At 56.1% G+C, this 461373-nt stretch carries 354 protein-coding genes, 7 tRNA genes and 13 pseudogenes (1 of these 374 cut by a window edge); 199 read left to right on the top strand and 175 right to left on the bottom strand.

The genetic code is table 11. The annotated features are described in order from the left end of the window. Positions 1-853 precede the first annotated feature (853 nt). From RBB81_RS22000 to RBB81_RS21990, 3 genes are all read left to right on the top strand, one after another. On the top strand, positions 854-4135 hold the full coding sequence (locus RBB81_RS22000) for a TonB-dependent receptor (protein ID WP_353072166.1): 3282 nt from the start codon (positions 854-856) through the stop codon (positions 4133-4135). A 149-nt stretch (positions 4136-4284) separates the two neighbouring features. Next, on the top strand, positions 4285-5496 hold the full coding sequence (locus tag RBB81_RS21995; RefSeq protein ID WP_353072165.1) for an alkaline phosphatase family protein: 1212 nt from the start codon (positions 4285-4287) through the stop codon (positions 5494-5496). Positions 5497-5565: 69 nt separating this feature from the next. Further along, positions 5566-6474, top strand: coding sequence for a LysR family transcriptional regulator (locus tag RBB81_RS21990; RefSeq protein WP_353072164.1), 909 nt, complete (start codon positions 5566-5568; stop codon positions 6472-6474). Positions 6475-7029: 555 nt separating this feature from the next. Here the strand turns inward: RBB81_RS21990 and RBB81_RS21985 are convergent. Continuing rightward, the gene (locus tag RBB81_RS21985; RefSeq protein ID WP_353071730.1) at positions 7030-7428 is read right to left on the bottom strand and encodes a DUF1330 domain-containing protein; all 399 of its coding nucleotides are present in this window, start codon (positions 7426-7428) and stop codon (positions 7030-7032) included. A gap of 387 nt (positions 7429-7815) precedes the next feature. Here RBB81_RS21985 and RBB81_RS21980 point away from each other — a divergent pair, with 387 nt between their 5' ends. The 5 genes and pseudogenes from RBB81_RS21980 to RBB81_RS21960 all read left to right on the top strand — a co-directional run bounded on the left by RBB81_RS21980 (position 7816) and on the right by RBB81_RS21960 (position 16336). Beyond that, positions 7816-8079 (top strand): hypothetical protein, encoded by a 264-nt coding sequence (locus RBB81_RS21980; RefSeq protein ID WP_353072163.1) that lies wholly within the window; start codon positions 7816-7818, stop codon positions 8077-8079. 544 nt (positions 8080-8623) lie between these two features. Continuing rightward, a pseudogene (locus RBB81_RS21975) lies at positions 8624-8911 on the top strand (hypothetical protein); the annotation flags it as partial. Positions 8912-8938: 27 nt separating this feature from the next. Next, positions 8939-11731, top strand: a complete 2793-nt coding sequence (locus RBB81_RS21970) for a sensor histidine kinase (protein WP_353073963.1) — start codon at positions 8939-8941, stop codon at positions 11729-11731. A 29-nt stretch (positions 11732-11760) separates the two neighbouring features. Next, the gene (locus RBB81_RS21965; protein WP_353072162.1) at positions 11761-12435 is read left to right on the top strand and encodes a response regulator transcription factor; all 675 of its coding nucleotides are present in this window, start codon (positions 11761-11763) and stop codon (positions 12433-12435) included. 190 nt (positions 12436-12625) lie between these two features. Beyond that, a complete protein-coding gene (locus RBB81_RS21960) occupies positions 12626-16336 on the top strand; it encodes an Ig-like domain repeat protein (RefSeq protein ID WP_353072161.1) in 3711 nt (1236 codons plus the stop codon). A gap of 1239 nt (positions 16337-17575) precedes the next feature. On the opposite strand, the gene RBB81_RS21955 is transcribed toward RBB81_RS21960, so the two are convergent. Together RBB81_RS21955 and RBB81_RS21950 are read right to left on the bottom strand one after the other, a co-directional pair. Beyond that, positions 17576-17740, bottom strand: a complete 165-nt coding sequence (locus RBB81_RS21955) for a hypothetical protein (RefSeq protein ID WP_353072160.1) — start codon at positions 17738-17740, stop codon at positions 17576-17578. A 215-nt stretch (positions 17741-17955) separates the two neighbouring features. Further along, on the bottom strand, positions 17956-18180 hold the full coding sequence (locus tag RBB81_RS21950; protein ID WP_353072159.1) for a hypothetical protein: 225 nt from the start codon (positions 18178-18180) through the stop codon (positions 17956-17958). Positions 18181-18335: 155 nt separating this feature from the next. Here RBB81_RS21950 and RBB81_RS21945 point away from each other — a divergent pair, with 155 nt between their 5' ends. Then, complete coding sequence (locus tag RBB81_RS21945) at positions 18336-18719, top strand: MHYT domain-containing protein (RefSeq protein ID WP_353072158.1); 384 nt, start codon at positions 18336-18338, stop codon at positions 18717-18719. A gap of 1371 nt (positions 18720-20090) precedes the next feature. Beyond that, entirely contained in the window at positions 20091-20621 is a 531-nt protein-coding gene (locus RBB81_RS21940) for a hypothetical protein (protein WP_353072157.1), read from the top strand. Positions 20622-22707: 2086 nt separating this feature from the next. On the opposite strand, the gene RBB81_RS21935 is transcribed toward RBB81_RS21940, so the two are convergent. From RBB81_RS21935 to RBB81_RS21900, 8 genes and pseudogenes are all read right to left on the bottom strand, one after another. Next, entirely contained in the window at positions 22708-23136 is a 429-nt protein-coding gene (locus RBB81_RS21935) for a HipA family kinase (protein ID WP_353072156.1), read from the bottom strand. A 1380-nt stretch (positions 23137-24516) separates the two neighbouring features. After that, positions 24517-24729 (bottom strand): hypothetical protein, encoded by a 213-nt coding sequence (locus RBB81_RS21930; RefSeq protein ID WP_353072155.1) that lies wholly within the window; start codon positions 24727-24729, stop codon positions 24517-24519. Between the two features lie 88 nt (positions 24730-24817). Then, positions 24818-25123, bottom strand: coding sequence for a hypothetical protein (locus RBB81_RS21925; RefSeq protein ID WP_353072154.1), 306 nt, complete (start codon positions 25121-25123; stop codon positions 24818-24820). Between the two features lie 262 nt (positions 25124-25385). After that, positions 25386-29060: an Ig-like domain repeat protein gene (locus RBB81_RS21920; protein ID WP_353072153.1), complete on the bottom strand. Its 3675-nt coding sequence runs from the start codon at positions 29058-29060 to the stop codon at positions 25386-25388. Positions 29061-31056: 1996 nt separating this feature from the next. Next, positions 31057-31431 (bottom strand): annotated as a pseudogene (locus RBB81_RS21915) (transposase). A gap of 183 nt (positions 31432-31614) precedes the next feature. Beyond that, the gene (locus RBB81_RS21910; protein WP_353072152.1) at positions 31615-31917 is read right to left on the bottom strand and encodes a hypothetical protein; all 303 of its coding nucleotides are present in this window, start codon (positions 31915-31917) and stop codon (positions 31615-31617) included. 11 nt (positions 31918-31928) lie between these two features. Then, complete coding sequence (locus tag RBB81_RS21905) at positions 31929-32879, bottom strand: Fic family protein (RefSeq protein ID WP_423248037.1); 951 nt, start codon at positions 32877-32879, stop codon at positions 31929-31931. 1294 nt (positions 32880-34173) lie between these two features. After that, positions 34174-34329, bottom strand: coding sequence for a hypothetical protein (locus RBB81_RS21900; RefSeq protein ID WP_353072151.1), 156 nt, complete (start codon positions 34327-34329; stop codon positions 34174-34176). A 226-nt stretch (positions 34330-34555) separates the two neighbouring features. Between RBB81_RS21900 and RBB81_RS21895 the strand changes: the two genes are divergently transcribed. After that, entirely contained in the window at positions 34556-35254 is a 699-nt protein-coding gene (locus RBB81_RS21895) for an IS6 family transposase (protein ID WP_353072150.1), read from the top strand. A 30-nt stretch (positions 35255-35284) separates the two neighbouring features. Here RBB81_RS21895 and RBB81_RS21890 read toward each other — a convergent pair whose 3' ends face one another. The 12 genes from RBB81_RS21890 to RBB81_RS21835 all read right to left on the bottom strand — a co-directional run bounded on the left by RBB81_RS21890 (position 35285) and on the right by RBB81_RS21835 (position 43011). Beyond that, positions 35285-35569: a transposase gene (locus RBB81_RS21890; protein ID WP_353072149.1), complete on the bottom strand. Its 285-nt coding sequence runs from the start codon at positions 35567-35569 to the stop codon at positions 35285-35287. After that, the gene (locus RBB81_RS21885; protein ID WP_353072148.1) at positions 35514-35999 is read right to left on the bottom strand and encodes a transposase; all 486 of its coding nucleotides are present in this window, start codon (positions 35997-35999) and stop codon (positions 35514-35516) included. Before RBB81_RS21885 ends, RBB81_RS21890 begins: the two co-directional genes overlap by 56 nt. 35 nt (positions 36000-36034) lie before the next feature. Further along, positions 36035-36349 carry a hypothetical protein gene (locus RBB81_RS21880; protein ID WP_423248036.1) on the bottom strand — a complete coding sequence of 105 codons (315 nt, stop codon included), beginning with the start codon at positions 36347-36349 and terminating at the stop codon, positions 36035-36037. 33 nt (positions 36350-36382) lie between these two features. Then, the gene (locus tag RBB81_RS21875; RefSeq protein ID WP_353072147.1) at positions 36383-36592 is read right to left on the bottom strand and encodes a hypothetical protein; all 210 of its coding nucleotides are present in this window, start codon (positions 36590-36592) and stop codon (positions 36383-36385) included. Between the two features lie 305 nt (positions 36593-36897). Beyond that, the gene (locus RBB81_RS21870; RefSeq protein WP_353072146.1) at positions 36898-38127 is read right to left on the bottom strand and encodes an ABC transporter permease; all 1230 of its coding nucleotides are present in this window, start codon (positions 38125-38127) and stop codon (positions 36898-36900) included. Positions 38128-38131: 4 nt separating this feature from the next. Further along, positions 38132-39355, bottom strand: a complete 1224-nt coding sequence (locus tag RBB81_RS21865) for an ABC transporter permease (RefSeq protein WP_353072145.1) — start codon at positions 39353-39355, stop codon at positions 38132-38134. Continuing rightward, positions 39352-40023 carry an ABC transporter ATP-binding protein gene (locus RBB81_RS21860; RefSeq protein WP_353072144.1) on the bottom strand — a complete coding sequence of 224 codons (672 nt, stop codon included), beginning with the start codon at positions 40021-40023 and terminating at the stop codon, positions 39352-39354. Before RBB81_RS21860 ends, RBB81_RS21865 begins: the two co-directional genes overlap by 4 nt. Further along, entirely contained in the window at positions 40020-41141 is a 1122-nt protein-coding gene (locus tag RBB81_RS21855) for an efflux RND transporter periplasmic adaptor subunit (RefSeq protein ID WP_353072143.1), read from the bottom strand. Before RBB81_RS21855 ends, RBB81_RS21860 begins: the two co-directional genes overlap by 4 nt. A 3-nt stretch (positions 41142-41144) precedes the next feature. Continuing rightward, positions 41145-41615 carry a hypothetical protein gene (locus RBB81_RS21850; protein WP_353072142.1) on the bottom strand — a complete coding sequence of 157 codons (471 nt, stop codon included), beginning with the start codon at positions 41613-41615 and terminating at the stop codon, positions 41145-41147. Positions 41616-41632: 17 nt separating this feature from the next. Next, positions 41633-41881: a DUF4405 domain-containing protein gene (locus RBB81_RS21845; RefSeq protein WP_353072141.1), complete on the bottom strand. Its 249-nt coding sequence runs from the start codon at positions 41879-41881 to the stop codon at positions 41633-41635. A 291-nt stretch (positions 41882-42172) separates the two neighbouring features. Next, positions 42173-42493 carry a hypothetical protein gene (locus tag RBB81_RS21840; RefSeq protein ID WP_353072140.1) on the bottom strand — a complete coding sequence of 107 codons (321 nt, stop codon included), beginning with the start codon at positions 42491-42493 and terminating at the stop codon, positions 42173-42175. Positions 42494-42606: 113 nt separating this feature from the next. Then, positions 42607-43011 carry a MerR family transcriptional regulator gene (locus tag RBB81_RS21835; RefSeq protein ID WP_353072139.1) on the bottom strand — a complete coding sequence of 135 codons (405 nt, stop codon included), beginning with the start codon at positions 43009-43011 and terminating at the stop codon, positions 42607-42609. Positions 43012-44201: 1190 nt separating this feature from the next. Between RBB81_RS21835 and RBB81_RS21830 the strand changes: the two genes are divergently transcribed. The 5 genes from RBB81_RS21830 (at position 44202) to RBB81_RS21810 (ending at position 54547) form a co-directional block, all read left to right on the top strand. After that, positions 44202-44468, top strand: a complete 267-nt coding sequence (locus tag RBB81_RS21830) for a hypothetical protein (RefSeq protein WP_353072138.1) — start codon at positions 44202-44204, stop codon at positions 44466-44468. Between the two features lie 978 nt (positions 44469-45446). After that, positions 45447-46424 carry an Ig-like domain-containing protein gene (locus tag RBB81_RS21825; protein WP_353072137.1) on the top strand — a complete coding sequence of 326 codons (978 nt, stop codon included), beginning with the start codon at positions 45447-45449 and terminating at the stop codon, positions 46422-46424. 1156 nt (positions 46425-47580) lie between these two features. After that, positions 47581-49776: an FG-GAP-like repeat-containing protein gene (locus RBB81_RS21820; RefSeq protein WP_353072136.1), complete on the top strand. Its 2196-nt coding sequence runs from the start codon at positions 47581-47583 to the stop codon at positions 49774-49776. A 2555-nt stretch (positions 49777-52331) separates the two neighbouring features. Continuing rightward, positions 52332-53579 (top strand): site-specific integrase, encoded by a 1248-nt coding sequence (locus tag RBB81_RS21815; protein WP_353072135.1) that lies wholly within the window; start codon positions 52332-52334, stop codon positions 53577-53579. Continuing rightward, on the top strand, positions 53576-54547 hold the full coding sequence (locus RBB81_RS21810; RefSeq protein ID WP_353072134.1) for a tyrosine-type recombinase/integrase: 972 nt from the start codon (positions 53576-53578) through the stop codon (positions 54545-54547). The genes RBB81_RS21815 and RBB81_RS21810 overlap by 4 nt, the downstream gene beginning before the upstream one ends. Before the next feature lie 631 nt (positions 54548-55178). Here the strand turns inward: RBB81_RS21810 and RBB81_RS21805 are convergent. Both RBB81_RS21805 and RBB81_RS21800 read right to left on the bottom strand, forming a co-directional pair. Further along, positions 55179-57653: a glycosyl hydrolase family 28-related protein gene (locus RBB81_RS21805; protein ID WP_353072133.1), complete on the bottom strand. Its 2475-nt coding sequence runs from the start codon at positions 57651-57653 to the stop codon at positions 55179-55181. An 853-nt stretch (positions 57654-58506) separates the two neighbouring features. After that, complete coding sequence (locus RBB81_RS21800; RefSeq protein WP_353072132.1) at positions 58507-58755, bottom strand: hypothetical protein; 249 nt, start codon at positions 58753-58755, stop codon at positions 58507-58509. A 301-nt stretch (positions 58756-59056) separates the two neighbouring features. On the opposite strand from RBB81_RS21800, the pseudogene tnpC reads away from it, so the two are divergent. Next, positions 59057-59801: pseudogene (gene tnpC, locus RBB81_RS21795) on the top strand (IS66 family transposase); the annotation flags it as partial. Positions 59802-60321: 520 nt separating this feature from the next. Beyond that, on the top strand, positions 60322-61365 hold the full coding sequence (locus RBB81_RS21790; RefSeq protein ID WP_353072131.1) for an acyltransferase family protein: 1044 nt from the start codon (positions 60322-60324) through the stop codon (positions 61363-61365). A gap of 648 nt (positions 61366-62013) precedes the next feature. Here the strand turns inward: RBB81_RS21790 and RBB81_RS21785 are convergent. Together RBB81_RS21785 and RBB81_RS21780 are read right to left on the bottom strand one after the other, a co-directional pair. Next, a pseudogene (locus RBB81_RS21785) lies at positions 62014-63200 on the bottom strand (IS3 family transposase). A gap of 565 nt (positions 63201-63765) precedes the next feature. Next, positions 63766-64734 carry a HipA family kinase gene (locus RBB81_RS21780; protein WP_353072130.1) on the bottom strand — a complete coding sequence of 323 codons (969 nt, stop codon included), beginning with the start codon at positions 64732-64734 and terminating at the stop codon, positions 63766-63768. 3332 nt (positions 64735-68066) lie between these two features. Here RBB81_RS21780 and RBB81_RS21775 point away from each other — a divergent pair. Beyond that, on the top strand, positions 68067-69593 hold the full coding sequence (locus RBB81_RS21775) for a hypothetical protein (protein ID WP_353072129.1): 1527 nt from the start codon (positions 68067-68069) through the stop codon (positions 69591-69593). Between the two features lie 541 nt (positions 69594-70134). Here the strand turns inward: RBB81_RS21775 and RBB81_RS21770 are convergent. The 8 genes from RBB81_RS21770 to rfbH all read right to left on the bottom strand — a co-directional run bounded on the left by RBB81_RS21770 (position 70135) and on the right by rfbH (position 88328). After that, entirely contained in the window at positions 70135-71853 is a 1719-nt protein-coding gene (locus tag RBB81_RS21770) for an ArnT family glycosyltransferase (protein WP_353072128.1), read from the bottom strand. A gap of 3311 nt (positions 71854-75164) precedes the next feature. Next, entirely contained in the window at positions 75165-76565 is a 1401-nt protein-coding gene (locus RBB81_RS21765; RefSeq protein WP_353072127.1) for a lipopolysaccharide biosynthesis protein, read from the bottom strand. A gap of 621 nt (positions 76566-77186) precedes the next feature. Next, entirely contained in the window at positions 77187-78275 is a 1089-nt protein-coding gene (locus RBB81_RS21760; protein WP_353072126.1) for a class I SAM-dependent methyltransferase, read from the bottom strand. Between the two features lie 438 nt (positions 78276-78713). After that, positions 78714-80618: a hypothetical protein gene (locus RBB81_RS21755; protein ID WP_353072125.1), complete on the bottom strand. Its 1905-nt coding sequence runs from the start codon at positions 80616-80618 to the stop codon at positions 78714-78716. Between the two features lie 732 nt (positions 80619-81350). Continuing rightward, the gene (locus RBB81_RS21750) at positions 81351-82112 is read right to left on the bottom strand and encodes a class I SAM-dependent methyltransferase (protein WP_353072124.1); all 762 of its coding nucleotides are present in this window, start codon (positions 82110-82112) and stop codon (positions 81351-81353) included. A gap of 2847 nt (positions 82113-84959) precedes the next feature. After that, the gene (locus tag RBB81_RS21745) at positions 84960-85937 is read right to left on the bottom strand and encodes a glycosyltransferase family 2 protein (RefSeq protein WP_353072123.1); all 978 of its coding nucleotides are present in this window, start codon (positions 85935-85937) and stop codon (positions 84960-84962) included. Continuing rightward, entirely contained in the window at positions 85916-86899 is a 984-nt protein-coding gene (locus tag RBB81_RS21740; RefSeq protein ID WP_353072122.1) for an NAD-dependent epimerase/dehydratase family protein, read from the bottom strand. Before RBB81_RS21740 ends, RBB81_RS21745 begins: the two co-directional genes overlap by 22 nt. A 91-nt stretch (positions 86900-86990) precedes the next feature. Next, positions 86991-88328, bottom strand: a complete 1338-nt coding sequence (gene rfbH / locus RBB81_RS21735; protein ID WP_353072121.1) for a lipopolysaccharide biosynthesis protein RfbH — start codon at positions 88326-88328, stop codon at positions 86991-86993. Positions 88329-88527: 199 nt separating this feature from the next. On the opposite strand from rfbH, the gene rfbF reads away from it, so the two are divergent. The 3 genes from rfbF to RBB81_RS21720 are packed head-to-tail and all read left to right on the top strand — an operon-like array spanning position 88528 to position 92155. Continuing rightward, positions 88528-89301, top strand: a complete 774-nt coding sequence (gene rfbF / locus RBB81_RS21730) for a glucose-1-phosphate cytidylyltransferase (RefSeq protein ID WP_353072120.1) — start codon at positions 88528-88530, stop codon at positions 89299-89301. After that, positions 89286-90428, top strand: coding sequence for a CDP-glucose 4,6-dehydratase (rfbG, locus tag RBB81_RS21725; protein ID WP_353072119.1), 1143 nt, complete (start codon positions 89286-89288; stop codon positions 90426-90428). Before rfbF ends, rfbG begins: the two co-directional genes overlap by 16 nt. Continuing rightward, a complete protein-coding gene (locus RBB81_RS21720) occupies positions 90425-92155 on the top strand; it encodes a thiamine pyrophosphate-binding protein (RefSeq protein WP_353072118.1) in 1731 nt (576 codons plus the stop codon). The genes rfbG and RBB81_RS21720 overlap by 4 nt, the downstream gene beginning before the upstream one ends. A 45-nt stretch (positions 92156-92200) precedes the next feature. Here RBB81_RS21720 and RBB81_RS21715 read toward each other — a convergent pair whose 3' ends face one another. Beyond that, positions 92201-93625: an ArnT family glycosyltransferase gene (locus RBB81_RS21715; protein ID WP_353072117.1), complete on the bottom strand. Its 1425-nt coding sequence runs from the start codon at positions 93623-93625 to the stop codon at positions 92201-92203. Between the two features lie 616 nt (positions 93626-94241). Here RBB81_RS21715 and RBB81_RS21710 point away from each other — a divergent pair. The 6 genes and pseudogenes from RBB81_RS21710 (at position 94242) to RBB81_RS21685 (ending at position 100508) form a co-directional block, all read left to right on the top strand. Further along, a pseudogene (locus RBB81_RS21710) lies at positions 94242-95079 on the top strand (leucine zipper domain-containing protein). A 643-nt stretch (positions 95080-95722) separates the two neighbouring features. Further along, on the top strand, positions 95723-96874 hold the full coding sequence (locus tag RBB81_RS21705; protein ID WP_353072116.1) for an acyltransferase family protein: 1152 nt from the start codon (positions 95723-95725) through the stop codon (positions 96872-96874). A 351-nt stretch (positions 96875-97225) separates the two neighbouring features. Further along, positions 97226-97570 carry a DUF1905 domain-containing protein gene (locus RBB81_RS21700; RefSeq protein WP_353072115.1) on the top strand — a complete coding sequence of 115 codons (345 nt, stop codon included), beginning with the start codon at positions 97226-97228 and terminating at the stop codon, positions 97568-97570. A gap of 4 nt (positions 97571-97574) precedes the next feature. After that, positions 97575-97790, top strand: a complete 216-nt coding sequence (locus RBB81_RS21695) for a hypothetical protein (RefSeq protein WP_353072114.1) — start codon at positions 97575-97577, stop codon at positions 97788-97790. A gap of 586 nt (positions 97791-98376) precedes the next feature. Next, positions 98377-99345 (top strand): HipA family kinase, encoded by a 969-nt coding sequence (locus RBB81_RS21690; RefSeq protein ID WP_353072113.1) that lies wholly within the window; start codon positions 98377-98379, stop codon positions 99343-99345. Positions 99346-100295: 950 nt separating this feature from the next. After that, positions 100296-100508: a hypothetical protein gene (locus tag RBB81_RS21685; protein WP_353072112.1), complete on the top strand. Its 213-nt coding sequence runs from the start codon at positions 100296-100298 to the stop codon at positions 100506-100508. 314 nt (positions 100509-100822) lie between these two features. Here the strand turns inward: RBB81_RS21685 and RBB81_RS21680 are convergent, their stop codons facing one another. Next, a complete protein-coding gene (locus tag RBB81_RS21680; protein WP_353072111.1) occupies positions 100823-101824 on the bottom strand; it encodes an ABC transporter substrate-binding protein in 1002 nt (333 codons plus the stop codon). Between the two features lie 134 nt (positions 101825-101958). Here RBB81_RS21680 and RBB81_RS21675 point away from each other — a divergent pair, with 134 nt between their 5' ends. From RBB81_RS21675 to ggt, 5 genes are all read left to right on the top strand, one after another. Then, a complete protein-coding gene (locus RBB81_RS21675) occupies positions 101959-102633 on the top strand; it encodes a response regulator transcription factor (protein WP_353072110.1) in 675 nt (224 codons plus the stop codon). Beyond that, on the top strand, positions 102611-104092 hold the full coding sequence (locus tag RBB81_RS21670; protein WP_353072109.1) for an ATP-binding protein: 1482 nt from the start codon (positions 102611-102613) through the stop codon (positions 104090-104092). Before RBB81_RS21675 ends, RBB81_RS21670 begins: the two co-directional genes overlap by 23 nt. A 173-nt stretch (positions 104093-104265) precedes the next feature. Further along, positions 104266-107550: a TonB-dependent receptor gene (locus tag RBB81_RS21665; RefSeq protein WP_353072108.1), complete on the top strand. Its 3285-nt coding sequence runs from the start codon at positions 104266-104268 to the stop codon at positions 107548-107550. 73 nt (positions 107551-107623) lie between these two features. Beyond that, positions 107624-109258, top strand: a complete 1635-nt coding sequence (locus tag RBB81_RS21660) for a tannase/feruloyl esterase family alpha/beta hydrolase (protein ID WP_353072107.1) — start codon at positions 107624-107626, stop codon at positions 109256-109258. 200 nt (positions 109259-109458) lie between these two features. Continuing rightward, a complete protein-coding gene (ggt, locus tag RBB81_RS21655; RefSeq protein ID WP_353072106.1) occupies positions 109459-111018 on the top strand; it encodes a gamma-glutamyltransferase in 1560 nt (519 codons plus the stop codon). Between the two features lie 269 nt (positions 111019-111287). Here ggt and RBB81_RS21650 read toward each other — a convergent pair whose 3' ends face one another. Continuing rightward, entirely contained in the window at positions 111288-112115 is an 828-nt protein-coding gene (locus tag RBB81_RS21650; RefSeq protein ID WP_353072105.1) for a hypothetical protein, read from the bottom strand. A 615-nt stretch (positions 112116-112730) separates the two neighbouring features. After that, a pseudogene (locus tag RBB81_RS21645) lies at positions 112731-113072 on the bottom strand (DUF1003 domain-containing protein). Between the two features lie 313 nt (positions 113073-113385). Here RBB81_RS21645 and RBB81_RS21640 point away from each other — a divergent pair. From RBB81_RS21640 to RBB81_RS21625, 4 genes are all read left to right on the top strand, one after another. Further along, positions 113386-114114: a hypothetical protein gene (locus tag RBB81_RS21640; RefSeq protein WP_353072104.1), complete on the top strand. Its 729-nt coding sequence runs from the start codon at positions 113386-113388 to the stop codon at positions 114112-114114. 419 nt (positions 114115-114533) lie between these two features. Continuing rightward, positions 114534-115874, top strand: a complete 1341-nt coding sequence (locus RBB81_RS21635; RefSeq protein ID WP_353072103.1) for an MFS transporter — start codon at positions 114534-114536, stop codon at positions 115872-115874. A 27-nt stretch (positions 115875-115901) separates the two neighbouring features. Continuing rightward, positions 115902-118214, top strand: a complete 2313-nt coding sequence (locus tag RBB81_RS21630) for an SRPBCC family protein (RefSeq protein ID WP_353072102.1) — start codon at positions 115902-115904, stop codon at positions 118212-118214. A 40-nt stretch (positions 118215-118254) separates the two neighbouring features. Then, positions 118255-119772, top strand: a complete 1518-nt coding sequence (locus tag RBB81_RS21625) for an aldehyde dehydrogenase family protein (protein ID WP_353072101.1) — start codon at positions 118255-118257, stop codon at positions 119770-119772. Here the strand turns inward: RBB81_RS21625 and RBB81_RS21620 are convergent, their stop codons facing one another. The 5 genes from RBB81_RS21620 to RBB81_RS21600 all read right to left on the bottom strand — a co-directional run bounded on the left by RBB81_RS21620 (position 119773) and on the right by RBB81_RS21600 (position 128116). Next, positions 119773-120516, bottom strand: coding sequence for a hypothetical protein (locus tag RBB81_RS21620; RefSeq protein ID WP_353072100.1), 744 nt, complete (start codon positions 120514-120516; stop codon positions 119773-119775). A 33-nt stretch (positions 120517-120549) separates the two neighbouring features. Continuing rightward, positions 120550-122010, bottom strand: coding sequence for a hypothetical protein (locus RBB81_RS21615; RefSeq protein WP_353072099.1), 1461 nt, complete (start codon positions 122008-122010; stop codon positions 120550-120552). A gap of 183 nt (positions 122011-122193) precedes the next feature. Next, complete coding sequence (locus RBB81_RS21610) at positions 122194-124728, bottom strand: hypothetical protein (RefSeq protein ID WP_353072098.1); 2535 nt, start codon at positions 124726-124728, stop codon at positions 122194-122196. 628 nt (positions 124729-125356) lie between these two features. Next, positions 125357-125674 (bottom strand): IS110 family transposase, encoded by a 318-nt coding sequence (locus RBB81_RS21605; RefSeq protein ID WP_353073960.1) that lies wholly within the window; start codon positions 125672-125674, stop codon positions 125357-125359. 453 nt (positions 125675-126127) lie between these two features. Further along, on the bottom strand, positions 126128-128116 hold the full coding sequence (locus tag RBB81_RS21600) for a tetratricopeptide repeat protein (RefSeq protein WP_353072097.1): 1989 nt from the start codon (positions 128114-128116) through the stop codon (positions 126128-126130). A 218-nt stretch (positions 128117-128334) separates the two neighbouring features. Here RBB81_RS21600 and RBB81_RS21595 point away from each other — a divergent pair, with 218 nt between their 5' ends. The 3 genes from RBB81_RS21595 (at position 128335) to RBB81_RS21585 (ending at position 131249) form a co-directional block, all read left to right on the top strand. Next, positions 128335-129387, top strand: a complete 1053-nt coding sequence (locus RBB81_RS21595; RefSeq protein ID WP_353072096.1) for a sigma 54-interacting transcriptional regulator — start codon at positions 128335-128337, stop codon at positions 129385-129387. Between the two features lie 130 nt (positions 129388-129517). Next, positions 129518-130252, top strand: coding sequence for an EAL and HDOD domain-containing protein (locus tag RBB81_RS21590; RefSeq protein WP_353072095.1), 735 nt, complete (start codon positions 129518-129520; stop codon positions 130250-130252). Positions 130253-130703: 451 nt separating this feature from the next. Beyond that, positions 130704-131249 carry a hypothetical protein gene (locus RBB81_RS21585; RefSeq protein WP_353072094.1) on the top strand — a complete coding sequence of 182 codons (546 nt, stop codon included), beginning with the start codon at positions 130704-130706 and terminating at the stop codon, positions 131247-131249. A gap of 1260 nt (positions 131250-132509) precedes the next feature. Here the strand turns inward: RBB81_RS21585 and RBB81_RS21580 are convergent. Beyond that, positions 132510-134450 (bottom strand): TPR end-of-group domain-containing protein, encoded by a 1941-nt coding sequence (locus RBB81_RS21580; protein WP_353072093.1) that lies wholly within the window; start codon positions 134448-134450, stop codon positions 132510-132512. Between the two features lie 1165 nt (positions 134451-135615). On the opposite strand from RBB81_RS21580, the gene RBB81_RS21575 reads away from it, so the two are divergent. Beyond that, positions 135616-136140 carry a class I SAM-dependent methyltransferase gene (locus RBB81_RS21575; protein ID WP_353072092.1) on the top strand — a complete coding sequence of 175 codons (525 nt, stop codon included), beginning with the start codon at positions 135616-135618 and terminating at the stop codon, positions 136138-136140. Positions 136141-136939: 799 nt separating this feature from the next. On the opposite strand, the gene RBB81_RS21570 is transcribed toward RBB81_RS21575, so the two are convergent. The 4 genes from RBB81_RS21570 to RBB81_RS21555 form a co-directional block, all read right to left on the bottom strand. Further along, positions 136940-137206, bottom strand: a complete 267-nt coding sequence (locus RBB81_RS21570) for a hypothetical protein (protein WP_353072091.1) — start codon at positions 137204-137206, stop codon at positions 136940-136942. Further along, positions 137170-137739, bottom strand: coding sequence for a hypothetical protein (locus RBB81_RS21565; RefSeq protein WP_353072090.1), 570 nt, complete (start codon positions 137737-137739; stop codon positions 137170-137172). Before RBB81_RS21565 ends, RBB81_RS21570 begins: the two co-directional genes overlap by 37 nt. 130 nt (positions 137740-137869) lie before the next feature. Beyond that, positions 137870-138232: a nitronate monooxygenase gene (locus RBB81_RS21560; protein ID WP_423248035.1), complete on the bottom strand. Its 363-nt coding sequence runs from the start codon at positions 138230-138232 to the stop codon at positions 137870-137872. A 321-nt stretch (positions 138233-138553) separates the two neighbouring features. Next, positions 138554-140650, bottom strand: coding sequence for a winged helix-turn-helix domain-containing protein (locus tag RBB81_RS21555; RefSeq protein WP_353072088.1), 2097 nt, complete (start codon positions 140648-140650; stop codon positions 138554-138556). 318 nt (positions 140651-140968) lie between these two features. On the opposite strand from RBB81_RS21555, the gene RBB81_RS21550 reads away from it, so the two are divergent. From RBB81_RS21550 to RBB81_RS21540, 3 genes are all read left to right on the top strand, one after another. After that, positions 140969-142915 (top strand): alpha-amylase family glycosyl hydrolase, encoded by a 1947-nt coding sequence (locus RBB81_RS21550; RefSeq protein ID WP_353072087.1) that lies wholly within the window; start codon positions 140969-140971, stop codon positions 142913-142915. Positions 142916-142937: 22 nt separating this feature from the next. Continuing rightward, on the top strand, positions 142938-143141 hold the full coding sequence (locus RBB81_RS21545; protein WP_353072086.1) for a hypothetical protein: 204 nt from the start codon (positions 142938-142940) through the stop codon (positions 143139-143141). 379 nt (positions 143142-143520) lie between these two features. Continuing rightward, complete coding sequence (locus tag RBB81_RS21540; RefSeq protein ID WP_353072085.1) at positions 143521-144180, top strand: nucleoside triphosphate pyrophosphohydrolase family protein; 660 nt, start codon at positions 143521-143523, stop codon at positions 144178-144180. A gap of 182 nt (positions 144181-144362) precedes the next feature. On the opposite strand, the gene RBB81_RS21535 is transcribed toward RBB81_RS21540, so the two are convergent. Continuing rightward, complete coding sequence (locus RBB81_RS21535) at positions 144363-145325, bottom strand: amidohydrolase family protein (RefSeq protein WP_353072084.1); 963 nt, start codon at positions 145323-145325, stop codon at positions 144363-144365. Between the two features lie 238 nt (positions 145326-145563). On the opposite strand from RBB81_RS21535, the gene RBB81_RS21530 reads away from it, so the two are divergent. From RBB81_RS21530 to RBB81_RS21510, 6 genes and pseudogenes are all read left to right on the top strand, one after another. Further along, positions 145564-146301 carry a class II aldolase/adducin family protein gene (locus tag RBB81_RS21530; protein WP_353072083.1) on the top strand — a complete coding sequence of 246 codons (738 nt, stop codon included), beginning with the start codon at positions 145564-145566 and terminating at the stop codon, positions 146299-146301. Between the two features lie 70 nt (positions 146302-146371). Continuing rightward, positions 146372-147211 carry a VOC family protein gene (locus tag RBB81_RS21525; protein ID WP_353072082.1) on the top strand — a complete coding sequence of 280 codons (840 nt, stop codon included), beginning with the start codon at positions 146372-146374 and terminating at the stop codon, positions 147209-147211. Between the two features lie 14 nt (positions 147212-147225). Further along, a complete protein-coding gene (locus tag RBB81_RS21520) occupies positions 147226-148104 on the top strand; it encodes a fumarylacetoacetate hydrolase family protein (RefSeq protein ID WP_353072081.1) in 879 nt (292 codons plus the stop codon). Further along, a complete protein-coding gene (locus RBB81_RS21515; protein WP_353072080.1) occupies positions 148091-148876 on the top strand; it encodes an IclR family transcriptional regulator in 786 nt (261 codons plus the stop codon). The genes RBB81_RS21520 and RBB81_RS21515 overlap by 14 nt, the downstream gene beginning before the upstream one ends. A 4-nt stretch (positions 148877-148880) precedes the next feature. After that, a pseudogene (locus RBB81_RS23530) lies at positions 148881-148940 on the top strand (hypothetical protein); the annotation flags it as partial. Then, on the top strand, positions 148914-150494 hold the full coding sequence (locus RBB81_RS21510; protein WP_423248095.1) for a bifunctional 3-(3-hydroxy-phenyl)propionate/3-hydroxycinnamic acid hydroxylase: 1581 nt from the start codon (positions 148914-148916) through the stop codon (positions 150492-150494). The pseudogene RBB81_RS23530 and the gene RBB81_RS21510, both read left to right, overlap by 27 nt. 78 nt (positions 150495-150572) lie before the next feature. On the opposite strand, the gene RBB81_RS21505 is transcribed toward RBB81_RS21510, so the two are convergent. The 4 genes from RBB81_RS21505 to RBB81_RS21490 form a co-directional block, all read right to left on the bottom strand. After that, entirely contained in the window at positions 150573-151673 is a 1101-nt protein-coding gene (locus RBB81_RS21505; protein ID WP_353072078.1) for a YncE family protein, read from the bottom strand. 20 nt (positions 151674-151693) lie between these two features. After that, on the bottom strand, positions 151694-153976 hold the full coding sequence (locus RBB81_RS21500; protein ID WP_353072077.1) for a xanthine dehydrogenase family protein molybdopterin-binding subunit: 2283 nt from the start codon (positions 153974-153976) through the stop codon (positions 151694-151696). 27 nt (positions 153977-154003) lie between these two features. Beyond that, entirely contained in the window at positions 154004-155344 is a 1341-nt protein-coding gene (locus tag RBB81_RS21495; protein WP_353072076.1) for an MFS transporter, read from the bottom strand. Between the two features lie 80 nt (positions 155345-155424). Continuing rightward, positions 155425-156162, bottom strand: coding sequence for a FadR/GntR family transcriptional regulator (locus RBB81_RS21490; RefSeq protein WP_353072075.1), 738 nt, complete (start codon positions 156160-156162; stop codon positions 155425-155427). A 386-nt stretch (positions 156163-156548) separates the two neighbouring features. On the opposite strand from RBB81_RS21490, the gene RBB81_RS21485 reads away from it, so the two are divergent. Together RBB81_RS21485 and RBB81_RS21480 are read left to right on the top strand one after the other, a co-directional pair. After that, entirely contained in the window at positions 156549-159770 is a 3222-nt protein-coding gene (locus RBB81_RS21485; protein ID WP_353072074.1) for a TonB-dependent receptor, read from the top strand. Positions 159771-159957: 187 nt separating this feature from the next. After that, entirely contained in the window at positions 159958-161289 is a 1332-nt protein-coding gene (locus tag RBB81_RS21480; RefSeq protein ID WP_353072073.1) for a cupin domain-containing protein, read from the top strand. A 136-nt stretch (positions 161290-161425) separates the two neighbouring features. Here the strand turns inward: RBB81_RS21480 and RBB81_RS21475 are convergent, their stop codons facing one another. Both RBB81_RS21475 and RBB81_RS21470 read right to left on the bottom strand, forming a co-directional pair. Further along, a complete protein-coding gene (locus RBB81_RS21475; protein WP_353072072.1) occupies positions 161426-162016 on the bottom strand; it encodes a UbiX family flavin prenyltransferase in 591 nt (196 codons plus the stop codon). 147 nt (positions 162017-162163) lie between these two features. Beyond that, positions 162164-163528, bottom strand: coding sequence for an NAD-dependent succinate-semialdehyde dehydrogenase (locus tag RBB81_RS21470; RefSeq protein ID WP_353072071.1), 1365 nt, complete (start codon positions 163526-163528; stop codon positions 162164-162166). Positions 163529-164078: 550 nt separating this feature from the next. On the opposite strand from RBB81_RS21470, the gene RBB81_RS21465 reads away from it, so the two are divergent. From RBB81_RS21465 to RBB81_RS21425, 9 genes are all read left to right on the top strand, one after another. Next, positions 164079-164633 (top strand): hypothetical protein, encoded by a 555-nt coding sequence (locus RBB81_RS21465; RefSeq protein ID WP_353072070.1) that lies wholly within the window; start codon positions 164079-164081, stop codon positions 164631-164633. Further along, positions 164630-165652 carry an ornithine cyclodeaminase family protein gene (locus RBB81_RS21460; RefSeq protein WP_353072069.1) on the top strand — a complete coding sequence of 341 codons (1023 nt, stop codon included), beginning with the start codon at positions 164630-164632 and terminating at the stop codon, positions 165650-165652. Before RBB81_RS21465 ends, RBB81_RS21460 begins: the two co-directional genes overlap by 4 nt. Before the next feature lie 19 nt (positions 165653-165671). Next, entirely contained in the window at positions 165672-166769 is a 1098-nt protein-coding gene (locus RBB81_RS21455) for a cupin domain-containing protein (protein ID WP_353072068.1), read from the top strand. Between the two features lie 65 nt (positions 166770-166834). Continuing rightward, complete coding sequence (gene dapA / locus RBB81_RS21450; RefSeq protein WP_353072067.1) at positions 166835-167758, top strand: 4-hydroxy-tetrahydrodipicolinate synthase; 924 nt, start codon at positions 166835-166837, stop codon at positions 167756-167758. A gap of 130 nt (positions 167759-167888) precedes the next feature. Continuing rightward, entirely contained in the window at positions 167889-169490 is a 1602-nt protein-coding gene (locus RBB81_RS21445) for an L-lactate permease (RefSeq protein WP_353072066.1), read from the top strand. A gap of 4 nt (positions 169491-169494) precedes the next feature. Beyond that, on the top strand, positions 169495-170997 hold the full coding sequence (locus RBB81_RS21440) for a UbiD family decarboxylase (protein WP_353072065.1): 1503 nt from the start codon (positions 169495-169497) through the stop codon (positions 170995-170997). A gap of 108 nt (positions 170998-171105) precedes the next feature. Beyond that, positions 171106-172095 (top strand): hypothetical protein, encoded by a 990-nt coding sequence (locus tag RBB81_RS21435; protein WP_353072064.1) that lies wholly within the window; start codon positions 171106-171108, stop codon positions 172093-172095. Positions 172096-172243: 148 nt separating this feature from the next. Next, positions 172244-173692, top strand: a complete 1449-nt coding sequence (locus tag RBB81_RS21430; RefSeq protein ID WP_353072063.1) for a UbiD family decarboxylase — start codon at positions 172244-172246, stop codon at positions 173690-173692. 75 nt (positions 173693-173767) lie between these two features. Beyond that, a complete protein-coding gene (locus RBB81_RS21425; RefSeq protein ID WP_353072062.1) occupies positions 173768-175210 on the top strand; it encodes an SLC13 family permease in 1443 nt (480 codons plus the stop codon). Positions 175211-175314: 104 nt separating this feature from the next. On the opposite strand, the gene RBB81_RS21420 is transcribed toward RBB81_RS21425, so the two are convergent. Then, positions 175315-175973, bottom strand: a protein-coding gene (locus tag RBB81_RS21420; protein ID WP_423248034.1) for an IS6 family transposase whose coding sequence is annotated in 2 segments (ribosomal slippage) — positions 175315-175574 and positions 175574-175973 — 660 coding nt in all. Because the reading frame shifts where the segments join, the coding sequence is not laid out codon by codon here. A gap of 245 nt (positions 175974-176218) precedes the next feature. On the opposite strand from RBB81_RS21420, the gene RBB81_RS21415 reads away from it, so the two are divergent. Further along, on the top strand, positions 176219-177253 hold the full coding sequence (locus tag RBB81_RS21415; RefSeq protein ID WP_353072061.1) for an aldolase: 1035 nt from the start codon (positions 176219-176221) through the stop codon (positions 177251-177253). Positions 177254-177592: 339 nt separating this feature from the next. Beyond that, positions 177593-178855, top strand: coding sequence for a nucleotidyltransferase family protein (locus RBB81_RS21410; protein ID WP_353072060.1), 1263 nt, complete (start codon positions 177593-177595; stop codon positions 178853-178855). A 278-nt stretch (positions 178856-179133) separates the two neighbouring features. Here RBB81_RS21410 and RBB81_RS21405 read toward each other — a convergent pair. From RBB81_RS21405 to RBB81_RS21390, 4 genes and pseudogenes are all read right to left on the bottom strand, one after another. Then, positions 179134-179452 (bottom strand): annotated as a pseudogene (locus RBB81_RS21405) (transposase); the annotation flags it as partial. A 339-nt stretch (positions 179453-179791) separates the two neighbouring features. After that, entirely contained in the window at positions 179792-180964 is a 1173-nt protein-coding gene (locus tag RBB81_RS21400; protein WP_353072059.1) for an acyltransferase family protein, read from the bottom strand. Then, the gene (locus tag RBB81_RS21395; protein ID WP_353072058.1) at positions 180957-181433 is read right to left on the bottom strand and encodes a metallophosphoesterase family protein; all 477 of its coding nucleotides are present in this window, start codon (positions 181431-181433) and stop codon (positions 180957-180959) included. Before RBB81_RS21395 ends, RBB81_RS21400 begins: the two co-directional genes overlap by 8 nt. 206 nt (positions 181434-181639) lie before the next feature. Beyond that, entirely contained in the window at positions 181640-181954 is a 315-nt protein-coding gene (locus RBB81_RS21390) for a hypothetical protein (protein ID WP_353072057.1), read from the bottom strand. 376 nt (positions 181955-182330) lie between these two features. Here RBB81_RS21390 and RBB81_RS21385 point away from each other — a divergent pair, with 376 nt between their 5' ends. Next, positions 182331-183461 carry an acyltransferase family protein gene (locus RBB81_RS21385; RefSeq protein ID WP_353072056.1) on the top strand — a complete coding sequence of 377 codons (1131 nt, stop codon included), beginning with the start codon at positions 182331-182333 and terminating at the stop codon, positions 183459-183461. Positions 183462-183652: 191 nt separating this feature from the next. Here RBB81_RS21385 and RBB81_RS21380 read toward each other — a convergent pair whose 3' ends face one another. After that, positions 183653-183976, bottom strand: coding sequence for a hypothetical protein (locus tag RBB81_RS21380; protein WP_353072055.1), 324 nt, complete (start codon positions 183974-183976; stop codon positions 183653-183655). A 171-nt stretch (positions 183977-184147) separates the two neighbouring features. Continuing rightward, positions 184148-185098: a phytanoyl-CoA dioxygenase family protein gene (locus RBB81_RS21375; RefSeq protein WP_353072054.1), complete on the bottom strand. Its 951-nt coding sequence runs from the start codon at positions 185096-185098 to the stop codon at positions 184148-184150. Positions 185099-186143: 1045 nt separating this feature from the next. Between RBB81_RS21375 and RBB81_RS21370 the strand changes: the two genes are divergently transcribed. From RBB81_RS21370 to RBB81_RS21360, 3 genes are all read left to right on the top strand, one after another. Then, complete coding sequence (locus RBB81_RS21370) at positions 186144-186431, top strand: SOS response-associated peptidase family protein (RefSeq protein WP_423248033.1); 288 nt, start codon at positions 186144-186146, stop codon at positions 186429-186431. A gap of 107 nt (positions 186432-186538) precedes the next feature. Then, complete coding sequence (locus tag RBB81_RS21365; RefSeq protein WP_353072053.1) at positions 186539-186808, top strand: hypothetical protein; 270 nt, start codon at positions 186539-186541, stop codon at positions 186806-186808. A 685-nt stretch (positions 186809-187493) separates the two neighbouring features. After that, positions 187494-188705, top strand: coding sequence for a putative sugar O-methyltransferase (locus RBB81_RS21360; RefSeq protein WP_353072052.1), 1212 nt, complete (start codon positions 187494-187496; stop codon positions 188703-188705). A gap of 557 nt (positions 188706-189262) precedes the next feature. On the opposite strand, the gene RBB81_RS21355 is transcribed toward RBB81_RS21360, so the two are convergent. Beyond that, entirely contained in the window at positions 189263-191992 is a 2730-nt protein-coding gene (locus RBB81_RS21355; RefSeq protein ID WP_353072051.1) for an FG-GAP-like repeat-containing protein, read from the bottom strand. Positions 191993-192369: 377 nt separating this feature from the next. Between RBB81_RS21355 and RBB81_RS21350 the strand changes: the two genes are divergently transcribed. Together RBB81_RS21350 and RBB81_RS21345 are read left to right on the top strand one after the other, a co-directional pair. After that, positions 192370-192549 carry a hypothetical protein gene (locus tag RBB81_RS21350; RefSeq protein WP_353072050.1) on the top strand — a complete coding sequence of 60 codons (180 nt, stop codon included), beginning with the start codon at positions 192370-192372 and terminating at the stop codon, positions 192547-192549. Positions 192550-192972: 423 nt separating this feature from the next. After that, positions 192973-194175 (top strand): hypothetical protein, encoded by a 1203-nt coding sequence (locus tag RBB81_RS21345; RefSeq protein WP_353072049.1) that lies wholly within the window; start codon positions 192973-192975, stop codon positions 194173-194175. A gap of 63 nt (positions 194176-194238) precedes the next feature. Here RBB81_RS21345 and RBB81_RS21340 read toward each other — a convergent pair whose 3' ends face one another. After that, positions 194239-194469, bottom strand: coding sequence for a hypothetical protein (locus RBB81_RS21340; RefSeq protein WP_353072048.1), 231 nt, complete (start codon positions 194467-194469; stop codon positions 194239-194241). 377 nt (positions 194470-194846) lie between these two features. Between RBB81_RS21340 and RBB81_RS21335 the strand changes: the two genes are divergently transcribed. The 4 genes from RBB81_RS21335 (at position 194847) to RBB81_RS21320 (ending at position 199198) form a co-directional block, all read left to right on the top strand. Beyond that, complete coding sequence (locus RBB81_RS21335) at positions 194847-195326, top strand: hypothetical protein (protein ID WP_353072047.1); 480 nt, start codon at positions 194847-194849, stop codon at positions 195324-195326. A 38-nt stretch (positions 195327-195364) separates the two neighbouring features. Continuing rightward, positions 195365-197098, top strand: coding sequence for a capsule assembly Wzi family protein (locus RBB81_RS21330; RefSeq protein ID WP_353072046.1), 1734 nt, complete (start codon positions 195365-195367; stop codon positions 197096-197098). Between the two features lie 83 nt (positions 197099-197181). Beyond that, positions 197182-198672, top strand: coding sequence for a B12-binding domain-containing radical SAM protein (locus RBB81_RS21325; RefSeq protein ID WP_353072045.1), 1491 nt, complete (start codon positions 197182-197184; stop codon positions 198670-198672). A gap of 403 nt (positions 198673-199075) precedes the next feature. Continuing rightward, the gene (locus tag RBB81_RS21320) at positions 199076-199198 is read left to right on the top strand and encodes a hypothetical protein (RefSeq protein WP_353072044.1); all 123 of its coding nucleotides are present in this window, start codon (positions 199076-199078) and stop codon (positions 199196-199198) included. Positions 199199-200021: 823 nt separating this feature from the next. Here RBB81_RS21320 and RBB81_RS21315 read toward each other — a convergent pair. From RBB81_RS21315 to RBB81_RS21300, 4 genes are read right to left on the bottom strand one after another with little or no spacing between them, the layout of a single operon-like run. Beyond that, positions 200022-200453 (bottom strand): hypothetical protein, encoded by a 432-nt coding sequence (locus RBB81_RS21315; RefSeq protein WP_353072043.1) that lies wholly within the window; start codon positions 200451-200453, stop codon positions 200022-200024. A gap of 33 nt (positions 200454-200486) precedes the next feature. Continuing rightward, positions 200487-201248, bottom strand: coding sequence for a heme-binding domain-containing protein (locus tag RBB81_RS21310; protein ID WP_353072042.1), 762 nt, complete (start codon positions 201246-201248; stop codon positions 200487-200489). Next, complete coding sequence (locus RBB81_RS21305; protein ID WP_353072041.1) at positions 201248-201508, bottom strand: hypothetical protein; 261 nt, start codon at positions 201506-201508, stop codon at positions 201248-201250. The genes RBB81_RS21310 and RBB81_RS21305 overlap by 1 nt, the downstream gene beginning before the upstream one ends. Beyond that, a complete protein-coding gene (locus RBB81_RS21300; protein ID WP_353072040.1) occupies positions 201502-202248 on the bottom strand; it encodes a metallophosphoesterase family protein in 747 nt (248 codons plus the stop codon). Before RBB81_RS21300 ends, RBB81_RS21305 begins: the two co-directional genes overlap by 7 nt. Positions 202249-203112: 864 nt before the next feature. Between RBB81_RS21300 and RBB81_RS21295 the strand changes: the two genes are divergently transcribed. Further along, entirely contained in the window at positions 203113-203709 is a 597-nt protein-coding gene (locus RBB81_RS21295) for an RNA polymerase sigma factor (RefSeq protein ID WP_353072039.1), read from the top strand. Further along, positions 203706-204533, top strand: a complete 828-nt coding sequence (locus RBB81_RS21290) for an anti-sigma factor family protein (RefSeq protein WP_353072038.1) — start codon at positions 203706-203708, stop codon at positions 204531-204533. Before RBB81_RS21295 ends, RBB81_RS21290 begins: the two co-directional genes overlap by 4 nt. Positions 204534-205171: 638 nt before the next feature. On the opposite strand, the gene RBB81_RS21285 is transcribed toward RBB81_RS21290, so the two are convergent. Next, positions 205172-206722 (bottom strand): TIGR03118 family protein, encoded by a 1551-nt coding sequence (locus RBB81_RS21285; protein WP_353072037.1) that lies wholly within the window; start codon positions 206720-206722, stop codon positions 205172-205174. Positions 206723-207474: 752 nt separating this feature from the next. Here RBB81_RS21285 and RBB81_RS21280 point away from each other — a divergent pair. After that, on the top strand, positions 207475-208764 hold the full coding sequence (locus RBB81_RS21280; protein WP_353072036.1) for a di-heme oxidoredictase family protein: 1290 nt from the start codon (positions 207475-207477) through the stop codon (positions 208762-208764). A 476-nt stretch (positions 208765-209240) separates the two neighbouring features. Further along, entirely contained in the window at positions 209241-209519 is a 279-nt protein-coding gene (locus RBB81_RS21275; protein WP_353072035.1) for a hypothetical protein, read from the top strand. A gap of 598 nt (positions 209520-210117) precedes the next feature. Here RBB81_RS21275 and RBB81_RS21270 read toward each other — a convergent pair. Then, positions 210118-210600: a hypothetical protein gene (locus RBB81_RS21270; protein WP_353072034.1), complete on the bottom strand. Its 483-nt coding sequence runs from the start codon at positions 210598-210600 to the stop codon at positions 210118-210120. 521 nt (positions 210601-211121) lie between these two features. Then, the gene (locus tag RBB81_RS21265) at positions 211122-213050 is read right to left on the bottom strand and encodes a winged helix-turn-helix domain-containing tetratricopeptide repeat protein (RefSeq protein WP_353073959.1); all 1929 of its coding nucleotides are present in this window, start codon (positions 213048-213050) and stop codon (positions 211122-211124) included. A gap of 732 nt (positions 213051-213782) precedes the next feature. Here RBB81_RS21265 and RBB81_RS21260 point away from each other — a divergent pair. Next, the gene (locus tag RBB81_RS21260; RefSeq protein WP_353072033.1) at positions 213783-214451 is read left to right on the top strand and encodes a sigma-70 family RNA polymerase sigma factor; all 669 of its coding nucleotides are present in this window, start codon (positions 213783-213785) and stop codon (positions 214449-214451) included. A gap of 103 nt (positions 214452-214554) precedes the next feature. On the opposite strand, the gene RBB81_RS21255 is transcribed toward RBB81_RS21260, so the two are convergent. Continuing rightward, complete coding sequence (locus tag RBB81_RS21255) at positions 214555-215442, bottom strand: HAMP domain-containing sensor histidine kinase (protein WP_353072032.1); 888 nt, start codon at positions 215440-215442, stop codon at positions 214555-214557. 484 nt (positions 215443-215926) lie between these two features. On the opposite strand from RBB81_RS21255, the pseudogene RBB81_RS21250 reads away from it, so the two are divergent. Then, positions 215927-215989 (top strand): annotated as a pseudogene (locus RBB81_RS21250) (phosphinothricin acetyltransferase); the annotation flags it as partial. Positions 215990-215997: 8 nt separating this feature from the next. Here RBB81_RS21250 and RBB81_RS21245 read toward each other — a convergent pair. Further along, on the bottom strand, positions 215998-216645 hold the full coding sequence (locus RBB81_RS21245) for an IS110 family transposase (RefSeq protein ID WP_353072031.1): 648 nt from the start codon (positions 216643-216645) through the stop codon (positions 215998-216000). A 334-nt stretch (positions 216646-216979) separates the two neighbouring features. After that, a complete protein-coding gene (locus tag RBB81_RS21240; RefSeq protein WP_353072030.1) occupies positions 216980-218263 on the bottom strand; it encodes a hypothetical protein in 1284 nt (427 codons plus the stop codon). A 580-nt stretch (positions 218264-218843) separates the two neighbouring features. Here RBB81_RS21240 and RBB81_RS21235 point away from each other — a divergent pair. Further along, positions 218844-221228, top strand: a complete 2385-nt coding sequence (locus tag RBB81_RS21235; RefSeq protein ID WP_353072029.1) for a winged helix-turn-helix domain-containing protein — start codon at positions 218844-218846, stop codon at positions 221226-221228. Between the two features lie 147 nt (positions 221229-221375). After that, a pseudogene (locus RBB81_RS21230) lies at positions 221376-221630 on the top strand (IS6 family transposase); the annotation flags it as partial. A gap of 75 nt (positions 221631-221705) precedes the next feature. On the opposite strand, the gene RBB81_RS21225 reads toward RBB81_RS21230, so the two are convergent. Continuing rightward, positions 221706-222575 carry an alpha/beta fold hydrolase gene (locus RBB81_RS21225; protein ID WP_353072028.1) on the bottom strand — a complete coding sequence of 290 codons (870 nt, stop codon included), beginning with the start codon at positions 222573-222575 and terminating at the stop codon, positions 221706-221708. Positions 222576-222768: 193 nt separating this feature from the next. Here RBB81_RS21225 and RBB81_RS21220 point away from each other — a divergent pair, with 193 nt between their 5' ends. Next, a complete protein-coding gene (locus tag RBB81_RS21220; RefSeq protein WP_353072027.1) occupies positions 222769-223329 on the top strand; it encodes a TetR/AcrR family transcriptional regulator in 561 nt (186 codons plus the stop codon). A 208-nt stretch (positions 223330-223537) separates the two neighbouring features. Here the strand turns inward: RBB81_RS21220 and RBB81_RS21215 are convergent, their stop codons facing one another. Further along, a complete protein-coding gene (locus RBB81_RS21215; RefSeq protein ID WP_353072026.1) occupies positions 223538-224971 on the bottom strand; it encodes a PLP-dependent aminotransferase family protein in 1434 nt (477 codons plus the stop codon). 98 nt (positions 224972-225069) lie between these two features. Between RBB81_RS21215 and RBB81_RS21210 the strand changes: the two genes are divergently transcribed. Together RBB81_RS21210 and RBB81_RS21205 are read left to right on the top strand one after the other, a co-directional pair. Continuing rightward, a complete protein-coding gene (locus RBB81_RS21210) occupies positions 225070-226191 on the top strand; it encodes a hypothetical protein (protein WP_353072025.1) in 1122 nt (373 codons plus the stop codon). A 497-nt stretch (positions 226192-226688) separates the two neighbouring features. Then, positions 226689-227426: a helix-turn-helix domain-containing protein gene (locus RBB81_RS21205; RefSeq protein WP_353072024.1), complete on the top strand. Its 738-nt coding sequence runs from the start codon at positions 226689-226691 to the stop codon at positions 227424-227426. 91 nt (positions 227427-227517) lie between these two features. Here the strand turns inward: RBB81_RS21205 and RBB81_RS21200 are convergent, their stop codons facing one another. Next, a complete protein-coding gene (locus RBB81_RS21200; protein WP_353072023.1) occupies positions 227518-228081 on the bottom strand; it encodes a hypothetical protein in 564 nt (187 codons plus the stop codon). Between the two features lie 2 nt (positions 228082-228083). Then, a complete protein-coding gene (locus RBB81_RS21195) occupies positions 228084-228860 on the bottom strand; it encodes a hypothetical protein (RefSeq protein ID WP_353072022.1) in 777 nt (258 codons plus the stop codon). 646 nt (positions 228861-229506) lie between these two features. On the opposite strand from RBB81_RS21195, the gene RBB81_RS21190 reads away from it, so the two are divergent. The 7 genes from RBB81_RS21190 to RBB81_RS21160 all read left to right on the top strand — a co-directional run bounded on the left by RBB81_RS21190 (position 229507) and on the right by RBB81_RS21160 (position 237503). Then, positions 229507-230526 carry a sigma-54 interaction domain-containing protein gene (locus RBB81_RS21190; RefSeq protein ID WP_353072021.1) on the top strand — a complete coding sequence of 340 codons (1020 nt, stop codon included), beginning with the start codon at positions 229507-229509 and terminating at the stop codon, positions 230524-230526. 429 nt (positions 230527-230955) lie between these two features. After that, a complete protein-coding gene (locus RBB81_RS21185; RefSeq protein WP_353072020.1) occupies positions 230956-231369 on the top strand; it encodes a helix-turn-helix domain-containing protein in 414 nt (137 codons plus the stop codon). A gap of 186 nt (positions 231370-231555) precedes the next feature. After that, complete coding sequence (locus tag RBB81_RS21180; protein ID WP_353072019.1) at positions 231556-231810, top strand: PqqD family protein; 255 nt, start codon at positions 231556-231558, stop codon at positions 231808-231810. Positions 231811-231843: 33 nt separating this feature from the next. Beyond that, entirely contained in the window at positions 231844-233220 is a 1377-nt protein-coding gene (locus RBB81_RS21175; RefSeq protein WP_353072018.1) for a phosphotransferase, read from the top strand. Next, positions 233211-235244, top strand: a complete 2034-nt coding sequence (locus RBB81_RS21170) for a prolyl oligopeptidase family serine peptidase (RefSeq protein ID WP_353072017.1) — start codon at positions 233211-233213, stop codon at positions 235242-235244. Before RBB81_RS21175 ends, RBB81_RS21170 begins: the two co-directional genes overlap by 10 nt. Beyond that, entirely contained in the window at positions 235241-235618 is a 378-nt protein-coding gene (locus RBB81_RS21165) for a lasso peptide biosynthesis B2 protein (protein ID WP_353072016.1), read from the top strand. The genes RBB81_RS21170 and RBB81_RS21165 overlap by 4 nt, the downstream gene beginning before the upstream one ends. Positions 235619-235631: 13 nt before the next feature. Then, complete coding sequence (locus RBB81_RS21160) at positions 235632-237503, top strand: asparagine synthase-related protein (protein WP_353072015.1); 1872 nt, start codon at positions 235632-235634, stop codon at positions 237501-237503. A 412-nt stretch (positions 237504-237915) separates the two neighbouring features. Here RBB81_RS21160 and RBB81_RS21155 read toward each other — a convergent pair whose 3' ends face one another. The 4 genes from RBB81_RS21155 to RBB81_RS21140 form a co-directional block, all read right to left on the bottom strand. Then, positions 237916-240261, bottom strand: a complete 2346-nt coding sequence (locus RBB81_RS21155) for a S9 family peptidase (RefSeq protein ID WP_353072014.1) — start codon at positions 240259-240261, stop codon at positions 237916-237918. An 88-nt stretch (positions 240262-240349) separates the two neighbouring features. Beyond that, positions 240350-243481 carry a TonB-dependent receptor gene (locus RBB81_RS21150; RefSeq protein ID WP_353072013.1) on the bottom strand — a complete coding sequence of 1044 codons (3132 nt, stop codon included), beginning with the start codon at positions 243479-243481 and terminating at the stop codon, positions 240350-240352. 122 nt (positions 243482-243603) lie between these two features. Beyond that, positions 243604-244902: a hypothetical protein gene (locus RBB81_RS21145; protein ID WP_353072012.1), complete on the bottom strand. Its 1299-nt coding sequence runs from the start codon at positions 244900-244902 to the stop codon at positions 243604-243606. A gap of 8 nt (positions 244903-244910) precedes the next feature. Next, entirely contained in the window at positions 244911-245651 is a 741-nt protein-coding gene (locus RBB81_RS21140; RefSeq protein WP_353072011.1) for an RNA polymerase sigma factor, read from the bottom strand. A 215-nt stretch (positions 245652-245866) separates the two neighbouring features. On the opposite strand from RBB81_RS21140, the gene RBB81_RS23525 reads away from it, so the two are divergent. From RBB81_RS23525 to RBB81_RS21105, 7 genes are all read left to right on the top strand, one after another. After that, positions 245867-246034 carry a helix-turn-helix domain-containing protein gene (locus RBB81_RS23525; RefSeq protein ID WP_423248094.1) on the top strand — a complete coding sequence of 56 codons (168 nt, stop codon included), beginning with the start codon at positions 245867-245869 and terminating at the stop codon, positions 246032-246034. 85 nt (positions 246035-246119) lie between these two features. After that, positions 246120-246485 carry a helix-turn-helix domain-containing protein gene (locus tag RBB81_RS21130; protein WP_353072009.1) on the top strand — a complete coding sequence of 122 codons (366 nt, stop codon included), beginning with the start codon at positions 246120-246122 and terminating at the stop codon, positions 246483-246485. A gap of 10 nt (positions 246486-246495) precedes the next feature. Next, positions 246496-246762, top strand: coding sequence for a hypothetical protein (locus RBB81_RS21125; protein WP_353072008.1), 267 nt, complete (start codon positions 246496-246498; stop codon positions 246760-246762). A 2-nt stretch (positions 246763-246764) separates the two neighbouring features. After that, positions 246765-246956, top strand: coding sequence for a type II toxin-antitoxin system RelE/ParE family toxin (locus tag RBB81_RS21120; protein WP_353072007.1), 192 nt, complete (start codon positions 246765-246767; stop codon positions 246954-246956). Between the two features lie 498 nt (positions 246957-247454). Then, positions 247455-248255 carry a helix-turn-helix domain-containing protein gene (locus tag RBB81_RS21115; protein ID WP_353072006.1) on the top strand — a complete coding sequence of 267 codons (801 nt, stop codon included), beginning with the start codon at positions 247455-247457 and terminating at the stop codon, positions 248253-248255. A gap of 79 nt (positions 248256-248334) precedes the next feature. Further along, entirely contained in the window at positions 248335-249258 is a 924-nt protein-coding gene (locus tag RBB81_RS21110) for a LysR family transcriptional regulator (RefSeq protein ID WP_353072005.1), read from the top strand. A 34-nt stretch (positions 249259-249292) separates the two neighbouring features. Further along, positions 249293-249913 carry a hypothetical protein gene (locus RBB81_RS21105; protein WP_353072004.1) on the top strand — a complete coding sequence of 207 codons (621 nt, stop codon included), beginning with the start codon at positions 249293-249295 and terminating at the stop codon, positions 249911-249913. A 70-nt stretch (positions 249914-249983) separates the two neighbouring features. Here RBB81_RS21105 and RBB81_RS21100 read toward each other — a convergent pair whose 3' ends face one another. The 3 genes from RBB81_RS21100 to RBB81_RS21090 form a co-directional block, all read right to left on the bottom strand. Beyond that, on the bottom strand, positions 249984-250349 hold the full coding sequence (locus RBB81_RS21100; RefSeq protein ID WP_353072003.1) for a hypothetical protein: 366 nt from the start codon (positions 250347-250349) through the stop codon (positions 249984-249986). Positions 250350-250651: 302 nt separating this feature from the next. Further along, positions 250652-251101: an NUDIX domain-containing protein gene (locus tag RBB81_RS21095; protein WP_353072002.1), complete on the bottom strand. Its 450-nt coding sequence runs from the start codon at positions 251099-251101 to the stop codon at positions 250652-250654. A 6-nt stretch (positions 251102-251107) separates the two neighbouring features. Next, on the bottom strand, positions 251108-251773 hold the full coding sequence (locus tag RBB81_RS21090) for an SOS response-associated peptidase (RefSeq protein WP_353072001.1): 666 nt from the start codon (positions 251771-251773) through the stop codon (positions 251108-251110). Between the two features lie 274 nt (positions 251774-252047). On the opposite strand from RBB81_RS21090, the gene RBB81_RS21085 reads away from it, so the two are divergent. From RBB81_RS21085 to RBB81_RS21010, 16 genes and pseudogenes are all read left to right on the top strand, one after another. After that, the gene (locus tag RBB81_RS21085; RefSeq protein ID WP_353072000.1) at positions 252048-253082 is read left to right on the top strand and encodes a recombinase RecA; all 1035 of its coding nucleotides are present in this window, start codon (positions 252048-252050) and stop codon (positions 253080-253082) included. Next, a pseudogene (locus tag RBB81_RS21080) lies at positions 253064-253489 on the top strand (DNA polymerase Y family protein); the annotation flags it as partial. The gene RBB81_RS21085 and the pseudogene RBB81_RS21080, both read left to right, overlap by 19 nt. 72 nt (positions 253490-253561) lie before the next feature. Continuing rightward, positions 253562-254593: a hypothetical protein gene (locus RBB81_RS21075; RefSeq protein ID WP_353073976.1), complete on the top strand. Its 1032-nt coding sequence runs from the start codon at positions 253562-253564 to the stop codon at positions 254591-254593. Continuing rightward, positions 254586-257804 (top strand): DNA polymerase III subunit alpha, encoded by a 3219-nt coding sequence (locus RBB81_RS21070; RefSeq protein ID WP_353071999.1) that lies wholly within the window; start codon positions 254586-254588, stop codon positions 257802-257804. Before RBB81_RS21075 ends, RBB81_RS21070 begins: the two co-directional genes overlap by 8 nt. After that, the gene (locus tag RBB81_RS21065) at positions 257791-258084 is read left to right on the top strand and encodes a hypothetical protein (protein WP_353071998.1); all 294 of its coding nucleotides are present in this window, start codon (positions 257791-257793) and stop codon (positions 258082-258084) included. Before RBB81_RS21070 ends, RBB81_RS21065 begins: the two co-directional genes overlap by 14 nt. Before the next feature lie 481 nt (positions 258085-258565). Beyond that, positions 258566-259501, top strand: coding sequence for a tyrosine-type recombinase/integrase (locus RBB81_RS21060; protein ID WP_353071997.1), 936 nt, complete (start codon positions 258566-258568; stop codon positions 259499-259501). Between the two features lie 76 nt (positions 259502-259577). Continuing rightward, positions 259578-260636 carry a PDDEXK nuclease domain-containing protein gene (locus tag RBB81_RS21055; RefSeq protein ID WP_353071996.1) on the top strand — a complete coding sequence of 353 codons (1059 nt, stop codon included), beginning with the start codon at positions 259578-259580 and terminating at the stop codon, positions 260634-260636. Positions 260637-260767: 131 nt separating this feature from the next. Beyond that, positions 260768-261265 carry a hypothetical protein gene (locus RBB81_RS21050; protein ID WP_353071995.1) on the top strand — a complete coding sequence of 166 codons (498 nt, stop codon included), beginning with the start codon at positions 260768-260770 and terminating at the stop codon, positions 261263-261265. 153 nt (positions 261266-261418) lie between these two features. Further along, positions 261419-261655, top strand: a complete 237-nt coding sequence (locus tag RBB81_RS21045; RefSeq protein WP_353071994.1) for a hypothetical protein — start codon at positions 261419-261421, stop codon at positions 261653-261655. A gap of 185 nt (positions 261656-261840) precedes the next feature. Then, positions 261841-262632 carry an ISL3 family transposase gene (locus RBB81_RS21040; RefSeq protein WP_353071993.1) on the top strand — a complete coding sequence of 264 codons (792 nt, stop codon included), beginning with the start codon at positions 261841-261843 and terminating at the stop codon, positions 262630-262632. Continuing rightward, positions 262563-262733 (top strand): annotated as a pseudogene (locus tag RBB81_RS21035) (hypothetical protein); the annotation flags it as partial. The gene RBB81_RS21040 and the pseudogene RBB81_RS21035, both read left to right, overlap by 70 nt. Positions 262734-262877: 144 nt before the next feature. Then, positions 262878-263183, top strand: coding sequence for a hypothetical protein (locus RBB81_RS21030; protein ID WP_353073975.1), 306 nt, complete (start codon positions 262878-262880; stop codon positions 263181-263183). A 33-nt stretch (positions 263184-263216) separates the two neighbouring features. Continuing rightward, positions 263217-263381 (top strand): annotated as a pseudogene (locus RBB81_RS21025) (transposase); the annotation flags it as partial. Between the two features lie 652 nt (positions 263382-264033). Further along, positions 264034-269073 (top strand): RHS repeat-associated core domain-containing protein, encoded by a 5040-nt coding sequence (locus tag RBB81_RS21020; protein ID WP_353071992.1) that lies wholly within the window; start codon positions 264034-264036, stop codon positions 269071-269073. A gap of 11 nt (positions 269074-269084) precedes the next feature. Continuing rightward, positions 269085-269675, top strand: a complete 591-nt coding sequence (locus RBB81_RS21015) for a carboxypeptidase regulatory-like domain-containing protein (protein WP_353071991.1) — start codon at positions 269085-269087, stop codon at positions 269673-269675. Further along, positions 269672-270016, top strand: a complete 345-nt coding sequence (locus tag RBB81_RS21010; RefSeq protein WP_353071990.1) for an RHS repeat-associated core domain-containing protein — start codon at positions 269672-269674, stop codon at positions 270014-270016. Before RBB81_RS21015 ends, RBB81_RS21010 begins: the two co-directional genes overlap by 4 nt. 197 nt (positions 270017-270213) lie before the next feature. On the opposite strand, the gene RBB81_RS21005 is transcribed toward RBB81_RS21010, so the two are convergent. The 22 genes from RBB81_RS21005 to RBB81_RS20900 all read right to left on the bottom strand — a co-directional run bounded on the left by RBB81_RS21005 (position 270214) and on the right by RBB81_RS20900 (position 289830). Beyond that, a complete protein-coding gene (locus tag RBB81_RS21005) occupies positions 270214-271230 on the bottom strand; it encodes a CpaF family protein (RefSeq protein WP_353071989.1) in 1017 nt (338 codons plus the stop codon). Beyond that, positions 271227-273263 carry a type IV secretory system conjugative DNA transfer family protein gene (locus tag RBB81_RS21000; RefSeq protein ID WP_353071988.1) on the bottom strand — a complete coding sequence of 679 codons (2037 nt, stop codon included), beginning with the start codon at positions 273261-273263 and terminating at the stop codon, positions 271227-271229. Before RBB81_RS21000 ends, RBB81_RS21005 begins: the two co-directional genes overlap by 4 nt. Before the next feature lie 14 nt (positions 273264-273277). After that, positions 273278-273580, bottom strand: coding sequence for a hypothetical protein (locus RBB81_RS20995; RefSeq protein ID WP_353071987.1), 303 nt, complete (start codon positions 273578-273580; stop codon positions 273278-273280). A 270-nt stretch (positions 273581-273850) separates the two neighbouring features. Then, positions 273851-274897, bottom strand: a complete 1047-nt coding sequence (locus RBB81_RS20990; protein WP_353071986.1) for a hypothetical protein — start codon at positions 274895-274897, stop codon at positions 273851-273853. A 2-nt stretch (positions 274898-274899) separates the two neighbouring features. Then, the gene (locus RBB81_RS20985; protein ID WP_353071985.1) at positions 274900-275940 is read right to left on the bottom strand and encodes a hypothetical protein; all 1041 of its coding nucleotides are present in this window, start codon (positions 275938-275940) and stop codon (positions 274900-274902) included. Then, positions 275937-276230: a hypothetical protein gene (locus RBB81_RS20980; RefSeq protein WP_353071984.1), complete on the bottom strand. Its 294-nt coding sequence runs from the start codon at positions 276228-276230 to the stop codon at positions 275937-275939. Before RBB81_RS20980 ends, RBB81_RS20985 begins: the two co-directional genes overlap by 4 nt. 2 nt (positions 276231-276232) lie before the next feature. Beyond that, the gene (locus RBB81_RS20975; RefSeq protein ID WP_353071983.1) at positions 276233-276541 is read right to left on the bottom strand and encodes a hypothetical protein; all 309 of its coding nucleotides are present in this window, start codon (positions 276539-276541) and stop codon (positions 276233-276235) included. An 87-nt stretch (positions 276542-276628) separates the two neighbouring features. After that, positions 276629-277024 carry a hypothetical protein gene (locus RBB81_RS20970; RefSeq protein WP_353071982.1) on the bottom strand — a complete coding sequence of 132 codons (396 nt, stop codon included), beginning with the start codon at positions 277022-277024 and terminating at the stop codon, positions 276629-276631. A 31-nt stretch (positions 277025-277055) separates the two neighbouring features. Then, positions 277056-277463: a single-stranded DNA-binding protein gene (locus RBB81_RS20965; RefSeq protein ID WP_353071981.1), complete on the bottom strand. Its 408-nt coding sequence runs from the start codon at positions 277461-277463 to the stop codon at positions 277056-277058. Positions 277464-278034: 571 nt separating this feature from the next. Continuing rightward, complete coding sequence (dcm, locus tag RBB81_RS20960; RefSeq protein ID WP_353071980.1) at positions 278035-279840, bottom strand: DNA cytosine methyltransferase; 1806 nt, start codon at positions 279838-279840, stop codon at positions 278035-278037. Then, positions 279837-280118 carry a hypothetical protein gene (locus tag RBB81_RS20955; RefSeq protein ID WP_353071979.1) on the bottom strand — a complete coding sequence of 94 codons (282 nt, stop codon included), beginning with the start codon at positions 280116-280118 and terminating at the stop codon, positions 279837-279839. The genes dcm and RBB81_RS20955 overlap by 4 nt, the downstream gene beginning before the upstream one ends. Positions 280119-280232: 114 nt before the next feature. Continuing rightward, positions 280233-280916 carry a VirB8/TrbF family protein gene (locus RBB81_RS20950; RefSeq protein ID WP_353071978.1) on the bottom strand — a complete coding sequence of 228 codons (684 nt, stop codon included), beginning with the start codon at positions 280914-280916 and terminating at the stop codon, positions 280233-280235. A gap of 2 nt (positions 280917-280918) precedes the next feature. After that, entirely contained in the window at positions 280919-281740 is an 822-nt protein-coding gene (locus RBB81_RS20945; RefSeq protein ID WP_353071977.1) for a type IV secretion system protein, read from the bottom strand. 4 nt (positions 281741-281744) lie between these two features. After that, a complete protein-coding gene (locus RBB81_RS20940; protein ID WP_353071976.1) occupies positions 281745-282650 on the bottom strand; it encodes a hypothetical protein in 906 nt (301 codons plus the stop codon). Positions 282651-282800: 150 nt separating this feature from the next. Further along, entirely contained in the window at positions 282801-284054 is a 1254-nt protein-coding gene (locus tag RBB81_RS20935; protein WP_353071975.1) for a TrbI/VirB10 family protein, read from the bottom strand. A gap of 8 nt (positions 284055-284062) precedes the next feature. Next, positions 284063-284815: a TrbG/VirB9 family P-type conjugative transfer protein gene (locus tag RBB81_RS20930; protein WP_353071974.1), complete on the bottom strand. Its 753-nt coding sequence runs from the start codon at positions 284813-284815 to the stop codon at positions 284063-284065. After that, positions 284812-287295 (bottom strand): VirB4 family type IV secretion system protein, encoded by a 2484-nt coding sequence (locus RBB81_RS20925; RefSeq protein ID WP_353071973.1) that lies wholly within the window; start codon positions 287293-287295, stop codon positions 284812-284814. The genes RBB81_RS20930 and RBB81_RS20925 overlap by 4 nt, the downstream gene beginning before the upstream one ends. Continuing rightward, positions 287282-287605, bottom strand: coding sequence for a VirB3 family type IV secretion system protein (locus RBB81_RS20920; protein ID WP_353071972.1), 324 nt, complete (start codon positions 287603-287605; stop codon positions 287282-287284). Before RBB81_RS20920 ends, RBB81_RS20925 begins: the two co-directional genes overlap by 14 nt. Positions 287606-287666: 61 nt before the next feature. Next, positions 287667-287993, bottom strand: coding sequence for a TrbC/VirB2 family protein (locus RBB81_RS20915; RefSeq protein ID WP_353071971.1), 327 nt, complete (start codon positions 287991-287993; stop codon positions 287667-287669). A 326-nt stretch (positions 287994-288319) separates the two neighbouring features. Further along, positions 288320-289042, bottom strand: coding sequence for a DNA methyltransferase (locus RBB81_RS20910; protein ID WP_353071970.1), 723 nt, complete (start codon positions 289040-289042; stop codon positions 288320-288322). A 345-nt stretch (positions 289043-289387) separates the two neighbouring features. Beyond that, positions 289388-289567 carry a hypothetical protein gene (locus tag RBB81_RS20905; RefSeq protein WP_353071969.1) on the bottom strand — a complete coding sequence of 60 codons (180 nt, stop codon included), beginning with the start codon at positions 289565-289567 and terminating at the stop codon, positions 289388-289390. A 95-nt stretch (positions 289568-289662) separates the two neighbouring features. Further along, a complete protein-coding gene (locus RBB81_RS20900) occupies positions 289663-289830 on the bottom strand; it encodes a hypothetical protein (RefSeq protein WP_353071968.1) in 168 nt (55 codons plus the stop codon). A gap of 207 nt (positions 289831-290037) precedes the next feature. Here RBB81_RS20900 and RBB81_RS20895 point away from each other — a divergent pair, with 207 nt between their 5' ends. Together RBB81_RS20895 and RBB81_RS20890 are read left to right on the top strand one after the other, a co-directional pair. Further along, complete coding sequence (locus RBB81_RS20895; RefSeq protein ID WP_353071967.1) at positions 290038-290340, top strand: helix-turn-helix domain-containing protein; 303 nt, start codon at positions 290038-290040, stop codon at positions 290338-290340. 79 nt (positions 290341-290419) lie between these two features. Further along, positions 290420-291598 carry a tyrosine-type recombinase/integrase gene (locus RBB81_RS20890; RefSeq protein WP_353071966.1) on the top strand — a complete coding sequence of 393 codons (1179 nt, stop codon included), beginning with the start codon at positions 290420-290422 and terminating at the stop codon, positions 291596-291598. Positions 291599-291614: 16 nt separating this feature from the next. Here RBB81_RS20890 and RBB81_RS20885 read toward each other — a convergent pair. The 3 genes from RBB81_RS20885 to RBB81_RS20875 form a co-directional block, all read right to left on the bottom strand. Continuing rightward, positions 291615-291691 (bottom strand) — tRNA-Pro (locus RBB81_RS20885). A 390-nt stretch (positions 291692-292081) separates the two neighbouring features. Next, entirely contained in the window at positions 292082-293722 is a 1641-nt protein-coding gene (locus tag RBB81_RS20880; protein ID WP_353071965.1) for a hypothetical protein, read from the bottom strand. Between the two features lie 91 nt (positions 293723-293813). Further along, positions 293814-299048, bottom strand: coding sequence for an MBG domain-containing protein (locus RBB81_RS20875; RefSeq protein WP_353071964.1), 5235 nt, complete (start codon positions 299046-299048; stop codon positions 293814-293816). A 437-nt stretch (positions 299049-299485) separates the two neighbouring features. Here RBB81_RS20875 and RBB81_RS20870 point away from each other — a divergent pair, with 437 nt between their 5' ends. Beyond that, a complete protein-coding gene (locus tag RBB81_RS20870; protein ID WP_353071963.1) occupies positions 299486-300610 on the top strand; it encodes an XdhC family protein in 1125 nt (374 codons plus the stop codon). Beyond that, positions 300607-301164 (top strand): nucleotidyltransferase family protein, encoded by a 558-nt coding sequence (locus tag RBB81_RS20865; protein WP_353071962.1) that lies wholly within the window; start codon positions 300607-300609, stop codon positions 301162-301164. The genes RBB81_RS20870 and RBB81_RS20865 overlap by 4 nt, the downstream gene beginning before the upstream one ends. A 19-nt stretch (positions 301165-301183) precedes the next feature. On the opposite strand, the gene RBB81_RS20860 is transcribed toward RBB81_RS20865, so the two are convergent. Genes RBB81_RS20860 through RBB81_RS20850 form a run of 3 tightly spaced genes read right to left on the bottom strand, consistent with a single transcriptional unit; the run spans position 301184 to position 304820 of the window. Then, positions 301184-302041, bottom strand: coding sequence for an FAD binding domain-containing protein (locus tag RBB81_RS20860; RefSeq protein WP_353071961.1), 858 nt, complete (start codon positions 302039-302041; stop codon positions 301184-301186). Then, a complete protein-coding gene (locus RBB81_RS20855; protein WP_353071960.1) occupies positions 302041-302511 on the bottom strand; it encodes a (2Fe-2S)-binding protein in 471 nt (156 codons plus the stop codon). The genes RBB81_RS20860 and RBB81_RS20855 overlap by 1 nt, the downstream gene beginning before the upstream one ends. After that, complete coding sequence (locus RBB81_RS20850; RefSeq protein ID WP_353071959.1) at positions 302508-304820, bottom strand: xanthine dehydrogenase family protein molybdopterin-binding subunit; 2313 nt, start codon at positions 304818-304820, stop codon at positions 302508-302510. The genes RBB81_RS20855 and RBB81_RS20850 overlap by 4 nt, the downstream gene beginning before the upstream one ends. Before the next feature lie 499 nt (positions 304821-305319). Between RBB81_RS20850 and RBB81_RS20845 the strand changes: the two genes are divergently transcribed. Beyond that, the gene (locus RBB81_RS20845) at positions 305320-305634 is read left to right on the top strand and encodes a carboxymuconolactone decarboxylase family protein (RefSeq protein ID WP_353071958.1); all 315 of its coding nucleotides are present in this window, start codon (positions 305320-305322) and stop codon (positions 305632-305634) included. A 340-nt stretch (positions 305635-305974) separates the two neighbouring features. On the opposite strand, the gene RBB81_RS20840 is transcribed toward RBB81_RS20845, so the two are convergent. Then, entirely contained in the window at positions 305975-306859 is an 885-nt protein-coding gene (locus RBB81_RS20840; protein ID WP_353071957.1) for a hypothetical protein, read from the bottom strand. Between the two features lie 185 nt (positions 306860-307044). On the opposite strand from RBB81_RS20840, the gene RBB81_RS20835 reads away from it, so the two are divergent. The 3 genes from RBB81_RS20835 to RBB81_RS20825 all read left to right on the top strand — a co-directional run bounded on the left by RBB81_RS20835 (position 307045) and on the right by RBB81_RS20825 (position 309181). Continuing rightward, positions 307045-307335: a hypothetical protein gene (locus RBB81_RS20835; protein ID WP_353071956.1), complete on the top strand. Its 291-nt coding sequence runs from the start codon at positions 307045-307047 to the stop codon at positions 307333-307335. 199 nt (positions 307336-307534) lie between these two features. Next, entirely contained in the window at positions 307535-308641 is a 1107-nt protein-coding gene (locus tag RBB81_RS20830) for a hypothetical protein (RefSeq protein WP_353071955.1), read from the top strand. A gap of 168 nt (positions 308642-308809) precedes the next feature. Continuing rightward, positions 308810-309181: a SnoaL-like domain-containing protein gene (locus RBB81_RS20825; protein ID WP_179585177.1), complete on the top strand. Its 372-nt coding sequence runs from the start codon at positions 308810-308812 to the stop codon at positions 309179-309181. Between the two features lie 45 nt (positions 309182-309226). Here RBB81_RS20825 and RBB81_RS20820 read toward each other — a convergent pair whose 3' ends face one another. The 3 genes from RBB81_RS20820 to RBB81_RS20810 form a co-directional block, all read right to left on the bottom strand. Continuing rightward, positions 309227-310996: a S53 family peptidase gene (locus RBB81_RS20820; RefSeq protein ID WP_353071954.1), complete on the bottom strand. Its 1770-nt coding sequence runs from the start codon at positions 310994-310996 to the stop codon at positions 309227-309229. 345 nt (positions 310997-311341) lie between these two features. Further along, positions 311342-312088 carry a hypothetical protein gene (locus RBB81_RS20815; protein ID WP_179585173.1) on the bottom strand — a complete coding sequence of 249 codons (747 nt, stop codon included), beginning with the start codon at positions 312086-312088 and terminating at the stop codon, positions 311342-311344. A 75-nt stretch (positions 312089-312163) separates the two neighbouring features. After that, complete coding sequence (locus RBB81_RS20810) at positions 312164-313375, bottom strand: hypothetical protein (protein WP_183792605.1); 1212 nt, start codon at positions 313373-313375, stop codon at positions 312164-312166. Between the two features lie 297 nt (positions 313376-313672). Here RBB81_RS20810 and RBB81_RS20805 point away from each other — a divergent pair, with 297 nt between their 5' ends. The 5 genes from RBB81_RS20805 to RBB81_RS20785 all read left to right on the top strand — a co-directional run bounded on the left by RBB81_RS20805 (position 313673) and on the right by RBB81_RS20785 (position 324698). Then, positions 313673-315598 carry a glycoside hydrolase family 15 protein gene (locus tag RBB81_RS20805; protein ID WP_353071953.1) on the top strand — a complete coding sequence of 642 codons (1926 nt, stop codon included), beginning with the start codon at positions 313673-313675 and terminating at the stop codon, positions 315596-315598. A 156-nt stretch (positions 315599-315754) separates the two neighbouring features. Continuing rightward, entirely contained in the window at positions 315755-318448 is a 2694-nt protein-coding gene (treY, locus tag RBB81_RS20800; RefSeq protein WP_353071952.1) for a malto-oligosyltrehalose synthase, read from the top strand. Then, positions 318448-320199 (top strand): malto-oligosyltrehalose trehalohydrolase, encoded by a 1752-nt coding sequence (treZ, locus tag RBB81_RS20795; RefSeq protein ID WP_353071951.1) that lies wholly within the window; start codon positions 318448-318450, stop codon positions 320197-320199. The genes treY and treZ overlap by 1 nt, the downstream gene beginning before the upstream one ends. Before the next feature lie 324 nt (positions 320200-320523). Then, entirely contained in the window at positions 320524-321708 is a 1185-nt protein-coding gene (locus RBB81_RS20790; RefSeq protein WP_353071950.1) for a DUF5666 domain-containing protein, read from the top strand. Positions 321709-321752: 44 nt separating this feature from the next. Next, positions 321753-324698 (top strand): TonB-dependent receptor, encoded by a 2946-nt coding sequence (locus tag RBB81_RS20785; protein ID WP_353071949.1) that lies wholly within the window; start codon positions 321753-321755, stop codon positions 324696-324698. Between the two features lie 146 nt (positions 324699-324844). On the opposite strand, the gene hmgA is transcribed toward RBB81_RS20785, so the two are convergent. The 9 genes from hmgA to allB form a co-directional block, all read right to left on the bottom strand. Beyond that, positions 324845-326137 carry a homogentisate 1,2-dioxygenase gene (gene hmgA / locus RBB81_RS20780; protein ID WP_353071948.1) on the bottom strand — a complete coding sequence of 431 codons (1293 nt, stop codon included), beginning with the start codon at positions 326135-326137 and terminating at the stop codon, positions 324845-324847. Between the two features lie 463 nt (positions 326138-326600). Beyond that, complete coding sequence (locus RBB81_RS20775; RefSeq protein ID WP_353071947.1) at positions 326601-328037, bottom strand: NAD-dependent succinate-semialdehyde dehydrogenase; 1437 nt, start codon at positions 328035-328037, stop codon at positions 326601-326603. 13 nt (positions 328038-328050) lie between these two features. Then, positions 328051-329325 (bottom strand): M20 family metallo-hydrolase, encoded by a 1275-nt coding sequence (locus RBB81_RS20770; RefSeq protein WP_353071946.1) that lies wholly within the window; start codon positions 329323-329325, stop codon positions 328051-328053. A 37-nt stretch (positions 329326-329362) separates the two neighbouring features. After that, positions 329363-330097, bottom strand: a complete 735-nt coding sequence (gene allE, locus RBB81_RS20765; RefSeq protein ID WP_353071945.1) for a (S)-ureidoglycine aminohydrolase — start codon at positions 330095-330097, stop codon at positions 329363-329365. Further along, the gene (locus RBB81_RS20760; protein WP_353071944.1) at positions 330090-331340 is read right to left on the bottom strand and encodes an allantoate amidohydrolase; all 1251 of its coding nucleotides are present in this window, start codon (positions 331338-331340) and stop codon (positions 330090-330092) included. Before RBB81_RS20760 ends, allE begins: the two co-directional genes overlap by 8 nt. A 19-nt stretch (positions 331341-331359) precedes the next feature. Continuing rightward, positions 331360-332208 (bottom strand): factor-independent urate hydroxylase, encoded by an 849-nt coding sequence (gene pucL, locus RBB81_RS20755; RefSeq protein WP_353071943.1) that lies wholly within the window; start codon positions 332206-332208, stop codon positions 331360-331362. Positions 332209-332212: 4 nt separating this feature from the next. Next, the gene (gene uraH, locus RBB81_RS20750) at positions 332213-332551 is read right to left on the bottom strand and encodes a hydroxyisourate hydrolase (protein ID WP_179585158.1); all 339 of its coding nucleotides are present in this window, start codon (positions 332549-332551) and stop codon (positions 332213-332215) included. 2 nt (positions 332552-332553) lie between these two features. Continuing rightward, entirely contained in the window at positions 332554-333069 is a 516-nt protein-coding gene (gene uraD / locus RBB81_RS20745; protein ID WP_353071942.1) for a 2-oxo-4-hydroxy-4-carboxy-5-ureidoimidazoline decarboxylase, read from the bottom strand. A gap of 13 nt (positions 333070-333082) precedes the next feature. Beyond that, on the bottom strand, positions 333083-334429 hold the full coding sequence (allB, locus tag RBB81_RS20740) for an allantoinase AllB (protein WP_353071941.1): 1347 nt from the start codon (positions 334427-334429) through the stop codon (positions 333083-333085). 58 nt (positions 334430-334487) lie between these two features. Here allB and RBB81_RS20735 point away from each other — a divergent pair, with 58 nt between their 5' ends. Both RBB81_RS20735 and RBB81_RS20730 read left to right on the top strand, forming a co-directional pair. Then, complete coding sequence (locus tag RBB81_RS20735; RefSeq protein WP_353071940.1) at positions 334488-334961, top strand: nucleoside deaminase; 474 nt, start codon at positions 334488-334490, stop codon at positions 334959-334961. Between the two features lie 3 nt (positions 334962-334964). Then, the gene (locus RBB81_RS20730; protein WP_353071939.1) at positions 334965-336278 is read left to right on the top strand and encodes a homoserine dehydrogenase; all 1314 of its coding nucleotides are present in this window, start codon (positions 334965-334967) and stop codon (positions 336276-336278) included. A 49-nt stretch (positions 336279-336327) separates the two neighbouring features. Here RBB81_RS20730 and moeB read toward each other — a convergent pair whose 3' ends face one another. From moeB to RBB81_RS20710, 4 genes are all read right to left on the bottom strand, one after another. Further along, positions 336328-337551 (bottom strand): molybdopterin-synthase adenylyltransferase MoeB, encoded by a 1224-nt coding sequence (moeB, locus tag RBB81_RS20725; protein WP_353071938.1) that lies wholly within the window; start codon positions 337549-337551, stop codon positions 336328-336330. A 96-nt stretch (positions 337552-337647) separates the two neighbouring features. Beyond that, the gene (locus tag RBB81_RS20720) at positions 337648-337935 is read right to left on the bottom strand and encodes a MoaD/ThiS family protein (RefSeq protein ID WP_179585152.1); all 288 of its coding nucleotides are present in this window, start codon (positions 337933-337935) and stop codon (positions 337648-337650) included. Beyond that, positions 337932-338435 (bottom strand): M67 family metallopeptidase, encoded by a 504-nt coding sequence (locus RBB81_RS20715; RefSeq protein WP_353071937.1) that lies wholly within the window; start codon positions 338433-338435, stop codon positions 337932-337934. Before RBB81_RS20715 ends, RBB81_RS20720 begins: the two co-directional genes overlap by 4 nt. 4 nt (positions 338436-338439) lie before the next feature. Beyond that, positions 338440-339375, bottom strand: coding sequence for a PLP-dependent cysteine synthase family protein (locus RBB81_RS20710; protein ID WP_353071936.1), 936 nt, complete (start codon positions 339373-339375; stop codon positions 338440-338442). A 104-nt stretch (positions 339376-339479) separates the two neighbouring features. Between RBB81_RS20710 and RBB81_RS20705 the strand changes: the two genes are divergently transcribed. Continuing rightward, positions 339480-339893: a hypothetical protein gene (locus RBB81_RS20705; protein WP_179585147.1), complete on the top strand. Its 414-nt coding sequence runs from the start codon at positions 339480-339482 to the stop codon at positions 339891-339893. A gap of 32 nt (positions 339894-339925) precedes the next feature. Here RBB81_RS20705 and rsmI read toward each other — a convergent pair whose 3' ends face one another. After that, entirely contained in the window at positions 339926-340810 is an 885-nt protein-coding gene (gene rsmI / locus RBB81_RS20700; protein ID WP_353071935.1) for a 16S rRNA (cytidine(1402)-2'-O)-methyltransferase, read from the bottom strand. Then, entirely contained in the window at positions 340810-341916 is a 1107-nt protein-coding gene (locus RBB81_RS20695; protein ID WP_353071934.1) for a CBS domain-containing protein, read from the bottom strand. The genes rsmI and RBB81_RS20695 overlap by 1 nt, the downstream gene beginning before the upstream one ends. Positions 341917-341988: 72 nt before the next feature. On the opposite strand from RBB81_RS20695, the gene rsmD reads away from it, so the two are divergent. Continuing rightward, positions 341989-342588: a 16S rRNA (guanine(966)-N(2))-methyltransferase RsmD gene (rsmD, locus tag RBB81_RS20690; protein WP_353071933.1), complete on the top strand. Its 600-nt coding sequence runs from the start codon at positions 341989-341991 to the stop codon at positions 342586-342588. Here the strand turns inward: rsmD and RBB81_RS20685 are convergent. The 3 genes from RBB81_RS20685 to thiL are packed head-to-tail and all read right to left on the bottom strand — an operon-like array spanning position 342530 to position 345385. Beyond that, a complete protein-coding gene (locus tag RBB81_RS20685; RefSeq protein WP_183792563.1) occupies positions 342530-343144 on the bottom strand; it encodes a hypothetical protein in 615 nt (204 codons plus the stop codon). The genes rsmD and RBB81_RS20685 overlap by 59 nt on opposite strands. Further along, positions 343144-344280, bottom strand: coding sequence for a cystathionine gamma-lyase (locus RBB81_RS20680; protein WP_179585137.1), 1137 nt, complete (start codon positions 344278-344280; stop codon positions 343144-343146). The genes RBB81_RS20685 and RBB81_RS20680 overlap by 1 nt, the downstream gene beginning before the upstream one ends. 46 nt (positions 344281-344326) lie before the next feature. Beyond that, positions 344327-345385 carry a thiamine-phosphate kinase gene (gene thiL, locus RBB81_RS20675; protein ID WP_353071932.1) on the bottom strand — a complete coding sequence of 353 codons (1059 nt, stop codon included), beginning with the start codon at positions 345383-345385 and terminating at the stop codon, positions 344327-344329. Positions 345386-345636: 251 nt separating this feature from the next. Between thiL and RBB81_RS20670 the strand changes: the two genes are divergently transcribed. Further along, the gene (locus RBB81_RS20670) at positions 345637-346665 is read left to right on the top strand and encodes a M23 family metallopeptidase (RefSeq protein WP_423248093.1); all 1029 of its coding nucleotides are present in this window, start codon (positions 345637-345639) and stop codon (positions 346663-346665) included. A gap of 276 nt (positions 346666-346941) precedes the next feature. Further along, positions 346942-348441, top strand: coding sequence for an HD-GYP domain-containing protein (locus RBB81_RS20665; RefSeq protein ID WP_353071930.1), 1500 nt, complete (start codon positions 346942-346944; stop codon positions 348439-348441). An 86-nt stretch (positions 348442-348527) separates the two neighbouring features. Here RBB81_RS20665 and RBB81_RS20660 read toward each other — a convergent pair whose 3' ends face one another. From RBB81_RS20660 to RBB81_RS20645, 4 genes are all read right to left on the bottom strand, one after another. Beyond that, on the bottom strand, positions 348528-349847 hold the full coding sequence (locus RBB81_RS20660) for a PQQ-dependent sugar dehydrogenase (protein WP_353071929.1): 1320 nt from the start codon (positions 349845-349847) through the stop codon (positions 348528-348530). After that, positions 349840-350535, bottom strand: coding sequence for a histidine phosphatase family protein (locus RBB81_RS20655; RefSeq protein WP_353071928.1), 696 nt, complete (start codon positions 350533-350535; stop codon positions 349840-349842). Before RBB81_RS20655 ends, RBB81_RS20660 begins: the two co-directional genes overlap by 8 nt. After that, positions 350532-351533 carry a hypothetical protein gene (locus RBB81_RS20650; RefSeq protein ID WP_353071927.1) on the bottom strand — a complete coding sequence of 334 codons (1002 nt, stop codon included), beginning with the start codon at positions 351531-351533 and terminating at the stop codon, positions 350532-350534. The genes RBB81_RS20655 and RBB81_RS20650 overlap by 4 nt, the downstream gene beginning before the upstream one ends. 157 nt (positions 351534-351690) lie before the next feature. After that, positions 351691-352512: a hypothetical protein gene (locus RBB81_RS20645; protein ID WP_183792553.1), complete on the bottom strand. Its 822-nt coding sequence runs from the start codon at positions 352510-352512 to the stop codon at positions 351691-351693. Between the two features lie 231 nt (positions 352513-352743). Here RBB81_RS20645 and RBB81_RS20640 point away from each other — a divergent pair. From RBB81_RS20640 to rplK, 12 genes are all read left to right on the top strand, one after another. Next, a tRNA-Thr gene (locus RBB81_RS20640) sits at positions 352744-352819 on the top strand. Between the two features lie 176 nt (positions 352820-352995). Further along, positions 352996-353082 (top strand) — tRNA-Tyr (locus RBB81_RS20635). Between the two features lie 33 nt (positions 353083-353115). Continuing rightward, the gene (locus tag RBB81_RS20630) at positions 353116-353298 is read left to right on the top strand and encodes a hypothetical protein (RefSeq protein WP_183792551.1); all 183 of its coding nucleotides are present in this window, start codon (positions 353116-353118) and stop codon (positions 353296-353298) included. A gap of 23 nt (positions 353299-353321) precedes the next feature. After that, positions 353322-353396 (top strand) — tRNA-Thr (locus tag RBB81_RS20625). Between the two features lie 71 nt (positions 353397-353467). Then, a tRNA-Gly gene (locus RBB81_RS20620) sits at positions 353468-353542 on the top strand. Positions 353543-353589: 47 nt separating this feature from the next. Then, a complete protein-coding gene (locus RBB81_RS20615; protein WP_406707454.1) occupies positions 353590-353907 on the top strand; it encodes a hypothetical protein in 318 nt (105 codons plus the stop codon). Between the two features lie 106 nt (positions 353908-354013). Beyond that, the gene (tuf, locus tag RBB81_RS20610; protein WP_179636944.1) at positions 354014-355201 is read left to right on the top strand and encodes an elongation factor Tu; all 1188 of its coding nucleotides are present in this window, start codon (positions 354014-354016) and stop codon (positions 355199-355201) included. Between the two features lie 285 nt (positions 355202-355486). Continuing rightward, positions 355487-355636, top strand: coding sequence for a 50S ribosomal protein L33 (gene rpmG, locus RBB81_RS20605; RefSeq protein WP_158943905.1), 150 nt, complete (start codon positions 355487-355489; stop codon positions 355634-355636). A 49-nt stretch (positions 355637-355685) separates the two neighbouring features. After that, positions 355686-355761: transfer RNA gene (locus RBB81_RS20600), tRNA-Trp, on the top strand. Between the two features lie 65 nt (positions 355762-355826). Next, positions 355827-356087, top strand: a complete 261-nt coding sequence (secE, locus tag RBB81_RS20595; protein WP_183787580.1) for a preprotein translocase subunit SecE — start codon at positions 355827-355829, stop codon at positions 356085-356087. Positions 356088-356151: 64 nt separating this feature from the next. Beyond that, a complete protein-coding gene (gene nusG, locus RBB81_RS20590) occupies positions 356152-356769 on the top strand; it encodes a transcription termination/antitermination protein NusG (RefSeq protein WP_246373843.1) in 618 nt (205 codons plus the stop codon). 85 nt (positions 356770-356854) lie between these two features. Further along, positions 356855-357289, top strand: coding sequence for a 50S ribosomal protein L11 (gene rplK / locus RBB81_RS20585; RefSeq protein WP_179585113.1), 435 nt, complete (start codon positions 356855-356857; stop codon positions 357287-357289). A 152-nt stretch (positions 357290-357441) separates the two neighbouring features. Here rplK and RBB81_RS20580 read toward each other — a convergent pair whose 3' ends face one another. Next, positions 357442-358539, bottom strand: a complete 1098-nt coding sequence (locus tag RBB81_RS20580; RefSeq protein WP_353071926.1) for an SPL family radical SAM protein — start codon at positions 358537-358539, stop codon at positions 357442-357444. A gap of 177 nt (positions 358540-358716) precedes the next feature. On the opposite strand from RBB81_RS20580, the gene RBB81_RS20575 reads away from it, so the two are divergent. The 7 genes from RBB81_RS20575 to RBB81_RS20545 all read left to right on the top strand — a co-directional run bounded on the left by RBB81_RS20575 (position 358717) and on the right by RBB81_RS20545 (position 373182). Next, complete coding sequence (locus RBB81_RS20575) at positions 358717-360051, top strand: hypothetical protein (protein WP_353071925.1); 1335 nt, start codon at positions 358717-358719, stop codon at positions 360049-360051. A gap of 111 nt (positions 360052-360162) precedes the next feature. Further along, complete coding sequence (rplA, locus tag RBB81_RS20570; protein ID WP_179585107.1) at positions 360163-360873, top strand: 50S ribosomal protein L1; 711 nt, start codon at positions 360163-360165, stop codon at positions 360871-360873. A 77-nt stretch (positions 360874-360950) separates the two neighbouring features. Beyond that, positions 360951-361718, top strand: a complete 768-nt coding sequence (rplJ, locus tag RBB81_RS20565; RefSeq protein WP_353071924.1) for a 50S ribosomal protein L10 — start codon at positions 360951-360953, stop codon at positions 361716-361718. Positions 361719-361855: 137 nt separating this feature from the next. Next, on the top strand, positions 361856-362230 hold the full coding sequence (rplL, locus tag RBB81_RS20560; protein WP_179585103.1) for a 50S ribosomal protein L7/L12: 375 nt from the start codon (positions 361856-361858) through the stop codon (positions 362228-362230). A gap of 635 nt (positions 362231-362865) precedes the next feature. Beyond that, on the top strand, positions 362866-367353 hold the full coding sequence (gene rpoB / locus RBB81_RS20555; RefSeq protein ID WP_353071923.1) for a DNA-directed RNA polymerase subunit beta: 4488 nt from the start codon (positions 362866-362868) through the stop codon (positions 367351-367353). A 199-nt stretch (positions 367354-367552) separates the two neighbouring features. Beyond that, positions 367553-371743, top strand: a complete 4191-nt coding sequence (gene rpoC, locus RBB81_RS20550) for a DNA-directed RNA polymerase subunit beta' (RefSeq protein WP_353071922.1) — start codon at positions 367553-367555, stop codon at positions 371741-371743. A 125-nt stretch (positions 371744-371868) separates the two neighbouring features. Further along, positions 371869-373182, top strand: a complete 1314-nt coding sequence (locus RBB81_RS20545; RefSeq protein WP_353071921.1) for a hypothetical protein — start codon at positions 371869-371871, stop codon at positions 373180-373182. Between the two features lie 175 nt (positions 373183-373357). On the opposite strand, the gene RBB81_RS20540 is transcribed toward RBB81_RS20545, so the two are convergent. From RBB81_RS20540 to RBB81_RS20530, 3 genes are all read right to left on the bottom strand, one after another. Next, positions 373358-373894, bottom strand: coding sequence for a DUF417 family protein (locus RBB81_RS20540; protein WP_353071920.1), 537 nt, complete (start codon positions 373892-373894; stop codon positions 373358-373360). A 219-nt stretch (positions 373895-374113) separates the two neighbouring features. Further along, complete coding sequence (locus RBB81_RS20535) at positions 374114-374692, bottom strand: PEP-CTERM sorting domain-containing protein (protein ID WP_179585093.1); 579 nt, start codon at positions 374690-374692, stop codon at positions 374114-374116. Between the two features lie 90 nt (positions 374693-374782). Continuing rightward, positions 374783-375814: an alcohol dehydrogenase gene (locus RBB81_RS20530; protein ID WP_353071919.1), complete on the bottom strand. Its 1032-nt coding sequence runs from the start codon at positions 375812-375814 to the stop codon at positions 374783-374785. A gap of 296 nt (positions 375815-376110) precedes the next feature. Here RBB81_RS20530 and RBB81_RS20525 point away from each other — a divergent pair, with 296 nt between their 5' ends. From RBB81_RS20525 to RBB81_RS20500, 6 genes are all read left to right on the top strand, one after another. Further along, positions 376111-376449 (top strand): ArsR/SmtB family transcription factor, encoded by a 339-nt coding sequence (locus tag RBB81_RS20525; protein WP_179585092.1) that lies wholly within the window; start codon positions 376111-376113, stop codon positions 376447-376449. Next, the gene (locus RBB81_RS20520) at positions 376446-376910 is read left to right on the top strand and encodes an SRPBCC domain-containing protein (RefSeq protein WP_353071918.1); all 465 of its coding nucleotides are present in this window, start codon (positions 376446-376448) and stop codon (positions 376908-376910) included. Before RBB81_RS20525 ends, RBB81_RS20520 begins: the two co-directional genes overlap by 4 nt. A gap of 44 nt (positions 376911-376954) precedes the next feature. After that, positions 376955-377122 carry a hypothetical protein gene (locus tag RBB81_RS20515; RefSeq protein WP_353071917.1) on the top strand — a complete coding sequence of 56 codons (168 nt, stop codon included), beginning with the start codon at positions 376955-376957 and terminating at the stop codon, positions 377120-377122. A 449-nt stretch (positions 377123-377571) separates the two neighbouring features. Continuing rightward, positions 377572-378975 carry a vanadium-dependent haloperoxidase gene (locus RBB81_RS20510; RefSeq protein WP_353071916.1) on the top strand — a complete coding sequence of 468 codons (1404 nt, stop codon included), beginning with the start codon at positions 377572-377574 and terminating at the stop codon, positions 378973-378975. Positions 378976-378990: 15 nt separating this feature from the next. After that, positions 378991-379641: a pentapeptide repeat-containing protein gene (locus RBB81_RS20505; RefSeq protein WP_353071915.1), complete on the top strand. Its 651-nt coding sequence runs from the start codon at positions 378991-378993 to the stop codon at positions 379639-379641. 362 nt (positions 379642-380003) lie between these two features. After that, positions 380004-380459 carry a hypothetical protein gene (locus tag RBB81_RS20500; protein ID WP_353071914.1) on the top strand — a complete coding sequence of 152 codons (456 nt, stop codon included), beginning with the start codon at positions 380004-380006 and terminating at the stop codon, positions 380457-380459. A 1-nt stretch (position 380460) separates the two neighbouring features. On the opposite strand, the gene RBB81_RS20495 is transcribed toward RBB81_RS20500, so the two are convergent. Together RBB81_RS20495 and RBB81_RS20490 are read right to left on the bottom strand one after the other, a co-directional pair. Continuing rightward, positions 380461-381027: a DinB family protein gene (locus RBB81_RS20495; protein ID WP_179585084.1), complete on the bottom strand. Its 567-nt coding sequence runs from the start codon at positions 381025-381027 to the stop codon at positions 380461-380463. 2 nt (positions 381028-381029) lie between these two features. After that, positions 381030-382472 carry a DUF418 domain-containing protein gene (locus RBB81_RS20490; RefSeq protein ID WP_353071913.1) on the bottom strand — a complete coding sequence of 481 codons (1443 nt, stop codon included), beginning with the start codon at positions 382470-382472 and terminating at the stop codon, positions 381030-381032. A 419-nt stretch (positions 382473-382891) separates the two neighbouring features. On the opposite strand from RBB81_RS20490, the gene RBB81_RS20485 reads away from it, so the two are divergent. After that, positions 382892-383068, top strand: a complete 177-nt coding sequence (locus RBB81_RS20485; protein ID WP_179585082.1) for a hypothetical protein — start codon at positions 382892-382894, stop codon at positions 383066-383068. Between the two features lie 113 nt (positions 383069-383181). Here RBB81_RS20485 and RBB81_RS20480 read toward each other — a convergent pair whose 3' ends face one another. Continuing rightward, positions 383182-383643 (bottom strand): TonB family protein, encoded by a 462-nt coding sequence (locus RBB81_RS20480; RefSeq protein WP_179585081.1) that lies wholly within the window; start codon positions 383641-383643, stop codon positions 383182-383184. 629 nt (positions 383644-384272) lie between these two features. On the opposite strand from RBB81_RS20480, the gene RBB81_RS20475 reads away from it, so the two are divergent. From RBB81_RS20475 to RBB81_RS20465, 3 genes are all read left to right on the top strand, one after another. Next, on the top strand, positions 384273-384989 hold the full coding sequence (locus tag RBB81_RS20475; RefSeq protein ID WP_179585080.1) for an ROK family protein: 717 nt from the start codon (positions 384273-384275) through the stop codon (positions 384987-384989). A 136-nt stretch (positions 384990-385125) separates the two neighbouring features. Beyond that, positions 385126-385515 (top strand): DUF6979 family protein, encoded by a 390-nt coding sequence (locus RBB81_RS20470; RefSeq protein WP_179585079.1) that lies wholly within the window; start codon positions 385126-385128, stop codon positions 385513-385515. A 190-nt stretch (positions 385516-385705) separates the two neighbouring features. Further along, positions 385706-385966 (top strand): GlsB/YeaQ/YmgE family stress response membrane protein, encoded by a 261-nt coding sequence (locus tag RBB81_RS20465; protein WP_353071912.1) that lies wholly within the window; start codon positions 385706-385708, stop codon positions 385964-385966. An 85-nt stretch (positions 385967-386051) separates the two neighbouring features. Here the strand turns inward: RBB81_RS20465 and RBB81_RS20460 are convergent, their stop codons facing one another. The 3 genes from RBB81_RS20460 to RBB81_RS20450 form a co-directional block, all read right to left on the bottom strand. Next, entirely contained in the window at positions 386052-388418 is a 2367-nt protein-coding gene (locus tag RBB81_RS20460) for a sensor domain-containing protein (RefSeq protein WP_353071911.1), read from the bottom strand. 250 nt (positions 388419-388668) lie between these two features. Next, entirely contained in the window at positions 388669-389499 is an 831-nt protein-coding gene (locus RBB81_RS20455; RefSeq protein ID WP_257025707.1) for an alpha/beta hydrolase, read from the bottom strand. A 197-nt stretch (positions 389500-389696) separates the two neighbouring features. Further along, positions 389697-391247, bottom strand: a complete 1551-nt coding sequence (locus tag RBB81_RS20450; protein WP_353071910.1) for a sensor domain-containing diguanylate cyclase — start codon at positions 391245-391247, stop codon at positions 389697-389699. A 361-nt stretch (positions 391248-391608) separates the two neighbouring features. On the opposite strand from RBB81_RS20450, the gene RBB81_RS20445 reads away from it, so the two are divergent. The 4 genes from RBB81_RS20445 (at position 391609) to pyk (ending at position 395922) form a co-directional block, all read left to right on the top strand. Then, positions 391609-392760, top strand: coding sequence for a VWA domain-containing protein (locus RBB81_RS20445; RefSeq protein WP_353071909.1), 1152 nt, complete (start codon positions 391609-391611; stop codon positions 392758-392760). Positions 392761-392896: 136 nt separating this feature from the next. Further along, complete coding sequence (locus RBB81_RS20440; protein WP_179585072.1) at positions 392897-393385, top strand: thioredoxin family protein; 489 nt, start codon at positions 392897-392899, stop codon at positions 393383-393385. An 84-nt stretch (positions 393386-393469) separates the two neighbouring features. Further along, the gene (locus RBB81_RS20435) at positions 393470-394315 is read left to right on the top strand and encodes a YihY/virulence factor BrkB family protein (protein WP_246373353.1); all 846 of its coding nucleotides are present in this window, start codon (positions 393470-393472) and stop codon (positions 394313-394315) included. Between the two features lie 98 nt (positions 394316-394413). After that, entirely contained in the window at positions 394414-395922 is a 1509-nt protein-coding gene (gene pyk / locus RBB81_RS20430; RefSeq protein WP_353071908.1) for a pyruvate kinase, read from the top strand. A 102-nt stretch (positions 395923-396024) separates the two neighbouring features. On the opposite strand, the gene RBB81_RS20425 is transcribed toward pyk, so the two are convergent. Beyond that, complete coding sequence (locus RBB81_RS20425; protein ID WP_183787597.1) at positions 396025-396552, bottom strand: PEP-CTERM sorting domain-containing protein; 528 nt, start codon at positions 396550-396552, stop codon at positions 396025-396027. Between the two features lie 288 nt (positions 396553-396840). On the opposite strand from RBB81_RS20425, the gene mutL reads away from it, so the two are divergent. The 6 genes from mutL (at position 396841) to RBB81_RS20395 (ending at position 404781) form a co-directional block, all read left to right on the top strand. Continuing rightward, positions 396841-398898: a DNA mismatch repair endonuclease MutL gene (mutL, locus tag RBB81_RS20420; RefSeq protein WP_353071907.1), complete on the top strand. Its 2058-nt coding sequence runs from the start codon at positions 396841-396843 to the stop codon at positions 398896-398898. Positions 398899-398997: 99 nt separating this feature from the next. Next, positions 398998-400098, top strand: a complete 1101-nt coding sequence (gene pstS / locus RBB81_RS20415; protein ID WP_353071906.1) for a phosphate ABC transporter substrate-binding protein PstS — start codon at positions 398998-399000, stop codon at positions 400096-400098. 522 nt (positions 400099-400620) lie between these two features. Next, positions 400621-400992 (top strand): PEP-CTERM sorting domain-containing protein, encoded by a 372-nt coding sequence (locus RBB81_RS20410; RefSeq protein ID WP_353071905.1) that lies wholly within the window; start codon positions 400621-400623, stop codon positions 400990-400992. 269 nt (positions 400993-401261) lie between these two features. Then, on the top strand, positions 401262-403514 hold the full coding sequence (locus tag RBB81_RS20405; RefSeq protein WP_353071904.1) for a hypothetical protein: 2253 nt from the start codon (positions 401262-401264) through the stop codon (positions 403512-403514). Positions 403515-403519: 5 nt separating this feature from the next. Then, the gene (gene cmk, locus RBB81_RS20400; RefSeq protein WP_179585060.1) at positions 403520-404317 is read left to right on the top strand and encodes a (d)CMP kinase; all 798 of its coding nucleotides are present in this window, start codon (positions 403520-403522) and stop codon (positions 404315-404317) included. A gap of 263 nt (positions 404318-404580) precedes the next feature. Continuing rightward, a complete protein-coding gene (locus RBB81_RS20395) occupies positions 404581-404781 on the top strand; it encodes a cold-shock protein (RefSeq protein ID WP_013581125.1) in 201 nt (66 codons plus the stop codon). 148 nt (positions 404782-404929) lie between these two features. On the opposite strand, the gene RBB81_RS20390 is transcribed toward RBB81_RS20395, so the two are convergent. Beyond that, positions 404930-405946, bottom strand: coding sequence for a hypothetical protein (locus RBB81_RS20390; RefSeq protein ID WP_353071903.1), 1017 nt, complete (start codon positions 405944-405946; stop codon positions 404930-404932). Between the two features lie 314 nt (positions 405947-406260). On the opposite strand from RBB81_RS20390, the gene RBB81_RS20385 reads away from it, so the two are divergent. Then, the gene (locus tag RBB81_RS20385) at positions 406261-408747 is read left to right on the top strand and encodes a 2-oxoglutarate dehydrogenase E1 component (protein ID WP_353071902.1); all 2487 of its coding nucleotides are present in this window, start codon (positions 406261-406263) and stop codon (positions 408745-408747) included. 70 nt (positions 408748-408817) lie between these two features. On the opposite strand, the gene RBB81_RS20380 is transcribed toward RBB81_RS20385, so the two are convergent. The 4 genes from RBB81_RS20380 to RBB81_RS20365 all read right to left on the bottom strand — a co-directional run bounded on the left by RBB81_RS20380 (position 408818) and on the right by RBB81_RS20365 (position 414294). After that, positions 408818-409438: a hypothetical protein gene (locus RBB81_RS20380; RefSeq protein WP_353071901.1), complete on the bottom strand. Its 621-nt coding sequence runs from the start codon at positions 409436-409438 to the stop codon at positions 408818-408820. Continuing rightward, entirely contained in the window at positions 409422-411116 is a 1695-nt protein-coding gene (locus tag RBB81_RS20375; protein ID WP_353071900.1) for an MFS transporter, read from the bottom strand. The genes RBB81_RS20380 and RBB81_RS20375 overlap by 17 nt, the downstream gene beginning before the upstream one ends. 229 nt (positions 411117-411345) lie before the next feature. Beyond that, positions 411346-412152, bottom strand: coding sequence for a HugZ family protein (locus RBB81_RS20370; protein WP_353071899.1), 807 nt, complete (start codon positions 412150-412152; stop codon positions 411346-411348). A gap of 294 nt (positions 412153-412446) precedes the next feature. Continuing rightward, on the bottom strand, positions 412447-414294 hold the full coding sequence (locus RBB81_RS20365) for a phosphoenolpyruvate carboxykinase (GTP) (protein ID WP_353071898.1): 1848 nt from the start codon (positions 414292-414294) through the stop codon (positions 412447-412449). Positions 414295-414563: 269 nt separating this feature from the next. Between RBB81_RS20365 and RBB81_RS20360 the strand changes: the two genes are divergently transcribed. Then, entirely contained in the window at positions 414564-415295 is a 732-nt protein-coding gene (locus RBB81_RS20360) for a tetratricopeptide repeat protein (RefSeq protein ID WP_353071897.1), read from the top strand. Between the two features lie 81 nt (positions 415296-415376). Here RBB81_RS20360 and RBB81_RS20355 read toward each other — a convergent pair whose 3' ends face one another. Further along, entirely contained in the window at positions 415377-416567 is a 1191-nt protein-coding gene (locus tag RBB81_RS20355; RefSeq protein WP_353071896.1) for a potassium channel family protein, read from the bottom strand. Between the two features lie 273 nt (positions 416568-416840). Here RBB81_RS20355 and RBB81_RS20350 point away from each other — a divergent pair, with 273 nt between their 5' ends. The 7 genes from RBB81_RS20350 to zwf all read left to right on the top strand — a co-directional run bounded on the left by RBB81_RS20350 (position 416841) and on the right by zwf (position 424988). Continuing rightward, the gene (locus RBB81_RS20350) at positions 416841-417212 is read left to right on the top strand and encodes a response regulator (RefSeq protein ID WP_179585042.1); all 372 of its coding nucleotides are present in this window, start codon (positions 416841-416843) and stop codon (positions 417210-417212) included. 13 nt (positions 417213-417225) lie between these two features. Next, a complete protein-coding gene (locus RBB81_RS20345; RefSeq protein ID WP_353071895.1) occupies positions 417226-417450 on the top strand; it encodes a DUF2905 domain-containing protein in 225 nt (74 codons plus the stop codon). Positions 417451-417754: 304 nt separating this feature from the next. Then, positions 417755-419137, top strand: coding sequence for an exodeoxyribonuclease VII large subunit (xseA, locus tag RBB81_RS20340; protein ID WP_353071894.1), 1383 nt, complete (start codon positions 417755-417757; stop codon positions 419135-419137). Then, positions 419134-420480, top strand: coding sequence for a phosphoglucosamine mutase (gene glmM, locus RBB81_RS20335; RefSeq protein WP_353071893.1), 1347 nt, complete (start codon positions 419134-419136; stop codon positions 420478-420480). The genes xseA and glmM overlap by 4 nt, the downstream gene beginning before the upstream one ends. A gap of 337 nt (positions 420481-420817) precedes the next feature. Beyond that, positions 420818-422452, top strand: coding sequence for a glucose-6-phosphate isomerase (pgi, locus tag RBB81_RS20330; RefSeq protein ID WP_353071892.1), 1635 nt, complete (start codon positions 420818-420820; stop codon positions 422450-422452). Positions 422453-422533: 81 nt separating this feature from the next. Beyond that, positions 422534-423556: a phosphogluconate dehydrogenase (NAD(+)-dependent, decarboxylating) gene (gene gnd, locus RBB81_RS20325; protein ID WP_353071891.1), complete on the top strand. Its 1023-nt coding sequence runs from the start codon at positions 422534-422536 to the stop codon at positions 423554-423556. Between the two features lie 25 nt (positions 423557-423581). Further along, positions 423582-424988 (top strand): glucose-6-phosphate dehydrogenase, encoded by a 1407-nt coding sequence (gene zwf / locus RBB81_RS20320; RefSeq protein ID WP_179585032.1) that lies wholly within the window; start codon positions 423582-423584, stop codon positions 424986-424988. 30 nt (positions 424989-425018) lie between these two features. On the opposite strand, the gene RBB81_RS20315 is transcribed toward zwf, so the two are convergent. After that, positions 425019-425774, bottom strand: a complete 756-nt coding sequence (locus RBB81_RS20315; RefSeq protein ID WP_353071890.1) for a DeoR/GlpR family DNA-binding transcription regulator — start codon at positions 425772-425774, stop codon at positions 425019-425021. An 84-nt stretch (positions 425775-425858) separates the two neighbouring features. On the opposite strand from RBB81_RS20315, the gene RBB81_RS20310 reads away from it, so the two are divergent. The 4 genes from RBB81_RS20310 (at position 425859) to RBB81_RS20295 (ending at position 429018) form a co-directional block, all read left to right on the top strand. Beyond that, positions 425859-426464, top strand: coding sequence for an NUDIX domain-containing protein (locus RBB81_RS20310; RefSeq protein ID WP_353071889.1), 606 nt, complete (start codon positions 425859-425861; stop codon positions 426462-426464). 77 nt (positions 426465-426541) lie between these two features. After that, positions 426542-428071 carry an aldehyde dehydrogenase gene (adh, locus tag RBB81_RS20305; protein ID WP_353071888.1) on the top strand — a complete coding sequence of 510 codons (1530 nt, stop codon included), beginning with the start codon at positions 426542-426544 and terminating at the stop codon, positions 428069-428071. A gap of 8 nt (positions 428072-428079) precedes the next feature. Beyond that, positions 428080-428457 carry a DUF779 domain-containing protein gene (locus tag RBB81_RS20300; RefSeq protein ID WP_179585028.1) on the top strand — a complete coding sequence of 126 codons (378 nt, stop codon included), beginning with the start codon at positions 428080-428082 and terminating at the stop codon, positions 428455-428457. Positions 428458-428526: 69 nt separating this feature from the next. After that, on the top strand, positions 428527-429018 hold the full coding sequence (locus RBB81_RS20295; RefSeq protein WP_353071887.1) for a hypothetical protein: 492 nt from the start codon (positions 428527-428529) through the stop codon (positions 429016-429018). 325 nt (positions 429019-429343) lie between these two features. On the opposite strand, the gene RBB81_RS20290 is transcribed toward RBB81_RS20295, so the two are convergent. From RBB81_RS20290 to RBB81_RS20280, 3 genes are all read right to left on the bottom strand, one after another. Continuing rightward, complete coding sequence (locus tag RBB81_RS20290; protein WP_183787611.1) at positions 429344-429583, bottom strand: anti-sigma factor family protein; 240 nt, start codon at positions 429581-429583, stop codon at positions 429344-429346. Then, positions 429580-430206, bottom strand: a complete 627-nt coding sequence (locus tag RBB81_RS20285) for an RNA polymerase sigma factor (protein WP_353073957.1) — start codon at positions 430204-430206, stop codon at positions 429580-429582. The genes RBB81_RS20290 and RBB81_RS20285 overlap by 4 nt, the downstream gene beginning before the upstream one ends. A 219-nt stretch (positions 430207-430425) precedes the next feature. Beyond that, positions 430426-431064, bottom strand: a complete 639-nt coding sequence (locus RBB81_RS20280; protein ID WP_353071886.1) for a PEP-CTERM sorting domain-containing protein — start codon at positions 431062-431064, stop codon at positions 430426-430428. A 362-nt stretch (positions 431065-431426) separates the two neighbouring features. Between RBB81_RS20280 and RBB81_RS20275 the strand changes: the two genes are divergently transcribed. Together RBB81_RS20275 and RBB81_RS20270 are read left to right on the top strand one after the other, a co-directional pair. Beyond that, positions 431427-433835, top strand: coding sequence for a transglycosylase SLT domain-containing protein (locus RBB81_RS20275; protein ID WP_353071885.1), 2409 nt, complete (start codon positions 431427-431429; stop codon positions 433833-433835). Between the two features lie 214 nt (positions 433836-434049). Next, positions 434050-434313 (top strand): hypothetical protein, encoded by a 264-nt coding sequence (locus RBB81_RS20270; RefSeq protein WP_183787614.1) that lies wholly within the window; start codon positions 434050-434052, stop codon positions 434311-434313. 115 nt (positions 434314-434428) lie between these two features. On the opposite strand, the gene RBB81_RS20265 is transcribed toward RBB81_RS20270, so the two are convergent. Together RBB81_RS20265 and RBB81_RS20260 are read right to left on the bottom strand one after the other, a co-directional pair. Further along, complete coding sequence (locus tag RBB81_RS20265) at positions 434429-435685, bottom strand: ABC transporter permease (RefSeq protein ID WP_353071884.1); 1257 nt, start codon at positions 435683-435685, stop codon at positions 434429-434431. Between the two features lie 2 nt (positions 435686-435687). Further along, positions 435688-436923, bottom strand: coding sequence for an ABC transporter permease (locus RBB81_RS20260; protein WP_353071883.1), 1236 nt, complete (start codon positions 436921-436923; stop codon positions 435688-435690). A 151-nt stretch (positions 436924-437074) separates the two neighbouring features. On the opposite strand from RBB81_RS20260, the gene RBB81_RS20255 reads away from it, so the two are divergent. The 6 genes from RBB81_RS20255 to RBB81_RS20225 all read left to right on the top strand — a co-directional run bounded on the left by RBB81_RS20255 (position 437075) and on the right by RBB81_RS20225 (position 443329). Further along, positions 437075-437164 (top strand) — tRNA-Leu (locus RBB81_RS20255). A gap of 196 nt (positions 437165-437360) precedes the next feature. Further along, positions 437361-437522 (top strand): alpha-galactosidase, encoded by a 162-nt coding sequence (locus RBB81_RS20250; RefSeq protein ID WP_348641504.1) that lies wholly within the window; start codon positions 437361-437363, stop codon positions 437520-437522. 301 nt (positions 437523-437823) lie between these two features. Further along, entirely contained in the window at positions 437824-438060 is a 237-nt protein-coding gene (locus tag RBB81_RS20240; protein WP_353071882.1) for a GH36 C-terminal domain-containing protein, read from the top strand. A gap of 204 nt (positions 438061-438264) precedes the next feature. After that, a complete protein-coding gene (locus RBB81_RS20235; protein WP_353073956.1) occupies positions 438265-438597 on the top strand; it encodes a carboxypeptidase-like regulatory domain-containing protein in 333 nt (110 codons plus the stop codon). A 295-nt stretch (positions 438598-438892) separates the two neighbouring features. Beyond that, complete coding sequence (locus tag RBB81_RS20230; protein ID WP_353071881.1) at positions 438893-439066, top strand: SDR family oxidoreductase; 174 nt, start codon at positions 438893-438895, stop codon at positions 439064-439066. A 672-nt stretch (positions 439067-439738) separates the two neighbouring features. Continuing rightward, a complete protein-coding gene (locus RBB81_RS20225) occupies positions 439739-443329 on the top strand; it encodes a TonB-dependent receptor (protein WP_353071880.1) in 3591 nt (1196 codons plus the stop codon). Between the two features lie 31 nt (positions 443330-443360). Here the strand turns inward: RBB81_RS20225 and RBB81_RS20220 are convergent, their stop codons facing one another. From RBB81_RS20220 to RBB81_RS20210, 3 genes are all read right to left on the bottom strand, one after another. Next, positions 443361-444857, bottom strand: coding sequence for a hypothetical protein (locus tag RBB81_RS20220; protein ID WP_353071879.1), 1497 nt, complete (start codon positions 444855-444857; stop codon positions 443361-443363). After that, positions 444854-446062 carry a hypothetical protein gene (locus RBB81_RS20215; protein ID WP_353071878.1) on the bottom strand — a complete coding sequence of 403 codons (1209 nt, stop codon included), beginning with the start codon at positions 446060-446062 and terminating at the stop codon, positions 444854-444856. Before RBB81_RS20215 ends, RBB81_RS20220 begins: the two co-directional genes overlap by 4 nt. Before the next feature lie 366 nt (positions 446063-446428). Continuing rightward, a complete protein-coding gene (locus RBB81_RS20210) occupies positions 446429-447067 on the bottom strand; it encodes a TetR/AcrR family transcriptional regulator (RefSeq protein ID WP_353071877.1) in 639 nt (212 codons plus the stop codon). A gap of 299 nt (positions 447068-447366) precedes the next feature. Between RBB81_RS20210 and RBB81_RS20205 the strand changes: the two genes are divergently transcribed. Together RBB81_RS20205 and RBB81_RS20200 are read left to right on the top strand one after the other, a co-directional pair. Beyond that, positions 447367-448950 (top strand): flavin monoamine oxidase family protein, encoded by a 1584-nt coding sequence (locus tag RBB81_RS20205; protein ID WP_353071876.1) that lies wholly within the window; start codon positions 447367-447369, stop codon positions 448948-448950. A gap of 29 nt (positions 448951-448979) precedes the next feature. Further along, positions 448980-449471 (top strand): RidA family protein, encoded by a 492-nt coding sequence (locus RBB81_RS20200; RefSeq protein ID WP_183787618.1) that lies wholly within the window; start codon positions 448980-448982, stop codon positions 449469-449471. Positions 449472-449626: 155 nt separating this feature from the next. On the opposite strand, the gene RBB81_RS20195 is transcribed toward RBB81_RS20200, so the two are convergent. Continuing rightward, a complete protein-coding gene (locus RBB81_RS20195; RefSeq protein ID WP_179585018.1) occupies positions 449627-449899 on the bottom strand; it encodes a hypothetical protein in 273 nt (90 codons plus the stop codon). Between the two features lie 173 nt (positions 449900-450072). Continuing rightward, complete coding sequence (locus tag RBB81_RS20190; RefSeq protein WP_353071875.1) at positions 450073-450246, bottom strand: hypothetical protein; 174 nt, start codon at positions 450244-450246, stop codon at positions 450073-450075. Between the two features lie 158 nt (positions 450247-450404). Between RBB81_RS20190 and RBB81_RS20185 the strand changes: the two genes are divergently transcribed. Beyond that, positions 450405-450785 (top strand): HesB/IscA family protein, encoded by a 381-nt coding sequence (locus RBB81_RS20185; RefSeq protein WP_179585014.1) that lies wholly within the window; start codon positions 450405-450407, stop codon positions 450783-450785. A 206-nt stretch (positions 450786-450991) separates the two neighbouring features. Here the strand turns inward: RBB81_RS20185 and RBB81_RS20180 are convergent, their stop codons facing one another. Next, positions 450992-451933: a LysR family transcriptional regulator gene (locus RBB81_RS20180; RefSeq protein WP_353071874.1), complete on the bottom strand. Its 942-nt coding sequence runs from the start codon at positions 451931-451933 to the stop codon at positions 450992-450994. Between the two features lie 101 nt (positions 451934-452034). On the opposite strand from RBB81_RS20180, the gene RBB81_RS20175 reads away from it, so the two are divergent. Beyond that, the gene (locus RBB81_RS20175) at positions 452035-452901 is read left to right on the top strand and encodes an NmrA family NAD(P)-binding protein (protein ID WP_353071873.1); all 867 of its coding nucleotides are present in this window, start codon (positions 452035-452037) and stop codon (positions 452899-452901) included. Positions 452902-452934: 33 nt separating this feature from the next. Here RBB81_RS20175 and RBB81_RS20170 read toward each other — a convergent pair whose 3' ends face one another. From RBB81_RS20170 to RBB81_RS20150, 5 genes are all read right to left on the bottom strand, one after another. After that, on the bottom strand, positions 452935-455601 hold the full coding sequence (locus RBB81_RS20170; protein ID WP_353071872.1) for an ABC transporter permease: 2667 nt from the start codon (positions 455599-455601) through the stop codon (positions 452935-452937). Positions 455602-455615: 14 nt separating this feature from the next. Continuing rightward, positions 455616-455945 (bottom strand): PadR family transcriptional regulator, encoded by a 330-nt coding sequence (locus RBB81_RS20165; RefSeq protein WP_353071871.1) that lies wholly within the window; start codon positions 455943-455945, stop codon positions 455616-455618. 123 nt (positions 455946-456068) lie between these two features. After that, a complete protein-coding gene (locus RBB81_RS20160) occupies positions 456069-456785 on the bottom strand; it encodes a hypothetical protein (protein WP_353071870.1) in 717 nt (238 codons plus the stop codon). A 164-nt stretch (positions 456786-456949) separates the two neighbouring features. Further along, positions 456950-457579, bottom strand: a complete 630-nt coding sequence (locus tag RBB81_RS20155) for a PP2C family protein-serine/threonine phosphatase (protein ID WP_353071869.1) — start codon at positions 457577-457579, stop codon at positions 456950-456952. Between the two features lie 59 nt (positions 457580-457638). Next, on the bottom strand, positions 457639-458199 hold the full coding sequence (locus tag RBB81_RS20150) for a TetR/AcrR family transcriptional regulator (RefSeq protein ID WP_353071868.1): 561 nt from the start codon (positions 458197-458199) through the stop codon (positions 457639-457641). 192 nt (positions 458200-458391) lie between these two features. On the opposite strand from RBB81_RS20150, the gene RBB81_RS20145 reads away from it, so the two are divergent. Next, complete coding sequence (locus RBB81_RS20145) at positions 458392-458937, top strand: carboxymuconolactone decarboxylase family protein (RefSeq protein ID WP_353071867.1); 546 nt, start codon at positions 458392-458394, stop codon at positions 458935-458937. Positions 458938-459024: 87 nt separating this feature from the next. On the opposite strand, the gene RBB81_RS20140 is transcribed toward RBB81_RS20145, so the two are convergent. Continuing rightward, positions 459025-460674 (bottom strand): DHA2 family efflux MFS transporter permease subunit, encoded by a 1650-nt coding sequence (locus tag RBB81_RS20140; RefSeq protein WP_353071866.1) that lies wholly within the window; start codon positions 460672-460674, stop codon positions 459025-459027. Positions 460675-460826: 152 nt separating this feature from the next. Between RBB81_RS20140 and RBB81_RS20135 the strand changes: the two genes are divergently transcribed. Further along, positions 460827-461373 carry the 5' portion of a TetR/AcrR family transcriptional regulator gene (locus RBB81_RS20135; RefSeq protein ID WP_353071865.1) on the top strand. It continues 44 nt past the right edge of the window, so 547 of the gene's 591 nt are visible here — the first part of the coding sequence; the start codon lies at positions 460827-460829; its stop codon lies beyond the right edge, outside the window.

Raw genomic sequence — 461373 nt, 5'->3', positions numbered from 1 at the left:
AGCATGGGAGAATTATCGAAACAACGTGCCTAAGCCACCCAATATCCATGAACCTGCCAAACACGATCCTCCAAACCTCATGGGAGGATCAAGCGGCGGACCATCTCATTAACGGAGTTTGCGGCAATTACAGATGTGAATTTGCCGAGAAGCCGACTTTGCGGGCACTGGGGGATTACTTCCGGTTTGCCCGTAATTCGGGAGTAGCAAATCGTTCGCCGCAAGCCAGTATCCCACTCGCATACCCTCGTCGCTAAACTAAGCCAAAGACATTGAAGCTCGTTCTGGGATTCAGGAAGCTAGGCACAATCGTGACAAACATTCACGGATCAACCTAGCTAGGAGTTGCTGGCGCGCCTGGGCTCACTTCGCGCCGCTCCGGTGGACGGCCCAAAGAGCGGGCCTTTTCCGTCCGGTTGGACGAGCGCTGGCTGCGCGTCAAACGATGGTGCATGTTTGGCACTTGCCACGCCCACCGCTCCGGCCTGCAACCATCGCTGCACTCGTTCTCTCCCGTCCGCCGTCCGACCGTTTGTTGTCTCGCTTCGGTGTGAGAAACAAACAATACCCACCGGGCAGAAGGGAGCAAAACAATGGGATATCAAAGCAACCTCAACCCACAACAGCAACGACGCAGCGTTCAACATCAGCAATGGCGCACCCAGCGGCATCGCCAGCATTACGACTCCCGACAGTGCTAACCGGAAGCCAAAGACCGCACATCAGCTGGTCCGCGAGAACGTGCGGCTTATGGTTATTCTCTGTCGCATTCGGTTATGTGCACATAACAGTACCAAGGCGAGAGTTCCACTTCGTAACACTCTCGCAACAATGCGCTGTCAGCTTCAAAGTAATGACAAGCACATTTCGAAGGATTACAACTGCAACACTCCATGCCGCATCCGGAAAGCAAGCGAAGAGGTCGCAGAGAACAGTTGTCATCATGTGGCTCGGGGCGATTCTTTCGCTGACAACACTTGCTTACGCGCAGTCCCCCAACGCATCCGTGACCGGTCAAGTCATCGACTCCAGCAAGGCAATCATTACCGGCGCGCACGTTCTCGCCGTGAACGTGAACACCAATATTCGCTATGACGCCGCCACCAATGCCGCCGGCGAATACTACTTTCCGAATCTGTTGCCCGGAACATATCGCCTGGAGGCCGATAGGACCGGCTTCAAAGCGGCCATAAAACCGAACGTTGTCCTGCACGTTCAGGACGCCGTCGAAATCAACTTCGTGCTGGCTGTCGGGTCTGCGTCGCAAAGCATAACCGTCGAAGGCGGCGAACCCCTGGTGCAGCTCGCCACCTCCGACCTCGGGACCGTGGTCGACTCCAGAACTACTCGAGAACTACCGCTGAACGGCCGCTCCTGGACCGACCTGGCGACGCTCCAGCCGGGCGTTGCGGCGGTCGAGACGCAGGCGTCCTACTCCGCGGCTGCCGATCGCGGCAATCGCGGCTTCGGTTCTCAGCTGAGTATCTCCGGCGGGCGTGTTCGGCAGAATAGCTACCGCATAGACGGAGTGAGTGTGAACGACTACAGCAACGGAGGGCCGGGAAGCGTCCTCGGCGGTACTCTGGGTGTTGATGCCATCGAAGAGTTCTCGGTGCTGACCGCGAACACTCCGGCCGAATACGGACGGACGTCAGCCGGCGTGATCAGCGCCATCACCCGCTCGGGTACGAACAAGTTTCATGGATCTGCGTATGAGTTCCTGCGCAACAGCGCGCTCGACGCCCCAAACTACTTCGACTCCGGGAGAACGCCGCCCTTCAAGCGCAATCAATTCGGCGGCGCGCTCGGGGGTCCACTCTGGAAAGATCACACGTTCTTCTTCATCGACTACGAAGGGAACCGGCAGTCCACCGGGCTAACGAACACCGTAACCGTCCCTTCTGCCCAGGCGCGCGCAGGCCATCTATCGACTGGCGATATCACCGTGGATCCCTCGGCGCAGAAGTATCTGACATTCTGGGGCCTGCCCAACGGACCTCTTCTTGGTGCAGGAGATACCGGAATCTACAAGTTTACCGGCCAGCAGGTGGTCAATGAGAACTTCGTAACCGGCCGTCTCGACCATACGCTTTCGAGCCGGGATAGTCTGTTTGGCGTCTTCACTTTCGATGACACGCCATACCGCTCACCCGACAACCTCAACGACGTCCTCCTCGGCTCTCGCACCACGAGGCGCACGGTCGCGGCCCAGGAGACCCATGTGTTCAGCGCCTCGTTGCTGAATAGTCTCCGCTTTGGACTCAACCGGGAAGGCGTGCAGGATAATCTGACCGCGAGCGCCATCAATCCGGCGGCGGCTGACCTGTCCCTTGGTGCGATTGCCGGACAGCCGGCCTCCCATGTCAGCATCGGCGGCATCACCGATTTCATGGGCGGTGCCGAAGACGCGACCCGCTTCCTGTGGGCTTCCTATCAGGTCTACGATGATGTCTCCTTTACGAAGGGCCGGCATTCGCTGAAGGTAGGCGCGAACTTCGAGGACATGCAGTCCGGCATCGAGTACTACTCCTATGTGACGGGACAGTACTCGTTCGGCTCCCTCAATAAGTTCCTTACGAATCAGCCGTCGCGTTTTCGGGCTGCGCTACCAGGTCTGACGACTCCACGTAATCTGCGCGATAAGCTGTTTGGCGCTTATGTTCAGGATGACTGGCGCATACGTCCCAATCTCACCCTGAATCTGGGTATGCGCTACGAGATGAGCAGCGTACTGAGCGAAACAGACGGGAAGCTCTCAACGTTGTTGAGTCTGACCAGTCCGGTGAATCATCTGGGCAGCCCTCTCTTCAATAATCCAACGCTAAAGAACTTCGAGCCGCGAGTCGGGCTTATCTGGAGTCCAGATGACGGCAAGACTGCCTTCCACGCGGGTTTTGGATTCTACGACGTGCTGCCGCTGCCCTACGAGTTCCAGAATATGGAGACCCGGGCCGCTCCCTTCTACCTGCTGGCCAGCAACTCCAAGATTCCGACCGGATCTTTCTATCAGGGAGGACTCGCGCAGCTCACCCCGAAGACGCTGTCCGTGTCCTATATCGACCAACATCCAAAACGGAACTACGTCATGCAGTGGAATCTCAACATCCAGCGTGAACTTACGAAAGACCTTACGGCGACGCTCGGGTATGTCGGTTCGCATGGCGTCCACCAGCCGATGCGAATTGACGATTCCAATATCGTCCAGCCCTCGCTCACGTCAGCCGGCTACCTCTGGCCCTCGCCGGTGGGCAGCGGAACCCTGCTGAACCCCAACTTCGGCGAGATTCGATCCATGCAATGGATCGGCACCTCCGTCTACCACGCCTTGCAGTTCAACGTGACGCAGAGAATGGCTCACGGCTTCCAGCTTCGCGGTTCGTATACGTGGGGCAAGAGCTTCGATACCGGTTCCTCGACGATCGTCGGCGACGAATTCCTCACCAGCATGTCGAGCCTCTCTGACTTCGATCTTCGTCTGAACCGCGGGGTGTCCGACTTCAATATCGCCCAAACTTTGGTGGTCGCCGGAACGTGGCAGGTTCCGGCTCTCAACGCGTTGCACGGGCGGCTGGCCTGGACCGGGAAGGGATGGGAGATGAGTGGAGTTCTAAAGGCCAACTCGGGCGTTCCCTTTACGGCCACGTTCGGTACCGACGGCGACCCGCTTGGCCTCAACAGCAGTGATCCCTGGGACTATCCCAACCGCCTCGGTGGCCCCGGCTGCAGCTCGCTGGTGAACCCGGGAAACCCCAACCACTATATAAAGACAGAATGCTTCTCAGTGCCCACGGCGCCATCGCAGGCGTTCTATCAGCAGTACTGCGATCCGAGCTTCGGCTATCCAACCTGCATGAACCTGCGCGGCAATGCCGGCCGTAATATCCTGACGGGTCCCGGCCTCGCCAATCTCGATTACTCTCTGGTCAAGAACAACCGCCTTACCGAGTCACTCAATCTGCAGATCCGGGCCGAGTTCTTCAATCTGCTCAATCGTGCGAACTTCCAGGTGCCGCCGCTGGTGGCCGGTACCGATATCTTCGATTCGACCGGTGCGCCCAATCTCAACGCGGGCTTGCTCACTTCGACGACGACGAGTTCGCGACAGATTCAACTGGGAGCCAAGCTGATCTGGTAGACGCGACCAATGAGGCATGCAACGACGAATCGTATTCCTTCGGCCCTCTTACCGCTTCCGTGAATCGCAATCGAACTATGTGAGGGCCGAAATACATTGAAGGCAGAAATGATTCTGAGATCAGAGAAAGACTGAGAGGATACGAAGAAATGCAATCCAGAAGAGACTTTTTGACATCGGCCGCAGCAGCGCTTGCCTATAGCAGTGCGGTCGAGCCCCTGCATGCTCTTCAGGGTGTCAGCCAGGGCACATCACAAAGAACAGTGGTCGTTATGTTCGACGGATTTGGCTTGGACTATCTGGCACAGAGCGATATGCCGACCCTGCGTAGATGGCAGCGTGATGGGTTATATAAGCAGGTGAAGGGGATGGTGCCGACAGTTACGAATGCAAACAACGCATCCATTTGCTGCGGAGCCTTTCCCAAAGAGCACGGAATTACCGGCAACTCCTACTTCGACCCGCGCACTGGTCATGAAGAGTACATGGAAACGGCCGACCTGCTCATGGCGCCGACGCTCTTCGAACATGCGGCCAAGCAGGGCGTGTCGTCCGCTCTGGTCTCCAGCAAGAAGAAGACTATTTCGCTCTTGAGCAAGGGTACGACCATCGCGCTCACTCCAGAGCAAGCACCTGCGGACTGGGTAGATCGGCTGGGACCGGCGCCGGAGATATATAGTCGCGAGATCAACTACTGGACCGTTCGAGCGGCCATCGACATTCTGAAACATCGACCAGAGATCCAGTGTCTCTATGTGCATACAACAGACTATCCGATGCACACCTGGGCTCCGGAGACCCCGGAGTCGAAGGAGCATCTGAAGACGGTTGATACTCTGCTGGGAGAGGCACAGGAGGCAGCCCCGGACGCCGCATTCCTACTGACAGCGGATCATGGGATGAACCACAAGACGTTCGCCTACGATCTCGACAAGACGCTGGCAGCAGCGGGAGCTCCGATTCGCATATCCATCTCCGCGGAGCGGGATCGGTATGTGAAACATCACCGTGGTCTCGGCGGAGTTTCATGGGTCTACCTGAATCATCCCGAGGACAAGCAGAAGGTCATGAATGTTCTCACGAAGCTTCCCGGGGTCGAATTGATCGTGACCCGGGAGGAGGCGGTATCCAAGTACGATCTGTACGGTGCTCGCATCGGCGACCTATGTGTGTTCGGTGATAAGAACACGGTGTTTGGCGAGTTGGATCAGCCAAGCGAGCAATTGCCGAGCACCTATCGCAGCCACGGGTCCATGCATGAACTGGATATCCCCCTGTTTGTCTACAACGCGAAAGGAGCGCCACCCAGCTCCTACTTCACGCATAATCGCGATCTTGCACGTTGGCTCTATCGAGGATGACGGGCATATTAACCGTTCTGTAATGATTTGTTGGGCTTCATAGGTGCCTGATAGAGATATCTGGCACCTATGAAGACTGGGCTCAATGCTACGAATGTTCGCGTGTTTGAAGCGGTGGCGCGTCTCCAGAGCGTCACCTTGGCGGCGGAGGAGTTGGAGACGAGCCAGCCGTACGTCTCGAAGCAGATTGCCGTGATGGAGGAGCAGCTCGCTGTACAGTTGTTTGCCCGAGTAGGTCGACGTCTCTATCTCACCCAAGCAGGTGAACTGCTGCACCAGCACACAAAGGTGGTGGTGGAGTCTCTGAAAGAGGCCGAGGAGATGCTGTCGCGAGCTGCTTCCGCTTCACAGAAGAGGCTTCGGATCGCGACCAGTACGACAGGGATGTACATGCTTCCAGAATGGCTCGCGGGCTTCGAGAAGAAAGTCGCGGATTTGGAGACGACGGTTCTGGTTACGAGTGGTGACGAAGTGGAGCGGCAAGTCATTTCTGGTGAGGCAGACCTGGGTTTTATCGCGAGCCGGCCACGGTTTCGCAGCTTCCTCGTGAGTGTTGTGGCCGAGGATAGCCTTGCCTTGGCGGTTCAGAAGGATCATCCTCTCGCGACCCATTCTTCCGTAAGCCTCGATGAGCTAAGCAAGGAGAGGTTCATTGTTCGCGAGCCCGAATCGGCCTCGCGAGCACTCACCGAGAGGAGGATTTTTCAGAAGCGGCCTGACTGGAGATTTCGATTGCAGATCAATCATATCGATGCAATCAAGTCTTCTCTGGAAGAGGGCCTCGGGATCTCCTTCATCTCTAGGCGAGCGATCGATCGAGAGCTGCAGTCCGGAACGCTTGCCACGATTCCTGTCGACGGTGTTGATCTTCGCAGGCCAATCTGCATGCTGACCGATGCTCATAAGTTTGGATCAAAAATAGCAGTTCGCCTGGCGAAGCACATTGCGAGTCACGCATCGCAAAATTTCCGGTGTTAAGCGCCGTCACCACAAGAGAGAACCATCCGCAGGGTCGTCAAATCCGGACTAACCCCTGAGGCGCCTTTCTCTAGCCAGTTCGTCCCTGACCCCATCCTTCCATGACCGACAATGCTAACCGCACTAACGGGCTCTAGGCTTGGTAACGCAGCCGTGCCGCGACTTGGGAGCAGCGCACCTTGCGCCCCTTCGGGATGTGTGTCTTCCGTTACTGCAATGAAGGGAGAGAACTCACGTCATCATCATCAGGTAACCCGAACAGACCGAGGCGCTCATCCAGACGAGCTGGAGGTCAAATCGCGGGTTCCGGTCGGATGGTCGGCAACCCTTACCTTGGGATTAATTCCGGGTTGCCCGTGACTCGGGAAGAACTCGTCGACTGACTGGAGGCTGACTTCCCAGACGCCGATTTCTGGGTGTCAGCGAGATTTCGCTTGATTGCATAAACAGAGTCGGCTTCTTCCTGCCGAGCCGTGGTAGTCGATAAGCCACAATCTGCCCTGGCCGGGGGAGCCAGCATTCTGATGCAGTCATCTGAAAACTTGACTTGTCCCGTCACTTGGGGGCGAGGCCTTCGACGATAAACATGCGGCCCTTTGACGAGCTTAGCCGGATCGGCTTGATCGCCTCATAGGCTGGCGAACCATACCAGCCACGCGCTTTCTCCACGCTGTCGAAAGCGATCACTACGATGCCCTTTGGCGGTTCGCCATCGAGGGCCTGTGTCTTGGCACCTCCACTAACGAGAAAGTGATAGTGGCCATTGAAAGGCGCCAGCGTCGCCGGGACCTTCTCCCCATATTTCTGTAAGTCAGTGAGGTCCATTGCATCGACTTCCGAGATGACGTAGACAGGCGGCGGCATAACTTGCCGCGCATGCATCGCCTTGGCGCCAGCAACGCCGATCGAGACGCCGGCCGACACTGCGAGCGCCAGTTTGTGGTTCGTCTTCATGGGTCCACTCTCCTCGGTGTGCTTTTGCGAACAAGCACTAACCAGTACAACCTGAATGAGGTTCCACATACTAAGTCTGCGTTAAGATATTGCAGACTCGTCTGTACCTGTTGCCGGTAGTATGGTCAAGACTGCTAATCCCAAGGCTGTCCCGAATGCCAGCTTGGTTTTCATATTAGATCCGACGACAAGTTGGAATCTCGGATTGGATGCCGCTTGCTCTCCTAGGCCGGCTTCTGGGAACTTGCTAAGGCTTATCACGCGGGGGGCAGAGAAGTCGAACGATTCCGGTCGAGTTGTCGGCAATCCGGAAGTCGTCCTGCAGCTAATCGCTTGCGGTCTGCCTGGAACCGGGGAGGCATAAGATTGGAGGCAGAGGTATTTCGAATGCTATACAAGAAAATCAGTGTGGAAGTGATCGTCGTTGCCGATGAGGCCGAGGCCGTTGTCGCGGAGTTGAACGCCGCACTCGATGGGCTGGAAGCGAGCCACACACTCTTCGGTGGTGGGATAGAGACCGTCGCTTTCGAGCATCCGGGAAAACGAAGGAGATCGGCACTCGCACACACGATCGCCGCCGGTGAGACGGTCGCTGCTGCTCTCAAGACCGCACGTGACGGCATGACGGTTGCCCTCCGCGCAGTCATCTAATGTAGACCGTCCCGCGAGCGAAGGCCCATAGAACACGTTGAGAAGCTCGGGAGCAGACGGCCCTGCCTGGAAGATAGCTCGAGCGGTTGGGTTTTCGGAAACTGTGAAGAGTTGTGACGCGTAACTCTGCCCCGTCGCTTGTCAGTTGGTGCAAATCGCCATTGCGCTCATTGGCTCTTGAGAGCATTCCATTTGTCTGTATCGTCGCCCTTTCGGACAAATGGCTCCTCGCTCCTAACCGGTGAACACAGAGTAGGTCATACACCAGCTCATTATTCTGTTATTGGACCTTTTTGGTCCTTCGCACAACCCTGGCGAACTGCGCCTAAGTAGAACGGGCCGAGTCGACAGAGGGAAGGTACTCATGCTTCGCCCAATATCCCTCTGTCGCACTTGGCCACACTGGCAACAATGAAGGAGGTTGAAATCGCTCTGTGCATCGCAGCATGGGAGATTGGCGACCCATCGACCGAACGTTTGAGTGCAAAATCGTGTAGGTGTTGAAAAAGTCACCCCGAATTCGTCGATTGGGTAGAACTCCGCGATGGAATGCGACGTCTTCAACAGCAGAGCTTCAAGATGCTGCTGTGGATCGCCATTGTTGCTCTATTCTCAAGTTATGAGCCACGTCTGGCAATCGGACAGAGACTTCACATCTTTAGGTTTCTGTCGTAGAAGTGGGACTCTCTGTCTCATCTTCTGTCTATCGAGTTACTTCTTCACCTTGCTGGCCGAGGACCTCCCCGTGAAGCCGTTGAGGTACTATGCACTGAGTTCATGGAAGACAGATCAAGGTCTGCCACAAAACTTCATTACCGCTATCACTCAAACTTCGGATGGTTTTCTCTGGGTCGGCACTATGAGTGGTCTAGTCCGATTCGATGGTGTGCGGTTCGTTTCCTTCGCCGCAGGAGCAGGCGAAAACAACTTGCAGGAGCGAGTGACAGGGTTGGTACCGGGCGAAGACGGAAGCCTCTGGATTGGCACATCGGCAGGCCTGACTCATTACGAACATGGCAGGTTTGTTGCAATCGCCAACCAGGCTGGTTCAAAGAGATTTGTAGTTGATGATCTTGTTCCAGATCATGAAGGCGGCATATGGGTGGCCACTCGTAGCCGATTGTTCAAAGCAAACAACCACGCATTTACTTCGTGCCTGCTACCCGTGGATGGCCGTGCCGGCGGATTGAAAGCTATTGCTGAGGCTAACGATCGGACTCTTTGGGTGGCGGGGAATGAAGGAGTGTTTGCGGTTCGCGGAGGGAAGGTCGCTCGTCATTATGGAGATGCTGAAGGGCTTCCTGCGGCCAACATCTCGTTCGTCGATGCCGACGCTCGTGGGAATGTGTATGCCGGAGATGGGCATCGTCTCTTCCAGCTAGAAGGTGAGCGATTCAGGATCGTTCAGGCCCCTGGACGTGGCAACTTCGTCTCTCTATTAACGGATCACACTGGTGCCCTGTGGATGGCAAGCGGTGGCCTTCATGGGATCAGTCGCAATGTGGCGGGAAAGATCGATTCCTTCACGACGGAGCAAGGTCTCGTGAGCAATGATGCGCGCATCCTCTTCGAAGATCGTTCGGGCGATATCTGGATAGGTACGATTGCCGGTTTGCAGCGCCTGCACAATGGAAGGTTTACAACCTACACCGCCGCGGATGGATTGCCTCAGGGCCAGAACCAATACGATGCTGTCTTTGAAGATAAGACGCACTCTATCTGGGTCGGATCCCTCGAAGATGGAGTCGGTCGAGTTCACGAAGGCAGGTTTGAGCGGCTCAGCGTTGGCGAGGGGCTCAAACGCGGTCAGGTGAGAGGCTTTGCGGATTCCGATAAAGGGATCGTCGTTGCCATATCCGACTACGGTCTATTCCGACTGAGCGGCAAACGCTTTGTGCCCACCGCCGGCATCCCGCATGGATACATTACCTCACCGATAAGCGATACAGCTGGCGCTCTTTGGTTCGGAGTGAATGGCAATGGAGTCTTTCGGTTGGATCACGGTTCGCTTCGTCACTTCTCGACAGCGGATGGAGTCCCCGGAACGCGTGTATCGTCCTTGCTGCTCGATGAACAGGGCGCAGTGCTCGTGGCTACCAATGAAGGTGTTGCGGAGTTCCGCGGCGATCGATTTGTAGCCATCGCAGATGTTCCGACGATTTCCATCGGAAGGGACGATCAGCGTGGCGGTCTCTGGCTCGGAACGGATGATGGGCTGGTGTTCTGGAAATCCGGCCACGTGAGGCGAATCACGCAGGCGCAGGGGCTTCCTGGTAACCTCGTCCTCGCAGCGGCAACCGATGATGCCGACAATCTGTGGATTACTACTGCGAATGCGATCGCACAGATAGACCGCAAGCAAGTGGACGCAGTGCTGATGGGAGCAGAAAACACATTGTGGCCGAAACGATATACGCAGGCCGATGGCCTCAGAAGCCGAGATGTCTTGCCGATCGGCCAGGTAGACATGGCGCGCGCGCACGACGGGCGCATCTGGCTGGCGACGGCGAATGGTCTCTCTGTCGCTGACACGAAAGCCTCTCCCGCTCCCCTTGCACAGGTGTTTGTCGAATCGATTGCAATCGACGAAGTACTCCAGCAGACCGCGGATCGGATCGTCGTGCCGCCGGGTCGCCATCGACTTACTGTCACCTTCACCTCGCCCGATCTGCACTCGCCGGAACAACTGCGCTTTCGCTACCGGCTCAATGGCTGGGATAAGGAGTGGCTGGATGTAGCCTCCGCACGTGAAATCTCCTACACTGGACTGCCTCCGGGCGACTATCAGCTGCGAGTCGTCGCTGCTAACGAAGACGGAGTCTGGAGTAACGCCGAGGCATGGGTGGGTGTGCACGTCCGTCCCTTCTTCTACCAGACCAAGCTCTTCATCACCCTTGCGTGTCTAACCTTGCTCGCCATCGTCATCGAGATCACACGGCGCCGGACGAAGCATGTCGCGGAGCAACAGCGATTGAGGTTCCAGGAACGCGCCGCAGAACGTGAGCGCATCGGATACCAGATTCACGACACCATCATTCAGGATCTCGTCGGCACCGCGCTTCAACTCGAACTTATCGGCATGCAGATACCAGAGCACTCAGAAAAGACAGCGTATCTCGTGGCGGACTTGACCACGCGTATGAGGGAGATGGTGGGTAAGAGCCGCAACATGGTGTCGAGCCTGCATTCCATGGCCACTCCTCAGTACCACCTTCTCGAAGTGCTGAGGGAAGCTGCTGCGGAGTTTCGTCTCGGTGAACTGCCCATGTTGAAGCTTGAAACAAAGGGCAAACAGCCTGTCATTGAGCCTCTTATCCGGGACGAGGTCTATCGCATCTGTCGCGAAGCACTAGCGAATGCCTTTCGCCATTCCAGTGCCACCCGGATCGATGTCTGTGCTGCGTTTACGGACGAGGGGATAGAGGTTTCGATCAACGACGATGGGATTGGAATGGATGAAGAGACCCTCAGGATAGGCAGGTCGGGACACTTCGGCTTGAGCGGCATGCAGGCGCACGCTCAGCGTATTGGGGCAACTGTGCTGATCGAGAGCGAGCCGAATCTGGGAACCCGTGTGCGGCTGAAGGTGCCGACGCCCTCGCGCCGCTGGTGGCATCTAGTTAGAAATATCGTGGCGCCCAGTGTGCGTTGAACCGATGCGAGTTAGGATAAGTGAACACGGTGAGCATTCGACATAATACTTCGGAAGACAACATACTCGTCCAAGACCGCGTGAAGAGCGTCTCGCTCCGCATCATGATCGTCGATGACCACCCCATGGTGCGAGAAGGACTTGCCGGCATTCTCGAGCGGCAGGAGATGGTGATCGTTGGAGTGGCGGCAACCGGACGTCAGGCCATCGAGATGTTCGCTCAATATCTGCCTGACATCTTGTTACTTGATCTAAGACTTCCCGATCAGAGCGGTATTAAGGTGATGCGCAAAATCCTGGCCGACCGCCCAGATGCGAAGATCATCTTTCTGAGCTCCTCGCAGGGTGACGCGAGCATCTTCGATGCAATCTCCAACGGCGCCTCCGGATATCTGGTAAAGGGAATCGACGGCGCCACGCTTGGCGAAAGCATCCGCCGAGTATGGGCTGGCGGACGCTGTTTGTCGCCGGAGGCGGCTGAGAAGCTCTCGCAGCATGTCGCCTCGAAGAAGCTGAGCGAGCGGGAGATTGAAGTGCTGCAACTTATCTCCAAAGGCAACAGCAACAAGGAGATCGCCCGGCTGCTCTTTGTAACAGAAGACACGATCAAGATGCATGTAAAGAAGATCCTGGGGAAGCTTCCTGCGAATGACCGGACCCAGGCGGTCGTGATCGCCATTCAGCGCGGTCTGCTGGACGTTTGAGACCGGTACCCGAAAGGGTAGGTTCAAAACTACTCTAGGCAGACGGTTGCATTCCGATGAATTTCGTCTATGCTTTGCGCAAAGCCGTACTTGATTCCCCTCACTTTGTAAATAACAACTTCGCTCGCCGGCAGTTTATTGCAGCGGACGCAGCCGAACTCTGTCTGTCCAACGGAATTGGAGATATCGCATGTGTAAGGGCATTTCACTCGCTGCAGTTCGTGGCATCCTCGCCGTAATCGTGTCGTTTTTCTTACCGGCTCTTGCCATCGGGCAAGTGACCCCGCAGATCACGCAGCCGGTTGATGCCAGCGTCCGAACACGGATCTCCGGCACGGTACACCCATTGGCTAATACGCAGAATGACCGTGGGCGGGCGGATGCATCTTTGGCCATGAAGGATATGGTTCTAACTCTGCACGCCAGCGCAACACAAAAAGCTCAGCTCAAACAGTTGGCGGATGATCTCCACAACGCCAACTCAGCAAGTTATCACCACTGGCTGACACCCGCACAGTTTGGCGCGCAATATGGTCCCGCCGATAATGACGTAAAGGTTGCGAGCAACTGGCTCACTGCCAATGGTTTTAAAATCGAGGAGATCTCTGCGGCGAAGACCTGGATCCGTTTCTCCGGCGTGGCGCAGCAGGTGGAGCAGGCCTTCGGAACAGAGATTCACAAGTACTCCGTCAAGGGCGTTACGCACTACGCAAACGCCACCGCGCTTTCTCTGCCTGCCGCACTGGCGCCGGCGGTCTCTGGTGTAGTCAGTATCAACAACTTTTTGAAGCGGCCGCAGCATATTACCCCAAGCACCGTTGCCCGCAACGAAGACGGCAAGCTGGTACGGGTGAAAGACAGTACGACAGTTCCATCTACCACTGGCGTCGACACAACGCTCGCGGCTGGCCCAGCCTTCACGTCGACTGGTTCGCAGGAAGAGAACTACCTTGCACCAGGTGATTTTGCGAAGCTCTACAACACAACGTCACTGATCAACGCGGGAGTAAATGGCGAAGGTGTCGCGATCGCTATCGTCGGGCGCTCCGATATCAGCCTGTCGGACATTGAGGCTTTTCGCAAGCTCTTCAAACTTCCATTCAATGACCCGAAGATCATCTACGCGACAACCGATCCCGGCGTAATCTCTGGTGACGACGAAGAGGCGATTCTCGACGTGGAGTGGTCCGGAGCCGTCGCTCCGAAGGCGAATATCAATTTCGTAATCGGTGCCAGCACACTTACAACCGACGGCGTCGATATCTCCGCCGCATATATCGTTGACCACGCCCTCGCGCCCATCATGTCGATCAGCTTCGGCGAATGTGAGTCTGAGATAGGTGCAACGGAGATGGCCTTCTATCACGACCTCTGGCAGCAGGCGTCGGTTGAAGGAATTACGGTTCTAGTCTCATCGGGTGACGGTGGATCGAGCGGTTGTGTCATCCCGAGCGAATACCGTGCCAGTCCTTTTGGCCTGGGCGTAAACGGTCTCGCATCCACGCCGTACAACGTGGCGGTGGGAGGAACGGAGCTCAACGACGTTGACACGAATACTTATTGGAATATCGCAAACGGTTCAAACCTGTCTTCGATCAAGGGCTATGTGCCTGAAGCTGTCTGGAACGAGAGCTGCAACGTCTTTCTTCCAGTCTCTGCGACTAATTGCTATTACAACCCAACCTATGAGAGTACCTATGCCGGTGGCGGCGGAGCTAGCTCCTGCGCTACAACGACCACGGACCAATATGGTAATACCACCTGCGCTGCCGGTTATCCAAAGCCCTCATGGCAGACAGGAATCGGCGTTCCGAAGGACGCTGTTCGCGATCTACCGGATGTGGCGCTTGCGGCAGCAGCCGGGCATGACGGGTTTCTGCTCTGCTATAACGGCTCGTGTCAGTGGACTACAAACTCGGATGGAAGTTTGACTCTGACGCAGGCTTCTGTGATCGGCGGAACCTCAGCGGCTTCGCCTTCATTCGCCGGCCTGATGGCGTTAGTGGAACAGAAGAATGGCGCCTACCAGGGCCAGGCAAACTATCAGCTTTACAAGATCGCCGCCCAGCAGACTCCCTCCGCCTGCAATTCAAGCGCGGAGACAAATCCCACCCAGCCGACGTCCTGCGTCTTTCACGACGTGACCGCCGGTTCGAATGCGATCAGCTGCCCTCTTCGTGATCCCAATTGCACTATTTCGATTGCAGGCAGTACAGTGTTTGGCGATCTGAGCGGATATTCGGCGACAAAAGGCTACGACCAGGCCAGCGGTCTTGGTTCCGTTGACGCTGCGTACCTAGTTGGCGCGTGGGAGAAGGTCAAGCTCCTAGGTTCCGCGACGAACCTCGCGCTTTCGAAGACTACCTTTCCCCACGGAACGCCAGTCACAGTTACGGCAGATGTGGAAGCTCTAGTCGGCAATGGAACACCGAGTGGTTCGATCGTGCTACGGAGCAACGAACAGCCCCTTCTCAATCCGGAGGTCTTGACCGGTGGCACCTACTCGGGTGCGATCAATAACCTTCCCGGTGGCACCTATCGGATTAGCGCAGAGTACGGTGGTGACGCCACCTTCACAGGCAGTACCTCCAGCCCCATCACAATAACGGTCTCGCCTGAAAGCAGCGCCGCGACCGGAACGACGTATACCGCCTCCCGCTTTTATATTCTGGGGAGGCGGCCGATCGTCGAGGCGTCCTCGGCACAGCTTGCAAACAGCTTCTACGTCCAGTTCCAGATCTCTGGGCAATCGGGCGGCGGCGTACCGACGGGAACGATCGCGCTGAGTATGGGCTCGCAATCAATCGGCAAGTTTCCGCTCGATGCTACTGGGAAAATCTACGTTCAGTGCGGCCCCTACACAAACTGTGATTACGGGCTCGGCACCTATACCTTCGTCGCCTCCTACTCCGGAGACAGCAGTTTTAGTCCGAGCACGTCCAGCGCACCTTTCACCATCACAAAGGGATCGCTGGACTATGCCGTAGCACTAAACAACCAGACGCCGCCTCCGGGTAGTGAAGTTGTGGCCACGGTCTTCTTCAATAACGATCCGGCTGTGTTGCCGACAGGGGCGGTGACGCTTACACGTGACGATACCGGCGCAACTCTTGCCACAGGCACCATCAATAAGAGCGGTACGGCGGTCATTCCATTCCTCGCTCCGGCGGGCATGTACAGCGTCCTCGCAAGCTGGAAGGGCGATGCAAACTATCTCCCAGGGTATCTCTCATCCTATGAGCAGATCATCACTACGTCATCCGGCACAGCCGCATCCATTACGACCCTATCAGCGAGTGCCAGCACAGCGGCGATAGGCCAGGAGACCCAATTCACAGTGCATGTTGCAGCGACTGGAAAGACCACCAAGCTTCTAACGGGAACGGTCACTCTTTACTCAGCGGAAGGTCAGCTGGCTGGCTCCATGAATCTCGTGGGCGGTCAGGCCACAGGGTTCGTTCAGTGGGGTCATGTTGCGGTAGAGAAGGTCTACGCTGTCTACTCTGGAGATGTGAACTTCTCCGCCAGCAGCAGCTCCTCGTTCCCCGTCATCGTCACACGAGCGACTGCGACTCTTGCGCTCAAGGCAAACGCCAGCAAGGTGGTTTCCGGAACAGAGACCAGTCTCACTGCTGTCCTCAGCAGCGCCCTTTCTTCTACCAACGTATTGGCTCCAACCGGAACCATCCAGTTCTATGATGCCGTCAACGGAGCAGCAGAGAAGGCAATTGGCCACCCACAGGCACTGAACACTGGCAACGGCGGAACCATCCTAGCAACGCTTGCTCCAGTGCTTCCAGAAGGACGGAATGTGATTACGGCTAAATACAGTGGCGATACAAATTGGAACGCCGCATTCTCAATACCTTCAGCCGTAATAGATGTGGCCGGAGGGAAGTAGGCTTCAAATAAAGGAATGATATCGTCTTGTGAAGCGATACGCGTGCAGAGCGCCATCTCCAATCAGCAATCAACAGATGGGCTCTGCACGTGGGTTCGCATTCAGTCGGTCCATGGTGGCCGCTAGTGCCGGTGCCAACCTGGATAGTAGAGTCTCGATCAGTTTTGTGAGAAACCGCTGTTCGCCCACCAAAATTGAATCGACGCTCCCTTTCTGAGTCCATCCGAGAACCAAACGGGTATGGATATTCCACTTTCTGCGACCAACTACCTGAGCGTCACGCAACTCATTGAAACCAGATGGTACAGACCACACTCTACGCCACCGATTACACGGGAAAACGCCCTTATCATCAGAGACTGGATAACGAACTCCTCAAGCGCAGCCATACCACCATTGCTAATCATGTTCGCGCCGGCTAGATTGGCGGGACCGCCTAAGGCATTGCACGGCGATGACTGGCCAATCACCCCTCCCCCGGCCCCCCGCTGCCGTCAGCGTACGTAGAGTAGCTGCACCCCAAATCTCCGGCGCTGTTTATTGTAAGAGACTTTGGATCAACAGTCCCGCGCTTTCGAGGAAACCGCTATCCTGGAGCGATAATAAGAAAGTGACCGTTATCGGAGTAGTCCATTCAATTGAAGCCATAGAATTGTCTGGATCCCCACCAGTTTAATAGCACGTTGCAACCTTGAGTCGTTCCACGCGGGCACCGGATTCGAGTAGCTGTTTTCGATGTTGACGCCAAAGAAATGCTGTGCGATCGCATGGGGCGGGGACGTCCTCTTCGGCACCGCGGAACTTTGCGCGATGGATGGCATCCAAGCACAGCAGAGTGCATATCCCACCACCATGGCGCGCAGAATTGGGAAGTCGCGATGTTGGTGATTTGATCGAAATATTGAGTCTCGCCTTCGGAATGTGGGTCTGTTCGTCTTACCGCCGGATGTTAAGCGACTATGCCAGATAAAGCCGAGAATAGGAGTGTCGTGACTCATTTCGCACGTGCCCAACTTAGACCCTGATGTCTTGACAGAGTTTCCTTGGATGAATCGCCTTCGTAATTCATCGACTTAGTTGGTCAGGCTGAAATTCTGTTTCGCGGATGCAGCATCACACCGGTTCTGGCGCATAGTGCCGCCTGCTCCGGGGTCTCCCAAGCAGAGTCCGCTGCTTCTGGCGCGAATTCGGCACATGCCCTGCCCCGCCGATGTTATTTCGAAGAGCTCGTTAAACTCATCAGCCGCCTTCGATCATTGGCACACCCTGGTCGTCGAGGACCAGGTCGCAGACACTCCCGTTGCGCCAGTTGCCACCGCAATATCTACTAACACCACGCCAATCCAACTCAGCCCGCCCCTGCACCTCAATATCGAACGTCTCCGCTTCAGCCGCGACGGCCAATACATCCTCGCCCAGGACGAAAGCTCGATCTTTGTCCTCTCTCGCGACCCCTTCCGCGAACTCTTTCGTTCGATGCCGAGCGCGCCCTGCCCGCGGACTTTACACCTGACTCCAAACAGATCGCCTTCTACACCCCTAACCTCCAGGTTGAGCTCTGGAACATCGCCCAACAAAAAGGCGTCTCCGCCCGCGAGGTCGTCACTCAGGAAAACTGCCTACAGACCCTTCTGTCTCCCGATGCCCGGACCCTTATCTGCATCGCCTATCCCCCAGCCGAGGTCGACCTTAGGATTCTCCTCATCGACGTCGAAACCGGGCAAGTTGTCTTCGAGAAGAAGAACTGGTTTCATCCCAACTTCAACTTCGAGAGGTCGGTCCTCATCCGCCAGTTCGAGAGACACGTCCGGCGTTCTGCCCTCCGCATTTTCGGCCGATGGCAACACCCTCCTCCTCGGCCCCGGTGCGTACCGCCTAGCCTTCGATCTCCGCACTCGAACTCCCATCCAAATATTGGGGGTCCTGACCAGTTACGAGTTCCCCGTTATGCAACTTCCGAGCTACTACAGATGCTCACTTCACCGCCGATAACAGGCATATGCATATACAAGGTTCTCCTCTGATTGGTTTCGATTTTCGATTGGTTGCATTGTCGGGTCTCGCCCTGATCGTCTCAACCTATGTGACCCTCGCGTTGGCGGAGCGAATCAATGCTTCGCAAGGTAGGGCTTGGTTTGCATGGCTCAGTGGGGGTGCGTCCGCAATGGGAATAGGAATTTGGTCGATCCATTACCTCGGACTGAAAGCCCTCGACTTGTCCGTACCGATGTTGAACAACCCGGCTGTGCCTCTTTCAATACTGGCGACAATTTTCGCTTCGTGCATCACTTTGCTTGTGGTGAGCGGGAAAACTGATTCCGGGCGACATGGAAAAGCAAAGCGCCAGCGCGGTTCCTTGGATCTGGTTTTACGCCGAACATAATCTCACTCGCAAATGGATATTGCCGCTTTGAGGAGCGCTGAGTCGGATGTATTGCTGGCATAGGCTGTGAACTTAGATTGGAGCGTGGGCGGCCCAGATGGACGATTGGGAAGGCTCGAAGAGGGCCAAAAACCCTCCTATCGACGGAAAGCTAGGCATCTGCTCAATGCCTGAACGTCTTGACAAATCGGGCGAGTGAGCTGAAAACAGGCCACCATTCTAGAGTTGAAGTACCGCTGTCGTCCGCGTCGCTGGTGTGGATACCATCACGACCACGACAGCAAGGTCGCCCCTTCGGCACGAACCATAGGGTTACCATCGTCAGCGTTAGATTTAGCAATAGGACAGACCCCAAGAAACTCGAGGGACCTCGAACTCTCAGGGACGAAAATGAGGAAAGATATCGCTAATGCAGGGGGGGAAGATGCCGATGAAAGACAGTGAGAACGGAGACTACGATGCACATCGCGATCATCGGGGCGTTTGTCATAATTCTGTTGGCACGACCGTTTGGGAAATGGCGGGCGAAAGTTTGGCTCAAAGAGTTAATATCTACGAGGGAAGAAGAAGCTCTTGGCGAGAGAGTGTCAGTACATGATCGGATCTCGACATTCTGACTTACGCTGCTAGCACATAAACGAAACACGGACTACTGTTGGGTATGAGTTTTCGCACATAGACTTGCTCACAGATATATGAAGTTACGCTAAGGGAAGTGCAGCCGCTCTGACATACCTAGTCGGAGCGTCATTGAAATCCCTAAGAAGATCGGACGGTCGAAGATTCGCGGTCCGGCACATGCCTCGAAATCGATGAGGCGAGTCATCTATAGGCCAGTAGGCGCCTGCTTCGAAGCCTACGCGATGTGCGCTTTACCATTTGATCTATGCAAACAGCGATTATCGATGGTGGAGCCGACCATTCCTCGCATTCAGAAACCGAATTTACGCGGGCTTGGCCGCAATCAGACTGCTTTGAAGCTTTCGTGGGACTACGAAATGTCTGTCTAATCTCCGTTTTCTTTTGGATGTTCTTGCGAAGGTCATCCATACATTGCATTTCATGTTGCACACTCCACGGTGATGATTACTCTCTGAATGAATTGGAAGTTTGAGGCAACTCCCGCGTCAGTATTGGCGCACTTGGCCGCCGACAGCCCTGCTAAGGTCCAGTTATGGTAGGGTTTGACAAGAGGTGCCCAATTAGGCATCTCCCGCAAGTTGCCGCCTCTCGATCGCCTTATCACTGCCGATCAATATAACTCTCACTTTTAAGAATATGCTGCTCTCGTGGATAGACAATAGAACTCTCTTCGCCTGCCAAACTCTCTTGACGGTGGTGTACGCCATCGTGTTTTTTAGTATGAGGCGGATGCATCGTCATCTACCTGGCACTGGTTCGTTCGCTCTCGGCTTTTTTTCCGGCTTTCTTGGATGCGTCCTGTTAGTTATACGAGGTAGCCTCCCCAACGTCGTCGCTGTCGTCGTTGTGAACTTCTTGCTCTTCTCTGCATTTGTGTTGTTCTATCGTGGGATTCTCCTCTTCTGTCGCAGTCCGCGGACGACTCGCACGCTCTGGACTTCAGTTGGTGTCGCTCTTCTTTTGTTGATGTACTTCAGCACAGCGAACGACCAGAGTGCTCCTCGAATCGCCATCGTTTCCGTGGTGCTCTTTCTTTCCCGCGGCTTCATCGCTGTCGAACTTTTCAGACAGGTTGGTCAACGGGTCATCCTGACCGTCTTCGCAGTCCTGATGACCACCTACGCCCTGTTTGGGGTGGGTTGCTCGGTCGTTACCTTCCTCCACGGTGCTCCCTATGACCTCATGCAGACGAGCAGCTTCCAGCCCAGCACCGAACTGAGACGAAATAGCCTCAGTCCTGTGAAGTTGGCTCGTCAGTAACTTCCGAATGGCCCGTGATTCGCCCGCAATCCGCGCTGGAGTGCTTTGTGGAGTTCTCACAAAGTGCATCGGCGATTTGGCAACTATCGGGGATAGTGGGATTCGCTGAGCCATGAAACACATTTTGACGCGATAGAAGTGGCAGTTTTCACTTCGCAATCGAAGCGGTTGGGAATAGGTGAAATCCGGATTTGGAAGTGTTTTCTTGCGGCCGATGCGCTATATCCCGTCCCGAACGACTCGTCCCGAGGAGTGCAACCCTCCGGGGATGAGCGCGAGGTGGTTCCATTTTGGGTCGGCGTGTGGATTTAATGCGACCCAGATCTGGTTCGAGTATGACTTTGGAGCTAGAATGGTCTCGTATCTGATGGCACTCGTTGAGTTAGCCTGCATCGGAGAAAAATGAAGCTGTTTGATGTATGTACGTTTTTCCTTGTATCGATCGTCTGTGCGAGACGATACCCGTTCCCCTGGAAACATCTGGCCGCGGCTCTAATAGCGAGAGATCGTTTCCACCAGATATCGGCAGTCTGCGATCTCTTAGGTTTGCTCACAGCCTGTAATTACGTGATGTCCCGCATCTCTAGATCAAGTCACCACCCCGCTTGGATTAGCTTTCTGTGCGCGGGCTACGTCGCCGTAGGATTACTCGTTACTCCCACCGCCCGATCTCTTATTCGAAGCGTCTTTCTCAGAAAATCTAAATTGGAACGACCTGCCAAGCAAGTGTTGTCATCGCAGTAGAGTCATGTACCCGTTTCAAGGAAACATCATGTGTCTCTTATCGAAATTGCTGGAAAATACGCCGCCCTGTTAGGGCGGACCCATCCGTTCAGAATCATTCGAACCTTGGATCTGATTTCAATTAAGCAAACCTATGCCCGCTCTCTATGCCGAGCTTTTCACGAGACTTTCAATGCATCCCATTGTGTGGATGGTGCTTGCACTTTTTTCTTCGACGGCCGCTTTTAAGGCGTTCTGCGGAATAACCGCCTCTGTTCAGTTGTTGCGGATTGCATTTTTACTGGAGATTTTCTCTGTCGACGGATTGACTCTCCATCTGCACGTCATTGCACGGAACATCTTACTCTTGTGGTCAACCGTAGTCTTCTTCATCTTTGCCGCCTGCGCCATTGCCTGGGTCAGGGATCGGCAGGAATGGGGCCGATCTATGTACCTTAGGGCCCAATCACGTGACGTCGATTCTAACCGTCTGAGGGCAAAGAGCTAGTAGTAAATGCCGGGACCAGCTTTCCTGCCAGATCAAAACAATCCTCACCGACTATATCGAAGGAACTTCGCCAAGCAGACATTCCGACGTGTCCATCGAAGAACATTGGTAGTACCGTATCCAACTCTGGTAGGAGGCAAGAGCCAGATACAAACGCGCGGAGCGGTCCAACGCTAAGACCATTCAAACGATCAAAGAAACGCGTATCGGATGACGGCGAGGTACGGCTGTGATGCCGAAGATCTTCGAGAAAAACTTCGACATCACTGAGCTCGCCCTCCGAAGTAACTTCGATCTTAGCTTCCCAATTTTGCAAAACATACCCGGTCAGAGCGTATGAATTTTGCATATGAAACCGCAAGATCACGATAAAAGGCACTCCGTCTATCCGGAGTTCTGAGTTTGTGTATTCCAGAATCTGATAATCGCAGGGCGTCATTTTCACTGTTCTGGTAAGCGAACTGTCGGGATGTCGTTGCATCCTTTTGGACAAGTTCGGTCAGGTTGGATAGTCGATGGATCAATCCCTCCATCAGGCTTCTCAAGTCACTGTTATACCATCGCGGTGGAAGAATTGAGGTGACCCAAGAGAGAACCTCAGGAAGGACGGTTCTAAAGTGGGAAATCCAGGAAGAAACGACCTCGTCATGCCAGAGTTCGGAGTAAACGGACGTTTCGAGATGGAAAGCCGCTCCTGGAAGCTCGCGAAAGTTCCAATCTGGAGCTCCAAACATATGGCCGTGGTCGATGAAGAGAGCCTCTTGAGCATCATCGTCCGATCGTCTGAGGAGGACAGCCTGTCGGTTGTCTTGGTGATTGGCCCAAACGTCTAAGGTGTACATCCCCAAAAATGCATCATGATTTGTAATGGAGTTGATTCTCGAGGGACTGATGTGCTCTGATGGCCGTTGTGGACCAGGGTTGGCCCACCGGCAGGCTTCCAAAATGCAAGCCGGCGTCGGGGCGCTTTCTTTCCGAGGGGAGTTCAAACCAGATGTCTGGGTCACTATCGATGAAGTGATCGGACAGGTGAATCAACATACTTTCAGCTACAGGAAGTCCAACTGCGCCTGCGATGACGCTACCCAGAAACTCATTGGCCACGACATTAGGCCCCTGCGGGTTGCCAGCCATTTTTACGACGTAGAAACGATTGTCGTCGCACTGAACCAGGATTGATTGAGAACCACCTTTCATCTTCCGAATGTATTTGTTAGCAGAGAGAAAAACAGTAGAACAAGGGTGCTCTTCTTTATAGAGGGAATAAAACTCGATGAAACTCAACGCATTCCTCCAGGTTAATGACTAGGAGGCTACATGGTAGGGCCATGATTTCGCCAGAGGATATTCAGAATAGTTCGCAGTTCGATAACACTTTGGTGTGAACCGCTAGAACGGCCTCCTTCTCTTGCGACGCCCCCGCCGCTCCACACCGGATCTCCAGTTACCTACGCCGACAGGGCGGTCTTGTTCGCCGTTCAGAGAGAACAGCGAAGATCAGCAGCACTCGGAGAGCAACCTGAGTGGGAGCGGACACGTCGCATTAGCGGCTCAGGTTAAGCCGGAACTAGATGGAAGCTGGATGTGCTTAGAAGCGTCCACACTTCAGCGAGGGGGCAACAGAGAAGAAGCCGTCAAGGATGGAGCCTGGCGGATCGCATTACACGGCTTCACTCGTGCGCCTATACCTTACGGGGCTTCAATGATGGAGGGTTTTGTAACTTCAGCGAGTTCCGTTAGCGTTGCATGCCCTCATTGATGATAGTGGAGCAGCTGCCAATGGAATGAATCCGAACGACTTGTTCCTGATGGAACTTGCGCCATACAGGGCTTTTCTGGCGGCAAAAAGGGGTCAGTCTTGGGATATGTGTGGCACCTGTCCTGGCCATCAGTGCTTCTGCGGCTTCCATGCAATGTCAGCCCCAGCAGGTAGGGTCCAGAGTCGTCGGAGTGGCAACACATTTTTCGAGATCACACGGAAGTTGCAGTTTTACTTGCGTACACCGATGGTAATCTTCCCAGATGTCCTCCCTTGATAAGCTCGCTGTGCGATTTACTGCCATTGTCTTAGCTATCGTTCTCATCGGTTTCGCTGCTCGCCTCGCTGTAGGCGTTATTTACGCGACGGACCATAACACACTAGATTCACGTAAGGCTGATGATAAAACCATACGCGGAAAGTGAAATGCGTTAGCGTAGCCAGCCCAGGAAGCTTCCCACTGCAACCCCTGACCTCTCCGGTACCGCATAATCGCCAGCATTGAAATCTTTCAGCAGATCGCCGTCCTTCGCTTACCCGCGCCTTCGCCATATGTGAACGAAAACGAAGGGCGTTATATTGCTTCCGCGTCAGTGGCACCGTCACCAGATGCACGACGGCGTGTCCCGCGTAAATCTTTTCGATTTGTTCCTGGATTGCGGTTCGTCAGAACGATGTCGATTCGAGCTCAGGAGAGTAGGTGCGGTTAGCCGAAAGGTATCGTTTCAACAACGATCGGCCGTGTTCTTGGAGGAGAGGTTTCTAGCCGGGAAACGCAGTGTTGATGACCATATTTCCTTCTCTGAAATCTCCCACCAAAGTCGGGCCCCTACGGAAGAGACGAAACCATCGCTTAACATGACGGCGCCTTTGCGGACGACCGGTGAGTTCCAGTGTATGGTAGGTCACTCGGAGACGGAGTCGATAGAACGTAAAGTCATCATCGCAACGATCATTTGTTCGAGATCCTTCCACTCGTTCCAGAGATCGATTTGCTCGCAGCCTAGTTGGAAGCTTTTAAAAGCAAGCTTTGAAAAAACTTTAGACTTTGGATGGCGGTAAAGCCGGCAGTTTGGCAGGCTGGCCGTAACCTCGCTGCAAAGAAACAACTCATCCATTGCCCAGATTGTCGCAGGAGGATTTGTCGAAGGTAGTTGCTCAGGTCGAACAACCCGCCCTTCTTCGATACCTAGGTTTCGCGAACTTCTATCGGCTGCCGTTGAAAACGCGATAACTGAAGCCGAAGCTAACTCCGTATGGGCTAATCGTGCCGAAGGTGAACTGTGGCCATTCCTGATACTCAATATCGATCAGGCGGATTTTGAGGTTCTGGCCGAGCATAAGATCTACGCCCGCGCCAGGTGCGATCACGAAGTATCTGCCCTGCGCTGACTCGTAGGGATAATTGAAATAGCCCAGACCAACTAAGGTCTTGACGTATGGCGTGTATGGGCCTCGGCGAAACTGAACGCGCGGACCAATGAGGTAGGTTGATTCAGCGAGCTTTGACATCTTGCTCTGCCCCATCCACCGACTCTCAGCTTCGATTCCGGCTGCCCGAATAGGATTGATATCGAAATAGAGACTTGCCCCATTCACCCCCTGGCCTCCGTAGCCGGATCGAAAAAAAGAACCGGTTCCTCCAACTGAGATGTAGGCACCGGGAGCAGTGGCGGTAGGCAGCGCCTGTGCGGAGCCACTCCGTCGACAAGAAAGACAGGTCAATAGGACAAGAGTTATGGAAAGAGTTTTATTCATTGAGCCCACCTCTTCGCTATTGGGTGATCGTCATTGTCATGTTGACGAAATGGGAGACGCCCGTCTGACTGGTGGCATTGATCATGAAGTTGTAGGTTCCAGGAGTAGTCCCGTTATTCTCGATGCTTCCACATCCGGAGAGAGCAGAGGTAAGACCTAAGACTCCCATCAGCAGAAGAACAAGCCCGATGGATCGGAAACGACGAACGCGAGAACCTAGGAGCCCGAAGAGAACGCAACCTGGAAGGAAGCAGGCAAAGATTCCCCGCGAAACGGAGCGGCTTTCAGCTCGGGCCTCCGTTCCACCAAGCAATGGGGTGCCGGTATCGACGGTCACATCGACTGATTGGACGCTACCGGCTTCCAGGTTTGGCTTATCTTGAGAGAAGGTGCAGGTGGCATTCTTTGGCAGGCCAAGGCATCCAAGAGAAAACGAATCGGCAAAGCTCTTGACAGATGTCAACATCAGTTTCACAGTAAGACTTTGTTTGCTTTGCATTTGCCATGACGTTGGAGTCGCCTGAATAATGAAATCGGGTGGTGGCCCGATGGTGACCGGCGTCGGCGTAGCAGAGGATGCGGCATAGTTGGCGTCGCCGTTGTACGTCGAGGAAATCGTGGCGCTCGTTCCTGGGAGGAGCACCGTCACAGTCGCGACGCCAGTAGCATCGATCGGCGCGGAAGCAAGCGTAATGTTCCCTGACAAAAAGGAGACGTTCCCCGTTAGCCCGGTAGAGGGAGCTGAACCTGTCGAGCGGATCACTGAGATCAGCGTGAGCTGTTGGCCGCCGGTCAACGAGGTTGCCGATGTGCTTAGCGTATCCGTGGTTGGACGTAGCTGTACGTCTTGAGTGAAGGGAACCGAGTTGCTCGGAATGTCCAGCGAATCCCCGGCGTAGCTCGCGACAAAAGTATGAGAGCCAGCGGCCAGGGATGGAATTGAGATCGTGGCGATTCCGGCGCCGTCGAGCTTGCCAACCCCGATCAAGACCGAGTCTTCCGAAAATGTGATGAGCCCCGTAGGATTATTTGCGCCACCGTTGGAGACAGTTGCGGTGATGACGAGAGCAGTTAGGGTCGGCACTGGACTCTGGCTGGAAATGAGAGTTGTGGTCGTGGGAGCCTGCAGGATCGTTATTGCGAGCAAGCCGGACCTACTGGTCGTATCGTTCGAATCACCGCTATAGATAGCGGTGATGTTATCGGTCCCCACTTCCAGGCTCGAGGTAGTGAGGGAGACCATTCCGTTATTGAGCGGGCTTGTCCCGAGAACGATATTCCCATCCATGAAATTGATCATGCCCGTGGGTTTATGGCTTCCAGTACTTGCCGTTACTGTTGCCGTGAGGGTTACAGGTCGGCCAGAGATGGAACTGGTCGCGCTCGCTGAGAGCATGGTGGAGGTGGCCGTCTGTGCGATTGTCTCCGTAATGATCTGCGTCGAGGTGCTCGTGGCATAATCCGCGTCACCCAGATACACGGCGGTAATCGTATGTGTGCCGGCCACAAGGGTCGAATTGACGTACGCTGCTACTCCAAGTCCACTAAGGGAAACGGTAGCAAGGGTGATCGTGCCATCTTTGAAGGCCACGCTGCCGGTGGGCGTCGAGGAGCTGACTCCGGTAACAGTTGCGGTAAACGTGATGGGGGTGGCAAACTGAGCGACCGCATTGCTCGTGCTCAAAGTTGTTGAACTTGGAGCCAAACTGATGGTCTGGACAAACGAATAGTGGCTGGTGAAGTCATTCGCGTCGCCCGGAAAGACTGCGGTAATGTTGTGCTGACCAACTGCGAGCGAGGGAACTTGGAATGAGGCCACCCCATTGCCGTTCAGTGTGGCAGACCCGATAGAAGTGATGCCATCGGTGAAAGTGATGTTACCGCTCGGCGCAGTCGTCCAACCGGAAACGGTCGCATTGAAGGTCAACTGGGAAAATTCGACCTCTGGATTTGCCGTGGGGATTACGTTGAGATAAGTAGCCTGCTCGATGATCTGAATAAGCGGATGATTGGGGTTGCTGGCGGCATTGAGGTTGTCACCGCTGTAGACTGCAGTGATGCTGTGTGATTGAAGGACGGCAAACGACGTCGTGATGGTTGCTGTGTCCGAGGCGGGGTTTACGGCTTGAGGAATGCCAATGGGAGTTGCCCCGTCGAAGAATTGAACCGTTCCAGTGACTTGATTCGGACTAGCAATGTGCGCGGTGAATGTGACGGCGAGCCCTACCGCAGCCGCATTGAGACTGGAGGTAACCGTCGTAGAACTCGGGTCTACGGAGAGAACTATGCCGCTAAGATCAACTGCAACAGGGCTGTTACCCGAGTTGGAAGTTACAGACAGGACACCTGTCCCTGGAGCGCCAACACTAACCGGAGTGAACTCGATAGCAAGAATGCAGCTGCTGTCGACCGGGAGAGCAAGAGAGATGGAACAACTTGTCGTGATCGGATCCGTTGAAGTGAAGTCGAGGGCAGCATTCGTGGTAGCCGGCAGTGCAGCAAGGTCCGTCAAATCGAGCGGCGCGTTTCCATCGTTTTCAATCTTCTGAGCGATCGGGGCGGAGGTCTTGCCTTCCTTCATCGTTGGATATTGGAGTGCGGCGACGGTCGCACTTACCTCACGAATGCGGAGGTCAAGCCGATCGGCGAGAAATAGATTTCCGGCGCCATCAAGATAAACCGAATACGGTTTGTAGAGTCCGGCTAGGGGCGCGTTAAGACCGTCGCCGCCAAAGAGAGCCGTTCCATTGCCGGCGAGAGTCGCGATCAGCCCTGTGCTATGGTTCACTTTTCGAATCGCATTATTCTCCGAGTCGGCTATATAAAGATTGCCCGCGGCGTCGGTGACCACGCTAGCCGGACCATTGAGGGTCGCATTGACAGCCAAGCCTCCGTCACCCGTATAGCTTCCCGTGCCATCCCCAGCGGCGGTTGAGAGAATGCCTGTAACCGCATCGACTCTGCGGATTCGGTTGTTGCTGAAGTCGGCGATATAAAGATTGCCATCGGTCGCGACGTCAACTCCCCAGGGCGAATCAAACTGGCCAGACAGAGCAGCGCCCCCGTCTCCGGAGTATCCCGCGATCCCGTTCCCGGCAACGGTTGAGATGTCACCAGATGTATCCACTTTGCGAATGCGGTGATTACCCGTGTCGGCGATATAAAGATCTCCGGAGGCGTCAAAGGCGAATCCCTGTGGTGCTGAGAGCAGGGCAACGTTTGCGGCATGCCCGTCTCCGCCGAATCCAGCGCTGCCGAGAGTTCCTGCGACTGTCAAGATCTTGCCGGCACTGATCTCCCGGATTGCATTATTGCCAGTGTCGGCAAAAAAGATGTTTCCTGCGCCGTCGATTGCGATCGTAGATGGAGCACTGAGCTGAGCCGTCGTCGCGGAACCGCCGTCGCCGCTGAAACCGGCGATCTCACTGCTGCCCGCAATCGTAGTGACATTGCCAAAAGGATCGACCTTGCGAATGCGATTATTCCCCGTATCAGAGATGTAGAGATTCCCCGCAGCATCAGTCGCTTCGCCAAGAGGCAGCTTAAGCGCCGAGGAGGTGGCGGGGGTGCTGCCGCTAGTAGGACAGGATCCATCACTCAAACAACCATCTCCGGAAAGAGTGTTGATCTCGCCTGGCGTCATGACGGTCAGGGAACCAATCCCGATGCCGGAGAGGTTTTGGTCAGCCATAATGTGCCCATCATCAGCAATGAGCAAAACGGCACCGACGCGGAGTCCAGGATAGGTTGGCGCAAAGCCAATGGATACGGTGCAGACTTGTCCCTGAACATAGGAGACCGCTGCACAGGTGCTGACTCCCGAGGGCCTGAAGTCCAGATTCTCAGATCCTTGGGTCAGGGCCTGAATATTGGCGAGAGTGCCCGAACGCTGGATTGTTACGGCCACCGTTTCTGTCAGGGCAGTGCCGCCGACCATAACTGAAGACGGAAAGACATATGCTGCCTGTGCAAGGGCTCGGCTGTTTGAAGCGAAGAGGCTGTATCCGACGATTAGCAGGAAGCACACCAACTTTGCACGGCGCTCCGCAGATGTCCCGTCAAAGAGATTTGGCTTGCCCGACTCTCTTCGAACACACTGAGCCAGCCGGTTAACGGTCTGCTGTTTTTCGCTAGTTCTTGGATAAACACTCAAGTGGCACAAATTGTGTTTCATAAAGTTCGCTCCCGATCGCCGAAACCAGGGCTTCGACGAATCGCCTTGTCGCCAAATTTGCGTGATCGCGTGGCGCTGCCGCTTGGAATTGTCCCTGCCATCACAACCACGACGACAAGGTCAACCCTTCGGCACAAACCATACGGTTACTATCGTCAGAGTTAGATTTTGCAATAGGACATCCCCAAGAAAATCGAGGGTCCTCGAACTTTTAGGCACGAAAATAAGCAAAGATATCGCTAATGCAAGGGGAGAATATGTCGATGAAAGACAGTGATAACTGAGATTACGATGCACATCGCGATCATCGGGGCGTTGGTCATGATTCTGCAGGCGCGACCGTTGGGAAATGGCGAGCGAAAGATCGGAACTTATCCGAGTGATCGCAAAGGTCGACTTGTGCGGCAATCCAGCGTCAAACACCCGCCTGCGCCACTCGAAAATTTCAGGCCTGGATAGTCTCCCTGTACCGTTGCGAAATCGGAATGACAAACGCCACACGTCTTGACGCGTAAACGCTCCTGATTAACTGCCGGCTTAGACATCACCTGTTCGACAACACGGAGTACACCCGGTGCGGAGACTTCCACTGCTCTGTAGGGTGCTTGCCATCTTCACCCCCCAAAGGAGCCAGTCACGTCTTACGTTTATTGATCGAAGCTCCCCGCTCAACCAAATTCGCGTTTCATGCATGTCGGAAAGTCGTTCGATCTTAAGCGTCATGGATTTTTGATTTCCTGAAGCACGCTCTTTGAGTGCAGGCGAAAGACCAATCTCAACTCATTGAGGAGATGGGGCCTAGGATTGCCTTTCGATCCTATTTTTTGGGGAATTGCTGAATGGTGGAGAAATCATAAGGGCAGGGTTCAAACGACCGAATCACCGAATCAGCTGATCGTTAAGCTATGAACCGAAATTTGTTTCTTCCCAAGCGCTTGATCGCCATTGCAAAGGTGCGTGGCATTCGAATGATCAGCCTCGTGCGGCGGCCCGAACTGATCGACGAACTCAGGGCTGCGAGAGCAGATGCGGTGCTCATTGACGAACCGGCAGCATCAGTTTGTGCTCTTCGGTTGCTCCAGTCTCGGTATCGAGCATGGCGATTTGTTGAAAGCTAGGGTGAAAATCACAACCTATTATGATCATCCCGACTCCTTCCTCACGCTGGCCCTGGTCTCTAGACTAGACATAGTCTACGGGCTTCACTTGAGCCTTCGCCCTTATCTAATCAGCCTCTGATGGAGAACAAGCTCCCGGCCTTGATGGAATGCGCTGCTCCCTCGTCCTATTTAGTTAGGCAGTCTTGACAGACTTTTCCTGTTTACAGGTTCCGAGAGCGCCGGGTTCGACCGTTGTGCCATCTCATGATTCGCCAGCAGACCTGGCAGGAAAATTTAGAACTCCTAGCCTCATCTACGGGCCAGTCAAGCTGCAGCAGTAGCGGCCAGCACCGGTGGCCGGTAGACTTCATTTCTGGCGAGCACAGCCAAGGCGAAGCGTGCCAGCTTATTGGCTAAGGCCACAGGGCCACGTTACGGTGGGTGCGGGATCTGAGTTGGGCCAGCCACGTACTCAGACCGGAAGATTGCTTTGCGCTCTGTCGCAGGACGGCACGAGCCCCATGCACGAAAAGTCTTCGCAAATAGGAGTTCCCGCGTTTGCTGATCCCGAGCAGTTTTTGCTTACCCCCGGTGGTATGTTATCCCGTGACCACCCCGAGCCAGGCTGCGAACTCTCTCCCCTTGCGAAAGTCCGCTCCGTTGCCGATCGCCGCGATGACTGCGGTTGCCGTCACCGGTCCGATGCAAGGAATTGCAACCAGCCGTTGGCAGGCTTCGTTCTCGCCCGCCGTCGTCTTGATCACCGCATCGGCTTGGTCGATGCGCATTTCCAGATGATCCAGCTCCAGCTTCAGTTGAGCCAGCAGCACGCGCAAGGCATGATCGCTTGGCGTCGGCGTCTTCCAGTATCCCCGGCAACGCCGCATCGACATGGCGCCGTCCCTTGCGCAGTGTGATCCCACGTTCAAGAAGCAAGCCACGAATCTGGTTGATGGCCGCGGTGCGGCGCATCACCTAACGCTCCCGTACCCGATCCAGAGACTGTAGATCCAGTTGATCGGTCTTGATCGGCACGAAGCGCATCCTCGGCCGCCCACTGCCTCAGCGATCGCCTCGGCGTCAATGTAGTCGCTCTTGTTGGTCTTCACGTACGGCTTCACATACTGCGCCGGGATCAGCCGTACCTCATGACCCTGTTCTCGCAACGCCCATCCTAGAAAATGTGACCCTCCACACGCTTCCATGCCAATCAGTTCTACCTTCAGGTTCGCCGTGAAGTGCAGCAGTTGATTGCGCGAACACCTCTTGCGCATTACAACCTGCGCTACGCAGGTTGAGCCCAACCAGATGAAACACTGTCGTGCCAAGGCGCGGGCGTTCTCAGCCGGTTGTAGCGGTGGTGGTGGTCATGATAGCAACGACAGTGACGCCGGTGCCGCCTGTACAGATGGTCATGATGATGGTGGTGATTGCGGCTTGTACTTCCGAACGGTGCGGCGCCGGTGACGGCTACGCGATCCAAATGTAATTGCTTATCGCTCGTGTAATAGTCTTTGTCCGTCTTCTGGCTATGGTTTCGGACTAGATCATAGCTCGTACTCCGTCCGCCTTCCGCGTTGCGGGCGAGAATGCCATTTTCTACGAGAAACAGAATGTCCCTAAGCGCCGTATCGTTAGAAGACTTGGCCAGCTTGGCGTATTTCGATGTTGTGAGGTTGCCTTCAAAACCGTCAAGCAAACGGTTCAGGATCATGCGCTGGCGTTCGTTGATTGCTGTGCCGGCGATCCTTTCCCAGAAATGCGCCTTCGCGAGTACAGCCGCAAGTGTTGTGTGCGCCCCTTCGATGGCGCTGCCCAGACAATCGAGAAACCATGCCAACCAGCGTGTGATGTCCAGTGTGCCTTTCTGCGTCGCTTCAAGGATTTCGTAATACTCCTCGCGCTCCTGGCGGATTTGCGCGGACATGCTGTAGAAGCGCTGCGAGCTATCTTCGGATCGTGCCAGCGACATGTCTGTAATGGCGCGCGCGATGCGGCCATTCCCATCGTCGAAAGGGTGGATGGTGACGAACCAAAGATGGGCTATGCCTGCCTTGAGAACAGGATCGTTGCTGGCATCCGTGTTGAACCAGTCGAGAAATGCGTTCATCTCACCGTCGAGCTTCGCTGCGGCAGGGGCCTGAAAATGGACGCGCTCCCGGCCCACGGGGCCGGGGACGACCTGCATGGGGCCGTTCCCGTCGTCACGCCATGCCCCTGTGTTGATTTTGATCATGCCGCTGCGTCCGGTGGGAAAAAGAGCCGCCTGCCATCCAAAGAGTCTGTCGGCCGTTAGCAGCTGGTCGTATCGCGCCCCTCGTCGGCCATATCACAGAGGTTGCAGTAGCAGAGTCTGATTCCTTGCAAATCCTTAGCTATACTCAATGTGCACTTTTAAGAAAGAAGGCACCGTTTGAGCACGCCTGTGATTGTACGTTCTCGTCCCAAATTGGGACTTCTGCAAAGGTTAGATAATTGGTTAGCGAGGAAACTCGACACAACGGAAGAGATAACAGCACGATGCAGGGTTTGTAAAAGACTGGGTTTGCGTTCCAGGATGCGCACAGAAAGCCACCAGTGGTACTGCAATAGAGAAGGGGCATATGAAGACCGCCTCTATAAGAGAGCCTCCGATTAAGAAGGCTCCTTTGCGATGACTGCATCAGCTGTGGTCCTGAGATGTGCCAGCCATGAAACGACGACCCTCCTACATCTCTCTCATTGTTTGGCTAAACACAAAAAAGGTCACGTCATCCTGCCCAAGGTATTTTTATGCAATGCATTACATCCTTCACCCTCAGACAAACGTGCTCCGAGCGAGACCGTCATGCGGCGGTATATGGACCTTCCAAAATGCCTGAAATTGTTGGAACAGAACGCCTTGTATTTTCCTGTTGTTTCTGAGTTCGAAGACAAATGGGAAGCTATGATCAGCCGAGATCTATTGCACGGCATTGTCGCCACGCTTTTCTCCCCCTGTTAGCGGTGACATTTTGAGCCTATTCCAGGCTTTCAACAAGACCGTGGCAGTCAACTGCTGGTATCAGGATCGTGGAGAGTCGGTAGCGATTTGGAAGCTCTACACCGATACCATTTACGGGGTTGCCATAAAAACAACTGTGGGCAGACTCATCAAGTCTCTTGAGGCAACCGAGCTAGAGGTCTTGTCTAGGGAACACTTGATTCCGGTGAAAGCCATCCTGCAAAAGAGAGTCTGCTATAGGCATGAATGTGAACTCCGGGCATTTATCACAATCCAGCCTGTAGTGCCCCACGCTACGTTGGATTCATCCTTTTCAGCTGAAGGCCCAGAACATGGACTATTGGTTAAAGTTCATCTGAAAGATTTGATTGAGTCTATAACAATCGGTCCAACGTTTCCTGATTGGGCTGGCACTCTTTTGGCGTCGGCATTGTTGAGCGCAGGTATTAATCCTCCGGTCATTCCGTCTAGTGCTTTCAGAGCACCCACATCGACAGTCATCACCTGAGCCCTTGCGTAACCGTGTAGGACAACTGTGAACCAGCAATCATCGTCTCTTTGCTTTGGCTAGCGTCGCTGAAAGCTGTTCAAGCAGCTTCGGCTCATGTTTGGCGAACTGAAGATACAGGCCGAATCCAAATAGGCCGACAATCACCACCCCATAGGCGACTGTTATCACAACATCCTCACGTTTAGCATCCATGAACTTCAAGGTTCAGTCCTCACAACTCAGTTGAACGTCACCATACATCAGAGCAAAGAAAACGGCCATCCCCGGTTACAGCATAGTCGCCGGTGCACAGACTTCCACAGAAAAAGCGTTAGACACAACTTATCCAACTCATAGAATAGATATAGCAGCAGAGTTTCCCCATCTTCATCTTCAGCGGGGGCATTGTCAACTTATGGATGTGTGAGAAGCTGACGTGGTGAGTACGCGTGAGAGCAGATACCGTCGGCACCGTTTCCCGATCGAAGTGGTGGAGCAATGCGTATGGCTGTACTTTTGCTTTGCCATAAACTATCGGAACATCGAGGAGATGATGGCGAAGCGAGGTGTCCCGGTGACGTATGAAACAGTCCGGGAATGGTACCACAAGTTCGGCTCCGCCTACGCTGCCCGGCTGAAAAAGAAGCGAGCTCGGTTCGGTGCGAGGTGGCACCTGGACGAAGTCTTCATCAAGATGAATGGGATCCAGCATTACTTGTGGCGGGCCGTGGACCAGAACGGAGCGGTCATCGATATCCTGGTGCAGCCGCGCCGGGACCGTTGGGCAGCTTTGCGTTTCTTTCGCAAGTTACTCCATACGGCAGCGAGAGCACCGCGCGTCATCATCACGGACAAGCTACGGAGCTATGCTGCAGCGAAGAAGCTGATTTTGCCGGACGTGGAACACCGGCAGAGCCGTTATCTGAACAATCGAGCCGAGAACTCGCATCAGCCAACCCGCATGCGAGAAAGGCAGATGAAGCGCTTTCAATTTCCAGAGCACGCTCAACGTTTTCTCTGTGTGTTCGAGTCGATCAACGCTCCCTTTCGCTTGCGCCGACATCTCGAGGCTGTTACGAAACTGAGATTTTTGTTTGTCCGTCAAGGGGGAGCAGTTCTGGTTTCGAGCGATTCCTAGAATCTGTATGGGCTGCGAACGCGTCCAAGCTCAGGCACGATGGAGGGCATCCGTGAGTTTGGCCGCACCGAACACGTTCGTCATACGCTTGATGTTGTAGGCCATGGAGGCGATCCCGATCTCAACACGGGCACCTGAAAGCCCTCGCATCAGCATTCGTGGGTGTCCGAAGATGCGGTACTTTATGGTCGCGAAGGGGTGCTCTACAGTGGACCGACGGAGTTCATCGCAGCTGCGCTGACGCGCTCCTGCATGCGGTTTAACGCATCTTCGTAAAGGTGTCTGGCCAATCCGAGCCTCGGAGCCTCTGTGCACTGTGATTCAGGGAGCATGCACCGCAGTCGCGTGCCGCAGCTTTGTAAAGGATGTAACGGTCTTTGCGATTGGTGCTCTGACGCAGCCTTTTATTTCCGGGACAGACATAGGTGTCGGTATCGGGTTCGTAGCGAAAGTCTTCGCGTCCGAACAAGGTGCCATCTCCCTGGTTGTTCACGGTGCGCATCACGGGCACATAAGGCAAAATCCCTGCCGCCTCGCAGCCTGCGGCCTGTTCTCCATTCGAGTATCCGGCGTCCGCTACGACGCTGAAGCCATCGACACCAAGGATCATCTTTGCGGCTTCGGCCATCGGTTGCAGGCAACGATTGTCGCTGGCATCTAGAACCACGGTCTGGGCCACGATCAATGAATGCTCTGCATCGACTGCGGTCTGCACGTTGTACGCCGGTAGCGAGTGGCGGCCCATTAGCAAGAATCCGACCTCCGATTCAGGGTGCTGCTTCAGCTTTTCAAGCGCAGCTTGCAAGGCTGGCTTGCTGCTCTTCGTCGGCCTTCTCCATGCTGTCTAGATATCGTTTCAGGTCCAACCTCGCGTGCACAGTGGATGCTGGCCACAGCGCGGAACTTCGAGCCGTCGATGGCGATCCACTCACCACGAATGAGGCCACAGCTCTTCGCGAAACGCACCAGCTCGACTCCCGCCGCTGTTACCGCCTCGCGATGCATCCTCCTAAACTCGGCGATCGACTTATGGTCCGGGTTGAGTCTGCCCAGCAACCACATTAGTTCTACATTTCGGAGGCACTCCGCCTCCAAGCGCCGCGAAGAACGAAATTGGTTCAGATAGCCCTAAAGACATAACTTCAGAAGGTCGCGCGGATCATAGCCAGGTCGGCCGGTCTCCGCGGCTTCCGCGCGTTCGAAGCCGAGATCGGCCATTCTTAGCCCGTCCACAAACGCGTCGATCACACGACACACATGCTCAGTCGGAACAAGATCATCGAGCAGCACTGGAAACAGTGTTCCTTGATGCCGTCCTTCACCTTCTATATAGCCCATAGGAGAATGCCTCCGCTTCGACAATGGCATCATCTCATTTGTGCCTGTTCAAGAGAGCAGTGAGTGGCCCAAGAAACTCATATGTAAACGTTGCGGCTTGCCCGTGACCCACCAGCATCGGGGCTGCAAAACTTTGCCCAATCTGCTCGTTAAGCGCATTGGCAATTTGGCATCAACTGAAATGGCGGTCACGAAGCGAGCTCTCGAATACCAAAAGAATTGGAGGTGGCAACAAGCATGCCCACGCTTGGAGTGGCCAGGCGCCACTGATAGCAGAGTTCATTACGAACGCAATTCGCGTCGAGTCACTCCGCATGCAATGCGACCAAGAGCTCGATACGAACGGCTCTAAGGCTGGAGATAAGGGTGAATGTCGAATAGACAGCTACCGACACAAACACTTCAAGCCCCGCTGCCAAAGTTGAAAACATGAGCGGCTGGATGAGACGCGCGTCGACAGAGCGAAGAACGAGGTAGCCGGTTCCCATACCTGTGCCGCAGCCAATCAATGCCCCCAGCGTTCCCTCGGAGAAGAACTGAAGGAGAATATCTCCGCGCGTCGCTCCGAGCGCGCGTCGCGTTCCGACCTCGCGAGTGCGGTTTCGTATGCCAATCCACGTCACGGCGAAAACTCCAAGAGACGAGACCACAAGCCCGCTCCCCGCGATCCACCGGATGAGGAATGTCAGGCGGCTAAATGCGGAGAGCTGAGTGTCGAGCAAGCTTTTACGGTTTTGTACGACAAAATCGTCTCCCGCTGGCGCAATATGCCGATGGCGTTCTCCAAGCAACTGACGGATTTGCTCGGTCGCATCATCCATCTGCGAACGGGAGTCCATCTGCAAGAGAATGGAGTTGAAGTAGTTGACATTCAAGAGGCGGTGCATCGCCGTATCCAGAGGGACATAAACCTGATCGTCTTCGTTGGAGGCGTCGAGGCCTTGCCCTCGTTCGGACATAACGCCCGCGATTGTGAATGGAATGCGGTTAATTTCGATCCGGCTCCCGGTCGGATCGCCTTCTCCGAACAGGTCCTGCGCCGCGGTTGTGCCCAGCAATGCGACGCGCGCTTGTTGACGATTGGCTCTTTCCTCGAACACCTCGCCACGAACCGGAAGCCAATGCTTGATCACGAAGTACTCCGGTGTGCACCCGACGACGGTCGTGTTCTTCGTGAGGTCGCCGGCGCGAATCCGAAGCACGGCGGCCATCGTCGGCGAAGCTGATGAAATGTCGTCCACGGATTGTTTGATCGCTCTGTAATCCGCAGGGTTCAATGTCGTCACCAGAGAGCCGGTGCGGGCACGTCCTCCGACAGCCCGGCTCTGTTGCGGTGTGACAATGATGACGTTTGTGCCCAAGCTGGCGAACTGGTCAAGGATCTTCTGCCGTCCTCCAGCCGCATACCCAGCTGAGACGAGGACGCCGGCGGTTCCAGTCATCGTGGCGACTACGATGAGCACAGCCTGCAAGCGGAAGCGCCGGAAATTACGCACGGCTATCTGGAGTATCTGTTGGACGCGTAGAATCGGCATCGCGCTAATCGCGGAGTGCGTCGATTGGGTTCGTCGTCGCCGCTCTCCAGGCTGGGTAGACTCCAAAGAGCAAGCCAAGCCCGATCGAGAGCAGGGTTGCCTTGAGCACCGCTTCCGGTTGCAGCAAGAATGGGAGACGTTGAAGCCGCGACACGAATTGGGTTCCTCCGATGCCGATAACGATGCCGACTATGCCGCCTGCGAAGGACAAAAGAACCGCTTCGAGCAGGAATTGCACCAGGATGGCGTTTCTGCTGGCTCCGACTGCGCGGCGCACCCCAATCTCTTTCCGTCGCTCCGAGACGCCAATCAGGGTGACACTCATGATCACAATTCCGCCAATCCCGGTGGCCAGGACAGCGACGATCAGCAAGAGCTTCCGAATAGTCGACCCCATTGTCGTGACTTCAGCCATCACCGCCCGCGGATTGGTCACATTGAAATCATCCAGCGTGCCGGGCGCCAGATGGTGCCTCGCGCGAAGCAGCGCCTGAATATGCTCAATCGCTAGCTGTCCTTGATCCGGGTCCTTCAATTGCACAATCAGCATCGTGAAGAAGTCACGATTAAATAGCCTTTTCGACGCGGTTGTCACCGGGATGAAGATCAGGTTGTCGAGGCTTCCGCCCGCCGGCCCGGCTCCACGCGCGACCATCACCCCGCGCACAATAAATGGCACGTCCCCAATTCGAATGGTCTTCCCAATCGAATCTTCGTCGGGAAACAGCTGCTTCTGCGTATCCGCGCCCAGAATGGCGACCCGTGCCAACGACCGCACATCGTCTTCTGAGAAGAACTTGCCTTCTGTAACCTCGTCGCCGCGAAGCTCCAGCCAGTTGGATGAAACCCCGAAGATCGCGGGTGTTCCGCTGCGGTCCCTATACTTCACGTCAATATCGAGCGCATTCTGGACCTGCGCCAACTGACGGATCTCGGGGATCTGCGTCGCAATCGCAGTCGCATCATCGAACTTGAGACTCGGCTCAACGTTGGTCAAAGAAACCATGCCGCGATTCTTGCTCGACCCTGGCCGGATAATCACCGTATCAAAAGTGCCGAGCATGTTCTTGAATAGCTTCATAGTTTCACGACGCGTGCTCTCGCCGATCGAAGTGAGGATGGTCAGCGAAGCGATTCCGATGGTCACCCCTGCCATCATCAGCAAGGCGCGAACCTTATTGCGGACGAGCGTCCGCACGATCGAGCGGGAGAAATGAAGTACATTCATGTCTTCGCCTCCGACTCGCGCAGCACGCCATCTCTAATCATCAATACTCTTCGGGCGTGGGACGCTACCGCTTCGTCGTGGGTTACCAGCACAATCGTTCGGCCTTCGTCATTCAAATCATGTAGGATGCCCATCACATCAGCGCCCGCGCTTTCGTCGAGATTGCCCGTGGGCTCGTCGGCGAGGATGAGTGCGGGATCATTGATGAGTGCTCGTGCGATCGCGACGCGCTGTTGTTCGCCTCCTGAGAGTTCTGTGGCAAAATGGCGCTCGCGATGGGCCAGCCCAACTCGGGCGAGCGTCGCCGCGGCACACGAGCGGCTGATCTCCCGATCGGCGTAAATCATCGGGAGTTCGACATTCTCAATGGCAGTGGTGTGCGGCAGCAGATTGAAAGACTGAAAGATGAATCCGATTTTCCGGGACCGGATGCGCGAGAGTTCAGCGTCGCTCTTATGCGAGACATCGGCGCCATCAAGAAGATAAGTACCGGTGCTGGGCGAATCCAGGCAGCCGAGGATGTTCAACAGGGTCGACTTGCCTGAACCCGAGACCCCTCGAATCACGACGAGGTCTCCGGCGTCGATGTTGAAAGTTGCCTCGCGGAGAGCAGTGATGGGGATCCCATCTCGGGAATAAGTCCTGGAAATATTCTCGATTTTGATCATGGTGCGGCGACTCCGGTCTCAAACTGAACTCGATCATTGGGTCCGAGGCCGCGAACGATCTCGGTCTCATTTGCCATGCGCGTACCTACTGAAACAACACGCTTCAGCGGGACGGCCCCAGTACGCTGCATATAAACGAAAGACAGCGGCCCATCCCTGTGAATGCACTTGGTTGGAATCAGCACTGCCTGAAGCTGCGATGTGTGAATATTTACATTCGCCGTCATGTCCGGTTTCAACAACGCAAGGTCTCGCTCGATAGAAATTGCCACCTCGTAGTTAACGACCCCCGAAATGATGGTGGCCACCGGAGCGATTCGGGTCACAATCCCTTCGAATTCGTGGTCCGGAAAGGTCTCGGTGGTGAAAGTGACCTTCTCTCCCCGGCGAACGTTTCCAATGTCCGCTTCGTCGACCATTGCGATGACTTCCAGGGCCGCCTCCTGAATAATGGTCACGAAAGTCGGGGTCGCGAAGGAGGCGGCAACGGTTTCTCCCTGCTGCGTTGAGATGGATGCGACCGTTCCGGCGATAGGCGCACGGATGTCCACATAAGCCAAGTCAACCTGCGCCGCGGCCAGTCCGCTTTGCGCAGCTGCGACCGACGCCTTCGACGCATCTAGCGAGGCTTTCGCGTCATCGAACTGTTGCACCGGCACAAGCCCGGCTTCTATCAGCTTTTGTGTTCGCGAAAAGTCCGTCTGCGCCTTCGCCTGAGCTACTTCCGCCTGTGCGAGTTGCGCGCGGGCCTGATCGATCCTGGCCGTCACCGGCCGCGAATCGATCTCAGCGATCACATCTCCCTGTTTTACGTGTGACCCTACTGTTACATTCAGGCGTCGCACGATGCCGGACAACTGTGCTCCCACCCGCACTACCGCTCCGGTCTTGAGCTTGACTGTGCCGGTGGCATTGACGTCCGTGGTGGTGCTGCGAATCTCCGGGAGGATCCATTTGTACTGATTTGAATTAGCCTCAGCTGCTGCCTTACGGTGCAAGGCCCACCAGGCGAGAGCCGCGAGGACGCCTACAAGGAGAATCAGTAGAATCCACCAACCGCGCAACTTTCCAGGCTTGCTTTCCTGCTTCGAAGGGGCCGTCATGGTCATCGTAGCCATCGTCTACTTGTCCTTCGTGAAGGCCATGATCATCGGATCTTTGCGTGGCCGCGCGGACTCCACATACATCGTCTTGCCATCCGCTGAGAGGTATCGCGTCTCAATGCGCGTTATCGTAGTTCCGGCGATGGCGCCCGCGCTTTCCCACTCTGTGATCAGCCGAGGTCCGTCCCAGTGGCTACGAGTGGTGGCCTCTCCTGTCATCATCGAGGTGTTCGTGACGGGTTTTCCGTTAAGGTCGTAGACCGTGTGCTGCGTGTCGGCCTGCCCGCTAAAGACCGAATTGTCGTCGACCGCCAGCCTGGTTTTCGACTGAGTCACAGTCGTCTGAATTTTTGCTTGACCCATCATCCCGATGTTCTTGCTCTGCACCGAATCAAACGTCCAGTTGCCAGCGAAATTCGCCGGTGCGGAAGCTGCCAGAACGACAAGAGCGCTAAGAAACAGAAGCATTGTCACTATGGTCTTCTTCATTGAAACGTCTCCTTTGGCTACGGCCTGTTGAGCGCGATATGCACCACGATGAGGCCGGCCACGAGCGTCATCGTCCAGAAATGCATGCGGCGCAATGTCCGGCGATTGGATTGAGTTGGGTTGCGAAGCATTAGGCCCACGGCGATCTGCCACAGCATGATCAGGAGAGCGGCGGTTGCAATCCATATGCCGGCAGTGTTGATGCCGCGCGTGTTGCCGCTGCGCATCGTGAACCATGCGTGTACAAACGAGACAAGGAATGCCATATATCCAAGCCAAAAATGAGGCCACATTCGGCGCAGATATGGAGTCTTGGTACCGCGCGTGCTGCGGAGCATGTAGGGCATCGCGAGCCCGGACCCGAAAAGCGTAACCGCCCCCCATCCACTTAATGCCGTCTGCAAATAACTGATCATGGCCAGGTCACCGGGCGCTTTCTAATAGGCGAACGGAGCCGGTAAGGATCACGACCTGCTTCGCACGGAGGACACGGTCTTCGTCCAGCGTGCCCGCGAGTTGAACAATCGCGCCTGCCGCCATGTCTTGCGGCCTGCCCATCACGACGGTTGTCTCAGGGGTGAGGATGGCAACAACCGGGAGCCGCTTCCGATTGGGAGGCGGTAAGCGGTATCGCTCTCCCGTTCCAGCAGGGTGCCCTTCAAGTAAACACCAACGACCTGATCGAGGCGGATTACCGCGTTCGCGGGGCTGCCCGGCGCCGTTCTGGCAAATACAGAGGCCGACGTGTTCGCCGTTTGCATCCTTCCGGCGCGCTCTAGAACCCCTCTCACCGCCCACACAGTAACGAAGGCCAGAACAAGCAGAAAGATGGTCCACTTCGAAACTGACGAATCAGAGGGAGCTTTTCGATCCTGCATACTTGGCTCTCCTGGCAGTCGTCAACGCATGCCAACCGCCTTTAAGAGCAAGTCTGGAGCCTGTACCTCGGTATAAGGTCAAGCACTAATTCAGAGTTTCATTTTTTGCTGGACTAGCGGGAGACGGGGCACGACACGGGAGGCTCCTCGCCGAGGGCTGTGACCAGCGAGGTTAACTCAGCTCGCATTAGACTCAAGGCTCTGACTTTCTGGTCGATCAACTCTAGGCGCTCGTTGGCCATTATCACGATCTCTTGTAGCGCCGCGGGTTTCTTCTTTGGCGTCCCCTTATATTCAGTGACGCTCTTGTGCAGAACCAGCAGTTTGTCGATCTCCCGCAACGTAAAGCCAAGCCCTTGACAGAGGCGAATGAAGCGGACCCGCTCAAGATCGCGTTCCGCATAGCTTCGGTATCCGGAGGCAGTCCGCACGGGCTGGAGGAGTAATCCCTCACGCTCATAGAAGCGCAGAGTTTGAATGTTAACTTCCGCCCTGGCCGCAAGCTCACCGATTCTCATACAAACATTCTTAACCCTATATCACAGTAAATGGTATAGGGGAAATCGATCCGCAATCAGCCCTGGTCGGCGGTAAAAGGCCGAGGCGCTAATTGATCCCTGAGTCACTCGAAAAGTCGGAAGCAGTGCCAGCTAGTAATCTGTGGTCCGTCCCGGAGAGTTTCGTAACAGTCTCTTTCCCTCTCCGCAGCCCGCCATCGGCGGCTGCTCAAGCAAGCGTTTCACCTTTGGAACAAGACCGCCATCGCGGCTCTCCTTCCGTAGCTCGCCATGTATGCCGCTCTCTGCTTTCCTGCACTGATGCTGCAACCCATCGCCGTTAAGTTGACGATGCCTGTCGGGGAACTCGGAGGCACCGTTGCAGCCTAAACCTGCCGCAGTCACAAAACATCAGGATTACTCGTGCGCAGGCTGCCAGGCCTCGCTGGTGACGGGCTGAGCGATGGAGGCAACTCCGAGGCTCCCATCGTTTGTTTCGGGGCTGACAGAGAACCCAAACTCGATCTTCTGTGCGGACTCGTCGGGGTCTTAGACAGCAAATAGATGTCTGGTTCTGCGGAGAGCAGGAACCATAAGCCGAGAGGCAATGCTGTGCGACGACGGATACTGATCAGATGAATTGCACGCTCTCCCGAGCGCGCCCAGAAATCCCGTGCGTTCCCGTTGACACTGACTTACATAGATGCTCGTCATCCGGCCGCAACCCGGGAATGTGGAGTCCTTCGCGACGCTCAATTGGCGCCTATTCAATTGCCAGGCCAATCGTCCTGAATCAGACTAACGATGTGGAGCCGCTCCTGTATAACGCACGCATGTACGATCGCGGCGAACTTCCCATAACGCACTTGAAATCGGCGCTGAACGTGCTCTCGGATTCATTGCCCAGAGCGGGTGCGATCTCCCCAACACCTTTCCATGTATTTCGTCTGGCGGGACACATAATTCTTTCCAAACTTCATCATTGGGCCACGGCTGCAACTGTGGTTCTTACGCATATGAGCGTTTTCTAATCACGTCACTAAAAGAGTTGGCCCTGCAAGTGCTAACAACCCGTGTGACAGATACGTAGAAGCCGAGACCAAGGAGTACAAAGCAACTACCACGCCAAAGAGCAACTATTTCGGCTCGTGAAGTTTTAACGGGCTTCCGAAAATATCGCACAGCTACACCGTTTCTAGACGGAGAAGACGATGGGAGATTTTTCGATCGCGTTGCCAGGATTGGAAGCCAACTCAGCGGCGTTGAATGGGCGACAAGATAATCTGGCAGATATTAAGACGGCGGCCTACAAGGACAGGATGACTTCGTTCGAAAATCTGGCTCATCGACGGTGTGGGGATCCCGGACCTGGCGACCCGATTCAGATCGAAAAATCAACAAGAGGTTTGATCAACAATAGTTGGCGTTTTGTATCTTGTATTCAACGAGATCTTAGAAGTAAATCTATGTGGCAATGAGATGAACCAATGAGCGACACACGATCCATACTTAAAAGAGCTACGATCACGGCTATCTCCCTTTTACCACTCAGCTCGTTGGCGCAAAGCTTACCGACTGCTACCCAAAAGCTTCAGCTCTCTGCTTTTCTGGCAGCTACGCGAACATCCACTGACTTTCAGAGCGGAAAGAACTTGGACGTCACTTCAGGCACCGATCTCACTCTGCTCACTCTTCGTCAACTAGATGCGTCGGTTGAGCTTCGCGGAAGCTATCCGGTCCAACGTGGATCTGTCAGTAGTCAGAAGAGCTTTCTTTTGGGTCCCAAACTTCAGTATCCAATGGGAAATTTTCGCCCCTACATCGATTTCCTCGTTGGGAGAGGGCGAATTTCATATCTCAATGGCGGTTACATTTTTGGGAATGTAAGATATATTCGCTCTGATTCCTTGGTTATTTCACCCGGGATAGGGTTAGATCTTTACCTTACTCATCGAACAGCTCTCAAAGTCGATTTTCAATATCAATCGTGGGACATGCCAGCCGTCGCCACCGGTCGAATCACACCTGGATCCGCGACAGTTGGAGCAACCTATAATTTCGACTTCAACTCTCGGCACCTAGAATGAGAGTCAAAGGATTAGTTAATCTTAAATTCAAGCGACCTTTATGCCTTATCGGACCTCTAGCCTAGTGAAGCAGCTGTAATCTCCAAAGAGAGCCTAGACAACCCAATAGCATGTTTAAAGTAAGGTACTGCCGGATCAATGTCGATACTATTCATAGAGGATGCCATGAAATCACTTATCTTCCACTCGCCTGTAATGTTCTTTATCAGCGCAGCGGTGTCTCTTGTGAATTATATGTTGTTAATCTGGTTGATGGGTGGCTTCCTATCTTTCGCAAAACAAACACCCAACGCGAGGTTGGATGCCCCTACATTGCCAAATAAAGACGGCACCAAGTAACCTGTCGCGGCTTTTGGAGAGATTTCTAAGATGAGCGGTCCATCCTGTTCTCTACAAAACTGGGCCATCCGAATCGGTAATTCGCTCGAGATCGAAAATCCACTTGTGTTGCCAATGGGAATTGAAATGCGCGAGTATAAAAATGTCGTCGTAATCAACAGATGCTGGCTGGCCCCGCTGTTCCTACTTCTAACCTTATCAGTGGGTGCTTCAACTCAAGCGACTCTGACGCAACTCGTCCGTCCAGTGCCCACTGCGACAGTGTTGGAGCAGCCGTCAGGAGCACTCTTCGCCTCAACCGCAGTTCCACTTACGATTGAGGTAACATCCAGTAACGGGTTGATCGTTCCGAATGGAAGTGTGACACTGACCGACAACTCCATTGTGGTTGGCTATGTGACTGTCGCTAACGGGATAGCAACTTTCACTCAAAAAGCCCTTTTCACAGGCGATCACCAACTAGTCGCTTGCTACACAGGAGTAGCCAATTTTTCGGCCAGCTGTAGTGCTCCTCTCAATATTTCCGCTCTACTTCCGTATCTATTGGAACAGACTAATCCTTCCGGCTCCGTTGCTGCACCCAAAGTGTTTGTTGACAACCTAAAAGTGATCCCTACGAAGGGATTTTCGGGTGTAGTACGGCTCAATTGCCAGGTGTCCTCCTACAGTTGCAGTTTATCCCCTTCCTCCGTCTCGTTTTCTGGAGACGGAAGTGCGCAGATCGTCAAAGCTTCCTTTAGCCCAGCAGCTACGCCAACCTCGGCAGGATTACTTGGACTCCCGATTGTTGGCATGCTTGGAGTTTTGATCAGGAGAAGACCAAGGAGGTCCGGTAACATACGATTCCTCTTATGCAGTGCCGCGCTTCTGTGTGTTGTGGGGTGTGGCCCCGTGATCTCGGTCCCAGTTAGCAGTGCGACTCAAACGATGTTAGTGAATTCTACGTCCGGATCCTATAGTCAGGCTGTGACTTATCAGATACAGGTCGAGACCGATATAGTGGAGTGAGAAGCTTCTCTCGTCGGTTGCCTACCGGCACCGGAATCATCTTTTGGCCGTTTATATGCTCTTTATCGTTATGCTTCATTTTGGCGTAAATCCCACGTCAATTCAGATTTGAGTTGTCGGAGCTTAGTTGGGAGTTCTGTGGCCCCTCACTCGTCTGCGGTCCGAGGTTCGTGACGAAACAAGAATGCATAACAGTACTAATAGCTGTAAATCACTTGCGACCGCTTTGTTCGCATGCTGCGTAGAAAAATTGACGCCCTTCGAGGGCGTGTCTTTGGCCGAGTGTTCACGAACATGAGTTGAAGATTGGAATAGTTTCAACATTCACCAAATGCGTTCTGTGTTGTTGTAATTACCAGTGGTCCAAGACGCCTCGTCCGGATACCCAACATGGTGGATGCCAAGTGTGTGCAGTGGTCCGTCACCTTCTCAAGGTGCTCAGAAAAGGGCTTCATAGCAGAGCGGACTAGTGGAAGTCGATAGAAAACATAGAATTAGACATGGACAGCAACGATTTTTGTGAATTTATGCCGCGTTTAACAATCCACCATCCGCCGTTTAATGCTTCGCTTTGGAGACAGACTCCTTCCGTCGTTAATATAACGTTGAATGGTCTGCAGTATTTAGTGATGTCTGCAGAGTGGTCGACGTAGTGGGAACGTCAGGCCGAGATAGCGCCCTCATCTCGTAGCTTTAGTATCTGACGAGAGATATCTGAGATAGTGGCCTGCCATAAAACAAATCTTCATTCGCAGATGAATTCAAGTCAAACGGGCGCTGATCAATGAATATCCAAGTCATGTGGTTCGTCTAAGTTTCCCGGAGACTGGATATGTCTGAACCGAGTCGCTTAGACCTTGACTTTGATCAGCTCAGGAGTTGTTTAATCCTTCGCGTACGATCCCATAGACAAAAGAGTCAACTAGCCGGCACAAGTCAGCGTTCTAAAGCAATTCCGTTGATCAGCCGAAGAATAAGAAGAGTGATCTGCTATCGAGAAGCCATGACCACCGGTTATTGGAGCACACCATTTAAGAACCAGTACACGATGCCGGGACTTTATGAGAGCGGTCTGGGCAAACATTATAAGAGGCGGGGCCCTCAGAGGACGAATATTATGCGTCAATCTTCAGTGCGATACTTTGGAGTGCTTTTGGTGGTGCTCGCAGTCTCCACGCAACTTCACGCCGCTCCGGCAGTGACCACGACTGGTCTGACCGTTTCGCCTGGTGGGCCAATTTCAGAAGGGACCTTCGTTAGTCTTGTCGCTACCGTAAGAACCAACGCGCCCGTGACTCAAGGTCGTGTCTATTTTTGTGAGATGATTACTACATGCCTTGTGGGTGAGGGCTCTTATGGCGTGGCACAGTTAACGAGCAGTGGAACCGCAACTTTGCGAACCAGACTTAATGTCGGTGATAATAACGTTCTTGCCGTTTTTATGGCGACAAAGAAAAATTTGGGAAGCAAATCAACAGCGAGCATTGTGACCGTTACGAGTCGTGTTGTGTATTCGAGCACAGCATCGCTAAGTTCGAGCGGAGTTCCTGGAAACTACACGCTGACTGGCAGCGTAAGTTCATTTGGCAGGGAGCAATTGACTGGTGCTGTAAGTTTAATTGATAGTACCGCCAATAACTTTGAAATTGGATCCGGAGCTTTGTCTAACCCTTCGATTGGCCTATCAAATGCGATACCATACAGTGTAGGACGCCAACCAGGGGCTGTTGCGACAGGTGATTTTAATGGCGATGGCACACCCGACCTTGTTGTTGCCGATGAAAATGACAATGATATTTCGGTTCTACTTGGAAATGGCGATGGAACATTTCGGCAGCAGATCACGTGGCCGACGGGCCATACGCCGGAATCGATAGCGGTAGGAGATTTCAACGGGGATGGTATCTCAGACTTAGCTGTTGCGGACACGAACGGAAACTGCATTTCCGTATTTCTTGGTAACGGCGATGGCAGTTTTCAAAGCCAACTGATATATGGAGTCGGTCGCGGTCCAGTGTCCATTGCGACAGGCGATTTCAATAGTGACGGCAACGCAGATCTTGTGGTCGCTAATGTAACTGACTCTGACGTCTCCATACTTCTTGGAAACGGCGATGGGACGTTTCAGGCAGCCTCTGTTTTCACTACTGGCCGTAGCCCTCAATCTGTTGCAGTGGGTGATTTCAACTCTGACGGAGTTATTGACCTAGCCGTCGCGGATACATCCGACGATACGGTTTCGATACTTATCGGCAACGACGACGGGACCTTCCAGGCACGGACGACCTGGGCAACGGGTGTTGGGCCATATTCTCTGGCGACGGCTGATCTTAACAATGATGGCATTCTCGACTTAGCTATCGCGAACAGAAACAGCAATACAGTCTCCATAATGATCGGAAATGGAAACGGTACTTTTCAGAATCAAGTTCCCGTCGCAGTAGGAACTGCACCTGATGCAATTGCAGTCGGGGATTTCAACGGGGACGGCATTCCTGATCTCGCGGTCTGCAATCAATTCGATTCTACCGTTTCAATACTTCTGGGGGATGGGGCTGCAAGCTTTTTACCTCGCCTGAACTATAAGATGGGATACTCTAATGGACTGTCTTTAGTCGTAGGTGATTTTAATGGCGATGGAATAACTGACCTTGCGAATACTGATCTCCAAGAATTGAACGTGCAACTTGGCCAACAGATTGCCAGCTTTTCGGTGAGCGGGATTTCAAACCTCGGGTCTGGTACTAATTGGGTGTATGCGGGTTATCCGGGAGACAATATCCGCTTTCCGAGCCAGTCTCTGACTGTTCCCTTGATCGGAATACAGGGTACGGCCGTTGTATCGCTGTTCTCCGCTCCAAATCCAGCCTCATTCGGAACTGTAATCACACTCAGCGCCACTGTCTCAGGTGGGGGTGGAGTTTCTCCCACAGGTGAGGTTATCTTCAAAGACGGCGCAACAGTCCTCGGGACCTCCAGAATCTCGGGCGCCACTGCGACCATCACCGCGGGAGGGCTCGCAGTGGGCAGCCACTCCATTACTGCGTTCTATGTTGGAGATTTCAGTTATGGTCCTACGACCTCTATGCCTTTTGTGCAGACTATCGTTAAAGCGGCGGCGGCCATGAGCCTTATGTCATCGATAAACCCCTCGGTCTACGGAAATATGCTCACCATAACAGCAACGTTAGCTAAGAGTGCAACAGGAGTCGTGGTATTTATGGATGGAGAGAACACCATTGGTTCTGGTGTCGTGAATGGAGATGGTGCCGCCACGATTTCAACTTCATCCTTAGCCGCGGGACTTCACACGATTACGGCAGTTTATTCCGGAGATGGAAACTTTCAGTAGGCCAAGGATGAGCTGCCAGCTCTCCCGACTTCAAGCAATCATGACGATGGCAAAGCCTGGCCGAGGACGAGCGAAACGGTTGAATGACTTGACCGAAAAAAAGAGAACAACTGTGCGATTAGAGGATATTTGTCAGATCAGGATCTCACCACGTGATGTTTGTCTCCGGCGGGGCAAATGCAGACGACTCCACAAATTAAGTGAGGTTTCCGATTCGACGTGTTGTTGCAGTTGTGGGCATCAGGGCGAGGAGCACCTAGAGGCACGGTACAACTCAGTCACGTGGCGAAACCGAAGCCACGATAGGCCAAACATCGGGCGCAGACCGGCCAATCGAATACATAAGCCCTTCGAAAGTCAGCATGATCACGAACCGTGAAGCGTTTTTGGGGATATACCTCCTGGACGTCTGGGCAAATCACCAAAGACACCCGTCAGGCTATCTTTCGAAGAAGTTCCAGCATGACACAAGAAGTTCGCTTCATTGATCACGGTCATATGTTCGGCGGTCCTGAATGGGACCTTCAGAGCAATCTTGGTTCTCCTCTCCATTTGGAGCTGGCAGTATACAAATCTTTGGCAAGATGAACAGATTGCCCTGTAGATCTTAAAATTTCAATCTGTGATTCCAGAAGTTCTCCAATCGGCTAACGACTCCATGCAGCCGCAACGGCACAGCGGCGATTTAGGTAAACTCTCTGAGAGCTAACGGATAGACTCGCCCATTTACCCCAGCAGATACACAAAGGTGCTTCAAATGATGGGTGAGCGTTTCAATAGAAAAGTATAGATGAAACTCTGCGATTATCAGATTTTGGAATACACGACCTAGGAACTCCAGACGCACGGAGTGCCTTTTATCGTCGCCGTGCGACTGCATGAGCTAACTTCGTATACTTTAAACATCTTCATCTTGCGTCAATGGAAGCGAAAATCAGGACTGCGGCAAAAGACGAGATTGATGAAGTTTGGATCTTCGTACAAGACCTTCAGCTACAAAACATAGCACAGTCCCAACGCACATCTTTGTTCGAACGTTTGGCTTGTTTGAATGTCGGACCAATACGCGCCTTCGTTTCAGGTCTCTGGCAAAAGCAATTTATCCAGCTTATTTAGCTTCGAAATGACGCTTACCCTCACCATTTGTTAAAGGGAGCGGCGAAGACCTGTTAAAGGCCTCGGCCGGACCCACCCGAACGGCATCTGAGAATCATTGGAGAAATGGAAAGCTCCGAATGTATGACGGGGGAGTTGCATGATGGACAAAAACAAGAGCGAAGGCTAGGAGACGGAGAAGGTCTAGCTCGGGGCGATAAAGTCTTTTCTGGGGTTCAATCACTTCTGAAGAAAGTCGGCTTATCTCAATCTCCTGCATCTCAGCGCTATCGCTCCCTTACCGCATCGTGATACTTCAATATTCGTGCGCTTCCCTTGTCGCAGAACCAGTCAAAGGATGACCACTTCATCCGGGTCCAGCCACTTTCTCCATCTCAGCCGCTCGTCTAACGCAGTGCGCTGATCCAGTATTCATAGGCCTCTCTCTCATTGCAGAACCATTGGAACCCCGATTGCACCATCCGTGTCTTGCTGACTACGGCGCCACAGGAGACGCACTTAGCAGTTTCGCTATATCGATCTGGGAATAACCACTTTGAGAGTCTAATCATATGCTTGTCTGAGCTTTTATGTTTGTGGAGGATCCGCATGTCTAATTCATGCCGGTCCGAAAATTACTGACTTGATATGGTTTTACAAAGTGTTCAGAGGTCAGTCGACTATCGGCGAAGAGGCCTTTGGATTCGTACAACCCCTTCAGGACTTGTTCCGCGATCGATTTGTATTGGGGACTCAATGCCTTACGTCGATTCACGCGCGCTGATTACGCATGAAGTATACCGGAACTAAGGATCGGTAACCAACTGAACGAAAGCGTGCAAAGGAGCTTGAAGAAGGGTCCGGAAACGCCGCTGTCGTGATAGTTCAAAAGCAGGGTCCGACAAATCTATATGCTATAAGAGGACTCTGAAGTAGGCGAGGATACTAGAGTTGAGCTCGACGAGACAACCGCAGATGGCTTAGAAGATCAAGACCCGGCGTCTCCGTCGAAGAGGCCGGCCCAGCGGCAGGAGAGATGTCGATTCAGGGCGTCAATTGTGCGTCTTATAAGGAAGACGAGAAGAGAGAGTGCGCATGTCCGACCAGACTGGGAATGCATTGAGATCGCGGGCACAAGGGACGGTTTCTGCAGACATCAGGGGGTTTTATCCTTCGGCGGATGATAAGTCTGAGTTTGACAGTCTCAACTTTGGCCTAGCTGGCGCAATTTATAAACGCCTACGAGCTAGTGTTACGAAAAATAGCATGTGTTCTATCGGGGTTCACAGGGCCCAAGACGATGCGTAGACAGGATCTGTGGTTCTCTGCGCAGTTTATTTGTCGAGTTGTCATCGAGTTCTGGCCGTCAGAAGCAAAAAGCCCCCTTTTGTCGAGAGCTACCATAGCGAATGGTTATCTTACAATAACTGGATTTAGCGCAGTTTCTTGGGGGGCATGAGGTGAAAGCAACTGTCCGGGAAAAGGAATTTGTACGATTGCGTCAATGTGAAGCCCCTTTGCGCACAGAACGGGAACATTACTTGTCACACCTACTCGACCAGGGCACAAGCAAAGCGTACGTTCGCGTTGTTGCGAGCCGTCTGTTACATATCAATCGTTTGCTAGGCATGACCACCTTGCGCGACGTGCACCCGGCCGAACTTGAACTCGCGACTTTGGACTGGATCTCATATATTCGATCCCATCAAACCAGAGTAGTGGGAGCTTCGACTGCTTACACATTTAGGAATACAGCCGAAAAATGGCTCCGGTTTCACAGCCGGTTAGTCCTGCCGGCTATTGCGACTCACCCTTTTGATACAGTTTTTGCGGATTTTGTGCACTTCATTAAGGTCACGCAACAGATGTCGCTGGATTCGATTCGTAATCATCAAAGTAAAGTCTCGCAGTTTCTTGTTTGGGCGAGAGAACGCCACCACCAGGTCTCGGAGATTTCCCTTAGCACCGTCGACGAGTATCTGGAAGGTAAGCGCAGTATGGGTCTGCAGCCACGATCAATGGCGGCGCACTGCCAATCTCTGCGTACTTTCTTTCAATACACAGGCACCAAGGGCCTGAGCGACGCAAAGATAGCGCGGAGTATCAAGAGTCCTCGGATCCCGCGTAGCGACGATCTGCCGAAGGGGCCCAGTTGGAGGGATGTCAGACGGCTGCTTAGATCCGCAGCGGACGAAAAATCAAATGATTTGCGAACTACCGCGATATTATTTCTCTGTTCGATATACGGGTTAAGAGGCATTGAAATTAGGGGCCTCACGGTCGACAACTTCGACTGGATCAACGAAACTTTTTCTGTCCAGAGGGGTAAGGGCGGAAAGATTCAAGAATTTCCGATTCAATTTGAGGTTGGTGAAGCGCTGTTGAGATACCTGCGGAACAGCCGTCCATTGTGTTCGAGTCGCCATCTTTTTGTGACTCTCAAGCCACCGTATCGAGCCATGAACCAAACGGTCTTGTCCAAAATTGTACGCGTCCGAATGAAGAGCCTGGGGATCACGTTGAAACATTACGGTACTCACTCACTTCGGCACGCGTGCGCCACCCAACTCTTGCGCCAGGGGTCATCCTTGATCGAGATCGCAGATTTCTTGGGTCATGGCGATATCAAATCGGTAAGTATCTACGCCAAACTTGATATGTATTCCCTTTGGCAGGTGGCTGCATTTAGCTTGGCGGGGTTGAAGTGAAGCTGTCCGAAGGAATTGGACACTATGTCCTTTTCAAGCGCGCGGCCGGTCTCAAATATCAAACCGAGGAGTCAACTCTTCTAGGATTTCTAGTCCTTCTTGGCGATGTACAACTCAGCGAAGTGATGACTCAAGATGTGCTGACGTTCCTAAACAGCCAGCCATCCGTGACGTTCAGCTGGCGCAGAAAATATCGCTTGCTAATGTATTTCTTTGAATATTGGGCTGTCCGTGAAGCTATGCCGACATTGCTCATGCCAAATCCGAGGCCGAAGGTTCGTCAGACATTTGTTCCTCACATTTACAGTCGGGAGCACATCCACTCTCTCTTGAAGGCAACATTCAAAAGTCAAAAGCGTTATAGCTGCTTGATTTCTCCGCAAACATTCCGAACATTAATATTGCTTCTCTACGGAACAGGCGCTACCGTCGGAGAGGCGCTTGGCCTCGGATTGACCGACATGGATCTGAAAACGGGCATGCTCACTATACATAACAATCGATCGGATCGATCACGCCGAATTCCGATCTGCAGTGATCTGCAAAATGCTATACGAGGGTACGTGGCCTGGAGGTCTTCACTTCAGATTCACTGCGACCGGCTGTTTGTCAAGAATGATGGCTATGCTCTTATTACTACTTCTCTCATTATCAATTTTCGCAAACTTCGGAAGATTGCCTGCATTACTCGCCATGACGGATCCAAGAGCCAACCCACTATGCAAGACCTCAGGCCAACGTTTGCCGTTCATCGGATCACGTCGTGGATTCGGAACGGCGCGGACCTAAACCGAATGCTGCCGGCCCTGGCAGTTTATATGGGACATGCTGGACTCGCTTCCACTCAGAAATACCTGCTCATGACGCCAGAGCGGTTTCGTCGAGAATTGAATAAGCTCAGCCCAATGCCCGGGAAGGAGCGATGGCGAGAGGATAAGGTGCTAATGACATTTCTCGCAAGCCTTTGAACCCACCGACGAAAAAATTCAGAAGAACGACGCGAAAAACTAGATTCAGGCTGATCCGAGCAATGGAGCAAGCGTCGATGAACGAAGAAGAAGACTGTCGACCACATGAGTAAGACATTGCGTGCAATGGCGTTCTGATGAGTTGTCATCCGCAGAGAGGCAAAAGTTTCAGAAGGAGATCAGGTGGCCGGAGATTTCGGGTCAGCCTGTGTCTCGAAATCGAATAGGGTCACACTTAAAAGAAGCAGTAGACTCCACCAAGAAACCCCTGCGGTCTTCAATTCTCAATGGAAGTGAATGTGAATCGATACCAGATAGTTCTGCCAATCTCGGATTTTTCGCTCGCGATGATCTCACGGAGAGCGCTGATACAATGCGGTAAAGATCAGATCCTCATCTTTCTAGACCTGAGACTTTCATATTCCCGAACCGCGTCCCTTTGGGCGGCACTCCGAGACGCCTGACCTGAGAAAAGCGACATCTCGCTCGACAATCGTGGATCGTCCCGTGGGAAGGGCTGGGTTACCGGACAGGCCCTAAATAATCACTAGTATAAAACTGTCACCGCCAACTTGGCCCAATGTGGCTGAACTCACAGACGGCCGCTCTTCGCATGTCAAAAGTTCTGCGCTCATTTGGGCTCTATGAGATCAACGGACCATTCTTGGCTGCTTGCCTCACTCTCAACAGATAACGAAATGCAGCCCTTAGAATCACTTGTCAGTGCCATACCGTTCGCTCTGTTGATGACATGGAAAGAGCCGCCTCCAACTGGTCTTATGTTCCACCTTTGCCCGGCATCAGACATCGTCGCCGAAACGCCCGTACTCGTAGAATCTGTCGAATCGCTGGTTCGATTCGACAGGAAGGTACTCCCGTTGCTCAAACCATAGAAGCCGTCCACGTTTTGCTGCAGTGTCCAAGCCCCATTCATTGTCAATGAACCATTGCTGCAACTGGAGGGTGAGCCCGTAGATTGTCCGTTTGACGCGAGCGAAGTAATTGAATACGAGTTCGATCCGCTAAATGAAGATTTTGGTTGAATTTTTATACCAATACCATCGGTCGAGACAACGATCCGGTGCAAATCTATCTCAGTGACATCTGGCGAGGGTGTCAGTCGTGGGACGACATATTCCGTGCGTGCCTGAGCGAACATTTTCTCCACGACCGTGGATGATGAAGGTACATCGAGGACTGGCGTCGGAGTGAGATTATTGACGGATTGAAAATTAGAAAGTTGCGTCGTATGCGTTACGCTGCCATCCGTGGCAAGCATTGGAAGCCCTGAAATCTGGACCGTGCCGGCAATCATCGCCGAGGCTTTTTGAGACTGGTCCATCGACAAGATTGAGTTGCTTGACACACCAAGTAGACTTACTGAGCCAGAGAACTGGCTTGCTTTCATACTTGGTGCAGAGCTTGGTGTATATACGGTACCCCCTTCGTGAGTCACGACCCCAGGGCCGGATAACGTGAATTGCTGTGAACCCTGACCGACATCATGCCAGGAATCTTCGACTAAAAAATGCCCTCCATCCGACACTTCATAAGAATCGAGCGACATCATGAACCCATCTAGACGGCCTAACGTCTGACCTCCGCCCTGCCTGACGGCGCCTCCCGTGATAACTGCGGCTCTTTGACCGGCGGCGGCGTTCAACTCGCCAATTCGTACATCAACTAAAGCATTATCAACTCCACCTACTTGGAGACCAACGCTGGCGTAGTTGGTCTTACATTGATCACAATGAACGCTGGTCGACGGACGATCCTCGATGTCGATTTCCAAGGCAGTGTCCGTCGCCGATCCTTCTTCTGCGTTGAGTGCCATGTTTTCGAGTCTGGCGTGAGTTCCAGAAATTTGAATAACAGGACCAGAAAGGGAGCCTACGCCAGAAATGCTCGTAAGCGGACCGTCTCCGGTCAGTGTGAGGTTTGTTGAGTCTCGAACATTGATAGTGTGATCTATCCAAAACGTGCCTTCTGGAAAATGGACCACTCCACCTTGCGATTCCAGAGCTGCGCTATCTACGAGTTTCTGAATCGCACTAGCGGACGAACCTACCGGAACTTCAAAAATAGGACGGCCGCTTAGGGGTGGAATGTAGACATCTGTCGGAATATTTACTTCAGGAACAATGTCCGATGAGCTTTGCGCTTCGTCAACGCTATTGAACAGACCAATATTACTTCCAAACGGGCTCGCGACCGCAAACACGTTTCCGATTGAAAATACGCCTAGCGGATTGGCGCCCGTCACCGAAAGGATATTAAGCGAAGGGTCCAAACCGGCGAAATAATTGTCGATTAGCATAATTGGACCTGGATTTCCTATTTGTATCGGAGTTGTAGCAGGACTAATAACTGTATTGCCTTGAAGAACAATGGTTGCCCCAGCTCCGATCTGTCCTCCGATGAAAAATGCTGTCGAATCAAAAGATATATTTTGCCTTTCTGAAAAAGGCCCGGTGTTCCACATCATCATATCGGTGGTCTGTGACCGAACAAAGACGCTATTTGAAACATTGAAAGCCCCGGATCCTCCAGGCCCGGAATTGGTCACGCCAACGTTGCAGTCCGTAAAGAGAGAGTCGACCACGTTGAAATTCAATGCGTTCCAGGATGCTAAGAGGACGCCAGCTATCGTGTTGTGATCAAAGTGCACACGTTGAACGCTCGTTTCCCCTGCAAATCCTACCTGGATCCCAATTCCTGTGTGACTGATTTGCTGGTCTTCGATATCGTCGTAGGTCGGATAATTCTCTCCATTCTCAAGGGTTGAGTCGATACGCATCACAACGCTCGCTCTATCTTCGCCGTTCCAGCCAAGGCGCGCGAGTCTGAACCAAGCACAACCCTCAAGGTCCAGCATGGTTCCACCAGCTGGACCATTCCACTGAATAACCGATTGCTTTGGATCTTCGCCTATAATTGAGACGCCCCCGCAGGCCGTCATCTGCAGCGTGGCGCTGATGATGTATGTTCCTTTCGGCACCCAAAGAATAGCGGGATTCGAGACCAGTTGGTTCAACGCGTTCTGGAATGCTTCCGTATCGTCCGTAACGCCATCTCCCTTTGCTCCAAACGCGGTCTTGACATTCAACCAAGACGGGAATGGCCCATCGAACTGCTGAGCATGCTCTGCAAAACCGGGAGGAGGAACTACTTGTTTCAGAATACAGTTGAAAGACGACGATGCCGAAAACGAAGCGATTTGAACCGAGACCGCAGAAGTCCCAGGGCCGTTGCAGAACGCTGTGCCTCCGGATGAGATATATGCTATCGGTGAGGTTCCGGACCAAGAGGCTGTGGAACTCACATCTGCGGAGGAACCGTCCGAATAGTCTGCAGTAGCCATGAAGGCATAGGGGTTCTCAGACCGAACTGTCTTCGTCGAATTAGCGATTCGAAGCCCGACTAAGCTTGGCTGTTGCGGAATCACCTTAATGGGCGGAGGGGTGGCAACCGGCGGCTGGGGTGTGGACGAAGACGGCGGACTCCCTGACGGTGGTTGAGGGCTCCCAGCCAGAGCTTGAATGTTGTTGCCGCAACCTAGAAATGGCGTGAAAAGAACCAAGACTATGATCGTCGCTGAACGTAAAATAATAGCATTGTGTGTAGGCATCACCGCTGTTATCGGCCCACACCTATAAAGACTTACTTCGGAAGCCAGCATGCTGCCTGCCCTGTTTAGACCAAAGTAACGTCACGCGGAAGCCAATCAGAGTCGAGCGATTTGGAGTAGAGAGTCATATGGTTCAAAAAAGCAGAATGGGGAGCAAGTGACCTATGAACCATGGCGAAGGAATTCAGCAGAGAGGGAGTTCTAATCGCTGACGCAGGAAGCTCGCACTGGATAAAGCTGTTTGTGTCTTTGGGCCTAAGAGCAGCGGAGATAAAGGCAGATTCTGGCAAGCTGAACCATCCATGATCCTGAATGGGTCATGACGGTGATGTCATTGGACTGCGGGGCTCTCAGACCGAAATTGTGCCGCCTCATCGATGGCGTAGGTGGACCGGATGCCGATGTTCTGGGTGCGGTCGAAGCCGAATCGCTCACGTGCGTCGGGTGCGCTGGCCTCGATGACGCCGTCGTTGAGCGGGGTGAGGGAGCTGCCAGGGGCGAGCGCAAGGCTGGAGTCGGAGTAGACCGGCGTCGGGGTCGTATGTGCGAAAGCTCCGAACGGCGGCCTTCGTAGCTCCATGGACGAAGATTCCGGGATAGGCCGAGCGATGCTGAGAGGCAGACCGGTCTCGAGGCGAGTTCTTCGCCGCTGGCGCGCCAGTACCGATCTGGCACACGGACTCTTATCATCAGTCAAAAAAAGTTTTCCTACCACTGAACCGCCGTCATCCTCCGCCGATAGAGAGGCCAGCCCCACTCTACGAACGGAAGATGCCAATGAAGTCATCCGCTTTTGCACTCAACGCTGTCGCTATCGCACTCGCGTTTTCACACTGCCTTGCGCAAACCACCGCTCTCGGGAACATCGCGTTTGTAGGTTGACACATGTTAGCGACGATCGGCCATCCGGCGATACAACCGCGCCCGCCGTATGGTTCGCCTACTCACCAGACCGCAAGGGACAGAACCCACGCCAGCACCTAAAGCTCTACAAGGGTGCGCTTCAGGCCGATGCCTACGCAGGCTTCCAGCATCTCTACGAACGATCATCGAAGTAGCGTGCTGGGCCCATACGCGGCGCAAGTTCCATGAGATCCACATCGCGCACCCCTCGCCCATCACAACCGAAGCGATCGAACGCATCGCCGCACTCTACGCCATCGAAGCCGAGATCAGAGGCAGAACGCCGGAGATCAGGAAGACGCTTCGGCAAGCTAGGGCAAGACCTCTGCTCGACAGAATGAACACCTGGCTCGAAGACACACTCGCGAAGCTGTCACGCAAGTCCGACACAGCTGCGGCGATCCGCTACGCCCTCTCGCGATGGACCGCGCTCACGCGATACGTCGACGACGGACACCTTGAGATCGACAACAACGCCGCCGAACGCGCGTTGCGCGTCGTCGCGCTCGGACGTAAAAACTTCCTCTTCGCCGGATCGAACGCAGGCGGAGAGCGGGCCGCAGCGATCTACTCCCTGCTCGGATCTGCCAAGCTCAACGGACTCGACCCGGAGCTCTATCTCCACCACGTCCTTGCTCAGATCGCAGACCACCCCATCACAAGATCCACCAACTGCTGCCATGGAAAGTCTCGCTCCACTCTTCCTGTTATGTATCCACATAACGCTATGTGATACATAACTCTGACACCCCCTCATAAGGACGGACGCTTACGTTTCAAGTATCGGATCGCGAATCGAACCTGGAGCGCGTCGACGCGTATGGACTTAACTCTGGCCGCTTCACGGCGTATATAGAGGTATGGAACTCATCCAACGAGCACTCCACCTTCCGCCCATCGGCACACACTGGGAGTTCACTGAAACGGAGAAGATTATTGGGTTGATGGAAGCAGCCAATCGCCGTTTTTGAACATCCAGTTGGTGAGGCAGACTCTAAAGGAGCGCAGACCGGGTTCTATTGATGTTGAATTTAAGTCAGGAGCAGTTCGATAGGCTTAGGAGTCAGAAGCAGCTAGTTTAGCGCAAAAGTGAACCACTTTTTGTAATCTGTTGAAAAATCATTGCCTTATGTCGGGGTTATCAACAGACGAAAACGAAGAAATCCTTTAATCTCGCAAGTTGGAGGCTTGCATGGCTGAACTTTCTCTTCCTATTTTGAGCACAAGGTATGCTTGATAGGGAATGGAAGCTACAGGGAGACAAGGCGAAGCATGTCAGCCGGGACGCATTCTGCAACTGGATGGACTACGTGCGGCGGCGATACTCGCGGTATTTTTTCACCATGCTTTCACGATCAAGCTGCTCTGGATGGGAGTTGATCTGTTCTTTGTTCTGTCCGGGTTCCTGATTACAGGGATTTTGATCGCTCACAAGAAGGACAGCCTGGGCAGGTACCTTGGCGGTTTTTATAAACGCCGTGCCAGAAGAATCTATCCACCTTATGTGCTGTTGTTGGCCGTGACGACGCTGCTGTTTGGAACCTCATGGATGCGCCATGCGTACATGTACGTCTTTCTGATGAACTTCCTTCATCCACTGAGAATTCTTGAGCCTTATACGCTGGTCATTTTGTGGTCGCTGGCGGTGGAGGAGCAGTTTTATCTGGTGTGGCCGTTCGTGGTGTATTTCGTACGCGAAGTTCAGTTGTGGTGGATCGCGAGCGTCCTGATGGTGGTGGCTCCGTTGTTGCGATGGTTATGCACCCCTTTGTTTGCGCGGGAGTGGGCGATTCATTTTCTTACACCGTTTAGGATGGACTGTGTGGCGGCCGGAGCGCTGCTGGCCCTGTTATGGCGTTCGCATCGTGCATTGGTGCAACAGTTCGGGGCCTACGGCCTTGGACTGGCAGCCGCAGCCGTCATCGCGTTGGGACTTCTGTCGCGTATCCGCGGATACAGCACGGCCGCGAACACGCGAGCAGGCAACACGGTGATCTACGAGCTGACGATGCTGATCTCGGTAGGGTTGATCCTGTGGGCTTTGAGCGGGCGGTGGGTCGGCATCCTGAAGTTGGCACGGCTTCGGTATATTGGGCGAATCAGCTACTCGATGTACCTGATCTCTACCACAGCACTAGTCGTAGCGAGTTGGATGGTCCATTCCATCGTTGCGACTGCCGCGATAGCAGCGGCGATCACGGTAGTGTACGCGTCAGTCTCGTGGTACGTGATGGAGAAACCGCTTCTGAGCCGCGAGCCGGACGAGGCCTCGGTGCTGCGGGCCTGAGGCACTGCGCGTATTCGAAGTCGTTAGAGAGTTTTCCGGGACTCCATCTTCGAGCGTACCTTGCACGGGTCGATCCATGCCATCTCAAAGGCAACGCCATCGATCTGCTGGAGGATATCAATACGGTACGGTTCGACGCCGATTCGAAAAGCGGATTTACCTCGTTAAAGACTTCTGGGGTACATCGGCAAGGGGCGCTCCATATATGGCGGGCCTGATAGACCGCCTCGCTATTCTTCTTGCTTGACCGAATGAAAACGTCGAGGTCTTTCGTCGCGCGGGGTTCGGAGCGGAGGCCGAAGCATGGCCTTCTACAACGAGCTATTCAACGCTGTTAGCGTTGAATAGCCGCCTTCAAATCTCGCAACGATAATAATCTCAGCTACGTCAGCTTTTTCCCCATCTTCTCGGTAGGCTTTGCTTACCGCCTTTTTTAGCCGAAACCCTTACGACACTCTGCAACCTTCTTTAGATCCCGAATCGGAATGCGCTCATCCGTCATTGTTTTTTGTCAGCGTTGGTACGCGATGTGCGCTTTACCATTTGATCTATGCGATTATCGATGGCGGGCCCGACAATTCCTCGATTCAGAAACCGAATTGACGCCGGCGTGGTCGTGGGTTGCCCGATCTTTGTGCCAATGAGGAGTTAGTGTAGCGCGTTTATCTCTGAGTTCAGATAGTCGCCGTCGGGGGCATGGAGCTGTGGGAAGCGCGAAGCGGTTTCCACAGCTCCATGCCCCTTGTTGGTTGTGGTCATCAAGGTCTCTGGCGCTGGTGGTTTATATCCCAGCGAGGAGTGTGTGTGGTCTGACGGTGTTGTAGTGGACGCGCCAGCGTTCGGCCAGTACGCGAAGCTCTTTGATGGAGTAAAAGATCTCTCCGTTGAGGTTGAAGCTCTCACAGTAGCCGTTCTCCCAGGGAGAGCCGGGTTCGATATACAGTGTCTTTGCACCTGTGTCCGCCAGCCATTTGCGCAGGTCCTTCGCGACGAACTCAGGACCGTTGTCGGAACGTATGTGCTCCGGCACCCCTTTCCACACCATCACGTCGGCCAGTGCTCCGATGACCTTGGCCGAACTCCAACGCCGCTCGGCACGGATCATCAGGCACTCCCGCGTGGATTCATCGATCAAGTTCAGGATGCGCACACTGCGGCCATCGTGAGTTCGCGCACTCACGAAGTCGTAACTCCGCACATGGTTGGAGTGTGTCGGACTGAGCCGCACACACGAGCCATCGTTGAGCCATAACCGGCCTCTCGCTTTCTGCTTCTTTGGTACCTTCAGCCCTTCGCCATGCCAGATACGTTCGACTCGGTCCTTGCCTACCTGCCAGCCGGCTCGCTTGAGCAGCGCCCTGATCCCGCGATACCCATAGCGGCCATACTGGCTGGCAAGCACTACGATGGCCTGAGTCAGAGCATCTTCGTCTTCACGCTGCGTCGGTCGGTAGCGTTGCGTGCCTCTGGGCTGCCCAACAACAGGCACGCATGCCGCTCACTCACTCCATGCTCACAAGCATGGCTGACCGCACAACGCCGTCGCTCAGGGCTTAGAAGTTTCCCGCCGCGATGTCCTTCAACACCAGTTTGTCCAGGCTTAGTTCAGCGACCAAACGCTTCAGCTTCGCAATCTCCCGCTCAAGCTCCCTCAGCCGTCGCGCCTGATCCACCTGCAGACCGCCATACTCCTTGCGCCAACGGAAATACGTCTGCTCCACGATCTCCGCTTCTTTGCAGGCTTGTGCCGTCGTCTTCCCGTTCGCCACCGCCACTTCAATCTGTCGCACCAGGTTCACCACCTGCTCCGGTTGATACCTCTTCCCTCGTCCCATACAAAGCTCCTCTCATGCCAGTTTCTTATGTTTCTCACTGGCACAAAATTTGCCGGGCACTCCAATGAGCAGATGGGAAAGGATCGGTCTCTCAATTTTTTAGGAAGCTCAACCCCGATAAAGGTTTAAAATTGAACTGCCTAGACCCGACGCATGACTTCAATCTCATCCTTGAGCGTGATCTGCACGTGCAAAATACAGACTGCACGTGCTCTGTCGCCGCACGATCATTCGTTATCGCGAGACTCCATTGGTTCTATCTAAATCGTTAAACTCGTCGAAATGCTCTTGCCAAGACGAAGATCCGCGAACAGCATCAAAGAACTCTCGGATCACTTCATTTAGATCTTGCTCAGAGCAAGAGCCCGACACGGAGGTACGGATAGGACCAACATTCAGATTGGCTAAACGTTCAAACAAAGAGGGAACCGAACTCTGTTCGCTACTTTCAAGCCGAAGATCTTCTAGAAAGGTTTCGATTTCATCAACCTCCCATTGGGAGGCAACTCCAATCTTCGTTTTCCAATCTCGCAGGATAAGAATCTGCAAGGCATATGAATTAAGCTCATGCAGTCGCACGAGTACGATGAAAGGCACTCCGTGTCTCTGGAGTTCTGAGCTCGCGTATTCCAAGATCTGATAATCGCGGAGATTCATCTATGCTTTTCTGTTGACTTAGGTGCCAAGTCCGTTCTGCATCTGCGTTGACGAGTTTCTGCAAACGAAGTAACCGATCTATTAGCGTTCTTTGCAGTTCATTCAAATCTCCTGTATACCACTCGTTTGCCATAGAGGGGATAATCGAAGCGAGCACTCCCGGAATAATGGTTTGAAATCGTGAGATCCATGAGGTCACTTGTTCGTCTTGCCAAAGATCGTTGTAGACCGCCCTCTCCAAATGAAGAGCTGAAGCCGGATTCTCTTTGAAATTCCATTCCGGGCCTCCGAACATATGTCCGTGATCAATGAAACAAACTTCCTGAGCGTTTGTGGAGCTTCGTCTGAAGATAGCCTGACGGTTGTCTTGATGATTGGCCCAAACGTCGAGGAGGTACATCCCCAAGAACACCTCCCGATTTGTGATCATGCTGACTCTTGAAGGGCTTATGTATTCTGTTGGCCGGTCTGGGCCAGAGGTCTGGCCTACAAACAGACTACCAAAATGCATACCCTTATCGGGGCGGCGTACTCCAGATGGAAGTTCGAACCAGAGGTCCGGATGACTGTCGATGAAGCTGTCAGAGAGGCATATCCCCCTGGCTTCCGCTACGGGGAGTCCGACCGCTTTTGCAACGAGGCTCCCCATGTGTTCATTGGCGAGGAGGTTGGGGCCTATGGGATTGTCCGTCATCTTTACAACATAGTGCCGGCCATCATTGGCTCGAACTAAAATCGACTGCGAACCACCTTTCATCTTCCTGATGTATTTGTTGGCAGAGAGAATGGCATTAGAACAAGGATGAAGGCTATCTTCAAAGGAACAAAACTCAACGAGACCCACTTTTCCCTCCAGACGGATCTCTGAAGCGTACATGGTCGGTCCAGTTTTCCACTCTACAACTTTAGTCTAGCCCCTTAAGAGTTACCGTTAGCCAGTTAAAGTAACGATCGAGTCAGGAGCGTGCCAAGTACGTCTCCTACCTGCTTCCATTCGCCCTCTGATCTTCTCAGTGTCGTCTGGGAATTCCAGTGCGCACAAATGAGCGTGCTCTCTTGAAGGAAGCACATTTCGTATCACCATCAATTCCTGAAAGAACTTCTCCAAGATTGGCATAGAAGAATAATAAGCGAAGATGCAGTAGATTTCGGCAACAAATGTTGCGCAATATACTTCAAGGTGACACATCATTTTTGGATATCGGCAGAGCTGCCAAATTTATCGGATCGCAAGGAGCGCCCATCGTCTGGTCCCTGGGAGTTTTCGCCGTAACGTGGATCGGCATCGGAAACCGCACTCTCGAGGTGAGCGTGCGGTGTGCCATCGAAGCCACGTGGGGAGACATCCTGGTCAGTTCCTGGCGGAGGGAACCCTCGGGCCTTGATTGGCTGCGGCCTTGGTATAACTATCGATTGCCTTACTCTGCGCCTGATCGACCCACGCCTTTACCGACCACAAAAATTCTCGATGTCTAAGGGGATAGGCCAGCTCTTCGCTCCGTTGCTGTCTATTCGACATTCACCCTCATCTCTAGCCTTCGAGCAGCCCGGATCGAGCCCTTAGTCACTCGCGATGAACCCTGTAACCACTGGCTTATGTCGGTGACTGTTTGGCGTAACGAATCGGTAGGAGTGAAGAGACCTCCGATGCTCGTCCAACTGCCTAGTGGCGCCTATTGGGCGAACTGGGGAACGGTTGCTGGGAAAGCTGTGTTTTCCCAGCAACCGTTGATCATTTTGCTGTTTTGCCTTTAAATTCGACAGACGCGTCAGAAATCTCCTTAACACTCCCATGACAAATCCTCCGCTTTTACCTCGAAGCACATCCAGAGTCTTGAGGACCACGAGGTCCAGCGTGCCCTATTGGACATCCGTTTATTGCCTCATCGTGTTGCGCTTTTGATTTTCCCACAGGTACAACGCCACGGCCGAGTACCCCTGAACCTGTGCAACAAAATTCCAGTGCTCGGAGAGCGGAGAAGGTTCTGCGTTAATAGTCGGCGGTCAGGACACTAGAACCTGCCCCCAATCTCGCCGAGTGACAAATCATCACCATATGACTGTTTGCGCGCGATGGCCGTCGCGTTGCGGATAGGACTTACGTCACAAGTTCGTTCGCAGCGTCCACCGCCGATTACTGCCGTCAAGCTGAGAATAAGCTGGCCGGCCTGCTCCATCGCATCTGGATTTACGCGAGAGCGGTGTGTCGCTTCTAGCCCCTACGCGACGCGGAACGTATCGTGAATCGCGCAAGGCCGACGAGTCGCAAAACGAAAGGCTTCAAACCCGAGAGACGCTCTCTGGTCTGATCAAGCGGAAGGAGTTCCGGCGACGCTTCCAGGAACTGACCAGTCCCGAGTTTGAACTGAGTGGAGATGTCTTTGAGGAGGTTAGCGACGGTTAGAATGGGATCGGATTATCTGTTGACAAAAGCGTAAAATCGGGTGTGACATTCGTTGCAACGATACGGTAAACAGCCAAACAGGCTGGACAAATAATCAAAGAAATACCGCCGATGGGCTCGACCGCATTGGGTTGAGTGACAAGACGGACACCTGGGGGAACTCTTTGACATCGTGGGGAACTCGGTCAAATTGGGCATCTCGCACCGAAATTTCTCTGCTCTCGATTATATGTCCGAGTGGTCACACAAAGAGCCAATGACCGAAGAATCCTCGGAAGGGGCACCTAATGTTTTGGAACGACGGATCACAGACCCCAACCTCGCAGTCAGATCCCGATGGGTTGCCCGCTGCATGGCGGTTGTGGCACAACGCAGCCTGCCCGGTGGCTTTACGTCAGGGCAGGGAACCGAGGAAACCAGGATGGAATTATTCGATTCCGTGGGTCTATCTCCTCATGGGAAATCACCGATCCAGTCATATTCGATAACCCTGCCAGCCTGGCAGAGTCCACAACCATTGGTGGGCAGCTAGTGTGTGCGGCAAACGGGACCAACTGCCATTCGAACACAACTGGAAATACAACCACCGCCGTAGGGACTGACGTCACCTCTGTGACCTGTGCCACCGCGACCTGCACCAACGTTCGAGGGACTTATAGGCGGAACAGCGACGATAGGGATGATCGCCACTCTAACCTGGCCGACGGCGACGACAGCTTATGTCTGCCAAGCGTACCAGAATGGCGGCGCTTCCAATTACCTTATCGGTAACTCTCTGTAGCCACTCCGACAGGTTTCAATATCACGGTAAGCGCCTCCATAGCCGGCGCAAGGTTCGCAGTCAATTACAGCTGCATTCCGTAACGGACCAGGAGATCAAACTGTATACCAAGAGCACATCATAGGGGCGGCCGGCGTTGTGTTCGCCGCTCTCGTCTTAGCTGGGGTGTTCGGTCCGACAAAAGCCTCAACCCCGACGGTTTGTACCTCTACTGTGGATGGAAATCACGGGGAACTGCAAACCACGGGTAGTCCCTCGCCCCACGGGAAGGGAAAATAGCTTAGTCTCCGTGGTCAACCACTAATCAGCCGAAATCTCTCCTCTACTCCTGAGCCTCAGCTTAACCCCTTCGCCATACCTCGCTCTTGCCGGCGTCGTTCTGGGCACCGCTCTGACCACATTCGCACTCCGCCTGGTACTCACATGACAAAGCCCTCAGACGAGGCAGAATCGCAGCGTTCCTAGACCAATCCGGGGTCAACCATGTAGCCGCTTGCGCTTGGTGCGCTGGCTCCTACCATTTTAGTACTCGGTGACCACACGACTGCGAACATACCAGTGCCTGGGCGATCCCCGCTCCGAAGGCCACGAATTGGCATCCGAAGATATCGGATTGCGGTTTCAGTTTACCAGTTAAATCTGACGCTCACTCATATACTCGTGAAACTCTTCTTCATCACAGAACCATCCGTACAGATAGACATGGAGCATTTGATTCTTCAAGAGGCGTTCTCCACAATACTTGCATTCCGCGGTTGGACGAGTCTTTGAAAACCCCAGCCATCTTAAGAAAGATTTACCCATGCAGATATGCGATTGTACAGCGGATTTCTCGATCGGGCAGAAGCAGAGTACCTTGCTCGTATTTGTCGCTGCATCCCCGTGAGGGCTTTTCCTTTGACGATCCGGCCTAACTATCGCTATCATCACTGAGAGCGCCGATAGAGTGGATGCATGGACTTTGACCGTCTAATTTAGGGCTCCCCCTGCGAGCCCAGCCTTTCGGAAGCTTTATCAGTCCTGATTGAGAAAGACACGAGTGCGCCTGCCGTTTCCCGAAAGCATTCCGATCGTTCCGGTCTTCTTTATTGCGGCGATCCTTTGTGCCATCCAGCTGGCGCAGGGGACCAGCTCAGTGTTCTCTCTCGGCTGTTTCTTCTACATTCTTGTTGCCACACATGCTTTTAACATCGCGGGTGGATTCTCCCGCACCTCTGGAGCTTTCATCTTTTTCAACGCCGTTCTGGGCGTCGTTGTTGGGCTTTGTATGAAAGTTTATCTCGGCGAGGCCGCAGACTCAAATCTCCTTACCCCGAACCTCACCATCGCTGTCCTGCTCGCCGGCATGTGCATGATGCTAACCACGGTCTATCTCGTTAGAAGGGTCGCACCCAAGCGCGCCCTCCTGGGAAGGATGGTCAGCGATACCAAAATGCAGACAGCCACGGTCGGCTGTCTCATTGCGGGAGTTCTCCTCAACATAGCCTTCATTCTCATACCCTCTGGCAGCGGGTCTGTTCTCAGTGCTCTCAATCAGCTTAATCGCTTTTTTCCCATGGCAATTGTCATCGGAGTGATGAACACAATCCGCCGCACCGGCGGCAAACGCAGTGTGAACCTGCCGGTCCTCCTTGCTGGGGCCCTAATGTTCGTCGTTGGGCTGGTTGGATTCTCGAAAGAAGGCATGTTCGCCCCATTCGCCTGCTGGATTCTCGCCGTAGCCTCTCAGCGCTTTAAACTTAGTCGAGCGCAGCTCATCGGAGCAATCCTGACCACCATCTTCATCTTTCGATATCTCGTACCTTATGCTCAGTACGGAAGAACTTTCCGCGAAGAAAGCGGCGGAGCGAACGTCTCCACCGTCATCTCTCTCCTTTCCGATCTTAGTTATGTTCGCGAGCAATATATCCAGACCTCTGCCGACCAGTATGAAGATCGCGTGCTCGGCTACTACAATAATCCACAGGGGTTTTTCGATCGGCTTCAGATGATCTCTATCGATGACGCTCTCATCAATCACACCGCCCAGTTCGGAACCTATGGTTTATACCCCATCGCCGTAGCATTCCAAAACCTGGTTCCCCACTTCATCTGGCCTGATAAACCAACCCTTCTCAGCGGAAACATTTACGCCCATGAAGTCGGCATTCTCGGTGCAGAAGATGAAACCACCGGAGTTTCGTTCTCCTCCACCTCAACTGCCTATCATCTTGCCGGATGGCCGGGGGTATTTCTGCTCGCTCCCGCGGTCTGGTTTTTGCTTTTCTTTGTCTTTGAATCCCTCTGCGGCGACACCAGACAGACTCCGTGGGGCCTCCTCGTCCTTGTTCTCTACACCCACGCCGCCCCGGAAGGAGACGTAGGCGCTTTAATATATGAAGCAACCTATGCCGCATTCGGCATCATCTTTGCAGCCGTCGTTGGATCTTACGTTGCTCCTGTCCTCGGCACACTGGTCATGGGCCCGGAAGGAATCGCTCTTCGCCGAGGAGCACTTATCCGCAGTGTTTCAGCCCGGCCACTTTCCGCTCCGGAAGAACGGTTGCTCTAGCAAGTTGATTGTCAGAGTTCATATCTGAGGTTGAAGCGTCGAACGGGATGGCTTTCGAGAGCAGTCGCCCCGACAATGTTTGGCGGCACGCTTGTGCTTGGTAGTCTCAATCATTTTCCTTATTGTGTTGACAACTTCTAGAACGAAGTTTCCTTATTGTGCTCCGATCCTGCCAATGATGGCGATCCTCGGGAGCTTGAGACTGGACCGTCTTCAAGATAAGATCTCAGAACAAAAGAAACTGCCGAACTGCCAAATCCCTCCAGGCCTTAGCGCCTGCTTAGCAGTCTGTGCCTGTCTAGCGATGTATAGAGATGAAGGTCCAGCACGCTTGCAACGTGTAATTCCTCAGGCTCACTATGGTGAGACCTTAGCTTTACTAAAGCGACGCGAAGTGAATGATCCGATTACTCGAAGTTGATTACGATCCGCAATCAGGCCCTTTGGACTAAACACCCTTCAAGTTCGATGCCGCGACGCCGTGGTTTGGTCGTCTCCCAAACGATCTGAACTCAAAGCGACTCACCACAACCGTTGCTTTTTAGGGTATTTTCTGGACGTAGAGAGTTCGATTGTGCGGAGGCAACCATGCATTATAAGAAACAGCCCTGAAAGACGAAGAGGTGTAGCAGGTGGTTTGATCGAACGCCAGCGCAAATCGAATATTTAGAGATGGCATGAGATCTGAAAACCAGGATTGACAGGCAGTTGAAAGACCCGGTTGCATTGGGAAGACTCTATAGGCGCCCGTGGGAACAATCAAGCGAGGATCGTTAACGTAGCCAGAATTTTGCAGTTGTGTCCATGCGTCATATTCAAAACCACCACGAATCTCGCTTCTAGTCACGCCTGTGGATAGTATTTCATTTGTGATATCTAGCACCGCGCGATTTCTTGCATATAAGTCGTGTAGCTCGCAGACACCAAAAGCACCGAACATCAGTATTAAACCCACAGTCAACGAGGGCAGCCGCCCACCAATTTTCTGCTCATACAACCTTAGAAGACCGGCCACAGCTACCAAAATCAAAGGAATTAGGTATCGATCAAAGATGTTTGTCCTCGTCACCAACAAAAATATGTAGGCCACTGTATAGGGGACAAACAGCGCGCCAGTACTACTCCATGTAAATCTATTTTTTCCCTCCCAATCTGGACCTTTGATTTTGGAAGCATTGAGGCAAAATAGTATGAAGCCCAAGAGGCTAGCAATGAGTAGGAGGGTCAAGAGCATACGGAATTCGTAAGGAAGCATGTCCGGTTGTCTCCCAAGAATTCCAGACCCGCTTGTAAGTCCCCTGTTCATGACCGTGCCGTTGGTAATCTCAAGCTCAAGATTAATTTGCTTTCTGAAAAGAAGACCGCAAAATCCAACCACGATGGATAAGATAAACAGGAAAATAGCTTGAAAGCGAGTCCACCTATCATGAAGAGGCAGCTTGAGTATGAAGCCAGCAATAACTGGGAGGACGAACAAAGAGACAGCAAGAGTGTTACGCAAGGCTATGTTCCTCAGTACCCCCTTTAGTTGGCCGTGTGGCGGGTGAACTAGAGCATCGGTTAGGGAGTAGGGTTGCTGGTTGAACCAATGCATAGCCCAACTGATGGCGCCGACGCTAAGCATCCACAAGGCCAATGCGACTATTGCGACGCCAGATCTCCTTCGAAGGTGCCACGCTGTGGAAGGCACGACCAAGAGCGCGCCCAACCAAGCAATCTGCCGCACAGTGCCGCCCGCGATATTTGATATGGTTGCGAACACAAGCCAGCCAATCGTTTTTCGCGTCGAGCTTGTCTGAATCGCACGGGTGCAACTATAGAAGCAAAGCACAATACAGAAAAATCCCGGGACGTCCGACATGAAACTAAAGGCAACAGACAGTAGAACGGGAGAGAGCGCAATCGTGAGGGTTCCAATCGTAGCATTCCAGTCGCTCATTCCTAAGCGACGGAGTAATCGCTGGATCAGCACGACGGTCGAGATGGCGATGATCAGGACAGAGACCCGGGCAATAAAAAAAGAAAACCCAAACAGCCTCATGAAGAGTGCGCCCATGTACAGTTGCCAACCGAGAATCGCAGTCGCCCAACCGTTGTAGATGATGTGCCCGGTAGTCGCAAGAGCGTTTGCACTCCAGATGTAAGACCAGTCATCGTCTAGTCCCATTTCGGCTACTGGATGTGAAACAAGAATCGCAAGAGCAAGAGATATACCGCACAAAATTGGACCGAAAAGGATGTGACGAATCCTTACAAACACAGTGTTTCTCCGCTCATCCATAGGATTTACAACCTAGCGATCGATAGAAATGACTATTGATTTCATTGTAATCTTTTTAGTCTCGGGTCATATTAATCAAATTCCAATAGAAGGCGGCGGTAAAAGCTACAAAGAGAACTATCCCTCCCGTGATTAGGAAGCGGTAATCGTGCGGGCTAGGGAAAAGTCCGAGTACGAGGACAATCACTATGCAGATAGCCACCGCTATGGCGGCATTGCATAGGCTGTAGAATAGTTTCATAGATTCACCATTTTTCTCTCTATGTAGTGATCCTAGGAGGTCCAGCGACAAAAGGATGTGCAACTACCAGCTTGCTGCGTGGGTTGTGGTACGAACTCTGTTCGACCAAAGCATAGAACATGTCCATATCGATATGAACGATCTTGCGAATGAACATCTCGCAACCAGTCTATTTCTGAAATGGTCCAAGGTCTAGAAGACTTCGCCTAAATGGTGAAGGAGATAACCGTTTTCCCGCATCCGGTCACAAGTCTATCGATGCGGTGAAGGCGCCTCGCGATCGGATGCGAGAGATGTTGCCAAAGGTGCGGACGAGACCACATCACAGGTTAGCCGTTTTGCAATCGCTCCTGCTATCGCGTCGGAACGCCGTTGCGGATTTAAGCCGAAAGATTCTCGCCGAAACCAGGATCGAGAACCGTGCTCCCGCGGATACTAAGAATTTGCCAAAACATTGCGGCAACGCAGAACAGTATCTCAGCGAAGCTCGTGTTTTGCTCTCAAGGGCCGACAGAGCGTTTCGCTTCGAATCGGCGGGTAAGGACGAATGAGGTTACGGCCTTTGGGCTTCGGTGGATGGAGCAGATCTCGCATTTTGAACGGATCGGTTGAAGCCATCATCATCGTTCGAGGCCGGCAAGTCTCCGGTTATCTGAGCAGTTTGACGTAGCGAGTGGAGCGCTCGCATCTTAGGCTACCCCCGGCTAGCAGGAAGAAGGATTAAAAGGATCGGAATTTGAGAGCTATCGAAGGAGTTCGAATCGCAAGAAGCGATCCCAGATTTGACTCGAAAATTCAATGTCCAATTAGTGTGTGCGCTTCGCAAAACGATCGAGGGCAGCATTTCTTTTAGATTCGTTTCTTGCCGGAAGGGTCGGTTGATAAGCCGTCACCGCACGGTGTTAATCCAATATTCGTACGCTTCTTCCTCATTTTAGAACCATTGGGAGGGTGATTTTACCATCCGGGTTTTGCTAACAGCTGCACCGCATGCGGCGCAGTTGGCGCTTTCGCAGTCTGGATCGGAAAGAGCCATTTTCAGAAAAGTTGTCATGAGAAATCCGCAGTTGACGAATCAAAAGTTACACCATTCTGCAATTCCCTCAATTCCCATTCAGAGACTCTTGCGAAGGCTTTTTAGCTGTTTGCTTCGGGATCAGAGATCCGAGGGTTCAGCCCCTCCGGCACGACCATTTCTGAACCATTTACGTGATTGGATTAGGCAGACTCGGAAACAGTCTGCGTTCAAGCGGTACAACCTTTGAGGTTCCGCATGGAAGTCGGCCTCCACTTTCGCTCAAAAGGGGCAACGGCCTGGATAAGGTTTAGATTGATGGACAAGATGGCATCGGCCGTCCGGTTTGGGGCATCGCAATTCAGCATTCCTGTAGATTGACTCGCCAGCTACAAACTCGGCGATCAACATCCGTGGCACACAGAGGCCAACGGTCCCGCGTGCGAGTGCTTCTGTGGTGGGCCGATCAATGTAAGTCTCGTCCTACAGGTTAGGTGTGAGTTCTCCACCAGGGCTTACTAGCCTCTTTGTCGTATCAGAACCAATTATGAGTGTCGAAGTGAATCACACGACTCTTGCTAACGATCGTGCCGCAGTGGCCACACTTAGCGGTTCCGCCCGGCTAGACCCAGCGACGCAATTTAGATAATAGGCGGCAACGTTTGCTACCATACACCCGATTTTAGGTTGGGGCAGGGAGTGAGGGGCTGCAACCTGCGGTATGATGATGGTGCTGGTAATGACTCGCAAATGGTGGTAGTAATCAATCGTCGAGGCTTTCTTAATCTTGGTGTCAAACGAAATGCTACCCAAAGCATGCATGGATTCAGACCAACCTTCGAGCGAGGGTTGGTCTGAATCGTCGCCGTCTCGATGTTGTGTTGGCGATGCTCTTCGGCTTCCTTCGCCATGGGATGTATGGAGAAGATCTAACGATGACCACCCTTTACTTCATTCTAAGGATACCTGACGATCTGTCAAACAAGCCAGATTCGAGGTTCTTGGACCAGATACCCGATAACTGGATAGTTCCCATCGTCAGTATTGCTGTGCTGTTAGCTGTACCCGTATTTCGAATACTAGCTATGCTAATCAATGAATTCAGGTTCTGGATCAGAGACAGATTCTAGTCTTGGACTAAATCCTCAGCGGCCACATAGATTGCTTTCCTTGATGATCTCCGAGTCTTCTTCGGCGGGGCGATGACGGCCGTAGCTTGGCTAAGTGCGGCATGGGTGGGTATACGGGGCGCCTCTTCGCGCTCAGTGTTCTTGCAATGGTAGAGCTGAGCACGTCCTACAGGTGATCTTGATTTCGGTCATCGCTTCCTTCGGTTATCCATTTCTCGATGCCTCCCGTGGTCAATCAGGAAGCCCATCTTTACCACAAGACCGAGAGGTAATACCATAGCGGCAAGCGAAGGACATTTATCCCGTACACCCACGGTTTTACTGGCTTGACGAAGCCCTGGGTTGCGGCAACCAGGGCCTCGGAAGCATCAGAAGATGCAATCTCCGACATGTCCTCAATTTGTTGCGGCACGTACACGTTCTCTCATTACGTATCCTTAGGCAAGTCCATTGGGTGATGCAGCCTGTGGACTTATGTCTAGCCGGGGCAATCGCGATAGTGGGGTGGGGAGAGGCACCAAATCTTGTTCCCGTTCATGACGGAGTGTTGTCTCTCTACTCAACCCAGCAATAAATAGGTTGATGCGAGGACTGTTCCCCGATGGGATAGGCCCACTTTGGTAATGGATCTGGTACTTTTTCCCTTGTACTTCAACTCTCATGTTTCCGACTTATATTGCCAAGCTTGCGGGCTCCACAGCTGTCAGATTTTCGAGGTCGAAACTACCTCGAATGATCTGATCAAATAAATTCAAAATATGGGCTTTGTGTTGAATCTGTTGGGTCCAACGGATCTGATGAGGCGAAACTATTGGCTGCATGCCACAGAGATAGAATGTAAGCCAATGCGATCAGCGTACTTCGAACTTTAACCGTAGAGAGTTTCACAGTTTTCCGGGTGATTTCAGCTTTCGAAGCCGGGTTTTGAGCGGCGGATCCTGGCTAACAGGGATGCAGGGCGGAGGGAGGATGGGTAGTGGAGCATGCTGGTCAGGAAGGCGGGCAGGGTATCGTGGGCGATGCGCAGGCAGGCAGGGACGACGTAAAGATTCATGACGATCTCTGAGATCAGGAGTGAGGCCGCCGCTCCATAGAGCCCGTAGGCTCGCGCCAGGACGTAGCAGAGAACGCAGGCGACGCTGGTGCCAAGGATATAGTAGGTGGCCAGGCGCTGGTGCTGGTTGGTGGAGGTCATCAGCGTGCCGCTGGTGGACCACAACGCGTAGAGGACGACAACGGCGAGAAGGATGCTGAGGAGGGGTCGGCTGGGTGGGACGTGGCCACCGGTCCAATGAACCAGAAACCATGGGCCGAAGCTGAGCATGACGATAACCAGGATCAGGGCTACGAGCAGGGCCAGCTGGCAGGCGCGGCGGAGCAGAGTTCGAGTGAGTTCGTAGTTTCCGGCTCCGAAGGCGATCGACATCTCCGGTTCGAAGGTGTTGTTGACCATTTGGACCATCTGCAGGGCTACCCGCGAGACAGTGCGGGCAGTGCTGAAGATAACGACGTCGGTGGGCCCGAGAGCGTATCCGACGGCGAGCAGGCTGCCTTGCAGGCTGAGGGCGTTACCGAGGGGGAATCCCATGTAGGCGAAGGCCGGTCGGGCGAGCTTGCGAATCTCGGCGAAGCTCGCGTGTTGCCACCCATATTCGATCCAGGGGATGTCGCGCCGGACGAGAATGCAGAAGAAGATGGTGATGGCCACGTTAACCGAGGCAAAGACCAACGCTGTCGTGCGTGCGCCTGCGCCCAGTGTGACTGCGGCGATCATGCAGCCAAAGGCGAAGAGGGAGAACATGTTTTTGAGGAAGGTGCCGTAGGGATAGCGGCCGATGGCTCGGTAGGCAGACTGAAGGAGCTGCTCTAATTGCCCGAGCAGGACGGAGACGCCGAGATAAAAGATGATCCACTTGGTGTCGGCCTCGCCCAGCGTGGTGAGCTTGAGAAGGCGGGAGGCGGGAAGATAGTAGAGGGTTCCGGAGAGCAGGACGATCGTTGCTGTGCAGATGATGGCGATGAGCCACCAACAGCTCTGGAAGACCCGGAGAGCGGCAGCACGGTCCTCGCGGGCTACCAGCATCGTCATCTCGTTGCCCGCGACAGAGCCGAAGCCCACATTGCTGAAGCTGAGATAGGCGGGGATGGAGTTGACGATCATCCATTCGCCGTAGAGGGGCACGCTCCAGAAGTGGAGGAAGACCGGGATCTGGACGAACTGAATCACGGTAGAGGAGAGTTTCCCTACCCAGTTGGTCAAGAAGCCAAGCATCAGCCTTCGCTTTATGGAGACGTCCATGCTCATGAGTGAGATTGGTTTCCTGGATCTCGGCGATTAATCTTGAGATTAGGCTAGTCAAACGACCTTTACAAAGTATTTTCGAAACCAGGCACCCAACACCTTTCCAACGCCGGCGGATAGCATTACACGAACATGGCGAGGTTTCGCAATTTAGTTCCGGCCTCTCGAAGTGTCAACGATATCAATCGCTGTCCTTCACCCTTCTTTAGATTTGACTGCCAACTGACACTGCAAGCTATCGAAAAGGGCGACATATCCGAAGGAAGTGAAAAGGGAAAATGAACAACAAAACTCAGGACCGTTATCGAGAGGGTGGCGTCCTAACCGTCTAACAAGCGCGTTACACATCCATTCAAGAGATTAGTGTCCGTCGCCGCGGCCAAAAGACAAGACATCTGTGGTGCTTCCTTGATGCCCGAGCTATGAGACGCCCGTGGTCCCATAACGAGCACCAAAGGCATCTCAGAAGGTAAGACGAGCCCGGCGAATAGCAAACTCCGCATTCAACGGGATTTTTTGTCGTGCGGACCATAAAATCTTTTTGCTTATGTCGTTCGAAGTGGACGCATTTTCAACCTTCCGATTGCTTGAGAACAGAAAATATTAGGCTTTGAGACAGGTGGATCAATCGCCACTAGCGTACGGGCTAGAGGAGCTTTTGCGTGCAAGAACGAGCACCTCTTGTGTGAAGTTATTCTTTAGCTTGTTCGGGCCAAACCATAGACGACGTTCTGCTCCCATTAAGAGTGAGCTTAGAAGTTTCGGCGGACTATTTGGAAATAAAACTCTGATCACAGAACGCGGCGAAGCGAAAAGAATCGCGTGCATCGCTTTTGCAAATGCGAGAGCAACTTTGAATCTTCTCTCGCCGAACGGCAGGGTGCGGGAAAGATGGTCACGTCTCTGAAAGAGCAGAGGCCTTTCAAAGCCGGTCTCCTGCATTGTCGCTACCAGATCTGCGGGATTTGTCTTCCACGGATGACCAGCATCGAGATAGACCACATCCAATGGATAGACCGCCTTTCCTGAGGCCGCTGCCTTTACCTTGTCCAAGAATGGGGTATTCTCGTGTCCATCCATCGGCAGTGTTGATATCAGGGCGCCATCGCTGATCAACAGCTCTGAAAGTGTTTTCAATGTTTCATTGGGCGTGTATAGATGTTCCAACGTATGATTTGATGAAATGAGATCAAACTCCTGGCCAAAACTCGTCAGAATCGTATTCATATCACCGTGAAAAAACCGGACATTTATAGCGCGTTTTCGCGGATCTGGGATCGAGTCCTCATAATCCAATGCGGTGATCTTCGCGTCCGGCAGGACAGCCCGCAAAAACATTAGTTCGGTACCATCCGCACATCCAATCACCAGCACGGACTTGGAATCGCTAGGAACAAGTTTTGCTTCCCATGCGTAGTCGTCGATAAGAGCTCGCCTAGCCGCTTTGGGCACCTCGGACTCGTCCATAATCCGATTCAAACGATCCATCTGTTCCGATGTCAGTCGTGTTTCTGCCCGTGTCAAGCGGCGCAATTGAGTACTTATCTTGTCCCGGTTTCGTAATACAAGTCCATCCCGGACAGCTTGACGTCCTTTCTCGTTCATTTCTCGGTCTGGCCCCACCAAAAATGGATGACGCTGCAGGTACGCACGCATCGCGGGGTCTCTCACACGGAGTTCAAAAGCAGAACTACTTTGATCAAATGTCTGCATACCTGGTCCCCTATGACATAGCTGAGAAGCTTGTCGGGTCGATCAAGCCAATTTGAGCTGTATTCTAAATTCCAAATCCAAGCTTCTTTCTATAACATTTCGTTTAAATTAGATAGTTGACTTCCCAAACGCGAGATCGCCCTTCTCCTAGAGTTGTGCGCTGACGAGAGTCGATTGAAGCCATGCTCGCCCCCAGACCGACCCTTATGGTTGCAATAAGTTACATCAAATTGACCTCAACCTTCTTACCGCCCCACCACTATGCATGAACACCGCGCCTCTTGGCCTAAAGACTAGCGACGCCTGGCCACCACGACAGGAGATCGTCTAGCTTACCTTAGCCGCGTCAGGAAGTCGTCGGAGACATCGCCAAACGGTGAGCCTGACAGTAACGAAATGACGCTAGAGCAGGGCGGGACGTCCGTTATAGATGAAGGACTATTTGGGGGTGATGGAGTCGGCTAGGTCCAGGACGTAAATCTGGCCATCGTCATAGAGGTGGCGGCGAGTGTGGGCCAGTTCGGCGTATTGCTGGTGAGAACGGAGAATGATGGCTTGCTCGCTTTTGATCCACTGGGTTCGGCTTGAGTCGTGAAGGACTTTGTTGGCTTCGCGGTCCAGAGGGACGAAGTCGGCGTAGGAGCAGACGAGGTAGCGAAGGTTGTGCGCTATGAGGTACTTTGCGAGAGTGTTGCCGTCCCCTCGGGAGGGCCAGCCGGGGGGGAGGCTAGCGGCTCCGGGATAGTCGGCGATGCTGATGGCGTTAGCTCGGTAATCCAGGAGGAAGCTGTTGGTGACAGTGGCTAGGGCGCCAGCGTCGGTAGGGAGGCTTCGCTGTACGGCGGCGTACTGGGCTGCGACTCTGAGTGGGACTATAGGGGTGTCGCGCAGGCCAGCTTTTAGGCCGAGTGGGATTTGGTCGTACTCGTTGGTGAACTTGTTTCGCCAGGTGGTCACGGCGGTATAGGCGATGAAGAGGATGGTCACGGTTTGCAGGATCGGCCAGCGCCGGGAGCCGGGAAAGATATTTCGGCGACGACTGAAGACGACGTAGAGCAGGAGCATTGCGGGGAGAATGCAGGGGTAGTTGTAGCGGCGCACGGAGTCTCCGCCTGTGCCTATGCCTACGAGCAGGGTGGCCCATAGGGCGGCGGCAGAGAGAGCAAAGATGGCTTCGCCCTGTTCGTCCTGATCGCCGAGTAGCCACTCAAGGGACAGAAGGAAGAAAAGCGGTAGGCAGAAGGGGATGACTTTGTGGACGACTATGGAGAGGCCGGCTCCTGAGGGCGCAGGATAGAGGCCGTAGGCGCTGTACTGATAACCCTTACCGAGCAACGGATAGAACCAGGTGCCGGAGGTAGCATGGCTGGCGATCATCCAAGGAGCCATGACTATCAGGCAGGCGAGAGCTGCGTGTAGGAGTATTTTTATTGCGGCGGAGAGACCGCGGCGGCGTAGTTGGAAGAATGCGAAGCAACCTACGAAGATTACTCCGTGGGGTAGATAAGTGGATTTGGTGGAGGCGAGGACGCCAGTGGTTGCGCCGATTAGAATAGCTTGAAGGGTGGGGTGTGAAGCCAGGAGTCTGCGGTTTGCTGCTAGATATACGAGAGCGAAGAAAAGGGCGCTGGGCAGGAGGACGAACGTGAGGTTGAAGGTGAGTTGCGGAGTGGTGAAGACGAGAAGCGTAAAAACGGCTTGCTGCGCCGGGGTGAGGCGGAACTCGTCGGCCAGGGAGAAGCAGAGGGAGACCAGTAGGAGAAGGCCGAGAGCGCGGTCGGCCATCTGGACGTCAGCCAATGGGAGGATGACGAGGACGAGATCCTGTAGGAAGTAGTTGCCGCCGATGCTAGACATAATGCGACGTTCGCTGAAAGGGTCGGCGGCGTAGTGGTGAAGCTGAAGCATTTTGGTGGGGGCGGCGAGATAGAAGTTGTAGTCATCCCCAGCCTGGTAAGAGGTCGAGTGCACGGTGGCGGTAAAACGTACGGCGAAGACTATGGCTCCCGCGATCAGTATAAGGACAACAATCGGTGACCAGGCCTGATAGTTCGATGGGAATGGGTCTTCATTGTCAACAAGCCTGACACGGAAGATGGTCACCCCGAGCAGACCGAGAAAGACTAATGCCAAGAGAATGGGAGCCTCAATGGCATTGAGCAGGTTCAAGCAGCCGCCTAGAAAGATGATGACGCCGAAGCCGCAGGTCGATGCGAGCGAGACAGGAAGACGACCAACGCATAGGAAACGGGAGATGACAACCCCATATCCGGTGATTGCGAAGAAAAGGAGAATACACCACAAAATAGCCGCAATAAAATCAAGGAGCGAAACTAATGTCATTCAAATGTCCTTTGTGCGTGGCGTAGATTTGATGAGTTGAATGGGCGGGCTGGACCTGAACCGAGTCACTTATGCCCATCTTTGCCAAATCTTAGCATTAGGATGCGCCGGTGACTTGATAGCGTCATGAGCATTTGTGCGAATCTCTCAGAACGCTCAGAAAGATTCGCCGTATCTGAGTTAACCTTCGAAATCCCGTATTTTCCACCGACTGGCCACCTTTCGGTGATGGCCCGATCAGGCGATAAATGATCGGTGTCGTACAGCGACTACCATGTCTGATGGTACGGGAGAGGAAGGACAATTTCAGGAATCATCAACTTGATCGCCGCTAAATTTAACATCGCATCGTCGGGTCGCTTTCTGCAAATAGCAGTTGGACTAGTCACCTGAAACCCGCATAAGTCTACGCCGATCCTTTCCGTGACTAGTGAATAACGCCTCTACCTAGACATTGGTCCTAAGGCTTCATTGACACGCGTCCCAAGCACTTAGAATAAGGTTCATGTGGTCTCTCAGCTTAATCCCTGGCAGGATGTGTTCCGGGTTATTGACCGCACATACTGCAACTCCTCTGAGATGTACCGGGAAGGCAAGCGCCTTCTCGCTTGTCCCGTCTAAGACGGTCACGCAATAGAATGACTCCTTAGAGAGATGAAACTTGCCTCCCACTGCGGCAGACCGCACAACCGCAGGAATGTAAAATAAGCGTTGGGTGGAAAGAATACACAACTACCAACCAGACAGTCTATATGCTCTGGTTTCATCTTTCGGGTCTGATGCTAATTCCGCATTCGTGTCCTCTTCAGACATGGGGATTGCTTCGCACCAAACCAACTCAAATCCTTGGTCAAATGAATGCGCCTGTTCTGGCTTTTGATAAACCACCTCAAGATCTCCCGGGTTGCTGCTAAATTTCGTCTTCATTTTCTCGACCAAGCGACGCATGACTTGCTTGCCGAAAGGATTGTAGAGATAAACCAATACCGGTCCGTCAGGCCACTCCAATTCCAGAGCGTCGCCGCAGACGATGCGAATCGCACATCGCGTGTTCCCGGCCGCCGTCCAGATTGCTGCATTCGACGTCGCTAAGTTAGCCAATTTAGGGTTCAGTTCAATTCCAACTACATTACGAAAACCAAGCTGGGAGGCGAGAAGAGTTGCCCGGCCCTTTCCACACCCAAAGTCTATGAACGTATACCTCTCGATCGCATGCTTTGGCCGGCTAGCCTTCCATTTCTCCATCGCTCCAAGAAAGCGCGATGGCGGTATCGCGGCATATCCGGCAATGAATTTGTCATTTTCATGTCCAACTGCGAGATCGTGTCCGGGAATTAAGCCATCCGTCACCACCCCATTCTGTGTATCAAAGTGGTGAGTTGCGCGCACACCCAGCCGCCTAAACTTGCGACCAATACTCTTGGTCGCCGAGGTCAAAGTTCCAATGATTCCGCGATGTTCTATAGACCATCGAATCTTGCGAATTACTTTCAAGACCGCACTCTTTTTCGACGTCGTCTTACTGTTGGACTACATTGTCGATCTCCGTTGAGCTGAGTTTATGAGAGGTTACCATCATTAACACAACGTTCGGGTGAGATTGCGAGATCGATAAGGATACCGATTTTGCGAACCAGGGAACTTCCTAGATTCCTTATAGAACGCACACTATGATGATGAATGATATTGACCGCTTTTGTTGGACTTGCTGCGAAGTGTACCTTAAATGGAAGTAGCAACTCAACTCGTCACAGAATCGACGAACGGTAGAGAGCAATCGGTGAAATTCAGACGGGAGGGGAGCAAAGGGTCGAAGAAGGATGAAACTTAACTGTTAGATTTTCAAGAAGGGGTGATCCCTCAAGCCTCCTTCCGATTAGCAAATCGTTTCTTCAACTTAATCACTGCCTTTCGTACAATTCATAACTCCAACGTCTACGCGTGTAAGAATAGGTCCAAATGATAACGCACAAGGCCTGCATGATCCAGCGTTAGGTCCTGTAGTTAAATCGACTGCCAGGTCTGTGTCAGGTTTTTTAAGCCGTTAATAGGAATATCGACTGCCTGTACTAGAGAATGGGAATACGCGATAGCTACTGTCTTACCCGGGCATAAGGTTTTTGCACTCGAGACAATCGCATCTGAGGCAGGGGAAAGAGCGGGAGAGTACTGAGCACGGTCCCGTCAAAATCGAAGGTCGTTATGTCGGAATCGCGTACCTCGATAAACGTGGTAGCGTCAGCCACGACGCGACCTCCGCGCAAATCCACTAAGCGCATATCTCATTCTTCTGAAATTGTTTGAGGCGCTTGCCGTTCTCATCTAGCCATGTAATAGCATCTTAACCCGATAGGTGCCGTTAGCTACGGCATCTTGCTGGTGTAAAGAACCAAGGAACATCGACCTGCCACTTGCGAGCGCTGCAAACGATTGCACGTGAAAATGCGCTGGTAGTTGCAAGGTAGATCTGTTGGTCTCTGCGCCTTGAGAAGCATAGTGAATCAGCAGATGTTTGTCGGCTTGCGAAAAAGTGACGTGGACATCACCAGCTGCGGCTTCTGATGAATGCCACTCCCCGTTATCGCCGATGTCGCGAGGCAGGGGTATCGGCGCCACGATCTGCGGTCTCGAGATACGCGAAGAAGCACCCGCTCGGTGTATGTGCGACCGATAAGATCAAATAAAAACGTCGCCGCCGCAGTCGCCCCTGCGAAACGAAAAGCAGGCACGGCGATGGGAACAGTGCTCCGGATACTTACGTGGTGCCATCGTGCTGTGCTGACGAGAAAGAAACGAGGCATCCGAAACAGAAAGCTGACAGTAACGCCGATATTTCACTGTAGCCTACCTCTAGCTAATGTACGTTGCAAGCTCAACTGTTGCTAGGGTTGACGTGTGCGCTTAGCCATCGCTCGAAGTTGTGCGGATTAGCACATGTTGGTCTCATTCGTGGTAGCTCGATGTGGAATTTAGAATCTGCCAAAGTTGTCGAAGAGTTTGGACCGCGCACAGCGTTATACCCAATGGGCGCGGCCGTGCCAACCGTAGCAGTCAAAATTACTACCCGTGCCGCACTTGGTCAAAACCGCATTATCCTGACAAACATCATTATAGTTTCTGTTGTTCGCGCACTGGCGCGTCGCAACCGTAGCACAAGTGCAGGTGAAGGTGGTGCTCTGCTGCGTGTGATTTCTTAGGCGGTCTGCACAAAGATCCGAAACTCTCTCAGCGCGTGGTGTTGATCCAGTATTCATATGCTTCGTCCTCGTTACAAAACCATTTATTGCCAGATCGGACCATCCGGATCTTGCTAACGGTTGCGCCACAGGCGGTGCATTTGGCTGTATCAGTATATCGATTGGGGAATATCCACCGGAGCAGTACCGGCATCAGGCCTCTCATGAACTGACTCCTCGTGGATAATATGAATGATTATCGATCATTTCCAAATTGCAATTCAAGAGCTTCGGTGTAGCGGGCGGTATTGAGATTCGGAAACATCTGGCTCTCGGTGCTTAAACGTTTAGCGCGAGATATTGTTTCTTGATCAGTTCAAAAAGTCCTATGTGCCCGTTGACTGAATAGATTGAAATCTCGCATCAAGTTTCTTAAGAGGATTATCAGCTGCCTGCTCTGACGCCAATGGCTCAATTATTTGACTTTTATCGAAGCGCTCATGGTTACGCTTTCTGTTGCGACTTGCATCGTTATGAATCCAATAGGCTGTTCGAGGCGCCAGAAAATGGATAGATTGGGTCATGCATACGAGGTAGGAAAGTGCTCGACTTTATGTTTGGAAATAAAATGACTGTAAAGACTTTTCTTCTATCTTTGCTCGAATCGGAGGAGAGTTCTTGCTCAGATTAGGTAAGAGCTTTGAATGAAATGTGGTTTATGACCAAACAAGCTGCTGATAACTGTGATCGCTGCCACGATCGCAGCAGCGATGTAAGGAGCCTGGGTCTGGTAGTGGCTGGCATGACGGATGACGCCGACCTGTGGAGGTAATGCGAGGGCAGAGAAAACAATAGTTCCACTGTAGACAACCAGGCTGCGTAGCCATTCACGTACGTAGTGACCCTTCGTCCTAAAAACAAACCACTTGTATCCCAGAAACGCTACCAGTGATACTGATTAGGTTTGAACTGAGACTTGCAGCCATGTAGGAGTAGGAAGGCATTGCTCGATTCAGCCAACGATTGATCAGGAAAAAGCAGGTATAGCCAAAGAGTGTGTTCCACCCACCAACTAATAAGTAGCGGAGCCACTGGCCTTGCGGAATATGTTGGGTGATACCCTTCCTTGATTTCATTACCTGATTTGACCCGGACGTGAGGCCAGTCATACTTGAGGCTCGTCCGTAAAGTTAATCCGCTCTCTTTCAATCACTAGAGGACGATTTTGCACCATGCTGTGAATTGAGCCAATGTACTCACCGATTACTCCGAGAGCGACCAGTTGAACAGAACCGAAGAAGAAAAGGCCTACGACGACCGGAGCAACACCAATGTCAAACCGGTTCCAGAATAGAATCTTCGCGAACAAGTATCCGGTTCCAATGAGAGCGCTCAAGACAGCAAGCATAAAGCCTGTAAAAGTAACAAGGCGAAGCGGAACTTTGGACAAGTTTGTAATGCCAAGCATAGCGAGATCGTATAGAGTGTAGAAGTTGTTTTTAGTAATGCCACGCTCGCGTCGCTTTTGGTTGTAGTAGATGGCTTTATAAGGTAGACCGATCTCGGCGATCATTCCCCGGAAATAGGGATACGGGTCTCGAAATCTCGATCGAATGATATCGATTACTGTTCGATCATACAAACCAAAGCCAGTGAAGTGCTCAAAAACGCGAACGTTCGTTAAAGCGGCCACTGCGCGGTAGTACAGTGTGCGGATCCCATACATCAACCCGCTCTCGTCGCTAGTGTTTTTAATGGCTACAACAACCAATGTTCCTCGCTCCCATTCGCGTATCATATCGCCGATCAGCTCTGGAGGATCTTGGAGGTCAGAGAGCAGCATCGCAACAGCATCACCGTGCGCTTCAAGGATCGCATGCTGCGGAGAGCGAAGGTGGCCGAAGTTCCGTGCGTTCACAATGACTTTTACATTTTGGTCCTGCGCAGCAAGTCTGCGCAGAATCGGCACCGTGTTGTCTGTGGAGGCGTTGTCGATGAAAATGTGTTCGTAGCGAAGCAGCGGGAACTCAGCAAGCGTGTCGCGAGTTCGCAAATAAAGTTGCTCCACGTTGTCCTGTTCGTTATAGCAGGGGCTGACAATGCTTATCAGCTTCAAGAGTTTCACTCCTTCACGTTTGTCCATCCGTACCATTCCGCCGTCCGACGGATCGCTTCGTGCAATTCTACAGTTTGCTTCAGTTTGAGCTGATCGTATGCCCTTTGAACCGAGGGAACATAGTGCTTTATCGGAACACCTGCCGAGGCGCGGCGTGATATGAGAATGTCGAGGTTACAGTCGAGGGTGGCTCGCACCTCCTCTGCGAGCTGACCTATACTGATTGCCTTGTCGGACCCAATGTTGATCGGAAAGAGCGAAGGCGCGTTAAACAATACGGTCCATAGCCAGACAGTAAGGTCGGCTGCATACAGATACGAACGAACTGGAGTTCCATCCCCGTGTATGTGGATTGGTTGCGAAGTGAGTGCACTTTGAATGAAATTACCGATCGCGTATCGCCCATCGAGAGGAAGATGAGGTCCTACAAAAGCGAAGCATCGGGCAATCTTGCAGGCAAATCCGTGGGATGAGGTATAGGCTGAGCAGAGCGCTTCTGCTGCACGCTTTGCCTCTCCATAGGCGTTCTCCGGCAAACACGGGTCGAGTGATCCATAGAAGTCTTCGGTAGTGAAAGAAGGCTGATCGCCGTAGACGGCGCCCGAGCTTATCATCATAAATTTGCGCGTCCCGTGCGAAGCTGCAAAGTCCAGAGTGTTTCGGGTCCCGTCGAGGATGGTGCGAAGAGTTGTGATCGCTGTGTCTTTTGCTTTTCCGGTTCTGCTGCCGCCAGTGTCGGCTGCCGCATGAACGACGAAGGGGAAGCTGCCTTCCGGAAACCGGAACGAACTTACATCTCCTTTGAGCAAAGAGACTGCAGGGTTGACGGCTAGGTGGGGGGAGCGTTCTCGAAATATGTCCGGGTTACGGGTGAGGACCGTAATCTTTGAGTTCAACGAAAAACTCTGATTGGCGGCGATAAAGCTTTCGATCAGCCAGCAGCCAAAAAATCCCGTTCCTCCGGTCAGAAAGATCTGTTGATCTCGCACCTCCTCCCAAAGAATCCTCGTTTGCTCACAGATCTGATCAAGATCATTGGAACAAATGGGCCGTGTCATGAGCAAATCAATGTAGTGCTGGTCACGAAAGCACCGGCAGTGTCCTAGCCTGAGCCGCAAACTGAACGATTGTTTGGACAATGTGATCAAGCATCACATTAGTGAGTCCCGGGAACACCCCGATCCAAAAGACGTTCCTCATCACGAAGTCTGTGTTAGGCAAATCACCGATCTGCCGCAACTCTATTCCTTGATAGGCGGGTTGACGAAGGAGATTTCCTGCAAACATCAGTCGTGTTCCAATCTTCTGAGTTTCTAGCGCCTTCACTAACTGATCTCGCGTAAAGGGCGCTTCTTCGCGAACTCCCAACGGGAATCCGAACCAACTCGGGTTTGAGCCCTCGGTGGCGATCGGAAGCATGAAAACTTCCTCTAGGGGTGCCAAGGCCTCTCTCAAGTATGCAAAATTGTCGCGACGACGCTGAACAAAGTGCTCGATCTTATCGAGCTGCGACAACCCAAGAGCAGCCTGCATATCTGTTGCCTTGAGGTTATATCCGATATGAGAATAGGTGTATTTGTGATCGTACCCGCAAGGTAGGGCGCCCAACTGCCAATCGAAGCGTTTGCCGCAGGTATTGTCGACGCCAGGCTCACACCAACAATCACGGCCCCAATCGCGGAACGATTCGACCAGTGTTTGAAGCAGGGGAGCATTAGTGAGTACTGCCCCGCCTTCCCCCATGGTAATGTGATGAGCTGGGTAAAAGCTAAGCGTCGCTAAATCGCCGAAGGTACCAACCTTCTGTCCCCGATAAGTTGCTCCAAGCGCATCGCAACAGTCTTCGATGACCCATAAGTTGTACTTGCGCGCAAATGTCATGACCGCGCCAAGATCGAATGGATTTCCTAAAGTGTGAGCGATCATTATGGCGCGGGTTTTTGGGCTCAAGGCGCTCTCGAGCTGTGCCACATCCACCTCAAGCGTTGGAAGCGTGACGTCGATGAACACGGGAACCAGGCGATTTTGAATGATTGGATTGACCGTGGTCGGAAAGCCAGCTGCCACCGTAATTACCTCGTCGCCAGGCTTCAATTGCCGGTCTCCGAGTTTCGGTGAAGTCAGAGCAGTCAGAGCGATAAGATTTGCCGAAGAGCCAGAGTTGACTAGGGAGCATCCCCGTACACCCACGAAGCGAGCAAGTTTTTTTTCGAACTCATTGGCAAATCGTCCAGTCGTGAACCAGCAGTCGAGGGCTGAGTCTACCAGTGTTTTGAGATCCTGCCCATCAATAACTTTCCCAGAAACAGGTACCGATGATGTCCCGGGATCGAAAGACCTTTCCGGGAAAACTTCTGCGTGATAGGCGACGACGAGTTCGAGGATGTCTTCGCGAAGTTCTTCGGAGCGTTGGCTCATCGGGTTTAGAGAACTCCTTGGTGTTTCAGCGATATAGGCCGAAGTCGGCGTTTGAGCGAGGCAGCGATATACTACGATGGGTGCAAGCGACAACATTGAGCAGTTTCGTTGTGGTCCCGAGACGAATTATATCGTGATGCCTCGGCTAGGCGCTTTGCTGAACCGGTAGGCAACTAGAAATAGATAGGGTGTGAGAAGGATGAAGGCTGTAATACTCGCAGGTGGTCTCGGAACACGCATTAGCGAAGAGACCTCGGTTCGCCCGAAGCCGATGGTTGAAATTGGCGGGCGTCCCATTCTCTGGCACATTCTGAAGATGTACTCTCATCACGGAATCTTCGACTTCGTTATCTGCCTGGGCTATAAAGGTTACTTGATCAAGGAATATTTCGCAAACTATTTCTTGCATACTGCTGATGTCACCTTTCATATGGAAAATAATCGAATGGAGGTGCATGGAAAAACAACCGAGCCGTGGAATGTGACTCTTGTAGAGACAGGCGAAGAGACTGGGACCGGGGGCAGATTGCTGCGAATTTTTCCTCACGTAGCGCAAGAGGATGCATTTTGCATGACATATGGAGACGGAGTGTCAGATGTGGACATCACAGAAGCCATCAAATTCCATCGTTCTCACGGTAAACTCGCCACATTAACCGCTGTTCAACCTTTGGCGCGATTCGGCTTGCTGGGTATTGAAGGAACTGAAGTACATACCTTCCAAGAGAAGCCAACGGCAGGTCAAGGTTGGCTAAATGGCGGGTTCTTCGTTCTCTCGCCGAAGGCTCTCGAATCGATTCCCCCGGACTCTTCCACTATGTGGGAACGTGAACCGCTAGAACGGCTAGCACGTGAGAGGAATCTTCATGCCTATCAGCACTCGGGCTTCTGGCAGCCGATGGACACTTTACGAGACAGGCAGCAGCTTGAACATCTCTGGAGTTCCGGAAAGGCGCCATGGAAGACCTGGTAAAGAACGCGTGGCACGGACGTAAGGTTTTTGTCACCGGCCATACTGGCTTCAAGGGCGGCTGGCTAGCTCTATGGCTAGCTAGAATGGGGGCACGCGTCCGGGGGTATTCCCTCGACCCGCCAACGAGGCCTTGTTTTTTTGAGGCCGCTCGCATTGGCAGCGACGTCGAGGATCTTCGCGGCGACTTGCGTGACGCCACATCGCTTGATCGTGCAATGCGAGAGTTTGGACCAGAAGCTGTTTTTCACCTTGGTGCACAGCCTCTGGTTCGGCATTCCTACGCCGATCCTGTAGGAACATACGCAACGAATGTTATTGGAACTGCCAACGTTCTCGAGTCTATTCGCACGCTCCGGTCCGTGCGTGCTGCTGTGATCGTCACGACGGACAAGTGCTATCTCAATCGTGAATGGCATTGGAGTTATCGAGAGACAGATCCGTTGGGCGGACACGACCCATATAGCAGCAGCAAAGCGTGTGTCGAAATTTTGACTGCCTCGTATCGAAACTCTTTTTTCCGTCCAGAGATGTTAGCGACTCACGGGGTCGGACTAGCTACGGCCCGTGCTGGAAATGTCATCGGCGGAGGAGACTGGTCCGAAGATAGGCTCGTACCTGATCTCGTGAGAGGCTTTATGGCCAAGGAGTCAGTCTTGATCCGATACCCACAGGCCATCCGACCATGGCAGCATGTGCTCGAACCGATAGCTGGCTATCTTGCTTTAGGTGAGCGTCTTTTTGCAGGCGAAGCGAGATTCGCCGATAGCTGGAATTTCGGCCCTTGGGACCGGGACACATGGTCTGTCGGTCGTGTGGCCACCGAGATGGTTCGGCACTGGGGGGACGGTGCCCACTGGCATTCCGACGACTCCCGATCGTCTCATGAGGCGCAATTTCTAAAGCTCGACTCCAGTAAGGCGCGTGCTGAGCTTCATTGGTTGCCGCGACTAGACTTAACGACGACTCTCGAGTGGCTTGTGGATTGGTATCAAAGCTGGCGTAACGGCTTGGATATGCGCACATTCAGTCACAATCAGGTTAGCTCCTACGAGGCGCTCCTTCAAAGTTCTGAGACACAGAGCGATTGTATTAAGAAAAGCACTTCTCCTTTGGAGACGAGGATGTGATCAAAGCCACCGACTACATTGCACGATACATGTACCTCCGAGGCGTTAGAACTGTCTTTGAGCTCCCTGGCGGGATGATCACCCACCTTTTGAACTCGCTCTATGAGTTCAAAAAAATTCGTGTCCTAAGCATGCATCACGAGCAGGCAGCCGCCTTTGCGGCTGACGCCGCTGGACGGTTAACAGGAGTTCCGGGTGTCGCAATGGCTACCAGTGGACCGGGTGCGATTAATCTGCTTACAGGGATTGGCAGCTGTCACTTCGATTCCTCTCCAGCAGTTTTCATCACTGGCCAAGTGAACCGTCATGAACTTCGTGGAGATCGCGCGATTCGCCAACTTGGCTTTCAAGAGAGCGATATTGTCGCAATGTCCAAGCCAATAACGAAGGCTTCTTGGCAGGTAAATACACCGGACGAACTGCCTAAGTTGTTGGAACGCGCCTTTGATCTCGCGGTAACAGGTAGACCTGGACCTGTCCTGCTTGATATCCCCATGGATATTCAGAATTCTATGCTAAACGTTGCGGAGCCAGATGCAATCGCACATGCCGCGACTTCCACTCCTATGGCGTCCCGTTGCGTCTGGCGACAGCTCCGAGAGGAATTGGTGAGATCAAAGCGTCCATTGATTTTAGTGGGCGCCGGCGTCCGGGCTGGAAACGCTTTGGAACAATTACACACCTTCGTTAGAAGGCTGGGTATTCCGGTCGTTAATAGTCTTCTTGCTGTTGACGTCATGCCATACAATGACCCGTTGCGTGTTGGCATGATTGGGAGCTACGCCAATCGCTGGGCGAACCACGCTCTTGCAAATAGTGATCTTCTACTGGTTCTTGGTAGCCGGCTCGATATACGCCAAACTGGCAACGACACGAAGTTTTTCAAAGGAGATCGTGTAATTGTGCATGTTGACTGCGAACCCGGCGAGATAAACAACCGGATACCAGACTGTATCGCTGTCAACAGCGATCTCAGGCCCTTTTTGGAAGCAGCATTGGAAGAGCTAGGAAATCTAGCGGGACCAAACTGGTCAACATGGCGAGAGGAGATCGAAGGCCTTCACAGGAAATATGACGACCGCTTGGAACTTGCTGAACTCCCAGGCATCAATCCAAATGTCTTTATGCATCAGCTTTCTTCCGTTTCAGCTTCTGCCGGCGCATATCTAGTTGACGTGGGACAACATCAGATGTGGGCCGCACAGTCGATTGAAGTGAGAGGAGACCAGCGGTGGATTACATCCGGCGGGATGGGTTCGATGGGTTTTGCTTTGCCAGCTGCCATCGGCGCAGCCGCTTCGCTGGCGCCTCGTCCGGTCGTCGTAATTGCCGGGGATGGAGGATTTCAGTGCAATCTGCAGGAACTGCAAACCATAATTCGTAATCGACTCCCGGTTAAGATCGTGGTGATCAACAACCATTGCCACGGAATGGTGCGGCAGTTTCAGCAAAGCTACTTTAAGGAGCAATATCAATCCACGCTGTGGGGCTATAGCGCCCCTGATTTTCCCCGGGTTGCCGAAGCGTTCGGAATTAGAGGCCTAAGCATTTCGAATCAAGACCAAGTAGATGGTGGACTGCGTTCGCTGTGGGAAGACCCCGCGGAACCAGCTCTCATCGATGTCTCTATCGATACATTTACCAACGTCTATCCAAAGATTGCTTTTGGTCGGCCAATGAACGAGATGGAGCCAGAAGCAAAACCAATTGCGATGGAGAGTACCTAGGATCACACTCATCAAAAGTCTCAGGTCGATGAAGCTAACTTCCATCTATTGAGTTGTGGCCGTAAGCTGGCTACCAGCCTGCAAATATATGCGGTAGCCGAGCGGGTCAGCCCCCTGGGTTCGCAAGTCGCCGGGACCCTCACCGACAAGCGCATAATTAGTCCGCAAGAACTCCGCGAATGCGGGCCACGCATCTATTTTATCGAAAGTTTGAGGATCCCCGAATCTATAACTAGTTTCAACAAAAATTAGAGGAGGATCGGATTTAATTTCATTCATAAATTCATCGCGGTATGTGTCGACCGCAGGGTTTGGATGGGACGAAAAAAGCAGTTGATCGCCCATCAGACCGGTACTCTGCTTCAAACGAAGCCGGTAGAGCGCGCTATAACATCCGGCGACGCCGTCGAGGCACTGAACCCTTCCATTTAATTTATCTGACGGATATCGCTCTAGGTCGTTGACGAGTCCCATTGAAATTAGATCGGTTTGAACAAAATTAAAAGTTCTGTAGAGGTAAAACGGTGCGATTAAAACTGCACCGATCAGAAGGCCTGCGCCCCCAATCGCGCCTATAAGTCTTCCTCTCCGAAGCGCTGCCGTAAACTCCATACCGCACCACAGGAGTGCAAAAGCGACGAAGGGATAGCGATGGTATGCAAAACCTTTCGTTTGGGCGAAGTACGACGCCAGACCCAATATCGCACCACCGACAATCACTCGAAAACGCCAATCGCGCCAAGATCTATTGAGGAAAAAAAGTAAACCTGCTAGTGGAAGAAGTGGGATTAGTCCGCGCGGTGTACTGTAATGCAACAAATAGGGGAACGATGGTCGGATGCTGGCCGAGTAAAAAGCACCTAGAGGTAGAGCCCGCATAAGAAACGCATTGAAAGAAGAGCGCCATAAAAGAAACATCAGCGTCGCTGCTAGGATTATCAGGGTAGCTACGACAATTGCACGCAAAAACGGAAAGGTACGAACACCCTCTTTGCGGAGTTGGAAAAGAGCAGTAACTGTTAGAAGGACTTCGAATGCGGCGGCCGTCGGTTTGATGGTGGCAGCTAGAGCTAGACAAATTCCGGACGTAAAAAAATGAACAGGACGCCGATAACGAACACCAAGAAAAACGAGAGCGTAACCTACAACCACTAGAACGGTCATCACTTCATCTCTTTCAGCCGTTGCCAGAGGTCCTTCCGAAGCGTGAATGAGTGCGAAGAGCACAGCAGCGTATAGTCCGGCGAACCAATCGCAGGTGGAAGTGATCGATATTGTCGCAAACGCGAGTAGACTCAGTAACGTATAGTCGTAAAGCCTCCATCCTAGATCGGACGAGCCAAAAAGCGTCGTTCCGAGAAAATCAAACCAGTAGGAACCGGGCATGTTGAAGTCGATAATCTGACGATAGGGAGACATCCCCGCCTTCATTAAGAAGACGCCGTAGTGAAAAACTTGCGTGTCGCCCATCCATCTCCAATGCAAGGACAGAAGAGCGAAGCATACGCAACACGCGATCAGCAAAGCAGTCAATAACTTTTGCCAAGTGATCAGGTATTTCGGTAAAGTTTGGATTTGAAGCTCCTTATAAACGAGTTTGAAAAATTATATCCGCTGAACGCTATTCATGATTCGGCTTCGCGACCAGAGAGATAGAAATTGGAACGGGGCAACCTGTTTGATCCAACAACCCTCGGCATCGGTCGGGTCTCACTTTATAATGTTTGGAAAGTGAATCTATGAAACTTAGCAATTTAGAACTGGTATCTATGGTCTTGTTCACTGTTGCCGGTTTGGTCTGCACTTCTAAGGACTGGTATACCTTGGTTCTTCGTTTTCGTGACCGGATTCTTCGTTGGGGTCGGGTGGTTGAAACTGGCTCGACGACCCATTGATTAACCTATCGTTCTGGGAGCGGAATCGTGGGATGGGAATAATCCATGACCTTTGAGAGCAAAATAGCAGCGCCACCACAACTACGGCCAAAACAACTAGTCGCTAGGTGTGAAATTTCAATAGGTTGTTGTCCATTCGATCGAGAACTGGGAAGCTGAAGTTGCGAAGCCACAGCGACCGAGGAGACCGAATGGACTATCACCATCATGCTCGACTGACGATTGTTCGTCGAGAGGAGCTTGCGAAGAGAGTTTTGGAGGGCCGGTTGAGCTTGAAGGAGGCCGAGGCCGAGTTCAAGCTCAGCCGGCGGCCAAATGGGTCCGGCGGTACCGGGAGCAGGGCGTGGCGGGGCTGAGGGATCGCACGTCGCGTCCGCACCGCTCGCCACGCAGGATTGAAGAGGAGCGGGTCGTAGAGATCGAACGGTTGCGGCGAGAACGTTGGACCGGGGTGCGGATCGCGCGGCAGCTCGATATGAGCCGGGCCACGGTCAGCCGGGTGCTGCGCCGGCTGAAGCTGAACCGCATCCGCGATCTGGAGCAACGGATACCGCCAAACCGCTACGAACACGCCGCTCCGGGCGATCTTGTGCATCTGGACATCAAGCGTCTGGTGCGTATCCAGCGGCCCTCGCACCGCGTCACAGGCGACCGCCGCGATGGCGTCAAGGGCATCGGCGCGGAGTTCCTGCACATCGCTATCGACAACCACTCGCGGCTCGCCTTCACGGCCATGTACCCGGACCAGACCGATCGCAGCTCGACTCACTTCCTGGCTGCGGCCACGGCTTGGCACCGCCGGACCCGGCCTTACACTACGCGCACCAATGGCAAGGCGGACCGCTTCATCCAGACTGCCATCCGCGAATGGGCCTATGCCCGCACCTACCAAAACTCCGAAGAACGAACCGCCTCGCTTCCCGCATGACCCATCAGTACAACTGGCACCGGCCTCACGCCAGTCTCAACCAACTACCACCCATCAGCCGAGTTCTCAAGGACAACAATCGGTTGACACACCACATCTAGATCTTGTCCATGGGGTATTTTACTTCCTTTCTATTTTGGTATCCACAAGCCTTCTCAAGGCGAAAGAGCCCTTCGTCAGCCGGCCAAATCGTTCCTTTGCGGTCGCTTCGAATGCAGATTGAGTGCTGGATCTTGGGAAGGCTTTAATCGATCCGTCAGATGCAATATGAGTCAGTGTCGAGCTCGAACTACCAAGTCACACCGATTCCTTCTTCTCAGAAGCGCTAGCAAATTAATCATCCTCTGCAGGAGGAAGACTCATCCTCTTCAATCTGTTTCGACGGAGCTGGTCAAGACCCGCGTTGTTCGCGATCCAGGCATTGCCCTTGTGACCGATCAGAATTCTGCACACAGCATCGGATCTCCATCCATCGCTTCGCTTTAGGGTCTCTCTGGGGATAGAGCTAATGACGTCCATTGCCTGCCATTGCTCTTGGGCAAAACGCGATACACCGGTTGGAGTTACGGCCCAAAGCGAGGCGTCAAGTCCGAAGGTAAAATCGCTGGGACGCGAAACACTGCGAAATTTGGGGATAACAGCGGCGAGACGGCACTCGCTTCCTGTTCGATTCGGCGAACTCCGTTGTCATCTGAAATCCAGACTTCATGTCCAATGCTACTTTAGACCTATGATGGAAAACTCTTGACGAACATAGTTATCAATCCAGGCACGACCGGCGAGCACCACCGCTTCCACTTTCTTGACGCACTTCGCGGCTTGGCGGCCGTCCTCGTCATCATGAGGCATGCTCCACGCTCCTTCGCGCAGCCTTTTGCCACCGAGAATAGTTTTCTCGCCGTTGACTTCTTCTTCTGCCTCAGCGGGTTTGTCATAGCCTTCTCCTATGAAAAACGCCTTTGCAGCTTTCTGACATTCAAGAGCTTCTTGGTTGCGCGCCTTATCCGTCTCTATCCTATTGCAACCCTCGGCACCTTCGTCGGAGCAATCGAACTGGTCATCAAAATGCAGCTGCGGGGCATCCTTAGCAAATTCATTCTTCCCATCACCATCGAAACCGTTCTTGGGTTGCTCGTCCTTCCCTCGCTTTCACTCAATCTTTTTCCGCTAGACGGCGTGATGTGGACCCTCTTCTGCGAACTCGTTGCCAATCTCTTCTATGCCGCTCTGCTGCGCTTACGACTGGCCAGCACCGGCATTATCGTCGGCTTAGCGACTCTTGCTGCTGTCTCCCTCTTCGCAGAGCGCCTTCAACTGGGTACGCTCGACCTCGGTTCCACCGCCGACAGAGCCTACGTCGGTTTTAGCCGTGTTTCGATGTCTTTTCTCTTAGGTGTACTCACCTTTCGAATCTATCGCCACCGCGCACCCGCTCGATCTCCGGTCTGGCGGGCCTCTCTTCTGGCAGGTATCACCCTTACTTTCATCTTCGTGCTTTCTCTCTGTGGTCCACCTGTCCTCACACGTAATCCTGCGTCGGAATTCGCCATGCTCATCCTGCTCTTTCCACTGATTATCTATCTTGGCGCCCACGTCTCACTCTCCTCACGCTGGACCGCCCTGTGCGCTTTTCTCGGCACCATATCGTACCCTCTTTATGTCCTGCACCCGCCCATGCTCCTGCCCCTCGGGCTCCCGCCCGCCATTCGATTCGCCCATGAACATCAGGCGTTTGCCGCGTTTATCATGCTCGGGTACACCGCTTTGCTTGTCATGCTCTGTTGGGCTGCTGCACAATTTTATGACACCCCCGCTCGCAAAATCCTGACCCGCCTTTTTCAAGGGGTAAAAACGCCTCAAAAGCGCAAAGAGTTGACCGACTCCACCGCGCGTTAGGCACTTGAGTGGCGGGACCGCAAGCGCTCAGCCGGACGGATTCACGATTGCGGCCGAAATACTTCGCGACCTGCTGCTTGCGAGTGTGATCAGTTGGCTCGTCGGCCTCCAAGGGGTGAACAAACTCAGATCGGCACTTGGCCTCGTCGTCATTCTCTGGCTGGGCTTTCCCTTTACACTGCTTCGGGTTCAATGCTGTGGCCGAATGTCCCGCTAGAGTTGAGGCTCATTCATTCCGGAGACTGGCTGATTAAGATTTTGGTCATGACATTGGCTATATGGTTCACGAGCAAGAATGCGGAAATGCGGGTAAATCTGACAGCGGTCCGCACAGTCCAACAAAACTAATCTATGGATTACACAACGCAAATTTCGATGGCACAGTGGGCAAAGATGCTGACCCAATCTTTCATGGCACCCCTCATTAGAAGCCCAAAGTCTGGTGGCTGGACTTACGTCATCTGGCCCGAATCTGTCACGTTATTGGGGACGCGTGGATTGGCGAAAGTCAAAGGCACCATTGACGGATACCCATTCCAAAGCTCGTTTATGGCACTGGGAGATGGCAATCACAAGCTTCCCGTGAAAGCTGAGATCCTACATGCGATCGGAAAGGCGCCGGGCGACACTGTTAGCGTCACACTGCTCGAAAGAATCGATCCGGTCCGCAAGGAGCGAGGGAAGTTCAGCCGGTAGGAAGATGGGTCATGGTAAATTCTGCGAACGACGGGTGGAGCGTATCCCCTTCCGCATCCCGGAACACGATGAACTGCCAGACCGATTGGAGTCGGTAGTGGATTCGATCTACGCAGGCTTTGCCGAAGGATGGGTGGATGCCACCGGAGCTGATCCGGCGCGCCGGGAACTGGCCGGGAGGCGATCTTTCTCAGCAGAAGCCGCTGCACTCTTCACGTAAGCAGCCCTGGCAACGCAGGTGGGCGAGAAATCCACCGGATACTGGGGACAAGCGCTCAAGCGACGTAGTCAAAGACACCGGTACGCCTGGGTCCGTTGTCTCAAGCTGGCCGCACAATGGCTTCCTCCACCTCGTGTGCGCCATCCCTGGCCCCTTGACCGCTTCGCCGCCAGTCATCCGAGATAAGAGCCGCATGCGCTAATGAGCGCTCTTGCGGATCTGTGCGGGGACGATCAGAAATGATCGTCCCTACCGCGACCTCATTGAGCTTCGCACATCCTAAACAGTTCCGTGTTGCTCTCGATTCACGGGCCGTCCGGAAGTAATCACGTAGTGCCTGCAAAGTCAGCTTTGCGGCAAGTTGTAAGAACCTGCCTACCCCACGATCTAAGAATCGGAAGAAAATGTCGGCGGAGCTGATTGTCTGGACATTGAATACCGAAAATCAGACCCGACGCCAATACCTGCAGTCAGGGGAGGAGCGGATGTCTTGGCACTCCTCTAACCCAACCGTTACTCTTACAGTGGCTAACAGTTACTCCTAAGGGGCTAAACAAAAGTTGTAGAGTGGAAAAGTGGACAGACCATGTACGCTTCAGAGGTTCCGTTTGGAGGAAAAGTGGGTCTCGTTGAGTTTTGTTCCTTTGAAGATAGCCTTCATCCTTGTTCTAATGCCATTCTCTCTGCCAACAAATACATCAGGAAGATGAAAGGTGGTTCGCAGTCGATTTTAGTTCGAGCCAATGATGGCCGGCACTATGTTGTAAAGATGACGGACAATCCCATAGGCCCCAACCTCCTCGCCAATGAACACATGGGGAGCCTCGTTGCAAAAGCGGTCGGACTCCCCGTAGCGGAAGCCAGGGGGATATGCCTCTCTGACAGCTTCATCGACAGTCATCCGGACCTCTGGTTCGAACTTCCATCTGGAGTACGCCGCCCCGATAAGGGTATGCATTTTGGTAGTCTGTTTGTAGGCCAGACCTCTGGCCCAGACCGGCCAACAGAATACATAAGCCCTTCAAGAGTCAGCATGATCACAAATCGGGAGGTGTTCTTGGGGATGTACCTCCTCGACGTTTGGGCCAATCATCAAGACAACCGTCAGGCTATCTTCAGACGAAGCTCCACAAACGCTCAGGAAGTTTGTTTCATTGATCACGGCCACATGTTCGGAGGTCCGGAATGGAACTTTGAAGGCAATCTTGGTTCTGCTCTTCATTTGGAGATGGCAGTCTATACAGATCTTTGGCATGATAAACAAGTAGCCTCATGGATCTCACGATTTCAAACCATCATTCCTGAAGTGCTCACGTCAATAGTCCCCCCGATGGCATCAGAATGGTATAAGGGGGATTTGAGTGAACTGCATAGCAGTCTAACGGATCGATTACTTCGTTTGCCGGAACTCGTCCAAGCAGATGCAGAAAAGACTTGGCACCCAAGTCAACAGAAAATTATAGATGAATCTCTGCGATTATCAGATCTTGGAATACACGACCTCAGAACTCCAGACACACGGAGTGCCTTTCGTCGTGGTCGTGCGACTGCATGAGCTGGGTTCATACACCTTACAGACTTTTGTCCTGCGACAGTGGGAAGCGAAGATTGGAGTTGCCTCCCAATGGGAGGTTGGTGAAATCGAAACCTTCTTAGAAGATCTTCGGCTTAAAAGTAGCGAACAGAGTTCGACTGCCTCTTTGTTTGGGCGTTTAGCCAATCTGAATGTTGGCCCCATTCGCGCCTTCGTGTCGGGATCTTGCTCAGAGCAAGACTTAAATGAAGTGATCCGAGAGTTCTTTGAGACTGTTCGCGGATCTTCGTCTTGGCAAGAGCATTTCGACAACCTTCATTAGATCCAGAATGGGAATGCGCTCATCGGACATTGCGTTTTGTCAACGCTGGCACGTGAGTGCGCTTTACCATTTGATCTATGCAAACAGCGATTATCGATGGTGGGGTCAACCATTCCGCGCATTCAGAAACCGAAATTACACCGGTCCGGACGCAATCAGATTGCTTTGAAGCTTTCATCGGACTGCGTAATGTCTGTTTAGTCTCCGTTCTTTTTTGGATCGTTCTTGCGGAACTCGCCCATAGAGTGCACTTCATGTTTCACAATCCACAATGGTGATTACTTTTTGAGTGGATTGTCTGAGTGCAACGATTCCAGACATCTGGCGCAAGTTCCTCAGCTAGGTTCCAGGCATTTTCAACGAGCACAGCATCAAGATAGCCGCAGCGGCGGGTGGAATGCGGTGGTGCTAACCTGAGTGAAGCCCCTTCCATAAGACACCTCCGCTCGGTCGTCTTCACCCCGCCGATCAATACGAGCGGCAAATTAATTTCCTATCTGAGAGTTTCGACAGCGCGGCAAGGCATTCCAACGGTATCCGTGAAATACGAACGGTCACAATAAAGTTTGAGCGCGTTTCTCCATACGCAACTGATCTGTGACTTTCGAGGGATTGGCCGTGCCGCGGGCCTGATTGCAAAGTGTAGGGCATGACTACCAGAGAAACACTCGTCAAAGAATTGGAACAACTCAACACGGCGATCGACTTCAACTCGAAACAAGGGCTGAAGCTGCTTAGCGAATACGCAGGCGTGGGAACGGTCGTCGCGAATAAAGAAATGATCTTCTTTGAAGACGACCATGCCAGGCTCCTACGCCGTCGCGACGCTGTCCTCAGATCCTTAGAAGCGATCCCAGACTAGCCGATCTTCTCCTTTGCAGACGATTGAACCGGACCAATATCTCCCACACGGAGCCTAGCGGTACGCCTTTGCCTTCGTCTAGGTACCTCTTTAGCCTGCTCCGAGCATCGTTGCGATCTTGGAAAAGGCTTCCTCTCCTGTGAAATTGTCAGAACTATTCGTGGTTCAGAGTTATGAAATGCTGCGCAGGCGGTGAAAGTTCTTTTTCAGCATCGATAGGTCCTCGGAAGTCGGCTTATCGCTTGCACCGATCCAAGTTGTCATCAGACAAAGGTGTGCGTGCCGCAGCGTGCGTCCCAGATCACGAACCTAATCTATCGATGATTGGTATGCATAGCGAACCGCATATCAAAGAACTCGGAAGGGTCCAATGTTTGATCAGACGCGACCAATCCCAGAGCCTTTTGCGATTTGATGTTGTTCGCTACTCCTTCCGCCGTGACGATTCCATCTTTGGAAAAGGAAGGGCGTGTGTGTTCGATGCTTTTAACAAAGACATACCGGTCATGTTTGGCAGACATGGGCAATGCATCTGCAATATCTGCTGCACTGTGCGTTGCAATGAATTGATTGGCCCTTATGACCGCGTTGACCATCCCCTGGACTACGGCCTGCCGGTGCGCGATGACGTCCGATCGTGTCATGAGGCCCGTAAACGCATAGGATCCGGTAAAAACACGCTGTGTCTCCTCGTAAGTCACAAGGTCAAGCAGCAATGACGCATTACCGCTGATCAGGAGCCGCATCGCTGCTGGATCAGTACTAACAGCAGCATCGATGTCGCCACGCTTCATAGCGGCGATCATCTGATCGGTATGACCTACAGGAATGATCGAAACTGCGTCCAAGGGAACACCAGCGGATTTCAAGACTGAAGCTAGAATCACATGCGTCCCTGAATTGAGGGCAGCAATGCCGATGCGTCTTCCTCGAAGGTCTTTGATTGAACGAATCTGGGCACGAAGGCTCCGACGCACGGTAAGTGTAACTGCGGGTAAGTCGGTAAAGGCCGCTAGCATCTTTAAAGGTCTTGGAGCGTTGCGCGTATATACCGCGTGATCGATGGAGTTGCCAGAGAACTCTACTTGACCGTCCTCAAGCGCCTTCGCAGTATTAGGACCGCCCTCATAGAATTTGAATTGGACGTCCAGACCCTCATCTTTAAAATAATGCAGAGCCTTGGCCAGATCGAGCTGAAGATAGACGATATTCCCCGGCCGCGAACTCACCGCTAACCGAACGCTTATCCGGGGGGCATGCCTAACCGCAGCAATGGCCGGAGCGAGCGAACTCAAGGATGTTAAAAATAGTGCCATGAGTGCAACGGCTTGTCTGCAGGCAGCTATCTTGGGATTATGTAGGAGCACTGTGGGAGCCTGATAGTATGATGGAACGCCAATGGTAGCACAGCCTAATCCTCTCCCGGCTCGCACCTGGCTCGGAGGTCTGCATGCGTATTCTGCTAGTGGAAGACGAGCCGAAAGCCGCGCAGATGCTCGCGAAAGGACTCCGCAATCAAGGTTATTCCGTTGATATTGCGAGTAAATCGGAAGAGGCTCTTTACAAGGTGGCAGTCAATACCTACGACTTGATCATTCTTGACCTGGTGCTGCCTGGGCAAGATGGATTCAGTATCTGCAAGACGGTGCGGGCTACAGGCCATAGTCTTCCTATCCTTATTCTCACGGCACGCGATTCGGTCCAGGACCGGGTAAAAGGTCTCGATACCGGCGCAGATGACTATCTGACGAAACCGTATGAGTATTCCGAACTTCTCGCCCGGATTCGGGCACTCCTGCGTCGCGGCACCACAACTTATACGGAATGCATTCAGGTCGGGGATCTGCGCATTGATACAGGAGCACGGTCGGTCACGCGCTGCGAACAGAAAATCAACCTGACAGCAAAAGAATATGCGATTCTTGAGTATCTTGGGCGGAAAAGCGGAAAGCTTGTATCTCGCGAAGAGCTCTCGGAACACGCGTGGGATGAAAATTTCGATGCCTTCTCCAATGTAATCGATGTCTATATCCTTCGACTCAGGCGAAAGATCGATTCGGGATATGACAATAAGCTATTGCGTACCCGTCGCGGGGAAGGCTATGCGCTTATTTCAGAGAACTAAAGAGCAGAAGACATCCTCCACCCTGCTACGCCTCACACTTTGGCACGTAGCTGTTCTCGCATTGTTCATGGCTGTGTTGAGCTATGTAATTTACGCGCTACTCAGCAGAAATTTCTACGGTAAATCAGACGCCGTACTCACCTCGATAGAAGATGCGACAGTGGCGATCCTCCAACATGGGCTCAGCGAAAGTGGGCTGGATGAACTGGCAGCTCGAGATGCCGTAAGAATACTGAGTTTTTCGGGGTACACGCTCTCTATCTATGACTCCTATGGCAATCTGCTCGCAGAAAAGCCGATTGGCATAAGTGAAGAGTTTGTAGTCCCGGGTGTCGCATCGCTAGCAGATGGTGAAGTTCATCTCTACACAGTGAAGGCGAATGACAAAACCGGACTCCGTCGTGTAGCCGTGGTTCACATCACTCTTCAGCCTGTGGGCCGGACGTATATCGTTGTCGCAAGCCGGTCCCTTGACTCGCTTCTAGTCCAATTGAAAACCGGGCGCAGAATACTTTTGGTGGGAGTGCCAATCGGCTTACTGCTCGCTGGGTTAGCTGGCTGGTTTCTTGTCAGAAAAAGTTTTGCGCCTGTATTGGCGATGTCGGAACACGCTTTGCGCATTAGTGCCGAAAATATTGATCAGCGATTCCCAGTCTCCGACTCGCCGGATGAGCTAGGCCGTCTAGCCAACACCTTTAATGACCTGCTCTCCCGGCTAAGTACCTCATTTCACCTTCAGAAACATTTCATGGCAGACGCCTCCCATGAACTGAGAACACCGCTATCGATAATCTGCAGTACGGCTGCGATTACATTGCAACTGGACAAACCGAAAGAGGATGAGGATTATCGCCATTCCCTCGGGGTGATTCAGGAAGAAGGACGCCGATTAAGCAGGGTTGTAGAGGATATGTTTTGTTTGGCAAGGGCAGACTCGGGCGGCCTTGTTCTGCAACGTACGGCATTTCATTTGGATGAGCTTTTGCTGGATACCATTCGAAGTGTTGGGTGGCTCGCGACCGCAAAGGGGATACGTATTCACATTGAATCGCTTGAGGAAGCGCCAGCTCAAGGAGACGAGGACCTGTTGCGGCGCATTTTCATCAATCTGCTGACGAATGCGGTAAAACATACCCGTGCCGAGGGTGAAGTATTCGTGAGTCTCGAAAAGTACGAAGGTGAGTACCGGGTGTCAATCAGAGATACCGGTAAGGGGATCGAAGCGGAACACCACGGCCTGATATTTCAGAGGTTTTATCGGGTGAATCCGGGCCATTCGCAAGAGGAGAACAGATCGGATACGACGAGTGGTGCCGGCTTAGGCCTGCCGATCGCCCGCACTATCGCCGAAGCTCATGGAGGCTCTCTCTGGCTTGAGCAATCAAATCGAGAGGGAAGTACATTCGTCTGCGTGTTGCCGATTGTTTTGCAGGTTGAACAGCAGCTTGAGATGTCTTGACGCCAATCCAAAATGAACGCTGAATGAATTTGCCGAGTTAGCTTAGTAATCGCCTGTTCATGCAGGAACCGTTACGGTTGGCTCACTTCCTTCAGATAGTAGGCCCATGCTGCAAAATATCGCATTTAAGGCTACTTGGATGGGAAGGGCAGAACGGCACCTCAGGAGGCGACATGAAAGTGACCATCACGAAGACAAGACGCGGGCGTACGTGCAGCCTCTACCTGGTGGTAGTTCTTGTGTCACTGTTGGCCGCAGCAGGAGCACCGCGAACGCTACACGCACAGGTAGAGGGAGGAACAATTGCCGGCACGATCACCGATTCCACAGGGGCGGTCGTGCCTGGTGCCCTGATCACCGTCCGGAGCACGGAGACAAATTCGAGTCGCCAGCTGACGACAAATAAAGATGGCTTTTACCAAGCCCCTGACCTGCCGGCAGGAAAGTACGAAGTAACCGCGAAGGGACAGGGCTTCAATACCGAAGTTGCTTCAAACATCACGTTGACCGTTGGCGCAAGACAGTCTGTCAACCTCACTTTGAAAATAGGACAATCTGCGGAGGTTGTTGACGTAGCTGCAAGCGCTCCAACCGTTGACGCGACAACTTCAAGCGTAAGCGAAGTTGTCGATTCAAAGAAGATCGTCGAGCTTCCTTTGAACGGACGTGACTGGACTTCTCTGGCGGTCTTGCAGCCCGGTGTCGCGACGGTGCGGACCCAGGCGACAGTCGGTATTAACAACACTCGTGACAACCGCGGCTTAGGAAACCAGTTATCGATTGCTGGGAACCGCCCGGAACAGAATAACTATCGTCTCGATGGAATCAGCATCAACGACTATGCCAACGGAGCGCCAGGGAGCATTCTCGGTGTCGACCTGGGAGTCGATTCAATCCAGGAATTCTCGGTAGTGACCGGCAATGCGGACGCGTCGTACGGTAAGACAGCAGGAGGTGTCCTGAATGCAATCACCCGGTCTGGCAGCAATAGCTTTCATGGCAGCGCATTCGAATTCATCCGCAATAGCGCTCTAGACGCACGCAATTACTTCGATGGGGCAAAGATTCCCGCCTTCAAGCGGAACCAGTTTGGCGGATCCGCAGGTGGCCCGATATGGAGAGACCACACCTTCATCTTCGGCAACTACGAGGGGGTGCGACAAAATCTCGGTGTAACATTTGGTCCCAGCAACGTCCCTTCGCCAGCCGCGCGTCAGGGCATCCTTTGTTCTAAGTGCTCCACGGGGCCAGTGACGGTGGCCGTCGCCCCAAGTGTAACGAAGTTCCTTGCCCTTTATCCTCTTCCCACTGGCCCCCTCGATTCCACGGGAAATACCGGTACATACTCATTCGTCGGCGCGCAGGTAACGAGCGAGGACTTTTTTACCACCCGCACTGACCATAAGCTCAGCAACGCAAACACTTTGTATGGGACCTATCTCTTTGACAATGGGAAAACTACCGGACCCGACACTCTAGGCAGCAAGCTGATTGGCACACTTTCAAAACGTCAACTTGCCACGATTGAAGACACTCATGTGTTTAGTTCAGTCCTTCTCAATTCGGCGCGATTCGGCTTCAGTCGCGTCGTCTCGAAAGCACCCTTGACCCTAAGTGCTCTGAATCCATTGGCAGCAGACACCTCCCTTGGGGCTGTGCCGGGTCGCGCTGCTCCGGTCGTGAACGTAACCTCGCTGGTGCAATATCCCGGCGGTCTGGGTTCTGTGGGAGAGTTCGATTACCACTACAACTCCTACCAGGCGTACGACGATGCATTCTGGACGCGCGGAACCCATGCGCTCAAATTTGGATTCGCCTTTGAGCGTATGCAAAACAATGGCCTCGGAGCGTTGAATCCGAACGGCAATTTTACCTTTCCAGATCTCCAATCGTTCCTTACGAACAAGCCGTCCGCCTTCAGCTCCCCGCTTGGCAACGGCATCTCTCCCCGCGACCTTCGTCAGTCTGTCGTCGGAGCGTATATTCAGGACGATTGGCGTTTTCGCCCGAACCTGACTCTGAACATGGGTCTGCGCTATGAAATTTCCACTGTGCCCACGGAGAGCAAGGGAAAGATAGCTACGTTGGTGAATGTGACGGACGCGCAACCGAGACTCGGCAATCCCTATTTCAATAACCCCACACTCAAGAATGTCGCGCCACGTGTCGGCTTTGGATGGTCTCCCTTCCAGAACGGCAAGACGGCCGTACGCGGTGGATTTGGCGTTTACGATTCACTGCCCCTGCTCTATCTCTTCCAGGTCCAGTCAGAGACGGACGCGCCGTTCTACCAGACCGGTAGCTCGAACAACTCTGCAGCGTTAGCTGGGGCGTTCACGAATGGCGCCTATCCTCTCATTGCCGCATCAGGCGCGCTGAACTACCTGCACATGGAGCAGAATCCCAAGCGCAATTACATCATGGAATGGAACCTGAGCGTCCAGCAAGAGTTTCCTGGCAGTATCACCTTGACCACGGGATATGTCGGTTCCCATGGCCTTCACCAGCCCGGACAATGGGACCAGAATCTAGTCCTTCCGATTCGCACACCTCAAGGCTACATGGGAGCTCCCGCAGGTACGCCTCCGGTAAATACCCACTCGAATGTTGCCGGGGTGAGCGGCTATTTGTGGAATGGGATGTCGAGTTATGACGGATTGAATGTAGGCGTCAAAAAACTGCTCTCCCACGGTCTGCAGCTTCAAGGCTCGTACACCTGGGGGAAGGCAATCGATGAAGGTTCCGCCACGATCAGCGGCGATACCTTCCTCAACACTCTCCTGCAATTGCCATTCTACTTTGATCCACACCAGAGAAGAGGTCTCGCAGACTTCAACATTGCTCAGAATCTCGTCATCAACTATCTCTGGCAGATCCCTGGCACGAAGACAACCATCGGACCCGTTCGTGTCCTCAGCAATGGATGGCAACTTGGAGGCATCTTCCAGGCCAGCACGGGAACACCGTTTACCGCGATGGTGAGTGGCGATCCAATGGGCATCAAGAACCATGGGGGAGATATCTACGGTATCGCGAACCGTGTGGCGGCTCCCGGTTGTGATTCCGCCGTTGGTCTTGTAAGACGCACCGGAGGTCATCCGCCGACCTACATCAAGACGCAATGCTTCGCCTATCCGGGCAAGTACCTCGGGAATGCAGGGCGTAATACCCTGATTGGCCCAGGCTTGAAAAACTTCGACATGTCGTTATTCAAAAACACCAGAATCCCCGCCTTGTCGGAGAGCTTCAACGCGCAGTTCAGAGTAGAGGCCTTCAACATCTTCAATCGCGCTAACTTCGCGATACCGACGGGTTCAAACGGTGGAGATCGTGTGCTGTTCGCCCAGACGGGTTCGCCTGATGCTCTGACGTATTCGACCAATGCGACGGCAGGGCAGATTAGTTCGACAACCACGACAGCCAGACAGTTGCAGTTCGGACTGAAGTTGATCTGGTGAACGGGAATCTTTCCAAATCGGTTCAAATTTGCCGCACTCAACTCTTGCAAGACCGATAAAGGAACAGATTTCTATGAAGCACGCTCGATTCATCTATAGAAGCTTTGTCGTACTATTCCTCCTCGGAGTATCAAATCCGGCCCACGCGTTCGCCACGAACTGTGAGGCCCTCTCATCAATGACGATCTCTCATATAGAGATCACCTCAGCTACCGAAGTCGCGGCAGGCAAGTTCACGCCACTCACAAAATCTGAGCCCAGTGAACCTGGCACACTTTCAGAATCCGTTCCCGCATTTTGCAGGGTAGTCGGCGTAGCGCGTCCTACCGATGATTCCGTGATCAACTTCGAAGTCTGGTTGCCGACACCTTCCGCTTGGAACAAAAAATTTGAAGGCGTCGGAAATGGCGGCTACATTGGGAGCATTAGCTATGGCGCGATGGAGAACGCGATAAACCGAGGGTATGCGACTGCCAGCACGGACACTGGACACATCGGAAGCGACCTTAGATTCGCCGCGGGCCATCCTGAAAAGATAGTGGATTGGGGATATCGGGCAATTCATGTGACCGCTGAGACCGCCAAGCTTATTCTCCGCGCGTACTATGGACATCCTCCGCAACATTCGTACTTCAATGGATGCTCCACTGGTGGAGGACAGGCGCTATCCGAAGTTCAACGCTTTCCCGACGACTATGACGGCATCATCGCCGGAGATGCTGGAAATGATCGGGTTCATCTCAATGCAGCGTTTATCTGGGCATTTGCTGCGACACATAAAGACGGTCAACTTCTACTTCCCGAGAGCAAGTTGCCGTTAATAAACAAGGCCGCGATCGCCGCCTGCGATAGGAACGATGGACTGGAAGATGGGATCATCGCGGATCCACTTCAGTGCCACTTCGATCCCGGTGTCCTCTTGTGCCATGGAGGGCAGAGCGAGAGTTGCCTCACTCCAACAGAGATTGAAGCGGCTAGGAAGCTCTATGCGGGACCCAAAAATCCTCGCACTGGCAAGCGGATTATTGCTGGGTGGGCGCCAGGCAGCGAAAGCCTGACGAGCGGTGACTACGCTGGCTGGAAGAACTATGTATTGAGCGGGGCAGAACCGGCGCGAACCGACTTCTGGAAGTACTTCGTCTTTGACGATCCCGACTGGGATTGGCGCACCTTCGATTATGACCGCGACCTCGCATACGCAGATACCAAGATGGCTGCCGTCAATGCAAGCAACGCCGACCTTCGAGAATACAAAGCGCATGGTGGAAAGATTTTGATGTATCACGGTTGGGTGGACCCCGTGGGTCCGCCACAGGACGCCATCGACTACTACGAGAACGTAGAACAAACGATGGGCGGTTCCGCGATGACTCATGACTTCTTCAGACTCTTCTTAGTGCCCGGGATGTCCCACTGCAACGGCGGCCCAGGGTATATGTTGGCTGGAGGAGCACGCGCCGGCAACGATCCTGACAACGTACCAAAGGCGCCTACTCCAGACCCCGACCATGACGTGTTAAGTGCTCTCGATCAGTGGGTTGAGCGAGGAACTCCTCCATCTCGGATCATCGCCGTTCGTCATATGCATGGTTCTGATGACCGCAGCATACCTGTCTGCGCTTATCCGTTTACGGCTCAAATGATCAAAGGTGGCAATGCTAAAGATGTCTCCGGCTTCCGTTGTATCGATCAGAGAGGAAAGCAATGACAGAGTCTCGTTAGGCTTCGATTTCCCTAATGACACACGTTCAAGTACCTCAACATGAGTTTTACTAACGAAGGAAAGTATCAATGTATTTCAATCGTCGCCGCCTCTCCTTAGTGCCAATGTTCACGCTTCTTTCCCTTACCTGCACTCTATGTAGAGCGCAGCTTGCACCCAGACCGTTGGTAACGGCAAGGGAAGCAATGGTCACCTCGCTTGACCCGCTTGCATCGGAGGCGGGCATGCGCATCTTGCAGCAGGGCGGCAACGCCTTTGATGCTGCAGTCGCAACTGCAGCCGCAGTTGCTGTGGTTGATCCACGAATGTCTTCGGCTGGAGGCAATGGATTCGCAACGATTTACATTGCAAAGACACGCGAGGTCCGTGCTCTCAACTTTTATGGAACTGCACCAAAAGGAGCCACAGCCTCCTTCTATACGGGAAAAGATTACTCACGTGGAGTACTCTCGGCACCCGTCCCCTCCGGTCTGAAGGGGTGGGAGACGCTTCATGCTGCCTACGGAAAACTGCCCTGGGCGGTCGTACTGCAGCCTGCTATTGATCTCGCACAGAATGGGTTTGTCGTGAGGAAACCCTTTAGCGACAGTATTAGCGAAAAGCGCGAGTTGCTCTCAATGTTTCCGACTTCTGCCAAAGTGTTTTTGCCGAACGGTCACGTCCCCCAGCCAGGCGAAATCTTCAGACAACCTGATCTTGCACGAACACTCAAAGAGATTGCCGCCAAGGGCGCCGCGGTCTTCTATCAGGGATCGATCGCAACTCAAATAGCTGACTTTTACCTAAAGGAAGGCGGCATCATTACACGAGAGGACCTGCGCGCATACCAGGCATCCTGGGTTACGCCGATCTCGACCACTTATCACGGATACACGTTCTATACCCAGCCGCCAAGTAGTAGCGGAATCGCAGTTCTGGAACAGTTGAATTTTCTAGAAAACTTCCCTCTGAAATCGCTTGGCCAAAATTCACCTGAATATCTGCACGTTGTTGGTGAAGCGATGCGACTGGCGATCGCCGATCGCAACCGTTATGTTGGCGACCCCAACTTCGTGAAGATACCGGTGAATCGTCTTCTGTCAAAGGAATACGCCAAACGGCGCAGTGATCTTATTCATCTCGACTCAACCATGTCGGTAACTACCGCTGGCGATGTCGATCAACCTGTCGAATCTCACACAACCCATATGAATACTGTGGATGCGGATGGAAACATGGTTGCCTTGACCCAGACCTTAGGTGCAGAGTTTGGCTCCGGCGTTGTCGTCGGCAACACGGGAGTTTTGTTCAGTAACGAGATGAGGCATCTGCATCTTGACGCGAACGACCCCTCGCGGTTGGAACCAGGTAAAAGGTCCCGCTCTAACGAAAGTCCAATTATTGTATTGAAAGGCGGTAAGCCGTTTATGGCGCTTGGCACCCCAGGTAACGATGGAATCTGGCAACGGCTTGTTCAAGTGATTTTGAACGTGGTTGATTTTAATCAGGACATCCAAACAGCAATTACTGAGCCGCGCATGGTCTATGGGGGCCAACAAGAGACTGGGACAGAGATAAAGCCGGTATTCAATGTCGAGGATAGGATTCCCGAGAACACGATCGATTCCTTGCGCGCAAAGGGTTATGTAATTAAGTCCGTGGGTGATGACATAGGAAGGGTCAATGGAATTGTCATCGATCTCAATTCAGGATTTCGGTCCGGAGGCGCTGACCCACGAGAAGACGGATACGTCATCGGATGGTGATAAGGTTTAAGACCGTTGGTAGATCTGGATTTCCAATCTAGGTGTGAGATGCCTCGCAACGCAATGGTTGCTCGACTTTACCCTTCATGGTGGAACAAAACGGGCATATCGGGGCTCATGATGGTTGGGTCCTGGATTATTTCCAGAAGTAGACGAGGAGCATGAAGGTGGCGCCAAACAACGTGCATGCAATCACAAACAGCCTAAATCTCGGTATAGGTGCCAACTGGCCCTCCGCCTTCTTCGTAATTCAAGTCCAGGCGTCTAACCTAGGGCTTCGGTCCCGGCAGAGGGTTCATTGGCATCTCACTCGGTATGCTCCCCAGCAGAATCGCTAGGTCTCGCTTCATATGCGTCAGCCGTGCGCGAAAGTCATACAACATCGCCTGCCGGTCATCCAGATCACCTATGGTCTGTTTGATCTTCTCTCCTGGCATGCTCGTAATTTGGACAATCTTCTCGTGTCCCTTCGCCGACTCCGGTTCTGGAATCCGCCCCACCTGCACCCAACCGCGGATCAGCCGTTGTTGCCGTGTCAGGCCATCCGGGTCGCCGGGCACGGGTGAGTTCATGAAAGTAGCCACGACCTTTGAATAGACATTTCTGTCATTGGCAGGACGGTCGAAGAGCTCGCTCAACATATTGCTCTTCACCTCCAGCTCCCGCTTCGGCCCCTCGCTGATCCGCAGGCCAATCAGCGACAGCACCGCCGTCGCCGACCCCGCAACGATACCAGTCACACTCGCGGCACGGGCATGGGTCGTCAGCCCAAGCGCTGAGCTCGCCGTGCCCGCGGTTCCACCAATTGCAATGCTCACCAGGTTCAACCGGCCAACCTGGCTGTCCCGATGCGTCGTCAGGTAATTCTGCAGCTCTCGCGTCTCCGCAATCTCCACATCCATCTGCCCAGTCGCCGCATCTACTTCCAGCGATGCCGAGGTCACCTCCATCAGCGCCTGCTGCCGCTGGAAGAACAGTTCCCAGCGATTCTCAGAAGACGATTCCGACGATAGCTCCCGTATGCGATCGAAGAGCGGCAACATTCCGGTAGCCCGCGCCGTCTGCTCCGCTGAGAGCGGCAGATCGGTATCGGGCACAACCTTCGGCGCACTTTGTGCTGATACGGCAAGATTCAGACAAAGGCTAGCAACCAGAAGTATGGAACATCTGGGCAGGTTTTGATGCATTGTGTGAAACATGGCGCAAGTCTATGCTCAGCCGCCCCCATACGAAAGCTGTTTTACCTCTAAACATTGGCACTGACCTGCTTCAAGCGCCTGCGAAGTCTCGCTTCCGGTGACGTCGCCGTGTCGCTCCAGCCTGAGAGTTTAAGTTGCTCAAAATCCCGTTAATGAGAAGTTCAGCAAAGCGCTTCTTGTCCAAAAGGCCATAATTGCCCGAGGAGCCATCCCTCGACTCGACCTTCAGGTTGTTCGAAGGGGCGGGTCAACGGGGATGTTTCCGAATTGTGTCGATGCGGCAGACCGATCAACGCTCTGATCAACGCATCTGAATGATGCGCCGATCACCGGGCAGGTCAATTATGCGCGTTTGTCCTGCGTGGCTCAACGACGATCGCAGGCAGGGCAGGACTATACAATTTGGTTCAAACGATCGCGGTCCAAATGAACTTCATGAAAGCTCGCTTGAACATTTTCATCGGGTCCACCAAAATCCCGGGCGCGATATCGAAGCGCAAGTAACTGACCGCATCATTTGGCTGCCTCTCGGACACGTTTGTGCTGTGAGATCAAGTCCGAAATGTCCACCCCTTGCTTACTGGCTATTCGATCCAGGGCTGTCATGATGAGCTCGATTTCCTGCTCAGCCTTAACATTGGTTTCATAGTCCAGTTCTGATCGAACCTCCGCGGATTTGGCTTGCCGGTTTTGCGAGATCATGACAAACGTTGAAAGGAAATATGGCTTCGAGTGAAACGATTAGAGTCAAAAGACCGAAGGATACTTGTCAAAAACCAGCGCGAGGCCCAGCGCACCCAAGTTTACGACAATCCATAAGCCAAACCACAAGGTGTGGACATAGACAAACGTCATGGACCCGGCAAACCGGGTCAGCTCGTCGGCAATCTTGTCCCCCAGATTTTTTAGCTTCTTGAGTTCTTCGTTGGCATTCTTAGCCACAATCGCCTCCTTTATTCCCAAGTCTTAGGTGCGAAGGGTTTGCGAGCTCTTGAGCAAAGGTATACAACCGGTTGGCGTAGTCGTAAGCGTATCGATACTAAACGAATGCCCTGGGGTGCTTATAGTGCTGCTATCGAGTGCGATCCTCGCAGCGGTCCTTATTCATCGTGGAGTGTTATCCATCTCACCGGAGGGCCGCCCGCCTGTTCATCCTCTGTGGAGCCGCATGTTCTTGCCCGATCAATCCACTCTGCTCGTTCCAGGCGATAGCGGGTTGGTTCTCTTTGGCAATTTCGCGAAACAACACGTCAACCTCGATAACTACATCAAAGGGGAGTACCGAACCCTTCCGGCGGCAGCTTCCACCGCCCAGCAGGCTATGCAAAATGACTTGGCGAATCGAAGATATACCTCCATCGTTGACCTTCAGATCGCGCAGTCTCTCAATCGGTTGGCCCTGGCGGATCGCTCGAAATTGCAGGTCCGCTATGCTCGCGATCTCCGGCCAAACGACCTCAAGTCTGGAAACGCCATCCTCGTCGGAGCGGCCGAAGCAAACCCCTGGGTTGAACTCTACGAACGCAATATGAACTTCGTATTTTCGGATAACTATGAGATTCGCGTCTTTTCGGTGTTCAACCGGTCGCCCCGCAAGGGTGAGCCGCTGCGATGGGAGTCTTCGCTCGCCGATCCGCAGCATCACGTGTACGGAGTTGTCGCGTTTCTGCCCAACCTTGGCGACAATGGTAACACCCTTATCCTCGAAGGCACGTCGATGGCGGGTACCGAGAGCTCCTGGGACTTCGTATCCGACGACTCGCAGCTTCTTCCATTTCTTGATCGCATACGTCGCCCCGATGGAAGCTTGCCCCACTTCGAACTCATCCTCGAAACAATCAACATGGGCTCTAGCGCAGTTAGAAGCACAGTTCTCGCCTGGCGGATAATTGGCTGAAATGCCGCTATATCGCCTTAAGGTTAGCGTTGAGTTCACGAGGTCTATTTTGTCGGACGATGCATCATCGAATTGATCGTGGACCAACTTAGAGTCTTAGAGTCGTTGAGTCGACCTGTTCAGTCGCCACACCCATGTGTCCCCGCGCAGAGAGAGGTTCACGGCCGGAATGGTTTGGAGTGAACTCTGAAGTTACTGACGCTTTGGATCAAGAGCTTGGCGGTTGATGGTGGAAAGGATTAGACTGTTCTCCCCCGGGATCGGCATTTCTCGCACCGTACATCACAGAGCGTTTAGAAGCAATAGATTGCGTTGCTGGCGATGCCAACGAAAGAGACCAGACAGTCGCCCCGACTGTTCGGAAGTTGTTCCCTGGCTGAATCTGGTATAGGGCCCTCAGATTTCTGACGTACAGATCCGTGGCTAGTCGTGTTTTGCCTGCGCGATCTCAAACAGGTCGGGCTAACGCAAAAGCTTCTGAGCGTAATTCTCTTCTAGTGATGGACGTCGTGACTCAAATAATTCAAGACCGTGCAAGTGACGCACTGGGCAGTCATTCCCGAGCTATGGTCGCCGTCATCGCATTTGCTCTGTTTCTCGACTATTTCCTTTACGGCCTCCTTTTCCCTTTGGTAGCTCATTCTCCCGCCGGGTTGAAAGGTGAAGGACATCTTGCGTTGCTCTACGGCGTATATGCAATCAGTGTCCTGCTGGTGACTCCAGTCTTCGGGTACTTGGGTGATCGCATCGGCGGCCGATCAACCATGTTGTGTGGTACGGCGTTGGCGGTCTGTGCAGTATCGCTGTTGGGCGCGGCGCCGAGCCTCTCGCTGCTGCTACTCGGGAAGTTCTGCCAAGGCGCCGCCTCGGCCGCGCTCTGGACCTCGGGTCTTGCACTCATCGCGACAAACTATGTCGAAAAGCGTGTGGTGATGCTGGGTTATGCATTTACTGGCGGCACATTCGGTTCAGTGATCGGGCCGATTGCCGGCGGACTCCTCCATCGCGCAGGCGGCTATAGGTTGCCCTTTCTCATCACCGGCGTCGCGTTTGTAATCGCGGCAGCCCTGATCGCTCTTCTTGTTCCAGCAGGTGGGAAACAACGGAACGAGCCGGTCGACCTTCGTGCTTTGATGCTCAACAAATCGCTGAAGGTCCCTGCTGTGGCTATCGCTCTAGCCGCGTTTTCTGTGGGAATCATCGAACCGCTCTTGCCTGTACGGTTGGCGCGTTACGGCGCAACATCGATGGCAATCGGCATCATCTTTACGGTCTCGACCTCTGTGTACGGCTTGAGCGCCCCCCTTGTAGGCCGCGTGTCAGAGCGGATTCCTATCCAAAGAGTGATCGTTCTGGGGACGATCGCAATGGCGGCCACGCTTCCTTTCCTGGCGCTCTTCAAGGGTGTCATCCTGGTCGGCGTCACGTTATCTTTGATCAATATCGCGTTTGCCTTCATGCTCAACCCGGCGTCGGCGGAACTCGGCAACGTTGTCGATCGATCTGGAATGTCTTGTTATTCGGCAGTGTACGCGGTGTACAACGTCTTTTATTCCATAGGAATGTTGGCCACCGCAACGCTCGCTTCTGCCGCGGCCCGATTGCTTAACTTCTGGGGTGTTTTACTCTGCGTCAGCGCAATCTTGCTGCTGTCTGTTCCCTTTCTCATCAAGACGGGTCCGCAACGAACGATGATTGCCGCGGCGTCTGACGGAATAGCCGCAAAGGGAGCCGGCGCGCACGGTGAAGTCCATTCTTGAAAAGAGTAAGTCAAGGAGGTAAATCCTATGATCCAGATCATTCCAAGCCAAGTCACCGAGACCCCCGCTAGTTTGCTCGCAGCGCTTGATCGCGGCGAATCGCTTCCCGCCCACTGGTACACGGACCCCGCTATCACGACGCGTGAAATCGAAAAGATTTTTCGGAAGACCTGGAATTACATAGGCCCGGCAAAGGAGCTGGCGAATCCGGGCGACTACATTACCGGCTATGCGGGCGAAGTACCCGTTGTCGTGATCCGCAACGAAGTAGAGTTGGCGGGCTTCGTCAATGTATGCCGCCATCGCAGGCATGAAGTGATGAAGGGCCGCGGAAACGCGAAGATGATGCAATGCGGATATCACGCCTGGACCTACGATCTTACCGGTTGCCTAAAGGGCGCGCCGCGCTCGGCTGCTGAACGCAACTTCCGGCTGGAAGACTATCCACTTCTGCCGCTTCGAGCGGAGACGCTGGGCCCATTCGTCTTTGTCAATCTTGACTCCCAGGCAAAGTCTCTTGCCTCGTACTACGGCGATCTGCTCAACATCCTCGCTGGAAGCGGCATCCACCTGGAAAGTCTCGAGCTATACAGCCGCGACTCCTGGACCGCCGAAGCGAACTGGAAGACGATGCTTGAGAACTATCTCGAGTGTTACCACTGCGCCGTGGCACATCCCGGCTTTAGCGCAGCAATTGATGTAAAGCAGGAAAACTACAACCTCACCACGCATGGCTGGTTCGCGAGTCAGCTGGGGCAGGTGCGTCAGTCGGCGCTCGAAGGCAAGACCGCTGTCGAAATCTATGACGCGCGCGGCGAGATAACGCAGGCTCAATATCACCTGTTGTGGCCTAATGTCACGGTCAACATCAATCCGGGGTTTCCTAACCTCTCCATTGATGTTTGGGTCCCTGACGGACCGAACAAGGCCAAGGGATTCTCGGAACAATATTTTGGGCCCGGTGTGTCGGAGCAGTTCGCTCATGATCTGATCGCCTTCAACAAGAAGGTGGGTTACGAAGACGACGTTCTCACCAATTCCGTGCAGCACGGGCTCTTGGGTGGCATGCCTGATCGGGGCCGGTTCCTGATCAACAGCGAGCACCTCTGCATCCATTTCCAAAAGCTCGTTGTCCAGGCGTTGTCTGAGAACTCAGGGAGGCTCGAAGAATTGCCTGCAGCCAGCTCGCACCCGGTCTCGACAACAATCAGCGCAGCTCCAACCGCTTCCGCCGCCGCGGAAAGCGAGCGCAACTCCTATGTGGAACTAGAGGTTGCCAAAGTTGAAAGAGAGAGCGAAATCATCAGCTCCTTTTATCTCCGCCGCGTAGACGGTGACCCATTATATCGCTGGGAACCAGGTCAGTTCCTGCCTATCCGTGTGACGATCCCCGGCCGCACAGAGCCCGCTTTGCGGACCTATTCAATCTCAACCTGTTACAACCCCAATTTCTACCGGCTGTCGATCAGGCGCGGTGAGGGAGCTGCGCTGGTCTCTCAGTTCATGTACGCCAATGCGAAGACCGGCTTTCGTCTCCACGCCTTGATGCCGCGCGGCAAGTTCGTTCTCGACCAGAGCAGCAATCGAGCTGTTGTGCTTGTCTCAGGCGGGGTTGGCATCACGCCAATGATGGCCATCGCCGAGCACATCGTTGAGGAGGGCCGCCGCACCGGCACCTATCGGCCGATCCACTTTATTCACGGCGCGCAAAATGGCCGAGTCCGCGCATTTGGCAAGCGTATTCAGGAACTCGCAGTCGAGCACCGTACGCTAAGCGTGCACGTCTGCTTAAGTGGTCCCTCACCCGAGGACGAGATCGGCGTTACCTATCACAGCAAGGGCCGCGTCGATATCACCCTTGTGACTGCGCTTGTGCCTCCGGGCGACTACGACTTCTACCTGTGCGGCCCATCTGAGTTTATGAATTCGCTCTACGCAGGACTAGTTGGGACTGGCGTTCGACCTGAGCGAATTCACTACGAGTCCTTCGGTCCAGGAACGGTACTTAAACCGGAGTTGCCGAGAAAGCCTTCGGAAGAGCACAACGGGAGTGCGGTCCACGTGAAATTTGCCCGGTCTGGGACCGAGACGGCATGGTCCCGGGAAGATGGCACTCTGCTCGAGCTTGCGGAAGAGGCTGGGCTTGCTCCCGCTTTCGGCTGCCGTTCGGGAATCTGCGGAACGTGCAAGACAAAGATTGTTCATGGCGCCGTAGAGTATCTCGACGAACCGCTGGCTGACCGGGGCGAAGGGGAGATTCTGCCCTGCTGCTCCGTGCCGCGAAAGGCTCAGGGCGAAAACCAAAATGGCGGACGTCCGGACGTCGTTCTCGACCTATAGCGGCAGTGCATTGCCACAGCCTTGATCAAAGGAGACGAGTATGACTACGGTGCAAATGCAGGTCCCCACGCAAGACTTCCACCAACAAGCTTCGGCGCTCAGGCCCGAGACGCGGATGGTTATCGATGGCAAACTGGTCGATGCCATCTCCGGCCAACGATTTGAAACGGTCAACCCGGCGAACGATGAAACGTTAGCATCGGTACCGATGGGGGGCGTCGAGGATGTAGATCTCGCGGTGACCTCGGCGCGTGCGGCATTCAGGGCGGGAGTTTGGTCTCGACTGGAGCCGCGCGCCCGCATGCAGGTGATGTACCGAATGGCCGATCTAATCACGGAAAATGCACTTCGTTTGGGACTCATGGATTCAGTCAATGTCGGCAAGCCTATCGCCGACATGCTCAATGCAAATGGCGACGTCGCTGCCGCAGCCTTGACCTTCCGGTTCTTCGGCGAAGCCATCGACAAGGTCGAAGGAGTAGTAACGACAACGGCCCCGAATGCGTTCCACTATATTGTGCGCCAGCCAATCGGCGTGGTTGCCTGTATTGCACCCTGGAACTATCCGCTGCTGATTGCGGCGTGGAAGGTGGCGCCGGCTCTCGCGATCGGCAACTCCGTCATTCTCAAACCGGCACAGATCTCACCCTTTTCAGCAACCTTACTGGGACAGCTCTTTCTGGAAGCCGGCGGGCCGCCGGGCGTCCTCAACATAGTCCATGGAACAGGCGGTACGGTGGGCAAAGCTCTTGCGCTTCACCCAGACGTCAACAAGATCAGTTTCACGGGTTCGACCGATGTCGGAAAGATGATGATGGTGTATTCGGGTCAATCGAATCTGAAGCGGGTCACCGTGGAGACAGGTGGCAAGTCGCCGCAGATCATCACTGCCAATGTGCCCGATCTCGACGTTGCGGTCGAATATGCGGTCAACGGCATTTACGGCAATAAGGGAGAGATGTGCAGCGCCGGTTCGCGCCTCCTGGTGGATGCCAGTATTCATGATGATTTTGTAGAGAGGTTCAAAGCCAGAACACGCCAGACCGTCCTGATCGGAGATCCACTGGACACCGCGACTACGATGGGGCCGTTGGCTAGCCGAAATCAGCAAACGAGCGTTCTTTCAGAAATAAATCTCGCAACGCAGGAAGGCGCCAAGCTGGTGTTGGGCGGCCAAACGCCGGAGGGATTCGACCACGGAGCCTATGTTGAACCTACTTTGTTCACTGGGGTGAACAACGGGATGCGAATCGCGCGTGAGGAAGTCTTTGGACCGGTGGCCACCGTGCTGCCGTTTGAGACAATCGATGAAGCTGTCGCCATCGCCAATGACAGCATTTATGGATTGTCGGCCAGTGTGTGGACATCGGACGTTACCACCGCGCACAAAGTAGCTCGCGACCTGGAGGCCGGCGTTGTGTGGGTGAACTGTTACGACCTGGGAGATATGACGCAACCTTGGGGCGGCTTCAAGCAGTCAGGCATCGGCCGCGATAAGTGTTTGGATACGCTGAACGCAGTCAGTGAGTCAAAGTCAGTCTGGATCAACCTGGACTAGTTATGGCGTTGGAACGCCCAGGCTGACCCCGTCATAGTTTTTCGGCGTTGGCCATGGTCCCTCCTGCTCAATATCCACCAAGCTTGTGGGAAGCAGCGGCGTGCGCTGGTTGAGCTTTGAATGATCGCGCACCTGTTTCAGCGCAGTTAGCTCTTTTAGGTATTGCAGATAGCCCTTGGCAACCTGCTGTCCTTCAGGATCGTGATACAGATCGTTCAGGCCGAGGACTCTGCCTTCGCCGAGCAAACGAAAGTCCGGGTTATTTCCCGCCATGTTGATCTCATTCTCCAATTCCAGCCCGGCCAGAACGATTCCATTGGCGTCCAGCTTATCCATCACCTGCTGAAAATATTGCCGGGAAAGATCAGGATCGAGGTAGGACATCGGCGGACCTTCCCACATCCCCGGAAACTCCTTGGGACGATAGGGCCGCACGGGAGCGTTAGGAGCATATTTGCCATGGAGGATCAGAACAGTCGCAATGTTCTGGGCATAGGCCCGCTTCATAAAATCTATGTTCTTATCCAGATCCTCTTCGATCCCAAACCTGATGACGCGGATTCCGGCTGATTTGATGTGAGCAAGGTTGGCATCCTGGTCTGCTGCGTTGAATTGCAAGGGATGAACGAAGTTGACTCCTCGGACGACGTCCTGAGCGGAAGCCGCGCCGAATTCGAAAAGCAACGAAAGAAATGTCATGGCGTAGAGAACTACTGAAAAACCAGATCGCTCAGTTGCTGGCACGAATATCTCCTTCACCTTGACGGTCAACTTTATTTATTGTTCCAGGGTATACCCGAGTAATTTCTCTGAGTCTCCCAGCTTCTCGCAGTCCGGCTCATTGGACGCGAAGTGAGACTGATCCTTGGAGTTGTAGCAACGGTAAAGTGGGATCGTTCCTAGTTGCGCTTTCGCATACACCCAACCCGCTGTGCGCAGGCGTCGATAGTTGTTAGTCTCGCAAAATCCTTTCTCTGCGAGCATATGGTCAGGATGTCCGGGCCGCTGAGTAACGCAGTCTTCCAGTTCGACGGAGGGTTTGGCTTCATCGGCAACCGTCATCAGATAACCGGACTCTTTCTCAAGTTTGTAAGAACTGTAATTGCCGGGAACAGGAGCCGTAGTAGACCAGCGATCATGCAGCGCTGCGTCATACCAACGTGCCAGCAGAATACCGATTTGCGATGAGACGGGTTTGCTTGATAGCGACACGGTTACATCGCGGAAGACGAGGTACTCCATCTCGCGGCCTTCATGGGGTGGCCAATAAGCATAGACCAGCAGCCACGAATTCGAGAGCTGATTGGCTCCTGTTTTTGCATCGAGCAAGACTGGATACAGAATGCGTTCGTAGGGAGGGGGAAGCGCGGATGTTGCAGGATCGAGCCCCAAGAGCGGCTCTGGCAGACTGGCAAGCGTCGTATGGTCGTTACTTAGGAAGAGCCCCAGTCCGCCATGCACCCAGCCTGTGAACACCAGTTCGCCAGTTGTTGCCCAGCGGGCTACGCTGACGCCTGAACCATTCATGAGACGCGTCGCATCGCCTCCCAGTCCCGGTTGGTCCCACCGGCCTTGAAAGAACTTCGCCCACTTGCCAGGTAGCGGATCGGAGACAGGTCCGCGCGCCACGATGAGCGCTCCATCCCTATTCCGGAAGCAGTAGGCGTAGTAGTAGCCGTCCTGCCCATTAACCGTGCTGCAGGAGCCTTCCCCCGTTTGTTTATTGGCAGTGGGCATATCCGTGCCAGTGAGAATTTGTCCGTAGCTCTTCCAGGTCAATCCATAGTCGGTAGAGACAGCAAGGGACGTCGACATATGGGTTTGAAAATTGGCTTGGTAGTGGCACGCGGTTTCGGCATGGATAAAACCGACGGTCGTATTGCCAACAGGCTCGGTATGGTTCAGCCATTGCCCGCAGGAGTCATATGTTTCGGGCCTACCGGGACTGAGAACGGTGCGCTCCGGGCCACCCATATCCCACGGAGAATGCCCATCGATCGCGTACGTCTCGCTGTGCGCGTCAAAGCCGCGGAAGCCTCCATTGGGAAGGGGGATCTCAGTGAAGTGATTGTCTATGACAGCCACGACGGGGCCGCGCACGATACGGGGAAGACCAACACGGACCTGAATGCACTGAAGGCAGGCAGTAGAGTCCGGCTGCACATTCGCTGTGCTCTGTGCCCAGACCGTACCGGACAGCAACGAAAGAACTGTCACAGTGCAGAAAACTGCGGGCATGTTTATTCGCTTCATTTTGAGCATGCGTTTGTTTAGACCCAATTGAGTTGTCAGAGTTTTGGTCGCAGTGCAACAAGCCAAAACAAAGATCAAGACAGCCATTAGGGGGGCTGAAAGATCACTCTGCTTGTAGATCTCAACGACCCAATGCATGAATGATCGCCGAGTGGTTTGCCGTTCGGGTCATTGCTTCAGATCGTAGCCGAGCAGGGCCTCCCGCTTTCCCATACCGTTACAGTCCTCGCTGTTGGAGGCAAAATGGGAGTGCTCGGTATCTGAGTAGCAGCGATACACGGGTTGTGTGCTGGGCTGTGCGGTCGCATAGACGAATCCCGCACTGCGCAAGCGTTGATAATCCTGCGTCTCGCAGACACCTTTCTGATTAAGGATGCGGTCGGGATGACCGGGCCATTTGCTGATGCATTCTTCGAGCTCAACCGTAGGCCGGGATGGATCGGGAATGGTCATCATGTACCCGAGCTGAGCGACAAGCCGGTAAGCAGAATAGTTGCCGGGGACAGGCGCGATGGTCGTCCAGTGATCATGCGAGATCGCGTCGTACCAGTGTGTGAGCATCTCTCCCACCAATGGCTCGCCTGGTGCCCGAGTCCATGAGATGTCGACCGGCCGAAAGACCAGGTAGCGCTTGCCAAAGCTCTCGCCGGGATTGAGATACATATACGTCAGCAACCAGTGGTCGCCCAGTTGGTTGAGGCCAGTCGTGGCATCGATGAGATCGGGATAGGAGATGAGTTCGAGACCGTTTTTACGCGACCAGTCACCGGGCTCAGCCAACACCAGAGGCTGCGGGAGCACAGAAACAAAATGCAAGTGATCGCTCGAGGCGATCAGGCCAAGCCCCCCTTTGACCCAGTTGACACCAAGGGTCTCGCCAGCTGTATTCCACCAAGCAGAGCCACTTCCGTCGATTTTGCTGGACTGGCCGCCAACGCCAGACTGAGACCAGGTGCCATTGAAATATTTCTTCCACTGGCCGGGACCAAGATTGGAAGATGGAGCGCGAGCAGCAAATGCATAACCACCGTCCCATGAGTGCCCCCCATTGTGAAGGCAATAGGCATAGTCGTAATCGTCCTGCCCGCGCACAACATTGGTGCAACTGTCGCCGGTCTCCTTGCCATCCGCGGGCGGATCGGTGCCGGTAATGATCGGCCCTGCAGTCTTCCAGGTCAGGCCATAGTCGGTAGAGGTCGCGAGAGCCATGCTGGCGTGGGTCTGTCCGCCGCGAGCATAGTTGCAGGCTGTTTCGTTGTGGTTCCAGCCATAGAGCGTCCGGCCTTCGAGCTCGACATGCACGATCCACTGGCCGCAGGAATCCGGGGTGTTGGGTGGTCCGGGCTTAACCACGGCCACGCCTGCTCCACCCATGTCGTAGGGGTGACTGCCGTCGATGGCCCATGTCGTTCCGCCAGCTGTGAAGCCGCGAAATTTTCCGTCAGGAAGCTGAATAGCGGTGAACGCGGCGTCGGCGATGTTGGGTGCCGGTCCTCGGGCGACGAGCGGGACCCCAACGCGAATGCGAAGCGTAGCGGTGGGATCGGGCATATTGACTTGCCCCGGCGGAGCAATGGCTTGCCGACCGCTTTCTGTGAGAGCGCCGCAGCGATAGACACTGTCGACGTCAACTGTCTTTGACCATGGATCGGAATTCCAGGCAAAGTAGTCGATGCCGATGAGGCGATGCTCGGTAGCGAACGCGTCGAAGTCATGGCGGAGTTCTTCGATGAGAAGCGTGCGGTTGGCTTCATTTGGCGGGCAGGAAATGTCGCTGTTGGGAAAGCCCCATTCAGTGATCCAGCAGGGCTTTCCTTCCGATGAGCCTTCGGGACGGCATAGCGCCAAGTCCACGTCGGTTAGCCGGTCGAGCCTCCCTGCCGCTGCAGCAGGATTGCCGGGCTGCGAACTGGAAGGGTAGGTGTGAATACCGTAAGCATCGACCAGGAAATCTAATCCGTGCGCGCGGAGAAACGCTATCGTTGCGGCGAGACTGACCATGTCCTCTTTTTTGTTGTTGTAGAGCTTATCTCCATCTCTAGCATTGACCAGGCCTGCGGAGATGATAGACGCCATTCGATTCAGACGGGAATGGTCGCGGACCTCTTTGAGCGCAGCCAGTATTTTGATGTACTGAAGAAACCCTTGCGCAATTTGCTTTCCCTCGGGATCGTTGTTGAGATCCTCGATGTTCAGGATTTTCCCCTCGCCCGGCAGAGGAAACTCCGGGTTAAAAGCGGCCCAGTTAATCTCGTTGCCGAGTTCCACGCCCGCCAGGCGAACGTTGTTCGCATCGAGGCTGTCGAAGAGTTTCTGGAAGATGGCCTTAGAAGCTGCGGGATCGGCCCATGAGAGTGGATGTCCGCCCCACATTTGCGGAAACTGATCAGGTTGGTAAGGCCGGGATGGCGCGTTGGGCAGATATTCGGCACTAACGATCAGCTGGAGACTGATACCGTGCGCAGCGGCTCGCTTTGCAAAATCGATACCTTTGTCGTCATTCGAGATGCCGCAGCGAATGACCTGTACGGAAGCCGCCTTGAGCTGATCGAGCAGCGCATTCTGATTAGCGACACTCGCGCGCATTGGATTGACAACATTGGCTCCTACAACCAGATTCTGTCCTCTAACCAGCGCCGGCCCGACGAGCAAGAAGGTGATAAACCAGGCTGCCAATAGTCCTGTACGGTTGACTCCATCCATGCGAACCCTCTCCCTATACTCAATTTGGAGAAACCTGGAGCTGCACTGTGCCCCGGACATCCATAGAGACACGACGGTATGATCCATGTTGCGACTGGATTACACAGACCATCGCCGCACACCCCACAACTCTGCATTGAGGATAGGGTTGTAGCCGGAAGTAGTAATGCCGCTTCCGCCCCCGAAAAGAGGATAGCCGATGAGAAAATTCCTTTTCACAGTTGCGACGGCTTGCTCTCTTGTTGCAATCAAAACATACCGACGGATGCCCAAGTGAGTCCAAAGAGCCAAAGGAAATGCAAACCTGCTCTGAACGTTCTTTTCCTCGTCACCCTTGGATTATGCCGCATGACGGATGCACAGCAGGCGGAACCCGTTCCGCCAAAACCTGATCTTTATTCTCTGAACACGGCGATCTCCAAGGGCGTTGTGAGTACACGGATGAGCCTATTCAGCGCGACCGACCAGAAACACGTCCTCGACACGATCCAGGGTCTCGATCCAGGCATGATCTACGCCACCTACGTGGGGGTATGGGGCACGATCCGGCAACAGGACTTGAATTCAGCGGAACAGCTTGCCGGTAAATTGCGGCAACTCCTGCCACATACGATTCTGGGCGGTGGCGTCAACGAATCCGTGTCGCTTTCCATTCCGCCACAGACCTTAACCTGCGGTGGACAACTGGGAATAAGAACATTTGCTCCCGCAGCGATGATCGATTCCAAGCAAAAAACGCCTTTGCGTGCGGATCGCAACGTGATGCGACCAGGGCCGACATGTAAAGCGCTTTCCTCAGGTGACGATTTCCCGCGCGGCTGATGCGGGACGCCCTCCTCACTGAGCTTCCTGATATTTCATGCGCAGGATCAAGGCCGCCATGTGCAACCCATTCTCGCACCGTAAGGTCTGACGGCAGCGTAGATAGTTCCGCGAGCAATTGCATCGCGCTTACCTGTGCGATGCCCGGAATGCTTACCAACAACTCAAATCGCTTGCGGAGCAGATGGTCCTGTCGGACGAGTGTCATTGCTTCGCGCCGAAGTTGGTGGATACGTAGCTCCAGCGATGCCACGGAGCGTTTCAAATCTTGAACAGTGCCCCCGCAGCTCGGTCAAGAGAACCGAGCAGCATGGAATAGCCGAAGCAGGTTCCGTTGTTACCTCCGCTCTGTGCTGAATGAGCGCATTGCCCCCCTCCTGAGAAGGTTGGCCTGCGACGCAAGAAGAAAGTGAGCACCAGAAGCTACTGATGACTCACCAGTCGCCGGCCATTTACAACGCCGTCATTCAGTATCAACTCGCCGATTGCTGCTAGGTCGCGTGTGGTGATCGTGATCCGACCCGAATCGGTTCCGGTGATCCCACCAACGACGCGGCCTCTCGCAGTCAGATTGTATTTATAACGGAAGGCCGACGCGCTGTACCAGGCCATCAAAGCGTACATCGGAGCGCAGCGGGTCCACGCAAGGATCTATTTTGAGATACGTAAGCCCTTTATCATGCGCCGCAAGAGATTTTTCGAGCCATGCGAACGCCTCATCCTTTTCACCTAGCCCGGCATAGACCAGCGCGACTTCGTATCCCCCGATACCACTTTTTTGTACGTGCTCTTCCAACTTCGAAATCGTCCTGTGCGCTTCGGCTACTCGCCCCATTCGAGCGTAAACATTACCGAGGTGGCCTAAAGCGTGGGGGGTATCGCCTAGCTTCTGGAATTCTCCAACGGCGTCTCCATACATGCCTTTCGCCCCGTAAATGACACCCAATTCAAAGGGAAAGAGAAATTCAGGAGGATTGGGCTCCAGCGCAGATGCCCTTTGAAACTGTGCCAGTGCCTGATCATATTGGTGAGCAAAGTAGTAGACGATTCCGGCGGTGATAAATGAGCGGCTGGAAACAGGATCGAGCTGAAGAGTTCGCTTCGCCTCTGCCATCGCCTCGGGCAGGCGGCCTACGCGCTCAAGATAAAGGGCGTAGGCGGTATGGACGGATACCGAGTTAGGATTGAGCTCAAGCGCTCGCCTGAGCTCCTTTTCCGAAGTGCTCCAGTCCCAGCTGAGACTCATCACGGCGCTCGCAAGCTCGGCATGGCCTTCGGGCAGAGCATCATCCAACTCGATCGACTTGGCCGCCTCGCTCTTCTGTCTGGTAAACGCCTCGGTATATGCGAGCCAGCCAGCTTCCCCCATCCAGCCATAGCCATCGGCTAACGCAGCATGCGCCGGCGCGTAGTTGGGATCTGTATCAATTGCCTTCTGCAAATAACCGATGGCCTTTCGGGGGTCTCCCACATTCGCATTCAGCAGGTGAATGCCCAACAGATAAAGATCTTGGGCTTCCGTGTTGACGGGGCGCGAACGCGCCAGACGCGCTTGCTCCTGTGGCGTCACGTTAATACTGACCTCGTCGGCAATTGCTTGCGCCACCTCGCCCTGCAACATCAGAACGCTGGTCAGGTCGCGCACGTAGCTCCGGGCCCAGATGTGCTGATCGTTCCTGGCATCGATCAACTGAGCGGTGATTCGCACCTGTTTACCCTCGCGCGCCATGGACCCTTCCACGATCGCATCCACTCCCAGTTCCCGGGCGATTTCGGGCAGCGTCTTCTTCGTCCCCTTATAAGTCATCGCCGAGGTCCGTGAGATAACGCGTAGCGCAGAAACCTGGCCGAGGTCGGCAATCAATTCTTCCGTCATGCCGTCAGCGAAGTAGTCTTGCCTCGGATCGCCTGAGAGGTTTTGCAGGGGCAAGATTGCGACGGAGCGAATCTCTGGCCGTGCATTTGACTCCCTAAACCACCTTTTGAAGCCCACGTAGCCGATCATCGCAATCAGGCCTGATCCGAGCAAGACGCCGACCAGCACGTGCGGCGCGCGGCGCAAATGCTTCCCGGGAAGACGGGGTGGCTCGTCGATTTTCGCCTCTGGTTTCTCCCCGGACTTTTCTTGGGCGGTGGTTTGTTCCGCGAAAGCCGGGAGATCAGTTTCGGCGAGTGGCGAAGCCGATGCTTCCAAAGATTCCCACTGGAACTTCGGCACATAGGACCCGGTCGGAAGTTCGATACGGACTGCCGGGGGTTTTTCTGATTCCTGATAGTGCTGCGCCAGCTTCTTTCGGACCTCTGTGGCTTTGACACGGACCACCGCGTCATTTGCGGTGTCGTAGTCGATCGGACGCCCAAACATCTCGGCTCCAATCATCCGCTCGCGCAGGCAATCGAGTCGCCCTGCCAGCGCATGCTCAACGATCAGTTGGAGAAAGTCCTGAGCACGCTTGCTCCCCGCAAACGCGCGACTCGCGACCACCTCTTTGAGATGATCGCGCACCAAACCGGCCCGTTCCGGACTGAGTTCGTCCGGCTTCGAAACTGGATCGGTTGTGGACATATGCCCCTTTGCTTCTGTTTGAGTGACTTTATCACAGCGAACGTACCTTTGAGTGCACAACAAACGCTCCCCCACTGCGCGCTTAACTCTTTGAAAAAACAGGCACTCATCGGCTGGTCACCCAACAAACTGTTCCGAACATTCCACCTGCGCGGAACGGGTGTTTTCATGGCTGGCAGACCACCATTCAGTCGGGACAACAGTAGGAGATGAAGTCCATGCAGACAAATGAGCGATTCGCCTGCCGCCAAGGCGCAGGGCTCTGTATGAACGATTTTCGGGATAAACAAGGACCCTTCGCTCAGCGGTGTGGTAGAGCGACGAGCGAACAGAAGCGGAAATCAAACAGCGTTCGGGAAGAGCCCCTGTCTTTTCAGCACGACATCGCCAGCTCGCGCCTGGACGAAGACTTTTTTGGCTCTTCGGAGGCGCTCCTGCCCGCCCTTGTGTATGTGCCACGTGTTGCGGCGAAAGATTGTACCGTTCTGATCACCGGCGAGATCGGGACGGGAACGGAGTTGGTCGCGAGGGCCATTCATAGATTGTCATATCGTTCCCCCCAGGCGTTCGTCCGCGCAAATTGCGCGGCGATTCCGCCTGAGCGAATAGCATCCGAGCTACTCGGTCGCCAGAAAGGTAGCCGGTCTCAGGCGACGGAACCACGTCCCGGCCGCTTCCAATTGGCCGAGGGGGGGACGATCTTTTTGGAAGGCATCGGAAAGCTGTCGGCGGAGTCACAGCTCGCTCTGCTGCGGGTTCTGCAAGAGATAGAATCAGAGCTCGCAGGCGAAGGCGACTCGATCCGATCGGGCGTGCGGCTGATCGCTGCCACCCATCGCGACTTGGGAGCTGCCACAGCGAACGGGACCTTTCGCAGCGACCTATTTGATCGGCTTAACGGAATCCCAATCATGGTTCCTCCCCTGCGTGAGCGGAAAGAATACATCCCCATGCTGGCCTGGTATTTTCTCACTCACTACGCTGGAACAGCAGGGAAGAAATTACCGAGCCTGACTAGATCGGTCATGGATCTGCTTCAGTCCTATCCCTGGCCAGGCAACATGCGAGAGCTGCAGAGGGTGATGGAACGATTCGTGAATCACTGTGAAGCGAAAAGCTTTACGGTCGACGCGAAGTGCGTTCCCTGGGAGTCCATTTCGGCCCGCACCTCCGTCCGGGCGGAATCCGGAGAGCTACTACCCAGTGAGAAGGAGCTTCTTGAGCATGCATTGATGGAAATGCTAGCGGAACTCCCCGGCTGGGAAGCTTGAGTCTCCCGGGATCAGGGAATCATGGGGAATATATGAATGGAGAAGTTTACAGAAGAAGTTGAGCAGGAAAGCCTTACTTGGAGTTCTCGCACTGCGACTTGGTTAATCAAAAAACTACAAGGAGACTCTTTTGAATATCTTCGGCTCAGTGCGGCGCCGTCGTAAGACTCTAAGGCTGGGTGATAGTTTTCGGAACTGGATGAAGGCTCAATGGACTAGTTCTGATTCCCGTAATCATCGCTTTCTTGCGCTCCAACCGATCTTCAATCGCCAGAGAGAGATTTTCGGCTACGAAGTGTTGTCCCGTTCGGGATGGGATAACCGGTTCACTGGAGACTCCGATGCGGCAACGCAGATGATGGTTGACGACTGGATGTTTCATGGGATCCACGAACACACAGGAGGATATCGCATCTTCCTGAATTGCACGCGTGAAGCATTAGTAGGAGGGTTGTTGACGCTGCTTCCGCCTGCGACCGTGCTTGAGCTGCTCGAAACGGTTGAGCCAGACGAAGAGGTCCTGGCTGCCTGCCGCAGAATGAAAGCATTGGGTTACCATATTGCGCTCGATGACTTTCAGGATTCCGAAAAAATGGAACGTCTGATTGCGCTGGCAGACTATGTCAAGGTCGATTTTCGGCTCTCCGGTAAGGAAGAGCGTAGGGAGATCATCCGTCGCCTCAAGAGGAGTGCCGCGACGCTCGTTGCGGAAAAAATCGAAACCAACGAAGAATTTGAAGTGGCTCTTGCAGAAGGATTCCAGCTATTTCAGGGATATTATTTAGGGCGTCCTAAGGTCTTTTCGAAACGAAAAGTTTCGACTAACGATGTAAACCATTTCCGTCGAATGACAGCACTCAGCTAGTTCACTCACATTCAATGTGAGAAAGCGACGAAGCCGGTGAGGTTAAAAGCCTTCATCTGCTACCGGCTGTTGCGGCAGGTGCACTCAGCAGCTATTGAAGAACAAAATCAGTTCAAGGAGGATAAGAATGCGTTCAGATCTGGTATTCGATGCAATGGCGTGCGTTTCAGGCCGTTTTCTACTTACCAAGCTCGTCTCGAAGACAACCCGCAGACTCCATAAACCCAATACTCGCATACAGGAAACGACGAATGCTGTACTCGTACGCTTCAGTCGTGCCAACCCAATAGCAACCGTGCGGCGTATCCCGCAAATGACAACCGTTTCGTTGCGCCGCGCAAGCTGAGATGCAGACCTTGCCCGCGTCCAAAGCGCTCTCTACCGAGAGGAATGATGTCAGCCTCTGAACGCGGTTGGATCAAATGCAATCGACCTACTGGACAGACCAGAAATGAAAGAGGTGAATATGCTGGAGCCGATGGACATCTTTGACGAAAGAGCCACAATCAAACTCTTGACTGAAGAGATGCACAGTCTGTACCTGTTCTCGTTCCTACTAACCGCTGACAATGATATCGCTGAGCAGTGTTATGTCTGCGGGCTGGGAGAATGCGTGGAGGGAATCAGCGTTTTCATGGATTGGGCACGTTCATGGGCGCGCCGCACGATTCTCAAGCATGCAATACGGATAATCATGCCTGCGCCAGAGCACACTGATAACTTGTCGTCGATCAGTCTCAAAGGGGTGGCAGCATTAGGAAAGAACAACCTCTTTGCCGCCATTGTCGCACTCAGTGCCTTCGAGCGTTTTGTCTTCGTCATGTCAGTTCTCGAAAAACAGTCCGACGCAGATTGCTCGATGCTTCTAAGATGCTCGCGACGGGATGTTATGATTGCCCGCGAGTTGGCACTCAAGCGTCTTACAAACACAGATGATGGCTATGATCAATCCGCGTGGGCTGCCCGATTTTTTGAACCAGATGGACTATTAGCGTAGTGCGCAATTCCCTAAGCATGGTTGCGAAATCAGTGTAAATTAAAGTGCCCGGCCCGAAAGATGGGTCTCGTTGAAGGATTCTATGAAGGCAGTGTCGGTCGACTAGAGAAATCGATCTTCACTCCGTTTCGGTATGCCCACAGGCCCATTACTTGATTGCGGAACTCGGCAGCGTTTGGCATAAATCACGAGGACCGCTCGATATAGGGTGCGTTGGTGAAAGTCGGGGGAGATCGATTCCATAAGCTGACAATGCTTGCCATCACGACGCCAAACGAAGTTGTCTTGTCACGCGCCGATATGGATAGATCTACCAAATAAACACGACAAGTCGGTTTGCATCTCAATGACAGTTTCTCAACACCACTTCGAGAAAATCGTTCCCCCGCAGGGTAGGCTGCCTGAACATTGCATACGTCCTGGTGGCCTACTTCTCTTTACCGAATAGCTCAGCTGACGTTCGGGAAGGCGTATTCGCCTATTTGAAATAGACGAAACGCGCGAGGGAAACGATGCTGCAACCTATGGATGGCGCACTCGACTAACTCCTCTCCTATCTCGCTTTCGCGTGTGAGAAGGAAGGTACGGTTCACGAGGCCAGATGGCAGATGCGCCAAAGGCTCCAGAACGCTCTTGAAGAGCTACCGAGTTTCGTACATCCATAGATTGTCAACTTCGATTTGGAGGTCTAAGGAGCGAATGCCTGATCCCTTCAGCTTCCTTCTTTTTCGTGGGCCATGTTCCCAGGCACTCCCATTGCAAACTCTCTTTGTCCAACCTGCGCACGATAAATACGGATGAATGCCTGCGGCCGATCTCCGTAGCGGTACTCGTTTGACTGCAAGAACCCAAATGGTGCCCCTTTCGAAAAGACTTGGTTTCATAACAACAGCAGATCCCATTGCGCGGAATGTTCGAAACAGTTTGTTGAGCGCACTGCAGAGGGCTCTGTTTGTTTTCAAAGAATTACCTATCACACAGCTGGCCGTTTGGTGTCTCCTGAAAGGCACGTTTTCTGTTGGAGAAAGTCTCACAAACGAAAACGCCGGGAGGTGTCAGCTACAACTGTTTCGGTGGGTGGACGCGGCGGAAGCCACGGAACGTTTGTGTGTATTTGCTATCTAGTGCGACCCTCTATATTAGAAATACCGACTCAGCGGCGTTCAGCTGCTACGAGCGGCCCCCTCAATAGACAGTTTGCGGATTCATTCTCAGTTGGACAACCACCATCCAAACGGCTAACTCCCCATTCGTGAGCTCTTATGATGGCAGGCCGACGCGCCGCACCAAATCCTGGAAGCGCGAGTCCGAGCGTAGCGGATCCAGGCAGGGGTCTATTTTTAGATAAGTAAGCCCTTTATCACGCACCACGAACGATTTTTCCAGCCAAGAGAACGCCTCGTTCTTTTCGCCCAGTCCGGCGTAGACTAGCGCGATTTCATACCTGCCGATACCGGTCTTTTGTAGGTGATCCTGCAATTTCGAAATCATCTCGCGCGCCTCAATGACCTTTCCCATTCTGGCGTAAGCGTTGCCCATGTGGCCTAAAGCATGAGGAGCCCCTCCCAGCTCTTGAAATTTTTGAATAGCCTCTTCGTACATGCCCTTTTCCACATAAATGACACCGAGAGGAAAGGCTATTTCAGAAGGACTGTTTTGCAATTCAGATACTCGTTGCATCTGCGCCAGTGATTTGTCATATTGGCGGGCAAAGTAGTAGTTCCAAGCAGAATTGATAGACGTGCGACTGGAAACGGGATCGAGTTGCAACGCCACTTTTGACTCTGAGATCGCTTCGGCAATGTGGCCCATCCGTTCCAGGTAGCTGGAGTATGCCCAGCGGACCTGGGCTGAGCTTGGATTGAGCTCAAGCGCCCGTTTAAACTCATTTCCCTGAGTACTCCAATCCCAATCAAGATTCATTGCGGCATTAGCCAGTTCGACGTGGCCTTCGGGAAGAGCGTCATCGAGTTGGATCGCTTTGATTGCTTCCGTCTTCTGCCAGGGAAACGCCTCCGAGTAAGGCATCCAGCCAGCTTCCCCCATCCATCCGTAGCTTCTGGCCAATGCGGCATGCGCCTGGGCGTAGTTGGGATCTTTGTCTATCGCCTTCTGAAGATAGCCGATTGCGTCTCTCGGGTCTCCCGCATTTAAGCGTTGCGCGCCCTGTAGATACAGCTCCTGCGCTTCTGGGTCGACCGTACGGACGCGGGCGAGGCGTGCCAGTTCCTGCGGTGTCATGTGAATGCTGATTTCATCAGCAATTGTTTGCGCGACTTCACCTTGCAACGCGAGCACGCTCGTCAGGTCGCGTACATAGTTGCGCGACCAGATGTGTTGATCGTTTCTGGCATCGATCAACTGTGCAGTGATTCGCACCTGGCGACCCTCTCGCAGTACTGAACCTTCCACCACCGCGTCCACGGACAATTCGCGAGCGATCTCGGGCAGAGTTTTCTTCGTACCCTTGTAACTCATCGCCGAGGTCCGGGATATAACACGCAGAGCTGAGACTTGACCCAGATCGGAAATCAGCTCTTCCGTCATGCCATCTGCGAAATAGTCTTGTTGCGAATCGCCCGAGAGATTCTGAAGGGGCAGGATCGCGATGGAGTGAACCTCGGGTCTTGTACTGGGCCGCTTGGGCCAGACTGTGAAGCCGATGTAGCCAGCTGCGGCAAGGAAAGCCAGTCCAGCCAGAGCTCCGACCAACACACGCGGGGTGCGGCTTGCAGTCTCACCCGTGGCATGGGACGCGTCCTGAGTTGTGGCCGATTCCGCAAAAGCTACGGGAGCAGTTTCCGTGGGCGGCTCGGACAGCCTCTCCAAGAATTCCCATTGGAACCTCGGCACATACGATCCGACTGGAAGCTCGATCCGGACTGCAGGTTGTTTTTCTGCTTCCTGATAGTACTGGGCCAGCTTCCTCCGAACTTCCGTGGCTTTGACGCGGACTACTGCATCGTTCGCAGTGTCGTAGTCCACAGGGCGCCCGAACATCTCGGCCCCGATCATGCGCTCTCGCAGGTTATCAAGCCGGCCTGCCACCGCGTGTTCGACGATAAGTTGAAGAAAGTCCTGAGCGCGCTTGCTCCCCGCAAACGCCGGGCTCACGATTATCTCCATAAGGTGATCGCGCACCAAACAGACCTGTTCCCGACTGAGTTCCGCCGACGTCGAAACTGGATCTGTTGTCGACATACCACTCTTGATCCTGCCTGACAGACTTTATCACAGCAGCGAACATGCCCTACAGCGGATAACAAACGGTCAGCGAGTGCGCGCGTAACTCTATGAAAAAACTACTACTCATCCGCAGGAGACCGAACAAACTGTTTCGAACATTCCGCCCGGCATGAAATTGGTGTTGTCTTAGGGAGAAGACGGTTCGTACGGGTAACGGAGCTGTTGAATGTCTCGCAATCGGGCTGCAACTAGTCAAGCATTGGCTGAACCCTGATCAGAACCTGCGAGTACCAGCCTGCTAGCTTTTGGCATCTATTAGGAGATCATGATCGATATTGCGAGCTGGAACGTAGATTCAATTCGAGCTCGACTTGAACACGTCACAGCGTGGCTGAAGGCAAGGCAACCCGATGTGCTCTTGCTAAAGGAATTAAACGGAACAGGTTTTCCAGCCGGACGTGTTCCAGAAGCTTGGGTACGAGGGCGTAGCCGTGACCCAGAACGCTTATAACGGCGTCGCGATCTTGTCTCGTTACAGACGGCTCGCGGCGGAATCCACGGGAATCATCGGTAGAATCGGGAGTCGTCCTCCTCGAAGCGGCGAAAGGGAACTGCGATGAACGTGACGCACTTTACGAATACCTAGCTGCGGATGAGGAAGCTACTCGATTCAATCCGATTCACAAGCTCGGAGAGTCCCCCTTTCTCCAGAACTCCATTGGGTTCTGGCAGAAGGTGGAGGGGATCTCTTCGATTGGATAAGGGCCGCGCCGATCTCTCAGGTGAGGATTGCACTCAAGTTCGGCGTTGAAACGGAAGTATCCAGCTCCTGGTCTGGGGACGTGAGAGTCGTCCCTCACAAGGGCAGAACAAAGGTTGTTCCGTATTACCGGCTAAGCACTCTGGAAGACGCGCTAAGCTGGATGGTCTGGTTCGATGAGTGGAATGCGTCGACCCCAAAGGCCTGCCCGGCGTGCCACAAGGTCTTTCGCCCTCCAAGTCAGCACAAGATGAAGTATTGCTCGACCAAGTGGGCTCACAGGTTCGCGATGCAGATGTACAGGGAGGGCAAGAAAGCCTTAAGGGATCCAGCTTAAGGCTCAACTGCCGGTCTACTCACTGAACAGGATGACCAGCCCGGTAAAGGCCGAGCTTCAAATGTCTGAAGTACAGTGAAGAGGTGAAGATCGCTGAAGCTACCGCACTCATTCGTACCCCGCTCATCGAATGGACGCGCCCGCAATCCTGGTGTGATCTTGGCTGCGGGAGCGGCACTTTTACAGCGGTGCTGGCGAAGTTGCTGGCTCCCGGCAGCAAGATTTACGCCGTTGATTTAGATACCAGGGCTCTGGAACATGTCCCGGACCATTACGACGGAGTCGAAATTCGTAAAACGCTGGGAGATATCGGAAGCCCCAGCCTCCGTCTTCCGACTGTCGATGGAATTCTCATGGCAAACACGCTGCACTTCATTGAGGAGCAGCAGGCATTTCTAAGGAGGCTTCTATCGGTGGCAGATCGATTCTTGATCGTCGAATATGAGCGTTCGAAGCCGAATAGATGGGGGCCATATCCGGTCGGCTTCGAAAGACTCCGCCAGCTCTTCGGCGAGGAAGGTGCGGAGCGCGTGGCGAGAATTGCCACGCGGCCCTCGCTCTTTGGTGGCACGATGTACTCTGCTTTCGCCGAGCGGACCACAAGATAATTCGGAGAACTCCTTGCTGTCGGCTACCAAAGAACAATCGACTGCATTTCCACACTTCTGCCGTTATTTGCACAAAAAGATTGGTGTCATCCCAACCCGGATTGCGAGTATCTTACGAATCAACGGAAGAGAGATCTTCCAGCAGGAGAGAGTAGACAGAGGCCATAATGAGAACCGGCAACGGGACTCGCAGAGCAGGCAGGAAACTGGATGCTTCTGGATGGAACCGGGAAAGCTCTCACAGCCAATGCGATGTCAGAAAAGTATGAGTAGCGCGGGTTTTTCCCGCATTCACACAACAGTTCTGAAGTTGCAATGAGTTGTGATTCGGCGCCGAGCCGGATCTTCGGAAATCGGAGAGCATGGGGCGGGATCTCGAAAGAGAGATCGCCCCCTTCGCTTTTCACCTTCCGCACCACAATTGGCCGGCTGTGGTGCGGAGGCAACAAATGAGCATGACCGTCGATAGCAGGACGAGAGTTCCTCGCCTTGCCTGCAAGACGAACGGCCGCCGTTAGGTTAGTCGATCGGGAAGGAGAATATCCATCACGGAGCGTGACACGGTCACCGGCCTGCGCCGGAGCGAGTTGATCGGACTCAAGTGGCTGGATGTGAACTTCGAGGAACTGGAGTTGTCTGTCATGCGCTCGGTCTACCGGCAGAGGGTAGGACGATGCAAGAAAGTCGCTTTGCCATCTCGCCTCTTCATTGGCGTCGAACTGATCGCATATCGATGGAAGGGGAAGTATTTGAGTTTGGTAGCCGCTAATGGCGCAGCCTGGACAGACAGGAGGGGCGTCTAGTTCATCTTCATCCCTGGCATAGCGGAGTGATCCATATTGTCATGTCCATTGTCGTCATCATCTATAGACCAGACTTTCTTCAGGTCCGTCTCGTATGGGTAGACAGGATGATCCGGATGCGCTATGAAGCCCGGCTCGAGTACGGCGAGAGCCTTGCGCGCATCCGCAACTGGATCCTCCTGTCCGATGCTGGCCGCGAGAGCCAGACCGTAGAAGGCTTGGACTTCTATGTCATCCGGGTAAGCAGTGTGCAGAGCTCCCATGGCGGTGGCATATGCGTGGGCCGTCTTTCATTCTGCGATGGTTCGCCGTGCAGATAACTGCTCAGGGCAGCGATATAGCGTTTTTCGCGATCGGTCCTGGGATGAAGAGCCATGGCCTTGTCGATTTCCGCGACACCAACTTTACGGCGTTCATCGGGCAAGCCATCCCAGAATGGACGCCACTCGGTCATAGCGATGGCCCATTGCGCCATGGCACATTGTGGATCGGCAGCGGCGACGGATTGAAATTGCTTGAGAGCCTCCTCATACCAGAAGGAATGCAGCAGTGCGATACCACGTTCAAAGAGAGTTTGTACTGAAGCAGCGCAGGTGATCGGCATATGAACGGCACCTAGTTTTTCCAGGGCAGCATTCCCAGGGCCGCCCTCGGTCCGGTGGTGATGATGTTGTTGTGCGGTAAGAACCGTGGATGAAGCAAGAAGAGCCAGAACGAAAAACACGCAGAAGAGCTTCTTCATCTTATCTAGACTGATGGCGGACGAAATGGATATGGGCAGAGCAAGCATGCTCAAGTGAACCTCTATAGATTTTCCTTCGAGCATATGATCCGACAATGTCCCTTCAAGCTTCCTCGTCCTTCAATGCCACGCGACAAATGGGCGTGCGTTAAAAATTGATCCTCTGCGGCGCGGAACTCTCTGCTCACTTCCTTTTGTAAATCTCGTGGGCATTGCTTTCGGTTGTCGCAAGTAGCCGAGTTCCGAGGACCGCTGCGTCTGCGCCCAGCGCCAGTGCCGCTGCCAAGCCCCGTCCGTCCGCAATTCCGCCTGCAGCCACTACGGGAGTTGGAGCCACGGTGTCTACGACGCGGGGTACAAGAACCATCGTGCTGACCGTTCCCGCCATGTGCCCTCCCGCCTCAACGCCCTGCGCGATTATGAAATCCGCTCCGGATTGTTGTGCTCGTTTCGCTGCGCTAACCGAACCTACTTGATCACAAACTTTGATACCGGCCTTATGAGCCTTTTCGACATACGGTGTGGGATCGCCCCAGAAAAAAGACAAAACCGGGATCCGCTCCTCGATGCAAACATCCACGAATGCCGCTTCGGGAAGCGGGAGATGCGGGCCTTGTAAGGGGCATTGACGCCGAAAGGGCGAGAGGTCAGGCCGCGAAGCCTTTTGATCCGTTCCTTCAGCACCTACACTTCCAGAGTCTGCAAAGTCTTTACCGTGACATTGGCCCAGTTCACAAGAGATCGGCTCAACGCCTGCCTATACGCAAGAGTCGCTTGCAAATTAATCCTCTGCTTTTGCCTAGATGTTCCTTCCGAAATTCGCTTCTGGATGGGTTCGAGCCCCATGAATACGCTGACCTGCCTTCGCTTAGTGCATGCTCGCAGTGTCCCGGCTGTAGATGTTGGCGGTGGCGAGCCGCGCGGCTATGACTGGCCGATCACCACTGAGACCCACCAGCCGAAACTCAACGAAATTTTCCGAGTTAAGCCTTGTCGTAGCTTCGATCATTCGAGCTTGTCCGCCAGGAACAGAAATTTCGTAGAGCGGCTCTCCTTCTTCTTTCGTTGCCTGGGTGAACAGCTTCTCTCCAGAATTGGACCAGAACGTATTCTCGGCTGATAGATCGCTCAGGCGGCTCCATCGTCCGCTTTTCAGGTCCAACAGCATGATGGCACGATCGGAGATGGCCGAGAGGTATCGACCGTTCGGCGAATATCGAGCAGCGGTCATCGACTGAGAATTCGGGATCTCCGTCACCTTCGAGTGAAGAAGGTCGAAACGCGATAGGCTTTCGACACTCGGTATGCCCGGACCGCGAACAAGAGTGCGTGCGAATAGGATCGAGTTGCCATCGGGAGTCCATTCGGGATTGGTCTGAGCGGCGTCTCCTGGAAGGATCGGGCGTGGAGTACCGCCGGTCGCTGGCATGATATAGATTCGCCATGCTTTCCCCGGTTCACGAGCCATAAGAACAATTTGAGAATCGTCCGGTGACCAGCGAGCAAGCCGAACCTGGAGTGGGGACGGACTGATCTCGACGCGTTCCTCGCCATCACAGCGCGACCTCCAAAGCGTCGAATCGCCGGACCGAACCCACGTCATCCACTTGCCATCGCTTGAGAAGTTCAAGGAGCTTGCCTGCTGATCGTCAACCTGAAACGGAACGAATTCGTTACGAGCAGGATCAAAGACACGGTATTGCACGAGGGATCCAGCGCCGGTAAAGAATAGTTTGCTTCCGGACAGATTGCTCACTGGAAACTGGTAGTCGACGGGACCATTAGTAAGATTCCTTGGGGAAAGACCTCTCTTACCAATTCCAGCATCCGTGGTGCCAAGCCAGAGATCATTGCTGAAACCGAAACCACCGCTGGTCGACTGAAAAAGATATCCTGAACCATCGGGCATCCAGGAGCCGCAACAGTCAAGGGATGTTGTCGAGCGGTTTGGAAAGAATCTCCTCAGAGAGCTGCCGTCGGCGGTTACGCTCCAGAGCGAAAGGGTTTTAGTCGTGGGGTCGAGCAGCGTAAAAGCAAGCCGGTGTTCGTCCGGCGACCAGCGCAACCAGTAAGCTCTTCCGGGAAGAACTGCTAACCTGCGAGCATTCGTGCCGTTCTCATCTGCAATCTCGAGTTCTTCATCACGTGCGTACACGATGTGCAACCCATCTCGAGTCCAGGTTCCCGCATGTGCCGATACAGCCGCAAACCTGCGGGCTGGTCCTCCTGTAGACGGTACAATCCAGAGCGGGTGCTCTGATCCGGCGGAATGCACGTCGAGCAGGAGTAGCTTCGTGCCGTCGCGAGAGATGTCGCTGATTTCCGGCTCCGCCAATCCTGGTGGTAATTGAATGGAGGTCTCTGTGCCTCCATTCACCGATGTTGCCTTCAGTGAGGCCCACCCATTGCTCTCGGTGGTGTAGTAGATGCGAGTCCCGTCCGTCACGATCGCAGGGAAGCTCGGCACGTCCGCACTTCCGACTGAGAGCCGCCCGGAATGTGTAATTTGCGTGATTTTCGGAACTGGTACCCACCCGTTGGATCTCGGAAGCTTGATGATGAACGCGATGAATGCTGCGATCGCTGCTAAGGCGAGGACGTACGGCCATTTGGCTACGTTAGCTTTTTGCACCGCCGTTTGGTGGTCTGGCAAGACGGGTGTCGTAAGCTCCGGCTCGCTTTCGCTGACCACGCTCACAGCGGCGGGCGGCTCCGCACCATGTACCTCAGCGACAAAGCGGTAACCTTTTCGCGAGACCGTCTGTATATAGATGGGGGCATCGGACGGGTCTTCCAGAGCTTCTCGCAGCTTTTTTACTGCGGCATTCAGGCCGTGATCGAAATCTACATTGACTTGGTCGCCCCACAGCCTATGCTGGATTTCTTCTCTGGAGACGGTCCTGCCGGGATGTTCTAGAAGGCTGGCGAGCACCTGAAAGGGTTGCCGCTGAATACGGACTCGCACTCCATCTTTCCAAAGTTCTTCCGCCTGGAGGTCTGCCGAGAACGCGCCGAATGCCAGGCGCCGGTGTGAACCTTTCGGGCGAACGTCTTGTAAGGATGTGGCTATCTGATCCAGGATGAACAAACCTCGTTTGAAGATGATAAAGGTTTCCCCACAAGGTGCTCAATACAGGTTGCTTACCGAAAGATCACAACTGTTCAGAGATTGATTACCTCGGAATCATTGCGTTCCGAGCAGAAAGCTTTCAGTGTTGGGATTGCTCTTCACCTTCTTTTCCGGGCCTGCACCCTAATGTGTCCCGGCCCGCTGGAGACCCTGATGCTTTCGATTCCATTCCTCAAGCGCGGATCACGCCGAGCGAAGATTGCAGCCGTCGGACCGCTGCGCCTCTCCTTGACAGGAGACTTCGCCTCCGTCCTCCTGCTGTTCACTGTCACCTCGCCAGTCCAGTGCCAGAAACCGATCATGTCAAAGATCGACCCTCCGAACTGGTGGACGGGATTGCCGGATCCGATGCTCCTCGTCTATGGCGAGCACCTCGACGGAGCAAGATTTTCACTCGGCGATTCCAAAGCAACGATCAGCAAAATGCAGGTCTCGGCAAATGGCCACTGGGCGTTTCTCCGGCTCGAGGAACACGCGGCGGGACCAGGATCTTTGCTTCTGACCGTGACGAACGATAAAGGTTCGGCCTCTGTACCCTATGAATTGGCCAACCGGACGACCGGAAGACAGGGGCCGAAAGGCTTCTCCGCAAACGACTCTTTTTACCTGATCATGACGGATCGCTTCGCAGACGGCGATGCAAAGAACAATGTGCAGCCCGGTATGCCGTACGACCGAATGGACCCGCATGCATGGCATGGTGGAGACATCAAGGGAGTTCTCGACCACCTCGGATACCTTCGAGACCTGGGAACAAGCACCGTTTGGCTGACTCCGGTACAGCAAAACCACGAGCGCGAAAGCTATCACGGATACGGTGCAACAGATTTGTATTCCGTCGACGAGCACTTCGGGAGTCTCGACAATCTGAAGACGCTGGCTAACTCTTTGCATCAGCAAGGCATGAAACTTGTGCTTGATACGGTTCCCAACCATGTCGGGCCAAATCACCCGTGGGTCAACGACTCGCCGACGCCCGACTGGTTTCACGGGACGAAGATCGCCCATCGGCCGGCTTCTGGAGTCTTCCCCGCGCTGATGGACCCACATGCGAGTCAGGACGAGGTTCGCAACGTCCAAGACGGCTGGTTCGTCGATCTGCTCCCAGACATGAACCAGGAGAACCCCTTAGTCAGCGCTTACCTGATCCAGAATGCCATGTGGTGGATTGAGCAAACGTCCGCTGACGGGCTTCGCCTGGACACCTTCCCTTACGTCGGCCGCCAGTTCTGGCATGACTTCCACAAAGAACTGTTCGATCAATATCCCAGGCTGACGACCGTGGGGGAAGTCTTCAACGAGACATACGTTCTCCCTCCTGCGGTCAACGCCTTCTTTGCAGGTGGAAGCCAGATAGGAAAGACCACACCGATAGACACCCGCCTCTACACCCCGTTCGATTATCCCCTTTATGGAGTCCTCCGCAATGTAATCTTGCGCGATGCTCCGATGACGGATCTCGACCTGCTTTTCCGTCAGGATACACTCTATCCGCATCCAGAGCGCCTTGTTACGCTCCTGGGTAGTCACGATACAGACCGTTTCATGAATGATCCGGCCGCAACGCCGGAGAAGCTTCAACTGGCCTTCGGAATCATCCTGACCATGCGTGGAACACCAGTGATCTATTCCGGTGACGAGATTGGAATGACTGGGGGCCATGATCCCGATAACCGGCGAGACTTCCTTGGCGGCTTTCCTTCCTCACCAGCATCGACGGGTGCTTTCGATTCTCACACCCGAACGCCCGAGCAATCCCTCATTCATGATTGGGTCAAAAACCTACTGAGCATCCGCAAGTCTTCCCCAGAATTAAGCGGAGGCGAGCAGCAAATCATCGAGTCGGACCTGAAGACAATTGCTTTCGTCAGGGGCTCCGGTCTTAGCTCAGGGTGTGACACCCAGCACGGGAGAATGCTCGTCTTGCTGAACAAAAGTGCAAAGCCTGCAGAACTCTCACTGGCGACAAACGGAACGTCTTTAGCCAATTGCAAATCGTCCTCGGTGCTTCTTGGGGAGCAGGAATCGATTAAGCTCCAGGACCAACGGGTCAAGGCTGAACTTCCGCCTTTCAGCACCACGATCCTACGAGTCAACTAGAACAACTTTAGGAGACGGAGCAATGCGTTCCTACTTCCACCCAGAACTGGATGTACTTCGCTTCGTCGCCTTCTTGATGGTGTTTTTATACCACTCTGCGGATTACACTGGGATCATCGCCCACGCGAAGCCGTGCGCCAGCCACAAAAAGAAGCTGGCGAAGAGGCACACCAAAACAAGGCCAGCGACTGATTGGCTACCCTCAACCCTCGGAGTCTGCGTTTAATCAGCTCGAGTTTGTAATTTCAGCTTACCGCGGCGGTATTCGCCGGCGATCAGCTCTCCACTGCGGCATTCTGGCGCCGGATGTCGACCTCAACGCTACCCCCTTTCAGGGCTTTCCATGCATGCAGCAGTTGGCATTTATACCGGAGGGCAGGAACGGACTTCGCATTTCCGGCTCTATCCGATGCATTATCTCTGGGCCCGCGCATATGGAAATTATCTTGGTCTAATCCATCTAGGTCGCTTTGTGGCTTTCGAAATGGGACTAGAGCTAACGGCGTTGAGTTGCGTTGCGCTTGTAGCCAAAGTAGAAGAACCCGAACTGATCGCTCCATTTCAGGAGGCCACTGAGGCGATTTGACGATTATCAAAAGCGAGCTATGGATACAAACCGCCTCGGTACGCAAAATCCTGTGACCGTCGCACTCTACGGCCTTGCGGGAGAAACCGGCTCGATCCACACGCTGTATAAGAAGAGACTGCGAGACGGCGATCAGTTCACCGGATTTCGAGAGAAAGTCAAAGAAGAGCTGGGCGATATTCTTTGGTATCTCACAGCAATTGCAAAGTTGGAAGACCTATCGCTTGAAGACATCGCTGTTCACAATCTTGAGAAGACGACTTCGAGATGGTTGCCGACAGGTGAAGACGACTGGGTGGATTTCGATGAACACTTCCCCCCTGGGGAGCAATTACCGCGCCTCTTCACAGCGCAGTTTGTTGCTTCCGTAGAGGACGGAGTATCGAAGGTGGAAGTCTTCATCGATGGAGAGCGGCTGGGAGCGAAGCTAAACGACAATTCCTACGAGGCTGACGGCTACCGTTTCCATGACATCCTTCACATGACCTGCGCCGCACTGTTGGGCTGGTCTCCGGTGATTAGGGCTTTGATGAAGCGCAAGAGAAAGAGCGACAAACAAACAGACAAAGTCGAAGATGGCGGTCGGGCGATTGTGACGGATGAGGCATTGGCAGCGCTCGTGTTTAACTATGCATTTCGTCACACCTACTTAGAGGAAATCAAGGTCCTCGGTTGGTAGCTCCTTGATCTTTGCCACGATTTCGCAGAGCCATTCGAGGTAGGCAAGCGCTCGCGCTACGACGCGAGGGATTATATCGTCCGCATGTGGGAGATCACCGCCGAACTGCTGCTTGAAAAACGAGAGACTGCGATGCAGCCAGCCTGCGACGGATGACGTCGCGCGAATCCGATCATTCCCCACTACAGTTTGAGGAGCGAGCTGGCATTGCCGCTCAGGATCTTCGCTTTGTCCGTTGCCGGGAGCGGGACGCCTTTCATCCAGTCGACGGCGGGCTTGCTGTCTGAGATGAATGGCCAATCGACGCTGAACAGGATTCGTTCGGCCCCGATCTCCTGCACACAACAGAGCAGCGCGGGCGTCGAGAAGAAACCGCTGGTGGTGATCCAGAAGTTGTTGGTGAATACCTCGCGGAAGTGGACCGATTTTTGTCCGGAGCGGGACAGGGCCTGGTCGATGCGCCAGAGCTGAAACGGCAAGGTCTCGCCCAGATGCCCGAGAATGATCTTGAGCTTCGGGTAGCGCTCGAAGACGCCGGATAGGACCATCCGCAGCCCCTGGGTTCCCGCCTCTACACCGTATCCCCAGGCAGGCCGGGCCAGCATCGGGAAGTCGGCGAGGTAATCCTTGTAGTAAGCCTCGATGACCGCCGGGTGCGGCAGCGATGGATGCATGTAGATGGCCACATTCAGCTTTTCGGCGCGGGCATAGATGGGGTGGAATTTTTTGAGGTCGAGAAACTCGCCGCCGGTCATGCCGTGGACCATCGCGCCCTTGAAGCCCATGGCAACACAGCGCTCGAGCTCGTCGGCTGCTGCTTCGGGCAGGATGGTCGGCAGCGCCGCGAACGCCGCGAAGCGGGGGTTGGCTGCGAGCGCCGCGGCAAGCCGGTCGTTCACTCGTTCGACGAGCGGAACCGCGATCTCCGCGGACAACTTCTGTGCGGAGGGTGAGCCGTGCGACAACACGCACAGGTCGATGCCGGCCGAGTCCATGTCGGCGATGCGGTCGCCGCCGAAATCGCGGAGCCTCTCTTCGATCCGGCCGGATCGAGATCCTTCCGAGCCGGAGAAGTGAGATGCGAGTTCCGCGTCCCAATAGTGCTCTTCGATCGCGATCACTGGGCAGTCGAGTTTTTGCGTCATTCGGCACCTTGATTTGAAGAAGATTTTGAAAGCATGATAGGCGGAGCGGAGGTTCGGATTCTCGTCGGAAGACACTCGCTCTAATGAGCCATTTTTCTTGAGTCCATTCTTCCGAACAGCTCAGAAATTTCTGAGTGCAATCTGCCTACTTCGACGTCTATATTAGCAAATTTCGTATATGTAGATAAAAATGATATGAATGATTATCAAAAAATGAGATCTGTGCGAACATGGATCCATGGACAATTCAGACGAAAGGATCGCAGGACAGGTCAAAGAGCTGGTTGCGGCCAACCACGTTCTCTTCGCGCGCGGGGTTGTGGACGGCTTTGGGCACGTGAGTGTTCGTCACGCCATTGACCCAGCCAGGTTTCTGTTGTCCCGGAGTATGGCGCCCGCGCTCGTGGCTTCGGGAGACATCCTGACCTATGACCTGGAGGGCAGGGAAGTCCGGGATGACACGCGGCCCAGCTATATTGAACGATTCATCCATAGTGAGGTCTACCGTGCCCGGCCGGATGTAATGGCGGTGGTTCATAGCCACTCGCCCGCCGTGATCCCGTTTTCTGTCGTAAAGAGCGCGACGATTCGCCCGGTGTACCATCTTGCCGGATTTTTGGGGGAGAGCACGCCCGTTTACGAGATTCGTGAGGACGCAGGGGATTCGACCGACCTGCTCATTCGAGATTCCCGGCTTGGCGCTGCGCTTTCGCGATGCCTCAAACAGCACGTGGCTGTGCTGCTGCGCGGTCACGGCTCGACCGTAGTTGGAGAGAACCTAAGACAAGCGGTGTTTCGAGCCGTGTACCTGGAGATGAATGCGCGCATTCAAGCAGACGCGCTTCAGCTTGGCGAGGTCACTTACCTTACCGCAGAAGAGGCCGCTGCGGCAGCAATAACGAACGAGCGGCAGATGGATCGTGCGTGGGACCTGTGGCTGTGGGAGGCGGAGCGGCACCGCTCCATCTACACGTAGCTCATCGCTGTGAGTCGCAGGTTCAATCAAGATTTTGGTCATTGAAGAACAGTCATTCTGGAAACCCATCATGTCCCTTACGGCGCTTCAAGCCTCCGCGTACCTGCACCACCTGCACTTCACAACACCGCAGCCGGAGCGCCTTGCAGCGTTTTATGCAGACGTGATGGATATGAACGTCGAGCTTCTCGCTGAGGATCTCCGGTTGGCGGCAGGGCCCGGGCGGCGAGTTCTCCTCTCTACCGGCGAGGCGAAGAGGCTTGCCTGTGCAGGCTTCGCCGTCCGCGATGCGGAAGCGCTCACCGGCCTCCGCGAACTCGCCGAGCGGATGGAGTTGCAACCGCGTACGGTGGGCAGCCGGTTGTTCGAGACGGATGCTTTCGCGGTAATCGATCCGGATGGGAACATTCTCCACTTTGGACTTGCACGTACTTCTGCAGCGATACCGAAGGGAATTCGCGGACCGTTGCAACATCTCACGCTGGCTTCGCGAAACATCGAGGCGATCGAGGAGTTTTACTCGGGCAAGTTGGGCTTTGGGGTTTCGGACCGGGTTATCCGCGACGATGGGAAGCTGATGACATCCTTCATGCGAGGCAATCATGAACATCACAACCTGGCCTGCTTCTTTCAGGATCGCCAGGGGGTCGACCACCACTCGTATGAGGCTGGCGAGTGGGATACGATCCGCGACTGGGCGGATCATCTGGCCAGCAAGGGCATCTCGCTGATGTGGGGTCCTGGCAGACATGGGCCGGGCAATAATCTGTTTATTTTTATCGTCGATCCGGACGGCAACTGGATCGAAATCTCGGCGGAATTGGAGGTCGTGCACGATCGTCCGGTCAAGACATGGCCTCATGCGGAGCGCACAGTCAATCTTTGGGGACGCGGCATTCTGAGAGCGTAGAAAAGGGGATCAACGTGGCATTTATTACATTTGAAGCATCGAGTCGGGCCAGCTACGGGATTCTGCGACAGGACGGCGTATTCGATCTCGGAGTTCGCATCGGCGCTGTTCTGCCGGACTTGAAGTCGTTGGTGGCGGCCGAAGGGCTTGGTCTTCTTCCATCGATTCCAAAGGCAAACACAACCGATTACGCCTTCGGCCAGTTCACCTATCTGCCGGTGATTCCGAACCCCGGCAAGATACTGTGTGTGGGGCTGAACTACGAAGAGCATCGGGTGGAGACCGGAAGAGCCGCCACTGAGAATCCGGCGATCTTCACACGCTTCGCCGACACACTGACCGGACACGATACGCCGATCGTCTTGCCGCCGAACTCGGCCGCATTGGACTATGAAGGGGAGCTGGCGGTGGTAATCGGCAGGTCCGGCTTTCGGGTGAAAGAGGGAGACGCGATGGAGTTGGTGGGTGGATTTGCGATCTTCAACGATGCGACGCTTCGGGACTGGCAGCGGCATACAACGCAGTTCACGCCGGGGAAGAACTTTCCTCGCACCGGCGCCTTCGGTCCTTCGCTTCTGACGCTGGAAGAGGCCGGACCGCTCGAAAACAAGCGCATCGAGACGCTGCTGAACGAAACGGTCATGCAGGAGGCAGAGCTCGGAGACATGATCTTTTCGATTCCGCGCATCATTGCCTATCTGACTGCCTTCACGAGGCTTTCGCCGGGGGATGTCATCGCGACCGGCACTCCCGGCGGTGTGGGGTTCAAGCGAGAGCCGCAGATCTTCATGAAAGCTGGCGATCGAGTCGAAGTAACGATCGAAGGGCTTGGGACACTCCGTAACACGATTGAACGAGAGCCGGAAACAGGCTCCAGTCATGTCTGGAATTGATCGATACTTCAGCGTTCTCACGCTCTTTTCCGAAGAGAAGAGCGTCTGGACCGTGCAGGCGATAGCGCTCGCGGTCGGTGTGCCCGCGAGCACGGTGTACCGGACGGTGCGGGAACTGACGCGCGTGAATATGCTTGAGCTTGCCTACGAAGGGCACTACCGGCTGGGTGCCGCGTTTGTGGAGTTCGACCGCCGTGCGCGGTTGACGGACCCGATGGTGCAGCTGATCGGACCGATGCTCTCCGAGCTTGTGCAGCAGGTTGGCGTTCCGTGTGTCAGCGTGCTGGCGCGTCTCTACGGCGATACGGTAATGTGCGTCGCCGACGCGCGCAACTCCGGCAGCTCCGTGCACACAAGCTACGAGCGCGGACGCCCGCGGCCGTTGACCCGGGGCGCAACGTCGAAAGTTATCCTCGCGCAACTGACCGCACGGCGACTGACGAAGCTGCTGGCCGCCAAGCCTTCCGATCAGATCGCGGCGGCGAATGAAGCTAACTTCCGCAGCGAACTGGCGGCGATTCGGAGGAACGGCTACTGCGTCTCGCATGGAGAGGTCGACCGCGGGATTGTGGGCGTGGCCGTGCCGGTGTTTCTTGCGGAACAGGCGCTCGTCGCGAGTCTCAGCATCATGATTGAAGAAGTCTCGTTCGATGAGTCTCTCGAACGCCGCCTCGTTCTTCTGCTGGTCTCGTCGGTGGCGCTGGCGAAAGAACAATTGGGACGGCGTGTTCCTGCCGTTTCGCCGGGTGAGCCCGCAGACAATCTTGGATAAAGGGATGGATCGTGAACTTGAGTGCGATGTAGCGATCATCGGCGCGGGTCCCACCGGGCTCACGCTGGCGAATATCCTAGGTCGTGCCGGATTGCGCGTGGTTGTGCTGGAGCGCAACGAAAGCACCGTCCGCAGCCCCCGCGCGGTTTCGATCGACGACGAGTCGCTGCGCACCATGCAGGCGATTGGTTTGGTGGAAGAGGTAATGCGTGATGTGGCGGCCGACTATGGGTCGCACTATTTCACCGCTGGCGGCCGCTGCTTTCTCCGGGTTGAGCCGACCACGCGCGAATATGGATTTCCTCGGCGCAACGCGTTCACGCAGCCGCGGCTCGAAGCGACTCTCCTGATGGGTGCGAAACGATTCACGAACGTCACTCTGCTCTTCTCGCACACGGTGGAGGAGATCGACGAGAGCGCCGATGCGGTCGCGGTTCGGGCGCGCTCGGAAAACGGCGAAGATGTCTGGGTTCGGGCGGCTTACGTCGTCGGCTGCGACGGGGCAAAGAGCTTCTGTCGCAAACGCATCGGCGCGGAGCTGATCGGCTCCACCTATCGGCAACGTTGGCTGATCGTGGACCTGGAGAGCACCAAAGAGCGCCTGCGGCAGACGCGGGTCGTTTGCGATCCTGAGCGTCCGCTGATTACACTGCCCGGGCCTCGCGGCATTCGCCGATACGAGTTCATGCTGCGAGACGGCGAAGATGATGCAGAGGCGACCCAGCCTGAGTTCGTACACAGACTGCTGACCGCTCATGGCCCGGACAAGGATTCGCCCGTCGTGCGTGCGCAGGTGTACGTCTTCCATGCGCGGAGCGCCGATACGTGGAACACCGATCGCATCTTTCTAGCCGGCGATGCGGCACATCTCTCTCCGCCATTCGCGGGGCAGGGCCTGAACAGTGGGCTGCGAGACGCATACAACCTGGGCTGGAAGTTGGCAGCGGTCGTCCGGGGCGATCTTGGCCCAAGGCTATTGCTTACTTACTCTGAAGAGCGCAAGCCGCATGCGCTCGCGCTGATCCAGCTCGCCGTCAACATGGGCCGCATCTTCGCGCCCAGGTCGCGTTTGCAAGCCTTCCTCATTCAGAATGGGTTCCTTATGACGCGGTTTGCACCGCGGGTGCACGCCTACTTCGCACAGATGAAGTACAAGCCAAAGCCCTTTTACGAAAGCGGATTTTTCGACCTGTCCGGACAAGGGAGGCTCGTCGGCCGCATGCTGCCCCAGCCTCTGGTGGAGACTGGCGACGGACGGAAGATTCTCCTCGACGAACGATTGGGCGATAGCTGCCGTCTGATCGCGTATGGGCCGGATGCGCAGAAGCGATTGCAGGAGGCTTGCCAGCTCGACTTCGGCCTCGAAGATCCTCGGCCGCTCGCCATTTTGCCAAGCATCTACAATCCCGACCCCGGCGCTTCCCCTGAGATCGAAGTGGCGCGGGACGTGAACGGAACGATGTCATCTTTTGTAGAAGGCGAGGACACGGTCGTGATGATGCTTCGACCGGATCGATATGTTGCTGCTGCGACGTGCGGATCGCTGGTCGAGATGGCCGATCGAACGCGACGGATGTTCCGCTCTATGGTGCGGAATGCAGGATTGGATCCGCTTTAGATCAGACGGTTGCCAAGGCGGATCAGAGCGGATTCCTCGTGGGTGTAACGTTTGTGGGCTCGGACTAAAACCCATGTCTCAGAATCGAGAGATGGGACACCCGCATCTCTGCCATTGTTCCGGCCTCTGCACCATCAGGAGCTTTCTCTGGTCGCTCTCCTGTGCCTGATAAATCCAGAGTTCCGCGTCCCGGCCGGAGCGCGCGGGGACATCCAGGAAGAATCGGTGGGCCCCTTTCTTGCCGATCTTGGCCGCATAGCAGGCCGTGCGGGCGCCTAGGGAGGGTGGAACTTTCTCGAGCAGCTTGTATCGGTCGGGGCCTATCTGATCGAAGACACTGATGTAGCCCTGGCCTCCGGGCATATAGATACGGCGGTACTCTGCGTCGTACCACAGGTCGTCACTATCGGCGACACTGGGCAATGCGGCCACCACCTGGCCCGTATTTGTGTCCAACACGACAAGGCGCGCTGGCGTCTTGGCCCCGACAAACAAGCGGTGGTCTCGCTCGTCCAGCGCCATCGCGAAGTTGTCCTGGTATTTTGTCATCGGCCATTTCGAAATGGAGCCGGCCTTGCGATCGATGACATCGATTCGCTTGAGGTCCGGCAGGTTGACAAAGATGCGTTGGCCTGACGCCTCCAACTGAAAGGATTCTGGATGCGCGCCAAGCTTGTACTCTTCCTCCAACCGCTGGTTCGTGCGCGGGTCGACCGCTGCGATGCCGGCATCAGGACCATCGCCATGGCCGACATAAACTCGCTTTGCTGCCTGGTCGTAGCGAACGTTGTCCGTATCGCCAAAGAAGTTGATGGATCCAGTGAGTTTGTAGCTGGTTCCGTCGAAGATAAAGAGCTTGCCATCGCGGCTTCCCACGAACAGCTTGCCGAATTCGGGCACATACACCGCACCCTGCGGACGAGGCACAGAGATGGAGTAGATCTCCTTGCCGGAAAAGGTCTCAACGACTGCCACCTTGTCGTTTCCGACGATGCACACAAACACGCGGCCGGCAGGATCCAGTGCGAAGTGGTCGATGCGGCCCGGCTCGTTTGGAAGGGGAATCGCGTTGGTCAGGATCAGGGACGAACTCTCCGGGACCGGCGGCGACTGCTGGGCTAAGGCTTGCATCGCAAACGCGATGAGCAATGCCATAGGGATGGTCCGTTTTGCTTTCACAAGACTCCTCCGCCTTCTGCTCAAGCAGTCGTTCCCGCAGTGGCCATTATCTTGTCGGCCGTGATGGGAAAGTTTCGCACGCGTTTCCCGGTCGCGTTGTAGACTGCATTGGCAATGGCTGCGGCGACTCCCGTTGTTGCGACCTCGCCGATGCCGCGCGCGCCCAGGGGGCTGAACCGTGTGTCGGGAATGTTCAGCACCGTCAGGTCGATCTCGCCTATATCCGCGTTGACCGGGACGTGATACTCAGCGTAATTGGCGTTCACAGTGCGGCCCGAGAACGGGTCGATGTGCGCCTCCTCCTGCAAGGCGAACGAGATTCCCCAGACAACGCCTCCGATCAATTGGCTGAGCCCTGTCATCTGGTTCATCAGCGTGCCGATATCGTAGGTGCCCACGACGCGCCGGACCTTGACCATGCCGGTACTGCGATCCACGGCAACTTCGACGAAGACTGCGCCGAAGGAGTAGGCGCTGTACCTAGCCGCGCCTGCTTCCGGTTCGGCGCTCGAGATCGCCTCTACCGGGTCGCCTCCGTTGCGTCCGATCCTCTCTGCGAAGCTCTCGCCGATAGAAGGGTCGGACGTCACGAAGATACGTCCCTCGCCAACGTTGATCTCCTCGGCATTCCTGCCATGAAGCGGAGAGGCGGGATCGCCCAAAGCCATGCCAATCAATCGAGAACGAGCCTTGATCGCGGCCAGGCGTACAGCGGGGCAGACGCTCGCAGCAGTCTGCGATCCGACGGAACCTGGGGCGCCGGGAAGCGCCGAGTCGCCCAGCCTGACCTCCACTAGTGAAGGATCGAGGCCGAGTTCATTGCCGGCTGTATCCGCCATGATCGTATAGGTGCCGGTGCCAAGGTCTTGCGTGCCGGCACCCACGAAGACGCGTCCGTTCGGAAGGATCCGCACGACCGCCTCCGCTTCGGAACGTCCAGCGCGTCGCGTCGACGTAGCCATTCCATAGCCGATCAGTGCATTGCCTTCGAGCCTCTGACCCGGGGTTGAGTTCCTGCTCGACCAACCGAATCGGGTCCCCGCCTGCTCGTAGCACGCCCGCAGGTGCTTCGAGGTAAACGGCAGATTCCTGCCCTCGTCCGTCTCGGCATAGTTGATCAGACGCAGCTCGACCGGGTCCATCTTCAGCTTAATGGCGAGTTCGTCCAGTGCAGATTCAACGGCCGCGCTGCCCGAAGCCTCTCCCGGTGCACGCATATAAGTGCCCACCCCGAGGTTCATATCGACCAACCGGTGGGTCGTCGCATTGGACTCGCTGGAGTAGAGCATCCGGGTCTGCGCCGCGCATGGCTCGAGGAAGTCTTCCATCACCGAGGCAGTCAGAATGACGTTGTGCTCGACGCCCAGCAGCCTGCCGTCCGCCGACGCACCGAGCCTGATCTTCTGCACTGTCGCGGGACGCGAGCCGACAGGCCCGAACATCTGGTTGCGATCGAGCGCCAGCTTCACCGGCCTGCCCACCGTCTTCGCAGCCATCGCGGCTAGAAAGACGTGCGACCAGGGGGATCCCTTGCTCCCGAACCCGCCGCCGGTATAGGGACACTGCACGCGGACATTGCTAAGAGGTATGCCGAAGGTCGACGCCAGCGCCTGCTGGTCGACTTCGATCGACTGGGTGGAGTTGTAGACGTTCAGCTTCTCGCCTTCCCACCAGGCCAGCGTCGAGTGTGTCTCCATGCTGTTGTGGTTCTGGATGGGCGTGGTGTAGGTCTCCTCCAGCGTGACCGTCGCCCTGGCCATCGACGCTGCGAGATTGCCGCGCCTGGAGTCGGCGGGTTCGCGCGTAGGTTGCTTCAGCGGACGGCCCTGGTCAAGCCGGCCCATGAAATCGAGTTGCGGAGGCTCCGAAATGTACTCGATCTTGAGCAGCGTTGCGGCATGCCGCGCCTGGTCCAGACTCGCGGCGACGACAACAGCGATGGGCTGCCCGTTGTAGTGCACGGCTCGATCCTGTAGAAGGCTGACAGCACGGCGCGCATGCGACTGTGAAGGAGGCATAGGAAGCCGTGCAGCGTTGAAGGGAGTCAGCACGGCGAGAACGCCGTAAGCACGTTCGGCAGCGGCACGATCGATCGAGGCGATCGTACCCTTCGGGATCGTACTCTGGACCAGGAAGGCGTAGACCGCGCCGGGCATCTGGAACTCGGTCGCATATCTGGCGCTTCCGGTCACCTTCGCGTAACCGTCATAGCGCTGCTTCAACTCGCGTCGCGGTGTTGCGGCTTCCTGCTTCCCCGTCGTGGAACCGGTCTGCTTGTCTTGCGGCGTGTCGGTGGAGTTCATGCTTGTTCTCTCGGCGCGGATCGTCACTTACGAAGGAATCGGGGAGGCGGCGGGTTTTACTGCGGCGGAAATTTTCCAAAGCAGCGCGATGGAGGCCGCGCATACGACCGGTACCAACGCCGTATACAGAAACAGCGTCTGGGTGGGGACGCGCATCGAAAGGAACACGCCGCCCAGAACTGGCCCCACGATCGATCCGATACGTCCGATACCGAGAGCCCACCCGGCTCCGGTGGCGCGGATATCGGTTGGGTACATCGTTCCTGCGATCGAATTCAATCCAATCTGACCGCCGACCAGAAAGAAGCCTGTAAGAAAACAAAGGACCATGAGCGAAGAACCGCCCGCGTGCGGGATGAACAGAATGAAAGGCGAAGCGAGGCAGAAGGCGAGCGCGATAAACAGAACGCTTTTCGTGTCGCTCAGCCAGCATAGGAGCAGGCCGCCGATACCTCCTCCCCCTTGCAGCAGCGCGCCCGAGATGATGGCGTAGGACAGAGGCACCGCGGCTCCGGCCAGGATCGTCGGCAACCAGCTCGTCAGAAAGTAGTGGGCCAAAAGACTTGAGGCGAAGCCGGTCCACAGGAGCATGGTCATGACGGCGCGGCCGTTCGCGAAGAGTTGCTTGACCGGCAGGCCACGATGCTTCTGCTCCGCAACGAAAAATCTGGTGTCATCGCTGAAGCGCAAACCGCGTTGGAATCTGGTGAGAATCGCCTGAACACGCTGAGGGCGATCCTGCAGAAGAGCGAGAAACTGGACCGATTCCGGCAGGGTGAACAACCCTATGGCAGCAAGAACCAGGGGCGCGATGCCGCCCACGACGAACACGGCAGGCCATCCAAACGCAGGAATAAGCTTCACCGCAATAAAACCGCCGAGGGTCGCGCCCAGGGTGTAACCGAGAAACAAAAAGCTGATGATGCGCGCCTTCAAATGAGCGGGAGCGTATTCCACCGTCAGTGCAATGGCTGCTGGAATGGAAGCGCCTATGCCGATGCCTGCCAGGAACCTGAGGATCAAGAGTTGCGTCAGGGAGGTGGCAAAGGCTGCGCCGAATGTGAATGCGCCGAAGAACAGGGAGCCACCGAGGATGACCTTTTTGCGCCCGAAGCGATCCCCCAGGTGGCCAAGGATGGTGGCGCCTAGGAAATAGCCGAGCAAGCCGAATCCGAAGACGGGGCCGAAGTGCGCGCTCGTAAGATGCCAGGCTTTGATGATGGCAGGCGCCGCATACGAGGTCACCTGCATGTCGTAGCCTTCCAAGAACATGACCATGCACGTGTTCATCAGGACGATCGCATGAAACCAGTCCAACGGGGTGTTGTCGATCAGTCCTGCAACATCGACCGTCGCTCGTCTGTCCATCGGTCTCTTTCCTTTGGGAGCAGCGAGATCTTCACGCAGATAGAGATCACCGGCTGAGTCCGACTTCGCCACTGGCGAAGCTAGGCTCCGTCCGAGGCTTCCAGGTGGCACTGCACATCGACGACGTGCTCCGACATAATCTTTCTGGCGAGGTCGGAGTCTCCCGCCCGAATCGCCTCGAAGATGCTCCGGTGGTAGCTCACAACACGTCTTCGCATCTCTTCGCTTCGCTTGGATCGCAGGATGGAGTCCTTGATGGATTCGTTAACGGCGTTGACCACGATATTGAGCACGGGATTGTGAGCGGCTTCCGCCACGAAGCGGTGGAAGTCCATATCCAGCTTCCGGCTGAGCTCTCCCGCCTTGAGTTCCTGTTCCTGGGCATCGACTACGGCCTCAATGACGGCAACATCTTCCTTTGTGGCCCGGAGCGTAGCCAGCCTTGTGATCTCAGGCTCGAGGATGGAGCGCATCTCGGTGAGGTGGGCGCTTTTGGCGGACCCGAGCTTTACGACAGTGTTCAAGGACTCGGTGAGGGCCCGGAGCGCCTGGTCGAAATCGGCAACGAAAGCTCCGCCGCCGGCGCCGCGCTTGACGGTGATCAGACCTTCTTTCTCGAGGGCGCGAAGGGCCTCGCGCAGCGTAACGCGGCTGGTCTGAAAGTGCTCCGCCATCTCCCGTTCCGGCGGCAACTTGTGGCCGGTGGCGATTAAGCCATTGAAAATGGCCTGCCGAATCTGCTCCGCGACGGGTTCGTGAACGCGTCCCCGGTTGAGCCCTACAATTTTGAAAGGTTCCACTGGTCCGCGAACCGCCATGGATTCTCCGCTCGAGTTGCATAAAGGTCAGTGCAGCCACCTTACAAACATCAGTCTAGCACCGCTTAGTAATGGTACAACCAAATCTTTTCGTTCTGGACCAAAACACCGCAGCCGGGTGGGACTCGAAGCGGCGCGGCATTGTGCCCGGGCCTGCAGCTTGCGGTGGCTCCGTTGAATATAACAGCGGTTTGCGGGATTTATAACGTCCAAATTGCGTTACAGCCTCGAAACTCAAGAGTTCGCAGAGAAGCCGAAACGCGGCTGCACATTTCCTCCTTGACAGCGTTCCATTTCGAAAGGTATAAGCTCAGCCCATGATTGAAGGTGGACGACACGATGCTGAGAATCAATCGCGGCATCCAGTCACACTCTCCAGGGGCGCAATGAACTCTATAAAAATAACGTCAGTTCTACAGACAATCGCACTCTGCATTCTCCTGCTGGCCGGCAGTGTATCTGCACTTGGCCAGGGAGCAAACGGCTCGGTTCTCGGGGTAGTGACCGATTCCAGCGGTGCGACCATCGCGGGCGCTGCGGTTAAGATCACGAACAATGGAACCGGAGCGCAACAGAGTCTGACGACCGGCAGTGCGGGGCAATACCAGTTTCCCGGGCTGCCCTCGGGAAGCTACAAGATTGAAACCACCGCAAAGGGTTTCAAGGCGGAGGTTAGACCAAGCATCGATCTGACCGTCGGAGCTTCGCTCACGGTGAACTTGTCTCTCCAGCTTGGCAATGTTTCGGAGACCGTCGTGGTCACCGATCAGGCGCAGCAGGTGGAGACGACATCCCCGACGGTGAGCGGACTTGTTGGCGAGCACGCGATTCGCGAACTTCCTCTGAATGGGCGCGACTGGTTGCAGCTTGCGACCTTGCAGGCAGGAGTCACTGGCGGCCTCGGACAGCAGGCGACGCAGGGATCGCCGACCAACTCGCGCGCAGCCAGAGGCAACGGCGAGAACCTTTACATCAACGGAAACCGGCCAACGGAGAACCTGTATCTTGCCGATGGACTGATCGTCAACGACTATTCGAACGGTAGTCCGGGAAGCGCGCTGAACATCAACCTCGGCGTGGATGCCGTACGTGAGTTTGCGGTCCTCACCAGCGGCTTCTCCGCGCAGTATGGTCTGACCTCAGGCGGCGTCATCAACGCGGCGTTCAAATCGGGGACCAACGATTTCCACGGGACCGGCTTCGGATTCTTCCGGAACAGCGCTCTCGATGCGCGCAATTACTTCGACGGCCCGACGATCCCCGATTTTCACCGTTATCAGTATGGGGTTGCGGTTGGCGGACCCATCAAGAAGGATAAGATCTTCTTCTTCGGTAACTTCGAAGGCCTGAACCAGCTCCTCGGCTTGTCTGAGAGGTCGCTCACGATATCGAATTCGGCCAGGACTGGAGTGGTTCCGAATCCCAACGGGCCGGGAACGATTACAGTCGCGATCGCTCCTGCCATTCAGCCGTTCCTGCCGCTCTTCCCGGTCGCAAACGGAACCGACAATGGTGACGGCACGGCGTTTTACAACTTCTCCGGCGCCCAGACAGGCAAGGAGTACTACGCGGTCGGAAAAGTCGACTTCCACCTCTCTCCCAAGACCATCCTTTCGACCAGCTATCAGTGGGATACCTCATCGCTTGTGGCTCCGGACGTCTTCAACATCAAGCTGGTCGGATCGCGGGCCAGTCATGACAACGCCATCGTCACGCTGCAGAACTTCCTCACCCCTAACCTTTTGAACACGGCGCACCTAGGAGTCAGTTACACATTCGCGTCCGATTCCGAGGATATATCCGCGGTTTCGCCGCTGGCGACTGATACCACGCTTGGGTTTGTGCCGGGCAAGCCGGTGGGCGTGATCACGGCAGGCAACGTCGCTACCGCCGGGGGGCTCGGGGCCTCGGGCGCGGACCTGTTTCATTACATCGCGTATCAGGGTTCCGACGATCTAAACTGGATCAAGGGCAAAAATTCGCTGCAGTTCGGGTTTCTCTTCAATCGGATCGCGGACGACTTTACCTCGGTCCAAAACCCGTTGGGAGAGTGGGACTACGGCTCGGTGCAGGACCTACTGCAGAATGTACCGCTGCAATTCTCCTCCGACCTTCCGACGACCAACGGCGCCCGCAGCTTGAAGACCGACTACTACGGGGCCTATGGCCAGGATGTGCTGCGCTTGAGTGAGCGCCTCACGATCACCGCCGGGCTGCGGTACGAGTACAACACGCCGGTGGTCGAGGCCAACGGCAAGGTGGCGACGTTGGTAAACCTCACCGATGCGACGGAACGGCTTGGGGGCTCTTTTGTCGGCAACGCCAATAAGTTGAACTTCGCGCCGCGCGTGGGCCTGGCCTACGATGTCTTCGGAACCGGCAAGACTTCGCTCCGCGCCTCCTACGGCATTTATGACATCCTGTCGCTGCCTTATTTCTTCCTAAATCGGACCCACGCAATTCCTTTCTTCAACTCGGGTGTGGTGAACGCTCCTCCTGCGAGCGCTTTCCCATCGAACGGTCTTGACCTGCTGACTGCAAGTGCAAGTGAAGGCACCTACGTACAGCAGAATCCACCGCGGGCCTACAACCAGGCGTGGAACCTGACGGTCGAGCAGCAACTGCCATCGGACTTCGCTTTGATGATCGGCTATGTGGGATCCCATTCAGTTCATGTCCCGCAGAACATTGACGACATGGATCAGGTGCCGCTGTCTCTCGTCACCTTCGATGCGAATGGGCAACTCCACTTCCCCATCCCTGCCGGTAACAGCTCGAAGAATATTCAGCGGATCAACCCCAACTACTCGCGTATCGAAGGGTTGGTCTATACCGACTTTTCGATTTACCACGGCCTGCTGGTGAACCTGAGCCGGCGCCTGTCGCACGGGCTCGCACTTCAGGCCAGCTACACCTGGTCGAAGAGCATGGATGAGGGTTCCGATACCTTCAGCGACAATGAATACAACAACACCGTCGGACCGTCGTATGCCTTCGATCTGGCGCTCAACAAGGGTGTTTCCGACTTCAACATCACGAACAACTTCGTAGTCAACGGCCAGTGGAATATTCCTATCGGCGAACTGAGCGGCGTCTCCAAGGCAGTACTGGGAGGATGGCAGCTAGGCGGCATCTTCCAGATCCACTCCGGCGAGCCCTTCTCGGTGCGACTGAGTTCGGACCGGGCGTTTACGGGCAACAGCAGAGCCCACAGCAGCGCCGGCGGACAGAGACCGAATTACAATCCTGGACCGGGTTGTTCGATCAACCCCATCAATACCGGCCAGCCTCTGAACTACATCAACCTGAGCTGCTTCTCCTTCCCGGCACCGGGCGAGCTTGGAAATCTGGGACGCAATACACTGCGCGCACCCGAATATATCGATGTCGACAGCTCCTTGTTCAAGAACATCCCGCTGGTTCACGACAGATACGGCCTGCAACTCCGGGGCGAAGTATTCAACGTCTTTAATCACACCAACTTCCAAAGTGACTCGCCGCAAATCTTTAGCAGTTCGGGAGGTGTTCTGGGTTCCGCAGGACAATTGCCCGCGCCAACCCTGACGACCTCGCGGCAGATTCAGTTTGGAGCGAAGTTCGTCTTTTAGGAGATTTACAGAGACAAATGTTTTCCGGCACCTTGGGATCGAACGCTTACGTTTCCATTTACGTAGTAATCGTGCCAAGGGGCTCGTATCAACCGAAGAGCCGGCAGTGTCCTGGATCAAGCTGCCATGCGTCTAGCGAGAAACAGCGGCAGGCCAGCGGGACTGTTTTAGCCGCCATGGAGGATGAGTGAAGAGTCCAAAAGACATAGCAATCGATTTCAAGGCCGGGCGAATCTCCCGGCGAGACTTTGTCAAACGTGCGGCGGACGGCGCCTTCACTCTTGCCGCCACCTGCTCGATTCTGAAAGGTGTTGCGGACGGGCAATCCCCATCCCCCGCAGACGCCTATCCCACGCAGAAACATGCCGACGCGCACGACTCGGGCTATAACGTGAACCAGACGAACTTTGACCCGTTCGCCGCGTGGCTCGATCAGGAAGGCATCCCGGTCTACAGGGACTTCGCCATCAAAGATCTCAGAGCTCTCGAACTGCAGCCGTGGAAGAGAGTGGGGGGACTCGGGGCTCACATCAATCTGGTTGGGGGAGAGGGAGTCAACTGCGCCTACGTCTGCGAGCTTCCTGCGGGCGCTTCTACCAACCCTCAGCGTTACCTCTTCGAGGAGACCATCTACTTTCTCGAGGGCGAGGGCGAGACTCAGCTATGGGCGCCTACCGGCGAAAAGTTCAGCGTCAAGTGGAAGGCGGGCAGTGTGCTCGGGCCGCCGCTCAATCTGTGGCGTAAGCACACCAATCTCGGAAGCAAACCGGCTCGCTTCTTGTCCGTGAACAATGCTCCGGTGGCGATCGATCTGTTCCATAACACCGATTTCGTCTTCAATAACGACTTCGTCTTCCGCGATCGCTTCGACACGGAAGGAAACTTTTTGAAGAGCGGCGATGACAAAATGCTGACGAAGATTGTGAAGGGTCACAAGCATGAAAGGAGCATTCACACCTGGCACGGCAGCTTTGTTCCAGATGCTCGTACCATCGGCCTGGAGCGGGCAGCGGATCGCGGTAAGGGAAACTCGAGAATCGAGCTGGAGCTTGCGAACAACACCATGCAGACGCACATCTCGGAGTTTTCCACGGGAACCTACAAGATGGCGCACCGGCACGGGCCAGGGTCGCACGTTGTCACTCTGAACGGAACGGGCTACACCCTCTTCTGGAAGGGGTCGACGCGCTACTCGGAGGCGAAGGAGAAGACACGCGTGGACTGGACCGATGGAAGTCTGTTTGTTCCGCCGGACGGCTGGTTCCACCAGCACTTCAATACCGGCCGCGACGCTGCCCGGTATATCGCTCCCAACTGGGGAGGCCAGGGCAGATGGTTCATGGAGGGGCTAGGTGGCGGCGGCTACACGCATCTGCTGGATTCTGTGGACGTCAAGACGGGCGGCAACATGATCGAGTATGAAGACGAAGATCCTCAGGTTCGCGAGATGTATGTCGCTGAACTCGCCAAGTCCGGGATCAAATTCAACATGGACACGAACGATAGGGTTTCGGAGTAGAACCTCGGTTAGTCTGATGAAAGCCGCTCGGCTAAGGGCACGGCTTCGACCGTGCCCTTAGCCTTTGCAATGAGTGCAGCTTAGAAACTGAGGGTCGCTTCTTCTTCCCGCTGGAAGCATGGACGCAACGGACGTACTACTCCGGGCCCAAAGCGGGTAGAGGCGCAGTCCCCGTCCACCGCGACACGATGTCGGCGGCGAGATCGAAGAGGTCCAGCATGCGTCCTACGCTCTGGTTGACCATATCGTCGATGCTATTCGGGCGATTATAGAACGATGGAATGGGCGGCATGATGATCGCGCCCATTCTGGTGGCCTGGTCCATCAGCGCGATGTGACCTGCATGGAACGGAGTCTCCCGCAGCATCAGTATCAAGCGGCGTCGTTCCTTGAGGCAGACGTCGGCCGCGCGCACGATGAGGTCTTCGTCGTAGCAGTTCGCGATCCCGCTCAGGCTCTTCACTGAGCAGGGAACTACCACCATGCCTTCGGTGCGAAAGGAGCCGCTTGCAATGGAAGCGCCGATATCTTTGTGGTTGTGCACCACGTCGCCGAGCTTTCGCAGGTCTTCGATGGTGTAGTCGGTTTCAGCCAGCAGCGTGCGAGCGGCAGAGGGAGAGATCACCAGGTGTACCTCGACGCCGCCGGCTGCCCGCAACAACTGGAGCGTTCGGACCCCATAGATGGCGCCGGATGCGCCTGTAATTGCAACAATAAGTCGCTTCAAGTGCACTTCTCCTTACATCCTGACAAACATGGCGCGACGAATCGGACTTGTTCGATCGGCTAGGAACACTCACCGGAGGGTATCAGTTCCGCGTGCGTTCGTGGCGAAAGGGCCCTGAGGCGTTTGAAATCGATGCGCAGTTTCCGGTCACTGGATAAAGACGGTCTTCGCGTTGACGAACTCACGGATGCCCAGGGCTGCAAGCTCGCGTCCATAGCCCGACATCTTGACGCCGCCGAACGGAAGCCGCGGATCGGAGGCGACCATGCTGTTGATGAAGACCATACCGGCATCAAGCTCGTTGGTGAAGCGTTCGCGTTCGTCCGCGTCTTCGGTCCAGGCGCTTGCTCCGAGGCCAAAGCGGGTGTCGTTTGCGATATGGATTGCTTCGTCGATATCCGCCACGCGGAACAACGAAGCGACGGGGCCGAAGAACTCTTCGCGATACCCGGGAGAATCGAGTGGGATGTCGGTCAGGACGGTGGGCGCATAGAAGAATCCAGGTCGATTGAGAACGTTTCCGCCGGTGAGCAGACGGCCCCCTGCATCGACGGTCTTACGGACATCGTCATGCAAAGATTTGACACTGCTCGCCGTAGCTAGCGGGCCGACGTCGGTGGCGGCATCGAAAGGATCGCCGATGGTGAGGGCCTCCATGGCTGCTACGAACTTGCGCTCGAACTCGTCGGCGATCTCCGCCGCGACGATAAAGCGCTTGGCGGCGATGCAGGACTGGCCGTTGTTGAGCACGCGAGCGCGTACACCGGTGGTCACCGCCTTGTCGATATCCGCACTGGGCATCACGATGAATGGGTCGCTGCCTCCCAGTTCCAGTACGACCTTCTTGACCCGCTTGGCCGCGCCGATTGCCACCTTGATCCCCGCGTCTTCACTGCCGGTGATGGTCGCGGCGACGATGCGCGGATCACCAAGTATCGCATCGACCTCTCCCGTGCCGATCAGCAGAGTCTGGAAGACGCCTTCGGCGAAGCCGGCTTCAAGAAAGATTCTCTCGATGGCCAAAGCGCACTGGGGGACGTTCGACGCATGCTTCAGAAGACCGACGTTGCCGGCCATCAGAGCCGGCGCGAGAAAGCGGATCACCTGCCAGAATGGATAGTTCCAGGGCATGATGGCGAGCACCGGGCCTAGGGGAAGATACCGGACGAAGCTCTTCATGGCACCGGTGGGAATAACTTCATCGGCTAGATACTTCTGGGCGTGTTCGGCGTAATAGTGGCAGACGAGGGCGCACTTCTCAATCTCGTGGACGGCGGAGGTCAGCGGCTTTCCCATCTCGACGGTGATCAGCCTGGAGACCTGCTCCTTATCGCGTTCGAGAATCTCGGCAGCGCGAATCATGTAGGCCGCACGCTCCGGGAAGGAGGTGCTACGGTAGCGGGAGAACGCCGCCGCGGCGGTGGACAGCTTTCCGTCAAGTTGCTCCGCTGAGAGCGGCTGAAAGACCTGGACGGTCTCTCCGTTGAAGGGGTTGATGGTGGCAATCGGCATGGCAGCTCCTTGTTAAGGCACAAAAGGTTATCCGTGAGGGAACGGGGCGCGGTCTGAGATCTGCGAGCGCGAATGACAGCTCCGGCCTAATCTCGTCTGCCTCACGGTTTTCTTTATGGAATGAGTTTATACCTTTAAGGTCGCTAACCTGTCAAAAGAAGCGGGAGCCAAGCGGCAACCGGCTCCTTAGCATTTTGGGAGCGTCCTCGCCGCCGTCTGGAAGTCGGAGTCGTCGAACGACACGGAAGGACATTCCTTCGCTAATTCTTACTAGGGATGGCTTAGAATGCCATTCCTGGAAACAATTATTTCCCAGTTCGAAGCGACGACCTGCGCATCAGAGACGGGTTCTGAGCCTAGTGGAAAAATGACTAATATTTGATTGGTATAATGTACTACCTCATGCTACACTCAGCTCCGTAGTTGGTTCTGAGGCTTAAGGAGTTCACACTTCCGGATTGGCTGTGGAAGCTTTGAACGGAAATCCAGCGCGCCAGTTTAACCGGCTGCGTTATATGCATTGTTTCGAGATGTCGAAAGGTGTCCGGTCATGAGTAGCTCGATTCCCCGAATCTCACGCGAAGAGCTTCCGGATGAACTCGCATCTTTCCTGAAACCCAGGGTGGAGCGGCTGGGCTACCTGGGCGAGTTCTTTCAATGTACGGCACATCAGCCCGAGGCGCTGCTTTCGTTTCTGGAACTCACCGAGTATCTGAAGCATGCTTTGCCTGGAAATCTCACCGAGGTCATATCGCTCACAATTGCCAGGCTGATGGACAACGATTACGAACGCGTTCAGCACGAGCGGCTGTCGTTGAAACTGGGACTCTCGGCGGAGTGGATCCTTGGCATTCTCCGGGTTACGCCGGATGCTGCCCTGGAGCTGTCGCAGGAAGAGCGCGAGGTTCAGCGGCTTGCCATCGCCGTGGTCGAACGAAACGGCCACAACACGAACGCTGAGCTTGAGACGGTGATTCGCTTGATTGGAGTTCCACGGACGATCGCCGTGCTGATGCTGGTCGGCCGCTATATGTCGCACGCTCTGATTGTGAATGCCCTGAATCTGGCGCCGCCGGTCGCGTCGCCTTTCGCGGAGGCGCTATGACCTCCGAGACCCCCCAGATCGAGAAGCCCGTTTGGATCTCCGAAGCCGAAGTCGTCTCCATGATGGATATTGCCGGTGCGATCGACGCGCTCCAGCAAGGTCTACTAGCCGAGGCGCGGAACGAAGCGCAGAACATGATCAAGACGCACGTGGAGTGGGACGGCGGGTCGACACTGCACGCGATCGGGGCTGTTTTTCCGGTGGCCGGGTTCAGCGGCGCCAAGGTGTGGTCGCACACGAAGAATGGCGCTACGCCAATGCTCCTTCTCTTCGATAGCAACGATGGCAGCCTGAAGGCGATCATTGAGGCCTTCGCACTGGGCCAGATGCGCACTGCCGCGGCCTGCGGGGTTGCGACGCGGTGGCTGGCGGACCCAATCGCGGAAGAGTTTGCGATCATCGGCACAGGCAAGCAGGCGATCTCTCAGGTCGCGGCGGTCCTTGCCGTCCGGCCGATTCGGCGCATCCGTGTCTTCAGCCCAGACGAAGGCCGGCGCACTCGATTTGTGGAACGTCTCAGGAGCGAGTTCGAGATTGAGTCGGTCGCGGCCTCAAGCGTCCGCGAGGCTGTTGAGGGCGCCTCAATCATCACTCTCGCCACCCGAGCCAAAGACCCGATTCTGAGCGCGAACATGGTGCAGTATGGCGCGCACATCAACTCCGTCGGCGCCATCGTGCCAAGTCGCGCTGAGGTAGCCCGGGATATACTCGCGCGCACTACTACAGTCGTGACCGACAGTATTCCGCAGGCGCGAAAACTGTCGCGCGAGTTGATCGACTTCTTCGGCTCGGAAGCTGCGGGATGGGAGGCGGTTCAGCCTCTCGCCTCGATTGTGTCCAAGCGCTTCCATCGGGGCGAGGCGGAGGACCTTACGCTGTTCAAGTCTCTGGGGGTGGGGATCTCCGATCTCTCCCTCGGCATACAACTCTATCGCGACGCCGTAAGCAATCAACGGGGTTACAAGTTTTCACCTCCGCAACGAGTGCAGCCGCGCTTGCGGACAAGCCAGGCAATCTAATGTTCCATAGGAGATAACCATGCAGGACACGATGCAGGAAACAGCACAGGACACCAGCTACTACTTCGCGGATCACACCGGTGCGGCAGAGAAGAAAGTGGATCTCATTCCAGCGGTGACGATTCCCAAGGAGGCCATCGACGCCGAGATCGAGCGGCTCGCAAACCTTCCTGCACCGGCAAACGGAAGACGCGAATCGATGATCGCGAACCCGCTCACCGGTGTGGGGGAAGGCCTCGCGCCCGGTATTGGCGTTTCGATCTGCGTCCTCAAGCCAGGCGAGAGAACCAAGCCCATCCGGCACAACGCCGCACTCGTGAACTTCTGCATCCGCGGCGGAGGGCAGGCGAACATCGACGGCAAGGTCATCAAGTACGGTCAGTACGATGCATTCAACACGCCCTCATGGGTAATTTATGAGCACGTCAACGACACCGACGAGCTGCAGGTGCGGCTGACCTACAGCAACTCGCCGTTGCTGAAGAAGATGAATGTGTACATTGTCGAGGAAGACCCGCAGCCGGAGAAGTTCAAGAAGAAGTCCACCGATGAGCACGCGACGGCGCAGAGCCCGTATGGCACCTTCCAGATCTCCGATGATGGAGCACAGCTGATGCCGTACGAGAAGCTGATCAACCCCGATGTCATGAAGTCGGAGCCGCTCTACTTTCCGTGGAAAAGAGTGAAGGCCGAGCTGGCCAAGCTCGCGTCGCTCGGACAGTCCTATCGTGGGCGCCGTCTCTACCTGCTGTACAACGCGGCGACCGGGCGCACAAACGGCACCACAAGCAACTTCTTCGCGACGTTCACGATCAGGCCGAAGAACATCGTCGATCGCCCTCACCGCCACACGGGCGCGGCGGTCAACTACTACTTCGCCGGCTCCGGTTACAGCGTCGTCGAAGGGAAGAAGTATCCCTGGAAAGCTGGCGACCTGATGCTTTCCGCTCCGGGCTGGGCGGTTCACAACCATGCCTCGCTCGACGAAGATGTCTACGAACTCACCGTGCAGGACAGTCCGCTGAATGTGTGGATGGGTTCTCTGCTCTGGCAGGAGAGCTTGGACCAGCCGATCGAACTCCTGGGCGCGTCCACCGGCTTCTACACCAACCGCTAGTCCTGAGCTTCGCGAGCGATGAAGCATCATTCCCGTGCGATAAATGAAAGCGAGATGGTCTGTCTATGATGCAGCTTGATAAGACGTTTCTATGCGGCTCCTACCCTCCCCTGGTTACCCCCTTCCGGGGAGGGAAGGTAGACTTCGACCGCTTTGCCGACCTGGCGGAGCGCCAGGCGAAGGAGGGCTCCCACGGCCTGGTGGTGGCCGGAACGACGGGAGAGCCCAGCAGCCTGACCGTGGCTGAGCGGACTGAGCTTGTTAAAGTCGCCGTGGCTGCCGTGCGGGGCAGGATTCCCGTGGTCGCCGCAACCGGTTCGCAGTCGTTTGCCGAAACCGTCGAGCTTACCCAGCTGGGGGAGAAGGCCGGAGCCAGTGCTGTGCTCGTGGTCACCCCGTACTACATCAAGCCGTCGCAGCGAGGATTGATTGAGTACTTCGCCGCAGTGGGCAAGCGCACCGCACTTCCTCTGATGATCTACCACATTCCAGGCCGAGCCGCGGTCTCCATCCATGCGAAGACGGTCATGCGGATCGGAGAGCGGATCGACAATCTGGTCGGGCTGAAGCATGCCGATAAGGGACTGGAGTTGCTGACAGAGCTGCAGATCGGCATGGGTCCGGAATTCCGCATGTTCTGCGGGCTCGAGGCGCTCAGTCTTCCGATGCTTGTTCTCGGGGCGAGCGGATTGATGAACGCGGTAGGCAACGTCGCCCCCGCAAAGGTCGCATCGCTCTACACCGCCGTGAAGCAGGGAGACCTGCAGATGGCGCAACGACTGCACCTCGAACTGTTCGAGTTGAATCGGGCTATCTTCTTCGATACCAATCCCGTCCCGCTGAAGTACATGATGTCGCGACTGGGGATGCTGGATTCACCGGAGTTGCGGCTTCCGCTGATCGATCTGGATGCCGAGTTGCAGAAGGCGATCGATCCCGTGCTCCTGCGTGCGGGACTTCTTCAGCCATCAGAAATGGCGACGGAATAGCGAGCATCACAAACGTCTCTGGATTTCCGGTTCTGCGCCTGCGAAGCCGGTCGACATAATAGCGGATCGATTCGGCGAATGGGCGCTCAGGCCGGATGACACGCGGCTTGCAAGCGGCAAAGGATGGGAAATGGGCGGATCGGGCAATTTGGCGGGGAATTCTGCGACCCTGACGGTGATCGAGGTCTTGGTCGCCTTGCTCCCCTTCGCGACTCTGGTTGCGGGCTTTCTCTTGTTCCGGCTCAATGCGCTGATGACTTCCATACTGACCTTTGCGGTCCAGTTTGTGGTTGTTGTCACCTACTACCACCTGCCGGTGATCAAGAGTGTCGAGGCCGGACTCTGGGGCAATCTGACCATGTGGAGTGTCTTCATCCTGCTATGGTCGGGGCAGATCTTCGGACAAACGTTTCGAGCGACCGGACTGACTCCCGCGCTTCTCGACTCCTTCAGCGCTGTCGTTCCGACAAAGGACCGGCAGGTGCGCGCGCTGACGATGATCACGCTGCTCAGCGCCTTCGTGGGCACGTTTAATCTGTACGCCGTTTATCCGGTGGCCATTCCCGCTCTCGCCGACCTTGGTTTCGGTGGCGTCGCGTCGGCGGCCGGCTACCTAATCTATGCGTCCTGGTGCCTTCCCTTCGCCGCTCTGTTCATCGGGGCAGTCATTGCGAGCGCGGCGACAGGCCTCCCTGTCGATCGGATCGCTGGCGCCTCCGGGCTGCTTGCGATTCCTCTTGTCTTCGTCTCAATGATCGGGACATACAGAATCCTGGGCTTTCGCTTCAGGACGCGTCAGAGCCAGACGCTCTTCTGGATGCTGTGTCTCAGCGATGTTGCAGGCCTAATTCTCTTTACCCAGGTCTGGCCTCACTATCACGAACTCACGCTCGTGTCAGGCGGTGTGATCGCACTGCTCTTCCTCTTCCTCTATGGGCGGATGAACCGAACAGACAGCCCTGCAACAGAGACAGTGGAATGGACCCCGGCGGTTGTTGCGGCTCCACTATCCCAGCCAGTGCATTACACGCTCGGCATGAGGATGAAGGCGTATTTTCCTTTGCTGATCGCAATCGCTTACACGATGCTGACGCGAATTCCCGCTGTATCGCATGTGTTCTCGAGATTCGATTTCAATGTGTCGGCGTGGGGGTTCACCCCGGTAAAAATCAATCTGCTGACCACGCCCGCCGTTCCTCTGATCGTTGCCATCCTGAGTTGTTACGCGGTTCGCCTGAAGAAGGCCAGCCTCGTCCAGGATGTCACGCGAGGCACCGCGCACGGAGCTTCCAGCCTCAGCACCCTCTTGTTTGGCAGCGCCACCGTCTATCTCATGGTGGCCACCGGACAGATCGCCTTTCTTGGCCAGGTGCTTGCGCAGGGAGGAAAGACGGTCTATCAGGTGCTCGACTCGGTGCTGATCTTCCTGGGCGGTATGACCTTCGGCCAGGGCGCGCCTGCCATCTTCCTTTTCTCGCGCCTCCAGATGTCCTCCGCGGCAAAGCTGGGCCTGCCTCTGGTCCTGCTGGTGGGCCTGGTGAATCTCGTCGCGATGGGACCTACCAACGCCGTCAAACCCGCGCTCATTCGCTTTGCCGCCTCCCTGGTGAACATCAAGGGAGAGGATCGAACCATCTTCCGCATCGGGCTCTACTGGGGGATCGTGCAGATTGTCGTCACGACGATCGCTCTTCTCGGCTTGATCGGCTTCACCCAAGTTTTCAGGAGATAAATTCATGAACATAGCTGAGCTTGCGCAACCCGCAGAGCAAAAGGCCTTCGGCAACTTCCCTCAACCTCATGCAGATCTGCGCGATTGGCTGGAGCGGGTCGAAGGGATCGGTGAGTTGCTGAGAGTGTCCGGGGTCAACTGGAAGCTCGAAATGGGCGCTGTCGCCGAGATGGTGTACCACGCGCGTCCGGAGAATCCACCCGCCATCCTGTTCGAAAACATTCCGGACTACTCACCCGAGTTCAGGGTTCTGTCCGGCATGACGAACTCGCCGCAACGTCTGGCGCTTACGCTTGGTCTTCCTCTCTCCAAGCGGCCGCTCGATGTGGTTCGCGCGTATCGCGATCGCATGAAGAACTTCGCTCTGATTCCGAATGAATTTGTGGAGTCGGGTCCGCTGCTCGAGAACGTTGATCGCGACGAAGCCGTCGATCTTTTCAAATTTCCCGTTCCATTCCTGCATGAGCTCGACGGCGGACGCTACATCGGCACCGCCGATCTGATCATCATGAAGGATCCGGACACTGGTTGGGTGAACGTCGGAACCTACCGGGCTCAGGTGCACGATAAGAACACGATCGGTATCTGGATGTCGCCGGGCAAGCACGGCAGGTTGATCCGTGAGAAATACTTCAAGATGGGCAAGCCCTGTCCGGTGGTGATCAGCTGCGGTCACGACCCGCTCCTCTTCCTCTCCTCGGGCAATGAGGTCAACTATCAGGTCGCCGAGTTTGCTCATGCCGGCGGACACCGCGGCATTCCCTTCGAGACGCTCAAGAGCGAGCTTCATGGCCTGCCGATGCCGGCGCGCGCTGAGATCGTGCTCGAGGGAGAGATCCTGCTGGACGACCTTCGCCTGGAAGGTCCGTTCGGCGAATGGACCGGCTACTATGCGAGTTCCACCCGGCCTGACAATGTGGTGCGGGTGAAGCGGGTCTATCATCGCAACTCGCCCATCATCACCATGGCTTGCCCCATGCGGCCGCCCTCCGACTACACTCTCAGCAAGTCCGTCATCAAATCCGCGATGATCTGGGATCAGGTGGAAAGGGCAGGCCTCTCCGGCGTCGAGGGGGTGTGGTGTCACGAATCCGGCGGAGGCAGGCTCTTCAACGTCATCTCGATCAAGCAGGCCTATGCCGGTCATGCACGGCAGGCGGCCATGCTGGCAGCGAACGTACACGCGGGAAATTACCTCGGGCGCTTCGTCGTGGTGGTCGATCACGATATCGATCCCAGCAATCCCTTTGACGTCATGTGGGCGATGTCCACCCGTTGCGATCCCAGCGAAGACATCGAGTTCATCCGTCAGGCGTGGAGCGGTCCTCTCGATCCGCGGAAGAGGAAGGGCATCTCTCACAACTCCAGGGCTGTTGTCATCGCGACTCGCCCGTTCGAGTGGATGTCGGAGTTCCCGCCGGTCGCCGAGTCGAGCCCTGAACTCCGGGCTCAGACGTTGGAAAGATGGGGTCACATTCTGGAGCAGCCAGCAACCGTTCGCAGCTAGGGTCTTGCGGGCGCGGCATTCCGCAAACCGCGCCGCTCTTCGCTTCGGGCCAAACGGCGGAGAGCGGTCGTCGTTTCATGTTTCAATCAGTCCTTTCAGGAGCCTCCGATGTCCAAGCTTCCCCTCTCCATCGCAATGAGCAACTACGAGCACGTCTCGGATGTAATGAATGGAAGAATTCATCCCGAGGGGATCGACCTCAGGGCCATGGAGCTGCCCGTCGAAGAGATCTTCTTCCGCATGCTCAACTTCCTCGAGTGGGACGTCTCGGAGTTTTCCATGGCGAAGTATGTCTCGCTCACGGCCTCGAACAAGGCTCCCTTCTGGGCGATTCCCGTCTTCCCGTCGCGCGTTTTCCGGCAGTCGGCGTTTTACATCGCTACCAAGTCAGGCATTAAAGAACCCGCGGATCTGGCAGGACGGAGGATCGGCATTCCAGAGTGGGCGCAGACAGCTGGCGTTTATGCGCGCTCGTATCTCCAGCATCAGTGCGGGATGCAGTTGAAGGATATCCATTGGGTCCAGGCAGGAGTTAACGATGCCGGACGCACCGAGAAGGTCACACTGTTCCTGCCCAGCGGCGTCTCAATTGAAACCGTCCCCGACCGCTCTCTCAACGATCTGCTGCTGGCTGGTGAGATCGACGGGATGATCTCCGCCCGCGAACCGGCAAGCATGATCAAGCGCGATCCGCGAATCGCACGTCTTTGGCCTGACTATCGCACGATCGAGGAGAGTTACTACAAAGACACAGGAATCTTCCCGATCATGCACGCCGTCGTTATCAAGAAGGAGACGCTCGAGCAGCATCCCTGGATCGCGATGAATCTCCTCAAGGCCTTCGAAGAGGCGAAGAACAGAAGCCTGCAGCGTCTCTCCAGCCTGGTGAACTCGCGGGTCGCAATCCCCTGGTCGCACATCGCTCTGGAGCGGACAAGAACGCTGTTCGGGGAGGATGTCTGGCCCTACGGCATCGAGGCGAACCGGCGCACGTTGGAGGCCTTTACACAGTTCTGCTTCGAACAGGGAGTAACGGACCGGCAGATTCCGCTCTCGGACCTGTTCCCGCCCCAGTTGACTAAGACCTATAAAGCCTAGTCATACCACTGCCGAAAGGCACTCACTTGACATATTTTGTGTAATGGTATGAGATTGGTCCAATCATTTTTCGTTGCTTTTCGGTGATTTCAATCGAAGGGGTCGACGCAAAGGATCACACTTAGAAATCGGATGCAAGGGGTGAAAGATGCAAAGTAGAGACTTGCGCGACTGGATTCGCGCAGCCGAGGTGCTGGGCGAGTTGAAGCATATCGACGGTGCCGACTGGGATGTTGAGATCGGAGCAATTACGGAACTTGGCCATCATCGTGGCGAGCAGAGCCACGCGCTTCTCTTCGATCGGATCAAGGGTTATCCCGAGGGATATCGTGTCCTATCGAACACCCTGAACACCACCAAGCGCCTGGCCATGACCCTTCACATGGACACAAACTACACACGGCTGCAGTTTGTGAAGGACATCAAGAAGCACATCACCGAGCTTACCTACATCAAACCCGAGGTAGTCACCGATGGTCCGATCATGGAAAACGTCTTTGAAGGCGAAGACATCGACATGTTCAAGTTCCCCACGCCCAAGTGGCACGAGCTCGACGGCGGTCGCTATCTTGGCACCGGCTCGGTGGACATCACACGCGATCCCGACGAAGGCTGGGTGAACCTCGGGACGTATCGGGTGATGATCCACGATCGCAATACCCTCGGGTTCTTTATCTCGCCGGGCAAACAAGGTCGCATCATGCGTGAGAAGTACTTCGCCAAGGGGCAGTCCTGCAAACTCGCCGTCTCCTTTGGCCATGATCCTCTACTCTACCTGGCCGGTGGAATGGAAATACCGTACGGCGTCTCCGAGTACGAGTGGGTGGGTGGCCTTCAAGGCGCGCCCGTGCCGGTCATCCACGGCGCATACACAAGCCTGCCCTTCCCGGCCTCCTCCGAGATCGTCGTCGAGTGCGAAGCCATTCCCGGCGAAAACATGAACGAAGGTCCCTTCGGCGAATGGACCGGATACTACGCCAGCAACATGCGCCCCGAGCCGACAATGAAGGTGAAGCGGCTCTACCATCGCAACAATCCGATCATTCTTGGAGCACCGCCCACCCGCCCGCCCTGCGAGTTCAATTACATGCGCTGCTTCATGAGGTCCGCGCTGATCTGGCAGGAGCTCGAGAAGGCCGGCGTCCCGGACGTGACCGGCGTCTGGTGTCACGAGTCGGGCGGAAGCCGTCTGCTGACCTTCGTCTCCATCAAACAGCGGTACCCCGGCCACGCCCGCCAGGCGGGAATGATCGCCGCCTACTGCCACGCCGGCGCCTATCTTGGTCGCTACACCGTCGTCGTGGACGATGACATCGATGTCACCAATACCGACGACGTTCTCTGGGCCATCGCCACCCGGTCTAACCCCGAAGCGGATATCGAGATCATCCGTCGCAGTTGGAGCGGCTCGCTCGATCCGATCATCCCCATTGCAGACCGCGGACACAGTTCGCGTGCGGTCATCGACGCCTGCAGGCCGTACGAGTGGCTGAAGGACTTTCCTCCGGTCGCCGAATCGAGTCCGGAGGTCCGGCGCGCTGCACAGGAAAAGTGGGGCAAGATCCTCGCCGAACCTGGCTCCAGCAAACGGACCTAGATTCGAGCGGAGGCTGACGGCATAGCGGCCACGACCAACGCGCGGCGTCACAAATGAGCAGCTAAGGCAAGCCTGATGGTACAAGCGATGCAAGCCGCCGCCGAAGTTGGCGGAGCGGAGAAGACCGAAACCTCCACGCGAAAGATCGTCGGCTTCATCACAGCCGTCGCTGCGCCGGTTTTGATCTGGTTCGCTCCGCTCCACTTCGCCGCCAACTCCAAACACGCCCTCGCCGTAGCGGCTTTCATGATCGTCGCCTGGATCGCCGAGCCGATCCCTCATGCGCTCACCGGCCTGATCGGGTGCTATCTCTTCTGGGTGCTCAAGGTCGTCAAGTTCGACGTAGCGTTCAGCGGATTTGCGGATCAAACTCCCTGGTTTCTCTTTGGCGCCGGGCTTTTCGGCATGATGGCGACCAAGACCGGCCTGGGCCGCCGCCTTGCCTACCTCATCATCCGGCGAGTCGGAACCAGTTATTCGCGTCTCCTTCTTGGCATCATCCTTACGTCGTTTCTGCTTACCTTCCTGGTCCCTTCGGGAATCGCCTGCGTCGTCATCATGGCCTCGGTCGCTCTGGGCCTGATGCAGGTCTTCGGACTTGGCCCCGGCAGCAACGTCGGCAAGGGAATCTTCATCACTCTCACGTATACCGCCGGCTGTTTTGACAAGATGGTCATCGCCGGTCCCTCTACTATTCTGGGGCGCGGCCTGATCGAAAAGGGAGCCAACGTCCATATCTACTACGGCCTGTGGCTCCTGGCTTTCTTTCCCTGCGCGGTGGTGACGATCTTCGGCATCTGGCGGCTCGTCCTGTGGCTCTACCCTCCGGAGGATGCGGCGTTGACGCGCGGAGCTGCATTTCTTCGCGAGGAAGTCGACAGGATGGGACCCTGGACGCGGATGGAAAAGAGAGCCCTGTTCCTGATGCTGCTCGCCATCGCACTCTGGATGACGGACCTGCTTCACCACATCTCACCGGCCGTTATCGGTCTAGGCGTTGGCCTCTTTGCCTGCCTGCCTCGCGTCGGTGTGCTCGACGAGAAGGACATGAAGAAGGTCAACTATCTGCTTGTCTTCTTTGTGGCTGCAGCCGTTAGCATGGGGACGGTGCTCGTCCAGACAGGAGCCCTGCGCACCATGACGGCCATCATGTTCGACTGGATGAGGCCGCTGATCGTCTCTAGCAGTTTCGCCCTGGCTCTGGTGCCATACTGGACGGCCTTCGTCTACCACATCTTTCTTGGCAATGAGATTGGCATGCTCGCCACCTCCATGCCGGGCCTGATGAGCTTCGCACAAGCCAGCGGCATTCACCCGCTTCCTCTGGGGTTAATCTGGGCTTTCGCCGCCGGCGGCAAGATCTTCGTGTACCAGTCCGGTGTCCTGGTCGTCGGCTATTCCTATGGCTACTTCACCGCGAAAGATGTCTTTCGCGTTGGCCTGTGCGTAACTGTGATCGAGTCGCTTGTGCTCCTCCTGCTTGTCCCTTTTTATTGGCCGCTGATAGGAATCAGCTGACCCTAGAGGCACGGTTCTGGTGCAAACTTTTCCAGAGCAGGCGATTGGAAAGAATTCTTGATGAGTTTAGGCAGCGAGAATAGCTACCCAAACGTCAGGAGCAGTTACAGTTCTGCCCGGCAAGCTTCCAGTCTTGAACTGCGTTTCCGAATCTTTTCTGTAAGCTCGATGCCGCTTATCGTTATTGCCGCCGTTTCAAATCGCTTGAACCCGAGCATCGGCCGAATCCGCTTGATGCGGCGATGATCCTGCTCCACAATATTGTTCAAATACTTGCTGGACCTTATCCCTACACGGCGCGCTATCGTTCCCATTGATTTCAACTCTGTGACGGCTCGATGCGAAGCCGCGTAAGCATCGAGTGAATGACCCGCGGTGTCCCATGCTTCTCTATCGCTTTACTGAAGAAGCGTTTCGCTGCCGTAACATCGCGCGGTTCACTCAACAGAAAGTCTTCCGTTCGACCCAGCTTATCCACTGCTCGATACAAGTAGGTCCAACGCCCCTTCACCTTTATATAGGTCTCATCACAACGCCATGATCCACCTACTGGCCGAGAGTACTTGTTCCAGCGCTTCTCGAACTCCGGTACATAGCGCTGCACCCAGCGCAGAATTGTCATGTGCGTCAACGCAATTCCACGCTCCACCATCCTTTGGACTAAGTCCCGCGAACTCAGTTTGAATCTGAGATACCATCGCACACAAGGCACGATGATTTCCTGATCGAAATGCCGTCCCTTAAACAGATCCAGTGCTCTCATCCTGTTCCATTATCGCCTCGACTCCAACCGCTTTCAGAATTTGCACCAGAGCCTACTGCCGGCTGCGCAAGCCGGTTCGTGAGCTAACGCTCATTTGGGACAATGAAGTGACAAATCGGTGACAACCCACAACAAGACTCCGTCCATAATGACTCTTTAGTGCAGCACGAGCATATGACAAAGCAACCTCATAGATCCGACATAAGCATCTCGTGTGCGCAACCCGTAGAAGAGTTAGATACTTCTTGGTCTCTAAAAGACAAGGTACTCAAATAGTGACAATCCAGGAGATCGAACGCGCGTGTGATAACTCACAACCACTGGACTATTCCAGGCCCGAGCTGCCGAAATCCGAGCTCTCGCTGGCCAGGACTTTCTATCCATATGGATTTCCAGTCGAAGTCAAGACAAACTCAGTCGATGTACTTAACGTGCTCGAGGGCATCTGGGGAGAATTCGAGCAACGATACAACACGGTTCCCATCAATTCAGAAGTGCATGCGGTGATGAGTGACTCTCTCGACTGTCCGCCCTTGCCCGTGTACCGCCTTATGTCATCGTCGTTTATAACTATCGCGGACAAAAACAACTACGGCATCGTTGATATGGAGCGGAATATTGCGCAGATATGCTTATCGGATGCAGCTCTTCGTCACAAGCTATACGCGGGATATTACTTCCTCGGAACCCCGATCGCCTGCATCGCTTCCTCTCACACAACGCCGCTTCATGCAGGATGCGTGGCTCTGGACGGGCGTGGTGTGCTGCTCTGCGGAGACTCAGGTGCGGGAAAGTCTACATTATCTTACGCATGTGCACGAAAGGGGTGGACGTACATCTCCGACGATAAAAGTTATCTCTTGAGCTGCGGCGAAGATCGGGTGGTCGCAGGCAACTGCCATCGGGTACGGTTTCGGCCCACTGCGGCTGAACTGTTCCCGGAGATCGGTGAGCTAAAGATGATGCCACCAGCGGCTGGTAAACCATCCGTTGAAATGCAGACATCAATGATCCCTGGCTTGACCTGCTCCCAGGCAACGAAGGTGGATTTCATCGTGTTCTTGAATCGGCTTTCGGAAGGCGGGCAGGGCGTTACACCTTATCGCAAGGACGTAACGCGCCACTTTGTCCGCCAAATGCTCTTTGGACCACCAAATACACTTGATCGTCAGTATGAGGCTATTGAACGATTGTTGACTGCCGACGTCTTCGAGTTGCGTTACAAAGATCTAAACTGGGCAGTTCATCGGCTGGAGAAGCTGGTGCACGACGGGCAATAGTGACTTGCGAAAATACCCTGACATACTCCGAGGTTCAAGATCGATCCAAGCGCCATTGAAGCTGTCAGCTTATTAGGGATTCAGAAAACGTGGTAGCTCTTGTTCGTCATGCTGACTGAGCGATGTTCGTACACGCATGTGATGCACCACGGTAGCTTGTCATGCAATATCTCGCGCGAAAATTTGACTCCGCTACCTCTCAGGTTCGTAGAAATGACAATCCGCTTACAGCTCTGTGAAAAAGTTTTCAAAAGCTTTACTATGCTTCGAATCACCAATGCTAGTGGGTAGCTCAGAGCATCGCAGAACAGTTTGATGTTACCTTGGTTCCGAGTCCGCATGAAATTCGAGACGATGCAAAAGCCACTGAGCACCGAGCAACAGATGCGGCACGCTGTGCTGCTGACCTTCTGCGACCCGCTTCCGGATCAATGTTCGCTACTGCAACATATCTCCCATGAGGATTGGAAGAAGCTATTACATTGGCTGGACACCAGCGGTCTTGCGTTGTACTTTTTGGATCGGATGCTGGAAGTACAACGATCCGACCTCCTACCGCCAGTAGTACTAGCGCGTCTGCAGCAGAATTACAACGACAACATCGCCCGCACTCAGCGCTTGATGACCGAATCGAATGCGATTCACCGTGAGTTTCAAAACTCACAGCTCTCTTATGCAACCCTGAAAGGGTTCTCGCTCTGGCCCCTCTCAGTGTCCAAGCCGTGGCTGCGATCGCAATTAGACTTGGATTTCTTGATAGAAGAGGATCATTTAGTCGAAGCGCGTCAGATTTTGGAACAGCGAGGTTATTACCTCCATGCGGTGAGCGGCAAGAGCTGGGAATTCAAGAGAGTCCATACTCCAGGCAGATCTGTGAAAGATTTATACAAACCTCTTCCCTTGCGTTGCGTAGAGCTCCACGCTGAAAGCAACGATCAAAGCCTTCCTTCAGTGCTCGCACGAAAAGATGTACTCGACTTCAATGGTGTCTCCATCCCAGTTCTTTCTCGAAGTGATCTATTCCTTGCGCAGGGGTTGCACCTGTTCAAACATTTACTCAGCGAGTTCTCAAGGACTGCACACTTCATCGAATTCTACCGGCATGTGCTCGCTCGCCATCAAGATGATCTCTTTTGGAAAGAAGTCCGAGCAGCGGCTGAGGAGAGTCCAGGGGCAGCTTTGGCACTTGGAGTCATTATTATCTTGACTACTCAGGTTATGGATGATTTCGCTCCTGAAGCCCTTGCAAACTGGACGGTTCATCTCGTCCGCCCCCGCGTGCGTTTCTGGTTGAGTCTGTACGGAAGCAAGTCTGTCCTTACCAGCTTTCCCGGCTGCAAGCTTTACCTACTGCTCCAGAGAGAGCTCGAACGAGAAGGCATATCCTCGAAGCGGCCGCTCCGGCGGTCACTGATGCCGCTAAGCTTGCCGCCGGCAATTGCCCATGCGCCTCCGCACGAGACAGTCCCTGATCAAGTCCGACGACACTTCACGCAGATTAGCTTTATATGGTTCCGTCTCAGGTTTCACCTGTTCGAAGGTGTCCGCTACTTCTGCGAGTCGATCAAGTGGCGTCAGCGGATACGTAAGCTTGCGCTTTGAACGGTGGTCCAGCCCACTTCCGATTAGTAGCTGCTTCATTTGCATCAGTACTGGTACGAGAATCGGGGCTTGAGCCCGCCTCTCTCGCAGGCAAGAGATTGACATTTGCCTTACGAACGCATGACGTCGCAGCGGTTCGAGTTCTTTACGTTGAAAAACGAAAAGAAAACTTGTGCTGAGAGCTGATTCGAATCGTACCCCAGCTTGAGACTGTCTTGGATTGCCCGATCTTTTGTACCGGTTGGATTGTTGGTTTAGCGCATTGATTTTTGTAAGTATCTGATCGCCCGTTCCTTGCCAACATGCCAGCCTGCCCGTTGGAGTAGCGCCGTAATCCGGCGATAGCCATAGCGGCCATACTGACTGGCCAGCGTTACGATGGCCAGGGTGAGCGTCGCTCAGGGCTTAGAAGTTTCTCGAGCCGATTTTCCTTCAACACTAGCTTCTCCAGGCTCAACTCCGAAACCAGACGCTTCAGCTTCGCGTTCTCCTGCTCCAGTTCCTTTAGCCGTCGAGCCTGGCCTCCAACCCGCCAAACTCCTTGCGCCAACGGTAGTACGTCTGCTCCACGATCTCGGCTCCCTTGAGCGCGCGAGCTGTTCGAAACTGGTTGATCCTTCAATTTGAACCGGAAAGCCGCGTCGGCGCGATCAAGTTGAACGGCCTGAGGTTCGAAGTTCTGTACATATTTAGAAATTTAGTTGCGCGACGATTATTCTCAGCAACCCAATTTTTTTCGAGGCAGGCAAATGAAGCATCCGCTCGCTGGACTGCCAGAGGTAGTGTCCACCTAAGAACGGAAATATGAGGAAGGCCGAATTAGAGTCGGTCACTCCTCCAATCATTACAGCAGCACCTTGCATTAAGACTTTGTGAATTCCCGTCAGACGGTGCAGTAAAGCCCTTCCCTCTCAGTTCCTCCTCGCTGCTATCCAGCTAAAAGTCCTTCGAAGAACAAATGCTGGATGAGACTCCAGTTGCCTTCTTGAGATCGCTGCGGCCGGATCGCGATTTGTCGGCGAACCTTTCCAGTAACCAGAGCCTTACAGGCGTCTCAAAGTAGCGGTAACTCAACAAACTTATTGCCAAACAGAGTCCCAGGTACACCAGATAGCACACAGGAGTTACCCATCGAAAGTGCATAAACAAGTTGAGAATAGGGAAGTGGATGAGGTATAGCGCGTAGCTAGCATTTCCGAGGGCCACCATCCATTTCCTACACAACCATCGCGACCATAGTGTTGGCATCACCGACAACGCCCAAATAAAGGCCGCATAGATGGGCGCCAGGAGCCCGTTGAAATAAGGATTCGGCATCTGCCAGAAGGGAACCAGCCAGACACTTAGTAGAATTCCGCCGACAGCCAGCCACAACACCGTGTTCACATGCCATGCTTGGACCTGCGGTCTGCCCGTTTGCATCCGTCGCAGCGTCTGCCACCGCGCCAGAAGAATCCCGAGTGCAAAAGTTGATAGGTGTGTCGGTGGCAAGGTCACCGTCATGCCAATGCCCAAACGCACTCTCATCCACCAAACCAGTGCTTGCCCTCCGACGTACAAGAGCAATGCGGTCATCCAAAGCTGCACCCCACGCAATTTCCAAAGTAAAACGCCTAGAACGGGAAAGCACAAGCAGAAGAAGGCCTCGACACAAAGAGACCAACTGGGAGGGTTAATCTTACCTAATTCAATCGGGTACCAGACCTGCAGCAACACCATGCTTGCTGCGAATATCTCCCCTGTCATAGCTAGCCCAAGCTTCACGCCGTGCCGCTCTACTTCTCCCGCTAGAAGTTTCGGCGTATCGAGTATTAGCATAACGAAGTACAGAGGATAAAGGCGCGCTAAGCGCGCTGCGAAGAACTTACTCTTATCGACCGTTTGTCCGTCATGCAAGTACACATAGCTCAATACATAGCCTGAAAGAAGAAAGAAGAAACTCACCGAAACCGGGAATGCAAGCGAAAGTATACCGGCGATATCGCCCCGAGCCAGATGGGCCTCCTTAGCAGAGAAGGCAGGCAAAAAGACTCGGACTGAATGATGAATCAGAACTAGAGAGGCCGCAAAGAATCGGACCGAGGTTAGAGGGTAAATCGTTTTATTCATTGCGATCTCCCGGCTGCCCGTTGCGATATTTTCGTGAGCGTGAGGGATATACCAGCCATTGGCTTGGGTACCTTGCCGAAACGCTGCTTGTACTGTTCGCCATCGTTGATGAAGTCATGCTCGCCGGGACATAAAAGACCTCGTCCGCCTGCGCGCTCTTAATCACCTGGGCCGCAGTATCAAACTCGGCTGCCTTCGAGTTCTGGGTAATATCGCCGGTATGGATCATGAAGTCCGGCGCTTTCATCCAGGCCGGAACCACGTTAACCCTGTCGATCGCTTTGGTGAGCGTCCCCGTGACATTCGGGTTTGCTCCCTTGTTGAAGCCGATGTGACTGTCGCTAATCTGGACGAAGGGAAATCTTCCGACTTGGGGGCTTTTGGGGCGCCGCCCTTCATCGCCTGCGCCAATAACTTCGAGGTGGGCACACCACCAGCCATCGTCCAGAGTAGGTCGGTGCCTGCCCACGCCATGCAACCAAGGAAGTTGCGTCTGTCGATGCCATCGCCGGGTTGTGCGGCGGCCTCATTTTCGTTCATTGCCTTATCTTCAAAGCGATTCATATCAAGCTCCAGCTGGTTTTAATTGCCTACACTGCCCAAAACTGGAGTTCCCGGCTTTTATTCCGAGCGCCTGGAATAATTTCACTGCGATTCGGTCTACGGTAGTGATGCTCAACAGCAACACATACCGGTCTTCTTTTCCGTGCCGCTCAAGCTGGGTATATCCTGATGGACCGAGGCCCTAAGCATCATGCCGTTTCCCGTCAGGTCACGCCGCGACGGATAAATCTCCTTAAGGACTCGCGGCAGCTCGTCGTTCAAGAACCCTTCCGCCCTCGCTCCCTTGAAAAACCGCAAGGCCTTGCCTTCCAACACGAGGTGGGCGAGTCCGTGCATCGCTGCCAGGCCTCTAAAGATCTCCGCCGCATCTTCGAACCGATTCATATCGAGCTGAGACTGTCCGTGATACGCGGCGAATTCGGTCACTTGCTGCAGAATCCATCCAAAACGGTTCTTCTTAAGGTCCGTGGCGAGTCTATGCAGGACGCCGGCCTGCTACCGAACGATTGCGTTGTGGTTTTATCGCCAAGGCGTCCATTCACGACATGCGCAATCTCTCCGAATCGCCGACCCGGGTACACTTCTTCCCGCTCGTGTCAAGGAAGCTTCCGACATGCGCGTACATGTGATTGTCATTCAAACAAAGGAATAAATCCGGCTCGGTCTAGTTCTCCTTGCTAGAAGTTTGCGTTGGGTTGCCAGAAGCGTGGCGACAAACGGACAGCAGCTTGGAAAGTGTCTGACATGACGAAGTAATGAACTCGTGCGTCGCACGTTTTTCAGGGCTCACCAAAAGGGGAAGATGACATACGCGCACAGCACACGCTTCACCAATCATGATTCATCTGGAAAGCGCATCCACCAGTTGGATGGACTCAGAGCCATCGCCGTCCTGATGGTTTTTACGAGTCACGCATTTCGCTCGGAGTTACTTTGGAGCGGTGTGGACCTTTTTTTCATGCTTTCCGGCTTCCTCATCACCGGAGTTCTACTGGAGCTCCGGCGACAGACCACTTGCGGCAGATACATTGCCACCTTCTATGCTCGAAGATGCCAAAGGATTCTTCCGCCGTACATCCTGGCGTTGGCGGTTACCTCCGTATTGTTCGGCGCAGCTTGGATCCATCACTGGTATCTCTATCTTTTCCTGATGAACACGGCTGCCTTTCGCGCTTACGCCCCATCTTTCCATGGGATTCTTTGGTCGCTCGCGGTGGAGGAGCAGTTCTACATAATCTGGCCGATTTTGGTCTACGGACTGAGTGAGAGGGCGCTTGCATGGCTGTCTGCGGCTATGATCGTCGCTGCCCCTGTGTTTCGTTGCATAGCCACAGTCTGCTTCCCACACCGATGGTCTATTCACACCGGCTTACCATTTCGAATCGATCTCTTGGCGGCCGGCGCATTGATCCAGTTGGTCTGGCGCCACCGCCGGTGGCTGATACATCGCTTCGGCTCTAACGGACAGTGGGTCTGCGCGATCACAGCAACTGCTCTGTGTGTTCTCTCGTCCCATCCATGGTTTCAGCCTGGCGCTGATACTGTTTTGGCGAACGTCTGGTTGTACGAGTTTATTCTCTTGACCTACGCGGGAGCACTCGTATGGACACTAAGCGGTCACCGCGTCGGGCTCCTGCAGGCCAGGCCAATGGTGTTTCTCGGACGTATAAGCTATTCGGTTTATCTCATCCATGTCGCCGCACTCGGATTCACGCGAAGATTCACGACTCACTATGTGGTTTCGGCCATCGTGGCCTTCGGAATAACGGTCTGCTATGCCGCCGCGTCCTGGAAGTGGCTGGAACAGCCGGCACTGAGATGGAATTTCGTCCAACGAAACACCGCTGGTCATCATTTCGGTTCGGCAGTGGGCAAAGAGAAGCCCGTGAATGACCAAGAGAAGGGCGGTGCCCGAAGGAGTGCCTCGCTATGAGCGATGATAAGCTTGGTCCCTCGAATCGCCACCGGCGCAGTTCCGATTTGCGTTTCAAGAAAGCTCACATCGACGGGCCTTCGCTCGCGCCGCATCACGACTATTGTGATGCGTTCAATCTTGAATGAGCCAAAGCAGACGTTTGCGTTATGGGACGCCACAACCGAGAATATCTGCGATCTCCCCTGTACTTAAAGACAGAGAGACTTGGCAAGAACCAACGCTATCGAAAAGGGAACCCGGAACTCCTCAACACTTCGTCGCAGAATCCGCTTCTTGAGGTCTCCTACGGCCATGCCGAAGCTATTGGCGAGTCCGGTGATGATCCGTGAGGCGGGGGCGAAGGATCCATCTCCATCGCCGAGGAAGACGTCGACGATGTAGTTGTCACCGTTGGTCAGGGCGCTGAGAAGGGTCCCAACCGTCCCCGATTGAATCGTAGCCACAACGCTCGGGAGCAGCGTCGCAGCGAGAACTGCCCCAAGATTAGTCCCTAACTCGAGATGCCGAAGCATATCTCTGAGTTATGGAAACGCTTGATCTGAACTTCTGCCCGCAGCTCCACTCAAAACATCAAGATATTTGCACCAGAGTCCCATATCCACCTCTCATCGCGTTCTCGCCAGAGCGGTTGCACTAGCTTCCAGAGGAATTTCTCGGCCTTCTTCCCACTTGTCTAGGTCCGCTCAGTGCACCAGCATGGGAATCTCTCGCTCAATCAGTTCCACGGTAGTCTTGTAGCGAAGTCGCTTTTCGGGACTGTCAGCTTTCTCGGCCTGCGCGGTTAGCTCGGCCACCGAGGGCTTTAGACGCAAAGGCAAATCGCGCCAATAGTACTTCAAATCGTCATGCTTCCAGTCCGCATAGGTGGCTTCCCAGGTTCGTCCGCCTTTAGCCTGATTGGGAAACACGATCTCGAGCGGTGAGACGGCTTCGTCATAGCTTTGAAACCGGCAATCCACCGAAAAACGGAGCTGGCTGGAAGTACTGAGTGTCGACCTATGCACCGTCAGGCTGTGAAAGAAGACAGCATCTCCCGCATTGATCCCCCCGCCTATCCAATCGCCTCCCGGAGCTGTTTCCGGCTTGATATATCCCTCCGTGGTTAGAAGCCCCGAAAGATGCGATGCTTCCTTGATCTCGAGCGTCCCCTGTCCGTGGAGACAATCATGGAGCGGCATCCATACTGTGTAGCTGTCAGAGCTTCCCGCAATCCCCGAGTTGTCCTGATGCGCACCCAAAAGGGCGCCCTCGCAGTTGGGGAAGATCATCCGTGCAATGGGCTTGGGATGAACCAAAAGACGCGGCCCCGCAAGTCGCTTCATCACATCGGTCAATATTGGATGATGCGTCAACGCGTGGAGCTGCTCCAAGCGGAACGCGCGATTTGCGGCCTGCTTATATTTCGGGTCAGGATCGAAGCACGCCATGGCGGGATTCGCGATGCGGTCCGATGGTGCGGACCCCTCGATCGTCCAGCCCTCGTCCGATGCAATGCCGATCATATCGCTGAGGAGCTGCTCCAGGTCTCCTTTCGGCATCAGGTCTCGGATGAAGACGTATCCGTAAGTCTCCATCTCACTCTTGAGAGATACGGAATCCAGATCTCTAGCAAAGATCGTGCGAAATGATTTCATCTTACCTCCAGGGAACAACACATCAGGCGCGTTGCCAATCAAAACTGATGACCAAGCCCTTTATTCCATTTTTTTGAAGAAAGTCTTAAATTAGTCACTGAGAGCAAAAACCTTCGTGCAATTGGTATGCCCGGCGAAATTTGTACCAGTTGCAGCATAGGAACTGGTACAAAAGGAGCATGGTATGGTGCAGGGGAAGAAGCACAGCGGAATAGATCTGCTCAGAACACGCAGGGCTCACCATAACCGATTTGTCCGATGAGCAGAGGTGGCTTGCAGGGTCAGTTACTCGGCCAGGGACCGGTTGAACTCAAGGCGACTTGGTGAGACGCTCACCACTTAGGGGATCGGCGAACGACCTACCCTGTGATCACCAGTGAACAGCGGGTAGCCATTTGTCCGCCAAAATAAGATACGGACGAGTGGAATGCTCTCGCGTCTCAATGAGTGACTCGCCGATTTAGCCTTGTTGACCATCAATATCGCGTCATTCTAGAGAAATTCCGAGTACCTTCCCGCCTACCCCAGCGGGCCGCGGCCTCGCCATCCTCGAGAACCTGTTCGCCGCGACGGTCTTCGCACTTTTCTTGCTCGGATACGTCGCCAGTTCCGCCGCTGAGCGACGAGGCAACCGGACAAAGCGTCGCAGACGAAGCGGCCCCAGGCGTGCTCAGTGCGAGGACTATTTCCGGCAGATCCTAAAGACGCAACGGGTCGCTGAGGAATGATTGGCTATTCAGCGCGCTAAATTAACCGGATTCCAATTATGGTTTTTTCGATAAGGTAAGCGCCGATCGCTGCGAGCAAAATGCAGCCAATAACCAACAATACGCGCTGCACCAAAGTGACACGAACTTCGGTTTTGTATTGCTTTTCTTATAACACCATCGAGATTACCGAAATCTGATTGATGGAACTTTTGAGCGAGCAGAATTTTAACAGCTCCGATAACTCCACCAACAAAAAAGGAACCATCCTGCCGTTACATCATTCCCCGCTTCTATCTGCGACAGCCTGGATCGCCTAGAATCGGAAGCTATTCGGCATGACAGGACTGTGGAAGAGCTGGAACGACCCCGCTACCCGACAGCCGCTTGAGACGTTCACGATCATCACGACAGACCCTAACGAAGTCATGGAACCCTTGCTAGGCCACCCGCAGATCTTCTCAGGCCATCCTTGGTGCCTTTGGATGCCACCCCAGACGACAGCGTTACGGTGCATATGCAATATTTGCGGCGCTCGTGAGTCCATGCAGTTCGCGCTGCAGGATTTCGGCCCTGCCAATCCATTGAAGATCCGCAGGATGAACCTGGCTAACGTTCCCCCTTAGTCCTCCCCTTGGACTTGTTCTCCTTCTCCTCGTTCTGCAGAAACGGTGCGGCTCGTCCGGCTGCTGTGCCAAACCCACCACATCCATCCTGAAACACGAGGTTATCCATGCATCTCTTTAGAATTTCCGCTTCTGTACTCGGTAGGCTCCTCCTCATCCTATGCGCCGTCCTCTGCGGCTTCTCGGTTCCAGCCTTCGCACAATACAACTCCACCATCTTTGGACCAAACGTTTACGTCTTCGACCCAACAGTATCCGGCTCTGTCATCAATTCAGACATCGTCTCGATCTCCAACTCCAGCGTAAGCAGCGGGCAGTTCAGCGGCAGCCGCGCCGCAGTTCTTTTCAAACCGGGCGCCTACTCCGGGGTACCCTAGGAGGGTAGGCTTCTACACCTCTATCGCCGGCCTGGGACTAACTCCTGACTCGACGGTTTTGAACGGCGGCGGTCTCTATCTCGACAGATTGGATGTCCGAATAAGCAATCATGGTCGCATTTGTGACCGAATTGATGGTTGATGGAGAACCCTCCACCCAAAATGATTCGACAGAGGGATCCGCTCGGACTCTGGTCTCTAAGCTCTTACTCCGAGCGTCGCACGAGGCAACGGGGAAGAAATATCTTTGTCCTTGACAACATCTTCGCCCTTATTGACGAATACATTTGCGCAGATCTGTCGATCCACTCTTCGCTTTTCCCTTGCAGTCAGACGGCGGACCATACGTTCTCGGGAACTCCAATCCTTGAGGTACTTAGCCGCGTTGCGAAAATCCGCAATTCGAGGGCGAAGCAGCTTCGCGGGACTTGGGACCTGCGGCGCAGGCGTGGGTGCGACCTATCGACGACTCTGAACTTGTCTTTTGTTTGTCACACACTTGTCAAATCACGACAAAATCCTCTTTGCGTTGCTGACAAGCGATGAGCGCAAAGTAGATCATTAAATCTCAAGCATGACGTTCTGCCGCTGCCGTTCACGGTTATGTTGCCCATTACCTAGAACAGCTTTACATCTTGTGGGTTCATAGATCGGTAGCTCGGACCCTTGTAGAAAGGGGTGAAGAGTGAAACCCAAATACCTGCTTCATCCAATTCAAGCAGCGAAGAAGGCCAAGGCTCTCTTTACGATATGGCTCGGCATGTGGAAGTTTGCGAACCACGGCGACCTTCGTTTCAAAGGGGACCATCGCTACGATCTACAGAACGTGACCGATGGATTTGCCTCTCGCATCGATACGACAGACGATGACACGGAACTGCTTGAGCGAATTTGCGCCGCCTACCGTAAGGCGAACGAACGCCAGCAGTCTGCACCGGTGGCCTACCGGCCGACCCACCGATGGGAGCAGATACGGCAGCAGCGCCTTGGCCCGGTCGTACAGGCACTGCTCACTCGAGACATTCCGGCATTACGAGCGATGTATCGAAATTTCTTTCGGGACGCTTGCTCCTCCGGTCTATTGGGCGCGCCGTTCGGGCTGGCCAAGGCGTACTTTGGTGGCAACATCAAAGATCTCCACCGCCGCTTCTACCTAAGCCACGCCTTATATCGCTACGATTACTGGAAGGAGCAGACAGACGGCCGCTTCCCCCTTCGCGATCTCTACGGCCCTGGTGTCGGAAATCCCTTCGGTGTCCAGATTGATGGCACACACATTCACGTGGGCGCGGAGTACGCTCACTATTGCGCTCATAGAATCGATAGCATGCTCTCAGCGGGCCCAGCCACGGTCGTCGAATTCGGCGGCGGGTACGGCAGCATGGCGTATTACCTGCTTCGCGACAGACCTGAACTTACCTATATCGACTTCGATGTGCCGGAGAGCATCGCACTGAGTTCGTACTACCTACTCAAAGCTTTCCCAAGCCTCGAGTTCTTGCTTTACGGCGAAGAAGAACTGACCGGCCAAGCCATCGCACGTGCTGATGTCGTCCTTATGCCTGCGTTTGAGATTGCCGCGATGCCAGCTGCCAGTATCGACGTGAGCTTCAGCTCTAATGGCATCTCCGCTCTCTCGGTAGAAGCCCTGAAGGCGTACCTCAAGGACATTGATCGGATGACCTGCGACAGCTTCTTCTCCATCGGCAAAAAACCAACCAGCGAATCCATCTCGGAACTCATCGCCAGAGAGCACACATCCTTCCAGCTTGCGGAGACTCGCTCCTCCGGCTGGCACAGCCACAAGATATCTGGTGCAGGCGTGGGAGGCGCAGCCGGCCTTGCTGCTTCGACAATATTTGAGCAACGCTACCGGCGACTAGACGACTGCAGCTGAGCCAGGCTATTCGTCGTCAGGTTGCCGTTGTTGTCGGTGCTTTATTGGGTGCGAGGGTGCCTACTCAGCCTGTTCGGTCCGGCTTGCGCTGACCAGAATACATTTCAGGCGACCCTCGATGAAAGAACCTGTGGATACGGTGTCGTCCCTACGCGAAGATCTGAGAAAGTGGAACGACCATGGCAGTGCGCCCACGAGGGGCCGTTGGGGATGCGAGGCAGTACGGCAAATACCAATTGTGATCGGTACGAATGACCGTGACTTCGTTCCTTCGAATTCATCGACCGCTCCCATCAGCGGCTGTGCTCCGCAAATGATCGCCACGGAAAGCAGGCGGATCTTTTGGTGAATCGCGTCACTATTCGCAGTGAACCGGTATACAATTTCCAAACGATTCAACCTCATCGGCTGCTTAGAGACACACAACAGGCACCCACCCAAAACAAGCGGACACTGATGACACACCCTAACTCACCCCCAAAAAGGCCTCAAAATACCGCTTACTAAAATCATACTCGGCGTTGGCGGAGTTTCTCACTTGGAGACTCTGCGACCGTTCAGTTCACAGTGACAGCAACGGTCGTGGACGCGGTCAGGGCGCGGCTGGAACCAGTCACCGTGACCATGTAGCTCCCAACAGTCGTGCCGGGATTGGCTGGCGTCGGGACCGGATTGGTTGGCGTCGGGACCGGATTGGCTGCCTTCTGTGCTCCGCCGCATCCCATGACTATTGCAGCGAACGCACCGAGCAGCAACAGACTAAGCAGAGTCTTTGTTCGGCGACGTAACGGCAATCCGAAGAACAGGAACGCCGCAAGCGCGTTGCCTCCACCAAGCGCCAACAACCGGTTGCGCTGATTGCGGAAAGCCGTCGCTGCCTGGCCAGTCGTGTTGGACGAACTACTCGCTGCCGTGGTGTTGACAGTGAGCGTCGCCGTTACAGCTGTTATTGAGGTGATGGCCGGTGGCGCAGCGACGGAGCAGGTGGGCAGATAGACCGCAGTTGCCGGACCGGTTACGGTACAGGAGAGCGCCACCGGGGCCGAAAAACCACCGCTGGGCGTGATCGTGATCGTCGAAGTCCCGCTGGCGCCGGGCGTGGCGATGCTGACGGGTGTATTGGTTAGCGTGAAGCTTTGAGCGGGAGCGATCACCGTTATTGCGACTGCGGTGTTGGCCATGGCTACTCCGCTCGAAGCGACTGCATTCACTCCCTCCAGGTATTGCGCAGGGGTTGTTCCTGGTTGTGTCTGGATACTGAGCGTCGTAGTCGCCGGCGCATTCCCCGAGATAGTCACCGGCGGGATGGATAAGCAGGTGGGCAAGTCGCTTGCGTTGCCCGGATAGCTGCCGCCGTCGCAATCCAGGGTCACCGTTCCGGAGAAGCCGTTCGTGGGGGTAATCGTGAGAGTCGAAGTCCCGGTGGCGCCAGCCACGACGGAAACTGAAGTACCACTCAGCGTGAAGCCCGGCGACACCACAGTTAGGGACACATCGGCGGAGGTACTGCCACCATAGTTGACATCGCCGGAATAGATCGCTTTGACGAGATGTGTGCCTACGCCTACGGGGGAAATATTGTTCACCGTTGCAATTGTCAGCGCTGTCTCTGCCAAAAGCGCAGTTGCTGAGTTATCTGGGGAATTGGCCACTACAAGATCTTCCTTGCCGTCTCCATTGAAGTCTGCTGAGACGACTGACGTTGAGCCGGTGTCCGCCGCTGGGCTGGTGGCAGCCGTAAACGTTCCATCGCCGTTGCCCAGCAAAATCGTCACGTTGCTACTGCCGGCATTGGCCACCGCGAGATCAGGAACGCCGTCTCCATTGAAATCCGCAACCGCGATGGAATTGGGAGCCGTACCCGTCGCCGGGCTCGCTGCAGCTGTAAAGGTTCCATCACCGTTGCCCAGCAAAATCGTCACATTGTTGCTGCCGGAGTTGGCCACGGCTAAATCCAGCTTGCCATCTCCGTTGAAGTCTGCTGCGGCAATCGATGTGGGGCTGCCGCCCGTTGCCGGGATTGCTGGCATCGCAGAAAGACCCCCATCACGATTCAGAAAGACGTTCACGCCATTCGCGCCGGAGTTTGTCACCGCCAAGTCCGGTTGGCCATCTCCATTGAAGTCGCCCACGGCCATCGATTGGGAACCGAAGAACGCCAAGGGGGCGAAGGAGGACGTAAAGGTTCCGTCTCCGTTGCCGAACAGAATCAGGAGTAGGTTGCATGGCTGCTCATTGACGCTGGTGCAAGCCTCGACTAGATCCAGCTTGCCGTCTCCGTTGAAGTCCCCTACAGCGATGGAATCGGACGTAGTCGTACCGTTGCCGTTCCCAAGGCTCCCACTCCCGTTGGTGAAGGTTCCATCCCCGTTACCCAAAAGCACTTCACTATTGCCCTCATCAAAGGCAGGCGCCACGGCCAGATCGGGAATACCATCCCCGTTGAAATCTCCCACCGCGATAGCGCCCGGCAAGTCGGACGAAGGATTGAGCGCTGCTGTGAATGTGCCGTCCCCGTTGCCCAAGAGCACGGAGATACCGCTTCCGAGTATGACCAGGTCCGGGATTCCGTCGCCATTGAAGTCAGCGGTCAAAACAGTGTTACCGGTGTTCTGTGAGGCGACAGGCAAAAGTGAGGAACCCCCGAATCCGGCGCCCGTTTCACTCGTCAACGCCGCCGTCCCCAGCACTGCGTTTCCGTTGCTTGCATCCACAAACGAGACCATGCCCGTCGGCAAAGTATTTCCGTTGCCCGGCACCGTCGCCGTCAATGAGAAGATGTTTGGGACCCCTCCGGCTTCGAGATACGTCGTTGTGGCCAGTTGCCCCGTGCCCTGCGACGCCGTCACTGTGAGCGACGATGCGGCCGAAGCACTGAGCCCAAGGCCGGCCGGCTCGGCAAGAACCGCCTTGTAGCTGTGACTCCCAACCCCAGGGCGGAATTTCAGCGTAGCCGTACCGTTGGCGGTCAACTGCGCCGTGCCCAACAGATGGATGTCGGTGCAGAACTTGGCCGTCGCATCGCAGAAGTTGACCTGGCCCGGTGTGACCGGAGTGCTGCCGGCCACAACGGTTGCCGTCAGAGTGACCACACTACCAGATGCAACTGTCGCCACTGCGTTTCCACCGGAGGTGACGGACAGCGTTGTTATCGTGGAGCTGGGCGCTGCCCACGCAGGCAGCAGTCCAACACCCTGGCCGAAAGAGACTACCGCAATGAAACACCACAAAGGGCGCAAGAGGGCTAGCAGCTCCCCGCCTCCAATCAACGTTCGCTGAAAACGCATGAATGATCTCTCCTTGAGGAACCAGACAGATGTCGATGCACTCGTTAACTAGGTTTGCGTAGATTTATTCTAGGCATTCCTGCTGATTTTTCAGGAGTGTGCGCAAGAATCGTGGAAAGCACGGTTGATTGTGATCGACGGCGACAAGATCATCGACCAACTCCCACCGAGGAGCTTGGAGGCACGGCGGCAGCGTAAACCTGCCTGCAAGCGAGAAAACATCAGGATTACTGCCGAGAGCTTCGAGTTGGGTGGCTAGATCGGAGGCCTGAGGCGACTCCGGCGATCAGGCGTTCTGTCTCTAAGCGCTGCGACCATTTGAACGACTAAAGAGACACCTTCTGGTGCCGATTAGCGCCTGTAGAGGTGTTTTCACTATGAGTATTGCTGCTATCAGTTCCTCCGTCCCCGTGCTGCCTCAAGCAGAAGTGCAGAAGGCTTCCACTCCTGTGCCGTCCCAATCAACCCCTGCGCCGGCCGACACTGTTTCGATCAGCGCTGCCGGTCACCAATCCGTAAGCGCTGGCGATGCCGACCACGACGGAGACAGTCACTAAATACAAGGCTGAATTGCCAACTAAGACCTGCACCGCCCACCTCGAAACGGCTGGGGGTGCAGGGTTGTCTTTTTTGCACGCTGCCACCGCCTCAGGCGAAATCGTACGCATACAAGCGACTTCGCCAGTGCCATCTTGCCCGAACGAGGTAGTTCACAGTTGATCGTTGCAGCGAGTTATACGTGTTCGAACCTACTTGCAAGTCTTTGCTAGTTGGGATTCGCCTATAGGCCGAGGTTCCAAATCACTGCGGTCTTGTATATCGGCGGGACATTACGCTGTTCCCAACAAACTTGAGGCAATGATGGAATAAACGCGCTTCAGTTCGGTTTCATAGTCAGACGGAAGCCGTCCGATAGCGTCAAGTTTCGAAAGCTGTCTGAGGGTGTGGACTCAATAATGTTCGACAAAAGGAGAAGCGAAATGGCACAATCCGAAACTCTGATCAAGAAATCCGCGAATCGGCGCGCTTTCTTGAAAACCGGAATCACGGCGGCAGGCGCAGCGACTATGGGTGCAGGCTTGTTGGGCGGTGGATTATCCGCCTTTGGCCAGGAGCGGGACGGAGATGGCGATCTCACACAAGGCGACATCGCGATTCTCAGGTTCTTGAATGCTCTCGAGCAGATCGAAGCCGATCTGTGGATTCAATACGCCGAACTTGGAGGAACCCAGGATAAGGAGGTTTCCGGAGTCAACGGGGGAAACCCACTCTACACGGGCGCCCTTTCCATTCTCGATGGGGACATGGCCCAGTACATTCACGACAATACCGACGATGAGATCAGCCACGCCGCCTTCCTAAAAGCCTATCTGGAATCGAAGGGTGCCGAGGCAGTCGACCTCAGCCGCTTTGCCACCATCCCAGGCAGCACCGCGACGGGTTCCACCGGGAAGACACGGCTCACCAACCTGATGCAGCTTACCGTGGACACCAGTTTCTGGTCCCAGTACCGCAGCATCACCAACATCGATTTCGACCCCAGCGCGCCATTCGTCCAAGCAGTCCCCAGTCTGAACATAGGGAAACATACCGCGATTCCAAGAACCGACGCCGACACCGCCGGCAGTTCCCTCAGCGGCGACAACACCACGAGCATCACGCCCCATCTCCAGGCAATCGCCTTTACGGCAGGATTCCACTTTGCGTTTATTGAGGCAGGCGGCAGCAGCCTCTATCCAACATTGGCTCAAAAGGTAACCAATCTGGAAGTCCTACGAGTCTTGCTTAGCATCGGCCCCAGCGAGACCATGCACTTTCAAACCTGGCAGGATAAAGCAGGCAATGCGCTCCCGTTGACAGACGTTGACAATGGACCAGGTGGAACCGGCGCGACGGTTACGTTTACAACCCTCGCTAACGCCCAAGGAGAGACCAATCCCGAGTCCCTCAAGGGCGACACCTTGCAGGCCAACCTCATCATGCCCGAGCCTACCCACTTCCTCAACAAGAAGTTTCCACCCGTTGCGATCATTCGTCCAACCTCTACAAAAAATGGTGGAGCAGTGGCCTCTCTCCAGAGCTTTGTGAATGACGGGCTGTTCATCGGCCAGAAGAATCCAGAGTTCCTGCGAGTGATGTTCAGTCTGGCAGAGGAGGCAGATGAGGCTCAGCGCCGATTCTAAGCGGACTACCTTCCCTCCCCCCCGGATAAGCTGTGCGGGGGGTGAGAGAAGGGGCTCAAAACGTCATCCCGAGAATCCGAACTCGTTGCCTGTATCAAGGAGAAAACGTCCTGAAGCTTTGCCAATCGAGGCCTCGACAAGGAGACGGTTGCCCTGGATCTGGAGCGGTACTGCCGCACCTGAGCCCAAGTAGTGGAACCTTGCGCCGAGCGAGTCGAGGCTCGTCGCCCTGCTCTCCTCGAACAGTCCAAAGATCAAGCACCGCTCAACGCCGTACGGAATTGTCTTCTGCAACTCACGCCTCTCCATTAGGCAAAAGAGTCGATCATAGTGGACGGCTTGTTGAGATCGACAGAGGCGCTGCGTGTTCGAAAACGGGCGATATTCGTGGAGATGGAACATCCGTATTCGATGCTCTTTGTGAATTATGGCCGCAGGCGAAGCGTAGGGGCGGCGCATCGGATGGTGGCGATGGTATCCATCGGTGCGATGCGTGTCCATAGCAGCCTGGAGGCATGCTGCCAGAAGGCACGCACCTGACTGGCTCAATACTCTAGGCAAAACCTGTACGCTGGCTTGCCCAAAATGGCAAATTACGTTTCACCGTTCGCGGCATTGAGTTGCCAGCAGGGTCAGTGCAACAGGCAATGGAGCATACCGTGCACAGTCTAATGACCGCCGCCGAGGCCGCTCCGGGACAGGGCGTTTCCTTTGCTCGTCAAACAGAAGCCCTGCGAAAGTCTGGAGAATTTCCAAATATAGCAATCGATGGTGTGGGATTCATGATCAGCTTCAAGGCTGCTGTGATCGAGGGAATGGAGGTCGTGTTTATCGTGATTGCGGTCGGCGCCACAGGACACATGCTACTGTCAGCCAGCCTTGGCGCACTCACAGCTGGCCTATTAGTGATCCTTCTTGGACTCGTCCTCCATAAGCCGTTGGCCAGAATACCTGAGAACACCTTGAAGTTCTCCGTTGGCGTCCTCCTGTCTGCTTTCGGCGTGTTTTGGATCGGAGAAGGCTTGCACCTTCCTCGGTTCGGAGAGGACCGGGTTATGGTCGGCCCAATTTTTTGTTTTGGCTGTACAGCCCTCGGTGCCGTCCGCATTATCAGGCACCGAGCAGCAGTTCAGCGGGGCTTATCAAGATGACGGTACCGAATCGATTGAGAAGGAATCATGAGGTTTGTATGAAATGTTTAAATGCCGCTTCTGTTCTGGCCTCAGGCCTCTTACTGGGCATCTATTGCGCAGGAGCATTGGGTCAAACGGGTTCTGTCAGTGGCCAGAGCGCCAATTCAGTGACGGTCGACGACGGCGATGAGTCCGCGACAGGATCAACTTATGTTCCCATCGACAGCTGGATATATCCTGCGCTCGACCGCCTGCAGGCGCTTGGTTATATCAACTACAGCTATCGCGGACTTCGTCCCTGGACACGATCGAGTATTACGCACATGCTGGATCAAACGGCGGAAATCCAGGATTTCACTTCTAAGGACGACGAAGCCCAAGATATTTATCTTGCGGTGCGGAAGGAACTCGATACCGGCACACATAGCTTCGCCGATCTTCTACATCCGCGTAACAGCTTTGAGAGTGCCTATACCCGTCTCGGCGGCATCACAGGGATCCCATTAAGAGATAGCTTCCATCTTGGGCTGACAATCGTCAACGATTATGGGCGTCCTTATCAAGAGGGTTTCAATCCCATAACCGGCTTCAGTACGCGAAGCGAAGCTGGTCGATTCGCCCTTTATTTCAGAGGGGAATATCAGCATGCCCCGGGCGCTCCCGGATATTCGCAGTCTTTGACTAATCTCCTTTCGACCATCGATGGCGTTCCAATCCCGACCTATCCAAATCAATCGACTATTCCTTATGGACCGATCGCGCCGGTGAATGACTTCAGCATCGTCGAAGCAAATCTCTCCTATCTCCTCCTAAATCACGAACTCTCCTTCGGCAAAAGTGACCATTGGTTGGGGCCCGCGAAAGGAGGCAGCTTTGCCTGGAGCAACAATGCGGAAAATATCTACGCTTTTCAGATAGACCGCGTCGAGCCGTTATACGTTCCACTGCTCTCACGCCTCACCGGGCCATTTCGATATCAGTTCTTCGTAGGGAGTCTGAAGGGACATGTCGACCCCAGCGATCCTTGGATACATGTCGAGAAAATAAGTTTCAAGCCGACAGTCAATGTAGAGATGGGCTTTGAACGTGCCACGATTTGGGGTGGCGAAGGCCATGCCCCAATCACCATCCATAGCTTTCTTCATAGCTTTTTCAGCTTCCAGAATACTTCTGCGGCCGAGAAGCTGTCGCGAAACGATCCCGGAGCACGTTTCGGCACCTTTGATTTTTCCTATCGTCTGCCCTTTGTGCGTAAGTGGTTGACCTTATACTCGGACTCGCTCGCCCACGACGATGTAAGCCCCATCAGTGCGCCGCGACGCGCCGGCATTCGCCCAGGCATTTATCTGTCCCATTTCCCGGGTCTTGCACATCTTGATTTTCGCGTGGAAGCAGTCAGCACCGATCCGCCGACCAGTCGCAGTAATGGCGGACAATTTCTCTACGCCGAGCAGATACAAAAACAGGGTTACACCAATAAGGGCTTCATTCTCGGTGATCCTGTTGGGCGTGAGTCCAAGGGCGGTCAAGCTTGGGTCACCTATCATCTCTCTCCCAGGGAAGATGTGCAGCTTTCTTATCGCAACGCGAAAGCAGCGAAAGACTTTATCCCCGGCGGCACAACACAGAATGCGATCCAAGTGTCCGTTGTAAAGCGTTTTCGCGAGGACATTGAATTTCGCGGCTGGCTACAGTACGAGGAGTGGAAAGCTCCGATCTACAAGATTGGGAGTAACTCCAATGTCAGCGTGACTGGCCAGCTTACCTGGTATCCGCACGAACAGAAATGATTGTGGCTATCACCTAGGTTGCAGGCTGCAACAGAAGCTCCGTCCCGAACCACTGTACTAGCACGAAGAAAGGTAATGATTCAATGAGCGTTCATCTCGTAAATCCCAGTGACAACTCTTTTGGCACAGCCGTCATTACGCCCAGATGGCTGTTTGTCCTGGCAGCAGCTACACCTGAAGCAGCGGGGGACCCCATTCTCGTCGATGAGTCGCTGGAGCAGTTAGACCCCTCAACCATCCAAGCGGGGGATGTCGTTGGAATCAGTGTCCACACTGGCAACGCGCTGCGCGGCTATGAGGTTGGCAGAATCTGTAAGCAGCCCGGAGCAACCGTAGTTTATGGAGGCATTCACGCCACGTTGTTCCCGGAAGAGCCGTTTGAGCGCGGCCACGCGGATGCAGTGGTGAAAGGCGATGGCGGTGTGGTATGGGGTCAAGTTCTGCGCGATCTTGAGTTAGGACGGGCAAAGCGGATCTATGAGGGCGGGAAAATCGAGGGCGAGGAGTTCCTCGCTGCCCGTTGGGATCTGATGCAAACAGACAAGTACATGTGGGCGTCCGTGCAGACGATACGCGGATGCCCTAAGCACTGCTCGTTCTGCTCGGTGTGGCGCACCGATGGGCAGAAGCCAAGACAAAGAACATTTGAAAGTGTGATTGATGAGATTATCGATCTGCGTCGAAGAGGTTTCAGGTTCATCGCACTCGCGGACGATAACTTCTACCCCGTCACCCTCACTGACCTACGGCTCGCCAGGGAGCACAACAATCATGGGCGGGTGGAGTCCCTGATACAGACGCGGGCCGAGCGATTTTCGCTGGTGGCGGAGATGGCAAAGCTGCCGAAGGATATGGTGTTCTTCACGCAGATTACGATGGAATCGGCGGAAGATGCTGAGTACTTGGAGCCGATGCGCCGGGCAAACATCAAGGGTGCGTTGGTGGGAGTGGAGGCAGTGACGCCCGAGGGACTGAAGGCAGTCTATAAGGACTTCAACTATTCGGGTGACCGGCTAGTTGAGCAGTTGCAGACGTTCCGGAAACACGGATTGCACGTATTGGGATCTTTCATCTTCGGCCTTCCTACCGATAAGCCCAGTACATTTGACGCGACGGTCGAGCTAGCCCTAAAGGCGGATGTAACCTTTGCGCAATTCGTAATGATGACACCATTTCCGGGAACCGTCGACTTCGGACGATGGGAGAAGGAACAGGCCAAAGACCCCGTGACGGTAGAAGGAACGCCGGTTACACGGTATTGGCTGATTCCAACCGCGGTCCGGCCGAAAATGTTCACACCGCGTCCTTTGATGAGCTCAGATGAGATAAGAGACCGGACGCAGAAGGTTTGGGACCGGTTCTACGACTTGGGTTCGGTTTGGAAGAGGTCCTCGTGCGTACCGAATCTGAGGGCTAGGGTGGCTTTGTGTTGCTGTCGAAGTTGTATCGGCAGATGTATGCGGGGACCGGGATCTCGACAGATAGCGCACGGCGGAAAAAGGCGAAGACCTCGGCTCGCTGGATCGCACGGCAGGTGCGCAAGTTCTTCCAGGCCAAGCCGATGCCGGAGCTAACGTTTCCGGCTTGGGAGCCGCGACCGGAGCGGGTGCCTAACTTGACTTCTATTTTGGTACAGAATCCGGAAGTGCCGATAGTTTGATGCCGACGCAAATTTCAATTGAAACAAGTCAGCTTCCAAAGCAGGCAAACTCAAACGCTAGAAGGACATAAATACAGTGCATATTCAGAGCAACTTTTGCAGGTTGCGTTCTTAAGGGACTGGAAGCACACCAATCCTCTTCGACTTTCAATGCTTTGTATGGTGGAGGGCGTATCGCAGTCCACTGAGCTTAAACCTTCATCTTGTTTTGTCCCTGGTTCATTGAGGCCGATACCGGGCCGTTTGCTCAATGGCGCTATCAACTAACTGTTCACCAACTTGCAACGGTGCTCGTAGAAATTCGTGGAGTGTATGAGATGACGAAGTTCACTGTATTTACGGCTCTTCAAAAAATGGAGATCCAAACTATGTCATCGCCGTATGCAATCATGCGCCTGCCTATTAGTCGCGTCGCATTGATGCTGCTGACGGCAGGCTGAATTGGTTCCGATGCCACGGTGCCAGCAATTGCGCAGGGTGTTGCCACATATCTTGTTGCAGCGACGCCACATCAGCCAGATTCGGAGAAATGGTACTCGGCGTCCATTTACAGGATCGGCGCTGATCAGCACCTTGTTCAGGTCAATCACTTGTTCAGTCCCGCTGAGCACTTTGACGGATGTTGTGGACGATTTGCACGGCCATCTGTTCCTCGCTGGCGACCATGGGATTTACGTAGTGCACGAGGACGATCCACGACGACTCGACTTTGTCGCGCTCGAGACCTTCGACACCTTCCCATGCTTTGGAGGCTTCGATGAGCCTTCTGGGAAAACAGGAATCGATTACTGTGTCGGCGGCAATATCTATCGAGTCATGGCACGGAGCCACTTCACCGCCAACTCAGTGAGCAACCGAATCACTACCCAGCCAACATCCCACTGCGCCCATCTAGAGTGCTGCATAACCAATGATGTCAAGGGCACTTGAGCAAGAGAGAGTTTGCACGGCTGCAGTTTACTTGTGGGATTCCCGATGGGTGTACAGGGTTTTTCCACTTTGCTCCCTACCCAGATTTTAGGGTGATTGTTCCGTGTTCTTTTGCGATTGATTGCTTTACTCATGCGCAGGAATAGAACGTGACGCGAACGTCCACAGTTCGGGAAATAGTCTTGCGCTCAAAGGTTCAGTTGATCAACGAATTTCAAACTCGATTCGAGGCTTATTGTATGGATGCGCATCGAATTGTCTAAGCTTCGGGAACAGGTTGCGACTAATAGAACAACGGGCTAAGAGCGTTATTTCGCTCTCAAAGAATCTGAATTAAAAGATCAGAGAGAGAAGAGGTGTTTGCCTGCTGCAATTTCTGAAGACCAACGCCCGAACTCTACTGTCGAGATCGTCGGCCAGTCTTATCAGTAGGGTCGCTGACGTGTTACGGTTTTGAGCAACTCCTCTGCGGACAAAGACAACAGTATCTTCGGCTAGCCTCCAGAGTACCGTTTGAGGTGTCATCGGATTGCACGCTACCCACATGCGGACATCGGCATCAGAATCCTGTGACAGCTTTTCAAGTAAATCTCGGTTATTGGTATTTGCAGCCATCCACCGAAGCCAGTCGATTTCCTCGGACCGCAACTCGCCGATTGTCCGAGGCTTTTGCCGCAGCCAAATGACAGCGTCCTCCGTGCAATATTGACCTTCGTATACGGCAATCAAATCCTCGCCAATTACTTCGTTCAACCAATCCGACATACGCTCTCCTTGCGCTCTTCAGTCAACCTCTCGCTACTGCTTCAGGTAAGCGATCAAGTTCCTCCGCTCTTCTGCCTTGGGAACGCTGAAGCTCATATTGTTGTCGGGAACCATCAAATCTGGATCGCTCAACCACTTCTCCAGGGTCGCATCGTTCCAAATCACGCCAGAATTCTTCAAGCCCGCCGAATAAGTAAATCCCGCAATGCTCCCGGCTCTTCTGCCATAGACTCCTGCCAACCTCGGTCCCTCACGATCAACAGCCATCGCATGACAGCCTGTGCAACGCTTCTCGAACACAGCCTTGCCTTGCACAGCATCGCCATCCCCAGCCAGAGCCACCTCGCTCCCGCTCGCACTCTTGCCCAGCATCGAGAGTGCCCGCACATCGGTCTTGGAAAGCTGCGCAGTCCAGTGCAGCAACCGATACTGCAGCGGCGGCATGTCGTCGTTCTTTGCCTCTTCGACGATCTTCGCAGTCAAAACCTGCTGCTGATCCGCCGGCATCTGCTCCCAGTGTGAGAGGTCCATCTTCTTGCGCGCCTCAACGATGTCGCGCTCAATCAGCCACGATCCTGGAGCGATCCGCGCATACACTGGCCAGCGAGTCTCGCTCGAATGGCAGTCCGCACACTTGTTCGCTAGTACCGCCTTCGCGTCTGCGGGCATAGTCGCACCTTCCAGCAGCGTGCCGAGTCCTTTCGCCGGCTCGGCACGCGGATTCCCAAACGGATGAACATACCCCAAGGCCACTATTGCGGCTACGGTCAGTGCCGCAGCAGTCCACGGGCGCATTAGACCGTCTCCGCCAGTGTCGTGTCGACAATTGCCAGATGATTATGTCCTCTAACGACCTTGACCTTGGTCACTCCAAGCACGCTCTCCAGCTTGCCCGCTGGAACCACCATCGGCCCTGGATTCGGCGCCGCTCCCGGTGCAGGCTGCGGAAACGCCGTCGCCATCGCCGTGTGGAAGGCCACATTGCCTTCGACCTTCTGCACCACCTGGTGGATGTGACCGTTCAGAACCGTCACCGAACCGAAGGGCTTCAGCATGGCGAGTGCCTGCTCTCCGTCCTTCGTGCCCCATCCCCACTTCTCATAGACCATCCACAAGGGATATGGGCGAAGACCACGATCGGGGTCGAGTGGCTCAACCCGGCCAGGTCAGACTTCAGCCACTTTAATTGATCCTCGCCCATATTCCCCATCGCATCTACTTGCACGCAGTTGTTCAAGCCTACAAAGTGAACCCCTTTGTGGTTGTAGCTGTACCAGCCATTGCCCACCGTGCCCTTGCCGAAACGCTGCTTGTACTGCACACCATCGTCGATATAGTCGTGTTCTCCCGGCACATAGAACACCTCGCTCTTGAAACCCTTGATCACCTCAGAGGCCGTATCGAACTCCGCGGCCTTCGAGTTCTGCGTGATGTCGCCGGTGTGCAACATAAAGTCCGGAGCCTTCATTCCTGCAGGAACAAGATTCGCCCGATCGATGGCTTTCTTCAGTGTTCCTGTCACATCCGGGTTCGCGCCCTTGTTGAACCCGATATGGCAGTCGCTGATTTGCACAAAAGAAAAATCCTCCACCTTTGCAGTTCCAGCGCCACCACCGCTTTTCATCGCCTGGGCCAGCAACTTTGAAGTCGGCACACCGCCAACCATCGACCACAGCAGCCCTGTGCCGGCCCACGCCATGCACCCCAGAAAATTGCGCCGGTCGATGCCATCGCCCACGGGCTTCGTAACACCTTCGTTCTCCTGCACTACTTCGTCTTCCTTGAACTGATTCATATCAATCTCCATCTGATTTTGATTGCCTATATCGTCTAAAACTGGCAAGGCGAGCTTTTATTCTCGCCGTTAGAAGAAATTGCGCGGGATAATCCAGCAGCAATTTGGTTACCGAGATGCGGCCCACAGACTTCGGTTCAGCCGCGAGGTTTGACCCGTGCGTGTCGCTGCCATCCCTTGGCCTTTCCCTCGCCTTGCCGGTTGCTCGACCGCCCCTATCAGACGCTCACATCCCGAGTCCTTACCTCGCCGGCGAAGCTGTGGTCGTACTCCGGGACAACGGGCATGACGGTCAGGTTCAACGGTAGCGGTTCGACGGGCTTGGGACAGCCGCTGACGTATGCCTGGAGCTTCGGGACCGCACCATCGCGATCAACGTAAGTCCGAAACCATACCTATGCTGGCACCGGTACGTATCGCGGGTAACTTTGCAGCAAACTTTGATGTGCTCCGATTCGCGGCTGGAACGACGGCAATTGCGTCCCCAACCACCGTCCACTGAATTTCTTAGCTGAGCTCGGATGGTCCCGTTCAATGGCTATCCGCTCGAAACTTTGCTTATCTTCGCCTCTTTAATTGAATAACCGCCGAGTTTGACATTCCTTCTTAGAAAAGCCCAAAAAAGCATGGAATAAATCTGTCTCATCTCCGTTTTAGGAGGTATGTGATGCCAGACTCTTCTTTAGTCGGAGGCTCCGCCGTGCGCTTCGGCGCCATTCTTGATCTTCCCCTCGTGCTCACCCTCACACCATGACCCCTGCAACCGCACACATCGCCCGCATCTCCAGCCTTCGGCCATCCGGTGCGCCCGACTTTGCGATGATCCCGAAAGCAGTTGAGCATGGTCGTGGTTGGGATAACCCCATGTCTGGTTCCGCTCCGTGGACCACAGACCGTAACTCCAGTCAGGTTGAGGCATACCGCACCATGCTCTCTGAAACCAGTCGTTGCGACACCTTTGAACAGCTTGCGCTCCCGCTCTTTCCGTCGCTCTACAACCACGCGTTCTGGCTGACCCACGATCAAGCCGAGGCCGAAGATCTCGTGCAAGAGACTTTCTCAAAGGCCCTCGGTGCCTTCGATTCATTCCAGCCAGGTACCAACTTTAAGGCCTGGACCATCCGCATCCTTCGCAATACCTTCCTCACCACGCGCACCGGCTTAGCCGCCTCCCGCACTGTTTTCCTCGAAGACCATCCAGAAAAACTCGACACCCCCGGCGGGTCCACTCCGGAAGACAATCTCATCCGTCTCGACAACCTGGCCGCTCTCCACATCGCACTCGAGCAGCTTCCACCACAACTCCGCGAAGTTCTGCTCCTCTGCGACGTTGATGAGATTAAGTACAAAGACATCGCCCTCATCCTCGACGTCCCCATCGGCACTGTTATGTCACGCGTCTCGCGCGCCCGCCGCACCCTCCGCCAACTTTTGCAGCCGCAGCTCGGGGAATCCCTATGAATGAAAAGCCTCAAATCACCGAACATCTCAACTCGTACACACTCAACGCCTTCATCGACGGCGAACTTTCACCCACCGAACGCCAAGGAGCAGAGCAGCACCTAGCCACTTGCCACGCTTGCGCTCTGCGTGTCCTCTCCGCCACGCAACTCAAAGCCGCTACCGCACGTGCTGGGCACCGCTTCGCTCCGCCGGCCGAAGCGCTTGGCCGCTTCGCCGCACAACTCCGTTCCCAATCGCAGTTGCAGACAAATCCTCTGCCCCAAACAAGCCCGCAGCCGCAAACGAAAACGCCCGCTCGCCTCTACTCCATCCGTCCCGCAGCTTGGGCAGCACTTGCCGCAGCCATCCTGCTGACGATTTCACTCCTTAGTTGGCGTCAGCTTCATCAAACCAATACCCTTGCGGCCGAACTCCTCGACCAGCACCTCGCCATTCTCTCCAGTGCAGCCACTCCACAGGTCATCTCTTCCGACCGTCATACGGTCAAACCCTGGTTCCAGGGCCGCCTCCCCTTCAGCTTCAATCTTCCCGACACCGCGGCTCTACCATCAGATACGATTCTCAAAGGCGCGGACCTTACCTACCTCAACGGCCAGCCCGCGGCTCTGCTCCTCTTTACCATCCACAAACACCAGGTCTCCATCTTCCTCATGCAACGATCTACGAACTCAACCCTCTCCACTCTGTCGGGCGCCCGCGCAGGCTTCACCATCCATACCGCTATCACACCAGATCTCCGCATCGTCGCCGTCAGTGATGTCAACCCATCCGAACTCGACAACCTCTTAGCGGTTCTAGTTCAAATACAAAAACCCGCGTAATTGCCTCAACAGCAGATGCCGGTACCTCAAGGTCCAAGGACGACGCGAACGAGAGACTAGAAGATGGTTTGCCAATTCCTCTTTCTTGCACATCACGAAGCGAGCTCACACTAATTGCCGGCGAACTGGGTCCTATTAACCCCTTGCAGGAGGGCACATTCATGACACGCAAAGAACTTCAGGCAAATGAAGAGTATATGTGGAGAGCACTTTTCGGGGAGCAGAGAATGGCTCTCACGCTCGCAGTTGAGATGCTGTCGCGTTGCCATTTATCTCCACAACAGATCCTGACCAAAACAATGAGGGCTCTGGAAGGCTCACAGCACGATTCGTGAATTTCTTTTTGGGAAATTACTTTAGGCTTTCTTGACAACTAATTTGTCGGATCATCAGTTTCAACACCCAGGGATCACGACCCTATCCACTATGAACAGAATGGGGCTTCGTTCGACGCCGCAGAGATGGTGGCCATTCGGCATCGATTGCACGAGTAGTAGCTCAGCGCACACTCCCGCAACCGACTAAGCTTTTTCTTAGCCGCCTGTTTCTGAATTGCTATGCGCAAAAGTTTATAAAGGTTCCTCTCCAGCGAAGGCAAGGGCTGCCTCTCGGCAGCCCTTGATAGCGCGAAATCTTAGCTATTGCACAGTTAGAGTGACCATGACGCTTTGTGTAATCGCCCCCGAGATTGCATTGACCGTAACCTGTGTCGAAGCGGGTGCCACGGGAGTCGTACTAGCTGCCTGCTGCGGAGAAGCTGACGAAGAGCAACCGGCGATTGCTGCCGTAGCCGCTACCAGCAGGAGAGCAAAGAGAGATCCCCCTGCGAGGATCGATTTGCGCTTCAGACTGGCGAATGCAAGCAGACCGGCTGGGCCGATGAATGCTAGGGTGATGCCGGCCCGTGACTGGAACAAATTGACAGAATGATTGGAAGATCTGTTATAACCACCACCCGTTGGTGGAGCTGATGTAGCTGTTGGAGCGATGGCTACCGTAACCGAGGTTGTGCCAGAGCCGGAAAGCGTGACCGACGGCTGACTGAAGGTGCAGGTGACCGAGGCAGGTGTGCAGGAAAAGGTCACAGGGCCTGTGAACCCGTTCGCTGCGGCGAGTGACAGCGTCACGTTCCCGGCCGTCTGCCCTGTAGCGACTGTAACCGAATTGGCGGACGCTTGAAGGGTGAAGTTGGCCGCTGCCGGCTGGACGACCGCGATCGAGCCGAAGAGACCGCCCTTCTCTCCGTTGATACCGGCCGCGAAGTACAGGGTGTTGGGATCGCCCAGCGTGGTGGTCTGGCCGCTGTTCTGTCCGAAGAATATCTCCCACAGGCCGATGTTCGCGATCGGGGTGCCCGCGCTTGTGTTCAACGAGCCGATCAGCGCAAACGTCTCGGGATCGAAAGCGTTTATCACGCCGTCTCCGAAGTTGCCGATCAGAAGGTCGCCACCGAAGCTACCAAAGCCCGCGGGAGCAAGCGCCATCCCCCACGGCGCATTCAATACGCTTTGACTGGCGACTCGCGCGATGAAGTTTCCATTGTTGTCGAACTCATTGACATAGCCGAGACCGGCACCCACGCTCTCACCAGTGGCGGTGTTGACCTGGGCATAGGTCACATAGACATTTCCGCCGATGCCGTGGATGCCAAAGGGCGAATAGCCCGCGGGCAATGTCGGATCGGCAAAGCTACCTGTAAGAACGTGCGCAGCAAAAGTGCTGTCGAAGACGTCCACGGTGCCTTGTCTGAAGTTAGCGGCAAGCAGGAACGTTCCGGTTGCGTTGGTGTCGAGCGCGATGTCGGTGTAAGAGGCCTTGGCGGAGTTATTGACCACCGTCACCGCTTGCGTCCCGCTGTTCACATTCCAGGCGGCGATCGTGCCGTCAAGGGTGCCGAAGAGGAACAAGGCCGATGTGCTGCCCGGAATGTCGAAGATAGCGCTGTTGCTGTTATATACCGTGCCGCTCGGACTGCCTTGCGCCGGCGCGGGAGCTGCCGCAGGTATCGTGACCGACGGCAGCAACGGTACCGCAGTGGCACCAGCGGCGGTGTCGACCGCCACCGAGCCACTGCCAGCCTTATCGATCCAGATAGCCGGACCGACTGAAACGCCCCAGGGATTGATTAGCGTGGGATCGGTAACGAGTGCTTTTACCGTCGCACCGTCCGAAATGATGTTTGTCTGCACATACGTGCTGCTAGTTTGCGCTAGGGCCCCGATCGAGAAAATGCCAGACAGGGCAAGGACCGCACCAGGGCGGAACCAGTTCTTATTCGCTATGGGGTTGAAGGAAGATAAAGTTCTCCCGAACGAGGCGGATATATCAGAGAAGTACGACATAGAGTTACTGTTCAACATAGTGATTTCCTCTGCAGTACAAAACTGAGCAAGGTCACCGTTATTCCAAATTCGTCCTCAAATTATGGAATAGGCTGAAAGCAATTCGGTTTACGGTAGGAATGCTCGATGCCCAAAGGCCACGGATCGCTCAATCGTGAAGAGACAGGTATGTCTAAGAGAAAAGTCGACCATCTGGTTGTAAATCGTGGGAGTCGGTTTACACCTTGCTTAGCAGGGCTCGAGCGAGACCCTGCTTCTCAAGGCGTTTTGCCATCGTGTGAAAACTCTTTTGATCGACCAGCAAAATGATGATGCCAACAAACCCCGCCTTTTCCTGCACCTCTTTGCCGCATCCCGTTCCCCGTTGAGTAATTACCCAGGACTGTACAGTCAGAACCGCTCTATTCTTCCTCTTCGGAAATTTTCTGCTCCGCGATGGGAATAATCTTTGCGCAACCCAGTTTGGATACGTACAGGACTTCTGACTTCTGGTTCACTTGCCGGTCGTTCTGTTATGGCTTTGAGGATTTGAGGTAACGGACCAGCCAGTTTACGTCCCGAACGTTCGTAGGCGACTGGTGTCTTTTGGAGGAACGCTCATGCTCATACCCCATTGGAGAAAGGTTCTCCTCTGTTCTTGCCTTTTCGCGATATTGATCGCGTTGGGTGCGGGACTCGTTAGAGTCGCAGCGAAGTCAGCAACTGAAGCGCCGGCCGGGTTCAACACTCCCAGCTTCAATAGCGCACAAAGTGTCAGCAATGGAATCGCCGAGCCAACTGGAGACACGTTTGCTCGGGATCAGCAGGTCTATGAGCAAAACGAGACGGTCGCGAATGGACTTGGACCTGTGTACAACGCAACGAGCTGCGTCACTTGTCATCAAAATCCGAATAGTGGGGCAGCCAGCCAGATCACGGAACTCCGGGTTGGGCACAATGATGAAAATGGCAATTTCGTAAACCCAACCATCTTTATCAACGACGGGAAAAACACGATTACCGGCAGGTCGATTGTCAACGATCGCGCTATCGGTCCGGAAGCCCAGGAGACCATACCTGCGACAGAAAACATCCGCACATTACGCGCTGCCCTCAACACCCTGGGGGATGGATTTGTGGAAGCCATCGACGACAAGACGCTGATCGCAATCGCCGAGGAACAACCGGAGTTGAGCGAAGGGAGAGTTCATGGGGAAGTTGTACAGGCCCCGATTTTCGAGGCTCCTGGACAGACCCGCGTGGGACGGTTCGGTTGGAAGGACCAACACAGCAGCTTGCTCTCCTTTATTGGCGATGCTTATCTCAACGAGATGGGAATCAGTAACCGGCTACGCCCTACAAATGTTACTAACGTCCTCAACACCACGACGGGCGTGGAAGATCAGCCAGACGATCTTGGGTTGGCTGACATCGACCACTTTGCTCAGTTCATACGCGGCACTATGGTTCCACCTCGAGACACAGTGCTTGCCGCGACCCCCGCAGCGTTAAGAGGAGGAGAACTTTTTAGGCGAGTCGGTTGTAGTGTTTGCCATGTGCAATCCATCACCACGGCCCCTCCAGGCACAGTTATAGATGGTGGCATGTTTACTGTTCCAGAGGCTCTTGGGGATAAAATAATCCATCCATTTAGCGACTTCTTGCTGCATGACATCGGAACCGGAGATGGAATTGTCCAGGTTGGACCCCAGGACACGGCCAACAAATTAAGAACTGCGCCGCTTTGGGGATTACGTACAAAGGCCCGCTTCATGCACGACTTGGGGTCATTATCTGTTGATAATGCTATCTCGCGTCACGATGGCGAAGCCCGCCAGCCCGCCAGACGTTTTAGAGAGTTGAGTCCCGAAGAAAAAGAGGAGTTGATTACCTTCTTGAAAACACTGTGACAGTCTGTGCTGTGAGCACTCCCGACGGTTCATTACGTGCGGACTCGGTTCCGCATCGGATCTCAGTAGTGGCCCGCGGCTCGAGTGCCTCTGTCGAGGACTCCAACCCCATCGCCCCGGTTGGTTAATGGCAACGGCTGGCGCTGTCCTTTCATTTCGTATAGGCACGAAGTCCGTTTGCCAAAATTGATGGAAGTGTAGCAGAGATTTAGCTGAATTTTTGCCTTCCCGAAGGGACCGGACGAGGTGCGCGGCGGCTCAGAAAACTTGTGCGTCTTTAGAATTGGTTGTTCGTTAGGTGCAAGATGCGATTCTTGTCTACTGTCATAGTTATAGCCATCCTCTCGCTGACTTGTGCCTGCGCTTCCGCCTCAGACGAGGGTGACAGTGCAACCACTCTCGCCGCGCTTCACGTTAAAGCGGATCAAGCTCAGCCTAGAGACAGATGCTTTCTCTATGCCGAGCTCGTGAGCCAGATGACGGATCTGGCCGGCAAGCAGTTTAACTCCGGTGAGTCCGGGCAGGCTTCACAGACCATCCAGCTCGTGCAGCGATATGCCGAGAAGATCCATGCCGGCATTACCGATGACAGCAAAAAGCTAAGAGATGCCGAGCTGCTCATGCGGCGCGCCTCCTTTCGTCTCAAAGGCATTCTCAGCGCGGCTACGTATGAAGACCGACCGGCTTTGGAAGTGACACTAAAGCAGTTGAATGAGGTTCAGTCAGAGCTCCTGATGCAGGTCTTCAAAAAGTAAAGTGCGGTTGAATTAACCTTTTTTCGAGCGATGTGATCGTGCATTTCCCCACGATGAATTCAGTCGAATGACTGAGCTTTCAGATCCGACAGCGTGAGGGGCGTGGCGCACAGGTACCAAGAATGGCATGGACCAATGTATGTCAATATTTGACATCGTCTGAAACATTGGTATGAATGTCGCTTAGCCGAATATCTGTCAATCAACATGTCTTTTGGTCGAGCACCGGCGACCAGAGGCGTCCCGGCGTCGCTTCGCGCGATGTTGACTTATACAGTCCGACGAGGAGAAACAGCAGCGATCGCCTAGGGCAGAGTATTTCCATGGGTTTTCGATGCGGCGAAGGGGATCAAGTACAGCTGGAGTATCAAACGCAAACATCGGATAGAGCGAGTTTCTAAGGTAGCCGGCTCGCCTCCATCTTTGAGACGGATACTCCGCAAGACGTAGAGATTCAGGTCGATATGACTGCGTAGCAAGGCTACGTGATCGAATCAGTCAAATGAAATGCCTGAGATAAACGAAGTATGACGCTAAGAAGGAAGAACCCGTCGGAGAAGAGGGTCTCTCTTCATCGACGGGTCGGGGGTGCGTTAGGTTAGAACTGTGCTTGCAGTACGAACTGATATTGCCGGGGAACGTAGTTTGGATCGGTAGCCGAGATAGTACCAAAAGCAGCGTTGCCAAACTGTTGATTGCCGCTGTTGTTATTCGCAATGAAGAAGTTCGGCGTGTTTGAGATACTGAAGCTTTCCACTCGGAACTGGAGGTTGACCCGTTCTGTCACAGGAAAGTTCTTGGAGATGGAGAGGTCGACGTGGCGGAAGTCGGGGCCAAACAGCGAGTTGCGCTGGGTGTTCCCTATCGTTCCGAGGGGTTGAGGAGCGAAGGCTGCCGTATTGAAGAATTCGGAGAGGGTCTTGTGCCCTAGCCGAGGGTCCGCCGTCGTGTTGGGACGATCGTTGCCTCCGCCGTTTTGGGGGACCGCACGATTGCCGTAGCCGTGCAGTATGCCGTCTGCCTCGATAGCCTGATCTGCGCCGGAGCCGCCATTGATGATTGAAAAGGGCTTTCCGGCCATTCGCCGGAGAACGGAGCAAGCGTCGGTTGTGACCAGTCACCCCGGATCTTGTGCGACTCGACAATCACTCCCCAGTTCGCAGTGCTGCGTGTAAAGAAGATCGTATTGCCATCCGGCGAAAACGCAGGGGAGCCGTCATTCGCCGGACCGGATACCACGCCGGGCGCAAAAATCTGTGGCGTTGGCGGAGACGAAGTCGAACCGGCCAAATCCTGAGGAGACTAGCAATGCAGGCGGTGGTGCAGAGCGACGTGAGGAGAGTCAGGGTATGGCGGTGTAGCAAGGACATGGTGAGACTCCAGAGATGTCTTTACGGCTTATCAAGTGGAAACTGCCGAGGAATGCGTTTATTCCTGCAACCTGAGAAGATTCATCAAATAAATTTGCGGCGAGCGGACGAGGGGCCGGAGTCCAAGTGAACCAAAAATCAGAAGGCAAATCTTCGCTGCGTCTTTTGCCAGGTCGCTTTTATACGAGACAACGTTGTGGAGTCGAGAGACGCAAGATAGCCTCGCGCGAATTTACGACGGAAGCCCAATCCGACGCACAAGGTCTTTGAAGCGCGGGTCGGAGCGTATTGGGTCGAAGCAGGACCGCAGCAGGACGCCTGGATTAAATCGCTCTTCATAACCTTTTTCGAGCCATGTCATGGCGTGGTCCTTGTCGCCCAGGGCGGTATAGACCATCGCAATCTCCGCGGCAAGCGGATAGCCAGGGACCGAGCTTCGTTTAAGATCGTTTAGCAGCTCCACCGCATCTGCTTTTCTGTTCGCTGCGACGTAGGCGCGAGCCAGGTTCGCGGTAAATATCGGACTGTCTCCGGAGAGCTGGATCGCCTTTTGCAGCTCTGCGATTGCTTCCGCGTACATATGCTTCGCCAAGTACCCCTGGCCGAGTTGATTATGCGCCGCTGAAAAAGCAGGGTCCATATCGATCGTCTTCCGGCTCTGCTGGATCGATTCGTCAGGAAAATGCGCAATAAGAAGAAGCTCGGCCAAATCCGAATTGATGTTGAGGGACAGCGGATCCAGACTTGCGGCCTTTCTCATTTCGGTGAGGGCGTCGTCATTACGATCTAGCAACGCAAGGTGCCAGGCGTACCAATGATGTGCGGATGCATACCCTGGGTTGAGCTCTATCGCTCGCCGGAATTCCCTGTCAGCTGCATCAAAATTCCAGTCGAAGCCGTCTAGGCAGAACCCAAGCGAATTGTGCGCTTCGCTGAGCGTATCGTCCAGTTCCAAAGCTTTCACGGCGGCGGCCTTTGCTCTGGGCACTGCCTCTTTGGTGGGCATCACCGCATATTGCCAATCTCCCAAAAGAGCATACGTGTCCGCCAAGCCGCTGTAGGCCGCAGGGTAGTTTGGTTCTCGGGCGATGGCTAGGTTGAAGTAATCGACGGCCTTCTTCAAGCCGTCCGCTGTCCGTTTGCTCCAAAAGTATCGCCCCTTGAGATAATCCTCGTAAGTAGCGGGGTCAATCGTCTTCACGCTTTTCAGTGCAGCTTGCTCCTGCGGTGTCACCTCGATCCGGATTTGTTCTGCGATAGCTTGCGCTACGTTGTTCTGGAGAGCTAAGGTATCGCTGAGGTTCCCCTCATAGCTCTCGGCCCACAGGTGTCTGTCGGCCGGTACCTGGATCAATTGAGCCGTAATTCGGACCCGGTCGCCAACGCGGAGCACCGAGCCTTCCACGACCGCCTCTACGTTCAACTGTCGCGCAATTTCTGGAAGATGCGAGTGCGTTCCTTTGTATCCCATGACGGAGGTGCGCGAGATGACCCGTAAAGCTTTGATCTTTGCCAGATCCGTAATCAACTCGTCGGTCATGCCGTCAGAAAAATAATCCTGCGAAGGATTGCCTGAGAGGTTGTCCAGCGGAAGCACTGCTATGGATCGAATCCCGGCAAGTGGGCGTTCCCGGGATCGAAATAGCCAGACTGCGAGAATTGCCAAACTCAGGACCACTACGGTGACGACCACGGCGCGGCGTGTCGGCCTTAGCCAGGGTTTGTGCGAAACGGTTAGCGCTACGCCTTGGCCAGGAGGCCCCGGCTCTATCCCGGTTGTATCTCCAGGCGCAGATTCTGGCGCATTCGCGTGGCCCGCAGTATCGACAACCGACACTTCCGCAATGAAGCGATAACCACGTTTTGGAAGTGTCTCAATATATCGGGGACTTTCGGCCGAGTCACCTAACGCACTTCGGAGCTTCGCAATGGCGATGTTGACAGCCTGGTCGAAATCACCAAAATTCTCGCCGGCCCATATTCGGCTCCGCAACTCCTCCCTGGTAACGACTTCTCCCGGCCGCCCGAGCAATATCTCCAGCAGTCTCAGGGGTTGCTGCTGGACCCGGATTTTAACACCCGCTTTGCGTATTTCGTTCGAAGCGAAAGAAACCTCAAAAGTTCCGAACCGAACGACGGGCGTCTGCCGCAATGATTCCATCACATTTAGGTCTCGCGCTGCAGCCATTTTCGCACAGCGCTGGCACCCACAGAATATGTATCGTCATAAATCATTGATTATAAAATGTTTAGATGGAAATGAGCCGGATATGCGAAGAAAACCCTTGGTGAATTGCAGTCTGATCTTCGGCACGGTCAGATTGGCCTATAACCAGTTTCAAAACTGATGGGGAGATCGATGCGTTCTGAGTTAATCTTTAGCGCTACGACATGCGTTTCAAACCGTTACCTGCTCGTTATGCTTGCCTCGAAGGCAGCCCGCAAACTACATAGACCAAACACTCGCATAGAAGATACGACGAATGATGCATTTGCACGCTTGGCTTGTGCCCAGCCCAGAGCAGACGTGCGACGTACAGGCAACTTGCAGCCGTTCCCTCGCGTGACGTGCGCGGCGAAAGCTGAAACTCCTTCACTCCGCACAGTTTTGGAGCGATCCGTGGCTTGAGCCCCTGCTGGGTCATCCCTATCGTTTCCAGCGAATTGGCGAAGCCTCACAACCCACAAACGCTTCTCTATCTTCCACTGGCATGCCGTGACCCTCGAACGGCGATGGGCGCGAAGAATACGCACGGAGCTAACTCGTTGACCATCAATTGTTAGTCGGGGATGAACTGACTATAGAGAGAAAAGCGCCAGTGAATTGCACTCTGACCTTCGGCACGTCAGACTCGCCTATCACCGGTTCTCAAACTGAAGCTGGAGAAGGCAAATGAGACAAATTCAATGTACTCCAGAAGGCGAGATTCCATTCGGGACTCTATCGTTGCAGGGCGATCAGGCGTTAGCAGGATTTGAACAGTTGGCCATGCCCTTGTCGCATTCCCTTTACAATTTCGCGCGCTGGCTGGCGCACAATCAGCACGATGCCGAGGATCTGGTCCAAGAGACTTATCTAAAGGCCTTACGCAGCTTCGCATCGTTTGAGCCTGGCAGCAATTTCCAGGCATGGATGTTCAAAATCCTGAAGAACACTTTTCTAACAGCGTGTTCGAAGCAGGAACACCGCACGACTATTCCTATAGACATGGAGAAAAATTCCTGGGCGCTCCCGGCAACTTCCGACACTCCCGAGTCACTGCTGATCGAGCATTTCGACATCGACGCGGTTCGAAGCGCAATCGAGCAACTGTCAGCCACCCATCGAGAAGTCATTTTGCTTTGTGATGTTGAAGAGGCGTCCTATCGGGAGATCGCCGAAATATTGTCAATCCCAATTGGAACCGTTATGTCACGTCTAGCCAGGGCTCGGAAGGCACTCTGCGAGTTGCTCGGTCGCGCCCCCCCTGTAAACCACTCGCGAGCGGCTTGGTTCGTCCCATCGAAATGCGCGAGAAGGATGCTCGAGTTGCCGAAGCAGAAAGAGGACAGCGGGCTATGAGAGACGCGTCCATCGATCAGAACTCCTCGCAGAAGAGCTTCCGTTTGACTTATCGAAAAAGAACGCGCCTGATTTAAACTGCGCCTTTCGTTTCAAGTCGAGTTCACGGCTGCGATCTTGGAGTCAGATTCTCTAACGCATACTTTGAAATATGCAAACCAAAGACCGTCCGCCCTTGGCCGGACTCTTCCAAATCTGCATAGCCTCCATGCTCTCTCGCGGTGCGATCTACTATCGAAAGGCCAAGACCGATTCCATTGATTTTATCGGTACTTACAAAAGGCTGAAATAGCGTTTTTCGAATGGAGGCAGGCACTCCGCGGCCACTGTCAACCACCCGAATATGAACAAGCCGGTGGTCCTCAGCAAGCGTGACTTCAACCCTTCTCGGAGCGAGTCCGAGCCGCGCTGCCTGGCAGGCATTAAGCAATAGGTTATAAACAGCGCTGCCAAGTTTTGTGCTATCCATCCAGCAGGCAACAGGAGCTACATTCTGAATCACAACGTCGACATCTCTTGCGTCGGGATGGGCACGTACCATGCAAGCCGCATGCTCCACTACTTCGTTTAGAGATCCCAAACGGGGATATGGCGGTTGGCCCGTCTTTGCAAGGAGCAGAAGAGAATCGAGCATGCCGGTCATGTCCTGGATCACTGCGCGTACCTCCTCCCGAAGTTCTTCTCGCTCCACGTCAGTGGTCCTGGATTCACTCATGAATTCGACATTGGAATAAATGGCAGTCAAGTGATTGCGGAGGTCATGTGAAACCGATTGAGCTATTCTCCCCGCGACAGCCAATATCTTGGATTCTTTACAGCCATTGCATATCTGAGGCGCCGTGCTTATTCCCCCCACAAGGGGAACTTCCGAGACCAGTGGCACCGGAATCGGAGGTTTTGGCGGCTCCGCATTAACCTTCCTCGCTCGAAGGATCGGCATTTCAGAGAGGCAGCATGTGCCGGCGGAGTTCGACCGATATGTAGCGTTCATGAATAAATTCTCCTAGCGAGCAAACTGCGGGGAGAAAGATTTATTCCCTCAACGCGGAATAAATTCGTTCCATGCCAGTTCTTACTAATAGACACGGAAAAAGTCCGTAGAACTCATCGATGGTCGATGCTGGGGAGCGACCGGCATGGAAGATGGCTTGCAATTACGCTCTCTTGCACACGGCTGATGAGGGCCAACTTCACACTAAGTATCACCAAACTGAGGTCGGCAGGAGGGCAGATTTATGACACGCGAGGAACTCCGGACGAATCAGGAACTTATGTGGCAGGCACTGTCCTGGGAGCAGTCCATGACTCTCACGCTTGCGGTGGAGATGCTCTTGCGTTGTCATTTGTCCCCCTATCAAATCCTTAACAAAACGATGACAGCTCTGGAAGGCTTGCAACACGATTCCTAAAGGATAGCCCTTCGGCGTGCTGCTCCTGCTCGCACCTGTATGATGCGCTCCTGACCGAATTGCGTAATCGGCGGTATCGCGCTTCCGAATGAAGCGAGTGTCGCTCTCCATGAGGAATTTGGATTTGAAAAGGCCGCTCACTTCAAGGAAGCCGGTCGAAAATTTGACGAATGGATAGATGTAGGGTATTGGCAACTGATCTTGTAAGCAGCGGCTCGCCATTCTGTTATTGGACCTTTTGGTCCTTCGCAGAGCTCTACCGAATATGCAAGTTTCAGAACATAAATAAGATCGAGCGACGTAGATTCGAGGTCTCTCGTCAGGCCGCGCGCCGCGTTGACCAACATCGTCCGTGTACGCACCAGAGCGGCTGCCCGGATCACCGTCAGGTCCGCCTGGGCCTCAGCGCTTCGATGCTTCACTGGACACAACAACTGTGGATCTATCCGTACCAGTCGAGCAAGCGTTCTGGCGTCGATCCGATCATCCTTGCGCCTGCTCTCCCCGATCAGTCGCACGCTGCGCGCGTGCGCCACGATCGCTTCATGACCGAGTTCGCTAAGCAACCGGCTTACCCACGGTGAATGCGTTCCGGTCTCCAGTGCGATACGGCTCCGAGGCATCGCTCCAAAGATCTCTTTTATCGCATTGGGCGTCGTGCTCAACCTCTGCTCCATCAGGACCTCACCTGCTTCATCGAGCACGCAATAAAAGCTCGACCTGTCGCCCAGATCCAGACCGACGGTCAGGTGTCGGTCCTGCTTGTTGAGTGTCTCCTGCATCATCGTAGTGGTAAGCTTCTTCATCGCCGGTCTCCTTGTCTCCCGCGCTTCATGCGCGTCGATAACTTGGGAGCATAACGCATCCCGCTGGAGACCGGCCCACTCATCCCATCTGTTATCGCCAGTTGAGAATCCACTGCGCGGGGACAAGTTGAAGAAAGTTTGATAACGGTTTTATGACCAAGCGAGGAATGAGATCCTGCTCAAGGGATGAGCGCCCGCGCGCTCAAACGACAATGCTCAGGGAGGGGGATCAGCGCGGCTTCCGCGTCTGCCTGGTTGAGCGAGACGCGGAAGCCGCGCTGAACCCTGCCTCCTCTGTTCGACTCTGCGTGGCTTAGTCTCTGTCCTCGAAATCCCTGATTGGCTTCGCAATGTAAGCGTGAGATTCATTGGGATTGCTCTTCAAAGCCGCAAATCCGATGATCTCGCCTCTCTCGTTGATGGAGCATGCGGACTCCAGGCGCAAAGCGGAGTCTTGCGGAACGAGCGTATTCAGGTCGATTGCGGTTCCGTCGCGCCAGAGCACAGCTCGCGGGCTAAAGCCAGAGTTGAGGGACACTCCAAGCGCGAGGCCGTTGTTGCCGATCGCGATGCCGACGCTGTACGAGTCACCTGTAAGAGTTCCGAGATCGGTGATACGCCCTTGCTCCCAAAGAAACGCATGAAAGCTTTGGTCGCCGGTGGTGTCAGATACTCCTACGACCTGCCCATGATTGTTGAGGCCAGCAGCGTAGATGCCAGCAAACTTTCCGTCTCCGCCCAGATTTCCAAGGTCGATGGCTTTGCCGTATTCCCAAAGGAGAGCATGCAGCGGCACTAGATTGTTCTGCTCAAGCACATTGAACGGTCCGCAATGTCCGCTGGCGCCGACAGCCTGCCCGCGATCATTGATTGCCAATGCGATGCCGTCGGGGTCGCCTTCAACGGTGGATAGCTCTTGAATGCGCACCTCGGACCATGGGACTGGCTTGAACCAGATCACTGGCTTGAACTGGATGCTCTGCGCGGAAATGGGAGCGCCAGGGCACGTGGAGTCGGAATCGCCATTTTCCGCCGTTCCGGCTGCTATGCCGAAGTTGTTAATCTGTGCGACGGTGCCATTGCTGCCCTCCGCGCCGCCGCTGTTCCGCAGCCTCGGGAGCGCGACCATTGTGCCGTCTTGCCACAAAAAGGGTACGCAGGTGTTGCCGCTGTGGGTGAGACCAAGCGCTGTGGATCCGCAGAAGTCTTCGCCGTTCGGATCCGAGGTTTGCGTGTCGGCTTGCCCTACTGCTTGCCCCGCGTTGTTCACACCGAAGGCAACGCTGTTTGGCCCTCCCAGCCCGGGGGTCCCAATCACCTTTGTGCTGATTCCCGTCCAAAGGACAGCTTGCGATACCCATTCGCCTGTGTTGCCGGGGTTGGCCAGTACCGTCTCGCCGCTGACCATTCCTCTGCGATTAATCGTAAATGGCTGGCCTTGCGACGACGACGGGCCCACTGGACCCAGGTCAATGATGGTGTACCTCAGGGTTTCCGTGAATTGTGCCTGTGCGCAAACCGGAACTGCCAGTGTGGCCAGGACCAGACTCAGCCGTGCGAGACACGGCCACTTGGATGCGAATATTATGAATTTCATCTTTCTTCTCCTGTTTACGGGACAATTAGATTCGGGCCTGGATGTGAGCGAGCATCTTCGGATTCGAAGCACTGCAGCAACGACTTAAGGCAGATCTGAGCGAGCTCTCCGTCGAGACTCTGAAGATGGAGCATGCCGGCTGCGATCCAGCCGCCTAAGACAGCCGACGGTATTTCATTGCCAAGACCGCCGCCCGTGAGCGTTACCACTTCCACTTCAGCGACGCAAGTGGAGCACCATGCCATGGAGGTTTTGCCTTTATAAACGACCTGTAGGCTTTCGGTCTCAATCGTGATCCTGGTTGTTTTCACCACGGCATACTCCGATCTCCATCGCTCCTGCAGCGGCTTCGACTGACCGCATCCTGCGCGAAAGGCCCTAAAAAGTCTTCAGTATGCGGTTCAATATTTCTCAATGAAGTTCAATCGTTGCTTTGAGGCAACAAAGGAAACGTCTTATATCGGATCGACAGGCACCAAGTCGTGGTGTTTCAACGAGACTCAAAGTGCTTCTGTGCTAGATTGCGATTACGTCTAAGTCCCCTGACGGAATGGGCTCTTCCTTCGTTTGGTTTTTACCTATGACTACGGAACCCAGGATCGTCTATGAGTTCGGGCCGTTCCGCATGGACCCCATCAAGCAGACGCTGCTCCGGGAGAACAACCTCATTCCGCTTACTCCGAAGGCATTCGAAACGCTGCTTGCACTGGTCCGCCATAGCCGGGACGTGGTCTCCAAGGAAGACCTCCTGAAGGAGGTTTGGCCTGACTCGTTTGTTGAGGAATCGAACCTGAGCCAGAACATCTTTCTGCTGCGTAAGGCTCTGGGAGACACCGCGAAGGATCGCCAATATATTGTGACGCTACCGGGTCGCGGCTATCGATTTGCCGCACCGGTTCGCACTTTGACTCATCCAGGCGATGTCATCGTGGCGCATGCACGGACACACACGCACATTCTGATTGAGGAGAACGAAGTTGAAACGGCCGGGGTACCCGTGGCGTTCCCGCCTCCACAAAAGCCACGGGCGAGTCGGAAAGCCCTGTTCTCCATCGCAGCGATGGTTGTGCTGCTGATAGTAGGCGCATTCTTTCTAGTTCGGGATCGCCGGCCTACAAATCCGGGCGAGAAGCGTTCCATCCTGGTGGCCGATTTCGTGAATACCACCGGAGATCCCATATTCGACGACACTCTGCGCCGGGGCATGGAGGTGCAGCTGGAACAGTCGCCTTCGCTCAGCCTGATCTCCGACCAGAGCATCCGGCAGGTGCTGGGCCTCATGAGGCAGCCACTCGACTCTCGTCTTCAGGGGCAAACCGCTCGGGAGGTTTGCGAGCGTACCGGCGGTTCCGCCGTCCTGGAGGGCTCCATCAAACATTTCGGCAGCGACTATGTACTGAACCTCCACTCAGTCAACTGCCGCACCGGAGAGAACATCGACGACGAGCAGGCCCAGGTTACGCAGAAGGAAGACATTCTGGCCGCGGTCACCAAAATGGCGCGCGGCTTTCGCGCCAGAGTGGGCGCATCAACCGCCCCGCTTGTAAAGCAGGATACCCCGCTCGCCGAAGCGACCACGCCATCGCTTGAGGCCCTGAAGGCTTATAGCCTCGGCTGGAGGGTAGAGGCTTTGCAGGGAGGCGAGCCTGCCATACCATTCTTTCTGCGTGCCGTGGAGATTGACCCGAGCTTCGCAATGGCTTACGCCTCACTAGGGTTGATGTACGGCTCGTCTGGGTCTTCGGAACTGGCCACCGAGAATGTCGTACGGGCATATCAGCTTCGCGACCGGGCCAGCGACAAGGAACGGTTTTTTATTACCGCCTACTACTTCGGACGAGCGACTGGAAATCAGGAAAAGGCGCAGCAGGTCTGCAACGAGTGGATCCGAACATACCCGCTCGAGTTTCTCCCTCATGCCTTTCTTGCTGGATTCGTCGACCTCGTACTAGCCAACTACACAGGTGCATCTGAAGAGGCACGAAGGGTCGTCCAGCTCAACCCGGACGACGGTGTTGGATATTACCTGCTGGGTTACGACTCGTTGTATCTCAACAACCTTCAAGACGCAGAGACTGCGCTCCACGTGGCAGCGCAGCGCAATATCGATCAGGCGCGGATGGCGACACTCCGCTTCGACCTTGCCTACATCATGGGTGATCGAACAGGAATGAGGCGTGAGGTTGAGACAGCGCAAGCTCACCCTGAGTTGGAGGATCGGATCCTGGATCGTCAGGCCTTTGCGGAGGCATCGGAGGGGCACCTCAAGAATGCAGTCAACCTGTCGCTGCATGCGGTCGCATTGGCGCTCCAAGGAGGTAGACGCGAGCAGGCAGCCGTGTTCGAAGTCAGGGCAGCTCTTTGGGAAGCATTTTTTGAGGAGTCGATCGAGGCGAAACGAACTGCCACAGAGGCGTTGACTCTGGCCGGCAACCGTGAGGTGAATTATGGCGCGGCTCTTGCGCTGGCTCTTGCGGGAGAGTTGAAGCAGGCAGACACGCTTGCAAATGATCTGGAGAAGCGCTATCCAGAGGACACCTCAGTCAGGTTCAGCTATCTCCCGGTCATCCGGGCCGCCGTGGCTGTGCAACATGGCGACTCCTCAAAGGCGTTCGCCGCGCTGCAGGCCAGCGTCCCCTATGAAATGGGGTCGCCGCGAAGCAGCCAAACCGCATACTTCGGCTCTCTATACCCCGTCTTCTTCAGTGGCGAGGCGTTTTTGGCGGCCCACAAAGGATCAGAGGCAGCTAAAGAGTTTGAAAAGATCCTCGCTCATCCCGGCATCATGATCGGCGATCCTGTTTTCGTCTTGAGTCACATCGGTCTGGCTCGATCCTATGCTCTCGCGGGAGAATTCGCGAAGGCCCGAGTCCAATACGAAAAGTTCTTTGCGCTCTGGAAGAACGCTGATACCGACTGCCCCATTCTCAAACGAGCCGAAGCAGAATACCGAAACCTACGCTGACAATTTGCAGAGCGTCAGCGATCTCCCCCACTAGGTCCAAAGGATCCAATTTGGATGCAAAAACAATGGCCCTGGTCCAGCCGGCTCTGGTGCAAATAGCGGACTTCGGTCGGGTACATTGGTCTTTCGGAGAGTTGAGGACCAGCGATGAGCAAACTGAGCAGCATCGAAGAGTTGTTTGCAGGGCGGCACTTTGACCGCGAGGTGATCATCCTGTGCGTTCGCTGGTACCTGCGCTACAAGCTCAGCTTCCGGGACCTGGTCGAGATGATGGCTGAGCGCGTGCTGAGTCTTGCCCATACGACCATCATGCGCTGGGTTCGGAGGTATGCCTCAGAATTCGTCAAACGCTGGAACCGCTTTGGAAGATCCTGTGGTCGCTCGTGGCGAGTCGATGAGACCTAATTTCGAGGCGCTTGGCTGATCGATAATGAGAAGCCGCAAACCGGGGTTACGAAGTGAACAACCACACCGACCTCACGATTTCAGGAAGTCAGCAACGAGTTTGGTGGTTGCGACTGGATTCTCCTCCATAATCCAATGACCGGAGTCTGGGACGATTGCCTCCTGCACATCCGTTGCAGCTACACGCATCACTGTCGCCATCATAGTTCCGAACGCTGCTTCGCCGCCGATGGCGAGAACAGGCATGGTAAGTTTGCCCTTGGCGAGATAGGTCTTGCTATCGAGCGCGTCCTGTCCGAAAGCGGCGAACTGTGCGAAGCCTGCGCGAATCGCACCGGGCAATGCATAGAGTTCTGCGTAGTGCTGGCGCTTCGCTTCATCGAATCGCTCGGGGTGGAGGGAGAACTCATTCCAGAAACGGTCGAGATAGATGCGTTCTCGGCCGGCGACGAGTCGCTCCATGTCAGGGCCCCCAAAACCGAATTGCCACATGCGGGGATCCTGCACAATCTGTTCCCAGGGACCGACTCCGGGAAGAGGGGCGTCGATGGGGATGAAATGGCTAACGCGGTCTGAGGACGTAGCGGCGAACGCGTAACCGACCATGTTCCCGATATCGTGCGTCACGAAATCGGCGCGAGACACGCCCAGAGCATCCATCACGCCTGCCACATCGTGGCTTTGCGTCTTCTTGTCGTATCCTCCCGACGCCCTGGAGGACAGTCCGAGTCCGCGTAAATCCGGCACGATGACGGTATGGCCGCCTACGAGTGCGGAGGCCATCGGGATCCACATATCGCCTGTTGTGCCAAAGCCGTGCAGCATGACTACTGCAGGTCCTTGACCGCCCACACGCGTATGGATGGTTACGCCATTGGTTTCTATCTCGCGGGTCTCGAAGACTGGCGGAAACGATATCGAACTGCGGTTGTTGAGGCTCATGATGTGCTCCTGATTCGAGGGAATTAATTGGCCAGCCTTCCATTTTCAGATCGACTGGTCTATAAATACATACATGGCGGACCGCAAAAATGCAAATATAAAGACCATTCGATCTACAAATAATCCAGAATGTTCCAGACGCAATCGGGGTCGACCCCGTGAATTCGATCGAGACCAGGCGCTAGAGAAAGCGATGCGACTCTTTTGGTCGCGCGGTTACGACGCCATTTCGATGGCGGATTTACGCGCGGAATTGGGCATTACGCAGGCGAGCCTCTATGCGGCGTTTGGAAGTAAAGAGCAGTTGTTCCAAGAGGCAGTCGAGCTTTACCGCCAAACGGCAGGCTTCAGTACGACGGCTGCCCTTGCAACGGGGGACAGTACTCGTGAAGCAGTCCATGCGATGTTGCAGGCCGCCGTGGATGCGTATTCCGCGCCAGATTCGCCTGGAGGCTGCTTACTGATTCTGGGAGCCACCAATTGCCCAGTGGAGAGCAAGACCGTGCAGGAGCACCTCTTAGCGATACGCCGCCAGATAACGCAATCCATTCTAGATCGCCTGAAAAAGGGGCAACACGATGGCGACGTCCCAACAACAGCACCCCTTACAGCCGTGACAGCGTACTTCTCGACCGTCCTTCACGGCCTCGCCCTGCAGTCACGAGATGGCGCTTCGCGAAAGACTCTCACGCAGGTAGTAGAGATTGCCATGGCGGATTGGCAACAGATGGTTAGAAGACCAGCTGAAAATTAGTACCGGGAGACGCGCCAGTGTCCGATTATCCAGATCCTCCTCTATGAAATTCCGGGACACTCGCCGACTTCTCCGGACTCACTGATCTGCCAACGCCGCCTGTCTGTAGAATCGCTGAGCGACTGAAGATTGGTAGCGACACGCTGTGGCTCACTATGTCAATTCCCGGAAATTGTCGCGTTATCAGCGAGCTCACAAATCGCATAAGCTAGAGGATCGACGCCAAGAACCGGATTCCTTCTCGAATCTCCTGCTCACTGAGGCATGCGTAGCCGAGGATGAAGGCAGGACGCGCTGGCCGGCCAAGCCAACAGTGCGCCATTCCGTAGATTCCGACACCCCTTAGTGCCGCCGCTTCGACGACTTCTTGCTCCACCACCTTTTTGCGCGGCCACAGCACCACTTGCGCTCCTGCACCATCGCCCGTTACCTCCACGCGATCCCCCAGATAGTTCGCGACAGATTCCAGCAGCGCTGATCGACGCGCTGTGTTCTTCTTCCTCAATCGCCGTAGATGACGCTCATACATGCCGCCCGCGATAAAGTTCGCTAGGGTTTGCTGCTCGAGCGATGCCGAGTGCAGATCGCTCACCCATTTTGCCGAGGTGAGTGCCGGAACCAGCGACGTTGGCGCGATGACGTAGCCGATGCGCATGGAGGGGAAGACCGTTCGCGAGAACGTTCCGATGTACACGATGCGCCCTTCGCGGTCGAGGCCCTGCAGCGATTCCACAGGACGGCCTGCATAGTGGAACTCGCCATCGTAGTCGTCTTCGACGATCACGGCGTTTTCGCGCCGCGCCCAGTCGAGCAGCGCCAGCCTTCGCTCCAGCGAAAGGATCGCGCCGGTTGGAAACTGGTGCGAGGGTGTGACTAAGATCAAGCGGGCATCGTCGGGTAGCCGCGCCGGATCGAGACCTTCGCGATCTACAGGAACTCCGCGCAGCCGCGCTCCTGCTGCGCGCAATGCCCCACGGATGCCGTCGTAGTGGGGGTCTTCGAGCGCAACCGTGTCGCCGGGATCGACCAGAACGCGGATCACCAGATCGAGTGCCTGCTGCGATCCGTTGACGATGATCACCTCTTCCGGCTCGCACACTACCGCACGCGAACGGCGCAGGTGTGCGCAGATGGCCGCACGCAGTTCTGCATTGCCTAAGGCCGATCCGTAGTCGAACTGCTTTGTCGATCCCTCGCGCGCCTGCCGCGCAAGCAGCCGACGCCAGACGGCGAAGGGAAACGTGGTCAGGTCACTGCGGCCGTAGATGAAGTTGTAGCGCGGAGCTTTGGGACGGGGCAGTGGGGTGTTCACCATCGCAATCGATTCGCTCACAACTTTTCCGAAGCGTGATAACTGCATGCGCGCGAGGCCGCGGGTGCCCGGAGCCACGTTGCGTGACATCCCGGCGGAGACGAAGGTGCCTGCACCCGCTTGTCCGGTAACGAATCCCTCCGCGAGTAGGTGGTCGTAGGCGAGCAGGACCACTGTTCGCGAGAGGCCGAGCTGCTCGGCGAGATCTCTGGTCGAGGGAAGACGCTCGCCGGAGCGGAGCGCTCCGCTTAGGATCGCCTGACGTACACCGCTGTATACCTGCCGAAACAGCGGATCACCTTTGCGTGAGATTGGTATCGCAAGTTGCATAAAAAGTGGCTCTTTCAGATTACCAGCGGAAGGCTCACTATTACCTACGGCGCGCCTGAGCCTGCGACGCGCGACTTTATTTGTTCTTGAAGAACACGATGCGATTCGCTCTCCTGCTTTCGATCCTCCTGTTCGCGTGGTGCGGCGCTCAGGCCCAACAGGCCACGACGCTTATCGCGGTTCCAGCTCCACCCGCGGCGCACGACGGCGCGCATGACTTCGATTCTGTCTTGGGGAATTTCACGTTTCGCTTGCGTCGCATGCAGCATCCGCTAACTAGCAACCCTGACTGGATGGACATGGCTGGCACCGGCGCTTGCTATAAAGTGTGGGGCGGCCGCGCGCAACTCGACACGGTAGAACTCGACAGCGCGGACGGAAGTCATATCGAGGGTCTTACCCTCCGTCTCTACGACCGGGAGGCGCGCCAGTGGCGGCTTTACTGGGCCAACAGCCGCATCGGTCGACTCGACCCTCCTCAGATCGGAGAGTTCCGGGACGGTCATGGCGATTTCTACACCACGGATACGATTAACGGGAAGGCGACCCTTATTCGCTTTGACTGGTCGCGCATGAACTCCGGCAGGCCGCACTTCGAGCAAGCTTTCTCGCCCGATGGAGGCAAGAGCTGGGAGGTCAACTGGATTACCGACCAGACCCGAACTGGCGATGCGAAATGGGGCCAGCCGCAGCCTGGACGTCCCAGCACACAGCCCGCCGGCGCGGACGCGCCCGCGCAATCCCCCGCCAGAGGCAGCCAGCATGATTTCGATTTCGACTTTGGCACTTGGAAGATGGAGATTCGACGACTCGTGCATCCGCTGTCTGGTTCTTCGGAATGGACAGAGATGAAAGGAACCACGGTCAACAATAAAGTCTGGAACGGTCGCGCCAACCTTGCCACCGTCGAGGCAGATGGTCCTTCCGGGCACCTCGAACTTCTCGCGCTACGCCTCTACGATCCGCGCGCGCAACAGTGGAACATCAGCTTCGCAACCAGTGACTCGGCTGTGCTCAGCGTTCCTGCTGTTGGTGGATTCAACGACGGACGCGGTGAATTCTACGACAGCGAACTCTTTCACGGGCGCAACATTCTCGTCCGCTTCACGATCTGGCCGGTCTCCGCGACGGAAGTCCACTCGGAGCAGGCGTACTCCGCTGACGGCGGCAACACCTGGGAGACGAACTGGATTAACACATATACCCGAGTAAGCGACTAGGCATTCATGTGAAGGTTGAGACCGCTAGTCGACCTTCCCGAAGCTGAATCATAGATCCTATAAACCTCGGTTCGCAAAATCGACGAAGAGATGGACTCTTCGCTTGTGAAGTCCGAGCGGTAGTTGGCTCTGGAGTCGAATCCCGGATCTCTACTCGCCACAAAGCGCGTCGTTCAAGACGGTATGCAGACCAAGCAGTCGAACAGAATGGATGTTATGCTAACCGGAAGCACCCCCTGCCAAAGCTAGGAGAATGGTGCAGATCGCTTTTGAATGCAATCCTCTCCCAGTAGCAACCCTTTCAGATAACGATAGACGGTCGCAGGCAGGCAGCCGTTCGGCTTCTTACTGATAGCTCAAGGAGCAGAGTTTGTGAACACCTATATTTCGCGCCGTCCGTGTTGGAGATCTCTTCCGAAGAGCGGCATGTATTGGCGACTGTCTGTGCATCGAATTTCGAGATGTAATCGGTTCCCACGACTATTTCTGGAGAGCGAATGATGGAGGGCATAGGCGCTCAACTTCATGCGGCCCGGGCTAGGTGGGGCCTCACCTTACGAGAAGTCGAAGAACGAAGTAATCTTCTTGCGCAGCAGTGGGGCAATCCTTCGTTCAAAATCTCCGCCAGCTGGCTCGATCGGGTAGAACGTGAAAATCGTGAATTGTCAGCCGCAAAACTGATCGTTTTGGCGTATATATACGGTCTTACTCCTGATCAAATGCTGGGCCTTTGCCAAGGGCCGAGCGAGAGTCCGGCGCAGCTCGAACAAATCTCCAGTCCGAATTCCACTCAGCTTCTGCTACAAGGACCATTAGAGCACCATGCAAGACTCTGGCTACCAGATACCTTAGTGACCGATCAACCACCCGAAGATACGTTTCTTCTTCCATCCGACCAGACAACACTGCCCAGCCACTATCGACGCGGCGTCATTGGTCGCCGGGATCGAACGATGGAGCCAATGATTCGAGCCGGCTCGATTGTATTGATTGATATACAGAAACGAGCTATCGCCGGCAGGAAGGATTGGAACAATGAGTTCGACAGGCCGATCTACTTCCTGTTCACCAGGACCGGTTATGTTTGTGGCTTTTGCGAAGTGGACAAGAAAGCGGAATGGTTGACGCTTGTGCCACACAATTTGTCATATGAAACCAACAAGCGATGGAAATACAGGAAAGAGATAGAAGTGGTGGGTATGGTCGCTGGGGTCTTTACGCGGCGCGTCGCTTGATCGGCGGATTCGATGCGACAGAGAAGCGTGGATTGAACTCAGAAACCGGCACGAGTGCTAGAGGACCGTCTCGACAGTGTTTTCTATGGCGCTAGAGCGCTCTTTGCAGGTCCTCCACGCCTGGTAGATTCCCATTTTCGTACAGAGCGAGAACTCGACGAGTCATCATATAGTAGGTCGCAATCGCGCGTTGAGCGGAATCGGCGAAGGCTGTCTCGAGCTTCCCAGTGCGCGCTGCGCCCTTAAGGCGACTCACATGCCACTCGATTTCTCTTGTGTTAAGACGGAGATGCTCTGCGACAGCCAGCGCCTCCGGGTACCACTGTTGGACGTAGAAGGCGAGATCGACCAGCACAGCGCAATTGCGCTCCAAGACCTTGAGTCCTTCGAGCCCTCCGATGAGAGTAAATATCCGAGATGGTTCCAAAGCCGAATCATCTTCCTCTGTCCTTCGCCGGCCGGATTCATCGATGAGGTCGAGCGCAATCAGCGCGATAGCATCACGATCAACCAATGTCAGCCGCTTCAGCAGACTTTCCCAATCTCCATATGGAAATCGTTGTCTGCGGCGATGACGAAAATAGTAATAGGCCGCAATCACGACCAGAGCGACTAAGAAGATAGCGAGACCGCCGAGAAAGCAGGTCGTACGCATATTCACCTTTTTCTCCAATTCTTGAGTTCCCGAAGATCGTATTCCACCATTCTTTGCAAAGTAAACAGATGTATACGCATTTCTTCGGGAAGCTCTCTCGCTGCAGGTGCGTTGCGCCAGAGCATGATAATCCAATACCAAACGCAAATAAGGTAGGTCGTTATTCTAAGGTGGGATAACGTTGTGAATATCTGCGAATGGGTGCCAAAGTGATTATGTCCAGCCTCGGTTAGTACGCCAATAATCGAGTAAACACCCAGACCTTGCGAAATTCTTGCAACGTGCGTCTTCCAGGGCAACCCCACGGTAACCGAAAGGGCGATCATGCCCACGAACAATTCGCTCATCAGTGCTGACGAGAAGAAATTCCCCCTTATTACAAGAGACCTTACCCATATGTGGGTATCTGGCTTTGCCAGGCAGGTCAGAGCTGACGCAATGGCAATGCTTCCGATTAACATCCAGACAAAGCTCTTTCGAACGTCAGGCGCCCATCGCCCGAGCGGCCGGAATACATGCGACGCCATCTCGTACACCACGCAGAACTGCAATGCCATATCGACGACAGCAAGGCCCCAGTAAGTGTAGAAGTATTCATGCTTGGTTCCATGATGAATGATCAAGTAGAGCGTTGCCGTTCTAAGAACATTTGATGCGATAAGCGTGGTGAAAAAAGGAAATTCCGAGGCGCGACGACGAGTGGTCAGCACAAGTAAAAGCACTATGTGGCTATAAAATCCGGCCGCCCAAAACAGAAGATCGAAGCCTGTCAGTTGCATTTGCGATCTCCTATTGTGGGCGCCGAAATCAACATTTCGATCTACTGCAATCTTATGCTAGATGAAAAAGGATGAGGATTATGTGAACCACATCCGGGTCACCAGGTTCCGGATCTGTTCCAGTCACCACAGTCGGAGGGGGAGGCGGCGGTGTAGTCGTTGTTGGCGATTGAGCGAAGGCCCGGGTGACTGGGCCCACTAGTAAAGCGAGAGTCAAGGCGCAAATAAGTTTGCGAGGTGTATTTCGGCTCATTGAGTAATCTCCTTTTTCAGCGCGATGTGCGCTGCGCGGAGACTAGAGACCGAAAGCGCAAAGTCCGACGGCTTCCCCAAGGTTGTTGCTTAGGAGAAACAGGATAATTTTTACGTCGATAGATTCTTTAATGCGTGTTCAGTGCCATAAACGTTGGATAACTCGATTACTTGACTAGCTTCTTCTTGCTCCTATTTCGGATAAGCAACAAAGTCGAATCATTCGTTAGATTTTCCCTCGCCACCAATTCCCCTTCACATTACGGGTAGGTTCGGCTGGTTGAGGCCAAGCCTACCGTTCGCCAAAGGTCTAACAAAGAATCCGAGTGCGGGGAAGTGGATGATCGGGGAAAATAGAGCGTTGCAAGAGAAGCTTCGCCGTGAAGAGACCTCGTTGCAGGAACTCAACCTCGCTCTGCAGAGCGGGCTAGCTGTCATCCAGAGGAACAAGTTCGAGCAGATGATCGGCGCTTCTTCTGCGTTCCAGCGTACGCTGAACCGGGTCGAGCAGGTCGCTTCTACTGATGCTACCGTCCTCATTACCGGCGAGACGGGCACCGGTAAAGAGCTCATCGCTCAGGCAATCCATAAAAAGTCGAAGCGCGGACGTATGGTTTTCCGCAGTATCAATTGCGCTGCAATACCTGCAACTCTCATGGCTACAGAGCTCTTCGGTCACGAAAGAGGGGCGTTCACCGGCGCCTATCGACAGCGCATAGGTCAATTCGAATTGGCCTCAGGGGGTACACTTTTCCTGGACGAAATCGCTGAGATCTCGATTGAGATGCAAGCGATGCTGCTGCGCGTCCTCGAGGACCACAGATTCGAGCGGCTGGGGGGAGGGAAGTCGATCCTCTCGGATGTGCGTGTTATCGCCGCGACGAATCGCGATCTTCAGGGAGCCATGCGAGCGGGCGAACTCCGTCCCGACCTCTTTTATCGGCTCAATGGCTTTCCTATCGAAGTGGCACCTCTGCGCGAGCGCAGGGACGATATCCAGATGCTGGTAACCCACTTCATCAACCTTTCTGCCGCCAGGCACGGAAAAATAATTCGAAGTGTCGAAAAGCGCGCTATGGAATTGCTGCGTTCCTACGATTGGCCGGGGAACGTACGTCAATTGCGAAACGTCATTGATACATCCGCAATTGTTACGGCGGGCGAGGTCTTCTCGGTCGAGGAAGAGCTGTTATTCAGCACGCGGCCCACCAAGGACGCGCCCCTCGGTTCTCTGCGACGGGAGATGGCGAATCATGAACGGAAGCTGATTGAGCGCGCATTGGCAGAGGGACAGGGTCGTGTCTCTGGCCCATCCGGCGCGGCGACGATCCTCCGTCTACCGCCGTCGACCCTTTCTGCAAGAGTTAAGGTTCTCAAGATCGACGTGTCCAAATTCAAGCCCCATCCTGCCTAGGCGTCGAACGGGCTCAATCCCCGTCGCGGATTCGCTACGGCTAACAAAGCCTCAAATGATAGGTCTGTGGCTTTCAGCTCTTAGGGGATGCGCAAGACATTGAGCAAGCACGAACACGCATCAGTCTTAGCGTGAATGGCAGTAGCGGATTCGCTACACTTTATTAAACTTCTTGCACTCCTGAAATCCGTTCTTATTCTGCTCCTGACCGCTCTCGGTTTCGGCCGATCAAGATATCGCCTGTCGCGGGCGAGGGGAATTTTAGAGATGAAACCAGCAACTCGGCACTTAAGGGGCCAAGGCGAGCCCAATCTAGGAAGAGAGGACCGCCACGGAGGCGCAGTAAAACGGGTAGAACCTCGGACACGCGCATTGTTGTTTGCCTGTGATTCCGAAGATGCACGGCTCATGATGATGTGCTCCGACCGGATGGAAATCATCTACCTCCCTAGCTACGAAATGAAGGAGGTGCGGGAGGAGATTGAACGATGCAAGCCCAAGCTCATCCTCTGTGGTGCCGGTACATTCCTAGAGGTACTCGCCTCACAACAAATGGCCTACCCTTCTCGTCTGAGAGAAAATGCTTCTCGCATTTCCGCTGACACGGCCAACCATCCGATTGCGCGGCGAGAGATGAAATTATTGGCAATGCTGGCAAGAGGTCAGACGAACGATGACATTGCGAATGCGTTGTTTCTCAGTTCCCGAACCGTAAAGCGAATTCTGAGCGATCTCTTCGAGCGGTTGGGGGTGACCAATCGCACCGAACTGGCAAGCCGGGTAGCTGAGCTGTCTCTTCTTGAAGGACGAAGCATCGACAGAGTAACTGACAGCGGCGCATAGGGATTGGGAGATAGGGGGGCCCATGGGACAGGCGTACGACGATAATAATGGGCCATCCGGACCTTGTTATGTGACATGAAGCGGTGCATCCTCGAACACACTCGCAGGGCACGCGGCCCCCGGCTCTCACCTATGGAAGCTAGAACTCCATAGGTGACGGATTTCACGATTGCTCGAGGTCTTGATATGTCTTCATTCGCATCCCATCTTCGCTTCATTGTCAATCAAGACGGAGCAGTCATTCTCGATATCCCCCGTAACCAGATGGTGACGCTGAATGCTACAGGCGGCTATATCTGGGACAAGCTTCAACGAGGCAAGGCCGTCGAGGAGATTGTTCGAGAGCTCTCCATGGAGACCAACACTGACCCTCACATTGTGGAACGGGACGTAGATGCATTCCTCGAGCAGTTGATGTCGAAACATCTCTTGCATGACTGAACCGAACGGCTAAGCAGTAAAACCGGTGGTGCGATGATGACGTTCTCTAATCAACTCGACGACCAGGAACGATATCGGGTCATACTTGTCATGCCATTCTCACGAATGGTATTAGCAGAGCGTCACGGCAAAGCTCTCCGATTGCCCCGCATCAACATTCCCAAGTGGACAAGACCCGCTGAGCGGCTCAACGAAGCGGTCCAGGCGAAGTGGAATATCAAATCGGTCATCATCGACATCCTTTCAAAAGAGGAGTCAACGGTTCCATGCGCAGTGGCCGAAGTTAGCAGGCATAGCTGTATATCGTTCGCCAATGGATTCATAACGGTGCCGGTCGATGACTTTGACCGCCAGGAACTGACGGCAACGGAGCATCTCACAGTGCGAAGCATCCTTGCGGGCAACAGGCGAGGCGGCAGACCCTTTTCGAGGCTCGGGTGGATTGATGAAGCGCAGCATTGGATCCGGGAGAGCGTGCGCCATCATGTAGTCGAATTTAGCGAGGACATCCTGCAACTCAATGCTTCAGCTAACTTCGCACTCGTTCGCTTTGGCACCCAAGAGGGTCCAGCTTATTGGCTGAAAGCAACAGGTATGCCAAACAGGCACGAGTATGCGGTCACGACGACGCTCGCCGAATACTTCCCAGATTCTCTCCCCCCGATGGTGGCAGCACGCGAGGATTGGAATGCCTGGGTGACGGAGGAGGCAGGGCAGCCACTTTGCAACTGCTTGACGCAACGCGTACTCCAAGAAGCCATACGTGCTTTGGCAAAATTGCAGAGGCAAAGCACATTTCGGGTGGGTCAATTGCTCGCCGTGGGCTGCTTCGACGGCAGAATCCCAGTTCTCCGGACACATCTGAGTGAGTTGATTGACTATCTCGAAGAGTCGATGGAACAACAGACTTCCTTGAACGTTCCTCGTCTTCACCGAAATCGGCTGAGAGAGCTAGGCAGCATTCTCCACGACGCTTGCTCGGAGATGCACGAGCTGGGCATTCCTGACTCCCTCATTCTCAATGACGTCAATCTCGGCAACATCCTCTTCGACGGTTCGCGGTGCGTCTTTATCGATTGGGCCGAGGCCTGTGTGGGGAACCCGTTCTTGACCTGTCAACAACTATTCGTGGGGGCCGTGAGGTCCAATGGAGAGGCCTGTACCTGGATTCATCAGCTGAAAGCCTTTTATAAGGCGCAATGGCCTGATACCGCATGCGAAGCGAAGCTCGATAGAGCTTTCGCACTTGCTCCTCTTCTTACGATCGTCTCATATCTCTATGGAAGAGGAGACTGGCTCCAGTCGCCCCGCCGGTATGACCTTCACTTTCAGAGCTACAGCCGTAGCCTTGCGCGACACATGGATCGTGCGGCGCAAGCACCGGAACTCATGGAGGGGCTATGCCATTGAACGGTCTCAGACCGAAACCAGTAACAGAGGTCCTCCATGGCGTTACTGTCGTCGATCATTACCGCTGGCTCGAAGATCGCAACTCTGCCCCAACCGAAGAGTGGATTGCCGATCAGCAACTTCAACATGATGCTTATTTCGCCGAAGCTTGCCCGGCTGACGAAATACGCTCTCGAGTCAATAGGTATCTGAACGTCGAAACCATAGATCAGCCTGCAAAGATCGGCGACAACTACTTCTATCGCCGCCGGGAAAAGAACCAAGAACAACCCTGTATCTGGGTTCGGGCAGTAGGGGCTGACAGAGAACGGGTTTTGGTTGATCCATCAGCACAGGGACCGTTCGCATCTGTAGCAATTCACCGCATCTCAGACGATGGCTCGTTGTTGGCGTACTCACTCAAGCATGGTGGCGAGCGGAACGAAACGATCCACATTATGGATGTCGCAACGGGAAATGTCTTTGAAGATCAGTTGCAGGCGGGATACCCCCGCGGGTTCGTCTTTGACTCCGACAATGCGGGCTTTTGCTACTGCCATGAATCACCGACGCAAATGCGAGATCGGTCTCCCCATGAGATCAGACATCATATTTTGGGGCATTCCAGTCACACAGACCTGCCAATCTTTTGTGCGGACCGTACGTATCGCAGTAGGTTAGTGCTGATCTCGGATAACCAGAATCTGGGGGCCGTTTGCCTTCGGGAACGGGGAACTGATTTGAAGATAGATTTCTATCGCACGTTGCGATCTAAAGATGTGCAATGGAAGAGAATCTTCGATGACAAGGAGCCCGCTTATGGGCCTTTCTTGAGAAATGGACGTACCTTCGTTCACTCGCTCCATGGTGCGCCAAACGGCCGGATCGTTGAGTTGAATGAGGACGGAAGCGAAGGCCAGATTGTCGTTCCCGAGTGGAAGACACAGATTCGCAATCTGCGTTTCGTCAGAGACTCAGTCTATGTCACATATATCTCCGAGCTGGAAGAGCTGATCCATGTCTGGACGTTGGGAGGCCATTTCTTGGGCACCATGGAAGCCATGAAAGACGGCTCCTTTGCTCTTTTGCCCGCGTATTCCGGGGTGAGTGATACCTTGTTCTGTTCGTACGAATCCTTTACGCAGCCTCCCGCGATCTTGGAGTACAAGAGCGAAACACGTCATTACATTGCCTCAGCACAGCGCACAGCTGCTGCATCTAGCGATCGATATCATATTGAGAGGATTTCGTATCCCTCTCTCGATGGAACACGCATACCAATATCCCTTCTCACGCTGGGCGACATAGACGCGAGAGTTGCCAAGCCGACGATTCTTACAGCCTACGGAGGATTTGGAACGTGCACCACACCGCGATTTTCTGCTTTGGTCACGATCATGCTCGAACTTGGCGCGGTATTTGCGGTATCAAATATCCGTGGCGGCGGCGAGTTCGGAGAACCCTGGCATACCGCGGCCCGTGGACGTAATCGCCAAATAGCGTTCGATGATTTCATTTGTGCCGCCGAGTGGCTTTGCGCGCGGGGCGTAACAACTCCTCGGAGGCTCGCTATCTTCGGTGGGTCGAACTCCGGCCTTCTTGTAGGGACTGCCATGACGCAAAGGCCCGATCTTTTCAAGGCCGTGCTGTCCCTCTCGCCCATTCTTGACATGTTACGTTATGAGTCATTTGGTGACGCCAATAAATGGGCTGGAGAATACGGCACGACTGCAGATGCAGCAGACTTCGCCGCACTTTATGGCTATTCTCCCTACCATCACGTCCGTGATGACGTGAACTATCCCGCGGCACTATTTGTTTGTGGCGATAAAGACATGCAGTGCGATCCAACACACGTCCGAAAAATGGCCGCTCGTCTGCAAGATCGGATATCTCAGACAAATCCCATCGTTGTGGACTATAGCCCCGAACGGGGCCATTCCCCGGTTATGCCGCTGTCAACGAGGATCGAGGCTCTGACACGCAGGATCAGGTTTCTCTGTACAGAGCTAGATATTGAAATTCCTATCGGGGGCTCCATATGAGAAGCCTCCTGGTTGAGAGTCATCTGCTCCTAATTCGATTAGAGCTATTGATGTTATTCGGGAAGCTCAATTCAATCCGCGAACTCGTTCTGCGCAGCAAAGTTGAAGGCAATGAGAAAAGACGAGGACTTACCGTTGAAGGAATCTGCCACGCGATAGACATGGCCTGCGTGTTCTATCCAAAGCACGTCCTGTGTCTTCAACGGACTGCAGTCACAGTATTGCTGCTGAGGCGATACGGATGGAATGCTGAGATGGTAGTCGGCGCGCAGATGATGCCCTTCCGATCCCATGCTTGGTCGGAGCTTGACGGCACTGTCGTGGGCGACAAACCCTATCTTCGGGATATTTATCACGAATTGGAGCGTTGCTGAGGAGGGAGGGCCGATGAGCATCATCTTTGGAACGTGCAGACCCCAAGAACAAATCGTCGAGTCCCAGGAGCTGCTACGACTTGCGGCGCTCACGGAGGGTTATGTTTCGGACGGGACCTTCAGGCGCACAATAGGTCGTGTGGGAATGGGTTTTCAACCCTTACACACTACCAGGCGCTCTCGTTCTGACTCGCAGCCCGTCGTCGATGCCCAGAACAACATGCTGGTCTTGGATGGTAGGCTCGATAACCGCTCAGACCTTAGAACCGCCTTGGACATCGACGACCGAGAAATTAGCGACTCTTCCTTGATTCTGGCTGCGTTTGAACGCTGGGGAGAGAGTTCCATCGCTCGCTTCGTCGGAGATTGGGCGTTTGCGCTATGGTGCGGATCTGCTCAAGAGCTCTACCTCGCCCGCGATCATGCGGGAACCCGCAGTCTCTATTTCAACTGGGACGACGGAATACTATATTGGTCCACTTATCTGGAAACCCTTGTAGGGTGTGGCCGTACCTTTGCTCTTAATGAGCAATATGCAATGCGTTTTCTATGCGGGCAATCTCTGCATGGGCTAACGCCATATAGAAACATATGGCAAGTGCCGCCGGCACACTATGTCTTGATTCGAGACGGCACCATGATTAAAAGAGCTCACTGGCAGCCGCGCTCCAAAGAGTTGGTTAGATATACAAGCGATGGCGATTATGAAGAGCAGTTCTTTGTCAATTTCAAACAGGCGGTTGGGCGCCGCGATCACTGCGGAGATCCGATTCTCGCACATCTTAGCGGGGGAATGGACTCGACTGCGATAGTGTGCATGTCCGATTTTATTCGAAGATCTCGTGGAAGCACGACCGACTCTCTGCTCGATACGCTGTCCTACTACGATCCCTCGGAGCCCAATTGGGATGAAGAGCGATATTTTTCCATAACGGAGGCTAGACGTGGCAAAACCGGGATTCATGTCAACTTATCGACCGTAGCTTATAACTTCGTCCCGCCTGAGGCATCGGCCGCTCTATCTCCTCTACCTGGAAATGACAAGGCAACCCTGGAATGGGGGCAAGAGATGCACCGTCGCGTCTGGGATCGCGGCTATAGAGTCATTCTCTCAGGCATCGGTGGGGACGAATTCCTCGGAGGAGTTCCGACGCCACTACCTGAACTGGCCAACTATGTAGTATCTGCTGATATTCCAGCTCTCTTGAAGCAATCCTTAGCATGGTGCGTCTTTTCTCGATCTCCGTTGGTCCAGATGCTCTATCGAACGACGAAGTTCACTTTGGGATTGTATTCTCCGTGGCACCCGACATCTGAGCGACCTGGTTGGATCAGCCGGGCGTCACATCGCCTCGGTGTATCGCCAGATGACGGCGCTTTTCACAAGGCGAGTCGCTTATGGGCTTCTCCGTCTGCGATCTGTAACTTCACTGCCTGGTGGGACGTTGTAGACAAGCTCCCTCATCTCTATCCGGAGATGTACGCGCGATACGAATATCGTTATCCCATACTTGACCGCGACCTCATTGAGTTTCTCTTTAGTCTTCCGCGGGAACAGCTCGTCCAGCCCGGACGACGACGTTCGCTCATGCGGAGAGCGCTCCGCTCAATTGTTCCTGTTGAGATTCTGGAACGGAAGCGGAAAGCCTATATCTCGCGAAGTCCGCGCATTAACATGCAGAGCCACAGGGATGAAATCGAATCCTTAGTCGCTCGTCCGCTACTGGCCGATTATGGCCTGATTGATGCCGACAAACTGCAACACGCTGCAGCGCGAGTTATCAATGGAAGCGATGTATTGGGCTGGGCCGCACTCAGAAGAACCCTCGTTCTTGAGGTCTGGCTTAGGGCCAAGTCAGGTGTGCTAATGTCAGCCGCTACGTAGATTGATTCTGACCACTTCGCAGCCGCGCTCTTGCGCAGCTCATAAGATCCGCTTTGACCCAGGCGGTCGCTCAACCTGATTCAGCGGAAATTCAGAAAAGAAAGAAGGACTATCCAATGCGCTACACACAACCAATGATCCTTACAACAGCAAATGCAACCTCGGCGATCCAATCCGAGCATAATCACGGATCGGTCAAGCCACAACCAGCAGTAACAGTCGACCTGGATTTCGTAGGTTGCACGATCGGGGCCTACGAGTCCGACGAATAACGTTACTTAAGACCTAGCGGGCGGACAGCTCCGATGACACTAACATTTCCCGCAGGATGTGCGGAATATTGTTCTTCAAAGGGTATTCCGCGCATCTTCGGGCCTTAACAATCGCGCCGAGAATATCCTTCATGCCGGGGTCACTGTTCCACGCTCGTCTCCCCAGCTTCAGAAGAGGTGGTCGGTCGGCTGAAAGCGGCAGCATCGTGCTGTTGCAGATCCTCAAGATGGCCCCATCGACTGTACTGGTCAATATCTTCCGGATTTGGACGCTCGTACCCTTGCAGCCAGAAGCGATACCAATCCTCACTGCGCTGGAGGTTCGCTGCGCGGGCCTGTGGATGGTCGAGGGAGTGTGTTTCGTTCGGATAGTAGTACATCTCGACCGGCTTGCTCAGGCGATTGAGGCCCGCAAATACTTCTAAGCTCGCGGCCAGATTGTGGGGCGGATTTCTCGGATCATCATAAGGAAGGCCACCCCCCATCTCCTCCATCAAGAGCGGTGTGTGGATTTTGTCGATATTGAAGGAGATCGAGTGGTCAAGCCAGTTCTTTATCGTCTTTCCATAAGGAGGTCCGGCGTAGACTCCCTCGTACATACGCATCGTCTCCGCGTTATTCCCGAGCCAATATTCTCCGAGACTATACTGCACATTGTCCGCAACCGTCGCAGCACGATAGTGACTCCTTGAATGGGACAGAATAAACTCGGTGTACCACCCCGTATGGCTGAATCCGATAATCCCGACTCTCTCCTTGTTCACCATGCCTTCGGAGCTTAGCTTTTCTATGGCACTATCCCAGAGCTCCATATTGAAGGCTGCTTCTGCGATGTTTCCGGTTGTCCCGGCGCTCCCCGGATACCCCGGGGGGTAATAATCGGACTCGCTTTGAGTCGATCCTTTGGTCCAGATGGGCCCCAGGTAGATGATTCCAGCATTGGCTAAGAGCTGCGGCGCAAAGGAGGGAAACTTCCCCCAGCTGCAACCGAAGGAATCGTCAAAAGGTTTGGTATGAATAACAAGCGGATACGACGTTCCTGGCTTAAAGTCAGGCGGCAGCAAAAGCAAGCCGCTGGCATTAAACCCCTCCTTCGTTTGCCAGTGGATCTCACTCGGTTTCGCGAGGGTTACGTTATCAAACTGAGGGTTATATTTCGCAAATATCTGTTTGTCCTCGCGACCAAGGTGACTCAAGAGCAACTGCGGTGGGGTAATGAGATCATTGTATTCACCCGCCACATAGATCCCGTCAGTAGCTAAGGTCGCCGGGTCCAATCGAACCGGGATCTTCAGTGCGGACATCTCGCGCCACCTACTGCCCTCCTTAACAAATTCGCTGATTGAGTCACCACTGGATGTTGCCCGAGCGAAAACTCTGCCTTTCTTGTCCCAAAACAGGAGACCCTCAAACCCGGCAAATAGCTTTGCTGTAATCTCTATGACTTCACCACTGCTTGGCTCAACCCAATATAGGTGGCTTCCGGAATCTACCTTGTGGGCGACCGGATCGATCCACTCTTCTTCTGTTCCAACGGGCGCCAAACCCGCGATAATGAACGAGGAACTATCTGGCGACCAATGTGACAAGCTGGCGGTTGCTGGCGTCCTCAGAGGGACGGTAGTCTTCCCGCTATCCATGTCGTAAAGAACGCTGATCGTAAATGGCACCCAACCAGCGTGCCTCCGCATATACATGAAGCCACTCTTCTGCCACACTTCCGGCATTCTTTCTGAAGCGTCCCTATACTCAAGCAGGAGCTTCTTGCCATTCGGCGATAGATTAAGCTCCAGCGTTGTGTTCGCCCAGTGGGCTACGGCTGGAAGAGGATCTCCACTTAGAGGAGAGTGAATCACGATCTCTGTCGGAGGGCTCCAGCTAGCTCCGTTACGCCGAACCACATATGCTCTTTCTTGTGGGCCTCGGACGATCCCAAGAGTCTGGAAATCAATTCGATACCCCTTCGCAACCTCTTCTGCCGAATGCGACGCCGACCTCTTCTCATCTACCTCCACTCCATAGACCAAGACGTGGCTTGCCTCATCCAGGCTGTATTCGCGAAGGTCCGAATCGGTTTCGAAAAGAACCAAGTGATGTCCGGTCGCCGGGTCCACGCGCTCTATGCTTCGTCGGCCATTGTCCCGCCGTAAGACTGTCACGTATCTGCCGTCAGCCGTCCAATGCAACTCAGACAGATGCCCAACCAGAAGCGGCTTAGCGTCGTCACTCGTGGGCGCCGGGATGTTGCGTATATAGAGTTTGATCTCGTTGTCGTTTGTCTGTATGTTTGGCGACTCCAATAAATAGGCCACCTGATGTCCGTCCGGACTGAGTTCTATGCTGCCGAAGCCTGTTATATCCCTATATATCTGATTCACCGTAGCGCAGTCGCACGGCCCTATACTTCTTTTTTGTTGGGCGTTGAGGCCCTTATTTCCCAGGGCGAATATCAAGACACACACAGCGACTAGGGTGCTTATTCTCACAGATTCTCCCGTATGTCATTAAGTGAAATGTCGGAGTCATGTCCCGCGATAAGCTGGCGGGAGCCGCACTCTACAAGAACGACGGTGTTCAAAAGACAAGCTTGAGCGCAAACTGCATCGAGCGAGGGCCGCCTTGTTGGTACTGCGCCGCCATCGTGCCAAGGCTTTGATTCAGTGTTTGAGTCGCCTGTCCGAAGGTGGCATCCGTTAGCGTCGGATCCACATAGCCGAAGTTGGGGTGGTTGAGAACGTTGAAGGCTTCAGCGCGAAACTGGATGTGAACCGCTCCCGAGAGAGGAAACGATCGCCTTAGAGCGAGGTTCACCTGAGTAGCTCCGAAACCTCGCACAAAGTTTCTGGGTGCGTTGCCGGTATCTGTGCCGCTCGGCAAGACGAATGCTGCAGTCGAAGCCGGTGCGGATGGGCCGCCGTTAATGGCGCGGCCACCCGGATACTGCGGGCCATATAGAAATGTTGGCCGTCCTGGAATGAAATTTACACCGCTGTAGTACGATTCTCCGGTTGAAGGATCGAAAAGCGAGTTGCCTAACAAATTGATTGGAAACGCGCTGCGAACCAGGAGTCGCGCGTCGGTTCCCCAAGACCCAAATAATCCTTTCAGCGTTCCCCCATGCTTCGGCCCCGGTATATCCCAACTCAGGGCACCCGAAAAGTTGTTGCGTACATCAAAATCTGAATCTCCTCGACTGAGAGGAATCTGAGAATAGCTGGATCCATCATCAATTGCATGGGACCATGTGTAAGAGGCCAGAGCCTGGAGACCATGGCTCACGTTTCGCTGGAACTGCAATTGAAGCGCCTGGTAATTAGAAGTTACATTTCCAGGCATTGTGTATACCGTTCCGAAATCTGGATTGAGTGCGCCAAGAGACAACGTCTGAGTGGCCAGCAAGCGTCTCCCACTGGCGCCTACGTAGGAGACTGTGACTGATTGTGTTTTCCCGAGCGCTTGTTCAAGTGCCGTATTCCATTGCAGGGTGTAGGGGGCCTGTAGATGCGCTGGAAACGCGTAGATGCCCTGGCTCGTGTAAGGAGGCGTGGCCGTGGGTGCAAAGTTTAGTTGGGCAGCGGTGACAGGTAAAGCGCCCCCAAAGGATTCTTGCCGTGCCGAGAACCCCAGAGCGCCGAACCCGTTCGTTGCGGCTTCATTGAGGGTGTCAAAAAAAACTCCCACACCGAATCTCAGTACCGTCTCCCATCCTGGGCTGTTATGCACGATCCAGGCTGCTCCTAAACGCGGGGCGAAATTAAACCAATATGTTTGCCAAAGCGGAGTTCCTCGAGGCGCAACTGAAAGGCTACTTGGATTGCTGACGCTACCTAGAAGCGTATAGGCATCGTTTCCGTGTTCGTCGTTTGGAGCTGGATCTATCTCCCAACGTACTCCTGCGGTGAGATTGAGACGAGAGTTTAGATGCCACGCGTCCTCGGCAAACGCTGCTGTGTTGCTGAGCACCGGAGTCGGATTAACTATTTGCTCAAGCAGCATCACCGTGGCTTGGTTTGTCTGGATCGCGGCGGAATTGTAATAGAGCGCTTCTACGAGGGGAGTGGAGCTAGATTGAAGCTCTTTACGCCTTCTATAGTTGACTCCAACTTTCAGCTGATGGTGACCGAGCGACCAGCTGAAGGTATCTACAAGATTCCAGTCCCGATCACCGACCCCGCTGGTTCCGGCGTTTAAGAGAGAAGAGCCAACGCCGGCGAAGTTCAGCAACAAAAGAGTCGCTGGATTTCGATACATACCTGTTCCCACCTGTGCGGCCGCGTTTGAAGGTGTAGCACCGCCGAACGAGTCAAGGGTTGTTGCTAAGACGGTGTTTCCGCGTGAATAGCCTAGCCTGAATTGATTGCTTGCTCTCTCTGAGAGCTGGCTAGTTGCGCCGAGGGTGTAGGTTTGCGTGTTCAGGCTCGTTTGACTGAGGGATGAAAGGTTGCGACTCGAAACCGAACTTGGCGTGTCGCTGAAACGAAAGAACAATACCAGTTTCGGGCCCAAGGTATGGTCGACCCTGATACTTGTCGAATCGATTCGACCGGGTAGCGAATAGGGCTCGATGAACTGAGCGAGATTGCCGTAGTCGATCCCCCCGGCACTTGGCAACGGAAATGCGCTCAGGAGCCCTTGAAGAGCCGGGGCTGCACTCTGTCTCAAAGCGACATCAGGCACATATTCAATCGACGCAGCTTGAGGTTGAGTTAGGCGGAGGCCCTCGTAAGAGGCAAAGAAGAAGGTCTTATCTTTACCATCGTAAACTCTTGGAATCCACAGATGGCCACCAATTGTTCCGCCAAAATCATTCTGCCGAAGTGCCGGTATAGGCGTTCCGTAGTGATCCCCAAACCAGTCATTCGCATCGAAATAGTTGTTGCGTAAATAGTCAAACGCCGTACCGTGAAAGGCGTTTGTACCAGAACGAGTGAGCAGCAGGAACTGTCCCCCCGGGCTTTGTCCATATTCTGCAGAATAGCTGGAGCTTTCGACCCGAAACTCCTGGAGCGCATCCACAGAAATTAGGCTCTGTGTCGTTCCTAACGCCGTAGATGCACCGATAGTTCCATTGCCCGTAACTCCGAGACCACCTGTATTTCCTGGGTTGGTGTTTCCTGAAACTCCATCCACGATGTAAGAATTCGATTCGGTTCTCTGACCGTTGATACTGAAATCGCCATTGGCACCTACAGTGCCTCCATTTTGTGGGCTCTGTGTTACCGCACCCGGAGTAAGAGAAATCAGATCCTGAAAGCTTCTACCATTTAGCGGTGTGTTCTCGACAAATTTTCTATCGATGACTGTGCTCACGGAAGCATCCGTTGTGTTGATTCGTGACGCGCCAGCCTCGACGGTGATGCTTTCGGATGCTGCGCCGACAGGCAGGGTGAAGTTCAAAGCTACAGCGCTCTGAACATTCAGAACGATGTCTGGCTTGATTAAAGTCTTGAAGCCTACCTTTGATACCTGAACTCGATACTGTCCAGGTGGAAGGATCGATAGGGTGTAGACTCCAGCTCCGTTGGTTTCGTTGTCATAACGGACGCCGGTCGTTTCATTCAGGACCTCAATTTCGGCACCTACGATGACTTTTCCAGAAGAATCTATGACCAAACCACTAATGGTCGCGTCCGTAGATTGGGCAATGACGAATGTTGTGGCGCAGAAGATCAGCAACAGCAAACGAAGGGTACAAAAATCTTTCACGCGAAGCTCCTCGAGCGGACTGGAATGAAGGTGTGTCATTCCGTCTACGGAAGCTGCCTGTATCCCTTATCAAGAAAGTTTGTGTCTATCGGTGCAGTGGAGGAGTTAAATACCAGCGAACACTATGGATGATTGGGTGTCAGTCGGAGATAGGTGAACAAGAGTGGTTCGCCACTCGGTTTAGAACTCTCTCCATGGGGTTCGACTGTTACAAAGACTGCATCAAGCTGGGAAAGCGTAGCATTATCGTCCGACTTCAGAACCCATCTCTTTTTGTTCTGGTCGTCCTGATAGAAGATCCCGAGATTGATATCGTGTTGTTGATCGATCCCTTTACGTCCCCACGCCTGGAAGGTACTTGCAAGTTTCACTCCTGGTTGCTGATCAAGGTCATAGGCGTAGAAGACTAGAGACTTTCCTCGCGTATAGAACACTCTTCCGAAGGGTTTCTGGGTTTTGCCTGTCTTGGCCACATCGTAAATTTCAGCGATATAAAGGTCGCGCGCTCCAATCAGATTTCGAATGTCGCGATCGTGCTGGAGCAAATCCTCATTCTGGGCGAGATCTTGGTCCTTCTTTCGCAAAGAGGCACTCAGCTCTTCGACCTGCGCTTGCAGAGTTTGTGACTGCGTTGTCTCCTGAGAGGACCGAGACGTACTGAGGCTTAGTTTGTCCTGCAGGCTCTGTGCAGTGGATTGCGCGAGGGCTAATTGCCGTTCCAGTTCTATGCGATCTTGGGAATTCCGGCCCAGGTCAGTATTGCGCCTCGCCAATTCATCTTCGAGGGAACTCTTCTGTCCTTCAAGTCTGACTACATCCGAGAGACTTGTCTGAAGCTGATGGCGCAGTTCTGTTATTTTCGCTGCTTGTTGCTGCTCATTGTTTTCTTGTCCTGAAGGAAGCGGCACGGAGCGAGGGAGATCGTGTTGCGCGTCATGCGTACTTGACGTCGGCAGAGTCACGATTTCCAACGAACCGCGTCCCCGGTGAGTGTCAAATTGATAGGCGGCCCAAATGGACGCCGCCAAGAAGACGGCTGCCCAGGCATAGGGCCAACGGATGCGCCGCTGGCGCAAAGTCGCCGTAGTAGATGGAAGGTCCTTTTCCGGGGAGATGTTCTCCCGGTCTATCCTTGCCATCAGAGAAGCTTCGGCCTGCTCTACCGGCCAGGAATCAGAAGCGTGGCCGTCATCCGCTTTTGTTTGATCTGCAGCTAGCGCCGGAACTATTGTGGCAATGAGACCGTCGTACTGTGCTTTGATCTCCCTGCAGTTGGCGCAGATGGACAAGTGCAGTTCGAGCTGCTTCCACTCTTCCACGGTCAAGGTATCAGTAGTCGAGAGCGCACAGAGCTCGATGAAGTAATCATCGCAGTGATCTGACGGGAATGCCGAGACACCTTGATTGAAGTCGTTTTCCACGATTCTGGTCACTTTGATCGCAACTTGTTTGCAAAAGCAGGCTTACGCAACTTTTCGAGTCCGCGGTAGTAGTGGTTCCGAATATTGCCTAGACTCTGCCCCAATCGGTCAGCGATCTCTTCCAATGTATACCCCTCGAAGAAATGCAGCTCAATGGTAGAGAGTTGGGCAGGGGAGAGAAGTTCCCGCAGCCTCGCGGCTGACTCTTTTCCCCAGATACTTTCTAGAGACCATTCGGTAAAGAGAATCTCATGCCGAGGGTCGGCCACATTCAATGCAACATCCTCAAGTCCTCGGCTCGCATAGAAGTGTCGAGTGTTGAGATGGCGGCGCCGGTCGAAAGCTCGATGGTAGGTGACCTGTACGATCCATGAACGAGCCGTACCGCGCGACGGATTGAAGAGTGCGGCCTTGCGAAATATGAAGATGAAGACGTCCTGCAACAGATCGTCCGCCTCTGCCTCGTTCCGCAGAATGCGGTAGGCCACGTTTCGGACGATGCGGGCGTGGCGGCGAAAGAGGAGGGAAAGAGCTTCTTTCGTTCCCTGACAGACCTGTTCCAGTAGCGTCTCATCTGAGATCTCAGGGATATTGGAGACGAAGTTGACGAAAGACTCAGATGTGTCAATTTGAGGTTGGACTAAATCAGGGAGAGCCGAAGGAATTTCTGAAGTCCTATGCTCCGATTCGCAAACCTCCGATGTGCTCGCCAGAGCATCCGGGAAATAAGCGGCGGCTTCAGAACTCATAGGACCTCTTTTGCTGAACGCGCGACTTGTGCTCGTGAAAGCATCGAACTCCGAATCCTTGAACAGGAAACTAAATAGTTTGAGCCAACTCGAAAAGCAGAAATACGTAGTAATGCTCGGTGTTGCTGCTCCGATCGGTCAGACACACTTCATGTGTGGCGACCTTGCGAAAACAGTTCGGGAAAAAACTACGCTCGATCCGCAAGCGCCGAGGGATGACTCAACAGCAATTTGCTGAACTTTTGGACATCTCGATTGACTTCGTTAGCCTTATAGAACGCGGCTTAAATGCCCCATCCTTTGAATCCATCGAGGCGTTCTCTATTATTCTCGGAATTCCCGTTCGAGACTTTTTCGATTTTTCTGCTGACCCAACCTCCTAAGTACACTCAACCCCTAATTTACAGAGATCATAACCCGTAGTATGGCTCGGTGTCATAAAATTATGCGATTCTCCACACTTTTTATGTGGAGAATGTTCAGCCCAACTTTGGAATCCGCATCAGGAAGCTTCGTCTTGACCGGGGTTTGAGTCAACGGAAGCTAGCTGAGATGGTGGGCATCTCAGAAGAGCAAATCAGCAATATCGAACGGGGGAAGAGTTGGACCGGAGAGTTGAGCTTTGGCCTCATCGCCGATGCTCTTGGGGTTACCCAGAACGCCCTGACCGACTATAGCGAAAACGAATCCTTTATTAAAGCCGGTGGTCTCTCTCGGCGTGCGCCTCGCGAATCTGCGACTCTAATAGTCAGGCGAAAACGCGAAGTGTTCGTGCAATTACCCCGCAATCGACGAAAAGAATCGCCTCACAGGTTAAAGGTTCGCCTTGAGTAAACTACTCCCTATGGACATCCACCTTCGCCCTGAGCTGGAAGAACAGATTCGGCAGGACATTCAGCGCGGTCCCTACCAAACCGTCGATGAATTCGTAGAGCGCGCTGTTAGCCTACTCCACGAGCAGGAAGCTTGGTTTGCCTCCAACCACAGTGAAATTGCGGAAATAATCGAAGATGGATGGAACGCTGCGGAGCAGGGCGAACTGGCTGGCGATAGGGAAGTACGGGCTCATATGCAGGCGAAAAAGCACGCTTGGACTGAGCGACAACGCTAGGCATGAATTCGTATCGCCTCACCCCTCAAGCTGAGGACGATCTGTTTGCTGTGTGGTCCTACATCGCGCAAGACAGCGTTGAAGCGGCAGATAGGGTGGAAGCCCAGATTTACACGGCGTTTGGGTTTCTTTCTTCGGCTCCGCAAGCTGGGCATCTCCGTCCAGACCAGACATCTCGGCCCGTGCGTTTCTGAACAGTGCCACGTTTTCCCAATTACATCATCGTGTACGATCCGGATTCTCACCCGCTTCGAATCATCCGAATCCTTCATGCAACGCTCGATATTCCCCGCAAACTTGATGAGTAGGGGTAGCCGGCTCTCCGGTTATTGCGCTCCAGTTTTGTGACCAAGGCGGCCGGTCACCCACCGAATATTGCGAGGGTCAGTAGCTCAACACGGCCAGCGAAGTCACGGGATCTGGTTCCTTCACAGGAATTCGCGAAAAATCGCTCCCTCTAAATCTTATTTTCAATAACTTACAAGTGGACTCAGGATTGCTGCTCTATGGCGGCAATGCTGCGGGTGGAGGCATAGCCCGTCTTGAGAAGAGAAGTTTCCGTGTCATAAGCAACGACCGATTCGCTATGACACAGGAAACTCGCAAACGGCGTGGAACATAGTGCTTGCTCCTAATAGATAGGAGCATTTTCCCAGCTTCTCGCATTCGAGTGGTAAGCAGAGGCTAATTAAATGAGTGAGATTGGACGCAAGTTATTGATCATCCGTAACCAGCGCAAACTTTCCCTCCGCCAGGTGGAAAAGCTCACCACGGTTATCGCCAATAGGCACGGAGATAAGGCGCGCAAGATTTCCGCGAGTTGGCTCGGCAGAATCGAACGGGAGAGCCACTCGATTGCGCACAAAAGACTGGAATCCCTGCAAGAGGTCTACGGCGTCACACACGACGAGTTGACCGATGAAGCAATATCAGAGAATGACGCAACTCGCTCTCTACATTTTCATTTCCCCAATGTACCGGCCGCTGTCCTCAAAGGACTGACCGACCTGAAAAATCCACTGCTACCGCCCGAGAGTTGGCTGGCTTACTTTCCTGTAACCACCCTCTTGCCTCCGCTCTCGCAGATAGATGGAGCCGGTCACCGGACGGTTCGAAGGTACTCACGCGAGGCAGAGCCCTTGTACGGCGTACTCGGAGCAGGTGACAACACTCTTGTCCCATTCGTGCAGCCGAGAGCAATAGTGGAGATTAACGCGGCTGTCCGCACAATCGAGGCAGGGAAGGTCTTCCACTCCATCTTCGAACGACCGATCTATTTTTTGCGTTCGCATGATGGCTACCATTGCGGCTGGTGTGAACTCGACGAGAAGGGGTGGCTCACGCTTGTACCTTCGGCGTTGGCGATGGCTTCGCACCGTAGATGGCGATACCGCCAGGAAGTGGAAGTCGTAGGCGTAGTGAATCGCGTTTTGACCCGCTTGGGATTTCCTAAAGGTCTCGGCGTCCAATCGCGGGTGGGACGGTTGCAGTGAATAGTACATCCCGGGAGTACCGGGATTCTGAAATGGCCTTCGGAAGCACCACAACTCAATCTCTCAAAGGCAGGTTCTCATGCAGAGCAAGAATCCACTGGAACTCAACATCCTGATCGTCGTCATCGCGCAGGAAGGCAATTTCGTTCGGGCCTCGAAAAAGCTTGGCATTGCACCACCGTCGCTCACCAGAAGGGTCTCGTCGCTGGAAAAGAGCATCGGAGTTAAGCTGTTTGAACGGTCAACGCGCAATGTGGTGCTGACCGAAGCGGGCAGGCTATTTGTTCAGGAATCGTCGCTCTCTCTTAGTCATGCCGAACGGGCGTGGGACCTAGCCCGGTTCCAGGCGCAGATCGAGAGTGGGCCGTACCGCATAGGCTATTCTCCATATACCCACAGTGCATTTCTGCCGCTCCTTAGTGGATTGAGCCCGGTTATTCATCCTCCCGCGAATGAGCCGTCCAGTATTGTGCTCGAAACTGCAAATACGCTGGAGTTGGTGGAGCGTGTTCTTCGAGGTAAGCTACACGCCGCGCTGGGTGTCGGACCACTCTCAGATCCGGATCTATGGTTGCATCGGGTTGGCCGGGAGGGGTTCTCGGCCTGTTTGCCGAGGAACCATCGGCTCGCCCAAAAGGTAGGGGTAACCGCACATGACCTTGATGGCGAGATGGTCTTCTGGATGCCTCGATCGTTGCAGCCGCGCTTCTATGGACGGGTAGTGAAATACATGGGCAGTCTGGGAGTTCGCCCCATCTTTAGAGAGGTGAAGGGAGAGGCTCACGCGCTTGAATTCGCAGCCCGTGGCTTCGGGCTCGCTTTGCTACCCCGGTCCGCTGCCCACATCTCTCATGCGGGTACCGTCTTCAAGCCTCTCACCGACCGCTACCTCGGAATCGAGACGGTGCTCTTTATGCGGCGCGATCAGAGGTATGGAGATCTCAAGGGCTTAGTCGATGATCTCTTCTCTCAGCTGTTGGCTCTCAAAATCGAAATCAACTAGCTCTGATCTACCAATTACTCTGGAGGATATTTTTATGCGCAGATTCTCTCTCCTCTTTCTCGTAGGGGTTATTTTCCTTACCGCTTGCGACAACGCCCAGAAACCGAGCGACGACAATTTCAGGAAAGCTATCAACCAGTATCTTGAGAAACACGGAAAAGCTTGTACCTGGATCGGTCGTCCATTTCCAATCGATGTTTCCGAATCCGAACAGAAACTCCAGTCGGGGACTGGCGTCCAAATTGCAGTTTTAGAGGCGGCGGGTCTGGTTGGATCTTCAGATACGATCGCTCCCACTCCAGGCATCTTTGGCCCAGGTGCGCCTCGGCGCGTGAAGCGCTATCAACCGACCGAGGTAGGCAAGAAATATCTTCAGCAGGCCTCCGGAATCTTCGGCCAAACCGCCGGCTTCTGCTATGGAGATAGGATGGTCGATTCGATTGTGAAATGGACCGAGCCCATCAACACGGGAGCGTCCTCTCAGTCCGAGGTCAGCTATACCTATAAGATCGCAAACCTCGCACCCTGGGCGGAACGACCCGATATACAGCGCGAGTTCGGAGATATTCGGACGACAGTAAACGGCATATCGAAGTCAAATGAAGTTGCGGGACTCCAGTTGACCAACCAAGGCTGGGAAGTTCCGAGCCAATGAAATCTGAACAGGGGCGAATCGATGCATCTATTAATTGAGGTGAGGGTGTTCTCTCACCTCAATTAAACTACTACTTCGCCGGTTCGGACTTAACCGCCGCCCGCGCCTTGGCAGCGTCAGACATCTTCTTCCTGGTTGCTGCGGATACCACTCTCTTCTTCGCCGGAGCTGTCGCTTTCACCGAAGCGGATGCTTTCACCGGCGCAATCTTCTTCCTGGTGTTGGACTTTTTAGCCGGCGAGGAGGTCTTTGCTGGTGTAACAGCAGAACGCACATATTTTCGTTTTTGGGTTTTACCGGCTGTGCTTATATTCGGTCGACTTTCTCCAGCAGGGCTCTTCAAGAGAGACTCGCGGATCTGCGTCAGACGGTTGATTTCTTTGTTCAACGCGGATATTTCTTTGTCCAATTCAGATACTGCTCCAGTTATGCTCATCCGATCTCCAATAGAGAAAGCGTAACACCGTAGCACACGAACTCGACAGCGGAACTAATAAAACTTAGTCGCGGGAATAGTCTTCAATCACAGCTCACCACATCCGGAACACTGCGCCACGCGGCGATAGAAGCCGTGTGCCAGCGTCCCATTCGTATTTTCCGCACTTTCGGTAGCTCTTGCGCCAGAGTCGCATCATTTGCGTGCCCACAACTTCAGCAGAACCATGCCTTCATCGCACGCTGGAAGTTCGAAGTCGACACCTGGAGACGCCTGCCAAAGAACGTTGAACTCAAATTGAGTCATTGCACGAGCCTGCGCAGAAGCTCATGTTGTTCCTCGCGAATATATTCATTTGCTTCGTTCATCGAAAACCAGTGGCCCCGATCAACCTCGGGAATTTCGAGATGACGGCCGGAGCGCGGAGGCCATTCGATCTCGCATGTATTGCTCATCAATTTGGCTGGATCGCAATCACCCTGGAATGCCCATGCGGTCACGAGTTTACCGCCCTTCTGTTTGATCGAGCCTAGATCGACCAAATCGCCGGTTGCAGGAAAGCCCGTCTCCTCTTCGAACTCGCGCCGCGCTGCGACAAGCGGATTCTCGTCCTGCTCATATTCACCTTTGGGTATCGTCCACGCACCCTTGTCTTTCTTGGCCCAGAGCGGTCCTCCCGGATGAACAAGAAAGACCTCCAACTGACCATTCAATTTGCGAAACATCAAAAGACCTGCGCTGCGTTTTGGCATACACGATCACTCCGAACCGAAAAGGGCAATCTGCGGGTTTGCTTTAGGCTTCGCCTGTAGCTTTGGCACGGACTTCTCTAAACGTATCGCACGCAATTCATTGGACGGCAGAATACGAAGCGAATGGACGGGCGGCCTCTCAGAGAACGCGAGATACTCTGCATAGTCCTTCGGCTGCAACACAGTCGTCAGACGATTGTGAATCGGCTGCATCACTTCGTTCGGTTCTCCGGTGAGAACTACGAATGTCGATTCCCATTGACCCGTCCCCGGATGTTTCCAGAGCTTCCATATACCTGCCATTCCGAAAACTTCTCGACCGGGAATATCGAACTCGTATTTGTCTCCCTTCTTTCCATCGGGGAGATCTTGCGCTTCCTGGATCGCACTTGCCGGAATAATGCAGCGTCGCTTCTGAAAGGAATCAGTCCAGAACTTTGCTTTCTCGATTCCTTCGGAACGAGCATTGAATAGGAGTCTGTCGGGGAGCCTGAACGCCCAGCGCATCAGTTCCATCTGCCGCTCGCCGTTTTCATTCAAATGGATGACGGGCTGAAAGGATTGAGGACAGGCATTGTCATCCGGTTCGAGATCGAACGCGTCCAGGCCCTCACTCACGGCAAAGGCCTCCGCGATCTTCTGCTTGCCTGGTCTCCTGTAGCGCCCGCACATCGTACAAGTCTCCTTCACGACCCTGCAGGGATCTTTTCGTCATCGCGACGCAGCTACCTAGAGTGACGGAGATGATTCGCGTCCGTCCATTTTAGATATCCACCCTACTCCCAGAAAGTGTAAATTCTGGATTTGGGCTCTGCCCAACGCTATGTCCCAAATAAATTCTTCTCCTTTACAAGCAATCACTTACCTAGAATCCTGCACTACTTTAAGGGCGGTCCAGGTGGCTCCTACAGGCAGGAATAGGCGAATATAAAGCGAAGACATGCTTATGCCTACTACCGCCACAATCCGAACACAGATCGAAGCGGCTCTTGCGCATAAGATTCCATCCGCACTGACTCCAGCGCCCAAAATGATCCGACCGGTAGCGGAGACTGGCATTCAATCCCTGGACAATCTCCTGCAAGGCGGTCTACCCATTGGGGCGATAAGCGAGTTGGTTGGGCCAGAGTGCTCGGGGCGAACAGACATCGCTCTTTCGTTTGTGGCGCACCTGACCCAAGCATCGAAGGTTTGCGCCTGGATTGACGCCTCAAACAACTTTGATCCCGTGTCTGCCGCCGCTGCTGGTGTCGATCTTGAACGGCTTTTATGGGTTCGCTGCGGTGCAGTACAGGAGGCGGAGAAACGCCCAGCGCGCACCTTCGTTTTACCAGACAGGTACCTCGTTCCGCGTCCTGCAAAGCAGGGGTTACACGGCGGAGGATGTGGTGCGCATCCGCGTGGTGAGGCAAAGGGACTGTCCGGTGCTGTCAGCGATTTGCTCGGTCCACAATCCTTCGCGCCGCGCTGCGCGGAGCCGCAACGCAGAGCGAGGGAAGAAAGGCCGAGCTTCGTTGCCAGCGACGAACCAACAGCCGTCACTTCACGACGTTACGTTCCAACGTCCAAACCGTGGGGGCGCATCGAACAGGCATTGGGAGCTGCTGATCTGCTTTTACAGGGCGGCGGCTTTAGCGGAGTCGTGCTGGATATGGCTGGCCTCGCTCCGGAGTTCGTCTCACGCATCCAGCTCTCTACCTGGTTTCGCTATCGAGCGGCAGCAGAGCGAACTCAATCGAGCGTTCTTCTCCTCACCCAGCATCCGTGTGCAAAGAGCAGTGCTGAGTTACTGCTTCTTCTCCAGCCAGCGGAAGTGATCAGCAATGACGCCACCGTATTCACAGGAATACAACCTCATGTTGAGGTCACACGGCGACGTTTCGCGCCGAACACAAGCAATGTCGTTCTATTGCGCAAGCCGCCGAAGAATGTCACTGGAGTTACCTGGGATTGTCGGACGGCATGGGCAGGTGCAAGATGACAACGCCAACGGAACTCTATGCGTGTCTCTATGCGAAAGAATTTCCAGCGCAATCGCTTTTGCGGCTTCGCCCAGAACTGCACAGCAAGCCCTGTGTCGTCATGGAAGGTGAACCACCCTCGCAATACGTCTGCTCTCTGAACACTAAGGCGAGGCTTGCCGGCCTGGCTCGCGGCATGACCCGAGTGGAAGTCGATACGTTCTCGGAACCGATAGTTCTGTCGCGTTCAGGTCAGGCAGAGACAAGAACAAGATTGATACTCCTCGAATGCGCAGGTGCGTTCTCACCGCGGATAGAAGAACACAGACAAGACACAGCCCTGCTCTGCAGCATCGACATCGCAGGCACGAAGAGTCTATTTGGTCCTCCTGAACTGCTCGCGCAAAGCCTGCTACAGCGAGTGAGGTCGCTCGGTATATCTGCCCGAGTCACCGTCAGCGACAACTTTCATGCAGCGGCTTGTCTTGCGAAAGGCCCGATGGTGCGTTCAGCCATTCAGGTCATTCCTCGGCAGAGTAAGGCTGAAATCTTATCCGGCCTGCCATTGACTGTTCTCGATCTCACAAATACGCAGACGGAAACATTCGCTCTATGGGGCATTCGAACGTTGGGTAATCTGGCAGCCCTTCCCGAAAAAGAGCTCATCGCCCGCATGGGACAGGATGGCAAACGTCTCCGGGAACTGGCACGCGGCGAACATCCCCATCTCTTCCAACCAGTTGAGCCGCCCTTCACGCTGGATGAGCGAATGGAGCTGGATGCGCCTGTCGATCTACTGGATTCATTGCTCTTTATCGCGAATATGATGCTGGATCAACTTATTCTGCGGGCGAAGGCACGCATCCTCGCGCTGGCTTCTTTGACCATCACACTGACGCTGGATGGTGGGGCGTCACATACCAGAACCGTCCGGCCTGCGCTGCCGACAACAGACAAACAAGTCTGGATCAAGCTGCTTCATCTCGATCTCCAGGCGCATCCACCCGCCGCCTCCATTCTTGCTATCGCGTTGCATGCTGAGCCAGGCAGCACCAGCAAAGTGCAGCTTGGGCTTTTCTCTCCCCAGCTTCCAGAGGCAAGCCGGCTAGACGTTACGCTTGCTCGCATTCGGGCCATCGTCGGAGAGAACAATGTCGGCTGCGCTGTACTTCAGGACACTCATGCACTGGAAAGTTTTCGTATGGGGCCTTTCAGTGTTCTTTCTGGCGAATCGACTGTAGCTGCATCCTCGCAGCCGCGGGCCTCCATGCGTGTCCTTCGGCCATCTGAAGCCGCTTCCATCACGTTGCAAAACGGGCGACCGTCGATATTCTTTTTTCGAGATCGCCGCTATGTCGTTGAACACGCCTACGGACCCTGGGTTGTCGGCGGCGATTGGTGGGCGCGGACGCTCTGGGGCTGCGAGCAGTGGGATCTAGTAGCGCGATCGCAGGACGGTTCCATGCTCTGCTGCTGCATGATGCGTGACCTTTTCGAGAACAAGTGGCACATGGCGGCGCTCTATGACTGACCGTTATGTAGAACTCCATGCTGCCAGCGCATTCAGCTTTCTGGAAGGCGCGTCTGAACCGGAAAAGCTCATTGAGCGCGCTCTCGAACTGGAAATGTCAGCGATGGCTCTCCTCGACCGCAATGGCGTGTATGGCTCCGCACGATTCCATACCAGCGCAAGGCGCAATGAACTCCGCGCTCATGTCGGAGCAGAAGTTGCAGTCTCATCTTTCGGCTCGCGACTCACGCCTCCGGCGTGGGTGCCGTATCAACACATCACCGAACCCGTCCGGCTTCCGCTGCTCTGTGAAACTCGTGAGGGTTATCAGAATCTCTGTCGCCTCATCACGCGATTCAAAATGCGGGAGACGAAGAAACAAGAAGGCGCAGCCATCTTTGATGATCTGGAGGTACACGCTGCCGGGCTGGTATGCCTAACGGGTGGAGATGAAGGCCCACTAGCAGCGGCTCTCATGCGCGGTGGCGAGACGGCTGGACGTGAGACGGTCGAGCGTCTCATACGCATCTTTGGACGTAACAACGTCTATGTTGAATTGCAGCGCCATTGTGAACGCGAAGAAGAATGGCGTAATCAGGCTGCTATTCGCATTGCCCGGTCACTTCAACTACCAGTGTTGGCGACGAATGGTGTCCGCTATGCTACCCCGTATGACAAAGAGATTCTGGATGTCTTTACGGCTATTCGTTATCACACAGAACTCGATAAAGCCGGTCGTCTTCTGACTCTCAATAATCGGCGTCATCTCCAGACCGCGAAAGAAATGAATGCTCTGTTCTGTGACGTACCTCATGCCACGGAAAACACCGTAGAACTCTCGTCACGTCTCAAGTTCGAGTTGGGTGATCTTGGATACGAGTTTCCGAGCTACCAGGTGCCCGACGGCGAAACAATGGATAGCTTCCTGCGGAAGCGTGTCGCTGAGGGAGTGCAACGGCGATATGGTCCCAAAAACAATCGAGACCTTTACCACCGTGCGGAGAAGCAGGTTGAGCGCGAACTCGCATTGATTGAGAAGCTAGGTTTCGCGGGATATTTCCTCATCGTGTGGGATGTTGTACAGTTCTGCAAACGCAGCGGCATCCTGATTCAGGGACGTGGGAGTGCGGCCAATTCGGCTGTTTGCTATGCCCTCGAAATCACCATCGTTGATCCGGTGGGAATGGACTTGCTCTTTGAAAGATTTCTCAGTGAGAGCAGAAATGAATGGCCGGACATCGATCTCGATCTGCCTTCAGAGGATAAGCGTGAACAGGCCATCCAGTATGTCTATCGACGCTACGGCGAACTCGGCGCTGCCATGACTGCGAATGTCATCACCTATCGCGCAAAGTCTGCGACGAGAGAAGTCGGAAAGGTTATGGGTCTTGATCCAGATTCCCTGGACAAGATGTCGGGAGGTGTAGGCAATTGGGAGTGGCGCGGACCAAACGACACGATGGCACACTCCTATAAGAATGCAGGCTTCGACCTGACAAATTCCCGGATCGCCAAGACACTTGAAGTTTCCATGCGTATTCAGGGACTGCCCCGCCACCTCGGACAACATAGCGGTGGGATGGTGATCTGTCAGGGACAGCTCGATCAGGTAGTGCCATTGGAAAGGGCATCCATGCCAGGTCGGACGGTCATCCAGTGGGACAAAGAGGATTGTGCAGACATGCACATCATCAAGGTCGATCTGCTTGGCCTGGGCATGATGGCTGTTCTCGCAGATTGCCTCAACTTGATTCCTGAGTTCTATGGAGACAGGATTGACCTCGCGCAACTGCCGGAAGATGACAATGTTTATCGGACCATTCAACGTGCCGACACCATCGGCATGTTTCAAATCGAAAGCCGTGCGCAGATGGCTTCGTTACCGAAGCATCGACCCACGAAACGATATTGCATTACAAAGCAGGTCGCTCTCATCCGGCCAGGACCGATCCACGGGGATATGACCCACCCTTATCTAGAGCGACGCATGGGGAGGCAGCCTGTAACATACCCGCATCCCTCCCTCAAACCGGTTCTGGAGCGCACCTTGGGTGTCCCGCTCTTTCAAGAGCAACTGCTCAAGATGGCGATGATCGCAGGCAACTTCAGTGGTGCCGATGCAGACGAATTGCGCCGCGCCGTGGGCATGAAACGTTCCTGGGAACGAATGAAGAATCTCGAAGGCAAACTGCGAGATGGAATGACGGAGAACGGTATCGACCCCAAATCGCAGGATCAGATTGTCAAGAACATCAGTTCTTTTGCCCTCTACGGCTTTCCGGAATCTCATGCCGCGTCTTTCGGTGAGCTTGCCTACGATTCGGCTTACATCAAAGTGAAGTACCCGGAGGCTTTCCTATGTGCGATCTTGAATAACCAGCCGATGGGATTCTACTCGGCCGCTACGCTTGTGAAGGACGCCCAAAGCCACGGGGTTCATGTCAGACCCATCGACGTACAGACTTCGGACTGGCAATGCACCATTGAGCGAGGAGGGCATGAAAAGCTCTCCATGCGTATCGGTTTCGGCTATGTGAAAAACCTGACCAAGAGATCAGCCGAAGCGCTGGTAGCAGCGCGCGAAGCCGATGGTCCCTTCCGTTCTGCTGAAGATCTCACTCAGCGCGTTCCGTCGCTATCTAGACAAGAACTGGCTCGATTGGCTGGGGTGGGAGCTCTGAATACCCTCGACGGTGTCGAGCATCGTCGTGATGCGATCTGGCAGGTGGAGCGGGCAGGCAAACTGGAGGGTCCGCTGTTTCGACAGAATAACGATGTGCTGCGCGATGATGACGCGAGCCTGCCCCTGCAGCAGATGAGTACGGAGGAGAGATTAGTCGCCGACTATGCCGGCACAAGCCTTACCGTCGGCAAACATCCGATGGCATATCGCCGGAAAGCGCTTAGCAAGCAGAATGTACTTTCTTCCAACGATCTACAAAATCGACGCCATGGAGAATTTGTACTCATAGCTGGCTGTGTCGCAGCCCGGCAACGTCCAGGAACCGCTAATGGAATTACCTTCATGTCACTTGAGGATGAAGCCGGGCTTGCCAACCTCATCATCATGGTCGATGTTTACGAAAGAAATCAATCAACAGTCATCCGCAGCAAGTTCATTCTTGCGGGTGGCATTCTGCAAGTTCAGGACGACGTCATCCACGTCAAAGTGGCATGGCTGAGACCACTTTCCGATCAGGCTTTGGAGGTGCAATCGCATGACTTCCACTAATCCTGCCGGAGACATCGGTGGATATCGACGTGAGGTGGACTTTCAGAAGCTGGGCCCAGCTCTGATAATTGCTTCCAGTCTGGTGCTCGCCATCCGAACGGCCCGGTGGCCTCCGACGCATAGTGACGGACTTGCAAATATGGAATGGGAAAAGGAAATAGAGCACAGCGTCCGTATCGCGAAGATCGTTCTTTCGCATGTCACTGCACGTTGCCCGGAGATGTTTCAGACGAAGGACGTACCTTGGTATGTGGCTACTGACGACGAAGTACCGCGCTAGCAGTGGAATGAATCTGACGCGAGCGAGTCTATGCCTCTAGCCTTAACTCAGCGGCAATCTCGTCCAGGTTATCCACGGTCAGAGTAGCGATATGACCAGCGGCGATCTGATAGTCCGCATAGAATGCCCCAAACACTTCCGGTGTGCAGTAGGGGCGCGCTACATTGACGACTTCATTTGTAGCGAGTTTGCGCCGCTGCGTTAGGTTTAGTACGATTCGGGTTGTTTTCGGGTCGTCGATGTTCCCGTATTGTTCCCCTCAATTCGGTCGGAATAATTGGATTGAAGCAAGTTCCTCCTACTTATGCCGTGCATCCGTACGGTGCTCCTTCAGCGTGCGGTGCGTGCTTCGCTCAAAGAGGTGACGCACTAAAGACTGACTAGGTGAAGAGCATTTTTCGGCACCGCGTGTGCCATAAGTCGTTTATAATCAATTTATATAGCCTACGACAATGGCAATTGTCAGGGGTAAAATCATTTCATGACCAACGAGCTCATTTTGGCGGCTGTACCGCCGGAAAGCAGGGCAGGGGAGCCCATCGCCCTTACTCCGGCCCAGGCCAGACTGCGCAAGCTGGTCCTCGACACCGTCCCGTCGCCCCACTCCAAGCGCAACTATGCCAAAGCCCTCGACGACCTGTTCGCCTTCTGTGCCAGCCGGCCTCTCTCCCGGTCCTTATTAATGGAATGGCGGGCGGGCATGGAGACGCTCTCGCCCTCCACTATAAACGTTCGGCTCTCCGCCGTGCGCAAAATGATCGGGGAGGCCCGGCGCGACGGCATGATCGGGCAGGAGGAAGCGTCCAGCCTGACCGACGTCCCCAACATCAGCCAGAAGGGAACCCGGCTGGGGAACTGGCTGACCCGGGAGCAGGCCAAAGAACTTTTGGCAGTCCCCAACCGATCGACTTTAAAAGGCAAACGCGATTACGTCATCCTGGCGCTGCTGGTCGGCTGCGCCCTACGCCGCAACGAGCTGGCCGAGCTCGAGGTCGCGACCATTCAACAAAGAGAGGGGCGCTGGGTGCTGGCCGACCTCGAAGGCAAGGGCCGGCGCATCCGCACCGTCGCCATCCCGATCTGGGTCAAGCAGGGCATCGACGCCTGGAAAGCCGCGGCCGGCATCGATAAGGGAAGGCTACTGCGCTCCATCTCAAAGAGCGGGAAAGTGAATCGCGACACGCTGAGCGACTGGGCGGTCTGGTCGGTAGTTGAACAGTCATCGAAGCAAATCGGAATCGAGCACTTCGGCGCTCATGACCTCCGCCGCACTTGCGCCAAACTCTGCCGCAAGAATGGCGGGGATCTGGAGCAGATCAAGTTCCTGCTCGGGCACTCCTCCATCCAGACCACGGAACGCTATCTTGGTTCTGAGCAGGATATTGAGATCGCGGTGAACGATAACCTGGGACTGTAGTTGATAGGTCGACTCCCCATTGGAGTTCGGCCACAACTCAATTTTACGAGCGGGTACGATAAGAAGGGACGGTGCGATGACGAAGGATTTGCGCAAAGCGGTCGAAGCCGACGAAGGGGCGTCCCAGCTTCTTCACAGTCTTCGCGACCTGATCCAAAACGCTCGTCAGAGGGCACTACGGGCTGTCGATGCCGTCCAGGTACAGACCTGCTGGGAGATAGGCCGACATATCGTCGAGTTCGAACAGGGCGGCTCGGCACGGGCGGAATATGGAGCCCGGCTGCTGCAGACATTGGCTTCGTCGCTTGCCGCAGAGTTCGGGAGGGGCTTCGACGCCTCCAATTTGAGACACATGCGGGTCTTTTATCAGGCCTTTCCAATTCGCGACGCGCTGCGTCCTGAATTGAGCTGGACCCATTACCGCACGCTTCTGAGGGTAGAAAGCGATTCCGCTCGGCAATGGTATATGAACGAAGCCGCGGGCCAGGGCTGGACGACGCGCTCGCTTGAGCGCCAAATCAGCACCCTTTATTACGAACGGCTTCTGGCAACGTCGGACCGACCTGCAGTCGAGAGCGAAGCCAGAGGCAACTTGGCACCCTCCCAAACCCCACGGGATTTCGTTCGAGATCCGGTCATGCTGGAGTTTTTAGGTCTTCCCGGAGTTGGCAGGTTATTAGAAGCGGATCTCGAAAGAGCCTTGTTGGACAATCTGCAGGAATTCCTGCTGGAACTTGGGAGAGGGTTCGCTTTTGTGGCGCGACAGTACCGAATCAGTTCGGAATCCAAAGACTTCTACATTGATCTGGTCTTTTACAACTATCTGCTCAAGTGCTTCGTCCTGTTTGATCTCAAATCGGGCGAGCTGACCCATCAGGACATAGGGCAGATGGATATGTACGTCCGCATGATGGACGACCTCAAACGAGCGCAGGACGACAATCCCACGGTCGGAATCATTCTCTGTGCTGATAAGGATGCCTCGGTCGTGCGCTACTCAGTTCTCAACGAGAACGAGCAGATATTCGCCAGTAGGTACAAGCTCGTTCTTCCTTCGGAGGAGGAGTTGAGGGCAGAACTCGATCGGGAACGTAGTGAAATCGCTAATCGAGTCAATACGCCCACCGTGGATTAGCAGAAGTTTGGTAATGTCCCGGTCCAAGGAGGAGATTCACGGTCCAGTATGACTATGCGACTGTCAACGAAGTTTTTATCCAGGCGGAGGTCTTTTACGCCGATCAAGACAAGTAGCAGGAGACCACTCGGATGCTAACTCCGCAAGAACTCGCCGCAATCCGGTTTGCGATGAGCAAACTCCCTGAACCTGGCGGAGAGCCCGGTCTCTATGAGGAGCAGGTAGCGCAATGGGTAGCGGAGAAGTCGTTTTTCAGAGACTTCGTTTATCGGAATGCCAAAGGCAAGAAAAAAGGCGACCAGTTGGTCGATGGGATCGTCCTTTTCGGAGACGTCATGTTCCTGATCGAAGTAAAAGCTCAAATAGGTTCCGCAGCTCGAGACAATTGGGTGAGAGACCGTCTTGCGAAGGCCGTGAACCAGTTGAAGAAGTCGCATACCCTCTTACGTGAAAAGAGAATCCCCAAACTTCAAAATGACTTTTACGGGGAGCTGGATTTCAACCCGGACAAATATCCAAACGTCTTTGGGATAGTCGTTCTGGCGCACGATTCCGACCCGTACTACGCCCCGGACCTTGTCCCGGAGCTATTGGGAGCACCTCAAGAAAGGGAAATTTATGTACGCTAAGCCGCTTATCTGAGCGTTAGCATTGAGTGAAAGTCCAGAGTGACCGTATTTGCTTGATTCACAAGGTCCATTTCCAAGATTGCCGGCGGATGGTGCGACCTGCACGGTACGGAGAACGGCGAGTCCTGGGCGCAGAGAACGCGCTGCGGACGTATGAACGAAGCGGAATGGGTAATGGCGGGTGGTCATGACCACGCTCACTCCGAGCGACACTCCATGACACCTCTCCTGGCTTCGTGTGTGCTCGCAGTCACCCACCTCACCCAAAACCCCGAAGAGTATCCGGCCTCTCCTCTCTGGAACCTACCCATGCTGAAGACAGGATTCTCATCGAAGTGTCCCATCGCAAACTTGGCAGAGGACGGAACCAATATCAAGGTGAGTGTCTAGTGGGAGCCATCAGCGCCTACAAGTCGAAGCTGTTTGAGAATGTTGTTCTTCAAGCTCCTATATCTATTGGTTTCAGAATTATTTGGGTTCTGGCTCACATTTGGTGAAGTGGGCTAAGCGGGCGGGTGTAGACCTTAGGGATTAACCGAGGAACTCTGATCCCAGACAGTGCGGAGGTGAAGCTGATGTGCCTTCGTCAGAAGGCCGGAGCCGTCCAGATAGAGCTCAGTGCAACTCGCTCTTCGTCCCAATGCCCAAGCTGCGGGCGTCTTTCATCCCGAGTGCACAGTCGATATTGGCGCACGATCGCAGACCTGCCCTGGGAGGGCATTCCTGTAAGCATCCTGCTCCTGGCCCGCAAGTTCTTCTGCGTGGAAGAGCGATGTTCGCGCCGCATCCTCACAGAACAGCTGCCAGGAACGGTGGCACGCTATGCGCGGCGAAGCTGCCGCTCAAGTGAAGCTCTCAGCTCGGTAACGCTGGCGTCCGGCGGGCGAGCTGGCGCCCGGCGGGCCCGCAAACTGGGCTTGCTGGTGAGCGGATCGACAATGCTCCGGGCGCTTCGCAAGCGATCGCTGCCATCTGCATTCTCTGCACCGCGAGTCCTTGGGATCGATGAGTGGGCATGGAAGAAGGGCCACCGATATGGAACCATCCTTTGTGATCTGGACCAGCGTCGAGTCATCGATCTGCTACCGAACCGTAGTACGGAGACGGTAGCAGCATGGCTGCGCCAGCATCCGAGTGTGCAAGTGGTCAGCCGGGACCGGGCAAGTTCATTTGCAGATGCCATCGCGAAGGGCGCGCCTAAAGCATTGCAGGTCGCTGATCGTTGGCATCTCTTGAACAATCTGCTCGAGACTCTGGTGAGGTCTCTCGAGCGTCATCGCCACTCGATGAATGAGGTGTGCAAGCAAATGATTCGCAAAATCTGCGGCTCCGCCTCTTGCGGAAGAACTTGGAGCCCCCTACATTAGCCTCGCGACGAACACTGCAGAAGCGCGAGCACCGCCTCGCGATCTATCAAGAGCTCATACGCCTGCTCGACGCCGGCACTAACCGGTCCGAAGCTTCACGACAGCTGGGTGTGGGTTTGCGCACGGTACAGCGCTGGCTTGCCTGTGGCATCTTCCCATCGCGAAAGAATCGCGTGTTCCCTAGCATCCTTGATGCGTATGGTCCACATCTTGAGAAGCGTTACGGAGAAGGCTGCCGGAATATTATGCTGCTTTGGCAAGAACTCAGAGAACGAGGCTTCGAAGGTCACTCCTCAACGGTTCGTGCGTGGTTGCGGCAACGCTTCGGATCTCTCAAAAAAGCAAAGACAAATCCGCTTGCGAAGAGATCGATTCTTATCGGGCATCAACGCATCGCATGGCTGATGCTGAAAGCAAACCCGATAGGGAATCGCTATTTGAAAGCGCTCTACCGTGCCTCTCCGGAGATTGCTTCGCTCGCACACGTTGCTAGAGGTCTGTTCGAGATCATCCGCAAACGGAATGCTGCAGCGTGGCCGACTTGGCTCTAGGCTGCGGAAAGCTCCCCGTATGCACCCTTTGCGCGCCACCTCCGGCGGGACAAGGATGCTGTCGCCGCAGCGCTGCAGTTGCCCTGGAGCAATGGGATGGTGGAAGGGCAGATCCACCGTCTGAAGTTGATCAAGCGGCAGATGTATGGCCGCGCCAGCTTCGACCTGCTCAGGCTGCGCGTCCTTCACTCGGCCTGACTTCCGCGTCTGCCAACGCATTCGCGACCGCACCCACCCTCCTCACCAAAAGTGAGCCAGAGCCCAAATAACTCTGACACCCAGCGCCACTTAAAGTTGAAAGCCACAGTCCAGATGCTGCCCTATATACCCTTGGCGTAACCGCCGCCGGTGTTGTTAAATAATGGGTTCCTCAACTCAGGAACGATCCGATTTTGAGATTGGGACCATGCTGATCCTAATTCTTTCCAGGTTCACGTGCGCCAAGTCCAGGTTTTCAAACAAGCAATCCGCAGCCATCTTATTTCTTAAGTGAAGGTGCGCGGTTGGTTCCGGCCCCACGCGCCGGAGATCCGCGACGATTCTAAATAGTTGTTGACGGCATTTCGATAATTCAATATTGTTCCCTCCACAACAAGCCTTGAGTTTTCCTCGTAACCTTTGCAGAGCCTGGCTACTCCCTTTCTCTCAGCAAGCAATTCCAAGTCTGTGTCGCGTCTGTGAACGTTCTTGCCGAATTTGGAGATGGTCTATGCCTTGGCCTTTGCCCAGCGCTCATGAGCGCCTTAATCGTTCCCTGTTTCAGAAACCTTGCCCCGCCTCCTGCGTGGCGGACGAGCCTCTACCCACAGTTACGGCATACATCAGGTATTCCCATGCGTGGATGGGCATCTTGGCCTATTTTCTTCTTGTCGCCTCTTCGCGGGGCCAAGTGATCGATCCAGTCACGGCACAAAAAGAGCCAATCCCAGAAGCGGGACACAACTATATTGGGATCGGCGCCGAGACTGTCAACCCTGCGGACGGCTCAGTTTCTTTCAATCTCCCAATTACTCCGGCTCCCGGTCGCCAGCTCTCGCTTCCGTTCTCGATTCGCTTCAATTCTTCGGCGCCGTTCTACGTCACTAATAATCAAGTTAGTCAATATTTCAAATGGACTACTCCAACAGTCAACAAAATGCCGACCTCCTTCGATTTGAATGGCTGGTCCTATGCGCTTCCGATCTATCAAGCCCAAGCATATGTGTCTAGTGTTTCTCCTTCTCCTTCAGGTACCAACTATTGCTGGAGCACGGAGAACTACACTTTTCTCGACTTTGACGGACGCCTTCTGCCCCTCGGCGTACAGAACAATTGGCCTTGGGTCGACAACCCTACTCCAGGTGCATGTCCACAGACTACCTATCCTTCGGGAGGCGCCGGAGCGTATGGCACAAGTGTAAGCTTAGGAACGCCTCCGGCGGGGACCGTAGGCGTCCAGCCTCCGTTAGCTGTGACAGATCGATCCGGCACGGTTTATCAGTTTCCTACGGGGCCCGGGATCAATACCAGTCCGACGGTTGTCGCGGGAGGGATAACGCCGTTTGGCGCATTAGCCCAAACGATCACCGACCGGAACGGCAATCAGATTTCGCTTAACGGAACTAGCGTTTATCTTTCTGGAAGTATCCTTGCATCCGGGAGCTATAAGGATACGGCTGGTCGAACCGCTGTCTCTTGGAGTGGACTCGGGAACACCGCTGGCGATCAGATTACGATTTCAGGATTGACAAACAATGTGAGTGTGAAGTGGACCACTACCAACGTAACGCTTCCGCAAACAATAGAGTCTACCTATGGATCCAGCTGCGGGTTCCTGGCTGGAGCTGCGAGCTTGCCGACGCAAGTCGTAAGTGAGATAGACCTGCCCAATGGGCAAAAATATAGCTTCACTTATGGGGGCACCTGGGGACTACTCAGCAAGATAACCTATCCAGATGGGGGATACGTTCGTTATGTATGGGGCACCAACTCATCCTCAAATGCCACCTTACAAACGTGGACCGGGCAACCTTCTGGGAGTTGCTCCGCTATTTTTGATAGCGCAGCGATCACCGATCGATATGTCAGCTACGATGGATCTTCTGAGAGCTTGCACCAGAATTTTTCGTCCTACTCCACCACATGGCAAATACTTAATGGCTTCACGCCAACCTGGACTGCAAAAAATACTACTGTTTCGACCTATGAACTGGTACGAAGTCAGTGGGCACTTTCTGGTGTAACGAATTATTCTTACGTCAACAATGGCGACGGTAGCTTCGGAGATGGGCTTCCGGTGGAAAGCAGCATATCGTACTTGGATGGGAGCAACCACCCTCTGAAGACGGTCAACAAAAGCTGGCTTGATCCATACGTGATGATTGGGGAGCAAACGATTCTGAACAACGGCCAGGGCATGACAACTCTCCGCTGCCCGGATCAATTCGATAATATAGCGGCTGTTTACGAATACAACTTCCAGAGTGCAGGTGCAAAGCCAGCAGATCCTGCCTGCGCAGGGCTCGGGAATGTGACCCTCAGCAATGGTCTGAATACCGCAGCGATTGGTCCGCTTATGCGGCAGACCAAGATTGCGTATCATAACTTTTTCTCTTCGGGGACCCACATTTTAGATGAGCCCGATAGTGTGACCATGTCCGATGGTTCCGGCAATCAGGTCAAGCAGACTACTTATCTCTATGACAAGGGAACTGTCGCGGCTTCAGGTGCGAAAACTGGTCTGGCGAGCGCGCCTGGGTTGAGAGGGAATGCAACGTCGGTTTCTCAATGGCTCAACACAAACAACTCTGTATTAAGCACCACATACACATATTTTGACACCGGACAAATCAACACCGTCACCGACCCTTGCGGAAACAGTGCATGTACGGACCTAACTGGAACAACCCACACGACTACTTACGGTTATACAGACAGCCCGGCTGGGGGAAACGCGGCAGGAAACTCGAGTGCTTATCTGACACTGATCACCGACCCCTTGGGTCACAGCAGCTCTTTCTCGTACAGTTACGTGACAGGCGAACTTGCAAGTACGACGGACCCGAACGGGCAAACCACCTCATACACCTATGCCGATCCACTGAATCGCCTAACGAGGGTGAACTACCCTGATCTTGGAGTGGCCACCACTACTTACAACGATTCCGTTCCAAGTGTGACCTCCTCACGTCTCCTTAGCACTTCCGGTCCTTCGGAAACTAGCGTTACCGTTATGGATGGCATGCGCCGTGTTGTTCAATCTCAACTTACCTCGGACCCGTCAGGAACCGACTATGTAGACACCTTGTATGATGGTCTCAGTAACGTCTCTTCTTTATCGAATCCTTATCGGCACAAAACGGATTCAACTTACGGCACCACCGGCTATACCTACGATGCATTAGGTAGAAAGACATTACAAACACAAGCGGATGGAAGCACTCTAAGCTGGTCTTATTCCGGAAGCGCAACGACTGCCACAGATGAGGTTGGCAATCAGTGGAAGCGAACCATGGACGCTATCGGTAGACTAACTCAGGTCTTGGAACCATCTGCGACGAGCCCAATTCCTACTCTGGAGACAGACTACACTTATGATGTTCTCAATAACCTAACCAATGTCAATCAAATAGGCGCGAGCGGAGAATTGCCACGGACGCGCAGCTTTACATCCGATTCACTCTCTCGGCTAATATGTGCGTCCAATCCGGAAAACAGCTATGCGCCGTGCCCAGCGTCCGCTACCACTCCGCTACCCGCAGGAGTGGAGAGCTACAGCTACGACGCAAACGGCAATTTAGGATCTAAAACGGACGCACGCGCTATCGGAACCATCTACAGCTATGACGGCTTGAACCGGCTAATTTCGAAGACGCCCTCGAACAAAACTGGCGCATCTTTCTTCTACAACTACGACGAGAAGACAGTTTCGTGGGGAACGTTTAGCCTGACAAATACGATTGGCCGTCTCAGTTCGGCTTGGTCCCAGTATGCGGGTATCTATTCGCGCTACAGCTATGCTTATGATGCGATGGGCCGTCAGCTTACAAGGTATTTTCAGCTACCCGCCTCTTCTGGATCTGCAGTAAATACATCAACGGGAAACAATGCCCAACTCTATGACCTTGCGGGCAATGTAACGTTTATCAATAATGGAGGAGGAATCTATATCTCCATGACCCGCGACGACGCAGGGCACGTAACGGCGGCAAGCTCGAACAAGAGTACAACCTCTGCATTGGGAACCGTCTATTCGCACCAAATCTTTGCGAACGCTACCTATAGCCCATTTGGCACGCTGGCCACCCGATTATTAGGAAATGGCTTGACCGAGAACAGGACATATGACAATCGAGGCAGGTTGCTGTCCAACAGTCAATTTCAGGCAGCGTCTTCGATCGGCTACAGCGTTGCGGCGACCTATTACCCAAACGGAAACGTGCACACATCGAACGACAGCATTAATGGAAACTGGAGCTACACCTACGACTTCCTCAATCGGCTTACTGGCGCAACCTCTGCAGCTGGCCTAATCCTTGGCTGGACCTATGATTCGTTCGGCAATCGATGGGCTCAGACTGCTTCGGGAACAGGCTCCGCTCCGCAGCCCAGCTTCACCTATTCGAAAAACAACAACCATGCCGACGCAAGCGGAGGCTTTGCCTACGACAACGCGGGGAATATCACCAAGGACAACTTGGGCCAAACTTACGCGTATTATCCCGATGATAGTCTCGCTACCGCCAATGCTCTGGCTGGAACTGCAAAATATAGGTACGATTCAGAAGGTCAACTTGTGTTTGAAAGTGGGCCGAACGGGGCACAAGTTTTCCTGCACGACCAAAACGGTCAGACGCTGATCAATAACAACCTGACGACAGGCTATGTGGTCCAGAGCGCTTCCATCGATGGAGAAAAGATCGGGTCTTGGCAGCCGAATCAGTTCTTTTGGTCTGGAGCGGACTGGTTGGATACCAAACGATACGAGAGCGCCGGACAGGGAGATATCTCGTCGCAGGCTGTGCCAATTAGTCCCGCCTCATACACCTCGCTACCCTTTGGCGACGCGCTTAGCTCCATCGGGAACGATCCAACCCACTTTACCGGCAAAGAACGAGACACAGAATCAGGACTCGACTACTTCGGGGCCAGGTACTACGCCTCGGATATGGGACGGTTCATGTCGCCGGACTGGGCGGCCAAGGCGGAGCCCGTACCGTACAGCAAACTTGACGATCCTCAGACGCTGAATCTGTACAGCTATGTGCGAAACAATCCGCTTAGTGGTGTTGATCCAGATGGACACTACTTTGTTGTGAGTGCTGCGATGCAGCAGCAGGTTCAGCAGTACATTTCGACACTGCTCCGCACGCCACAAGGCGCGGCAACAGTCAATGCAATAGCGTCTAGCAACCTTCCTGTTTCTTTTGGGCTTGGGACACTGCCTGCGGTCAGCAATGGGAATGGGACGATGAGCATAACTGCCGGTACAACAGTTCCAGTTCCCGGAAGCACTCCCGGAGCCATCGGGGGCGCAAGTGTGACGTTGGACAATGCAAATATTTCGACGATTGCCAACGCAACCGGGAAGAGCGATTTCCAGACTGGATTAACTGCCTTCACTCATGAAGATCAGCATGTAACAGACATCCTTGGGGCCAAGACTTTCCAAGGGGCTGCCGCTGCGGGAGCTGCTGGTGATGCGCCAAGCGCGCCAGGCGCGAACAACACGACCGGAGGAACAGCCGAAGGCCGTGCGCAGCAGATAGTAGGAGCATTAGGAGCCGCAGGTCAGAGCTTCCAGCCGAACGCTCAATATGATGGTGCCGCTGCCAACATCTTGAAGCAGGGAGCAACTCAACAAGCAGCGCAGCAGAAAACGGCCTGCACAGGAGGTTCATGCCCACAATGAGAGTAAGATTTTTGTTTTTGTTTCTCTTCGCCAACTTCTCTTCTCTGCTCTGCGCCAACGCGGCACCGCTTCATGTTGTCGTGGTTGACCAAACAGGCGCGGGATTTCCCGACGTTCTGGTGATAGTAAAGCCGCTGGAGGGTGGCGGAGAGGTTTTTAGGGCGCTTTCAGATAAAAATGGAACAATCCCGGCGCGCGATCTTCCCTCTGGTCCATACCAGCTTATCGCGACATGTCCGTACGGCTTGTGCCAAACCACAGTTCGCGAGCTCATGGTCAAGAGTGAGTCATTCGATTTGAAGCTTCCGCTGGCCGTGATGCCGACTAGCGGAAATACCGTGACGATAGGTCACATAAAGCATCGTGATGTCGAGGTACAAGACCGGGCAGGAAAACCAATTCCTGCTGTAGCTGTGCTCGTTCGAGATGCGACCGCCCAGCACGAAAGGTGGTACAAGACCGGGGCCAACGGTTTGACGACCATCGACGTCCCCCCCGGAGTGGAAATGACGGTTGTAGCGGTGGGGCATGGAAATTTAGTCAGTAGCACCGTAAAGACGGACGACGATAACGACAAGATTCTCTTGCAGCTTCAGCTATGACAGAGACCGGTTCATCTACGACTACGGCTAGCATTTGTACACTTGCATACAAGTTTACCGGCAAAGAACGAGATGCTGAATCAGGGCTGGACTACTTCGGTGCCAGATACTACAGCTCCAGTACCGGTAGGTTCATGTCGCCCGATTGGAGCGCGCAAGAAGAGCCGGTCCCGTATGCGAAGCTGGGCAATCCGCAAACGCTCAACCTGTACGGTTATATGCAGAACAATCCTCTTGGGGGAGTCGATCAGCATGGGCATTGGGAAATTGCTCGGTGTGGGATCATGTCGCCGGAGCTGTGGGAGGAGTCCTCGATGTCGTTCCCCAAACAATCAATCTAATCAATAGTGTCGGCAACGCGGTCTTGTCCCTAACTTCTACGTCATATCGCATTCCGATGATGGATGAGATTCAGCCGGACGCACATGCGAGTGCCGGCGGTGTGGCTACAGGTACAGCGGCCCAACTACTCGTCCCCATTGGCGATATGCAAAAGTGTCGTTGAGACGTGGCTAGTCCATCCAACGGGCACATGCGTTTATGATCCGCTCTTAGGCTCTTCCTGACGAAACTTGCATACTAAGTCGAACTTGCTGCTAACTGACCTCGATTTGCATTTAGGTGGTTCCGCACACGTCTGTCCTGTTCCACAGGAGTCAGAGACCGTTCGGATTTCTGTAATCCGCCGCCATCCATCCTGGTTCATTACATGCGTGACCAGATCGATGGATCTTCTACATTCGTCCTCAACCTCGTGGAGCGGAACCCCAGCCGAACCGCGCATTGCGAGCTGTGCCAAACGCCGTAGAGCATCATTGGCGCCGTTGGCGTGGATGGTGGACAGCGATCCGCGATGTCCGGTGTTCAAAGCGTCGAGGAAGACGCGCGCCTCCGGACCGCGAATCTCGCCCACGATGATGCGGTCCGGACGATGGCGCAGCGTGGCTTTTAGCAAGTCACTGAATCCAATCTGACTCTTGTGCGTATCAAGCTGAGCTTCCGCGGAGACGACGTGTTGCTTCCTTATATATAGTTCAGCAACGTCCTCAAGGACAAGGATGCGATCCGAATCGGGAATGAAACTTGCAACGACGTTTGTGAGAGTTGTTTTGCCGGCACCCGTACCCCCGGAGATCAGGAGATTGTCGCCGCGGCGGACCGCGTTGGAGAGTTGTTGTGCCTGCTCGGCAGTGACCATCCTGCGCTCGATCAGATCATTCATCGTGAAATTACGCGAAGTAAATTTGCGGATGGTCATCATGGGTTGGGGATTGACCACGGGTGGAATGAGTGCCGCCATGCGGCTCCCATCCGGCAGGCGCAGATTCATGATGGGCGAGTCGGCATCGAGCTTCTTGCCAAAGCGGTTTGCGATCACTTCAAGGCCCGTCAGTAATGCTCCATCCTCAAATCGGACGCCGGGCTGCAACTCGATATGACCCTTCTCTTCCATCCAGACAGAACCATCAGGATTCACCATGATCTCGGAGACAGTCTTGCTGGCGAGGAGATGTTCAATTGGTTTAAGAAACGGAATAATGACTTCAAAGCTCATGCGAGTATTCTCCTGGGATCAAAATCAATCAGTTCCTGATCGAACCAACTCATGGTGGCAGGTAGGAAGTCAGGTTTGAGATAGCAGTACGTTGGCGGTAGAGGGCTGATACCGTCAAAGGCGACTACCACGGACTGCGCATTTTTGAGGTCGAAGAATACCTTCTCTTCGAACAGCGGTTCCTTATGTTTCTGGTATGACTTCGAGGCAGAGACAGAGCCCTTGCTGGATGATGTCCGGCCACTCAACCAACTGACATTGGCATTGGTGGAGGACTCGGAGACGGTGTAGCTGATCCGTGTGCGATCTGCCTTCCCGCACAGCTCGGAGGCATAACGCGCCGTCTCCGGGTCGGTCGTCGTCAGGAACACCTTGTTGCGGAGCGCTTGTAGCAGCGTCTTGACACCTTCGTTGGGCAGTGCGTCCTTGAGACTGGAGATACTCTGGGTGGCGACGATGGGGATGCACTTCGGTTGCCGGGAGATGGAGAGGAAGCGTTCGTCGCCGGTGGGATTGTCGCCGCCGACCGTAGCGAAGTTCTGGTACTCATCGCAGATGAAGACGGTTGGACGAAAGTGTTTCTGCGGTTCCGCATCCATCTTTGGGATACGCAACATCACGGCACGTTGATAGTCGATTTTCATCATTGTGCCGAGGGTCTTGGCAAGCGCCGGGTTCAGAGCCACAGGAAAGTTCAGGCCAACCACCGCGCCCGATTCGATCAATTCGTCGAATGAGGACAGGATGATGCCGTTTGGATCAGAAGCGCATGGCTTGCCATCATAGAGTTCCTTCGGCGGACAAAAGACACGGCGAACATCGGGATCAGTCTCGAAGAGCGAAAGGAAGACGACGATGCCCTGGATGATGGAGGTCTTGACCTCAGAGCGAAAGAACTTCCAGTGCTCCCAATACCAATACTGGATACTGTCAAAACGGTCGCGCTGCTCCGGTCGATGCGGTTTGCGCGTGAAGACCTCGAAGGGTGCGGATGTCTCCTGTATCAGCAGATTCTCCAGCGCCTCGGTCCACGGGATCAGGTGAAGACCTGCATCTTCGTTCCACTTGAAGCCAAGCGGAGATAGCTGCACCTCATGTTCGCGGTACGTTTCCTTACTGATGCCAATATAGCTCGTGGTGCTGAAGCGCGAACCAACTTCGGTCAGCATCTCTTCGAGTCTGCCCGCGCTGATGACGGTGCGAAACAGATCGACCATCGTGAGGTATCCGTCGCGGATGCGATAGAGGAGAATCACGTACCGCATAAGGTCTGTGTAGGACTGCTGCCAGAAGGGTTCCTTGCCTCTGCCCCAGATCGAGGTGATGATCGAAGCAATGTTAAACGCCTGTGCGTAAGCGTCGAGCGAGTTGTTCAGGGGGTTATAGCGGACGTTGCCATTGAGCGAGACTTCGACATAATCCTGTTCCCGCCCGCACCATTTAAGGATGCGGTGAAGCTGCCGGCAAAGATCGCCCTTGACCTCCAGAACAATGCCGGAGAGCCTTCGCGCCGGATCGTCGGCCCGATATGCGAATAACTGTCGCATCGCCGGAAGAATTAGCCCATAGGTCTTGCCGCTCCCGATGGAGCCGAACGAGGCGATGCCGGTATAAAGGCCGCGCTCGGGAATCGAGAGCCAGTGTGGAGCCGGGCTGGGCTTCGGAACGAGCTGACGGTGTACCTCGCCAAGGACCAGGGAAAGCTCAGCCCGGGTATGCGGATCAGAATACGGAGGCAGCGTGCCAGCGGTCAGTCCCAACTCTGTTCTGTAGAGATGCACATACAGCAACGAGAAGCTCATGGAGCAGGCGATGAACGGAGTCGAGTACAGAAACAGGTTGTAGCTCCTGACCACCGCCTGAAAGACCAGAGGCCGCTCCAACTCGATCAATCGCAGAAATGGGTTAGCTGTGTTGATGGGGAACATGCTGCCGAGGACGATGCCGCAAGCCGCGCTCAATCCCAGCGACAGCAGGAAACGGTACTCGACCATAGGCCGGACGATATTTTGAAGTGAAGCTCTGAAACGCATGGTTCGATACCTCGCTAAGTGCGGGCTGCGGTACTCGATACCGCCATGTCCGGTTGTGCAGCAGGTTCTGATACGGATTTGATGGGTGTTAGTGCTGGCTTTGTAGGAGCGGCCGTGGCGGAACTGATCTTGTGTCTCTGGAACTCCTCTTCCTGAGTCAGCGCGAAGCGGAGTAGTTCATTGATGACGTAGTTGGTTTCGTTATTCGACCACTCGGCCAATAGCTCGATGTCATCAGCTACAGTCTGATCGATGGAGGATTGCAGCTTCGCGCGCCGAATCCTGCTGACGCCGTGCTCCAGTTTCAGCTTGCTCATGGAGTTTCTCCTATGGATGAGTTTGCGATCGTTGGTGAATCTTGCCCCGGATGCTCTGAGGATCAGCGAACCATGCTGAGCTGATCCGGTTAGTACCCAGCGCGAATCAGTGAAATATCTGCGTTAGATATTTCCTGGATACGTGGTGTGCCGGGGGTGGGAGCGACCAGCGCGGCGTCAGTCGACGCGGCAGCCCGGAGGGCGGGGTCGCTCCCACCCCCGGCACATACCCCTCCCTGACACTACCTATCTGCGGAACTAGTTGGAATCTCATGGCTTATCCTCGGCAGAAGGGGTCTCGTCACGGGTCTGGTATGGGGTGTCGTCACCCTCGTGGGAGCGAACTCCGGGCCGCGCGACATCGACTGGATAGCGGTAAGGCAGGACCACGGTGGAGAAGTTCACCCGCATCGAGGTCTGGAGAAATCTCTGACGAATCTTCTCCACCGTGGTGCTGCCGATCTTCCATGCCGAGTAGAGAGCCTGGTGCTCCAGTGACGTATACATAGCTTCGCCCTCCCGCAGAGTCTTGAGATCGCTGGACAGAACTCCGCGTCCACCGACTTCGGACTGCTGCCTGACTTCGAGGAACTGGACGAAGTGGTCGACGCCGAGGGGTGTCGTCGGCGTGACACCGCGCAGGCAGTCGGCAGGTAAAAAACGATGGAAGGTAGCCTTCGCTCTCGAAGAGTTACTCTCAGTGTCGGCAACAAAGATGAGATTGAACTCACCAAGAGCTGCGAATAGGGGCTGGTACTGTGCGAGGAAACGCTCGAACCGTGAGGAGGTCGCCTGGCCTCCGTCGAAGAAGGTGAAGCTAGGAACGCCGGAGTTCGAGACCAGGATGGGGAACCCATCGGGAAAGTACATCAGCCTCCCGGCGTAACTTCTGGGTAGTAGCTCCGAACGAACGCCACACTGCGTCGTGAAGAAATCGACCTTGCCGGCCTCATCCGTGAGCAAGTTCACGCGCACGTAGGCGAGGACGAAGTCCAGCACCATGAGACGCGACTTAATATAAGAGTCGCCCTTAATGCGGCGGTGCTGGGAGTGGGGCCGTTCGAGCGCCCTATAGATCGACTTCGAGGTCAGGTGGTAGATGTGCCAACCCTGACCGCACTCGATCACATGAAAATGGCGGTGTCGGTCGGCCTTCTTGAGAAATCGGGAGAAGAGCGTACCTCCGTCGCGCCCCGCGAATCGGCAATACTGGCGGCGAAGGAAGTAGCCGGAGTGTACCGCGACCAGATAGAGGAACGAAGCCTCCCGCTCGATGTATCCGATGGCTTCGAGAGAAGAGATTGGATCGTAGTCCATAGTCAGAGCTCCAGAATGTCTCGCATCATGTGGTGGTCGTCCTCGATCTTCGAAGAAATCGTGGAGAAGTCGGACGAAGATGCATAGTTGCGGAAACCTGCCTGCGCCTTCGCGCGCAGGTGTCCGGCGTGATAGGCGGCGGTGAGGACCTCGATGTCCTCATGACCAGTTAGGGTCCGGTCGTCTAAGTTATGATCCACTCCGCTGGGCTGATCGAATTCGATTCGCGCATCCGGGATCTGAATCTTGCCATCGACGAAGGGCAGATCCAAACGCAGTGCTACCTCCTCTTTGATCTCGGCCATGTCGCGTTTGGGATCGGCTTTGCGCTCGGCGTAGATCGCCTTCTGAACCTGGGACTTGATCTCGAAATCGAGCTTTACGCGGAGATTGGTGCCACCTTTCTTCTCGATCTTCTCCGACTCTTTCCGGTAGGCGCGGTAGATCTGGGAGTCATGCTCGATCTCGCGGGGCTTCACAAGTCCGGTATAGACTCTCTGGTCATTCGGTAGGTCGCCTTGCTTCAGCAGGAGGCGACGGCCGTCTTTGGTAAGGGTGACGACCTCGGTGCGTTCAATCGTGCGCCGCCGTCCATCGCGGCGCAGATTGACGAATCGGGTTTCAATCAAGCCCTTGTCGCGGAGATACTTCAGATCATTCTCGAGAGGCCGGGCTTTGCCCTGGTATAGCGTCTCGCGGAGGTCCGATGTGCGGACGACGCGAAAGCGTCCAGCCTCTCGTAGAAGCTGCTTTTCTTCAGGGCGGAGCTCCAGTCCCACAATGCTCCCGCCTGTCCGTGCCGGACGCCGAGGATCGGCGGAGGGCGCAGGACGGCGGCGATCATGCGGAAGCTCAGACGCAGACTCGTCATGGGGGTGCTTCGCCCGTGGAGGGGAGCGGCGAGCGTCCGTGCCAGGCTCCCCCAGAGACCGCAGGCGATGGAGGATGGGATTGTCCGGTAGTTTGCGCGTTGCGGAGTGTTCCGGAACTGCACCGCCGTTCTCACGGCGGTGAGGGAGTTCCTGGGGAATATCGATTTTCATTCAGCCTCCCCGCCATCCCCCGGCTCCGCAGGAGCAAGCGAAAACTGAATCGAGGTCTGCGTGTTCGAGGGCTTGCCCGAGGACTTCTTCGGACGGCTCTGGGCGGCCGAGGCAGAGACTGTTTCGGCCGAAACTGAAGCGGTCCTCGGTCCCTGTCCGACGACACGGCGCACGTCGTAGTCGGACAGACAGGTAAAGCGGTTCATCTCTTTTTCTGCGGCTTCGCGCAGCTTGCGAATCCTCGCCACAAGGTCGGGGGTGCGTTCCATATATTGGTCTTCGCTCTGCATGATTACTGTTCCTCCTCTTCTCCGCCGAAGCGGGAAAGGATTTCTTCGGACAGTTCGCTTTGACCGGTATGAATCTCCTGATCGAGATGCCTGAGCTTCCGGCCTGTGTCGCGCAGGAAGAACTTGCGCTCGATCCAGACGGTGAGGCCGAGGAGGTTGGTGAAGAGCAGAGCGCAGTAAAGCGCGATGCTCTGAAGATGGTTGTGGAGGATGAAGCCGCGCCACGGAGTGAGGAAGCGAAGCTCATTGCTCAACCAGAAGCCAAGCGTGAGAAAGATCAGTGTGGCGACGAAGGCGGCGTTGGCGATCATCAATATCCTTTCCGTGCGAACTGCGCGGCAATGTAAGAAGAAAAGCGGAGAGGCAATAGCCTCTCCGCGAAAGAGAGCGAGACCGCGTTAGTCGTTCTCGCCCGTATCGACGACCATTGGTGGACGCTCCAGCCTGCGCACTTGAAGCGCCCTGACCTCGCATCTAAATCGTTCCGCCGTAAAGCGCTCGCCTTCCACGACGACTGGCCGCTCATAGTCGTAGACATAGAGTTCACCTTCTACTTCGACATATTCCCCGCGCTTCATTCCACGAGTGAAGCCGCAGAAGTAGGGTCCCGGACAGACGATCCTGTGACAGGTGGTGCGTGGAATCCACTCGCTATAAGCGATATTCCAGGTACCGGACATCGTTGCGAGAAACAGGACTGCGAAAGCGTCGTCCGTGACTCCATCCGAAGGGGGAGACGCAGAATCCTTTACTAGGAAACCGCGCAATTTGACGGTGTTTTCGAAGAGTGTCATGGCTGGACCTCCCGAGGAAGGACAACGCGGCCTAAGCCGCGTCGCCCTCCGTGATGGTCTCGGAATCGAGATTCTCCCCTGAGGAAGGCTTCGCCAGTTTCTTCACGCTGCTGGCGCGTACCTCCCAATCGCGAATCTTGATCTTCGTCTTCTTCTTGTCCTTGACGATCTCGACCTCGCGCTCGGAGCTGCGCAACTCGCCTTCGATCTCGACGTAGTCACCCTTCTTCAGGTACTTTGCGTAGTCGGAGGGCTTGCCGAAGACAACGATACGGGGCCACTCGGTACGGTTCACCCACTGGTCTGTCTGCTTGTCCTTGTAGCCGGACTTGACGGCGACCGAGAAGACCGCGAAGGTCTGCTGCTGTTTGGTTGCGTAGCTCTCGGCGTCCTTGCCGACGTAGCCCTTCAGTTTGACGTTGTTTTCGTAGAGTGCCATTGTGTTTCTCCTTGTTTGTATTTGCCCGGATTGCCCTCGGGACACTCTTGCGCGAAGCGACGCGAGGTGCCCCGCTCCCAAGTGCCAAGCGGCGCTTTTACGGAAGGTTCGGGAAATCTTTTTGCGTTCGTTGCACAAAGATTTTCTGAAAGCCGTAACCCGTAGGGCGGCATAGCGGAAGCAGAGACGCGCCGTGCCGCAGGGCGCGGGTAAAGCACTGAAGCGAGTGACCGAGGGTGAGCAGGGAAAATACAGGAGAGATGGCGCGCTATGGAAATACCCGTCCGAAGGACTCGATGGCGTTCAGGATGACGGTGCAACCGGACAGTGATAGAACCAATTGGACTCGACTGCCACAGATCCGGCTCCAAAAGCAGAGGGTGGGTTAACCGCGCCGTCCGCTCTCGATCGTCCTCCGTACCCTTCCATGCAGAGAACCTGTCTGCGGGCGACGGAGTGTGAGGCGAGAGGGGTCGGTCGAGTTCAGGGGCGGCAAAGGCAAGAAGAGGGGCTGCTTCTCTCCGCGCCTGGGAGGTACGCGCCAGTGTCGTCTGAGTGAGGGCCTGCCGACTCATCGGACGCTCCCGTTGCCGTGTCGATCACGGAGGATTGCATCGACGGCTGCGATGCGCTCGCCAATCCGGCGCATGACTGGAACCGCCATCGAATTGCCGGGCGCTTTGTAGCGGGGGCCATCGGCCGCCAGCTTGCCGCGATACTCGACCAGCGTGTAATCATCGGGGAATTCTTGCAACCGTTCGCACTCGCGCGGTGTCAGCCGCCGCACGGCCAACTGAGGGGTCATCACCCCGTCGGACCTCCCTCCCTCGCCGCCACGTTGAGGGGTCCCCGCTATATCGGTCGAGGCAGTGAGTTCTCCAGCCCATGCGACAGGCTGTTCCTGCAGCACGGCGGTCGTCGAGCTGTTCTCGACGCTTCCGGGCGCGCGGGTGCGCAGACTTCCAGCAATATCGGTGGACGATGCCGCACTTGCCGCTCGATCACTGCCATGAAGCGTGAAGGCAAGAGTTGGAGCGTTTCGTCCGGTGGCGTTTGAGTTCGTTCCCAGCGGGTGCATGACATCGCCGCTAAGGACGTCCCCTTCCTGGTTCTGTGTGAAGGCGATCGCTATCTGGCCACCACCATTGGCATGGCTCCGGTCATGTCCCATTCCGCGCAGTGTCGGTGCGACTTTATCCGCGTCGGCACCATAGTCTTTCGCGGAGAAGGCGACGTAGGATTGCCGTTTAGCGCCTGGTTGCGCTACGAGTGCTCCGACTGTCATTCCGTCTCCGCCATGCAATCGCACTTCGTTGCGGCTGTTCTGCGCAAAGGCGATAGTCTGAGCGCCTCCGCTCTCCAATGTGTGAGCAACGTCACCGGAGAAGCCGCTGCCATTGGACTGCGTATGTGCAGTACAGATGGCGACCGGCACCATGGGCGTTCCACGCCCGGTGCCGTCCTCGCTCGCGTCGAAGCCATCGGCGGAGAGCGCGTGAGCGATCAGCGTCTCAGTCTCAAAATCCTGCCTGCCCATGCCGCCTGCGTTCAGGCAATGGGATATCTGGTCCGTTAACGAGAGGACGCCAGCCCCTAGTTGATTACGGACGAAACCATCCTTGCATCCCCCATCGATGGTGGGAGCGGTATCTGTGAGGCGACCGCCAGTAGGGCCGACCTCAACGCCTCCGGTAGGTCCTTGCCGCGCTTCTCGGCGCGGCGGAGGATTCCCCGACAGGCCGTGCCGCTCACGTAATACCGCTGCGGCAGCTCGCCAGTCTCCAAGATGTCCGACAACGAAGACGCGACGCCGTCGCTGGGGTACTCCGAAATGCTGAGCGTCCAGAACTCGGTAGGCGATCCCATACCCGAGTTCGACCAGCATCCCGAGGAAGGCTCCAAACGTCCGTCCGTCGTCGATCGACAGGATGCCGGGGAGGTTCTCCCACACCAGCCATAAGGGCCTGAGTTTGCCAGCAAGTCGAGCAAACTCGATGGTGAGGTTGCCACGCGGATCATCCAGTCCGACTCGCTTACCGGCGACGGAGAAAGACTGGCAAGGTGTTCCTCCGGCCAGAAGGTCGATTGCTCCAACATCGTCTGCTCCTATGCGAGTGAAGTCGCCGGCATTGATGACCGCGCCATCGGCAGGCAGAGCAACGATGTTGCGAATGGCCGCCGCACGCTGCTTCGTCTCCTTGCGCGTTGGCGCGTCATGTGGACTTGGCATGTGCATGGGCCGCGACGCGCGATAGCGCGAGCGCAGCAGCCATGCACAGAAGGGATCGATCTCGGCAAACATCGCGGGCTGCCAACCTAGCGGCTGCCAAGCGACTGATACCGCTTCGATCCCCGAACAGACAGAGAGATATCTCAAGCGACACTCCGTGCTTTCTGTCCGGGCCTGCGGCGGCAGAGCATCTGAAGCGATGCGAGAATGTGCTCCATCGTAGTGTTGCGGCCATAGAGCACCACGTCGGCGTAGCGGACAGGTGCGAGGTCGCCGGCACGATCCACCAACAGAAGTGGCATATGCGCGGCGCATTCCAGGATGCGATGAATTAGCCGTCCGGTAAGGTCTCCCTGCCGGGCGTGAATGAGTATGCCGCAGGCGAAGGCCGGACTTCGATCGGCGGCCACCAGGGAGGCTTCCACGCTCCTCAATAGCGATGACCTGATACGGATGCAGGCGCAGAGTAAATGCCGTCGCAGAAAGCAACTCACGATCGGCACAGTGGAGGAGTATGGTCATTTTGGGTCGCATGACTGTTAGCTCCCGAACGCCTGATCCTCATGGACATAGCTGACAACCAGCCCGAGAGGATTCGTGAGCAGCATCTGATTGGGAACCTCGTCGCGGAAGCCGTAGACGACGATTGCGGTCCAGCGTTCGCGCTTCTGTTCCTCCTGATCGCCCGGTGAGCGTAAGACCTTCTCGAACTCGATATGGGCGCGATAGGGCGCCTGCCGCAGGTCCTCAAGGACCACGGACTTAATCTCGACATCGACATTCAACGCACTGGGGTCGAGCAGGAAGGTTTCAAGGGTCTTCGACTTGGTGACGCGCAGGAGCGTAGCCCCTTGCAAGTCATTCGAGAAGAAGTTCAGCGATTCGGCAAAGTCACGCTGCAGCGTGGCGTGACTGCGTCCGTAGTAAAGCTCCGCCCAGCGGGCGAGGTAATACTTGCTCACCCGCTCGACCGGCACCTTCGAGAAGTCGGCATAGTTTGATACCTCTCCTCGACCTGCTTCCGAGACCGAAATGACGAGCGGCTTCAGCCGCAAGGCAGCGGTCTCAGCTTGATAGAGGAGCGCAAGGCAGCCGAGCGTGACAACTGAGAGCACTAGCAGTGCGACTTTCAGATAGGTGTTGGTGACGATAGGCTCGGCGTACAGCTCCAGAAACTTCTGTCCGGCATCGGTGATTGGCAGAGGCTTGTTCGTATCTGTCATAGTTACCTTCCCATCGGGTTGACCCATGTGCCACTGCGTCCACTGAGTATTGCTCCCGTCAGCTCCGGTATCTTGACCAGGCCGTAGATGCAGACGAAGAGCGTGATGAACAACGCGGGCAATATGGTGAGTGCGTTCGAGATGGTGATGTTGCCGATCACCTGAAACATCGAGGTCAGGACCTTCGAGAAGACGAAGATGAACGCTGAGGCGATGACCTGATAGAAGCTGAAGCCGATGAATGCCTTGAACCAGCCCCAGAACAACCAGTCCATCTTGGGCACAATGAACCAGGGGATGAAGACCGGACCGATCAACACACATAGTGCGGAGGCGACGTAGCCGTAAGCAATCACGGCGAAGGAGACGGCCTGCATTGCCGCTAACAGGACAACGATCAATAGAAACGTCAGATCCTCGAGGATGTTGAAGCTGCCGGGTGGTGTGCCAAGCTGCTGCTCCGCAGTCGTGATGGTGGTAGCGATATGCTGGGTCTGGTCGGACTCGATCTGTCCAGAGATGCTCAACGCTTCTTTGGTGATCAGGTCGCTGAAGCTATAGCCGACACCGGGGATGGGCGTCGAGTAGTAAGTCAGCATCCCAAGGCCAAACGAGATCACGAGGATCAGGTCGGCGAACTTGGCGAAGTGAAAGCCGCCATGTCCGTGCGAAGCGGACAGGGCGGCTTTGATGCCGAACCATGCGATCAGAATAACGGCCAGGCCGCGGAACATATTAAGTCCCGCAGCCTGCAGTGCCGCGCTGTGCGACGACAAGAGCTGGCTGATGGCCTGGCCGAGAAAAGTAAATGGATTCTCTTGCATTGGGTCACTGTCCTGTCGTGCTGAGAGAGATTGAGTGGATCGAGTTACTCACTCCGCTGGTCACGTTCTGCATGGTGTTCGAGAAGTTTTGCTGGAAGTAAATGGAGTTGTTGATCGCGCGGTTCTGCTCATCGATCTGCTGTTTTTGGGCGAGGATCTGCTGTTGTATGGAGGCCGCGAGGAGTTGGTTAGTGTCCTGCTGCGAGTGAATCTGAAGCAGTGTGGCGGAGTTGATCTTGCCGAGCAGTGCGTTCTCGGTCTGCTGTGCGGGGTCGGTCGAAAACGTGTCAGCCTCGAGGTTAGCGAGTTTGGTTGCAAACGCCTGCGAGTCCGAACGAACGGTTCCGAGGGTAGCGACCGCGCTGGTTGTCGTAGTCCGTGCCAACTCGGAGGTGGCGTACTGATTCGCAATCGTTGCCCGGGTGGGTGAGTCGAGAGAGGAATAAATTCCCGAAGGGTAGTTCTGGGCCTGGACGAATGCACTGTTGTAACCCTGAGAGGCTTGCGGTAGCCCGCCGAAATTGAGGGCATTCACTAATTCGGAGGTGTTGCCATACGTATTCGGCGGAGCCGCCAGGTTTGACCATCGTGCAAAGTCTGCCTTATATCTCGCGGCAAGATTTTGCGGCATCGTCGACATCTGGTAGGCCAGGTTGTACATAGTCACGATCTGGGTCCGAGTCTCTTCCGCGGTCGTGTAGATCTGGGCTTCTTTCTGCAGGTGCTCCTGCCAGTCGTTGAGCTCCGTTGTCCATTTCTGGAGCTCGCTCGCACCCTGTTGAAGCTGTTGCAGAGCGTGCGCACTCTGGGTTGGGTCGTAGACGATGCCCGATCCGAACTGCGCGTGGGCCGCGCCGGCCGAGAGGAAACTCGTCAATAAGGTGAAGAGAATTGTTCGTGTCTTTGTCATGGTGTTTCTCCTGTTCTGGCTGTGGGATCTGAATGGGACTAAGCTTGCCAGCCCTTGCATATCGGTAGGGCGACGGTTTCGGCGGAGGCGAGGGGGAGGCGCAGCCAACCACAAGCACGCAGCCGAAACAAAGAAGGAAAAGAGCACGCATCAGAACACCCCCGGCATGTCGTGGTTCTCATAGGCGGGCAGCAGCATGTCCTGGGTGATGTAGACCTTGACGCGATGCCCCTCGAAGATGGTGTGGGTAGGCAGGACGTTGATAAAGCGGTCGAGCACATTCGTACTTGACTGCGAGAGGCTGGACGCTATGCCCTGCCGGTAGGTATCGGAGCCGCTCTGGTTGTAGCCGCTGTTTGTGGTAGCCTCCGCCGCGCCGGCGATGACACCGAGGGCGATCGAGGTGCCAAAGATCTGGAGATAGTGGTTGTTGACCTTGCCTTTGATGCCGGTCTCACCGGCTTGATCAAGGCCTTTGAACTGGTCAAGATCGACAGAGTATTTGTCCGGCATGAGCATACGGTGGAAGGTGAGAGCAAGGCGCTTCTGGCCGAAGCTCGATACCTTCTGTGTGTCCCCGAGAATGAATGTTCCCTCGGGGATGAGCACATACTGGCGGTCCTCGCTGTAAACGGGATTGGTCACCATCACCTTGAAGTTCCCGGCAAACTCTCCATCCAGCCGATCGACCAGAACGGCGTCGATGATCGTACCCTCGAAGATCGCGAACGGCTGACCATGCGCGGAGTTCAGATTGACCTCCGGAGCGCGTTTGAGGGTGCCGGCGGACTGCGAAGCAGAAGCCGGGAAGGGCTGCTCCGCAGGGCGAGGCGCAGAGGCGTTTACACTGGTCGCCTGATGTGGCGTCCCATCCGTAGAAGGCGATGCTTGGGAAGCATCGCCATCAGTGGAAACAAGATTGGAGGCAAAACGTGCTTTGAAGGCCATCGCGCGTTCGGCGTCTGCAATGGGATCACGCGGCTCGGTGGGAGGCACCTGCGTGGCAGAAACCGTTGCCGGACTCGCCTGCGGAGCTGTGGCATCGCCTGCTGTTGCTGCCGATGCTGTGGCAGCGGCCGCTCTCTGTTGTTGCAATTGCTGTTCGCTTTGCCGCTGCTCCGCGGTGAGGTTCTGCTCAAGCTCCGCAATCTTCCGCGCGTTTGCATCGCTGGAGAAAGGAGTGGTATTCGGAGGAAGAACCGTGGGAGGGGTCTTCGCATGATTCTTCGAAAACATCACGGCGAGCAGGATGAGCACAGCGAGTCCTGCAACGACGTATCCCTGCGCTTGCTTTGGGGCGACACCCTCCGGCACGACACGCTTGTCGCGGAGGGCTGGAGTGGAGGGCGAGTTGGGCGAAGCCTGTACCTGGGCAGCTTCTGGAGTTTGGGTTTCTTCTGGCACGTCGCCTCCTATTTCGTCGCCCGGTCAAAGGCGAGCTTGTGCTTGCCGATCTGGAGGTAGCCGTGATCGACGACAGTGGGGATGATGTAGGTGCCGTCCAGCAACTGGAAGGTAATCAGGTCGGGCTTCTTATCTTTCAGCTCGTAGATGGAGAATTTCTCCGCTGCCGACGACTTGATATAGGTGAACTTGTCATCGTGATAAATCGCGGAGACATCGAAGGGGCTTTCGTTACGGTAGCTGTAGTCGAACTTCAGTGCCTTGACCGGATACTCAGCGCGGAACTGCTCGGAAGCATTGAAGGCGCGGGTCTGAGCCGCTTGCACCTGGATGCGGGCTGCTTCTACTTCGCTTGCTGGTACAAGCTTGCTGGGGCCGTTCGCGGCAGTAAGGGAGGATTGGTCGGACGGTTCGATGACGACCTTGAGGTCAGGATCGACAGTCTCGACGTCGTCCAGCGTGAGCGAATAGACCGTGCCCTTGTCGGTAATCAGATTGAGGTTGGAATGGATACCCTCTTTCGCCGGATGGAGAAAGCAGTAGTTGCCAACCGTGTCGATGATCCAGAAGTCCTTGTCTCCGGTGGCAACCTCCAGAATCTTCTCGTTCGCTGGTAACTGGATGAGCGTGGTGTAGCGCATCTTCGCCCGCACACTCACGATGTCGTTGGCGTGGTATTTGACGATGCGTGCCGATTGCTGACCGTGGGCAAAGGTCGCAACCAGGCCCAGCACCAAAGGAAAGACCGGAGCACGGTTCATGCAGCCTCCTCGGCGGGTGTTTGGTTCGTGGGATTGGGGTAGTCTTCGGCAAGGCGCAGGAGTCCCTGCTCCGGGCCGAAGCGGGCGAAGTAATCCTGTCTGCGAAGGTTGTCGCGGGAGTTGTTCGTGGCCATCCAGTAGCCGAGAGCATCGACTTCGAGCACCAGTTTCTTGGTGCCCTCCGGCTGGATGAGCAGTAGTTCGCGCTTGGGCACCAATGACTCCAGCAACTCGAGTTGCGTGTCATTCAACTGGAAGACTTCGGCATAGAGCTTGCGATCGATATTCGGGTTGGCAAGAAATATCTTTGTCGGGCAGGACTCATTGACGACGTGCAGCATGTCGGAGGCGGCCAGTTCCACGACTGACTGTGTGGCCAGCACCATCGCGGCGTTCTTCTTGCGCCACGTTCGTTCGGCGCGGATGATCCATGCTCGGATGATCTGGTTCTTAAGGAATATCCACGCCTCATCGATCAGGAATATCTTAAAAGTTCCGGTGTTCTCGGGCTTCTCGATCTCCGAAGACGCACGCTGCAAGACGTAAAACAGCAAGGGCTCCAGAATGTCGGGGTAATCACTCCAGCCATCGAAGTTGAATGTCTGGAACCGGGAGAAGGTGAGCGTGTCCTCCACGTTGTCAAAGAGATGGCCGAACTGTCCAGCCTGCGTCCAGCGGTGCAGACGCTCACCGAGAGGCCCGAGGACGGATGCGAAGTTGGAGAGTGTCCGTATCTCGCGGGGAAGTTTATAGATGCGCTCCAGCGCAGCGTAGAGCGCCTTTTCATCTGCCGTCGTCAGCTCGTAGCGGCCACCGGATTCGATGAGCACACGAACGAAGAGATAGAGAAAATTCAGGTTCTCGTGGGTCGGCTCGAGAGAGAACGGGTTGATGCTGAATCCGGGATTCTTCAAACCGGCGTTCAGATAGGACCCGCCGAAGGCCCGGGTCAGCGTCTCGTAGCTCCCGCCGAGATCGAAGATGAAGGTGAGTGGTTCGTACTTCTGGGCGGACTGAAGGATGGTCGACGCCGCAAAACTCTTTCCGCTACCCGTAGCCCCGAGCATCAGTGTGTGGGCTACATCTCCGCTGTGGAGGTTCAGGTAGTAGGGTGTGCCATGCCTCGATTCGAGAACGGCGAGGTACTCGCGTTCGAGGTGCGGGTTCCATTGTTTGCCGCTATCGACGGTGAAGAGAAACGACAGGTCGGCATAGTTCGAGTTAAGAGCCCACTGCTTGCGAAGATTGAACTGCCGATTGCCGGGCACCGTGGCGAAGAAGGCGTTAAGCAGGTTGTAGCGTTCTTCATAGAGCAGCCCATCATGCTGAGTGAAGAGCTTCTGAAACTCAGCTACCGCGTTCTCGACCTTGAAACGGTCCTCGTCGTAGATCACGATCGAGAGCGTGTATTCGCCGAAGTTCTTGCCTTCCATTCCGAGCGCGGTCAGGGCCACGCCCAGCTCTGCAACCGCGGCTTCCTTCGAGTCATCGACTAATTCGTCCTTCGGGCCTGTATTCTGCCGGTCCTGAAGGTTCGAGACGAAGCTGGTCTTGGAGTTGTGGTGATGACGGCGGCGGGAGGCGATCTCTTTCCGCGCTTTTGCGTTGTCTACCGGATGCCACTCGGTGACCACATGGAAGTTGGCGCGAACGTCGAGCAGACCCTGCAACAGCAGTGGCCGCGTCTCGCTGGGCAACTCCTTCAACGTTAGGACGCGGACATAGTGATCGTCCACACGCAGATGGCCGCGATGCGCCTCTAACTCCGAATCGCACACCTGCCAATCGAGATGACGCGCACCGCATAGTGGAGCATCGTTGATCTTGGAGGGGCGGAAGTTTACAAGACGCCGGACAAGCCGGAAGGTCTTTTCCGCCCCTAGCAGCTCGACCGAGGTAAGGTCGTTAAGCTGCCCACTCAAACACTGAACTTTTTGCTGCAGGCGCAGCCGGTCGCGCTCGATCTGCTGGTAGAGCAGGGTGCGTTCTTTATTGCCTGAGAACAGTGAATGCAAGTCGCGTACCGACGAGCGTGGCTGCTTTGGCAACCGCGACAGCGCGTGTAGCAGTCCCGTCTTGCGATAGCTGCCGTCGATCATTACGACCCAAATGATCTCGATCGAATACAGTCGTTCCGATTTCGCTTTCAGGAAGGCCGCACGCTGTTCTACTGCGGCGCGGACGAGTGGATCGCCGTACTCGGCATGGGCGATCTCCGGCCGGTTGTGCTTGAACAAGATCTGATAGAGACGTGTCCTGTCGTCGACGGAGCGGAGGGCGGCTTCAAGTCGCTTGACGGCGTAATCTCGGCCATCATGGTCGAGGCTCTCGTAGTCGATACCGCCGACCTTCAACACTGTGCACAGGTCGCCCGATTTCGTCAGAAAGCAATGCTCGTCCCAGAATCCATGCAGGTTGAGCTGGGCGGCGAAGGACCCCGCTTCGTTCCAGTCCTTCGTGATGTTGCTAGTCCTGAACATGGTTTCTCCTGACGGTGATCTCCGTTGGTTCCCACTTCATGGGGTCGCAGCGTCTGCGGAATTTCGTGGAGTTGAAGAGAATGCGGAGAATCTCGACATCATGCTTCGTTACGATCCGCGCAATGATCACTCCCACGATGAAGAGACCAATTCCTCCGACCAGCGAATGCAGCATGGAGAAGATAGCGCCGCCCGTAATCAGCGCGACGAAGAACAGCCGCCGCTCTGCACCCAACACGGTCAGCGGGCGGTTCATCGCTTTGAAGACCTTGTTTCTGCGTGGGTTGCGATGTGAACCGCCCTCTGCCATTGTTACCTCCTTTCTGCTTATCCAACGTTGGGTTGTGATTGGGCCTGCCACCAATGTGTGACTACGGAAAGAGCCAGGCCATGAAGTTCACCGCACCGATAGCCATACCGATACCGAAGACGATGCCGGCAAGCATCTTCTTCGACTGGCCCTCACCGTAGGCGAACATCAGACCTCCGACAACGATGGCGACAAGCGATAGCCCTTGTGCGATCGGACCGGTGAACGATGTCTTGAGGGCGTTGACTGCGTTCTCCCACGGACTCGCGCCGGTCTGTGCATAGACCGGAAGGGCCGCGAGAGACACCAGTGAAGGAATGGCCCATCTCCGGCACTGCGCGCGCAATCGCCGGAAATGGGGCCGTTTGATGGGAAGGGTGATTTGCATTGCTGCTCCTTTCGTTTTCCGGCGAGTGGAGACTCTCCGTTCAAACGTCTGGAGCGAAGGTAGGACACAAACAGGGTTGCGATTATTACCTTTTGCGACGCGTTATTCCATTTGGAGCAATAATCCGGAGACGCAGATTGTGGCCGATCTGGCACACCACGATGAGAATGGACTCATGTGTGGGCATTGCGCCGTGCAGGGCGCAGCGCATGGCATTCCCACCATGATGGGGCGAAGAATCCGTGAGCAGGCTGCGGGTCAAGGCCGCGATCATCACGGCTCTGAACAATGGCTCGCCTCGAGCCGCGGCGGCCACGCGGGTAGCATCACACTCGCGTGGGAATGCCCGAACCAGAAGATCGCTTTGCAGCGACCCTCTGGTCGACTCTGATCAAACGCTCGCTGGCCTGCTGAAAGTAAGCGTCGTCCATCTCCACGCCGGTATACGTACGGCCTGTAAGCAACGCGGCTGCACAGGTGCTTCCGCTTCCAGCGAAGAGATCGAGTACGCTCTCGCCTTGAAGAGTGAAGCTACGGATCAGCGGCACCAGCGCCGGTATGGGCTTCTGCGTGGGGTGAAGCTTGTTGCCGCTGTAGGGCATCTCCATCACATCGCCGAGCGGCTGCTTCGGCAGCGGCGGTCTGCCCTTGGCCAGCAGGAATGCCTGCTCATGCTGGTAGCGGAGGAACCTGCTCTTCGAGCTATAGCTCTTGCGAAAGACGATGTGTCCGACAGGTTGAAACCCCGCGCTGCGCCATGCTTCGAAGAACGAATCAACCTTCGTCCATCCGTAAAACATCACAGCGATGCGGTCCTGTTTCAATACCCGATACGCTTCGGCCATCGCAGGTTTGAGCCAGCTCTCATCGAGGTCGTTCTGAATCGTGCGTCCACCGCGGTCGCGGTAGTTCACGAGATAGGGCGGATCAGTGAGGATGAAATCTATGCTGTTCGCAGGCATCTGACGCATCACTTCGATGCAGTCGCCGTGAAGGATCCGGTTGGCGAAGTTGCTCTGCTGTGCGGTTGCTACGCTTGTGGTTGCCATTTCTGAAATCTCCTCTGGTCCGTTGCCTCTGAAGGCGCTCGGGACACACCACGCGAAGCGATGCGAGGGGCCCACCTCCCAAGGCAAGCGGGCGCATTTTCGGGAGGGCCGAAAGAATGTTCTGCGTTCTGTGCAGAGGCTTGTTTTGGAGAGACCCGAAACCCGGAGGGCGGCTGTCAGGCCGAAGCAGAGCCTGCGCCGTCCGCAGGGCGTCGGACCAGGCCCGAAGCAGTGTCCGGGCGAATGAAGAGCAATGGGACTGCGGGGATGAGTATTGGCAATCACTCAGGTGCAGCAGGAATGTCTTCGAGAATCGCTCCCTCAGACATTCGAAGGCGCAGATTGTTACTGAACGATGCCGGACTGCCCGCCCATCAGCATGGTTGCGATCAGAGTGACTCTCTGGACAACATCTTCAGGCAGGACCTTAGCGATAGGCTGGGCCGCATCGATCTCGTCCTGCGGAGGGACCTGAATGAATTCGTCGTCGCAGGCGGATAGCTCGTTTGAATTGAGAAGGCGCATGAACTCAGTCTTATTCTCTGCCGAATTGAATGAGAACAGCAGCTCGTATGCGTCCGCTTGAGGATCACCCAAAAGGGCCAGCATTCGAGTATCGGTCATCTGCGCATATGCCAGCATGTACCCGTTCGCTCTGCGGCCTGTGTGCGGTCTTCGACGTCATTCTTTGGCAGAAATTCGATGAGGACGATCCAGTCGCTTTCCTCGCGCCAGTGGGGTGGGATTGGCGGCATACCGCCCGGCGGAATGATGGGTGTGCTGCTCATTGTTCGAATCGATCATCGCGCATACCCGGACAACGATCAAGCTGAGGGGTCGAATGATTGTGGTTGCGATGCAACAAAGTGTGGCTCTGGATTATTGACTCAGAGGGAATAATGCGTCGCAAAAGGTAATAATCGCAGCCTTTTTTTTGACCTAAGTTGAGGTCAGTCGGCGAGTCGAAGTGATTACGGCCGGCTTCGAGGTGAATTATGGATGTCATAGTTGCTCCCGCTCGTACATCAAACCGGCAGGGCTCGGCGATGAATAGGAATAGTTCAGACGCCGTGTTGTCTCCTGAGCCCGAGCGAGGTCATGCAGGAGCTGCAGAGTACCTGCTGGAACTTCTGACCGTAGACGAAATAGCGGCAGCTCTGCGAGTTTCGCCGTCATGGGTTTATGAACGAGTACGCAAACGAGGCAGGGATAAGATACCCCACCTGAAGATTGGGAAATACCTGCGTTTTCGCCTGAAAGAGGTCCGCATCTGGGTCGATCAGGGGACTTCGCGATGAGCCTTGAATACAAAGCGGATAGCTCCTACACTGCGGTTACGACGCTATACCGGCTGGAAGAGTCAGGAAGGATCATGAAATGACTCAGAATAGTCGGTTGCAATATGGCACCGTCTCGAAGAGAGGCAAGAAAAACAAAGTGTGGATCGGACGTTGGCGTGAAGAAGTTCCGGGGCCTCAGGGCTCGATTCGTATTGTGCGGAGATCGGTAGTCCTTGGAGCAGTCGAGGAGATATCGTCGAAGCGCAATGCGGAACGAGAACTGTGGGAACGCCTGAAACTGATAAACGTAGGCAAGCCAGGGGCATCGGGGCCGATGACTCTGCGGAGGTTTGCGGAGGAGATGTGGAAGCCTTCGGTATTTCCTTCGCTCAAGCTTTCCACCCGTCTGTTCTATGACCACAACCTTCAAACCCATATTCTGCCGGTCTTCGGGGAGATACCCCTTCGGGCGCTGACCCGGGACGGAGTACAGAAGTGGCTGCACGGAAAGTTCAGCGCTGGCATGTCCTGGAACTCGGTCCGGCATCTTCGGACCACGTTTGGGACCGTGCTCAATGCTGCGGAGATGGATGAGCTGATTCGGCAGAATGTCGTTAAAAAGACCCGCCTGCCGCGTCGTATTCATTCCGAGGAGCCACCTCTGGTCTCCCTGGATGAGCTCAAGTCTCTGCTCAAAGAGCTGCCGGAACCGTCCCGTTCGATTGCAGCGCTGATCGTTCTAACGGGACTGCGGATTGGGGAGATGCTTGCACTGCGCTGGTGTGACGTCGACCTGACCGCGGGAACGTTACGCGTTCGGCAGACGGTCTACGAGGGCCAGTTCGATACCCCCAAGACGAAGCGGAGCCGGCGGGTCGTTCCGCTCTCTCCGATTGCGGTTCAGATCCTCGGTCTGCAGAGGCAGGGAAGCGGAACTGCGCTGATCTTCTCCTCAGCCGCGGGAACTGCCCTTTGCCGTCGCAACCTGCTCAACCGGCAGTTCAGACCGGTCGCCGTAAGGCTGGGGCTGAAGGGCTTTAATTGGCACTGGCTGCGTCACCTGACAGCGAGTTTGCTTGATGCGGCGGGGACTCCCCTCGGCACAGTGCAGACCCTGCTGGGGCATACCTCGTCCGAGGTGACGCGGGAGCATTACATCCACGCGGTCTCCTCGGAGTCGCGCAATGCGGTGGGCCGGATCGAAGAATTATTGATTGGACCCAAATGGACCCAAATGCAAAAGGTTGCACAGAAAGGCAGTTTGCTAATTCATTGATAACGTGGGATTTAAATGGTCGGGGCGAGAGGATTCGAACCTCCGACCCCCTGGTCCCGAACCAGGTGCGCTACCAGACTGCGCTACGCCCCGAATGTGCTGCGGTGAGATGTCGATGAGAGTGCTTTCCGTAAGGCTCAAGCGCGCGGGTGCACTTGCAGGATCGCTGTACCGACTAAGGTAGTTTAGCAGATTTGGTGTCGGGGTGGCGAAGGAGCGGGGAAGCGGGGATTTCGGCTGTGCTCGGTTCGAAGTGAGTTGTGGCGTGTGGAAGAAAGGGAGCAACAAAAGGGAAGACAGATGCGGGGCGCTGAATTGCCCAGTGACGCGATGATGTATTGAGCTTGTACGGTCGAGATGAGAATGTTCGCGGGTGCGCTGGTTGAATGGGCGCTTCAGGTTGACCGTGGGGCGGAAAATAAGGAGGAGCCTGGAGCTCCTCCTCTCAGGTTTGAGACAAAAGTCGATCAGATTCGTGATTGGTTAGTGATTCGTAGTGGATTTTGGCTTAGCGTATGGCTGGCCCTCCCGTTTCACGGAGTTTGCGTCGAAGGTAGCCGTGTCCCCGGGGGTGAATGAGGCTCCGTCGGGAACGAGTGTGCTGTCGAGGACGCGACCAGGTTGGCCGCTGGTTCGCATCGAGATGCGTGCAGGATCGATTCCTTTTTCGTCGATGAGGTACTGCTCTACGTTGAGGTCGCGCTGGGCTGCAGCATCAGGCGTTTCATCGTCGGAGTGTCTGCCGACAATTACCAGTTTTGAGGTGGTGTCGCGGTTGAGGGTGAGAGCGATCTCGTCCAGGCAGGCCTTCCCTTCGTTGTCGACGCGGACGGGACGCTTCAGATCCCGCTCAAACGAAACGCTGCAGAGGGGGCGTACCTGCGGGACCGGCGGAGGTGGAGGCGTGATGATTGTCACTGTGGTGTCGGCGGAGGCGTGTTTGCCGAGATCATCGACAACGTTGCAGGTGACCGTGACGATGCCTGAGGGAGCGCCGCTGGTGACGAGCGTCGCGGTAGGTGTGGTTCCGGAGATCTGGCCAGCGGAGGCGGAGTAGGAGTAGCTGAGGGTGAGACCCTCCAGGCTGCTCGCGACGGCTGTGATGGTCGAGGGGTCGCCGGGCATGACGGTGCTGGGGTTGGCGGAGCAAGCGATGGAGGGCGGAGCGGGGTTATGGATGCGGAAGCCGGCGGAGCAGTTGGCGCTCTCGCCAGGGCGTTTGCCTTCGCTGACGTGACCCGAGACGGTATAGTCGCCTGGTGCGAGGCCTGCGGTGTTGATGTTGGCTGTTGCGTCGTTGTTGGTGAGCTCACCGCCGCTGGCGGTCCAGGTGTAGGAAAGCTTCTTCTTCGCTTCGATGTTTGTAGCAGTGGCTGTAACGGTTACGGGATCGCCAGGGAAGACGTTGGTTGGTTGAACGGTGCAGCCAAGTTGGACAGGTGGGGGAGGCGTTTGCTGGCCGAAGCGCAGAACTACGCCGGCAGAGAGGCGGTAGGCAGTGATATCACCAACGCCTCCGGTTACCTGGGCGGGGTCGACTGGACCGTAGTCAACGTGGGAGTAGTTGAAGTCAGCTTGGGCTATGCGAAGGGCGATGTGATTGTTGAAAACTGGCAGGACGAGGTCGAGACCTGCTCCGGCGGTGACGCCCCAGCCCCAGGTGCAGGGTTGGAAGGCTGGTCCGCCTGCTCTGGCTCCGCCGCCGAGAACGTGGGCGAAGGGGATGAAGCGGCCTTTTTGGTAGCGGAGAACAGGGCCGGCTTGGGCGGTGTAATAGCAATCGTTGGTCCCGTACGGGAAGAAGCTGCCCTCGGCTTGGACGCCCAAGTAACGATTGAAATAGGCGGTGGCACTTGCGACGGCACCGGGATTGATGGGCTGATAGACGAAGGGAGCGATTTCGCTGTTGAAAGGATGGAAGTAGGCATAGCCGCCGTAGAGGTCCAGGCGCGAAAAATCGGGCGGGGGCGTGGAGGCGGTTTTGACCGCCTGCGCTAGAGCCGACCATGGCGAGGCTGCGATGCAGAGGGCGACGAGGAGCCTGGTCACGGAATTGAGTAGGACACTCGTGAGGTGCACGGTATGAGAGCTCAATCTATCGGGGCTCACGGGGCGGAGACGCATAAGGATGAAACCTCCAACTACGGTGCTTCCTGATTTTTCACTGGCGCCCGTTTGTCCCGCGAGATCAACGGACAGACGGGTGACACTGCTACTACTTCCCGACGGACAGAAAGACCGAGGTGGATTGAGATGACGTCGTAGAACTGGGGCTGGTGCCCGTGATGCTGACGGTGTAGGTCTGGAATGTGGTGTTGAAGCAGCAACCCGCCAGGCCAAGGATACCGAAGGAAAGAAGGATGACTGCGAGAAGGCGAATCTCGTGAGTACCTAGCTTTCTGCGGCGCCGGAGTCCGGCAAAGAAGATGCCAAGTCCGGTGAGTTCGACCGGGAAGACGGCGGCAGCGGTGATTGGGGTGAGATCCATGGGTTTGAGGTTAGGGATCGATGGATTGCTAAGTTTGGCGTCGGCCGCGGTAGTGTTGATGGTCAGCGCGACAGTGGCGGTGCCCCCGGCGGTGAGTGTCGGATTGCTGGCGAAGGTGCATGTAGCGTCAGCAGGAAGGCCAGAGCAGGAGAGATTGATCTGGCCGGCAAAGGCTCCAACGGAGGTAAGTACGATCTGATAGCTCGTTGCACCAGGACCGCGAATGAGCTGAGTGGGAGGCGTGGCGGACATTGTGAAGCTGCCCACGGGAGTGTTGATGACTTGGGTGAGGGTGGCCGAACTGGTGGAGAAGTTGGTGTTGGCCTGGAAGATGGCGGTGATGGTGTGGCTGCCTGAGGTAAGAGCGCTGGTGGCGAATGTAGCGATACCGCTGCTGTTCAGGGTACCGGTGCCGAGGAGATTTCCGCCATCCGAGAAGTTGACGGTGCCAGTGGACACACCAGTTGTGGTGGTGACCGTGGCCGTGAAAGTGACTGTGGTGCCAGCGGCTGCAGGCGAGCCGGAACTTGTGACCGTAGTGACGGTGCCGACAGGACTGATGTCGAGCGTGCCGGGGTGGATGGTGGCGATATAGTTGCCGGCAGAGGTTCCCGAGACGCTGGCACCGATGGGGTATTGGCCTGCCGCGGACGTGGGGGTCGCGACGGTCGTATAGGTGACGACTACGTCGTCGCCAGGGACTACGCCGGTGACGGTTCCAGAAAATGCGGGGTTGGGTGCGCCGTAGAGACGGCTCGCGCTGTTGACGTTAATGACTAGAGCGCCTTGATTTTGGGTAATGGTGAGCGAGCCGTTGACCAGGTTGACGGAGTAGTTTGAGAGAGCCGCGCCGGAGACCGAGGGAATGATCGGGTAGGTGCCCACGGGGGAGTTCAGAACAGCGGAACTGTTAAACGTGGTAGCGACAGAGTCGCCTTTGAGCAGACCGGTGGTTGTTCCGGTGAAGACAGGGTTCGGTGTGTTGTAGGTGCGCGTGGCATTAGTCGCCGTAACGGTTAGTGTGGCTGGGGTAATGGTGAGAGTTCCGTTTGTCGTTGTTATGGTGCTGTAGTTGGCGGTCGCAGGGCCTGAAACAGAGGGGATGATCGTGTAGGTACCAATCGGTGATGTTGGTGTGTCCGTGGTGGTGTAGGTAATGGTGAAGGTATCGCCGTTCAGGGCGCCATTGACCGTGCTGGTAAAGGTGGGATCGGTCGCGCCGTAGTTGCGTGTGGCGTTGTTAGCAGTCACGTTGACAGTGATGGAGGCCTGAGTAATCGCGAGAATTCCCGGGGTAACCTGGACTGTGTAGTTGGAGGCTGCAGGACCGCCGACCGCGTCATTAATCGGGTAGGAGCCGACTGGTGACGCGACAGTGGCTATAGTCGAGTAAGCGTTCGTGAAGATATCTCCGTTGAGAGCGCCACTGACAGTGCTGCTGAAGACTGGGTTGGCTGCTCCGTAGGTCTTGGTCGCGTTGTTGACCGTGATGGTGAGGACCGCAGGCGTGACGGTGAGGGTGCCGGCAGCGACGGTGATGGCGTAATTGCCGACGTTTGCTCCGGCCACGGTCGCGTTGATGGGATAAGTTCCAGCAGGCGAGGTGGCTGTGGCCGGTGAGGTATAGGCGATTGTGAGCACGTCGCCGTTGAAGGTTCCCCCACTAACGGTATTGCCGTTCAAGACGCCGAGGGTGGTGCTGTTGAAGGCGGGATTGGCTTGGCCGTACTGACGGCTCAAGTTGAGAACTGTTACGACGATGGGAGCCTGAGTGATGGTGAGGGTTCCGGGTGTGTTCGTGATCGCGTAGTTGGAGAGGTTTGTTGTCCCAGCCGTGGTGAGAGTCGCGATGATCGGGTAGGTATTTACAGGAGAGGTGACGGTGGCGGTGCTGGAGTAGGCGACGAGAATCGTGTCGCCCGAGGCAACTCCGGTCAGTGAGCCTGTGAAGGTAGGGTTGGACGCTCCGTAGAGGCGGGTAACGTTGTTGACGGTGACGTTGAGCGCAGCCGGAGTGACCGTGAGGTTCACGTTACCGGTGGCGGGCAAGTAGTTGGTGTCGCCGGAGTAGTTGAAGGTGAGTGTGTAGGTACCGACGGCGAGGCCGCTGTTGGAAGCGATGCAGGTGGAACCTAGTCCGAAGGTACCGGTGACGATGCAAACAGTCCGTGCACCGAGGCTAAAGGTGATGGTGCCGCTCGGAGAGGGGCTGCCATTGGTGACGTTGACGGTTTGAGAAAAGGGTTGGCCGTAAACTTCGGTTTCGGCTGGCAATGTGAATTGAAGCGGCGCAATGACCTTTCCGGTTCCGGTAAGCGTGATTGTCTGAGGGCTGTTGTACGAGTTGGAGATGATAGTGACGGCGGCCGTCAGCGAACCCTTGGCGGTTGGAGTAAAGACGAAGCCCAGGTTGCAGGTGGAACCCGAGATGATGGTGGTACCGCAGGTGGTAGTGCCCGGATCGATCGTGAAGTGAGGATCGGAGGTGGTAATTGAACCGTTGAGGGTGAAGGGAGCAGAGCCAAAGTTACTCAAGGTCTGCTGGATGACGCCGGAGCTTTGGCCAACCAGAACGTTGCCGAAGGCGAGCGTGGGATTGGGATAGGTAATCTCGCGGACGGAGTTGTTGCCGTTGTCGACTTCGAAGAGATCGCTGTTGCCTTCAACGGCGATGCTGAGGGGGTTGTTGATCTGGGCGAGGTTGGCGAAGCCGCCATCGCCTGAATTTCCGGCAGTCCCGGTGCCAAGGGTGGTCGAGATGTTGCTGCCGCTGCTTGTGGTAGAGACGAAGACAGTGTAGACGGTGTTAGCGGTGGCATCCGCAATGTAGAGGTCTCCAGCCGCATCGAAGGCTAGGGAAGACGGAGAGATGATGGCGGTCCCTGTGGCTTGGCCAGCAACTGTTGTGGTCGTGGTTCCATTTCCGGCAATTTGGTGAATGATGCCGAACTTATCCACTGCGTAGACGAGATGTCCGCCTGTGTCGGCGATGTAGAGGATGCCGGTAGCATCGAGAATGAGGCCGCCAGGTGAGACGAAACTGGCAGTCGTGGCGAGGACGCCGTCGGCCGAGGAGTTGGTTCCGCTGCCTGCGATAGTGCGGCTCCCGCCACCTGCAAAGACCTCGATCACGTTATGCGTCGAGCCTGCCTGGGCGATGAAGAGGTTGTCGAAGCCATCGACATAGATGGAGGTTGGCGTATCAAGGCCGGTTACATAGCCGGTATTCAGGCTGCCATCGACGCCAAAGCGGGAAACTGTGCCGTGAACGGCGTCGGTTATGAAGTAGTTTCCGGTGGAGTCAATTGTGATGGCCGAGGAGGTGAGTAGGCCGGATCCTCCGGGAATGATGGGAAAAGGCGGTCCGCTGACAGGAAGCTTTAGGAGGTTGCCCGAGCCGGGAGTTGCGCCAGTTTCGAGGATGTACGCGTTGCCGGCTGGGTCTACCGTTACTGCTGAAGGAGCGGTAAGGGAGCTGACAACAGTTTTCACGATACCGGGGGTGAAGACACCGAGCGAGCCGGTTGCCCTGCCTTCGAGCCCTTGGGAGATGCTGTTGCCGGAGACCGAGTCGGCGAGCTTGATGGGAGCGCTGCGCAGTCCAAGAAGAGTGGGTGTGAAGCGAACAAAGACCTGGCAGGTAACAGGTGGCGCGCCCGGAGCCGAAGGGGTAAGGACGCCGGTGCAGGTATTTGTGATGATGTTGAAGTCTGGCCCTGAAGTAACAGATAGATTTACTTTTTGGTTGACAACAAAGGTGACCGGGAGGCCAGCGCTGAGACTCCCAACTGGCGTAGGCGGGAAGATGATGTTGCTGCTGAGTTTGCGAAGGATGCTGTTGCTGGAGTCAGCGAGAGAGAAGTTGCCTAGGCTGTCGACGGCAATTCCTCGGGGACCGTTGAGAGGGAAGTCGAGTGCGGAGGTTCCGTCCTGGACTGGGCTGTAGGAGCCGGAGGCGCCATTGGGGAGGCCCGCGGTGATGGTCACGCTGGATGCGCCCAGGACGTAACTGACCACGACATCGGGAGTGGTCTCGGTAATGTAGATCGACTGCGTGGGCGAAAAGGCTAGACCATATGGCTTGTTCAGTGCCGTGGCGATTGTGCCTGAGTTGTCATTGGAGCACTGGCCGACGGCTGTTTGGAACGTCAATAGACCGACGACCTGGCGGACGCAGTTGTTGCCGGTATCGGCGATGAAGAGATCTCCTGCGCCGTTGATTGCGAGACCTGAGGGGGCGTTCAGCGTGACATTGCCGGTGATGCCGGGGCAGGTTGTAGGAACTAGTGCGGAAGGCGCGCCAGCTACTACGCAGAGGCTCGAGGAAGGAGCCTGGAGCAGGACTTGATAGGTGCTGAGAGCCGCGGGGACTTCAGTATCCTGAATGGCGATGTAGAGGTTGTTGCTGGCGTCAAGGGCCAGACCGTTGGGGTTCGGGGTGGCTGAGACAGCGGAACCGCAGGTGCCGGAGACGGTGGTAAGCGAAGCGACTCCGGAGGCTCCTGCGGCGAGTTTGCGAACGCAGTTGTGACTACTGTCTGCGATGTAGAGGTTGTTCGAGCTGTCGACCGCAAGACCCGTGGGTTGGTATAGACCCTGGGAGGGGGCCGGAGTGCTGTTCGATGAAGTGGAACAGGTGTCTCCTTTGCCCGAGACAGCGAGTCCGACCAGGGTACTCATCGACCCCGAGCTATCGATTTTGCGCACGCAGTTGTTCAACGTATCCGAGAGATATTGGTTGCCGTTCGAATCGAAGACAATATAGGACGGAGTGTTGAGGCTGACCGTTGTCGCGGGTCCGAAGTCTCCGTTGAAGCCTGGAGTGATGGTTCCGGCATATCGAGTGCCGCTCTGCACCAAAGTAAGGGCTTGGGCGTGTGCGAGAGACGGAACGGTGGCGGATGCAACGAGAACGACCAGGGCAGACAGGGCCTGAACACCGGCGAGACGGCTGAGATGCATGAATGAAGCTCCTAGGTTCGTGCTACAAAGTGAATCAGGACGGACGCGCAAGTGCAGGTGAAGCGGTTCTTTGGAGTTGTGACACTCCATCAAAAGCAGGTATCCGGTCTCCTGCGCCAAAAGTATTGCATATAGAGGATTTGAGGGAACTACCTATAAAGTGGCAGTTGCAACAGCCTCGGAACGATTGAGTTTTTTGGGAAATTCGAGCAATCTTCGGCTAAGAGTAAGAGAAGACGCTACAGGAGGAAGGGTGCTGTTCTGCGTAGAGTAACTACTCTCTTCGCGGCAGCTAGCCCTGGTTGAGCACTTATCTCTCATCACTTGAGATCCCACTCTTGGAACGACCCGAGGCTACGGCGTCTGCCGTTTCGATGGACAGATGAGACCCCGACGCGGAGAATAGCAGTCAGGGTTGAGGGAGGCAGACTTTTGGCATGAAAGAAAGTCGGCAGATCGTTCGGATGTGGCGGCAAGGAGGAGCAGCCGCGATGGTGACGCTTGTACGGGTCGAGGGATCGAGCTATCGACGGCCGGGAGCTCGCCTGCTGCTGGGGAAGCAAGGAGAGTACGCAGGGACGATTAGTGGAGGATGCCTAGAGGCCGAGGTGATGCGCAAGGCCGCGTGGTTGGTTCGGGATGGCGCCGTGGTGGAGCGGTATTCGACGATGTTTGATGACACGGCGGAGGTGCCGTTTGGGCTGGGGTGCGGGGGGATAGTCGATCTACTGATCGAACCGGTCGATACTCCTGAGTGCCGAGCTGCGCTCGCGGCACTGGAAGTTGCGCTTGCTGGGGATGAGGTGACGGTGCTGACCTGGCTACCGTGTGCCGGAAGGAGCCTGGAACGTGCTGTACTTGCGGCGACGGGAGATTTCACATTTGCTAGCGCGGGCCTGACAGAGCCTGAACTAATGGAGGCGAGGGCAGCCGTACTACTTCGAGGCGCTGTTGCGAATATGCCATCTGGCATCTTTGTGGAGCGAATCACCACTCCACAGCGGTTGTTCGTTCTGGGAGCAGGCGATGACGCGAAACCAGTGGTGAGTATGGCGGCGTTACTGGGTTGGAGCGTTTCGGTGATGGATGGACGGGCGCAGATGGCTCGCGAGGATCGATTTCCGGAGGCGGAGCGGGTGATCGTGGCATCTGCGGCGTCGAGTGAGGTTCTGGCGATTCGTCCTGACGACGCAGTGGTACTGATGACACATAGTTATGAGCAGGACAGGGATCTGCTGGCCGCGGTGCTCCCGTTGCATCCCAGGTACCTTGGTCTGCTGGGGGCACGGCACCGGAGTTCGCTGCTGGTCAGCGAGGCTGCAGCGATATTGGGATGGACGCTTGGGGCGTGCTGCGACCGTATCTATGCGCCAGTGGGGTTGGACCTTGGCGGTGACGGACCGGAGGCCATTGCTCTCGCGGTTATCGCTGAGGTGCAAGCCTCCTGCATGGGGAAGCTGGGTGCTTCGCGAAGGTTGTCGTCGGAAGATGTTGAGATTCACCTGAGAGAGGGTGGCGTCGCACGCTATTTGCAAACACAGTGTGCGCTGGATGTTGCGTGAAGCGGATCGGTGCGGTGATTCTCGCGGCTGGGGCTTCGAGGCGGTTGGGGGAGCCGAAGCAACTGGTGAAGATAGGAGCCGAAAATCTGTTGGAACACTCGGTGAGGGTAGCTCGTGAGGCCGGATTTTCACCGGTGGTCGTGGTGTTGGGGGCTTCTGCGGAATCGATCGAGGCGGAGTGTGAGTTGGGTGATGCTGATGTTTTGAGGAATGACAACTGGTGCGAGGGAATGAGCGCTTCAGTGCGAGTTGGAGTGGGGGCTCTGCATGACCTGGACGGTTGTGTGGTGATGACTTGCGATATGCCGGGTGTGACGGCTTTGCACCTACGGAGCCTGGCGGCTTCAGGAGAGGTAGCAGGGTCCACGTACGATGGTCGGCGAGGAGTGCCGGCTTATTTTCCGGCGTCCTTGTTTAAGGATCTGATGGAGTTGCGGGGCGATGCCGGAGCAAAAGATTTGCTGCGGTCGGCACAGTGCGTAGCGTTGGCTGGTGGGGAGTTGGATGTGGATACGATTGAAGATCTGGCACGTGCGCGTGAATTGTTTGGGTAGAGGCTCTCGCGGCATGATGCTAGAGGGTGTGCAGAAACTCTTCGAGGAGGTTGGCAGCAACTGCAGCGCGGTATTTCGCAGTGCTGCGGATGTCATCGATGGGAAGGGTTTCGCTCAATAAAGCTCCGCGGGCGGCGGCGAGGGAAGCGGGCGTCACGGGTTTGTTGAGGAGAGACTGTTCCGTGGCGATGAGGCGGGCAGGAGTCTCGCGCAGGCTGGCGGCTCCGATGCGGATACTTTCGATCACGCCACGGTTGGTGCGGGCGACTGCGGCGATTGCGACCTTTGAGATAGCTTGGGCGTTCCGAGTCCCCACCTTGCGAATGTAGATTTTGTAATCAACGAAGTTACGTAAGAGCGTGATGCTGTGGAGGAGTTCATCAGGGGCGAGAGCGGTTTTTTTGTAGCTTAGGTGGAAGTCGCGGTAAGGAATTGTGCGACTGCCGCGAGTTGAGACGAGAGTGACAGTAGCGTCGTAAGCGAGAAGGGCCGGAGGGGAGTCGGCGGCGGGGCTGGCATTGACGATGTTGCCGCCGATGGTGCCTCGGTTCTGGTTCGCAATGGAGCCGGTCCAACTGGCGGCCTGAAAGAGGAGGGAGAGTTCGCTGGCGATGATGGGGTGATTGCGAACATCAGTGAAAGTAGTGCCGGCACCGATGCGGACTGCGTCGGGGGTGACTTCAATGAAGCGCAACTCTTCGAGGTTCCAGAGAGAGACGAGCTTTTTAGGCTGAAGACGCCCAGCGCCCAGCGCCACCATTAACTCGGTGCCGCCGGCCATGGGGATGTAGCGGTCGGGCGAGTCTGCGAGGATCTGAAGAACAGCGTCAAGCGATTTTGGGGCGATGAGATCGTATTGCGTGATGTTGGAGCGCATTATTCGGCGGCTCCGACGAGAGCTGCGGCCTGAACAGCGTTGAAGATGCGAATGTAGCCAGTGCAGCGGCAAAGATTGCCGGAGAGACCTTCCTGGATTTGTAACAAAGTTGGTTGCGGATATTTTTCAAGCAGGTGACATGTGGCGAGAATCATGCCTGGAGTGCAGATGCCGCACTGTGCCCCCCCGTTCTCGAGGAAGCATTGCTGGATAGGATGAAGTCTTTCGTTGATTGCGACGCCTTCGATCGTCGTAATCTCCGCTCCTTCTACTTGAAGGATAGGAATGAGGCAAGAGTTGACCAGATCGCCATTCATAAGAACCGAACAGGAGCCACATTCTCCCTCGCCGCAGCCTTCTTTTGCTCCCGGAAGGTGAAGGTCTTCGCGAAGAACGTCGAGGAGACGCTTCATTGGCGGGGATTCGATGATCTTTGACTGCCCGTTGACAGTGAGTTGAATCGTGGTCACGCGGTGGCCTCGCTGAAAATTGGGCCGGCCACCGCGGGATCGAGAGATTCGCTGCCTGCTTCGGGCGTGCGGGTTATTCGCTCGAAGATGTCTTCGGGAAGGAGCGGAATTTCGGTGAAGGCAATGCCGGTGGCATGCTCGATGGCGTTGAGGATGGCGGGAGCAGGGCCGTCCATAGGGAGTTCGCCGATGCCTTTAGCTCCGAAGGCTCCGTGGGGGCTTGGAATCTCTTCGAAGGTGACATGGATGGGTGGGACGTCGGCGCTGGTGGGCATGATGTAGTTCGTCATCTGATTATTGGCGAGATGACCGTTTTGCCACAGGCATTTCTCGTAGAGTGCGTAGCCGATACCCTGAGCGACTCCGCCTTCTATCTGGCCGGCGGCGAGGATCGGGTGAAGGACTTTTCCTACTTCCTGCAGGGCGTAGAAGTTGGTCACGCTTGCGGAGTAGGTGGTGGTATCGACGGCGACCTCGGCGACGTAGACGGCCCAGGCGTACGCGGGATAGGCTTCGCCACTGTAGTTTTCGTCGTCCCAGAAGATGTCGCCGGGGGACTGGTAGCGGGCTTCGGACTTGAGGGAGCCGTGTTGGGCGAGGAAGAGAAGCGCGGCGGTGCGGAAGTCTTCGGGAGTGTAGTCAGGTGCGAGATAGCCGCCATGGACGAGGGTACCGCAGAGTGATTGCGCGGCCCGTTCGACGAGTTTGCCGACCACCATAGCGGTGCGGCTGGCGACGGTTGGTCCGGAGTTGGGGACGTGGCCAGTGTCTGGTTGGGCGATGAGGATCTGGTCGTAAGGCAAGCGGAGGGTTTGGGCGGCGATCTGGCAGAGGATGGTGTTGGTGCCCTGGCCGAACTCCGTGGAGGAGACGAGGAGGCGCGGTTGGCCTTCGGGTGTGAGCTCGATTTCGACGAGGGAGTTGAGGCGGCGCTCGCCGGAGCCGGTGAAGCCTGCGCCGTGGAAGAAAGTGGCGAAGCCGATACCGCGCTTGATGATGCTGGTTGGGTTCTCGCGGTCGAACTGCTCGCGTTTGGCATGGTAGTTGGACTCTTCGAGGGCTCGCGTGAGTAGGTGCTGCATGTCGACGGGATCTTTGAGGAGCTGGCCGGTTGCCGTGTGGTCGCCGGTGCCGAGGAAGTTGCGTCGGCGCAACTCTTCTGGGGTGAGGCCGACGACCTTGGCTATCTTGTCCATGTGGCGTTCGAGAGCGAAGATGCTTTGCGGTGCGCCGAAGCCGCGGAAGGCCCCGTGGGGCGGAATATTTGTTGCGACTGCTTTGGCGCGGACGGTGAGGTGGGGCCAGTGGTAGGGGCCGGGGGCGTGGATGGTGCCGCGGGAGAGGACGACGGGGGAGAGGGTGGCGTAGGCCCCGCCGTCGATGGCGAAGTCTATCTCGCCGGCGAGGAGCTTGCCGTCCTTGCTGACGGCGGTGCGATGGCGGGTGCGGCTGGGGTGGCGCTTGGTGGTGGCGGCCATGTCTTCGGCGCGGTCGTAGCAGAGCTTGACGGGGTGGCCGGACTTCATGGCGAGGAGGGCGGCGTGGCTGCCGATGACGGAGGGGAAGTCCTCCTTGCCGCCGAAGGCTCCGCCGGTCTCGGTCTGGATGACTCGGCACCTCTCGGCGGGGAGGTTGAAGACCAGTTCGAGGGCGTGGACGAGATAGTACGGACACTGCATGGAGCCGCGGACTGTGACTCCGGCTTCGGGATCATATTCGGCGATGACTCCGTTGTTCTCGATGTAGAGCTGCTCCTGGGCGCCAGTGCGGTACTCGCCTACGACGATGTAGTCGGCGGTCTGCCAGATCTCGTCGGGGATCGGCTTCTGGTCCTTCTGCATGAGGTAGGTCTTGAAGGTGTTGGCACTCTCACCTTCGCCCCAGATGATCTGCTCTTTTTTTTCGGAGTCCTCGATGGTGTAGATGGCGGGGAGTTCTTCGTAGGTGATGTGGACCGCGGCGACGGCGGCGGGGAGTACGGCCCGGTTAGGGTGGGCGAGGAGGAGGATGGGCTCTTCGGCGTGGTTGACATGGGTGACGGCCAGGCAGGGGTGGTCTTTGGTGAGGTGGACGATGCAGTTTTCGCCGGGGATATCGGCGGCGGAGACGATGGTGTACTCGTGCCAGGGGATGGCGGGGTCGAAGGCGATGGAGGTGATGCGGCCGCGGGGGATGGTGCTGCGGACAGTGGCTCCGAACCACATGCCGGGGAGGCTGATGTCATCGACGTAGCGGGCGCGGCCCATGACCTTGTCTCTGCCCTCTTTGCGGATGGGGGAGCTGCCAACGATCTGATGATGGCTGGTCATGGAAGGTGTTGCATAAGGATAGACGAAGTTTGGTGGCTTGCGACGAATCGTTGGGGTTGGGGTACCCCCTCCCCCCCCTTGGGGTATTTTGGGAGCAAATCCTTTTATTTGAGTGGTTTGCAGATAGGCAGTGGCTGCAAAATATTCCATACAAAGGAGTTACGTGCAAAATACTTGTTTTCAAGAGGTTACGCACGGCGTTGGCCGGGCGTCGGTAGAAGGCGACGCTGTCCTTCGTTTTCTCCGCTGTATCCATTATAGAAGGTTGAGAGGAACTGATACGCCATGTGATTTCGCTGGATTGGCGCGGGGTTTGGCGGTTCAGGGGCTTGACAGGTTTTCCGGGAGCTTCCGGATTTTCTCTGTGTGGCGATTCGGGGCCTAGTGTTGTGAGGTTGACGGGGTTGGGTTGTGGGCCGAAACTGGTTGAGAGTCGAGTGACAGTGGTGGGCCAGACCTGCGGACGTGAGATATCTCACAACTGAATGGGAGAGAAGCAATGTATGACATGGCGAATATGAAGAAGCTGGGCTTGCTCGGGGAAGGAGCTCCAGAGGCGACGAAGGCTTTCTGGGCGTTCGATAAGGCGGCGATGGCTGATGGAGTTGTTCCTAAAAAGTACAAGGAGTTGATTGCGGTGGCGGTGGCGTTGACGACGCAGTGTCCCTACTGTCTGGAGCTGCATCGAGCTGGTGCGGTGGCTGCGGGGGCCAGTCAGGAGGAGTTGGCTGAGACGGCGTTGGTGGCTGCAAATCTTCGTGCGGGGGCGGCTATAACGCATGCTACTCATCTGATGGGCGGGGCGAAGAGTTAGGTGTTGCTATTGCTTTTTGTGTGAGGCGCTAGCGTGTGTGGTGAACCTAAACGGAAAGCGGGTTTCTCCACTGCGCTGTGAACGGCCTCGGTCGAGCTGACGATTTTGTGGAGGGAGCGGGAACGGTTGGAGTGTTTGGGTTGGAAGGTCCGAACGGTTTGGGTGGGTCGAAGGTGTCGGGATCCTTCACTCCGTTCAGGATGACGGCGAAGAGCAGACAACGGCAAGGGCAATGGCAACGGCAAGGGCAGAGGCAGAGGCAAAGGCAAAGGCAAAGGCAAATACGGGGATTCTTCGCTGCGCTCAGAGTGACGGCGTTTTGCTGCGAGTGGGTGAGTGGTTAGTGGTAGGTGACGGTGGCGAGGGCTTGATGGGTGAAGCTGTCGTAGAAGAGTTTGTAGCCGGATTCGTTGCCGGCTTGAACCTGGAAGAGTAACTCGGAGTGGCCTTCGTGGGCGAAGTCTGCGGCGCCGGCTAGGTGCATGAGTCGGCCTAGGTGGTGAACTTCGCCCATGGGTGAGATGGCGAACCAGTGATCGACCCAGGCGTCGTCGGGTGGGCCGTCGCAGAGGTAGCCGTTGAGGGTGACCTCGAGGATGCGCCAGTTCTTGTTCGAGACGTAGGAGGAGCCGGGGGCGATCTGCTGGTCGGTGATGGTGGAGTCGTGGTAGTTCGATGGTGAATTGCTGGTCGTTTGCGTGCAGTTCTTTGGGTGAGGGTAGAGTTTGTGGAAGGCCTGCTGGACGTGGGTGACGTCGAGGGGGAAGGGAGAGGCGGGTTGCCAGTTGTCGGGGTCGGTGAGGGTGGGGAGGGTGGTGGCGAGGATGGTGTGGGGTGGGTCTGGGCGATCGGGGGTTGGGCGGGTCTCGAGGTTGAGTACAGCGGCGGGGTTGGTGATGGCCTGGACACCTATCTCGGAGTAGAAGTGGTAGGCGGCAGGCGTGGTGGCAGCTACCTTCGCGACGGGTTTGCCTCGTCTGATGAGGGTCCAGGTGGTGACGGACGGATAGACGTGGACGACGGTTTGGAGGCAGGCTTCGTCCTGACAGGTGGCGTTGTAGGAGCGCCACTCCCGGCCGGATTGATGGAAGAGGACGCGGACGCCGGGTTGACCCTGGTTGTCGCCTCTGCCGGAGGAGGTGGACTCGAAGATGCCGATGAGGGGTCTTTGTGCTGAGGCTGTGAGGGTGGAGAGAAGCAGGAGGGTGAGGACTGGGGGCTTCATGGTGGGGTTAGTTTACTCATGAGATGAGACTGCGCGGCTGCGGTCGGAGTGAGGATTTTTGGGTGGTCGCGGGGAGTCGGGGCCATGGGGTGGTTGAGCGAACCTGGAAGCGAGGGGTACGAGAAGAAGCAATAGGGAGATAACAGTAGTAGAAGAAGTGACGGTAAAGATGGCAGGAACTGCAATTGCAAAAGCAACGGCAACCGCAACCGCAACCGCAGATCCCCTTCGGGGATGACAACAAGAATTGCAAAAGCAACGACAACGACAACGGCAAATGCAGCGACAACGGCAAATGCGACCGCAGATCCCCTTCGGGGATGACAACGAGAACTGCCAAAGCAACGGCAACTGCAAGAGCAACGGCAGATGCAACAGCAACGGCGACGGCAAAAGCAACGACAACGGCAGAAGCAACGACAACTGCAGAAGCAACGACAACTGCAGAAGCAACAGCAGATCCCCTGCGGGGATGACAACAAGAATTGCAAAAACTATGGCAAGGAGGACGCCAGGCGGGAGGCGGCGAGCTTTGCACAGTTTTGAGAAGACTACAGGGGTCACGAAGAATTCATCTGGCAGTCATACTGCGTTGCTTTCAGGGGAGGAGTATCGCTTTGAACCTAGCTACTTCTGTTTTATCCAACTCTTCCGCCCAGTTCAGGAGGTTTCACCATGTCTACCGCACTCTCTCCACTGATCTCGCGCAATGCTCTTGTTGCGTCCGCTGCCATGCTGCTTAGCGTTGCCCCGGCGTTTGGCCAGGCCAGCACGCCTACCGCTGTTGACGGTTACCACCTCAGCGTCTTCGCGAGGGGATACAAAGGGAAGTTTACGGCTCCCGATTCGATCGCCGTATACAAGGACCATGTTTATATCGGCTACGGCGATGGAAATGATCCCGCGGGCAAAGATGGGAAGTCGAACATGATCGTCGAATATAACCGGGCGGGGCAGATGGTCTATAGCTTTACGGTGAAGGGGCACAATGATGGTCTGAAGCTGAATCCCTACACAAACAAGCTTTGGGTGATGCAGAATGAGGATGCAAATCCTAGTCTGGTGATCTTCGATCCGGATACGCGGGTGAAACAGACGGTTCCGTTTGCGGCTGCGCCAGCGGCCGGAGGCGGATATGACGACATCACGTTTCTGAAGGGCAAGACCTATCTGAGCGCTTCGAATCCGGCACATAATCCGAACGCCTTTCCGGCTATCGTCGAGGCGAAGATTGAAGGCGGGCTGGTGGTGGTGACGCCGGTGCTGGAGGGCAATGCAACGGCAAAGAATGTCCTGACCGGGCTGCCTGTGACGTTGAACCTGCAGGATCCGGACTCGATGACGACATCGCCGACGGGAGATATCGTGCTGGATAGCCAGGGCGACTCGGAGTTGATCGTGGTGCGGTATCCAGGTAGCCCGGCTCAGAGTGCGCTGCAGATTCCGTTGAGCTCTCCCTACGGCCAGCCGCAGGTGGATGACACGCTGTTCGCGCCGTCGACCGATGGTTTTCTGCTGGTGTCGGATGAGCCTGCCAACGTAACGTACAAGATCACGAAGGATGTTTTTAGTCCGGGCGCCGCTTACTCGGCGGGAGTTGCGGGTGCAAGCGCGGCTCCGGGATTTGTGGGACGGCTGGACCTGGAGTTTGGACAGCTGACGCCGATTGTGAGCGGAATGCAGAGTCCGCACGGACTTGGTTTTGTGAGCACGAATGACAAAGAGGACGAGACGAAGCAGGAGGAGATGAAGGAAGCCTGCCAGATTCTGCTTTCTAACTAGCGGGGTTGTTGCGTGGTGATGGAGGCCGCTTAGGATGATTGTGATCTGGATCCTGGGCGGCCTCGCGTAGCAGGAAGACTGTCCGGAGTTTGCCAGGAACAGCCGTGCGCCTCTTGCCTTATGCTGGTGGCGGTTGGAATACACAGTTTTTAGAAAAGGAGACGCACAATGACGACGCAGGAATTGGCCGACAAGTTGGTGAAGCTTTGCCGGGAAGGCAAATTTAAGGAGGCAACCGAGAGCCTATACGGCGAGGACATCGTGAGCATGGAAGCGGGAGCGCCTCCGGGAGGATCGCGCGAGTCCAAAGGACTGGAGGCGGTCAAAGCCAAGGGCGAGTGGTGGGCGACAAACCATGAGGTTCACTCCTGTACGGTCGAGGGACCTCTGGTCGCCGGCTCGCACTTTACCTGCACCTTCAAACTGGATGTGACGTTCAAACCGCAGAGCCGGCGCTTCGTGATGGAAGAGGTTGCGGTGTACAAGGTTGTGGGCGGCAAGGTGGTCTACGAAGAGTTCTTCTACGACATGGGCCAGTAGTTGCTCCCTCCGCCTGGGGATCGATTCCGGGCGGAGGGTTTAGAGTTATCGACGTTTGCCGGCAGCGGCTTTGCGCCGGTTGGTTGCGGCGTGCGGCTTGCGTGCCGGGCGCGTGCGGACGGGCTTTTTCTTGCTGCCCTTGCTCTTTCCACCCTTCGAGGCGCTGGTGGATGAGGGGTTGACGACGGTGATGAGTTTTGTGCCGATGGGGGAGCCGAGGCCGGTGCAGGCGTCCCAGCCGGGGCCGGCGGTGAAGCCTGTGGGAGAGCCGGAGTAGTTGGTGCCGGAGGTGATGTCGTTGAAGGCGGCGGCGCCTTTGGCGGCATAGATGGCGGGTTGAATGAAGCCGGCTGAGGTTCCGTTCTGTGCGTTGGCTACGGCGATGAGGCCGGCCCAGAGAGGAGCTACAGCGCTGGTGCCACCGATGGGCAGGGTCTTGCCGTCGACGCGGATGATGTAGCCGGTGGAGGGGTCGGCGTCGCCGGAGACGTCGGGGACGCCTCGGCCGCCTGCGGAGTTGGTGGGGGCGGGGACGCCTGCGTTGGCCTGCCAGGTGGGGAGTGGGAAGAAGTTGCTGACGCCGCCTCCGGTTGCGCCTTCGTTGTTGGCGATTTCGTTCCAGACGACCTCGGAGTTGATGGAGGAGCCGGTGCCGATGAGTTTGGTTCCTCCGCAGGCGAGGACGTGGGGGCTGGAGGCGGGGAAGTCTACGTGGTTGCTGCCGTCGGTGAGGCCGTCGGTGGAGCCGTTGTCGCCGGAGGCTACGGTGATGGTGATGCCGAGGGCGGCGGCGGACTGACAGGCGGCGTCGAGGGCGTTGAGGGACTGGGTGGTCCAGCTAGACTCGGGGCCGCCCCAGCTGATGGAGATGACGCTGGGTTTGTTGGTGGTGTCATGGACGGCGGTGGCGATGGCGTCGATGAAGCCCTGGTCGGTGTTGGGGGCGAAGTAGACGACGATGTTGGCGCCGGGGGCGACGGAGGCGGCGACTTCGATGTCAAGCATGACTTCGCCGTCGGCGCTGTTGGCGTTGGTGGGGCTGTTCTTGCCGCCGTCGACGGAGACGGTTTTGACGCTGGGGGTTTTCTGGCCGAGGGTTTTGAAGTAGGCGGTGAGGTCGGTGGTTTTGTAGCCTCCGCCTAGCTCGATGATGCCGATGGTCTGGCCTGCGGCGGAGGCGTTGGGCGGGAACTGGTAGAGCGCGGCGATCTGAGGCGGGGTATAGGAGATGCTGGTGCCGGAGGCGTGGGGATGGGCGAAGCCTCCGGCCTGGGCGATGTTGGCGGTGAGGTCGCCGGCTTCGCCCGCGATGCGAAAGTGGGGCTGTGCCTGGGGGCGGTTGTCGAGGCCGAGAACGGCTTCGACGGGGCCGACGAGGTCAGTGGGGAGGGTGATGCTGCCCTCGCGGACGCGGTAGGTGGTGCCGTCGTGAGTTTTGTGGACGAGGGTGACGCCGAAGGCCTTCTGCATGGCGGCGACGGTGCCGGTGAGCTTGATGGTGCGGCGCTCGGGGCCGGGCGTGTCGGGTGCGACGGTGAGGCCGAACTCTTTGGCAAAGGTGCGGACGAGTTTGACGGCGGCGGGGTCGGCTCCGTGAGTCTTTCTGTATTGGGCGTGGGTGAGGCGCTGCTTGCCGAGGCGGTTGGCGACTTTGAGAGGGGCCTTGCGGCGGACGACGACCGAGACGGTGATCTTTGTGCCGGAGGGCGCGGGCTTTTCGCCGGCGGTTTGCACGAAGGCAGATTTTTCGCTGCCGGGAAGTACGGTGCGGGGGGAGGCTGAGATGTGGGGAGTGGATGTCTTTTTGGTTGCCATTGAATGGTCCTCGAAATTTGGGGATGAATTTGTGTGAGGGGCCGGATTAGGTGGCGAGTTTCGCGAAGACCAATAGTATGCCTGCTCCGTGGAGGAAGGAAGCTGTTGGAGATGAAAATTCGCGACGCCTGCGGGATAGTGCGCAGACGTGAAGGATCGTATCGCCGTCTTCGGACGAGCGCGTGTGGAGGTGTGGCTCGATTGAACTGGAGCAAATTTCGAGTTGACGTAGAGGATACCGAACGGAGGGCAAAAGCAGATTCCTCCCCCTTCGGCTTCGCTCAGGGTGCGGAATGACAACAAAAATGAGCGGTAGAACACCTCTATAGCAACAGGAAATTTGCTTTAGAAGTGACGCAGGGGTTCGGTGGGTGCGGAGGATTTGAAGTCGGGATCGCCGGGGATGGGGTCGAGGTTGGAGCGAAGGTCGGCGCTGCGTTCGAGAGAGCGGCTGACGATGTCGCGGGAGCCGAGACCGACGGCGAGAGCGAGGGTGAGGACGATGCCGCCGAAGAGGATTCCGAAGGCGAGTTCGACGACGGCGCCGCCGATCTGGAGGTGGTCGAGGACCATAGCGGCGGTGAGAACGAGGACGAGCCACTTGATGCCGAGAGAGAGGAAGCGGGCGTACTGGAGCTTGGCGTTGACGGCTCCGATGAGGACGGAGCGCTCGAGGAAGCGCGCGATGAGGGTGCCGGCGATGAGGAGGAGGACGGCTCCGATGGAGTGGGTGAGGTAGGGCAGGACGAAGAGGGAGATTTGGGACTCGCCGGGGAAGGCGGCGTCGAAGGCGGAGATGCCGATGAAGCAGCCGATGGCTACGCATCCCCAGAAGACGACTCGTGCGAGGAGTGCGGTTGGGCTATGCGCGGGAGACCAGTCTGAGATGGTGGCGGAGGAGTTGCGGGCGAGGCGCTCGTCGAACTTGGCGGCGGTGAGCGAGCGGCGAAGGAGTGCGGCGAGGCCCATGCCGATGGCGGTCATGATGACTAGGGCGAGAAGAAGGGCGATGAGGGCCGGGAGAAAGCTCGCCAGCTTATAGAGGACCTGCTGGGCGGATTGGCGGAGTGCCTGTTCGACTTGTTGCCACATGAGAAAGTCTCCTTACGGGTTTGCTGGCCTATTTGATTTGCCGCTGTTTAGAGATTTTTTGTTGAAGTGCTTTCTCTATGGGTTGAAACGGTCGGGCCAGCGCCAGCGTGATACGAGATAGGGTTTGTCGGTTTCAAAAGCTACGGCGAGATCCTGAATGTGCTTTTCGGGGGGCGTGCCCGTGCTGATCAAGGTGAGATGAGAGGCAACCCAGGCGAGATAGAGCGGGGTGAGCGCGCCGAGAAGGTGACCGCGGTTGATGGTGCGCAGGCGGTAGGCGAGGATGAAGTCGTAGACGATGCGAGCCCAGAGATTATCGGGCATGCGGAAGTTTTCCGGTTGGAGCATGGAGAGTTTCTTGAGGCCGAGGAGCGAGTTGGGCGGAAGGACCAGGGACCAGATCTCGTGGAGGTTGGTGTAGGCGAGACGGAAGGCCTCGAGCATGGGTGCGGTTTCGGGCGGCTCGGCGACGTGAGCGGTTTGCGGAAGGGGCTGGGCGGGTTGGGTGCCGCGGGCACGCTGCCAGAAGGAGGCTTTGGCGTCGACGTCGGCGAAGAATGAGCCGGTGATGTGGGCGAGGAGGCTGTTGAGGTCGCGATTCGCGGGTTGAGGGATGGCGCGAGGGGTGACCTCTACCTCGGCGACTGTGAAGTTGGCGTTTGCTGCTTCCGCGAGGGGCCAGAGCAAGGAGTCGTCCTGTGCTGTGGCGGTGAAGCGCTGTGCTGTGGCGGCGAGACGGCCGGCCATGCGAAGGGAGAGGCCGAGGTCGATGGCGAGGGGGTAGCGCGGGCGGGTGCCGAAGAGGGCGCGGGTGACGGGGTAGAGCATCGCGGAGTTGACGAGGCCTTCGCGGGGGCCGAGTTCGTAGTGCGCGACGGAGAGGTCGCTGGTGAGAGTGGATTGGGCTAGAGCGCGGATGGTCTCGGGATGCAGAGACTGGCATTCGGCGCCGAGAAGGAGGCAGCTGGTGGCGCGGTTTTCCTGCGCGAGTTTGTAGGTGTTGAGATAGTCGGCTGCGGTGAGGACCCAGGGGGTCGCAGAGACGGCGGTGGGGGTGTAGGGGATGAGGCGCAAGGGGCTGCCGGAGGAGAGCTGAGGCGCGGTGTCCGGGGTGGCGACGAGGACCGTTTCGTTTGGAAACGCGAGGGCAAGGTTTGAGAGCGTGATTTCGAAGGCCTCTTGAGAGAGGGGAACCAGGCTAACGAGCATGCTGCTGGTTGCGGTCGTCGCGGGCGTCGGGTTCATGGCGTTCGAGGTAAGGTCGATATTTGTCTGCGCGGAGGCCATCGTGCGATGTGGACTTTCTCGGTTCGGTTAGCGGCGCCTCAGGTTGTCGATATCTGCCGGAAGATACTTATCGTCTGAAGAGGCGTTCCTGCCGTGAGTGTACTGCCGATTCTGAGGCTGCGCGAGAGCAAGGGTGGCAGCGGCGAAAGATTTTTCATGAGCCCGGTTGCTCGAAGGGTAATTTCGCTGGCATACTTCATTGCCTTGCCCTGGGGTCGCGGTGTTGCGCATCTGATGGGTTAAATCCATTCCTGAAAGAGATGCCGGGTGTGGCGTAAGTGGTTGTAGGCGGGCTGAATGCACCGGCAAGTTGGAGGTTTTGTGGCGAAGGCGAAGAAGAAAGTCGCAGGCAAGTTGCATGGTGCTGTAGACGGGGCGGCGCATGGGGCGTTGCACGGGGCGTTACATGGGGAGAGGATTGAAGACTACGCGATGATGGGGGACTGCGAGACTGCGGCGCTGGTGTCGAAAGAGGGGTCGATCGACTGGTTATGCTGGCCCACCTTCTCGTCTGCTGCTTGCTTTGCGGCGCTGCTGGGGACGCGGGATCACGGCTTCTGGCAGATCGTACCGAAGGGTAAGGTGAAGGCGACGAGGCGGGAGTACGAAGGGCACACGTTGATCGTTGAGACTACTTTTGAGACGAGGGAGGGAGAGGTGTGCCTGATCGACTTTATGCCGCCGCGCGAGAGGCACTCTCATGTTGTGCGGATCGTACGTGGAGTTCGTGGCAGGGTATCGATGCAGATGGATCTGGCGATCCGGTTTGATTACGGACGGACGATTCCCTGGGTGACGCGCACCGCGGACGGGTTGCGGGCGATCGCCGGCATGGACATGGTTACGCTGAGAACGAAGGCGCGATTGCGTGGAGAAGGCATGACGACGCGGAGCGACTTCACGGTGCGTAAGGGCGAGACGATGAGTTTTACGCTGACCAGTTCTTCGTCTCTGGAGAAGAGTCCACCTGAGCTCTCGGTGGATAAAGCGCTTGCGGAGACGCAGAGGTTCTGGAGCAAGTGGAGCCGGAAGAATGCGTACGCCGGGCCTTACGCGGAGGCGGTGGAGCGTTCGCTGATTACTTTGAAGGCGATGACGTATAGACCGTCGGGGGGGATTGTGGCGGCTGTAACGACCTCGTTGCCGGAGAGGATTGGCGGGGCGCGCAACTGGGACTATCGCTATTGCTGGTTGCGCGACACGGCGTTTACGTTGCTGATTTTGATGCAGGCCAGTTATGTGGACGAGGCGGTGGAGTGGCGTAAGTGGTTGTTGCGCGCCATCGCTGGGGCACCCGATCAGGTGCAGACGATCTATGGGATCTGCGGCGAGCGACAGTTGGTGGAGTGGCAGGCAGACTGGCTGCCCGGTTATGAAAATTCGAGTCCGGTTCGGATCGGGAATGCGGCGGTGGATCAGTTTCAGCTGGACGTCTTTGGTGAGGTTTCGTCGGCTCTGTCGAGGGTTCCGCAGGCTGAAGACGAGATACGTGTGTCGGCGGCTTCGGTACAGGCGGCGTTGATCGACCATCTGTGCAAGGTGTGGCCGAACCCTGATGAAGGGATCTGGGAGACACGCGGCGGTGCGCAACACTTTACTCACTCGAAGGTGATGGCGTGGGTGGCGCTTGATCGGGCGATTAGGCATCACGAGCAGTTCGATGGGAAGGGTGACGTCAAGCGATGGAAGAAGAACCGCGAGATGTTGCATCGGGAGATATGTAAGAAGGGGTTTGATAAGAAGTTGAACAGCTTTGTGCAGTCGTATGGATCGAAACAGCTCGACGCCTCGTGTCTGCGAATTGGGCTGGTGGGATTTTTGCCGATGGATGATAGGCGGATTATTGGCACGGTGGAGGCGATCGAGAGACGGCTGATGAAGGACGGCTTCGTGGAACGGTACGATACCAAGAAGACGAAGGATGGGCTTGCAGGAGGTGAAGGCGCATTTCTGGCTTGCAGCTTCTGGCTGGTTACGAACTTGTGGCTGATCGGGCGAAAGGAAGATGCGAAGGCGATGTTTGAACGGTTGCTTGCGCTGCGCAACGACGTTGGGCTGTTGTCGGAGGAGTACGATCCTATTGGAAAGCGGATGGTGGGGAACTTCCCCCAGGCGTTATCGCACATTGCGTTAATACATTCTGCTTTTGCGATGTCGGGTTTGTGGCGGCCTGAGCAGAATGCTGCGGCGGAATCTGCATTTCGTCGAAAGAAGAAGAGGTAGATACGCGTCGTGTGACGCCGTTGGGTCTCCACGGTTATCTCCAAATGCAACCAACGAGAGCTTCTGAGTCTCTAACCGATTACCTGGATTTTTTTGTGCGGGATTTCTGCGTGATTTTTACTGCCTTGTTTCCTGAACGCTACTTTCGATTGGTTGATGATGCTACGAATTCCAGGTTCTACCTACAGACTGCAACTGCATAAAGACTTTACCTTCGACGATGCGGCGAAGATCGCCGACTATTTGCATGAGCTTGGGATTTCGCATGTTTACAGCTCTCCTTATCTTCAGGCTGCGCCGGGGAGTATGCATGGATATGACGTGGTCGACCATCAGAAGGTAAATGAAGAGCTGGGTGGCGCGGCGGCGCATGAACGGTTCTGCAAGAGGCTGGGTGAGGCGGGGTTGGGGCAGGTGCTGGACATCGTGCCGAATCATATGTCGCTCGGCAAGGAGAACCGCTTCTGGTGGGATGTGCTCGAAAACGGCACGTCGAGCCGGTATGCTTCGTTCTTCGATATCGACTGGCAGCCGCAGGAGGAGCGGCTTCGCGACAAGGTGCTGGTGCCGATCCTTGGGGACCAGTACGGGAGGGTGTTGCAGGCGGGCGGGATCAAGGTGGTGCGGCGCGGCATCAAGTTTCAGGTGGAGTGTTCGGGGCAGTCGCTGCCGGTGTCGCCGCAGTCGCTGCCGGTGATTCTGTCTCGAGCGGCGGAGTATGCGAAGTCGGATACGTTGAGTTTTCTTGCGGCTTCGTTCGGCCGTTTGCCGGCGCCGGAGTATGTGGATCGGCGAACGATTCTGGCTCGCCATCGCGACAAGGTGGTGTTGTTTACTCTGCTGGAGCGGTTGTGCGCGGAGGAGCCGGAGATCTTCGATGCGATGGACCGGGCGATGGCGGACCTGAATGAGAACCTAGACGCAGTGGATGATTTTTTGAATCAGCAGAACTACCGATTGGCTTACTGGAAGACTGCGGACCAGCAGCTGAGCTATCGGCGATTTTTTGATGTGAACACGCTGATTGGTCTGCGAGTGGAGCGCGAATATGTGTTCGAGGAGACGCATGCGCTCGTGTTGGATTGGTTGAAGCGGGGAGTTCTGGATGGCGTGCGGGTGGATCATCCGGATGGGCTGCGTGATCCGAAGGAGTACTTCAAACGGCTGCGCGAACGCGCTCCGGATGCGTGGGTGATCGGAGAGAAGATTCTTGAGCCCGGCGAGTTTCTACGCGAGGATTGGCCGATTGAGGGGACGAGCGGGTACGACTTTTTGAATGTTGTTTCGGGAGTGCTGGTGGCGCCCGAGGGCATGATGGAGTTGAGCTCGGTCTATGCGGATTTTACGGAGCAGCCTACGGACTTTCACGCCATTGCGCATGAGAAGAAGATCAACGTGTCGCAGGAGGCACTGGGGAGCGATGTGAATCGGCTGACGTCGATCTTCGTGGAGATATGCGAGGCGAATCGTGATCGGCGCGACTACACGAGGGCCGAGGTGAGGCGCGCGATTCGCGAGGTCGCGGCGTGCTTTTCGATCTATCGGACGTACGTGGTGCCGGAGCGTGAGGAGATTACCGAGGAAGATCGCGAGTACATTACGCAGGCTGCGGAGTGCGCGAAGGAGAAGCGGCAGGATATCGATGGAGGGCTCTTCGACTTTCTTCGGGACGTGTTGACGATGGAGGTGAAGGGGAAGCTGGAAAGCGAGTTTTTGTTGAGGTTCCAGCAGTTCACCGGACCGGTGATGGCGAAGGGCGTGGAGGATACGGCGTTTTATTGCTTCAATCGGTTGACGGGAATGAATGAGGTGGGGAGCGATCCGGGGCGAAATGGATTGAGCGTTGAGGAGTTTCATTCGTATTGCGGGAAGATGCAGGAGACGCATCCTTGCACGATGACGACGCTGTCGACCCACGACACGAAACGCAGCGATGACGTGAGGGCGCGGTTGGCGGTGTTGTCGGAGATACCGGGAAAGTTTGGTGCGGCGATACAGCGCTGGTCGCGGATGAACAATGCGTTTCGCGCGCGCAAGCCTGGGGTGGATCCGTTGCCGGATCGTAATACGGAGTACTTTTTCTACCAGACTTTGATTGGGGCGTGGCCGCTGCCGATGGATCGCGCTCAGGCTTATATGTTGAAGGCGATGCGCGAGGCGAAGCAACAGACGACCTGGGTGGCGAACAATAAAGAATTTGAAGATGCACTGAGTCTGTTCATTGAATTTACGTATAGCTATGCGCCGTTTCAGCGAGAGCTACAGCAGTTTGTGGAGAGGATTCTGGAGGCGGGGCGTGTGAATTCGCTGGCGCAGACGCTGTTGAAGTACACCGCTCCGGGTGTGCCGGATCTGTACCAGGGAACGGAGATCTGGGATTTGAGTCTTGTGGATCCGGATAATCGTCGGCCGGTGGACTATGCACTGCGGCAGCGGTTGCTATATGACTTGAAGCCGATGAACGGCGGTGATGCGGCGGCGCAGGTGATGGCAAGAGCTGAGGAAGGGCTGCCGAAGATGTGGACCATCCATAAGGCGCTTCAACTGAGACGTGAGAGGCCGAAGTCGTTTGGTGCAGAGGCGGACTATGTTCCGTTGATGGTGGATGGAGCGAAGCATGACCACGTGATTGCGTATCTGCGAGGTGAGGATGTGGTGACGGTGGCGCCAAGGCTCACGGTGAAGCTTGACGGAGCGTGGAAGGACACAGTGGTGACACTGCCGGAGGGACGATGGAGGAATCGTTTGACGGGAGCGATCGTTGAGGGTGGCGAGGTCGAAGTCAAGGGGCTGTTGAAGGATTTTCCGGTGGCGCTACTGGCGCGCGAAGAGGTTGGGGGAGACCGCTGATGCATGAGTTTACGGTTTGGGCGCCGAGTGCGTCGAAGATGGGCGTGAAGATCGGCGATGTTACTTATCCGATGAGCGGGCCTGACGGGCGCGGATGGTGGAGTGCTTCCGTGGAGCAGGCGGGAGTGGGTACGGACTATGGGTTTGTGATTGGAGATGATCCGAAGGCGTGGCCTGATCCGAGATCGGAGTGGCAGCCGGATGGAGTGCATGGACTGTCGCGGGTGTATGACCAGAGGGCTTTCAAGTGGAGTGACAGAGGCTGGAGTGCGGCTGCGCTTGCGCATGCAGTGATCTATGAGTTGCATGTGGGAACGTTTACACCGCAGGGGACCTTCGATTCGGCGATAGAGAAGCTTGGATATTTGGTGGAGCTTGGCATTACGCATGTGGAGTTGATGCCGGTGGCTGCGTTTCCGGGTGGGCAGGGGTGGGGGTATGACGGGGCTGCGCTGTTTGCGGTGACCGAACAGTATGGTGGGCCGGATGGGTTGAAGCGGCTGGTGGATGCCTGCCATGCGCGGGAGCTCGCGGTGTTGCTGGACGTGGTTTATAACCACTTCGGACCGGTGGGGAACTACTCGGGCAAGTATGGACCTTACATCACGGAGAGACATCACACTCCGTGGGGAGGCGCGATCAACTTTGAAGGCGAGGGAAGCGACGAGGTACGGAGGTTTTTCTGCGACAACGCGCTGATGTGGATGAGGGATTATCACATCGATGGACTTCGCCTGGACGCGGTGCATGAGTATGTCGACCGGTCGGCGATACATTTTATGGAGCAGCTGTCGTCTGAGGTGAAGACTTTGTCTGCGAAGGTGGGACGGCGGCTGGTGTTGATCGCGGAGAGTGACCTGAACGATCCCCGAGTTGTTACTCCTGCGAGGGAGGGCGGGTATGGGATGGATGCGCAGTGGAGCGATGACTTTCATCATGCGCTGTTTGCGGTGCTGACGAACGAAGGAACGGAGAAGGGTTACTACTCGGACTTCGGCTCGTTGGAGAAGCTGGCAAAGTCCCTGGCGAAAAACTTTGTGCAGGACGGAAGCTACTCGGAGTATCGGAGGCGATCGCATGGGCGCCCGGCGGATGAGCTGTCGCCGCATCATTTTTTGGGATATATCCAGAATCACGATCAGGTTGGCAATCGTGCGGTTGGCGACAGGTTAGACCAGACGGTTGGGTTCGACCGCGCGAGGGTGGCGGCTGCGATTGTAATGACGGCTCCATTTGTTCCGATGGTCTTTCAGGGCGAGGAGTATGCCGCGTCGACTCCGTTTCAATACTTCGCGGACCATGAGGATCCGGAGATGGCGAAGTCGGTAAAGAACGGGCGTCGAGACGAGTTTGCGGCGTTTGGATGGGACCCCGAGGACATTCCCGATCCGGAAGATGTTGAGACGTTTCTGCGATCGAAGTTGAATTGGGCGGAGGTTCATCAGGGGCGCCATGGAGAGATGTTGGATTGGTACCGCAGACTGATTCAGTTGCGGCGCGGGTCTGTGGCGTTGAACGATGGTGCGGTGGGACACGTGAAGGTGACCTTCGATGAGAAGCGGCGCTGGCTGATGTTCGAGCGTGGGGTGGTGACGGTGATGTGCAATCTCGGATCGGCGACGGTGGAGCTTCCTTTTGTAAAGAAGGCTGCCTTGTTGCTAGCTTCGAAGGATGAGGTTGTGGTCAAGGGTGGTTCTGTGGAGTTGCCTGCGGAGAGCGTGGCGATCCTTTCGAGTGAGACGATCCGGTAACACTCCTTGAGCTTGACGCCTTCGATGCTGAGATCGAACCGGTTCCTTCCGGTAAAGTCTTCGCCATGAGCGTGGCCATCGCAAGTTGAGTGGTGTTGTGAGAGACTGACGGGCGATGGTTCTGATGGGCAGGGGACCGTAAAGCGTTTAGCATGGAGCAGTGGGTCGGAGCCGGTTTGCTCGGGTTCCGCCTTCTTCAAGACAGGCTTTTCCCAGGAAACTTTTGCGCTGCTATCTCGTCTTCCTTAGTGGATGGCGACCTGGAGGAGTAAATCCCAGGCGACCGACGAGGATGCGGCGGTATTTCACTTGAGGAAGAGAACCATGTTAAGAGAATCTGGGGTTTTCCGGGCAGTTGTATTGGGTGCCGGATTGATCGTTTCGATCGCCGCATTGTCTGTCGGAGACCTCTGTGCTTTAGCGCAGAATCCGGCTGCGACGTCCGCAGCTGTGCGGCAGATTGGTACGGTGAAGGCGACGGCAGGGAACAGCCTGACGCTCACTACGGATGCGGGGCAGGAGGTTGTCGTGAGTGTGGCCGATGGGGCTCGCATTCTGCAACTGGCGCCCGGCAGCACGGATTTGAAGACGGCGCAGACGATTGCGTTGGCCGACATTGCGGCGGGGGACCGGGTGCTGGTGAGTGGCAAGGCTGGTGACGGCGGCGCGGGGCTTACGGCATCGCGTGTGATCCTGATGAAGTCGTCGGACATTGCGCAGAAGCACGAGGCGGAGCAGGGCGATTGGCAGAAGCGGGGGATGGGCGGGATTGTGAGCGCGGTGGATGCCGGGGCCGGCTCGGCAGTGTTGTCGGTTGGCGCGAAGAAGCTGACGGTGACGACGTCGAGTGCGACGAAGTTTCGGCGATATGCGGGCGACTCGGTGAAGTTTGAAGATGCGAAGCCGGGGACGCTGGCACAGATACAGGTGGGGGATCAGCTTCGTGTGCGCGGGACGACGTCCGATGATGGGTCGTCGATTCAAGCGGAGGAGGTGGTGAGCGGCTCATTCAGGAATCTCGCTGGTCTGATCGCAACGATCGATGCGGCTGGCGGAACACTGACGCTGAAGGACCTGGCGACCAAGAAGACGGTGTCGGTGAAGATTACAGACAACTCCAGCTTAAAGGCGTTGCCGCCTGAGGCTGCGGCACGATTTGCGGCTCGTGCAAAGGGCGGGGCAAGTGGCGGGGGCGGCGACTCGCAGGCTCCGGCGCAGGGTGCAGGACAGGCTGCCGGTGGCGGGGAACGGACGGGCGGTACGGGCCACTCTGCAGGAACGGATCTCTCGCAACTGGTGAGCCGGCTGCCGAGTCAGAGTGTTGCCGATCTTAAGGTGGGAGATGCAGTGATGATTGTCGCGTCGCAGCCGGATTCGGCCGTCAGTCAGGTGACGTGCGTGACTTTGCTCTCGGGGGTAGAGCCGATTCTGGCGGCAACACCTAGCAGTGGTCCGGCGTTGACGCTTTCTCCCTGGAGTCTCGGCGGCTCTGATGGCAGCGCGCAGTAGCTCGATCGCGAACTGCAACGATGGAAAACTTTTTAGGAGAAGGAATGTCATTCCGCGCAGGGTTGAAGTTTGTTTTGCTTTTTTTTGTTGCATGGATGCCGGTGGTGTCGAGTGCCCAGCAGACGGGCGCAATCGTGCACGGGGTGGTAGCGGATCCTGAGAGTGCTGTGATCCCCGGGGCGACGGTGACGCTTACTCCGGCCGCCGGCAAGGCTTTGATTACGCAGTCGCAGAGCGATGGAAGTTATGTGTTGCGGAATGTTGGTGCGGGAACTTATTCCCTGACGGTGACGATGTCGGGATTCGCATCGTACGTGAAGCTGGGGGTGAGGCTTGCGGCGGGGCAAAATCTGGCGCTGGATGCGAAGATGGCAATCCAGGAGCAGAAGCAAGAGGTGAACGTCAACTCGCAGGGTGCGCAGGTGAGCGTGGACTCCGACAGTAATGCCAGTAGCACTGTTATCAAGGGGAAGGACCTGGATGCGCTATCGGATGACCCGGATGAGTTGTCTTCGGAGTTGACCGCGCTGGCAGGGCCTGCTGCGGGACCGAACGGCGGGCAGATTTATGTGGATGGATTTACCGGCGGACAGCTTCCTCCAAAGTCTTCGATCCGCGAGATTCGGATCAATCAGAATCCGTTTTCGGCCCAGTACGACAAGCTTGGCTATGGGCGTGTCGAGGTTTTTACCAAGCCGGGGACGGACAAGTATCACGGCAGCCTGAGTGTGCAGGGCGGGGATAATGCCTTCAATACTTCGAACCCTTTCCTGGGGCCGTCGAACACGCAGCCTCCGTACCACACGATCTTTATTCTGGGGAGCGTGAGCGGGCCGATCAACCGCATCGCGTCATTTACGGTGGGCGGGTCGCATCGGACGATCCAGGACAACAATATCGTCAATCCCAGCGGCTACTATGCGACTTCGGCGGATGCGACGACGCCGTGCGATCCGGGTGTTGCAACGATTTCAAGCTGCTCTTATTTTTCTTCTTATCCGGAGTCGGCGCGCGCTGTGTCGCATCCGCAGACGCGGAGCGATGTGAGCCCGCGCGTGGACCTTGCGCTGGGAGAGAAGAACACGCTGACGGTGCGGTACCAGTACAACGTGAATGGTCAGCAGAACAACGGCATTGGGAATACGAATCTTCCGACGGCGGGCTACAACACGGAGACTACGGAGAATACGGTTCAGATCAGCGATACGCAGATTTTGAGTCCTCGGGTGATCAACGAGACGCGGTTTGAGTATCAGCGTGACTACTCGACGCAGGATCCGCTGAGCACGACGCCGACGCTGTCGGTGCAGGGAATCTTTACGTCGGGCGGATCGAGCCAAGGGACGCAGAGGAGCACCAGCACTCACCTTGAGTTGCAGAACTACAGTTCGATTGCGCTGGCGAAGAACTTCATTCGTTTTGGCGGGAGGTTACGCACGACCAACGAGTCGCTCTCGTCGAATGCGGGATCGAATGGGACTTTTACTTACTCTTATCTGCTGGATCCTTGTTTCGATTCGAATCCTAGTATCAAGCGGCCGAGCAGTTGTAATCCGGCGGCGACGAAGCCCTGCGACACACTGAATGGAGGGATTTCGTCGTACCAGTGTGGGCTGCCAGGGCAGTATGCGGAGACGGCGATCAATAAGCAGCAGGTGGCGGGACGCCTGACCGATGTTGGGTTTTATGCGGAGGATGACTGGAAGCCCAGGGGAAACCTGACGATTACCTATGGGCTTCGGTTGGAGGCGCAGAACGTTATCAATAGTGGGCGTGATTTTGCGCCGCGTATATCGTTCGCCTACGGGATTCCCCGAGCGGGCAATAAATCGCCGGTTACGGTGGTGCGAGGCGGGTACGGGATCTTTTACGATCGATTTACGCTGGCGAACTATCTGACTACGCTGCAGGAGAATGGCTTCAATCAGGTGACCTCGACGGTCCTTAATCCCGGGGCTGTGTGCACGCCGGATAATCCTGGTAACTGTGGCACGGCGGTCGCGAACAAAATTACAACTTACGGACTCGGCGACGGGATACGCAGCTCGTACACGATGCAGGAGGCGGTTGGGGTCGATCAGCAGCTCGGGCGCGCGGCCACAATGTCGGTGAACTACCTTTATGCGCGTGGCGATCATCAGTATCTGAGCAGAAACTTCATTGTCGATACGGGCTTCGATCAGCAGTTTCAGTCGGGCGGTGTCTATAAAGAAAATCAGCTATTGATCAATGGAAATGCGCGGTTGAAGAAGCTGACGTTGTTCGGGTTTTATTCGTTGAATCTTGCCGATGCCAATACCTCGGGGGCGGGATTCTTTCCGACCAGCAATACGGACACGAAGGTGGACTATGGGCGTGCGTCGTTTACGCATGCGAGCTTTGCGGTTGTCGGGGGGAGCTGGCAGCTTCCGTATAGCTTCTCTGCGAGTCCGTTCATTATTGTGCAGTCGGGAACGCCGTATAACCTGACGACCGGTCTCGATCCTACGGGCTCCTCGATCTACAACCAACGGCCGTTTTTCGAGAGTGGAGATAGTGGGCGCTGCAGGATTTCGCGTGACTTCAGCTCCACGCAGACCGGCAGCCTGACGCCGGTGCCGATCAACTACTGCGATGGTCCGTCGAACTTTACGTTCAATCTTCGCGCTTCGCGGACGTTTGGATTTGGGGAGCGAACTCGCGGAGCTACTGCGGCGGCGGGAGCGAGTAGCGGCCCTGGTGGTGGTCCCGGAGGACTTGGTGGTGCTCGTGCCGGTGGGCCGGGTGGTGTTCGTGGAGGGTTCGGGCCACAGGGCGCGAGTTCGGGTCATCGGTATACGTTTACCCTGGGCGCGCAGGCATTCAACTTGTTCAACGTCATTCCCTACGGCACGCCTACGAGTAGTTTGAGTTCGCCTCGGTTTGGTCAGTTCACTACGCTGGCGGCTGGGCCGTTCAGCTCGGCTACGGCTTCGCGTCGGATCACGTTGCAGGCTACGTTTAATTTTTAGGGGGCACGGAAGAGACGTCCTGCCGGACTGGCCCACTGCGCGTGGGGCGGTCACTTCGTGACTTGTATACCTTGTCTCGTTTGACCGAACACCAATGGTCCTCCCCTTGGCCAGAGACTGGGTGTTGCTTGCGGCTTGCATGAGTGCTACGGTTTGAAGTTTTTCTTCAGGGTCTGCCAGCAGGTGTAGTACTCGTGTTGACGGGCGGCGGTGTCCATCGCGAACTTGGTAGGGCGGCAGACGAAGCGAGTTTCGAACATGAAGGCTAGAGTGCCTTCGAGTTTGACGGGCTTGAGGTCGGCTTTGCTGGCGCGGTCGAAGGTCTCGGCGTCGGGGCCGTGGCCGCTCATGCAGTTGTGCAGGCTGGCTCCGCCGGGGACGAAGCCTTCGGCTTTGGCGTCGTATTCGCCTGTGACGAGACCCATGAACTCGTTCATGAAGTTGCGGTGGAACCATGGCGGACGGAAGGTGTGCTCGGCGACGATCCAGCGTGGAGGGAAGATGGCGAAGTCTACGTTGGCGGTGCCGGGAATCTCGCTGGGCGAGGTGAGGACGGTGTAGATGGAAGGGTCGGGGTGGTCGAAGCTGACGGAGTTGATGCAGTTGAAGCGGGCGAGGTCATACTTGCAGGGGGCGTAGTTGCCGTGCCAGGCGACGACGTCGAGCGGGGAGTGGTCGAAGTCGCAGGCCCAGAGATTTCCCTGGAACTTTGCGACTACCTGGAAGGTGGCGTTGTCGCGGTCGTCGTAGGCTGCGTGCGGGGTGAGGAAGTCTCGGCTGTTGGCGAGGCCGTTGGCGCCGATTGCGCCGAGCTCTGGAAGGCGGAAGCTGGCGCCGTAGTTTTCGAGGAGATAGCCGCGGGCTTGTTGGTCGAGAAGCTCTACGCGGAACTTGATGCCGCGTGGGATGAGAGCTACTTCGCCTGGGGTAAGGTCGAGGATGCCTAGTTCGGTGTGGAGCATGAGGCGGCCGAGTTGGGGGACGAAGAGAAGCTCGCCGTCGGCGGTGTAGAAGAAGCGGTCGGTCATGCTCTTGGTTGCGGCGTAGATGTGGATGGCGACGCCGGAGTGCATGGTGAGGTCGCCGTTGCCGGCGAGGGTGGTGAGGCCGTCTACAAAGTCGACTGGCGTCGTTGGTAGTGGAAGCGGGTCCCAGCGGAGTTGGTTGGGTGTGGTTTCGATTTCGTTGAATGGAGTGGCGCGAACCATGCCGTTGGCGATCCGCTCGTAGGGTTTGTGCATGACGGAAGGGCGGATCCGGTAGGTCCAGGTGCGACGGTTGAGCAGGCGGGGCGCGGTGAAGGGGCTGCCGCTTAGCTGCTCGGTGTAGAGGCCGAGCGGGGCCTTTTGTGGGGCGTTCTGACCGACGGGGAGTGCGCCGGGGTGGGCCTCGGTGGCAAACTCATTTCCGAAGCCGCTGGAGTACTTGAGATCGGGCATGGTGATCCTCTTGGGTAAAAAGTGTGTCTGGTCGACGAGGGCTTCGCGACGAACGGAGAACGCTTCTTGACGACACAGAAGCTTAGCCGAAAACGGGTGTCTCGTGTTGGGAGAGGGGAAGGCGTCAGTGTTCCGAATTTAAATTTCACAAGAGACTAATTGCTTCCGGATGGAGCCGCATCTTGCTAGAGGGTGATTAAGAACAGACAACGGCTTGAAAGGCGTGGCTTGAAAGGGACGAGCGGTTTGGGCGTGGCGGAGTTCGTCGGGATCCTTCGCTGCGCTCAGGATGACAGCAAAGGCTAATACTGGCGTGGCCAGCTCTTCGGCAGGATGACAGCGAGGGCCTAATACGCGGCTTGGCCACCTTATTCGGGGCTTTGGTGTTCGATCTTGCTTAGGACTAGCCGTTCGATCTTGTTAGGACAAAGGATGCCTACAATTCGCTCGGGGCTGATACAGGCTAGCGGGTGGGGGAGGGGTCGGCGGTGGAGACGAGGTATGGCTTGGTGGCGGGTTCGTTGGGGGTCGTCGCGGAGGAGATGACGACGGTTTTTGCATTGAGGAACTCGCGCATGCCTGCGGCGGAGAGTTCGCGGCCGTAGCCGGAGCGCTTGATGCCGCCGAAGGGCAGGCGGGGATCGCTGGCGACCATGGCGTTGAGGAAGACGCCGCCGCATTGCAGCTCGGAGATGAAGCGTTGTTGTTCGGCGGGGTCGCGCGTCCAGGCGGAGGCGCTGAGGCCGAAGGGGGTGTCGTTCGCGATCTCGATGGCCTCGTTGATGTTCTCGACGCGGAAGAGCATGGCTACGGGGCCGAAGAGCTCTTCGCGATAGACGGCGGAGGTGCGTGGGACGCCGGTGAGGACGGTGGGCTCGAAGTAGTTGCCGGTACCGAGCATGCGTTCGCCGCCGGTGAGGATGCGCGCTCCGGCGCGGGTGGCGGCTTGCACTTGTTGTTCGAGCAGGTCGACGGCGCGGACGGTGGCGAGCGGGCCGATGTCGGTGCCGTCCTTCATGGGGTCGCCTACGCGCATGGCTTCCATGCCTGCGACGAAGCGCGATTCGAAGACGTCATAGATCTCGTCGGCGACGATGAAGCGTTTTGCCGCGATGCAGGATTGTCCGGAGTTGACGCAGCGGGCGCGGACTGCGGTTTCGATGGCGGCGTCGAGATCGGCGGAGGGCATGACGATGAAGGGGTCGCTGCCGCCGAGTTCAAGGACGGATTTTTTGATGAGCCAGCCAGCCTGCGCACCGATGGCTCGGCCTGCCGTCTCGCTGCCGGTGACGGTGACGGCGGCTACGCGCTCGTCGCCCAGGACTGTTTCTACTTGATGGATTTCGAGGAGGAGGCTTTGGAAGGTGCCGCGGGGAAAGCCTGCGCGGCGAACGAGGGATTCAATGGCGAGAGCGCACTGCGGGACGTTGTTGGCGTGCTTAAGGAGAGCGACGTTGCCGGCCATGAGCGCCGGTGCGAGGAAGCGGAAGACCTGCCAGAAGGGGAAGTTCCACGGCATGACGGCCAGCACGATGCCGATTGGATCCCACCGCACGTAGCTGTAGTTGTCTTCGGTGGGGATGGACTCGGGTGCGAGGATGCGGGCAGCGTGTTCGGCGTAGTAGCGGCAGGCGTCGGCGCATTTGAGGATCTCGAAGCGAGCTGCCTCAAGGGGCTTGCCCATCTCCTGGGTGATGAGGATGGAGAGGTCGTCGATCTCGTGTTCGAGGATCGACGCGAGCTTGCGCATCCACAGGGCGCGGTGTTCGAGCGGCACGAGAGAGTAGGTGCGAAAGGAGTCGGCGGCGAGAGCGATCTTCTGGCGCGCGGCTTCGTCGGTGAGCGGGTCGAAGCTGCGCAACAGCTTGCCGGTGGCGGGATTAATGGATTCGATGGCCATGCCGAATGCGGAGTTACTCTGACGCTAGTTTAGCAAGAGCTGAGGCAAGCACTTGTACCCCGAGAGTGGTATGCGCGGGTGTGGCATATTCGTCCGGTCTGTGGCTTACACCGTTGCGGCAGGGGATGAAGATCATGGCGATGGGTGCGATGCGGGCCATGAACAGCGAGTCGTGATAGGCGCGACTGACCATCTTTCTGGGAGAGATGCCGTCGGTGGCGCAGACCTCTTCGAGGAGTTCGACGAGGTGTGGGGAGGATTGCGCGGGGGCGTCGGCGTTGATGATCTGCTCGGTGATGATGACGCCGCGGCGTTGGCGGAGGGTTTCGATGTCGCGGCGGATGGCCTGCATGACGGACTCGCGGCGGGTTGGGTCGGTGTCGCGGATGTCGAGTTGGAGGACGACACGGCTGGGGACGCTGTTGACTGCGCCGGGATGGACGTCGCAGGTGCCGACGGTGGCGACGGTGTCGATGACGTGTGTGGCGAGGGCGTGTTTTTCGATGGCGAGAATGAGTTCGGCCGCGGCGCAGAGTGCGTCTTTGCGGTCGGGCATGAGGAGCGCGCCGGCATGGCCGCCGAGGCCGCTGATGGTGAAACGATAGCCTGCGGGGGCGGCGATGCTGGTGACGATGCCGATGGGAGTGCCTTCGCGTTCGAGCAGGGGACCCTGTTCGATGTGGAGTTCGAGCCAGGCGTGGTAGTGGTTCGGTGAGAGCTTAACCGAAGCGAGGTCGCCGGTGAAGCCCGCAGCCGTGCGAACTTGTGCGAGGGTCTTGGCCGTGTCGGCTGGCTCGTTGGCTTCGTGGAGAGCGTCGGCTTGTTTAGGATCGAGGGTCCCGGACATTAGGCGGCTGCCGAGACAGCCGATGCCGAAGCGGGTGGGCTCTTCGGAGGTGAACATGACGAGTTCGATGGAGCGGCGGGGCTGCAGGCCGCTGCGTTTGAGCGTGCGCATCGCTTCGAGACCGCCGAGGACGCCGACCGTGCCGTCGTACATTCCGGCGTGAGGGATGGCGTCGGTGTGTGAGCCGGTGGCGACTGCAGGCGCGTCGGGGTCAGTGCCGGTCCAGCGGATGAAGATGTTGCCTACGGCGTCGTCGCGAACCTCGAAACCGTCGGCGGTGGCAAGTTCTTTGAGCCATGCGCGGGCGCGGAGATCGTCTGGAGAGAAGACGATGCGGGTGACGGGGGTGCCGTTGCTGACGGGCTCGGCGTCGGTGAAGGTTGCGAGGGTTGCGAGTTCGCTCGTCAGCCGTGGTTGATCGATCTGAATTTGCTGTGCCAAAACTGTTGCCTCCTTTTGGCCGAGGTTGACGTAGATGCTAGACCAGTGGGTGACGGTTCCAGTCTTTGTAGATGAGGTATTTTGCGGGACGCTTGCCGATGGCTGCGAACCACTGTGGACAGAAGGGTCCCATCCAGATGAAGTCGCCTGCAGTGACTGGATACCAGCTGTCTCCGAGGCGATAGATGCCGCCGCCTTCAAGCATCAGAAGGCCGTGCTCCATGATGTGAACCTCGACCATGCTGAGTGCGGCGCCGGGCTGGTAAGTCATGGTGTTGACCGCGAAATCGAAGGACGGAGAGCCGGGCAGGAGCCTGCGAACCTGGAGGTCGGGGTCGTCGTCGAGGGGGACTGAGAGGGTTTTGTCTTCGTGGCCTATGAGTAGCTCTGGTGGAGGAGCGGAAGCGATCGCTTCGTAGGGTTTTTCGATGATGACGAGGCGCGTGGCCTGTTGCGCGGTAAGTGTGTGTGCGGCGTCTTCAGGGATGTAGGTGAAGCTTCCTGGGATGAGTGATTGAAACGTGCTGTCGGTTGCGAGATCGGCTGCACCCTCGAGGGTATAGATAAAACGCTGGTTGGATGTGGGTCCCAGTTTGCCGCCGGGTTCGAGTTCGGCGGTGTATTGGGTGAAGGCAGCGCCTGCTGCGGGGGAGATGTGGACGACGGCGGTGGCGAGTTCCATGCCGGGCAGCACTGTGCGGACGAAGGTGTCCGGCGTGTGGAGAAGATGATCGCGCTGATTGGTGCTGCGGGTCTGTCCCAGCTTATGCATGGCTATCCTTGGTTTTATCATCGCTCAGGAGCGCGAGGAACTCCATTGCAGTTGAGAGTGCGGCTTCTACGTCCTGTGGGAGTACGGCTTCGTCGGGGTGGTGACTGAGTCCACCGGGGCTGCGGAGGAAGAGCATCGCCGAGGGGATGGTTGGGGCGAGGATCATCGCATCGTGGCCGGCTCCGCTGGTCATTCTGTTGCTGGGGAAGCCAGCGTTTGCGGCGGCGCTTTGCAGTAAGGCTGTGACACGGGGGTCGAGCGGGACAGCGGACTGCTCCATCTCGGTGATGAGTGTGAGGGTTACGCCGCGTTTGGCTGCTGCTTTCTTTGCGATTTGCGTCAGAGCGTCGACCGCAGCGTGGCGTGTGTTGTCGTCTGCGTGGCGGATGTCGAGCGACGTCTTTACTCTGCAGGCGATGACATTTCCAGCGCCGGGGAAGGCGTCCAGCTTGCCGACTGTTGCGACGAGGCCTTCGTGAGCGGTGGCGTAGGCCTCGACGGAGACGATCCATTCGGCTGCGGCGGCCATTGCGTCGTGTCGCAGGTGCATTGGAGTGGTTCCGGCGTGGTTTGCCTGTCCTTCGAAGAGGAGTTGCAGGCGGGTCTGTCCTACGAGTGCCTCGACGACGCCGAGTGATGCGCCCACGCTCTCCAGAATGGGGCCCTGTTCTATGTGAAACTCGAGATAAGCGAAGGCGTCGCGGGATAAGACTGCTGCGGGAAGGTTTGCGGGATCTAGGCCGTAGTGGCGTATGGCTTCTGCGATGCTTACGCCATCTGGATCCGTGCGCTGCAGTGTCTCTGGATCGAGCTTTCCTACAACGGCGAGGCTGCCGAGGAAGGCTTTGCTGAAGCGGACACCTTCCTCCTCTGAAAAGCCGATGACTTCGAGGGAGAAGGGAAGCCGGTGTTCTCGTGATTCTTCGACGACGGCGATGCCAAGGATGACCCCGAGGATGCCGTCGAAGGCTCCGGCGTTGGGTACGGTGTCGAGGTGCGAGCCGATGATCAGGCGAGGGGCGTTCGGGACAGGAGACTGCAAAAGTCCGCGAAGGTTGCCGATGGCGTCGACGTGTACCGTCATTCCGGCGGCCTCCATCCACTGTCGCAGTAGCGCGTGGACGGCGTGCATGGGAGGGGTAAGGAAGCGACGGGTGATCTCACCGGGGACTTCGGTGTGAGTGGCGATCTCGCGGCAGCGAGCGATGATGCGAGTGGCGCAATCTCTTTTTGTGCCTGTCATGGTTGCTTATTTGCTGCGCTCACGATTTGCGGCGGACGCGCGCCTCGATGTATCCGTGGGGTTCGTCGGTGGGGACGAAGATCTCGTTTGGATTGTCCTGGTTGAAGCGGGAGAGGTCGACGAGGAGGCAGTGCTTGTTGGGCATGGTGATCTCGATCTCGTTGATTGCAGGGACGGCTTCGAGCGCGCTCTCTGCCATGGCGTAGAGAGTCTGTTGTACGGACTTGCTGTTGTGGTTGGCGAAGGTGCGCAGCATGGCCTCGCGAAGGTTTGTGCGTACTGCGTCGAAGTCCAGATCGGGTGAGGTGTAGTGCCACTCAGCGGTGACGGCGGTTCCGAAGAGGCGATCTTTGGTCTCGGACAGGGTGGTGAGCGAGTCTTTGATGTATCCTTCGAAGCCGGAGTTTGCAGTCTTGAGCAGGACGAGGTTGTCGAGGCCCGAGAGGATGTGAAAGTTGCCGCCCTGCGCGCGTTCTACACTGGTTGTTTGAAGTTCGCCGCTGCCACGCATGAAGGCGCTGGGATGTGGTTCACCGTCAACGGTAAGGCGCTTCCACATGATGCTTTCGATGCGGACCGAGGCGGAGGAGACCTGCGGATTTCGTCCTAGCAGGAAGTCGACCAGCTCTTTGGCGTAGTCCTCCATGGCGGTTGCCTTTGAAGTTCGCGCGAGGGAGTAGACGGTGTTCTTCATCGTGTCTGTCGGCAGGATTTTGCTGTTGTCCCCGTCAAGGTGAGCGGTCTCGAAGTCGCCTTTCAGTAAGACTTGAACCGTCCATTCGCGCAGGTCGTGGCCGTGAGCGTGGCGGGTCACCTTCATCAGGCGGACGCGGGATTTTCCGTAACGATTTTCAGCCAGCTCAATCATCTGGTCAGCTTCCTCGATAGGTGGTGTAGCCGTTCGCAGTCAGAAGTAGCGGGATGTGGTAGTGCTGCTCGCCTTCGGTGACTGTAAAGACGATTTCGATATATGGATAGAGGCCGCTCAGCTGATGCTGGTTGTAGTAGGCGATGGTTTCGAAGTGAACGCGATATATGCCCGGCTGCAGGGCTTCGGTTGCAGGAAGGAGATGTTTGCAGCGACCGTCGGCGTCGGTGATTGCTACGTTGAGGGACGACCACTCCCCGTCTGTCAGGCGAGCGAGGGTGATGGGGACGCCTGTGGCTGGCCGTCCCAGGGCTGTGTCGAGAATATGTGTGGAGATGCCCATCGTCACTCCGACTCCAGCCAGCGATGAAGACGAAGCTGTGTGATCTGGCGTTGTTGTTCGGCTGCTTCATGTAGCTCTGTGGCCGCGTCGTTTTGCATTCTGCTTTCAAGGATGGCGAGGATCTCCGCGGATTTCTTGCCTGAGGCGCAGACAATGAAGATTCTGCCGAAGCGCCGTTCGTAGAGACGGTTCGCTGCGTCGAGAGCCAGTTTGGCAGCATGGTCGTCGGAGTGAGCTGCGTGTTGCTCCTGTGCCGACCAGCGCAGAGACTCTTCGGTTGTCTGGGTCTGCGCATGCTTTTGGCCAATGCGGGGATGGCTGTCGAACGCCTCCTGCCATGCCTGCTCCGGAAGATTAAGCCAGATGGCGGCGGAGGTTTCGAGGAGGGAAGCTTCGTCGGCGATTGGGCGCGCGGATGCCAATGCCTCTGCCCACGCATGGGAGCCGCAGCAGGGGAGAGCCTCGCGGGCGGCAATGGTGGGGTCGAGCGAATTCCATCGGGCCAGAACTTTGTTCATGCGTGTCTGCCTACTATAACTTGACCTCACGGCCCTGAGGCGTGGGGGCGAAGGCGCCTTCAACGTAAGCTGGCTCTCCTCGCAGATAGGTGGCCTTTACCAGGCCGCGCAGCGTCTCCCCCATGTACGGTGAAATGGTGTGGCGATAGTGTAGTTTGTCGGGAGTTACGGTGAACTCTGCCTCGGTGTCGAAGACAACGAAGTTGGCGTCACGGCCGGATTGCAGTGCGCCTGCCTGATGAGTAAGACCGGCGAGAGCTGCAGGTGCTGCGCTCATCCAGCGCGCGATGTCTTCGAGCGTGTGGCCGCGATGAGTGCAGTTCGTGTGGATGACCGAGAACGCAAGGGACAGGCTGGCGATACCGCCCCAGGCCTGATCGAAGCGGCCAGTGTCTGTGCGCTTCATCTCGGGCGGGCAGGGGGAGTGGTCGGTGACGATCATGTCGATGGTTCCATCGCGAAGACCGCGCCAGAGCCCTCGTTGGTTTTCCCTGCTGCGAATGGGTGGCGCGCACTTGAGCAGGGTTGCACCGTCGGGGATCTCTTCTGCGGCGAAGTGCAGATAGTGAGGGCAGGTTTCGACTGTGATTGGGAGGCCTTCTTTGCGGGCGGAGGTCAGCTCGGCCAGAGCGAGCGCGGTGGAGAGGTGAACGATGTGCAGGCGGAAGTCGTATTGGCGGCAGAGCCGGATCATCAGGCGAATGGCCTGGAGTTCGGCTTCGTCGGGGCGCGAAGCGAGATAGGTTTGGTATTGGCGCCAGTCTGCGTTGCGCAGTGACTGGGTCGCAGCGTCGATCGGGGCAGCCAGTTCGGCGTGTACGAGAAGAGGGAGGCCTGACTGCGCGATCGATGGCAGCGCGGCTTCCAGTTGTTGCTGGTCGATCATTGTGAAGCCGTCGCAGCCGGGGTAGATGAGAAAGCATTTGAAGCCGAGGACTCCGGCTTGCGCTAGAGGGAGGATGTGCTGCTGATTGTCCGCGACGGCTCCGCCCCACGGTGCCCAGTCTACGAAACACTCTCCTTGTGCGGCTTCGCGCTTCTCTTCGAGTGCGGCTACGGTGGTGGTCTCGGGGAGACAGTTCAGCGGCATGTCGATCAGGGTGGTGTAGCCTCCCGCTGCGGCTGCACGGGTCGCAGTGCGGAAACCCTCCCATTCGGTACGTCCCGGCTGGTTGATGTGGACGTGTGTATCCACCAGCCCGGGAAGGAGAGCATCGTCGCCGCAGTCGTGAACGATGGCGTCGGTGGGTACCTCGGACGGGCGGCATACGGCGCGTATTGTTCCGTCCTCTACGAGGAGCGCGCCGGGTTGTGTGCCCTGTGGGGTGACGATGCGTTTGGAGAGAAAGGCATGTGCCATAATCTGATTATTCCGTTACTGCCGCCGCACAGATTGTTCCACAAGGATACCGAGCCGAATGCAGGGCAACCCAGTTTTCATGCAGAGAGCGATCGCGCTGGCGACGGAGAACGTCACCTCCGGTCGCGGAGGACCGTTTGGCGCAGTGATTGTGCGCGATGGTGAGATCGTCGCTACTGGCGCGAATCTTGTCACTGCGACGAACGATCCAACGGCGCATGGCGAGATTGTAGCAATCCGCAACGCTTGTACGACGCTTGCGAGCTATCAGCTGACAGGATGCCATATCTATACCAGCTGTGAGCCTTGCCCGATGTGCCTCGCTGCGATCTACTGGGCACGTTGCGAGGCGATCTTTTACGGAAATTGCGCTGCGGATGCTGCAGCGGCTGGCTTTGACGATGCTTTTCTTTATGAGGAGATGAAGTTGCCGCTCGACCAGCGGAAGATACCGACGGTAAATCTTCTGCCGGAGCAGGCGATTTCGAGCTTTGAGGCCTGGCGTGAGCGCGCCGGCAGAATCGACTATTGAGACATGACGACGAAGCGGAAGAAGGTAGCGGCAAAAAACAATAAAGCGGATTCTGTTGTGAAGGTTGCACTGCTTGGGTTTGGCACGGTCGGTGGTTCGGTGGCTCGGGTGCTTGCTGCGTCGAGGTTTCCGGGTGTGCAGCTGACCCATATCTTCAACCGCAATGTGGATCGGAAGCGTAGTTCTGAAGCTGCGAAGGCCGTGCCGGCTTCGGTGGTGTGGACCGATAGCATCGATGTGATTCTGCGGTCGGATGTTGATGTTGTTATTGAGTTGATGGGTGGCCTGAACCCGGTGGAGGGGTGGCTGCGGAAGGCTCTGATCGCGGGCAAGTCTGTGGTGACGGCGAATAAGCAACTCATCGCGTATCGAGGCACGAATCTGGCGAAGCTTGCAGCGCAGCATAACGTTCATCTGCTGCATGGAGCTGCCGTGGCAGGTGGCGTGCCGGTGATTCCGGGGATGCTGCAGGGTTTGTGCGGCGACCAGGTGACCAGGCTCAGTGGCATCGTGAACGGTACTTGCAACTACATTCTGAGCCGGATGGAGGCTGGGGCGGATTACGCGACGGTGCTGGCTGATGCGCAGCAGCTCGGCTATGCGGAGTCTGATCCGTCTGCCGATGTGGACGGTTACGATGCGCGGGCGAAACTCTGTATTTTGTCGCGCATTGCGATGCACGCTGAACTTGATCCGGATGCGGTTGCGATACAGACCATCTCGGCGATTGAGGCGATCGATTTTTCTTATGCGAAGGAGTTGAACTGCACCATTCGCCAGGTTTCGCGTGCGGAGCTCGATGGGAAGATTGTGCATGCGCGGGTTGCGCCGATGCTGGTTCCGCTGGTCTCGCCGATGGCCTGGTCGCACGGTACGCAGAACATGGTGGTGGTGAGTGGAAGATTTGGCGGGGATGTTGTCTTCTCGGGGCATGGCGCTGGTGGCGAGCCGACGGCGGTTGCGGTTGTGTCGGATCTGCTGGCCGTCGCGCAGGATTGTAAAACGGTGCAGCTGCCAGTGCGCAGGCGAGAGGTGACGGGAGATTTTCTGGCACCGCACTATCTGCGATTTGTCGTCGACGATAAGCCGGGAATTGTCTCGGCGATTTCGGGGGCGCTCTCGAAGGTGGGCGCCAATATCGATTCGCTGCTGCAGCGGCGGGGATATCCGAAGCATCGTCTGCCATTTGTGGTGACGACTGAGCCTTGTCTAAGCTCGACGATTGAGCGGGCGCTGGCTTCGGTCGCACGCATGGATTGCATGCTGGAGAGGCCGCTGTGCTTGCAGATGCTTGAAGTGGAAGATAAAGCAGAATAGGAAGCGGCGCAGGGTGAGTGCGCCGCCTCTTTGGGTTACTGGAGGTGGGTTAGTACTTGGGCAGCGAGGGATCGATCTTGTCCGCCCAGGCGAGAATGCCGCCGGTTAGATTCGACACGTTGGTGAAGCCGGCTTGCTTGAGGGCAAGGGCTGCTCTCTGGCTGCGTGCGCCGGACTTGCAGTGGACGACGATCTCGCGATCCTTCTTGTCGGCTAGTTCGGCGGTGCGAAGCGCGATCTCGCCAACCGGGATGAGTGGCGCGCCGAGATTTACGATCTTGTACTCGTGCGGCTCGCGAACGTCGAGGACGAAGACGTCTTCCTTCGCGTCGAGCTTGCGCTTTAGCTCTTGTACAGAGATCTGCGGGATGCCATCGACGACGGGGAGATCGCTGACCGCCTTGTCGTGCGCGACTTCGAGAGGGCCGACTTCGCTTGGCGGAGTGATGCCGCAGAACTGGTCGTAGTCGATGAGCTCGGTGACGGTGGGGTTGGGGCCGCAGACAGGGCACTCGGGATTCTTGCGCAGCTTGAGGGTGCGGAAGCTCATGCCGAGAGCGTCTACGAGGAGCAGGCGGCCGATGAGGGGCTCGCCGATTCCGAGAATCAGCTTGATGGTCTCGGTTGCCTGGATGACGCCGACGAGTCCGGGGAGGATGCCGAGGACGCCGCCTTCTGCGCAAGAGGGAACCAGGCCCGGCGGCGGCGGCTCGGGGTAGAGGCAGCGGTAGCACGGGCCTTCTTTGGTTCCGAAGACGCTGGCCTGACCCTCAAAGCGGAAGATGGAGCCGTAGGCGTTAGGCTTACCGAGCAGAACGCAGGCGTCGTTGACAAGGTAGCGCGTCTGGAAGTTGTCAGTGCCGTCGGCGATGACGTCGTAGTCTTTCAGAATCTCGAGCGCGTTGGCGCTGGTGAGCATGGTGTTGTGCTTGATGACGTTGACGGTGGGGTTGAGGCCCTTGAGCATGATCTCGGCGGAGTCGACCTTGAGCTTGCCGACCGTCGCTGTGGAGTGGATGATCTGGCGCTGCAGGTTGCTCGAGTCGACGGTGTCGAAGTCGACGAGGCCGATGGTGCCTACACCCGCGGCTGCGAGGTAAAGCGCGAGAGGTGCGCCGAGGCCGCCGGTGCCGACGCATAGGACTTTGGCGGCTTTAAGCTTCTGCTGGCCCTCCATTCCAACTTCGGGGAGTATTAGGTGCCGTGAGTATCGGGCGATCTCATCGTTGGAGAGCTTTGGGAGTTCTACGGTCTCTTCTAGGGCTGCTGGCATTGTCTTTTCCTCTGCCTCTCATGGAAGCGTCAAAAATCTTCATCTCGTAAAACCGTCTTCGAACTGATTCTTTAGACGGTTACAAATAGGAAAATTTTAGGGTCGACAGTTCGTTCCGCCGGCGATGGAGGGGATGATCGTGAGTTCGTCCGTGTCGGTTGCCGGGGTCTCTTCTTTGTTTGGGAGGTAGCGGATGTCGTCATCGTTCAGATAGACGTTCACGAATGAGCGAAGTTTGCCTTCCGGGGTGAAGAGGTGTGGCTTGAGCTCAGGATATTGGACGGTGAGCTGCTGAAACACGCTGCCGACGGTTGTTCCCGCGACGCTGACGGTCTCTAATCCGCCTGTGTAGGCGCGCAGCGGGGTTGGGATGTGAATGTTCATGCCTGACCTTTCTGGTTGTGGGCCGCTGCTTCGGCGACGTTAGGAGCGATGTCGATTTGAATTGGTTCGTCGTCGAATGTTTTGTCCTCTTCTGTTTTTCCGCTCAGCAGAAAGGAGTTTGTCAGGACAGCTTTGCCCTGTTCGACGCTGGTGATGATGTAGGAGCAGCTCAGCCAGTGGGCTTCGGCGAAGTCGGTTTTGGACCACTGGGCGGGATGGTCGGGATGCGAGTGGTAGAAGCCGACGATGTCCAGGCCGAGGGCGCGTGCCTGCCGTTGAATCTTGACGAGCTCCTGCGGGGCGATGTTGTAGCGGTTGTGGGCGGAGTCGGTGCGAGTGTTGCCGGCACGGACGATCTGCTGGACGTGATTGACCGCCGCGGCGCCATTGCCCTCGCCGGCGATGTTCTTTCCGAGCAGGACGCCGCAGCACTCGTTGGGATAGGTCTCTTCGCCGTGGGCGCGCAGGGTTTCGTAGTCAGCGTAATGGATGCGAAGCATCTGGTTAGCCCTCCTGCCAGAAGCGTTCGCTCATGTATTTTTCCGCTGAATCGCAGAGAATGGTGACGATGACAGCCTCGCGGCCGGCGCTCGCCTCCTGTTCACCAATCTGGAGGCAAGCTGCGACGGCGGCGGCAGCTGAGATTCCAATGAGCAGGCCCTGGTTGCGGGCCAGATTTTTTGCCATGTCGTAGGCGGTTTCGGTGGGAATGTCGATGTTCGCGTCGGCAAGTGATGGGTCGTAGATGCGCGGCACGATTGCGGTTGCCATGTGCTTGAGGCCTTCGAGACCGTTGAAGGGCGAGTCCGGCTGCATGGAGATGCAACGGATCGACGGGTTCAGCTCCTTCAGGCGTCGGGTTGTGCCCATGAAGGTGCCGCTGGTTCCGAGGCCTGCGACGAAGTGGGTGATCTGGCCTTCGGTCTGCTCCCAGATCTCGGTTGCGGTGGTGCGGTAGTGCGCCTTCCAGTTCTCGTCGTTGGAGTACTGGTCGGCGTAGTAGTACTTGTCTGGCTCGGCTGCGGCCAGCTCTCGTGCTTTACGGATCGCGCCGTCGGAGCCGTTGGCTGGGTCAGTCCAGAGGACCTCTGCTCCGTAGGCGGCGAGGTAGCGCTTGCGCTCGGGTGAGACGTTCGATGGCATGCAGAGGGTGACACGGAAGCCTAACGCGGCGCCCAGCATGGCGTATGCGATACCGGTGTTGCCGCTGGTGGCATCGAGCAGACCTCGGGTGTCGTTGAGGAGACCTCGGTGCTGCGCGTCGGCGACGATGGCGGAGGCAGCACGATCCTTAACCGAACCGCCTGGGTTCGCCCATTCGGCTTTGCCCAAGATTTGGATTCCGGGCAGATGACTGCTCAGGCGTTCGAGCCTCACCAGTGGCGTGTGGCCGACGCGGTCGAGGATGCTTGTTCCAAACGGTTTGACGGTGGTGATCATGCAGCTTCCATCTTCTTTTGATTCATTTGAATCGTTCTGCGCTGCGGTGATTGAAGGACTTCCGCGGATGTGCGACAGTTAATCGAGTCTAACGTATTGCACTTATGGCGAAAAAGATCCCACAACGAAGCTTTAATGATGTTCTTGGTCTCCTCGGAGGCCAGAGATTCGATGTTGCCCCCGCGCAGGAGGGTGCAAAGCGAACGCCAAATGCTGTCCAGGTAAGGAAATACGGCTGTGCGGCTGAGATTGCCGCGGCGCCTGATGGCACGGTTGAGATCCTGGCCCGTCCCGGCTGGCTGCTGAATGGGGAGATTACGCGTCTGCTCGACCGGGGATACCAGAAGTTTCTCAAGACGAGCAAGCTGGAGATTCCCGCGTCGGCGGATCATCTGCGGGCGATCCATGAGTTCACCGAAGAGTTGAACGAAGCGATTGGCGCGACCAGCCTTTATAACCAGGCGCTGGGAACCACCAGCAACGTTTATCACTACGATCGGGTCAAGGGGCGGGACTGAGGTCTCGGCTGGGAAAACTGCGGCATGGCAGCCTAGCGCAGCTTGTTCTGTTCGCGTTGCAACTCGCGATAGGCTTCGCTCTTTCCGATGCCGCGTTCGCGAGCGATTCGCTTCAGGGCGTCCATCTCGCTGATCCCTTCTGACTTCATCATGGCGGAGACCTCGGCGGCAAGGGTGTTTTTCTTGTCTTCGGAGGTGCTCTCGATGGTTGTGGGCGCGAGCATCAGCACAATCTCTCCGCGGATGCTGGCGCGGGCGGAGAGTTGGGACCGTAGGTCGGCGACCGTGCCACGCAAAAACTCTTCATGCATCTTGGTCAGTTCGCGCGCGATGACGATGTGCTGATTGGGGCCGAACACGCCTTCGATGTCTGCGAGGGTGTCGAGGATGCGATGGGGGGCTTCGTAGAAGACGTGGGTTACGTCGCCTCGTACGAGGTCGTCGAGAGCGGTCTTTCGTTGGCCTGCTTTGGCGGGGAGAAAGCCGTGGAAAGTGAATCGTTCGGTGTTGAGGCCGCTTGCGATCAGGCCGCTGATGGCGGCGTTGGCTCCGGGGATGGGGAAGACATCAACTCCTGAGGCGAGGGCGGCCGCGACGATCTGGCCTCCGGGATCGGCGATGCCGGGGGTTCCGGCGTCACTGACGATCGCTATGCGCGCACCGTTTTTTAGTTCGGCTATGAGTTCTTCGGTGCGTGAGCCCTCGTTGTGCATGTGATAACTCACGGTCGGGGTGCGGATCTCAAAGTGATTGAGCAGCTTCTGGGTCTGCCGCGTATCCTCGCAGGCGATGCGGTCCGCCTGACGCAGCACTCGGAGCGCACGCAAGGTGATGTCTTCAAGGTTGCCGATGGGGGTGGCTACGAGGTAGAGACCCGGCGCCAGCGGCCGGTCGTCGTTGTCGCGACTTGCGGGCATTATTCCGGTTGCCGCAGCTTGCGGCGCTGGTTCAGCATTCCCATGGAGAGAGCAAGATTCTGCGGCGTGATGATGCCGACGATGCGGTCGCCTTCGAGCACGGGAACCATCTGCGCGCCCTGGCCGGCCATGATGCGGCGCAGGGTTTTGACGAGGGAATCGTCGGGCTGCGCGGTTTGGAAGGAGCGCGTCATCACGCCCTGGACATAGCCGTTGCCGTCGCTTTGCAGGGCATCGACGATGCTCTGCCGCGAGACAGCGCCAACGAGGTTAGATCCGCGCACTACGGGAAAGACATCCTGCAGGGTGTGGACCGAGCGCTGGAGCGCATCTTCGAGCGTATCCGAGGCCGAGAGCATGCTGAACTGCGTCAGCATGACGTCGCGCATCCGCACCGCGTCCACATCGGTCTGAAGCAGCAGGCCCTGATCTTCCATGTGTGCGCCGATCATGAGGAAGGCTCCGATCATGACCAGCCACATGTTCGGCACAAGAAGGCCGGCGACTATGAGCGCGATGGCGATGAATTGGCCGAGACCTGCCGCTGCTCGTGAAGTCTTGATGACGCCCTTTGTCTTGGCGAACTCGCCGCGAAAGACACGTCCACCATCAAGCGGCGATGCTGGTAGCAGGTTCACGACACCCAGCAGAATGTTCATCCATATCGCCGCCCTCAGCAGGTGCGCAGGCGACATCCATGGGCGTTCGAGAAGGCTGACCTCAGGCGCAATGGTTAGTGTCATTGCGGCCAGCAGCAGGCCGAATCCGATATTTGCGCTCGGCCCGATGACGGCCATGCGCTTCTGCATCTCTGGCGTTGTAGCCTTCTCGGTCGCCTCGCTGCTTGCGTAACTCATCAAGCCGCCTACGGGAAGGAGAAGCACAGCGCGGAGGTCAAGCCCGAACCACGCGGCGCCGATGGCGCGAGCTACTTCGCGGACGATGACTGCGAGCAGGAGCAGGAGCCAGAGAGCAAACCCGCGGCTCCCGGTTGCTCCCGTCATCGAGGCGTAGCTGATCGACAACCCAAGGATAAGGAGGAAGAAGGTGTGAATGCGGACATCCACGCCGAGAAATCTGCCGATCGGAAAAGACCACCCACGCATGTCCTCCATTGTATGCGCTGGGGTTTACGGATTCGCGTCTTTGCGGCTTGCCCTGGGCTTACCATAGGGAAGATGCGCGTCATTGCAGGTACTTACCGCTCCCGTCAGCTCTCTGCTCCACCCGGTTTGAAGACGCGTCCGACTAGCGACCGTCTGCGCGAGACGCTCTTCAACATCCTCGCGCCGCGGATTGATGGTTGTCGATTCGTCGATCTCTACGCCGGTACGGGAGCGGTTGGAATCGAAGCGATAAGTCGTGGCGCGGAGCACGTATGGTTTGCTGAGAACGCCGAACCGGCGCTGGCTTCGCTGCGGCAGAATCTTGCTGCGCTGAAGATCAGTCGCGGCTTCACGTTGGAGGATCGTGGTGTGGGGGCGATGCTGCAACGCCTTGGCAAACTGCCGCAACCGGTGGACATCGTCTATCTCGATCCGCCGTACGAGGCGGAGGACGAATACTCAGGCACGCTGAATTTTTTTGGAAGTGTGCGAGGAAGTGCGATTCTCAGTGCGAATGCTTTGGTGATCGCCGAACACGGGCGTAAGGGCAAGCTTGCTTCAAAATATGGCGTGCTCGAACACACTCGGCTCTTGAAGCAGGGCGATGCCGCGCTCAGCTTTTTTGTCGCTGCGGCGGCTGAGCGAACCCTCCACCCTGATGGTGACCAGTAAGAAGATCTACTTGGAATGCAACCTCGCGATCGGTCAATAGGTTCCATCCAACGCCGTGCAGCGTGTTGCCTTCGATGCCGATGATACGCACGCCTTCCCAGCTAAGCCGCGCTGTCTCCCACGCTATTCCGCCTGCGCTCCAGGCGATCATCGAGTGAAACCCAACAAATAAGAGAAGTCCCTGCGTAACGAGGAGGTGTGTTTCAACGACCGGTTTCATTTCGATGTGAGTACAGTGCTCCGGTTGAATGGTATCGACGATATAGGCGTAGCCGCCGGCCACAGCGCACATCTCCTGCGGATTTGGACAGGCAAAGACGCCGGTCGGCATCTTTGAGTTGGTGAAGCCCAGGGCGCAGGTTGCGAGAAATGCTCCGCCGTTGGCTGGCTGAACCATCAGCTGCAACGCACCTCGGGCGAGGGCATCTTCTTCGCCTGCGATCTGCCTAGGATAGATAAACTGCCGTGCGGGCGCGATCAACGGCGCCGTCTTCAGTATCTCAGCTGTCCAGTTCTGAGCAAATTTTTCGCTGGCATCTGTCGCCTGATTGAGCATTAACGGGTTGCATCCAGGGCTTGCGCCATATCTTCGATGAGGTCCTCGATGGCTTCGCAGCCGGCGCTCAGGCGGATGAAGCCGTCGGGTACTGTATCGCCGCCCCACTTCGCGCGACGTTCGGCTGTTGTCGTTATACCGCCAAAGCTGGTGGCGTCTGTTAGCAACGTTGACTGGGAAAGAAAGGTCTCTGCGGCGGTTTTATCTCGCAACACGAAGCTCAACACCGGGCCGAAGTAGCGCATCTGCTTCTTCGCGATCTCGTGGCCGGGATGCGATGGTAAGCCGGGGTAGAAGACGCTAGTTACTTCTTTCCTTGACGTGAGAAATTCGGCGATGCGTTGCGCGTTTTCGCAGGAGCGCTCGAGGCGCAGGGGAAGTGTCGCGATGGAACGAAGCGCAAGCCATGCTTCCATCGGGCCCAGGGCGGCTCCGGTAAGGGTGCGCCATTGGTCGATCTTTGCGCGAAGTTCCAGGTCTCGCACTGCGACGTGACCGAGCAGGAGGTCGCTGTGGCCGGTCATGGATTTCGTGTCTGAGGCGACGGAAAAGTCTGCGCCTAATGCGAGCGGAAGTTGTCCCAAGGGTGTGGGCGTGGTGTTGTCCACAGCGACCAGAGCTCCTGCACGATGTGCGGCCTCGCTCAGCAGGGCGATGTCACATATCTCCATGCCGGGGTTACTTGGCGACTCCAACCAGAGGAGTCGCGCGCCTTCGAGCAGCTCGGCCTGTGCGTTTCCGGCAGTCGGTGACATGCGCAAGGTGATCCCCATGGGAGCGAAGTACTCCTGCAGCAGCACGCGTGCGGTGTAGTAGGCGTTCGAAGGAAGTACGACAACGTCTCCCGGTCGTAGCACCGCTCCAAAGACCGCAGCACACGCGGCCATGCCGGAGGCGAAGACCAGCGCGGTTGCCCGGTAGCTTTCGCCTGTAGCGAGGTGGCCGGATTCGATTTGGCCGATTGCTTTTTCGAGTGCGGTCCAGGTTGGGTTATGCGAGCGTGCGTAGGTGTAGGGAGTGTCCGATGGGTCACCCGGCGTGTGATATGGCGCGGCGAATACTGGCCCCGTGTGGAGCGGCTCGCCGGGGACAGTCCGGCTCAGCGTAGAACGAATGATTCTGGTGGATTCGCGCATATTTTTAGGGTGCAGATTCGATTCGAACCGATTGATGGTAGCAGGCTCAGCGGGGTGTCTTTTTTTCTGTCTTGGTGGATTTGGAGAAGTGCTCCCATCCGCCGGGTTTCAACTCCGTGCGGCTGCCGTCTGGTGCGAGCAGAGTCATCAGGGGTTGCGCGGTGCGGCGAGCCTTCAGAGTTCCAATTCGCGTAAGTGGTACTCCTGCGAGGGAGGATGGCATCGTGACTGAGGATGGCGCGGTGAAGAGTAGTTCGTAGTCCTCGCCCCCGTGCAGTGCTGCGTGGAGTGCGGCTTGGGCATCCAGCTTCCCGGCGAGGGGATGGATTGGCAGCGCTTCCTGTTCGATCTCTGCGTTCACTCCGGAGGCGCGACAGAGGTGGGCAAGGTCGGTCGAAAGCCCGTCGCTGATATCGAGGCATGCTGTGGCGAGGCCTCTTCGCAGCAGGGCCTCGCCCACATCCAGACGCGGTTCGGGAAACAGGTGGGGATGGTCGTCGGTGGTTTTCAAGTTGATGATCCGTTTTCTTCGCACCAGCAAGGTGGCCAACTCTGCAGCCGCGCCCCCGAGTTGGCCGGTTACGTAGAGGGCATCTCCGGGGAAGGCTCCAGAGCGTCGTAGAGCCTTGCCCTTTGGCGCAGATCCGATCAGCACGATGTCGGCAAGGATCAGGGCTTGTTTGCCGCCGGGCGACTCCGAGGTGTCTCCGCCCGCCAGCGGTACGGCATGCAGCTCAGCCAGCGCACGGAGGCCGTTGAAGAAGCGGGTCGTCCAGGCTCGTCCTGCTGCCTCGGCGAGCATGGTGGAGGGAAGCGCCAGGGAGAGGAAGGCCGCCAATGGGGTCGCGCCCATGGCCGCAAGGTCGCTCAATCCGCGAGCGAGGCAGCGATGGCCGACCGACTCCGGTGGATGGGAGTCGCGGCGGAAGTGGCGACCTTCCAGGGTAAAGTCCGTGGTCACAAGGACTTCACATCCGGACGGAGGCCGCAGAATCGCGCAATCGTCGCCGATGCCCAGTTTGACCGCACTGCCGGTCGTCGCGAAGTCACGGCGAATCTGCTCGATCAGGCCCAACTCTCCGAAGGGTGCGAAAGGTTTCTTCATACTGATGGCAGACTAAATGGTAAGCACAATGTGACTCTTTTGTGGTAGTTACGGGATGAAGATCTGGACTAAGCTCGTTTGCACGGCGGGTAACTGGTTTGGTACCCTCTAAGAGGAAGCTCAAGAGAGATGTTCAATTGGAAATGGCGATTGTCGAAGTCGATTTACATCGCACGATTCTTTTGATTGCAACCTCTCCGAGCCGCGGTCTCGCTTCGCGGTCAAATCTGGGCCTGGGATTCTGATTGAAGCTGAAAAAACGCCATTACATCATGCTCGTCAGCCGCGACGAAGAAGGCAACCTTAGCAAGGTACCTGTTCCTCTGCACTACGCTTATCTGTTTGTGGCTGCCGCGATTATCGGCATGTTCACCATCACTGGGTTGGCTGGGTCCTACTCCCGGATGCTGATCAAGACCTCCCGGTTCAATCAGCTGCGGCAGGACCACAACTCGCTCCAGAAGGACTACGCGCACCTCGAGAAGGCGGCGCATGAAAAGGACATTCAGGCGGCTTCACTGGGCTCTCTCGCGAGCGAGGTCTCCGTACTGTACGGTCTGACGGCTAGCAAACTCGCATCTCCCGTGGGTAAAGTCAGCGACGGGCATCATGGCAAGTCGTCGGGAGTGGCTGAAGCGATCGCTACGACGCCGGCGGCCAGCGGCTCGGATTCTTCTGACACCTCGGAGCAGGCCTACTACAAGTCCATCGATGCGTTCTACTCGCTTCGCAGCTCTGCAATGAGCGGCACGGCAACCCGGGCGATCTCGAGTCTCAACGGCCCCGGCTATATCTCCACCGATCTGCTGGGAGCCGGCAGCCTGGAGGTTGCGTCGTATGTCCCGACACTCTGGCCGATCATGGGGCCGATCACGAGCAGCTTTGGCCAGCGCGAAGACCCGGTGTTGGGCAACGGCGAAGGCGAGTTCCACACCGGCATCGATATCAGCGCTCCGAACGGAATTCCCATCCGGGCGACCGGGGACGGCATCGTGAAGCAGGCCGAGATGTCTAATGGGTATGGACGAGAGGTCGTGATCGACCATGGGCACGGGGTTGAGACTGTCTATGGTCACATGTCCGGCTTCGCCTGCATCGCGGGGCAGACGGTGGTTCGCGGCCAGGTCATCGGCTACGTCGGCCATAGCGGACGCACCACGGGCTCACACCTGCACTACGAGGTTCGCATCAGGAATACGCCGGTCAATCCGCATAAATATCTGCGGACGACGCTGGCGGATCTGGGCACGGAGTCAGCGACGGGGCTGAAGGGGCAATAGTTCCAAAGGAATCCAGACGGCAGGGCTGATGCGGGTTGTCGGCTCTGCCGTTTTTTGCGCTCGTGAAACAGGGTGGATGAACGGGCATTCAAAGGTCCATTCCCGTAACGGGAGAACGCTTTGGCCTATTCCTCTTGTGCACCATTTGGGTAATACCAACTCACCTATGCCGCCGATATATTCACCATGAACACTGAAGTTCTGCAGTAGATCGCGTCTGTCAGCCCTGGAAAAAGACACTATTCCAATCTGGCTTTACGAGAGAACAAGACACACATGGCGCAGACCTCGGCTGCTTTTCGACGTAACACGCAGGGCTTTGACGGATCCATCTCCCTGTCGGAGATTATTTCGGCGCTCTCCTACGCGCTCGACCTGACCGAGGGCGCGGTCCATGGGCATGCGCTCCGCAGTTGTCTGCTGGGTATGCGCATCGCCGAAGAGGTTAACCTTCCGTCCGACCAGACCAGCAGCCTCTACTTTGCACTCTTGTTGAAAGATATCGGCGGCAGCCGCAGCGCCAGCCGCGTAAGCCAGATTATTGGCGGAGTGGATCGAGCGGCGAGCGCAGCGCTGAATCTTGAAGACTGGAGCAAACCGCACAAGCCGAGTCTCTCGACCCTGAAGCTTCTCTGGAGCCAGGTTCTTCCCGACGCCGGTCGCGTCGTAAGGGCAGCCAGATCCCTCAAGAACGGCGTCACTCGTCACCACAATACTTTCGATAGAATCGGAATTCGTTACGACCGGGGAGCAAGCATTCTCAACGAACTCGGCATGGGACCTATCGCTGCCGAGGCCGTCCGCAGTGTGGACGAACGATGGGACGGCAGCGGCTACCCGGACAGCCTGAAGGGAGAGCAGATTCCCCTGTTGGCCCGCATCTGCGCGATTGCCCAGCACCTGGATCTTACCTCTGCGATAGCCGGGATGCAGAGTGCGATCGACACCCTCGAAGAACGCAGCGGAACCTGGTTCGATCCACAACTTGTCCGCATCGCACGATCCCTGCATCGCCGCAGGGAACTCTGGAACAACTGCTCCCCTGCGGATGCAGAGCAGGACACGCGGCAGGCTGTTCTCGACCTCGACTCCGGCAAGCGGCACCAGTTGGAGTCAAGCCAGATCGACCGGATCTGCGAGGCTTTCGCAGACGTGGTTGACGCCAAGTCTCACTTTACCTTTCGCCACTCGCAAGGGGTTGCGGACGCCGCCTTCGGCATCGCGCAGGCAATGGGACTCGCACCAGACCGCGCACAGCTGGTTCGCAGGGCTGCATTGCTGCATGACATCGGCAAACTGGGTGTAGCCAATGCCATCCTCGACAAGAAGAGCCAGTTGAGCCCGGAGGAGTGGAAGGCAGTCTACGAACATCCACGCATCACGCGGCGCATCCTGGAGCGAATTGCGCCCTTCCACGAGATGGCCGTGATCGCAGGGGAGCACCATGAAAAGCTTGATGGTTCGGGCTACCCGGATCATCTGAAGGGTTCCGATCTCTCGGTTGAGTCTCGCATCGTTGCGGTTGCGGATGTGTACGCGGCGCTCTCGGAAGATCGTCCTTATCGTGCTGGTATAGAGCTCGATGAGACTCTGTCGATCATGTCGAAGCTGATTCCTGTACAACTCGACGCAGAGTGCTTCGAGGCGTTGGTGTCGGTGGTTTCGAGCAAGCGCGATGACGCCACGCTGCCGTTGCCGCAAGTGGTTGGTTCGCCGCTTGGCTACTCGTTCAAAAACAGGGGCTTCAAGAGTGCCGCCTTTGAGAGTGCTCTCTGACACAACAGCTCAGAGATCCCTACAAAACAAGAACGGCCGAAGATCTCGGCCGTTCTTCTATTTTGTGGCGTTATGTTGCGACGGTTCTATTTCCCGGTGTAGCTGACGTGCCAGACCGTCTTCGAGCCGTCATCAGTTACGAAGAGTGAACCGTCCTTCGCCACGGTGACGCCGACAGGACGGCCCCAGACCTTGCCGTCAGAGGTGACGAATCCGGTCAGGAAGTCCTCGTACTCGCCGGTCGCCTGGCCGTCGTGCATAGGGATGCGGATGACCTCGTAGCCGGAGCGGTGCGCGCGGTTCCAGGAGCCGTGTTCGGCTGCGAAGCCGTCGCCACCGTAGGAGGAGGGGAACTGCTTGCCGGTGTAGAAGGTCATCTCGAGAGACGCAAAGTGTGACTGCAGGAGGACGTCCGGTGTGATGACCTTGTTCTTCAGCTCCGGGTGCGTGCCCACCAGACGCGGGTCCTGATGGCCGCCCATGTAGTACCAGGGCCAGCCGTAGAAGCCGTCCTCCTTCACGCTGGTGATGTAGTCGGGGACGAGGTTGTCGCCGAGCCGGTCACGCTCGTTGGTGGAGCACCAGAGCTGGCCGGTCGTCGGGTTGATGGCCTCGCCGACGCAGTTGCGAATGCCGCTCGCGAAGATCTTCACGAACTTGCCTTCAGGAGAAAACTCAAGGACATCGGCGCGGTGGAACTCGTTGGGGTGCGTGTCCGGATCGTCAGCGTTAGAGGCCGAACCGACGGAGATGAACATCCGCTTGCCGTCCTGCGAGAAGGCTACGTCGCGGGTCCAGTGGCCGCCGCCGCGGAGCTGCGCGTAGCCTGGAAGTACTGGCACAATGACCTCAGGCGCAGCGCTCGCCTTCATGTCGCCGTCTTTGTAGGCAAAGCGGACGACGCTGGTGGTGTTGGCGACGTAGACCCACTTCGGGTGCTCTCCCAGCGGATAGAAGGCGATGCCGAACGGGTGGTCGAGTCCGGTTGCGAAGACCTCGGTGGTGGTTGCTTTGCCGTCGGCTCCGACGCCGCGCAGCACCTTCACCTGACCAGCTTTGCTGTCGGCGAGAAAGAGATCGCCGTTCGGTGCGGTGCGGATCAGGCGCGGCTCGGTGAAGCCCTGCGCGTACATCTCTACCTTGAAGCCTGCTGGTGCGACAGGCCATGCGCCCTCGGGCCGCGGAACGACGCTCGGGCCATTGTCGACGGACTCGTCGGGCTTCGGTTCGGGCAGGTCGGCAAGTGTGATCTTGCGGCGGATCCCGGGGTGCTCCTGCGTGTAGTCGGCGAAGGCTGCCTGCCCGGTGATGACTGCGCCAGATTGCGCGAACGCAGAGGACGGCAGTATCGACACCATGGAGGCAAGAGCCAGGACTCGAAGAACGGAGAGAGTAGAGCTATGCATGGGACGTTTCTCCTTGGAGCGTGAAAGCGGTTAGATGCTGCTGCCCGATCATTCGAAGTTGATTGTTGACCACCTCGAGTTCGACTGCATCGAGGTTTTCTATAAAGTTGACGAAATGAAAGCGCCGAAAGTTTGACATCAGCTGCTGATCGGTCGCATTGGGGAAGAGCAGGAGAATGCGAATGGCCTGCATGAAGAAGCCGTGGGTAAAGACGGCGATGCATCCCTCTGATTTCAATTGGGCAAGTCGTTTGATTACGTTGCGGGCGCGGCTAACAAAATCGCTGAATGATTCAGCGCCGGGTCCGTCGGAGTAGGACGGGTCGTCCCGCTCCCAGAACCCTAGAATGTGCGGCATCTGCTGCTCTTCGCTCGTTCCGTTGTGTTGTGCAGGGTTTAGATAGTGGAACTCCTGGATCGGCCATTCTTCAATCGGCACCCCGGGATAGCGTTGTCGCAGCGGGACCGAGGTCTGCTGAGCACGGAGATAAGGCGAGATGAGAAACAGCGTCGGTTCGCAGGAGAAGCCGTCGGCGAAGGCCTTTGCCTGGGCGTGGCCCAGCTCCGTCAGGGGATTGGTGATGTGGTCGGGCGGGATGCCGCCTGCATTCGCGACGCTCTGGCCGTGGCGGATCAGCAGGATTCGTGTGGGCGGGTGCGCAGCAACGTCAGTCGTCTCGGTCGTCATGGCTGAAGATCGGGGTTGGGGGTTGCGAGTTGCTTGACGAGTTCAAGCGGGATGTTCGCCGTTAAAACTGCACGATCTTTATGCTGTTCGATCTTCGTCGAGTCGGTCAACTCGCGGAATGCGGCATCGGTAGTGGGGTGAGGCTGGATCTGTGCCTGTGCCTGTTGCACGGACTTCATGAGCGTGAGCAGCGACGCGAGAGTTTCAGTCGCACGGGCCGCTTCAGCATCGGTGGTGGCGATCTGTTCGATGCGCAGGTGAATCGTGCCGAGATAGCGCAGGCTGGCGACGAAGGTAGTGTCCTCCGGCAGGGGGAGTTGCAAGCCGAAGATGCTGATGGAGCCTCGCTCTGAGAACGGAAGACCGATGTGGCCGATTGCCCAGGCGCTGGAAAATGCAGGTACATCGCGGTAGCGCGCAGACAAGAGCGACGAGCCCGAAAACGGCGATGCCGCGGAGCGATGCCGATCGAGAATGGAGTGAATCTGTTCGGCCGTAGGCATGTTCGAGGCGGCGATGGTGTCGTAGCCGAGCTGCGAGATCCGCAGGGGCCGCGCAACCTTCTCGTCACCAACGCGGATGGTGAAGATATCGTGGCCGGCGTAGGTCTCCTTCGCCGTAGCGATCGAGGCGAGGTAGCGTGCCAGGCGATCACCATCAAAACGGCCCTCGAAGACCTCGGAGTAGCCGACCGGACCGTTCGGACCCGCGGGGTCGTCCATGCGGTGGAGAGCGAAGGCGACGGAGTCGAGATCGCGCTCGGGTACGATGCCGGTTGCGTCGATGAACTGCTGATACTCGGGGGTCCGATCCACGGGCGAACGATCGAAGTGAGTGGCCGCCCGCAACGGCTTCAGGTTGGCGTAGACGATCGCGTCAGACTCGGGGAGCAGTCGCGCGACCTCCGGCGGAGCGGCCTTTCGCAACACCAGCGCGACCACCAGCGCGGCCATCAACGCCAGCATCAGCAACAGAGAGTAGCGTGTGCGCTTATGCATCAGGGACATAGCCGTTCGGGCAAAGTGTCAGCATGGTCAGTACGATTCACGAACTGCAGCGCCTCAAGCAATAAGCATAGCCCATCTTGCGTCATGGCCTTCGGTCGTTGCTCGTTGACGTGCGAGGTGGAAGAAGAGTTCCGAGCTGTTTCGCGGTTTATTCCACGATGGCGAAGGTGTAGATCTTTCCGCCGTTGGTGACGTTGCCTGTGCCAGGTGGCAGAATGCCGAACTCGCCGCCTGCGACGTTGTTTTCCACGGTAAATTCGTAGGTGCGCGGGGCGGTTCGCACCGGCTTGAAGGGGACCTCGTCCCGGTCCGCTCCTCCACTGGAGTGGAAGACGCCGCCAGTAAGGATTCGGAACTCACGGTTGCTGGAGTTGAGGCGGAAGCGAACGAAGGTGTACTCGCTGGCCGCGACGCCCTCCGGCGTGTAGAGCAGAATTTCGATCGGACGCTTCAGCGCGAGTGCCGATTCACGGCCATTGACGCGGCCGTTGCGATCCTGCTTGATGATGCCGTTGGTCACGGTTGACTTGATGAATCCGCCGGACTTGATATGAACGATCTCTGGATCGATCGCGGTCCACTTTCCAGCGCGATCTTTGTAATAGACACCGATCTCATTGACGTCGGAGAGAACGACAGGCTTTTCGGTCTCCGGCACATTGGTGATCTGCCGTCGACTCTTGTTCATCATTGCGGAGACGACCCGGTCGGAGAGTCCAGCCGTCTTGAGCGCGACCAGGGCGTCAGCGTCGGTGATATATCTCCCAGGCTGTGTGTTGATGGTTTGAATGATCAGGTCATCGCCGAGGCCCGCCTTCACCATCTTCACTACCGAATCGTTGTTCATGACCGCGGACTTGGACGACGATGTTGTCTGGGGGCCTTCAATCAACTGGGGGACATCGCCTGTGTTCTGCGCCACTACCGGCAAGGTGCTGAAGAGAAGAGAGAGTAGAAGCAAAAAGCGCATGAATTTTGTCCGACCGGGTCCCGGGATTGAAAGAGAAATGCTCGCATAGCCTAGCATAGCGGCGCATTTTGGACGCTCCGCGCGACGGCCTTGTGAGCCGAAGAAATCCGCAGCGAGCGCGCCATTGCTCCGAGGTTCCTGCTATGCTAAAGTTACGTCTGCGGCGCACTCTGCGCGGGCACTGCTGCGCGTTGGGCGGCTGAGCTTACAGAGAGCAAAATTGCTGTTTGGGCTGGCGTAGCTCAGCTGGTAGAGCATCTGATTTGTAATCAGAGGGTCGGGGGTTCAAGTCCCTTCGCCAGCTCCAGTTTCAAGCAGCAGGAAAAGAAAGATGGTTTTGGTTGTACTGCTTGCCGTTCTGGCTTTGCAGGCCTCCTGGTCATTCCTTCAAGGGTAGATACCCGCCCGATTCGGGGTTTAGAATCGAAGTGTGGGCTTGAGAGATTGAGATGAGGGCTGCGCGCTGGGGTTCAAGCGGGATGTGCACAGGTGGCCGAGTGGTTAATGGCAGCAGACTGTAAATCTGCCACTCTTCGAGTTACGGAGGTTCGAATCCTCCCCTGTGCACCACTTATTTGCAGGGCGGTTTGGTTGCAGGAGTTGGTGAGTGTTGTGGATCTAAGCCCGGCAGGCAGCGGAAGGATGGTGATTGCGCTGGTTGTGCTGGGATTGCTGGCGGTAGCTGTCTGGCAGACGATGGAGCCGGGCAAGTACCAGCAGCTGACTTGGATCCTGTTAGGTTTTTTTGCCTTCCGTGTCATACTCGGACGGTTGCGTTCGCGGTAAGATTTGTAGGTTGGTTTTTATAGGCTGGCGTAGCTCAGTGGTAGAGCACTCCCTTGGTAAGGGAGAGGTCGAGAGTTCAAGCCTCTCCGTCAGCTCCAGAGATTGATTGCAGGGCAGTTGTCCTTCGATGCCCGTAACAGGAAGCAAAGGGCGCGGTCCCTGCAGGTAAGCGGGAGTAACTCAGTGGTAGAGTCACAGCCTTCCAAGCTGTTGGTCGCGGGTCCGATTCCCGTCTCCCGCTCCAAAGATTGATAGACGCGGTCAGGTAGTGAGAGATCGCAGGAGAGTGTGTTGAGCAGTCTGTATCAGCAACCCGTACTTACCGTCTCTGATCCCGAGACCTTCAGCAAGGTGAAGTCAGCAGTTGAGGCCTCCTTCTCTTCCAGCCGGGTCGCGGACTTCCTGAAGTCGCTGGAGCGGTCGAAGCTGAGGATTCGCGACTTCGAGACAGTTCTCGGCAAGGGAAATCTCGGAGCCGCCACACAAGCGGAGTACAACAAGCTGGGAAACTCCGACCAGGGCCAGATTCGCGAACTCTATCTCGCCAGCCTGGAGCAGGTTGCTCCGGAGCTGCGAGAGAAGTTTTTCAAGCTGTACGCGTACTACTGAGACAAACCCCCGTTTCTCAAGTTTAGTTTTTCGCTTTTAGCTTTCGTTTGAAGTATTCACCTGAACCCCGGTGCACGCGCCGGCCAACACGAGGAGACGAGCAGTCATGGGCAAGGAAAAGTTTGACCGGTCAAAGCCGCACGTAAACATCGGGACGATCGGGCACATCGATCATGGCAAGACGACGCTGACGGCGGCGATTACGAAGGTGTTGTCCAAGCACAACCCGAACAACAAATTTCGTTCGTTCGACACGATTGATAATGCTCCTGAGGAGCGCGAGCGTGGTATCACGATTGCGACCTCGCACGTCGAGTACGAGACCCCGAACCGGCACTATGCGCACGTCGACTGCCCGGGTCACGCGGACTACATCAAGAACATGATCACGGGAGCGGCGCAGATGGACGGCGCGATCCTGGTGGTGGCTGCGACCGACGGCCCGATGCCCCAGACCAAGGAGCACGTGCTGCTGGCGCGTCAGGTTGGCGTTCCCTTCATCGTTGTCTTCCTGAACAAGTGCGATGCGGTTGAGGACGAAGAGCTGATCGAGCTGGTGGAGATGGAAGTTCGCGAGCTGTTGTCGAAGTATGACTACCCTGGCGACGACACTCCGATCATTCGCGGTTCTGCCTTGGGCGCGCTCAACGGCGAAGCCCAGTGGGAGGCCAAGATCGACGAGCTGATGGCGGCGGTGGACAAGTACATTCCGCAGCCTGAGCGTGCGGTCGACCAGCCGTTCCTGATGCCGATCGAAGACATCTTCTCGATCTCGGGCCGTGGCACCGTGGTGACGGGCCGTATCGAGCGCGGCAAGGTGAAGGTTGGCGAGGCCTGCGAGATCGTCGGCTTCCGCGAGACCCGCCAGACGGTCTGCACCGGCGTCGAGATGTTCAAGAAGCAGCTGGACGAGGGTCTGGCTGGTGATAATGCGGGTCTTCTGCTGCGCGGTATTGCGAAGGAAGATGTGGAGCGCGGGATGGTTTTGGCCAAGCCCGGTTCGATCAAGCCCCACACCGACTTCAAGGGCGAGGTCTACGTGTTGTCGAAGGAAGAGGGCGGACGTCACACTCCGTTCTTCAACGGCTACCGTCCCCAGTTCTACTTCCGCACGACCGACGTGACGGGTTCGGCGAAGCTGCCTGCGGGCACCGAGATGTGCATGCCCGGCGACAACATCCAGCTGGAGATCACGCTGCATACGCCAGTCGCGATGGAGAAGGGTCTGCGCTTCGCCATCCGCGAAGGCGGACGCACCGTCGGAGCCGGCACCATCAGCGAGATCATCAAGTAAAGATTCGAACGGTTGGCGGCAGGAGGGATTCTGCCGCCTTCTCGTTTTAGTGGTGTTATTGCTTCAATGTTCCATTTGGCGGCCATCGTTCTGACGGATCGGAGCTATGGCTTTCCTGAAACACTGTTTTAAGAGATAATTTAAGAGGACGAGCGTGGCCTGACCGCTTTTCTTCCGTCTCACAATCAGGATTTGGTTGCAGGGGCCATTGCCCTGTGTCGCGGCGTGTCGCTACGCTGCTTGCCAGCCGAGGTGGCTGGCCACGTTAGAAGGAGATTTTTCAATATGCGCGAGATCATTACTCTTCAGTGCCCGGATTGCAAGAACCGGAACTACTCCACCACGAAGAACAAAAAGACGACCACTGGCCGTCTCGAGTTCTCGAAGTTCTGCAACACCTGCCGGAAGCATACGGACCACAAAGAAACGAAGTAATCTCCAGCCGGATTTTGGGAGTGAGGCGAAGGTCTCACTCCGCACCACTGGGGGAGTAAGCTCAACGGTTAAACTGTCGGTCTCCAAAACCGAACTTCTCGGTTCGAATCCGAGCTCCCCCGCCAGTTTGCCCGGTCCCTCAAGTCCGGGAGCAGACACCACAACGCACCACGAAGATTGAGGCAGTACTATGGCCAAGACAATAGCGGTAACCGAACAGCCCAGCACCGGATTGCAGCAGCTCAAGGCGCAGCCAGCACGTCTCGGCGAGTTCCTCAAGGACGTTCGCAGCGAGATGCGCAAGGTAATCTCACCTTCGCGCGCCGAGGTTCAGTCGACTACGATCGTCGTGCTTGTGACTGTCTTCATCTTCGCCGCTTACTTCTGGCTGGTGGATAACATCATCGGCCGGGCGATCGAAGCGTTGTTACACCGGTTGACCCAGCACTAAAAAGATTCGAATTCCGAGCAATAGCGGTAGAGAGAAGTACACGATGCGTGAAAAAGGCACAACGATGGCGGCAGAAGAGCAAAATCCGGAAGAGCAGAATCCTCAGGGAGAACCCTCTGAGCAGCTCGCTCCACCGGTCAATGAGAACTTCAAGTGGTACATCATTCACGCCTACTCGGGCTTTGAGCGCAAGGTGCGCGAGTCGCTCGAGAGCCGTATCACCGCCTTCGGTCTGCAGAACCGCATCGGCCGCATCATGATCCCGACCGAGCCGGTTACCGAGCTGCGCAACGGCAAGAAGTACACCATCGAGCGCGTCTTCCTGCCTGGCTACGTTCTGGTCGAGATGGATCTCGACAACGACCTGTGGCATGTGATCAAGAACACGCCGCGCGTCACCGGCTTTCTGGGCACCGGCGACAACCCGGTCGCGCTCTCCGAGCAGGAAGTAAGCTCCATCCTCTTCCGCACCGAGACCGCAGGCAACAAGCCGACCATGAAGGTCAAGTACGAAAAGGGCGAGCAGGTCCGCATCAACGAAGGCCCCTTCGCCAACTTCACCGGTGCGGTCGACGATATCAACGAGGACAAGCAGACCCTCAAGGTCATGGTCAGCATCTTTGGCCGCTCGACCCCGGTCGAGATCGAGTTCTCCAAGGTCGACAAGGTCGTCGACGAGTAGTTCAAGAGTTTTGAAATAACATTAAGCAGCAGGCGTTTGGATATAACAACGCCCGCCGCTGGAAGAGTAAAGAGGATTTACCCGAATGGCACCGAAGAAGATCACTGGATACGTCAAGCTTCAGATCATGGCCGGCAAGGCCACCCCTGCACCTCCGGTCGGCCCCGCGCTCGGCCAGGCTCAGGTCAACATCATGGAGTTCTGCAAGCAGTTCAACGAGCGCACCAAAGCGCCTGATATGGCCGGACTCACCATCCCTGTCGTCATCAGCGTCTATGCGGACCGCACCTTCAGCTTCATCACCAAGACCCCTCCGGCTCCGGTGCTCCTGCTCAAGGCCGCCGGCATCGAGAAGGGCTCTGGCACTCCGAACAAGGAGAAGAAGGGCAAGGTGACCGAGAAGCAGATCATCGCCATCGCCACCCAGAAGATGCCGGACATGAACGCGACCACCGTCGAGGCTGCAGCGAAGACCATTCGCGGCACCGCCCGTTCGATGGGCATTGAAGTTGTAGGCTAACTCACGGCTGTTCGCACCGACTCAGCTTTATACAAGCGGAGATTTCTACAAGCGAGGACGCAAGGCATCATCAACGACTTTGTCTGTCGACGATGACCTCCGGGCGTCCTCTCTCGTCGTTAACTGTGGCCCCGCCTCAGCCTTCTCGTCGCCTATGCAAATAGTCTTTGCTGTCTCGCCGCTGTTCCCGCACTTTGCATCGGTCTTTTGCCCCCGCCCTCTTCGTTTCGGGTTAGCAGGGCATCGCTCGAACGCTTCCCCAGGCCGTACCTCCGGCAAGCGCCGTCGACCATCTTTGCAAGGCGTTCTCGATACTCTCTTCCGGCAAAGTCAGCCGTGGCAAAACGTTTGGCGTAGTCGGCTTGAAGGGCAGGGAAGTGCTCACGAACGAAGCTCAGGTAAGTAGGACGTGAGCACGGCTTGAGGAAGAGTGGATGGGCGGCGAAGAAACTCGCTCCGACTGCAGCTGCGCGCAGAGCCATGCCGTCAAGCGCCTCTTCGTTATCGGTAATGCCGGGCAGCAGCGGCGAGCCGAAGACTCCTGCGACGATCCCAGCCTCTCGCAACCGCTTCACCGCCTGAAAGCGTAGATCAGGCCGGGGCGCTCGTGGCTCCAGCAGACGCGCCAGCGCTGCATCGGGTGTCGTGATCGTCACGTGCACCACCAAGGTGTTGCGGCGAGCAACTTCTACCAGCAGATCAATATCGCGCTCGATCAGCCGCGACTTGGTCACGATCCCGAGCCGGTAGCCCTCCTTTCGCGCAAACACTTCCAGAAGACTGCGCGTAATCCTTGCCCGCCGCTCGATCGGTTGGTAAGGATCGGTCGCGGTGCCCAGCGCCACCTCGTCGGCAGGGTCGATCTTCTTCAACTCCTGTTCCAGCAGCCATGCGGCGTTCTGCTTCAGGAAGATCATTCGCTCGAACGCTAAAGGGTCTCTCATATCTATCCCGTTGCTCGTGACCTCCGCGCTCGTCTCTGCCGTAGCCTTCGGAGCCATGAACTCATGCGTATATCGTGCATAGCAGTACTTGCAGCCGAACTCGCATCCCCGGTACGGATTGATGCTGTAGGCCAGGGACAGCTGCCGCTTCGACACCGATTTATTCAGGATGCTGCGCACCTTCAACATCTTGAATTCGATCAGGTGGCCATCGTCGGCGTGCTCCGCTTCAGCCGCCAGCCGGGCGATGCCGGTAGGTTGCTGCGGCAGAATTGGGAAGAGAGTTGCGCTTAGTTTATTCGCCATTTGTTCGCCTTCCGGAAAACCAATATATCCCGGGCCTCACGCCTCGTCAAGGCGTGTTCTCCCACAGCCTTTCGAGGCCAGACGAAAGAGAGCGATTACTGGGGCGATATTCATCTTGCGGAAGATTGGAATGTTTGTAAAATCCCGCATATGCTAGGCATCCAGGCATGGCGGAGGATGAAGTACATTCTTCTGTTCGCGCTCGTGGTTTTTTTGTCGTATCGGGCTCGTCACGCCCAGATCGACGACGCTCTGATCTACGCGCGTTACATCAACAACGCGCTCTCGGGCGACGGGTTTGTCTTCAATGTCGGAGAGAAGGTGAATGGGCTCACCTCCCCTCTGTTCTGCTACCTCCTGTTCGCTGTCTCATGGATACTTCACGGCAACATTATTCTCGCGTCCGTTCTCATCTCCGCCACATTTCTGTTCCTCGCAAGTGTCCTTGCCGAGCGCATGGTCCCGTTTGCCGGCTTTCTGATAGCTAGCGTCGGATATTTTTATGTTCAGGTGGGCATGGAGACCGCGTTGTTCCTCTTCATGCTGATACTTACGGTTACGCTTTGCCGGGAGGAAATGTACAACTGGCTGCCTTCGGTACTGGCGCTTTTAGTGCTCACACGATTCGAAGGCGGCATGATGCTTCTGGTGGTTTGCGCGCATCTTTTCCGCCGTCGACGCTGGCCAGCGTTATCGTCTTTTCTTCCGGCTCTGGCGATTGCGGCCGGTTTTCTCCTGCTGAACTATCGTGTCTACGGTCAGATCCTTCCCTCCTCAACCACCGCGAAGATCGGACAAGGTCTATCGGGCGCCCTGGGACCATGGCCAACGGCCTTCTTCGGAATGGCGTGGCAATTGGATAAGGACTTCAAACCGACGATCTATTTCGTGTTGGCGGTAGTGGCACTTGCCTTCGTCGGGGTAAAACGTCTGCGGGGAACGGCTCTGAATGAAACGGTCTTATCCTTCTGCGCGCTGCTCCTCGCGTTCTACGTGCTACTAAATATCCCGGGGTATCGCTGGTACTTCGCACCGTTTATCTTCTTTGGCCTGGTCTATGGAGCCGAGGGCATCCCCCGGAACCGAGTTGGATATTCCATTGCGGCTGTCGTTCTAGCTGCCGTCGCCCTTACAAATGCCTTCGTAGTGCAGAGATTCAACGAAACGCCCGAAACCGACTACCGAGTATTGGCGGAGTGGCTGAACCGGAATACTCCTCCGGAGGCAACGATCGAAGCCGTGGAGACTGGGCGACTCGGCTACTACTGCAGCCATCGATATATCTACGATGTGATGGGCCTGACGACGCCCAAGAACGCCGACCACGTGACTCACGGAGATTGGGTCTCCTGGGTCGCTGAAGATAAACCGGACTATATCGTGATGCATGCACCGGCACTCAAATGGGAGAAGGCGGCACTCAAAGATCCTGCCTACGAGGCGACTCCATTTCTCTATCGCGGGGTGTACGTTTTGCGGAGGAAACCAGCCCAACAGGCGGCCAATCCTTGACGCAGGACCGCATTTACGGCATACTCATAAGAGTGCCTCAATGTCCAATTGAGGCCAGTCGAGAACCACGCCCGGAGGGAACAGCTCCAGAGGGGTGGGAGACGAGGGAAAATGGCAAGGAAGCTCTCTAAGAATCTAGTAAAGGCGCGTGCGCTCGTTGAGCCCCGTCCTTATCTGTTGGCGGACGCTGTTCCGCTCCTGCAAAAAGCAAAGTATGCGAAGTTCGACGAGACCGTCGATCTGACCATGCGTCTTGGCGTCGATCCCCGCCACGCGGACCAGATGGTTCGCGGCACTGTGGTGCTCCCGCACGGCCTTGGCAAGTCCAAGATTGTTGCCGTGATCACCTCGGGCGATCGCATCAAGGAAGCAGAGGCCGCTGGCGCTGAGTTCTTCGGCGGCGAGGAGCTGGTCGAGAAGATTCAGAAAGAAGGCTGGACGGCCTTCGACGCTCTGATCGCGACCCCCGACATGATGCGTTCGGTCGGACGTCTCGGTAAGGTGCTCGGCCCCAAGGGTCTGATGCCCAACCCGAAGACGGGTACGGTCACCACTGACGTTGCCGCCGCAGTCAAGGAGATCAAGGCCGGTAAGATCGAGTTCCGGACCGACAAGACTGCGCTGGTTCACGTTCCGGTTGGCAAGCTCTCGTTCGATCCGCAGAAGCTGGTCGATAACGCGATGACCGTCATTACGAGCGTCGTCAAGGCTAAGCCGTCGGCCGCCAAGGGCAAGTACATCAAGGGTGTCACGTTGAGCTCGTCGATGGGCCCCGGAATCCAGCTCGACTACGCCGCTGCCGAACTAGCAGGCAAGGCCTAATCAATTTAGTTAGCACGAAACCCCCTCTGGCCGCGGAAGCGAGGAGTGGGGCAAGCGAAAGCGAAGAGGATTTAGTCATGGCATTGTCCAGAGCATCAAAGACGGAGAAGGTGAAGCAGCTCGCAACCGAGCTCGAGCACTCGACCTCCGCTATCATCGGCACCTTCAAGGGCCTCACCGCCGCGAAGGACTTCGAGCTGCGTAAGACGGTTCGCGCCGCCGGCGGAAACTATCACGTCGTCAAGAACAAGCTGGCTGCACGTGCCAGCGAAGGCACCAAGATCGAGTCGGCGCTGCAGGGCCTCAAGGGCGTGTCGGCTGTCGCTTACACCTCGGGCGATCCCGTTGCCCTGGCCAAGGCCCTTTCGACCTGGGTCAAGGACAACGCCGAGTTCACCTTCAAGCTGGGCATCGTTGACGGCAAGGTGATCGACGTTCGTGAGATCGGCGATCTCGCCACCATGCCGGGCAAGGAAGAGCTCTTCTCGAAGCTTCTCTTCCTCATTCAGTCGCCTGCGCAGCGTCTGGCTACTGTCATCAACGCTACCGGCCGCGATCTCGCAGTTGTCATCAACCAGGGCGTCGAGAAGGGCAAGTTTGCTGGCGCAGCCGCTCCGGCAGCAGTCGAAGCGCCGAAGGCAGAAGCAGCGGTAGTCGAAACGCCTGCCGCTGAAGCACCTGTTGCTGAAGCTCCAGTTGCGGAAGCTCCCGCCGCTGAAGGTCAGCTCATTGCCGAGGCGCACGCTGTTGAAGCTCCCGCCGCCGATGCAACCGCTGAGCAGCCTGAGAACTCCACCGCATCGCAGGGTGGGGAAGCCGCAACCACGGACCCGGTCGAAGGCTAAACAAGTTTCGCCTGGTCTTCCCGGGGGCGCTGGTCTGGGCGCAACGGAAACCCTGGAAGGCATAGGCAGCCGAAGCGCAGTCAGGCTTTGGTAGAGCAATAAGCACCACAAAGTTCAGTTCTAATTGGAGAAATAACATGGCAGACATCCAGCAGTTGGAAGATTCAATCGTTAGCCTCAGCCTCCTCGAGGCTTCGGCTCTGGTCAAGAAGCTCGAAGAGCGTCTCGGCGTTTCGGCAGCAGCAGCAGTTGCAGCCCCGGCAGCAGGCGGTGGCGCAGCGGCAGCGGCTCCGGTCGAAGAGAAGACCGAATTCACCGTCATCCTCAAGGATGCCGGCGCGAATAAGATCAACACCATCAAGGCTGTACGCGAAGTCACCGCTCTTGGGCTGAAGGAAGCCAAGGATCTGGTCGATGCCGCTCCCAAGCCCTTGAAGGAGAACATTTCGAAGGATGACGCAGCTGCCATCGCCAAGAAGTTCGAAGGCGTTGCCACCATCGAAATCAAGTAGTTAACTGCCAGCTTGCACGATAAGGCGGAACGCGATATTCTTGACGTTAGAGAAAATTCGTTCCGCCTTGACGTGCTCGTAGGCGGCCAGCTGTATCCAGAAAAAACTTCGTTGTACCCGGATCATCCTGTCTTCACAGGTTAAGGAACCGGCCACTATACGCTTCGAGCGGCGGATGCGCATAGTGCAATAAGAAACATGCGAGCGGCACAACTTTGGGGTAGGCGAACCTCAATGGCGGCAGGCATTAACACCACTTATATAGAAACAGTGCACAAGTCGACCTTTGCGCTCATGGGGCATGCTGTCCCCGCGAGCGCTTTGCCGTGTTTATCGGCATTGTCTCCGCTATAGGAGCCAACAGTACGCTGCACGCGTTCTTTATAGCAGCTTCGAACGCCGGCAGGTAGTAAAAGTTTCAAGATTTATCCGCGCCGCGGACCATTACGGCAAGACATTTTGCGCACGGGACTCGCTGCCATCGAGGACAGCAAGACCCGAAGATCTTAAAGACTGCGCGATCAGAACCAAACCCGGAGGGCCTGACCGATGCCCTCCCCTAACGAGTGAAGCCAGCAATACGATGCAGGCAGACGCACTCGGGAGGCCTCGAAGGTCAGTTTTCAGGAGAGAGCATGTCTGGCGAGTCCAACAACAGCGAAATGCGCGCGATCCGTAGTCGTCTTGATTTTTCGAAGATCCCCACATCCATTCAGATTCCCAACCTCATCGAAGTGCAGCGCCGCAGCTACGAGCGCTTCCTGCAGATGGACAAGCTCCCGCAGGAGCGCGAGGACAACGGCCTGCAGTCGGTCTTTACCTCCGTATTTCCCATCACCGACTTCCGTAACGTCTCCGAGCTCGAGTTCGTCGACTTCTCCATCGGCAACTGGGAGTGCAAGTGCGGCTACCTCAAAGGTCTCAACCACCTGCGCACGGCCTGCACCAACTGCGGCCACATGGTCATCACCGACCCCTTCCACCCGGGCGACGTGCTCTGCAACTTCTGCGGAACATACAACAAGAACACCCCTGACTTCTGCACCAAGTGCGGCGACCCTGTCGGCCTGCAGCTGAAGTACGACCAGGCAGAGTGCGAAGAGCGCGGCATGACCTACTCTGCCCCTCTCAAGGTCACCATCCGCCTGAAGATCTACGACAAGGACCCGGAGACCGGCGTCAAGAGCCTGCGCGACATGAAGGAGCAGGAAGTCTTCTTCGGCGACATTCCGCTGATGAGCCAGAACGGCACCTTCATCGTCAACGGTACCGAGCGCGTCATCGTCTCGCAGCTTCACCGTTCGCCCGGCGTCTTCTTCGAGACGGCGAACAACCGCACCTACTTCCTCGGCAAGATCATTCCGTATCGTGGCAGCTGGGTCGAGTTCGAGTACGACCAGAAGAACACCCTCTACGTCCGCATCGACCGCAAGCGCAAGTTCCTTGGCACCATCTTCCTGCGCGCACTCGGCCTGCGTACCGACGAGGAGATCCTCAAGACCTTCTACACCGTCGACACCATCAACGTAGCCGACGGCAAGCTCCACTGGAAGGTTGTTCCCGAGGGTCAGCTCAGCAACCTCCAGGGCACCCGTCCGGCCCATGCCATCACCGTCAAGGGTGAGGAGCTCGCTCCTGCCACGCGCAAGATCTCCGCTCACACGATCAAGGGTCTGCGCAGCCACAAGATCGACGCAGTTGAAGTCGAGACCAGCGAGTTCGACGGCGCGATGACTGCCTCCGATGTGGTTGATCTCACCACCGGCGAGCTGCTCTACGAGGCCAACCAGGAGCTCACCGCCGACAAGCTGCACAAGATCATTCAGTCCGGCGTCTCCAGCATCGAGGTCTTCTTCCCCGAGCGCGACGACGTGGGCAACATCATCACCAACACCCTTCGCCGCGACTCTGTTCGCAAGCCTGAGGAAGCTCTCATCGAGATCTACCGCAAGCTGCGTCCCGGCGACCCACCGACTCTCGACACCGCCACTGCGCTCTTCGAAGGCATGTTCTTCGATCCGCGCAAGTATGACTTCTCGCGCGTCGGCCGCCTCAAGTTCAACATCAAGCTATACGAGAACCAGGATCCCTCAGGCCTCGACAAGCGCACGTTGACCCCCGAAGACTTCTACGGCACCATCCGCTACCTCCTCAAGCTGCGCAAGAACATCGGCGTCGTTGATGACATCGATCACCTTGGCAACCGCCGCGTTCGCGCCGTCGGTGAGCTGATGGAGAACCAGTTCCGCATCGGCCTCGTCCGGATGGAGCGCGCCATCAAGGAAAAGATGTCGGTCTATCAGGAGATGTCGACCGCGATGCCGCACGACCTCATCAACGCCAAGCCAGTCATGGCCGCGATTCGTGAGTTCTTCGGCTCCTCGCAGCTCTCGCAGTTCATGGACCAGACCAACCCCCTGTCGGAGATCACGCACAAGCGTCGTCTCTCCGCCCTTGGGCCCGGTGGTCTCTCCCGTGAGCGCGCTGGCTTCGAAGTCCGCGACGTGCACCCCACTCACTACGGCCGCATCTGCCCGATTGAGACGCCGGAAGGCCCGAACATCGGGCTCATCTCGTCGCTCTCCTGCTTTGCGCGCATCAACGAGTACGGCTTCATCGAGTCTCCCTACCGCCGCGTGAAGGAAGGCCGTGCGCTCGACTACGTCTCCGTCTCGAACGCCGGCGAGTCCGGTCTGCGTCAGGGCGACTACCTCGAGATCGAAGAGGCTCGCGCCAAGAACGCCGAACTGAAGAAGGCTGGCAAGCGCACCATGGACCTCGCCCCCTTCAGCTTCTACCTCTCGGCCTGGGAAGAAGATCGCCACACCATCGCGCAGGCGAACATCGAGCTCGATGAGAAGTTGAACATCATGCAGGATGTTGTCGACGCCCGTCGTCAGGGCAACTTCGTCCTCGTCAACAAGTCTGAAGTGGACTACGTTGACGTCTCACCGAAACAGCTGGTCTCGGTCGCGGCCTCGCTCGTCCCGTTCCTCGAGCACGACGACGCGAACCGCGCACTGATGGGCGCCAACATGCAACGGCAGTCAGTTCCTTTGCTCGTCGCTGAGGCCCCGTTCGTCGGTACCGGCATGGAAGGCGTCACCGCCCGCGACTCCGGCGCCGTCATTCTGGCTAAGCGTAACGGCATCATCGACTCGGTCGACTCCGAACGCATCATCGTCCGCGTAGAAGGCGAGCATCACCCCACGCAGCTCTCGCGTGAGGTCGGTTCGGACATCTATCAGCTCACGAAGTTCAAGCGCTCCAACCAGAACACATGCATCAACCAGAAGCCGATCGTCCGCAAGGGTGATCGCGTGGTCAAGGGTCAGGTTATCGCTGATGGTCCTTGCACCGAGCAGGGCGAACTCGGCCTCGGCCGTAACGTTCTGGTCGCCTTCATGCCCTGGCGTGGTTACAACTTCGAGGACGCGATCCTCATCTCGGAGAAGCTGGTCCGCGAGGACTACTACACCTCGATCCACATCGAGGAGTTCGAGATCGAAGCTCGCGACACCAAGCTTGGGCCGGAAGAGATCACGCGCGATATCCCCAACGTCAGCGAGCACGCACTTCGCGATCTCGACGACTCGGGCATCATCCGCATTGGTGCGAAGATCGGTCACAACGACATCCTCGTCGGCAAGGTAACGCCGAAGGGTGAAACTCAACTGACGCCGGAAGAGAAGCTCCTCCGTGCCATCTTCGGCGAAAAGGCCGGCGATGTTCGCGACGCTTCGCTCACGTGCCCTCCGGGTATCGAAGGCACCGTCGTCGACGTCCGCATCTTCTCCCGCAAGGGTCAGGAGAAGGACGAGCGCGCCAAGCAGATCGAGCAGGAGATGATCGAGAAGCTCGAGCGCAACCTCGCCGACGAGATTCGTATTCTCACCGACGAGCGCCTCAAGCGCCTCGAAGCGATCCTGGGAGCCAAAGAGGTTTTGGCTGATCTCCACGACGAGCGCACCAACAAGAAGCTGCTCAACAAGGGCGACATCCTCGACCGCGACACCATCGAGCTCATCAGCACTCGTAACCTCAAGCGCATTCGCTACGCCGACAAGGACCCCCGCGTCAACGAGCAGATCGACGAGATCGAGGAGATGACCTCACGCCAGATCGACGTTCTCCGCAAGATCACCAACGAGAAGATCGGCAAGATGCAGAAGGGCGACGAACTCTCGCCCGGCGTCATCAAGATGGTCAAGGTCTACATCGCCATGAAGCGCAAGCTCTCTGTCGGTGACAAGATGGCCGGCCGCCACGGCAACAAGGGTGTTATCGCACGAATCCTCCCCGAGGAAGACATGCCATACCTCCCCGATGGAACCCCCGTCGAGATCGTCCTCAACCCGCTCGGTGTGCCTTCGCGTATGAACGTCGGTCAGATTCTCGAGACGCATCTTGGGTGGGCAGCACACACCCTGGGCGCGCAGATCGCTGAGCTTGCCGCAACGATGGAGTCGGCCAACGAAGTCCGCGAGCTCTTCAAGGCGCGCTTCGCCGGAACCGCCGCACTCAACCAGCTTCTTGACCTCGACGACGAGCAGACTCTGCGCGTTGCCGCCGGCATGAAGCGTGGTATCTGGTTCGGCACGGCAGTCTTCGACGGCGCACGCGAGACCGAGATCAAGGCGCTTCTCAAGGCCGCTGGTCTTCCCAGCTCGGGCAAGTCGCAGCTCTACGATGGCATGCTCGGCGAACCGTTCGAGCAGCCCGCCACCGTCGGCTACATCTACATGCTCAAGCTGTCGCACCTTGTCGACGACAAGATCCACGCTCGTTCCATCGGACCGTACTCGCTCATCACTCAGCAGCCGCTGGGCGGTAAGGCGCAGTTCGGCGGACAGCGCTTCGGCGAAATGGAAGTCTGGGCCCTTGAAGCTTACGGCGCCGCCTACATCCTGCAGGAGCTGCTCACCGCCAAGTCCGACGACGTCTTCGGCCGTACCAAGATCTACGAGGCCATCGTCAAGGGCGAAGCTGCCATCGAGCCGGGTGTACCCGAATCGTTCAACGTTCTTATCCGCGAACTGCAGTCCCTCTGCCTCGACGTCGAACTGATCAAACAGGCCGACCAGAAGAAGCAGCCGCTGCCAGCCATCGCCGCAGCAGATTAGTCGATACCGCTCCACCCCAGGCACGGTCCTTCTGAATGAGGCTCACGCTCAACATTCACGAAGGGCCGGCCAAAGGGGAAGAGCAAACAAAGAGAAGCAGGCGACGGACCTAACCACCCACCGCCCAGCAGAAGTAAAGCAGCAGTAACCAGCAGCAAGGCGCAAAAAACGCCAGACACTGCACACGGAGACGCCAAATATGTTTCGCTCCAGCCCCTTTGAACTGACCGGACCCATCGCCGACTTCGACGCCATCAAGATCCAGCTCGCCAGCCCTGAGAAGATCCGCAGCTGGTCGCACGGCGAGGTCACCAAGCCGGAAACCATCAACTACCGTACCTTCAAGCCCGAGCGCGACGGCCTCTTCTGCGCCCGCATCTTCGGACCCATCACCGACTGGGAGTGCCTCTGCGGCAAGTACAAGCGCATGAAGCACCGCGGCGTCATCTGCGACAAGTGCGGCGTCGAAGTCACTCTCTCGAAGGTTCGCCGCGAGCGCCTCGGACACATCGAGCTCGCCAGCCCCTGCTCGCACGTCTGGTTCTTCAAGGGCTTGCCCTCGCGCATCGGCCACCTGCTCGACATCAGCCTGCGTGAGCTCGAGGCCGTCCTCTACTTCGAGTCCTACGTCGTCGTCGATCCAGGCGATGCGCCCGTAAAAGAGCGCGAAGTCATCAAGGACGAGACCAAGTTCCGCGAGCTCGATCAGCAGTACCGTCCCTCCGGCTTCAAGGCCATGATGGGCGCAGAAGCCATCAAGGAGCTCCTCAAGCGCGTTGAAGTCACCGAGCTCGCCATCGAGCTGCGCGAGCGCATGAAGACCGAGACCTCGCTGCAGAAGAAGCTCAAGTACTCCAAGCGGCTCAAGATCGTTGAGGCCTTCCGCAAGTCCGACAACCTGCCGCAGTGGATGATCCTCGACGTGATCCCCGTGATCCCGCCCGAGCTTCGCCCCCTCGTTCCGCTCGACGGCGGCCGCTTCGCCACGTCCGACCTGAACGACCTCTATCGCCGCGTCATCAACCGCAACAACCGCCTCAAGAAGCTGATGGACCTCCACGCACCTGAGGTCATCGTCCGGAACGAGAAGCGCATGTTGCAGGAAGCCGTCGACGCTCTCTTCGACAACGGTCGTCGTGGTCGCGTTCTCCGCGGCGCGAACAACCGTCCGCTTAAGTCGCTCTCCGACACCCTCAAGGGTAAGCAGGGCCGCTTCCGTCAGAACCTCCTCGGCAAGCGCGTCGACTACTCTGGCCGTTCGGTCATCGTCGTCGGCCCCGAGCTGAAGCTGCACCAGTGCGGTCTTCCCAAGAAGATGGCGCTCGAGCTCTTCAAGCCCTTCATCTATCACCGCCTCGAGCAGACCGGCCACTGCACCACCATCAAGCAGGCCAAAGAGATGGTCGAAATGCAGGAGCCAATCGTCTGGGACATCCTCGAAGAGGTCATCAAGGATCACCCGGTTCTTCTGAACCGCGCCCCGACGCTTCACCGTCTCGGCATCCAGGCTTTCGAGCCCGTACTCGTTGAAGGTAAGGCGATCAAGATCCATCCGCTCGTCTGCACTGCCTTCAACGCGGACTTCGACGGCGACCAGATGGCCGTTCACATCCCGCTCTCCCCTGAGGCTCAGATCGAAGCCAGCGTACTCATGCTCGCTTCGCATAACATCTTGTCCCCAGCCTCTGGGCAACCGATCACAGTCCCGACCCAGGACCTCGTCCTCGGCCTCTACTACCTCACCAAGGCGAAGGTTAACGCCAAGGGTGAAGGCCGCGTCTTCGCCAACATCGAAGAGGTCTTCATGGCCCTCGAAGCGAAGCAGGTCGAGACCCTCACCCCGATTCGTCTGCGCTACACCGGCCCTGTCCTTGACATGACCACCGCGTACGACGATCAGGACCTCACCCACACCGAGCCGGTCGAGTTCAACAAGCAGTACATCAACACGACCGTCGGCCGCGCCATCCTCAACGATGCGCTCCCCGAGGGCATGCCTTACGTCAACGGCCTGCTCAAGAAGAAGGGTATCGGCCAGCTCATCAACTACTGCTACCTGAACCTCGGCCTCGAAGTCACCGTCAAGACTCTCGACCGCGTCAAGGACCTCGGCTTCACCTATGCCACGCGCTCCGGCCTCTCTGTGGGCTTGGACGACATGGTCATCCCCGACTCCAAGTACACCGTCGTGGGCGATGCCGAAAAGCAGGTTCTCGCCATGCAGCAGCAGTACCTCGACGGAGCCATCACCAACGGTGAGCGCTCCAACAAGGTCATCCAGATGTGGTCGGGAGTCACCGAGCGCGTCGCCGACGAGATGTTCAACAACATGAAGCGTGCCGACAAGGAAGGAGCCATGAACCCGATCTACATCATGGCCGACTCCGGTGCTCGTGGATCCAAACAGCAGATCCGCCAGCTCTCCGGCATGCGTGGTTTGATGGCCAAGCCCTCCGGCGAAATCATCGAAACCCCCATCACGGCGAACTTCCGCGAAGGCCTCACCGTGCTGCAGTACTTCATCTCGACCCACGGCGCACGTAAGGGCCTCGCCGACACCGCACTCAAGACCGCAGACTCGGGTTACCTCACCCGCCGTCTGGTCGACGTTGCGCAGGATGTCATTATCTCGCACAACGACTGCGGCACCGTCGAAGGCATCTACGTCACCCCCATCATCGAAGCCGGCGAGACCATCGAGCCCCTGCGCGACCGCATCATCGGCCGCGTCTCGCTCGAGAAGCTCAAGGACTTCGAGGGCAAGACCATCGTCGACATCAACCAGGAGATCGACGAAGATCTCGCCAGCGCCGTTCAGGCCGCGGGTATCGAGCGCGTCAAGATTCGCTCGGTTCTCACCTGCGAATCCAAGCGCGGCGTCTGCATCCTCTGCTACGGCCGTAACCTCGGCTCCGGCAAGATGGTCGAGATGGGCGAAGCCGTCGGCGTCATCGCGGCGCAGTCCATCGGCGAGCCCGGCACTCAGCTCACCATGCGTACCTTCCACATCGGCGGTACGGCATCACGCGTATCCGACGCCTCGCACCTCGAGGCCAAGAACGTCGGCACCGTGCGCTTCATCAACCTCGTCACCGTTCGCTCCAAGGACGGCGGCCTGGTCGCCTTCAACCGCAACGGTTCGCTCGCCATCGTCGACGAGAAGGGCCGCGAGAAGGAGCGTTACGCTGTCGTCTACGGTGCCAAGCTCAAGGTCGAAGAGGGCCAGCAGGTCGTCCAGGGCACGCGCCTCGGCGAGTGGGATCCCTACACCTTCTCCCTCCTCACCGAGATCGCCGGAACCGTCCAGTTCAAGGACCTCCAGGAAGGCCTCACCCTCAACGAAGAAGTCGACGAAGTCACCGGCCTCAGCCGTCTTGTCGTCACCGACTCCTCCGATGAGAAGCGTCAGCCCGCGATCATCATCAAGTCCGCTCAGGGCAACAAGCGTTACCTCATGCCTTCACGCGCTCACCTCATGGTGGCCGACGGCGACGAGATCTTCCCCGGCGACATCCTTGCCAAGATCCCACGCGAAACAACGCGTACCAAGGACATTACCGGCGGTCTCCCACGCGTCGTCGAACTCTTCGAGGCCCGCAAGCCCCGCGATCCGGCGATCATCAGCAAGATCGATGGTGTCGTTCGCTTCGGCGAAGTCTCCAAGGGTCAGCGCAAGGTCTACGTCACCGCGGACAACGGTCAGGAAGAGGAGTACAGCGTTCCCCGCGGTACGTACGTCAACGTGCAGGAAGGCGAACGCCTCCGTGCCGGTGATGCACTCATCGACGGTCCCCGCAACCCGCACGACATTCTGGAAGTTCTCGGCGAGCGCGCACTCCAGCAGTACCTCGTCAACGAAATCCAGGAAGTCTACCGGCTCCAGGGCGTCACCATCTCCGACAAGCACATCGAAACCATCGTTCGTCAGATGCTTCGCTGGGTCAAGATCGAAGAAGTCGGTGACACCACCTTCCTCGTCGATCAGCAGACCGACCGCTTCCGCTTCAACGCCGAGAACCAGCGCGTGTTGATGTCCGGCGGCAAGCCTGCCATCGGCCGTTCGCTCCTCCTCGGCATCACCAAGGCGTCGCTCTCGACCGACAGCTTCATCTCGGCCGCCAGCTTCCAGGAGACCACCCGCGTACTCACTGAAGCCAGCATCAACGGCTCCATCGACACGCTCCGTGGCCTCAAGGAAAACGTCATCGTAGGCCGCCTCATCCCCGCCGGAACCGGCATGGAGTACTACCGCAACGTCCAGCTCTCACCAGAACTGGAAGAAGCGGCAGCCCAGGTCCAGCAGGAAGTGGCATCCGCCATCGAAGCCGAAGAGCGCGAACTGGAGCAGATGCGCATGGAAGGCGAACAAGAAGAACTAGCCGCCGAGTAGTACTTCGTACTGTTCTCGACGCTTCGCGTAACAATAAAACAACGGCAGGGCTTCGGCCCTGCCGTTTTGTTTTGACTAGAGACCGTCAACTGCGTAAGTCTAGTCTGTCATCAGAAAAGGGCGAAATGAGCACCGAGAGAGCAGGAAAGGTCGCAAACAAATACAAGCGTGCATTTTCATGGAGATTACAACAAGGTGCAGCGCTAAATCCGGCGGCACATGGTTCCGCGAGACTGGCAAACGGAGATTACCCCGACATTCTCGAGGATTACCTGATCACAAGCCGAAAGAGACAACATAATCCCACTGCGATGGCGCAACTCCAAATGCATATACTTCACGACGCCGCCGTGCAGGAGAAAAGCATAAAGCATTACAAAGCTCAGACGCCCGTCACCGAGCGAGAGCGGGAATTTATTGACTCACAAATCTTTATGCATAGGATGACTGCGAATACTCTGAGGATAATCGGGGATGGGATTGCTTGGCGAGCATTCGGATATGACAGATCAGTCCCGAGGGTCTTGTCGCAAAATCCAGTCAATCAAGTGATCTTGTCAGAAGGCCTGATCGCGGAGATGGACTATTGGAGCAGCGAGTTTTTTACGAGAGGCTCTTTTCCTATTCTTAACTGCATCACTAACTGTTTGGCGCTAGGCGATGTGACCGTCGTTCGTGAGGATGGGTCAGTTGAGGTCGTAGAGGTTAAGGCAGGCAAGACGAAAGATAGTAGAAAGATTAAACAAAAGCAGCGATTGGGTGCTGCCATAGAAGTGTTGAATGGTTATGGAAAATTAGATGAAAAATTTGTATCTGTTAAGACGCTGCCACTCACGCCCCAAAATTATTTATCTAAGTTAGAGGAGCTCTTACAACAAGCGGAACAACAAGGGACAAGTGGGGCGCTCATTTCCCCTTACTGCTACGTCGAATGTTTTGACATATCGAAAATTGAAGATATGACAGCCGCGTTGTCCCATTTGAAGGCCACTCGGATCGAAAAGACCTCAAACTGGAAAGAGGAACTCACGTCAGAGATAGATAGCATGCAAGTTGCCACCTTCTCGCCGAACGTAGCGCCATTTTCTATCTTTCCTTTTAGTGAGAGAACCTGTGTCGAACTCGCAATCGGACTGAAATCTTATACATGCTATGTAAATTTAGAACTAGTATTTGTAGGTTTTCAAAAGGAAGGTTGGCTCATAGAGAAGCAAATGAATGACGCTCTACAAGACAGTGATAACTATGCCGCTTTGATGGTGAAAAAGAATGGATTCTACTGTCATTTCCCTCCTAGCGATATTGCGAAATTGCATATGGAGTTATTGACTCCGGAATCCTTAATTGCCCAATGTGAATACTTGCGCGGCTTGGGCCGCGAACACGAAGGCGAATATGGATATTTACTGCTCGAAGGCGAAGCTTCCCAGTGGCGCTAACCGGACGAGAGCGCTGTTTCGGTCTAGAATTCTGGTGGGTGGCCGGGTGGCCCACCCTTGCTCTTACTCATTTCAACCAACCACAAATGATCGGGTGCCCCATCCTTCGCGCACTTGCGAAGGGTGGGAGTGCAGTCATTCAGGACTCCAAGGTCATGAATTCCCCCGCAGACCATCATCTCTGATTCTCAGCCATGATCGCTTTTCGGCCATAGTAGCTGATCAGATAGAACGCAACTCCGAAAGCGATAATGTCCTTGAAGAGAAACAGGCCGGTGTTGTTCATGTAATGGATGCCGTGAACCACGACGGTGTCATCCGGCGTCGTGATCAACATGGTGCTCGTGGTGAAGAACATGCCGACTAGAATGATCCCGCCCAGAATGCCTGCTTTAGGTTTGAAGTAGCCAATGATCAGCAGGATTGCTGCAGTCCATTCCGTGAGCCCGATCATATCCCCCAAAATATATGGTCCAAAGTGCTTGAACTGCCAACTGGTCAATGGGCTGTTACTGACAAGCGGGATGATGCCCTCCGCTCCCGGTGCTGTCATCTTGAATTTCCCCGCCCACAGCAACATCACGATCATTCCAACACTGCAAATAAGGAAAGGGATATTTCGATTTGCGACAAACGCCGCGATCTTTGTTAGCACACTCTTCGCCTGTATTTCGTTATCGCCCCATGCCCCAGTCGGTGTGGTTTCAGCCATAAAAAGACTCCTTCATGTAAGGTCATCATCGAGCAGATGGCCCACATCCGAAAGTCTATATCTGGCTCTACATCTCGATTGTGAGATGTGGGCATTCACGCCACGCTAGCACCGCTTCTCTTGGCAGAACCTAAATGTTCGCCAGCCCAACTGCGCGTACCAAATGATTCGCGAGCCACCCGTCGCGAGTGTTAGCGCAGTCCGCAGGAGCCGCCGCCGCTAGGAAGCTCTTCGGGCAGCTCGCATGCGGCTGAAGCCAATTTGCAAGAGACCGGCAAGGCCGGTACCGAGCAGGACAAGGCTCGACGGCTCAGGTGTGGCCTCACCTCCCGTCACCACGAAGTCCAGCGAGGTAATCTCCTCGACCACCTCTGTCTGGTCCCCGCCGATAGAATCGCGAACGCCGCTGCCATAGCAGGTCGTTGTTACGAAGGTAGGCACCGCCCCGGTGCCGGCGAGAGGGGGGATGTCCTGGCAGGTACCGTCGATTTCGAAATCGTAGATGAAATTTGGTCCAAAGTTGGTGAACGCGAGCGAGCCGCCAAAGAAATCCACTGTGTCGAAGCTGCTCGGGCTCGGAAACTCGGGCGACTGAATGAGGGGATACAAGAAATCAAACTGGTAATTTGGGTGGAGATAGAAGAACACCTTGTCCGGATCGAACGAGAAGGTGGTCGAGCCCGTGTCGTCGAAGTTGTGGTAGACGAAGTTGACGGTAACCGTCACGAGTGGATCGGCCTGAGCCGCAAGGCAACCGCCAAAAACCAGTAGACACAGAAGACAAAGGGATCGACGCATGAACGCCTCCTAAATTCCTCTTCTAAGGCACGTCTACACTAGACCCGAATTAGCCCCAGGTCAATGGATGAATTCAGGACCTCGGTCACGCTACATCGTCAGCACCACGCGAAACTGTGCATTCCCGCTCATCATCCGCGCATAAGCCTCGGCTGCTTTTTCGAGCGGATAGGTTTCAATCATGGGCCGCACGCCGGTCAGCTCTGCGAAGCGCAGTGTGTCCTCGGAGTCAGTTGGTGTTCCCGAAGCCCACCCTTGAATCGTTCGGCTAGAAGTGATGAGCTGTATTGGCGTGACCTCAATGGGATCGAAGCTGGCACCAATCACCATAAGCTTGCCGTTCGGCCCCAGCCCATTGATCAACTCAGACATCGCCTTCGAACTCGGAGCGGTCGCCAAAATCACCTTTGCCCCGCCCAGCTTTTGTAACTCCTCGGCAGCGTTCGTCGCTTTGCTGTCGATGTACACATTCGCTCCAAGCTTCTTCGCAAGCGCCGCGTTCTCCGGTCCACGCCCGATCGCCGCAACGTTATAACCAAACTTGCTCGCAAACTGAATTCCAAGGTGACCGAGACCGCCGATACCCTGAACCGCAACGAGGTCGCTGGGCAGTGCACCGCTGTGCCGCAGCGCGTTGAAGGTAGTAATCCCCGCGCAGAGCAGAGGCGCCGCTTCAACGTCACCCAGACTATCCGGTATCGCCACCAATGCCTCCACCGGAGCCACCATGTATTCCTGGTACCCGCCGTCATAGCTGATGCCCGGAATCTTCATATTCGAGCAGTTGCCAAAATCACCACGCCGACACGAGAGACACGTGTTGTCATGGCCGCCATGCCAGCCGACACCGACGCGCTGCCCCTTCTTCCACGTCGATACCCCCGCACCCACCTCATCGACAACGCCTGCCACCTCATGTCCAGGAGCCCGCGGATACTGAATGCCCGGCCACGCACCTTCTTTCGTCATCGCATCACTGTGACAAACCCCGCAGGCCAGCACCTTGATCCTTATATGCCCCGCATCTGGGTTAGGAATCGCACGCTCCACAATCTGAAAATCTCCGCCGGCCGCGGAAACTTGAGCCACCTTCATCGTTGCTGCTGCGACGGCTGTTGCCATAAATCCTCCTGAGCTTTCAATCACGATGTTGGAAAAAGCTTGCTGGTGGTGCATTGACCTCTTCGCTGCCTACGTCCATTCGCGCGAGCAGGTCATCGCACAAAACTTCGACGGCGGGTAGCCCACCTTGGTTTCATCAATTTCAACCAACCAGAAATAATCGGGTGCCCCATCCTTCGCGCACTCTCCAAAGGGTGAGATGGAAAACAGCCGGAGCCACCCGTCAATAGCGACTCTCCGCATATGATGAAACTTAAATCTTGACAATAAGTTATTACTTATATAAGTTATAACCTATGAATGGCCTCGATACAAAGTTCTCGGCCTTAGCTGACCCAACTCGCCGGGCGATTCTGGCGCGGCTCTCACTGGGCGAGGCCACGGTCAATGAACTGGCACGTCCCTTCGAGATGTCGCAACCGGCGATCTCGCAACATCTCAAAGTGCTCGAAGATGCTGGGCTGATCATGCGACGGGTGGAAGGCACAAAGCGCCCCCGTCGTCTCGCGAAGGAGGGAATCGAAGCGATGAATCAATGGCTTGGAATGCTCCGCACTGCGCTTGAGAAGAACTACGACCGGCTGGACGGAGTTCTGGCCGCTATCGACACAAAGAAGAGAGGAGAGATGCGATGAGCAAGATGACGTTGAAGACGGAAGGCGATACCCATGTGATTGTGACGAGGCGCTTTGATGCGCCGCCGGAAGCGCTGTATCGCGCGCACACCGATCCGAAGTTGTTACAAAAGTGGCTGCTCGGCCCTGAAGGCTGGAGCATGCCTGTCTGCATCAACGACGCGAAGCCCGGAGGGAAGTTCCGCTACGAGTGGACCAACGGCAAAGGCGCCGGATTCCACATAACGGGTGAGTACCTTGAGCTGAACCCTTTCAACAGAATCGTGCACGTCGAACGGATGCACCTGCCGGATCCCACGCCCGACAACCACGTTGAAACCACCTTCGATCAGGACGGCGAAGGAACCTTGATGACGATCCGGATGACGCTACCCGATGAGAAAACGCGAGCAACGATGCTGGCGACAGGCATGGAACACGGTATGGAAGCAAGCTACGTGCGCCTCGAAGCAATGATCTAGCGTGCCTGCTGTGCGGAACCAAACGTAAGCGAAAAACAAGCTTCGTGCTCGAACCGCAAGGCTCCGACACCCGCGTCAACTGGATCATGAACGGCCCGATGAACTTCTTCCCCGGCAAGCTGATGAGCGTCTTTACCTCAATGGACAAAGTGATCGGCCCCGACTTCGACAAGGGGCTCGCCAACTTGAAAGCCGCCGCCGAACATCCGTAATCAGAGGCTTCAAAGAGGGCTCGCCCCGTAGCTCACAACATTAATTCAGCCCGGCTGTCCTGACTGCGAAGCGCCATTTTTTGGTGCAACTCTGACTTTTCGATTGTGCCTTGCCCAGGCCGGTGCTACAACGTTCCCCCGATCTGACTCAGGAACTTGCGGCGGTTATGTTGGTTGAGGTTGGGTTGAGGGTTGGCATGCGAGGACACGAGATCCTGTAAGGAAGGCGGGATACTAGTTATGTCAAGCATGCGACGGTTCAGACTACCGCGAGCGGCTTCGGCATACCAAGCAATCCGCGAGTCCAGGCATCGTTTGCGATCCGTCTCAACGCGGCGATCGCTCAGGCTCTTGTTCCAATTCCTTCCCATCAAACTAACGGAGATCAGCAGCGTTATTCCGACGGTTCGGCCACCTACACCAAAGTCGTCCTTCAGGATTCGATCGGCTTGGTAAACCCCGCCGCTTATCGAACCTTCACGACCGCTCTGGCCAGCGGCAAACCATCGGACTTCGAGAACATCATCATCGGAGGAACCCGCACCCTGAATGGGCCACAGGGTGGGTTAGCCTTCACGCTCGAAGGAACCGACTCGCATCAATTCGGCAGTTCACCCTCTCCTCACAACCAGGAGACCGAAGTCATCGTTCCAGCGCCGCCAGCCTTCTCCAGCCCCGCCTGGGGTACCGAGCTCACCGAGCTCTACTGGTGCTCGCTGCTGCGCGACACAGCCTTCACCGATTACCAAACCAGCCCCGTAGCCGCCGCGGCCTGCGCCGAGCTGACCAGCATGCCCAGCTACGCCGGGCCGCGAACGCATTCCGGTCAGGTCACACCCAATCTGCTCTTCCGCGGCTCCTACCCAGGCGAGACACTTGGGCCCTATATCTCGCAGCTGATCATCACACCCAGCTTCTTCGGACCCTTGCCCCTCACCAATCAGTACATAACCTATCAGGCCGGTCTCAACTACATGCTGGATCCCGATTCATTCCTGCAAGTCCAGAACGGGATCAATACAGGCCTCACCAATCAAGCGGACCCCAACGTTCGCTTCCTGCAAAACGGCCGTGGACTCGCCGCGTGGACCCACGTCGACGTGCTCTTTCAGGCATACTTCGTCGCGTTTCTCGTCATGAACACCCTCGGCGTACCCCTCAATCCAGGCAATCCCTACGCAACCTCCCGCACTCAAAATGGATTCGACACACTAGGTGGCCCCGACATCTCTGCAACCATCGGCGAAGTTGCAGCCCGCGTTCTCGACACGGTCTGGTATCAAAAGTGGTTCGTTCACCTGCGTCCACGGCCTGAGTCCAGCGGCGGCATCGCCTACCTCACCAGGACGAACCAGTTGGGCAGCCTTCAGGCCAGACTGAACAATAACTTCCTCAACTCGCAGGCGCTGAAAGCCAGCTATGAAGCTAACAACAGCTGGTTTCTCTCGCAAGCCTTTCCTGAGGGATCGCCCGCTCACCCCGCCTACCCCACCGGTCACGGCACTGTCGCCGGGGCTTGTATCACCGTTCTCAAGTTCTTCTACGATGGAAACTTCGTCGTCCCCAACCCACAGGTGCCTGCACCAGACGGTCTTTCGCTCAACCCCTACACAGGCCCTGACGCAGGTAGTCTCACCATCAACGGCGAGCTCAACAAACTCGCGCACAACATCACCTTCGGCCACGGCATTCACGCAGGCATCCACTGGCGCAGCGACAGCGACGATTCGCTCCGCCTCGGAGAGGCCTTCGCCATCAGCTTCCTGCAGGACAAGATTCGCGTCTACAACGAAAAACTAACGGTGCATCTCACCAAGCTGGACGGGTCCATCGCCACCATCTCCAATCAGTGAGGATATTCTGGAAGCATGGCGACGAAGACCAAGGGCCGCATCGCCCCGCAGATAGAGTTTGATCTACTCACGGAGACTTTTACCGAGCAGTTCGAATCTGGGCAGGTAAGCGACGCCACAGGGTCAGACATGGCTTTGCCTCCGCTTCTAAGTCCGCGCGGACAACCCGCGAGAATCGATCGCTGTCTTCTAAACTCCGTCTCGCTGGCTGATCCAAAAGCACACGGGCTGCACTTGCACGACTCCCGCATCGAAAGCTCCGACCTGGCGAACGGTGACCTGAAGGCAAGCTCCATCGAGCGCGTGGAGTTCATCTCAACGAGACTTACCGGCGCTATCTTCACCGATGCCCAACTGAAGAGCGTCCTCTTCAAAGAGTGCAAGCTGGACTTCGCTCTCCTGCGAATGGCGCGCCTTCAACACTGCGTCTTCGAGAACTGCAACCTGACCGATGCAGACTTCTACAGCGCCGATCTGTCCGGCACCATCTTTCGCGACTGCGACCTCAGCCGCGCGGACCTGTCACACGTGAAGCTCATTGGTGCGGATATTCGCGGCTGCCGGCTCGACGGCCTTCGGGGGACACCAGCCACCATGAGCGGTCTCACCATCAGCTCAGACCAAGCTGCCCTGCTAATAACCCTTTTTGATGTCCAGGTGAAATGACGACACGTCAAACCGGCGCAACCAATTCGTCGAGCGATGTAGAACAGCGACGCCACACCGTAATGTCCCGCATCACAAGCCACTGAGAGATGACAATCAGGGAAGGATGCTCTGGCTCCTGCATCAGTCAAGAACATCGTGATGGTTCACAGCGCATTTGCGGACGGTTCAAGCTGATCGAAGGTCATCCCGCTCTCCGCGCTTTGGGTCCACCTCCTCAGTCGAGACAGCCGCAGTCCAAGTGGTACTTTGTATCAACCTTGCAGTGTGTTATCTATAGAGACCTGCCACCCAAGCCGAGTTTGGTCTAGTGTGCACGTGCTACCGGGAAGCGCAGTGCACTGCGAGTCGAGGATACTTCCATGACCTTTAGCCCCAGGTACATCTTTCAACCCTCCGCAAAATACGATGGCGTCCGCCTCATCAACATCTATCTCCTGCGCCTGCTCTACATCCTGATGTTCTTCGTGCTGGGCAAACAAACCTGGACCCACATCCTCACTCATCAGGGACCGTGGGAGCCGATGGATGCCGTCGCCTGGTGCCTCTGGACAGCCTTCGCCACCCTGGCTGGCCTGGGAATCATTCGCCCTCTCAAGATGCTGCCGATCGTGCTGCTCGAGGTCTTCTACAAAGTCATGTGGCTCATCGTAGTGGCGTACCCACTCTGGTCGAAGGGCACGTTGGCGGGTTCATCAGCCGAAGGCACCACCTCCGCGTTTCTGTGGGTCATACTCCCCATCGTCGCAGTTCCGTGGGGATACGCGTTCCTGACTTACGTCTACAACCCAAAAAAACTACTGCAGGCAACCACATGATCTAAGAACCGTAGCCGGGACCGCGAGGCCACCCGCACTCTCTCCAAAGCTTCTCCCAGTTCCAGATCCCGTCCGACGCCTCATACGGCAACGCAAATCCCATCTGATGCGCGAGCATGCACACCTGACCACGATGGTGAGCTTCGTGAGCAAGCATGTAGCAAAGCATCTCCACGCCAGCCGGCCACTCCGGAGCCCACCCGTCCCGGCGAAACTTCTCGATGCGGCCGCCCTCACCACCCAGCGCTTCAGCCAGCATCTCCTCGCAGCGAGCGGCGCTCTCGGCCAATCCCTCACGAGCCTGCTGCGGCGTGCAGTGCGCGCGGTTCAGTTGTAGTGGAACCTTCAGATGCGGAGCCGTAAGCCTGACCCACTTGCAGCGGACGTTATGCACGTGCGTGAAGATCGCTGCAATGGTGCGAGCCTTATCCGGCGGTTTGGCCGGCGGCTTGGCTCTCCACGCCGCAGGATCAAGATGTTCGATCAGCATCTGGTTCATGCGATCGTTGGCCGCAAACATCTGAACTGGCACCCGGCCAAGCTGCGTGCGAACCTCGTGTTGACGCATGGTCAAACAGTAGCGTCGGCAACCACCGGCGCCGGAGCCACCGCCCGAATCCGCATCGGCTGCCGCTTCCAGTACGTCAGCGAACGCCACACCCACTCCATCGGACCAAACTCAAAGTACCGCAGCCAGATCGAGCTGAACGCCATATTGAAGATCCACATTCCCAGCACCGCATAGTAGATCTTGTAGTACTCCACATAGCCGTACCAGTGCCAGGCGCCCCACACGAAGATCGTCTTCATCGTGATGCTCGTCAGCAGATAGTTCGACAGCGCCATCTGTCCGACCGATGCGATCCGTGCCAGCAGCCACTTGAACACTCCCGTCTTCAACAGAATCAGCAGCAGCGCAGCATTCCCCAGCGCTCCTGCAATCCTCCCTATGTCATATGGAGCCTGCATCCAGATCAGAGTTTTGAACATGTCGAAGTGTCCCGCCCATGCCTTCCACGCGCCAACCCCCGTCACAGCCCAGCCTACCCCGAGTCCGATCACCGCGATCCACGCGTACGTCTTCAAGCTTAAGCGGCCCGGCAAAAAACCATTCTTGTACAGCGCCATGCCAAGAAGCATCAGCCCGACCCAGTCGCCGAACCCGAAGTAAGCGCCCTTCAACTCGCCCATCAACACATTCCCAGCCACGTGCCCCTGCGCCTTCAAATACCCCTTCTGCATCGCGGCGATATCTTCGTACTTCTTCTTGTCCGGAGCACGCCATCTGTCCTGCGTGCTCTGCCACTTCTTCAGATCGCCGATCTCATCCTCAGTAAGCGTCTGGTGTTGCGCCAGCTTCGCATTGGCCTTCGCCGCGGCCTGCTTCGCGCTGTATGCGCTTCCGTACTGCCCCCCCATCATCAGCACGGAGTTGAGAAACAGAATGACGCCCGCCGTCCACATCAGGCGCTTCACCCGAACATTGCGGAAGGGAAACAGAAACAGCAACGCCGCCACGCCGTAGTAAAACAGGATGTCGCCGTCCCAGATCAGGTAACCGTGAATCATCCCGATCAGCACCAGCCATATGTTCCGCCGCGTAAAGATGTCGGCCGCCTTGATCCCTGCTCCTCGCGCCAGCGCCCGCTCCGTCAGCAGGATCACACCCGCCCCAAACAGCATGGAAAACAGCGCACGCATCTTGCCCTCGGCAAAGATCCAGCGCAGAAACCACACAGTCGTATTGATCTTCCAGTGCAGTCCATCGAACACCGGTTTCACCGTGCTCAGAGGATACGCATAGTTACGAAATCCATAAGCGAATTCACAGATGTTCATCACCAGGATGCCCATCAGCGAAAAGCCCCGCAGCACATCCATGCTGCTTATCCGCTCCCCGCGCGCTACTGGCCTCGTGGCGCTCAGTTCAGCGTGCGCCGGTCCAGCCAACTCCTCGGCAGCCCCGGGAGCGATCATGCCCTCATCAACACCCACTCCAGCAACACTCGCCATGCTTCCCTCCGGGGAGCACTCGCAGGTCCTCTCGGCCCAGGCCGCGCGCGTCGATTCATCGCATTTTCACCCGAAGTATCCCACCCCGCACTCCCGCCAATCAAGCGAAATCGCTTGCCACAGCCCCAGAGCCGCCATTTCAGGTCCGGAACCCACCAGTGAAAAGCCTCTCGCCACCAACGAAGCGCAACCGGTTCGCACCCCCCATCCGTGGACGAAAATAAATTCGACAAAACTGGCGTATTTTCTATCTAGCATCTTGATGGTATTGATTCACCACGTTTACCACGCATCCCACCACGATCACACCGTCAAAAGACCTCACGCAGCCGTCACGTTTTCGCAAAAACCCCCGCGAAATATACCCTTTCAGCACCTATAAAAAAACGCGGACCTCCACATTCTGCATCCAACCACCCATGGCCTCCTCCCCCACCCCGCCGCCTGAGAAGAGACAAGCCTTCTGCAGCCCCATCCTGCTGATCGTCATCGCCTGCGTCATCGCTGGAGCGATCGCGGTCTTCCTTGTCTTGCGCCCAAATCCCAATGGCAAAGGGCAGAGCAGCCCCACCGCCACTCCAGCCTCCCAACAATAACGCCTCTTCTTGCAACGCAAAAAAGGCAGACTCAAAAGAGTCTGCCTTTCAGCTTGAACCAGGCCCACATCAACGATCTCCGCTGAAGGGAGGGCTGTCAGTCAAACAGGGAACTAACGGGCTCCACGCAGAACCACCGCCAGATTGACCGGAACCGCAGTAGGCTGGTCATCCAGTGTGCCCGGAGTGAAGCGATACTGACTGACCGCAGCCAGAACGTTACGGTCCATCACTGGGTTGACCGACTGAACGATCTTTAGATCCGTCGGCTTACCGCTCGGGTCGACCGTCATCGCAACAACAGCGGTTCGCTCAAACTGAGTCGTTGGAGCGAAGTCGGCGTCCGATTCGACCGCGACGGTGTAAATCAACTTGGGAACATTGACTCCGGTGGAGATCCGAACAGGAGCCGCGGTTGTAGAGGAACCGCGATCGGACTCAGCGCCGGCAAACGGTGCGGCAACCAGCTCAGCGCGCAGGTTGGCGGCAGAGGTCTGGGTTTTTGCAGGCGAATTTGCCTGAGCGTGAAGCAACATGGGGGACAGGGCGAGAGTGGCCACAATGATTCGACGCATATTATCAATTCCTAGGGCATATGTGCCCATCACCACAATAAACCAGATCAAATACTACTGTCAATAAAAATGTCTTAAAAAATGTAAACCAATTGTATTGAGAGACTTATTCGGATAGAAAATATGCAAACGAAAAGATTCATAATGTCTTCATTAATTTAGATTCGCTTTGTTTTCGCTTTGACTATTGGGAGAACTACCGAAAACCCTTTGTAGCGCTACCCACAGAACCCGCCACTTTTTTACAGAGGCAAAGACATGGGCAAACTTCCCTGTAAAAATGGCTGTCAACCCCCAAACGCGCTAAAACCCGCGTCCAGTAAGGCTTTTGGCGTGGCGTATAAGTTATGTCCCATCCTGTAAAATTGAAATTAGGTTCTGGGGTGAAGGACCGAATACGTCGAGTGTTGGTGACCAAGGCTATAACCCCAATGGAATGAAGTTTTTGCCTATAAGTCCTTTGCTATGTTAATCTTAGAGAGAGGCTAAATTGTAAGTGGCTGAAAAAGCGATACTTGAGTGGTATAACCCCCCCAGGGGGGTACCCCCCGGAAGTCTGGAGCGTCCGTTTTGATCACCTTCCGCCAAAGTATCCAAAGGTATCCGCAACGCTGCTAACATCCAATTCAATGAAAGTTCTGGTCATCGACATCGGGGGCACCAACATCAAGGTTGCCTCGACCGACATGCGCGTCCCTATCAAGATCCCCTCCGGTCCCACCATGACCGCTGAACAAATGACCCAAGACGTCCTCGCCGCCACCGCCGGATGGACCTACGACTGCGTCTCCATCGGCTACCCTGGTCCGGTCGTCCACCATCGTCCGATCGCCGAGCCCCATAACCTCGGCGGAGGCTGGATCGACTTTCCATACGAAAAGGCATTTGGCAAACCCCTCCGCTTCATCAACGACGCCGCGATGCAGGCTCTCGGCGGTTACAAAGGAGGGCGCATGCTCTTCCTCGGCACCGGCACCGGCCTGGGCTCGGCAATGATCTTCGATGGCGTCATCATCCCGCTCGAACTCGCTCATCTGCCTTACAAAAAAGGGCTGACCTACGAACAGTACATCGGTCTCGTGGGCCTCGAACGTCGCGGAGTCAAGCGCTGGAGAAAGTCCGTCCTCGACATCATTAGCCGCCTCAAGGCCGCGATGGTCTGCGACACCGTGCTCCTCGGCGGTGGCAACGCCAAGATGATGAAGTCCCTGCCCAATCATGTGATTCTGGGCGCGAACACAAACGCGATCGACGGCGGCATCAAGCTCTGGCAAGACACCGCACTTGACCCATCAGGCACCGGCCCGACGAAACAAAGTTCGACCAAGCCAACTTCAAAGACCTGACCAGACCGGGAGCGTCGCAGGACGATTCGGCAATCGATCGGCAGCTTTCGGCGAGACCGCCTCGACCGCACGATCGCGTGCGAGCGGCGATCACGCCTGCTACCGGATCTGAAACAATCCTCACAGGAGAGATACTATGGCGAACAAATACGGCGAGGCCGCTCTGATCGCGGCCCGCATGGATACGTACGGCAAATCGATCACGCCCGCAGCTCGCTGGGACCAGGCGACGGCAAAACTCTATCCGACCAGCCCCTCGGCCCAGCGAAAGGGTGGCCCCCGGTTCGCCTTCCTCAGTCTTTGTGAAGCCGGCCTGGTAAAGGGAATTCCTGCCGGGCAATATGCTCCATCCAACAAGGCCAAGGCCTATGCTCTTCGTGCCGTAGCGCTTCTCAACGCAGGCACCCACAAGACTGTCTCTACGCTCTGGGCTGAGGTCACCGACGGCGAAGACATCGCGCACAACAGCCAGATGGACGTGGTCCTGGCTCTTTGGAAGAACGACCTGATCGTCCGCAGCGCCTAAGTCATCGCTCGACGCTCTAACCTGGTTGTCTTGTTGATTAGATGAAGCGCATTTCCGCGTTGCATTCTCTTACCGAAATCTGCGAATCAGTAAGATCAAACTCTTGCGTCGGTACAAAGTAAGAGTATCCTTCTCCCATCCAGCGAGACGTATCCGGCCGCCCCGGAAAACCAAACACGGAGGATCAGCTATGTTTCATCTGCTTTGGACGGCTGTCATCGGTCTCATCGTCGGCGCGCTTGCCAAACTCATCATTCCAGGCAAAGAGCCCGGCGGCATCTTCATTACCATGTTGATCGGTATAGCAGGGTCTTTCCTCGGGACCTTCCTCGGCCGGGCTATTGGTCACTATGAGCCTGATCAGTCCGCTGGCTTTCTGATGTCGCTCGTCGGTGCCCTCATATTGTTGGGCATCTACCACCTGATCAAGCGCAGCCGGGCGACGACCTAGCAATCGCAAGTAGTTTCTGAAGATTCAGCTGTTGTGTCGCGCTCAGGTATACCTCCGTCGCGATCGTCGCTGTGCCAAAAGTCCTCTACCGAACCAATCCGGTAACGGGCTCCGAGGCACGAGCGGCGGGGCCGTTGGCGTACTGCCGTATCACGTCACTGAACTCCGCCATTGCCACAGGTTTCGCAATGAAGTTGCCCTGCGCTTCGTCGCACTTCCTTCGCAACAGAAATCGCATCTGTTCATCGGTCTCGACCCCTTCGGCGACTACTTTAATATTTAGCCCGTGAGACATCGCGATAATCGTTCGAACCACGGCCGCGGCATTGGCGTCGGTTCCGGCCTTCTTCACGAAGCTCTGATCGATCTTCAGCCGGTCGACCTGATATTCCAGCAGATACGAGAAGCTGCAGAATCCCGTGCCGAAGTCGTCAATGGAGATACGGACTCCCAGCTCCCTCATTCTCTGCAACTTGTCCAGAACATGCTCGGAGTTGACCATCAACATATTTTCCGTGATTTCGATCTGTAGTTTCTCGGGAGAGAGACCGCTCTTCGACAGGGAATGTTCAACAATAGGGACGAGATTTTTTTGCTGAAACTGCCGTGGCGACAGATTGATTGAGACCGTTAGATCCATCCCAAGCTCGTCCTGCAGCGCCTTCCCCTCGCAGCATGCGGTCATAAAGGCCCACTCCCCGATCGGCACAATGAGTCCAGTCTCTTCTGCCAATGGAATAAATTGCGATGGCGAGATGCTTCCAAGTCTAGGATGATTCCAGCGGAGCAACGCTTCCATGCCGGTAACGGCTCCGGTGGTCAGCGAGATCTGTGGCTGATAATGCATGCTGAGCTCTTTATTCGTCAATGCGTGGCGCAGTGCATGCTCCATCGTCAGTCGCTCTGCCGTCTCCTTCAGCATGCTCTCGCTGAAGATCTGGAACTGGCTCCGCCCATTCTCCTTTGCCGCGTACATTGCCGAATCCGCCCGTTTGAGCAGATGCTTGGCATCGCTTGCGAAGTCGGGGTAAATGCAGACTCCGACACTCGCGGTCACACGTACCAGGTGCTCTTCGATTGATATCTCCGGAGATAACGCGGCTACCAGATTGGCTGCGCATTGTTCAACGTCGTCCACGTTGGTGATGTCCGGCATTACAACAACAAACTCGTCTCCACCTACCCGCGCCACCACATCGGTACTGCGCACGGAGCGACGCAGTCTCTGCGCAGCCTCGATCAGAATCTGGTCCCCGGCCGAGTGTCCCAAGGAGTCGTTGATACGTTTAAAGTGATCGAGATCGATGACAAAGACAGCGACCTTGGTTCCATATCGTCGCGCCAGTTCCACCGTCTGAAAGGTCTTGTCCTGCAAAAGCGCGCGCCCGGTCAGTCCCGTCAATTGATCGTGTGTGGCCAAATGAGTGACATACTCCATCATCTGGCGCCGGTCCGTAATATCGAACGCAATGCTCACAAAGCCGCTTACTTCACCGGCCTCGTTGGTTACGGCTCTCATGGCCAGATTGATCGGCGTTCGTGCGCCGTCGCGTCGGACAAGCGTCCACTCCTGTTCCTCCATCTTTCCCGCGGCCGCCCTCGTCGTCAGAACTTCGAACCCATACTTTTCCAACGTCGCGGCAGAGTCGATCGCGACCGCCCTACCCAACAGCTCTCGTTCGTCGTGCAGCACTGTTAGTGAAGCCTTCTCGACTAGTTCCTCGCGGCGATACCCCGTCAGCTTCTCTGCTTCCCCGTTCATTGCCGTAATCATTCCCGCGATATTGGTCGCGATAATGCTGAAGGGAGCGTTCTGAAAGACAGAGTCCGTAAACTCCGCCAGGTGCGCGTATCGTTCCTGCGTCGCCTTGGCTTCGCTGATATCGCTGAAGGTGATGGCCAGCCCATCTCCGAGCTTGACGACCTGGGTTCGCAACCAGGTTGCCTTGACGCTCGGGTAACTTACGGGAAACTCTTCGTTGAGCGATTCCCCAGTCTCGACAACTCTGCAAAATCTCGTGAACATCGGTCCCGTGGTCTTAATCGGAGTCACTGCGCACAGAGTCTGTCCCAGGAGCTCAGAACGTGATCGTCCCGTCAGTCTCTCAACGTTGGCATTGACGTACAGAACTCGGAAGTCTACGACTCTGCCTGCTTCATCTCGTACAGATTCAAAGAGCCCAAAGGCATCCAGACTGGTCTCGGCGGCTGCCAGAAACTGTGAATGCGCCTGCTCGGCCCCTCTTAGCTTCTCTACGCGGCTATATTCGCGCCACAGCGCCCAAACTGCAACGGCGGTGCCGGATATTGCAATAAAGACAGCGCTCAACTTTCCGAAATCGGCCCCATGATTGACTCGCCAGAGTTCCGCCACCACCAGCGAAACCGGCGCCGCTGAGAGAATCGTCTTCCAAATCCAGGATCGCTGGGATTCGAGCGCAGAAGCCTTCAAGAAATACCTCGAAATACTTGCAAGGATAGTGCCAGCATCGTGCTTCTCTAACCCCCCGTCCGCTAGCATAACCGGACGAAGCAACTTCTCTCGCAATCAAAATGCGTGATCCACGTGCACCTTGTAAAACGTTTGCCTTCGACTTTTATTCCGCAGCGATACCAAATGCAGTCTATTCGTTCCTAGCAGCCTGGGATCAACTTTTTTGATTCCAGGCTGCTTGAACGAGCGCAGCGATCTCTTCGGCACACTATTCCTGCGACATCCAGCCATGCATTTCCATCCAATTCGCGAGCAGTGTCGGATAGATGGCTAGCTCGGACATTCCTTTCATCCCCTGAGCCATTCCCGTTCCATGCTGCCCGCGTTCGAAGATGTGCAGCTCCACTGGCACACCGGCCTGCTTCAATGCGTCGTAGAATGCCGTTGCATTCATCGGATTGACAGTCTGGTCGGCCGTAGTGGAGAAGATGAAGCAGGGAGAGGTATTCTTCGTCACCAGCTTCACCACCGAGATCGAGTCCAACATTGCCTTCGTCGGATGGTCGCCCAGCAGCCCCTCCATATTCGTCCTTCTCGGTACTGAGTCGTCCATTGTGAATCGCCCATAGGACACAATCGCGAAGTCCGGCCGGTCGCTGACTCTATCAACAGGATCCTCAGCGCCCGAAGAGCCGTTATCATTCACTGCTGCCAGATAGCCTGCCAGGTGACCGCCAGCCGAGAAGCCCCACAGCCCGATCTTGTCCTTCGCTACTCCCAGTTCTGCTGCGTGGCTGCGTACATAGCGCATCGCCCGTGCGCCATCCAGCATCGGAGAAGGGAAGTGGTATCGCGGTCCCAGCCGGTACTCCAACACGAAAGCTGTTACGCCATGCGCATTCAGCCAACGCGCCTCCTCCCCACCCTCCTTTTCGATCGCCAGATGGACATATCCGCCGCCTGGCATCACGATCACAGCAGAATGTAAGCCAGCCCCCGGTGCTGGATACACATACATCTTCGGTACGTCTCCTTCACCGTCGCCCAATGCGCCGGGCGCTCCGTTTGGCCATAACACGACGGTCTTTGCAAATCCCATGGGAGGCTTCGTCACGGTTGCTGCGACCAGCGAGTGAGCGGGTGTAGCAGCCGTAGCCGAGTTTGAGGCGCACCCGACTCCAAGGAGCGCACAGAAACAACCAACTGTCAGCCAAAGAAGTTGTCTCATCGTCCCGTCAAGATACATTCTTCCTAACCCATTGCCGTTGGCAAATACGAGATGGCGGACCCGCATTGTCAGGCCGTCGAATCCGCAGTGGACATCTCGGTTCTCGATTTCACTGCCGTCGTCGACTCTACTCGGTTTCGTCCCAGATACTTGGCACGATATAACGCGTGATCGGAGGCTGTTAGTAAAGATATCACCGCAGTGTTCCGGTTCGGTACCTCCGCCGCCACACCCACGCTGATGGTTTGGATTCCAAGCTGGTTGCCCGAGTGCGGCACCTTCAAGGATGCGACAGCCTCGCGGACGTTTTCCGCCACTCGCACCGCAACTTCGATCGTCGTGTTCGGCAGGATCACGGCAAACTCTTCGCCCCCAAAACGCGCTGCGATCTCGGCTTTACCTTGTAACGCACTTGCAATCACCTTCGCGATGCAGCGCAGACATTCATCCCCGCCAACATGTCCATAGAGGTCGTTATACGCTTTGAAAAGATCCACATCGATCAGCAGCAGCGACAGCGGTTGCTGATCGCGCATAGCCCGGTGCCATGCCTCCTCGAGCCTTTCATCAAAGGCCCGCCGGTTGGCAAGACCGGTCAGGGAATCCGCATTGGCCAGTTCGCGGTATCGCAGTTCGCTCTTCTGCAACGAAATCTCGAGCGCTTTGCGCTCCTCGAGTAGAGCCGCCACTGGAAAGAAGGTGAAGAGGGCCACGGCAAGGAAGATTTGCTCAATCACAATCTTGTGGAGCAGATTTGTACCAGTAATCAGCATCAACGGCCCGTGTCCAGTGACAGTGAACCAGATCGAGATCAGTGCAATTACAAACACGGCGAGCACCGTGCCCGGGAAACCCAACCGGAACACCACCAGCAACAGCGCGGGAAAGATAAAGAAGATGAGCGGGTCTTTGCTGTGGCTGAACACCAGCGCTGTCGCGGCCGCCGGAACCATCAGTAATAACAGTGTTCTCGGCAGTTCCTGACTTCGCAGCATCGTAAAGAAGCCTGGCCGCTGCAAGATGAAGACTAGTGGCGCGATGATCGCCATCCCCAACACATCACCCAGGTACCAAGTACGAAACAGCATCCACCAGGGGCCTGCCTTCACAAAGAGTAACGTCCACGAAGCTCCCAGAGCACTGGTCAGCGCCGTCGCCGCAACGACCGCGACGCCAAGAAAGCCCAGCAGGGGAAGGCGCTTCGTCAGCTGCAGAGGGTTGCCGAACCAGCGCGTCAACAGCACAGATGAGGTGATTACTTCCACCGAGTTGGCTACCGACACGCCGATCGCCAGCCGCAACGGGTCGCCGTAGATCACATCGGCCAGCGTATCGGCCAAGAAACCCGCAATGAAATAAGGGATCCAGGTTTTTTTTGGGCGCGTAACCACCAGCGCAAACAAAAGTCCGTTGGTGAACCAAATCGTCGCAACTCCATCCGACTGTCTCGAAAGCACAATCCCCAGCCAGGAAAAAAGCAGCAGAATAAAGAACGTAGCGATCAGGTGTCGCCAGTGAATGGGCCCGGAGCGCGAGTGTGTATCTGTGACTTCAGGAGCAGCACAATGAGCCAGCTCTACATCGAGCGACGCTTCGCCAACGCTCTTGCTTATGTCCATTGCATTCTCGTTCCAGCATTTTCCCAACGCTGTCAGCATACTGCAAGGAGAGCTGTCTAACACCTTATCGCGCAGAGCAACTCCACCTATCTTTCGCCTGCTTCTTCAGGAAACGCGGCCGTTAAAGTTACGAAGATCCGCTGGCGATTGCAAACGGCTCCAGAGCCGAGGGCGCAAAGACTCCACGAGCCGAGGATTTTCGTTCTGCAAGCGGTTCACTTGAATCAGAGAAACCGGAATGCGGAAGAGCAGATTGAACGATGAATCGATAGTAGCAAGTCAGAGATTTCTCGTCAGCAAAAACGTCAGGTCAAACGACTCCAGTTTGAAACCCCACCCACCCGGTGTCGTCTAAACTCACATGATCGCCCCCCACCTGCTCCGGCCTCTTGTTATGGTCGTTGTCTTACTCGCCTCCGGCCTGCGCATTCCGAGCATCGCCGCACAACAAAAAACCTCTCCGCCCGATCAGTCCCCTTCCACCACGGCAGCGACGATCGCCGTCGACGCCCGGCTGGTCAATCTTCCCGTGGTCGTACGTGACAAAAAGGGAGCACTTATCCAGAACCTTACCAAGGATGACTTCACCCTTCAGGTGGACGGTAAGGCCCAGACCATCCGGTACTTCGACAAGGACACTAACCTCCCGCTCACCCTCGGCCTCCTCGTCGACACCAGCCAGTCCCAGCGCGGTGTCCTGGACGAAGAACGCACCGCGAGCAGTACCTTCCTCGATCAGATGCTGACCAACCCGAAGGATCAGGCCTTCATCGTCCAGTTTGCGCGTCAAACGGAGCTGTTGCAGGACTTAACGACTTCGCGCCCGCTGCTCCAAAGGGCTCTGAAAGAGATCGATACTCCCGCCCCCGCCTCCGCTGATGACGATAGCGACAGCCGCAGCCACAGCCGGGGAGGGACCGTTCTTTATGATGCTCTCTTTTTGGCTTCCGACGAGCTGATGAGTAAGCAGACAGGCCGCAAAGCCCTGATCATTCTCTCAGATGGTGTAGATCGAAACAGCAAGGAGAATCTCGTGCGATCCATCGAAGCCGCCCAGCGAGCCGACACCATCATCTATGCCATTTATTTCAAAGGGGAAGAGTCTCATCCGCAGAACAATAACCCTCAGCACGGTCGTGGTGGCTACCCTGGCGGTGGCTTCCCCGGGGGCGGATATCCTGGTGGTGGCTACCCCGGCGGCCGCGGCGGCTATCCCGGAGGGGGCAATGGGGGTGGCAATGGGGGGAACTATCCCAGCCAGAGCAAGGTCGACGGAAAGAAGATCCTCGAACGCATGGCACAGGAGACTGGTGGCCGTCTCTTCGAGGTAAAGAAAAATCAAGACGTCGCTCAGATCTATAACCAGATAGCGGAAGAGCTTCGAGCACAGTACCGCCTCGGTTACACCCCCGCCCAGGACGCAGCTTCGAACGGCTACCATCAGGTCGCGGTAGACATCCATCAGAAAGGTCTCGTCGTCCAGACCCGCGACGGCTACTATGCCGGGAAGTAGCCGTCACCGGCTTCTCTCAGCATAGTTTTGCGTTACTCCCTGATCTTCATGCATCATCTGTAGATATCCGGATTGAATGTAGATATCCGGATCGCAGCGGGCGCCCTCACAGTCCTGTCCTACGAACAAGGTCTCGATGAACACGATACGTCGCATCACGATTCGCACTGTTGCAGTAGCGCTTCTGGCGCTCATGATGACTTCATTCGCTCCGGCCTCTGCTCAGTCCGTCTTCATGGTCAACAGGAACCTCTACTCAGAGACCGCCAACGCCAATGCTGACATTGCCGCCGCAATGGTCACCGCCCGCCGCGAGCACAAGCGCATCATCCTCGACTTCGGTGCAAACTGGTGCGGTGACTGTCAGGTCCTGGATTACTACTACCGCCAAAGTCCCAATGCGGAACTCCTCGCCAAGCACTTTCTTGTTGTGCACATCGATACCGGCCATGTAGACCACAACGTGGATGTGGCAAAGAAGTATCATGTTCCCATCGCCCATGGCATTCCTTCTCTCGCTGTCATCGACGCCCACGGCACCCTCCTCTACGCCGAACACGAGAAGGAGTTCGAGCACACCAGCGTTGAAGCCGTCACGGCTTTCCTCAATCGGTGGAAGGCGTAATCTGTCTCTTTCGCTCTTCGGTGTGCCCTTATGAGAAGACTTCTTCGTCTTCCCAGGATCCTCCACGGAACGCTGCTCCGGGCAATGAGGCACGATAGCCTCAACCTCGCCCAATCTACTGCCTACTCGGCGATGGTCTCGCTGTTTCCGGCCCTCATCGTCGCTGCCGCCGCTATCAGCCTCGTTCCGGACAACACGCCTTTTCGCTTCCAGTTCGCTCTCTTCTTCGATCGCATCCTTCCTCCAGATGTCAGCCCCCTGCTGCAAAGTTATTTTGTCGCTTCGCCACAAACCACCCGTTCCACTCACGCACTGAGCCTTGCGGCGCTCGTCAGTCTCAGCGGCGCCTCCAGCGTTCTAGCGACCATCATGGAAGGTCTGCGCCGTGCTAACGATCTCCCGTTCGACTGTTGGACTTTTTGGCAGCGTCGCATCCGAGCACTCGTTCTGGTCCCCCTCTCGCTGATTCCCTTCGCGCTCGCCAGCGTCCTCGTGGTCTTCGGTCACTTCATCACGACCTGGGTCGCCCTGCACATCACGCCCTCTGCCCGTACGTCGGTCTTTATCCTTGCTCTCGTCATCCGATGGAGCGTTGCGCTTATCGGCAGCATCGGCGTCACTGCCCTCATCTACCATATGGGAACTCCCATGCAACAATCATGGAAGCGTACCCTCCCTGGGGCCTTCGTCTCCACCGCCATGTGGTTTTTTGCGACTGTCGTCTTCGGCTGGTATGTCACACGCTTCGCCAACTACTCTCAGGTCTATGGATCCCTGGGCGCCGGCATAGCGCTCCTGTTCTGGCTCTATATCATCTCGCTCTGCGTTCTGTGCGGGGCTGAGTTTAATGCAGAGTTCCACTCTCGATTTTTCCACCCGCATCATCCTCATTCCAACCCCGCGCCCCCAAACACCCTCCTCCCCGGTTAGAATTGCCACGGCAGTTAAAACTCACTGGTCATACCATCATTCTTTCGCGATGGTGAGAAAGTCTCCTCAAGCGACCCATGAAGAAATCTTTGAACTCAATGCCCAATGTTGCTCCCTTTGCCGCAATAGAACGTGGTCGCCGCGCCAAGATCGTCGCCACCCTCGGCCCCGCTTCCAGTACTCCGGAGATATTCCGCCAGCTTGTCCGCGCCGGACTCGACGTCGCCCGCCTGAACTTCTCTCATGGCAGCCACGAACAAAAGGCCGAGCTCATACGCATGGTCCGCACGATCTCCAAAGAAGAGGGCAAGCCCATCTGCATCCTCGCCGACCTGCAGGGTCCCAAGATTCGCACTGGGAAACTCAAAGGTCATAAGCCTGTGCAACTCATCGCCGGCAAGCGCCTGACGATCACCCCGCGCGAGATCGAAGGCACCGCCGCTTTGGTGGGCACTACCTTCAAGACGCTCGCCGAAAATCTCGAGACAGGATCCCGCATCCTGCTCTCGGACGGCCTTATCGAGCTGCGTGTCGAAACGGTCAAAGGCGTAGACGTCACCTGCGAGATCATCAACGGCGGCATGCTCGGCGAAAACAAGGGCATCAACCTCCCAGGTATCGCCGTCAACGTTCCTTCGCTCACCGAGAAGGACGAAGAGGACCTCATCTTCGCCATTGCTCAGGGTGTAGACACCGTCGCCGTCTCCTTTGTCCGTACCGCCGACGACGTACGCCACGTCAAGAATCGTCTGGCTGCTCTCAAGTCCGACGCGTGGGTCGTGGCCAAGCTGGAAAAGCCACAGGCGATTGAACATCTCGATAGCATCCTCGAAATCACTGATGCGATCATGGTCGCCCGCGGCGACCTGGGCGTAGAGGTTCCACCAGAAAAAGTTCCGGCACTCCAAAAGCACATCATTCGCCGCGCCGCCGAGTTCCGCAAGCCCGTGATCACGGCCACGCAGATGCTCGAGTCGATGATCGACAACCCGCGTCCCACTCGCGCCGAAGCGTCAGACGTCGCCAACGCCATCTACGACGGCACCGACTCGGTCATGCTCTCCGCCGAAAGCGCTGCAGGCAAGTATCCCGTCGAAGCCGTCGCCATGATGGCCAAAATCATTACCGAGACAGAGCACCAGATCCGCCTCGATCCTCGTCCCGCACTCGGTCATCACCCCAGTGTCCGCCTCTCCATCGCGGAGACAATCTGCGAGTGTATGTCGCATGCGGCCGACGACCTCGACGTAGCCGCTATCGCCATCTTCACCGAGAGCGGCATGACCGCCCGGCTCCTCTCCAAGTACCACCCCGACCCGCCCATCTTCGCGCTCTCGCCCTTTGAGAAGGTCATCAACCGCTGCATGCTTCTCTGGGGCACATATCCTATCCTCTGCGCTCGCTTTCGCGATACGGACAAGCTCGTCAACATGGCCGAACAGATCCTCGAAACACAGGGCCATGTTCATCAGCGTCAGATCGTTGGCATCGTCGCCGGGACTCGCACCAAATCCGGGGCGACGAACTTCATGCGTCTCCACATGGTAGGCGACCGAGATACCGAAACCCACAAATCCAAAACCGCAACAAAGAAAAAAGTCAGATGATCGGTAGATAGTCATTCGACTGCCGCCTACCTCTACATAAAAAGAAGAGCCGCTTCATATTGCGAAGCGGCTCTTCCGTGACTCATGATGCAATGCAGTGAATCAACCAAAGCGTAATTTGAGGCGCATCGCACCGGCGATACCGAAGATACCCGTGCCAAAGAGCGCAAGGCTGCTGGGCTCGGGAACCGGCGAATTCTTGCTTACGTCTACAGTGTCGGATTCGGGAAGGCTCAGTCCCTTCGGCCCTCCTATCGTTGCTGTCTCAATACCCCAGGTAGCGCTCAGATCGATATCGTCTCCATTGGCGAGGCCGAACGACACACCTTTGGAATCAAAGAAGCTGGTTGGCAATAAGAATCCAGGGACAATTCCCGGGTATGTAAGCTTGTTGTCACCTAGTCCTTCTAGAGAAGTAATCTGCGAAGATCCCGCCCAATATTTGACGGTTCCCGTGACGCCCGTAATGTCATAGATATCTGAAGCGCCTCTCTCTGTCGCGGTAAACGTACCGGAGCCAGAGAAGAGAAGGCCTGAAAACCTGAAATCGAAGGTATCGGCGTACGCGGCAGAAGTAGTGGCGAGAGTAACCAAGGCCAGAATGCAGAGTCCCAGTGTTCTTTGCTTCATAAGGCTCCTAAAGGTCGTAGGACGAGTACTTGCAACATGTATGTGCATTCTGATGGCCAATCACGAGACGCGGAAACTCGTTCATAATCGCCTTTCAAACTTCATTAGCCGGATGCTTTATCGAAAAATGCGCAATGAAATGCATCTTAAAGTGGTATTCATTTGCCTATTGGGGCAACAACTGGGAATCTATTTCCCACAGCGAGCTGAAAAGCGTTCACTCTACGAGAGAAATGCCGCTGTGGCCTAATCAATCAGCAGGCGCACCGATCCCCTACAATCGATTTCATGGGCCGCATCCATATCCTCTCCGACCTTGTGGCGAACCAGATCGCTGCCGGCGAAGTTGTCGAACGACCCGCATCCGTCGTCAAAGAACTCCTCGAAAACTCCCTTGACGCCCACGCCACCCGCATCCGAATTGAGGTCGAGGCCGGCGGGCGCAAGTTGATCCGCATCACCGACAATGGTCACGGCATGGTACGCGACGACGCCCTCCTCGCCTTTGAGCGCCACGCCACCTCCAAGCTCCGCAGTGCCGACGACCTCCTCTCCATCGCAACCTTAGGCTTTCGCGGCGAGGCCCTGCCTTCGATCGCCAGTGTCTCTCGCCTGCAAATGGAAACCCGCGTTGCCGAAGAGGCCTCAGGCACCGTCGTAGAGATCGCCGGCGGTAACATCCTCCGCGTCGAAGACGCCGGTCTCCCAGTTGGGACCACCATCACCCTTCGCGATCTCTTCTTCAACACCCCTGCCCGCCGCAAATTCCTCAAGTCCGAGCAGACCGAGCTCTCCCATATCGCCGCCCTCGTCACCCACTATGCTCTCGTCCACCCCACAAAACACTTCGAACTTCACTCCTCCACGCAGGCTCTCCTGGTCGCCCCCGCTGTTGCCAACTCCGCCGACCGCCTCTTCCAGATCTTCGGCAAAGACACCAGCAATTACATGCTTCCCACTACCGCCGAACTTGACTTTAATCGCGCCGGGCTTCCCGAGCCCCCACCATGGAAGCGCGACGAGGACTACGTTGCACCCGACCCCGGTTACCTGCGCCTGACTGGCTTTGTCTCCAAGCCCGAACTGCAAAAGCTCAATCGCAATTCCATCTATGTCTTCGTCAATCAGCGTCTCATCCGCGATAAGCTCATCCTCCATGCACTCTCGGAGGCCTACCGAAACATTCTCCCGCCCACTTCTTATCCCGTCGTCCTCCTTTACCTCGAGATGCCGGCACAAGAAGTCGACGTCAACGTCCATCCAGCCAAGACCGAGGTCCGCTTCCGCCAGCCAAGCTTCGTGCACGACTTTGTTCGCGACACCATTCGCACCACGCTCATCCGGGCCCGTCCCGCAGCCAGCTTCGCCACCGCACTTCAAAATGGTCCGCATGGCGTTTCGAGCTCTCTCCTCATCGACGTAAGCCCGCTCCCCGGCCTTCCAGATGGCAGCGACGCTATACGCCAGCCAGTCTTTGACCCCACCTTTCAACCGACGACATTTGAAGGCCATCCACTTACTCCGCTGACTGTCGAAGAAGAAGGTGCTCGTTATTTTTCGAATGGCTCCGAAACCGCGCAATGGGATGTTCCAACTTCGACCGAGACAGTAAAGTCTCCCAACTTCCAACTTGCTGCCCCGATCGTGCCACCATCTCCGGGCCGCTTCGCCTTCGCAGGACATTCGATCCCCGTGGGCTACGAGTCCATCGAGACTGAACCCGGATATGAACCAGTTTCGCCGCAGCAAGCCGACACCCTCACCGCGCTCTCAACCCTCAAGCCGCTTGGTCAGCTTCGCGACTCATTCATCCTCGCCACCAACGAAGAGGGCCTCTGGATCATCGATCAGCACGTGGCTCATGAGCGCATCCTCTTCGAAAAAGTTCTGCGCGATCGCGATACCGAACAGATCCAGCGACAGCGTCTGCTCATGCCTCTGCTCGTAGACCTACTCCCCGCGCAGATGATCACCTTCACCGAGATCGCCGAAGAGTTGGAGCGCAATGGCTTCGAAGTAGAACCTTTCGGCCCCCGGACTCTCGCAGTCAAAGCCGCCCCCGTTGGTCTCGACGGTCGCGAGCTTGAACACCTGCTAGAAGAGGTTCTGGCCATCCCCGACCGCAATCGCCAAACCGAGAACTCCGAAGCCCGCCGTCGCCGCATCGCGGCTTCTATCGCCTGCCACGCTGCGATCAAGATCAACCAGCAACTCGAACACTCGAAGATCGAGTGGCTGCTCGAGTCCCTCGGAAAGACCGAGCATCCCACGGCCTGTCCCCACGGCAGGCCCATCGCTCTGCGTTACTCCTATAAGGACATTGCGAAGGCCTTCCAGCGCATCTAGCTCTGTGAAGACTCTGCGAATATGTCGTTTGGGCGGCAACCATCACTCCATGGTCGTGCAACAAAACTAAGATAAATCTTCGCTTCACGGGAGAAGACTTTGCGCAAATCTATCGATAGCTTCCGCGTCCCTCTCCGAGCAGCCCATGTTCTTTGTTTTGCGTCCACCCTTTTTTTTGTCTCCCTAGTGGGCTGCAAATCAAGCTCTGGTGGCAGCGAAGCTCAGAGTGTCAATCTAAATGGCGCCGGAAGCACCTTCGTCTATCCAGTAATGTCCCAATGGACTTCGGCCTTCTCCAACGCACACTCCAGTGTGCGCATCAACTATCAATCCATCGGCTCTGGGGGTGGCGTTCAGCAGGTCAAAAACGGCACAGTAGACTTCGGAGCCTCCGATGCCGCGCTCAATGATGATCAACTCAGTGGCATGAAACCTGTAATCCAGATCCCCGAATCTGCAGGCCCGGTTTGCATCACCTACTCGCTACCCGGCCTCAGCAAGCCGATCCAGCTCTCTCCCGATGCCGTCGCGGGGATCTTCCTCGGCAAGATCACCTCATGGCATGACCCGATCCTGGTAAAAGACAACCCAGGTGTTGCTCTGCCCAACATGAAGATTCTCGTCGCCCACCGCACCGATGGCAGCGGCACCACGAATGCTTTCACCACCTATCTCTCGTCCGTCAGTCCAGAGTGGCAGCAGAAGGTTGGCAAGGGCAACTCCGTCGACTGGCCCGTTGGCATGGGTGGAAAGGGAAGTGAGGGAGTCACCGGGCAGGTCCGTCAAACTCCTGGAGCCATCGGATATGTCGAACTGACTTTCGCGCAGCAGAACAAACTACCCGTCGCCTCGGTTAAGAATCTCGCCGGCAAGTACATCCTGCCGGATACGTCCAGTACCACCGCCGCTATCGCAGCCTTCACCGATCAACTCTCAAAAGATCCACGCACTCCGATTGTGAACGCCCCAGTCTCCGCGCCAGACGCCTACCCGATTTCGACCCTCACCTTCCTCATCATCCCGAAGGACGGCCCAGATGTCGGCAAACGAACGGCCCTTCGAAACTTCATCCAGTACGTCATTACCGACGGACAGGCCGCGGCGGCCACGCTCAACTACGCACCACTTCCCGATGGCGTCAAAACCTATGACCGTCAGCAGCTCCAACAGATGACTGCTGCGGGCCAGCCTATCCCGTAAAACTTCAATTGACCCACTTTGTAGCTTCTACCGGGGACAAGTCGAGGGCGCGCTTCTTCAGCAAAGATGCGCAGCTTACTTTCCGGCGCTCTTGTTGCAAATAAAAAATCGCAAGAATTGCTCGTTTACCACTTCCGCCTCCTTTCCAAACCGGGTAAAGCTACGGCGCTAGAGCAGTTAGATCGACAAACAGATTTTGCAGTTGGAAGACAGTACGCATCCTCGGAGGTCTTATGCGTTCTTCGTTCCGTTCGTTTCTGGTCCTCGCTTCCGCCTTTCTACTAGGCGCAAACCTTGCAAAAGCAGACACCATCAGCGTCTCCATCTCGGAGCTGGCTAGCGGCACCCTCGGAAGTCAATCTTCACCAACGAGCTTGTAACCTTCACCGGCACATTTGCGAGTCAGCAACTCTTGGCCTGCGTCGCTGCGAACAGTTGCCTTGGTTCTCTGGGTCCAGGCGAGTACATACTCTCCACCTTCACTGACCCTGAAACAACCACTACTCTGGTAACGACCTCACCGTGGCCGGTCTCGGGATCTTCCTAGCGAACAGCGGCGACAATTTCATAGACATCTTCTACCCGGGCGGTCCCCTGACAAATGTCTCGATAGCCGACGGCGGTGACCCCAATGGCCATCTCACCTTTCCGCTTGATACAACAGATCTCAATCTCCAGAACTGTCTGTCGGACTTTCCTGCGAGCGATTGCCCTCTCAGCGCCTCTACCTCCGGCGGAACCTTGATACTGACCGCCGCGAGCGAAGACTACACGACCTCCACCGTGGTCACCCCCGACAGCTCGTCCGTTCCTGAGCCCTCAACCCTGGCCCTGCTCGCAACCGGCATCGCGGGGCTCTCTGAACTTATCCGCCGCCGCGTGCGATCCGCCTGATTCCTTCAACGAAGCTTTCGGAGGCGTGCATCTGCACGCCTAACCCTTGCTAACAATTCTCGCAAACAAGCACAAATTCAAAAGAATCGATGATGACCTCCCTTGAACGTCAAACGGAGAGCTACTTCTTAGAGGGCTCTATCCGGCAAACCGTCCAACTTTGCGGTATTCTTGTAATAACGCGCAGCAGACACTTGACCGAACTTTAGTCGCGCGCCGCTCCTTTTGAATCGAAGACCGTCCTTCGGCCCAGGCCGAAGATTGCTGGAGTGCGGATCATCGCCCAGCAGGAAGGCAACACCTTGAGTAACCTAAGCACTCCCACGGCTGACCAGCTCGCCGCCGCCCGCCTCGCGCATTGGCATCACAACGCCGATCCCATCCTCACCATCAACATGCTCCGCGATTGGCTCAACACCACAGGCCTGGTCTTCTTCACACCTCGCGCAGCTCAGCTTCCCGCGCCCGCGCCCTCGTTCGTCGAAGCCATCCTCGGGACCGCCAACGCCGCTCCTACTCTTGCCGACACCGACCAGTCCCGCAGCCTCCTCTCCCGTCTCGTCCTCGACGGCGGTGCGATTCCCCTCTATCTACTTGGTTCCCCCAACGGCACCGGCAGCGAAACGCCAGACTTCATCGTCTCTCCGCTCGCCTTCCCCTACATCTTCACCCTGCGGGGCGACAAAGCTTGGAAGCAGCCACCCGCCACCAGCGGCGCCACCAAGGTCTCCCCCCTCGCCCTCAACGCATACACCCTTCTCGCGGAACGCGCGAAAGACCACACCACCGGCATGAGCTCCTATGATCTCACCACTCAGCTTGGCAAAGAGGTCACCGAGACCGCCGTCCTCCGCTCGCTCACCGAGCTCTGGCAGCACCTCCGCGTCATCCCGGTTCCCCAGCCTGACGGAGCCGCCACCCTCTGGGAGCTCACGACCGCCCGATTCACCAAGCAGATTAAAGCTGGTGCCAACGCAGGACAACCCTCGGCCCTCTCGGCCCTCATCTCTCTCTATCTGGGCCAGGCCATCGTCGCCTCTGAAGAAGACATCGAGACCTTCCTCTCGCCTATCGCAGCCCGCTCGCGCATCCGCGACGTCATCCACGCGCTCATCTCCGCGCGCCAGCTGGAGACCATCGCCGTAGAGGGCCGCACAGTCCTCCACGTCGCCGGCGAACTCCCCGCCTTCCTCGCAATCGCAGCTCCCGCACCCGACGACATCGACTCTATTGTCGTCACTACCGAAGGCGACAACGCAGAATCCTCCGAGGAAACTGGCCGGATCAAGAAGTTCATCCCCAAGCCCCGCAAGGTCGGGACAGGATTTGTAACCAAACCTGGTCGCAGCTCCGAATCCACTCCTTCCCCGCGCGAGCGCCGGCCCTTCACCCGCGAATCCAACCGGCCCGACCGCCCCAGCTTCACCAAACCCTGGCAAGAAGAGAAGGCCGACCGCCTCGCAGCCGCATCCGCCTCAGACATCTCGAACGAAGGCGACAGCGCCGAAGCCCCCCGCGCCCCTCGCACTTATGACCGCAAGCCGAGCTCCGATCGAGCGGGGAAGCGACCCTCCTTCGGCTCGAAACCATTCGGCTCAAAGCCCTCTTTTGGATCGAAGCCGTCCTTCGGCAGCCGCCCAAGCTTTGGCAACAAGCCGGCGTTCGGCAGCAAGGCCCGCTTTGGCACCGATCGTCCCTCTGTCGGGGGTGACCGCTCCAGCTTCCGCCGCAGTGAAGACTCTGGCGACAGTCGCCCGCCGCGCCGTGAATACACACCGCGCCCACACACCGATGCCCCAGTAGGAGACAGCGACCGTCCGCGCAAGACCTTCTCCAAGCCAGGCACCTTCGGGCGCAAGCGTGAAGGCTTCGCAGGCAAGCCAAGCTTCGGGCGCGACAGCAGCGACTCCCGTCCGCCCCGCCGCGACTACGGCGACTCTCGCCCCCCACGCCGCGACTTTGCACCTCGTCCCGACGCAGACGCTGGAGAAAGCCGCCCTGCCCGTCGAACCTTCGGCGACAGGTCAGCCAAGCCCAGCTTCGGTGGACCCCGTAAACCGGGCAGCTTCTCTGCTCGCCCGCAACGCAGCTACGACGGCGGCGACCGCACCAACGGCTTCGCCCCACGCAAAAACTTCTCTCGCGACTCCGAAGACCGACCCCGCCGCACAGAGGGCCGTGCAGCACGTCCCGACGGTCCCCCCTTCCGCAAGTTCGACGCGCCTCGCACCCCACGTCCCAAGGGCGCCTTCGAAGGCAAATCCAGCGGCAGCTTCGGCGAGAAAAAGCCGTACAGCAAAACCGCCAGCAGCTTTGGCGCAAAAAAGCCGTACAGCAAATCCAGCGGCGGCTTCGCCGGCAAATCAACTACTGGCAGCTTCGCCGGCAAGAAACCGTACAGCAAATCCGCCACCACCGGAGCCGGCAAACCCGCCAGCACGTTCGACAAGTTCAAGGGCAACAACAAGCCCTTCGGCAACAGGCCTCCCGCCCGCAAATTCAAACGTGAGGAAGGGGACTAAGCCGGATGACGCAGCCGCACGAGGACTCCGCACCCGCAACGCAGCCTGAAACCAAAAAGCGCCAGCGTCCCGTCATCGCCATCGACGGGCCTGCTGGCGCCGGAAAAAGCACCCTAGCCGCCCATCTCGCCCGCCGCTTCGGATTCCTCAACCTTGAGACCGGCGCCATGTACCGCGCTCTCGCCCTCAAAGCCATCGAGAACGACTACGACTTCGATGAAGAAGCGCCACTCATGGAACTCGCCGCCCACACCCGCATCACCCTAGAGCCCCAACTCGAAGGCAACCGTGTCCTGCTCGACGGCATGGACGTCTCCCGCCGCATTCGCGAAACCGACGTCACCAACGCCGCCTCCAAAATCTCTGTCCACCCTCAACTTCGCGCCTGGATGGTCCAGCAGCAGCGTGCGCTAGGAGAAGCTGGTGGGGTCGTCATGGAAGGCCGCGACATCGGCACGGCTGTCTTTCCGGACGCTGAAGTCAAAATCTTCCTCGACGCGGCCCCCGAGGTTCGGGGCAGCCGCCGTTATCGCCAGGCCGCGCCCGGGTCCGATTCCGTTGGACCCACTGTCAGGCAGAACTCCGCGCGCCAAGCTCCCGATCCCGTCACGGCCGAGCAGCAGCGCCTCTCCGAAGAAGCCGTCCTCCGCGAGCTGAAAGACCGCGACTACCGTGATCGCAATAGGGCCGAATCCCCCCTTAGGGCCGCCGCCGATGCAGTGATCCTGGACTCGACCTCTATGACCCTTGACGAGGTCTTGAATCAGGCCGAGGAGATCGTCCGAACTCACCTCAAAGCGTAACGCTGCGTGACATCTAACATTGTCGATGCACGTTTGTCGAATCCATCCAACCCCGATATCCTCAAACAAGCCGAAATATTCACATTTTTTGCACCATAAATAGTGCAACCATAACTATTTAGGAGAATAAGTAAAAAAAACTTGGCAACTGTGCTAACCTTCACACATCGTTTGAAACAGATTGGATTTCTGCAAAGCTCGTACTGTACGAACCCCGATTTGGATCTAGCGGCAAATTCAATAGCAATAAGGAAATAGCGAACATGGAACAGGGAACAGTGAAGTGGTTTAACGATGCCAAGGGGTTTGGCTTTATCAGCCGTCAGAACGGCGAGGACGTATTCGTACACTACTCGGCGATCAATTCGAACGGTTTCAAGAGCCTTCAAGAGGGCCAGGCTGTACAGTTCAACGTGGTAAAGGGACCTAAGGGTTGGCAGGCGTCTGACGTCCAGCCTCTCTAGTCTTTAGCACTACGACTACAGCGACAACCAAGTTTTGCGGAAGGGATGGCCTCGGCTATCCCTTTGCGCGTTTCCCCCCTTACGTTTTGCTGCAAGCCATCCATCATCTCCACCGCGAGCTCGTCTCGCCGGCACAGACGCCGGAAGATCACTTTGGTACCGACTCCGGTGTAACGGAACTATCGACCGTGCTCATACCCGGCAGGATGGTCGACGTAGCCTTGAACTTCCGATAGTCCGATTCGACGGCTTCAATGTGGCCGTTGAAACCTAAAAACAGCAATGCTCGTGCAGATCCCTGGCCTTCGAATTTTGCCGGCAGCCATACCTCGCCATTAACCTTTCTCTGCTCCATTGAGAAGTTTGTCCCCTTCTGAATATTCGCCACCAGCCCACCACCGATCTTGAAGTTATTCACAAAGTGTCCTTCGGCCTTTACCAGCACGCGGTCCTGTTCATCGACCCACACCGTGCCCATCATGTCTCGAACCACCTCCTCGAATCTGGTTCGTGTCTTGGCCTTCGGATCGCCTGCATAGTCCGCCACAATCGTGTCCCTGCCATTCAACTGCACTCGTCGCGGACTGGTAAAGCTTCCCAACTCCAGCGCTCGCGAGGCCGTCATCAGCTCGTGCCCGCGCGCATCAGACTCCTTCCCCTCCTCATCGGCCTTCTGCCGCCTCTCCTTGGCCTTCTCGGAGTCCTTATCAATCCGTTCATTCTCTTTCTTTTGCTCGTCCGCGCTTAACTCTCGCCCATCCTTCTTTACCTGCCGGCCCACCGGCACTCCATTCGCCCAAAAGACCTCATACTCCATCGTCTCGGTCTTCTTTAGTCCACCATGCGAATCCATCCGCTGTTCCGTCACTAGAGACCGATACAGATAGTCCTTCTCAATCGCCTCTGCGGCTCTCTGATTCGTCTCAACGTCATGCATAAGAGCCGCAATATCCGGCAGCGGTCGTTCGCCAGGCTTCCCGTCCTCCGTTGCGGGAGCAGAAGGAGTTACTGGAGCAGAGGGAGGGGCAGCTTGTGCAGGCTCCTGGGCCGTTGGCTGCGCAACTGTGTTTGCCTGGCCCGGAAGCGTCAGAGCAAACCCCTCAGGCAAAGCCATCAAACCCACCACTACGAGCAAAACTAGAGCCCTGCGAGCCTCAACCACCATAACTTTCCACTATAAGCGGCAAATCACGACTGCGCTCCTCAGTGACTTGTCCATAGTCGGGAATCCAGCCCCTAACCCGCTGGAAAAAAATGGCTTACAACATCTCTACCAATAGTGGAAACGTTACCTGACGCGCCTCCAACACTCCAGAGCAAAAATATCGGCGGCGTCTTCTCGCTCGCTGATCTAAGAGGGTGCAACTTTATGGTCATAGCCTCTCGCGGGCCACTCAAGAGCGTGCACCCAACCTCCGAAAGGTCTAGCATAGATAGAGGACGCGCACCGCTCGCGAATAGATCTGAAGTGAGGAAGCAATGGCCACGAAGGCAGAGGCACTGACTGCAACAACATCCGCAGTTGAACAACACGAACGAGAGACAATCTTCGATATCTTCCGCCGCTGGGGCTACCTCCAGGCATCACTTGACCCTCTCGGTCAGTACCTTCCTCCCGAGCCATTTCCAACTCCCGCACCAGAAGGCGATATTGCGAAAGAAGCGCGCAGCTACTACTGCGGAACCATCGCCGCGGAGTTCATGCACATCCCCAGCAACGAACAACGTCAGTGGCTGCAGGAGCGCATCGAACAAGTTGCTCCCAAGCCTGATCAAGCATTGATCCTCACGCAACTCATTCGCGCCGACCTCTTCGAGCAAGTCATTCAGTCGCGTTACCTCGGCACCAAGCGATTCTCCCTCGAAGGAATCACAGCGCTGATCCCGTTCCTCGATCGCGTCTTCGCAGTCAGTGCGGGAACCGGCGTCGCCACGGCCATGATCGCGATGAGCCACCGCGGCCGCCTCAACGTCATGACCAACACCATCGGCCGGTCTCCTTCAGAGATCTTCACAAAATTCGAAGACGTCGATCCCCGCAGCACCATGGGTGGCGGCGATGTGAAGTATCACGTCGGCGCAACAGGCGAATACCACTCGCCTGACGGAAAAACCATCTCGCTCCATCTCGCCTCTAACCCAAGCCATCTCGAAGCAGTCGACCCCGTAGTCCTGGGACGCACCCGAGCCAAGCAGGAGCGCATCGGTAAAGATGGCAATGATCAGGTTCTGCCGCTGATCATCCACGGAGACGCAGCATTTGCAGGACAAGGCATTCTCGCCGAGACGTTGAACATGGCCACGCTGCACGGATACAACGTCGGGGGCACCATCCACGTCATCGTCAACAATCTCCTCGGATTCACAGCTGTCCCCGAAGAGTCGAACTCCTCGCGCTTTGCCACCGACATCGCGAAGCGTCTCCCCATTCCGATCTTCCATGTCAACGCCGAAGATCCGGATGCCGTCGTGCGAGTCGCCGCAATCGCTGCCGAGTATCGCAATCGCTTCCACTCCGACATCGTGGTCGATCTCGTAGGCTATCGCAAACACGGACACAGTGAAGTCGACGATCCCACCGTCACGCAGCCCCGCCGTTACGCCATCATCAAGGATCGCCCCGCGCTCTACCAGCTCTATGCAAAGCAGATCGGCATCGACCCCACCGCCGAAGTGCAGAAGGTCCAGCAAGAGCTCCTCGACGATCAAAAGACCGCGACCCATGCCGATCATAAGCCGCAGCTAGCCCAGCTACCCGCCTATTGGGACCCCTACAAAGGTGGCGAATGCGAGCCCGAGTATAACGTTCCCACCGGCCTGCCTGCCGAGCGCATCAACCAGCTGGTCACCTCGCTGACCTCATACCCAAGCGGATTCCATATCCATCCCAAGGTGAAGAAACTCTTCGAGCAGCGTCAGGAGATGGGCGCAGGCTCGCGGCTCTTCGACTACGGTATGGCCGAGCTCGTAGCCTTCGCCTCGCTACTGGAAGCCGGAGTCCCCGTGCGTCTAAGCGGACAGGATTCGCAGCGCGGAACCTTCAATCAGCGCCACGCCGTCATGGTCGATACTGAAACCGAAGTCCGCTACATTCCCCTCGCTCATCTAAACGAAACGCAGGGCAAGTTCGAGGTCTACAACTCGCTCCTCTCCGAAGCCGCGGTCCTCGGCTTCGAGTACGGCTTCTCCCGCGACTATCCCGAGACCCTCGTCCTGTGGGAAGCGCAGTTCGGCGACTTCGCCAACGGCGCGCAGATCATCATGGACCAGTTCATCGCCGCCAGTGAAGCGAAGTGGGGTCTCCTCTCCGGTATAGTCCTGCTTCTTCCACACGGCTACGAAGGCCAGGGGCCCGAGCACTCCAGCGCGCGTATCGAGCGTTACCTGCAGCTCGCCGCGAACGACAACATCCAGATCTGTCAGCCCTCGAATGCAGCGCAGTACTTCCATCTCCTGCGCCGACAGGCTCTCAGGCCATGGCGCAAGCCGCTCGTCGTCTTCACCCCGAAGAGCATGCTTCGCCACCCCGACGCTTCTTCAACCCTCGCCGACTTCGCCATCGAGCACTTCCAGAACGTACTGCCCGACAACGACGTAAAAAATCCGCGCCGCCTACTCGTCTGCAGCGGAAAGATCGGCCACAACCTCCGCGTCGAGCGCGAGAAACGCAAGGACTTCAGCGTCGGCATCATCTTCCTCGAGCAGATGTACCCCTGGCCCGAGCAGGAACTGCAGGCTGCTCTCGACCAGCACCCGGACGCACAAGAGATCATCTGGGTCCAGGAAGAGCCAGCCAACATGGGAGCATTCTCCTACGTGATGCCGTTGCTGCGGCGCATGTCCGGCGACCGCGCTGTACTCAGCGTCAAACGGAGTGCCAGTGCAACGCCAGCAACCGGTTCCGCCAAGGCTCACGAGATCGAAGAAAAAACCCTGATCGACCTGGCACTCGGCGCGGCCGTCTAATCACGCTGCAAAATCCGCGGGCACAGCCTTGGTTTCGGCTGTGCCCGTCGTCGTCCATGGCAACGAAAGTTTATTCGGCGACGTGTACCGCAACCTTTCTGCGGCGAATAAAGCCCGCAGCTGTCAGCAGCCCGCTCCCCAGCAATACAAAGTTGCGAGTCTCCGGGATATCAGGAAAGGCAGCCTTCCTGAAAACGACTGCATCATCGTAGTCTCCATCAAAGAGCGGAATGAATGAATCTTCCGCTTCAAGGTATCCATTGGAACTGTTATAGATCGCGGAGCCGTTTGGTACGGAGTAAGTCATCATCGAGCCGCTTCCCATCTGCGGCATTGTCGATGCGTTGTTCCTCATCTCGATAAACGGGTTAGAGATGGTGTCGGCAGAAGCGAGTTTGGCAGAAAATAGCGCGACAACCAACGAGGATGTAGCGCAAAACACACGTAGCGTTAACCTCATGGCAAGACCTCGGAAAAGTTTTTCAGAGAAGGGGCCTGCCCGAGTAAGGAGCACGCCGGCGGCCAAACGTGTTTCCTCCTCTTCCGGAAGCCTCGCAACTCGCCACACCATTATTTTCAAAGATTTGCGGGCTGGACTTTTATTGACTCCGTCTTCCATTTCCCCAACAACCGCAAAAAGCTGCAGGAACGAAAGAAAACAGTTCGATCCAGTATTACGGCTTCGTTTCAATAGTGCTCGCAACAGAGTGCGACGGTATCGGATTCGCAACCTCTCGCGCATAGATCTGGTACGTCGTCTTCGGCGGATCTTCATGCTGATGTAACGCACGCACGCGAGCGCGAATCGTCTCATCAGCCGCAGTAATCCTTTCGCGCGAACGCAGGTAATCCAGCCACGACTCCATCACGAAGGTCTCGTTCAGATGTTTCGGATCGATGGCGTCGCGGTAGATGCCCCATCGCATCGCGCCATCCCGCAGCCGCACGCCTCGAAGTTGATGGATCGCAGAGGTGAACTCCGCATAGTTTTCGATCGGCACGCAATACTCAATCGAAATTCGGACAGGCCCGTCTGTAGGCTCCGTATCGAGTGCAAGCTGTGGCGCAGGATGCTTCCATTGATACGGCGTGTGGTCAGGAAGCGGACCCTGCAGGATATGAAACCGTCTCGCGAATGGGAAGGTGATCAGCAAACCACACGCCGCTGTGGTCAGCGAGATCGTCGTCGATGTGTGTTCCGCGATGTACCCCCACAGAATCGCGCCGAACGCCATGCCTCCCTGAAAGGTCGTCATGTAGGTGCCCAGCGCGCGAGCCTGAACCCAAGCCGGCACCGCAAGCTGAACCGAGACGTTGATCGTCGACATAGTGCTGGTCCAGGCCGCACCCGACAAGACAAGCGTCGCGATCAGTATCGAGGGGCTGCGCACGAACGCCAGGACCAGCAGTACAACGACGTTGTAGAGCGTCGAAGTCGCCAGAATCTGATCCGCGGAAAATCGCTGCCGAATGCGATGAAGCGTAGTAGCCGCGATCACTGCTCCCAACCCCAGCGAGCCGTTCAAAATTCCATAACCCAGTGGACCCTGTTTCAGATCACGCTTTGCGACGACGGCCAGCAGCGACCAGATCGCAGAGATGAAGAACGTGTAGATGAACGCGCGCACCAGCGACGACTGCAGGTCCGGCGCGTATCGCACATAGCGCAGCCCCGAGCGGATCGAACCAGCGATGCGCTCCGACGGCAGCGCAGACTTGAACAGGGGAATCCTCTTCCAGTTCACCAGCACCCAGATCACGCCTGCGAACGAGAGTGCATTAAGCGCGAACACGGAGCCGGCCCCTGTGTAAACCCTCTGGAAGCCGGCAACCATCAATCCGCCGAGCGCTGGGCCCACCGCACGGGCCAGGTTGTTGCTCGCGGCATTGAGCGATACCGTATCCGGAATCAGTTCGCGAGGCACCAGCTCCGGCACAATCGCCTGCCAGGCTGGGTTGTTCATCGCTGAACCGATGTTGAGCAGGAACGTAAAGGCGAGCAGAGCCCACGGCGAGATGTGGCCTATGAAAGTAAGGATCGCAAGAATGCCCACCGAGCCGAGCATCCAGGCCTGCCAGAAGATCAGCAGCTTGCGCCTGTCGAAGATGTCCGCCGTTGCCCCCGCCAGCAGCCCCAGCAGCAACACCGGCAGACTGGCCGCGGTCTGCATCAATGCAATCAGCAGAGGCGACGCGGTCAGGGATGTCATCAGCCATGTGCCTGCAGTGTCCTGCATCCACGTCCCTACAGATGAGATTGTGCTGGCAATCCATCGGTCACGAAACAGAGGAATCTTCAGCGGTGCGAAGCCGTTGGAACTTGCCGGAATCGAGGCTTCAGGGGCGGTGTTGGGAGATTCAAGGGGCATCGCTCCGATTAGTTTACGGTGTGACGGTCACTCTTCGAGGATTTCAAAGAACGCGCCGAGGGAGATGATCCCATATAGTTCATGGTTAAAAAGGAAACCCACGCAGCGCGGTGGGGGCTGTTGCGTGGGTATTCCAGTAAAGCAACGAAGTGGGTGGACTTCGTTATGACTGACTCAACCCGAAGGGAGTCTTGCCACTCATTAAAGATAAAGGCAAAGGGGATAGGAGTCAATAGGCATTTGTGGGGAGTGCCTCGTTCTGGCGGGCATGTTTGACCATCTCGACCAAAACGGAACGGGTGTCACCGGGCGTGGTCGCCTCGCGGGAGAAGACGATGCGGGCGTCCTTGATCCCCGCCGAAGTAACGGCACGCACATGGAAGCCCAGACGGTCGACCGAGGTCATGGTTGCGGACTCGGCTTCGAGGTTTGCGTGGGCCTTCGTGAGCAGGATGAGGGCATCGCCGTGGTCGGCATTCATGTGGTCAAGAATGCCCTGCGCTGCCTCTGCAAGGGGGTCAGGAGAGGCTGAGGCGTACTCCGGGGCAGTAACCCAGCCCATGACGCCGAACCCGCCCACATAGTAGACATCCACCGGTTCCAGACGGAAGAAGGCGAAGTCCGTGAAGTCCACCCAGTAGTGGCTGTTGGGGTGGGCCTTCAGATAAAGTTCGCGAGCCTCGGGCTTCTCGTCGTCGGTGATTTGAAGGACGTTTCCAACGAGTGTGGCTCGCGCAGCGCCGAGCACGTCGCCATCGGCGGGTGGTTGGGTGACGAAGAGGCTGGCACGAGGGTCCGCCTTCAGATTGTGGGTGTGCATCGCCATCGTGCTGATCAGGAACAAGGGCCGACCTGCGGGGTCGAGTGCGTAGGGCATCAGGGAGCCGAAGGGGAAGCCAGGCTGCTTGCGGGAGACCGTCGAAAGGGTCGCTACGCTAGCCAGGTGGAAGAGGGTGCGGGCGCGTTCGGCGTGGCTGGGTTCGGGCGCCGGTGGCTGCGGATTGGGGTTGTAGGGTGCTGCGTGCTGATTCGACATAGGATCTGCTTCGCTCTCTGGGTGGTGCTTTCGTTGGGACCTCTGAAGGTCAATCACGATTCAAATAGAACCGGATCTCGGGAGATCTGACTCCCGGCTGGAGGGGGGAAAATAAAGTGCTGAAACGTGGCGTATTTTTCGTGACCGGAAATCGTGGTGTTTTCAGCCAGCATTTCACCACGATCTCACCACGTTTCTCCATCCGGAAAACCACGTTTTCGCACCTGCCTTTTGCAAAAACCCCTGCAAAAACGCTTGGCCACCACGCAGAAAAAAATACCGTATCGGCCGCTCCTAAAGTCTGCAGATCAGGAGTTCGCGCTCGTAGATCATCTCGGGGGGGAGATGATCGTGGAGGGCGAGGAAGAGCTCTTCGTGGCCCATGACCTCTTGTTTCCATTGCGCGCGGTCGACCGTTTGGAGGATGTCGAAGGTTTCACGCGGGAAGTCGATGCCCTTCCAGTTCATGTCGTCGAAGTGAGGGGTCCAGCCGATGGGGGTCTCTTTGCCCTGAGCGCGGCCGCGAACACGGTCGATGATCCACTTGAGGACGCGCATGTTTTCGCTGTAGCCGGGCCATAGGAAGCTGCCGTCGGGTGCTTTGCGGAACCAGTTGACGTGGAAGACGCGGGGCGTGGCGGAGAGGTTGCGCTGCATCTTGAGCCAGTGACGGAAGTAGTCGCCCATGTGGTAGCCGCAGAAGGGAAGCATGGCCATGGGGTCGCGGCGGACCTTGCCGATGGCGCCGCCGGCTGCTGCGGTGGTCTCTGAGCCCATAGTCGCGCCGATGTAGACGCCTGCAGACCAGTTGAAGGCCTGATAGACGAGCGGCATGGTGGTGGGGCGACGGCCGCCGAAGATGAAGGCGGAGATGGGGACGCCGTTGGGGTTCTCCCAGTCGGGGTCGATGGTGGGGCACTGGGCTGCGGGGGCGGTGAAGCGGCCGTTGGGGTGGGCGGCGGGTTGGCCGGTCTCCTTGGAGATGGCCGGGGTCCAGCGGTTGCCGCGCCAGTCGATGAGTTCGGCGGGTGGGGTGTCGGTCATGCCCTCCCACCAGACGCCGCCCTCGGGGGTGAGGGCTACGTTGGTGAAGATGGTGTTTTTGGCGAGGGTGGCCATGGCGTTGGGGTTGGTTTTGGCGCTGGTGCCGGGGGCTACGCCGAAGAATCCGGCCTCGGGATTGATGGCGCGGAGCTGACCGGTGGCGTCGGGTTTGATCCAGGCGATGTCGTCGCCGACGGTCCAGACCTTCCAGCCCTCGAAGCCGGCGGGGGGGATCATCATGGCGAAGTTGGTTTTGCCGCAGGCCGAGGGGAAGGCTGCGGCTACGTAGGTTTTTTCCGTGGTGCCGTCGGGGCGTTTGGGGGACTCGACGCCGACGATCAACATGTGCTCGGCCATCCAGCCTTCGTCACGGGCGATGTTGGAGGCGATGCGGAGGGCGAAGCATTTTTTGCCGAGGAGTGCGTTGCCGCCGTAGCCGGAGCCGTAGGACCAGATCTCGCGGGTTTCGGGGAAGTGGACGATGTATTTTTCGTCGTTGCAGGGCCAGGGGACGTCCTGCTGGCCGGGGGCGAGGGGTGCGCCGACTGTGTGCATGCAGGGGACAACGCGCTTTTCGTCCTTGTCGATCTCGGCGAAGACGGGTGCGCCGATGCGGGCCATGATGCGCATGTTGACCACGGCGTAGGCGGAGTCGGTGAGCTGGACGCCGATCTGCGACATGGGCGAGCCGATGGGGCCCATGGAGTAGGGCAGGACGTACATGGTGCGGCCGCGCATGGCCCCTTTGAAGAGGGCCTTTAGCTTCTTGCGCATGACGAAGGGGTCTTCCCAGTTGTTGGTGGGGCCGGCGGTGTCTTTGGAGAGCGAGCAGATAAAGGTGCGGTCTTCGACGCGGGCGACGTCGTTGGGAGCGGAGCGGGCGAGGAAGCAGCCGGGCCAGAGCTTTTCGTTGAGCTTGGTGAAGGTTCCGGCGTGGACGAGCTGGCTGCAGAGGAAGTCGTACTCGGCCTGGGAGCCGTCGATCCAGTGGATGCGGTCGGGCTGGCAGAGGTCGGCCATCTTTTCGACCCAGCGGATGAGGTGTTTGTTGGTTGTGGGTGGGGTTGCGATGGCGGTTTCGACGGCTATGGTCTTCATGGGTTGGCGCGATTTCCTTCGGGTACAAGTCTTCGCTTCTACCGTTGGGCTGTCAACCCTTGGTTGTGGGGGTGCTGGATTTTGGAAGATTTTGTCGGCGATTCGCTGATCCTGGGAGGGTTTGGCATGATGGCCGACCTGAGATTGGGGTTTAGGCCACATTCCGGTTCCCTGCGCTGGTAGACTTAAAGTTCTGCGCTGTGACTTCGCGCGACAAGTTCTCTCAAAGCGGCAAACCGCGACGAGCAAAAAAGGAAGAACAAGACAAAGTGGACCAGCAGACCAAACAAGCTCTCAAGCATGACCAGTTCGTCGATACGACTCAGCATGGCCTCGAATGGGCCAGTGAAAACCGCCGCTCCGTGATTGCTACCAGCGCTATTGTGCTTGTGGCGATTCTGATCGTGGTGGGTGGATTTCTGATCTATAACAGCCGCGCGAATCAGGCTTCGGTCGCCTTCGGCGCAGCTATGCAGGCTTATCAGACACCGCTCGCAGCGCCTGGGCAGCAGGTGCCTGCGGGTGTGAAGACGTATGCGTCACCGACCGAGCGTGCCAAGGCGGCCAATGACCTTTTTATGGGCGTTGCGGACAAGTACGGTATGACTCCGGATGGAAGGGTGGCTCGCTACTTCGGCGGCCTGACGTATATGGAAGAGGGCCAAAACGGTCCGGCGGAGAGCACGCTGAAGCAGGTGGCAAGTGGTTGGAATGGGGATCTTGCGGCGCTCGCGAAGCTTTCGCTGGCGCAGCTTTACCGCCAAACGGGGCGGGATTCTCAAGCTGTAGATATTTATAACGAGCTGACTGCCAAGCCGACGACCACGGTGCCTTCGGGGCTGGCGCAACTGCAGCTGGCGGAGTTGTATGAAGCACAGGGGAAGCCGGAATTGGCGAAGAAGATCTACGCGCAGCTGAAGGATAAAGATGCGAAGGGTGCTGCGGGGTCGCTGGCTGCTCAGAAGCTGAATCCTGCGCCGACGGGTCCTGCTGGACAGTAGTTCTTGGATGTAATTTGGGAGTGAGTTCGGGATGCCGGGGTTTCAGCCTTGGCATCCCGAATCTGCGTGTGGGGAAGAAGATTAGCCGTGGTCTTCGTCGTGAAAGAAGGGTGTGCGATCGCCTGCGGACTTCAAGGCTGTGGCGGCGTCGGTTCGCATTCTGGTTAGGATGCTCCACTGGTCGTTGACTTTTGGAGGCGCGACCCAGACCGGGAGCGGGAGGCGCAGGTAATCGGACAGGCCGTGGGCGGCCGGCTCGTAGAGCGCACGGATGGTGTGGAGACGTTTTGCAGCGGCGGGATCGCCACAGAGTCGGAGTTGATTTTCGCCTAGCGCCTCACAGAGATGGTAGAAGTCTTTGGAGGGGAGGCGGTCAGGGTCGGTGCGGGGTTTGCCGTCTTTTCGTTCGAGGACTTCGAAGACTTCGCCGATGTCGATGAGGGCGTGGCGGGACATGACGAAGGTGAGTTGAGCCTGGCGGGAGTGGGCGCCTTCGATGACTGAGATGAGGAGCGCGCAGGTGTCCAGGATGGAGACGAGGGCGGCGAGCCAGCTTTGGGTGTCGTGCTGGGAACGGTAGTAACAAAGAAGTGGGTAGGAGATGTGGGATTCGAGGATCTCGGCCGACCAACGCTCCCACTCCTCCAAGAGGTCGATGAGGGCTTCTTCGCTTCCTTCGAAGGCGTGGCGGCGGAGGAGCTCGGCTGCGTTGGGCGGGGAGCCGGCGCGCGCGTCGAGAAGGGCCACGTTGATTTCCCGCCGGGAGAAAGACTGATACAAAACGGGAAGGTAGCCGATGACGAGGGCGACGAAGCCGAGGCCTACGCCTGATTCAAAGATGATGAAGGCTCGTGCGAGCAGGCTGTGTGGGACGACGTCTCCCAGGCCAAGGGTGAAGAGGGTTGTGCCGCTGACGTACAGATCTGTGTCGAATTGTGCCCAAGCGCTGTTGGTGTGGATCATCATCGCGTCGCCGAACGGGGAGCCCAGGGAGAAGTAAAACAATCCGAAGCCGAAGATGAGAAGAATCGCCCAGAGGAGGAGAAGCAGGAGAAGGGAGAGGGGGCCGTAGATGCTGTAGATCTGCCCGCGGAGTTTTTTATCGGTGACGCGATCGGCCATCAGGACCCAGGGAACCCAGGTGGCGATGAAGAAGATGCGGGTGATGCGAAATCGTCCGGTGGGGCGGCGGGGAAGGATGATGGTCTGGAAGGCGTCGAGGGCGACTCCCAGGCAAAAGAGTATACCGGCGATGAATGCGGCGACTTGCAAATTGTGATCCTTAATCCAGTCGGAGTCAGCGTTCTGTCGTAAACCTTACCAGAGACTGCAGTTGCGATTCTCTGCGGATGGAATCGCAGCTCGTTGTTCGCAAACTTTCTTTTGCACAGCCTGCTGCGTGACCTTGTCTGGAGAGTGGAGTCTAAATCTTTAGAACGAAATCATTGAATTTTGATTCGACAAATATGTGTTTTGAAGCCTAGTCTTAACCCATCAGGCATGTGTTGACGTGCACACCCCAAACGATTCGCACGGAGGGCACCGATGAATCGAGTTCTGGTGGTTGATGATGACCGTCTGGTGGCCGACACGCTGACTCTTATCTTTGAGAAGAGTGGTTTCAAGGCGAAGGCCGCTTACTCCGCTGATCAAGGGTTAGAGTGTTCTCGCGAGTTTGTGCCTAACCTGTTGTTATGCGACGTGTCGATGCCCGGACGAGATGGACTTTCGCTGGTAAATGATGTGACGCGGGAGCTGCCCGCGTGTCGCATCCTTATGCTGACCGGTTTTTATTCCAATCTGAAAAACGTGCGTGAACAGGCGCGTACCTGGTCGAGGCCTGTAGGCATACTTACAAAACCGTGTCAGCCCTCGGAGCTTCTACGTGAGGCTGCCGTGCTGCTGGCGACTGCTTAGCGAGTGATGCGGCATGCCTGAGCTGGGCCGTACTCTCCTCATCCTCGGGTTGCTGCTGGCTTTGGCCGGGGGGATCATTCTCGGGCTGAATCGCCTGAATCTGCCTCTTGGACGCCTCCCTGGGGACCTCAGCTGGCGTGGCCGGGGATGGTCGGTTTCGTTTCCAATCGCGACTTCGATTCTGATCAGTGTTCTTCTGAGCGTGATTCTTTGGGTTGTGGGACGGCTGCGCCGCTGACCGTCCGATTAGCCGCGTCGCGATGCTAGACTCAGGCAAGATGTCCGAAAGGGAAGACAATCCGCCGACACTGGCCAGCCTTCGAGCGCGGCGAGGGAAGGTCCGGACTGAAAGGCGGTCACCATCGAAGGCTCTGGCAATTCCGTCGCCGGACCTGCTGCTTCAAACGGATTTTTTTTCATTCTTTGAGGAAGAGGCCGCGATCGCGGTTGCTGCTTCTGTTGATTCAGTCCCTCGCAGTGAAGGGTCCAGCGAGATTGCGATAAAACCCCCGCCTCGAAGTGTGCCGGGCATGAGGGAACCGGTGACTGAGCGTCGCATCTGGAGCGTTCGCTCCCTTGTGACGAACGTTAGACAACAGATCGAGATGACCTATACCGACCTCTGGGTCGAAGGTGAGATCTCCAACTGCCGGCCAGCCCCCTCGGGGCACATCTACTTCACGTTGAAGGATGGCGAGGCCCAGTTGCCGGTTGTGCTGTTTCGCCGTCAGGCGGGTTTGTTACGCTTTCGGCCTGCGGATGGGCTTTCCGTTCTGGTTCGTGGCCGCATCTCTGTGTATGAGAGCCGCGGGCAGTTACAGCTTATCGCGGAGACGATGGAACCTCGCGGCGCTGGGGCGTTGCAGCTTGCGTTCGAGCAGCTTAAGGCGCGACTGCTTGCTGAGGGGCTCTTCGACGCGTCTCGTAAGCGACAGTTGCCATCGTTCCCGAAGTGCGTTGGCATCGTCACATCACTCTCCGGCGCAGTGATCCGCGACATCGTTACTGTTGTTCGCCGTCGTCATGCGCGGCTCAATCTGCTGGTGTATCCCGCTACGATGCAAGGTGGGTCCAGTCCGGAGTCTGTCGCTGTAGGCATTCGGTGGTTCAACAAAAATGCTTCGCTGGTCGATGTCATCGTGGTTGCAAGAGGCGGCGGGTCGATGGAAGATCTCGCCGGCTTCAACGATGAGGCGCTGGCCCGTACGATCGCCGCGTCCGGACTGCCTGTCGTCTCTGCAATTGGCCACGAGACGGACTTCACGATCGCCGATTTTGTCGCGGATCTTCGCGCGGCGACGCCGTCAGCTGCTGCTGAACTGATTACGGCGGCGCAGCATCGCATTGAGGAGCGCGTGGCTGCGTTGAGTGCGAGAGTGCAACGTGCTGGGAGATTTCACTTGATGCACGCGCGACAGCGCTACGCACGACTCTCTGCAGAGACGGTTTTGAATCGATTGCGAGATGCCGTCAACCGCAGGGATCAACGGCTCGACGAGCTTCGGCTACGTCTTGAGGCGGCAGCGCAAGGGCGCCTTCGCGTTCCGATCCAACGGCTGAATTCGATGAGTGATCGTCTCCGGCGCCAGGATATTTCTATTCGCATTGCCGCGACGGATCATCGTTTGCAGGCTGTGGCGGTGCGGTTGCAGCGCGCCGCGGTTCAGACGGTTGCGAGTCGGCATACACGTCTCGAAATGACTTCAGCGAGGCTCGACGCGTTGTCGCCACTCGCAGTCTTATCGCGTGGCTATGCTCTCGTTTATCTGCAAGGCGGCGCTGCAGACGGTACGTTGCTGCGTTCCTCCGCAGATGCCGCGGTTGGACAGACGATACGCGCGCGGCTTGCGCAGGGGACGCTCGAGGCCGAAATAAGTCAGACTCATATGGAAGACGCACACATAATGGAGACCAGCAAGTCATGAAGAAGCTCTTTGGAACCGACGGCATTCGCGCTGTCGCAGGGCAGTCACCACTTGATGGGACCACGGTATACGCCATCGGACTTGCACTCGCACATATTCTTGGTGCGAAGACTCTGACGCCGCGAGTTTTACTCGGAATGGATACTCGCGAATCCAGCGAATGGATTGCCGCAACCTTAACGGCCGGGCTCGATGCGGGCGGAGCTTCTGTTGAAAGCGCTGGTGTGATCACAACGCCGGCGGTTGCGTTTCTCACGCATACTCATGGCTTCGCTACCGGCGTCGTCATCTCGGCCTCACACAATCCGTGGCAGGACAACGGCATTAAACTCTTTGGGCCAGATGGTTATAAGCTTCCGGATGCCGTTGAGCTTGCGATCGAAGAGGAGATCTTCCGTCAACTTGCTGCACCGACGACTGCGCCGCAAAGTACCGTGCCGCCTGCTGTAAATGAGGCCGACCGCGCAGAGTATGTTCGCTTTCTGCTGGCGTCCGTTCCTGAGCTTTCGTTGGATGGGAAGCGGATCGTGATCGACTGCGCCAATGGAGCTGCTTCGTCGGTTGCACCACAGCTGTTTTCGGATCTGGGCGGAGAGGTTTTGATCACTCATGCCAGTCCCGACGGGAGAAATATCAATGAGGCCTGCGGGGCATTGCATCCAGAGATCGTTGCCGAACAGGTGAAGCGTTGCAAGGCGTCGATGGGGATTACGTTCGATGGCGATGCCGACCGTGCGCTCTTTGCCGATGAGCATGGTCGCGTTGTGAATGGGGATGCTGTCCTTCTACTGGCGGCACGCGATTTGCAGCGTCGCGGGCTTTTGACTAACTCGACGGTGGTTGCGACGACGATGTCCAACATGGGGCTTGAGGCGGCGCTGAAACGTAGCGGAATCGAGATGCTTCGCGCTGCTGTCGGGGACAAGTACGTTCTTGAGCAGATGATTGCCACGGGCGCTGCCCTGGGTGGAGAACAGTCCGGCCACATTATCTTCAGCGGACGCAGCACGACGGGGGATGGACTGCTGACGGCGTTGCTGCTGCTGGATGTTGTCCACCGGAGCGGGAAGTCTTTGGCGGAACTAGTGGCAGATCTGAAGGTGTTTCCGCAGGTGATTGTGAATGTTAAGGTGCGCGAGAAGAGACCGCTCGAAGGGATTCCGAATGTGGCTGCTGCGATTCGCGCTGCCGAGGTGGAACTTGCTGACTCGGGCCGAGTTGTGATTCGTTACAGTGGCACGGAGGCTTTGGCGCGGGTGATGATCGAGGCTGAATCAGAGCCGCTCATGCGGCATCATGCCGATACCATCGCTGCGGCGATTCGTACCGAGGTTGGTATTTGAAGAGACAGCACGTAACTGATTTGCGACGGCTGAATGCGAAAAAGAGCCTTAACTGATCATCTTCATAAAGTGGTAACTTTTATGCGGCCAGTCTTCTCATAGACGATGGAACGGGCTCGGCATTTTCAGGAATATCTATTCGCCTTTTCGTCATCTATTGCAGGGAGAGCGAACCACGGGGAGCGGGAGTGATGCGAACTTGCGTACTGAAGTATTTTCGTTAATTTTGGAGAAATGTTCCGAGTTTTTTCGGCTTAGTCCTTCTACACGTTACTTGTAACAGGAATGGATAGTAGTCTGGTTTGGCGGAACAAACAGAGATGCAAGGAGTATGTAGATGACTACGAAATTGACGCCGCTCGGCGAGCGTTCGGCATGGAAGGCGCTGGGTGCGCACTATCAGCAGATCTACGACACGACGCTACGCCAGCTGTTTGCGGATGATCCGGCGCGCGGGGAGCGGTTCACCCTTGAAGCTGCTGGGATCTTTCTCGACTACTCGAAGAATCGGATTACGGACGAGACGCTGAAACTTCTAGTTCAGCTGGCGGAGGAGTCGGGGTTACGAACGCGGATCGACGCGATGTTCAGCGGAGAGAAGATCAATATCACCGAGAATCGGGCTGTGCTGCATGTTGCTTTGCGCGCGCCGAAGGGTGAGAAGATCCTGGTTGATGGTGAAGACGTTGTGCCGGCGGTCCATGCTGTGTTGGACAAGATGGCCGCCTTCGCGGAGCGTGTCCGCAGTGGAGCGTGGAAGGGACACACAGGAAAGCGGATTAAGAATGTCATCAATATCGGGATTGGCGGCTCGGATCTTGGGCCGGTGATGGCGTATGAAGCACTGAAGCACTATAGCCAGCGCGATATCACCTTCCGCTTCGTCTCGAATGTGGATGGCACAGACTTTGCTGAGGCGGTGCAGGATCTCAATGCGGATGAGACGTTGTTTCTCGTCGCTTCGAAGACGTTTACGACGCTGGAGACGATGACGAATGCGCACTCGGCACGGGACTGGTCCCTTGCTGGATTGGGTGGCGATGAGAAGGCTGTGGCGAAGCACTTCGTGGCTATCTCGACGAACGCTAAGGAAGTTGCGAAGTTCGGGATTGATACGGCGAATATGTTCGAGTTCTGGGATTGGGTGGGTGGACGCTATTCCATGGATTCGGCGATCGGGCTGTCGACGATGCTGGCGATTGGGCCGGATAACTTTCGCTCGATGCTGGATGGTTTTCATCAGATGGATGAGCACTTTCGCACCGCGCCGTTTGCTAGCAATCTGCCCGTTCTAATGGGTCTGCTGACGGTCTGGTATACGGATTTCTTCGACGCGCAGACGGTTGCTGTTCTGCCGTATGAGCAGTACCTGAAGCGGTTTCCGGCGTATCTGCAGCAGTTGACGATGGAGAGCAACGGCAAACATGTGACGCTCGATGGAACGCATGTTGCGACCGAGACTGGACCGATCTATTGGGGCGAGCCTGGCACGAATGGACAGCACTCGTTTTATCAACTGATCCACCAGGGGACACGGCTGATTCCTTGCGACTTTATTGGCTTTTATAAGACCCTCAATCCGCTGGGGCAGCATCATGACATGCTGATGGCGAATGTGTTTGCGCAGGCTGAAGCGCTGGCGTTCGGCAAGACGGCGGAGCAGGTGAAGGCGGAGGGTACGCCCGATTGGCTGGTTCCGCATCGGGTGTTCGAGGGCAATCGTCCGTCGAATACGATCCTTGCGGATCACCTGACTCCGGAGGTGTTGGGAAAATTGATTGCTCTGTACGAGCATGCGGTGTTCACGCAAGGTACTATCTGGAGCATCGACTCGTTCGATCAATGGGGCGTTGAGCTTGGCAAGGTGCTGGCACAGAAGATTATCGGAGAGCTGGAGAGTAAGACGGAGCCTGAGCTTTCGCATGATACCTCCACGACGAATTTGATTCGGAGATACAGGAAGAACAAATAGCCCGGCGGCTAACGGACGCGAGAAGACTCTGCGCCGTTTTTGATGTTCAGTGAATCAGCAACTTTGGAAAGGGAGCGTTCAATGCAACTTGGAATGATAGGCCTGGGCAGGATGGGTGCCAACATGGTGAAACGGTTGGCGAAGAATGGGCATGAATGCATTGTCTTTGACAGGTCGCAACAGGTTGTCTCTGACCTTGCGAAGGAGAAGGGTGTTACGGGAGGATCTTCGCTTGAGGACTTTGTTAGCAAACTTTCCAAGCCGCGCGCTATTTGGCTAATGATTCCTGCGGGAGTTGTGGATCAGACGATCGCTGAACTGGTGCCTCACCTGGAGAAGGACGATATTCTGATCGACGGTGGGAATTCGTATTACGTCGACGACATTCGCCGTTCCAAGGAGCTTGAGCCTAAGGGAATTCGCTATGTCGATGTGGGCACGAGCGGAGGCGTATGGGGACTCGAGCGCGGGTACTGCATGATGATTGGCGGACCGAAGGCTGTCGTTGAGCATCTGGATCCAATCTTCAAGACGATTGCTCCTGGGATTGGCGATATTCCCAAGACTCCGGGGCGCGAGAAGGTTGGTGGGACGGCGGAGTTGGGGTATCTGCACTGTGGGGAGACGGGCGGCGGTCACTTCGTCAAGATGGTGCATAACGGGATCGAGTACGGGATGATGGCGGCTTATGCTGAGGGTCTGGGCGTGCTGAAGGCGGCCGATATCGGCAAGCACACGGCGGAGATCGATGCTGAGACGACGCCGTTGCGAGATCCGGAGCATTATCTGTACGACTTCAACCTGCCCGATGTCGCCGAGGTATGGCGCCGCGGAAGCGTGATTGCATCGTGGCTGCTGGATCTGACCGCGTCGGCGCTGATTGGAGATCCGGAGCTGTCGAAGTATGGCGGCAGGGTCTCGGATTCGGGTGAAGGACGGTGGACGATCAAGGCTGCGATCGATGAAGGCGTTCCAACTCCTGTGCTGACGACGGCGCTCTATACGCGGTTCAGTTCGCGAGGTGAGGCTGACTTCTCGAACAAGCTGTTGTCTGCGATGCGCTTCGCCTTTGGCGGCCATCTTGAGAAGCCGCACGAAAAATAGTCTTAGGACTTGAAGGAGAAAACTCGTGAGTCAAACTCATTCCGATGCGCTGGTCTTCTTTGGCGCGACCGGCGACCTTGCTTATAAGAAGATATTCCCTGCGCTTCAGTCGATGGTCAAGCGGGGCACCCTCAACGTGCCGGTGATTGGTGTGGCGAAGGCTGGTTGGAACCTTGACCAGTTCAAGGCGCGTGCCCAGGATAGTCTCGAGAAACATGGCGGACTCGATCCTGCAGCGTGGGAGAAGCTGAAGTCGCTGCTGCAGTATGTCGATGGCGACTATGTGGATCCGGCTACGTTTGTCGCGGTGCGGAAGGCGCTGGGTTCTTCGGAACATCCCGCTCATTATCTGGCGATTCCTCCTTCTTTGTTCGAGGAGGTGGTCGAGCAGTTGGTGAAGTCCGGCTCGGCCAAGGGCGCTCGGATGATTGTGGAGAAGCCGTTCGGGCATGATCTGGCTTCGGCACAGGAACTGAACCGGATTTTGCTGTCGGCGTTTCCGGAGTCGTCGATCTTTCGTATCGATCATTACCTGGCGAAGGGGCCGGTTCATAACATGGTGTCCTTTCGCTTTTCGAATACGTTCCTGGAACCAATCTGGAATCGTGACTATGTTGAAACCGTTCAGATCACGATGGCGGAGGACTTTGGGGTTCAGGGCCGGGGAGCTTTTTACGACCAGACTGGCGCGATTCGCGATGTGATTCAAAACCATATCTTTCAGGTGATGTGTAACCTTGCGATGGAGTGTCCGGCGCGAGGGGATGCAGAGTCGATGCGTGATGAGAAGGTGAAGGTGCTTAAGGCCATTCCACCGATCGAGTCGAAAGATCTGGTTCGTGGACAGTTTCGCGGCTATCTGGATGAGAAGGGTGTTGCGCCGAACTCGAAGGTCGAGACGTTTGCTTGTCTTAAGCTGGAGATTAAATCGTGGAGATGGGACGGTGTTCCTTTCTACATCCGTGCGGGAAAAAATCTTCCGGTGACATGCATGGAGGTGATGGCGCGGTTTCGCAAACCACCGACCACGAACATCACAGAGCCGAATACGGCGCAGAACTATATGCGCTTCCGCATTAGTCCGGAGATGACAGTGGCGATGTCGGTCTCTGTCGCGGACGAGCTTGGGGGCGGGCGCGAGGCGGTGGAGTTGATTGCGAGCCGTCATCCGAGTCCGCAGGAGATGGAGGCGTACGAGCGGGTGCTAACGGACGCGATTGCCGGTGATGCTACGCTATTTGCGCGACAGGATTACGTTGAAGAGGCCTGGCGGATTGTCGATCCTGTTCTCAAAGAAGATACGCCGGTGTACGTTTACGAGCCCCACACGTGGGGTCCGCCAGAGGCAGGGAGGAATATTGTTCCTTGCTGCGGATGGGATACGCCGCTTGCCCAGGAGCCGGACGACTTCAGGGTTGTCGCGAGAGGATAGAGGAAGAGCCTCGCCGGTGGCCGGGGCTTTTCAGGCCCGGGTGACGGTGATTCCGAGTTTTGCGTAAGGGCGTAAGAGAGTTTTTTCCGCAGAGCGTTCTGTGATGATGCCGCTGATCTCCGAGAGGGGGACGACGACGTAGGGAGAGGCTGCGTTGAGCTTTTCGGAGGAGGCTAGGACGAAGGTCTCTGCTGCAGCGTGGCTCAGGGCTCGCTTGATCGCAGCTTCTTCGTAGTTGCCTGTGGTGAGGCCCGTCTTCGGATGGACGCCGGTAACTCCCATGAAGAAGGTGTCTGCGTGGATTTGAGCGATGGCCTCGATTGCGGAGGATCCGACGGCGACGACTGAGTGGCGGAACAGGCGTCCGCCGATGAGGATGACTTCGATGTTCTGGTGGTCGATGAGTTCCAGAGCAATGGTGGGGCTGTGCGTGACGATGGTGGCTTTCAGGTCGAGAGAGATGTGCCGTGCGACTTGCCTGGCGGTGGTGCCGCCGTCGAGGATTACGACTTGTCCGGCCTGAATCATCTTTGCTGCTGCGCGACCGATGGCCACTTTGCCCTCGGGAGCGATTCGCTCGCGGCTGGGGAAATCTGCGACGGCGGGGGAGGAAGGCAGAGCCCCGCCGTGAACGCGTTGGAGGAGACCTTCGTGGGCCATTTCGCGAAGGTCGCGGCGGATGGTGTCTTCTGAGACCCCCATTGCGACGCTTACTTCTTTTGCGATGACCTGGCCCTGGCGCTTGAGGATGGAGAGGATCTGCTGTTTTCGATGAGTGGTTAGCATTTTCGTTGTTCACGATAATACTTGACTTTGCACGAAACTGCACGATATGGTTTCGGCATGTTTAATTTCGCGCAGACTTCCTTCATGAAAGACCGTGTCCGGATCAAGAAGATCGAGACACTTTCCGATGACTGGTACGTGTTGAAGAAGACTACGTTCGAACTGCAACGGAGTGATGGAACGTGGCAGCAGCAGAGCAGGGAGACCTATGACCGGGGCAATGGTGCAACGATCCTGCTGTACAACCTGGAGCAGCGCACGGTTGTACTGACAAGGCAGTTTCGGTTTCCGGCTTTTGTGAATGGGCATCCGGGCTTGTTGATTGAGACGGCGGCGGGGCTTCTGGATAAGGCTAGTACGGAGGAGCGGATCAAGGCGGAGGTGGTGGAGGAGACCGGGTATCGCGTCGAGCATGTTCGGAAGATATTTGAGGCTTTCATGAGTCCGGGGTCGGTGACTGAGAAGCTTTACTTTTTTCTGGCCGAGTATGACAGTGGGAACAGGGTGGCGGTCGGTGGCGGAAACTTTGTTGAGGGCGAAGATATTGAGGTTTTGGAGCTTTCGATGGAGGACGCAATGGCAGCGATCGAAAGGGGCGAGATTGCGGACGGCAAGACGATCATGTTGCTGCAGTACGCGTTTATTCATGTGTTCAGCGAGAGAGGAAAGGCGATTCCGACTGTTTGCTGAGGGCTGTGACAGATTTCGGTGTGGAGGACTACAATTTCGAGCGCGGTGTAGGTAACGATCTCGAGGGAGTGGATGCTATGGCTACGATGACAGCGCTGCAGCCGGGGACCTATGGGTTTCCTGTGTCGATCAAGAAACGGTATGAGAACTTCATTGGCGGGGAGTGGGTGGCACCGCTGTCGGGACAATATTTTGAAAATGTGACGCCGGTGACTGGGCAGGTGCTGTGTGAGATCGCGCGCTCGAATGCTGCCGATGTGGACCGGGCGCTCGATGCGGCGCATGCGGCGAAGAAGGCGTGGGGGAAGACTTCGACGACTGAGCGGGGGCGGATGTTGGAGAAGATCGCGCAGCGGATTGAAGACAACCTCGAGATGCTGGCGACTGTGGAGACGTGGGATAACGGGAAGCCGATTCGTGAGACGATGGCGGCGGATATGCCGTTGGCGGTTGATCACTTCCGCTATTTTGCGGGTGTGATCCGGGCGCAGGAGGGATCGATCTCGGAGATCGATAAAGATACTATTGCGTATCACTACCATGAGCCGTTGGGTGTGATCGGGCTGATTATTCCGTGGAACTTTCCGATCCTCATGGCGACGTGGAAGCTTGCGCCGGCGCTGGCGGCAGGGAACTGTGTGGTGCTGAAGCCGGCAGAACAGACGCCGATGTCAATCCTGGTTTTGATGGAGTTGATTCAGGATATTCTGCCGCCCGGTGTGGTGAATATCGTCAACGGGTTTGGGCTGGAGGCAGGTAAGCCGCTGGCTTCGAGCAAGCGCATCAACAAGATTGCGTTTACCGGGGAGACGACGACGGGGCGTTTGATTATGCAGTATGCGTCGCAGAATATTATTCCGGTGACGCTCGAGCTAGGGGGGAAGAGCCCGAATATCTTCTTCAAGGATGTCGCCAGCGCAGATGATGCGTTCTTCGACAAGGCGCTGGAAGGCTTCACGATGTTCGCATTGAATCAGGGCGAGGTGTGTACTTGCCCTTCACGTGCACTGATTCAGGACACGCTCTACGACCAGTTCATGGAGCGTGCCCTGAAGCGCGTGGGTGCGATCAAGCAAGGGAATCCGCTCGATAAGACGACGATGATCGGAGCGCAGGCTTCGAGCGAGCAGATGGAGAAGATTCTTTCTTACTTCGATATCGGCAAGCAGGAGGGCGCGGAGGTTCTGATTGGCGGGAAGCGCGCCACGCAGACGGGCGATCTGGCTGAGGGCTTCTATATTGAACCGACCGTCTTCAAAGGCAATAACAAGATGCGTATCTTCCAGGAGGAGATCTTCGGGCCGGTGGTTTCGGTGACCACGTTCCACGACGAGGAGGAGGCGCTGGCGCTGGCGAACGACACTCTGTACGGGCTGGGCGCGGGCGTTTGGACAAGGGATATGAATCGGGCTTACCACTTCGGGCGAGCGATTGAGGCGGGACGGGTGTGGACGAACTGTTATCACCTGTATCCGGCTCATGCGGCGTTTGGAGGGTATAAACAGTCGGGCGTTGGGCGCGAGAATCACAAGATGATGCTGGAGCATTATCAGCAGACGAAGAATCAGCTGGTGAGCTATAGCCCGAATGCGATGGGATTTTTCTAGAGGCAGAGATGGTGGATGTGCCGGAACAGGTTGTAACGACACCTGCTGCTGAGGAGCTGATGGGCAGGTTGTCGGACAAACATGGGGAGCTGATGTTTCATCAGTCGGGAGGTTGCTGTGACGGCAGCTCTCCCATGTGTTATCCGCGGGGAGAGTTTCTGGTGGGGGATGGCGATGTGCTGTTGGCTACGCTGGGAGAGACTCCGTTTTATATGAGCGGGAGCCAGTTTGAGTACTGGAAGCACACGCAGCTGATCCTGGATGTGGTGCCGGGGCGCGGGGGAATGTTTTCTCTCGAGAATGGGGAAGGCGTGAGATTTCTGATCCGGTCGAGGGTGTTCACGGATGCGGAGATTGGGGCGTTGCGGGTGGCAGGGCGGATTTGATGTCTCCGCGCGACTAGAACCCTGCAACTGGTGATACAATTGCGGCCCACCCACGGGAGGGGTCACCTCATGTGCCCTGTCTCAGCTCAAAAATCTCTCTCGATCATCGCAATACTATTTGCAGTCATCGGTGTTGCGTCAGCCCCCGAAGCCCATGCGGATTCGATTACCGACCCCGCCGCGACTTTCACGTTCAAATGTTGTAACAGCGTAACGGCGAAGGTGTACGACCTACAGGTCACGATCGATTTGCCAGCCTCTGGCAACCCGTTATTCGGAATCATGCCACTGGACCCAACCTGCGCCTCGTCGTTCCAGAACCCATTTACGGCAACATTTACATGCGGCGATGGGATCGCCACTACGGATACGATCCGTGAATCCGTAGTGGTAAAAGGCAACACAGTGCCGAGAGTGCTGATCGCAACCTGGAGTGACAAGGAGGGCAAGATCATCGGCTCCGCCACTCCGATACCTGAGCCCGCCAGCATAGAGTACGTACTGGGGATCGGGATCCCATTGCTCGTGGCACTGCGAAAACGTATCGACTATAGGCGCTAAGATTAACGTGAGCCCATGGCGCACTCTTCGATCCGGCAGGCAAGAAGCAACCGCTATCCCGGCGCTGAGCGTATCTGCGTAATACGCCGCAGGTGGTTGGGTGAAATGCTCGTGTACGGATCTCGTGGGAGGACCGAGCAACCCTCTAACGCTGCCCAGTGATTCGTTGCGGAAGGTACAGAGCTTCAAAGAACATAGGAGCGCCATAGCATTGGTTCAATACGGCTGCGGCAACTGCGGGCTCACACTCCGTGCAGACGACAATCAGTTTTTCCGCGCTGGAAGAAAAGCTCCGTCTAAGAAGAGCTTCTAAAGGTCTCTTAGTTTATTTCTTTACGGCCAGGCACTTCGCCATGATGGCGGAGTGAAGGCGTTCGCGTAGTCCGGGGGAGACTTCGTAGATCTCGTTGCCCTTGTAGACCTCGATGGTCTGGTGGGTGGTGTTGAGCACGACGCGGCAGTGCTGGCAGCCAGCGGTGTGTTCGCTGATCTCCTCGCGAAGCTCGGCGGTGAGCTGGTCGTCGAAGTAGTCGGAAAGATGGCTCAATAGGTCCGTGCAGTTCATGCTGGCTGGCCCTCCTGCTTCTGCCGGAAGTATCGGCTGAGACGTTCACGCAGTTGAAGGCGCGCACGCAACAATCTGGATTTCACCGCGGGGACGCTCAAGCCGAGTGCCTCCGCAGTCTCTTCCGTGGAGAGATTTTCAACGTCGCGAAGAGTGAAGACGGTGCGAAAGCCCGGGGGGAGACCCTGAATGGTCTTGCGGAGGATGTCGGCGAGCTCGGCCTGGTTGTACTGCTGCTCGGGGTTTGGCCGCCACTCGGCGAAGTCGCGAGGGATAGATCCTTCTTCAGTCTGAACGTCTTCGTCCATGGAGACGGTCTTGCTTGTTTTGCGCTTGCGCAGCCGCATGAGGCTCTCATTGACCGCGATGCGGACGAGCCAAGTCGAAAACTTGGAGTTTCCCTGGAACTGGTCCAGCTTCTCGTAGGCCTTGAGAAATGCGTCCTGCGTGATGTCTTCAGCGTCTTCACGGTTTTGCGTAATATGCTGCGCGACCCGGAAGATCTGACGCTCATACTGACGAACCAGTTGCTCAAATGCTGCGGTATCCCCTTCTTTCGCGCGCGCTACAAGCGCTACGTCGGGGTGTACCTCTTCCGTGGCTGGAGATTGGATGGCTGGCATGAGTAAAAAGGTGCGGAAAACAACACCGAATCGTCCGGTGGAAGGAGCGCGGAGATTCAGCATCTACAACATAGTAAATGTCGCTGGGGTAGAGAGCAAAGTTACGAATTTTGCGAGAGCTTGCATGGAGCGATTTTGCTGCCGGGAGAGCGGTTACCGGAGAACACGGCCTGGGAGGCAGATGTTCTCCGGTGCTGCCGAACATTGAGGGCGCAGGGTTTAGCCGCGCACGAACTTGCGACGGAGTGCGCTGGCTGCTCCGACGAGACCGGTCCCGAAGAGGATGATGGTGCTCGGCTCCGGGGTCGGGGTTGAGGTGACGTTGGTGATGACGATGTTGTCATCGTTGTAGTCGAGGTCGGAGCCGGTGAGCGGCTTGAGGCTGGTGACTCCAAGATCTTCCATCCCGATGTAGGTGCCGGCGGGGATTCCGCTGAACCCGCCCGAGTATAGGGTGGAGTAGGCGTGGTTGTAGCCGTCGTCGTTGTAGTTGGCTGGCGAGGCAACGCCGAAGTAGTCGACAGAGCTGAAGTATTGACCGGTTGTCACGTCGTCGAGGATGAAGACGAGGGAATCGCCGGCTTTGAGGGAGAGGGAGACGGAGGAGCCAACCGCGGAGGAGTGGTTGTCGAGGGAGGGCGTGGTCTTTGCGCCTGAGGTCTTGTCCCAGAGAATGATCTTGTCGTCGTTGGCGGCGCTGGAAGCATAGAAGTAGGCGGTAATTTTTCCGTTGCTGGTTGCTGTAAACGACTGATCTGGAGCCAGCTGGCCTACGATAGCGTAGGGGATGGCATCAGCAAGCAGGGGGGAAAACCCGAGAGCGAGAATGGAAGCAAAGATGAGCAGTGTCAGACGCATAGGTTTCCTCTGGCGGGTCTTCGATCTCTTTTTGGGGTTGGAGAAAGTAATCGTGGGAGCAAAATTTAACTATGAGTTCGCTGCATATGCATATTTGCTCTCTCCTATTTGTCTATTCGGCTGAGGCGGACAAAGGTTTACCCTCTGGGTGGAAGAACGATTTGGAAATTGGTTACTTTTGGGCGGTTTTGATTGAACGTTGCTGGGCCGATAAGAGGCTTGAGGGTAACTGGAACACCTCTCACGAACGATCCGGTGAGGTATCGGCTGAAGTATCTGTGGTGGTTCGTGCTCGATTGGTGCTGCGGAGCTGGAGCGGCGCAGCTTAGAGTGGAGATGTGGGTTGGAGAAACAAGGGAACGATGGTGACCATCAGGGGTAAGGTTTGGTCGGCGGTGGTTGCCGCCTCTTTGATGGGGATGAGCGTGCCGTTCTGGGCGGGCTGTGCAATGGGGCTGGCGCAGAGCACTGAGCCGGCGACGCCGCAGACGAAGCAGACTAAGAAGCCACCGTCCAAATCCGAGACACCTTCCGGAGGCGCAGGGAAGTCTTCGGGCTCCAAGCCGAAGGGTTCGAGCGGAAAGTCAAAGGCCGGATCTTCCAGTAAAGCGAAAGGGAAGAAGGGCAGTACGACTCGGAAGAGTCATGTGGTTTCGCGGAAGCCTACGGCCCAAACCATTCACCTGACGAGCGCGTTCAAGGCTTCGGAGCAGCTTCGTCCGATGGCGCAACAGTTGGCTGCGACTCGCTCCGTAGCAGCATATAACGGAGTGGAAGCGTATGCGCGGCAGCATCCGGGAGAAGGTGCGGCTGCGGCTTATCTGGCGCTTGGACATGCTCAGTTGCTGGATCACCGTTATGACGATGCTGTGCGCAGCTATCGGCAGGCGAATGCAAGCGGCACGGCTCTGGACGATTACGCCGATTATCTTGGCGCACAGGCCGCGGTGCAGGCGGGTCATGGAGCCGATGCGTACGGTTTGCTGGATCGGTTTGAGGAACGACATCCGGAGAGCATCTTCGATGCGAGTGCGCCGGTGTTGCTGGCGAATGCTTATCTTCAGCAAAATGATCCGCAGGGTGCACTGAAGGTTCTGGTGCCGCTGGCAGATTCGGCGCAGGCGTCGCATGTAGATTTTCGCTATGCGCTGGCGCGGGCTTACCAGACCTCGGGTGATACGACCCATGCTGCCGTGATTTACAAGAGTATTTATGTGGGGTTTCCGTTGAGCATTGAGGCGGCACAGGCGCGGGCACAGTTGCAGGCGATGAATACACCTCCCAGCGCGGCGGAGCGGAAGATTCACGGGGACCAGCTGTTCAACGCCAAGCGATACGCCGAGGCTGGTGAGGAGTACCACGCGATCGAGCACGATGGTTCGGGTTTGAACTCGGCAGATCATGATGCTCTGTTGATCTATGCGGCGGCGTGCGATATGAGGTTGAAGAAGATCAGCCGGCGAGAGGTGGAGAAGCTTCCGGACACCAGGGACGATAGCGCGGCGCTGAAGCTGTATCTGCTGGCGGAGCTGTCGCGAACGGAGAACGACCAGGCCGCGCATGACGCGTTGATTTCACAGATGGTCAGGGATTTTCCGACGAGCCGGTGGCTGGAGGAGGCACTTTATTCAGGCGGAAATATGTATCTGCTGAAGCACGACCCGCAACAGGCGACTTATCACTACGCGCTGCTGGTGAAGCTGTTTCCGAAGAGCGTGTACGGGCCTTCGGCACACTGGCGTGCTGCGTGGATGAACTATCGGCAGCATAACTATGCCGAGGCTGCTCGCTTGATGGAGGAGCAGATCCAGATGTTTGGCGGGGGGATTGAGATTCCCGGGGCTCTCTACTGGCGCGGACGAATCTACGAGGATGAAGAGAAGGACTTTGGTCAGGCGGCGAACTACTATCGCGCGGTGACGGCCTCTTACGTCAACTCCTACTATGCCGGGCTGGCAAGGCAGCGGTTGAACGTACTGAAGACGCAGGCGGCGAGTGTGGCTCCCGCTGCGGCTTTGAGTGCGGTGCACGTGCCTGTAGTTCCCGATCTGACCGGGGAGTTGCCGGAGAACGAGCCTCATCTGATCAAGGCGAGGCTGCTGGCGAATGCGGCGTTGAATGAATATATCGGGCCCGAGATCCAGGCGAGTTCGACATCGAGCGAATGGGGCGCGCTGGCCCAGGCTGAGATCTATTCGTCGTATGGGGAGACGACGCGGGCGATTCAATCGATGAAGCACAGTGGGATCTTCTTTTTTTCACTGCCGCTGGACCAGGTTCCGACGATCTATTGGAAGCTTCTGTTTCCGCAGCCCTACTGGGTGGATCTGACTGCTTACTCGCAGAGGAATGGGTTGGATCCTTTCCTTGTGGCGTCACTGATTCGGCAGGAGTCAGAGTTCAATGCAGGAGTTGTAAGCCATGCCAATGCCTGGGGGCTGATGCAGTTGCTGCCTTCGGTGGGAAAGTCCGCGGCGAAGAAGCAGGGGATTAAACACTTCGATGCCAATATGCTGTTGAATCCTGCGACGAACCTGCAGTTGGGAACACTGAATCTGCGGGAGGTGATGGACAGGTTCGGCGGACAGGCTGAGTATGCGCTGGCAGCCTACAACGCGGGGGACGTACCCGTGCGGCAGTGGATGGCGATCGGAGACTATAAAGATATCGCCGAGTTTGTCGAGTCGATCCCTTATACCGAGACACGGGAGTATGTGCAGGCGATTCTGCGGAATCGCGAGATCTATCGTGCGCTCTATGCGGCCCGTTGAGAGAGAACCAGCGATGCGTCTCCCCAGTTGAAGATTGTGCAAAACGCGGGATTGACAGCGGCAGGAAATCCGTTATGCTTTGCACCAGAAGTAGTGCATAAGGCGATAAGGCACAAAGCCATCCAGGAGGTCTCTTCCGCAGCCTGACAAATCGGTATTGGCGCTAGAACGTGAGTCATGAACCTGCAGACAACCGTTGGAAGAAGAGGCAAGCATGGTAGCGGAATTGAACCTACTTGACGTGTGGATCCCGGAGCAGATGCAGCCGGGTACGTTGTTTCTGCTGGAACAGGCGGGCGAACTGGGTAAGGCGGATAACCCTTACTGGGCGGTGCTTGCGTGTCCATCGTGCGGCTCGCTGGGGTTGATTACGAAGCAACAGTGCGCGGGGCTACAGGCGATGATCTGCGGAGGTTCCGATTGTTCGGCGGAGTATTTTCTTGAGGATCAGACGATTCGATATCGTTTGGCCAATTAGAAGCGTGTGTCCTGCCGGACGAGCCTCCTGCGCGGAGGGCGGTCACTTCGTGACTTGTATACCGGTCTTGGCTGGATCAGTAGACCAGTCCTCCCGTTGGTCGGGACAAAGAGGCTTACTCGTGGCGGAGGGCCACGACGGGGTCCATGCGTGAGGCGCGCACTGCGGGGAGGAGTCCAGAGATGACGCCGACCGCGGCGAGGATTGCGAACGAGACGAGCATGATGGTCGGAGAGGCGCGGAGCAGGATGTCGCCCTCGTGGTTGGCGGTCTTGTAGATGTCGGAGTAGAGCGGCATCGGCGGGATAAGGTACGCGACAATGACGGCTACGATCATTCCGATGACGCCTGCGAGGAAGGTTAGCGTCAGGCTTTCGAGGAGAAACTGCGTGAGGATGTCTTTGCGGCGTGCTCCGAGAGCTTTGAGCAGGCCGATCTCGCGCGTGCGCTCGGTGACCGAGACGAGCATGATGTTCATGACGCCGACTCCGCCGACGCCGAGGGTCATGGCGCCGATGATGCCGAGGAGAAGATCGAGCGCGGTGCTGAACTGCATGATCTCGGCTGAGTCGGCGACTGTGTCCCAACTAGGGACGGCCTTATCGTCTTTGGGGTCGAAGTGGTGCCGTTGCGCGAGGACGGCGCGTACTGCCTGCAGCGCCTTGAGATGAAGTTCGGGCGCGCTGGGTTGAAAGACGATGCTGTCGGGGTCGCGCTGGTTGCGGAGCAGACGCATCATGTCGAAGGGGACGAAGGCGTTTTCATTGTCGGGACCGTTATTGGAGGAGTCCTGGATTTTGTTCTTCAAAACGCCGATCACTTGAAAGACGTGACCTTCGATCTCAACCGACTCGCCTACGGGAGGGTAGCCGTTGAAGAGCTTTTGCGCGGCGTGCGGACCGAAGATGACGACCTGGCGATGATCGGAGAAGTCGGCGGCTTCGAAGTAGCGACCCTGATCGACGTTGAGCCTGCGCATTCCGCCGTAAGGAAAGTCGACTGCTTTGCTCTGGATGTTGACTACCTTTGAGCCGTACTTGAAGCTGAAGCCATCGTCGGTCTCGGAGCTGACGGCTTTGAGGAAGGGGACAGCGTCGCGGACGGCTTCGGTATCGCCGTCGAGGAACTTTACTTTTTTGCCGGATCGTTCGCCACCCGCTTGCATGCTGGTTTGTCCGCCCCACACCATGATGACGTTGTCGCCCAGGCCCATGAAGCCGTTGAGTACGCCCTCTCCGAGGCTCTTGCCGTAGCTGAGCAGAAGGACAACGGTGACCAGGCCCCAGATGATTCCGAGCATGGTGAGACCAGAGCGGAGACGGTTGCGAAGGAGCGAGTCGAGGCTTTGGCGAATGATCTCACTAAGGTTCATCGCTATTCGGTCCTCAGGCATTCCATGGGGCTAAGATTTGCGGCTCGCAGTGCGGGATACATTCCAGCGAAGACGGTGATGGCTGCAAGAGTGGTGAGCGACGCGGCGATGGCCAACGGAGAGATTACTGGATGTGGCACGAAGTCAGGGAGCGGGACGTAGCGCATCGCTATGCAGACACCGACTCCGAGTGCAAGGCCACCGAGACCGCTTACCAACGTGATGATTGCGGACTCGACGAGAAATTGGCGTTTGATGTCGATGGCCGTCGCACCGAGCGCTTTGCGTACACCGATTTCGCGAGTGCGTTCAGTGACCGCGACCAGCATGATATTCATGACCCCGATACCACCCAGAGCGAGAGTGAGGAGCGCTACCGCTCCGAAGAAGAACGTCATGACGCTGAAGATGCGCTCGGTAAACTTCGAGCCTTCGAGAGTGTCCCAGATCCACAACGCTTCTTTGTCGTTGGGATCGTAGTGATGGCGCTCCGCGATGATTCGTGTGACTTGGGCCAATGCTTTTTCATGCATCTCGGGCGATACCGGTTCGACGACGATGTTGTTTACATATCCGCGAATGACGCCGGGGCCTTCGGTGGGTGGGAAGTCACGGGCCATGGCGGAGTATGTTGTGAACAGTTGTGTGTTGTCCGGGCCGCTGCCGTAGCTGCCATTCTGCTTCTTTTTGGCGAGCACACCGATGATGGTGTATTGGTAGCCGCTTACCATAAGCGGTTGTCCGATGACCGGTTTTCCGGGGAAGAGCTGCCGGTTTGCTTCGGCTCCAAGTATTATGACTCGTGCTCCCTCAGCTTCGTCCTGCTCGGTCATGAGGCGTCCTTGCTCGACGGTGAGGGACCGGAATCGCTGATACTCTGGCCACACTCCGCGCACAGCTCGGTTGGCTGCGTTCCACTGGCTGACCTCAGAGACGCTGCGTCGTAGTTCGGGGCTTACGGTCTTTACTAGCGTGGCCTGCTGCTGGATTGCGATGGCGTCATCGACGGTGAGATGGATGTCGCGGCCAGCAGCGTATCCTCCCGCCTGGGCACCGGTCTTGCCGGCAAAGATGATGGCGATGTCGGTGCCGATTGTGCGGAGATGTTCCTTTTGGTCCACGTTGAACCCGATGCCCAGCCCAACGAGCAGGATCACCGAAGTGATGCCCCAGACGATGCCGAACATAGTCAGAAAGCTACGGAGCTTGGTGTCCCAGAGCGCAGATAAGGTTTGCATCAGGATTTCGTTGAATGGCATAGCTGGGACCGACTCGGGATAATATGCGAACTGAGTTTCGAAGATACGCACAGATGCTCGTTGATGTTCCGTGACTGGAAGTCTTCGGGAATGCGTTAAGATGGTGCAGGCGGGGTGTTCTTTCTCGCGAGCCCGGATGGTGAAATCGGCAGACACAGCGGACTTAAAATCCGCAGACCCTTATCAGGTCGTGGGGGTTCAAGTCCCCCTCCGGGCACCATCCTACAATTACGCTGTGGTTCAATCTATTGATCTTAGTGAACACTTAGACGCGCTATTTCTGCAAACGAGAGCCTGGAGACGCCAAAGTTTTATGCGGGCTACACGTCGCATGGGCAAGGACAAGCTTCGCATGCTCTTCACAGCTCCAGGTAGCGGAGATTCTGCCAACACATCCGGATCCCAAACCACGACCTGTGATTTACAACTCGTGGGAGGCGACCGAATTCGCTTTTGATGAGGCAGGCCAAATCGCGTTGGCGGACAAAGCTGGCAAGCTGGGGGTGGAACGTTTCATCGTCGATGACGGGTGGTTTGGACAGCGAAACAGCGATCGTGCCGGACTTGGAGATTGGTAATACTGACGCGCTGGACAGATTAGCCCTCCAAGATGGCTTCACTCACGCCGATACGCCAGAGACTATGGCTGCCTGGGTCACGGACGTGCCGAACTTTCTCGACAAGCGTGCGATCCCATTGCAGTTTAGATTCGTATCCGCGATGCAGGGTGCATTGGGAATTGGGGAAACCTAAGCAAGTGGGCACCAGACGAAATAGATACTGCGGCGCCTTACCTCTTTTTACAAGACCATCCGAACGTCTGTTCAGCACGGCAAGCTCTATCGTCTGCAGCGCCCCGAGGGCGATGAGAGTTCTCAAGTGCAATATGTGGCGCAGGATGGATCGAAGGCTGTGCTCTTTGCGTACTTGCACTCCCAACACTATGGGATTGACCAACCCCTCATCCGTTTGCGTGGACTCGATGTGACAGCTGATTATCGTATTTCCCCCTGGACGCGGACACATGCAAGGGAGGTTGTATCTGGAGCAGTAATGATGGGACGCGGTGCTGAACTTCAACTGTTGGTGACTACGACAGCACCGCCAATGTGTTAGGGCGTATCGTTCCCTGATCACACGCACATCGTCACCGGGAAGCTGCGGATTTAGGTATTTCAATGTGCAAAAGATCATGCACTAAGAGAAATTGCGTTATAGTCAGGGCGTGAACGACTCAAGTGGGCAATTCCGATATGCATTTTTTGATACACAAAATCAAAAACCGCTGTATTGGATCATTTCTGTGTTCCAACAACCATCGTGCTCCTGACCATTTGGGTAGTCGGACTCGCGCTGTCTCTGCCTGCACAAAGTTCTTCGCAACGAAAGCAAGCAAATGACGAGTTGACGCTTTTCGGCCAAGTCGTCGATGCGCTAGGAAATCCTGTCGACCAAGCGTCTGTAAAGTTGAAACTGCGAGACGGCACTCAGATGAGCGCGGCGACCGATCAGTCTGGGAGCTTTACCTTCAAGAATCCTTCCGCGCGCTCTCAACCTTGCTCAAGGATGCCTCGGGGTCTTCACAAGCCAGGTTCCGACAATTGGAGGGGAATTAGTTTGCCACTGAGGCTTGCTGACGACCTGCCAAACTGAGATATACAGCGATCAAGCGACAAGCTCTAGGAGAGGCTTGCGTATCCCGGCTCCTTCGCACCGTGTTACAATCGCAAACCATTGGAACAGAGATTCAGCAACCGCTTTGGGTTCCTGAATCGAACTTCGCTAGCTCGCTGGGCTCCCATTCCCCTTCGGCTGATCGTTGCGTATGCCGGTGCTTAAGCCTCTACCAAGGGAGCAATTGAGACTCGGGTCAGACACTGGGCTGCCATTCTTGGATCGCGTGGCGTACGCGTGAACGCTATCGCGCCAAGGAGTAATCGATACGGATATGTCGAGTTTTACGAAGACAGAGTCAGGTCGAGAAGTTGCTCTGGAAATGCAGGCTCTGAAGCGACTCGGCAAACCCGAGGACGTCGCGGACGTAGTCGCTTTCGTGGCATCAGACTGTGCGCGTTGGATCACAGGTGCGAGTATTCCCGTCGATGGCGGCTCGAGGCTTTAAGCGTGAGTGTAAAAGTTTCATCTCGATAGCGAATTCTGAATCAGCAGTAAGAGTCAGCTTGCCGAAAGTTAGATGGTCAGAGCGTCTTAGACCCGCACTCGCGAATGAGCTGCGAGCCTTCGCAGAGTGGCTATGGGATTTTTTTTTGAGGTGGCCATAGCAGATCCCACCAGGTTCGCCTAAAGTCAGTCCTACCAAGTAACGATTCGATTATTTCGAAGTAGTTTATGGCTTACAGGGTGCTGCGGCTTTGGCTTTCTCCATTTTCGATGCGAGCCTGCCTCGTCGATTCTTCCGAAACTAAATGGAAGAATCTATGGCCCGCAATTCTTCGGAAGATTTCACCATGTCGTGTCCGGCGTCCAGAACAAATTCCACCCTCAACAGCATTGAACGTTGCGTAAATAGAACCCAGGCGTGATTACGATCCGTTCCATCTCGGATTGGAAATCTTCATTGCACGAAGCGAAGGGTGCTTCAGGTATTGGCCAATCTGGTCAGTCAACAGCATTCATTCGTCAATGGATCTGATGGAACACATGCCTACCCAAAAAACGACCGCTCAGATTGTTATTCAGTTTGCGTGAGGTCGGCCTGAATACAGCTTGTCGATCCGCGGTCATGCATCGCGGCGTCGCTTTTGATGATCTTGCGAGGCACAGGAGACGAATCATGAAAACACTATGTGGGTTGCTAATACTATTGCTCGCCACAACGTTGAACGGAGCGGGGCAGGCGATCTCGGTTAACGGCGGGTCAATCCAGGGCACGATCACAGATAGCACGGGAGCGATCGTACCTGATGCGACAATTCTTATTCTCGGTAATGACACCAATTCGTCGAAGACTTTGAAGTCTGACTCCAGCGGCTTCTACAGCTTAGGGCCGTTGACTCCCGGACCCTATACGGTGACGGTGAATGCTGCGGGGTTTGAGAAGCTTACGGTGAAGACGGTTGTCCGTACGGGGACGGCGACTAATGGAAATTTCAAGCTCGCGATCGGCTCCTCGACTGAGACGGTGGAGGTAAACGCCGGCGCGCTTCAGATTAACACGGATCAGGCGGGCGTCAGCGACGTTATCACGAAGGACCAGATCGATTCCCTGCCGGTGAACGGGCGAAACTTTCTCGATCTCGCCCAGATCGAACCAGGGGTCATCCTGCAGAGTGGGGAGTCGTTTGATCCGACGAAGGCAGGCTACTCTGCGATTTCGACAAGCGGTGTTTCGGGTCGCACGACGCGTATTCTTCTCGACGGTCAGGACATCACGGACGAGAACGTTGGGACAACCATCTTCAATGTGTCACAGGGCGCGATCGGTGACTTTCAGTTGAACCGCTCGACACAGGATGTCTCGGGTGAGGTGACCTCGACTGGCCAGGTGCTGGTGTCAACGAACTCCGGAACCAACAAATTCCATGGCCAGGCGTTCTACAACTTTCAAGATCACAGTGCACTCTTTGCGAGAACGGCGGGCGGCATCGATACTCCTTTTCAGAGAAATCAGTTCGGTGGAAGCATCGGGGGGCCGATTCTCAAAGACAAGTTATTTTTCTTCGCGAATGCGGAGCGCATCAAGCAGGAGTCACCAGTTTCGATCACACTGGCTCCGCTCTTCTCGGCGATTCAGGAGGCGCACCCGACAATACCCTCTCCCTACCGAGAGACTTACTCGACGATTCGATTGGATTACAGCGGACGGTGGGGCGTGCATTACTTCGCTCGCGCCAACTACGACGTCAACAGCTCGAGCTCGAACTTCGGAGCCGGCTATGAGATATACAACAACCGCGATAATACTCCGGGTATTGCGGGCGGAGCTGACTTTACAATCGGGCATTTTACCCACTCGTTTCGTGCAAGCTACGAGAAGTTCCATAATCTTTTGATAGACGGTACGACCGGAAACACCAGTGTTTATAACGGCTTTCCGGGCTTGAACTTTCGTCTAAGCTCCGCGGGTCTCTTCTCAGGGCCGAACGTCGATTCTCCACAAGAAACGTACCAGTCGGATAAGCAGTTCCGCTACGACGGAAGTTGGACTAAGAGCGCTCATTTGATTCGCTACGGGTATAGCATCAATCGTATTCTGGGCGGTGGCTTTGCGAGCTTTCTAGGACTCGCTCCCCGGGCAACCCTCACAGCGTCTACTCAGCTTGCTAATTGCGGAACTGGAACTCCTGGTCCATGCCCCTCGGATCCTTTGAACGGGTACTACGCGTCTACAGTGTTGTTCGGTAACGGACAGGGTTTCTTCACTGAGAAACCAGGTTTCGATCTGCCAGGCGGAGGCGTCGAGGATTGGCGGGAGGGTGCCTATGTCTCAGACAATTGGAAGATTACTCCGAGTTTCACTTTGACTGCAGGAGTGCGGTGGAGCGTCGATACTGATCGGGCCAACCAAGATCTGCCGACTCCGCTTTGCTCAGATGTGACGATCACACCTTCCCCTTGCTCTGGCAATGCGCCACTCCTCGATCAGTTTCAGGCTGGTTTAGGGAAAAAGATTCACCAACCGTACGCAAACTTCGGTCCTCAGCTTGGGTTCGCGTTCAGCCCCGGAGACCATAAGACTGTTGTACGCGCGGCCTTTGGCATCTTTTATGAGGGCGATGTCTTCAACAACACCCTCAACTCGCGTCAGGCTCTGATTAAGAAAGGCCTGTTCAACGATACGAACCACAGCATATGCGGCGGCACAAACTCCCTCACGCTGCCGGACGGTTCAGTAGTCACTAGCGATGGTGGAGTCTCCATTGCCGATATTTGCACGGAGCCTCTGAGTCAGGCAGGCCAGCACTTTATCAATCTTCAGAATCTGTTTCAACAGGTGACTAAATCGGTTGGGCCCGCCAGCAACGGTCAGTATGTCGGGAATACACTCACGATAGTCGGCGCATACGCGGCACCGTATCGAACCCCGTACTCGGAACAGTGGAACGGCGGTATTCAGCGGGAGATCTTCAAGGGGGGCATTCTCTCAGTCGACTATGTACACAATTCGACTCTGAAGATCGCTCAACAGATTGATGTGAATCGCGTGGGCGCCGCACGTACGCTGAATATAGCTGCGGCCCAGAACGCGATCGCTTCTGCTACCAGTTCCTTCCACTGCGCTGGCGGATACAGTTCTGCGGCCATTGTCTGTGCGATTGCTGCTGGAGCGCAGATCGCTGACTTCGCGGTGAACGGTCTGGACTCAGGAAACACCTTCCTGAATAGCAATCCCGCGTCGTACAACGGGCTGACCGTGGCGACAGGAGCGGCTTTCCCGGGCTTCAATCCAAATTTGGGAGAGGGACTCTTTTTGGTTCCAGCCGGAAGATCAGGCTATGACGCGCTGCAGGCGGTCTTCCGTGAGCAGAAGGCACATCCTGCTCCTGGAATTATGAGTACCAATCTGCAGATTTCGTATTCCTTCTCGCGTGCCGTCTCTACAGCAAACCCCGCGACCAACAATGGCAACACAGGTGTTGGTGATCAGTTCTTTTCATCGCCATCTTATGACTATGACAATCCCACGGCCTATATCGGCCGGAGTGGGCTGGATCATACCCATGAGATCTCGTTTGGAGGATCAGCGACACTGAAGTATGGTCCACAGATCGGCATCATCGGGCACTTCTTCTCTGCTGCGGCCACCAACCTCTATCTTGACAATGGTGGAACGAGCGGCAGCGCGGTAGGGGGTATCTTCCAGTCCGACGTTACGGGCGATGGGACCATCGGCGATATCGTTCCTGGAACCCAACCTGGCGCGTTCATGCATGAGTACAAGGGGAACAACCTTAATAAACTCATCTCACAGTACAACGCAACGCAGGCCGGTCAATTTACGCCGGCGGGCCAAGCGCTCCTGACAGCCGGGCTCTTCACTCCGGGGCAACTGTTGGCTCTCCAGGCAACGCAGCAGCCGATCTCACCCGTTCCAGAAACAGTTGGTCCAGAAAACGCCTTTTACCGGGCCCTCGATCTGAGCATCTCGTATCCGATTCGACTGAGTCGTGTGCGGGAAGGAATGTCTCTGGTGCCGGGAATAGCGTTCTACAACGTTGGCAACTTCTCGAACTTCAAAGATTACATCAACGGCACACTCGCAAACACCACAACCGCATTGGGCGGGAACGCCGCTTTGAGTGGGTTGCTCAATGGCCCCAACAGCTTCGCCGACCACGATCAGAATCGTGTGCAGCGCGGTTCGGGTACATCGGATATCGGTGGACCGCGGACTACTGAGTTCCAATTGCGACTGAACTTCTAAATTGCGACAGGGGCCTGCGGAAGAGTTTTCCCTATGGGACTACGACATCGAAGGCCCCGGTTTCGATGGTTGCTTTGTGTTTCATCTGAATGAAGATTCGATAGCGGCCAGACGAGGGAAATCCGTAAGGAAATTCGACGGTGCTGGAGAGCGGCTCGCTGTGTGTCTCCATGGGCATGTTCATGGCGGCGTGGCGGTCGCTCGCATCGCTGTCGTTGCTTCCGTTGGCGAGCATGAGCGCGGCCATTGCAGCGGAGCCCTCGGGATGAGTGTGGGCAAAGACGGCGCCGTCGGTTTTGACGAAGGCTGCGTGACCTGCCATGCCCATGTAAGGCTGCACGTCGGTAGCGGGTTTGCCATTCGCGTCGAGCAGGTGAAAGCGGAAGGCGTATGCGGTGTTTGCGTTGATGGTTGAGGGACGATCCCAGACCATTACGTATCCATCGGGTAGTTTGTACGAGTTGCCGAGTTGGCCCTGGCTGAGCGGCTGCGGAGATCCGTTGGCGTCGTCGGGGCCGAGCGGACCGCCCGGCATATCGGCTGGAACGGTGATGGTGGAGACGAGTGTCTCGGGGAAGCCGTTGGCGTGAACGATGTCGCCGTAGAGCTTGTAGGTGCCGACGGGCATCGCAGGCAGCGAGATGCGAAAGTCTCCTGCGGAGGCTAGTGCGGGATGCAAGTGGAAGACGGCGTCCATCTCAGGCTCTCGAATGGCGTAGAGATGCATCAGGTGTCCGTGGTCAGGGAGGAAGTCTTTGTTGGATCGGGAGCTTCGCTCCTTGCCACCGTCGTAAGACTGCACGTTGAGATCGAGGGTATTGCCTGAGAGTGCCGGTGTCACCGACATGGGGTGATATACATCCAGCGCGTAACTGGCCGCTTCGACGTTCCACCAGGCTGCTCCGCCCCATATCAAGAGAGCCATGACCACGAGGCTGCCTGCAGTTGCAAGAATGGCTCGGCGTCTGCGATTCGGAGATGGAATGGCGCCGGGCTCGAGGCGAGCGTCACGGACAGCCGCGGCGACAATACCGGCCATGCTAACAACCAGGAAGAGACCAAGAATTCCTAGAGTAATTCCGAGGCCGTGCTGCATCTTCAGGGTCGAGAGGGCGACGGCAGGTACTGGAACTGAGACGACTTGATCTCCGGCGTCGCCTGAGACCTCGAAGCGAACCTGCCAGGAGCCGGAGGCCATCATCCAGATGCTGCCGGTAAAGAATGCCGGGTCGGCGGTGGAGGTTGTCATCGGGTCGGAGGTGGGAGGATGCTTCGACGCTTCGCCTGTGATTGGAAGAGGAGTTATGCGGATGCTTTTGACTGTCGCGCCGCTCGAACGTGCTTCGACGGAAGCTACTCCGGGAATCACGATTGGCGTGCGGATGGTGACGAAGAGTTTGTAAGGGCCTGCATCGACCTGTTCATAGACATCCTTGCTGCCTACGTGAGCGTGGGCGCGGAGGGGAGCGGCGAAGGCACAGAGCAAGAGGAGCAGAATTGCGCGAATCGGGATGGACAAACGCTTCACCGTTGCACGCTCCGCATCCAGCGTCCGAAGCTGAGGCCGATCCAGGTTCCGATGGAACCGTAGATTACCGCGCGCAGCAGTCCACCAAACAGAACGGAGCCGTGATCGGGCTGGTAGAAGAGACGCAGGCGATCGAGGCCGTTGGGGCGGGAGTTGTAGTCGAAGTAGATCGTGCCGAAGAAGCGATTCTCGGATGCTTTGGAGAGCAGGAAGGTGGCGAACGGCCACTCCACGATGACCAGCACGGCGATGAACAAAAAGCCAGAGACGAGAGCAACCGTCCAAGGCTTCCAACTGCGGGTTCGTTGCCAGAGCAGATCGAGTGCAAGCGCTGGAGCGAAGATGAGGACGGGGAACTTCGCCGGAACCATGTGGGTGACGGGATAGAAGACGGGGCCAAGCTTTGGCTGCGCGGGGAAGAGAGGAAGGATGAGAATCTCTGCGATCGCGAAGATCATGTAGACCATCGCGGCGGAGGTGGCGGCCCACTTGTAGCGGGACGCCTGGGAGAGCATGGCGAAGACGACCGGAAGGCCGATTGCCATTGCGATGTAGGCAGAGGCCGAGTGTAGTTGGACGTCCCAGGTGTACTCGATCAGAAAAAACATCTGGCCAGCTACGAAGAGACCACCAACGTAGAGGAGCAGACGTTGCAGCGTCTTGAAGGTGCTTTCGCTGGCCTGCTGTCCTTCGGCCGCGCAGCGATTCATTGCGGCGAGGATGAGAAAGAGGATGCCGACTCCGACGCCGCGAATGCCGAGAATTAATAGCGTGTGGGGTGGACTCACGATCTTGACGTCGAGACCGTAAGCGGCGTGCCACCAGTTGTCGAAGGGGGCTGAGGTGATCATCGCGATGCCACCCCAGGCTGCGATGAAGGCTCCGAGTGGGGCGCGGAAGCCGAGGACATTGACTGATGCGACGCGCATGCTGGAGGAGCGTCCGAAGGTGTTGACCAGCATGAGGTAGCCGCAGATGATTGCGGCCAAAACACCGCAGGCATAGATGGCCATGTGCGCCGGCGTCCAGAAGCTGTCGCGGCCTATGGAACGATGCCAGGAGACGTCCCAGGCTCCGCCGATGGAGGAGGAGGTGACGGCGAGGGCGCCCCACCAGATGTACCAGGGAACGCTCGAGGTGTTTGAGGCTACCAGCGTGCCGGCCTGCTTTCCAGCGTATGGAGTTGGGAAGGTGGAAGAAGCCATGGTGACCTCGCTCTGATGGGTCCTATCTTATATGTTGCTTTGCGTTGATTTGTCAGGGTTGAGGGGTTACCCCCCTGGGGGTATTTCTTGCTAAATTCCTTATTTTCAGTCGCTTACGCATTTTGATCTTTTCCAAAATCGTCATTCTAAAGTAGTTACAGGTAAATTTGTCTAATCAAAGGAGTTATCGGCTTAAACGAAAAACCCGGCTGAGCTGCCGGGGCTTGGTATCTCTTCTATTTCAGTATAGCTGTTGGCGCGTAACTGATACGCCACGCGTATCTTCCTTATTTACTGAGAGATACATGGTTTGGCGACTTGACAGGATTCTAATGCCATTGGAGCGGTGCCTGCGGGTGAGCAAGACTATGGTTTTGCCGCACGTGGAGTTCGGGTGGCGATTCGCTTCTTTCCCCCTTTTGGCGGTCGTGGCGTGCTCTTACTTCGGATGCCGTTAGCTACGGCGTGAAGAGTCTCATTCGAGAATGCGGCGTCATCGACGGCGCGAGCGATGACGATGGCACCGACGAGGCTTGCGTAGAGTGTGATGGCTCGCTCGCGGCGGAGGCTGGCGGAGCTGCCCTGAACGATTGCAGACAGGTAATCGATGAAGGGCTTGAGCTCTTCGGTTACGATGTGGCGCACGGCGGTGCTTTGCCGGGCGATCTCTGAGCCGAGAGCGGCTATGGTGCAGCCCCGGCCCGCGTTGTCGCGATGTTTGGCGGCGAGGTAGGTATCGGCGAGCGCGTGGACGGGATCGCCAGTGGTCTGGTCGAGTACCTTGATCCAGTTGTCGCGCATCTTTTGGACGGCGCGTCCGCAGGCCTGGGCGACGAGATCATCTTTCGATTTAAAGTGGCCATAGAATCCGCCGTGGGTGAGGCCGGCGCTCTTCATGAGGTCGGCGACACCGATGCCGTCGATGCCGCGCTCTCGAAAGAGCCTGGTTGCAACATCGAGGATTCGTTCGCGGTTCTCTGCTGCTTTTGTACGGCTTACTCTCATCGAAGATCGACCTTGGGGGTTGATTGAAGTTCGAGTCTTATTTTATGACGATCGTCATCTTTGTTGGGTTTTAGCCATGCCGATGTTAAATCGGTTGTCGAAATTTGCTGACCAGCAAGGAAGTTTTGCGATAGAGTAAACATAACTTTTCGAAAAAATTGATTTTCTTAGTTCTGTGCTTCAGGCGATGCGGCTCTCGCGATGTCTTTGGCGGAGCTTCCATTTCTTTTCGTTCCACCACGATGTTCGTTCTCTTGCAGCTGCATCAGGATTTGAATTCATTGGAAGAAAGAGGTGGCATGATGGGGATCTCCCGGCGCGATTTTCTGATGCGAGTAGGGCAGGTGGGTGGCTATAGTGCCGCGTTTGCAACGATGCAGTCTCTCGGGCTGATGCCGATGAAGGGTGCGCAGGCGGAGCCGATTCAGGCGGCAGCTGGGTCGGGCAAGGGCGTAAAGGTGGTGGTGCTGGGTGGTGGGATAGGCGGCCTGGTTTCAGCTTATGAGCTGCAGAAGCTGGGATATGAAGTGACTCTGCTGGAGGCACGCGAACGACCGGGTGGGCGCAACTGGACCGGACGCGCCGGGCAGGAGGTTTGCTTCTGCGATGGAAGCAAACAGGCGATCAAGTGGGAAGAGGGAAACTATCAGAACCTTGGACCGGCGCGGCTGCCGAGCACCCACTGGACGATGTTGGGATATTGTCGCGAGCTCGGCGTTCCGATGGAGGTGGAGATCAATACGTCGCGCTCCACACTGCTTCAGAACGACCGGGCGAATGATGGGAAGCCAGTACCGCAGAGGAAGGCGATCAACGATACGCGGGGGCATGTTTCGGAGCTGCTGTCGAAGTGTGTTGCCCATGGCGCGCTGGACTCGGAGTTGAGCAAAGAAGATCGCGAGCGGATGACGGCGTTTCTGAAAGTGTATGGACCGCTGGACGATAAGGGTGCGTATGTTGGGTCGGAGCGGGCTGGATATAAGACGGCGCCGGGCGCCGGGGCACAGGTGGGGGTGCCGGAGATGCCGCTGGATATGCGGGTGCTGCTGGATGAGGACTTCTGGTATGACCTGTTCATCGAAGAAGATTGGGACTGGCAGGCAACGATGATGCAGCCGGTGGGCGGGATGGACCGGATACCGTATGCGTTTGCGAAGGCGCTGGGACCGGTGGTGCAGTACAACTCACCTGTGACGGAGATTCGGAAGACGTCGAACGGTGTTCGCGTGATGTATACGCAGGGCGGCGCGACGAAGCAGGTGGAGGCTGCTTACTGCATTACGGCGTTGCCGTTTTCGATGCTGAAGAAGATCCCTAATGATCTGTCGCCGACGTTCAAGAAGGTAGTGGACGAGAGCACGATGGGCGGGGCGTACAAAATTGCGTGGGAGAGCAGAAGGTTCTGGGAGCAGGACTACAACATCTATGGTGGGCTTTCGTATCTGATGCAGGGGCCAAGCCCGATCTGGTATCCGTCGTCGCGGCTGATGCACCCGACGGGTGTGGTGGTGTCGGGTTATTCGGATGAGCTGGATACACCGTTTTACAACCTGACGCTGGAGGAGAAGTTCAAGGCGTCGCGGGCGTCGATTGAGAAGATTCATCCGGGACACGGGAGTGAGTTGAAGAACCCTGTGTTCTGCGGGTGGAGCCGGGTGCCGTGGAATGAGGGCTCGTGGATTAGCAAGTATGGCGGCGGGAAGAGCGGATATGACGTCATCATCCAGGCGGATGGGCCGATCTACTTTGCCGGCGATACGGCGAGTCACATTGTCGGATGGCAGGAGGGTGCAGCGTTGAGCGCGCGTCGTGCGGTGGGGATGATCTCCGATAAGGTGAAGTCTGCGAGACTTGCCGGGGCTGCTAGCGCGGTTCTTAGCTAATTTTTTCTGGAAAGCATAGGGAGTGATTGATGAAGATCAAGCTTGGTGTGATGGCAGCAGCGTTGATGGCTGTTGCGTGTGGAGTGCAGGGACAGGTTGTAGTGAAGCATCTGCAGCCGAATGAGAAGTCGCCTATCGCGAATGGTGTATGGGCGGGAGACACGCTTTATCTGAGCGGGCAGCTGGCTTCGCCTGTGACGCCTGCCGATGAGGCGAAGGGGACTGCTGCAGTTTATGGCGATACAAAGACGCAGGCGTTGAGCGCGTTGAATAAGATTCAGGCGCTGTTGAAAGAGCAAGGGCTGGATATGAAGGACGTCGTGAAGATGACGGTGTTTCTGGCGGGTGATCCGGAGAAGGGTGGCAAGCTGGATTTCCCGGGGCTTCAGGCGGCGTATACGCAGTTCTTTGGGACGAAGGATCAGCCGAATAAGCCGGCGAGGAGCGCGTTTCAAGTGGCGGCGCTGGCCGCTCCGTGGGCGCTGATTGAGATAGAAGTGATTGCGGTGAGAGGGAAGTAACGACACACGTCGGACGGCGGGAGGGTAGAGGCTTCTCTCAGGAAGACATTACACTCCCGTTGCGGTAGGGCGATTTTTCCAAGGCATAGAGCGCGGCGGGTAAGCATACGGCCGGCACGGTCTTTACGAGACGGCCGGCCCGTGTTTTCGAAGATCTACCTGAGATGCTGCCAGGCGTCGAAGGTGAAGATGCCGATGATGCCCGCGGTCATGACCGCAGCCGCAACACCAAAGACGCGGACGAACGGCGCGATCTTGGTTACTTTACGGACGATCTCGGTCTGTATCTGTTGTTCGTGAGTCGCGTTTTCACTGAGGAAGAGCTGGTCCTCTTCATAGCGGGTGAGCTGTCCCTTGTAGGCGAGTAGCGCGAGGAAACAGGCCGAAAATACCGCCCAGACGATTAGGAGAACAGGTAAAGCGCTCATAGCGGTTCCTCCGCCCTGTGACAGGGCCGACGTTTTTTCGGGCGGTCCGTGTGCCGATTCTTGCGAGTTATGTGTCTTTGGTAACGGGCCGTCCGTCGCAATGATACGCTTTGGGACTATTGATGGAACAGCGTTTTTCGAAGGGGAGACTAAGTTATAACGAGGCTGGAATGTTAGCGATGAGAGGCCCAGCGGATGGCCAGAAACGCAATGGTTGCAACGACGGCGAGCACCGTAGACAGCATGATGAAGATGAACCACGCTGCACGATTTGCGGCCCTGGGTGAGGGCTGGGTGATGCCCATGGTGTTGATGAAGGCGTTCGAGATGAAGAGGAGAAGCTTCACGTTATTTGGATGGAGGGGCAGGTGGAATGGTAGCAGGATTCTTAGGCAGGCTGCTGAATCGGACTGGGCTGCGGCGCATCCTATGGAATGAGCACTTGCCGGAGCAGAGGCAGGGGCATACACTTAAAGATGTCTGAATGAGACAAGGAGATTTGCCGATGTCGACTGCTACTGTTACCCCTGAAGTCGTTGTTGGAGCACCTGCTTCGACTACGCCTGTGACTTTGACTCCGGCCGCGATCAACAAGGTTCGGGAGATCATGGCGACGCAGACTCCGGTCCCGGCTGGGCTTCGGATCGGTGTGGTTGGTGGTGGATGTTCGGGTTTCCAGTACTCCATGTCGTTTGAAAATCAGAGCGGAATGATGGACAAGGTCTATAAGTTCGAGGATCTAAAGGTGTTTGTGGACGCGACCTCAGCTATGTACCTGCAGAATTGCACGGTGGACTATGTGGAGACGCTTGAGGCCGCCGGGTTCAAGTTCGAGAATGCCGCGGTGAAGAGCACCTGCGGTTGCGGATCGAGCTTCAGCGTTTAGTTTTTTGGGATTTGGTTTAGAAAAAAAGCCCCGGTGGTTGCCGGGGCTTTTTTGCGTCCTTTTGGGGCGTTTTTGGGGGTGGTTTTAGGAAAAGTGGTGGTTTGGACGCGGTGTTTTTGTGGTGAGATCGTGGTGTTTTGCGTGGTGGATGTGGTGGCTTGGCATCGGTTTGGCCGACAACGAAAAATGCGCCAACTTTTTCAGATTTATTTTTGAGGACGTGAGGGAGGGTTCGCGAGTTCGAGGACGAAGTCGAGGAAGGCGCGAAGTTTGGCGGGTGGAAGGTGGCGGGAGGGGTAAAGGGCGAAGAGGGGGAACTTTTCGTCGGGCCAATCGGGGAAGAGGTCGATGAGGTCGCCACGATCGAGTTCTGTCTGGACTGAGAGGGCGAGAACCTGGGCGATTCCTGCTCCGGCGACGCAGGCCCCGAGGAAGGTGTAGGGGTCGGAGAGCATGAGACGGCCTGAGGTCTTGATGGGGACGATCCTGCGGCCGCGATGGAACTCCCACTCGTAGGGCTGGTTGGTTCGTGGATCTCGGAATTGGAGGCAGTGGTGTTTTGCCAGATCGGTGGGCTTCTCTGGGCGTCCCTGCCTGGCGAGATACGATGGGGCCGCGACGGTGACGATGTGGGTTTCGAGGAGTTTGCGTGCGACGAGTGATGAGGAGGGCGGTTCGCCGAAGCGGACAGCCAGATCAAAGCCTTCGGAGACGAGGTCGCCCAACTCTGGGCGGGTGAGGAGTTCGAGCGAGACCTCGGGGTAGCGGTCGAGAAAGCCGCCCAGATGCGGGGCGAGGAGAAGGCTGGAGAAGAGCGGGTCCATGTTGACGCGGAGGCGGCCACGGACGGTGGCGGAAGATCCGGAGGCGAAGGTGACAGCGTCGGCGATGCCGGTGAGGAGAGGGCTGGTCTCTTCGTAGAGGCGGCGGCCTTCGGCGGTCAGGGTGAGGGAGCGGGTGGTGCGGTCGAGCAGACGAACGCCGACGCGGGATTCGAGGCGGGCGATGGAGCGACTGACGGCTGGCTGAGTGATGCCGAGAGCCTCAGCTGCGCGGATGAAACTACCCCCTTCGACAACTGCCATGAGCACACTGATGCCGCTTAGCAGGCGATCATTCGGAGCATTGGAGGGTGTCATTTTATTCATAACTGCTGGTAATGATTCTAGTTCTGTTTATGTATGAATAGTCATTTTGATTTTCCCATCCTATATGCGGATCTGATTTTGATTCCTCAAGGAGATTGACCATGTTTGCAGTGATGGGAGTAACGGGTAATGTCGGCGGTGAGATGGCAAGAACTCTGCTGGCTGCGAAGAAGTCTGTGCGTGCGATCGTGCGCGATGCCAAGAAGAGTGAGGAGTGGGCGAGGCTTGGATGCGAGATCGCGGTTGCTGATTTGAATGATGTGAAGTCACTGACTGCAGCGTTTCAGGGAGTTGATGGCGTGTTTACGATGCTGCCGCCGATATACGATCCGACGCCTGGTTTCGCAGAGCATATGGTGATGTCGAAGGTTTTGACGGAGGCGTTGAAGTCTGCGCGTCCGAAGAGGGTGGTACATCTTTCGACGATTGGAGCACAGGCGACTGAACAGAATCTGCTGTCACTGCATACGATTCTCGAGAGGATGCTGGGAGAGGTATCCCTGCCGATTACGATTCTGCGTCCGGGCTGGTTTATGGAGAACTCAGCGCATAATGTCGCGTCTGCTCGGGATACGGGTGTGGTTTATAGCTTTTTGGCTCCGGCTGATAAGGGGTTTCCGTTTATCGCGACCGCGGATATCGGGCAGCTTGGCGCTGAGTTGTTGCAGGAGACATGGACCGGACATCGGGTGGTGGAGTTGACTGGGCCGCGCCCTGTATCGCCGAATGACCTGGCTGCGGGATTTGCAAAGGTGCTGGGGCGTCCGATTGCGGTGGAGCTGGTTCCGCGTGAGGAGTGGGAGGCAGTGTCTCGTTCGCAGGGGATGAAGAATCCGACACCATGGATGCGAATGCTCGATGGATTCAATGAAGGCTGGATTGAATTTGAGAGACCCGCGGAGGTGCGGAAGGGCAAGGTTGAGTTGGAGACAGTTTTGAAGGGCCTGGTAGAAAAGGCTGCCGTATAAGACCGGAAGACTCACGGTCAGGGATTTGACCGCTTACTCGGTCCTCAGGGCTTGCATGGGATCGATCTTGAGAGCGCGAAGGGCGGGGATGGCGCATGCGGCGACGGCGGTGAGCAGAAGACTGACAATCATGGCGGCGAAGACGACGGGATCGTAGGGGCTGGTTCCGAAGAGGATGGACCGTATGAGCGTTCCGACCACTGCGCCGCCTGCGAGACCGATGAGGAGGCCGAGGAAGACGGGACGCAGGCCGTCTAGAAGAATGAGGCGCAGGACCTGGGAGCGCTGGGCGCCGAGGGCAACGCGGATGCCGATCTCCGTGATGCGCTGCGAGATGAGATACGAAAGGACGCCGTAGAGTCCGATGGCGGCGAGAAGCAGGGAGAGCAGTGCGAAGGCGAGTGTGAGAGTAGCGCTGAAGCTCTGGCTGGCGGTGGTCTTGCCGAGAATCTGTTGCATGGTGAGAACGTCGTAGACGGGAAGCGAAGGATCGAGCGCGGCCACTTGTTTCTGCACGGGAACAGAGACGAGAAGAGGATCACCTGCGGTGCGCACCATGATGGTGGCGCTGCTGACCTGGTTGGGAAGGCCGGAGAGGATAGGAAAGTACATGGTGGGTTTAATGGGCTGGGCGACGTCGTAGACGGTGTCGCCGACGACGCCGATGATCTCGTAGTTTTCCGGTTCTGGCGTGTCCCAGCTGACTCTGATGTGCCGGCCGATGGGGTTGTCGCTGGAGAAGTATTGGTCGGCGAGTTTTTTACTGACGACGAGGTAGTGATCGCGGGTGAGACGCTCCTGATCGGTGAAGACGCGGCCGCTGATTAGCGGGATCTGCATGACCTTGAAGTATTCGGGATCGGCGGAACGATAGATGGCGTCGTCCTGCAGGACGGAGGCGGCTGGCGGGTGCTCGGGGATGGTGAAGACGTCGTCGCCTTCGTAGCCTCCTCCGGGAGGAGTGGAGACAAGGGCTGCAGAGGTGACTCCGGGTAGGCGTCGCACTTTTTCGAGCAGAGACTCATGGAAGGCTACGACCTTTTCCCTGGTGTTGTACTGATTCTCCGGCAGGCCGTATTTGATGGTGAGGACGCGATCGGTGACACAGCCAAGGTCAGTGGTTCTGAGATGCATGAAGCTCTTGAAGAGGAGGGCGGCGGAGAAGAGCAGGATCACGGTGAGGGCGATCTCTACCGCGAGCAGAGTTTTGCGCATGGTTGCGCGTGAGGTGCTGCCACCGACGGATCGCGAGGACTCCTGAAGGACTCCGAAGGCCATCTTTCCGGTTGCTGAGATGGCGGGCAGCAGACCTGCCAACAACGCCGTTAAGACGACGAGACCCATGGAGAAGGCGAGGACGGGGACGTCCATCCGCACCACCTCGGCGCGGGGCAGCGCGTCCCAGTGCGTTGCGAGCCAGCGGGTTGTGAGAGCAGAGATTGCCAGTCCGAGTACACCTCCGGCGGTGCAGATCAACAGGCTTTCGGTCATCAGTTCGCGGATGAGGGTGAGACGTGTGCCGCCCAGGGCGCCGCGCACTGCGATCTCTTTGCGCCGGGCCGCGCTGCGTGCGACGAAGAGGTTGGAGACGTTGAGACAGGCGATGAGCAACATGCACCCGACGGCGCAAAAGAGGACGGTGAGTGGAGTCTTTATGTCGAGGACTACGTCGTCGATCATGGGCCGGGAGACGGCGCTTTCTGCGACGGGCTTCGACGCGTTGGCCAGATGCAGTTGGTACTGCAGAGCGCTGACTTGTGCGAGCGCCGATGTGGCGGTGACTCCAGGCTTGAGCCTGGCGATGACGAGGCTTTGATGATTGTCGTGCGCGTCGTATTGGCGTGCGGTGAGGGTTTGTGCGTAGGGCACCCAGACCTGGGTCTTCGAATCGGGATAGGTGAACGAGGCGGGGAGGACGCCGATGACCGTGTACGGATTGCTGTCGAGACGAACCTGTTTGCCTACGATGGAGGCGTCTCCGGCAAAGCGCCTTTGAAAGATGTTCCAGGTGAGCAGGACAACGTGGTTGGCACCGACCTGATCTTCTTCGGGGGTGAAGGAGCGGCCGTGGGCCATCTGAATACCGAGGAGAGGAAAGAGATTCCAGGAGCCGCCTGCGGCCTTGACGACCTCGGGTAGTTCGGCGTGTTCGCCGGCGAGATTGAAGCCATACTCGCGCCATGCGGCCATGTCCTGATAGCCGTTGGTGTGCGCACGCCAGTCGCGGAAGTCGCCGGGTGCGACGACGTTGAATCCATCGCCGAGCTGGTTGTCGTGAAAGTGCTCGTAGACCATGACGAGATTGTTGGGATCGTGGAAGGGCAGAGGCTTGAGCAGGACGGCGCGCACGATGGTGAACAGCGAGGTGGTGGCGCCGATGCCGAGGGCCATGACGAGGACGGCGACGATGGCGAAGCCGGGAGAGCGGACGAGGGTTCGGGCGCCGTATCGGACGTCGCGGGTGAACTTTTCCAGCCAGCTCCAACTCCAGGTGGAACGAGCCTGATCGTGAAGCAGGGTTGGATTGCCAAAGGTGCGCAAGGCGGCGGAGCGGGCCTGATCCGCCGCCATTCCGGCGGCTATGTTTTCGGCGATCTGCTGGTCGAGGTGAAACTGCATCTCCTGGTCGAGACGAGCTGTTTCGGAGCTGCGGCGGAAGAGCATCAACATGGCCATGCGGAGACGTTGGATCCAGCGCATTTGTACCTCCGTTGCTATACGTTCTCGACCACCAGGTTGATGGCGTTGGAGAGCCTGCTCCAGCTTTCCTTTTCACGCTCCAACTGGGCGCGTCCGGCGGCGGTGAGGGAGTAGAACTTGGCCTGACGGCCGGTTTCGGTCTCGGTCCATTTGGCGCGTATCCATGCCTGCTGCTCCAGGCGGTGGAGAGCGGGGTAGAGGGAGCCTTGTTGGACCTGGAGGACCTCGTTCGAGATCTGCTGGATGCGTTTGGCGATGGCCCAGCCGTGCATCGGCTCGAGGGCGATGGTTTTGAGGATGAGGAGGTCTAACGTGCCTTGCACGAGATCGCTTGGCTTACCCATACTATGACTATCTACACAAGGCTATTGTAGATAGTCAACAATTATTTTTTTTTGGGATGGTGCGCAGGCCGAAGCGCCGCCGGATAGGGTTCCGGCGTGTGTTGAGGTGAGTGATTTTGGCTGCTAGTGCGTATCCTGGGGGGCGAGCGTACCGTCCGACCAGTGGCCAACTCGGATGAGAAAGATGGTCATGCGGTCTTCGGGGACATTGCCGGCAATCGTGGGCACCCCGGCCAGATTCGCTCCCCAGCTTTGAGTTGCGTCGCCCGGGACATACCACATCATGTGCGGATGCCAGTGCGTGTCATCGTCGCTTAAATACTGCTGCTTTGACATCATGTAGCACATCGCATTCGGCTCCAGCGTGGGTAGTTCCTTTTTGTCGAGTGCCGCTTTGAGTGTCTGCGCAATCTCCATCTTTGATTTTCCTGCCAGCACCAGTTTGGTCTTCAACAGGACGATGGGCAGATAGGTCTTTGCGGCGGGCGCATTCAAGCAGTGAGGGGCTTGAACTTTGGGGTTCCAGAACTCCGGATCGTCCGTGGACTTGGCCCATGACCGCTCTACCAGACAGACGAAGCCATTGCTGCCCTTGACTGCGGTCGTGTAGCCCTGCTGCGAGAGCACAAGCACCTCCGCTCCGTCCGAGATGGATGCGGGGGCAGCACTGCGAGCGAGCTCGATCTCGGAGGTTTTCTCCGGGATGAGGTACTGATCGAGAGGAGCGGCGACGGGATAGGGAGCCGCCGGCGCCTGCGCTCGTGCCTGCCGGGTGGTGCCGGATGAGAGAAATTGCACAGTGACGAGTAATGCGATGAGACTGATCAGCTTCTTCGGCATGGAGTTCTCCAGTGCACGTATTTTCAGCTTCAGGCCCGCACATACCGGCCTCCGGTATGGCAAAACAGCTATGGTGCGGATAGTAGACCACGGAACCAACGTCGATCTACATAGTCTCTGACGCGAAGGCTCAGGGTTTGTGAGCCGCGCGAGTTCGCAAGTTTTCAGGCGACTGAGGGTACGAGTGGCGGCGCTTCGAGTACGGTGGTGGATTCGACTCCGGTGGCGAGGCGCGTGATCGTGAGGACGGTGAGGTCGTCTTCCTGACCGAAGTCTATGGCGGCCTCGGTGGCCTGCTTGGCGTCGGGACTGGTGGCGACGAGTTGCTGGAGGCGGTCGAAGCCGAAGAGTTCGCCATCGAGGTTGCGGGCTTCGAGGAGGCCGTCGGTGTAGAGGGTGAGGCGATCTCCGACTTCGAGTTGAATCGTTGTCTCTTCGTAGCTGGCTGACGGGACGAGGCCGAGAGTGAGCGCGGCGGGAAGATGAAGCTCGTTCTGGTTGAGATAAGGCGGAAGATGGCCGGCGTTGGCGAAGGTGCAGAGGCCATCGGGTTCGAGACGGAGGATGAGGCAGGTGACGAATCCGTTTTGCAGGCGGTTGTGCAGGCGGCGATTGAGACCGGAGAGGATGTCGGCTGGATCGGTGAACATCTCGGCGAGGGTGCGGGAGCCTTGCTGGGAGGCGATGCGGACGACGGAGATCATTTCGGTGAAGAAGGCAAAGAAGGCGACTAGCCATGTGGCGAAGCTATGGCGCTTTTTGAAGGCGAAGGGGATCAGGATCAGTGGGAACACTGGAGCTGGAGATCGTGCTGAAGACGCTGGTGGAACGCGCCGTTTCCTGAGAGGGCGAGTTACTCGTTGGTCAGGAGTGCGGGCAACTCGTCGAGAGCTCTGCGAAAGGCCTTGGTGTCGCCAAGGACCCGGCCAACGATGAGGGATCCTTCGATCTGGATGATTGCCTGCTCGGCTCTCTTGCGCGCCTCGGCGCTGGGCAGGCCACTTTCTTTTGCGATGTCGGTGAAGGCTTTGATCCAGGCCTGGAGTGCGCCTTTGAGAGCGTCAGTAAGCTCGGGGCTGCCGCCAGCGAGGGAGAGCACCTCGAAGGCGCAGGGGAGGGTGCCGTCGGCATAACAGGCTCGTAGCTGCTCGATGGCGGCGCGAAGTTTTTTTCGGGGATCTCCCGGCTCCTTGAGAGGCTCGAAGACATTCTGCCGCAGCCATGCGTGCGTTCCTTCGGCGACCGCCAACGCGATCTGCTCCTTTCCTCCGGGGAAGCGGTGGTACAGGCTTGCCTTTTCCAGTCCTGTCGCCTCCGAGAGGCGTGCGAGGCTGGTTCCCTCGAAGCCGTATGTGCGAAATACTCCTGCAGACCGGACGAGCAGCTCCTGATCGCTTACGGTGGAGTGTGCCATGTTGAATCTCCCTTCGCTTCGACCTTCTTCGTTCCCACTTCTTTAGAGTATCCCGATCGTTCGTTCGCTTCATTTTCGGTGCATTTGTAAATTTATAAAATTCTTTTGCAACTTTACCGATCGTTCGGTATCAAACGAGGTGAGTCAGAAGTTTAGGCTTGCAGTTCATTCGAACCAACGAGGAGAATTTCTATGTCGCGTCTTTCCGCTATCGATCCAAATGTTGCAACCGGTAAGGCAAAGGATCTGCTCACTGCTGTCCACGGTGCTCTCGGGATCGTGCCCAATATGACCAAGGTCATGGTGAACTCGCCTGCTGTTCTGGAGGGTTATCTGGGGTTGAGTGGTGCTTTGAGCCACGGTCTGCTGGATGCCAAGACTCGGGAGCAGCTTGCCCTGGTGACCGCGCAGGAAAACCATTGTGATTATTGCCTCTCGGCTCATTCGGCTATCGGGAAGATGGTTGGCCTGACGTCGGAGCAAATTGGCGAGGCCCGCAGCGGGCACGGTCAAGATGCGCGCGCTACCGCGGCGTTAACGTTTGCGCGTCGTGTTCTGGAGACTCGTGGAGAGATAAGCGATGAGGATCTTGCTGCGGTTCGCGTGGCCGGCTTCAATGATGGCGAGGTAGCCGAGATTATTGCTCACGTCGCGTTGAACGTGCTGACGAACTACTTCAACAATGCGGCGCAGGTCGAGATTGATTTTCCGAAGGTCTCGTTTGCCAAGGCAGGCTGACGATCGGTCGAGTTGGCGCAGCCCGCGTATCGGCAGAAGTTCTCCAGTGCGCGGGCTGCATAGTTCTGGCCCGTGCTCCGCGAAAGCTTAGTGGCCTTCTGGAGCTTTGGCGGGTGCTTTGAAGCTTTTGGTGAGCAGGACCAGTGGGGCTGCGATGAGGGTGATGACGCCGATGATGTGGAAGCAGTCCATGAAGGCGAGGAGCTGGGTTTGGGCGTGGAGCTGGTCGTAGACGCGTCCGTAGGCTGCGGTGACGGCGTCGGCTGCTGACATGCCGTGGGATTGCAGGTAGGCGGCAGTCTGGTGGATGTTCTGCTGGAGGGCGCCGTTCGAGGCTGCGATGTTTGAGCCTACGCGCTCCTGATGGAAGTTCTGGCGGCGTTCGGACATGGTGGTGATGAAGGCGATGCCGAAGCTGCCGCCCCAGTTGCGGAAGAAGTTGGTGAGGGATGAGGCTTTGTTGTTCTGTGCCGGGCTGAGCTGCGAGTAGGCGATGACGGACAGTGGCACGAAGAAGAAGCCGTAGCCGAGGCCCTGGAGCGCGCGGGCGAGGGCGTAGTGCTTGTAGTCGGTGTCGAGGTTGAAGTGGCTGTAGTGGAGGAAGGACATGCCGACGATCATGACTGCGCCGAAGAGCAGGATTCGTGGCTTGACGATTCCGCGTTGGACCAGCTGGGCGCCTACGGGGGCGAGGAAGGTGATGACCAGTGCGCCGGGCCCAAGGACGAGGCCGGCGTCGATGGCGCGGTAGCCGTAGAGGGACTGGAGGAGCTGCGGGATCATCGTGGTAGAGGCGAAGAGGCCGAAGCCGAAGACGAAGTAGAAGAGGTTGGCGAGGGCGAAGTTCCGGACCTTGAGGAGGCGGAAGTCGATGATGGGGTCGGGAACGTGAAGCTCCCAGAAGACGGCTGCGGTGAGGCACCCAACTCCAATGACGAACATCCAGATGATGAAGCGGGAGCCGAACCAGTCGTCGATCTGACCGCGGTCGAGGAGGACTTCGAGGGCTGCGGAGCCGAGGCCAACGAGGGCGATGCCGATGCCGTCGACGCGGAGCTTGCCGTTGACGCGGACGGTTTTGCGCTCTTCGGCAAAGGCAGGGGGGTCATGGACGAAGCGGTTGGTGAGGAAGAGGGAGAGGATTCCGACGGGGATATTGATGAAGAAGACCCAGCGCCAGTTGTAGTTGTCGGTGATCCAGCCGCCGAGGACGGGGCCGATGGCGGGGGCAGTGACGATGGCTACGGTGTAGAGGGCGAAGGCGGAGGCGCGTTTGGCGGGAGGGAAGGCGTCTACGAGGATGGCCTGCTCGACCGGGGCGAGGCCGCCGCCTCCGATGCCCTGCAGGACGCGCGAGAGAAGCATGATGCCGAGGGTGGGGGCGATTCCGCAGAAGAAGGATGTGATGGTGAAGAGCGTGACGCAGGCCATGTAGTAGGTCTTGCGGCCGAAGACGCGGGAGAGCCAGGCGGACATGGGCAGGACGACGGCGTTGGCGACGAGGTAGGTGGTGAGGATCCAGGTGACTTCGTCGTAGGAGCGGCCGAGACCGCCGGCGATGTAAGGGAGCGAGACGTTGGCGATGGAGGTGTCGAGCAGCTCCATGAAGGTGGCCAGGGTGACGGTGAGGGCGACGACCCAGGGGTTAATGACGGGGCGGGTAGGGGGGGCTTGAGCAACTTTTTTAGGCTTTGGCGGGGCGACCTGGACTGGTTCAATGAGGGTGGCGGTGGCCATGGATGTGTCGATCTCCTCCCGAACCGCTGATAGGGCCTCTCAAAAAAGAGACTGAACGGTTTCTTTAAGCATCTGATTCAGGAGAAGAGCCGTACGATGCGTTTTCTTGCTGCTGTAGGATTTCGGAGCAGGTATGCGGCGAGGGTAAAGGTATGGGAAAAGGTGAGTTGACGCGGCAGAGAATCATCGAGGAGGCGGCTCCGATCTTCAATCAGAGGGGTTTTGCGGGGTGCTCGATGCAGGACGTGCTGGATGCGACGGGGTTGGAGAAGGGCGGGGTCTATCGCCACTTTGAGAGCAAGGAGGAGCTTGCGGCGGAGGCGTTTCGGTACGCATGGGCTCGGGTGGCGAAGGCGAGGCGGGAGGGTCAGGATGCCATTCCGGGGGCGGTGGAGAAGCTGAAGTACTCGGTGAGGCGGTTTGCGGAGACTCCGGGGATCTTTCCGGGGGGGTGTCCGTTGATGAATACGGCGATCGATGCAGATGATGGGAATCCGTTGCTGCGCAGTCTGGTGTGCGCGGCGATGAAGGAGTGGAAGGCGCGGCTTGCGAGCATTGTGGAGGAAGGGATCGCGGGTGGGGAGATTCGGGGAGAGGTAGAGCCGCGGCGGGTTGCGAACACGATTATTGCGACGCTGGAGGGAGCGCTGATGATCAGCCGGCTGGAGGGGAATCGGACTGCGGTGCAGGATGCGCGGG

This window comes from Tunturibacter gelidoferens (assembly GCF_040358255.1).
Taxonomy (GTDB): Bacteria; Acidobacteriota; Terriglobia; order Terriglobales; family Acidobacteriaceae; genus Edaphobacter; species Edaphobacter gelidiferens.
The sequence above is the reverse complement of the archived record's forward strand: the minus strand, read 5'-3'. Positions and strand labels throughout refer to the sequence as shown.

What these genes read in the sequence shown, in the direction of transcription:
- RBB81_RS21585 (WP_353072094.1), top strand. Translation starts at nt 130,704, where the DNA reads ATGAAAGAGGTGAATATGCTGGAGCCGATGGACATCTTTGACGAAAGA.
- pyk (WP_353071908.1), top strand. Translation starts at nt 394,414, where the DNA reads ATGCCCAATGTTGCTCCCTTTGCCGCAATAGAACGTGGTCGCCGCGCC.
- RBB81_RS21165 (WP_353072016.1), top strand. Translation starts at nt 235,241, where the DNA reads ATGAGAAGCCTCCTGGTTGAGAGTCATCTGCTCCTAATTCGATTAGAG.
- rfbG (WP_353072119.1), top strand. Translation starts at nt 89,286, where the DNA reads ATGGAAGACCTGGTAAAGAACGCGTGGCACGGACGTAAGGTTTTTGTC.
- RBB81_RS21700 (WP_353072115.1), top strand. Translation starts at nt 97,226, where the DNA reads ATGGATTACACAACGCAAATTTCGATGGCACAGTGGGCAAAGATGCTG.
- RBB81_RS20910 (WP_353071970.1), bottom strand. Translation starts at nt 289,042, where the DNA reads ATGGCAACCACAAGCGTAGCAACCGCACAGCAGAGCAACTTCGCCAAC.
- RBB81_RS20450 (WP_353071910.1), bottom strand. Translation starts at nt 391,247, where the DNA reads ATGGACATAAGCAAGAGCGTTGGCGAAGCGTCGCTCGATGTAGAGCTG.
- treY (WP_353071952.1), top strand. Translation starts at nt 315,755, where the DNA reads ATGATGCTACGAATTCCAGGTTCTACCTACAGACTGCAACTGCATAAA.
- adh (WP_353071888.1), top strand. Translation starts at nt 426,542, where the DNA reads ATGGCTACGATGACAGCGCTGCAGCCGGGGACCTATGGGTTTCCTGTG.
- RBB81_RS21980 (WP_353072163.1), top strand. Translation starts at nt 7,816, where the DNA reads ATGCTATACAAGAAAATCAGTGTGGAAGTGATCGTCGTTGCCGATGAG.
- RBB81_RS21280 (WP_353072036.1), top strand. Translation starts at nt 207,475, where the DNA reads ATGCTCATACCCCATTGGAGAAAGGTTCTCCTCTGTTCTTGCCTTTTC.
- RBB81_RS21240 (WP_353072030.1), bottom strand. Translation starts at nt 218,263, where the DNA reads ATGAAATTCATAATATTCGCATCCAAGTGGCCGTGTCTCGCACGGCTG.
- uraH (WP_179585158.1), bottom strand. Translation starts at nt 332,551, where the DNA reads ATGGGCATCTCCACACATATTCTCGACACAGCCCTGGGACGGCCAGCC.
- RBB81_RS21070 (WP_353071999.1), top strand. Translation starts at nt 254,586, where the DNA reads ATGACTGACCGTTATGTAGAACTCCATGCTGCCAGCGCATTCAGCTTT.
- RBB81_RS21845 (WP_353072141.1), bottom strand. Translation starts at nt 41,881, where the DNA reads ATGGCATTCCTTGTCTCGTTTGTACACGCATGGTTCACGATGCGCAGC.
- RBB81_RS21355 (WP_353072051.1), bottom strand. Translation starts at nt 191,992, where the DNA reads ATGCGTTTTCAGCGAACGTTGATTGGAGGCGGGGAGCTGCTAGCCCTC.
- RBB81_RS21345 (WP_353072049.1), top strand. Translation starts at nt 192,973, where the DNA reads ATGGCACAATCCGAAACTCTGATCAAGAAATCCGCGAATCGGCGCGCT.
- RBB81_RS20345 (WP_353071895.1), top strand. Translation starts at nt 417,226, where the DNA reads ATGCCTGAGCTGGGCCGTACTCTCCTCATCCTCGGGTTGCTGCTGGCT.
- RBB81_RS21235 (WP_353072029.1), top strand. Translation starts at nt 218,844, where the DNA reads ATGACTACGGAACCCAGGATCGTCTATGAGTTCGGGCCGTTCCGCATG.
- RBB81_RS21255 (WP_353072032.1), bottom strand. Translation starts at nt 215,442, where the DNA reads ATGAACGCTACATATCGGTCGAACTCCGCCGGCACATGCTGCCTCTCT.
- cmk (WP_179585060.1), top strand. Translation starts at nt 403,520, where the DNA reads ATGACGCAGCCGCACGAGGACTCCGCACCCGCAACGCAGCCTGAAACC.
- RBB81_RS20860 (WP_353071961.1), bottom strand. Translation starts at nt 302,041, where the DNA reads ATGCGCTCCAACATCACGCAATACGATCTCATCGCCCCAAAATCGCTT.
- RBB81_RS20175 (WP_353071873.1), top strand. Translation starts at nt 452,035, where the DNA reads ATGTTTGCAGTGATGGGAGTAACGGGTAATGTCGGCGGTGAGATGGCA.
- RBB81_RS20210 (WP_353071877.1), bottom strand. Translation starts at nt 447,067, where the DNA reads ATGAGAGTAAGCCGTACAAAAGCAGCAGAGAACCGCGAACGAATCCTC.
- RBB81_RS21680 (WP_353072111.1), bottom strand. Translation starts at nt 101,824, where the DNA reads ATGGCACTATTTTTAACATCCTTGAGTTCGCTCGCTCCGGCCATTGCT.
- RBB81_RS21690 (WP_353072113.1), top strand. Translation starts at nt 98,377, where the DNA reads ATGTACGCTTCAGAGGTTCCGTTTGGAGGAAAAGTGGGTCTCGTTGAG.
- RBB81_RS21840 (WP_353072140.1), bottom strand. Translation starts at nt 42,493, where the DNA reads ATGCAGGATCGAAAAGCTCCCTCTGATTCGTCAGTTTCGAAGTGGACC.
- uraD (WP_353071942.1), bottom strand. Translation starts at nt 333,069, where the DNA reads ATGAACAAAGTTCTGGCCCGATGGAATTCGCTCGACCCCACCATTGCC.
- RBB81_RS20300 (WP_179585028.1), top strand. Translation starts at nt 428,080, where the DNA reads ATGGTGGATGTGCCGGAACAGGTTGTAACGACACCTGCTGCTGAGGAG.
- RBB81_RS21295 (WP_353072039.1), top strand. Translation starts at nt 203,113, where the DNA reads ATGTCTGGTTCCGCTCCGTGGACCACAGACCGTAACTCCAGTCAGGTT.
- RBB81_RS20660 (WP_353071929.1), bottom strand. Translation starts at nt 349,847, where the DNA reads ATGCATAGCTCTACTCTCTCCGTTCTTCGAGTCCTGGCTCTTGCCTCC.
- RBB81_RS21640 (WP_353072104.1), top strand. Translation starts at nt 113,386, where the DNA reads ATGTTCTTGCCCGATCAATCCACTCTGCTCGTTCCAGGCGATAGCGGG.
- RBB81_RS21200 (WP_353072023.1), bottom strand. Translation starts at nt 228,081, where the DNA reads ATGCGTACGACCTGCTTTCTCGGCGGTCTCGCTATCTTCTTAGTCGCT.
- RBB81_RS20195 (WP_179585018.1), bottom strand. Translation starts at nt 449,899, where the DNA reads ATGAGCGCTTTACCTGTTCTCCTAATCGTCTGGGCGGTATTTTCGGCC.
- RBB81_RS20870 (WP_353071963.1), top strand. Translation starts at nt 299,486, where the DNA reads ATGAAAGAAAGTCGGCAGATCGTTCGGATGTGGCGGCAAGGAGGAGCA.
- RBB81_RS21600 (WP_353072097.1), bottom strand. Translation starts at nt 128,116, where the DNA reads ATGTCCACAACCGATCCAGTTTCGAAGCCGGACGAACTCAGTCCGGAA.
- rsmD (WP_353071933.1), top strand. Translation starts at nt 341,989, where the DNA reads ATGCGCGTCATTGCAGGTACTTACCGCTCCCGTCAGCTCTCTGCTCCA.
- RBB81_RS20375 (WP_353071900.1), bottom strand. Translation starts at nt 411,116, where the DNA reads ATGCCCCTTGAATCTCCCAACACCGCCCCTGAAGCCTCGATTCCGGCA.
- RBB81_RS21930 (WP_353072155.1), bottom strand. Translation starts at nt 24,729, where the DNA reads ATGGATGAGTTGTTTCTTTGCAGCGAGGTTACGGCCAGCCTGCCAAAC.
- RBB81_RS20520 (WP_353071918.1), top strand. Translation starts at nt 376,446, where the DNA reads ATGAGCAAGATGACGTTGAAGACGGAAGGCGATACCCATGTGATTGTG.
- RBB81_RS21530 (WP_353072083.1), top strand. Translation starts at nt 145,564, where the DNA reads ATGGACAATTCAGACGAAAGGATCGCAGGACAGGTCAAAGAGCTGGTT.
- RBB81_RS21060 (WP_353071997.1), top strand. Translation starts at nt 258,566, where the DNA reads ATGACCAACGAGCTCATTTTGGCGGCTGTACCGCCGGAAAGCAGGGCA.
- rpoB (WP_353071923.1), top strand. Translation starts at nt 362,866, where the DNA reads ATGTCTGGCGAGTCCAACAACAGCGAAATGCGCGCGATCCGTAGTCGT.
- RBB81_RS21205 (WP_353072024.1), top strand. Translation starts at nt 226,689, where the DNA reads ATGATGGAGGGCATAGGCGCTCAACTTCATGCGGCCCGGGCTAGGTGG.
- RBB81_RS20395 (WP_013581125.1), top strand. Translation starts at nt 404,581, where the DNA reads ATGGAACAGGGAACAGTGAAGTGGTTTAACGATGCCAAGGGGTTTGGC.
- RBB81_RS21125 (WP_353072008.1), top strand. Translation starts at nt 246,496, where the DNA reads ATGGACATCCACCTTCGCCCTGAGCTGGAAGAACAGATTCGGCAGGAC.
- RBB81_RS21305 (WP_353072041.1), bottom strand. Translation starts at nt 201,508, where the DNA reads ATGCTGAAGCCCTTCGGTTCGGTGACGGTTCTGAACGGTCACATCCAC.
- RBB81_RS21630 (WP_353072102.1), top strand. Translation starts at nt 115,902, where the DNA reads ATGATCCAGATCATTCCAAGCCAAGTCACCGAGACCCCCGCTAGTTTG.
- RBB81_RS21605 (WP_353073960.1), bottom strand. Translation starts at nt 125,674, where the DNA reads ATGCAATTGCTCGCGGAACTATCTACGCTGCCGTCAGACCTTACGGTG.
- RBB81_RS20215 (WP_353071878.1), bottom strand. Translation starts at nt 446,062, where the DNA reads ATGGCTTCTTCCACCTTCCCAACTCCATACGCTGGAAAGCAGGCCGGC.
- RBB81_RS21535 (WP_353072084.1), bottom strand. Translation starts at nt 145,325, where the DNA reads ATGACGCAAAAACTCGACTGCCCAGTGATCGCGATCGAAGAGCACTAT.
- RBB81_RS21665 (WP_353072108.1), top strand. Translation starts at nt 104,266, where the DNA reads ATGAAAGTGACCATCACGAAGACAAGACGCGGGCGTACGTGCAGCCTC.
- RBB81_RS20775 (WP_353071947.1), bottom strand. Translation starts at nt 328,037, where the DNA reads ATGGCCATCGAATCCATTAATCCCGCCACCGGCAAGCTGTTGCGCAGC.
- RBB81_RS21055 (WP_353071996.1), top strand. Translation starts at nt 259,578, where the DNA reads ATGACGAAGGATTTGCGCAAAGCGGTCGAAGCCGACGAAGGGGCGTCC.
- RBB81_RS20180 (WP_353071874.1), bottom strand. Translation starts at nt 451,933, where the DNA reads ATGAATAAAATGACACCCTCCAATGCTCCGAATGATCGCCTGCTAAGC.
- RBB81_RS21065 (WP_353071998.1), top strand. Translation starts at nt 257,791, where the DNA reads ATGACTTCCACTAATCCTGCCGGAGACATCGGTGGATATCGACGTGAG.
- RBB81_RS21865 (WP_353072145.1), bottom strand. Translation starts at nt 39,355, where the DNA reads ATGAATGTACTTCATTTCTCCCGCTCGATCGTGCGGACGCTCGTCCGC.
- RBB81_RS20965 (WP_353071981.1), bottom strand. Translation starts at nt 277,463, where the DNA reads ATGGCACTCTACGAAAACAACGTCAAACTGAAGGGCTACGTCGGCAAG.
- RBB81_RS20260 (WP_353071883.1), bottom strand. Translation starts at nt 436,923, where the DNA reads ATGCAAACCTTATCTGCGCTCTGGGACACCAAGCTCCGTAGCTTTCTG.
- RBB81_RS20365 (WP_353071898.1), bottom strand. Translation starts at nt 414,294, where the DNA reads ATGAAGACCATAGCCGTCGAAACCGCCATCGCAACCCCACCCACAACC.
- RBB81_RS20710 (WP_353071936.1), bottom strand. Translation starts at nt 339,375, where the DNA reads ATGATCACCACCGTCAAACCGTTTGGAACAAGCATCCTCGACCGCGTC.
- RBB81_RS21245 (WP_353072031.1), bottom strand. Translation starts at nt 216,645, where the DNA reads ATGATGCAGGAGACACTCAACAAGCAGGACCGACACCTGACCGTCGGT.
- RBB81_RS21470 (WP_353072071.1), bottom strand. Translation starts at nt 163,528, where the DNA reads ATGCCGATTGCCACCATCAACCCCTTCAACGGAGAGACCGTCCAGGTC.
- RBB81_RS21615 (WP_353072099.1), bottom strand. Translation starts at nt 122,010, where the DNA reads ATGCCCGCAGTTTTCTGCACTGTGACAGTTCTTTCGTTGCTGTCCGGT.
- RBB81_RS20275 (WP_353071885.1), top strand. Translation starts at nt 431,427, where the DNA reads ATGGTGACCATCAGGGGTAAGGTTTGGTCGGCGGTGGTTGCCGCCTCT.
- RBB81_RS21455 (WP_353072068.1), top strand. Translation starts at nt 165,672, where the DNA reads ATGCAGGACACGATGCAGGAAACAGCACAGGACACCAGCTACTACTTC.
- nusG (WP_246373843.1), top strand. Translation starts at nt 356,152, where the DNA reads ATGGCGGCAGAAGAGCAAAATCCGGAAGAGCAGAATCCTCAGGGAGAA.
- RBB81_RS21745 (WP_353072123.1), bottom strand. Translation starts at nt 85,937, where the DNA reads ATGGACAAACGTGAAGGAGTGAAACTCTTGAAGCTGATAAGCATTGTC.
- RBB81_RS21850 (WP_353072142.1), bottom strand. Translation starts at nt 41,615, where the DNA reads ATGAAGAAGACCATAGTGACAATGCTTCTGTTTCTTAGCGCTCTTGTC.
- RBB81_RS20185 (WP_179585014.1), top strand. Translation starts at nt 450,405, where the DNA reads ATGTCGACTGCTACTGTTACCCCTGAAGTCGTTGTTGGAGCACCTGCT.
- RBB81_RS20485 (WP_179585082.1), top strand. Translation starts at nt 382,892, where the DNA reads ATGGCCTCCTCCCCCACCCCGCCGCCTGAGAAGAGACAAGCCTTCTGC.
- RBB81_RS20580 (WP_353071926.1), bottom strand. Translation starts at nt 358,539, where the DNA reads ATGGCGAATAAACTAAGCGCAACTCTCTTCCCAATTCTGCCGCAGCAA.
- RBB81_RS21995 (WP_353072165.1), top strand. Translation starts at nt 4,285, where the DNA reads ATGCAATCCAGAAGAGACTTTTTGACATCGGCCGCAGCAGCGCTTGCC.
- RBB81_RS21515 (WP_353072080.1), top strand. Translation starts at nt 148,091, where the DNA reads ATGTCTGGAATTGATCGATACTTCAGCGTTCTCACGCTCTTTTCCGAA.
- RBB81_RS21960 (WP_353072161.1), top strand. Translation starts at nt 12,626, where the DNA reads ATGTGTAAGGGCATTTCACTCGCTGCAGTTCGTGGCATCCTCGCCGTA.
- RBB81_RS20820 (WP_353071954.1), bottom strand. Translation starts at nt 310,996, where the DNA reads ATGGCAACCAAAAAGACATCCACTCCCCACATCTCAGCCTCCCCCCGC.
- RBB81_RS21990 (WP_353072164.1), top strand. Translation starts at nt 5,566, where the DNA reads ATGAAGACTGGGCTCAATGCTACGAATGTTCGCGTGTTTGAAGCGGTG.
- RBB81_RS21610 (WP_353072098.1), bottom strand. Translation starts at nt 124,728, where the DNA reads ATGGATGGAGTCAACCGTACAGGACTATTGGCAGCCTGGTTTATCACC.
- RBB81_RS21875 (WP_353072147.1), bottom strand. Translation starts at nt 36,592, where the DNA reads ATGGGCTATATAGAAGGTGAAGGACGGCATCAAGGAACACTGTTTCCA.
- RBB81_RS20925 (WP_353071973.1), bottom strand. Translation starts at nt 287,295, where the DNA reads ATGTTCAGGACTAGCAACATCACGAAGGACTGGAACGAAGCGGGGTCC.
- treZ (WP_353071951.1), top strand. Translation starts at nt 318,448, where the DNA reads ATGCATGAGTTTACGGTTTGGGCGCCGAGTGCGTCGAAGATGGGCGTG.
- RBB81_RS20505 (WP_353071915.1), top strand. Translation starts at nt 378,991, where the DNA reads ATGGCGACGAAGACCAAGGGCCGCATCGCCCCGCAGATAGAGTTTGAT.
- RBB81_RS20805 (WP_353071953.1), top strand. Translation starts at nt 313,673, where the DNA reads ATGCACCGGCAAGTTGGAGGTTTTGTGGCGAAGGCGAAGAAGAAAGTC.
- RBB81_RS21030 (WP_353073975.1), top strand. Translation starts at nt 262,878, where the DNA reads ATGCTGCTTTGGCAAGAACTCAGAGAACGAGGCTTCGAAGGTCACTCC.
- RBB81_RS20435 (WP_246373353.1), top strand. Translation starts at nt 393,470, where the DNA reads ATGAGGCACGATAGCCTCAACCTCGCCCAATCTACTGCCTACTCGGCG.
- RBB81_RS21100 (WP_353072003.1), bottom strand. Translation starts at nt 250,349, where the DNA reads ATGAGCATAACTGGAGCAGTATCTGAATTGGACAAAGAAATATCCGCG.
- RBB81_RS21380 (WP_353072055.1), bottom strand. Translation starts at nt 183,976, where the DNA reads ATGCTTCGGCATCTCGAGTTAGGGACTAATCTTGGGGCAGTTCTCGCT.
- RBB81_RS21835 (WP_353072139.1), bottom strand. Translation starts at nt 43,011, where the DNA reads ATGAGAATCGGTGAGCTTGCGGCCAGGGCGGAAGTTAACATTCAAACT.
- RBB81_RS20785 (WP_353071949.1), top strand. Translation starts at nt 321,753, where the DNA reads ATGTCATTCCGCGCAGGGTTGAAGTTTGTTTTGCTTTTTTTTGTTGCA.
- RBB81_RS21445 (WP_353072066.1), top strand. Translation starts at nt 167,889, where the DNA reads ATGGGCGGATCGGGCAATTTGGCGGGGAATTCTGCGACCCTGACGGTG.
- rfbF (WP_353072120.1), top strand. Translation starts at nt 88,528, where the DNA reads ATGAAGGCTGTAATACTCGCAGGTGGTCTCGGAACACGCATTAGCGAA.
- RBB81_RS20160 (WP_353071870.1), bottom strand. Translation starts at nt 456,785, where the DNA reads ATGCCGAAGAAGCTGATCAGTCTCATCGCATTACTCGTCACTGTGCAA.
- RBB81_RS21160 (WP_353072015.1), top strand. Translation starts at nt 235,632, where the DNA reads ATGAGCATCATCTTTGGAACGTGCAGACCCCAAGAACAAATCGTCGAG.
- RBB81_RS20895 (WP_353071967.1), top strand. Translation starts at nt 290,038, where the DNA reads ATGGATGTCATAGTTGCTCCCGCTCGTACATCAAACCGGCAGGGCTCG.
- glmM (WP_353071893.1), top strand. Translation starts at nt 419,134, where the DNA reads ATGAAGAAGCTCTTTGGAACCGACGGCATTCGCGCTGTCGCAGGGCAG.
- RBB81_RS21670 (WP_353072109.1), top strand. Translation starts at nt 102,611, where the DNA reads ATGCGCTTATTTCAGAGAACTAAAGAGCAGAAGACATCCTCCACCCTG.
- RBB81_RS20680 (WP_179585137.1), bottom strand. Translation starts at nt 344,280, where the DNA reads ATGCGCGAATCCACCAGAATCATTCGTTCTACGCTGAGCCGGACTGTC.
- RBB81_RS21310 (WP_353072042.1), bottom strand. Translation starts at nt 201,248, where the DNA reads ATGCGCCCGTGGACTGCTGCGGCACTGACCGTAGCCGCAATAGTGGCC.
- RBB81_RS21780 (WP_353072130.1), bottom strand. Translation starts at nt 64,734, where the DNA reads ATGTACGCTTCAGAGATCCGTCTGGAGGGAAAAGTGGGTCTCGTTGAG.
- thiL (WP_353071932.1), bottom strand. Translation starts at nt 345,385, where the DNA reads ATGAAGAAACCTTTCGCACCCTTCGGAGAGTTGGGCCTGATCGAGCAG.
- RBB81_RS20310 (WP_353071889.1), top strand. Translation starts at nt 425,859, where the DNA reads ATGAAAGACCGTGTCCGGATCAAGAAGATCGAGACACTTTCCGATGAC.
- RBB81_RS21335 (WP_353072047.1), top strand. Translation starts at nt 194,847, where the DNA reads ATGACCGCCGCCGAGGCCGCTCCGGGACAGGGCGTTTCCTTTGCTCGT.
- RBB81_RS20720 (WP_179585152.1), bottom strand. Translation starts at nt 337,935, where the DNA reads ATGAACATTCACATCCCAACCCCGCTGCGCGCCTACACAGGCGGATTA.
- RBB81_RS20875 (WP_353071964.1), bottom strand. Translation starts at nt 299,048, where the DNA reads ATGCATCTCAGCCGTCTCGCCGGTGTTCAGGCCCTGTCTGCCCTGGTC.
- pgi (WP_353071892.1), top strand. Translation starts at nt 420,818, where the DNA reads ATGACTACGAAATTGACGCCGCTCGGCGAGCGTTCGGCATGGAAGGCG.
- RBB81_RS21000 (WP_353071988.1), bottom strand. Translation starts at nt 273,263, where the DNA reads ATGCGTTTCAGAGCTTCACTTCAAAATATCGTCCGGCCTATGGTCGAG.
- RBB81_RS20525 (WP_179585092.1), top strand. Translation starts at nt 376,111, where the DNA reads ATGAATGGCCTCGATACAAAGTTCTCGGCCTTAGCTGACCCAACTCGC.
- RBB81_RS21185 (WP_353072020.1), top strand. Translation starts at nt 230,956, where the DNA reads ATGGAAATCATCTACCTCCCTAGCTACGAAATGAAGGAGGTGCGGGAG.
- RBB81_RS20980 (WP_353071984.1), bottom strand. Translation starts at nt 276,230, where the DNA reads ATGCAGAGCGAAGACCAATATATGGAACGCACCCCCGACCTTGTGGCG.
- RBB81_RS20205 (WP_353071876.1), top strand. Translation starts at nt 447,367, where the DNA reads ATGATGGGGATCTCCCGGCGCGATTTTCTGATGCGAGTAGGGCAGGTG.
- RBB81_RS21270 (WP_353072034.1), bottom strand. Translation starts at nt 210,600, where the DNA reads ATGGCCGGAAAGCCCTTTTCAATCATCAATGGCGGCTCCGGCGCAGAT.
- RBB81_RS21005 (WP_353071989.1), bottom strand. Translation starts at nt 271,230, where the DNA reads ATGAGCTTTGAAGTCATTATTCCGTTTCTTAAACCAATTGAACATCTC.
- RBB81_RS21855 (WP_353072143.1), bottom strand. Translation starts at nt 41,141, where the DNA reads ATGGCTACGATGACCATGACGGCCCCTTCGAAGCAGGAAAGCAAGCCT.
- rplJ (WP_353071924.1), top strand. Translation starts at nt 360,951, where the DNA reads ATGGCATTGTCCAGAGCATCAAAGACGGAGAAGGTGAAGCAGCTCGCA.
- RBB81_RS21010 (WP_353071990.1), top strand. Translation starts at nt 269,672, where the DNA reads ATGACAGAGACCGGTTCATCTACGACTACGGCTAGCATTTGTACACTT.
- RBB81_RS21260 (WP_353072033.1), top strand. Translation starts at nt 213,783, where the DNA reads ATGAGACAAATTCAATGTACTCCAGAAGGCGAGATTCCATTCGGGACT.
- RBB81_RS21325 (WP_353072045.1), top strand. Translation starts at nt 197,182, where the DNA reads ATGAGCGTTCATCTCGTAAATCCCAGTGACAACTCTTTTGGCACAGCC.
- rfbH (WP_353072121.1), bottom strand. Translation starts at nt 88,328, where the DNA reads ATGAGCCAACGCTCCGAAGAACTTCGCGAAGACATCCTCGAACTCGTC.
- RBB81_RS20705 (WP_179585147.1), top strand. Translation starts at nt 339,480, where the DNA reads ATGGCGAAAAAGATCCCACAACGAAGCTTTAATGATGTTCTTGGTCTC.
- RBB81_RS20735 (WP_353071940.1), top strand. Translation starts at nt 334,488, where the DNA reads ATGCAGGGCAACCCAGTTTTCATGCAGAGAGCGATCGCGCTGGCGACG.
- RBB81_RS20350 (WP_179585042.1), top strand. Translation starts at nt 416,841, where the DNA reads ATGAATCGAGTTCTGGTGGTTGATGATGACCGTCTGGTGGCCGACACG.
- RBB81_RS21570 (WP_353072091.1), bottom strand. Translation starts at nt 137,206, where the DNA reads ATGGGAGCTCTGCACACTGCTTACCCGGATGACATAGAAGTCCAAGCC.
- RBB81_RS20945 (WP_353071977.1), bottom strand. Translation starts at nt 281,740, where the DNA reads ATGCAAGAGAATCCATTTACTTTTCTCGGCCAGGCCATCAGCCAGCTC.
- RBB81_RS21985 (WP_353071730.1), bottom strand. Translation starts at nt 7,428, where the DNA reads ATGAAGACGAACCACAAACTGGCGCTCGCAGTGTCGGCCGGCGTCTCG.
- RBB81_RS20470 (WP_179585079.1), top strand. Translation starts at nt 385,126, where the DNA reads ATGGCGAACAAATACGGCGAGGCCGCTCTGATCGCGGCCCGCATGGAT.
- RBB81_RS21140 (WP_353072011.1), bottom strand. Translation starts at nt 245,651, where the DNA reads ATGAGTTCTGAAGCCGCCGCTTATTTCCCGGATGCTCTGGCGAGCACA.
- RBB81_RS20830 (WP_353071955.1), top strand. Translation starts at nt 307,535, where the DNA reads ATGTCTACCGCACTCTCTCCACTGATCTCGCGCAATGCTCTTGTTGCG.
- RBB81_RS20715 (WP_353071937.1), bottom strand. Translation starts at nt 338,435, where the DNA reads ATGCTTCGCATCCATTACGCTGACTACGAAACCCTGCGCGCCCACGGC.
- RBB81_RS21365 (WP_353072053.1), top strand. Translation starts at nt 186,539, where the DNA reads ATGCATCTCTTTAGAATTTCCGCTTCTGTACTCGGTAGGCTCCTCCTC.
- RBB81_RS20845 (WP_353071958.1), top strand. Translation starts at nt 305,320, where the DNA reads ATGTATGACATGGCGAATATGAAGAAGCTGGGCTTGCTCGGGGAAGGA.
- RBB81_RS21525 (WP_353072082.1), top strand. Translation starts at nt 146,372, where the DNA reads ATGTCCCTTACGGCGCTTCAAGCCTCCGCGTACCTGCACCACCTGCAC.
- RBB81_RS20880 (WP_353071965.1), bottom strand. Translation starts at nt 293,722, where the DNA reads ATGCGTCTCCGCCCCGTGAGCCCCGATAGATTGAGCTCTCATACCGTG.
- RBB81_RS21660 (WP_353072107.1), top strand. Translation starts at nt 107,624, where the DNA reads ATGAAGCACGCTCGATTCATCTATAGAAGCTTTGTCGTACTATTCCTC.
- RBB81_RS21045 (WP_353071994.1), top strand. Translation starts at nt 261,419, where the DNA reads ATGAACGAAGCGGAATGGGTAATGGCGGGTGGTCATGACCACGCTCAC.
- RBB81_RS20850 (WP_353071959.1), bottom strand. Translation starts at nt 304,820, where the DNA reads ATGACCAGCCATCATCAGATCGTTGGCAGCTCCCCCATCCGCAAAGAG.
- RBB81_RS20900 (WP_353071968.1), bottom strand. Translation starts at nt 289,830, where the DNA reads ATGAGCAGCACACCCATCATTCCGCCGGGCGGTATGCCGCCAATCCCA.
- RBB81_RS20165 (WP_353071871.1), bottom strand. Translation starts at nt 455,945, where the DNA reads ATGGGTAAGCCAAGCGATCTCGTGCAAGGCACGTTAGACCTCCTCATC.
- RBB81_RS21370 (WP_423248033.1), top strand. Translation starts at nt 186,144, where the DNA reads ATGACAGGACTGTGGAAGAGCTGGAACGACCCCGCTACCCGACAGCCG.
- RBB81_RS20840 (WP_353071957.1), bottom strand. Translation starts at nt 306,859, where the DNA reads ATGAAGCCCCCAGTCCTCACCCTCCTGCTTCTCTCCACCCTCACAGCC.
- RBB81_RS21790 (WP_353072131.1), top strand. Translation starts at nt 60,322, where the DNA reads ATGGAAGCTACAGGGAGACAAGGCGAAGCATGTCAGCCGGGACGCATT.
- RBB81_RS20890 (WP_353071966.1), top strand. Translation starts at nt 290,420, where the DNA reads ATGACTCAGAATAGTCGGTTGCAATATGGCACCGTCTCGAAGAGAGGC.
- RBB81_RS21180 (WP_353072019.1), top strand. Translation starts at nt 231,556, where the DNA reads ATGTCTTCATTCGCATCCCATCTTCGCTTCATTGTCAATCAAGACGGA.
- RBB81_RS20150 (WP_353071868.1), bottom strand. Translation starts at nt 458,199, where the DNA reads ATGGCACACTCCACCGTAAGCGATCAGGAGCTGCTCGTCCGGTCTGCA.
- RBB81_RS20905 (WP_353071969.1), bottom strand. Translation starts at nt 289,567, where the DNA reads ATGCGCCTTCTCAATTCAAACGAGCTATCCGCCTGCGACGACGAATTC.
- RBB81_RS21120 (WP_353072007.1), top strand. Translation starts at nt 246,765, where the DNA reads ATGAATTCGTATCGCCTCACCCCTCAAGCTGAGGACGATCTGTTTGCT.
- RBB81_RS20915 (WP_353071971.1), bottom strand. Translation starts at nt 287,993, where the DNA reads ATGCAAATCACCCTTCCCATCAAACGGCCCCATTTCCGGCGATTGCGC.
- RBB81_RS21715 (WP_353072117.1), bottom strand. Translation starts at nt 93,625, where the DNA reads ATGGGCGACACGCAAGTTTTTCACTACGGCGTCTTCTTAATGAAGGCG.
- RBB81_RS21500 (WP_353072077.1), bottom strand. Translation starts at nt 153,976, where the DNA reads ATGAACTCCACCGACACGCCGCAAGACAAGCAGACCGGTTCCACGACG.
- RBB81_RS21485 (WP_353072074.1), top strand. Translation starts at nt 156,549, where the DNA reads ATGAACTCTATAAAAATAACGTCAGTTCTACAGACAATCGCACTCTGC.
- RBB81_RS21440 (WP_353072065.1), top strand. Translation starts at nt 169,495, where the DNA reads ATGAACATAGCTGAGCTTGCGCAACCCGCAGAGCAAAAGGCCTTCGGC.
- RBB81_RS21870 (WP_353072146.1), bottom strand. Translation starts at nt 38,127, where the DNA reads ATGCCGATTCTACGCGTCCAACAGATACTCCAGATAGCCGTGCGTAAT.
- RBB81_RS20295 (WP_353071887.1), top strand. Translation starts at nt 428,527, where the DNA reads ATGTGCCCTGTCTCAGCTCAAAAATCTCTCTCGATCATCGCAATACTA.
- RBB81_RS21625 (WP_353072101.1), top strand. Translation starts at nt 118,255, where the DNA reads ATGACTACGGTGCAAATGCAGGTCCCCACGCAAGACTTCCACCAACAA.
- RBB81_RS21170 (WP_353072017.1), top strand. Translation starts at nt 233,211, where the DNA reads ATGCCATTGAACGGTCTCAGACCGAAACCAGTAACAGAGGTCCTCCAT.
- RBB81_RS20930 (WP_353071974.1), bottom strand. Translation starts at nt 284,815, where the DNA reads ATGAACCGTGCTCCGGTCTTTCCTTTGGTGCTGGGCCTGGTTGCGACC.
- rplL (WP_179585103.1), top strand. Translation starts at nt 361,856, where the DNA reads ATGGCAGACATCCAGCAGTTGGAAGATTCAATCGTTAGCCTCAGCCTC.
- RBB81_RS20465 (WP_353071912.1), top strand. Translation starts at nt 385,706, where the DNA reads ATGTTTCATCTGCTTTGGACGGCTGTCATCGGTCTCATCGTCGGCGCG.
- RBB81_RS20970 (WP_353071982.1), bottom strand. Translation starts at nt 277,024, where the DNA reads ATGACACTCTTCGAAAACACCGTCAAATTGCGCGGTTTCCTAGTAAAG.
- RBB81_RS21410 (WP_353072060.1), top strand. Translation starts at nt 177,593, where the DNA reads ATGAAATTCGAGACGATGCAAAAGCCACTGAGCACCGAGCAACAGATG.
- RBB81_RS21540 (WP_353072085.1), top strand. Translation starts at nt 143,521, where the DNA reads ATGGATACAAACCGCCTCGGTACGCAAAATCCTGTGACCGTCGCACTC.
- RBB81_RS20270 (WP_183787614.1), top strand. Translation starts at nt 434,050, where the DNA reads ATGGTAGCGGAATTGAACCTACTTGACGTGTGGATCCCGGAGCAGATG.
- RBB81_RS21075 (WP_353073976.1), top strand. Translation starts at nt 253,562, where the DNA reads ATGGTGCGTTCAGCCATTCAGGTCATTCCTCGGCAGAGTAAGGCTGAA.
- RBB81_RS20230 (WP_353071881.1), top strand. Translation starts at nt 438,893, where the DNA reads ATGTCGAGTTTTACGAAGACAGAGTCAGGTCGAGAAGTTGCTCTGGAA.
- RBB81_RS20665 (WP_353071930.1), top strand. Translation starts at nt 346,942, where the DNA reads ATGGCGCAGACCTCGGCTGCTTTTCGACGTAACACGCAGGGCTTTGAC.
- RBB81_RS21760 (WP_353072126.1), bottom strand. Translation starts at nt 78,275, where the DNA reads ATGCAGACATTTGATCAAAGTAGTTCTGCTTTTGAACTCCGTGTGAGA.
- RBB81_RS20385 (WP_353071902.1), top strand. Translation starts at nt 406,261, where the DNA reads ATGGCCACGAAGGCAGAGGCACTGACTGCAACAACATCCGCAGTTGAA.
- RBB81_RS22000 (WP_353072166.1), top strand. Translation starts at nt 854, where the DNA reads ATGACAAGCACATTTCGAAGGATTACAACTGCAACACTCCATGCCGCA.
- gnd (WP_353071891.1), top strand. Translation starts at nt 422,534, where the DNA reads ATGCAACTTGGAATGATAGGCCTGGGCAGGATGGGTGCCAACATGGTG.
- rplK (WP_179585113.1), top strand. Translation starts at nt 356,855, where the DNA reads ATGGCACCGAAGAAGATCACTGGATACGTCAAGCTTCAGATCATGGCC.
- rpoC (WP_353071922.1), top strand. Translation starts at nt 367,553, where the DNA reads ATGTTTCGCTCCAGCCCCTTTGAACTGACCGGACCCATCGCCGACTTC.
- allB (WP_353071941.1), bottom strand. Translation starts at nt 334,429, where the DNA reads ATGGCACATGCCTTTCTCTCCAAACGCATCGTCACCCCACAGGGCACA.
- RBB81_RS20475 (WP_179585080.1), top strand. Translation starts at nt 384,273, where the DNA reads ATGAAAGTTCTGGTCATCGACATCGGGGGCACCAACATCAAGGTTGCC.
- mutL (WP_353071907.1), top strand. Translation starts at nt 396,841, where the DNA reads ATGGGCCGCATCCATATCCTCTCCGACCTTGTGGCGAACCAGATCGCT.
- RBB81_RS20685 (WP_183792563.1), bottom strand. Translation starts at nt 343,144, where the DNA reads ATGCTCAATCAGGCGACAGATGCCAGCGAAAAATTTGCTCAGAACTGG.
- RBB81_RS21115 (WP_353072006.1), top strand. Translation starts at nt 247,455, where the DNA reads ATGAGTGAGATTGGACGCAAGTTATTGATCATCCGTAACCAGCGCAAA.
- RBB81_RS20730 (WP_353071939.1), top strand. Translation starts at nt 334,965, where the DNA reads ATGACGACGAAGCGGAAGAAGGTAGCGGCAAAAAACAATAAAGCGGAT.
- RBB81_RS21945 (WP_353072158.1), top strand. Translation starts at nt 18,336, where the DNA reads ATGCATATACAAGGTTCTCCTCTGATTGGTTTCGATTTTCGATTGGTT.
- RBB81_RS21885 (WP_353072148.1), bottom strand. Translation starts at nt 35,999, where the DNA reads ATGGGCCGCCACTCGCTACCGGCGTACAACGTGCAGACCGCAGTCGAT.
- moeB (WP_353071938.1), bottom strand. Translation starts at nt 337,551, where the DNA reads ATGCCAGCAGCCCTAGAAGAGACCGTAGAACTCCCAAAGCTCTCCAAC.
- RBB81_RS21195 (WP_353072022.1), bottom strand. Translation starts at nt 228,860, where the DNA reads ATGCAACTGACAGGCTTCGATCTTCTGTTTTGGGCGGCCGGATTTTAT.
- RBB81_RS21595 (WP_353072096.1), top strand. Translation starts at nt 128,335, where the DNA reads ATGCAGACAAATGAGCGATTCGCCTGCCGCCAAGGCGCAGGGCTCTGT.
- RBB81_RS21375 (WP_353072054.1), bottom strand. Translation starts at nt 185,098, where the DNA reads ATGAAATCATTTCGCACGATCTTTGCTAGAGATCTGGATTCCGTATCT.
- RBB81_RS21350 (WP_353072050.1), top strand. Translation starts at nt 192,370, where the DNA reads ATGAGTATTGCTGCTATCAGTTCCTCCGTCCCCGTGCTGCCTCAAGCA.
- RBB81_RS21175 (WP_353072018.1), top strand. Translation starts at nt 231,844, where the DNA reads ATGATGACGTTCTCTAATCAACTCGACGACCAGGAACGATATCGGGTC.
- RBB81_RS20170 (WP_353071872.1), bottom strand. Translation starts at nt 455,601, where the DNA reads ATGCGCTGGATCCAACGTCTCCGCATGGCCATGTTGATGCTCTTCCGC.
- RBB81_RS20535 (WP_179585093.1), bottom strand. Translation starts at nt 374,692, where the DNA reads ATGCGTCGATCCCTTTGTCTTCTGTGTCTACTGGTTTTTGGCGGTTGC.
- RBB81_RS20390 (WP_353071903.1), bottom strand. Translation starts at nt 405,946, where the DNA reads ATGGTGGTTGAGGCTCGCAGGGCTCTAGTTTTGCTCGTAGTGGTGGGT.
- RBB81_RS21550 (WP_353072087.1), top strand. Translation starts at nt 140,969, where the DNA reads ATGCTTTCGATTCCATTCCTCAAGCGCGGATCACGCCGAGCGAAGATT.
- pucL (WP_353071943.1), bottom strand. Translation starts at nt 332,208, where the DNA reads ATGATTGAGCTGGCTGAAAATCGTTACGGAAAATCCCGCGTCCGCCTG.
- RBB81_RS21215 (WP_353072026.1), bottom strand. Translation starts at nt 224,971, where the DNA reads ATGCAACTTGCGATACCAATCTCACGCAAAGGTGATCCGCTGTTTCGG.
- RBB81_RS21290 (WP_353072038.1), top strand. Translation starts at nt 203,706, where the DNA reads ATGAATGAAAAGCCTCAAATCACCGAACATCTCAACTCGTACACACTC.
- RBB81_RS21105 (WP_353072004.1), top strand. Translation starts at nt 249,293, where the DNA reads ATGCGCAGATTCTCTCTCCTCTTTCTCGTAGGGGTTATTTTCCTTACC.
- RBB81_RS20530 (WP_353071919.1), bottom strand. Translation starts at nt 375,814, where the DNA reads ATGGCAACAGCCGTCGCAGCAGCAACGATGAAGGTGGCTCAAGTTTCC.
- RBB81_RS20760 (WP_353071944.1), bottom strand. Translation starts at nt 331,340, where the DNA reads ATGACAGGCACAAAAAGAGATTGCGCCACTCGCATCATCGCTCGCTGC.
- RBB81_RS20200 (WP_183787618.1), top strand. Translation starts at nt 448,980, where the DNA reads ATGAAGATCAAGCTTGGTGTGATGGCAGCAGCGTTGATGGCTGTTGCG.
- RBB81_RS21425 (WP_353072062.1), top strand. Translation starts at nt 173,768, where the DNA reads ATGGTACAAGCGATGCAAGCCGCCGCCGAAGTTGGCGGAGCGGAGAAG.
- RBB81_RS23525 (WP_423248094.1), top strand. Translation starts at nt 245,867, where the DNA reads ATGACTCAACAGCAATTTGCTGAACTTTTGGACATCTCGATTGACTTC.
- RBB81_RS20265 (WP_353071884.1), bottom strand. Translation starts at nt 435,685, where the DNA reads ATGAACCTTAGTGAGATCATTCGCCAAAGCCTCGACTCGCTCCTTCGC.
- RBB81_RS21085 (WP_353072000.1), top strand. Translation starts at nt 252,048, where the DNA reads ATGCCTACTACCGCCACAATCCGAACACAGATCGAAGCGGCTCTTGCG.
- RBB81_RS21315 (WP_353072043.1), bottom strand. Translation starts at nt 200,453, where the DNA reads ATGTCGGATTGGTTGAACGAAGTAATTGGCGAGGATTTGATTGCCGTA.
- RBB81_RS20225 (WP_353071880.1), top strand. Translation starts at nt 439,739, where the DNA reads ATGAAAACACTATGTGGGTTGCTAATACTATTGCTCGCCACAACGTTG.
- RBB81_RS20445 (WP_353071909.1), top strand. Translation starts at nt 391,609, where the DNA reads ATGATCGCCCCCCACCTGCTCCGGCCTCTTGTTATGGTCGTTGTCTTA.
- hmgA (WP_353071948.1), bottom strand. Translation starts at nt 326,137, where the DNA reads ATGCCCGATCTCAAGTACTCCAGCGGCTTCGGAAATGAGTTTGCCACC.
- RBB81_RS21050 (WP_353071995.1), top strand. Translation starts at nt 260,768, where the DNA reads ATGCTAACTCCGCAAGAACTCGCCGCAATCCGGTTTGCGATGAGCAAA.
- RBB81_RS20810 (WP_183792605.1), bottom strand. Translation starts at nt 313,375, where the DNA reads ATGGCCTCCGCGCAGACAAATATCGACCTTACCTCGAACGCCATGAAC.
- tuf (WP_179636944.1), top strand. Translation starts at nt 354,014, where the DNA reads ATGGGCAAGGAAAAGTTTGACCGGTCAAAGCCGCACGTAAACATCGGG.
- RBB81_RS21090 (WP_353072001.1), bottom strand. Translation starts at nt 251,773, where the DNA reads ATGTGCGGGCGCTACAGGAGACCAGGCAAGCAGAAGATCGCGGAGGCC.
- RBB81_RS21435 (WP_353072064.1), top strand. Translation starts at nt 171,106, where the DNA reads ATGTCCAAGCTTCCCCTCTCCATCGCAATGAGCAACTACGAGCACGTC.
- RBB81_RS21900 (WP_353072151.1), bottom strand. Translation starts at nt 34,329, where the DNA reads ATGGATGCTAAACGTGAGGATGTTGTGATAACAGTCGCCTATGGGGTG.
- RBB81_RS21300 (WP_353072040.1), bottom strand. Translation starts at nt 202,248, where the DNA reads ATGAATCAGTTCAAGGAAGACGAAGTAGTGCAGGAGAACGAAGGTGTT.
- RBB81_RS21860 (WP_353072144.1), bottom strand. Translation starts at nt 40,023, where the DNA reads ATGATCAAAATCGAGAATATTTCCAGGACTTATTCCCGAGATGGGATC.
- RBB81_RS20140 (WP_353071866.1), bottom strand. Translation starts at nt 460,674, where the DNA reads ATGGCCACCGCCACCCTCATTGAACCAGTCCAGGTCGCCCCGCCAAAG.
- RBB81_RS21800 (WP_353072132.1), bottom strand. Translation starts at nt 58,755, where the DNA reads ATGGAGCTACGAAGGCCGCCGTTCGGAGCTTTCGCACATACGACCCCG.
- RBB81_RS20815 (WP_179585173.1), bottom strand. Translation starts at nt 312,088, where the DNA reads ATGTGGCAACAAGTCGAACAGGCACTCCGCCAATCCGCCCAGCAGGTC.
- RBB81_RS21225 (WP_353072028.1), bottom strand. Translation starts at nt 222,575, where the DNA reads ATGAGCCTCAACAACCGCAGTTCGATATCGTTTCCGCCAGTCTTCGAG.
- RBB81_RS20645 (WP_183792553.1), bottom strand. Translation starts at nt 352,512, where the DNA reads ATGCGCTTTTTGCTTCTACTCTCTCTTCTCTTCAGCACCTTGCCGGTA.
- RBB81_RS20575 (WP_353071925.1), top strand. Translation starts at nt 358,717, where the DNA reads ATGAAGTACATTCTTCTGTTCGCGCTCGTGGTTTTTTTGTCGTATCGG.
- RBB81_RS21490 (WP_353072075.1), bottom strand. Translation starts at nt 156,162, where the DNA reads ATGGCGGTTCGCGGACCAGTGGAACCTTTCAAAATTGTAGGGCTCAAC.
- RBB81_RS21970 (WP_353073963.1), top strand. Translation starts at nt 8,939, where the DNA reads ATGAGTGGTCTAGTCCGATTCGATGGTGTGCGGTTCGTTTCCTTCGCC.
- RBB81_RS20480 (WP_179585081.1), bottom strand. Translation starts at nt 383,643, where the DNA reads ATGCGTCGAATCATTGTGGCCACTCTCGCCCTGTCCCCCATGTTGCTT.
- RBB81_RS20545 (WP_353071921.1), top strand. Translation starts at nt 371,869, where the DNA reads ATGAGCACCGAGAGAGCAGGAAAGGTCGCAAACAAATACAAGCGTGCA.
- allE (WP_353071945.1), bottom strand. Translation starts at nt 330,097, where the DNA reads ATGCATAAGCTGGGACAGACCCGCAGCACCAATCAGCGCGATCATCTT.
- RBB81_RS20280 (WP_353071886.1), bottom strand. Translation starts at nt 431,064, where the DNA reads ATGCGTCTGACACTGCTCATCTTTGCTTCCATTCTCGCTCTCGGGTTT.
- RBB81_RS21765 (WP_353072127.1), bottom strand. Translation starts at nt 76,565, where the DNA reads ATGAGCATGGACGTCTCCATAAAGCGAAGGCTGATGCTTGGCTTCTTG.
- RBB81_RS21920 (WP_353072153.1), bottom strand. Translation starts at nt 29,060, where the DNA reads ATGGCTGACCAAAACCTCTCCGGCATCGGGATTGGTTCCCTGACCGTC.
- RBB81_RS20695 (WP_353071934.1), bottom strand. Translation starts at nt 341,916, where the DNA reads ATGCGTGGGTGGTCTTTTCCGATCGGCAGATTTCTCGGCGTGGATGTC.
- RBB81_RS21905 (WP_423248037.1), bottom strand. Translation starts at nt 32,879, where the DNA reads ATGATCAAAATCAACACAGGGGCATGGCGTGACGACGGGAACGGCCCC.
- RBB81_RS20985 (WP_353071985.1), bottom strand. Translation starts at nt 275,940, where the DNA reads ATGAAAATCGATATTCCCCAGGAACTCCCTCACCGCCGTGAGAACGGC.
- RBB81_RS20490 (WP_353071913.1), bottom strand. Translation starts at nt 382,472, where the DNA reads ATGGCGAGTGTTGCTGGAGTGGGTGTTGATGAGGGCATGATCGCTCCC.
- RBB81_RS21430 (WP_353072063.1), top strand. Translation starts at nt 172,244, where the DNA reads ATGCAAAGTAGAGACTTGCGCGACTGGATTCGCGCAGCCGAGGTGCTG.
- RBB81_RS21825 (WP_353072137.1), top strand. Translation starts at nt 45,447, where the DNA reads ATGAGCGGTCCATCCTGTTCTCTACAAAACTGGGCCATCCGAATCGGT.
- RBB81_RS20370 (WP_353071899.1), bottom strand. Translation starts at nt 412,152, where the DNA reads ATGTCGAATCAGCACGCAGCACCCTACAACCCCAATCCGCAGCCACCG.
- dapA (WP_353072067.1), top strand. Translation starts at nt 166,835, where the DNA reads ATGATGCAGCTTGATAAGACGTTTCTATGCGGCTCCTACCCTCCCCTG.
- RBB81_RS21265 (WP_353073959.1), bottom strand. Translation starts at nt 213,050, where the DNA reads ATGGAATCATTGCGGCAGACGCCCGTCGTTCGGTTCGGAACTTTTGAG.
- RBB81_RS21040 (WP_353071993.1), top strand. Translation starts at nt 261,841, where the DNA reads ATGTGCCTTCGTCAGAAGGCCGGAGCCGTCCAGATAGAGCTCAGTGCA.
- RBB81_RS21925 (WP_353072154.1), bottom strand. Translation starts at nt 25,123, where the DNA reads ATGTCAAAGCTCGCTGAATCAACCTACCTCATTGGTCCGCGCGTTCAG.
- RBB81_RS20455 (WP_257025707.1), bottom strand. Translation starts at nt 389,499, where the DNA reads ATGGGATTTGCAAAGACCGTCGTGTTATGGCCAAACGGAGCGCCCGGC.
- RBB81_RS20975 (WP_353071983.1), bottom strand. Translation starts at nt 276,541, where the DNA reads ATGATCGCCAACGCCGCCTTCGTCGCCACACTGATCTTTCTCACGCTT.
- RBB81_RS20650 (WP_353071927.1), bottom strand. Translation starts at nt 351,533, where the DNA reads ATGCATAAGCGCACACGCTACTCTCTGTTGCTGATGCTGGCGTTGATG.
- RBB81_RS21275 (WP_353072035.1), top strand. Translation starts at nt 209,241, where the DNA reads ATGACGGATCTGGCCGGCAAGCAGTTTAACTCCGGTGAGTCCGGGCAG.
- RBB81_RS21830 (WP_353072138.1), top strand. Translation starts at nt 44,202, where the DNA reads ATGGGAGATTTTTCGATCGCGTTGCCAGGATTGGAAGCCAACTCAGCG.
- RBB81_RS20425 (WP_183787597.1), bottom strand. Translation starts at nt 396,552, where the DNA reads ATGAAGCAAAGAACACTGGGACTCTGCATTCTGGCCTTGGTTACTCTC.
- RBB81_RS20440 (WP_179585072.1), top strand. Translation starts at nt 392,897, where the DNA reads ATGAACACGATACGTCGCATCACGATTCGCACTGTTGCAGTAGCGCTT.
- RBB81_RS21495 (WP_353072076.1), bottom strand. Translation starts at nt 155,344, where the DNA reads ATGGACAGACGAGCGACGGTCGATGTTGCAGGACTGATCGACAACACC.
- RBB81_RS21755 (WP_353072125.1), bottom strand. Translation starts at nt 80,618, where the DNA reads ATGACATTAGTTTCGCTCCTTGATTTTATTGCGGCTATTTTGTGGTGT.
- RBB81_RS21465 (WP_353072070.1), top strand. Translation starts at nt 164,079, where the DNA reads ATGAGTAGCTCGATTCCCCGAATCTCACGCGAAGAGCTTCCGGATGAA.
- secE (WP_183787580.1), top strand. Translation starts at nt 355,827, where the DNA reads ATGGCCAAGACAATAGCGGTAACCGAACAGCCCAGCACCGGATTGCAG.
- RBB81_RS20540 (WP_353071920.1), bottom strand. Translation starts at nt 373,894, where the DNA reads ATGGCTGAAACCACACCGACTGGGGCATGGGGCGATAACGAAATACAG.
- RBB81_RS21685 (WP_353072112.1), top strand. Translation starts at nt 100,296, where the DNA reads ATGACTACCAGAGAAACACTCGTCAAAGAATTGGAACAACTCAACACG.
- RBB81_RS21095 (WP_353072002.1), bottom strand. Translation starts at nt 251,101, where the DNA reads ATGCCAAAACGCAGCGCAGGTCTTTTGATGTTTCGCAAATTGAATGGT.
- RBB81_RS20145 (WP_353071867.1), top strand. Translation starts at nt 458,392, where the DNA reads ATGTCGCGTCTTTCCGCTATCGATCCAAATGTTGCAACCGGTAAGGCA.
- RBB81_RS20290 (WP_183787611.1), bottom strand. Translation starts at nt 429,583, where the DNA reads ATGAACTGCACGGACCTATTGAGCCATCTTTCCGACTACTTCGACGAC.
- RBB81_RS21940 (WP_353072157.1), top strand. Translation starts at nt 20,091, where the DNA reads ATGCATCGTCATCTACCTGGCACTGGTTCGTTCGCTCTCGGCTTTTTT.
- rpmG (WP_158943905.1), top strand. Translation starts at nt 355,487, where the DNA reads ATGCGCGAGATCATTACTCTTCAGTGCCCGGATTGCAAGAACCGGAAC.
- RBB81_RS20500 (WP_353071914.1), top strand. Translation starts at nt 380,004, where the DNA reads ATGACCTTTAGCCCCAGGTACATCTTTCAACCCTCCGCAAAATACGAT.
- RBB81_RS21695 (WP_353072114.1), top strand. Translation starts at nt 97,575, where the DNA reads ATGGGTCATGGTAAATTCTGCGAACGACGGGTGGAGCGTATCCCCTTC.
- RBB81_RS21385 (WP_353072056.1), top strand. Translation starts at nt 182,331, where the DNA reads ATGACATACGCGCACAGCACACGCTTCACCAATCATGATTCATCTGGA.
- RBB81_RS20990 (WP_353071986.1), bottom strand. Translation starts at nt 274,897, where the DNA reads ATGGACTACGATCCAATCTCTTCTCTCGAAGCCATCGGATACATCGAG.
- RBB81_RS21545 (WP_353072086.1), top strand. Translation starts at nt 142,938, where the DNA reads ATGCGTTCCTACTTCCACCCAGAACTGGATGTACTTCGCTTCGTCGCC.
- rsmI (WP_353071935.1), bottom strand. Translation starts at nt 340,810, where the DNA reads ATGCCCGCAAGTCGCGACAACGACGACCGGCCGCTGGCGCCGGGTCTC.
- RBB81_RS20825 (WP_179585177.1), top strand. Translation starts at nt 308,810, where the DNA reads ATGACGACGCAGGAATTGGCCGACAAGTTGGTGAAGCTTTGCCGGGAA.
- RBB81_RS21460 (WP_353072069.1), top strand. Translation starts at nt 164,630, where the DNA reads ATGACCTCCGAGACCCCCCAGATCGAGAAGCCCGTTTGGATCTCCGAA.
- RBB81_RS20940 (WP_353071976.1), bottom strand. Translation starts at nt 282,650, where the DNA reads ATGACAAAGACACGAACAATTCTCTTCACCTTATTGACGAGTTTCCTC.
- RBB81_RS20315 (WP_353071890.1), bottom strand. Translation starts at nt 425,774, where the DNA reads ATGCTAACCACTCATCGAAAACAGCAGATCCTCTCCATCCTCAAGCGC.
- RBB81_RS21320 (WP_353072044.1), top strand. Translation starts at nt 199,076, where the DNA reads ATGACGAAGTTCACTGTATTTACGGCTCTTCAAAAAATGGAGATCCAA.
- RBB81_RS21220 (WP_353072027.1), top strand. Translation starts at nt 222,769, where the DNA reads ATGCGACTCTTTTGGTCGCGCGGTTACGACGCCATTTCGATGGCGGAT.
- RBB81_RS21110 (WP_353072005.1), top strand. Translation starts at nt 248,335, where the DNA reads ATGCAGAGCAAGAATCCACTGGAACTCAACATCCTGATCGTCGTCATC.
- RBB81_RS20995 (WP_353071987.1), bottom strand. Translation starts at nt 273,580, where the DNA reads ATGAGCAAGCTGAAACTGGAGCACGGCGTCAGCAGGATTCGGCGCGCG.
- RBB81_RS20790 (WP_353071950.1), top strand. Translation starts at nt 320,524, where the DNA reads ATGTTAAGAGAATCTGGGGTTTTCCGGGCAGTTGTATTGGGTGCCGGA.
- RBB81_RS20495 (WP_179585084.1), bottom strand. Translation starts at nt 381,027, where the DNA reads ATGCGTCAACACGAGGTTCGCACGCAGCTTGGCCGGGTGCCAGTTCAG.
- RBB81_RS20655 (WP_353071928.1), bottom strand. Translation starts at nt 350,535, where the DNA reads ATGACGACCGAGACGACTGACGTTGCTGCGCACCCGCCCACACGAATC.
- RBB81_RS21210 (WP_353072025.1), top strand. Translation starts at nt 225,070, where the DNA reads ATGCGATTCGCTCTCCTGCTTTCGATCCTCCTGTTCGCGTGGTGCGGC.
- ggt (WP_353072106.1), top strand. Translation starts at nt 109,459, where the DNA reads ATGGTCACCTCGCTTGACCCGCTTGCATCGGAGGCGGGCATGCGCATC.
- RBB81_RS20950 (WP_353071978.1), bottom strand. Translation starts at nt 280,916, where the DNA reads ATGACAGATACGAACAAGCCTCTGCCAATCACCGATGCCGGACAGAAG.
- RBB81_RS20285 (WP_353073957.1), bottom strand. Translation starts at nt 430,206, where the DNA reads ATGCCAGCCATCCAATCTCCAGCCACGGAAGAGGTACACCCCGACGTA.
- RBB81_RS21580 (WP_353072093.1), bottom strand. Translation starts at nt 134,450, where the DNA reads ATGTCGACAACAGATCCAGTTTCGACGTCGGCGGAACTCAGTCGGGAA.
- RBB81_RS20920 (WP_353071972.1), bottom strand. Translation starts at nt 287,605, where the DNA reads ATGGCAGAGGGCGGTTCACATCGCAACCCACGCAGAAACAAGGTCTTC.
- RBB81_RS21910 (WP_353072152.1), bottom strand. Translation starts at nt 31,917, where the DNA reads ATGCGCAAGAGGTGTTCGCGCAATCAACTGCTGCACTTCACGGCGAAC.
- rplA (WP_179585107.1), top strand. Translation starts at nt 360,163, where the DNA reads ATGGCAAGGAAGCTCTCTAAGAATCTAGTAAAGGCGCGTGCGCTCGTT.
- RBB81_RS21330 (WP_353072046.1), top strand. Translation starts at nt 195,365, where the DNA reads ATGAAATGTTTAAATGCCGCTTCTGTTCTGGCCTCAGGCCTCTTACTG.
- RBB81_RS21400 (WP_353072059.1), bottom strand. Translation starts at nt 180,964, where the DNA reads ATGAATAAAACGATTTACCCTCTAACCTCGGTCCGATTCTTTGCGGCC.
- RBB81_RS21675 (WP_353072110.1), top strand. Translation starts at nt 101,959, where the DNA reads ATGCGTATTCTGCTAGTGGAAGACGAGCCGAAAGCCGCGCAGATGCTC.